The sequence below is a fragment of the Achromobacter sp. ACM04 genome (assembly GCF_014851465.1).
GTDB classification, from domain to species: domain Bacteria; phylum Pseudomonadota; class Gammaproteobacteria; order Burkholderiales; family Burkholderiaceae_B; genus Achromobacter; species Achromobacter aegrifaciens.
This window is the reverse complement of record NZ_JACUZS010000006.1, coordinates 1-354,637: the sequence shown is the minus strand read 5'-3', so window position 1 is coordinate 354,637 and position 354,637 is coordinate 1. Positions and strand designations below refer to the sequence as shown.

General features: G+C 66.3%; 326 protein-coding genes and 6 tRNA genes. 161 read left to right on the top strand and 171 right to left on the bottom strand.

Annotated features, from left to right (window positions below):
- Both IB259_RS30060 and IB259_RS30055 read left to right on the top strand, forming a co-directional pair.
- Positions 1-277 (top strand): hypothetical protein (locus IB259_RS30060; RefSeq protein ID WP_192330958.1); only part of this gene is annotated, 277 nt, incomplete at its 5' end.
- 28 nt (positions 278-305) lie between these two features.
- Complete coding sequence (locus IB259_RS30055; RefSeq protein WP_119450020.1) at positions 306-851, top strand: MarR family winged helix-turn-helix transcriptional regulator; 546 nt, start codon at positions 306-308, stop codon at positions 849-851.
- A gap of 43 nt (positions 852-894) precedes the next feature.
- Here the strand turns inward: IB259_RS30055 and IB259_RS30050 are convergent, their stop codons facing one another.
- The 7 genes from IB259_RS30050 to IB259_RS30020 form a co-directional block, all read right to left on the bottom strand.
- A complete protein-coding gene (locus tag IB259_RS30050) occupies positions 895-2,592 on the bottom strand; it encodes an ABC transporter ATP-binding protein (RefSeq protein ID WP_054453030.1) in 1,698 nt (565 codons plus the stop codon).
- On the bottom strand, positions 2,589-4,085 hold the full coding sequence (locus IB259_RS30045; protein WP_175164465.1) for an ABC transporter permease: 1,497 nt from the start codon (positions 4,083-4,085) through the stop codon (positions 2,589-2,591). Before IB259_RS30045 ends, IB259_RS30050 begins: the two co-directional genes overlap by 4 nt.
- 5 nt (positions 4,086-4,090) lie before the next feature.
- On the bottom strand, positions 4,091-5,068 hold the full coding sequence (locus IB259_RS30040; RefSeq protein WP_054453034.1) for an ABC transporter permease: 978 nt from the start codon (positions 5,066-5,068) through the stop codon (positions 4,091-4,093).
- Positions 5,065-7,299, bottom strand: a complete 2,235-nt coding sequence (locus IB259_RS30035) for an ABC transporter substrate-binding protein (RefSeq protein ID WP_119450021.1) — start codon at positions 7,297-7,299, stop codon at positions 5,065-5,067. Before IB259_RS30035 ends, IB259_RS30040 begins: the two co-directional genes overlap by 4 nt.
- Before the next feature lie 121 nt (positions 7,300-7,420).
- Complete coding sequence (locus tag IB259_RS30030) at positions 7,421-8,083, bottom strand: thermonuclease family protein (protein WP_054453038.1); 663 nt, start codon at positions 8,081-8,083, stop codon at positions 7,421-7,423.
- A gap of 61 nt (positions 8,084-8,144) precedes the next feature.
- On the bottom strand, positions 8,145-9,149 hold the full coding sequence (locus tag IB259_RS30025; RefSeq protein ID WP_054453040.1) for a magnesium and cobalt transport protein CorA: 1,005 nt from the start codon (positions 9,147-9,149) through the stop codon (positions 8,145-8,147).
- Between the two features lie 65 nt (positions 9,150-9,214).
- The gene (locus IB259_RS30020) at positions 9,215-11,320 is read right to left on the bottom strand and encodes an ATP-dependent helicase (RefSeq protein ID WP_192330956.1); all 2,106 of its coding nucleotides are present in this window, start codon (positions 11,318-11,320) and stop codon (positions 9,215-9,217) included.
- Between the two features lie 119 nt (positions 11,321-11,439).
- Here IB259_RS30020 and IB259_RS30015 point away from each other — a divergent pair, with 119 nt between their 5' ends.
- Positions 11,440-12,336, top strand: a complete 897-nt coding sequence (locus tag IB259_RS30015) for a DUF72 domain-containing protein (RefSeq protein ID WP_054453679.1) — start codon at positions 11,440-11,442, stop codon at positions 12,334-12,336.
- Here the strand turns inward: IB259_RS30015 and IB259_RS30010 are convergent.
- Positions 12,322-13,833, bottom strand: a complete 1,512-nt coding sequence (locus IB259_RS30010; RefSeq protein WP_367648240.1) for a PLP-dependent aminotransferase family protein — start codon at positions 13,831-13,833, stop codon at positions 12,322-12,324. The genes IB259_RS30015 and IB259_RS30010 overlap by 15 nt on opposite strands.
- Before the next feature lie 96 nt (positions 13,834-13,929).
- Here IB259_RS30010 and IB259_RS30005 point away from each other — a divergent pair, with 96 nt between their 5' ends.
- The 3 genes from IB259_RS30005 (at position 13,930) to IB259_RS29995 (ending at position 17,791) form a co-directional block, all read left to right on the top strand.
- The gene (locus IB259_RS30005) at positions 13,930-15,195 is read left to right on the top strand and encodes a 4-aminobutyrate--2-oxoglutarate transaminase (RefSeq protein ID WP_054453043.1); all 1,266 of its coding nucleotides are present in this window, start codon (positions 13,930-13,932) and stop codon (positions 15,193-15,195) included.
- 123 nt (positions 15,196-15,318) lie between these two features.
- Complete coding sequence (locus IB259_RS30000; RefSeq protein WP_054453045.1) at positions 15,319-16,788, top strand: NAD-dependent succinate-semialdehyde dehydrogenase; 1,470 nt, start codon at positions 15,319-15,321, stop codon at positions 16,786-16,788.
- A 148-nt stretch (positions 16,789-16,936) separates the two neighbouring features.
- Positions 16,937-17,791, top strand: a complete 855-nt coding sequence (locus IB259_RS29995) for an inositol monophosphatase family protein (protein WP_059372208.1) — start codon at positions 16,937-16,939, stop codon at positions 17,789-17,791.
- 161 nt (positions 17,792-17,952) lie between these two features.
- On the opposite strand, the gene IB259_RS29990 is transcribed toward IB259_RS29995, so the two are convergent.
- The 7 genes from IB259_RS29990 to IB259_RS29960 form a co-directional block, all read right to left on the bottom strand.
- Positions 17,953-18,771: an NAD-dependent protein deacetylase gene (locus tag IB259_RS29990; RefSeq protein WP_119450025.1), complete on the bottom strand. Its 819-nt coding sequence runs from the start codon at positions 18,769-18,771 to the stop codon at positions 17,953-17,955.
- A gap of 92 nt (positions 18,772-18,863) precedes the next feature.
- Positions 18,864-19,811 carry a serine O-acetyltransferase EpsC gene (epsC, locus tag IB259_RS29985; RefSeq protein ID WP_054453050.1) on the bottom strand — a complete coding sequence of 316 codons (948 nt, stop codon included), beginning with the start codon at positions 19,809-19,811 and terminating at the stop codon, positions 18,864-18,866.
- Positions 19,812-19,985: 174 nt separating this feature from the next.
- Positions 19,986-21,035 (bottom strand): UDP-glucose 4-epimerase GalE, encoded by a 1,050-nt coding sequence (galE, locus tag IB259_RS29980; RefSeq protein ID WP_119450026.1) that lies wholly within the window; start codon positions 21,033-21,035, stop codon positions 19,986-19,988.
- A gap of 8 nt (positions 21,036-21,043) precedes the next feature.
- A complete protein-coding gene (gene pgi, locus IB259_RS29975; RefSeq protein WP_054453056.1) occupies positions 21,044-22,711 on the bottom strand; it encodes a glucose-6-phosphate isomerase in 1,668 nt (555 codons plus the stop codon).
- Positions 22,712-22,724: 13 nt separating this feature from the next.
- Positions 22,725-24,128 (bottom strand): phosphomannomutase/phosphoglucomutase, encoded by a 1,404-nt coding sequence (locus IB259_RS29970; RefSeq protein ID WP_054453058.1) that lies wholly within the window; start codon positions 24,126-24,128, stop codon positions 22,725-22,727.
- Between the two features lie 20 nt (positions 24,129-24,148).
- Positions 24,149-26,410 carry a GNVR domain-containing protein gene (locus tag IB259_RS29965; protein ID WP_054453060.1) on the bottom strand — a complete coding sequence of 754 codons (2,262 nt, stop codon included), beginning with the start codon at positions 26,408-26,410 and terminating at the stop codon, positions 24,149-24,151.
- 62 nt (positions 26,411-26,472) lie between these two features.
- Positions 26,473-27,609 (bottom strand): polysaccharide biosynthesis/export family protein, encoded by a 1,137-nt coding sequence (locus IB259_RS29960; RefSeq protein ID WP_054453063.1) that lies wholly within the window; start codon positions 27,607-27,609, stop codon positions 26,473-26,475.
- A gap of 242 nt (positions 27,610-27,851) precedes the next feature.
- Here IB259_RS29960 and IB259_RS29955 point away from each other — a divergent pair, with 242 nt between their 5' ends.
- From IB259_RS29955 to IB259_RS29895, 13 genes are read left to right on the top strand one after another with little or no spacing between them, the layout of a single operon-like run.
- A complete protein-coding gene (locus tag IB259_RS29955; protein ID WP_054453065.1) occupies positions 27,852-29,261 on the top strand; it encodes an undecaprenyl-phosphate glucose phosphotransferase in 1,410 nt (469 codons plus the stop codon).
- Between the two features lie 46 nt (positions 29,262-29,307).
- On the top strand, positions 29,308-29,760 hold the full coding sequence (locus IB259_RS29950) for a GDP-mannose mannosyl hydrolase (protein WP_054453683.1): 453 nt from the start codon (positions 29,308-29,310) through the stop codon (positions 29,758-29,760).
- Positions 29,761-29,765: 5 nt separating this feature from the next.
- The gene (locus tag IB259_RS29945) at positions 29,766-31,196 is read left to right on the top strand and encodes a mannose-1-phosphate guanylyltransferase/mannose-6-phosphate isomerase (RefSeq protein ID WP_054453067.1); all 1,431 of its coding nucleotides are present in this window, start codon (positions 29,766-29,768) and stop codon (positions 31,194-31,196) included.
- 34 nt (positions 31,197-31,230) lie between these two features.
- Positions 31,231-31,593, top strand: a complete 363-nt coding sequence (locus tag IB259_RS29940) for a VanZ family protein (RefSeq protein WP_054453684.1) — start codon at positions 31,231-31,233, stop codon at positions 31,591-31,593.
- A gap of 10 nt (positions 31,594-31,603) precedes the next feature.
- Positions 31,604-32,713: a GDP-mannose 4,6-dehydratase gene (gmd, locus tag IB259_RS29935; RefSeq protein WP_054453069.1), complete on the top strand. Its 1,110-nt coding sequence runs from the start codon at positions 31,604-31,606 to the stop codon at positions 32,711-32,713.
- A gap of 6 nt (positions 32,714-32,719) precedes the next feature.
- Entirely contained in the window at positions 32,720-33,673 is a 954-nt protein-coding gene (locus tag IB259_RS29930; protein WP_054453071.1) for a GDP-L-fucose synthase, read from the top strand.
- Between the two features lie 38 nt (positions 33,674-33,711).
- Positions 33,712-35,028 carry an oligosaccharide flippase family protein gene (locus tag IB259_RS29925; protein WP_192330953.1) on the top strand — a complete coding sequence of 439 codons (1,317 nt, stop codon included), beginning with the start codon at positions 33,712-33,714 and terminating at the stop codon, positions 35,026-35,028.
- A gap of 20 nt (positions 35,029-35,048) precedes the next feature.
- The gene (locus IB259_RS29920; RefSeq protein ID WP_054453076.1) at positions 35,049-35,951 is read left to right on the top strand and encodes a glycosyltransferase family 2 protein; all 903 of its coding nucleotides are present in this window, start codon (positions 35,049-35,051) and stop codon (positions 35,949-35,951) included.
- Between the two features lie 27 nt (positions 35,952-35,978).
- The gene (locus tag IB259_RS29915) at positions 35,979-37,274 is read left to right on the top strand and encodes an O-antigen ligase family protein (protein WP_175163882.1); all 1,296 of its coding nucleotides are present in this window, start codon (positions 35,979-35,981) and stop codon (positions 37,272-37,274) included.
- Positions 37,267-38,397, top strand: a complete 1,131-nt coding sequence (locus IB259_RS29910; RefSeq protein ID WP_054453081.1) for a glycosyltransferase — start codon at positions 37,267-37,269, stop codon at positions 38,395-38,397. Before IB259_RS29915 ends, IB259_RS29910 begins: the two co-directional genes overlap by 8 nt.
- Positions 38,398-38,410: 13 nt before the next feature.
- On the top strand, positions 38,411-39,298 hold the full coding sequence (locus IB259_RS29905) for a glycosyltransferase family 2 protein (RefSeq protein WP_054453084.1): 888 nt from the start codon (positions 38,411-38,413) through the stop codon (positions 39,296-39,298).
- Entirely contained in the window at positions 39,295-39,855 is a 561-nt protein-coding gene (locus IB259_RS29900; protein WP_054453087.1) for a putative colanic acid biosynthesis acetyltransferase, read from the top strand. The genes IB259_RS29905 and IB259_RS29900 overlap by 4 nt, the downstream gene beginning before the upstream one ends.
- Positions 39,852-41,108: a glycosyltransferase WbuB gene (locus tag IB259_RS29895; protein WP_054453686.1), complete on the top strand. Its 1,257-nt coding sequence runs from the start codon at positions 39,852-39,854 to the stop codon at positions 41,106-41,108. Before IB259_RS29900 ends, IB259_RS29895 begins: the two co-directional genes overlap by 4 nt.
- Before the next feature lie 151 nt (positions 41,109-41,259).
- On the opposite strand, the gene IB259_RS29890 is transcribed toward IB259_RS29895, so the two are convergent.
- The 3 genes from IB259_RS29890 to IB259_RS29880 all read right to left on the bottom strand — a co-directional run bounded on the left by IB259_RS29890 (position 41,260) and on the right by IB259_RS29880 (position 45,207).
- Entirely contained in the window at positions 41,260-41,925 is a 666-nt protein-coding gene (locus tag IB259_RS29890; RefSeq protein ID WP_054453089.1) for a response regulator transcription factor, read from the bottom strand.
- A 360-nt stretch (positions 41,926-42,285) separates the two neighbouring features.
- On the bottom strand, positions 42,286-43,038 hold the full coding sequence (locus tag IB259_RS29885) for a response regulator transcription factor (protein ID WP_054453091.1): 753 nt from the start codon (positions 43,036-43,038) through the stop codon (positions 42,286-42,288).
- A 564-nt stretch (positions 43,039-43,602) separates the two neighbouring features.
- A complete protein-coding gene (locus IB259_RS29880) occupies positions 43,603-45,207 on the bottom strand; it encodes a hypothetical protein (RefSeq protein ID WP_192330951.1) in 1,605 nt (534 codons plus the stop codon).
- A 387-nt stretch (positions 45,208-45,594) separates the two neighbouring features.
- Here IB259_RS29880 and IB259_RS29875 point away from each other — a divergent pair, with 387 nt between their 5' ends.
- From IB259_RS29875 to IB259_RS29830, 10 genes are all read left to right on the top strand, one after another.
- On the top strand, positions 45,595-46,260 hold the full coding sequence (locus tag IB259_RS29875) for a TetR/AcrR family transcriptional regulator (RefSeq protein ID WP_119450031.1): 666 nt from the start codon (positions 45,595-45,597) through the stop codon (positions 46,258-46,260).
- A 47-nt stretch (positions 46,261-46,307) separates the two neighbouring features.
- Positions 46,308-48,656 (top strand): acyl-CoA dehydrogenase, encoded by a 2,349-nt coding sequence (locus tag IB259_RS29870; protein ID WP_054453097.1) that lies wholly within the window; start codon positions 46,308-46,310, stop codon positions 48,654-48,656.
- A 14-nt stretch (positions 48,657-48,670) separates the two neighbouring features.
- A complete protein-coding gene (locus IB259_RS29865; RefSeq protein ID WP_175214139.1) occupies positions 48,671-49,966 on the top strand; it encodes an acetyl-CoA C-acetyltransferase in 1,296 nt (431 codons plus the stop codon).
- Positions 49,963-51,921, top strand: coding sequence for a 3-hydroxyacyl-CoA dehydrogenase NAD-binding domain-containing protein (locus IB259_RS29860; protein ID WP_054453101.1), 1,959 nt, complete (start codon positions 49,963-49,965; stop codon positions 51,919-51,921). Before IB259_RS29865 ends, IB259_RS29860 begins: the two co-directional genes overlap by 4 nt.
- Positions 51,922-51,997: 76 nt before the next feature.
- Positions 51,998-53,320 (top strand): OmpP1/FadL family transporter, encoded by a 1,323-nt coding sequence (locus IB259_RS29855; RefSeq protein ID WP_054453102.1) that lies wholly within the window; start codon positions 51,998-52,000, stop codon positions 53,318-53,320.
- 62 nt (positions 53,321-53,382) lie between these two features.
- Positions 53,383-55,773: a 3-hydroxyacyl-CoA dehydrogenase/enoyl-CoA hydratase family protein gene (locus tag IB259_RS29850; protein ID WP_192330949.1), complete on the top strand. Its 2,391-nt coding sequence runs from the start codon at positions 53,383-53,385 to the stop codon at positions 55,771-55,773.
- A gap of 1 nt (position 55,774) precedes the next feature.
- Positions 55,775-56,974: an acetyl-CoA C-acyltransferase gene (locus IB259_RS29845; protein ID WP_175164306.1), complete on the top strand. Its 1,200-nt coding sequence runs from the start codon at positions 55,775-55,777 to the stop codon at positions 56,972-56,974.
- Between the two features lie 17 nt (positions 56,975-56,991).
- The gene (locus IB259_RS29840) at positions 56,992-57,537 is read left to right on the top strand and encodes a PaaI family thioesterase (protein ID WP_054453108.1); all 546 of its coding nucleotides are present in this window, start codon (positions 56,992-56,994) and stop codon (positions 57,535-57,537) included.
- Positions 57,501-58,091, top strand: coding sequence for a chalcone isomerase family protein (locus IB259_RS29835; protein ID WP_192330947.1), 591 nt, complete (start codon positions 57,501-57,503; stop codon positions 58,089-58,091). Before IB259_RS29840 ends, IB259_RS29835 begins: the two co-directional genes overlap by 37 nt.
- Before the next feature lie 48 nt (positions 58,092-58,139).
- Positions 58,140-59,837 (top strand): AMP-binding protein, encoded by a 1,698-nt coding sequence (locus tag IB259_RS29830; RefSeq protein ID WP_192330945.1) that lies wholly within the window; start codon positions 58,140-58,142, stop codon positions 59,835-59,837.
- A 57-nt stretch (positions 59,838-59,894) separates the two neighbouring features.
- Here the strand turns inward: IB259_RS29830 and IB259_RS29825 are convergent, their stop codons facing one another.
- Both IB259_RS29825 and IB259_RS29820 read right to left on the bottom strand, forming a co-directional pair.
- Positions 59,895-61,463 (bottom strand): sulfatase-like hydrolase/transferase, encoded by a 1,569-nt coding sequence (locus tag IB259_RS29825; RefSeq protein WP_192330943.1) that lies wholly within the window; start codon positions 61,461-61,463, stop codon positions 59,895-59,897.
- A 10-nt stretch (positions 61,464-61,473) separates the two neighbouring features.
- Positions 61,474-62,448, bottom strand: a complete 975-nt coding sequence (locus IB259_RS29820; protein ID WP_054453116.1) for a Bug family tripartite tricarboxylate transporter substrate binding protein — start codon at positions 62,446-62,448, stop codon at positions 61,474-61,476.
- 166 nt (positions 62,449-62,614) lie between these two features.
- On the opposite strand from IB259_RS29820, the gene IB259_RS29815 reads away from it, so the two are divergent.
- From IB259_RS29815 to IB259_RS29790, 6 genes are all read left to right on the top strand, one after another.
- Entirely contained in the window at positions 62,615-63,139 is a 525-nt protein-coding gene (locus tag IB259_RS29815) for a MarR family winged helix-turn-helix transcriptional regulator (RefSeq protein ID WP_192330941.1), read from the top strand.
- 321 nt (positions 63,140-63,460) lie between these two features.
- Positions 63,461-65,506 carry a TonB-dependent siderophore receptor gene (locus IB259_RS29810; RefSeq protein ID WP_225590530.1) on the top strand — a complete coding sequence of 682 codons (2,046 nt, stop codon included), beginning with the start codon at positions 63,461-63,463 and terminating at the stop codon, positions 65,504-65,506.
- A gap of 147 nt (positions 65,507-65,653) precedes the next feature.
- Complete coding sequence (locus IB259_RS29805) at positions 65,654-66,679, top strand: 2-keto-3-deoxygluconate permease (protein ID WP_082400881.1); 1,026 nt, start codon at positions 65,654-65,656, stop codon at positions 66,677-66,679.
- The gene (gene dtnK / locus IB259_RS29800; protein WP_192330939.1) at positions 66,676-67,893 is read left to right on the top strand and encodes a D-threonate kinase; all 1,218 of its coding nucleotides are present in this window, start codon (positions 66,676-66,678) and stop codon (positions 67,891-67,893) included. Before IB259_RS29805 ends, dtnK begins: the two co-directional genes overlap by 4 nt.
- Entirely contained in the window at positions 67,890-68,942 is a 1,053-nt protein-coding gene (pdxA, locus tag IB259_RS29795; RefSeq protein ID WP_054453127.1) for a 4-hydroxythreonine-4-phosphate dehydrogenase PdxA, read from the top strand. The genes dtnK and pdxA overlap by 4 nt, the downstream gene beginning before the upstream one ends.
- A 5-nt stretch (positions 68,943-68,947) precedes the next feature.
- Positions 68,948-69,838 (top strand): GntR family transcriptional regulator, encoded by an 891-nt coding sequence (locus IB259_RS29790; RefSeq protein WP_119450042.1) that lies wholly within the window; start codon positions 68,948-68,950, stop codon positions 69,836-69,838.
- Between the two features lie 85 nt (positions 69,839-69,923).
- Here the strand turns inward: IB259_RS29790 and IB259_RS29785 are convergent, their stop codons facing one another.
- A complete protein-coding gene (locus tag IB259_RS29785) occupies positions 69,924-70,592 on the bottom strand; it encodes a FadR/GntR family transcriptional regulator (RefSeq protein ID WP_054453132.1) in 669 nt (222 codons plus the stop codon).
- Between the two features lie 188 nt (positions 70,593-70,780).
- On the opposite strand from IB259_RS29785, the gene IB259_RS29780 reads away from it, so the two are divergent.
- Both IB259_RS29780 and IB259_RS29775 read left to right on the top strand, forming a co-directional pair.
- A complete protein-coding gene (locus tag IB259_RS29780) occupies positions 70,781-71,650 on the top strand; it encodes a fumarylacetoacetate hydrolase family protein (RefSeq protein ID WP_054453133.1) in 870 nt (289 codons plus the stop codon).
- A gap of 59 nt (positions 71,651-71,709) precedes the next feature.
- Positions 71,710-72,681 (top strand): tripartite tricarboxylate transporter substrate binding protein, encoded by a 972-nt coding sequence (locus tag IB259_RS29775; RefSeq protein ID WP_192330937.1) that lies wholly within the window; start codon positions 71,710-71,712, stop codon positions 72,679-72,681.
- A gap of 31 nt (positions 72,682-72,712) precedes the next feature.
- Here IB259_RS29775 and IB259_RS29770 read toward each other — a convergent pair whose 3' ends face one another.
- From IB259_RS29770 to IB259_RS29750, 5 genes are read right to left on the bottom strand one after another with little or no spacing between them, the layout of a single operon-like run.
- Positions 72,713-74,209 carry a class I adenylate-forming enzyme family protein gene (locus IB259_RS29770; RefSeq protein WP_192330935.1) on the bottom strand — a complete coding sequence of 499 codons (1,497 nt, stop codon included), beginning with the start codon at positions 74,207-74,209 and terminating at the stop codon, positions 72,713-72,715.
- A 9-nt stretch (positions 74,210-74,218) separates the two neighbouring features.
- On the bottom strand, positions 74,219-74,953 hold the full coding sequence (locus IB259_RS29765; RefSeq protein ID WP_192330933.1) for a CoA-transferase subunit beta: 735 nt from the start codon (positions 74,951-74,953) through the stop codon (positions 74,219-74,221).
- Positions 74,946-75,779 carry a CoA transferase subunit A gene (locus IB259_RS29760; RefSeq protein ID WP_054453140.1) on the bottom strand — a complete coding sequence of 278 codons (834 nt, stop codon included), beginning with the start codon at positions 75,777-75,779 and terminating at the stop codon, positions 74,946-74,948. Before IB259_RS29760 ends, IB259_RS29765 begins: the two co-directional genes overlap by 8 nt.
- 31 nt (positions 75,780-75,810) lie before the next feature.
- On the bottom strand, positions 75,811-76,533 hold the full coding sequence (locus IB259_RS29755) for an enoyl-CoA hydratase/isomerase family protein (protein WP_192330931.1): 723 nt from the start codon (positions 76,531-76,533) through the stop codon (positions 75,811-75,813).
- Complete coding sequence (locus IB259_RS29750; RefSeq protein ID WP_175164074.1) at positions 76,530-77,699, bottom strand: CaiB/BaiF CoA-transferase family protein; 1,170 nt, start codon at positions 77,697-77,699, stop codon at positions 76,530-76,532. Before IB259_RS29750 ends, IB259_RS29755 begins: the two co-directional genes overlap by 4 nt.
- Before the next feature lie 284 nt (positions 77,700-77,983).
- Here IB259_RS29750 and IB259_RS29745 point away from each other — a divergent pair, with 284 nt between their 5' ends.
- On the top strand, positions 77,984-78,952 hold the full coding sequence (locus tag IB259_RS29745; RefSeq protein ID WP_054453146.1) for a tripartite tricarboxylate transporter substrate binding protein: 969 nt from the start codon (positions 77,984-77,986) through the stop codon (positions 78,950-78,952).
- Complete coding sequence (locus tag IB259_RS29740; RefSeq protein WP_192330929.1) at positions 78,949-80,589, top strand: FAD/NAD(P)-binding protein; 1,641 nt, start codon at positions 78,949-78,951, stop codon at positions 80,587-80,589. The genes IB259_RS29745 and IB259_RS29740 overlap by 4 nt, the downstream gene beginning before the upstream one ends.
- Here the strand turns inward: IB259_RS29740 and IB259_RS29735 are convergent.
- The 3 genes from IB259_RS29735 to IB259_RS29725 all read right to left on the bottom strand — a co-directional run bounded on the left by IB259_RS29735 (position 80,498) and on the right by IB259_RS29725 (position 82,800).
- Positions 80,498-81,262 carry an IclR family transcriptional regulator gene (locus tag IB259_RS29735; RefSeq protein WP_082400883.1) on the bottom strand — a complete coding sequence of 255 codons (765 nt, stop codon included), beginning with the start codon at positions 81,260-81,262 and terminating at the stop codon, positions 80,498-80,500. The genes IB259_RS29740 and IB259_RS29735 overlap by 92 nt on opposite strands.
- 61 nt (positions 81,263-81,323) lie before the next feature.
- Positions 81,324-81,950, bottom strand: a complete 627-nt coding sequence (locus IB259_RS29730) for a cysteine dioxygenase (RefSeq protein ID WP_192330927.1) — start codon at positions 81,948-81,950, stop codon at positions 81,324-81,326.
- Positions 81,951-82,188: 238 nt separating this feature from the next.
- A complete protein-coding gene (locus IB259_RS29725; RefSeq protein WP_156337355.1) occupies positions 82,189-82,800 on the bottom strand; it encodes a hypothetical protein in 612 nt (203 codons plus the stop codon).
- A 186-nt stretch (positions 82,801-82,986) separates the two neighbouring features.
- On the opposite strand from IB259_RS29725, the gene IB259_RS29720 reads away from it, so the two are divergent.
- The 3 genes from IB259_RS29720 (at position 82,987) to IB259_RS29710 (ending at position 84,385) form a co-directional block, all read left to right on the top strand.
- A complete protein-coding gene (locus tag IB259_RS29720; RefSeq protein WP_054453692.1) occupies positions 82,987-83,589 on the top strand; it encodes a helix-turn-helix domain-containing protein in 603 nt (200 codons plus the stop codon).
- Between the two features lie 122 nt (positions 83,590-83,711).
- Positions 83,712-83,939 (top strand): hypothetical protein, encoded by a 228-nt coding sequence (locus IB259_RS29715; protein WP_054453154.1) that lies wholly within the window; start codon positions 83,712-83,714, stop codon positions 83,937-83,939.
- 215 nt (positions 83,940-84,154) lie between these two features.
- The gene (locus tag IB259_RS29710) at positions 84,155-84,385 is read left to right on the top strand and encodes a DUF3079 domain-containing protein (protein WP_054453156.1); all 231 of its coding nucleotides are present in this window, start codon (positions 84,155-84,157) and stop codon (positions 84,383-84,385) included.
- Positions 84,386-84,474: 89 nt separating this feature from the next.
- Here the strand turns inward: IB259_RS29710 and IB259_RS29705 are convergent.
- Positions 84,475-84,551 (bottom strand) — tRNA-Arg (locus IB259_RS29705).
- A gap of 337 nt (positions 84,552-84,888) precedes the next feature.
- On the opposite strand from IB259_RS29705, the gene IB259_RS29700 reads away from it, so the two are divergent.
- From IB259_RS29700 to IB259_RS29690, 3 genes are all read left to right on the top strand, one after another.
- Positions 84,889-85,578 (top strand): DUF3313 domain-containing protein, encoded by a 690-nt coding sequence (locus tag IB259_RS29700; RefSeq protein ID WP_119450049.1) that lies wholly within the window; start codon positions 84,889-84,891, stop codon positions 85,576-85,578.
- A gap of 81 nt (positions 85,579-85,659) precedes the next feature.
- The gene (locus IB259_RS29695; protein ID WP_054453160.1) at positions 85,660-87,102 is read left to right on the top strand and encodes a DUF1254 domain-containing protein; all 1,443 of its coding nucleotides are present in this window, start codon (positions 85,660-85,662) and stop codon (positions 87,100-87,102) included.
- 98 nt (positions 87,103-87,200) lie between these two features.
- Positions 87,201-87,977 carry a hypothetical protein gene (locus IB259_RS29690; protein WP_192330925.1) on the top strand — a complete coding sequence of 259 codons (777 nt, stop codon included), beginning with the start codon at positions 87,201-87,203 and terminating at the stop codon, positions 87,975-87,977.
- Between the two features lie 80 nt (positions 87,978-88,057).
- Here the strand turns inward: IB259_RS29690 and IB259_RS29685 are convergent.
- The 11 genes from IB259_RS29685 to cysS all read right to left on the bottom strand — a co-directional run bounded on the left by IB259_RS29685 (position 88,058) and on the right by cysS (position 98,756).
- A tRNA-Arg gene (locus tag IB259_RS29685) sits at positions 88,058-88,134 on the bottom strand.
- A gap of 67 nt (positions 88,135-88,201) precedes the next feature.
- A tRNA-Arg gene (locus IB259_RS29680) sits at positions 88,202-88,278 on the bottom strand.
- Positions 88,279-88,347: 69 nt separating this feature from the next.
- Positions 88,348-90,666 carry a hypothetical protein gene (locus IB259_RS29675; RefSeq protein WP_192330923.1) on the bottom strand — a complete coding sequence of 773 codons (2,319 nt, stop codon included), beginning with the start codon at positions 90,664-90,666 and terminating at the stop codon, positions 88,348-88,350.
- Between the two features lie 50 nt (positions 90,667-90,716).
- On the bottom strand, positions 90,717-91,595 hold the full coding sequence (locus IB259_RS29670; RefSeq protein ID WP_225596978.1) for a hypothetical protein: 879 nt from the start codon (positions 91,593-91,595) through the stop codon (positions 90,717-90,719).
- Between the two features lie 121 nt (positions 91,596-91,716).
- A complete protein-coding gene (mnmH, locus tag IB259_RS29665) occupies positions 91,717-92,781 on the bottom strand; it encodes a tRNA 2-selenouridine(34) synthase MnmH (RefSeq protein WP_192330921.1) in 1,065 nt (354 codons plus the stop codon).
- A 140-nt stretch (positions 92,782-92,921) separates the two neighbouring features.
- Positions 92,922-93,014, bottom strand: a tRNA-Ser gene (locus IB259_RS29660).
- Positions 93,015-93,101: 87 nt separating this feature from the next.
- On the bottom strand, positions 93,102-94,367 hold the full coding sequence (locus IB259_RS29655; protein ID WP_054453165.1) for an aspartate kinase: 1,266 nt from the start codon (positions 94,365-94,367) through the stop codon (positions 93,102-93,104).
- Positions 94,368-94,508: 141 nt separating this feature from the next.
- Positions 94,509-95,483 (bottom strand): tRNA lysidine(34) synthetase TilS, encoded by a 975-nt coding sequence (tilS, locus tag IB259_RS29650; RefSeq protein ID WP_370528723.1) that lies wholly within the window; start codon positions 95,481-95,483, stop codon positions 94,509-94,511.
- A gap of 151 nt (positions 95,484-95,634) precedes the next feature.
- Complete coding sequence (locus IB259_RS29645; protein ID WP_042794478.1) at positions 95,635-96,600, bottom strand: acetyl-CoA carboxylase carboxyltransferase subunit alpha; 966 nt, start codon at positions 96,598-96,600, stop codon at positions 95,635-95,637.
- A gap of 36 nt (positions 96,601-96,636) precedes the next feature.
- Positions 96,637-97,281, bottom strand: coding sequence for a DNA-3-methyladenine glycosylase (locus IB259_RS29640; protein WP_054453697.1), 645 nt, complete (start codon positions 97,279-97,281; stop codon positions 96,637-96,639).
- A 20-nt stretch (positions 97,282-97,301) separates the two neighbouring features.
- Positions 97,302-98,756: a cysteine--tRNA ligase gene (gene cysS, locus IB259_RS29635; protein WP_192330919.1), complete on the bottom strand. Its 1,455-nt coding sequence runs from the start codon at positions 98,754-98,756 to the stop codon at positions 97,302-97,304.
- 323 nt (positions 98,757-99,079) lie between these two features.
- Between cysS and IB259_RS29630 the strand changes: the two genes are divergently transcribed.
- The 3 genes from IB259_RS29630 (at position 99,080) to IB259_RS29620 (ending at position 101,173) form a co-directional block, all read left to right on the top strand.
- Entirely contained in the window at positions 99,080-99,763 is a 684-nt protein-coding gene (locus tag IB259_RS29630) for a tetratricopeptide repeat protein (protein WP_054453172.1), read from the top strand.
- A 134-nt stretch (positions 99,764-99,897) separates the two neighbouring features.
- Positions 99,898-100,407 carry a peptidylprolyl isomerase gene (locus IB259_RS29625; protein ID WP_042794482.1) on the top strand — a complete coding sequence of 170 codons (510 nt, stop codon included), beginning with the start codon at positions 99,898-99,900 and terminating at the stop codon, positions 100,405-100,407.
- Positions 100,400-101,173, top strand: coding sequence for a UDP-2,3-diacylglucosamine diphosphatase (locus IB259_RS29620; protein ID WP_088141681.1), 774 nt, complete (start codon positions 100,400-100,402; stop codon positions 101,171-101,173). The genes IB259_RS29625 and IB259_RS29620 overlap by 8 nt, the downstream gene beginning before the upstream one ends.
- 87 nt (positions 101,174-101,260) lie before the next feature.
- Here IB259_RS29620 and IB259_RS29615 read toward each other — a convergent pair whose 3' ends face one another.
- The 3 genes from IB259_RS29615 to azu form a co-directional block, all read right to left on the bottom strand.
- Positions 101,261-102,124: an undecaprenyl-diphosphate phosphatase gene (locus IB259_RS29615; RefSeq protein WP_119450059.1), complete on the bottom strand. Its 864-nt coding sequence runs from the start codon at positions 102,122-102,124 to the stop codon at positions 101,261-101,263.
- 18 nt (positions 102,125-102,142) lie between these two features.
- Positions 102,143-103,726, bottom strand: coding sequence for a TerC family protein (locus IB259_RS29610; RefSeq protein ID WP_054453178.1), 1,584 nt, complete (start codon positions 103,724-103,726; stop codon positions 102,143-102,145).
- A gap of 195 nt (positions 103,727-103,921) precedes the next feature.
- Positions 103,922-104,371, bottom strand: coding sequence for an azurin (gene azu, locus IB259_RS29605; RefSeq protein ID WP_054453180.1), 450 nt, complete (start codon positions 104,369-104,371; stop codon positions 103,922-103,924).
- Positions 104,372-104,653: 282 nt separating this feature from the next.
- Between azu and IB259_RS29600 the strand changes: the two genes are divergently transcribed.
- From IB259_RS29600 to IB259_RS29570, 7 genes are read left to right on the top strand one after another with little or no spacing between them, the layout of a single operon-like run.
- Entirely contained in the window at positions 104,654-106,918 is a 2,265-nt protein-coding gene (locus IB259_RS29600) for a NosR/NirI family protein (protein WP_225596976.1), read from the top strand.
- Between the two features lie 54 nt (positions 106,919-106,972).
- The gene (gene nosZ / locus IB259_RS29595; protein ID WP_054453182.1) at positions 106,973-108,889 is read left to right on the top strand and encodes a TAT-dependent nitrous-oxide reductase; all 1,917 of its coding nucleotides are present in this window, start codon (positions 106,973-106,975) and stop codon (positions 108,887-108,889) included.
- Positions 108,890-108,918: 29 nt separating this feature from the next.
- Positions 108,919-110,190, top strand: coding sequence for a nitrous oxide reductase family maturation protein NosD (locus tag IB259_RS29590; RefSeq protein WP_225590523.1), 1,272 nt, complete (start codon positions 108,919-108,921; stop codon positions 110,188-110,190).
- The gene (locus IB259_RS29585) at positions 110,187-111,089 is read left to right on the top strand and encodes an ABC transporter ATP-binding protein (protein WP_054453189.1); all 903 of its coding nucleotides are present in this window, start codon (positions 110,187-110,189) and stop codon (positions 111,087-111,089) included. Before IB259_RS29590 ends, IB259_RS29585 begins: the two co-directional genes overlap by 4 nt.
- Positions 111,086-111,916 (top strand): ABC transporter permease, encoded by an 831-nt coding sequence (locus IB259_RS29580; protein WP_054453191.1) that lies wholly within the window; start codon positions 111,086-111,088, stop codon positions 111,914-111,916. The genes IB259_RS29585 and IB259_RS29580 overlap by 4 nt, the downstream gene beginning before the upstream one ends.
- Positions 111,913-112,413: a nitrous oxide reductase accessory protein NosL gene (locus tag IB259_RS29575; RefSeq protein ID WP_054453193.1), complete on the top strand. Its 501-nt coding sequence runs from the start codon at positions 111,913-111,915 to the stop codon at positions 112,411-112,413. Before IB259_RS29580 ends, IB259_RS29575 begins: the two co-directional genes overlap by 4 nt.
- 25 nt (positions 112,414-112,438) lie before the next feature.
- Positions 112,439-113,437, top strand: coding sequence for an FAD:protein FMN transferase (locus tag IB259_RS29570; protein WP_192330915.1), 999 nt, complete (start codon positions 112,439-112,441; stop codon positions 113,435-113,437).
- Positions 113,438-113,505: 68 nt separating this feature from the next.
- Here IB259_RS29570 and IB259_RS29565 read toward each other — a convergent pair whose 3' ends face one another.
- Positions 113,506-114,291, bottom strand: coding sequence for an inositol monophosphatase family protein (locus IB259_RS29565; RefSeq protein WP_054453195.1), 786 nt, complete (start codon positions 114,289-114,291; stop codon positions 113,506-113,508).
- Between the two features lie 131 nt (positions 114,292-114,422).
- Between IB259_RS29565 and IB259_RS29560 the strand changes: the two genes are divergently transcribed.
- Positions 114,423-115,214, top strand: coding sequence for an RNA methyltransferase (locus IB259_RS29560; protein WP_119450064.1), 792 nt, complete (start codon positions 114,423-114,425; stop codon positions 115,212-115,214).
- 66 nt (positions 115,215-115,280) lie between these two features.
- Here IB259_RS29560 and IB259_RS29555 read toward each other — a convergent pair whose 3' ends face one another.
- On the bottom strand, positions 115,281-116,270 hold the full coding sequence (locus tag IB259_RS29555; RefSeq protein WP_054453198.1) for a tripartite tricarboxylate transporter substrate binding protein: 990 nt from the start codon (positions 116,268-116,270) through the stop codon (positions 115,281-115,283).
- A 159-nt stretch (positions 116,271-116,429) separates the two neighbouring features.
- Here IB259_RS29555 and IB259_RS29550 point away from each other — a divergent pair, with 159 nt between their 5' ends.
- The gene (locus IB259_RS29550) at positions 116,430-117,191 is read left to right on the top strand and encodes an IclR family transcriptional regulator (RefSeq protein ID WP_054453200.1); all 762 of its coding nucleotides are present in this window, start codon (positions 116,430-116,432) and stop codon (positions 117,189-117,191) included.
- A 75-nt stretch (positions 117,192-117,266) separates the two neighbouring features.
- Here the strand turns inward: IB259_RS29550 and IB259_RS29545 are convergent, their stop codons facing one another.
- From IB259_RS29545 to IB259_RS29510, 8 genes are all read right to left on the bottom strand, one after another.
- On the bottom strand, positions 117,267-118,100 hold the full coding sequence (locus tag IB259_RS29545; RefSeq protein ID WP_054453202.1) for a mechanosensitive ion channel family protein: 834 nt from the start codon (positions 118,098-118,100) through the stop codon (positions 117,267-117,269).
- Positions 118,101-118,251: 151 nt separating this feature from the next.
- Positions 118,252-119,367, bottom strand: a complete 1,116-nt coding sequence (locus IB259_RS29540; protein WP_192330913.1) for a DUF1513 domain-containing protein — start codon at positions 119,365-119,367, stop codon at positions 118,252-118,254.
- Entirely contained in the window at positions 119,357-120,445 is a 1,089-nt protein-coding gene (locus tag IB259_RS29535) for an imelysin family protein (RefSeq protein WP_175181866.1), read from the bottom strand. Before IB259_RS29535 ends, IB259_RS29540 begins: the two co-directional genes overlap by 11 nt.
- Positions 120,445-121,953: a di-heme oxidoredictase family protein gene (locus IB259_RS29530; protein ID WP_192330911.1), complete on the bottom strand. Its 1,509-nt coding sequence runs from the start codon at positions 121,951-121,953 to the stop codon at positions 120,445-120,447. The genes IB259_RS29535 and IB259_RS29530 overlap by 1 nt, the downstream gene beginning before the upstream one ends.
- Entirely contained in the window at positions 121,950-123,248 is a 1,299-nt protein-coding gene (locus IB259_RS29525) for an imelysin family protein (protein ID WP_054453210.1), read from the bottom strand. The genes IB259_RS29530 and IB259_RS29525 overlap by 4 nt, the downstream gene beginning before the upstream one ends.
- 189 nt (positions 123,249-123,437) lie before the next feature.
- Complete coding sequence (locus IB259_RS29520) at positions 123,438-124,757, bottom strand: MFS transporter (RefSeq protein WP_054453211.1); 1,320 nt, start codon at positions 124,755-124,757, stop codon at positions 123,438-123,440.
- A 45-nt stretch (positions 124,758-124,802) separates the two neighbouring features.
- Positions 124,803-125,474, bottom strand: a complete 672-nt coding sequence (locus tag IB259_RS29515; RefSeq protein WP_192330909.1) for a DUF4286 family protein — start codon at positions 125,472-125,474, stop codon at positions 124,803-124,805.
- Positions 125,475-125,600: 126 nt separating this feature from the next.
- Positions 125,601-126,512, bottom strand: coding sequence for a LysR family transcriptional regulator (locus tag IB259_RS29510; protein WP_192330907.1), 912 nt, complete (start codon positions 126,510-126,512; stop codon positions 125,601-125,603).
- Between the two features lie 292 nt (positions 126,513-126,804).
- On the opposite strand from IB259_RS29510, the gene IB259_RS29505 reads away from it, so the two are divergent.
- From IB259_RS29505 to IB259_RS29480, 6 genes are read left to right on the top strand one after another with little or no spacing between them, the layout of a single operon-like run.
- Entirely contained in the window at positions 126,805-127,812 is a 1,008-nt protein-coding gene (locus IB259_RS29505; RefSeq protein WP_054453217.1) for an ABC transporter substrate-binding protein, read from the top strand.
- Between the two features lie 3 nt (positions 127,813-127,815).
- Entirely contained in the window at positions 127,816-128,631 is an 816-nt protein-coding gene (locus tag IB259_RS29500; protein WP_054453219.1) for an ABC transporter permease, read from the top strand.
- On the top strand, positions 128,631-129,452 hold the full coding sequence (locus IB259_RS29495) for an ABC transporter ATP-binding protein (RefSeq protein ID WP_054453221.1): 822 nt from the start codon (positions 128,631-128,633) through the stop codon (positions 129,450-129,452). Before IB259_RS29500 ends, IB259_RS29495 begins: the two co-directional genes overlap by 1 nt.
- A 24-nt stretch (positions 129,453-129,476) precedes the next feature.
- Positions 129,477-129,659: a DUF4089 domain-containing protein gene (locus IB259_RS29490; RefSeq protein ID WP_054453222.1), complete on the top strand. Its 183-nt coding sequence runs from the start codon at positions 129,477-129,479 to the stop codon at positions 129,657-129,659.
- Positions 129,656-131,044 carry an AtzE family amidohydrolase gene (locus tag IB259_RS29485; protein WP_192330905.1) on the top strand — a complete coding sequence of 463 codons (1,389 nt, stop codon included), beginning with the start codon at positions 129,656-129,658 and terminating at the stop codon, positions 131,042-131,044. The genes IB259_RS29490 and IB259_RS29485 overlap by 4 nt, the downstream gene beginning before the upstream one ends.
- 21 nt (positions 131,045-131,065) lie before the next feature.
- Positions 131,066-131,773, top strand: coding sequence for a GntR family transcriptional regulator (locus tag IB259_RS29480; RefSeq protein WP_192330903.1), 708 nt, complete (start codon positions 131,066-131,068; stop codon positions 131,771-131,773).
- A 20-nt stretch (positions 131,774-131,793) separates the two neighbouring features.
- Here IB259_RS29480 and IB259_RS29475 read toward each other — a convergent pair whose 3' ends face one another.
- On the bottom strand, positions 131,794-132,333 hold the full coding sequence (locus tag IB259_RS29475; RefSeq protein ID WP_054453226.1) for an antibiotic biosynthesis monooxygenase: 540 nt from the start codon (positions 132,331-132,333) through the stop codon (positions 131,794-131,796).
- Between the two features lie 201 nt (positions 132,334-132,534).
- Between IB259_RS29475 and hpxZ the strand changes: the two genes are divergently transcribed.
- Positions 132,535-132,909: an oxalurate catabolism protein HpxZ gene (hpxZ, locus tag IB259_RS29470; RefSeq protein WP_192330902.1), complete on the top strand. Its 375-nt coding sequence runs from the start codon at positions 132,535-132,537 to the stop codon at positions 132,907-132,909.
- A 130-nt stretch (positions 132,910-133,039) separates the two neighbouring features.
- Complete coding sequence (locus tag IB259_RS29465; protein WP_192330900.1) at positions 133,040-133,594, top strand: NADPH-dependent FMN reductase; 555 nt, start codon at positions 133,040-133,042, stop codon at positions 133,592-133,594.
- 820 nt (positions 133,595-134,414) lie between these two features.
- Here IB259_RS29465 and IB259_RS29460 read toward each other — a convergent pair.
- Entirely contained in the window at positions 134,415-134,630 is a 216-nt protein-coding gene (locus IB259_RS29460; protein ID WP_054453233.1) for a dodecin, read from the bottom strand.
- A 189-nt stretch (positions 134,631-134,819) separates the two neighbouring features.
- Here IB259_RS29460 and IB259_RS29455 point away from each other — a divergent pair, with 189 nt between their 5' ends.
- Positions 134,820-135,326: a DUF6496 domain-containing protein gene (locus IB259_RS29455; protein ID WP_054453235.1), complete on the top strand. Its 507-nt coding sequence runs from the start codon at positions 134,820-134,822 to the stop codon at positions 135,324-135,326.
- 16 nt (positions 135,327-135,342) lie between these two features.
- Here the strand turns inward: IB259_RS29455 and IB259_RS29450 are convergent, their stop codons facing one another.
- Positions 135,343-136,245, bottom strand: a complete 903-nt coding sequence (locus IB259_RS29450; protein ID WP_119450068.1) for a LysR family transcriptional regulator — start codon at positions 136,243-136,245, stop codon at positions 135,343-135,345.
- A 113-nt stretch (positions 136,246-136,358) separates the two neighbouring features.
- On the opposite strand from IB259_RS29450, the gene IB259_RS29445 reads away from it, so the two are divergent.
- The 3 genes from IB259_RS29445 to IB259_RS29435 all read left to right on the top strand — a co-directional run bounded on the left by IB259_RS29445 (position 136,359) and on the right by IB259_RS29435 (position 138,580).
- Positions 136,359-137,153 carry an SDR family NAD(P)-dependent oxidoreductase gene (locus IB259_RS29445; protein WP_119450069.1) on the top strand — a complete coding sequence of 265 codons (795 nt, stop codon included), beginning with the start codon at positions 136,359-136,361 and terminating at the stop codon, positions 137,151-137,153.
- 15 nt (positions 137,154-137,168) lie between these two features.
- Positions 137,169-138,182, top strand: a complete 1,014-nt coding sequence (locus tag IB259_RS29440; RefSeq protein ID WP_054453241.1) for a zinc-binding alcohol dehydrogenase family protein — start codon at positions 137,169-137,171, stop codon at positions 138,180-138,182.
- A 152-nt stretch (positions 138,183-138,334) separates the two neighbouring features.
- Positions 138,335-138,580 (top strand): hypothetical protein, encoded by a 246-nt coding sequence (locus IB259_RS29435; RefSeq protein WP_370528722.1) that lies wholly within the window; start codon positions 138,335-138,337, stop codon positions 138,578-138,580.
- A gap of 58 nt (positions 138,581-138,638) precedes the next feature.
- Here IB259_RS29435 and IB259_RS29430 read toward each other — a convergent pair whose 3' ends face one another.
- From IB259_RS29430 to IB259_RS29420, 3 genes are all read right to left on the bottom strand, one after another.
- Complete coding sequence (locus IB259_RS29430) at positions 138,639-138,995, bottom strand: hypothetical protein (protein ID WP_054453246.1); 357 nt, start codon at positions 138,993-138,995, stop codon at positions 138,639-138,641.
- Positions 138,996-139,070: 75 nt separating this feature from the next.
- Positions 139,071-139,979, bottom strand: a complete 909-nt coding sequence (locus IB259_RS29425) for an aldose 1-epimerase (protein ID WP_192330899.1) — start codon at positions 139,977-139,979, stop codon at positions 139,071-139,073.
- An 86-nt stretch (positions 139,980-140,065) separates the two neighbouring features.
- Complete coding sequence (locus tag IB259_RS29420) at positions 140,066-140,956, bottom strand: LysR substrate-binding domain-containing protein (protein ID WP_054453248.1); 891 nt, start codon at positions 140,954-140,956, stop codon at positions 140,066-140,068.
- Between the two features lie 130 nt (positions 140,957-141,086).
- Here IB259_RS29420 and IB259_RS29415 point away from each other — a divergent pair, with 130 nt between their 5' ends.
- The 3 genes from IB259_RS29415 to IB259_RS29405 all read left to right on the top strand — a co-directional run bounded on the left by IB259_RS29415 (position 141,087) and on the right by IB259_RS29405 (position 144,303).
- Positions 141,087-141,875, top strand: coding sequence for a 3-hydroxybutyrate dehydrogenase (locus tag IB259_RS29415; protein WP_054453250.1), 789 nt, complete (start codon positions 141,087-141,089; stop codon positions 141,873-141,875).
- 86 nt (positions 141,876-141,961) lie between these two features.
- Positions 141,962-143,272: a fumarylacetoacetase gene (gene fahA / locus IB259_RS29410; RefSeq protein ID WP_192330898.1), complete on the top strand. Its 1,311-nt coding sequence runs from the start codon at positions 141,962-141,964 to the stop codon at positions 143,270-143,272.
- A 71-nt stretch (positions 143,273-143,343) separates the two neighbouring features.
- On the top strand, positions 143,344-144,303 hold the full coding sequence (locus IB259_RS29405) for a tripartite tricarboxylate transporter substrate binding protein (protein ID WP_192330897.1): 960 nt from the start codon (positions 143,344-143,346) through the stop codon (positions 144,301-144,303).
- Between the two features lie 35 nt (positions 144,304-144,338).
- Here IB259_RS29405 and IB259_RS29400 read toward each other — a convergent pair whose 3' ends face one another.
- On the bottom strand, positions 144,339-145,463 hold the full coding sequence (locus IB259_RS29400) for a hypothetical protein (protein ID WP_192330896.1): 1,125 nt from the start codon (positions 145,461-145,463) through the stop codon (positions 144,339-144,341).
- A 146-nt stretch (positions 145,464-145,609) separates the two neighbouring features.
- Here IB259_RS29400 and IB259_RS29395 point away from each other — a divergent pair, with 146 nt between their 5' ends.
- From IB259_RS29395 to IB259_RS29380, 4 genes are all read left to right on the top strand, one after another.
- Positions 145,610-146,440 carry a YiiX/YebB-like N1pC/P60 family cysteine hydrolase gene (locus IB259_RS29395; RefSeq protein WP_192330895.1) on the top strand — a complete coding sequence of 277 codons (831 nt, stop codon included), beginning with the start codon at positions 145,610-145,612 and terminating at the stop codon, positions 146,438-146,440.
- Between the two features lie 130 nt (positions 146,441-146,570).
- Complete coding sequence (gene mutS / locus IB259_RS29390) at positions 146,571-149,240, top strand: DNA mismatch repair protein MutS (RefSeq protein WP_225596975.1); 2,670 nt, start codon at positions 146,571-146,573, stop codon at positions 149,238-149,240.
- Positions 149,237-150,430 (top strand): cupin domain-containing protein, encoded by a 1,194-nt coding sequence (locus IB259_RS29385; protein WP_192330894.1) that lies wholly within the window; start codon positions 149,237-149,239, stop codon positions 150,428-150,430. Before mutS ends, IB259_RS29385 begins: the two co-directional genes overlap by 4 nt.
- 217 nt (positions 150,431-150,647) lie before the next feature.
- A complete protein-coding gene (locus IB259_RS29380; RefSeq protein ID WP_013395215.1) occupies positions 150,648-150,875 on the top strand; it encodes a hypothetical protein in 228 nt (75 codons plus the stop codon).
- 239 nt (positions 150,876-151,114) lie between these two features.
- On the opposite strand, the gene bamC is transcribed toward IB259_RS29380, so the two are convergent.
- The 4 genes from bamC to IB259_RS29360 form a co-directional block, all read right to left on the bottom strand.
- Complete coding sequence (bamC, locus tag IB259_RS29375) at positions 151,115-152,239, bottom strand: outer membrane protein assembly factor BamC (protein ID WP_054453258.1); 1,125 nt, start codon at positions 152,237-152,239, stop codon at positions 151,115-151,117.
- A 17-nt stretch (positions 152,240-152,256) separates the two neighbouring features.
- Positions 152,257-153,162 carry a 4-hydroxy-tetrahydrodipicolinate synthase gene (gene dapA, locus IB259_RS29370; protein ID WP_054453260.1) on the bottom strand — a complete coding sequence of 302 codons (906 nt, stop codon included), beginning with the start codon at positions 153,160-153,162 and terminating at the stop codon, positions 152,257-152,259.
- An 87-nt stretch (positions 153,163-153,249) separates the two neighbouring features.
- Complete coding sequence (locus IB259_RS29365; protein ID WP_054453262.1) at positions 153,250-153,897, bottom strand: site-2 protease family protein; 648 nt, start codon at positions 153,895-153,897, stop codon at positions 153,250-153,252.
- Positions 153,898-153,965: 68 nt separating this feature from the next.
- The gene (locus IB259_RS29360; protein WP_192330891.1) at positions 153,966-154,592 is read right to left on the bottom strand and encodes an L-threonylcarbamoyladenylate synthase; all 627 of its coding nucleotides are present in this window, start codon (positions 154,590-154,592) and stop codon (positions 153,966-153,968) included.
- An 86-nt stretch (positions 154,593-154,678) separates the two neighbouring features.
- On the opposite strand from IB259_RS29360, the gene IB259_RS29355 reads away from it, so the two are divergent.
- From IB259_RS29355 to IB259_RS29345, 3 genes are all read left to right on the top strand, one after another.
- Positions 154,679-155,533 (top strand): neutral zinc metallopeptidase, encoded by an 855-nt coding sequence (locus tag IB259_RS29355; protein WP_054453266.1) that lies wholly within the window; start codon positions 154,679-154,681, stop codon positions 155,531-155,533.
- 168 nt (positions 155,534-155,701) lie between these two features.
- On the top strand, positions 155,702-156,238 hold the full coding sequence (locus IB259_RS29350) for a hypothetical protein (protein WP_054453268.1): 537 nt from the start codon (positions 155,702-155,704) through the stop codon (positions 156,236-156,238).
- The gene (locus IB259_RS29345; protein ID WP_054453270.1) at positions 156,235-156,999 is read left to right on the top strand and encodes a DUF1828 domain-containing protein; all 765 of its coding nucleotides are present in this window, start codon (positions 156,235-156,237) and stop codon (positions 156,997-156,999) included. The genes IB259_RS29350 and IB259_RS29345 overlap by 4 nt, the downstream gene beginning before the upstream one ends.
- A gap of 7 nt (positions 157,000-157,006) precedes the next feature.
- On the opposite strand, the gene IB259_RS29340 is transcribed toward IB259_RS29345, so the two are convergent.
- Entirely contained in the window at positions 157,007-157,279 is a 273-nt protein-coding gene (locus tag IB259_RS29340) for a hypothetical protein (RefSeq protein ID WP_054453716.1), read from the bottom strand.
- Positions 157,280-157,550: 271 nt separating this feature from the next.
- Positions 157,551-158,288, bottom strand: a complete 738-nt coding sequence (locus IB259_RS29335; RefSeq protein WP_054453272.1) for a helix-turn-helix transcriptional regulator — start codon at positions 158,286-158,288, stop codon at positions 157,551-157,553.
- 88 nt (positions 158,289-158,376) lie between these two features.
- Here IB259_RS29335 and IB259_RS29330 point away from each other — a divergent pair, with 88 nt between their 5' ends.
- Positions 158,377-159,645, top strand: coding sequence for an MFS transporter (locus IB259_RS29330; RefSeq protein ID WP_119450076.1), 1,269 nt, complete (start codon positions 158,377-158,379; stop codon positions 159,643-159,645).
- Here IB259_RS29330 and IB259_RS29325 read toward each other — a convergent pair.
- The 3 genes from IB259_RS29325 to IB259_RS29315 form a co-directional block, all read right to left on the bottom strand.
- Positions 159,605-160,237 (bottom strand): FMN-binding negative transcriptional regulator, encoded by a 633-nt coding sequence (locus IB259_RS29325; RefSeq protein WP_192330962.1) that lies wholly within the window; start codon positions 160,235-160,237, stop codon positions 159,605-159,607. The two genes, IB259_RS29330 and IB259_RS29325, sit on opposite strands and share 41 nt — an antisense overlap.
- Positions 160,238-160,333: 96 nt before the next feature.
- Complete coding sequence (locus IB259_RS29320; RefSeq protein WP_125472818.1) at positions 160,334-160,822, bottom strand: GNAT family N-acetyltransferase; 489 nt, start codon at positions 160,820-160,822, stop codon at positions 160,334-160,336.
- 43 nt (positions 160,823-160,865) lie between these two features.
- Positions 160,866-161,060 (bottom strand): hypothetical protein, encoded by a 195-nt coding sequence (locus IB259_RS29315; protein WP_054453278.1) that lies wholly within the window; start codon positions 161,058-161,060, stop codon positions 160,866-160,868.
- Positions 161,061-161,332: 272 nt separating this feature from the next.
- On the opposite strand from IB259_RS29315, the gene IB259_RS29310 reads away from it, so the two are divergent.
- The 12 genes from IB259_RS29310 (at position 161,333) to IB259_RS29255 (ending at position 172,937) form a co-directional block, all read left to right on the top strand.
- The gene (locus IB259_RS29310) at positions 161,333-162,028 is read left to right on the top strand and encodes a DUF3313 domain-containing protein (protein WP_054453280.1); all 696 of its coding nucleotides are present in this window, start codon (positions 161,333-161,335) and stop codon (positions 162,026-162,028) included.
- Positions 162,029-162,230: 202 nt separating this feature from the next.
- Positions 162,231-162,398: a hypothetical protein gene (locus IB259_RS29305; RefSeq protein ID WP_165867876.1), complete on the top strand. Its 168-nt coding sequence runs from the start codon at positions 162,231-162,233 to the stop codon at positions 162,396-162,398.
- Between the two features lie 105 nt (positions 162,399-162,503).
- Entirely contained in the window at positions 162,504-164,147 is a 1,644-nt protein-coding gene (locus IB259_RS29300; RefSeq protein ID WP_192330889.1) for a hypothetical protein, read from the top strand.
- Between the two features lie 69 nt (positions 164,148-164,216).
- Positions 164,217-165,119 (top strand): LysR family transcriptional regulator, encoded by a 903-nt coding sequence (locus IB259_RS29295; protein WP_125472821.1) that lies wholly within the window; start codon positions 164,217-164,219, stop codon positions 165,117-165,119.
- 189 nt (positions 165,120-165,308) lie between these two features.
- Positions 165,309-166,247 (top strand): hydroxymethylglutaryl-CoA lyase, encoded by a 939-nt coding sequence (locus IB259_RS29290; protein WP_192330887.1) that lies wholly within the window; start codon positions 165,309-165,311, stop codon positions 166,245-166,247.
- A gap of 9 nt (positions 166,248-166,256) precedes the next feature.
- Positions 166,257-167,225 (top strand): SMP-30/gluconolactonase/LRE family protein, encoded by a 969-nt coding sequence (locus IB259_RS29285; RefSeq protein ID WP_192330885.1) that lies wholly within the window; start codon positions 166,257-166,259, stop codon positions 167,223-167,225.
- Between the two features lie 28 nt (positions 167,226-167,253).
- Positions 167,254-168,276, top strand: coding sequence for a TRAP transporter substrate-binding protein (locus IB259_RS29280; RefSeq protein ID WP_166738421.1), 1,023 nt, complete (start codon positions 167,254-167,256; stop codon positions 168,274-168,276).
- A gap of 3 nt (positions 168,277-168,279) precedes the next feature.
- Positions 168,280-168,864, top strand: coding sequence for a TRAP transporter small permease (locus tag IB259_RS29275; RefSeq protein ID WP_192330883.1), 585 nt, complete (start codon positions 168,280-168,282; stop codon positions 168,862-168,864).
- Positions 168,861-170,141 carry a TRAP transporter large permease gene (locus IB259_RS29270; protein WP_054453293.1) on the top strand — a complete coding sequence of 427 codons (1,281 nt, stop codon included), beginning with the start codon at positions 168,861-168,863 and terminating at the stop codon, positions 170,139-170,141. Before IB259_RS29275 ends, IB259_RS29270 begins: the two co-directional genes overlap by 4 nt.
- Positions 170,142-170,165: 24 nt before the next feature.
- Positions 170,166-171,344, top strand: coding sequence for a CaiB/BaiF CoA-transferase family protein (locus IB259_RS29265; protein WP_225596974.1), 1,179 nt, complete (start codon positions 170,166-170,168; stop codon positions 171,342-171,344).
- A 124-nt stretch (positions 171,345-171,468) separates the two neighbouring features.
- Positions 171,469-172,431, top strand: a complete 963-nt coding sequence (locus IB259_RS29260; protein WP_054453299.1) for a tripartite tricarboxylate transporter substrate binding protein — start codon at positions 171,469-171,471, stop codon at positions 172,429-172,431.
- A gap of 254 nt (positions 172,432-172,685) precedes the next feature.
- On the top strand, positions 172,686-172,937 hold the full coding sequence (locus IB259_RS29255; protein ID WP_125472828.1) for a hypothetical protein: 252 nt from the start codon (positions 172,686-172,688) through the stop codon (positions 172,935-172,937).
- Positions 172,938-173,022: 85 nt separating this feature from the next.
- Here IB259_RS29255 and IB259_RS29250 read toward each other — a convergent pair whose 3' ends face one another.
- From IB259_RS29250 to IB259_RS29145, 22 genes are all read right to left on the bottom strand, one after another.
- Complete coding sequence (locus tag IB259_RS29250) at positions 173,023-174,831, bottom strand: right-handed parallel beta-helix repeat-containing protein (RefSeq protein WP_192330881.1); 1,809 nt, start codon at positions 174,829-174,831, stop codon at positions 173,023-173,025.
- 262 nt (positions 174,832-175,093) lie between these two features.
- Positions 175,094-175,495, bottom strand: coding sequence for a hypothetical protein (locus IB259_RS29245; protein WP_192330879.1), 402 nt, complete (start codon positions 175,493-175,495; stop codon positions 175,094-175,096).
- Positions 175,492-175,902, bottom strand: coding sequence for a M15 family metallopeptidase (locus IB259_RS29240; RefSeq protein WP_175181853.1), 411 nt, complete (start codon positions 175,900-175,902; stop codon positions 175,492-175,494). Before IB259_RS29240 ends, IB259_RS29245 begins: the two co-directional genes overlap by 4 nt.
- A gap of 34 nt (positions 175,903-175,936) precedes the next feature.
- Entirely contained in the window at positions 175,937-176,245 is a 309-nt protein-coding gene (locus IB259_RS29235; RefSeq protein WP_192330877.1) for a hypothetical protein, read from the bottom strand.
- 74 nt (positions 176,246-176,319) lie between these two features.
- Positions 176,320-176,571 carry a hypothetical protein gene (locus tag IB259_RS29230; protein ID WP_192330875.1) on the bottom strand — a complete coding sequence of 84 codons (252 nt, stop codon included), beginning with the start codon at positions 176,569-176,571 and terminating at the stop codon, positions 176,320-176,322.
- A gap of 1 nt (position 176,572) precedes the next feature.
- Complete coding sequence (locus IB259_RS29225) at positions 176,573-177,493, bottom strand: hypothetical protein (RefSeq protein ID WP_175161711.1); 921 nt, start codon at positions 177,491-177,493, stop codon at positions 176,573-176,575.
- Positions 177,483-178,157 carry a DUF2612 domain-containing protein gene (locus tag IB259_RS29220; RefSeq protein WP_175161709.1) on the bottom strand — a complete coding sequence of 225 codons (675 nt, stop codon included), beginning with the start codon at positions 178,155-178,157 and terminating at the stop codon, positions 177,483-177,485. The genes IB259_RS29225 and IB259_RS29220 overlap by 11 nt, the downstream gene beginning before the upstream one ends.
- Entirely contained in the window at positions 178,154-179,365 is a 1,212-nt protein-coding gene (locus IB259_RS29215) for a baseplate J/gp47 family protein (RefSeq protein WP_192330873.1), read from the bottom strand. The genes IB259_RS29220 and IB259_RS29215 overlap by 4 nt, the downstream gene beginning before the upstream one ends.
- Positions 179,366-179,372: 7 nt before the next feature.
- Positions 179,373-179,714, bottom strand: coding sequence for a hypothetical protein (locus tag IB259_RS29210; RefSeq protein WP_225596980.1), 342 nt, complete (start codon positions 179,712-179,714; stop codon positions 179,373-179,375).
- Positions 179,715-179,719: 5 nt separating this feature from the next.
- Positions 179,720-180,451: an oxidoreductase gene (locus tag IB259_RS29205; RefSeq protein ID WP_119450087.1), complete on the bottom strand. Its 732-nt coding sequence runs from the start codon at positions 180,449-180,451 to the stop codon at positions 179,720-179,722.
- Positions 180,444-181,325, bottom strand: a complete 882-nt coding sequence (locus tag IB259_RS29200) for a hypothetical protein (protein WP_192330871.1) — start codon at positions 181,323-181,325, stop codon at positions 180,444-180,446. Before IB259_RS29200 ends, IB259_RS29205 begins: the two co-directional genes overlap by 8 nt.
- Entirely contained in the window at positions 181,322-181,606 is a 285-nt protein-coding gene (locus IB259_RS29195) for a hypothetical protein (RefSeq protein ID WP_225596973.1), read from the bottom strand. Before IB259_RS29195 ends, IB259_RS29200 begins: the two co-directional genes overlap by 4 nt.
- 11 nt (positions 181,607-181,617) lie before the next feature.
- Positions 181,618-182,262: a phage baseplate protein gene (locus IB259_RS29190; protein ID WP_175161698.1), complete on the bottom strand. Its 645-nt coding sequence runs from the start codon at positions 182,260-182,262 to the stop codon at positions 181,618-181,620.
- Complete coding sequence (locus tag IB259_RS29185; protein WP_192330870.1) at positions 182,262-183,929, bottom strand: phage tail tip lysozyme; 1,668 nt, start codon at positions 183,927-183,929, stop codon at positions 182,262-182,264. Before IB259_RS29185 ends, IB259_RS29190 begins: the two co-directional genes overlap by 1 nt.
- A gap of 168 nt (positions 183,930-184,097) precedes the next feature.
- Positions 184,098-184,532 carry a hypothetical protein gene (locus IB259_RS29180; protein WP_192330869.1) on the bottom strand — a complete coding sequence of 145 codons (435 nt, stop codon included), beginning with the start codon at positions 184,530-184,532 and terminating at the stop codon, positions 184,098-184,100.
- A gap of 1 nt (position 184,533) precedes the next feature.
- Positions 184,534-184,965: a hypothetical protein gene (locus tag IB259_RS29175; protein ID WP_192330868.1), complete on the bottom strand. Its 432-nt coding sequence runs from the start codon at positions 184,963-184,965 to the stop codon at positions 184,534-184,536.
- 9 nt (positions 184,966-184,974) lie between these two features.
- The gene (locus IB259_RS29170) at positions 184,975-186,453 is read right to left on the bottom strand and encodes a DUF3383 domain-containing protein (protein WP_192330867.1); all 1,479 of its coding nucleotides are present in this window, start codon (positions 186,451-186,453) and stop codon (positions 184,975-184,977) included.
- Positions 186,454-186,457: 4 nt separating this feature from the next.
- Entirely contained in the window at positions 186,458-186,991 is a 534-nt protein-coding gene (locus IB259_RS29165; protein ID WP_054453332.1) for a hypothetical protein, read from the bottom strand.
- Between the two features lie 319 nt (positions 186,992-187,310).
- Positions 187,311-187,571 (bottom strand): hypothetical protein, encoded by a 261-nt coding sequence (locus IB259_RS29160; protein ID WP_054453334.1) that lies wholly within the window; start codon positions 187,569-187,571, stop codon positions 187,311-187,313.
- Positions 187,568-187,924 (bottom strand): hypothetical protein, encoded by a 357-nt coding sequence (locus IB259_RS29155; protein WP_192330864.1) that lies wholly within the window; start codon positions 187,922-187,924, stop codon positions 187,568-187,570. The genes IB259_RS29160 and IB259_RS29155 overlap by 4 nt, the downstream gene beginning before the upstream one ends.
- A complete protein-coding gene (locus tag IB259_RS29150) occupies positions 187,917-188,660 on the bottom strand; it encodes a hypothetical protein (protein WP_192330862.1) in 744 nt (247 codons plus the stop codon). Before IB259_RS29150 ends, IB259_RS29155 begins: the two co-directional genes overlap by 8 nt.
- Positions 188,647-189,477 (bottom strand): YdaU family protein, encoded by an 831-nt coding sequence (locus IB259_RS29145; RefSeq protein WP_175181844.1) that lies wholly within the window; start codon positions 189,475-189,477, stop codon positions 188,647-188,649. Before IB259_RS29145 ends, IB259_RS29150 begins: the two co-directional genes overlap by 14 nt.
- Before the next feature lie 109 nt (positions 189,478-189,586).
- On the opposite strand from IB259_RS29145, the gene IB259_RS29140 reads away from it, so the two are divergent.
- The gene (locus IB259_RS29140) at positions 189,587-190,678 is read left to right on the top strand and encodes a S24 family peptidase (RefSeq protein WP_192330859.1); all 1,092 of its coding nucleotides are present in this window, start codon (positions 189,587-189,589) and stop codon (positions 190,676-190,678) included.
- Positions 190,679-190,866: 188 nt separating this feature from the next.
- On the opposite strand, the gene IB259_RS29135 is transcribed toward IB259_RS29140, so the two are convergent.
- Positions 190,867-190,942: transfer RNA gene (locus tag IB259_RS29135), tRNA-His, on the bottom strand.
- A 184-nt stretch (positions 190,943-191,126) separates the two neighbouring features.
- Here IB259_RS29135 and cls point away from each other — a divergent pair.
- On the top strand, positions 191,127-192,584 hold the full coding sequence (gene cls, locus IB259_RS29130; RefSeq protein ID WP_175161679.1) for a cardiolipin synthase: 1,458 nt from the start codon (positions 191,127-191,129) through the stop codon (positions 192,582-192,584).
- Positions 192,585-192,597: 13 nt separating this feature from the next.
- Here cls and IB259_RS29125 read toward each other — a convergent pair whose 3' ends face one another.
- Positions 192,598-193,026, bottom strand: a complete 429-nt coding sequence (locus IB259_RS29125; RefSeq protein ID WP_054453468.1) for a PaaI family thioesterase — start codon at positions 193,024-193,026, stop codon at positions 192,598-192,600.
- Positions 193,027-193,185: 159 nt separating this feature from the next.
- On the opposite strand from IB259_RS29125, the gene IB259_RS29120 reads away from it, so the two are divergent.
- The gene (locus IB259_RS29120; protein ID WP_119449596.1) at positions 193,186-194,058 is read left to right on the top strand and encodes an NAD(P)-dependent oxidoreductase; all 873 of its coding nucleotides are present in this window, start codon (positions 193,186-193,188) and stop codon (positions 194,056-194,058) included.
- Between the two features lie 82 nt (positions 194,059-194,140).
- On the opposite strand, the gene IB259_RS29115 is transcribed toward IB259_RS29120, so the two are convergent.
- A complete protein-coding gene (locus IB259_RS29115) occupies positions 194,141-195,403 on the bottom strand; it encodes an MFS transporter (RefSeq protein WP_192330857.1) in 1,263 nt (420 codons plus the stop codon).
- Between the two features lie 272 nt (positions 195,404-195,675).
- Between IB259_RS29115 and IB259_RS29110 the strand changes: the two genes are divergently transcribed.
- Positions 195,676-196,560, top strand: a complete 885-nt coding sequence (locus tag IB259_RS29110) for a DMT family transporter (RefSeq protein ID WP_119449606.1) — start codon at positions 195,676-195,678, stop codon at positions 196,558-196,560.
- Here IB259_RS29110 and IB259_RS29105 read toward each other — a convergent pair.
- The gene (locus IB259_RS29105) at positions 196,557-197,045 is read right to left on the bottom strand and encodes a cupin domain-containing protein (RefSeq protein ID WP_175161657.1); all 489 of its coding nucleotides are present in this window, start codon (positions 197,043-197,045) and stop codon (positions 196,557-196,559) included. The two genes, IB259_RS29110 and IB259_RS29105, sit on opposite strands and share 4 nt — an antisense overlap.
- A gap of 52 nt (positions 197,046-197,097) precedes the next feature.
- Positions 197,098-197,754 (bottom strand): GntR family transcriptional regulator, encoded by a 657-nt coding sequence (locus IB259_RS29100; protein ID WP_013395291.1) that lies wholly within the window; start codon positions 197,752-197,754, stop codon positions 197,098-197,100.
- 174 nt (positions 197,755-197,928) lie between these two features.
- On the opposite strand from IB259_RS29100, the gene IB259_RS29095 reads away from it, so the two are divergent.
- Both IB259_RS29095 and ggt read left to right on the top strand, forming a co-directional pair.
- Positions 197,929-198,903 (top strand): tripartite tricarboxylate transporter substrate binding protein, encoded by a 975-nt coding sequence (locus IB259_RS29095; protein ID WP_054453478.1) that lies wholly within the window; start codon positions 197,929-197,931, stop codon positions 198,901-198,903.
- Positions 198,904-198,928: 25 nt separating this feature from the next.
- Positions 198,929-200,524 (top strand): gamma-glutamyltransferase, encoded by a 1,596-nt coding sequence (ggt, locus tag IB259_RS29090; RefSeq protein ID WP_054453480.1) that lies wholly within the window; start codon positions 198,929-198,931, stop codon positions 200,522-200,524.
- Here the strand turns inward: ggt and IB259_RS29085 are convergent.
- The 5 genes from IB259_RS29085 to IB259_RS29065 are packed head-to-tail and all read right to left on the bottom strand — an operon-like array spanning position 200,473 to position 208,707.
- Positions 200,473-202,023 carry a glycosyltransferase family 39 protein gene (locus tag IB259_RS29085; protein WP_192330855.1) on the bottom strand — a complete coding sequence of 517 codons (1,551 nt, stop codon included), beginning with the start codon at positions 202,021-202,023 and terminating at the stop codon, positions 200,473-200,475. The two genes, ggt and IB259_RS29085, sit on opposite strands and share 52 nt — an antisense overlap.
- The gene (locus IB259_RS29080) at positions 202,014-203,039 is read right to left on the bottom strand and encodes a glycosyltransferase family 2 protein (protein ID WP_054453482.1); all 1,026 of its coding nucleotides are present in this window, start codon (positions 203,037-203,039) and stop codon (positions 202,014-202,016) included. Before IB259_RS29080 ends, IB259_RS29085 begins: the two co-directional genes overlap by 10 nt.
- Positions 203,040-203,060: 21 nt before the next feature.
- Positions 203,061-206,231: a CusA/CzcA family heavy metal efflux RND transporter gene (locus IB259_RS29075; RefSeq protein ID WP_192330853.1), complete on the bottom strand. Its 3,171-nt coding sequence runs from the start codon at positions 206,229-206,231 to the stop codon at positions 203,061-203,063.
- A gap of 13 nt (positions 206,232-206,244) precedes the next feature.
- Positions 206,245-207,429 (bottom strand): efflux RND transporter periplasmic adaptor subunit, encoded by a 1,185-nt coding sequence (locus tag IB259_RS29070; protein ID WP_192330851.1) that lies wholly within the window; start codon positions 207,427-207,429, stop codon positions 206,245-206,247.
- A gap of 15 nt (positions 207,430-207,444) precedes the next feature.
- Complete coding sequence (locus IB259_RS29065) at positions 207,445-208,707, bottom strand: TolC family protein (protein ID WP_119449589.1); 1,263 nt, start codon at positions 208,705-208,707, stop codon at positions 207,445-207,447.
- Positions 208,708-208,934: 227 nt separating this feature from the next.
- Here IB259_RS29065 and IB259_RS29060 point away from each other — a divergent pair, with 227 nt between their 5' ends.
- The 3 genes from IB259_RS29060 (at position 208,935) to IB259_RS29050 (ending at position 211,467) form a co-directional block, all read left to right on the top strand.
- Positions 208,935-209,276, top strand: a complete 342-nt coding sequence (locus IB259_RS29060) for a DUF4148 domain-containing protein (protein WP_119449588.1) — start codon at positions 208,935-208,937, stop codon at positions 209,274-209,276.
- A gap of 152 nt (positions 209,277-209,428) precedes the next feature.
- The gene (locus IB259_RS29055) at positions 209,429-210,118 is read left to right on the top strand and encodes a heavy metal response regulator transcription factor (RefSeq protein WP_054453490.1); all 690 of its coding nucleotides are present in this window, start codon (positions 209,429-209,431) and stop codon (positions 210,116-210,118) included.
- Positions 210,118-211,467 (top strand): heavy metal sensor histidine kinase, encoded by a 1,350-nt coding sequence (locus tag IB259_RS29050; protein WP_192330849.1) that lies wholly within the window; start codon positions 210,118-210,120, stop codon positions 211,465-211,467. Before IB259_RS29055 ends, IB259_RS29050 begins: the two co-directional genes overlap by 1 nt.
- Positions 211,468-211,579: 112 nt before the next feature.
- Here IB259_RS29050 and IB259_RS29045 read toward each other — a convergent pair whose 3' ends face one another.
- Together IB259_RS29045 and IB259_RS29040 are read right to left on the bottom strand one after the other, a co-directional pair.
- Positions 211,580-213,085 (bottom strand): tripartite tricarboxylate transporter permease, encoded by a 1,506-nt coding sequence (locus tag IB259_RS29045; RefSeq protein WP_192330847.1) that lies wholly within the window; start codon positions 213,083-213,085, stop codon positions 211,580-211,582.
- 189 nt (positions 213,086-213,274) lie between these two features.
- On the bottom strand, positions 213,275-214,246 hold the full coding sequence (locus IB259_RS29040; protein WP_054453494.1) for a tripartite tricarboxylate transporter substrate binding protein: 972 nt from the start codon (positions 214,244-214,246) through the stop codon (positions 213,275-213,277).
- Positions 214,247-214,376: 130 nt separating this feature from the next.
- On the opposite strand from IB259_RS29040, the gene IB259_RS29035 reads away from it, so the two are divergent.
- The 12 genes from IB259_RS29035 (at position 214,377) to IB259_RS28980 (ending at position 226,061) form a co-directional block, all read left to right on the top strand.
- A complete protein-coding gene (locus tag IB259_RS29035) occupies positions 214,377-215,321 on the top strand; it encodes a LysR family transcriptional regulator (RefSeq protein WP_054453496.1) in 945 nt (314 codons plus the stop codon).
- 134 nt (positions 215,322-215,455) lie between these two features.
- Positions 215,456-217,531 (top strand): hydantoinase/oxoprolinase family protein, encoded by a 2,076-nt coding sequence (locus IB259_RS29030; RefSeq protein WP_192330845.1) that lies wholly within the window; start codon positions 215,456-215,458, stop codon positions 217,529-217,531.
- A 10-nt stretch (positions 217,532-217,541) separates the two neighbouring features.
- Positions 217,542-219,278 carry a hydantoinase B/oxoprolinase family protein gene (locus IB259_RS29025; RefSeq protein WP_192330843.1) on the top strand — a complete coding sequence of 579 codons (1,737 nt, stop codon included), beginning with the start codon at positions 217,542-217,544 and terminating at the stop codon, positions 219,276-219,278.
- Entirely contained in the window at positions 219,275-220,960 is a 1,686-nt protein-coding gene (locus tag IB259_RS29020) for a thiamine pyrophosphate-dependent enzyme (protein WP_192330841.1), read from the top strand. The genes IB259_RS29025 and IB259_RS29020 overlap by 4 nt, the downstream gene beginning before the upstream one ends.
- The gene (locus IB259_RS29015) at positions 220,957-221,259 is read left to right on the top strand and encodes a (2Fe-2S)-binding protein (RefSeq protein WP_192330839.1); all 303 of its coding nucleotides are present in this window, start codon (positions 220,957-220,959) and stop codon (positions 221,257-221,259) included. The genes IB259_RS29020 and IB259_RS29015 overlap by 4 nt, the downstream gene beginning before the upstream one ends.
- On the top strand, positions 221,250-222,638 hold the full coding sequence (locus tag IB259_RS29010) for an NAD(P)/FAD-dependent oxidoreductase (protein WP_192330837.1): 1,389 nt from the start codon (positions 221,250-221,252) through the stop codon (positions 222,636-222,638). The genes IB259_RS29015 and IB259_RS29010 overlap by 10 nt, the downstream gene beginning before the upstream one ends.
- Entirely contained in the window at positions 222,635-223,753 is a 1,119-nt protein-coding gene (locus IB259_RS29005) for an FAD-binding oxidoreductase (RefSeq protein ID WP_192330836.1), read from the top strand. Before IB259_RS29010 ends, IB259_RS29005 begins: the two co-directional genes overlap by 4 nt.
- Positions 223,754-223,854: 101 nt before the next feature.
- Positions 223,855-224,175 carry a BON domain-containing protein gene (locus tag IB259_RS29000; RefSeq protein ID WP_054453503.1) on the top strand — a complete coding sequence of 107 codons (321 nt, stop codon included), beginning with the start codon at positions 223,855-223,857 and terminating at the stop codon, positions 224,173-224,175.
- Positions 224,176-224,268: 93 nt separating this feature from the next.
- Positions 224,269-224,544: a hypothetical protein gene (locus IB259_RS28995; RefSeq protein WP_054453505.1), complete on the top strand. Its 276-nt coding sequence runs from the start codon at positions 224,269-224,271 to the stop codon at positions 224,542-224,544.
- A 35-nt stretch (positions 224,545-224,579) separates the two neighbouring features.
- Positions 224,580-225,089 carry a CinA family protein gene (locus IB259_RS28990; RefSeq protein ID WP_054453507.1) on the top strand — a complete coding sequence of 170 codons (510 nt, stop codon included), beginning with the start codon at positions 224,580-224,582 and terminating at the stop codon, positions 225,087-225,089.
- An 86-nt stretch (positions 225,090-225,175) separates the two neighbouring features.
- Complete coding sequence (locus IB259_RS28985) at positions 225,176-225,736, top strand: DUF4142 domain-containing protein (protein WP_119449578.1); 561 nt, start codon at positions 225,176-225,178, stop codon at positions 225,734-225,736.
- 91 nt (positions 225,737-225,827) lie between these two features.
- Entirely contained in the window at positions 225,828-226,061 is a 234-nt protein-coding gene (locus IB259_RS28980; protein ID WP_054453510.1) for a hypothetical protein, read from the top strand.
- A gap of 3 nt (positions 226,062-226,064) precedes the next feature.
- Here the strand turns inward: IB259_RS28980 and IB259_RS28975 are convergent, their stop codons facing one another.
- The gene (locus IB259_RS28975) at positions 226,065-226,268 is read right to left on the bottom strand and encodes a hypothetical protein (RefSeq protein WP_054453512.1); all 204 of its coding nucleotides are present in this window, start codon (positions 226,266-226,268) and stop codon (positions 226,065-226,067) included.
- Positions 226,269-226,379: 111 nt separating this feature from the next.
- On the opposite strand from IB259_RS28975, the gene IB259_RS28970 reads away from it, so the two are divergent.
- Positions 226,380-227,465, top strand: coding sequence for a mechanosensitive ion channel family protein (locus tag IB259_RS28970; RefSeq protein WP_119449577.1), 1,086 nt, complete (start codon positions 226,380-226,382; stop codon positions 227,463-227,465).
- Here the strand turns inward: IB259_RS28970 and IB259_RS28965 are convergent.
- The 3 genes from IB259_RS28965 to IB259_RS28955 all read right to left on the bottom strand — a co-directional run bounded on the left by IB259_RS28965 (position 227,462) and on the right by IB259_RS28955 (position 230,114).
- Positions 227,462-229,216, bottom strand: coding sequence for a hypothetical protein (locus IB259_RS28965; protein WP_192330835.1), 1,755 nt, complete (start codon positions 229,214-229,216; stop codon positions 227,462-227,464). The genes IB259_RS28970 and IB259_RS28965 overlap by 4 nt on opposite strands.
- A 145-nt stretch (positions 229,217-229,361) precedes the next feature.
- Positions 229,362-229,760, bottom strand: a complete 399-nt coding sequence (locus IB259_RS28960; protein ID WP_054453518.1) for a PRC-barrel domain-containing protein — start codon at positions 229,758-229,760, stop codon at positions 229,362-229,364.
- Positions 229,761-229,934: 174 nt separating this feature from the next.
- Positions 229,935-230,114, bottom strand: coding sequence for a hypothetical protein (locus IB259_RS28955; protein WP_125472928.1), 180 nt, complete (start codon positions 230,112-230,114; stop codon positions 229,935-229,937).
- 107 nt (positions 230,115-230,221) lie between these two features.
- On the opposite strand from IB259_RS28955, the gene IB259_RS28950 reads away from it, so the two are divergent.
- The 5 genes from IB259_RS28950 (at position 230,222) to IB259_RS28930 (ending at position 234,224) form a co-directional block, all read left to right on the top strand.
- A complete protein-coding gene (locus tag IB259_RS28950) occupies positions 230,222-230,755 on the top strand; it encodes a DUF421 domain-containing protein (protein ID WP_125472929.1) in 534 nt (177 codons plus the stop codon).
- A gap of 215 nt (positions 230,756-230,970) precedes the next feature.
- Complete coding sequence (locus tag IB259_RS28945) at positions 230,971-231,321, top strand: hypothetical protein (protein ID WP_054453523.1); 351 nt, start codon at positions 230,971-230,973, stop codon at positions 231,319-231,321.
- Positions 231,322-231,504: 183 nt separating this feature from the next.
- Entirely contained in the window at positions 231,505-232,461 is a 957-nt protein-coding gene (locus IB259_RS28940) for a glycosyltransferase family 9 protein (protein ID WP_054453525.1), read from the top strand.
- A complete protein-coding gene (locus IB259_RS28935; RefSeq protein ID WP_192330834.1) occupies positions 232,436-233,554 on the top strand; it encodes a glycosyltransferase family 4 protein in 1,119 nt (372 codons plus the stop codon). The genes IB259_RS28940 and IB259_RS28935 overlap by 26 nt, the downstream gene beginning before the upstream one ends.
- A 64-nt stretch (positions 233,555-233,618) precedes the next feature.
- On the top strand, positions 233,619-234,224 hold the full coding sequence (locus tag IB259_RS28930; RefSeq protein ID WP_119449602.1) for a hypothetical protein: 606 nt from the start codon (positions 233,619-233,621) through the stop codon (positions 234,222-234,224).
- 39 nt (positions 234,225-234,263) lie between these two features.
- Here IB259_RS28930 and IB259_RS28925 read toward each other — a convergent pair whose 3' ends face one another.
- Positions 234,264-234,653, bottom strand: a complete 390-nt coding sequence (locus IB259_RS28925; protein WP_054453530.1) for an OsmC family protein — start codon at positions 234,651-234,653, stop codon at positions 234,264-234,266.
- Positions 234,654-235,049: 396 nt separating this feature from the next.
- Here IB259_RS28925 and IB259_RS28920 point away from each other — a divergent pair, with 396 nt between their 5' ends.
- From IB259_RS28920 to IB259_RS28910, 3 genes are read left to right on the top strand one after another with little or no spacing between them, the layout of a single operon-like run.
- On the top strand, positions 235,050-235,523 hold the full coding sequence (locus tag IB259_RS28920) for a (2Fe-2S)-binding protein (protein WP_054453532.1): 474 nt from the start codon (positions 235,050-235,052) through the stop codon (positions 235,521-235,523).
- Positions 235,520-237,811: a xanthine dehydrogenase family protein molybdopterin-binding subunit gene (locus tag IB259_RS28915; protein WP_192330833.1), complete on the top strand. Its 2,292-nt coding sequence runs from the start codon at positions 235,520-235,522 to the stop codon at positions 237,809-237,811. The genes IB259_RS28920 and IB259_RS28915 overlap by 4 nt, the downstream gene beginning before the upstream one ends.
- A gap of 2 nt (positions 237,812-237,813) precedes the next feature.
- Positions 237,814-238,854 carry an XdhC family protein gene (locus IB259_RS28910; protein WP_192330832.1) on the top strand — a complete coding sequence of 347 codons (1,041 nt, stop codon included), beginning with the start codon at positions 237,814-237,816 and terminating at the stop codon, positions 238,852-238,854.
- A 338-nt stretch (positions 238,855-239,192) separates the two neighbouring features.
- Here the strand turns inward: IB259_RS28910 and IB259_RS31265 are convergent, their stop codons facing one another.
- Together IB259_RS31265 and IB259_RS28900 are read right to left on the bottom strand one after the other, a co-directional pair.
- Positions 239,193-240,116 (bottom strand): class I SAM-dependent methyltransferase, encoded by a 924-nt coding sequence (locus tag IB259_RS31265; protein ID WP_192330831.1) that lies wholly within the window; start codon positions 240,114-240,116, stop codon positions 239,193-239,195.
- 224 nt (positions 240,117-240,340) lie between these two features.
- The gene (locus IB259_RS28900) at positions 240,341-241,306 is read right to left on the bottom strand and encodes a tripartite tricarboxylate transporter substrate binding protein (RefSeq protein WP_192330829.1); all 966 of its coding nucleotides are present in this window, start codon (positions 241,304-241,306) and stop codon (positions 240,341-240,343) included.
- A gap of 147 nt (positions 241,307-241,453) precedes the next feature.
- Between IB259_RS28900 and IB259_RS28895 the strand changes: the two genes are divergently transcribed.
- The 3 genes from IB259_RS28895 to IB259_RS28885 all read left to right on the top strand — a co-directional run bounded on the left by IB259_RS28895 (position 241,454) and on the right by IB259_RS28885 (position 245,419).
- Positions 241,454-242,410 (top strand): helix-turn-helix domain-containing protein, encoded by a 957-nt coding sequence (locus IB259_RS28895; protein WP_054453540.1) that lies wholly within the window; start codon positions 241,454-241,456, stop codon positions 242,408-242,410.
- Positions 242,411-242,517: 107 nt separating this feature from the next.
- Positions 242,518-243,885, top strand: coding sequence for a glycolate oxidase subunit GlcF (glcF, locus tag IB259_RS28890; protein ID WP_192330826.1), 1,368 nt, complete (start codon positions 242,518-242,520; stop codon positions 243,883-243,885).
- Between the two features lie 7 nt (positions 243,886-243,892).
- Positions 243,893-245,419: an FAD-binding oxidoreductase gene (locus IB259_RS28885; protein ID WP_192330825.1), complete on the top strand. Its 1,527-nt coding sequence runs from the start codon at positions 243,893-243,895 to the stop codon at positions 245,417-245,419.
- Positions 245,420-245,425: 6 nt separating this feature from the next.
- On the opposite strand, the gene IB259_RS28880 is transcribed toward IB259_RS28885, so the two are convergent.
- The 7 genes from IB259_RS28880 to IB259_RS28850 all read right to left on the bottom strand — a co-directional run bounded on the left by IB259_RS28880 (position 245,426) and on the right by IB259_RS28850 (position 250,571).
- Positions 245,426-245,502, bottom strand: a tRNA-Arg gene (locus IB259_RS28880).
- A gap of 95 nt (positions 245,503-245,597) precedes the next feature.
- Positions 245,598-246,182, bottom strand: a complete 585-nt coding sequence (locus IB259_RS28875) for a helix-turn-helix domain-containing protein (RefSeq protein WP_054451277.1) — start codon at positions 246,180-246,182, stop codon at positions 245,598-245,600.
- A gap of 12 nt (positions 246,183-246,194) precedes the next feature.
- On the bottom strand, positions 246,195-247,487 hold the full coding sequence (locus IB259_RS28870) for an FAD-binding oxidoreductase (RefSeq protein ID WP_192330823.1): 1,293 nt from the start codon (positions 247,485-247,487) through the stop codon (positions 246,195-246,197).
- 11 nt (positions 247,488-247,498) lie between these two features.
- Positions 247,499-248,188: an amino acid ABC transporter permease gene (locus tag IB259_RS28865; protein WP_054451276.1), complete on the bottom strand. Its 690-nt coding sequence runs from the start codon at positions 248,186-248,188 to the stop codon at positions 247,499-247,501.
- Positions 248,189-248,190: 2 nt separating this feature from the next.
- Positions 248,191-248,883: an amino acid ABC transporter permease gene (locus IB259_RS28860; RefSeq protein WP_054451275.1), complete on the bottom strand. Its 693-nt coding sequence runs from the start codon at positions 248,881-248,883 to the stop codon at positions 248,191-248,193.
- Positions 248,884-248,887: 4 nt separating this feature from the next.
- Positions 248,888-249,679: an ABC transporter substrate-binding protein gene (locus tag IB259_RS28855; protein ID WP_054451274.1), complete on the bottom strand. Its 792-nt coding sequence runs from the start codon at positions 249,677-249,679 to the stop codon at positions 248,888-248,890.
- Positions 249,680-249,821: 142 nt separating this feature from the next.
- The gene (locus IB259_RS28850) at positions 249,822-250,571 is read right to left on the bottom strand and encodes an amino acid ABC transporter ATP-binding protein (protein WP_054451273.1); all 750 of its coding nucleotides are present in this window, start codon (positions 250,569-250,571) and stop codon (positions 249,822-249,824) included.
- A 149-nt stretch (positions 250,572-250,720) separates the two neighbouring features.
- Between IB259_RS28850 and IB259_RS28845 the strand changes: the two genes are divergently transcribed.
- On the top strand, positions 250,721-252,223 hold the full coding sequence (locus tag IB259_RS28845; RefSeq protein WP_192330821.1) for an aldehyde dehydrogenase family protein: 1,503 nt from the start codon (positions 250,721-250,723) through the stop codon (positions 252,221-252,223).
- A 136-nt stretch (positions 252,224-252,359) separates the two neighbouring features.
- Complete coding sequence (locus IB259_RS28840) at positions 252,360-253,652, top strand: phospholipase A (RefSeq protein WP_192330819.1); 1,293 nt, start codon at positions 252,360-252,362, stop codon at positions 253,650-253,652.
- Positions 253,653-253,678: 26 nt separating this feature from the next.
- Here IB259_RS28840 and pdxK read toward each other — a convergent pair whose 3' ends face one another.
- From pdxK to IB259_RS28780, 12 genes are all read right to left on the bottom strand, one after another.
- On the bottom strand, positions 253,679-254,512 hold the full coding sequence (pdxK, locus tag IB259_RS28835; protein WP_192330817.1) for a pyridoxine/pyridoxal/pyridoxamine kinase: 834 nt from the start codon (positions 254,510-254,512) through the stop codon (positions 253,679-253,681).
- 36 nt (positions 254,513-254,548) lie between these two features.
- On the bottom strand, positions 254,549-254,911 hold the full coding sequence (locus IB259_RS28830) for a cupin domain-containing protein (RefSeq protein WP_054451269.1): 363 nt from the start codon (positions 254,909-254,911) through the stop codon (positions 254,549-254,551).
- A gap of 42 nt (positions 254,912-254,953) precedes the next feature.
- Positions 254,954-255,508, bottom strand: coding sequence for a helix-turn-helix domain-containing protein (locus IB259_RS28825; RefSeq protein WP_054451268.1), 555 nt, complete (start codon positions 255,506-255,508; stop codon positions 254,954-254,956).
- A gap of 93 nt (positions 255,509-255,601) precedes the next feature.
- Complete coding sequence (locus IB259_RS28820) at positions 255,602-256,384, bottom strand: aldolase (RefSeq protein ID WP_054451267.1); 783 nt, start codon at positions 256,382-256,384, stop codon at positions 255,602-255,604.
- A 28-nt stretch (positions 256,385-256,412) separates the two neighbouring features.
- The gene (locus IB259_RS28815; RefSeq protein ID WP_192330815.1) at positions 256,413-257,054 is read right to left on the bottom strand and encodes a glutathione S-transferase family protein; all 642 of its coding nucleotides are present in this window, start codon (positions 257,052-257,054) and stop codon (positions 256,413-256,415) included.
- 2 nt (positions 257,055-257,056) lie between these two features.
- Positions 257,057-258,022, bottom strand: a complete 966-nt coding sequence (locus IB259_RS28810) for a tripartite tricarboxylate transporter substrate binding protein (protein ID WP_054451265.1) — start codon at positions 258,020-258,022, stop codon at positions 257,057-257,059.
- A gap of 250 nt (positions 258,023-258,272) precedes the next feature.
- The gene (locus IB259_RS28805) at positions 258,273-258,656 is read right to left on the bottom strand and encodes a VOC family protein (protein WP_192330813.1); all 384 of its coding nucleotides are present in this window, start codon (positions 258,654-258,656) and stop codon (positions 258,273-258,275) included.
- Between the two features lie 153 nt (positions 258,657-258,809).
- Positions 258,810-259,919, bottom strand: coding sequence for an SDR family oxidoreductase (locus tag IB259_RS28800; protein WP_119449543.1), 1,110 nt, complete (start codon positions 259,917-259,919; stop codon positions 258,810-258,812).
- A gap of 7 nt (positions 259,920-259,926) precedes the next feature.
- Positions 259,927-260,898, bottom strand: a complete 972-nt coding sequence (locus IB259_RS28795) for a tripartite tricarboxylate transporter substrate binding protein (protein ID WP_119449600.1) — start codon at positions 260,896-260,898, stop codon at positions 259,927-259,929.
- 56 nt (positions 260,899-260,954) lie between these two features.
- Positions 260,955-261,872 (bottom strand): SMP-30/gluconolactonase/LRE family protein, encoded by a 918-nt coding sequence (locus IB259_RS28790; protein ID WP_119449542.1) that lies wholly within the window; start codon positions 261,870-261,872, stop codon positions 260,955-260,957.
- An 11-nt stretch (positions 261,873-261,883) separates the two neighbouring features.
- Positions 261,884-262,210: a hypothetical protein gene (locus IB259_RS28785; protein ID WP_054451251.1), complete on the bottom strand. Its 327-nt coding sequence runs from the start codon at positions 262,208-262,210 to the stop codon at positions 261,884-261,886.
- A 2-nt stretch (positions 262,211-262,212) separates the two neighbouring features.
- Positions 262,213-263,571, bottom strand: a complete 1,359-nt coding sequence (locus IB259_RS28780; RefSeq protein WP_192330811.1) for an acyclic terpene utilization AtuA family protein — start codon at positions 263,569-263,571, stop codon at positions 262,213-262,215.
- A 110-nt stretch (positions 263,572-263,681) separates the two neighbouring features.
- On the opposite strand from IB259_RS28780, the gene IB259_RS28775 reads away from it, so the two are divergent.
- Entirely contained in the window at positions 263,682-264,575 is an 894-nt protein-coding gene (locus IB259_RS28775) for a LysR family transcriptional regulator (protein ID WP_054451249.1), read from the top strand.
- A 34-nt stretch (positions 264,576-264,609) separates the two neighbouring features.
- Here IB259_RS28775 and IB259_RS28770 read toward each other — a convergent pair whose 3' ends face one another.
- From IB259_RS28770 to IB259_RS28705, 14 genes are all read right to left on the bottom strand, one after another.
- Positions 264,610-267,402: an autotransporter outer membrane beta-barrel domain-containing protein gene (locus IB259_RS28770; RefSeq protein WP_192330809.1), complete on the bottom strand. Its 2,793-nt coding sequence runs from the start codon at positions 267,400-267,402 to the stop codon at positions 264,610-264,612.
- Between the two features lie 115 nt (positions 267,403-267,517).
- Positions 267,518-275,050 carry an autotransporter-associated beta strand repeat-containing protein gene (locus IB259_RS28765; protein WP_192330807.1) on the bottom strand — a complete coding sequence of 2,511 codons (7,533 nt, stop codon included), beginning with the start codon at positions 275,048-275,050 and terminating at the stop codon, positions 267,518-267,520.
- A 224-nt stretch (positions 275,051-275,274) separates the two neighbouring features.
- Entirely contained in the window at positions 275,275-276,195 is a 921-nt protein-coding gene (locus tag IB259_RS28760; RefSeq protein WP_054451236.1) for a bestrophin family protein, read from the bottom strand.
- Positions 276,196-276,201: 6 nt separating this feature from the next.
- Complete coding sequence (locus IB259_RS28755; protein ID WP_192330805.1) at positions 276,202-278,490, bottom strand: FdhF/YdeP family oxidoreductase; 2,289 nt, start codon at positions 278,488-278,490, stop codon at positions 276,202-276,204.
- Between the two features lie 96 nt (positions 278,491-278,586).
- Positions 278,587-279,507 (bottom strand): LysR family transcriptional regulator, encoded by a 921-nt coding sequence (locus IB259_RS28750; RefSeq protein ID WP_125471094.1) that lies wholly within the window; start codon positions 279,505-279,507, stop codon positions 278,587-278,589.
- A 75-nt stretch (positions 279,508-279,582) separates the two neighbouring features.
- A complete protein-coding gene (locus IB259_RS28745; protein ID WP_192330803.1) occupies positions 279,583-281,079 on the bottom strand; it encodes a PepSY domain-containing protein in 1,497 nt (498 codons plus the stop codon).
- A complete protein-coding gene (locus IB259_RS28740; protein WP_054451232.1) occupies positions 281,076-281,351 on the bottom strand; it encodes a hypothetical protein in 276 nt (91 codons plus the stop codon). The genes IB259_RS28745 and IB259_RS28740 overlap by 4 nt, the downstream gene beginning before the upstream one ends.
- The gene (locus IB259_RS28735; protein ID WP_192330801.1) at positions 281,345-283,837 is read right to left on the bottom strand and encodes a TonB-dependent siderophore receptor; all 2,493 of its coding nucleotides are present in this window, start codon (positions 283,835-283,837) and stop codon (positions 281,345-281,347) included. The genes IB259_RS28740 and IB259_RS28735 overlap by 7 nt, the downstream gene beginning before the upstream one ends.
- Before the next feature lie 86 nt (positions 283,838-283,923).
- On the bottom strand, positions 283,924-284,883 hold the full coding sequence (locus IB259_RS28730) for a FecR domain-containing protein (protein ID WP_192330799.1): 960 nt from the start codon (positions 284,881-284,883) through the stop codon (positions 283,924-283,926).
- Positions 284,880-285,395, bottom strand: coding sequence for a sigma-70 family RNA polymerase sigma factor (locus IB259_RS28725; RefSeq protein WP_192330797.1), 516 nt, complete (start codon positions 285,393-285,395; stop codon positions 284,880-284,882). Before IB259_RS28725 ends, IB259_RS28730 begins: the two co-directional genes overlap by 4 nt.
- A gap of 180 nt (positions 285,396-285,575) precedes the next feature.
- A complete protein-coding gene (locus IB259_RS28720) occupies positions 285,576-286,706 on the bottom strand; it encodes a CaiB/BaiF CoA-transferase family protein (RefSeq protein ID WP_175161853.1) in 1,131 nt (376 codons plus the stop codon).
- Positions 286,707-286,747: 41 nt separating this feature from the next.
- Entirely contained in the window at positions 286,748-287,944 is a 1,197-nt protein-coding gene (locus IB259_RS28715; protein WP_192330795.1) for a thiolase family protein, read from the bottom strand.
- A gap of 60 nt (positions 287,945-288,004) precedes the next feature.
- A complete protein-coding gene (locus IB259_RS28710; RefSeq protein ID WP_192330793.1) occupies positions 288,005-289,054 on the bottom strand; it encodes an acyl-CoA dehydrogenase family protein in 1,050 nt (349 codons plus the stop codon).
- Between the two features lie 27 nt (positions 289,055-289,081).
- The gene (locus IB259_RS28705) at positions 289,082-290,242 is read right to left on the bottom strand and encodes an acyl-CoA dehydrogenase family protein (protein ID WP_175161847.1); all 1,161 of its coding nucleotides are present in this window, start codon (positions 290,240-290,242) and stop codon (positions 289,082-289,084) included.
- Positions 290,243-290,441: 199 nt separating this feature from the next.
- On the opposite strand from IB259_RS28705, the gene IB259_RS28700 reads away from it, so the two are divergent.
- A complete protein-coding gene (locus IB259_RS28700; protein WP_175161845.1) occupies positions 290,442-291,359 on the top strand; it encodes a LysR family transcriptional regulator in 918 nt (305 codons plus the stop codon).
- A gap of 16 nt (positions 291,360-291,375) precedes the next feature.
- Here the strand turns inward: IB259_RS28700 and IB259_RS28695 are convergent, their stop codons facing one another.
- The 6 genes from IB259_RS28695 to IB259_RS28670 all read right to left on the bottom strand — a co-directional run bounded on the left by IB259_RS28695 (position 291,376) and on the right by IB259_RS28670 (position 297,746).
- Positions 291,376-292,347 (bottom strand): tripartite tricarboxylate transporter substrate binding protein, encoded by a 972-nt coding sequence (locus tag IB259_RS28695; protein ID WP_088159533.1) that lies wholly within the window; start codon positions 292,345-292,347, stop codon positions 291,376-291,378.
- 63 nt (positions 292,348-292,410) lie between these two features.
- Positions 292,411-293,391, bottom strand: a complete 981-nt coding sequence (locus IB259_RS28690) for a tripartite tricarboxylate transporter substrate binding protein (protein ID WP_175161841.1) — start codon at positions 293,389-293,391, stop codon at positions 292,411-292,413.
- 70 nt (positions 293,392-293,461) lie between these two features.
- Entirely contained in the window at positions 293,462-294,247 is a 786-nt protein-coding gene (locus IB259_RS28685) for a crotonase/enoyl-CoA hydratase family protein (RefSeq protein ID WP_175161839.1), read from the bottom strand.
- Positions 294,240-295,475 (bottom strand): CaiB/BaiF CoA-transferase family protein, encoded by a 1,236-nt coding sequence (locus IB259_RS28680; RefSeq protein ID WP_192330791.1) that lies wholly within the window; start codon positions 295,473-295,475, stop codon positions 294,240-294,242. The genes IB259_RS28685 and IB259_RS28680 overlap by 8 nt, the downstream gene beginning before the upstream one ends.
- Before the next feature lie 206 nt (positions 295,476-295,681).
- Positions 295,682-296,665 carry a tripartite tricarboxylate transporter substrate binding protein gene (locus IB259_RS28675; protein WP_175161836.1) on the bottom strand — a complete coding sequence of 328 codons (984 nt, stop codon included), beginning with the start codon at positions 296,663-296,665 and terminating at the stop codon, positions 295,682-295,684.
- Positions 296,666-296,741: 76 nt separating this feature from the next.
- Positions 296,742-297,746 (bottom strand): LysR family transcriptional regulator, encoded by a 1,005-nt coding sequence (locus tag IB259_RS28670; RefSeq protein ID WP_192330789.1) that lies wholly within the window; start codon positions 297,744-297,746, stop codon positions 296,742-296,744.
- 346 nt (positions 297,747-298,092) lie between these two features.
- Between IB259_RS28670 and IB259_RS28665 the strand changes: the two genes are divergently transcribed.
- Genes IB259_RS28665 through IB259_RS28635 form a run of 7 tightly spaced genes read left to right on the top strand, consistent with a single transcriptional unit; the run spans position 298,093 to position 305,964 of the window.
- Positions 298,093-299,010 (top strand): SDR family NAD(P)-dependent oxidoreductase, encoded by a 918-nt coding sequence (locus tag IB259_RS28665; protein WP_175161832.1) that lies wholly within the window; start codon positions 298,093-298,095, stop codon positions 299,008-299,010.
- A gap of 8 nt (positions 299,011-299,018) precedes the next feature.
- The gene (locus IB259_RS28660; protein WP_192330787.1) at positions 299,019-299,894 is read left to right on the top strand and encodes a MaoC family dehydratase; all 876 of its coding nucleotides are present in this window, start codon (positions 299,019-299,021) and stop codon (positions 299,892-299,894) included.
- Positions 299,891-301,363: a 3-oxoacyl-[acyl-carrier-protein] synthase III C-terminal domain-containing protein gene (locus IB259_RS28655; RefSeq protein ID WP_192330785.1), complete on the top strand. Its 1,473-nt coding sequence runs from the start codon at positions 299,891-299,893 to the stop codon at positions 301,361-301,363. The genes IB259_RS28660 and IB259_RS28655 overlap by 4 nt, the downstream gene beginning before the upstream one ends.
- Positions 301,344-302,549 carry an acetyl-CoA acetyltransferase gene (locus IB259_RS28650; protein WP_192330783.1) on the top strand — a complete coding sequence of 402 codons (1,206 nt, stop codon included), beginning with the start codon at positions 301,344-301,346 and terminating at the stop codon, positions 302,547-302,549. Before IB259_RS28655 ends, IB259_RS28650 begins: the two co-directional genes overlap by 20 nt.
- Positions 302,550-302,588: 39 nt before the next feature.
- The gene (locus IB259_RS28645; protein ID WP_192330960.1) at positions 302,589-303,740 is read left to right on the top strand and encodes an acyl-CoA dehydrogenase family protein; all 1,152 of its coding nucleotides are present in this window, start codon (positions 302,589-302,591) and stop codon (positions 303,738-303,740) included.
- Positions 303,737-304,954 carry a CaiB/BaiF CoA-transferase family protein gene (locus tag IB259_RS28640; protein ID WP_225589080.1) on the top strand — a complete coding sequence of 406 codons (1,218 nt, stop codon included), beginning with the start codon at positions 303,737-303,739 and terminating at the stop codon, positions 304,952-304,954. Before IB259_RS28645 ends, IB259_RS28640 begins: the two co-directional genes overlap by 4 nt.
- A gap of 29 nt (positions 304,955-304,983) precedes the next feature.
- The gene (locus tag IB259_RS28635) at positions 304,984-305,964 is read left to right on the top strand and encodes a tripartite tricarboxylate transporter substrate binding protein (RefSeq protein WP_175161824.1); all 981 of its coding nucleotides are present in this window, start codon (positions 304,984-304,986) and stop codon (positions 305,962-305,964) included.
- 103 nt (positions 305,965-306,067) lie between these two features.
- Here the strand turns inward: IB259_RS28635 and IB259_RS28630 are convergent, their stop codons facing one another.
- From IB259_RS28630 to IB259_RS28595, 8 genes are all read right to left on the bottom strand, one after another.
- The gene (locus IB259_RS28630) at positions 306,068-307,729 is read right to left on the bottom strand and encodes a long-chain fatty acid--CoA ligase (protein WP_192330781.1); all 1,662 of its coding nucleotides are present in this window, start codon (positions 307,727-307,729) and stop codon (positions 306,068-306,070) included.
- A 40-nt stretch (positions 307,730-307,769) separates the two neighbouring features.
- Complete coding sequence (locus tag IB259_RS28625; protein WP_192330779.1) at positions 307,770-308,924, bottom strand: acyl-CoA dehydrogenase family protein; 1,155 nt, start codon at positions 308,922-308,924, stop codon at positions 307,770-307,772.
- Positions 308,925-308,939: 15 nt separating this feature from the next.
- Positions 308,940-309,764, bottom strand: a complete 825-nt coding sequence (locus tag IB259_RS28620; RefSeq protein ID WP_054451226.1) for an SDR family NAD(P)-dependent oxidoreductase — start codon at positions 309,762-309,764, stop codon at positions 308,940-308,942.
- Between the two features lie 19 nt (positions 309,765-309,783).
- On the bottom strand, positions 309,784-310,203 hold the full coding sequence (locus IB259_RS28615) for a MaoC family dehydratase (protein WP_054451225.1): 420 nt from the start codon (positions 310,201-310,203) through the stop codon (positions 309,784-309,786).
- 9 nt (positions 310,204-310,212) lie between these two features.
- The gene (locus IB259_RS28610) at positions 310,213-310,656 is read right to left on the bottom strand and encodes a MaoC family dehydratase N-terminal domain-containing protein (RefSeq protein WP_125471084.1); all 444 of its coding nucleotides are present in this window, start codon (positions 310,654-310,656) and stop codon (positions 310,213-310,215) included.
- 10 nt (positions 310,657-310,666) lie between these two features.
- Complete coding sequence (locus IB259_RS28605; protein WP_054451223.1) at positions 310,667-311,851, bottom strand: lipid-transfer protein; 1,185 nt, start codon at positions 311,849-311,851, stop codon at positions 310,667-310,669.
- Positions 311,848-313,380, bottom strand: coding sequence for a class I adenylate-forming enzyme family protein (locus IB259_RS28600; protein ID WP_192330777.1), 1,533 nt, complete (start codon positions 313,378-313,380; stop codon positions 311,848-311,850). The genes IB259_RS28605 and IB259_RS28600 overlap by 4 nt, the downstream gene beginning before the upstream one ends.
- A gap of 107 nt (positions 313,381-313,487) precedes the next feature.
- Complete coding sequence (locus tag IB259_RS28595; RefSeq protein ID WP_119451015.1) at positions 313,488-314,537, bottom strand: AraC family transcriptional regulator; 1,050 nt, start codon at positions 314,535-314,537, stop codon at positions 313,488-313,490.
- Positions 314,538-314,697: 160 nt separating this feature from the next.
- Here IB259_RS28595 and IB259_RS28590 point away from each other — a divergent pair, with 160 nt between their 5' ends.
- Positions 314,698-315,897 carry a CaiB/BaiF CoA-transferase family protein gene (locus IB259_RS28590; protein ID WP_054451348.1) on the top strand — a complete coding sequence of 400 codons (1,200 nt, stop codon included), beginning with the start codon at positions 314,698-314,700 and terminating at the stop codon, positions 315,895-315,897.
- A 58-nt stretch (positions 315,898-315,955) separates the two neighbouring features.
- Entirely contained in the window at positions 315,956-316,948 is a 993-nt protein-coding gene (locus IB259_RS28585) for a tripartite tricarboxylate transporter substrate binding protein (RefSeq protein WP_192330775.1), read from the top strand.
- Positions 316,949-316,956: 8 nt separating this feature from the next.
- On the opposite strand, the gene IB259_RS28580 is transcribed toward IB259_RS28585, so the two are convergent.
- A complete protein-coding gene (locus tag IB259_RS28580; RefSeq protein WP_225596971.1) occupies positions 316,957-317,853 on the bottom strand; it encodes a LysR family transcriptional regulator in 897 nt (298 codons plus the stop codon).
- A 71-nt stretch (positions 317,854-317,924) separates the two neighbouring features.
- Here IB259_RS28580 and IB259_RS28575 point away from each other — a divergent pair, with 71 nt between their 5' ends.
- The 3 genes from IB259_RS28575 to IB259_RS28565 all read left to right on the top strand — a co-directional run bounded on the left by IB259_RS28575 (position 317,925) and on the right by IB259_RS28565 (position 320,700).
- Positions 317,925-319,172, top strand: a complete 1,248-nt coding sequence (locus IB259_RS28575) for a CaiB/BaiF CoA-transferase family protein (protein ID WP_082400718.1) — start codon at positions 317,925-317,927, stop codon at positions 319,170-319,172.
- Positions 319,169-319,645 (top strand): MaoC family dehydratase, encoded by a 477-nt coding sequence (locus tag IB259_RS28570; RefSeq protein WP_054451219.1) that lies wholly within the window; start codon positions 319,169-319,171, stop codon positions 319,643-319,645. Before IB259_RS28575 ends, IB259_RS28570 begins: the two co-directional genes overlap by 4 nt.
- An 89-nt stretch (positions 319,646-319,734) precedes the next feature.
- Positions 319,735-320,700, top strand: coding sequence for a tripartite tricarboxylate transporter substrate binding protein (locus IB259_RS28565; RefSeq protein WP_192330771.1), 966 nt, complete (start codon positions 319,735-319,737; stop codon positions 320,698-320,700).
- Positions 320,701-320,777: 77 nt separating this feature from the next.
- Here IB259_RS28565 and IB259_RS28560 read toward each other — a convergent pair whose 3' ends face one another.
- From IB259_RS28560 to IB259_RS28540, 5 genes are all read right to left on the bottom strand, one after another.
- Positions 320,778-321,152: a tautomerase family protein gene (locus IB259_RS28560; RefSeq protein ID WP_054451217.1), complete on the bottom strand. Its 375-nt coding sequence runs from the start codon at positions 321,150-321,152 to the stop codon at positions 320,778-320,780.
- A 120-nt stretch (positions 321,153-321,272) separates the two neighbouring features.
- Entirely contained in the window at positions 321,273-322,532 is a 1,260-nt protein-coding gene (locus IB259_RS28555; RefSeq protein WP_054451216.1) for a glycine betaine/L-proline ABC transporter ATP-binding protein, read from the bottom strand.
- On the bottom strand, positions 322,529-323,386 hold the full coding sequence (locus IB259_RS28550; protein ID WP_054451215.1) for a proline/glycine betaine ABC transporter permease: 858 nt from the start codon (positions 323,384-323,386) through the stop codon (positions 322,529-322,531). The genes IB259_RS28555 and IB259_RS28550 overlap by 4 nt, the downstream gene beginning before the upstream one ends.
- Before the next feature lie 235 nt (positions 323,387-323,621).
- Entirely contained in the window at positions 323,622-324,623 is a 1,002-nt protein-coding gene (locus IB259_RS28545; RefSeq protein WP_054451214.1) for an ABC transporter substrate-binding protein, read from the bottom strand.
- Between the two features lie 516 nt (positions 324,624-325,139).
- Positions 325,140-326,402 carry a class I SAM-dependent methyltransferase gene (locus IB259_RS28540; protein ID WP_156337314.1) on the bottom strand — a complete coding sequence of 421 codons (1,263 nt, stop codon included), beginning with the start codon at positions 326,400-326,402 and terminating at the stop codon, positions 325,140-325,142.
- Between the two features lie 206 nt (positions 326,403-326,608).
- Between IB259_RS28540 and IB259_RS28535 the strand changes: the two genes are divergently transcribed.
- The 6 genes from IB259_RS28535 to IB259_RS28510 all read left to right on the top strand — a co-directional run bounded on the left by IB259_RS28535 (position 326,609) and on the right by IB259_RS28510 (position 332,607).
- On the top strand, positions 326,609-327,757 hold the full coding sequence (locus IB259_RS28535; RefSeq protein WP_054451213.1) for a Bcr/CflA family multidrug efflux MFS transporter: 1,149 nt from the start codon (positions 326,609-326,611) through the stop codon (positions 327,755-327,757).
- A 354-nt stretch (positions 327,758-328,111) separates the two neighbouring features.
- Positions 328,112-328,348 (top strand): 50S ribosomal protein L28, encoded by a 237-nt coding sequence (gene rpmB / locus IB259_RS28530; RefSeq protein WP_006385639.1) that lies wholly within the window; start codon positions 328,112-328,114, stop codon positions 328,346-328,348.
- Between the two features lie 37 nt (positions 328,349-328,385).
- A complete protein-coding gene (rpmG, locus tag IB259_RS28525) occupies positions 328,386-328,553 on the top strand; it encodes a 50S ribosomal protein L33 (protein WP_003810296.1) in 168 nt (55 codons plus the stop codon).
- A gap of 180 nt (positions 328,554-328,733) precedes the next feature.
- Positions 328,734-329,957, top strand: a complete 1,224-nt coding sequence (locus IB259_RS28520) for an ABC transporter substrate-binding protein (protein WP_054451212.1) — start codon at positions 328,734-328,736, stop codon at positions 329,955-329,957.
- Positions 329,957-331,846 carry an ABC transporter permease gene (locus tag IB259_RS28515; protein ID WP_192330769.1) on the top strand — a complete coding sequence of 630 codons (1,890 nt, stop codon included), beginning with the start codon at positions 329,957-329,959 and terminating at the stop codon, positions 331,844-331,846. The genes IB259_RS28520 and IB259_RS28515 overlap by 1 nt, the downstream gene beginning before the upstream one ends.
- Entirely contained in the window at positions 331,843-332,607 is a 765-nt protein-coding gene (locus IB259_RS28510; protein ID WP_125471073.1) for an ABC transporter ATP-binding protein, read from the top strand. The genes IB259_RS28515 and IB259_RS28510 overlap by 4 nt, the downstream gene beginning before the upstream one ends.
- A 19-nt stretch (positions 332,608-332,626) precedes the next feature.
- Here the strand turns inward: IB259_RS28510 and IB259_RS28505 are convergent, their stop codons facing one another.
- From IB259_RS28505 to IB259_RS28490, 4 genes are all read right to left on the bottom strand, one after another.
- A complete protein-coding gene (locus IB259_RS28505) occupies positions 332,627-334,384 on the bottom strand; it encodes a SulP family inorganic anion transporter (RefSeq protein ID WP_192330767.1) in 1,758 nt (585 codons plus the stop codon).
- Between the two features lie 128 nt (positions 334,385-334,512).
- Positions 334,513-335,385: a phosphonopyruvate hydrolase gene (locus IB259_RS28500; RefSeq protein ID WP_175214253.1), complete on the bottom strand. Its 873-nt coding sequence runs from the start codon at positions 335,383-335,385 to the stop codon at positions 334,513-334,515.
- An 81-nt stretch (positions 335,386-335,466) separates the two neighbouring features.
- The gene (locus IB259_RS28495) at positions 335,467-336,015 is read right to left on the bottom strand and encodes a hemerythrin domain-containing protein (protein ID WP_119451009.1); all 549 of its coding nucleotides are present in this window, start codon (positions 336,013-336,015) and stop codon (positions 335,467-335,469) included.
- A gap of 12 nt (positions 336,016-336,027) precedes the next feature.
- Positions 336,028-337,188: a D-alanyl-D-alanine carboxypeptidase family protein gene (locus IB259_RS28490; protein ID WP_082400716.1), complete on the bottom strand. Its 1,161-nt coding sequence runs from the start codon at positions 337,186-337,188 to the stop codon at positions 336,028-336,030.
- 304 nt (positions 337,189-337,492) lie between these two features.
- On the opposite strand from IB259_RS28490, the gene IB259_RS28485 reads away from it, so the two are divergent.
- The 9 genes from IB259_RS28485 to IB259_RS28445 all read left to right on the top strand — a co-directional run bounded on the left by IB259_RS28485 (position 337,493) and on the right by IB259_RS28445 (position 347,070).
- Positions 337,493-337,963: an HU family DNA-binding protein gene (locus IB259_RS28485; RefSeq protein WP_054451206.1), complete on the top strand. Its 471-nt coding sequence runs from the start codon at positions 337,493-337,495 to the stop codon at positions 337,961-337,963.
- 154 nt (positions 337,964-338,117) lie between these two features.
- On the top strand, positions 338,118-338,630 hold the full coding sequence (locus IB259_RS28480) for a MarR family winged helix-turn-helix transcriptional regulator (protein ID WP_054451205.1): 513 nt from the start codon (positions 338,118-338,120) through the stop codon (positions 338,628-338,630).
- Positions 338,631-338,671: 41 nt separating this feature from the next.
- Entirely contained in the window at positions 338,672-339,892 is a 1,221-nt protein-coding gene (locus tag IB259_RS28475; protein WP_192330765.1) for an MFS transporter, read from the top strand.
- Between the two features lie 85 nt (positions 339,893-339,977).
- Positions 339,978-342,635, top strand: coding sequence for a leucine--tRNA ligase (leuS, locus tag IB259_RS28470; protein WP_192330764.1), 2,658 nt, complete (start codon positions 339,978-339,980; stop codon positions 342,633-342,635).
- Between the two features lie 11 nt (positions 342,636-342,646).
- Positions 342,647-343,309, top strand: a complete 663-nt coding sequence (gene lptE, locus IB259_RS28465; RefSeq protein ID WP_192330762.1) for an LPS assembly lipoprotein LptE — start codon at positions 342,647-342,649, stop codon at positions 343,307-343,309.
- Positions 343,310-344,365 carry a DNA polymerase III subunit delta gene (gene holA / locus IB259_RS28460; protein ID WP_054451201.1) on the top strand — a complete coding sequence of 352 codons (1,056 nt, stop codon included), beginning with the start codon at positions 343,310-343,312 and terminating at the stop codon, positions 344,363-344,365.
- A gap of 115 nt (positions 344,366-344,480) precedes the next feature.
- Entirely contained in the window at positions 344,481-345,761 is a 1,281-nt protein-coding gene (locus IB259_RS28455) for a glutamate-5-semialdehyde dehydrogenase (protein WP_192330760.1), read from the top strand.
- A 138-nt stretch (positions 345,762-345,899) separates the two neighbouring features.
- On the top strand, positions 345,900-346,277 hold the full coding sequence (locus IB259_RS28450) for a hypothetical protein (protein WP_175161796.1): 378 nt from the start codon (positions 345,900-345,902) through the stop codon (positions 346,275-346,277).
- 4 nt (positions 346,278-346,281) lie between these two features.
- Positions 346,282-347,070 carry a 2-keto-4-pentenoate hydratase gene (locus IB259_RS28445; RefSeq protein ID WP_175182086.1) on the top strand — a complete coding sequence of 263 codons (789 nt, stop codon included), beginning with the start codon at positions 346,282-346,284 and terminating at the stop codon, positions 347,068-347,070.
- 53 nt (positions 347,071-347,123) lie between these two features.
- Here IB259_RS28445 and IB259_RS28440 read toward each other — a convergent pair whose 3' ends face one another.
- Together IB259_RS28440 and IB259_RS28435 are read right to left on the bottom strand one after the other, a co-directional pair.
- Positions 347,124-348,539, bottom strand: a complete 1,416-nt coding sequence (locus IB259_RS28440) for an amidase family protein (protein ID WP_175161785.1) — start codon at positions 348,537-348,539, stop codon at positions 347,124-347,126.
- 89 nt (positions 348,540-348,628) lie between these two features.
- Positions 348,629-349,498: a LysR family transcriptional regulator gene (locus tag IB259_RS28435; RefSeq protein ID WP_175161783.1), complete on the bottom strand. Its 870-nt coding sequence runs from the start codon at positions 349,496-349,498 to the stop codon at positions 348,629-348,631.
- Positions 349,499-349,612: 114 nt separating this feature from the next.
- On the opposite strand from IB259_RS28435, the gene IB259_RS28430 reads away from it, so the two are divergent.
- The gene (locus IB259_RS28430) at positions 349,613-351,013 is read left to right on the top strand and encodes an MFS transporter (RefSeq protein ID WP_192330758.1); all 1,401 of its coding nucleotides are present in this window, start codon (positions 349,613-349,615) and stop codon (positions 351,011-351,013) included.
- Between the two features lie 46 nt (positions 351,014-351,059).
- Here IB259_RS28430 and IB259_RS28425 read toward each other — a convergent pair whose 3' ends face one another.
- A complete protein-coding gene (locus IB259_RS28425) occupies positions 351,060-351,692 on the bottom strand; it encodes a hypothetical protein (RefSeq protein WP_054451195.1) in 633 nt (210 codons plus the stop codon).
- A 119-nt stretch (positions 351,693-351,811) separates the two neighbouring features.
- Here IB259_RS28425 and IB259_RS28420 point away from each other — a divergent pair, with 119 nt between their 5' ends.
- The 4 genes from IB259_RS28420 (at position 351,812) to IB259_RS28405 (ending at position 354,354) form a co-directional block, all read left to right on the top strand.
- On the top strand, positions 351,812-352,762 hold the full coding sequence (locus IB259_RS28420) for a 3-hydroxyacyl-CoA dehydrogenase NAD-binding domain-containing protein (protein ID WP_175161779.1): 951 nt from the start codon (positions 351,812-351,814) through the stop codon (positions 352,760-352,762).
- Between the two features lie 94 nt (positions 352,763-352,856).
- Positions 352,857-353,129 carry a GNAT family N-acetyltransferase gene (locus tag IB259_RS28415; protein ID WP_054451193.1) on the top strand — a complete coding sequence of 91 codons (273 nt, stop codon included), beginning with the start codon at positions 352,857-352,859 and terminating at the stop codon, positions 353,127-353,129.
- Between the two features lie 21 nt (positions 353,130-353,150).
- Positions 353,151-353,555 (top strand): YchJ family metal-binding protein, encoded by a 405-nt coding sequence (locus IB259_RS28410; RefSeq protein ID WP_192330756.1) that lies wholly within the window; start codon positions 353,151-353,153, stop codon positions 353,553-353,555.
- Positions 353,556-353,613: 58 nt separating this feature from the next.
- On the top strand, positions 353,614-354,354 hold the full coding sequence (locus IB259_RS28405; RefSeq protein ID WP_054451191.1) for an aldolase: 741 nt from the start codon (positions 353,614-353,616) through the stop codon (positions 354,352-354,354).
- The last annotated feature ends 283 nt before the right edge of the window (positions 354,355-354,637 follow it).

Genomic DNA, 354,637 nt, shown 5'->3' with positions numbered 1-354,637 from the left:
CGGCGGCGGCCTGCTGGGCGGATTGGTGGGCGGCGTGAACGTGGCGGCCGGCGCGGGCGCCGGTGCGGGCGCGGGCGCCTCCGCCGGCGCGCCTCCCGCCACGGGAGGATCGGGCGGCACGAGCGGCGGCGCGGCCAACGGCGGACTGCTCGGTGGTTTGCTGGGCGGGGTGACGGGCAGCCTGACGGGCGGCACGGCGGCGGGCGGGTCTTCCGGCGGGACCGCCAACGGCGGCCTGCTGGGCGGACTGCTCGGCGGCCTGGCCGGCAAGAAGTAATCCATCGCAACCGCCAGGAACCCACATCATGCTGCAACAACAGACCTACTTTCACCACGAGCATGTGACCGGCATGGCTGAATCAGCAGTAAGCAACCGGCGGTCCGGCATGCTGGACGAAATCGTCCTGCTGCTGGGCCGGCAGTTCGCCGCCTACAACGCGGCATGCCAGTCGGCCCTGGCGGAGAAGCTGGGCATTCCCCTGGCGGATCTGAAGGCGCTGGAGCTGGTCATGGAGTTCGATGCCCTTCCAACCGGCCATCTGGCTCAGTTGATGGGCATCAGCTCCGGCGGCGCGACCGCCTTGATCAACCGGCTGGAGGCGGCCGGTTATGTCCAGCGCGGCCGCCACCCGCTGGACCGCCGGATGATCGTGATCCGGCCGGTCGAGGAATCGTGCCAGGCGCTGGCGCAGGAACGGCAGTGGATCGCCGAGGCCATCGCCACGACGGCGCGCGGGTATGACACCGCGGAACTGGAGGCAGTGCATGCGTTCCTGACGCGTTGCGGCCGCAACCTGAAGCGCGACACCCTGGCCTGGCTGGAGACAGGCAGCGCGCATCAGGCCGGGTAGCAAGACGGCGGGGGCCTCCGCCCCCGCTGCTTCGAACGCCGGATCAGGCCGCTTCGCGCGGCCCGAAGTGCAGGCGCGGCACCGCGGCCAGCAACCTGCGCGTCATGTCCTGGCGCGGTTCGTGCAGAACCGCATCGGCCTGTCCCAATTCGATGATGCGCCCGCCGTCCATGACGGCGATGCGGTCCGCCAGATATTCGACCACGCCGAAGTTGTGCGTGATGAACAGGTAGGCGATGCCCAACTCTGCCTGCAGCTCGCGCAGCAGGTCCAGGATCTGGGCCTGCACGGAAACGTCCAGCGCCGATGTGGGCTCATCGCAGATCAACACTTTGGGCTCGACCGCCAGCGCCCGCGCAATGGCGATCCGTTGACGCTGGCCGCCCGAGAATTCATGCGGATAGCGCGCCAGGGTATTGGACGGCAGGCCCACACGCTCTATCAGCCTTGCGGCGTGCGTGCGGCGCGATTCCTTGTCCATGCCGCTGCGCAGGGACGCCAGCCCCTCATCCAGGATGTCGCCCACCCGCATGCGCGGGTCGAGCGAGGCATAGGGATCCTGGAACACGATCTGGATGTCCTGCCTCAGGCGCTGCAGCGTGCGCCGGTCCGCGGACAGCACGTCCTGCCCTTGCAGCATGGCCCGGCCTGAAACGCGCGCGCCGTCGATCAGGCGCAGCAGCGCCTTGCCCGTGGTGGTCTTGCCGCAGCCGGACTCGCCCAGCAAGGCCAGCGTCTCGCCCGCCTTCAGGGTGAAGGTCACGCCATCCACGGCCTTGACCCAGCTTGCGATGCGCCGCAGCGGCCCCTTGCGCACGGGGTAATGGACCTTCAGGTCCTGCACGTCCAGCACCACTGCCGCTTCGCCCGCCTGGGCGCTGGCGGCCAGCCGGGCCTCGTCGCGCGCCATGGCCTCGCGGCCGCTTGCCGTGAGCGGCGTGCCTCGCTTTTCAAACGTGGGGATCGCTTCGAACAACTGCCGCGCATAGGGATGTTTGGGTGCGCGGAAGAATTCCTCGGCGTCGGCGCTTTCAACGATCTCGCCGCCGCGCATCAGCGCCACATGATGGGCGACGTTCTTCACCACCGCGAGGTCGTGGGTGATCAGCAGCACCGCCATGCCCATTTCCCGCTGGATGTCGGCCAGCAGGTCCAGCACCTGCGCCTGCACCGTCACGTCCAGCGCGGTGGTGGGCTCGTCGGCGATGAGCAGCACAGGCTCGGCCGCCAGCGCGATGGCGATCATGACGCGCTGCTTCTGGCCGCCCGAGAACTGGAAGGGATAGTCGTCGATGCGCCGCTCGGGCTCCGGGATGCCTACCCGCCGCAGCCAGTCCACGGCTCGGGCGCGCGCCGCCGCGCCACGCAAGGGAGTATGGGCGATCAGCGTTTCGATGATCTGGTCGCCCACCCGCATGACCGGGTTCAGGCTGGTGGACGGCTCCTGGAAGATGATGCCGATGCGCCCGCCGCGCACGCCGCGCATGGCGCTTTCCGGCAGGCGGTTGAGGTCTTCTCCGTCCAGGTCGATCTGTCCGCCCACGATGCGGCCGGCGTCGGGCAGCAGGCGCAGGAGCGCCAGCGCCGTCATGCTCTTGCCGCACCCCGATTCGCCGACCAGCGCAAAGGTCTGGCGCCTGGAGATCGCCAGCTGCAGGCGCTTGACCGCATGCGTCATGCCGCTTTCGCCGGCGATATCGACGTCCAGGCCGTGCACTTCAAGCAAGGGAGCCTGGCTCATGGCGCATCTCCCGGACGGGACTGGCGCGTATCGGTCGCCAGGGCCGTACGCGGTGCGCGGCCGAACAGGCCGAACCGCGCCATGCGGCCAGGCTTGTAGCGGCGCGTACGCGGATCGAAGGCATCGCGCACCGCGTCGGCGAACAGGTTGGCGGCCAGCACCAGCGCCAGCATGAACAGGAATGCGGTCAAGAGGTTCCACCAGATCATCGGGTCTCGGGACATTTCCAGACGGGCGCCATCGATCATGGAGCCGAAGGAGTTCATGCTGGGATCCACGCCTATGCCCAGATAGGACAGCACCGCCTCGTACAGGACCAGGCCGGAAAATTCCAGCACCACGGTAATCAGGACCAGATGCGCCACATTGGGCAGCAGATGGCGGGTCATGATGCGCCAGTGCGAGACACCGAAGGCCCGCGCCGCCTGCACGTATTCCAGCTCGCGCAGCTTGAGGGTTTCGGCGCGCAGCAGGCGGCACAGCCCGGCCCAGCCCGTGAAACCCAGGATCATGCAGAGCAGGAACAGCCGCAGGTCGGCGCGCGCGGCCGAGGTGTCGAACAGGTCGGCGTGATTGTCGATGTACACCTGCATCATCAACGCGCAGGCGGCCACGAGCAGCACGCCTGGAATCGAGGTGATGGTGGTGTAGAGATACTGGATGCCGTCGTCGACCTTGCCCTTGAAATAACCGGCGGCGATGCCGAAGACGATGGCCGGCGGCAGCATGGCTATGGTGGTGAGGCTGCCGATGACCAGCGCGGTGCGGATGCTCTTGAGCGCCTGCCACAACACGTCGTTGCCGATGCGGTCGGTGCCCAGCGCGTGATAGCCGCTGGACAGGCCGGCCAGGGCGCCTGCCGTCAGGCACAGCAGCGTGAAGGTGACGGCCATGGCGCGCCAGGGCACGTCCGAAGCCGCCTCGTCGGCGGCCCTTGCGGCGCGCCGCCTGGCCAAGCCCGCATACATCAGCCCGATCACGACGGCGGACACCGCAAGCCCTGCGGCCAGGCCCAGCCCTAGCCGCTTGGCGACATCGCCCAGGTGGTCGCGATCGGCGTCTTCCAGATGCACGCCCGCCCCTCGCAGCCGGGGAAAGTCGCGCACCGGCTTGTCGTTGACGAGCATGGTTTCCTTGGTGAACTGCCGTATCGCCAAGGGCTCGGAATAGGTCTTTTCCGGCGTCGTCAGCACCGAGCCGGTGAGCAGCCCGTCCAGCGCCGAGCGCACCGCGGGCGCATAGGCCGGCGGTGCGTCGGCGGCCGCGCCGGGGGCCGGCGGCAGCAGCGGCCGGTAATGCACCGAGTCCAGCAGACCCACCACCACGAACGCGGCCAGAATCACCGCCGAGCACATGGCGGGCGTGTCGCGCGCCACGCGCGCCCAGGTCGCGCGCAGGTTCGGGCTGCGCCGCACATGCCAGACATAGGCCAGCGCGCCCAGCACCATGAGCCACAGCGCGATATCGGTCCAGAGGAAGACGAACTTGGGCATGGCGGCTACTCGAATCGGACGCGGGGGTCGGCCAGCGTGTAGGAAATGTCGGCCAGGATCAGCCCCACGATATAGAGGGCGGCGCCCAGGAACACCATGGCGCGCACGATGGAGAAGTCCTGCGCGTTGATGGCGTCGATGGTGTAGCTGCCCAGGCCGGGAATGCCGAAGAAGGACTCCGCGATCAGGCTGCCCATGAAGAGCAGCGGCAGCGCGGCCACCGTGCTGGTCAGGATGGGCAGCATGGCGTTGCGCAGCACGTGCCGGAACAGCACGATGCGTTCAGCCAGGCCCTTGGAGCGCGCGGTGCGCACATAGTCCTTGCCGATCTCCTCCAGGAACAGGGTGCGGTAGAAGCGCGCCTCCGGACCCAGCCGCGACACGATCGCGACCAGCACCGGCAACGCCAGGAACTTGACCACGTCCAGCCCGCCCGAAAAGCCCGAGAACGGCACCAGCCGCAGCAGCTTCGCAAAGACCCATTGGCCGGCGATGATGTAGAACAGGCTGGAGATGGACAGCAGCAGCACGCAGACCACCACGCCCCAGAAATCGAGCCGCGTGGCGCGGAAATACACCAGCGTCAGGGAAAAGACAATGCTGACGAAGAGTCCCAGGAAGAACGTAGGCACCGCCAGCGCCAGGCTGGGGCCCATGCGCGTCTTGATCTCGCGGCCGATGTCGCGTCCGCCGTCGGACGCGCCGAAGTCCATGACCAGCAAGGGCACCGAACGCTGGTAGAACACCGTGTCGGTCAGCTGCGCCGCGCCTTGCGCCTTGGCGTTGAAGAACAGCGGTTTGTCGTAGCCGCGCTCGACCTTCCATTTCTCCACGGCTTCCTGGTTGGCGCGCTGCCCGCCGATGGCCAGCCGCGCCATGTCGTCGGGCGTGTTCACAGCGAAGAACAGGATGAAGGTGAAAAGATTCACGCCGATCAGGATCAGCACGCCGTACAGCAACCGGCGGATCACGTAGCCGATCATGATTGATGCTCCTTGCCCAGGGCCGGCGCGAATGCCGTCTGCCGTTCACGCCGCTTTAGCGCCACATACGACGGCCATATCGCCAGCGCCAGCAACAGCGCGAACAGGCCTATGGGCCACCACCTCGGATAGTTCCACTCGTCGATCTTCTGCTGCCGCAGGACCGGGTCTATCTTCATGTACTGCAGCGTATTGCGTACCATCTGGGTCGGCTTGGCATTGCCGACCCATTGCTGGTAGGCGCCGCCCGACATCGGAAAATAGCCGAACATCCAGGGCGCGTCGCGCTGCACGATGGCGGTCATCTTGGCGATGAGCTGCTCCTTTTCAGGGCCATCGTCCAGGAACTTCATCTGCTCGAAGAGGCGGTCGTATTCGGGGCTGGCGTAGTTGGCCGCGTTCTCGCCGCCGCCCTTGGCCTTGGCGTTGGGACCGTACAGCAGGAACAGGAAGTTCTCGGCGTCGGGATAGTCGGCGTTCCAGCCCCACAGGAAGATCTGCGCGGACCCGCGCATCATCTTGTCCTGGAAGCGGTTGTAGTCGGTGGCGCGCACGTCCAGCTGCACGCCGATCTTGGCCATCTGGCGCCGCATCCAGTCGAACTGCGGATTGGAGCCGCCGCCCTGCATCGAGTCGTAATAGAGCACCAGCGGCGCGCCGGTCTTGGCGTTGCGGCCGTCTGGGTAGCCGGCTTCGGCCAGCAGGCGGCGGGCCACGTCCACGGACTTGCGCACGGGCTTGCCGTCGACCAGGTTGTAGACCACCGGGTTCACGCCCTCGGGCGGTTCGCGGTAGCCGAGCACGCCCGGCGGCACCGGGCCGTAGGCCACTGAAGCCTGGCTGTTTTCGAACACCGCGACGTACTCTTCCCAGTCGAAGGCGATGCTGATGGCCTGGCGCAGCTTGCGGTTCCGTTCTTCCTGCTCCGGCGTGTCGCCCTTGCCCACCACCGGGTCCAGCCAGTTGAAGCCCATGTACCAGTTGGCGGTCTCGACGGTCGTGGGCAGCTTGATGCCGTGTTCGTTGTACAGGCGCGCCTTGTCCTGGCTGTCGCCGGCCGCGACCAGCATGGCCACGCCGTACTCGCCGCGCTCGATCTGCGGCACGTCGTAATAGCCCTGCAGGAACTTGCCGGTCAGCGGGATGGCTTCCTTTTCAACGCTGAATTCCGCGCGGTCGATGAAGGGCGTGGGCTTGCCGCAGTCGGCCAGCAGCCCCGCGGCCGCGTCGCCGGGCTCGCCTTCGCAGGGATAGGGTTCGCCGTGGAAGTTGGGGTTGCGGCCCAGCACGTGGCGGCGGTTCTGCAGCGACTCCACCAGCATGTAGGGGCCGGTGCCGACTGGCCAGGTATTGAACGACAGGTCGTGCGCCGCCATGCCGGGCTGGCTGTAGAAGCGGTCCGCTTCCCAGGGGATGGGCGCGGTGAAGGTCATGGCCAGCCAGTACTTGAACTGCGGGTACTTGCCGTTCACGCGGATGCGCAGCGTGTGCGGATCCAGCGCCTGCACGCCCGTAAACCCGTCGGCCTCGCGCAGGTCCAGCCAGGGCGCACCGGCACCGCCCGGCATGTCTTGCCGCAGCGCCTGGTCGCGCTGGCGCAGCCGGTCCGCATACTCCTTCAGGCCCGTCACGTGCTCGGTCATGAGGCTGGAGATCGGCGACACCACGCGCGGGCTGACCAGGCGCCGGAACGCGTAGACGTAATCGTCGGCCGTCAGTTCGCGCGTGCCGGTGCGCGGGAAATCGGGAATGTAGAACTTGTCGTCCAGTTCGCCCGGCGCAAGCGGAAAGTAGTCGTAGCTGCCATCGGTCTTGCGGGCGAATGCCGGGTGCGGCGCGTAGCGCGCCCCCGGCCGGATCTTGATGTCGTAGATGCTTTGCGCGATCTGCTCGCCGGGCGCGTCGGCGGGCAACGTATTGCCCTGCGCATCCAGGTAGACGGGCGGGTCGATCGACGCCGCCGCGCGCGGCACCAGTTCGTAGGGCCGCTTCAGGTAGTGGTAGCCGTACAGCGTCTCATAGATGTTGTACGTATAAGGGGTCTCGTCGCCGGAATAAGAGCTGGCCGGATCCAGGTACTTCGGAGATCGCTTGACGAAGGCGGAAAACAGCGTGTTCTGGCTTTCGGCGCCGGACGGATAGGGGCTGTTGATGGGGCTTTCTTGCGAGCAGCCCGCCAACGCCAGCGACAGCAGCATGGCCGCCGCCCAGAGCCGCTTCAATGCACGCATGGAAACCTTCCCTTCGAATCGTTGCGACAGAGGATAGCAAACACGGGCCGGGGACCATACCCAGGCATCCCCCAGGGCTGGCGGCGCTCGGGCGCGGCGTTCCGGGCCGGCCCGCGCGGGTTCAACCGCACTGGCGCTGCCGCCAGCAGTCGTAGCGCCACTTCCAGGGTTGCATGGCGCCGGGCTGCGCCCACAGGCCGCGCCCGGCCGCCTTGGCCTGGCGCTGCAGGTCCGGCATGGCCTTGTCGCGCAGGTAGTCGCCCTGGCGCGCCGTATAGGCCCAGGCGTAGCCGGCCTCCACCTGCAGGCGGTTGGCCGAACGGCCGTCATCCAGGATCAGGGCGCAGACTTCCCGGCCGTACTGGTCCTTCTCGTAGCATTGCGCGCTTAGCGTCTTGCCCGCGACCAGGCCGGCCAGGTTCTTGCGCGCGGCCTCGGCATAGGGTTGCCCGGGCTGGTCGGACCCGTGGCCCTCTTCCGGCGCATCGATACTGTCCATGCGGATGCGGTGCTGACCGTCGGACGCGCGCAGCGTCACGGTGTCGCCGTCGGCCACGTTGACGATCATGCCGGTAAGCGTATAGCTGCCCTGCGGAATGCCGCCAGCCAGCGTCGCGCCGGGCCGGCCCTGGGCTGAAGGCGCCGGCCGTTCAGCCCGGTCCTGCCCCTCTCTTCCCGAAGGCTGCAGCCAGTTGACGATGGCGCCTGCCGCCGCAAGGATCACGGCGACGATCAGGGCGGTCAGCTTGCTGCCGCCGCGTAAAGGGGATTTGCCACGCACCAGCCAGGCTCCAGGAAGGAAAACGCAGGCAGTTTGCCATAAAGGCGAGGCGTGGAGTCGCCCGCTACAGCCACCCCGACTTGCGGAAGCGCCAATACAGGACCGAACAGATCGACACGATGACGCCCAGCGTGATCGGATAGCCCCAGGGCGATTTCAGTTCGGGCATGAATTCAAAGTTCATGCCGTAGATGCCGGCAATGGCCGTGGGCACCGCCAGGATGGCGGCCCAGGACGCCAGCTTGCGGGTGGTGTCGTTCTGCGCGGCCTGGCCTATCATCAGGCTGGCTTCAAAGGCGAAGGCCAGGGATTCGCGCAGCGAGTTGAAAAGTTCATCCACGCGCAGCACGCGGTCGGCGACCTCGCCGAAATACGGACGGGCATGCTCGTCCACCGCGGACATCTCGACCCGCGCCAGGCGTCGGCAGATTTCGGCCAGCGGCGACACCACGGTATGGATGCGCAGCAGGTCGCGGCGCTGCCGGTACAGCCTGCGGATGTCCGAGTCCTTGGCGCCTCGGATCAGCAGCTTCTGTTCGGCGCCTTCGACCACGGATTCGATCTTGCCGGCGGCCGCGACATAGCGATCCACCAGCCAGTCCAGCAGTTCGGAAGCCACATAATCGCTGCCGCGCTTGAGCAGGTCGGGCGAGGCTTCCAGCCGTTCGCGCAAGGGGCTATGGCCGGCGGTGGCGCCGCGCCGCACCGTGACCAAAAAGCCATCGCCGATCAGGAACTGGGTCTCGCCGAAGATGGGGCGCTCGGCCTCGACCTCGACCGTGATGGCGACGATGAGGATCATGTTGCCGTAGTCGATGATCTTCGGCCGCCGGTGGGATTCCAGCATTTCTTCCTGGTTCTTGTCGCAGGCGCCAAGTTCGCTGGCGACCTTCGCCAGCACTTCCGGGCGCGGATTGCGCAGGCCGATCCACAGCATGCCGTGGTCCTGGCTGACGTACTGGGCGACTTCGTCGATGGGAACCTCGCGTTCCCGCCGTCCGTTCACATAGGCGATCGATGCGACGACCTCTCGTTTCGAGTCGTCGGCGGTATGTTCTTCAGTAGACATAAACACCCTTTTGCAATGCGATCCCTGCCGGACAGCTTATGCGTATCGGCCGATGATAGCCCAGCCTACGAGAACAGGTTCCGCACCCGCTTGGCCACGTCCACGCTGGGCGCTTGAGGCTCCTTCGGCGCGGCGCGCCCGGCGGGCAGGTCCGGCAGCTTGGGCAGGTGGTCGAACAGCGGCAGCATCGCATTGGTGATGTAGCGCGTGCGCGATCCGTAGACGTGCCGGTCGCCCATGCCGGTCTGCTGGTGCACGTAGAAGCGCTGCGGCACGATGAGCTGCAGGCGTTCCTTGGCGCGTGTCATCGCCACATACAACAGGCGGCGCTCTTCCTCGATTTCCTCGGCCGTGCCGGTGCTCATGTCCGACGGGATGCAGCCGTCCACCACGTTCAGGACATAGACCGCCTTCCATTCCTGTCCCTTGGCGGAATGGATGGTGGAAAGGATCATGTAGTCCTCGTCGCGATGCGGCGCGCCGGACTCGTCGCTGGTGGCGTCCGGCGGATCCAGCGTCAGTTCGGTCAGGAAGCGTTCGCGCGAGCCGTAGCCCGCGGCGATGCGCACCAACTGGTCCAGGTCGGCGCGGCGCACGCGCGCATCGTCATACAGGCGTTCCAGCTGCGCGCCATACCAGCGCAGGGCCAGGTCCACGTCGGCGGGCCATTTCAGCGCGGGGTCGCACAAGGCCGCATACGTATCGGCGAAAGCGCCCCACTCTTCCTGCGCCGCCGCGCCCGGCTTGAATTCGCGCAGCGCGCGCAGCGGTTCGGCGGAGGCGGACATGGCGTCCATCAGCTTGCCCGCCGTGGCCGGGCCGATGCCGGGCAGCAACTGCGCCACGCGAAAGCCCGCCATGCGGCCGCGCGGATTCTCCGCCCAGCGCAACAGCGACAACAGGTCCTTTACGTGCGCGGCCTCCAGGAAGCGCAGCCCGCCGAACTTCACGAAGGGAATGTTGCGGCGGGTCAGTTCAAGTTCCAGCGCGGCGCTGTGGCTGGCGGTGCGGAACAGCGCCGCCTGCGACTTGAGCGTGGCCCCGCCTTCGCGCTGCGCCAGCACCTGGTCGGCCACCCAGCGCGCCTGGCCGGCTTCGTCGCTGACCGTCACCAGTTCGGGCAGCTGGGACGACTGGCGATCGGTCCACAGGTCCTTGGCGTAACGTTCCGTGGCCAGGCCGATCACGGCATTGGACGCGTTCAGGATGGGCTGGGTGGAACGGTAGTTGCGGTCCAGCGTGATGACCCTGGCCGGGTTGGGAAACTGGTTCGGAAAGTCCAGGATGTTGCGCACCGTGGCCGCGCGGAACGAATAGATGGATTGGGCATCGTCGCCCACCACCGTCAGGCCGCGGCCGTCGGGCTTCATCGCCAGCAGGATGGCGGATTGCAAGCGGTTGGTGTCCTGGTATTCGTCCACCAGTACGTGGTCGAAGCGCGCGCCCACGTCGGCCGCGATGCCGGGGTCGCCCATCATCTCGGCCCAGTACAGCAGCAGGTCGTCGTAGTCCAGCACCTGCTGGTCCTGCTTGGCCGCGACGTAGGCGCGAAACAGGTTCTTGAGTTCGTCTTCCCATTGGGCGCACCAGGGGAAGGAGGTCTTCAGCACGTCGGCCACCGGGGTCTGGCTGTTGACCACGCGCGAATAGATGGCGAGGCAGGTGCCCTTGAGCGGAAAGCGCGACTTGGTGGACGACAGGCCCAGTTCGTGGCGCACCATGCCCATCAGGTCCTCGGCGTCGCCGCGGTCGTGGATGGTGAAAGCCTCGGACAGGCCGATGCGTTGCGCGCAATCGCGCAGCAGGCGCGCGCCGATCGCGTGGAAGGTGCCGGCCCAGGGCAGCGACGGCGCCTGCTGCGTGGCGCGCAGCCTCATCACCCGCTGCAGCACCGAGCCCACGCGCCGCTCCATTTCCAGCGCCGCGCGGCGCGAGAAGGTCAACAGCAGCATGCGCTGGGGATCGGCGCCGTTCAGGATCAGGTGCGCGACCCGGTGGGCCAGCGTATTGGTCTTGCCCGAGCCTGCCCCGGCGATCACCAGCAGGGGGCCGTCGTCTCCCGGCGCGCCGGCCACGCCGAATTCGGCGGCCTCGCGTTGGGCGGGGTTGAGATCGGCCAGGGGATCGGGGCGTTCGGCGGACGGGTTGGACGTATCGGTTTGGTCGGACATGGGGCGGGGCCGCAGCAAGGCAGCCGCTGAAAACGGCGAGCCCGGACATTGCCGGGCTTCGGATGAACACTGTATATTTATACAGAATTTTTTCAATAAAGTCTGATTCGCCTGTGGCCATGCGCCTCTTGACCGGCACCGCCTCCTGGACCGATCCCACCCTGCTGGCCTGCGGCCGCTTCTACCCGCCCGAGGTCCGCAGCGCCGAAGCGCGGCTGCGCTTCTATGCCTCGCGCTTTCCCATGGCCGAGGTCGATTCCAGCTATTACGCCATGCCCACGGCCGAAAACGCCTACTTGTGGGCGCAGCGCACGCCGGACGATTTCGTCTTCAACATCAAGGCCTTCCGGCTGTTCACCGGCCATCAGACGCCGCTATCCGCGCTGCCCGCGGACATCCGGCGCGAACTGCCCGATTGGCCGGAACCCGTCATTTACCACGACCGCATGCCCGCCGACCTGCGCGATGAACTCTGGCGCCGCTACCAGCTTGCGCTGGAACCCTTGCGCATGACGGGCAAGCTGGGCGCGGTGCATTTCCAGTTTCCGCCCTGGATCCGGCGCGACGCGCGCGGCCGGGCGCGGGTGGCCGACTGCGCGCGTCGCATGGAAGAACACCTGGTGTCGGTGGAATTCCGCCACCGCAGCTGGTTCGAGTCGCCCTCCGCCACCACGGACACCCTGGCCTTCGAACGCGATCTCGGCGTGGTCCATACGGTGGTCGATAGCCCCCAAGGCTTCGACAACACCGTGCCCGCGGTCTGGGAGTGCACCCATCCGGAGCTGACGCTGCTGCGCCTGCACGGACGCAATACGGCCGCCTGGAACGTGTCCGGCGCCGCGTCCTCGGGCCGCTTCCAATACGAATACTCGGAACAGGAGCTGGCCGAACTGGCCGAGCGCTTCGCGCGGCTGGCGGCGCAAAGCGCCCAGGCGCACGCGGTGTTCAACACCAACTTCGAAGACCAGGGCATGCGCAACGCCGCGGCCTTCGCGGCGGCGCTAGCGCCCGCCTGACGCCGCCAGCGCGACGGACGCGCGCGCCACTTCGTTCAGGCTGTCCAGCAGCACCTCGAATTTGCGCGCAATGTCGTGCTCCGGCACGCAGGCATAGCCCAGCAGCAGGCCCGGCCGGCGGCCCTCGTCGTTGACGTAGTAGCGCGACAGCGCGCGCGTAAGCACGCCCTTGCTGCGCGCCACATCCACCACGCGCAGATCGTCCATGTCCTCGGGCAGCGTCAGCACCAGATGCAGCCCCGCCATGCTGGCGTCGCGATGCAGCCAATCCGGCCCCAGCCTGCGTTCAATCAGATTGACCAGCATGGCGCGGCGGCGTCCGTACAGCATGCGCATGCGGCGGATGTGGGCGGCGTAGTGGCCTTCCGAGATGAACGTGGCCAGGGCCGCGTGCGTCATCAGGTGGCCCTCGCGGTAGAGCTCGGCGTGCGCTGCCTGGAACGCGGCGGTCAGTGTCTTGGGCAGCACCAGGTAGCCCACGCGCAGGCCCGGATACAAGGTCTTGCTGAAGGTTCCCATGTAGATCACGGGCGCGTCGGGTTCCAAGCCCAACAGCGAAGCGATGGGCCGGCCGGAGAAGCGGAATTCGCTGTCGTAGTCGTCTTCGATGATCCAGCTGCCGCTTTGCCGCGCCACCGCCAGCAACTGGCGCCGGCGCGTCAGCGACATGACCGGCCCCAGCGGATACTGGTGCGAGGGCGTGACGAAGATGAAACGCGGCGGCGTGCCCACGGTCTCCGGCAGGCGCATGCCCTCCTCGTCCACCGGCAGGTGCACGGTGTGCAGGCCGTTGGCCTGCAGCACGGTGCGCGCGCCCCAGTAGCCAGGATCCTCGACCCAGGCGGTCTCGCCGGCTTCGCCCAGGATGCGGGTGGTCAGGTCGATGGCCTGGTGCGAACCTTCGGTGATGATGATCTGCTCGGGATCGCAATCGATCGAGCGCGTCAGCGCCAGATGCTGCGCCAGCGCCTCGCGCAGGGCCGGCAGCCCGCCGCCGTAGGCGTAGGTCAGCAGGTCGGGCGAGGGATTGCGCCACAGGGCGCTGAAAATGCGGCCGAACTTCTTGTGCGGGAATTCGGTCAGGTCGGGCACGCCGGGCATGAAGGCGCCCCATTGGTAGGGCGAGGCCGAGACGCCGTCGACGATGGCGGCGCCGCGCGGCGACAGCGCCGGGCGCGGCTGCGCGGGCGGCGGCTGGCGCTTGCGCCGGCCGCTGGCCAGGTAGGAATCCGGCACCGAGGCGTTGACGAAGGTGCCGTTGCCCTGGCGACTGCGGGTGTAGCCTTCAGCCAGCAGTTGACTATAGACGTGGACCACGGTGTTGCGGGCGATGCCGAGCTCTGCCGCCAGGTCCCGCGAGGCGGGCAGGCGCGAGTCCGCGGCAATGGCTCCATCCAGGATGGCTTCGCGGATGCCGCGGTACAGCCGCTTGTTCATGGGCTCGCTGGAGCCGTCCGCCAGCCGCAGCTGCAGCAAGTCACCGACTATGGACCGCAATTGGTTCTACCCGATTTATAAAAGTGGTTCCCACAAATGGGGCCATCGTAGCATTAAATAAGGTTTTCCCGCCCCATCATGCTCGCAGAGGCTGAGATGAAGAATCAGGACCTGAATACCCGCCGTTCCCTGGCCACGCCCCGCGGCGTCGGCGTCATGTGCGACTTCTACGCGGTGCGCGCCGAAAACGCCACCCTGTGGGACGCCAATGGCAAGGAATATATCGATTTCGCAGGCGGCATCGCCGTCCTGAACACGGGCCACCTGCACCCGAAGATCAAGGCCGCGGTCTCCGCGCAGCTGGACAACTTCACGCACACGGCCTATCAGATCGTGCCGTACGAAGGCTATGTCTCGCTGGCCGAGCGCATCAACCGCCTCGCCCCCATCGACGGCCTGAAGAAGAGCGCCTTCTTCACCACCGGCGTCGAAGCCGTCGAAAACGCCATCAAGATCGCGCGCTCGGCCACCGGCCGCTCGGGCGTCATCGCCTTCTCGGGTTCGTTCCACGGCCGCACCATGCTGGGCATGGCGCTGACCGGCAAGGTCGCCCCGTACAAGCTGTCGTTCGGTCCGATGCCGGGCGACATCTATCACGTGCCCTTCCCCAACGCCACCCAGTCCATCACCGTGGCGGACTCGCTCAAGGGACTGGACCTGCTGTTCAAGTGCGACATCGATCCCAAGCGCGTCGCGGCCATCATTCTGGAACCTGTCCAGGGCGAAGGCGGCTTCAACATCACCCCGCCGGAACTGATGACGGCGCTGCGCAAGATCTGCGACGAACACGGCATCCTGCTGATCGCCGACGAAGTCCAGACCGGCTTCGGCCGCACCGGCAAGCTGTTCGCCATGGAACACCACTCGGTCCAGGCCGACCTGATCACCATGGCCAAGAGCCTGGGCGGCGGCTTCCCGATCTCGGGCGTGGTCGGCCGCGCCGACGTCATGGACGCGCCTGCGGCCGGCGGCCTGGGCGGCACCTACGCCGGCAACCCGCTGGCGGTCGCCGCGGCGCATGCCGTGCTGGACGTGATCGCCGAGGAAAAGCTGTGCGAACGCGCCGTCACCCTGGGCGACAAGCTGCGCGCGCACCTGGAAGGCCTGCGCGCCAAGGTGCCGGGCATCGCCGACGTGCGCGGCCTGGGCTCCATGGTCGCCCTGGAACTGAACGATCCCGCCACCGGCAAGCCGGACGCGGAAGCGGTCAAGCGTGTGCAAGCCCGCGCCATCGAAAAGGGCCTGATTTTGCTAAGCTGCGGTGTGTACGGCAACGTCCTGCGCTTCCTGTACCCCTTGACCATCCCCGACGCCCAGTTCGATCGCGCGCTGGCCATCCTGTCCGAGGCGCTCGCCGCCTGACGCACAGGACCTGAACTACCGGTATTCCGGCGGGCAGGCACAAGTTTTGCGGGCGTAGCGGATCTGCCGCCACGCCCGCAAGCGTTTCCTGGCCCACCGCTTCCCTTCAAGGAGACTCCAACAATGACCGCACTGACCCATCCCCTGGCGCGCCCCGATCTGCTGCGCGACGCCTGCTACATCGACGGCAAGTGGGTAGCCGCCGGCAACGGCCCGTCCATCCCCGTGGACAATCCCTCCACCGGCAAGACTATCGTGTCCGTGCCCAAGCTGGGCCGCAAGGAAGCCGAACAAGCCATCGCCAGCGCCGAGGCCGCCCTGCCCGCCTGGAGCGCCAAGACCGGCAAGGAACGCGCCGCGATCCTGCTGAAGTGGGCCCAGCTCATGATGCAGAACCAGCAGGACCTGGCCGCCATCATGACGTCCGAACAGGGCAAGCCCGTGACCGAAGCCGCCGGCGAAATCGCCTATGCCGCCTCGTTCCTGGAGTGGTTCGGCGAAGAAGCCAAGCGCATCGACGGCGACATCCTGCAAAGCCCCAAGGCCGGCCAGCGCCTGATGGCGCTCAAGCAGCCCATCGGCGTCACCGCCGCCATCACGCCGTGGAACTTCCCGGCCGCCATGATCACCCGCAAGGTCGGCCCGGCCCTGGCCGCCGGCTGCACCATGGTGGTCAAGCCCGCGCAACAGACCCCGCTGACCGCGCTGGCACTGGCCGTGCTGGCTGAAGAAGCCGGCGTGCCCGCTGGCGTGTTCCATGTCATCACCGGCAGCTCGCGCGAAATCGGCGCGGCCCTGTGCGAAAGCGACGTGGTGCGCAAGCTGAGCTTCACCGGCTCCACCGAAGTCGGCCGCACGCTGATGGAGCAATGCGCGCCCACCATCAAGAAGCTGTCGCTGGAGCTGGGCGGCAACGCGCCCTTCATCGTGTTCGACGACGCCGACCTGGACCGCGCGGTCGACGGCATCCTGGCTTCCAAGTACCGCAATGCCGGCCAGACCTGCGTCTGCGCCAACCGCATCTACGTGCAGGCCGGCGTGTACGAAGAAATCGCCAAGCGCCTGGTCGCCAAGGTCGAAGCCATGAAGGTCGGCGACGGCTTCGCCGACGGCGTGACCCAGGGTCCGCTGATCGACAGCAGCGCCGTGGAAAAGGTACAGGAGCACATCGCCGACGCGACCGCGCACGGCGCCAAGGTCATCGCCGGCGGCAAGCCCCACGCGCTGGGCGGCACCTTCTTCGAACCGACCGTGGTGCGCGACGTGACCCAGTCAATGCGCTTCGCGACCGAGGAAACCTTCGGCCCGGTGGCCCCGCTGTTCCGCTTCGAAACCGAAGCGGAAGTCATCGGCATGGCCAACGACACCATCTTCGGCCTGGCCGCCTACTTTTTCACCCGCGACTACGCCCGCATCTGGCGCGTGTCCGAAGCGCTGGAGTACGGCATCGTCGGCATCAACACCGGCATCATCTCCAATGAAGTCGGCCCGTTCGGCGGCGTCAAGCAATCCGGCCTGGGCCGCGAAGGCTCGAAGTACGGCATCGAAGAGTACCTGGAGATCAAGTACCTCTGCGTGGACCTGGGCGCCTGACGGCCCCTTGCGCGCCGCGGCCCCCGCCGGCTTCTGCCGGCGGGGGCCGCGCGCATTTGGCGCGCGGGTTTCCGGGAGTCCGATATGTGGCATCCCGCCCCGCGTCCGGCATGGTAGATTTGCGCGTTCCCTGACCGAACGAGTCCGTATGAGCAGAACCTTCACCCGCGAGGACACTCGCCGGCTTGCCGCCATCCTGGCCGAAACCGCGCAGACGGAAGTCATGCCGCGCTTTCGCAATCTGCCGGAAGGCGCTGTGCGCGGCAAAAGCTCCGCCCGCGACCTCGTGACCGACGCGGACGAAGCCGCCGAACGCCTGATCGCCGCGCGCCTGGCCAAGCTGCATCCGGGCGCCGTGCTGATCGGCGAAGAGGCCTCGGCCCGCAATCCCGCGCTGCTGAACATGCTGGTCGACGCCGACCTGGCCTTCCTGATCGACCCCATCGACGGCACCCGCAACTACGTCGCGGGCCTGCCTCTCTTCGGCATGATGATCGCCGCCTGCCATCGCGGCGACGTGATCGCGGGCGTCATCTACGACCCGGTCAGCCGCGACAGCGCGCTCGCCGTGCGCGGCGAAGGCGCCTGGATGGAATATGAAAACGGCAAGCAGGCCCAGCTCGCGGTGGCCAGCCCCGCGCCGCCCGAAGACATGGACGGCCTGATCTCGACCGGCGCCCTGCCCGAGCCGATGCGTACCACCGTCAACAGCAACCTGTCGCGCCTGGGCAGCACCGCCTCGCTGCGTTGCGCCGCGCATGAGTACCGCATGCTGGCCGCCGGGCACTGCCACATCGCGTTCTACAACCAATTGACGGCCTGGGACCACGCAGCCGGCTGGCTGCTGCACCGCGAAGCCGGCGGCTACGCGGCCCACTTCGACGGTTCGCCCTACAAGCCCACGCATCGCACCGGCGGCCTGCTATATGCGCCGGACGCCGGCAGTTGGCACGCGGCCCGCAAGGCGCTAATGGGGGACATGGCGGACGCCGCCGAGACTTGACAAACGCAGCGCGAAAAAGGTCGAAAACTCGGGGTTATCCCTAGGAGTTATCCCCAGTTCCTGTGGACAACCCTATGGAAAGGTCTGTAACAGCCGAAAAAAACCTTTGCAGGGCAAGTACTTGCTTAGACCGGTCAAAAACCGGCCGGCCCCGGGGTGTGTTACAGCGCGTCCAGCGCCACGGCGCAAGGCAGTTCCACTTTCAGCGTCAGCATGCTGTCGGCGCGGGTGCGCCCCAGGTTGATGGCAGCTACCGGCATGCCGTTGCGCGACGCGGCGCTGACGAAGCGGTAGCCGGAATACACCATCAACGATGACCCCACCACCAGCACCGCGTCGGCGTTCATGAGGCCGGCGTTGGCGCGGTCCACGCGTTCGCGCGGCACGGTTTCACCAAAAAAGACCACGTCCGGCTTGACGATGCCGCGGCAGCGCGGACAGGGCGGCACCTGAAATTGCGCAAAGTCCTCGCCTTCCAGGTCGGCGTCGCCGTCAGGCGCATCCGTGGCATCCAGCAGCGTCCATTCCGGGTTGCCGTCCTGCAACGCCTCTTGCCAGGCCTGGCGGCCGCCGCGCCAGTCGCAGGCCATGCAACGCACCTCGTCCAGCCGGCCGTGCAAGTCGACGACGTCGCGGCTGCCGGCGGCCTCGTGCAGGCCGTCGACGTTCTGCGTCACCAGCACCGAGACGCGGCCGCGCGATTCCAGCCGCGCCAGCGCCCGGTGCGAGGCATTGGGCTGCACATGGCCGAAACGGCGCCAGCCCACCATGCTGCGCGCCCAATAGCGCGCCCGCGCCAGTTCGCCGCCCATGAAGGTCTGCAGCGTCATGGGCGGCTTGCGCTTCCATTCGCCTTCGGTGTCGCGGTAGTCGGGGATGCCGGAATCGGTGCTGACGCCCGCCCCCGTCAGCACAAACAGCCGCGGGTGGCGGTCGACAAAGCCGCGCAGCGCGGCCAGATCAGAGACTCGTGTGTCCATCCAGGCTCCTCAGGGCCGGCCGTTACGCGGGCGCGCATCGGCGCCCGCGCGAAAAGGCGGCCGCTGCGCGAAAGGCTGCGGCCTCAAGCTGCTCAGCCGCCCAGGCCGCAGTCGGGCATGTCGCTGACCAGGCTGGCCTGGGTCACGTTGCTGCCCGGCGGCACGCTGCGGGTCAGCCAGACGTTGCCGCCGATGGTCGAACCCTTGCCGATGGTGACGCGGCCGAGAATCGTCGCGCCAGCGTAGATCACCACGTCGTCCTCGATCAAGGGGTGACGCGCCAGGCCCTTCTTGAGTTCGCCGTTTTCACCCGGCGGGAAGCGCTTGGCGCCCAGCGTGACCATCTGATAGAGGCGCACGCGGTCGCCGATGATGGCGGTCTCGCCGATCACGACGCCGGTGCCGTGGTCGATGAAGAAGCTGCGGCCAATGGTCGCGCCCGGGTGGATGTCTATGCCCGTATCCGCATGCGCGATTTCCGCCACGATGCGCGCCAGCATCGGCGCGCCCAGGCGGTACAGCACATTGGCCAGACGGTGGTGGATCATCGCCGCCACGCCCGGATAGCACAGCAGGACCTCGTCCACATTGTGCGCGGCCGGGTCGCCCTGATAGGCGGCGGTCACGTCCAGGTCCAGCGCGGCGCGCACGCGCGGCAGCTCCGCGCCGAACTGGCGCACGATCTCGATGGCGCGCTGGCGCGCATCCGCGGGCTCGGTCTGTTCGGGCCGGCCCACGTACTGCAATTCAAGACAGACCTGGTGCAGCAGCGCGTCCAGCGCCGCGCCGATGGTATGGCCGACGTAGAAGTCCTCGACCTCTTCGCGCAGGTCGATGGGACCCAGGCGCATCGGGAACAGCGCGCCACAGAGATCCTTGACGATCTGGCGCAGGCTTTCCTGCGACGGGAATTCGCGCAGGCCGGCGTCTTCGCGCAGGCGGCCGCGGGGACCGCGCCAGGCCACGCGCGCTTCGCGCAGGCCGGACACGATGCTGTCCAGGTTCCAGTGGGCCGGCGCGCTGTAGGTCGGCCCGCTCATGACTGCAGCTCCTGCAGGAGGCCGGTAGAGGGATTGAATTCAAACATGGGTGCGCCTCGTTGACGGTGCACGGCCGCGGCGGCCAGGCCGCCGGGCAATGCTGCTTCGCAATATTTCCGTCAACTGTAACCGCTCACGCCGGTTTCGAGGAATCCATCCGATACGGCGCAGGGGTTATGTCCCTGTGCCGAGGTCGTAGCCCTGAGGGTTGCCCTGCTGCCAGCGCCAGCCGTCCGCGCACATCGCATCCACGTCATGCGTGCTATGCCAGCCGAACAAGGAAGCCGCCAGCGTGGGATCGGTCCACATCTTTTCGACGTCGCCGGGACGCCTGGCCTGCGCCTGCACGGGAATGCGGCAGCCGTTGACCCGTTCGAACGCATGCACCAGCTCCAGCACGCTGGTGCCCTGCCCGGTACCCAGGTTGACCGCCACGAATCCGGGGTGGCGCTCCGAATAGGCCAGCGCCTGCACATGCCCCTGCGCCAGGTCCATCACGTGCAGATAGTCGCGCACGCCCGTGCCGTCGGCCGTCTCGTAGTCGTCGCCGAACACCCGCAGGAAAGGCTGGCGACCTACCGCCACCTGGGTGATGTACGGGAACAGGTTGTTCGGAATGTCGCGCGGACTTTCCCCGATCTGGCCGCTCGGATGCGCGCCGATGGGATTGAAGTAGCGCAAGGTCACCGCGCTGAACGCGGGATCGGCCGTGCAGACATCGCGCAGCGCTTCCTCCACCATCAGCTTGGTGCGGCCGTAGGGGTTGGTTGGCGCCAGCGGATGCGCCTCGGTCAGCGGGAGGTAGCGGGGCTCGCCGTAGACTGTGGCCGAAGAACTGAACACCATGCGCGTCACGCCCGCCTCGCGCATGGCGCGCAGTAGCGTCACCGAGCCGCCGACGTTGTTGTCGTAGTACTTGAGCGGATCGGCAACCGACTCGCCCACCGCTTTGCTGCCGGCCAGATGCAGCACCGCCTGCACCGGCGCGCCGCGCGCTGCCGTCTCGGCCAGCACCGATTCGACCAGTCCAGGGCTGCGGATGTCCCCTTCCACCAGAGGAATCTCCACGCCGCAGAGGCGCTCGACGCGGCGCACGGCCTCGCGGCTGCCGTTGCTGAAGTTATCCAGCACCAGCGGCCGCTGGCCCGCCGCCAACATCGCGACCAGCGTGTGCGTGCCGATATAGCCGGCGCCGCCCGTCACCAACACATGCAGATCCGGCATGGTCTCCCTCACAGATGCGCCGCCACGCCCGGCACCCAGGCATGGCGCGGCCGCGGCGCCTGTGCATGGCTGCGGTAGCGGTCGATCCAGTACGAGGTGGACGCGTCGTGGCCCCAGTCCACCACGCCGGCCGACACCGGCACCGCCAGCTCGCGCTCGATGCCGGTGGCCAGGCGTTTGCCCAGTTCCACGCCCCACTGGTCGAAGGGATTGATGCCCCAGACCACGCTCTGCACGAACACCTTGTGCTCGTACAACGCCAGCAGCGCGCCCAGGCCGCGAGGATCCAGCTGGCGCAACACGATCAGGGTCGAAGGGCGCCCGCCCGGATGGACCATGTGCTGCGCCAGGCTCAGCGCACGCTCCTGGTCGTCGATGTGCGCCACGTCCATCAGCGCCTGCTCCAGGCATTTGCCGCGCAGCAACGCCTGGCGCTGCGCCAGGCAGTTGGCCAGCAGCATGCGGTGCGCATCGGGACTATCCGCATGGCCTTGCAGACTGGCGATGAAGTCCACCGGCGCGCCCTCTTCGCTTTGATGCAGCCACTGGAAGAAGGTGTGCTGGCCATCGGTGCCCGGCATGCCCCAGATGATGGGAGCCGTCGGCACGCCGACCGCCGCGCCGTCGCCCGCGACCCGTTTGCCCAGCGATTCCATTTCCAGCTGCTGCAAATAGGTGACCAGGTGCAGCAGCCGCGCGCTGTAGGCCGCGATGTTCAGCGAGTTGTGGCCCAGCACGCTGCAGTTGACCAGGCCCGCCAGCGCCAGCTGGATCGGCGCATTCGAGGCGAACGGCGCTTGCTGGAAATGCTGGTCCATGGCCTCGGCGCCCGCCCGCATGCCGATCAGCACGTCGGCGCCGACCGTCAGCGCGATCGACAGGCCGGCGACCGACCAGACCGAATAGCGCCCGCCCACCCAGTCGCACATCTTGAAGATCTGGCTGGACGGCACGCCCAGCGCGCGTGCCGCCGACACGTTGGCGGTGACCGCGGCCAGATGTTCCGACACGTCGGCCACGCCGCCCTGCTTGAGCCAGGCGATGGCCGCGCGCGCGTTGTGCAGCGTCTCGGCGGTGGTGAAGGACTTGGAAGACACCACCACCAGGCAGCGGCGCGGGTCCAGCCCGGCCACCGCATCATGGAACGCGTGTCCGTCGATGTTGGACACGAAGCGGATCTGACGGCGCTGCTGCGCCCCGCCAAACGCCTGGACCGCCAGGCGCGGCCCCCAATCGCTGCCGCCGATGCCGATATGCAGCACCGTGTTGAAATCGGCCGTCTGGTCCACCCGCCGCACGAAGTCCGTCATGCGCGAATGCTCGCAGACGGAGTCAGCGTCCTGGCCGTCAGGCTGTTCCCGCGTGCGCCCGGCGCGCAGCGCCGTATGCCATGCCGGTTTGCCTTCGGTCCAGTTGACCGGCTCGCCCGCGAACAATGCCTGGCGCGCATCCGCCACGCCGCGCGCCTGCAGCAGCGACATGGCCGCCGCTTCCAGCGCCGGCGACTGCCGTTGCATGCTCAGGTCCACGCAAAGACCCGCCGCCTCGATGACCTTCAGCGCCGCGCCGTCCAATTCCGCGCCGTGCGCGGCCTGCGCGAACGCCTGCCACTCCGGGCTGTCCGCCAGGCCCGAATTCGCCCTTAGCGCCTCAATCGCATACTTGGCCTTTCCCATCGCGTGATGCTCCTTAAAACGGTAAACGAACATGAGGGGCAATGCGTCGGAACGCGTTGCGGAAATCCTCCTCGATACGGGCCAATGCGGCCACGGTGTCCCCTTCAAAACGCAATACCACCGTCGGCGTGGTGTTGGACGGACGCGCCAGGCCGAAGCCGTCGGCGTAATCCACCCTGATGCCGTCCAGGTCGTTGATGGACTGCGCGCCGGGAAACTGTCCCTGCGCACGCAGCGCTTCCACCAGGTCGAACTGCTCGCCTTCGGCGGTTTCCAGCTTGATTTCGGGCGTAGCGCAGGACTGCGGCAGGCTTTCCAGCAGGGCCGAGGGATCCGGCGCGCCGGACAGGATCTCCAGCAGCCGGGCGGCGGCGTAGATGCCGTCGTCAAAGCCGTACCAGCGCTCCTTGAAAAAGATGTGGCCGCTCATCTCGCCGGCCAGCAGCGCGCCGGTCTCGCGCATCTTGGCCTTGATCAGCGAGTGCCCCGTCTTCCACATGGTGGCCTTGCCGCCCGCCTCGGTGATGGCGCGCGCCACGTGGCGGCTGCACTTGACGTCATAGAGGATCTCGGCGCCCGGATTGCGCGACAGCACGTCGCGCGCGAACAGGATCAGCTGGCGATCGGGCCAGATGATCTGCCCCGTCTTGGTCACCACGCCGAGCCGGTCGCCGTCGCCGTCGAACGCCAGGCCGACCTCGCAGTCGGAATAGCGCAGGCAATAGATCAGGTCCTGCAGGTTCTGCGGATCGGCCGGATCCGGGTGATGGCCCGGGAACGAGCCGTCGACCTCGCAGAACAGCTCGACCACTTCGCAGCCCAGGGCGCGGAACAGCGCCGGCGCCGCGGCGCCCGCCACGCCGTTGCCGCAATCGATGGCGATCTTCATCGGACGCGCCATGCGGATATCGCCCATCAGGCGCGCCGTGTAGCACGGCATGATCTGCATCTGCGTGCGTCCGCCCGAGGCGCTGGCCGATTCGATGGGCAGGCGCATCGCATCGCGCAGCGCGGTGATGCCTTCGCCATATAGCGAGGCGCCGTCCAGCACGATCTTGAAGCCGTTGTGCGCGGGCGGGTTGTGGCTGCCCGTGACCGCGATGCCCGCGCCCGTGTCCATCAGGCGCGTCGCGAAGTACACCATCGGCGTGGTCGCCATGCCGATGTCGATGACGTGCATGCCCGCCGAGCGCAGGCCCGCCTGCAAGGCGGCCGCCAGCTCGACGCTGCTCAGCCTGCCGTCCCTCCCCACCACGATGGACCGCGCTCCCTGTTCGCGGGCCTGGGTTCCCGCCGCCATCCCCAGGCTGTGCGCGAACCTCGCATCGATTTCTTCCGGCACCGTGCCGCGTATGTCATAAGCCTTGAAAACCGCATCCAGAATTTGCGGCGTGTCCCAGCCAAAAGTTCCGTGCATGCCAGTTTCTCCGGGTGGCGTTATTTAGGGCCGTTCTGTTTGAAATCGCCGTAATACGCCGCACGGGAGTAGCGGTAACTGCCGTACTTGGACCGGAAGCCGAAGCGTTCCGGCAGGAGCTTGAGGCCGTTGAAGAGCACGCCGTCCACCGGCGCGCCCGCCTGGATCAGGCGCTTGGCCGTCTCGCGGATCTCGCCCACGGTGTTCATGCCCGAACGCACCACCACCATCACCGCCGCCGCATGCGTGCCGACCACGGCCGCGTCCGGAGACGACAGCACGGGCGCCGTGTCCAGGATCACCATGTCGTACTGCGAGGCCAGTTCGCGCAGGGTTTCGCCGAACACCGGCGAGGCCAGCAACTCGGACGGGTCGAAGGTGACCGCGCCGGTGGCGATGAAGTCCACGCCCTCGGACACGCTGTGCTTGCGGACCTGGGTCAGCGGTATCGTGCCCGACAGCACTTCGAACAGGCCGTCTTCCTTGGGCACGCCAAAGTAGCGGTTGAGCTGGCCCTTGCGGAAGTCAGCGTCGATCAGCAGCACGCGCTTGCCCACGCCGCCCTGGATGAAGGCGAAGTTGGCCGACAGGAAGGACTTCCCCACGCCTGCCACGGGGCCGGTGAACATGACCATGTTGTTGGCCGACTGGCGCAGCGACGCCTGCAGCACGTTGCGGAACGACCTCAGGCTTTCGATGGGCGGCGCGTTGCCCTGGCTCTGCGCCAGCAGCGCAGGCACGCTGGCGTTCTTGCGCCGGCTGCGCCGCCACAGCTTGTCCTGCATGTCGCTATAGGGAATGGCGGCCAACACCGGCAGGCCGGTATGGCGTTCGACGTCGTCGGGTTCCGACAGTCCGCCGAACAGCGCATTGCGCACGAACGCGCACAGCATGCCGAAGATCAGGCCGAAGGCGGTCGCCACGCCGATGATGATGGCGGCCTTGGGACGCACCGGCTTGTCCGGCTGCACCGCCGAGTCCAGGATGCGCACGTTGCCCACCTTGCCGGCGCGGATCAGGCGCAGCTGCTGGGCGTTGTTGAGCAATGCCGTGTAGAGCTCGGTGTTGACGCGCACGTCGCGCACCAGGCGCACCACGTCCTGCTCCAGGTCAGGCAACTGGCGGATGTTGTTGCCGATGCGGTTGACGTCCCCGGTCAGCCCGGCGATCTGGCGGTCCAGCGCCACGATGCTGGGGTGGGTTGGCGCGAAGCGGGTGATCATCTCCTGGCGCTTGGAGCGCAGTTCCATAACCTTGGTCTGCGCATCCACCGATTGCGCAAGGATCAGCTTGGCTTCTTCGCTCAGGTCGATGGTGCCGCGCTTGTTGCGCAGGGAGTTGTACTTGGTCTCGGCCGCGTCCAGCTCGCCCTTGAGCACCGGCAGCTGCTGTTCAAGGAATACCAGCGACTTCTCGGCCTGCGCCGACTTGCGGTTCACGTTCTGCTGCACGTACTCCTGGCCGATCTGGTTGAGCACGGCAGTCGTCAGCGCGGGATCATTGCCTTCCAGCGTGACGCCGATCACCCCCGACGTGCGGCCGCGCTCGAAGATCCCCAGGCGCGCCTGCACATCCTCGATGGCTGCCAGGCGCGAGCTGCGCGACACCGTGAACTCGGTCCCGGGGCGTCCCGTCAGCGCGTCGATATGCACGTCCATCGCGCCGCCGCCAGGCAGCCGGAAATGCTCGGGCTTGCCCACGGTGCCGTTGAAGGTCGCGCCCGTGAACTTGTCGCTCAGCGTGTAGCGCCCTTCGCCCAGCGTGGTCACGCGAAAGGGCTTGCCCAGCCATTCGTTGGGCACGTCCAGCTGCGAGATCGCGATGGCTTCGCCGCCCCATGCATAACCGCCGCGCGGCAGGCTCGACGGATACGGCAGGCTTTCGTAGCGCTGCGCCAGCCATTCGCCGATCACGGGGAAATAGCGCGGCTTGGCCTGGATGTACAGCAGGAACTTGTCGACTGCGGGTCCAACCACCATGCGCGAACGCAGCACTTCCATTTCGCCCGAGGTCTCCGCCTTGGTATCGAACATGGAGGACACATCGCCGAGCAGGCTGCGGCTTTGCCCCTGCGGCATTTCCTCTTCCACCTGCACGATGATGTCGGCCGAGTACACCTTGGGCGTGATCATCACATAGGTAAGCGCCCCCAGTAATGCAAGCAGAGTGATCGCGATGATCATCCACCGGTTGGAGAAGATGGCGTCCACATGGGACGACAACGGAGTTTCCTGCTGGCGAGCCGGCACGGACGGCTCGAACGATTCGATGGGCAACGACATGCAGCTCTCCAAGAGAAGACGCCGCCGCGGTCGCGGCGTCCCCAGGCGTGGTTTAAGGCGGACTAATCTATGGACTTCACGGTCTGTACGGTCTGGGCGCTCGGGAACAGATTGCTGATGAAGCGGTTCCACCGCACCAGGGCCGCCGTATCCACGAACACCACGTCTTTGGGTTGCAACTCGAACTTCTCCGCCACCGCAAGAGTCTGCGGCGATCCGGCGTTCAGGTGGAACACCAGCGGCGTCGCTTGCTCAGTGCTGCGCACAACGAATATTTGAGACGGATTCGAGGTCAGCTGGTTCGGTCCTCCGGCCAAGCCCAGCGCCTCGGTCAACGACATGCGTCCGTCACGCATCACTGCCGCGGTGGGCAAGGTCACCTCGCCCATCACGAACACCTTGCTGTCATCGCGCGGCGTGACCCTGACGATGTCGCCGGACTTCAGCAGCACCTGGTTCAGGTCTTGGCCACGCTCGATCAGCGCAGGCACGTTCACGCGAGTACGGCGTCCGTCACGGATCACGTAGACTGCGCTGCGATCGCCCGTGGGCAGAATGCCTCCGGCCCTGTTGATCGCTTCCAACAGGGTCATCGGGATATCGTTGATCGCGATTGCGCCCGGCGTCTTCACTTCGCCATCGACGTAAACACGCTTGCTGCGATATCCCAGAACGCGTACGGTGATCTGCGGATCCTGGATGTACTTGCTCGAACTATTCACTATGAGATTGCGCGCCTGAAGTTCCGTCAACCCGGCCACTTTCAGCAATCCCGCATAGGGAAATTGGATATATCCAGTGGATGAAACCGTATAGCCCGGAATGCCCGAGGCGGTGTCTCCAATGGCTAGTTCCGTTACCCCAGTCCCGATGGCGTAGGTTTGCGTCGGAAGGACGAGTTCTGGGTGATCCCACACTACGATCGAGAGGATGTCTCCGGGCCCGATCAGGTAGGGGCCGGACTTGCCGTAGAGCTTGTCGACGCCTTCGTTGTCGAGCAATGCCTGGCGCGCGCGCTGGTCTTCAAGCACCAGCGACGGCGTGATTTCCTTGATTACAGCCTTGGAGTTCGGATCCAGCGGATCCGCAAGTTGATTGGCGTCAAAGGTCATACCGGGAGACAAGGCGCAAGCGCCCAGCGAGGACACGAGCGCGATAGCTGCTATGCCTCGGCTCAACGTTCCGAAAAATGTCGTCATGGCAAATCCACTTGTGAATGACTTCGTTGCTTGGAGTGAGCCCGATGCGTAACGGGTTGCGACATTCCACTCTCTTTTCCTAGCCCCGCACATTCGACGGATGTCCTAAGCCTTCTCCTACATCGTTTGGAGGTTTCGGGTGCCTTGCGCACTCAATAAGATTTTGTCGGTAGCCACAAGCTTTGCGGCGGTGCACTGTCTTTGCCTTTCGCACGGCGGCTCCCCACGAACAGGAGTGCGCGATGGACCCGTCCCAAACGGACACGTCGTCTAGATTCAGCGGAGCAAGCTATCTCTATCGCTTGCTCGATGCCGCGATCGTGATCGCCTGCGGCCTGACTGCCACCGGCTTGAAATTCTCGGACGATGCCTTGGCCGATCCTCCGCAGATCCATCTGTTCCTTGTGTATCTGTGCGGCCTGGGCGTGGTCGCCATATTCCCGGCCTTCCGCCTCTATGTATCCTGGCGCGGCCGCCTGCTGACCGACCTGGTCGTGCGCAGCCTGGCGGCCTGGGCGCTGGTGTTCGCGCTGGGCATCTGCATCAGTTTTCTCATGCACCAGACCGCGGCGATATCGCGCATATGGGCGGCTACGTGGTTCGGCATGTCGGCGCTGACGCTGGCCGGCTTACGCATTGCGGTCTACGCGATCCTGGGCGCGGCGCGCGACCGCGGGCTGGACCGCAAGCGCGTACTGCTGGTGGGCTTTGGCGCGCTGGGCCATGACCTGTGGCGCCGCGTCGAGCAATACCGCGGCGCGGGCTACGAAGTGGCGGGCATCTATGCCGAGCCCCATGAGAACCTGCCGCCGCAAGTCCGCCGCCTGCATGACCTGGACGAGCTGCATGGCTTCGTGCATGAGCACAACGTCCGCGAGATCTGGATCGTGCTGCCGATGGAAGCGGGCCAGGAACTGCGCGAAGTCCTCTATCACCTGCGCAACGACCTGGTGGATATCCGCTGGATTCCCGATGTCATGTCGATCCAGCTGCTGGGGCACCGCATCGGCGAATTCCTGGGTCTGCCGGCCATACAGCTCAACAGCCTGCCGGCCGCCGGCGTGCGAGGCTGGGCCAAGGAACTCTTCGACCGCGGCTTCGCCTTCTGCGCGCTGATCGGGCTGTCGCCCGTGATGCTGACGGTGGCGATCCTGGTGAAGGCGACTTCGCGCGGCCCGGTGTTCTTCACCCAGCCTCGGCTGGGCGTGGACGGCAAGGTCTTCCATGTCTACAAGTTCCGCACCATGACAGTGCATCAGGAGCATGGCGTGGTCACCCAGGCCACGCGCAACGATGCCCGCGTCACGCGCATCGGCGGCTTCCTCAGGCGTACCAGCCTGGACGAACTGCCGCAGTTCCTGAATGTGCTGATGGGCGACATGTCGGTGGTGGGTCCGCGTCCGCACGCGCTGGAACACAACGAAATGTACAAGGACCTGGTGCAGCGCTACATGATGCGCCACCGCGTCAAGCCGGGCATCACGGGCTGGGCGCAGGTCAACGGCCTGCGCGGGCAGACGGACACGCTGCGCAAGATGAGCGACCGGGTCGAGTACGACATCTACTACATCCAGCACTGGACGTTCAGGATGGACCTGCAGATCATCGCCCGCACGGCGTTGTCGGGATGGACGGGCCGCAATGTCTACTAAACCCTTGGGATGGCCCGAGCAACGCAAGGCCGCGGCCCGCGACGGCTTGCTGGCGCAGGCGGAGTTCCGCCAGGCGGTAGAGATGTTGCCGCTGGTTTCCATCGACCTGCTGCTGCGCGATGCCGCGGGCCGCTACCTGACCGGCCTGCGGGCCAATCCCCCGGCCCAGGGCGCCTGGTTCGTGCCGGGCGGACGGATCCGCAAGAACGAGACCCTGCACGCCGCGCTGCGCCGCATCGCCCGCGACGAACTGGGCATCCCGGTCAGCGAGCTGGCCTGGACCCCGCGCGGCGTGTACGAACACTTCTATGGCACCAATTTTGCGGGTGAAGCCGGACGCTCCACCCACTACGTCGTCCTCGCCTATGAGGCCGAGCTTTCTTTGGACATTTCCAGCCTGCCCCAGGCCCAGCACCGCAGCTACCGCTGGCTGCCCGCGAAGGCCCTCGCCGCCGATCCCGGCGTGCACCCCTACACCCAGGCCTACTTCAAGGAGTGAGCGCCATGACCAATCCCCCTCCCCCGTACCGGGCAGTCATACTCTGCGGCGGTTCAGGCTCGCGCCTGTGGCCGCTGTCGCGCGAGCTGCTGCCCAAGCAGTTCATCCGTTTGACCGATGACCGCAGCCTGCTGCAGAACACCCTGCTGCGGCTGGGTTCGGCGGATGCGCAGGCCCGGCCCACCCTGGTCTGCAACGACGCGCACCGCTATATCGCGGCGGAGCAGGCGCTGGAGCTGGGCATCAAGGACGTGGAAGTGATCCTGGAGCCTTTCGCGCGCAACACGGCGCCGGCAATCGCCGCGGCCACCCTGCGCGCCATGCGCGACGGCGAGGACCCGGTCATGCTGATCATGCCGTCGGACCACGTGCTGGAAGACGGCGAGGTACTGCGCGCCGCCTTCGCCGAAGCCTACAAGGCCGCCTTGCAAGGCGCCCTGGTGACCTTCGGCATCACGCCCACCGCGCCGCTCAGCGGCTACGGCTACATCCAGGCGGACGAGCCCGGCGTCATGGCCCCCGCCCGCCGCGTGCGCCGCTTCGTTGAAAAGCCCTCGCCCGAGGTGGCGCAGCGCTTCATCGACGATGGCGGCTATTACTGGAACAGCGGCATGTTCGCCTTCCAGGCCTCGGTATTCCTGTCGGAAATGGCGCGCCTGGCGCCCAAGATGCTGGAACAGGTGCAGGCGGCGGTGGCCATCGGACATGGCGAGAATTCGCTTTTCCACCTGGACGGCCCGTCCTTCGAGGCCTGCCCCAGCGATTCCATGGACTACGCCATCATGGAGCGCACCGACAGCGCCGTGGTCATCCCGCTGGCCGCCTCGTGGAGCGATGTGGGCGCCTGGGACGCGGTCTGGGGTATCGCCCAGAAGACGGTGGAAGGCAACTCCACCACCGGCGACGTCATGGTGGAGGATTCGCGCAACTGCCTGATCCACTCCACCAGCCGGCTGGTGGCCTCGGTGGGCCTGGACGACATCGTCGTGATCGAAACCGCCGACGCCGTGCTGGTGGCGCACAAGTCGCGCTCGCAGGACGTCAAGCGGCTGGTCGAGATCTTCAAGACGCAGCACCGCTCGGAACTGAACCATCACCGCGAAGTGCAGCGGCCCTGGGGATCCTACGACTCGGTCGGCCAGGGGCCGCGCTACCAGGTCAAGCGGATCACGGTGAAGCCCGGCGCGCGCCTGTCCTCGCAGATGCACCATCACCGGGCCGAGCATTGGATCGTGGTTTCCGGCACGGCGCGCATCTACAACGGCGACAAGCAATACCTGCTGACCGAGAACCAGTCGACCTACATCCCGCTGGGCGAGATCCACAGCCTGGAGAACCCGGGAAAGATCCCGCTGGAAATCATCGAGGTGCAATCGGGCGCCTACCTGGGTGAAGACGACATCGTCAGATTCCAGGACATGTATGGCCGGGTTTGAAAAAGAGGTGCCCCCGCCCTTCTTCAGACCGGGCATGGCCCGGATCTGCCTGCCGCTTGCCGGGCTGTTCTTCGCCGTACTGGTAACGATAGGCAACCTGCCGGGCCTGGCCGCCGAGATGTCGGACGCCTTTGGGGACAAGCGTCTGCATCTTGCGGCTTACGCCTTCCTGACCACGTTGATCTATTTCTCGGTCAACCGGCGCCCGGCGCTGACGGCCTTGGTGGCGATTGCCATGCTGGGTGCGCTGGATGAAGCAATCCAGTCCCTTTTTCCCTATCGACAGGCTGAATTATTAGACCTTTTGGCCGATATCTCAGCGGCTGGTGCAACAGTAATCTCATTGCACATTGGTACCGCAGCCTTCGGCTCCTTTCGTGCAGTCACTAAGTCTTAAGGATACAACCATGCCAAAACGGGCACTGATTACCGGCGTTACTGGCCAAGACGGGGCCTATCTGGCGGAGTTTCTGCTGGCCAAGGGCTATGAGGTCCACGGCATCAAGCGGCGTGCTTCGCTGTTCAATACCGCCCGGATCGACCATCTGTACCAGGATCCGCACGACCAGCCCCGCAATTTCGTGCTGCATCACGGCGATATGACCGACTCTTGCAGCCTGATCCGCATCGTGCAGTCGGTGCAGCCCGACGAGATCTACAACCTGGCCGCCCAAAGCCATGTCGGCGTCTCGTTCGAGGAACCCGAATACACGGCCAACGCCGACGGCCTGGGCACCCTGCGTCTCCTGGAAGCCATCCGCATCCTGAAGCTGGAGAACAAGGCCCGCTTCTACCAGGCCTCCACCTCCGAGCTGTATGGCCTGGTGCAAGAGACGCCGCAAAAGGAAACCACGCCGTTCTATCCGCGCAGCCCGTATGCGGCGGCCAAGCTGTACGCCTACTGGATCAGCGTGAATTACCGCGAAGCCTATGGCATGTATGCCTGCAACGGCATCCTGTTCAACCACGAATCGCCCAAGCGCGGCGAGACCTTCGTCACGCGCAAGATCACCCGCGGCCTGGCCCGCATCGTGCTCGGCCTGCAGGAATGCCTGTACCTGGGCAACCTGTCCGCCCTGCGCGACTGGGGCCATGCCCGCGACTACGTCGAAATGCAATGGCTGATGCTGCAGCAGGACACGCCCGAGGACTACGTCATCGCGACCGGCATGCAATACAGCGTGCGCGAATTCATCAATACCGCCGCGCGCGAGCTGGGCATCCTGCTGGCCTGGGAAGGCGAAGGACTGGAAGAGACCGCCACCGTGCTGTTCTCGCCGGTCCATGACGTCAAGCCCGGCCAGGTCATCGTCCGGGTGGATCCGCGCTACTTCCGCCCGACGGAAGTGGAGACCCTGCTGGGCGATCCGACCAAGGCGCGCGAAAAGCTGGGATGGTCGCCCCGCACCTCCTTCGCGCAACTGGTCAAGGAAATGGTCGAGAGCGATCTGCGCGACGCCCGGCGCGATGCGCTGGTCGAGCAGAACGGCTACGAAATCTACGCCTACAAGGAGTAGCACGACATGACGAACCTGGAGCAACGCGTCTTCGTCGCCGGCCACCGCGGCATGGTGGGCGCCGCGATCACCCGCGAGCTGCAACGCCGCGGGTACCGCAACGTGCTGACCCGCGGCCGGGAAGAGCTGGATCTGGAAAACCAGAATCAGGTCAACCGCTTCTTCTCGACCACGCCGGTCGACGTGGTGTACCTGGCCGCGGCCAAGGTGGGCGGGATCCTCGCCAACCAGACGCATCCGGTGGAGTTCCTGTACAAGAACCTGATGATCCAGTGCAACGTGATCCGCGCCGCGTATGCGGCCGGCGTGCGCAAGCTGCTGTTTCTGGGTTCGTCATGCATCTATCCGCGCGAAGCTCCTCAGCCGATCCGCGAGGACGCCTTGCTGACGGGGCCGCTGGAGGCGACCAACGAGCCCTACGCCATCGCCAAGATCGCGGGCCTGAAGCTGTGCGAGGCCTATCAGCGCGAATTCGGCGCGCGCTTCATCTGCGCCATGCCGACCAATCTGTATGGCCAGCATGACAACTACGACCTGCAAAGCAGCCACGTGCTGCCCGCGCTGATCCGCAAATTCCACGAAGGGCGGGAATCTGGCCAGGAAAGCGTGAGCATCTGGGGCACCGGCGCGCCGCTGCGGGAGTTCCTGTACGTGGACGACCTGGCCCAGGCCTGCGTCATGCTGATGGAGCATCCGCAGGCGGAAGGCATCTACAACATCGGCGCCGGGCAGGACATCTCGATCGCCGACCTGGCCAGGCTGGTGGCCCGCGTGGTCGGCTACGAGGGCAACATCGTCTACGACAGCAGCAAGCCCGACGGCACGCCGCGCAAGCTGATGGACTCGGCCCGCATGCAGGCGCTGGGCTGGAAACCGGAGATCTCACTGACGCATGGCATCACGCTGGCCTACGGGCACTTCCTGCGTGAACGCACCCAGCATGCGCTGCCCGTGGCCTGACGGCCTCGCCAGAACCCCTATGCCCACAGGCCCCAGCCATGTTCGGATTCCTGAGGAAACACATCGCCGGCAATGCCTCCTTCTGGGGGTTGGTGGAGTATGGCATCGGCCCCGTCGCGGCGCTGGTGGCCTTGCCCATCCTGTTCCGGCAGCTGGGAACGGTGGGCTTCGGCCAGTACTCGATGATCATCGCCCTGGCCGGCTTCGGCAATGCCGCCAACCTGGGCGCGGCGGTGACGGCGACCAAGCTGGTTTCCGAGCGCATGCACGAACCGGGCGGCGCCTATCGCGCAGCCGGCGTAAGCATGTCGCTGATCGGCTGCGCGCTGGGGGTCGTGACCCTGGCCGCAGTGCTGCTGTGGGGAGTGGTGGGCCTGGGCTGGCCGGCGGCCACCTTCGGCGGCGTGGCGGTGACGATGCTTGCCATGCCCGCGCTGGCCATCTACCTGACGCAGCAATATGACCAACTGTTTTCCGGATGCCTGAAAGGGCGTGAAGACTTCCGCGCCACGGCGCTGTGCGAGGTCTTCAGCCGCACCGGCACGATGGGGCTGGCTTGCGCCACGGCCTGGCTGACGGCCTCCCCCACCTGGACCGGCCTGGCGCAGGCGCTGGGACTCCTGATCGCGGGCAGCGTGAAGATGCGCGTATTCGCGCGCACCTATGGACGCGTCCTGGTGCGCCCGGTGCGCGACCGCGCCGCCATGATGGACGCCTTCCGCTTCTCCCGCTGGTCCTGGCTGAACAGCCTGAGCGCCCTGGCCTTCGGTTCGGTGGACAGGGTGCTGGTCGGCAGTCTCATGGGTCCGGCGGCGCTGGCCATCTACACGGTCGGCGTGCAGGTCGGCCAGATCATCCATACCGCGTCGGTCGCGATCTTCCAGAAGGCCATGCCGCGCGTCACCCGCCTGTCGGTTTCGCCGCCCTATCCGGGCGCCGTCGAACGCGAGATCCGCCGCATGATGCTGTGGAACCTGGCGCTGTCGGCCAGCGCCACGCTGGCGGTGCTGGCGGTCAGTCATCCGCTTCTGAACCTGCTGCTGGGGGACAACGTCGCCAGCGGCCATCTGGGCACCTTCCAGTTGCTGATCGTGGCCTCCGGGCTGCTGTCCTTGAACGCCGCAGCGCACTTTTCCCTGCTGGGCCTGGGCAATTCGCGCGCCGTCGCCATCCTGAACGGCCTGGGCGGCCTGGCGATGCTGTGCGTCATGGCGGGACTGGTACACGCGGCGGGGGAACACGCCGCGGCATGGGGCCGCATGGCCTACGCGGCGATCACGCTGGCCGGCGTGGCCCTCGCCATCCGTCAATCCCGCCCAGACTTTCCGGGCGCCTTGCCTGCGGCCACCCGTTAACTCATATGCTGAGGTCCTACATGCGCAAGCGTCATAACGAGTATTCACGTCAGCTCATCGACTTCGTCCGCGAGTTGCGGCCGCCGGCGCCGATTGCCGGCAGCCTGTTGCCGAAAGTGACCATCGTTACCCCCTCGTTCAACCAGGCCCGCTTCCTGGAGCGCACCATCCTGTCCGTGCTGAACCAGGGCTATCCGCGGCTGGAGTACATCATCATCGACGGCGGCTCCACCGACGGCAGCGTGGACATCATCCGCAAGTATGAGCGCTACCTGACGTACTGGGAGAGCACGCCCGACCGCGGCCAGTCGCATGCCATCAACAAGGGCTTCGAACGCGCCACCGGCGACTATGTGGGCTGGCAAAACTCCGACGACCTGTACTTCCCCGGCGCCTTGCGCAAGCTGGGCGCGGCCGCCTCCAAGGGACGCGCGCCCATCGTCAGCGGCAACCTGTTCGTGGCGGACGCCGACAACAAGATCTTCCGCAAGATCCATTACACGCCGGTCAACCGCGGCACGCTGACGGTGGTGAAGGCGTCCATCCCGAACCAGTCCGCGATCTTCCGCCGCGACCTGCTGCAGAAGTACGGGCTCCTGCAGGAGAGCATGCGCTACTGCATGGACCTGGAGCTGTGGAGCCGGCTGCTGCGCGAAGGCAAGAACCTGATCGTCCCGGACGCAATGGGCGTGTACACCGCCCATGACGAAACCAAGACGGCGCTGATGCAGGACGTGCTGCTCGAAGAGCGCGAGCAGATCGTCTCGCGCATCCGCCGCACGGAGCCGGGCCTGGGAAAGCTGTTCGAACTGTCGTGCCGGGCGTCCAAGGTGGCCGCCCACGCGCGGCAGGGCGACCTGTCCTATCTGTTCGAAAAGCTGACCACCAGGATTTTCGGACGAGACGACTGGGCTTCGCACTAGCGCCTGTCCATACCGGGAAGAGCCACAATGACCACGCACCGCCGCTTATCGACCCTGCATCTGCTGGGCATGTTCGCCTTCACGGCGCTGGCCCTGAACGACGATCACTTCGTCCTGGGCGTCGGCAGCTTCAAGCTGTCGCCCTTCGATTTCCTGTTCGTCGCCATGCTGGTGGTCAAGATGCTGCGGCTCGCGGATCCCGCGGCCTATGCGCTGCCCCGCGGCATGCTGGGCATGCTGCTGGGAATCCAGTGCGTGTCGGTGATCTATCTGCTTCTGGTGTCGCTGCATCATCCCGGCATCGAGTCCGGCGATGTCGCGCGGGACCTGCGCATCGTGTTCTATTTTCTGTGCACGCCCTTTCTTTGCTACAAGGACATCGACAGCCCGGCCGCCTACGCGGTGCTGCAGAAGTACATCGTGGCGGCCTGCCTGGCCGTGGCCACGCTGATGTTGGCCGAACAGCTGCAAGGCTTCAGCGTGGCGAATCCGCTGCGCAACGTGCGGCTGGGCGTATGGGCCATTCCGTTCGGCGTGGTGTCTCTGCTGTACTTCCGGCGCACGCTCAACGTTTCCGGACCCAAGGCTTACGCGCTGACGGTCTATATGCTGCTGGCCCTGGTGTTCTCGCTGAACCGCAGCCAATACCTGCAGCTGGCGATCTCGGTCTTCATCGCCGTGCTGTTGGGCGCGGGTCCCGAGATCCGGCGCCGCGCCGTGCTGGTCTTTGCGCCGGCGGCAGTCGCCGGGGTGCTGGTCTTCGCCGCGATCGGCTACCTGGACGTGCTCACCAATCGCATCTTCAGCGTCGAGCGCCTGGACGAGGACTCCAGCTACGGCGCGCGCGTCCAGGAAATGCAGGGGCAAATGGACTTCTTCGCGGAGAGTCCGGTGTTCGGCAAGGGCGCGGGCTTTCGCAGCTGGGTCATGGGCGAGAACGGCTTCGAGCTGAGCACCTTCGCCCACAACTCCTGGGCCTTCTACCTGATGAAATTCGGGGTGGTCGGCACCATCATGATCATGCTTCCGCCCGTGCTCATTCTGCTGCTCACGCTGTTGCGACGATATGCGCATCCGGGCCTGGAGCTGCACCGGCGATACCTGCTTGCCACCGCGCCTATCTATATCTTCATCGACTCGCTTTCCGGCGGCCTGGCCTATGCGCCCAAGACCGCCTTCACCGGGTTCCTGCTGTGCTATTGCCTGTCGCTCATGCGCAATGCCCAGATCATGCCCGTGCCAGAACAAAGAACGACATCCGCCCCCAGCCACCGCCCGGACGTTGCGCGCCGGACGCCAACTAGAGTGATCCCACATGCCTGATGTCTTGTTTGTCGCGCCAGACCTGCACGGCGGCGTAGGAAGATGTGTCGCCTTCATCGTGGATGCCTTGCCGGAACAAGGGGTGGATTCCGCCTTGTTCCTGCTGCGTTCGCGCATCCGCGAGTATCCCGTATCCAATCCGAAGGTGACCCGGGCGCTCCCTGTCAACGAATCCCCGACCGCGCTGCGGCTGATGCTGCCCGTGGCCTTTTTCAAGCTGCTCATGCAGATCCGGCGCGACAAGCCCGCCATCGTCTGCTCGCACGGCCTCTTGTGCAACATGCTAGTCGTGGCGGCCAAGAAGCTGCTGCGCGGCAAGTTCGCCACCGTCGCCTTCGAACACAGCAGCCCGGCCATCCACTACGGAGCCTCGCGCATGCGGCGCCTGAAATGCTGGCTGGTCAGCCAGACCTACCGGCGCCACGATGCGGTGGTGGGCGTGTCGCGCGGCGTCAAGGAAGACCTGGTCAGCATGTTTCCGCCGCTGCGCGGCAAGGTCCACACCATCTACAACGGCGTGCCGCTGGAAAATGTGCGCGCGCAGGGCGGCCGCGGCGGCGACGACCCCGCGCAGCCCGCCCCCTACCATGTGGTGGCCGTGGGCCGGCTCGAAGCAGTGAAGGATTACGCGACGCTGATCGACGCGGCCGCATTGCTGGATGACCCCGGCATCCGCTTCACCATCCTGGGCGAAGGATCCGAGCATGCCGCCCTGCAAAAACGCATCGATGAGCGCGGCTCGCGCAGCCCGGTCACCCTGGCGGGCCATATCGACAACCCGTTCCCGGTGATTGCGGGCGCCGGCGCATTCGCCCTGACCTCCCTGCGCGAGAGCTTCGGCAATGTGCTGGTGGAAGCGCTGTGCCTGGGCGTGCCGGTCATTTCCACCGACTGTCCCCATGGCCCGGCTGAAATCCTGGATTCCGGCCGCTACGGCCTGCTGGTTCCGGTGGGCGACGCCGCGGCCCTGGCCGAGGCGGTGCGCCGCCTGGCCTATGACGCGGAGATGCGTGAACGGTTTGCCGAGCAAGGCCCGGAACGCGCCGACGCCTTTTCCCTGGAACGGCACTGCCGCAACGTCATCGCCCTCTTCCGCCCGCTGATGCAGCGCGGCACGCCCTGAACAGGACAGCATCATGCAGAAGATACCGGTATCGGTCGTCGTCATGACGAAGAACGAGGAACGCAACATCAACAAGTGCCTGAAGGCGCTGGTCGAATTCGACGAAGTATTCGTGGTGGACTCCAACAGCACCGACGCGACCTGCGCGATGGCGACGGCGCTGGGCGCCAAGGTCTCGAACTTCCAGTGGAACGGCAAGTATCCCAAGAAGAAGCAGTGGTGCCTGGAACAGCTGCCGTTTTCGCACCCCGTGGTGCTGTACGTGGACGCGGACGAAGAGATGACGCCCGGCCTGGCCGCGGAAATACGCGAAGCCCTGCCGCGCTTCGCGGCGGGCGCGGGCGGCGCCTTCGTGCCGTTCGATTACGTCTTCTGCGGCAAGAAGCTGGAACACGGCCACCGCGTGTACAAGCTGGCCCTGTTGGCGCGCGACCGCTCGCGCTTCCTGGACTACGACGATCTCGACGTGGCGCATATGTGGGAGGTCGAAGGCCATTACCAGCCGCAGGTCGAAGGCGAAACCTTCGCCCTGCGCCAGCGCATGGTGCACAACGACCATGATTCGCTGTTCCACTACTTCGACAAGCACAACCGCTATTCCGATTGGGAAGCGAACCTGCGCACCAAGGGCCTGATGAACGATCCGCGCGAGGCCAACGTGGGCGCGCGCGCCCTGCTCAAGCGCATCTTCCAGGCCATGCCGTTCAAGGCGCCCATCTCGTTCCTGCATTCCTACGTGTTCCGCCTCGGCTTCCTGGACGGCAAGGCGGGCTACGACTACGCGGTGGCGCGCGCCATGTACTACTGGCAGATCCGCATCAAGACCGAAGAGATCCAGAAGGCGCGGCAGGCCAGCGCCGCCGCGGCGCGTGACGACGCCGTGGCGGGAGCCGCCAAATGAGCGCCCTGCAACAGCTCGACCGTTTTGCGCTGGCGCCTGGCCAGCGCGGCCGCTCCGCCCTGACGGTGCAGCTCTGGTGGACGGTGCAGGCGACGCTGTTCCGCTGGTCGCCGCAAGTTGCCTATGGCTTTCGCCGCTGGCTGCTGCGGTGCTTTGGCGCACGGGTCGGCCGCAAGGTGCTGATCCGGCCCACAGCCACCGTGACTTATCCATGGAAGGTCGAAATCGGCGACTACGCCTGGATTGGGGACGACGCGGTCATCTACAGCCTGGGTCCCATCCACATCGGCGCCCACGCCGTGGTGTCGCAGCGCAGCTACCTCTGCGCAGCAGACCACGATGCGGCGCAACCCGACTTTCCCTTGCGCGAACGCGCCGTGCGCATCGAGGACGGCGCGTGGGTGGCGACCGACGTGTTCATCGGCCCCGGCGTGACCGTCGGGCGTGAAGCCGTGATCGGCGCACGCAGCTCGGTGTTCCGCAACATGCCGCCCGCCATGGTGTGCCACGGCAACCCATGCCGTCCGATCCGCCCGCGCCAGGCTGGCCCGGCATGAAGATCCTCATCTACGGCATCAACTACGCGCCCGAACTCACCGGCATCGGCAAATACAGCGCCGAACTGGCCGAATGGCTGGCCGCGCGCGGCCACGAAGTCAGCGTGGTGACGGCCCCGCCCTACTATCCGCAGTGGCAGGTGCACGAAGGCTATCGCGCCAGCCGTTACCGCAAGGAAACCCTGCGCGGCGTCACCGTACGCCGCGCGCCGCTCTGGGTTCCCGGACGGCCGGGCGGCCTCAAGCGCCTGATCCACCTGGCCAGCTTCGCCCTGTCCAGCCTGCCCTCGCTGTTGCGCGCGGCCGCCGGGCGGCCGGACATCATCCTGGTGGTGGAGCCCGCGCTCTTCTGCGCGCCCGCCGCCTGGCTGGCGGCGCGGCTTTGCGGCGCCCGCGCCTGGCTGCACATCCAGGACTATGAAGTGGACGCCGCGTTCGAGCTGGGGCTGCTCAAGGGCGCCGGCCTGCGCGCCATGGTGCTCAGGGCCGAACGCTGGCTGATGCGCCGCTTCGACCGCGTGTCGACCATATCCAGCCGCATGCTGGACCTGGCGCGGGCCAAGGGCGTGGACCCGGGCCGCGCGGTGCTGCTGCCCAACTGGATCGATGTCGATGCGATTGCGCCGCGCGCCGGCGGCGGCAACTACCGCGCCGAACTGGGCATTCCGCACGACGCGATCGTTGCGCTTTATTCAGGCAACATGGGCGGCAAGCAGGGCCTGCAGACCCTGGCCGACGTGGCCCGCAGGCTCAGCCGCGAGACGCGCCTGTGGTTCGTCTTCTGCGGCCAGGGTCCTGAACGCGCGCCGCTGCAGCAGCAATGCGAGGGCCTGGCCCGTGTCGTCTTCCTGGACCTGCAGCCTGCCGAACGCCTGGGCGAATTGCTCAATACCGCCGACATCCATCTGCTGCCCCAACGCGCCGGCGCCGCCGACCTGGTGATGCCGTCCAAGCTGACTGGCATGCTGGCCAGCGGCCGGCCCGTGGTGTGCGGCGCCTCGCCCGGCACCGAGCTGGCCGGCGTGGTCGCGCGCTGCGGCCTGCTGACGCCGCCGGAAGACGGAGCGGCCATGGCCGAGGCGGTGCGCAAGCTCAGCTACAACGCGCAGATCCGCGAAACCCTGGGCGCCGCGGCGCGCCAGTATGCGCAGACGCATCTGCATGTGGACAGCGTACTGGCTGCCGCGGAACAGGAATTCGAAGCGCTGATAGCGGCCAAGGGCAAACATGCGGCCCGCGGCGCGGGCGTTTGAACGTCCGTACGGCGCCGCACAAGCCTGCCGCATCTGCTGCGCGCAGGCCGTCAACGTTGCGACGAGTTCAATTTTCTCTTGGCGGTTGGCGACGGGTTACGCGCACTCGAGACCGATGCTCTTGCATCAAGTCTCTCGCGCTTGACCCATCCTACGCGTCTGGGTCGTGCTTGGCGGGCGCTGCGCCGTTGCCGCTTCTGACCAGTCCCATCTGCACCGCGATGTAGGCTGCCTCGGCCTGGTTACGCGCGTTCAGCTTCCAGTACAGCGTGCGCGCGTGGCTCTTCACGGTGGCCACCGAGATGCCGACCTGCTGGCCGATCTCCCGCATGGTCTTGCCCTGCACCAGCAATTGCAGGATCTCTTCCTGCCGTTGGGTCAGCTCCCTCAGCTCCTGGGTTGGCGGATGCGAGGCGCCCTGAGGTCGGGCCGCGGGCTGCGGATAGCATTCGCCGCCCGCCATGACGAGGCTGACCGCCGCCGCCAGCGCATCGGGGCTGGAGGCCTTGGGCATGTAGCCTGCGACGCCTGCCCGCGCACACGCCGCCATGACGCCCGGGTCCAGCACCGAATAAAGCACCAGCACCAGCCGCGGCATGAAGAACGCCATCGATTGGGACAGGAGTCCGACGTCCTGCTCGGCCAGACCGCTGCAACCCATCACCAGCAACTCCACTGGGCGGTTGATCGAACTGGACATGGTGAGCAATTGGGCTGGCGAGATGGCCAGAATGTCGTCGGTGTTCCGCGCACGCTCCAGCACATGCTGGATCGCGACACGGAGCAGAGCGTAGTCTTCGATCAGTACGGTTGTCATCCCGGGGGGAACCTTGTGACGCATGGCCCATACACGGTTCCCATGACGCTGGCGCATCATTGCTGCAACGGCAGGCTGCTGGCGTCACCGACCTCACGGGAATCTCGTCCGCGGCACGGAATCGCGATGGCGAGGCGGAGTTGTTCGCCTTCTCGATCCAGTCTTGCGGACACAACCCATGCTATCAGCGGCTACGTTCGCTGAATCTCGTTCAGGAGGATGATTGGTGGAGGAATGCAGCAGCACTGCGACCGCGGATACTGCTGTGTATGAATTAGCCATGATGGCTATGCGCGCTCCCGGCAGCAACGGAACGCCTTTGTTCCAGGCTGCCGGGCAGGCCGCGCAAACCAATCCCGGCTACCCGAGCTTGCGCCCATAAAGCTGCCCGGCATCCACATCCCTGCCGTTCGGTTCATGCCATTCCAAGGTCGCGCCACGCTGCAGCGCCGCGTATACGGCTTCGCCCTTGTTCTTCACATGCAAGCGCTGGTAAAGCGTGCACGCATGCGTTTTGGCCGTGGCCACCGAAATGTTCAACATCCTGCTGACCGTCTTGATCGGATAGCCGCGCGCCAGCAACACCAGCACTTCGTATTGCCGCGGCGTGATCTGCAGCAGCTGCGCGCCGGCGCTGACGGGCATGGAACCCTTGCTGGCAGCGGCATCGTCGGCATCCCTGGCCGGCAAGGCGCAGACCGTTTGCGCGGGAGCCTGCAATGCCTGTTCGCTGGGGAAGCACTGCCCTCCCGCCATGACCAGGCGGATGGCCGCTTCAAGGATTTCCACCGATGCCGTCTTCATGAGGCAACCGTAGACGCTTGCCCCGGGCAACCCTTGTACCGGCATGGGCAGGGGCATGACGTCCGTCAGCAGCAGGATCCGCTTGGGCGTGAGCACGCGCTGGATTTCATGCAGCGCGCTCCACGCTTCGTCGGTATCCACCGGCAATCCATAGATCAACAGGTCGGCGCCCGCGTGCACGCCGTCCGCCTTGGAGATGTCAGCCAAACCCATCCCCTCGATTTCCCACACATCATCCAACTTGCTCAGAATCTGCCACAACCCCAACCGCAGGAGCGGATGGGCTTCAATCAGGACCATCTTGGCCATGGTGTCCTCCCGGTTTTTCGACGGGCCTAGAAGGGATCTTCGCTGTGCTGAAGACTATTTTTTTTCCAACCCTGCGATGCGAGTCCGCAATATTCCGGAATATCTAATGAAGCTGAACCGGAGCATTTGGGCTGGGAGACTTTGGTAGCCAACATAACGGATGGCATGGACCCATCTTATGGTTCGAAATTGTCAAAATCAAGACGTTTCGGCTCGATATAATCCGACAAAAACAGAAATCATTCGTTAGCCTTAATCATCATCGTAAATCTGGACGAGACGCGCATCTCATCCATTCCGGCGCTAGGGTTTTCACCAGGAATTCCCCATGAGGAGCTTGCGCTTTCCCTATGGAAGATGCAGGTCGGGCGCGGGTCGCAGGCTAAGGCAGGCCGCTGTTACAGGCGTAAAAAAGCCGCGCCGCGGCATCCGCCGGGCGCGGCCTGGAAGTTCCGGAATCAGGACAATAACTGTCTATATGTTTCCGCGGACACATCAAGCCCGTGCGTCTTTCTCGTAATCGAAATATAGGTAACATTTTTATTTTTGCGTTTCCGGCACGATTTACTCCATATAGGCGAAGTCAAATACCGTATGCCCGCCCTGATGGTGCCAATGGTGCATCGAAGCATGACGTTTTCTCAGGAAGCTCGCGTAGTGGATTTCGCCGTCCGTTTCCACATAGCTGGACGGCGTTAGTTCCTCTATCCGGTTCAACGACACGCCCTTGCCGTAGTGGCAGAAGCCCTGGTACTGGGCGCAGCGGATCACCTCTCCGCCAGGCGACACAACGATTCCGGCGTTGCGGGCCCGCATCGGGTTGCGCACGATGGGGTTGCAGGCATGCGGCGTCCACTCGGTCGAGCGCGGCGAATCCGAAAAGAAAGCGAATAATTCGTCGCAATGGCTTTGGCCGTCGGTCCGATCGATATTAGTTAATAACCACCAATATTCGCCGTGTTTGAAAATAATGGTGTCGACGGCGGATATATTAGTCATCAAATTTACATCAAGCTCCCATTTGAGCGGAAAATCGGTGCATTTCCAGAGCTCTATACTGCGATTGCCGCAGGTCTCCGGCACCATGTAGGTGACGCCTTCGTGCTCGAATATATATGGGAATGACAGATGGTAGGGCAGGTTCAGGGCCGTGCCCAGCAGGCGGAAAGCCCCGTCGGAGTAGGTCGCAACCGAGATCGTGCCCTTGCGCGAGGTAAAATCGTAATCCTCGAAAAATATATACGGCTTTTTATCCTGGGTATATACAAACGGATCCGCGAAGAATCTGCCCTTGGGCGGCTGCAATACCATGGCCTCGGATACCACCGCCTGCTGCCGGGCAGAAGGAAACATGCCTATCCGCCAGCGCACATTGCGTTTCATGACGCGCCGCACAATCAAATCCGACATTAACCAGGCCTGACGCGCAATATATGCGGCGCTATCCCACTCCACCGGATCCTCGCGCCGCAAGCCGCTCATGATCTGCATGCCCGGCGGCGCAACGCCTTGCTTGACGCGGGCCAGCGCCTGCAGCGCGTCGTACACCATGAAATTGCCCAGGCTGAACGCGCGCGCCTGATTCTTCAACCAGAACACTTCGGTGTTGAAACTGCGCTGGTCCAGCAATTCGTCCTGGTCCTCCCGCGGCCCCACGCGCCAGAGCTTCACCGTGGTGTGATCTTCACGCTGATAGACCTCCCAGAAGCCGGCATAGCGGCTGGTCGCCACCGCAATATCCGAATAACTCAGCTGCCATACGCCCAGCCGCGCCCAGCCCGCCATTTGTTCGCGGGTGGCCGGCGATGCGCCCAGCGTGATGACCAGGTCCAGGCCCAGCGCCGCAACCTGGCTTTGCACCTCGGCCGCGGGCATGCCAGGCGTCAACGACAGGACGGCAGCCGTATCCGATGACACGCTTTCCCGCATGTCGCGGCACGCAAGCGCCTGCCGCTGCTTTGCCGGCAGCAGCCGCGCTTCCAGGCGCGACAAGGCGCCAAACAACGCGCGCGCACCCAACCGGGGCGCTTTCTCGCCGCCCTCCTCACTCATCACCAGCAAAGCAGCGACTTCAAAATCCTGGCTATGCGTGAGCCAATCCACCATCTCATGCATCCAGCCGGGTTGCTCGTACCCGTCGACCAGCAGTCCCACTCTGTAGGTTTTCATTTCTCCTGCTCCTGTGCCAGGGCTTGTCGGCCTTCCGTCCGTTACGGCGAACGGACTAGGGCCTGTCATTGCGTATTCAGGGGCGCGACAGATTCAACTCCTCGCGCTGATACTGCGGGGTTTTGCGCCTCCCTTCCAGACCACATTCATCCTAGGTCGGCAGTCCGAGGACGAAAGGCTCAAGGTCATGCGCAAACACTAGGAAATCGTTACTCCCTCCGCATGAGTTTCGTCATCCCTCTGGTGGAGATTGGCGAGAATCCGGCCGGTCCTGAACGCGGGACTTGCGGCCCGCTAGTGGTAAACCCTATTGGGGATAGCCGAGGCTCGCGTCTCAGCCATCTCTCACGCATAATTGTTTTTAAACGAACGTTTGAATTCAACCTTATGCAAGAAATCAGACCGTCCCTCACCCGTGAATCCATCCTGGACACCGCCGAGGCCTTGTTTGCCCAACAAGGACACGATGGCACCTCGATGCGCCAGATCACCGCGGCCGCCGGCGTCAATCTGGCGTCGGTGAACTATCACTTCGGCTCCAAGGAGTCACTCGTGCAGGCGGTGCTCAAACGTCGCCTTGAAGTGCTGAACCGCGAGCGCTTGCGACTTTTGGATGAGCTGGAGGCGCAAGCCGAAGGCAGGCCCCTGAAGCCGTCGCAGATCGTGGACGCCTTTTTCGGCACGCTGCTGCGCCTGGCGGCCGATCCCGCGCAGGCCGGCAGCACCTTCCTGCCGCTGCTCGAACGCACCATGACGGATCCCTCCGACTTCATCCGCGCGCTGTTCGCGGAGGAGTACGCGGATGTGCTGGAGCGCTACCGCAACGCGCTGTTCGCAGCCCTGCCCGACGTGCCCCGCGCGGAAATCATGTGGCGCTTCCAGTTCATGCTGGGCGCCACCTCGTACGCCATCATCGGCACCGACCTGTTGCGCTCGGTCACGGGCTGGACCATCGACGACGCCGAACAACCGGATAACCCCAACCTGCTGCTGCCGCGCCTGATGAGCTTTCTGCTCGGCGGCCTGCGCTCGCCCCTGCCGCACGTGCCCTGAACGCCAAGCGCCCGCAGACGGAACAGAACCTCCACGGAGACAAGAAAATGAACGCAGTCATCTACGCTCTGGTCATCGTCGCGCTCCTGGCGGCGGTCTTGCTGGGCGTACGTCCGATCCGCCGCGCCCTGCTGTCGGCGCCGATCTTCAACCTGTACCGCAAGGTGCTGCCGCAGATGTCGGACACCGAGCGCGATGCGCTGGAGGCCGGTACGGTGTGGTGGGAAGGCGAACTGTTCCGCGGCCGGCCCGACTGGAGCCGCCTGCTGGCCTATCCCCGCCCGCGCCTGAACGATGACGAGCAGCGTTTCCTCGACGTCCAGGCCGAGGAGGCCTGCCGCATGGTCAACGACTGGCATGTCACGCAGGAAAGCCACGACCTGCCGGCCGAGGTCTGGAGCTACCTGAAGACCCAGGGCTTCCTGGGCATGATCATTCCCAAGGAATACGGCGGCCTGGGGTTCTCGGCCTATGCCCATTCCGAAATCGTGACCAAGCTGTCCACGCGCTCGTCGGCGCTGGCGGTTTCAGTCATGGTGCCCAACTCGCTCGGCCCCGCCGAACTGCTGCTGCACTACGGCACCGACGACCAGAAGAACCACTACCTGCCGCGCCTGGCGCGCGGCGAGGAAGTGCCCGCCTTCGCGTTGACCAGCCCCTGGGCCGGCTCCGACGCCGCCGCCATCCCCGACAGCGGCATCGTCTGCAAGGGCGAATGGCAGGGCCGCGAAGTGATAGGCATGAGGGTCACCTGGGACAAGCGCTACATCACGCTGGCGCCTGTGTGCACCCTGCTGGGCCTGGCGTTCCGCCTGTACGATCCCGACGGCCTGCTGGGCGGCGCGAAAGACCTCGGCATCACTTGCGCGCTGGTGCCGCACGACCATCCGGGCGTGGACACCGGCCGCCGCCATTTCCCGCTGAACGCCATGTTCATGAACGGCCCCACGCGCGGCGCGGACGTCTTCATGCCGCTGGATTTCATCATCGGCGGTCCCGCCATGGCCGGCCAGGGCTGGCGCATGCTGATGGAATGCCTGGCGGCGGGACGCTCGATCTCGCTGCCCTCCTCCAACACCGGCATGTCCAAGCTGACGACCCGGGCGGTGGGCGGCTATGCGCGCGTGCGCAGCCAGTTCCGCACGCCCGTCGGCAAGTTCGAAGGCGTGGAGGAAGCGCTGGCGCGCATCGGCGGCAACACCTACATGATGGACGCCGCGCGCAGCATGACGGCAGGCGCGGTGGACCTGGGCGAAAAGCCATCGGTGGTGTCCGCCATCGTCAAGTACCACGTGACCGAACGCGCGCGCCAGGTCGTCAACGACGGCATGGACGTCATCGGCGGCAAGGGCATCTGCCTGGGCCCGTCCAACTTCCTGGGCCGCGCCTACCAGCAGATTCCGATCGGCATCACGGTGGAAGGGGCCAACATCCTCACGCGCAGCCTGATCATCTTCGGCCAGGGCGCGATCCGCTGCCATCCCTACGTGCTGGCTGAAATGCAGGCCGCGCAATCGTCCGACCGCAAGCAGGGCCTGGACGATTTCGACCGCGCCTTCTGGGGCCACGTGGGCTTCGTCGCGAAGAACAAGCTGCGCGCGCTGGGCACGGCGCTCACGGGCGCGCGCTGGGTCGGCGTCAACGCCGATGTCGCTCCCGAGATGAAGCGCTACTACCAGCTGCTCAGCCGCTACAGTGCCGCCTTCGCGCTGCTGGCGGACACCTCGATGCTGGTGCTGGGCGGCAGCCTCAAGCGCCGCGAGCGCCTGTCGGCGCGCCTGGGCGATGTGCTGTCGCAGATGTACCTGATCAGCGCCACGCTCAAGCGCTTCGAAGACGAAGGCCGCCAGGCGGCCGACGCGCCGCTGGCGCACTGGTCCATCCAGGACGCGCTGTACAAGCTGCAGGAAGCCGTCGAAGGCGTGCTGGACAACTACCCCAACCGTTTCGTGGCCTGGAGCCTGCGCCGCCTGGTCTTCCCCTGGGGCCGCACGCAAGCCCTGCCCTCGGACCAGTTGGGCCAGGACGTGGCGCGATTGCTGATCAATCCCAGCGCGACGCGCGACCGCCTGACCGCCGGCTGCCACCTGCCCGCGACCGAGGCCGAGCCGGTGGGCGCGATCGAGCTGGCGCTGGCCGCCACACTGGATGCCGAGCCCATCGAAGCCAAGATCCGCGAACTCGAAAAGCGCGGCGCGCTTGACGGCAATCCACAGGCCAACGTGCGCGATATCGCCGATGCCGCCTTCGCCATCGGCGGCATCACCGCCGAAGAATATGCAGTGGTGAAACGCCGCAACCGCTTGCGCGACACGGTGGTGAAAGTGGATGATTTCCCCTTTGATTTGCGCGCCGCGGACCAGGGCAGCCCCGCCGCCGAACGCAGGGCCGCCTGAACAGGAGGAATCGGATGGCATTCAAACCGGTTTACGTCGTCGACGGCGCCCGCACGCCTTTCCTGAAGGCGCGCACCGGCCCGGGCCCCTTCTCCGCCGGCGATCTCGCCGTGCAGGCGGGACGCGCCCTGCTGCTGCGCCAGCCCTATGCGCCCACCGACCTGGACGAGGTCATCGTGGGTTGCGCCGCGCCTTCGCCCGACGAAGTGAACATCGGCCGCGTGATCGCGCTGCGCCTGGGCTGCGGCAACAAGGTGCCAGGCTGGACCGTCATGCGTAATTGCGCCTCGGGCATGCAAGCGCTGGATTCGGCGGTGGCCAACATCCAGTCCGGCCGTTCGGAGCTGGTGCTGGCCGGCGGCACGGATGCGCTGTCGCGCGCGCCGGTGCTGTATTCGGACGAGATGGTACGTTGGCTGGCCAGCTGGTATGCCGCGCGCGGCGCGGGCGCCAAGCTCGCGGCGCTGGGCCGTTTCCGTCTGCGCAATCTTGCGCCCGTCATCGGTCTGCTCAAGGGTCTGACCGACCCGGTGGTCGGCCTGTCCATGGGGCAGACTGCCGAGAACGTCGCGACCCGCTTCGGCATCGACCGCGCCGCGATGGACGCCTACGCGGCGCAGAGCCATGCGCGCGCGCTGGCGGCCCGCGCGGCCGGCGCCCTTGGCGAGATCTCGCCGCTGATCGACACGCAGGGCAAGCTGTATCCCGATGACGACGGCGTGCGCGACGACTCCACTCCCGAGAAGCTCGCCAAGCTCAAACCCGTCTTCGACAAGCCCTGGGGCAACATCACCGCGGGCAACAGCTCGCAAGTCACCGACGGCGCCGCCATGCTGGTCCTCGCTTCAGAGGAAGCGGTGCGCAAATGGAACCTGCGGCCGCTGGGCCGCATCCTCGACAGCCAATGGGCCGGCCTCGATCCCGCGCAGATGGGCCTGGGGCCGGTGCATGCGGCCACGCCCATCCTGCAGCGCCACGGGCTGGGCCTCAATGACCTGGACTTGTGGGAAATCAACGAGGCCTTCGCCGCCCAGGTGTTAGGCTGCCTGGCGGCCTGGCGCGACGATGCCTATTGCCAGGAACACTTCGGCACGCCGGCCTGGGGCGACCTCGACCCGGCCCGGCTCAACGTCGATGGCGGCGCGATCGCCATCGGGCATCCCGTGGGCGCTTCCGGCGCCCGCATCGTGCTGCACCTGCTGGCGGCCCTCAAGCGCCGCGGCGACAGGCGCGGCATGGCGGCCATCTGCATCGGCGGCGGCCAAGGCGGCGCGATGCTGGTCGAAACCCTGGACGAGGACCGCTCATGACGACTATCGACACGCTTGCGCACTGGCGCCTGGAGCGCGATGCCGACGGCCTGGCGTGGCTGACCTTCGACCGCGCCGGCAGCGCGGTCAATGCCTTGTCCGCCGACACCATGAGCGAACTTGCGGTGGTGCTGGACGCGCTGGACGCGGCCCCGCCCGCGGGCCTGGTGATCCGGTCTGGCAAATCCACGGGCTTTGTCGTGGGCGCTGACGTCAATGAATTCGCCAGCCTGGACACGCCCGAGCAGGCACGCGCGCTGGTGGCGCGCGGATGGGACCTGTTCAACCGACTGGCCGCGGTGCGCTATCCCACGCTGGCCCTGATCCAGGGCCACTGCCTGGGCGGCGGGCTCGAACTCGCGCTGGCCTGCCGCTACCGCCTGGTGGCGGACCAGCCGGGCACGTCGCTCGCCTTGCCCGAAGTCATGCTCGGCATCTTTCCCGGCTGGGGCGGCATGCTGCGCCTGCCGCGGCTGATCGGCGCACCGGCCGCGCTGGACATGATGCTGACCGGCCGAGGCGCCGACGCGCGCCGCGCTGCGGCGCTGGGCCTGGCGGACGCGCGCGTGCCGCCCCGCCTGCTGCTGGCCGCCGCGCGCCAGACCGTGCTGTCGCGCAAGGCGCCACGCCGCGCGCGCGGCCTCGGCGCCTGGGCCAACCGCTGGCCGCTCAAGGCCATCGTCGCCAACCGCGCCCGCAAGCAGATCGCGGCCAAGGATCCCCTGGGCCACTATCCGGCCGCGCCCGCCATCGTCGAGATCTGGGAAAAGCATGGCGGCAACGCCTTGCAGGCGCCTGCGCTGATCGAGCGCATCATTTCCTCCGACACCGCCCGCAACCTGCTGCGGGTGTTCCGCCTGCAGGAACGGCTGAAGGCCAACGGCAAGCAGGCCGGCATTGCGCCCGCGCGCCACGTGCACGTGGTCGGCGCCGGCGTGATGGGCGGCGACATCGCGGCCTGGTGCGCGCTCAAGGGCATGACGGTCACCTTGCAGGACCAGGACATGGCGCGCATCGCGCCCGCCATCAAGCGCGCCGCCCAGCTGTTCTCGCGCCGCCTGAAGGATCCGCGACTCGCGCGCGCGGCGTTCGACCGCCTGGTGCCGGATCCCGCAGGCGGCGGCGTGCCGCTGGCCGACATCGTCATCGAAGCCATCAGCGAACAGCCCGAAGCCAAGCGCGCGCTCTACCGCGCGCTGGAGCCGCGCATGAAGGCCGATGCGCTGCTCGCCACCAACACCTCCAGCCTGTCGCTGGAGACCTTGCGCGCGGATCTGGCGCAGCCCCAACGGCTGGTTGGCATCCACTTCTTCAATCCCGTGGCCAAGATGCCGCTGGTAGAGGTCGTGCACGCCGACGGCGACTCGGACGAGGCGCAAGCCCGCGCCTGCGCCTTCGTCGGTCAGATCGACAAGCTGGCGCTGCCGGTCAAGAGCGCGCCGGGCTTCCTGGTCAACGCCGTGCTGGCGCCCTACATGCTGCAGGCCATGCGCAGCGTGGACGAGGGCCTGGCGCCCGAAGCCGTGGACGCGGCCATGGTCGCATTCGGCATGCCGATGGGGCCGCTGGAGCTGGCCGATACCGTGGGGTTGGATATTGCCCGTGCGGCGGGCGCGGAACTTGCTGGCGGCGCCGAGCCGCCGCGCTGCCTGGCCGAGCGCCTGGCGCGCGGCGACCTGGGCAAGAAAAGCGGCCGCGGCTTCTACGCCTGGCGCGACGGCAAACCGGTCAAGGGCGCCAGCCAGTCCGGCGCGCCCGCCGGATTGGCGCAGCGCCTGATACAACCGCTGATCGACGCCACGCGCCAGCGCGTGGATGCGGGCATCGTCGCCGACGCCGACCTGGCCGACGCGGGCGTGATTTTCGGAACGGGGTTCGCGCCATTCACGGGCGGTCCCTTGCATTACCAAAGCAGCAACGCGGTGCGGAGTATAAGACCGGCTGAGGCCGATTAGGACCTGTACAACCTAAACCGGAACGACAAGACCGGCAGTGCCATAGAGACATCATCCATCACGAGGAGGCAGTACCATGAGCAGACGTTCATTGTCCCTGAGCACCTTGTCGGCCCTCGTGGTCGGCCTGGGCGCATCCACGGCAACGCACTCGGCCGGCTTTCAGCTCCTGGAGCAGAACGCCAGCGGCCTGGGCAACGCCTATGCAGGCTCTGCGGCGAATCCGGAGAACGCCAGCATCATCTATTACAACCCGGCCGGCATGACCTACCTGCCCGGCTTCAATGTGTCCGGCGGCGTCAACCTGATCAAGCCGTCATTCAAGTTTTCAGACAACGGCGACAGCCGCAACCCCAGCATTCCCGGCCTGCCGGGCACCGGCCTGGGCGGATCGCGCCCGACCGGCGGCAACGGCGGCGACGCGGGCAACCTCGGCGTGGTGCCCAATATGTACGCCTCCTGGCAGTTGAACGAGCAATGGTTCATCGGCCTGGGCGTGGGCGCCCCGTTCGGGCTCATGACCGAGTACGACGACGGCTGGGTGGGCCAGTACCACTCCAACAAGTTCGAGATCAAGACGATCAACGTCAACCCCTCGATCGCCTACAAGGTCAACGAAAAGTTCTCCATGGGCTTTGGCGTGAACTGGCAGCACATCGACGCCAACTACAAAAAGAAGACCGTGCTGCCGGTTCCCGGCATGCCGCTGGGCACGACCGGCGACGCCGACCTGAATCTCAAGGGCGATGCCTGGGGCTGGAACGTGGGCTTCATGCTGCAACCCACCGAAGACACCCGCATCGGCCTGTCCTACCGCTCGAAGATCAAGCACACCGCGAAGGGCGACACCGACATCACCAGCATCTATCCGCGCGGCAACTCGGTGTCGTTCGACGCCAAGGCCACCGTGTCCCTGCCCGACACCCTGATCCTGAGCGCGGCGCACCAGCTGAACGAACGCTGGGAACTGCTGGGCGACGTCTCGTGGACCGGCTGGAGCAGCATTCCCAATCTGAAGATCCGCAACTCGGGGCCGGGTGCGCGCGACGACGACCTGCCGCTGAACTTCCGCGACAGCTGGCGCGTCGCGCTGGGCGCCAACTACAAGTTCGCGCCCAACTGGAAGTGGAAGGTCGGCGTCGCCTTCGACCAATCGCCCGTGTACAAGGAAGCCGACCGTCCGACCTCGCTGCCGGACAACGACCGCTACTGGCTTTCGACCGGTATTCAGTGGCAGGCCACCAAGGACACCACGCTGGACGTGGGCTATACCTATCTCTACCTGCGCAAGACGGACATCGACACCACGTCCGGCAACCAGCTGACCAAGGGCCGCGTGGCGGGCACCTATGACAGCAATGCCCACATCCTGGGCATACAGCTGTCGTCCCGCTTCTAACCCGCCCCGGATGGCGGTCCGGCCCGGTCCGGCCCGCCATTCGTTTTTTTCAGGAGACTGCCTTGAGCAAGTTCGTCGTCAAACACGTCGCCGTCCTGGGGGCCGGCGTCATGGGTGCGCAGATCGCCGCCCATCTGGCCAATGCCGGCGTGCCCGTCACGCTGTTCGACCTGGCCGCCCCCGAAGGCGACCGCAACGGCACGGTCAAGAAAGCGATCGCCGGCTTGAAGAAGCTGGAGCCCGCGCCCCTGGCCGGCGCGGCGCGCCTGGCGTACATCACGCCCGCCAACTACGACGACGACCTCGAACGCCTGCGAGGCTGCGACCTGGTCATCGAGGCCATCGCCGAGCGCATGGACTGGAAGACCGCGCTGTACGAGCGCATCGCGCCGCACGTGGCCCCGGGCGCCATCATCGCCTCCAATACATCGGGCCTGTCGATCGACGCGCTGGCCAACGCCCTGCCCGCGGGCCTGCGCGACCGCTTCTGCGGCATCCACTTCTTCAATCCGCCCCGCTACATGCGGCTGGTGGAAATCATCGCCACTTCGCACACCCAGCCCGCCGTGCTGGATCAGCTCGAAACCTGGCTGACCTCGACCCTGGGCAAGGGCGTGATCCGCGCGCTGGACACGCCCAACTTCGTGGCCAACCGCATCGGCGTGTTCTCGATCCTGGCAGCCATGCACCACACGGCCCGCCTGGGGCTGGCCTTCGATGAGGTCGACGCCCTGACCGGCCCGAAGATCGGCCGCCCCAAGAGCGCCACCTACCGCACGGCCGACGTGGTCGGCCTGGACACGCTGGCGCACGTGGTCGGCACCATGGAAAAGAACCTGCCGGACGACCCCTGGCACCGCTATTTCAAGCTGCCCGAGTGGCTCTCCGCGCTGATCGCCAAGGGCGCACTGGGGCAAAAGACCGGCGCGGGCGTCTACCGCAAGCAGGGCCGCGAAATCCAGGTGCTGGACCTGAAGGCGCAGGACTATGTGCCCAGCGCCGGCAAGCTGGCCGACGAAGTCGCCGCCCTGCTCAAGGAACGCGACCCGGGCAAGCGCTTCGCCGCGCTGCGCGCGAGCAGCCATCCCCAGGCGCAGTTCCTCTGGAGCCTGTTCCGCGACATCTTCCACTACAGCGCCGTGCAACTCGAACACGTGGCCGACAATGCGCGCGACCTGGACCTGGCCATGCGCTGGGGCTTCGGCTGGGCCCAAGGTCCGTTCGAAACCTGGCAGGCCGCCGGCTGGCAGGCCATCGCCGCCGCGGTGGCCGAGGACATCGCCGCCGGCCAGGCCATGAGCGACGCGCCGCTGCCGGCCTGGGCGCTGGAACCCGGCCGCAACGGCGTGCATGCGCCCGAAGGCTCCTACTCCGCGCGTACCGGCCAGCTGAGCCCGCGCTCGACGCTGCCGGTGTACCGCCGCCAGTTGTTCCCCGAGCGTGTGTACGGCGAAGGCGCCAGCGAGCGCGGCGTCACGATCTGGGAAAACGAAGGCGTGCGCCTGTGGAACCTGCCGCGGGTCGACGCCGGCGTGGCCATCCTCTCGGTCACCTCCAAGAACCACACCCTGGGCGCGGAAGTGCTCGACGGCATCCTGCAGGCGGTGGCGCGCGCCGAACGCGAATACGACGGGCTGGTCATCTGGCATGACGCGCCCTTCGCCGTGGGCGCCAACCTGCAGCAGGTCGCCGAGGCCTGCGCCGCCGGGCTATGGGACATGCTGGAGGCCACGGTTGAAAAGTTCCAGCGCGCCTCGCAGTCGTTCAAGTACGCGCAGATTCCCACCGTGGCGGCCGTGCAGGGCATGGCGTTGGGCGGCGGCTGCGAATTCCTGATGCACGCCTCGCACCGGGTGCTGGCGCTGGAAAGCTATATCGGGCTGGTCGAGGCCGGCGTCGGGCTGATTCCGGCCGGCGGCGGCAGCAAGGAATTCGCCGGCCGCGCCGCGGCGCTGGCCGCCAAGACAGCCACGCCGGGCGAGGTCTTCCCCTATCTGCAACCGGTATTCCAGACCATCGCCACGGCGCAGGTCGCCAAGAGCGCGCTGGAAGCCATCGCCACGGGCTTCGCCCGCGAGCATGACATCGTCGTGTTCCATCCGGACGAGCTGCTGTACGTCGCCATCGGCCAGGCCCGCGCCGCGGCCGAGGCCGGCTACACGCCGCCGCCCCGCTTGCGCGACATTCCGGTCGCGGGCCGCAATGGCATCGCCAACTTTGAAATGGTGCTGGTCAACATGCGCGAAGGCGGCATGATCAGCGCGCACGACTACCGCGTGGCGCGCAGCGCCGCCGTGGCCCTGTGCGGCGGCGAGGTCGACACCGGCGCCAAGGTGGACGAGGAATGGCTGCTGGCCGTGGAGCGCAAGGAATTCGTGGCGCTGCTGCGCACGCCTGAAACCCAGGCCCGCATCCGCCACACTCTCGACACCGGCAAGCCCCTGAGGAACTGACATGAGCAAGCAGATTCAAGACGCCTACATCGTCGCCGCCACGCGCCTGCCGGTGGGCAAGCGCAACGGCGCCTACATCACCACCCGTCCCGACGACATGCTGGCTGCCGCGCTCAATGGCGCGCTGGCGCAGGTCCCGGGCCTGGATGCCGCGCGCATCGATGACGTCATTGCCGGCTGCGCCATGCCGGAAGCCGAACAAGGCATGAACGTGGCCCGCATCGGCCTGTTGCTCGCGGGCCTGCCGCAAAGCGTGGCCGGCGTCACCGTGAACCGCTTCTGCGCATCAGGCCTGCAGGCGGTGGCCGATGCCGCGGCGCGCATCCGCACCGGCGAGGCCGACATCATGATCGGCGCAGGCACCGAATCCATGAGCGCCATGCCGCAGATCATGGGCAACAAGGTGTCGATGAACCCCGCCATCTTCGAACACCAGGAAAACATCGGCATGGCCTTCGGCATGGGCCTGACCGGCGAGAAGGTCGCCGAACGCTGGAAGGTCTCGCGCGAGGACCAGGACGCCTTCGCCCTGGCCTCGCACCAGAAAGCCTGCGCGGCCATCGCCGCCGGCCACTTCCGCGCCGAGATCACGCCTTATGAAACGGTGTCGCGCCAGCCCGGCGACGCCAGCGGCACGGTGCGCGTCGCGCGCCGCCTGGTCGAGACGGACGAAGGTCCCCGCCCGGACAGCAGCGCCGAGGCGCTGGCCCGCTTGAAGCCGGTGTTCGCCGCGCGCGGCAGCGTCACCGCCGGCAACAGCTCGCAGATGTCCGACGGCGCCGCCGCCGTGATCCTGGTGTCCGACCGCATCCTGCGCGAATTCAATCTGAGCCCGCTGGCGCGCTTTGCCGGCTTCGCCGTGGCCGGCGTACCGCCCGAAGTCATGGGCATCGGCCCGGTCGCCGCGATCCCCAAGGTGCTGCAACGCGCCGGCATCGGCCAGGACGCGCTGGACTGGATCGAACTGAACGAGGCCTTCGCCGCCCAATCGCTGGCGGTGATCCGCGAGCTGAAGCTGGATCCGGCCAAGGTGAATCCGCTGGGCGGGGCAATCGCGCTAGGCCACCCGTTGGGCGCCACGGGCGCGATCCGAACGGCCACCCTGACCCACGGCCTGCGTCGCACCGGCGGCAAGTACGGCCTGGTGACCATGTGCATCGGCACCGGCATGGGCGCGGCCGGCCTGTTCGAGGCGATGTAGGCGGAGCGGCGCGGAACATGAAGCCCTATTGGTTCAAGAACCTGTCGCCGACCTGGCGGGCGCGCCTGATGCGGGTGGGCTTCAACCTGCATCCCGCGTTCCGCGCCACCGGCGGCAAAGTGGTGCATGTATCCGCGGATTTCCATCACATCCGCATCAAGCTGCCGCTGCTGCGGCGCACCCGCAATATCGTCGGCTCGATGTACGGCGGCTCGCTGTTCGCGGTGACCGACGGCGCCCACCCCACGATGCTGATGTCCGCGCTGGGCGCAGACCACATCGTGTGGGACAAGGCGGCCACCATACGCTTCCGCAAGCCGGCGTACGCCACGCTGTATGTGGACTTCCGGCTCCCGCCCGACGAAATCGCGGAAATCCGCGCAATCCTCGCGCGCGACCATGAAACCACCCGGACCTATACGGTGGAACTCAAGGACCGAGACGGCGTGGTCTACGCCGTCGTGGAACGCACGATCTATATCGCAGACAAGAAGTTCTACAAGCAGAAGAACACTGGAGGAGAATCATGCGTCGCATCCCCGGAGGGCGAATCGCCGCCCTGAGCCTCATACTTGCCGCCTGCCTGGCCGGCGCCCCCGCACAGGCCGCCGACGTCGAAGTCGCCGGCCTGCGCGTTCCGGACAGCCTGTCGGAAGGCGGCCGCGCGCTGGTGCTGAACGGCGCCGGCGTGCGCACCAAGTTCGTCGTCAAGGTCTACGTGGCGGCGCTGTACGCCACCGCGAAAAGCGGCGATGCGGCTGCGCTGGTCAACAGCGACGAGCCGCGCCGCATGCGCCTCTTGCTGCTGCGCGACGTCGACAGCAAAAGCCTGGACGAAGCCCTGCAGGACGGATTGCGCGACAATACATCAGCGCAAGAGCTGGCCGAGCTGAAGGCGCCGGCCGCCCGCCTGTCCGCCCTGATGGCGGAAATCGGCGCGGTGCGCGAAGGCGACGTGGTCGACCTGGATTTCGACGCCCGCGGCGTCGCCGTCTCCGATAACGGCAAGCCGCAAGGCCGCATCGACAGCCCCGCGTTCGCGCGCGCCCTGCTGAGGGTCTGGCTGGGCGACAAGCCCGCGCAAGCCTCCCTGAAAAAAGCCCTGCTGGGCGGCTAGGGCCCAAAGGCTCTCTTGCTGTACAGGCCACACACGGAAATCCGGCATATGGAACGAATCTGGCAGAAAAGCTACCCCGCGGGCGTGCCTGCGGACATCGAAATGGACGGCGTGACGACGCTGGTGTCGGTCGTGCGCGAAAGTTGCCGGCGCTACGCCGACAAGACCTCGTACATCAGCATGGGCAAGTCCCTCAGCTACGCCGAGCTCGACCGGCTGACGCGCGACTTCGCGGCCTGGCTGCACGCCAACGGCCTGGGCCGCGGCGACCGTGTCGCGCTCATGATGCCCAACCTGCTGCAATACCCCGTATGCCTGTTCGGCGCATTGCGCGCCGGCTGCGTGGTGGTCAACTGCAACCCTCTCTATACCCCGCATGAGCTGCAGCACCAATTGGCCGATTCGGGCGCCCGCGTCATCGTGGTCGCCGACAACTTTGCCGCTACCGTGCAGAAGGCCCTGGACGGCACCGCGATAGAACGCGTGGTGGTGACGTCCATCGGCGAGCTGCTGGGACCGCTCAAGGGACGCCTGGTGGACTTCGTGGTCCGCCGCGTCAAGCGCATGGTGCCCGCGTGGTCGCTGCCCGGCGCCATCCGGCTGGGCGATGCGCTGCGCGCCGGCGCCGCCGCGCCCTTCACGGAAGTGGAACTGGACCAGCGCGACCTGGCCTGCCTGCAATACACCGGCGGCACCACCGGCGTGGCCAAGGCGGCCATGCTCACCCACGGCAATCTGGTAGCCAATCTGAGCCAGGCCTATGCCTGGGTCCGGCCGCTGGTGACCGAAGGCGAGGAGTGCATCGTGACCGCCTTGCCGCTGTATCACATCTTCGCGCTGACCGCGAACTGCCTGACCTTCATGAAGATGGGCGCCTGCAATTTGCTCATCATCAACCCGCGCGACATTCCCGGGCTGGTCAAGGAAATGCGCAAGGTGCCGTTCTCGGCCTTCACGGGCGTGAACACACTGTTCAACGCCCTGCTCAACAACCCGGATTTCGCGCGCCTGGATTTCTCGCGGCTGCGCCTGACGATGGGCGGCGGCATGGCGGTGCAGCGCTCGGTGGCCGACCGCTGGCGCGCCGTCACCGGCCGCTCACTGGCGCAGGCCTATGGCCTGACCGAGACCTCGCCCGCGGTCACGATCAATCCGCTGGACGTGCAGGAGTTCACCGGTTCCATCGGCCTGCCCGTGCCATCCACCGACATTTCCATCCGCGACGATGCGGGCCAAGAACTGGGCGTGGGCGAGACCGGCGAAATCTGCGTGCGCGGTCCCCAGGTCACACAGGGCTACTGGCAACGGCCCGACGAAACCGCGCTGGTCCTGTATGCCGACGGGTTCCTGCGTACCGGCGACGTGGGTTACGTGGACGAAAAGGGCTATGTGTTCCTGGTGGACCGCAAGAAGGACATGATCCTGGTGTCCGGCTTCAACGTCTATCCCAACGAGGTCGAGGACGTGGCCGCGCTGCATCCCGGCGTGCGCGAAGTGGCGGCGGTGGGCGTGCCCGACGAGCGCTCAGGCGAAGCCGTGAAGCTGTATGTGATCCGCAAGGATCCGGCGTTGGACGCCGAGACCCTGATCGCGCATTGCCGCAAGCAGCTAACGGGCTACAAGGTGCCCCGCTACATCGAGTTCCGCGATGACCTGCCCCGCACCAACGTCGGCAAGATCCTGCGCCGCGAACTGAAACCGGCGGCGCAGGAAGCCGTGCAGGCGCAAGTCCGGCAGCCGGGTTAAGACTGGACAGCCGCCGGCTCGCGCCGAACGCGGGCCGGCGGCTGGGGCCAGCCCTGCCTACCACTGCCCGAAAAACACTCCGGCCCGCTTGTGGGCGTTGGTCGCCTTTTCCACGGCCTCGTCGCTGATGGTGGTACGGCGCTTGCCGCGCAGCATCCATTCCAGCAGCCGCTGGCGCAGCTCCAGGCGCGTTTGCGCATGCGCGCTGCTCGCGCCCAGGTCCTGGAACTCGTCCGGATCGGCATGCAGGTCGAAAAGTTGTTCACGCTCGTCCAGCCAGTACACGTAGCGCCAGCGGTCCGTGCGCACCGACCAGGCGCGGGCGTTCTGCGGCGTCTTGCCGCACAACAGGCGGGCCTGCCGGAAGCTGTAGTCCAGCTCCGAATACACGCAATCGCGCCAAGGAGTCGCGCCATCGCGGCCGTGCAGCAAGGTCTGCAATTCGCGGCCTTCCAGCCGATGGCCGGGTCCGGGCTTGCCCAGCGCGCGCAGCACCGTGGGCACCAGGTCCACGCTTTCCACCATGTCGTCCAACGCGCGGCCGCGCGTGGCGTCGGCCGCAGCCGAGGGGTCCATGACAATGAAGGGCACGCGCTGCACGGTGTCGTAGAACAACTCCTTTTCGCCCAGCCAATGGTCGCCGAGAAAATCGCCATGATCCGCGGTGAACACGATGAGCGTGTTCTTCATCAGGCCCGCGCCTTCCATGTAGTCGAACAGCCGGCCCAGATGGTCGTCCAGCTGCCGGATCAGGCCCTGGTAGGCGGGACGCACCACGCGCACGCATTCGTCGGTCGAAAAGCTGACGCTCTCTTCCTGCTGCCGGTAGGCCGCGACCACCGGATGCGCGTTCTCCAGTTCTTCATGGTTGCGCCGCACTGGCAGGCATTGGTCCGGGGTGTAGCGCTTGTGGTAGGGATCCGGCGCCATGTAGGGCCAATGCGGTTTCACGTAGCTCAGATGCAGCACCCAGGGCTGGCTGCCGCGCCGTTTCATGAAGTCCAGCGCCTGGTCCGTCATGTAGGCGGTCTCGGAATGCGGCTCGGCCACGCGCGCCGGCAGGTGCGCATTGCGCATGTTCCACCCGCTGACCACCTGTCCCGCGGCGTCGACCGCGGCGATCACGTAGTCGGTCCAGGGGTCCGCGCTGTCGTAGCCGTGGCGCCGCAGAAAGGCGGGATAGCCGCTTTCGTCGCCCGGCGTGTGGTGGCCGTCGTAGCGGTCCAGTTCGGTGAAGCCGCCGCGGCCAAGCAGCGCGCCCAGCTCCGAGGAACCATCGATCGACAGCCGCTCCATGCCGGCCTTGTCGGGGATGATGTGAGTCTTGCCGGCCAGAGCCAGTTCGCGGCCCTGCCCCGCCAGGTATTCGCCCAGCGTGATCTCGTTGACCGACAACGGCACGCGGTTCCAGGTGGCACCGTGGCGCGAGGGATAGCGGCCGGTGTAGTAGCTCATGCGCGAAGGCCCGCACACGCCCGAGTTCACGAAGGCGCGGTCAAAGCGCACCCCGCGCGCGGCCAGCGCATCCAGGCTGGGCGTCTGCAGATAAGGATGGCCATAACAGCTCAGGTGGTCGGCCCGCAGTTGGTCGGCCATGATGAACAGCACGTTCTGCACATCGCTCATCGTCGTCCTCCTATTGCGTGGCCGTGAAGCCGGATGCACGCACCACGGGCTCCCACTGCTCGCGGTACGCAGTCAAGGCGTCGGCTGTGCCGCGCGCATCCAGCGATACCGGCTCCAGGTAGGCTGCGCGCACGGCCTCCTGCATGGCGGGCTCACGCAACACCGCCGCGATGTCCGCGCCCAGCCTGTCCGCCTTGGCCTGCGGCATCGCTGCCGGTGCGAAGAAGGCATTCCAGCCGTTTGCCGCAAGGTTCACCCCGCTTTCCTTGAAGGTGGGCACGTCCTTGAGTTCGGCATCGCGCGCCTCGCCGGACACGGCGAGGATGCGGATCTTGCCGGCGCGGTGCTGCGGCAGCAAGGTGTCCAGCGTGTCTATGCCCTGCGGCAGGATGCCGCCTATCAATTCGGAAATCAGCGGCGCCGATCCGCGGTATCCGACCACTTCCGGCTCCTGGCCCAGTTCGCGTCCCAGCATCAGCGCAAAGAAGTGCGGCAGGCTGCCGGTGGCCGGCACGCCGACGGCGAACTGCTTGGGGTTCGCCTTCAGCCACTGCCGCAGGCCAGCCAGGTCCTGGATCGGCGAATTCGCCGCCACCGCCATCGCAAATTTATAGCTGCTGACCAGCGACACGGGCTTGAAGTCGCGCTGCGCGTCGTAGCCCGGTTGGGCATAGACCAGCGGCGCCACCACCATCACGGCCGGGTTCGCGAGCATCAGCACGTTCTGGCCGGCCGGCGCCGTGTGCAGCGCCTGCGCCGCGATGCGGCCGCCCGCCCCCGTCTTGTTCTCGACCACCACGGGCACGCCTACCCGATCCTTGAGCCGGTCCGCGACCAGCCGCGCAATGCGGTCCGAACTGCCGCCTGGCGGATAACCCACCACCACCGTCAGCGTCCCGTCCAGCGGGGCCTGCTGCGCGCCGGCCAACGGTGCGGCCCCCGCAAGTATTGCCGCCGCGGCAGCGCCCGATATCCATTTACGCATGGTCAACTCCTGGAGACAGCGGCCCGCTGTCGATTATGGTTGTCACTGCCTGGCCGATACTCAAATAGGAAAATTGACTTTAGCAACGCCCGTATTTGTTGATCTAATCCAGGACTTCCCATAACGATATGCAGCGCGAACTGCAACACCACCAGGAGGAGACGCCATGCCGACCGATTCCGCGTCCGGGCAGCGCCAGCTTTCGGACATGCTGATGTACCGGCTATACCAGGCATGGTCGCAATCGAATCCCGTATTCCTGCGCCTGTGCGAAGGACGCTTCGGCATCACGCGGCGCGAATGGCGGGTGCTGGCCTGTGCCGTCGAGGGCGGCATCATGAGTTCGGCTGAACTGGCAGCCGCTGCAAAACTGGATCTGGCGCGCACCTCGCGCACCCTGGGCGCGCTATGCGAAAAAGGCTGGCTGCGCCGCCTGCACGACAGCGCCGACCGCCGCGTGGTGCGTGTGGAAGCCACGGCCGAAGGCAGCACCCTGTACGACGCCTTGCTGCCCGAAGTCTCGCACCTGAACGACCTGCTGGTGCAGGACCTGAGCGCCGACGAGGTCGCCTTGCTGCGCGACCTTCTGGGCCGCATCGAACAGCGCGGCCGCCACATGGCCGAGGGCAATATCGTCTCGGAAAAAGCCAGCCGGCGCGACGGCGGCACCCGCCGGCCGCGCCACGCCTGAGCCGTTCTGTCGCGCCTCGCCAACAGGCGAGCGGCTCCCTCGCGCCTTTCCCAGACCTCGCCAAGCTACTGATAGGACGGCGTTTTTCGTCGTCCACCTTACCGCCCGGCAAGCTTTGCACGGCTTTTTTACATCTGCGGACCGCGGATTTTCTGACATCCTTGATCTATTAAATTAATAATAGTTATCGTTGTCATTTGCATCCAAAATCGGCCGAACTCAGGCCGAAGGGGAAATCCATTGAAACGCCACCCTGATCCCGCCGCCCGGCGCGCGCGGCCGCTGGTCCTGTTGCCTGCTGCCGCCGCGCTTGCCGCCTGCATGGGCGCCGCAGCGCAGGCCCAGCCCGCCGCATCCGGCGAACCCGCCACCATCCTGCCCGCCGTGCAGGTCACCGGCACCGGCGAAACCGCGACCAGTCCGGTAGAAGGCTACGTCGCCACGCGCAGCGCCACCGCGACCAAGACCGACACGCCCTTGTCCGAAACGCCGCAGGCCATCACCGTGATCCCGCGTGAACAGATCGTGGACCAGGGCGCGCAGAACATCCAGGACACCATGAACTACGCGGCCGGCGTGCGCCCCAACGCGTATGGCGTGGACAACCGCGCCGACTACGTGCGCGTCCGGGGCGTGGAGCCGGTGCAGTACCTGGACGGCCTGCGCCAGTACTTCAGTTTCAACAACCCGCGCACCGAGGTCTATGCGATGGAGCGCGTGGAAGTGCTGCGCGGCCCCGCCTCCATGCTGTACGGACAGGGCAGCACGGGCGGCATCGTCAACTTGGTCAGCAAACGCCCGCAGGAGGAAACGCAGCGCGAAATCGGCGTGGTGCTGGGCAATCACAACCGCCGCGAAATCCAGGCCGACCTCACGGGCTCGGCCAGCGAGGACGGCCAGTGGCTATACCGCGTGATCGCCGTGGGACGCGACAGCGATACCCAGGTCCAATACGCGCCGGACGACCGCCTGATGCTGGCGCCGTCCCTGACCTGGCGCCCCAGCGCAGCCACCTCGCTGACATTGCAGGCCACCTGGCAGAAGGATCGCGCCGGCACCACGCAATCCTTCCTGCCGTGGAGCGGCTCGGTGCAGGAAAATCCCAACGGCCGCATCCCGACCCGTCGCTTCGCCAGCGAACCGGGCTTCGACGCCTACGACACGGAGCAGTTCAGCGTCGGCTGGCTGTTCGAGCATCAGTTCAACGACACCTGGAAGGTGCGGCAGAACTTCCGCAATACGGTCAGCAGCGTCGACTACAAGACGCTCTATCCCAACGTCTACGGCGCGCGCCGCGGCGATTCCTACATCGATCCGGAACAGACCACCGTCGACCGCATTTTCTATGTCAACAAGCCGCGCATGCGCACGTTGCTGGCGGACCAGAACGTGGAAGGCAAGCTGAACTGGGGCCGCACGGAGCACACGGTGATCTTCGGCATGGATTATTCGCGCTACCGCGAGACCAGCCAGACGGCCAGCGGCGCGGGCTCGCCGCTGAACTTGTACCACCCCGTGTACGGCAACGTGCCCGAGTACGAACTGTCGGACAACCCCAAGATCAATCAGCAGCAGATCGGCTTCTACGCGCAGGACCAGATCAAATTCGACAAGAACTGGATCTTCCTGGCCGGCATCCGCCGCGACCGCGCCGACAGCACCACCGAAGGCCAGGACCGGGAAACCGACATGGCCACCACCAAGCGTTTCGGCCTCATGTATGCCGCTGACAACGGCTGGTCGCCCTACCTCAGCTACAGCGAATCGTTCACGCCCATCGCCGGCGCCGACTTCTACAACCAGCGCTGGAAGCCCATGCGCGGCAAACAGGTGGAGGCTGGCATCAAGTACATGCCGAAGGACGCCGACATCGAATTCACCGCGGCCGCCTACGACCTGCGCGAGAAAAATCGCCAGACCAACGACCCGGACAATCCCAACAACCAGATCCAGGCCGGCAAGACCCGTACCCGCGGCGTGGAACTGGAACTGCGCGGCCGCGTCACCAAGGAACTGGACGTGATCGCCAACTATATCTACACCGACCTGGACCCGCAGCTTGAGGCCCAGCCCAAGCACATCGCCTCCATGTGGGGCAAGTACCGCTTCGCGCTGGCCGGCCAGCCCGGCTTCGCGGTGGGCGCGGGCGTGCGCTACCTGTCGGCGTTCCGCGACGGTGGCGCCCCGGAAACCCCGGCGGTCACGCTGTTCGACGCCATGCTCAGCTACGACAATGGTCCCTGGCGCTATGCGCTGAACGTGAACAACATCGCGGACCGCACTTATGAGGTGGTCTGCCTGGATCGCGGCGACTGCTTCTACGGCGCGCGCCGCACCGTCATGCTGAGCGGCGCCTACCGCTTCTAAAATCGGAACTGCCTCCGGGCCTGGGAACCTGTACGTACATGCTGTACGTACAGGTGTACACTACGGTTTTTCATCCCTGTTCAACCGTCTGACAGACGCGCGCTCGAACGTCTGCAACCCAGAAAAACCGTCCTGGAGACTCCGATAGTGTCGACCGAAACTTCCCGCTCGCCCTTTTTTGGCACGATGCAGAAAATCCCCGGTGGATTGATGCTGGTGCCGCTGATCCTGGGTTCCCTGATCGGCACCTTCGCTCCCGACGCCCTGGCGATCGGCGGGTTCACCACGGCACTGTTCAAGAACAGCGCCCTGCCCCTGATCGCGCTGCTGATCTTCGCCACCGGCACCCAGGTCAATGCGCGCACCGGCGGCCCCATCCTGGCCACCGCCGGCACCATCCTGCTGATGAAGACGCTGGTGCCCGCCACCCTCATCATCATCCTGGGCAGCTACGTCGGCCTGGACGGCGTGCTGGGCGTCTCCATCCTGGCGCTGCTGGCCGCCTTCGACAACAGCAACGGCGGCTTGTGGCTGGCCTATACCGGCCAGTACGGAGATGCCCGCGACCGCGGCGCCTATGTGGCCAGCGCGGTCAACGACGGCCCCTTCTTCAGCCTGCTGTTCCTGGGCGCCTCGGGCCTGGCCGACATCCCCATGATCGCCCTGGTGGCGGCGCTGGTGCCGTTCCTGCTGGGCGTGGTGGTCGGCAACCTGGACCCCAAGTGGCGCGACGTGCTCAAGCCCGTGCCCAACATCGTCATCCCGTTCTTCGCCTTCGCGCTGGGCACCGGCATCAACCTGGGCGCCGTGGTTTCCGGCGGCGTCAGCGGCCTGATCCTGGGCCTGATCATCAGCCCCATCACCGGCGGCCTGGTCTACCTGGGCTATCGCTACATCCTGCGCCGCGGCGGCAAGAGCGGCCTGGGCTTCGCAGCCGGCACCACCGCCGGCAACGCCATCGCGACCCCGGCCGTGGTGGCGGCCGCAGACCCCAACTTCCAGCAGTACGTGTCGACCGCCACCGCGCAGGTCGCCGCCTGCGTGCTGATCAGTTCGATCCTGGCGCCGATGCTGGCCTCGTACTTCCTCAAGCGCGCCGGCGAACTCAAATCTGAGGACGCCGACCCCACGGTCGCGCCCGCCCTGCGTGAAGCGCGCGGAGAGGCGCTTTGAATCCCGCCATCGCCATCGTCGCCGATGACCTGACCGGGTCCGGCGACACGGCGGTGCAGTTCGTGCGCGCCGGCTGGAACACCCATCTGTCCATCGGCGGCGCCGACGAGGCGCTGTCCGGTCCTGGCGCCGCCGGCGTGGAAGTGCTCGCGGTCACGACCAACAGCCGCCCCCTGTCGACCGCCGACGCGGCCGAAGTCGTCTGGCAAAACGTGCGCCGCCTGCGCGCGGCTGGCGTCACACGCCTGTACAAGAAGGTGGATTCCACCTTGCGTGGCGCCTTCAAGGCCGAGATCGATGCGGCGCGCGAGGCCTGGGGTCCGGACACCATTGCGGTGATCTGCCCGGCTTTCCCGGCCACCGGCCGCACCGTCGAACAAGGCGTGCTCTACGTCAATGGCAAGCCGGTCACCGAGACCTCGGCGGCCACCGATCCGGTCACCCCCGTGACCGAAAGCCATATCCCCACCCTGCTGGGCTGCGCCCATGTAGCGGCGCAGGCAGGCGACACGCCGCAAACGCTGGCGGCGCGCATCCGCGCGGCCGGCAACACCGTGGTGGTTGACGCCGCCACCGAAGCCGACCTGGAACGCCTGGCGCGCGCCATCGGCTTGCTGGGCGTGCACGCCCTGCCCGTGGGCGCGGGCGGCCTTGCCGTACCGCTGGCCCGCGTTTGGGCCGGCGCCGACCAGACCGCGCCGGTCGTGGTGGTGGTGACCTCGCAGCACAGCGCGGCACGCGCTCAAGCCGCGGCTCTGCAAGCCTCGGGCGCCGACACCTGGACGCCCTCGCTGGCCCAATTGGCCGACGACGCAGCATGGCAGGCCTGGAGCCAGCCGCTGCTGCAGGCGCATGCCCAGTCGCCCGCGCAAGCCGGCACGGTGCTGCTGCTGGCGCCCGAAGGCCAGTTGGACGGCCTGGATTCCGAGACCGTCGCCGAACGCCTGGGCGGCCTGGCCGCGCAATTGATCGCCAGCGCGAACGCGGCCGGCGTGGTCGCCACCGGCGGCGACGGCGCGCGCAGCGTGCTGGTGGCGCTGGGCGCCCGCGGCATCGCGCTGGTGGATGAAGTGATGGGCGGCGTGCCTTTGGGCACGCTGACCGGAGGCACGGCCGCCGGCCTGCCCGTGGTGACCAAGGCCGGCGGCTTTGGCACCGAAGATGTACTGGTTCGCGCGGTGCGCGCGATCCGCGACAGGAGATTCAAGCGATGACACAACCCCAACCGGGCAAACTGCCCCTGCTGGCCGTAACCCTGGGCGACGTGGCGGGCATCGGGCCGGAAATCACGGCCAAGATGCTGATGGGCCATGACGAACTGCGCCAGAAGGCCCGCCTGCTCGTGGTCGGCGACGTCGACGTGATGGCCAACGCCGTGCGCGGCCTGGGCGGCGACCCCGCCATCGTGCGCAAGCTGGACCGCGCGGCCGACTGCGCCAACACGCCCGGCACGATCGAAGTGCTGCAGGCCGGCCCGTCGCTGGCCCATGTAAAGCTGGGCGAGATCAGCGCGGACGCGGGCGACGGCTCGGTGCGCTTTGTCACCACGGCCTGCGCCCTGGCGCGCGCCGGCGAGGTCGACGGCATCGTCACCGCCCCGCTGAACAAGGCGGCCATGCACGCCGCCGGCCACAAGTGGCCCGGCCACACCGAACTGCTGGCGCACGAGTTCGGCGTCAAGACCTTCTCGCTGGTGCTGTCGGCCGGCGACCTCTACATTTTCCACGCCACCACTCACGTGTCGCTGCGCCAGGCCATCGAAGACCTGACCCCTGCGCGCATGCGCGCAGTGCTGCGCCTGGCCGGCTCGTTCGCCAAGGCGCTGGGCCGCGGCGACCAGCCGGTGGCAGTCTCAGGCCTGAATCCGCATGCCGGCGAAAACGGCATCTTCGGCACCGAAGACGCCGACATCCTGGCGCCCGCGGTGGCCGAAGCCAATGCCGCCGGCATCCTGGCCGCAGGCCCGATTCCGGCCGACGCGCTGTTCCCGCAAGCCGTGCGCGGCAAGTGGAAGTTCGTGATCGCCTGTTACCACGACCAGGGCCACGCGCCCTTCAAGGCGGTCTACGGCGACGACGGCGTCAACATCACGGTGGGCCTGCCCGTCGTGCGCGTGTCCGTCGACCACGGCACCGCCTTCGACATTGCCGGCCGTGGCATCGCCCGCGAGGACAGCCTGATCCTGGCCGCCGAGCGCGCCGCGCATCTGGCCCCGGGCTGGACGCATGTGTGGGAAACTGCGCGGGCACAAACCGGAGGTTGATTCCCATGGCGCCCGCCACGCACGACGCATTGCCCGTACTTGATCGCTCCGGCGATATCCCGCTGCACGCCCAGGTGGCGACCCTGCTGCGCGGATACATCCGCACGAACAAGCTCGCGGCCGGCGCCGTGCTGCCCAGCGAGGCGGCGCTGTGCGAACGCTTCGGCGTGGCGCGCAGCGTGGTGCGCCAGGCGCTGGCGGCCCTGGCCACCGAAGGCCTGATCCAGCGCGAAACCGGGCGTCCCGCCAGCGTGGCCGCGCCCCAGGAACACCGCCGGCTGGTACAGCGCTCCACCGGCCTGTACGAGCAGTTCGCGCAGTCCGGCGTGGCCCTGCAGACCCGCGTGCTCGCGTTCGCGCGCGCCGAGCCGCCCGCGGACGTAGCCGCCTTCTTCGGCACCACGCAATTGCTGATGCTGGAGCGTCTGCGCCATGTGGCCGACGCGCCGCTGGCCTACGTGCGCACCTGGCTGCCCGCCGACGCGGTACCGGGCCTGCGCGCCGAAGATCTCGCCGACGCGTCCCTGCATGGCGTGCTGACGCGCCGCTTCGGCCTGCGTCCAGGCGCCGGGCGCAATCAGATCCGGGCGGTTGCCGCCGACCAGACGCTGGCCGCACTGCTGGGCACGCAAGCCGGCACGCCGTTGCTGATGCTGCAAGGCCAGGGCATGGACCAGCATGGCCGCCCCCTGGAATGGTTCACCACCTGGCACCGCGCCGAACAACTGGTGTTCGACGTGGACGTCAGCATGGGTCATGAAAGCGTGCAGCCCCGGCTGCAGACGCCCGACACGCCCGCGGAGCCCTCGCCCGAGGGCCACGATCCGCTGGCGCGCGCCCAGGCCCTGGTGGCCGAGCTTTCCGCCGAACTGGCCCGGCTGCGCGCGCAGCCCTGAGGCGCGCATCCCGCGCCGGCCGCTCTTGCTGCGGCCAAGACCCGGCCGCGCCGCAGTCCCCTGCGGCCTGCGGACGCTGCGACCCCTAGCCCAGCAGGTTGTCCCTTACGTGCAGCAGATGCCGCCGCACGGCCTCCATGGCCCGTTCGGCGTCCCGGTCATGCAGCGCATCGACGATCTCGCGATGCTCGACCTGATAGGCCTGGCGCCGCTCGGGCGTCAGGCTCCTGCGCTTCAAGGCGCCCCAGGTCGCCTGCGAGCGCGCCGCCGTCATCAGGGCGAACACTTTTTCGATGAAGAGATTGTGCGTGGCCGTGGCCATCAATTCGTGCAATTTGGCGTCCCAGATCTCGAACGCTTCGAAGCTGTCGGCGGCCTCGGCCCGCGCGCAGGCGTCCTGCATGGCGGCGAAATCGGCCGGGCTGCCGTGCTGCACCACCAAGGCCGCAATCGCCGGTTCCAGCACCAAGCGCGCCGCCATCAGTTCGGCCGGGCTGGTGGACAGCACTTCGGTGCGCAGCAGCCCTTCGGCCTGCGCCAGGACCGAGGGCGGATTGGCGTAGGTGCCGCTACCCACGCGCTGCGAAATCAAGCCTTCGACCTTCAAGTCGGCCAGGGTGCGGCGCACCGTTGAACGGCTGATGCCGAATTGTTCGCTCAGGGCGCGTTCCGTGGGCAGGCGATGGCCGGCGGGCCAGGCGCCGGATTGCAGATTTTCAATGATGACCGCGCGCAAGGCGGAAGCTTTGTCCATGGACCGTCCCAGAATGGCTAGCGGCCAGATGATACCAAAACAGACCAATACACGCCTAAAAAACTATTAATCCTGTTAGGAAAATTGGTTTATTTGGTATATCCTTCTCCGCAATTGGGCCTGACGATTCACTCAATTGGTACTTTTTGGTATTAAGCACGGGCGGCCGGACCGCCCAGGGAGCAAGCATGAAGATTGCAGTATTCCGGATCAACGGTGAACGCCGCATCGGCGTGGTTTCCGACGACGGCGGCAGCGTGACCGCCCTGGACTTCCCGCGCGAACTCGCAGCGGCCGGCGCGCTGACCGCCGTGGAGTGGCTGGCCGAAGGCCGCGCCCTGCCGGGCAAGATCGGCTCGTCCTACGGTTGGGACCAGGTGGAACATGAAGCGCCGCTGCCGGCGCAGCGGCGCAACCTGTTCTGCGTAGGCCGCAACTACCACGCCCACGCCAAGGAACTGCGCGACTCGGTCTTCAAGGACAACGACGCCAATCCCGAATCCTGGCCCATCGTGTTCACCAAGGTGCCGCAGACCGTGGTCGGCCCCTGGGCCGACGTGCAACTGCCCGTGGGCGTGTCCGACAAGATCGACTACGAAGCCGAACTGGCGGTGGTCATCGGCAAGGGCGGTCGCAACATTTCCCGCGCCGAGGCCATGAGCCACGTGATCGGCTACACGGTGGTCAACGACGTCACCGCGCGCGACGTGCAGATGCGCCACCAGCAATGGGATCTGGGCAAGTCCTTCGACACCTTCTGCCCCATGGGCCCCTGGCTGGTGACGGCCGATGAGCTGGACGGCCAGAAGACCCGCGTGCGCTGCTGGGTCAACGGCGAACTGCGCCAGGACGGCAATACCGAGGACCTGATCTTCGACATCCCCACGCTGATCGAAACCTGCTCGCGCGGCATCACGCTGTATCCGGGCGACGTCATCGCCACCGGCACGCCGGCCGGCGTGGGCCAGGGCCTGAACCCGCCTCGGTTCCTCAAGCACGGCGACGTGGTGCGCGTGGAAATCGACGGCATCGGACATATCGAAAACCGCTTCGTCTGAGTACAAGCCCCGGAATGAACACGGGGCGGCTCGGCAGCAGGAAGCACAAGGAGTGAGACATGAATCTGCGTTGCTACCGGACGGCCGCGGCCGCCTTGCTATGGCTGGGAGCCGCGAATGCGCTGGCTGCCGGCTACCCTGAACGCCCCGTGACCATGGTGGTGCCCTTCCCGCCCGGCGGCGTCGCCGACACGATCGCGCGGCCGCTGGCCCAGGCCATGGGCGACAGGCTGGGCCAGGCCGTGGTCATCGAAAACAAGGGCGGCGCGGGCGGCGCCATCGGCATCGGCCAGGCCGGGCGCGCCAAGCCCGACGGCTATACGCTGCTGATGAGCCTGTCGTCGATTTCCATCCTGCCCGCAGCCGACCGCCTGCTGGAACGCAAGCCGGCCTATCAGCTGGACCAGTTCGTGCCGATTGCGCGCATCACTGCCGATCCCACCGTGCTGGTGGTGCGCGCGGACGCGCCGTACAGGACGCTGCAGGAATTCGTCGACGCGGCGAAGAAGCAGTCCGGCAAGTTCAGCTACGGCTCTTCCGGCATCTACGGCACCATGCACGTGCCGATGGAAATGCTGCAGAGCGCGGCCGGCATCAAGATGATGCATGTGCCCTTCACCGGCGCCGGCCCCGCAGTGCAGGCGCTGGTAGGCGGCCAGGTCGATGCCCTGGCCACCGGGCCGTCCAGCGTCATGCAGCTGATCCAGGCGGGGCGCGTCAAGGCGCTGGCGCATTGGGGCGACGGCAAGCTCGACAGCCTGCCGGACGTACCGTCCTTCAAATCGCAGGGCTACGACATCAGCTTCGTGCAGTGGTCAGGCGTATTCGCCCTGGCCGGCACGCCGCCGGCCGTCGTCGACAAGCTGCGCCAAGCCGTCAAGGACGTCGCCAGCAATCCCGAAGTCCAGGCGCGCATCGCCGGCACTGGGAGCCCCGTGCAGTACCTGGACGCGCCCGCGTTCGACGCATACTGGAAGCAGGACACGGCCTCGCTGGAGACAGCGGTCAACCGGATCGGCAAGGTCGAATAGCGTAACGGGACGCCCGAGGCGTCCCTCCGCTTCATGAACGCAGGCTGGCGGGCGCGAGCTGCCGCGCCAGCGCCTTGCGGTCGACCTTGCCCACCGCGTTCTCGGGCAGGCGCTCGATCCACAACACCTCGCGCGGCACGTAGATGCGGCCCAGGCGCGCCAGCACCTCGGCCTGTATGCCGGGCGCATCCGGCGCGGCCTCGCCCGCGCGCTGCACGAAGATCACGGGCACTTCGCCCAGGTCCTCGTCGGGCGCGCCCACCACGCAGCAGGCGGCCACGCCCGGCAGGCCCGTCACTACCCCCTCGATCAGCGCCGGCGATATGTTCTCGCCGCCGCGGATGATCACGTCCTTGATGCGGCCGGTGATGCTCAGGTAGCCCTGCTCGTCGAAACGCCCCAAGTCTCCAGTGCGCAACAGCTGCGGCGCGCCCGCGTCGGCGCTGTCCACGCCCACATAGCCCAGCATCAGGCTGTCGCCCGCGATGCAGATCTCGCCTTCGCCGCCCGGCGCGGCCTCGCTGCCATCCGGCAGGCGCAAGGTCACGCTCTGGCCGGCCAGCACCGTGCCCACCGACCCCACGCGGCGCGCGGCGGGCGGGTTCATGGTCGAGGTGCAGGTGGCCTCCGAGAGGCCGTAGGACACCACCAGCGGGCAGCCCAGGAAGGCTTCGATGCGCCGGTGCAGCGCTTCGGTGATGGGCGCTGAACCGCAGCGCGCGAAGCGCAACGCGGCCAGGCTTGCGGGGTCGAACTCCAGTTCCAGCATGCGCGCATACATGGTGGGCACGCCGGTGATGAGGGTGGGCCGGAACGCGCGCAGCAAGCCCGGCATGTCTTCGGCCCGGAAGCGCCCCGCCAGCGCCACGCTGGCGCCCGCCAGCAACGGCGCGAAGATCTGGTTGTTGAGCGCGTTGGTGTGATGCAGCGGCATCACGTGCAGGAGCCGGTCTGCCGGCGTCAAGCCTGTGTGCGCCAGCACCCCGCGCGCGTTGTTCGCCAGCCCGCGGTGGCTCAACAGCACGCCCTTGGGATTGCCGGTGCTGCCGGAAGTGAAAAGCAGCAGGCCCGCGTCGCCGGGCTCGGCCTCGCCGCTGCCCGTCCAATCCAGCGGGCCTTGCGCCACGGCGGCGGCGTCCAGCAGGTGTTGCGGCGCCAGGCCGCTGGCCCGGGCCGTGGCCGCGTTGGCCGCGTCGTGCAGCATCCAGCCCAGACCCACCGCCGCCACGCGCCTGGCGGTCTCGGCGTCCGACAGGCGCGGCTCCAGCGGACACGGGCAGGCGCCCGCCGCCATCACGCCCAGGATCGCCAGCACCTGCGCCTGCGACCGCTCCATCGCGATCGCCACCTGACTGCCGCGCGCCACGCCGGCGGCGCGCAAGCCGCCCGCGATGCGCCCGACCTCGCGCTGCAGGCCCGCATACGTCAAGGCGCCGTCCGTGGTCACGATGGCTGGCCGCCCGGCCCATTGCGGCTGGCTCCACAGGCGCGCGAACGCGGCCACCAGCGTGGCATCGGCGATCGTCATGGCAGTCTCCTAGCGCAGCGCGACGGCCGCGTCGCGTTCGAACTGCCCGTCGGGATCCAGCTCGCGCAAGGCGCGCGCCTCGGCTGCGCTGGGCAGCGCGGACGGCTCGGCGCCCGTCGCTTCGAATTCGAACCCCGTGCGCTCGCGCACTTCAGACAGGCTGGATTCCGGGTGCCAGGACTGCAAGGCCAGCCGGCCGTCGCGCTTGACGAACACGGCGATCGGCGTGACCACGCCGTGGAAGCCGCCCCAGGAAGTCATGAAGTCCAGCTTCGGCACGAAGGTGCGCCGCGAGTGCTCGGTGCGCCAGGTGCAGGCGCGCCTGGCCGTGGGCAGCATCACCGCGCCGCCACCGCCGCCCGGCAGGCGCACCTTGGGCTCATGCCAGTCGCCGATGCAGGAGTTGTTGGCGCAGCCCGCGCCGTCGATCTGCGCCGCGCCCAGAAAGGTCAGATCCATACGGCCGCGCGTGCACAGGTCGTAGAAGTCTTCGTTGGAGAAGATCGACGCGGTGTGCTCGGCCAGCACCGGGTCGGAACTGGAGATCGGCACATGCGAGGGCCGCGGGTTCACGCCGCCGGCCACGTTGATGTAGACGAAGTCCCAATCGTAGGCGCGCTTGGCCAGCAGGCAGGCCAGCATGGGCATGGTGGAATTCACGCCGCTGAAGGTGATCTCGTCCGGCCGGATGAAACGCGCCAGATTGGTGACGATGTAGGAAAAACCCGACCATTGCTCAGCCATGCTGCACCTCCCGCGCTTCGGGCGCCGCAGCCATGTGCGCCTGCAGATCGCTGTGTTTGTCCATGTATGCCTCCACTGCCGGATAGTCGATGGCGTAGTCAGGCCAGCAGGATCCCGGCCATGCGCCCTGCGGCGCCACGGCATAGGCCTGCACCATGAAGAACGGCACCAGCGTGGATTCCGGATTGGCCTCGAACACCGCGCTGTCGACCACCTTCTCGGCCACCACCAGCACGCTGCCCGCGGCGCGCGACATGATGCGATCCCAATGCGCCGTGCCATGCACCCGCACATTGCCCAGCGCGTCCACCTCGGACGCATGGATCACGGCGAAGTCCGGCCGGATCGCCGGCACCACCCAGGTCTTCTGACCGCTGCCGTAGGGATCGTCCAGGCATTTCCAGCCATTGAGTTCGGGCAGGCCGCTGCCATGCAGGCCGCCGCAAGGCTGGAACGGCACGCCGAAGGCCGCCGCACGCAAGCCGGCCGTTAGGCTGGCGCACGCGTGTTCCTCAAGTTCGATTTCGCGCCGCTCCACCGCCTTGCGGTACCAGGGCGCCAGGCCGAAGTTCCCTTCCATGGCGACGATGCCGGCGCGCACGCGGCGCAGCGCGCCCGCGCGGCACAGGATGTCCACGTCGTAGCCTGGCGACTGCTTGACCAGTTCCAGGTCGCGCCGGCCCTGCCGGATCAGTTCGCGCACGAAGGCGAACGGTCCGCGGTGCAGGAAGCTGCCGCCCAAGGCGATCGACGCGCCGTTGGGCACCAACGCCGCCAGCTCCGCCAGCGTGCACTGCTTGTTCTTCTGATTGAAACCCGATGCCATGATGTCTCCTTCCCTGCGTGTTCTTCTTAGGTCAACGCGCCTGCAGATAAGCCGCCACCCGCTCCTTCAATCCCGGCAGGGCGGCTGAGCGCACCAGGCGGGCGAGATCGGTATCCGGCGTTTCAGAGGACAGCGCCGCATACAGCTGGACACGGCTGGCGCAGCTCAGCGCTGACGCCGCGTCCAGCGCCTCGCGTTCGACGGCATGCCAATCCTGAGCGTCGGAAAGTCGGCTGGCGAAGCCGTCGCGCAAGGCTTCTTCCGCGCTGAACGTGGCCGCCTGCTCCAGCACCGCGCGCGCCCGCTCGGCGCCGACCAGGGCCGCGTAACGGCGCGTGCCCAGCACCAGGCCGAACTTCAGCCCAGGCATGCGGAACGTGGCATCGGGCGCGCTGACGCGCCACTTGCAAGCGCCGAACAAGTCCACGCCCGCGCCGAAGTTGCGGCCATGCGCCAACGCCAGCGTCAGGCACGGCGAAGCCGCCAGCCGCTGCAGCAGCATCTCGATGCGCACGAAGCGCAGCAGCAGGTCGCCTTCGCTCTGTTCCTGCCAACCTCCGAAGTCGAAGCCCGCGCTGAAATTCCTGCCCTCGCCCTTCAAGACGATGAGCTGGGCGCCGCCTGCATCGGCCTCGTCCAATGCGGCGATCAGCGCCTCCACCAGCGGCGCTGACAGCGCATTCATCTTGTCGGGCCGCGCCAGCGTCAACACATGCGCCGCGCCCTGTTTGTCGATGCGCAGGACCTCGCTCATGCCGCCGTCTCCTTTCTGGCGGCGCGCAGCGCGCCCAGCACTTCATCGTTGTGTTCGCCCAAGGCCGGCGGCCGGCGGCGCAAGGCCGTGGTCTGGCCGTCAAAGCGCACCGGCAGGCCGAAGGTGCGCGTGCGCACGCCGTTGGGCAGGTCCACGGGCTGCACCCAACCCATGTGCTCGACCTGCGGATCCGCCAGCACCTCGGAATAGGTGTTGATGGGCGCACAAGGCACGCCCGCCGCACGGAAACGCGCCAGCCAGGTCTGCGCGTCCTCGGCTTCGAAGATCGCCTCGAGGATCTCGCGCAACGCCGTCTGGTTGCGCGCACGGGCGCTGGTGTCCGTAAAGCGCGGATCGGCCAGCAGGTCCTCGCGGCCTACCGTTGCGCAGACGCCCTTCCACAAGGCCTGGTTGCCCGCCGCCATGCCGAAGTAGCCGCCCTTGCAGCGGAATGCCTGATACGGCGCGTTGCGCGGATGGGCCGACCCCAGCTTGACCGGATCCTTGCCGCTGCCGAAGAACTCCGAGGTCTGCAAGGCCGCGATGCCCAAGGTGGCGCCCAGCATGGGCACGTCGATATGCGTGCCCTGCCCGCTGGCCTGGGCCGCGCGCAAGGCAGACGCGATGGCGAAGGCGCCGTACAGGCCGGCCGAAAAGTCAGCCACGGGCACGCCGCACTTCACGGGTTCGCCGCCCGCTTCGCCGGTCACGCTCATGATGCCGCTCATGGCCTGGATGGTCAGGTCGAAGCCGCCTTCCTGCGAACGGGGCCCCGACTGGCCGTAGGCCGAGATCGAGCAATAGACCAGTTTGGGATTGGCCTCGCGCAGCTGCGCATAGCCCAGGCCCAGGCGGTCCATCACGCCCGGCCGGTTGTTCTCGATCAGCACGTCGGCGGCCAGCGCCAGATCGCGCGCCAAGGCCAGGTCGCCGGGATCCTTCAGGTTCAAGGTCACCGAACGCTTGTTGCGATTGAGGGACGCGAAGTTTTCGCTGTAGCCGTCGGAAATGGGCGGCCAGCTGCGCAGCGTGTCGCCGCCTTCGGGGTTTTCGATCTTGATCACGTCGGCGCCCATGTCCGCCAACAACATGCCGCAAAAAGGCCCCGCCGCGACATTGCAAATCTCCAGCACCGTGATGCCGGCCAGCGCCGAACTGGGTGTCATGTCTGACCTCTCGTTATGAAAATTCAATATTTGGGACAAAGAAAACATTATAAGAGCTGACCTTCAAGACTGGCATCATCCAGCCCATCTCTGGCGCATGCTTGCGTATTTTGGCGTCAATCCTAGTGCATTCCCTAGGTGATGTGCTTAATTGTTGACCAGCATAGCACCGTGTGGAATTCTAAGTAAATCATTTATTGATACTTGAATCCTATATTTTAGGATTTTAAAAAAGGGCCGAGACGCTGCATAGGACGGCCCGCACCGACACCAAGGAGACTTCCATGAAAAAAATGTGGCGCATTGCCCTGACGGGCATGGTGCTGGCTTTGGCAGGCGGCGCGGCCGCGGCCGACAACTGGCCGACGAAACCCGTGCGCATGGTGGTCCCTTTCCCGCCCGGCGGCGCGACGGACGCGGCCGCGCGCATCTATGCGCAGCACCTGGGCGACTACCTGGGACAGAGCGTGGTGGTGGAAAACAAGGCGGGCGCGGGCGGAGAGATCGGCGCCGAGTACGTGGCCAAATCGCCCGCCGACGGCTACACCCTGCTGATGGGCGCCGTGGGCAGCCACGCAATCCATGCCGCCATGCCCGACAAGCCCGGCTACGACTTCGGCACCGCCTTCGTCGGCGTGTCGATGGCCACCAGCATGCCCATGGCCGTGGCGGTGAACAGCAGCAAGATTTCCGCGAAGAACGTGCAGGAGCTGATCGCCCTGGCCAAGAGCAAGCCCGGCACCATCACCTTTGGTTCGGCCGGCCCCGGCACGTCACAGCACATGGCAGGCGAACTCTTCCAGGTCGTCACCGGCACCCGGCTCATGCACGTGCCGTATCGCGGCAGCGGCCCCGCCATCACCGACCTGCTGGGCGGGCAGATCGACATGGTGATCGAAACGCTGCCGGCGCTGCTGCCCCAGGTCGCGACCGGCAAGATCCGCCTGCTGGGCGTCACCACCGCCACGCGCGCCACGGCGCTGCCGGACCTGCCCACGCTCGCCGAGCAGGGCGTAAAGGACTACTCGGTCGCGACCACCTACGCGCTGCTGGCTCCCGCGGGCACGCCGCCCGCCGTGGTGGAGAAGCTCTCGGCCGGCATGCAGAAGGCGGCGGCCATGGCTTCCGTGCAGCAGGCCGCACAGAAGCTGGGCGCCGACGCTGTGGCCACCACGCCCGCCGATACCAGCCGCGTGCTCAAGCAGGAAGTCGCCCGCTGGGCCGACGTGGTGCGCTTGTCGGCGGCCAAATGACGGCGCCCGACACGACACCGCAAGCGGCGGACCTGGCCATCGTCGGCGGCGGCTCGGTGGCCGTCAGCTTCCTCTATCAATTCCTGCTCTCGCTGGAACCTGCCGCTGGACGAGCGCTGACGATCGCGCTGTTCGAGCCGCAGGCCGAACCGGGCGCGGGCGAGGCCTACCAGGAGGATCTGCCCAGCAACCTGCTCAACATCCCCGCCGGCAACATGTCGGCGCGGGCAGATCACAGGATGGATTTCGTGGACTGGCTGCGCGCCCAGGATCCCGCCTGGCTGCGCGCGCAGGGCGCGGACTCGATAGCGCCGGCGGACTTCCTGCCGCGCCCGCTGTTCGGCGCCTACATGCGCGCAGTCTACGGACGGGCTTGCGGGCTAGCCCGCGCGCTGGGCATCACGCTCACGCACTTGCGCGGCCGGGTCCGCCGCGTGGCGCCGCTGCCTGGCGGAGGCGTGGGGGTCGAAGCGGAACCGGGTTCGCCCTTCCTGGCGCGTTACGCCGTGCTGTGCAACGGCAACCTGCCTTCGCAGGCGTTCCCGGAATTACGCGATGCGCCCGGCTACTTCAACAGCCCCTACCCGGTCCAGGCGCTGACCCGCGGCATCGCCGCCGACGCGCCGGTCTGCATCATCGGCACCAGCCTGAGCGCCGTGGACGCCATCGCCGCCTTGCAACAGACGGCCCATCGCGGCCCCATCCTGTGCGTATCGCGCAATGGCCGCCTGCCTTCCGTGCGCAGCCCCAACAACCGCGCGCCAGACACGCTGCAACAACTGAGCCCGAAGGGCGTTCCGCGCCTGGCCGCCAGGCATGGAGGCGCACTGTCGCTGGACATCATCGTCACCGCGCTCCAGGAAGAAGTCCTGGCGCTGGGCGGCAGCCTGGAAACCGCGGACGTGTTCGGCATGGAGGGCGAGGCCCACGTCGCACTGGACGAGGAGATACGTCGGTCCGGCCAGGCCCCGCGCCCGTGGCAGGCGGTGGCGGCCGCCACCAATGCCGCCGTCGACCTGATCTGGCATCTCCTGCCGCAAGCCGAGCGCAGCCGCTTCCAGTCGCAATGGCGTTCGCTGTGGATGGCGCGGCGCGCCACCTTTCCGATGCGCAACGCATTGAAGCTGCAAGCCTTGTTCCAGAACGGCCAGCTGCAGGTCTGTGGCGGTTATCTGGACAGCCGCCACGATAGCGTCAGCGGCCTGTTCCACACGCGCTTGCGCGACGCGACGGGCGCCGTCTGCACTCATGCCAGCCGCTATCTGATCAATGCCACCAGCTTCTCGGTGGACACGCCGCGCACGCAGGACCCGCTGGTGTCCGCGCTATTGCGCGAGGGCCATGCGCAGCCCGATCCCCATGGCGGCCTGGCGCTGGACTATGCCACGGGATGCCTCAAGAACGCCGCAGGCGGGATCGAGCCGGATATCTCGGTGCTGGGTAGCCTCGCGGGCGGCACGTACTTCTGGACTACGTCCATGGATGTCAATGCGCGGCTGGCCCGCGATCAGGCGCAGCGCATCAGCGCGGCGCTGGCGCGGCCCGCTACTGGTCCAGATAGCCCCGGCGATAGCCCATCCCCTGCGAGATGGACTGGGCACAGGCAGCCACGTCCGGCGCCAGCTGCTTCATCCTAGCGGCGCTCAGGCGGTCCAGCGGACCGGAGATGCCGATGGCGGCCACGGGCTGGTCCAGGCTGTTGAACAAGGTCACGGCCAGCCCGCCCACGCCTTCGCGCCATTCGCCGCGATTGACCGCATAGCCGGTGCGGGCGATCTTGCGCAGTTCGTCCTTCAAGAGCGGCATGGACACGATGGTCGACGGCGTATGACGCACGAGCTTGTCGGCGTAGCGCTCGACATAGCCTTCCGGCTGGTAGGCCAGCAACGCCTTGCCCGTGGCGACGGCATAGGCGGGCGCGCGTCCGCCCACCATCGAATAGGCGCGTATCGGCTGGGGGCTGTCGATCTTGTCGACGTAGACCACGTCGAAACCGTCGAGCACGGAAAGGTGCACGGTTTCGCCGGTCTGGTCGGCCAGCGTGCGCATGTAGGGCGCGGCCAGCTTGCGCACGTCCAGTTGGGCAAGCTGACGCGCCGCCAGCTCGAACAGCCGGACCGCGCCGCGATAGCCGCCGCCGTCATCGTCCTTGGTCACATAGCCCGCATGTATCAGCGTCTGCAAGGTGCGGTGCGTGTTGCTGCGAGTCAGTCCGACCCGGGCGGCCAGCGCATCGATGGTGCGCGGCGGATTGTCCACGTCGGTCACCGCCTCCAGCACCATCAGACCTTTGAGCAGCGTCTTGTCCATTTTTTGTTTTCCTAATATTTAGGACAAGAAAATAGCATGGGACGCCGCGCGCGAACAGACCCTAGCGTGCGCCCCCGGCAATGGCGGCCCGCACGGTTTCCGAGCGGTCCCACAGGTTCGGCAAGCTGGCCGACGAATACCCCGACACGAAAGGCTTGGCCTGCCCGGTCGCGGGGTCATACACATGGCGCGACACGGCGCCGATGTTGCCGCCGTAGAGATGCACGCTGATCGATACGCGGTCCGCGTGGGCGTTGGAGACCCGGTGGATGTCGCCTTCGGCGGGCGACAGGCGTTCTATGTCGCCCGGCTGCAAAGTGGTCGCGGCGCCCGCGGGCGCGACGCTGCCGTCCTTGCCGCGGACATAGCGTTGATTGACCTCGGCCCCGCGCAGCATGCCCACATAGCCCCAGACCTCGTGATCATGCACCGGCGTGAACTGGCCCGGCCCCCACACGAAACTCACCAGCGAAAAGCGCTCCAGGGGATCGCAGTGCAGCAGATACTGCTGGTAGTACTGCGGATGGGGCGCGGTACAGGCCTCGGGCAGCCAATCGTCATGGCGCACCAGGTCGGCGAATGCGGCCTGCAACTCCGGCGTCTGCGCCAGGCCTGTGGGCGTGGCCAGCCGGGTCGCCGCGGCGATGAAGCGGCGCAGCCTGTCCAGGCCGCCTTGAGATTCGGGCATTGCGTCTCTCCATGAATTCTGGAAATCCCAGATTGAAAAAATAGTATCCACGATTCAGGACAGACGCGCATGCTTGCCCCTGCCGCTACCCAGGTAATCGCGCTTGGCTCTTCTTGACAGGCCACGGGCCGCGCGAGCAGCGTATCGGACTGGCGGCAAGATTGAAAATGAAAAGCACGCATCTCGATATTCCTCCAGCGCCGCCGCGGCGCGCGTGCAGGCAGCGAGGGCTTCGGCGTCACCACTTGCAGCCCCGATCCGTAACGGTATCCGCCAACAGAAGCGGCAAGGCCAGCAAGCCCATGTCCGCATGGGCGTTCTTGCATGGCGGCCGCGCGCTCTTGGCGATGCCGCGCGCGATCTCGGATTGTTCGACCGGCGCTTTGGGTCCGAGTCGCACGACGGGCTCGCCACGTGCGCGCGGCATGCCCGCCGCTTGCGCATCTTCGGGGCGCCAACCGAAATCGCGCGAAAGATCCGCAGCGCCCGACGGTGGCACGGGTGTCCTGTCCAGCCTCGGCGCGGATGGCGCGGGTGTCCTGCGCGCGCCGGATCGTTGCCCTGCAGCCACGGCCGGCGACGGCGTGTCGACGCGGGCAGGCTGAGCAGGCGCCGATCCGGACGCAGGCTCGTCCTTCGCCGGCTGTTCCTGTGGCATGGGCGGCGACCGGGCGGGCAACAGATCCACGTAGAACGGCAATTCCGGCGCGCGCGCTGCGGGCTCTATCCGGTCGCGCCACCACAGCCCCGCCACCATCGCATGCAGCGCGCACGACGCCAGCACGGCCCACCACGCCGCCCTGCTCGCGCGCGGTCGCGCATCCACGATTCCAGCCGCGGCCAGAGACATCGGCAACACTCGGACAGTACGCCCAAAACCCCAGGCAACGCGGCGATGATAGCCTCGCGCGGCGTGAAGATTTGTGAAGATGTTGAGGGCTGATGTGGCGCACAATCATCCGCTCAAGTCAGGCGAGGGGAAACCCCAAATCCCACCACCCGCACCCCGGGATACAGTGGCGGGATAGGTTTGGCCGTGGAGATTATCATTCCGTTTTCCTGGAGACTTCCCGACGTATTCGTGCGCTCGCCAGACGGTGTCTTGCACCGCGTGGTGCGCCACGCCACGACCGCGGAAACCATCGCCCAACTCGAGAGCATGCCCAGCAACTATCACCTGGACTGCGAGTGCATGCTCGACAACGGTGAAGCCCTGCATTGGATCGGCGACAACCAGTATCGCCAATTGAACGGCGGCGCCATTTTCACCGCCGAAATCGCTACCACCACGCCTCGCGGCGATTCCCGCAAGAGCGCTGCCGCCAAGAGCAGCCTGCGCGACGCCCGCAGAAAATCCGCCCCGCGCAAAACACCCGCGCAGGGGCAGAGTCATTTACCATTAGCTGTCGTCAATCTAAAAACCGGCAACGACTGGAGCCTGATACGCGCCTGGCGTGAGCATCTCAAAATCAGCACCGCTGATATGGCTGCACGACTGGGGGTGGACCACTCCATCTATATCGAACTGGAACGGCCGCGCCCGCGGCCCAGGCAGGTTATCCTGGACCGCGTATCCGAAGCCCTGGGCGTCACTCCCGACCAGCTCGACGATTCATTGTTTGGAGGGCACCTTCATTAGCGCCTGATGCGGGAACATCAAGCTTCCCGCCCTGGCATACTGAAGTGCCTGAACGACTTTGGCGCCGTATATCCAATGGCCCGCGCATGGAGGTATCGCATATGCTCGGCACCGCAAGACGATTGACCGACGTCCTCGCCACCGCGCCGGACGGCACGCTCTACCGCATTGAACGATTCGTCTCAGACCCCGACGCGTATTCCGCGCTGGGCACCTCGCGCTTCGATCCGAAGACGCATTGCGTATGCCGCACCAGCACGGGCGAAAAAGTCGCGTGGCTGGGCGGACAGACCTACCAGCTGCTCAAGAGCGGCACATCCTTGACGGCGGTGGACCGACGACGCCATTAGGCGCATGAGACCGGCGCCGCGCCTCACCGGGCGGCGCTTTCTCCACCCCAATTCCCCAGAACCGCGGCCCGACGCGCAATACTGCGCGCATCGGGCCGCAGGCTCTGCGCTTGAGCCAGATCAAGGAATTTCGGGCGCGCCCGGCAGTACGCTGGACATATATCCGGAAAGATCGGCGCCGCCATCGCGGCGCCCTCCGTCAACAGGCATTTCGCATGGCCAAGAAGTTTCCCTTGCACCCGAAGCACCCCGAACGCATATGCTGGGGCTGCGACCGCTATTGCGCCACCGACTCGATGGCCTGCGGCAACGGGTCCGGCCGCACCATGCATCCCGCAGAGACCCTGGGAGACGATTGGTACACGGTTGGAGACTGGGGATTCGACGACGAAGATGACAAGGCCCGAGACCAGGTCCGGGCCGCGGAACCAGCCTCCACGCACTGAAGCGCAATCCGCGCCGCAAAACAAAAAGGCCTTCGATCGAAGATCAAAGGCCTTTCCGTTTTCTTTCCATTTCATCCAAGCAAGAAGCTTGGCGCGCCCGGCAGGATTCGAACCTACGACCCCCTGGTTCGTAGCCAGGTACTCTATCCAGCTGAGCTACGGGCGCTCCGAAAGAGGCGTGTTTATACCATGAAAAATTAAGGGTGCGCAAATCGGACAGGCCGAAGCCTGTGTCCGCGCCGCGTCCGAATCACGCGCCCGCGATTCGTGGCCCGCCTCGGCCGCGCGATTCCTTCCACAAAACGCGCACAAAGGGAATAGTTCAGAAAGCCCGGTTCACTCGTCCGCGTTGCGAAATTTCACGCTTGGAAAAATAATTGGTTTCCTGTGCATATAGGACAAAAAATGCGCCCACGAGCGGAGAAGCAGCTTTTGCACAGGACCTCTCGCCGACGCCTGCAGTCGGGGCTCTCCTGCCCCCCCATCTGTCAGAAGGAACTTGCATGGACACCAAGAATTCCTCGGGCGCGTTCGTTCTGGGCCTCGCTGCCGCGATCCTGGCCACAGGCTGTTCCACCGCTCCAAAAACAACGGAGTCCGGCTTCCTGTCGGATTACTCGCTTCTGCACCAGATGCCCGCCCCCGACGGCGGAACCCGCCTGGTCTACCTGAATCCTGATTTCAACGCGTCTCGCTATGCCGCGGTGTGGCTTGATCCGATCGAGTACTACCCGGAGCCTCAGCCATCCGCGGACGTTTCCATGGAAACCCTCACGGAGATACGCGTGGCGGTCAACGAGACGCTGCGGCGCAAGGTCGGCGAACAGGTGAGGCTGGTCGATCGCGCCGGGCCCGGCGTCGCCCGTATCCGCATCGCCATCACCGCGGTGGGAACCTCGGAGCAGGCGCTGCGAGCCTATCAATACATTCCCGTCGCGTTGGTAATGACCGAGGCCCGCGCCGCCATGGAAGGAGGCATGGCGCGCAACGCCAGCGTCGCCATCGAGTCGCGGGTCACGGACAGTATGTCGGATGAATTGCTGTATGCGTCCGTGCGGGGTGGCACGGGCGAAAAGGTCGCCAACGCCACCCAGGGCGCGGGCGGCGTCCGCCTGTCCAAACTGCAGCCGCTGATCGATGAATGGACCTCGGGCGCAGCCCGGGAAATAGGCAAGTACGTACGACAACGCTAGAGCAAGGCATCTCGCGGCACAGCTTGGCCTGTGCCGCGGCACTTCGTGATTTTCAACCCATGAGTCCGTTGGAGTGATCCTATGAAGCTAACGCGCCGCACATTGAATGCAGGTGGTCTTGCTCTGCTCGCAACCAGCGCCCTGGGCGCCGCCGCCCGGGCCGCCGATGGCCTGATCGCGGATCTGCCCGAAGGCGACGAGCAGTTCGGACTGGCGACCGATGTCTACATCTACGCCTATCCCCTGGTGACCATGGAGATGACCAGAAGAGTCATCACCAACGTTGCGGAGCCCAAGGGCACGCGAGCGCCGATGGGGAATCTCATCAAACTGCGCCAGTATCCCGACGCCAAGTTCCGCGACGTGACCGCGCCGAACGCCGACACGCTGTACACCACTTCCTTCTTTGACGTCGGCGACGAACCCTGGGTCGTCAGCCTGCCCGACATGAATGGACGCTATGCCCTGTTTCCGATGCTGGACGGTTGGACGACGGTGTTCGATGTGCCTGGCAAGCGCACCACGGGCACGGGTGCGCAAACCTTCGTGGTCAGCGGCCCCGGATGGGAGGGCTCGATTCCGCAAGGCATGGTCCAGTACAAATCTCCCACCAGCATCGTGTGGCTGCTGGGCCGCATCTACTGCACCGGCACGCCGGAAGACTATGCGCAAGTGCACAAGCTGCAGGACGAAGTGAAGCTCTGTCCCTTGAGCGCATGGGGCAAGGACTGGACTCCGCCCGCGGGCAAGGTCGACCCTGCGATAGACATGAAGACCTCGGTGCGCGAACAGGTCAACAACATGGACGCGGTCGAGTACTTCAGCTTGTTTGCGCAGCTGCTCAAGCGCAATCCGCCCAGCGCCGCCGACGCGCCCATCGTCGCGAAGATGGCTTCGATAGGCATCGTGCCAGGACAGGACTTCGACAAGAGCAAGCTCGACCCCGACATTGCGAAGCGCGTTCCGCAGGTGGGCTTCGGACGCATCATGACGCACTTCAAGTCCAGCGGCGGCGACATCCAGGACGTGGATGGCTGGGGCTTCACGACCAAGACGGGCATATACGGCACCAACTACCTCCAACGGGCGCTGGTCACCGCGATCGGCCTGGGCGCCAACCGCCCCCAGGACGCCGTTTATCCCACGTCCCTGAAGTCAGACACCGGCGCCATCAAGCGCACCTACAACGGTTCGGAGAAGTACGTGCTGACCTTCAAGAAGGGGCTTACGCCGCCAGTGTCGGGCTTCTGGTCGCTGACGATGTATGACGCGCGCTACTTCTTCGTCGACAACCCGCTGAATCGCTACTCGATCAGCGCGCGCCAACCCCTGAAGGCCAAGCCCGACGGCTCGATCGACCTGTTCATACAACATGAATCGCCCGGACCGGACATGGAGTCGAACTGGCTGCCTGCGCCCAAGGGCCCATTCATCCTGATGATGCGTCTTTACTGGCCCAACGAAAGCAACCCGTCGATCATCGACGGCTCCTGGACCATCCCTCCCGTAAGACGGGTCACCTGATACCTGGGTTACGCCGCACCGGCCCCTGGCCGGCTTTGCGCTCACCGCAGGCGTGATGGATGCGATTCATCACGCCTGCCGTTTGGGGAGGGTTTGCAATGAAAAAGAAAATCATGGGCTGCCTGATCTGCGGGCTGCTGCAAGCAGGGACTGCGCTAGGCGCCGAAGCGGAGCCCGCTTCCGCAGCGGGTACCGTGCCTTCGAACGAATGGCAATTCTCGGTCACGCCCTACTTCTGGGCTGCCGGCCTCTCCGGCAAGGTATCCCATTCGCGCTCGCCCGTCATCGACATCCACTCGGACTTCGACGAGCTGTTCGACAACCTCGACTTCGGCGCGATGCTCATCGGCGAGGCGCGCAAAGGACGCTACAGCGTATTCGGCGACCTGATCTACACCAAGATCGGCACACAGGGAGATACGCCGCGCGGCATCCTGGCCGCCAGTGCGGACGTAAAGGCATCCACGTTCGCGGGACTGCTCGGCGTCGGCTATTCCTTGCTGGAAAATTCACCGCATCAGCTGGACGTCGTCGCAGGCCTGCGCGTCTGGTCGGTCGACACCGACATCACGCTCAAGGGCTCGCACCTGAACGGCAGAACGCGCAGCGACGGCGCCACCTGGGTCGACGGCCTGGTGGGCGTGCGCGGAAACTACATGCTGAGCTCGAAGTACTACATCACCGGCTGGGGCCTGATCGGCGCGGGCGGCGCAGAAGCGGATTGGGATGTGGGCCTGGGTCTCGGCTACAACTTCAGCAAGAATGTCTCGGCGGCGATAGGCTATCGCGCAGTGGGCGTGGACTACAGCAGCGGCGGCTTCAAGTTCGACGCCGTGCTGCAAGGGCCGATGGCGGGCCTGACAATCCGCTTCTAGATGGCGGCGCAAAACAAAAAGGCCTTCGATACGAGATCAAAGGCCTTTCCATTTTCTTTGCTGTATTGGCCAAGTGAACTTGGCGCGCCCGGCAGGATTCGAACCTACGACCCCCTGGTTCGTAGCCAGGTACTCTATCCAGCTGAGCTACGGGCGCTCCGGCAAAGAGGCAAAATTATATCAGAAAAATCTTGCCGTTTTTACTGCGGTTTACTTTTCAAACTTGGCGCGCCCGGCAGGATTCGAACCTACGACCCCCTGGTTCGTAGCCAGGTACTCTATCCAGCTGAGCTACGGGCGCATTTGCGTTTAAAAGCAAGCCTTGAATAATAGCGTTATTTCTCAGACTGCGCAAGCGACACAGTAGGATTCATACCTCACCGATACAGCCGCCGTCCTGAACAAACGACAGGCCGTCAGGAGACGGGCGCAACAACATCTGCGTAGAAAGCGCCGGGAATCCATTGAAGACCATCGTCAACGCCAGCAGGCCGCCGCCATCATCCGCACGCCGCTCCGATGCGATGAACTGGCTCATCCTCCAGCGATACGACAAATCCCTGGACAGTCGGTCTCGCACCTCGCCAGGCAGCACGATCGCGGGGTCCTTGTTCTTCTCGCTATCCATTCCCAGCGCACGCAAAGCCCGCGCCCTCAGCTCCGAGGCAGCAGGCAGCCGCCCCTGCCTGTCCAAATCGATGACACAACTGAATTCCCCTGCCGTTTTCAACACCCCCGCCGCCAGACTCACATCATCCAAGGGCACCACCTGAAATCTAATGCGGACAACCTTGGCCTTCTCCGGAATGATCCGCCCATCTTGCGCCACCGGATCATCGACACGCACGAAGATCAGCAACGGCTGATCGATTCCAGCCAGCCGCACTATCGAGGGAGGCACACTCAAGAATCCATCCCTCAACGCCGCAGGCAAGGCAATCTCCTCCGGCGGCAGCTGCGGCGCCTGCCCTGCATTCGGCATCTTCCATAGCTTGAGGACAGGAGCGGCGAACGGCTGCCGCCCACCCTCGACACGCTCCAGATCGCCCTTGCTCCAAGACACCCCCAACAGCGCCGTTCCCGTGGCAGCGCCCATTCGCACCAAAGAAAGCGGTTCGTCTGCCTCCTGCACCTCCAATCCGAATCGTTGCGTCTCGCCATGCTTCCGGTCGCCCAGCGCCTGACGCACAACCACCAGCCTGGATTTGTAGTCTTTGCCTGAGCTCTCGGCCACCACGGATTCACCCGCCACCGTCCCTAACGCGGCGCCGCGAGCCAGCACCCAGGCATGGGTTGCATTTCCCGCAGTATCTTGCTCAAGCAGAAGATCGTGTTGCAAAAATCGGTACTTGTTCCTGATCAACCTGGAGCCATTCAGGGAATAGTCGTCCATCACGCATCTGAACTTGCCGTCGGCGCCCTTGACCCGGGAAGTACCCGCCCTGCATTCAACGCCGCCTGAGGCGACCGCCTCCTGCTCGACCGGGCTCAAGTTCAAGCTGGACAGGTCTTTCTGCACAATCTTCACAGTGCGCCCATCATCCCCGCTGGCCGAGGAGGAAGTCCCCAGCGTGCCTCTATGTGTCAACGACAGCAGCACAGGCCTGCCGTCCACCGAGGCCAGCTTGCGGATAGACGCATCAGCGTTACTCACGCACAGGCTACCAATACGCTGAGGACACGGTGAAAGCGCCAAGCTGAGATCGCCTGCCACGGTGACGCCCCGGGTTTGAAAGCGCACTACGGTCAAGTCAGTATTGCCGAAGGATTCACGCGCAAGCGCCACGAATGGATCCGCCGGCGCCCCGGGCACCCAGAGAACGGGCGGCGTCGCGATCAAGCGCTGCGGAAACAACACAGGCGTGGCTTGGACCCTGGCGAGGCCCGCTTTTCCCGGCGCCGGCTTCATCAACATCGCCATCTCCACCGTATTGCGCTGAAAGTAGAAGGTACGTATGCCGATATCGCCTTTATCGTTCTGCACATCCATCGCCGGGACCGCGCGCGCGACCACATAGTCGTCCGCGCCAGCCGGCATGGGGTCATACTCGAAATAGGTGGAACGATCGGCAGCCAAATAGGATCCGCCGCCGCCAAGCGTGACGCCAAGCAGCACCTTTTTCGCCTCGGTCTCGCAGGCGTCGTAGACAGCCTGCGCGTTCTGAACGTCATCTTGCCTCGCGCGCTGCGAGCCCCCGCCGGCTGCGCCAATGGACGGCGGCCGATTGATCTGCCGGCACAACCTGAACGCAGACTGCTGCAGCATCGTGTCGCAATCAGACTGCGTGTAGCGGTAGGTTGCATACCCGTGCCGGTAGCACATGTCATGCATGACGCAGGCTTGGCGAAAGCGCAGACTGACGTCCGATTCATCGCGCCCGGACTCGAAGGCCAGTCGCGCCAGCAATGGGGGAATGGAGCAATTGAGCCCCTGCCCTCGTCCGCCCAGGATCGCCTGGGTCGCCGCAGACGGCAGATAAGTCGTGAACGTTGGAGGAGCCTCAATCTCTTCTGGTTGCGACAGGCTGGGATAGATCGTGTTGGCGGCGCCGCCCACGATCCCGCTGCAACCGGCCGCCAGCAGAATAGCCACCGCTGCGCAGGCTGCCGCCAGCAAAGCCATTGGCCTCCAACGCAGCAACCGTTCATGCCGCCGTGCGGCGCCATCCTTGGACTGTATATGCAGCACGTCGCTCTCCCCGAACGCCACCACACATCCCGGCCTTGCCGCCGGAAGGACTATTTTTCTTGCGCCAGGCGGCGCTCCAGATAGATCAGCATGCGCACGGAATTCCACAGCACATCCCGGTACTGGAAGGCGAACAAGGCATCCAGCCGCTCCCTGCTCTTGCATCCAGGCGCGGTCTCATCCGCCACGAACTCGCAGCCATTTTCGGGATAGCTGCCCCACCCCTTGTCCGCCTCGGACCGGTTCGATGATGGATAGATCCAGTATCTTTCCCAGCCATCCCCGCCTTCGATGCCACCAAGCTGGCCTATGCGTTGCAGCGTCGATTGAGCGGTGGCATCCAGCAGCGCCTTCGGGAAGCCTGGATCCACCGCAACCATAAGGCGCAATTCCTGGCAGCCCGCAGGCGACCAGGACGGTTTGGTCAACGCGTTTGGTTGGTATGCGTCGAACGGGTCGCCTCCACCCAATAGCGGCAGCTTCGCATGGTAGACGGGAACCACATGAGCCGGCACGCTCATGTCCTGGATGTAGTGCAGCACCCGCCCCGCCCGCTCGTAGATTTGTTCGCTGTCTCGCGTCTTGGCGGCAAGCAGGGTTTCAAGCTCAGCATTGCGCTTGGCGAAAATAGCATCCAGACTGCGGTTGGCGAACCAGCTGTCGCGCAGTTTTCCGTCCCGGTTGTAGAAGTGCCAATTGGCTATGCGCTGACCTAGCGTGAGGATGCTGGCGTCCTCATTCCTGGTCCCTTCGGCAAACGCTTCGGCCAGTTCACCCGAAAGGGATACTCCCTCACATTGACGGTACAGCTCCACCGCGCGCAATGTGTACTCGGGGTGTCTTTCGGCATCAAAGGCATGGACCGGAGCAGCGATGGCCGCGCCGGCTGCCAGCACGAACGAGAGTTTGATCCGTAGAGTGTGATGCATCCCCCGCCCCTCCAGGTAGATTCACGCAGTCCGGCTTGGTCGCTTGCGTGGCCAATTTTCCTGTAATCCGAGGGAAAAAGCGATACACCGCGCCCGCCCGGCGCGGATGAGCGAATGCGGATCAGCAAGTGCCGCCAGTTGTTTCCATTCTTGCCAGCAGCGCCCTCGCCTGCTCCACGACATCGCCGTCATTGGGCCTGAATTCCAAGCGCAGCGCCTGCGGCAGTTGCGTAAAGTGCGCATGGCAGCTGCGCGCATAGGCCGGATCGTAGTGCCGGTCTATGAGTTCCTGCGCCAGCTCGGCGCGCGCGCCGCTGTCGACCAAGGCCAGCCAGCCGTTCACGCGCTCGCGGCTGTGCAGGCCGATCATGCGCTGAAGCTGCGCCTTGAACGTTGCAGGGTCGTCGAACAGATGGGCGTAGTCCTGCTGCAGAAAGGCCGCGCGATCCTCGCGGCTGGAACGGACCTCGATGCAGGGGCTCGCATGCACCGCCTTCAATAGCGCGGCAGGCAGCGCGACCGCGCCGATCTTGCGGCTCTCCGCTTCGACGAACACCGGCCGCGACGCATCGAACGCCCGCAAGCTCTGAGCAAGTCGCGTGTCGAAACCCTTTTGCGAGGGCTGCGCAACACCGGCCCAGGCGCCCAGCAGCGACCCGCGATGCGCGGCCAGGCGCTCCAGGTCCAGCGTCTGCGCGCCGGCCTCTCCCAATGCATTCAACAAGCGCGTCTTGCCGCTGCCAGTGGGCCCGGCCAGCACGATGTAGCGCAAGCCCGCGGGCAGGCTTTCCAGCGCGTCCAGCGTGGCCTGCCGATAGGTCTTGTAGCCGCCGTCCAGCTGCCGCGCGCGCCACCCGATCATGTTGAACATCGTCGTCATGGAGCCGGAACGCGTGCCCCCGCGCCAGCAATAGATCAACGGGCGCCAACCCTGGCGCCGATCGGCAAAGGTCGTATCCAGATGCGCGGCAATATTGCGCGCCACCAGCGCCGCACCGACGCGCGAGGCCTCGAAGGGCGAGACCTGCTTGTACAGCGTGCCCACCACCACGCGCTCTTCATTGCTCAGCACCGGCGCGTTGATCGCGCCGGGAATATGGTCATCGGCGAATTCGAGCGGCGTGCGCACATCGATGACTTCATCGAAATCGTTCAGCCGGTCTAGCGTGGCAAGCAGGTGTTTCAAGGGATCTGCGCCTGGAAGGGAATCAGCGATTTTCTCATGCGGCGCAGACCCGCCGCGAGCCCATGAAAAAACCCGCAATCACTTGCGCGATTGCGGGTTTTTTATCTCCGGTGCTGACCGAAGCCAGATCGGAGAGAATCTGGCGGAGATGGTGGGATTCGAACCCACGATGCAGTTTTTAGCCACATACTCCCTTAGCAGGGGAGCCCCTTCAGCCTCTCGGGCACATCTCCGAAGAGAACGAGATTCTAGCACGACTTTTTTCACTCTTGCCCGCTATCGGGCACTCATTGCAAAAAAAATCGTGCCGGAGTCTTGAATCAGGCCTTTTCGGCAGGCGCCTGGTCCAGGCCGAAGGCCTTGTGCAGCGCGCGCACGCCCAATTCCATGTACTTGTCGTCGATGATCACCGAGGTCTTGATCTCGCTGGTGCTGATCATCTGGATGTTGATGCCTTCTTGCGAAAGCGTCTGGAACATCAGGCTGGCCACGCCCACGTGCGAGCGCATGCCGATGCCGACGATGGAGACCTTGGCGACCTTCTCGTCGGTGGACAGTTCACGCGCGCCCACGGCGGGGATGACTTCGCGCTTGAGCAGATCAACGGCGCGGGCGAATTCGTTGCGGTTGACCGTGAACGAGAAGTCGGTCGTGCCAGCCACGGACTGGTTCTGCACGATCATGTCGACGTCGATGTTGGCGGCGGCGACCGGGCCCAGGATGGAGAAGGCGATGCCGGGCTTGTCCGGAACGGCCAGCAAGGTGATTTTGGCTTCGTCGCGGCTGAAGGCGATGCCGGAGACAACGGCGGCTTCCATTTTTTCGTCTTCCTCAAAAGTAATCAGCGTGCCCGAGACCATTTCTTCTGCGAGCGGGATAAGCGGGTCGGTCAGCGAGGACAGGACCCGGACCGGCACACGGTATTTGCCGGCGAATTCAACCGAACGGATTTGCAGGACCTTGGAGCCCAGCGATGCCATTTCCAGCATTTCCTCGAAGGAAACGACGGCCATGCGGCGCGCTTCGGGCACCACGCGCGGATCGGTCGTGTAGACGCCGTCCACGTCGGTGTAGATCAGGCATTCGTCGGCCTTGATGGCGGCCGCCACGGCCACGGCCGAGGTGTCGGAACCGCCGCGGCCCAGCGTGGTGATGTGGCCTTCCGGGTCAACGCCCTGGAAGCCCGTGACGATGACCACGCGGCCGGCGTCCAGATCGGCGCGGATGCGCTCGTCGTCGATCGACGAGATGCGCGCCTTGGTGAACGACGAATCGGTGCGCACGGGCACTTGCCAACCGGCATAGCTGCGCGCCGGCACGCCTTCGGCCTGCAGCGCGATGGCCAGCAGGCCGCTGCTGGCCTGTTCGCCGGTGGCGGCGATCATGTCGAGCTCGCGGCTGTCGGGCTGCGGCGTAATCTCGCGCGCCAAGCCGAGCAGGCGATTGGTCTCGCCCGCCATCGCCGACGGAACAACGACAACCTGGTGGCCGGCAGCGTGCCACTTCGCGACGCGACGCGCCACGTTCTTGATGCGCTCGACCGAGCCCATCGAAGTACCGCCATATTTGTGAACGATCAAGGACATCTCGTACTCTGGCTGGGAACCCGCCGCAAAAGGTTGACGGGCAAAGCCGTATATTCTAGCGCGGCGGTAAAAATTTGCGCAGCTTGTGCAAAATTCTGTCCACAGCGCGATTATTTGGGGACATTGGCGGCGCTGATCCGCTTATTCCCGGGGTTCGACCCAGACCCTGCCCCGGTGGCAGCGGATGACGTGGCCGGCCTGTTCCACCCGCAACTGGCGGTCATGGCCCAGGCTGTGCAACCCGCGCAGCTGACGCAGCAGATCGCGCATCCTGGCGTCGGTCGGCATGCGGGCGCCATTCCGTTCCAGCCAATGGCGCAGCACGTGCGCCTGCCGCGCCTCGGACAGCCCGCGCCACGCCTGCAGCGAAAAGCTGGCGCCGTCATCAGAAGGATCGAGCGCGGCGAAATCCTCCCGCGCCACCTCGTCCAGAATCTCCGCCGCCTCGCCCATGTGGCGCGCGTGGCGCGCGACGATGGCGCGCCATCCGGGCCAGCGGGCATCGAGCGCCGGCGCCAGCAGTTCGCGCAGGGCAGCCCGGGTGTAGTGCGGATCGGTATTGGTGGGGTCCTGCACCGGACTCCAGCCGCTGGCTTGCGCCACCTCGTCCGCCGCATGCAGGATCGCTTCGCGGCCGATTTCCAGCCAGGGTCGCAGGTAGACCAGCCCATCGCGCCGGGACAGCGGCGCCATGGCTGCCATGCCGACCAGCCCGGTGCCGCGCAGCAGACGCAGCAGGACGGTTTCGGCCTGGTCGTTGCGATGATGGGCCAACAGGATATGCGTCACGCCCTGCCCTCGCGCCAATTGCGCCAGTGCGGCGTAGCGGGCGTCGCGCGCGGCCGCCTCGATGCCCTTGCCCGCGGCCTGCGCCACCTCTACGCGCGCCACCGACAGCGGCAGCGCGAGCATGTCCGCCAGCGTGCGCGCATGCTGCGTCCATGCGTCGGCGGCGTCCTGCAAGCCGTGGTGCACATGGAACAACGCCAGATCCATGCCGAGTTCTCGCGCCACAGGGGCCGTGTGCACGGCCAGCATGGCCGAATCGGCTCCGCCGCTCAATGCCACGGCGATGCGCGCCGGACGCTCGGGCAAGGCCAGCAAGGCGCGGCGCAAGGCCGCGGCAAGCTCGGCCGACACGGGAAGGGAATGAACTACGCCCGCCGAGGCCCGATGCGGAGGATCGGACGCTGGGCGGGCGTTCATGGCGGGATGGCGCGTGGCGCTAGGCCGCGGCGCCGGCGGGGATGCCGGCGCGCTGCCTGCTTCAGGCGCGCACTTCCTGGTAGGCGCCGTAGGACAGCAGGCGCTGGACGCGCTGCTCCACGAGCTGCTCGGGCGTCATGCCCTGGAGCTGGCGCAGGGCATCGCCCAGCGCGCGGCGCAACAGGCGGGCCATGACGCGCGGGTCGCGATGGGCGCCGCCCACCGGTTCGTTGACCACGCGGTCCACCAGGCCCAGGTCCTTCAGGCGCGGCGCGATGATGGCCAGGGCCTCGGCGGCTTCGGGCGCCTTGTCGGCGCTGCGCCACAGGATCGAGGCGCAGCCTTCCGGAGAAATCACGGCGTAGGTCGCGTACTGCAGCATCAGCACGGCATTGCCCACGGCGATGGCCAGGGCGCCGCCCGAGCCGCCTTCGCCGATGATGGTGCAGATCACGGGGACCTTGAGCTCGGCCATGGCATAGAGGTTGTGGCCGATGGCTTCGGACTGGCCGCGCTCTTCGGCGCCGATGCCGGGATAGGCGCCCGGGGTGTCCACGAACGTGAACACGGGGATGCCGAATTTCTCGGCCAGGCGCATCAGCCGCAGGGCCTTGCGATAGCCTTCCGGACGCGGCATGCCGAAATTGCGCGCGGCGCGTTCCTTGGTGTCGCGTCCCTTCTGGTGGCCGATGACCATGCAGGGCGTGCCGTTGAAGCGCGCCAGGCCGCCCACGATGGACTGGTCGTCGGCGTACATGCGGTCGCCGTGCAGCTCATGGAAGTCGGTGAACATTTCGCGCACGTAGTCCAGCGTGTAGGGACGCTGGGGATGGCGGGCGACCAGGGCCGTCTGCCAGGGCGTGAGCTTGGCGTAGATTTCCTTGGCCAAGGTCTGGCTCTTCTGCTGCAGACGTCCGATCTCGTCGGAGATGTCTACGGCCGAATCGGCCTGCACGTAGCGCAGCTGCTCGATCTTGTTTTCAAGCTCGGCGAGCGGTTGTTCGAATTCCAGAAATGTATTGCGCATGTAGTGTGGTTCCGTAGATGGGCTGCCTGGCTTGCGTCAGTATTGGACCGGAGTCGGATCCAGACTGCGCCACAGATACCAGGTCGCCACGGTACGCCAGGGTTGCCACGCCAACGAGACTTCGCGAGCCTCGAAGCGAGAGACAGGCTCGCCGCTGAAATAGTGTAGCGAGATTGCCTTGAGCAACCCAGGATCATCCAGCGGCAGGACATCAGGCCGCTGCAGATTGAAAATCAAAAACATCTCCGCCGTCCAGCGGCCTATGCCGCGGATGGCGGTCAATTCGGAAATGACGGCTTCGTCGTCCATTGCCGCCCATTTCTCGGGATGGACCCGGCGTTCGCCGAAATGCACGGCCAGGTCCAGCACGTACTCGGCCTTGCGCTGCGACAGCCCCGCCGCGCGCAGGCCCTCCAGGCCGACGCGCAGCACGGCGACGGGCGTCGGGCGCTTGCCCACGGCCTCGATGAACTGGGTCCAGACGGTGTCGGCCGCCTTGCTGGACACCTGCTGCCCGATGATCGCCCGCGCCAGCGTCACGAAAGGCGTGCCGCGCGAAGTCAGCCAGACTTCGGGATGCTGGGGAATGATCTTTTTCAGGATGCGGTCGCGCCGCATCAGGTGGGCTACGGCGGCTTCCCAGTACTCGGGCTTGGGAATCTCGAGGTCGACGGTGGACATGGCGGGCGGGTCCTGCGGGTTCAAGCGCGACGCCATTGCGTCACGCCGCCCGGCTTGTCGTCGAGTTCAATACCGGCTTCGCGCAGTTCCGCACGGATGCGGTCGGCTTCGGCGAAGTTGCGGGCGGCCTTGGCGGCCGCGCGCGCGTCGATCAGGGACTGGATGGCCTCGGCGTCCAGCGCACGGCGCTCGCCCTGCTCCATGGCGGCCGCCGAATAGCGCGTGGGCGACTGGAAATAGGCCGCGGGATCCTGCTGCAGCAGGCCCAGCAGGGACGCCAGCGCCTTCAACTGGCCGGCGCTGCGCGCGCTCTTGTTGCGGTTGGCGTCGGAGGCCAGTTCGAACAAGGCCGCGACCGCGCCCGAGCTGTTGAAGTCGTCGTCCATGGCCGCCTTGAAGGCCTGGGCCTGCGGCTCGTTCCAGTCGATGCCCTGCGTGTCGGCGGGCACATTCTGAAGCGCCTGGTACAGGCGGTCGAGCGCGTTCTGCGCGTCGATCAGGTTGTCCGGCGTGTAGTTCTGCGAGCTGCGGTAATGGTTGCGCACGATGAAGAAACGCACCATCTCCGCTTCGCGCGGGTTGACGCGATAGACGGCCTGATCGGCCGCCGGTTCTTCCTGGGCGATGGTCTGGCGGATGGTGCGGAAATTGCCCAGGGACTTGGACATCTTGTCCGAGTCGACCATGAGCGGGCCGCAGTGCATCCAGATGTTGGCCAGCGCGCCACCGAAAGCGCCCTCGGTCTGGGCGATCTCGTTTTCATGGTGCGGAAATTTCAGGTCCGGACCGCCGCCGTGAATGTCCAGCGGCAGGCCCAGCAGCGACTTGCTCATGGCCGAGCACTCGATGTGCCAGCCCGGACGGCCCATGCCATACGGCGATTCCCACTTGGTGTCGGCAGGCTCGTCGGCCTTGGCGGACTTCCACAGCACGAAATCCAGCGGATCGCGCTTGGCCGAACCCACGGCCACGCGCTCGCCGGCGCGCAGGTCATCCAGCGTCTTGCCGGACAGCTTGCCGTAGCCGGGAAAGCCGCGCACGGCGTAGTTCACGTCGCCGTCGTCGGCCTGGTAGGCCAGGCCGTTCTGCTCGAGCTTGCCGATGATGTCCAGCATCTCGCCGACGTACTCGGTCGCGCGCGGTTCGCGGTCCGGCGTCTGGACGCCCAGCGCACGCTCGTCGGCGTGCATGGCGTCGATGTAGAAGTCGGTGACTTCGCCGATGCGGCGGCCGGTCTCGACGGCGCGGCGGATGATCTTGTCGTCGATGTCGGTGATATTGCGCACATAATCGACCGCCAGTCCGCTGGCGCGCAGCCAGCGCTGCACGACGTCGAACGACACCAGCATGCGGGCGTGGCCCAGATGGCAGAAGTCATAGACGGTCATGCCACACACGTACATGCGCACCTGACCAGCCTGGGCCGGCTTGAACGGTTCTTTGGTACGCGACAACGTGTTGTAGATTTGCAGCATGGCGCTTATAGGCTTTATCTAAGTTTTCCGTGGCGGTTGCGGAAAGTTGCTGCCGAAGGAAAATACCTTCGGCGCGTGCCGCCGGGTCGGATTCCAATCCCGCCGATTTCGATCCCGATCTCGGCCTCGGGCCATAATCCCACTGGCGCCGACCGCCCCGAACCCGCATCCCGAGCCCGCATTCCATCAACGATATCCCGGGGCTTCGTCCCCGATGTCGAGCCAAAACTCAACCGGGGCTAAAATGGCGGTCGTCAAGTATAGCAAGCGGCCCGGTCGCGCGCGTAAGCGTCGGCCTGCCAAGACTTTTAACGGATGCCCAAGTGACTATCAAGCCGCGCTTTCGCGTCGCCCTGCTCGCCCTGGCCCTTGCGGGCGCGCCGGTTGGAGCCTCTCTGGCCCAGTCGATGGCCGGCGGCGGGGGAACCAACCCCAACGCCAGCCGCACCACCCTGGACCCCATCCCGCCCGAGGGTGGCTGGGACAGTCTGGCCAAGCTGCTGGAAGCCGCCAAGCCCAGCGTCGACACCCGCCTGACGCCCTCGGCCTCGCAGATCACGACTTACATCGAGCGCCTGCTGAACCACGGCGACAACGAAGAAGCGCTTGCCATGATCGAAAAGCGCCAGGAACAGATCAAGGACCAGCGCGGCACCGACGTGCAACTGATGTTCCAGCACGCCCGCGCGCTGGCGGCCCTGAACCGCACCAACGAAGCCATCGACGTCTACACCGAGATGACCAACCGCTTTCCGGAGCTGCCGGAACCTTGGAACAACCTGGGGGCTCTATATGCAGGGCGCGGCGAACTCGACCGCGCACAGGACGCCCTGTCGATGGCCCTGCGCGCCGATCCCAACTATGCCGCCGCCCGCGCCAATATGGGCGATCTGCAGCTTCTGCAGGCCTTGAACACCTACAAGAAGGCCGCCCGCGATGGCGTGCCCGGCATGCAGGAAAAGGTCCGCGAAGTCGAAACCATGCTGAAGGATAAACACGGCAAATGATGTCCCGCTACTCCCCCCTACACCTGCTGCGCCTGACGGCGTGCTCGTTCGCGCTGGCTGCATTCGCCCCAGCGCTCGTCAGCGCCGCCCCCGCGGCCAATTCCTCCACCTCCACCTCTGAAGGCACAAAAGCCATGAGCACCAACCCCCGCGTCAAGCTCCAAACGAACCAAGGCGACATGGTCATCACCCTGGATGCCGCCAAGGCGCCCAAGACCGTCGAAAACTTCCTGACCTACGTCAAGGAAGGTTTCTACAACGGCACGGTGTTCCATCGCGTGATCGATGGCTTCATGATCCAGGGCGGCGGCTTTGAGCCCGGCATGAAGCAGAAGCAGACCCATGCCCCCATCGAAAACGAGGCCAACAACGGCCTGAAGAACGACAAGTACACCCTGGCCATGGCCCGCACCAGCGATCCGCACTCGGCCACGGCGCAGTTCTTCATCAACGTGTCCAACAACGACTTCCTGAACTTCACCGCGCCCACGCCCAACGGCTGGGGCTATGCCGTGTTCGGCACCGTGACCGAAGGCACGGACGTGGTCGACAAGATCAAGGGCGTGAAGACCGGCAACAAGGGCTTCCACCAGAACGTCCCGAACGAAGACGTGATCATCGAGAAGGCCGAAGTTCTTGAATAAGATCGCGCTGTCCGGCCCCATCTGGCTGGCATCCGACCTGCACCTGGGACCGGCCACGCCGGCCACCTCGGAGGCCTTTCTGGCCTTCCTGGAGGCCGCGCGGGAGGAAGCCGGCGCCCTGCTGCTGCCGGGCGACATCTTCGACGCCTGGATCGGCGACGACGTGATCCGCGCCGCGCCGCCGTGGCTCGCCACGGCGCTGACGGCGCTGCGCGACACCGCCAGCCGGATTCCGGTCTGGCTGGGCCGCGGCAACCGCGACTTCCTCATCGGGGAAGAACTGGCCCAGGCCCTGGGCGCCAAGCTGCTGCCCGAACCGGCGCTGCTGGAAACGGATTACGGGCAAATCCTGCTGACCCATGGCGACGAGTTCTGTACGGACGATGCCGCCTACCAGCAGTTCCGCAAGATGGTCCGCGATCCGCGCTGGCAGGCCGAATTCCTGGCCAAGACGATCCCCGAACGCCTGGCGATGGCGCAGCAGGCCCGCGGCGAAAGCCAGGCCGCCAACCAGATGAAGTCCATGGAGATCATGGACGTCAACGCCGCCGCCATTGAATCCGTCTTCCGCGAGACGGGCGTACGCGTGCTGGTGCATGGCCATACCCATCGCCCCGCCCGCCACGTGCTGGAAGTGGACGGCAAGAAGCGCGAGCGCTGGGTCCTGCCCGACTGGGACTGCGACCACGTGTCGCCCGCCCGCGGCGGCTGGCTGGTCATCGACCAGGACGGCCTGCAGTTCTACGACCTGGAAACGGAAGCGTAGCCCTCGGGCGCACCGTGACGGCAAACAGCAAGGGCCGCGCAAGCGGCCCTTGTCATTGCTGCTGCCGGCGAACCGCCGGCCACGCCATCAGCGCGTGAAGATCCAGGCCGCGACGACGCCGCCGAAGATGATCCGGTACCAGGCGAATACGCGGTAGGTATGGTTGGCGACAAAGCGCAGCACCGCGCGCACCACCACCATCGCGCTCAGGAACGCGGCGATGAAGCCCACCGCGATGCCCGACAGGTCGTGCTGGGTGAGCACGCCGAAGTTCTTGTACATGTCGTACACGGCCGCCCCCAGCATCGTGGGCATGGCCAGGAAGAACGAGAACTCGGTGGCCGTCTTGCGCTGGATGCCGGCGATCATGCCACCGATGATGGTGGCACCCGAGCGCGAGGTGCCCGGGATCATGGCCAGGCATTGCGCCACGCCCACGCCGAGGGCCTGCTTCCAGGTGATCTGCTCCAGCGTGCGGGCCGTGGCGCGCTCATCCGAGGCGGTATCGTCGGCCGCGCCCGGCATGTCGCCCGGCGTATGGTGCGTCTTGCGCTCCACGTACAGCATGATCAGGCCGCCCAGCACCAGGGTCACGACCACCACGGCCGGGTGATAGAAGATGCTCTTGATGGACTTGATGAAGATGGCGCCGACGACGGCGGCCGGCAGGAAGGCGATGATCAGGTTGCGGGTGAAAGCGACCTCGGTGGGCACCCCGGTCAGCGTGCCGCGGATCAGCGTCAGCAGGCGCGCGCGGAACACCCACATCACCGCCAGGATGGAGCCCAGCTGGATCACCACCTCGAATACCTTGCCCTGGCTGGATTCGAAATTGATCCAGTCGCCCACCAGGATAAGGTGGCCGGTGCTGGACACGGGAATGAATTCCGTCAGGCCCTCGATGATGCCCAGGACGAAAGCTTTGATCAGATATAGGGTGTTTTCGGTCACGATGGCAGGTCGGTCCAGTTAGTCGTTGGCTAGGGATTCGTCGTCCGCAAGCATTTCCTGCGGCCGCTTCTCGACGCGCACCAGCGCGATGCGGCGGCCGTCCATTTCCAGGACTTCAAAGCGGAAATGCTCATGGTGGATCTCGTACTCGCAGACGTCGCCCGGCTTGGGCAGGTGCCCGAAGCGCGACAGCAGGTACCCCGCCAGGGTTGAAAAATCCTGGGCGTCATCGACCAGGCCCTCGGTTTCCAGCACCTGCTCGACATGGTGCAGATCAGCCGCGCCGTCGATTTTCCAGGTGTTCTCGCCGTCGGCGACGATGTCGGGAAGCTCATCTTCGTCGGGGAATTCGCCGGCGATCGCCTCGAACACGTCGATCGGCGTCACCAGGCCCTCGATGGCGCCGAACTCGTCGGCCACCAGCACCAGCTGGCCGCGCGAACGCTTGAGCGTGTCCATCAGGCGCAGGATGCCGATGGACTCGTGCACGATGATGGGGTCGCGCAGACGGTTGCGGCGCACCCTGCCCTCGGTGATCAGGTCGGCCACCAGATCCTTGGCGCGGCCGATGCCCAGCACCTCGTCCAGGGAACCCCGGCAAACGGGGAAAAAGCTGTGCGGCGCCTCGGTCAACTGGCGGCGGATGGTTTCCGGGTCGTCGTCGATGTTGATCCACGACACGTCCGTGCGCGGCGTCATGATCGAACGGATCGACCGCTCGGCCAGGGTCAACACGCCGCTGACCATATTGCGCTCCTCGACCCCGAAAGCCGGGATGGCCGGGCCGTTCGCGCTGGGCAGGTCGGGTTCGTCGGCAGGCGGACGCTTGCCCAGCATGCGCAGCACGGCGGAAGCGGTACGTTCGCGCATCGGCCGGCGCGCATCCAGCTTGAGCAGGTTGCGGCGCGCCACCTGGTTGAGCGCCTCGATGGCGACCGAGAAGCCGATAGCCGCGTACAGGTAGCCCTTGGGCACCTTGAAGCCGAAGGCTTCAGCCAGCAGCGAAAAGCCGATCATGAGCAGGAAGCCCAGGCACAGCACCACCACCGTGGGGTGGGCGTTGACGAAGCGCGTCAGCGGCTTGGACGCCAGCAGCATGATGCCGATGGCGATGATCACGGCAATCATCATGATGGCCAGGTGGTCCACCATGCCGACCGCGGTGATGACCGAGTCCAGCGAGAACACCGCGTCCAGCACCACGATCTGCGTGACGATCACCCAGAAGCTTGCGTACACGCGCGGCCCCGATGAGCCGCCGTGCTGGGAGCCCTCCAGGCGCTCATGCAGTTCCATCGTGCCCTTGAACAGCAGGAACAGGCCGCCGATCATCAGGATCAGGTCGCGGCCCGAGAACGACAGCGGGCCGATGGAAAACAGGGGGGTGGTCAGCGTGACCAGCCATGACATGACCGACAAGAGGCCTAGACGCATGATGAGCGCCAGGCTCAGGCCCATGATGCGCGCGCGGTCGCGTTGCGCAGGGGGCAGCTTGTCCGCCAGGATGGCGATGAAAATCAGGTTATCGATCCCCAGGACGATCTCAAGGACGACCAGGGTAAGCAAGCCGACCCACGCAGTAGGGTCCAGCAGCCACTCCATCAGGAGCTCCAGAAGTTACACGACCGGTAATCGTACATGGAAAATCCGTGACACGCCGGTGACGAACCCCGTCCTTATGCCTGAGGCGCACGCGGTTTAGGCCTGTAGAACCAGGACATCCGGGGTCTGGCGCCATTGCCGGAGCGGACAAAAAAAAACCGGCTTGCAGCCGGCTTTCAGGTCCAGGACAGCCAATCAGTCGCTGAGCTTGAGCGTGCCCTTCATCATGGCCCAGTGGCCCGGGAACGAGCAGAAGTAGGCATAGGCCTCGCCCGGGGTGAGCTTGGAAACGTCGAACGTAACCGAATCCGACTCGCCGCCGCCGATGACCTTGGTGTGGGCGATGACGCGGGTGTCTCCCGCCTTGACGTAATCCTGCGGCAGGCCGGCGTTCATGCCGTCGGTGGCCACGGCCGTCTTGTCGGCTTCCTTGGTCAGCACCCAGTTGTGGCCCATGGCGACCTTGGCCATTTTGCCGACGTGCTTGAGATGCACGGTGAATTGCTTGCAGCTTTTGTCGACAACCATTTCCTTCAGGTTGTACTGCATGGCGTCGTTGCTTTCTATGGTTGCTTCGCACTGAGCGGCCAACGCGGGCAGGCTGGCTGCGGACAGGGCGATGGCGAGGGTGGCTTTTGCCAGCATGGAGATTCTCCGTAAACGTTGGCGGCTCTTCCGACACGCGCGAGGCACATGCCTAGCGTCGCTGCCGCCACGCACAAGTCTATGGCGCAGCGCAAAGCGCGCTATTGACCGGCATCAATAGCGCCTCGTTCAACCTCTCCAAAACGGGGATATCCCCTACAAAACGCAGGGGCATTGCCTCCGCACGGTCCGCGCGCGTACGCCGATTGACAAACCGCAATACGACCGATGCCAAGCATTCTTAGGATGCCTGCAAACAAACACAATCAGCAGAGTACGAAAATGCAAGGCAGCACAGCGGCGGGGCGCGGGTTCAGTCGGTACAAGTGGTTCGTGCATGCAGTCTTTCTTTTCTTGCTGCTGCTGTGCTCGGGGGTCTTCAGCGCCGCTCAGGCCCAACGCCTGCCGGATTTCCTGGGTAGCATCCCCATCGGACAGATCTTCCCCGGCGCGGACCGCGCCGACCCGCCCGCCGGCAAGCCCATGGTTGCCAAGGTGTATGCGGGCGCGCGCCAATTGGGCGTGGTCTATCTGACGTCCGACGTCGTCAACACCCGCGGCTACTCCAGCAAGCCCATCGACGTGCTGGTCGGCCTGGCCAATGACGGACGCATCGTCGGCGCGCGCCTCGTGGAGCACCACGAGCCCATCGTGCTCATCGGCATTCCGCAGTCCAAGGTCGACCATTTCATCAGCGGCTACGTCGGGCTGAACTTCGTGGACTCCCCTCCCCGCCATGGCGCCCCGCCGCCCGTGGACATCATCAGCGGCGCGACCGTCACGCTGATGGTGATCGGCGACAGCATCACGCGCTCGGCCATCGCCGTGGCGCGCGCCCATGGCATCGACAAGACCGCCACGGTGGCGCCGTCGGCCGCGCCCGTTGCCGCCCGCGTCGTGGACGATGCGCGCGATGCCGTCCAGTCCTGGCAGGACCTGCTGGATGCCGGAGCGGTGCGCAATCTGCGGCTGAACCCGGAGGACGTGAACCAGGCCTTCCGCGCATCGGGCAGGAACGACGCCGCAGCCAATACAGAAGGCAGCACGGACGCGGACGGCTTCATCGACCTGTACGCCGCGCTGGTCAGCGTACCCGCGATCGGCCGCAGCCTGCTGGGCGACACGGAATGGCAGCGCCTGAAGGAAAGGCTCAAGCCCGGCCAGCAGGCCGTGCTGGTGGCCGGCAACGGCGCCTACTCGTTCAAGGGCTCGGGCTACGTGCGCGGCGGCATCTTCGACCGCATCGAGATCATCCAGGATGAAAGCAGCTTCCGCTTCCGCGATCGCAATCACCAGCGCCTGGCCGACGTGGCCGCGCAGGGCGCGCCCGCGTTCCGCGAGGTAGCCCTGTTCGTCGTGCCCGAGGACGCCGCGCTGGATCCGGTCGCGCCCTGGCGCCTGCAGCTGATGGTGCAACGCGTGCTCAGCGTCAGCGACAAGGCCTTCGTGACCTTCGACCTGAGCTATGAATTGCCTGCGGCCTATACCCGGCCGGTGGCGGGCGCGCAGGCATCCGCCGCGCCCCCGCCGACTGCCGATCAAGCCGCCCCGGCCCAGACTGCGCAGGAAGAAGACGCCGCGCCCGCGCTATGGAAACAGATCTGGCGCGGCAAGGCCGGCCAGGTCGCCGTGCTGACGGTGGCGCTGCTGGTGCTGGTGGGCGTCTTCTTCTTCCAGGACCAGCTCGCCAGCCGTCCGCTGCTGCACGACCGCCTGCGGCTGGCGTTCCTGGCGTTCGCACTGTTCTGGATCGGCTGGTACGGCCAGGCCCAGCTCTCGGTGGTCAACGTGCTGACTTTCTTTTCGGCCATGCGCAGCGACTTCCGCTGGGAGTACTTCCTGATGGACCCGCTGGTGTTCATCCTGTGGTGCGCCACGGCCATCTCCATGGTCTTCTGGAACCGCGGCGCCTTCTGCGGCTGGTTATGCCCCTTCGGCGCGCTGCAGGAACTCAGCAACCGCGTCGCCCGCCGCCTGGGTGTGCGCCAGCTCAAGATCAGCCACGGCGTGAACCAGCGCCTGTCGACCCTGAAGTACGTAATCTTCCTGCTGCTGTTCGGCTTCTCCTTGTACGACCTGGCGCTGGCCGAACAGTTGTCCGAGGTCGAACCCTTCAAGACCGCGATCATCCTGCGCTTCATGCGCTACTGGCCATTCGTCGCATTCGCCGCGGCGCTGCTGGCCGCCGGCCTGTTCGTGGAGCGCTTCTTCTGCCGCTATCTCTGTCCGCTGGGGGCCGCGCTGGCAATCCCTGCGCGGCTGCGCATCTTCAACTGGCTGCGCCGCTACCGCGACTGCGGCAATCCCTGTCAACGCTGCAATCTCGAATGTCCGGTACAGGCGATCGACCCCACCGGCGAGATCAATCCGAACGAGTGCATCCAATGCCTGCACTGCCAGATGCTCTACCACCACGAACAGAAGTGCCCACACCTGATCCAGAAGAAGGCCAAGCGGGAGCGCCGCCGCGCGCCCGCCGCCGAACCCGCCGAGCAGGTCATCGTCATGCACCGCGCGCCGAATCCGAATAGCGAACCTGGCGCCTGATCCCGCTTTCCGCACCGCGGCGCCCGGGGCGCCGTCCCTACCAAGGAGTTATCCATGTCAGACAAGAATCCCGACAAGGCCGGCCTCACCCGCCGCAGCTTCCTCGGCACCGCAGCCATCACGGGCGCCGCCGGCCTGGTGGCCGGGGCGCAGATCTCCACCGCCCACGGCAAGGATGCAAAGGGCGGCGCGAACGGCGTGCTGGGCCACGTCGCGCCCGGCGAGCTGGACGAATACTATGCCTTCAATTCCAGCGGCCAGTCGGGCGAGGTGCGCGTGCTGGGGCTGCCCTCCATGCGCGAGCTGGTGCGCATCCCGGTCTTCAACCATTGCAGCGCCACCGGCTGGGGCCGCACCAATGAAAGCCGCAAGATCCTGACCGAAGGCCTCACGCCCGAAACCCGCGAGTACCTGAAGGACAAGGGCGGCGTCTTCATCAACGGCGACGCGCACCACCCGCACCTGTCCTTCACCGACCGCACCTACGACGGCCGCTATCTGTTCATCAACGACAAGGCCAACAACCGCGTCGCGCGCATCCGCCTGGATGTAATGAAGACGGACAAGATCACCGAGCTACCCAACGTCTCCGGCGTGCATGGCCTGCGGCCGCAGCGCTACCCGCGCACGGGCTACGTTTTCGCCAACGGCGAGCACATCATCCCGCTGCCCAACGACGGCAAGGTGACGGACGATCCCAAGAAGAACTTCTTCGCCATCTACACCGCCCTGGACGGCGACACCATGAAGGTCGCCTGGCAGGTGCTGGTCGACGGCAACCTGGACAACGGCGACGCCGACTACCAGGGCAAGTACTCGTTCTCCACCTGCTACAACTCGGAGAAGGGCGTCACGGTGGAAGAAGCCTCGGCCAACGAGCAGGACTGGGTCGTGGTGTTCAACATCAAGCGCATCGAGGAAGCCGTCAAGAACGGCGACTTCAAGATGATGGGCGGCGTGCCGGTCGTCGACGGACGCCACGGTTCCAAGTACACGCGCTACATCCCCGTGCCGAACTCGCCGCACGGCTGCAACGCCGCGCCCGACGGCATCCACCTGGTGCTCAACGGCAAGCTCTCGCCCACCGTCACGGTGCTGGACGTGCGCACGCTGGACGATCTGTTCGACGACAAGATCAAGCCGCGCGACTGCGTGGTGGCGGAGCCGCAGTTGGGCCTGGGGCCGCTGCACACGGCGTTCGACGGCCGCGGCAACGCCTACACCACGCTGTTCATCGACAGCCAGATGGTCAAGTGGAACATCGACAAGGCAAAGCGCGCCTACAAGGGCGAAAAGGTCGACCCGATCATCCAGAAGCTGGACGTGCACTATCAGCCCGGTCACAACCATTCGACCATGGGCGAGACCCGCGAGGCCGACGGCAAATGGCTGGTGTCGCTGAACAAGTTCTCGAAGGACCGTTTCCTTAACGTCGGCCCGCTCAAGCCCGAGAACGACCAGCTCATCGATATTTCCGGCGACGAGATGAAGCTGGTGCATGACGGCCCCAGCTTCGCCGAGCCGCATGACATGTGCCTGGTGCACCGCTCCAAGGTCCATCCGGTAAGCGTCTGGAAGCGCGACGACCCGATGTGGGAAGACGCCCGCCAGATGGCCAAGAAGGACGGCGTTTCGCTGGACGATGCGGCCAAGGTCGTGCGCGACGGCAACAAGGTGCGCGTGTACATGATGGCGGTCGCGCCCATGTTCAGCATCAAGAAGTTCGAGGTCAACCAGGGCGACGAGGTCACCGTGGTGGTCACGAACATGGAAGTGATCGAGGACCTGACGCACGGCTTCACGCTCGAAGGCCATGGCATCGCCATGGAAATCGGGCCGCAGGCCACATCCTCGGTCACCTTCACGGCGGACCGGCCGGGCGTGTATTGGTACTACTGCCAGTGGTTTTGCCACGCCCTGCACATGGAGATGTCCGGCCAGATGGTCGTCCATCCCAAGAAGACCGCGTAGCGCATATGAAGCTCGCCGCAATCCTTGGGATGAGCGCAAGCAGGACCGCCGGCGCCGCGCTGCTGGCGGCCGCCGGGCTGGCGCTGTCGGGCGCGGCGGCCGCGGCGACCGTGGAGATCGCCGCGGCCGCCGACCTGACGGCGGCGATCGCCTCTGCCGCGGCCGGCGACGTGCTGCGGCTGGCGCCCGGCTCCTACGCCGGCGGCATCGTCATCGACAAGCCCCTGACGCTGGAAGGCCCCCAGGACCGTTCGGCCGTCATCGCTGGCACGCGCCAGGGGCGCACCGTCTGGGTCACGGCCGCCGACGTGTCGCTGCGCAACCTGACCGTCACGCGTTCCGGCCTGAGCCTGTCCGACATGGACGCCGGCATCTTCCTGGACCGCGAGGCGCACCGCGCGCTGGTGGAGCGCAACGACGTCCTGGACAACCTGGTCGGCGTGCACGTCTGGGGGCCAGCCGACGCTACCGTTCGCGGCAACCGCATCGTGGGCAACAAGGAGCTGCGCGTGGCCGAGAGAGGCAACGGCGTGACGCTGTGGAACACGCCAGGCACGCGCGTGCTGGACAACGACATATCCGCCGGTCGCGATGGCATCTTCGTCAACACCAGCAAGCTCAACACGTTCAGCGGCAACCGCTTCCACGACCTGCGCTACGCGGTGCACTACATGTACACCAACGATAGCGAGATCAGCGGCAACGTATCCACTGGCACCGACATCGCCTACGCCATCATGTATTCGCACCGGCTGGTGGTGCGCGACAACGTCGCGCTGGACAGCCAGGAGCAGGGCCTGATGTTGAACTACGCCAACCATTCCACGATCGCCAACAACACGGTGGACCGCGCCGGGAAATGCGTGTTCATCTACAACGCCAACCGCAACACCTTCCTGGACAACCATTTCTCCAACTGCGACATCGGCGTGCATTTCACGGCCGGGTCCGAAGGCAACCGGATCTCGGGCAACGCCTTCATCAACAACCGCAACCAGGTGAAGTACGTGGGCACGCGCACACTGGACTGGTCGGTGGACGGGCGCGGCAATTACTGGAGCGACAACACCGCGTTCGACCTGGACGGCGACGGCATCGCCGACACCGCCTACCGGCCGAACGACGTGGTCGACCAGTTGCTGTGGCGCGCGCCGGCGGCCCGCATCCTGCTGAACAGCCCGTCGATTTCCATCGTGCGCTGGGCCCAGTCGCAGTTTCCCGCCATCCTGCCAGGCGGCGTGATCGACAGCGCCCCGCTGATGCAGCCTCCGCCCACCGCAAGCACCAAGGAATCCCCATGAGCACCGACCTGGTGGCGCTTACCGGCGTCAGCAAGCACTATGGCGCGCATCAGGCCATCGACGGCCTGGACCTGCAGCTGCGCGAAGGCGAATGCGTTGCGCTCGCCGGACACAATGGCGCCGGCAAGAGCACGATGATCAAGCTCATCCTGGGCCTGATACGTCCCACCCGCGGCCGCGTCGCGATCTTCGGCCAGGACGCGCACAGCCCCGCCGCGGCGCGCCTGCGCGGCCGGATCGGCTACCTGCCCGAGACCGTGGCGCTGCATCCCTCGATGACCGGCGAGGAAACCCTGGCGTTCTACGCCAGGCTCAAGCGCCAGCCGCTGTCGGGCAACGCCGCGCTGCTGGAGAAGGTCGGCATCGCCGGCGCCGCGCGCCGCCGCGTGGGCGGCTACTCCAAGGGCATGCGGCAGCGCCTGGCGCTGGCGCAGGCGCTGCTGGGCCAGCCCCGCGTGCTGCTGTTCGACGAGCCCACCACCGGCCTGGACCCCGCGTCGCGCCTGATGTTCTACGACATCGTCCACGAACTGCGCGCGGCCGGCGCCACGATACTGCTGAGCACGCACGCCCTGTCCGAACTGGCCGGCCATGCGGACCGCATCGTCGTGATGAAGGCGGGAAAAAAGATCGCCGACGGCGCGATGTCGGCGCTGCGGCGCTCCACCGGGCTGCCCATCCGCATCCGTCTGACCTTTGCCGATGCCAGCGCGCCGCCGCCCGGCGGCGATTGGCGCCGCATCGATGCCGGGCGCTTTGAACTGGCCTGCCCCGAGAGCGGCAAGGTCGAAGCGATCCGCGGCATCGGCGCACTGTCGTCGGCCATCGCCGACCTCGACATCCAGGTCCCGGGCCTGGACGACATCTATGCACATCTGCTTGAACGGGAAGACGTATGAACGCGGTATGCACCATCATCGGCAAGGAAATCCGCGACGGCCTGCGCAATCGCTGGGTGCTGGCGACCGCCCTGCTGCTGGCCGCGCTGGCGCTGGCGCTGGGCCTTTTGGGCAGCTCGCCCACGGGCACCGTCAAGGCCGAGCCGCTGACCGTCACGGTGGTCAGCCTGTCCAGCCTGTCGATCTTCCTGGTGCCGCTCATTGCCATGCTGCTGGCCTATGACGCCGTGGTCGGCGAGGTCGACCGGGGCACGATGGCGCTGCTGCTCAGCTACCCGGTTTCGCGCGGCCAGGTATTGATCGGCAAATTCATCGGCCACCTGGCCATCCTGGCGCTGGCCACGGGCGCGGGCTACGGTTCCGCCGGGCTGGCGCTGCAATGGGCCTACGGCGGCCTGGACCCCAGCGCCTGGCAGCCGTTCGCCCTATTGATCGGCGCCAGCGTGCTGCTGGGCGCGAGCTTTCTCGCCATGGGCTACCTGATCAGTTCGCTGGTGCGCGAGCGCGCCACGGCCGCCGGCATCGCCGTCGGCGTCTGGCTGTTCTTCGTGGTGATCTACGACATGGCGCTGCTGGGCGTGCTGGCGGCCGACCAGGGCCGCCACGTCAGCCCCGGCCTGCTCAACGCGCTGCTGCTGCTCAACCCGTCCGACGTATACCGCCTGCTCAACCTGACGGGCTTCGAGAACATTTCGCTGTACGCCGGCATGGCGGGCGTGAGCGACCAGGCCAGCCTGCCGCTCGCCGCGCTGGTCGCGGCGCTGCTGCTGTGGATCGCCGTGCCGTTCCTGCTGGCGACCGCGGCTTTCAGGAACAAACCGCTATGAAATCCCTGCGACTCATGCTGGCCGCCTCCATCGTGCTGCTGGCCGCGGGCTGCGGCAGCGGCGCCGCGCCCGAAACCGCGCCTCCGCCGCAGGCCGTGACGACGGAGTCCGTCGGCCATTACTGCGGCATGGCGCTGAGCGAACACAACGGTCCCAAGGGACAGATATTCGTCAAGGGGCAGGCCGCGCCCGTGTGGTTCTCCTCGATCAAGCAGGTCTTCGCCTACACCCTGCTGCCCGAAGAACCCAAGGGCATCAGCGCCATCTACGTCAACGACATGTCCACCGCGGGCGCGGGCGGCGCGCCGGACCCGGCGGCCTGGATCGACGCGCGGCAGGCGTACTACGTCATCGAAGGCCGCTACATCGGCGGCATGGGCGCCGAAGATGCCATCCCCTTCTCCCGCCGCGACCATGCGCAGGCTTTCGCCGATACCCACGGCGGCCGCGTCGTCACCTTTGCCGACGTGCCGGAAAGCTATGTCTTCGCCCAATAGCCCGCGCCTCTACAGGCCTATCGCCATGAACCCTACCCGCCGCCGTTTCATCGGCATCGCCGCCGCAGCCAGCGCGCTGGCACTGGCCCCCGTCGCCGCGCGCCGCGCCGCCGCCTCGATTGCACCCGTCACCTGGCAAGGCACGGCGCTGGGGGCCGATGCCGAGCTGCGTCTCTACCATCCCGACGCCGCAGCGGCCCAGCGCCTGATCGCGCAGTCCTTGCAGGAACTGCGGCGGCTGGAAGCCATCTTCAGCCTCTATCGCGACGACAGCGCGCTTTCGCGTTTGAACCGCCAGGGCTTCCTGGACAATCCGCCGGCCGACTTGCTGCGGCTCTTGAGCGAAAGCCGGCGCTACAGCGAATTGACCTCAGGCATGTTCGATCCCACCGTGCAGCCGCTGTGGCAGCTGTATGCCGAACACTTCTCGCAGCCCGGCGCCGCCGCCGACGGTCCGCCGGCCCAGGCCATCGCGCAGGCGCTATCGCGCGTGTCGCATGCCGACGTGATGCTGGACGACAGCCGCATCGAACTGCTGCGGCCCGGCATGGGCATCACGCTCAACGGCATCGCCCAGGGCTACATCACCGACCGCATCACCGATCTGCTCAGGCGCGGCGGGCTGGAACGGGCGCTGGTGGACATGGGCGAAATACAGGGGCTGGACGGCAGCGCTACGCCGCAGCCCTGGAAGGTCGGCATCGCCGACCCGCGCGACCCGGCGCGCCTGCTCGCAAGCGCCAGCATGACGAACCAGGCCCTGGCGACTTCCGGGGGCTATGGCACCGCCATCGACCCCGGGGGCCGGTACACGCATCTGTTCGATCCCCGCACCGGCCGCGCGCGGCCGCGATACCTGAGCGTGTCCGTCATGGCGCCGTCCGCGACCATGGCCGATGCCCTATCGACGGCTTTCTCGAACATGCCGCTGGAAACGACGCAGGCGGTGGTGCGGGAGCTGGGGCTGCGCGCGTGGTTTGTGGCGGAGGATGGGCAGTTGGTATTGCAGGGTCAGGCCGGCTGAGCCTGCGCCCGCGCATGAAAAAACCGGCCATGGGCCGGTTTATTTCATTCTGGCGGAAGCGTTCCGCTTCAAGCTGCCGAAGGCGGATTCAGCGAGGACAGCATCTGCGTGAAGATCTTGGGGCTGGCGGCCAGCACGTTGCCGCTGTCCATCCAGCCTTGCTCGCCGTCGAAGTCGGCCACCAGGCCGCCGGCTTCCAGCACCATCAGGCTGCCTGCAGCCAGGTCCCAGGCCTTCAGGCCCACGCCGCAGAAGCCGTCCAGGCGGCCGCAGGCCACGTAGGCCAGGTCCAGCACGGTGGAGCCCAGGCGGCGCACGCCGGTGCTGCCTTCGGCCATCTGGCGGAAACGCGCGGAGCCTTGTTCCGGATCGCCGGAGTTGGGCCAGTGCGCACCCAGCAGGGCCTCGTGGTAGCGGGTACGGCCCGAGACGCGCACGCGGCGGTCGTTCAGGAAGGTGCCGCTGCCACGGCTGGCCGTGAATAGTTCATTGCGGGTCGGGTCATAGATGACCGCCTGCGTGACCTGGCCGCGCTGCGTCAGCGCGATCGACACAGCGTAGTTGGGCAGGCCGTGGATGAAGTTGGTGGTGCCATCCAGGGGATCGATGATCCACTGGAATTCCGCCTGGTCGGGGCCTTGCAGGCCGAATTCCTCGCCCAGCACGGCGTGGTCCGGGTAAGCCGCGCGCAGCGTCTCGACGATCGACTCCTCGGCGGCGCGATCGACTTCCGTGACATAATCCCGCGGCCCCTTGCGAGCCACGCTGAGTCGTTCCAAATCCATGCTGGCACGGTTGATAATGGTGCCGGCACGCCGGGCCGCCTTGATGGCGATGTTGAGCATCGGGTGCATAAAATTCCGTACGAATGCGATGAGTTGGCTTGATGATAGGCCGCTTGCCGCCCCCCCGGTCCGCCGTTCCCCGACAGGGGGAAATCGACCCAAAAAACCAGGAAGGCACTAAGCCAAACGTGCCATTTTAAATGACTCAAGCATTTTCACGTGTTCGCTTCGTTATGGTGAACCCCAGCCACCCCGGAAACGTGGGTTCGGCGGCCCGCGCCATCAAGACGATGGGCTTCTCCGAACTGGTTCTGGTCGAGCCTAAATTTCCAGATGTAACAAGCCAGCCGGAGGCCGTGGCGCTCGCCAGCGGCGCGCTGGACGTGCTGGAAAATGCCCGCATCTACGGGTCCCTGGAAGAAGCGCTGGCCCCGGTCACCATGGCATTCGCGCTGACCGCGCGGGTACGCGACCTGGGCCCCCCGCCCTGCGACATCCGCCAGGCGGCCGAACTGGCCCGCGCCCACCTGGGCGAAACGGCCGAAGGCGTGGCCGCCGTGGTGCTGGGCACCGAACGCGCCGGGCTCACCAACGCCCAGATCGCGCTGTGCCACCGCATCTGCCATATCCCTGCCAACCCCGAGTACAGCTCGTTGAACGTGGCCCAGGCCCTGCAGCTGGCCGCCTGGGAGCTGCGCTACGCGCTGCTGGTGGACCAGGGCGCGGCGCTGCTGCCGGCCTCCACCGCGCAAGAGGCGCCGCGCGGCGCGGCGCCGGCTTCGGGCGAGGCAGTGCAGGCCTTCCTGGCGCACTGGGAAGAAGCGCTGGTCGGCGTGCAGTTCCTGGATCCTGCCCACCCCAAGAAGCTGATGCCGCGCATGCGGCACCTGTACTCCCGCCTTGCGCTGAGCCGCGACGAGGTGGACATGATGCGCGGTGTCTGCACCGCCATGCTGGCCACGGCGCGCCGCAACGGCGGGGCAAAAAAATAGGGGCGCAGGCTTACGCCTGTCCCCCAGCAAGGTTTGCCGGGCGGCTTGCCGCCCGGAAATCGAACATCAGTCCACCTTGGCGCCCGAGGCCTTGACCACGGGGGCCCAGCCTTCCACTTCCGACTTGATGAACTGGCCGAATTCGGCCGGCGTCGTCTTCACGCCCACGGCGCCCAGCTTCTCGAAGCTGAGCTGCACTTCGGGCTTGTCCAGGGCCTTGACCATGGCGGCGTTGAGCTTGTTCACGACTTCCGGCGGCGTGCCGGCGGGCGCGATCAGGCCGAACCACGAAGACACGTCGAAGTTGGCGAAACCGGATTCCTTCATGGTCGGCACGTCAGGCGCGCTCTTGGAGCGTTCGGTCGTGGTCACGGCCAGGGCGCGCAGCTTGCCCGACTGCACGTGGGGCCAGGCCGACGGCATGTTGTCGAACATGAACTGCACCTGGCCGCCGATCAGGTCGGTCACGGCCGGCGCGCTGCCCTTGTAGGGCACGTGCAGCACGTCGATGCCGGTCTGCATCTTGAAGAGCTCGCCCGCCATGTGGATGGACGTGCCGCTGCCGGACGAGGCGAACGCCAGCTTGCCGGGATTCTTCTTGGCGTAGTCCACCAGTTCCTGCACCGATTTCACGGGCACTGTCGGGTTCACCACCAGGATGTTCGGCACCTTGGCGCCCAGCGCCACCGGCGTGAAATCCTTGGTCAGGTCGAAATTGACGTTCTTGTACAGCGTCTGGTTGATGGCACTGGTCACGGCCACGAACAGCAGCGTGTAGCCGTCGGGGTCTGCGCGCTTTACCTGGTCGGTGGCGATATTGCTGCCGGCGCCCGGCTTGTTCTCGACCACGAAGGACTGGCCGAGGCTTTCGGTCAGCTCCTTGGCCATGATGCGGGCGATCACGTCAGTGGTGCCGCCGGCGGAAAAACCGACCACGATGCGGACGGGCTTGTCGGGATAGGCGGCATGGGCCGAACCCATTGCGAATGCGCTTGCGGCGGTAGCCAGAAGGGTGGCGGCAATGCGCCGCAGTCCAGGCTTTTGACCTGTAGTCATAGAGTCTCCGTGCAGGTACTGTCCATTGAATGGACGATTTGAATTGTTCGATGCAGCATTCTGAGCTATACACATGCACTGCATCAAGGTAGAGTCCACAGCACGGACAGTGGTTTTCCCTTGAATATTCCGTAATAACCCGAGTTTTCAGAGATTTTCATGCAAGATAGCGACGCCGCGGCCGCGGGCCCACGCACATTGCGGCGCGGATTGGCCGTCCTGGCCGCCCTGCGGGACCAGGGCCCTGACGGCCTGAGCGTGACCGATATCGCCCGCCTCACGGGCATACAGCGTCCCACCATCTACCGCCTGCTGGCCGCCCTGCTGGATGCCGGGCTGGTGCTGGCCGTGACCGGCACCAAGAAGTACCGCGCCCAGTTGGCGGTGGACCCGGACACGCGCTCGCGCGACCCGCGCGTGCGCCAGCTGCTGCCCGTGCTGCGGCGCCTGGCCGATCGCACCGGCGACGCGGTATTCCTGGTAGTGCGCGAAGAGGACGACTCCATCAGCCTGCATCGCGAGATCGGCAGCTATCCGGTGCAGATCCTGGCCACCTACGCCGGCAAGCGCCAGCCGCTGGGGGTGGGATCGGGCGGCATGGCCTTGCTGGCCGCCCTGCCCGACGACGTTGCGCGCGGCATCGTCGAGCGCAACTCGGGCCGGCTGGACGAATACGGCGGCATGACGCCGCAGGAAATGTTCCGCCTGATCGAAAACACCCGCGCCCGCGGCTATTCCGTGGTGGGCAACCACGCGGTGCGCGGCGCGCTGGGCGTGGGCTGCGCGCTGCTGGACGCGCAGGGCGCGCCTATCCTGGCGGTCAGCGTCACGGCCATCATCGACCGCATGCCGGCCCAGCGCCAGCGCGAAATCGCCGGTTGGATCAAGAACGAACTGGCGCGCCTGTCCATGCAGGCCTGAGACCTGCTTGCCTCCGGCAAAAAAAAGGGGCGCCCAGCGGGGCGCCCATTGTCATTCCAGGGAAAGCCGCCTGCTTCAGGCCGCGGCTCCCGGCTTGGCGTTCTGGATCTCGCGCATAGGGATCGGCGGCTGGAAGCCCGCGTCTTCCAGCGACTTGCGGATGTCCTGGTACAAGCCCCAGCGCAGGTCCCAGTACTTGGCCGACTCGGTCCATACCCGCACGTTCACGACCACGCCGTTCTCCTTGTAGTCGACCACCTTCACCAGCGGCTCGGGATCCTTCAGCGTTTCCGGGCGTGCGTCGACGATGGCGCGCAGCTTGGCCACCACCACTTCCAGGTTGTCGCCATAGCGCACCGGCACCGGGATATCCAGGCGACGCGTCTTGTTGCGGCTGTAGTTGGTGATCGTGGCGTTCCACACCGTGCTGTTGGGCAAGGTCAGATGGATGCCGTCGACCTGGATCAGGCGCGTCAGGAAGAGGCCGACCTCTTCCACCGTGCCGTCCACGCCGGTGCTGAGCGCCACGTATTCGCCCGCGCGTATCGGGCGCAGGATCAACAGCATGATGCCGGCGGCGATGTTCTGCAGCGTGCCTTGCAAGGCCAGGCCCACGGCCAGGCCGGCTGCGCCCAGCACGGCGATCAGGCTGGCCGTCTGCACCCCGAAACGCGCCAGCACCGCAATCACGGTGAAGATGCGCACCGTCCAGACCACCGTGCTGTAGAACATGGGCACGATGGTCGGATCGATCTTCTTGGAGCGCGTCGCGGCGCGGCGGACCCAGCTGCCCAGCAGCGACGACACCCACCAGCCGATGATGAGGATCAGCAGCGCAACCGCCAGATTGAGGCCCAGGTCAACCAGCTTGGGAGCCCAGGCGTTAAATTCTTTCAAGGCTTCTTCCATGGATACTCCTGCGGAAAAGTTGAGGCCGCGCAGCGTCCCGGCAACGGACGCCTGGCGGCCTGAAAAAAGCAGCCGAAAACTTTATCAGATGGCGCTTGCGATAAGGGCCGCATCGCGGCCCCGTTGTGTCAAGCTTTGTAAGCACGCGGGTTCAGGCCCGCGCCGGAACTTTGCGGAAATGGTTGTCCCAGGAGACCTCGCGCGACGGCGCCAGCACGGGCTGCTCCTTGCCGGACGCGTCGGTGCGCAGCATCGCTCCCAGGCCGCTGCTCAGCAGGAAGCCGTCTCCGGCGGCCGGCGCCACGCCGCAGCCATCGGCCAGTTCGGTCGTGCCCAGGCAACGGCCGCTGGCCGCGTCCCAGTAGATCACCTGCCCGCCCACCGGGCTGGATGTCGCGACCACGGCGCCCGCGGCATCCACCGCCACCGAACCGACATAATTGCGCATCTGGCGCAGCGCCTGCGTGGGTCCTTCGAACAGTTCCAGCTGCGCGCCGCGCCTGTGCCGTCCCACCAGCGCCGGCCGGTCGGAGGCCGGACCCATGTACTGGCAGCCAAACCAGACGCAGCCGTCGGCGGCCAGCGCCAGGTGACGGATGGACAGGCGGTGCAAGGCGGGCTCCAGCTCCACTTTTTCCAGCAGCTCGCCGCTGGCCGCGTCGATGTAGGCCAGCGAGGGCCGCATCGTGTCCAGGTTGAGCTCCAGCTTGCCGTAGTCGGGATGCGTCAGGATGCCGCCGTTGGCGACGCACAGCGTCTTGCCGTCGGGCATCAGCACGACTTCATGCGGACCGATGCCGCCGCTGTCGAATTCGCCGATACGGCGGTATGCGCCGCCGGGCGAGGCGTCGTACAGCCCCAGCACGCCCCGGCCCGCTTCAAAATCGTTTTCGGTGGCGGCCAGCAGCCGGCCGCCGTCCACGTAGGCGCCATGGCCGAAGAAGTGGCGTTCCTCGTGCATGGGCAAGGCCTGGGGCTCGCCGCCGCGCAGCGAGAAGGCCAGCGCGAAGAAGCCCGGCTGGCGGCCGAAGACGACCGCGCGTTCCCCCGCGGCATCGATGGCGAAGCTGTGTCCGCGCGCGGGCATCGGCACCACCAGCCGGTCATGCCCGGCCGCGTCCAGCAGCGCGGTTTCGTCGCGCCCGCCGCGTTTGCGCGCGCTCAGGTACAGGACTTCGCCGTCTTTGGGCGCAGCCGCCAACGCCGCCGCCGGACCCAGGCCCAGCGCGGCCGCAAGCGACAGGAAGCGGCGCCGGTCAATCGCCATCGAGCGCATTGAATCCGATCGTGACGCCCAGGGCCGGCGCCAGATTCTCGTCGACGATGGCCTTGGCGTTCTTCAGGGTCAGCGCCGCCAGCGTCAGTTGCCTGCGCCCGTCCTCCTGAGCCAGGGCCTGCTCCAACGGCGTTGGCACATCCAGCAGCGTGCGCGCCGCGCTGGCCAGTTCACCGCGCACGGACTCGGCCATCCAGGCATCGCCCTTGGGCAGCGCATAGGCGCCCGCCTGGTAGAAGGCCTGCAGCCCTTCCAGGTTGGCCGCCAGCAGGCGCGTGGACAGCTGGCTGCGCCAGAATGCGGCGCGCTTGGGCCGCGCCGCTTCCGGCGTGTCGCCCAGCACCGGCAGGATCTTCACGTCGCGTGCGAACTGCAATCCCGTGGAAAGCGACTTCATGGCCTCGGCCGCGATTTCCTGCTGGTCGCGGTACAGGTCGTTGCCGGCCTTGGGTTGCGCAAACTGCCGGCCGAAATCGCCTTCGGCGCTCCAGGCCTGAGCTACATCGCGCGAGATCTGCCTGACGTTGGCGACCACCGCCCGGGCGTAATCGCAGGCGTAGGTGCCGACCTGTCCGCCATCCTGCCGCAGCAAGGCCGGCTCGCCGTACAACACGTATTCCAACGCGGGCAGGCCCTGCACGGCCACGCTGCGTCCCGCTAGTGCACCGGGCACGAGCAAGGCGCCGTCCTGGGCGGTGATCAGCGCCTGCACCTGCTTGGGCATGACGCCGCGCGTATCGGGCCAGAACGCCAGGCGCTCGTAGCGGTTGGCCTGCACCAGCGGGCCGAAGCGCAGGAACTCGATGCCGGACCACGCCAGGGCCAGATTTTCGAAAGCCTCTTTGACGCGCTTCGCGTCGGCTGCGCCGGGCTGCGCGCACCAGCCGCCCAGCGCGCCGTCCAGCGCCGACGCCGCGTCAACCATCCTGGCCACGGCGGGACGGGCGTAATCGCGCGCCAGGCGCTCGCCCAGGTCGGAGGGCGGCGCGGCCAGCGCGGCCGAGGGTGCGGCCAGGACCAGCGTCGCGGCCGCGGCGCGCTTGAACATCAGCTTTGCAAATCCGGCCATCACAGCGACTCCAGGAAACGAATGAGATCGGCGCGTTCTTCCGGCGTCATCGCCACCACGCGATCGCGCGCCGGCTTGGCCTCGCCGCCATGCCACAGCACGGCTTCCAGCAAGGTGCGCGCGCGTCCGTCATGCAGCCAGGTGGCATTGGGGTTCACGGTCTTGGTCAGGCCGATGCCCCACAGCGGCGGCGTGCGCCATTCGCGGCCATTGGCCAGCCCGTCCGATACGCCGTCGGCCAGATCGTCGCCCATGTCGTGCACCAGCATGTCGGTGTAAGGCCAGATCAGCTGGAAGCGATGCTCGGGCTGCTTGGCGTTGCGGCTGGTGACGTACTTGGGCACGTGGCAGGCGACGCAATTGGCTTCGTAAAACAGCTTCTTGCCGGCCAGCACCCGCGCATCGTCGGCGTCACGGCGCTGCGGCACGGCAAGGTTGGTGGAATAGATGGTGACGAAGTCCATCAGCTTGGCCGGCACTTCCTCGGGGCCGAAGCGTGGCTGCGCGCCGTGCGGCATGTCCAGGCACTCCTTCTGAGAAGGCGTGCAGTCGCCGGAATGCTGAGGGAACAGAGGCGTGGACAGCCCCATGTCGTTGGAGAAGGCGGCTGCGCTCTGCTGCTCGACCGTGGGTTGGCCGGCCTTCAGGTTGAAGCGGCCCAGCACGCGCGCGCCAGTGCGCGCGTCGGTGACCCAGTTGGCCTTGCCGACAATGCCGTCGCGCTTGTCCGCGCCCACGTTGGCCAGGATGTCGGCTTCGTGGATGGATTCCAGCAGGCCCAGGCCTATCATGGGCGGCGCCAGGCGCGGCGAGATCTGCGTGTCCGCGCGCATCGGGCCATAGCCCAGGTTCTCGATGCGGTAGGCCGGCTTCATCAGCGTGACGGTTTCACCGCCGTTGAGCGCGACCGGGACCGGCTGGTATTCGATCTCCATGCGGCCTTCGGCGGGCAGGCCCGCGACCGCGAAGTTCTGCAGTTGCACGCCGTAAACGGGTTCGGGCAAGGCCGCGATCTCGCCCGGCGCGAGCTTGGGGTGGCCGCGGTCGGCGCCCTGCGGCACCGCCAGGCGCAGCAACAGCGCTACCGCATCGGTACGTTCCAAAGGATCGAAGCCCGGCACCGTGCCGCGTCCGTCCTTGGTGTGACAGGCCTGGCAGGAACGCGCATTGAAGAGCGGGCCCAGGCCATCGGACGCCTGCGTGGAAGCCGGCGCCGAGACCCAGTCCTTGCGGAACAGGCCGTTGCCGACCTGGAATTCCTGGCGCCCTTCGAAGCTCATGTTGGCCGACGGCTGCGAAAAGATGTCGGCGTTGATGAGTTTGTTGGTGGTGGCGGCCCCAGCCTGCATGGTCTCGAAGGTCTCGACCTTGGAGAAATCGCGCGTGGGCGCCGTGATGGCGGTCACGCGTTTCAGATCTTCGGGCGTGAGGTCGTCACGCCCGGTTGGAGCGGCGGCGGCGCCGGCATGGGCCGACGCCGCCAGTACGGCGGCTAAAACGAGTTTCACTTGAATACGGCGTCAGGTTTGTCCAGGCTGTCGGAACCTTCGATGGCAACCTTGCCCAGGTCCAGCAGGGCGATCACGCGCTCCAGGCTGCGGGTCTGGTCGACCAGGCGGTCGATGGCGGCCTGGACCACGGCATTGCCTTCCTTGTTGCCGTCCGAAATCATCTGGTCGTAGGTTTCGACCGTTTCGGCGCGCGTCTTCATCGCCTGCATGGCGGCCACGGTGGCGTCCAGCTTGGCGCGAACCTCGGCGTCCAGCTTGGGATCGCGGGCCTTCACCAGTTCCGACAGGCTGGCGCCCGAGACGGTCTTGCCGTCGATGCGGGTGTAGCTGCCCAGGTAGACGTTGCGGATGCCGATCTGGTCGTAATAGTGCGAGTTGTGCGTATTGTCCGAGAAGCAGTCATGCTCTTCTTCGGGGTCATGCAGCATCAGGCCCAGCTTCATGCGTTCGCCGGCCAGCTCGCCGTAGGACAGGCTGCCCAGCCCGGTCAGCATGGCGATCAGGCCGGCCTTCGGATCTTCTTCGACGGCCTTGCGCGCGGCGCCGTCCTTCTTCCAGTTGCCGACCATCTCTTCCAGGTCCGTCACCAACAGATCGGTCACGGCCTTCAGGAACTGCACGCGGCGTTCGCAGTGGCCGCCCGTGCACTGCTTCGGATCGAAATCGGTGTGCGGACGGTTGCCGGCATGGCGTTCCTGCGGCGTGCCCTTGCGGTCTGCCGGCGCGGGGCCGGTGCCGTTCAGGTCCTGGCCCCACAGCAGGAATTCGATGGCGTGGTAGCCCGTGGCCACGTTGGCTTCGTTGCCGTCGGCTTCATGCAGCACCTCGGACAGCAGCTGGGGCGTGATCTTGCTGACATCGACGGTCTTGCCGCCCACAGAGATCTTGGAATTGGCGATGACGTTGACGGCGTAGTAGGCGTTCTCGTCGTTTTCCGTGCCGTAGGAGGCGTCGACGTAGTCGATCAGGCCTTCGTCCAGCGGCCATGCGTTCACACGGCCCTCCCAATCGTCGACGATGGGGTTGCCGAAGCGGTACGCCTCGGTCTGCTGGTACGGCACGCGCGCCGCAAGCCAGGCCTCGCGCGCGGCCTTCAGCGTTTCGGCGCTGGGCTTGGCGATCAGGGCGTCGATGGCGGTGCGCAGGGCTTTGGCGGAAGTCAGCGAGTCTTCGTAGCCGGCCAGCGCCAGATCCGAATACGTGGCGACCACGGCCTTGGGCTCGGCCGCAGCCTGGGCCGTCCCCCCGAACACCGCAGCGGCCAACACCGCTCCCAACAGCAACTTGCGCATCGACTCTCTCCCGTAACAGGAACGGATCCCGCCCCCACGGCGGCCCGCTCAACCTCGAATTTTGAGGATGAGAGTGTAAACAATTTTCGTTTGGTGTTCAGAATAAAGTCAGATACCTGACATTTCTTTGAACCGCCAGGCGCCGTCCGGACTCCAGTCCGGGCGGCGCCTGGCCGGCCTAGATGCGCCTCAGCGTTGCAACGGAGATTTCGCCGTTTCCCTGGCAGCCAGCACCGCCACCGCCGTCACGATCAGCGCCGCCGCCACGTACAGCGATATGGCAAAGGTCGAGTTCCAGGACTTGAACAGGCTGGCGATGATCAGCGGCGCGAACCCGCCGCCGACGATGCCGGCCAGGGTGTAGGCCAGGGACGAACCCGCATAGCGCACACGGCCCGGAAACTGCTCGGTGATGAAGGCGGCCTGCGGGCCGTACATCAGCGCGTGGATCAGCAAGCCCACCACGACGGCAGCGCAGATGGCGATGGGATGCGCGGTGTCCATCAGCACGAAGAAGACGAAGGCCCAGATCATGCCCAGTACCGCGCCCGCCAGATACACCGGACGGCGGCCGATCTTGTCTGACAGATGCCCGCACAGCGGCACCGCAATCGCGTTGAGCGCGGCGCCCAGCATGGTCGCGGTGAGCGCCATGGGCCGCGACAGGTGCAGCACCGTGGTGACGTAGGTCAGCGTGAACACCACCACCAACGCATAAAGCACGTCGGAGCCGATGCGCGAGCCACCCGCGATCAGCAGCTGCCGCCAGTACTGGCCCAGCACTTCCTTGATGGGCGTGGCGGCGGTTTCGCGCTTCTGCTCCATTTCCAGGAACACGGGCGTTTCCTCCACCCCGCGGCGCAGCCACAGGCCGAACAGCACCAGCGCCACGCTGGAGACGAAGGGCACGCGCCAACCCCAGGCCTGGAAGTCCTCGGGACTCAGGAAGGCCGAGACCGCGGCGATGAAGCCCGTGCCTATCAGCGTGCCGCAGGACGGACCGATCTGCGTGAAGGAAGCGTTGCGCCCGCGCTGGTCCGGCTTGCCATGCTCCATCGACAGCAGCACCGCGCCAGCCCATTCGCCGCCCAGCGCCACGCCCTGTACAAAGCGCAAGGCCACCAGGGCCACCGGCGCCCACACGCCCCAGGACGCGTAGGTCGGCAACAACCCCATCAGGCCGGTGGACACGCCCATGATGACCAGGGTGGCGACCAGGACGAACTTGCGTCCCAGCCGATCACCCAGGTGGCCAAAGACGAAGCCGCCCAGGGGCCGCGACACGTAGCCCACGGCATAGGTGGAAAACGCCAGGATCGTGCCCGTCAGCGGGTCGAAGGACGGAAAGAAGATGGCGTTGAATACCAGCGCAGCCATCAGGTTGTAGATGGTGAAGTCGTACCACTCGAGCGTGGTGCCGACCGAACTGGCCAGGGCCAGCCTGCGCATCTTGTTGGGCGCTGCCGCGGTCTTGACCGCCGCGGCGCCGTATAGCGTTTGTTCAGCCATGGGATTCCCCTTGAATCGGATGTTTGGTGACTGGCCGCAATGGGCTCAGCGCAGGTCGGCGGCCGTCAGCTTCCAGCCCAGTTCCAGCAGCCAGGCGCCCGCCGGATCGGTATCGAACGCGCTGCAAGCCCGGTCGCGCAGGACGCGCGCGGCGGCCGCGGAACTCGCTTCCGCCACGAACAGCGGCGCCAGCACACGGTTTTCGGCGGACTCGCGCGGCAGCGGCGTGCTGAGCGCCGCGTCCGGCACCAGCAGGTAGGACTGCACGAAGCCGTCCGCCTGCGCCAGTTCGGCGCCCAGCGCCTGCGCCCGCGCCACCAGCGCTTCGCTGTCATCCGTCGCCGGCAGAGGCAGGACCGCGATCTCGCTGCCGGAGCCAAAGCCCGTCACGGCCCGCACGGCGCACACGCGGCGCATCGGGTCGCGCATGCGGTCCAGGTTGGTCACCGACCACTCGGTCTGGCGCTCGAACGCCTTGCGATAGCCCGCCGTGGTGAAGGCGGCCAGCGATTCGGTGCGATACAGGCCCAGATACTTGCGGCCGCCTGCGCGCGACAGGTAGCGCGCGCCCGACAGAAAGCCGGGGATGCGCACACGTTCTTCCACGTGTTCGCGGTCGTACCAGCGGTTGAAATCGGCTTCGTGGGCGGGGTCGGCGTCAGTGGCGACGAACAGCAGGCCGTGCGGCGGGAGAGTGGATTCGGTGCGCGTGCTCATGGGCGGAAGACAGGAAATTCCTTCGATTACGGAAGGCTCCATCTTCAGCCGGCCGGCTGCCCCGGGACAAACGAGTAATTCTTCTGCGCGGCAATAAAATTACTGAAAGACGCCCTAGGGATAACACTATTGCGCCGAACCCAATCGCGGCGCAGCGACCGACGACGTGAACTGGTCCGACGCGCGGCTGGCGAGTTCGGCCACCAACCGGATCGCGTCCGACCCGGCGCTTTCCAGATAGCTCACCACCAGCAGCTGGGGCGGCACCGGGATGTCGCAGCGGATGATCTGCACCTCGCCTCGCGCCACATATTCATAGATGGGCGGCAGCGGCACCAGCGCCCGGCCGAAGCCGCTGCGCACCAGCCGCGCCAGCGCGGAGATCGAGCTGACGCAGTGCACTTTGCCCTGCGGCATGCCGACTTCGCGGTACAGGGCCTTGAGCGCTTCGTGCGGCTGCGATCCCGGGCTCATGGTCAGCACCGGCTCGCTCAGCAGCTGTTGCGCGCTCAGAGCGTCCTCGTCGCCAGCCGGTCCGACCCAGCCCATCTCCATTGGCAGGCAGGCGGTGCTGATGATGCCGCTGTCGTTCAGCAGGTCCGTCTGCAGCGCGATATCGAGCGTGCCCTCGCGCAAGCCCCGGTGCAGCGCGCGCGTGGTTTCGGAGGTGAGCTGGACCTCGATGCCCGGGTAGGTGGAGCGCAGATTGGTCAGGAAGCCGATCAGCCAGGTGTGCACCACGGTCTCGATGGCGCCGATACGCACCAGGCCGAAGACCTCGTCGCCGCCCTTGCCCAGCGACAGGATCTGCTGGCGGATCTCCAGCAGTCGTTCGCCATAGTCCAGCAGCCGGGTGCCGGTGGCCGTCAGCCTGAGCTCCTTGGCGTCGCGCTCGAACAGGCGCGCGCCTATGTCCTCTTCGAGCGACGCGATGCGATTGGCCACGGCGGCCTGGGTAATGTGCAGACGGTCGCTCGCCGCCCGGAAACTGCCCAGGCGCGCCGACCACAGAAAGGCTTCGACAAAACGCGTATTCATCTCGGTATGACGCAGCCAGGGCGTCGCGCAAGGGTTCACGAACCCGGAGCGGCACGCTCCGATCCGCCCACATGCTACGCCATCGCGCGCAGCGCGACACAGGCCCGGTTATGTCCCCTTCAATGGTGCGCCGTGCACCAATGTGGTTCAGGCGAGGCACCAGCGCGAGGCCGGCCCGCCACGCTCCCTGGGCGCCTGCCGCCCCGGACGAAGTTGGCACGGCTCTTGCTTGATGCCTGGTATGCCAGCTTGTCTACAAGCGCCACTTTCCTTGCACACCAGGAGCTCCCTCATGATCTACCGCAACGCGCCCCATGCCTTCAACGCCACCCGCCGCCGGCTGATCCAGGGCGCCGCGCTGGGCGCCGCGACGTTGGCCGCGCCGGCGCTGACGCGCGCGCAGTCGGGACCCGTCATCCGCATCGGCTTCTGGCCCGTGGCGGCCGGCCTGCCGTTCTACGCGGCGCTGGAAAAGGGCTATTTCAAGGAGGCCGGGTTGAACGTCGAGCCGCTGAAATTCGCGGGCGCGCAGCAGGTCATGGAAGCGATGCTGGCCGGCCGCGCGGACGGCAGCGCCAACGGCACCGGCTCGGCCAACCTGGCCATCGGCGAGATCGCCTCGCCCGGCCTGTTCAAGATCTTTGCGTCCAATCCCAGCAACGCCAAGCACGTGCTGGATGAGTTCATCGTCGCGAAAGACAGTCCCATCAAATCCATCGCAGACCTCAAGGGGAAAAAGGTCGGATCTGGACCCGGCATCCAGAACGCCACGCTGGCCAAAGCAGTGCTGGAGCGCGCCGGCGCAACCGGGGCGACCGTGGTCGAGCTGGCGATAAGCCAGCACGTCGCCGCGGTCGCCGCCGGCCAGTTGGACGCCTGCTACACGCTGGAGCCCACGGGCACGGTGGGCAGGCTGAACGGCACCACCCGCGTGCTGGAATCGGGCGTCATCGCCAAGTACGTGCTGGGCGATCCGATGGCGCCGTGGTTCGGCGGGTCGGCATCGCTGACCACCGCCTTCCTGAAGAAGCATCCCGAGGAAAGCAGGAAATTCATCGCCGCCTATGCACGCGGCATCGAACTGATCCGCAGCAAGCCGGAAGAGGCCCGCCCCTACCTCAAGGGCTACACCGCCATCGAAGGTCCGATGACCGAGGAAGTGCCGCTGGCCGCCTACACCCTCTACAACGAGTTCACGCCCGGCGACATCCAGCACTTCCAGAAATTCTTCGACCTGTTCGCCGACAAGGGCGTCTTCGCCCAGAAGGTCGACGTCTCGACCATGCTCTACAAGGGCTAAGCCATGACCGCAACCACTGCAACAACCGCGGCCGGCCCGGCCGCGACAGCGCGGCCCCTGCGCAAATTCGACACGAGCCGCCTGCTGCCGCTGATCGGCCCGCTGGCGCTCTTCGTGGTGTGGGACCTGGTGGTGCGCCTGCAACTGGTCAGCCCTGTGCTGCTGCCCACGCCCAGCGCGGCGCTTGCGGCGCTGGTCAAGGGCATGGCGGGCGGCCCGCTGCTGGCGGACTTCCTGGCGTCGCTGAACCGCACACTGCAGGCCTTCCTCATCGCGGGCGTGATCGGCGTGCCGCTGGGCGTGCTGCTGGGCAGCAACGAAAAGGCTTATCGCAGCGTGGAGTTTCTGATTGATTTCTTCCGCTCCACGCCCTCTTCCGCGCTGATTCCGCTGTTCCTGATGATCTTCGGCGTCACCGACATGAACAAGATTGCCATCGCGGCCTTCGCGGCGGTGCTGGTGATCCTGTTCAACAGCGCGTACGGCGTCATCAACGCCCGCAAGCAGCGTGTCATGGCGGCGCGCGTGATGGGCGCGTCGCGCTGGCGCATCTTCAAGGACGTGCTGATCTGGGAAAGCCTGCAGCCCACCTTCGTGGGCCTGCGCAGCGGCGTGTCGATGGCGCTGGTCATCGTGATCGTGGCCGAAATGTTCATCGGCTCCGACAGCGGCCTGGGCAATCGCATCATCAATGCGCAGCAGGTGCTGAACGTGCGTGACATGTATGCGGCCATCCTCGCCGCCGGCGCGCTCGGCTATGTGCTGAACATTCTTTTTCTCGTGCTGGAAAAGCGCGTGGTCCACTGGAGCGGCCGCTGATGTCCACCGTCCTCAATCCCGTCATCGCCCCCGGCCCTGCCGCCGCGCCGTTCGAGCCCGGCCCGCTGGGCACCCACATCACCATACGCGGGCTGACCAAGTACTTCGCCGGCTGGCCGCTGTACGAGGACTTCAACCTCGACATCCCCAAGGGCAAGATCGTCTCGGTGTTCGGCCCCAACGGCTGCGGCAAGTCGACGTTGATCAACATGATCGCCGGCCTGATTCCGATCGACTCGGGCGAGATCCTGTTCGACGGCAAGTCGCTGGCTCAGACCAAGATCGGCTACGTCTTCCAGAACTACCGCGAGGCCATGTTCCCGTGGCTGCGCACCATCGACAACATCGCCTATCCGCTGCGCCTGGAAGGCCGCAGCAAGGCCGAGGTGGATGCGCGGGTCGCCGAGCTGGTGGCCTCGTTCGACGTCAAGTTCGACCTGAACCGCTATCCCTATGAACTGTCCGGCGGACAGCAGCAGACCGCCTCGATCATGCGCGCGCTGGCGCCCGGACCGGAGGTGCTGTTCCTGGACGAGCCCTTCTCCGCGCTGGACTTCGAGATGACGCTGTTCATCCGCGAAAAGCTGCAGGAGGTCTTCATGCAGACCGGCACCACCATGCTGCTGGTGTCGCACGACCTGGAGGAAGCCGTGTACCTGGCCGACCAGGTGCTGCTGCTGACCAAGCGGCCCACCCGGGTCGCGGAGATCCTGGATTACCGCGACGCGCGCCCCCGCACGGTGGCGACGCTGTCAGAACCCAGCTTCATCGAAATGAAGAAGCTCAGCCTGGAAATCTTCCAGCGCGAAGTGCGCAAGTAAATCACCCGTACCGGAGAGTCCGCCATGACCCAGGAAACCATCGACCAATACGTGCGCAGCGCCCTGGCGCTGGCCGGCTATGCCTTGCGCGAGCAGGCCGTGGCCGACGTGGCGCAGCAGTTCGCGCGCATCCAGGACATCGCGGCCGGCTTCGTCGATGAGCCGCTGGCCGTGGAGCTGGAATCTGCCGCGGTGTTCCGCCCGTGAGCGGCCCCGCGCAGGATATCGCGCGCCAGGTCCGCGCCGGCGAACGCAGCGCAATGGCGGTGCTGGACGCCACGCTGGCGCGCGTGCGCGAGCGCGATCCGCGCTACAACTGCTTCACCGCCATCACCGAAAGCCGGGCGCGGCAGGAAGCGGCGGCCATCGACGCGCGCCGCGCCCGCGGCGAGCCGCTGCCGCCGCTGGCCGGCGTGCCCTATGCGGTCAAGAACCTGTTCGACATCGCCGACCAGGTCACCCTGGCCGGCGCGCGGGTCAACGCCTCCAACCCGCCCGCGCGGCGCGACGCCAGACTGGTCGAACGCATGCGCGAGGCCGGCGCGGTGCTGGTCGGCGCGCTGAACATGGACGAGCACGCTTATGGCTTCACCACGGAAAACAGCCACTACGGCCCCTGCCGCAACCCTCACGACACCACCCGCATCGCCGGCGGCTCGTCCGGCGGCAGCGCCGCCGCGGTCGCGGGCGGCCTGGTGCCTCTGACGCTGGGCTCGGACACCAACGGCTCGATCCGCGTGCCCGCCTCGCTGTGCGGCGTGTTCGGCCTGAAGCCCACCTTCGGCCGCTTGTCGCGCGCAGGCTCGTTTCCGTTCGTCGGCAGCCTCGACCACCTGGGGCCGTTCGCGGCCAGCGCCAGCGACCTTGCCGCCGCCTACGACGCGCTGCAGGGCATGGACGCCGACGACGTGGCCTGCGCCCAACGCCCGGCCGAACCCACGCTGGCGGCGCTGGCCGGCGGCATGCGCGGACTGCGGGTGGCGGTGCTTGGCGGCTACTTCGCCGAATGGGCCGGACCGCAGGCACGCCGTGCCGTCGAGATCGCGGCGCACGCGCTGGACGCCACGGCCGTCGTCGAACTCCAGGGCGCGGCCCAAGCCCGCGCCGCGGCCTTCGTCATCAGCGCGGCGGAAGGCGGCGCCTTGCACCGCCGCAAGCTCGTTACGCACTATGACTACTACGAACCGCTGTCGCGCGACCGGCTGGTCGCAGGCAGCCTTATGCCCGCAACCTGGGCGCAGCAGGCGCAGCGCATCCGCCATCGCGTCTATCGCGAAGCGCTGGCGCTGTTCGAACACTACGACGTACTGATCGCCCCCGCCACGCCGGTGCCGGCCACGCCCATCGGCGCAGACTGGCTGACACTGGCCGGCCAGCGGCTGCCGGCGCGCGCCAGCATGGGCATCCTGACGCAGCCGGTGTCGTGCATCGGGCTGCCGGTCTGCGCCGCGCCGGTCTGGCCCGAAGCCGGACAGGACGATCACCTGCCGTTGGGCGTGCAACTGATCGGCGCGCCGTGGCGCGAAGCCGATTGCCTGCGCGCCGCACATGCGCTGCAGCAGGCCGGCATTGCCCGCCTACGCTCTCTTTAACCACCGCTCCGAGGCCACCACATGGGAACCGCCTTCGCCGTCATCGACATACCGCGCACGCTGGCCGACACCGCCTACGGCACGCTGAAGCGGGACATCCTGGACTTCCGGCTGGCGCCGGGCGACCGCTTCACTGAAACCGAGATCGCCGACCGCCTGCAGGTCAGCCGCACGCCGGTGCGCGAGGCCCTGTTCCGGCTGGAGCGGGAAGGCTATCTGGAGGTGCGCCAGCGCAATGGCTGGCTGGTAAAGCCATTGGACTTCAACACGCTGGACCATTTCTACGAGCTTCGCAGCGTGCTGGAGGCGGCCGCGGTGCAGTCGCTGTGCGCAGCGGCCAACGCCGCCGAACGCCAGCGCGCGCTGCGCCCGCTGGCCGACATCTGGCTGGTGGACCCAAGCGAACGATCCGCCGACAGCGAGCGGCTGGCGGACCTAGACGAGCGCTTTCACATCGATCTGGTGGCCGCCGCAGGCAACCCCGAGATCGCGCGCGTGCACCGCGCAGCCACCGAGCGCATCCGCATCGTGCGGCGCCTGGACTTCACGCTACCCGAACGCATCGGCAAGACCTACGAAGAGCACGCGGCCATACTCGACGCGGCGCTGGCCGGCGACGCAGCACGCTCGGTTGCGCTGCTGAACGCGCATATCCAGGGCAGCCAGGCGGCGGTGCGCAAGATCACGCTGCACCGGTTGTATTCCTCCCGCAGCGCGCGCGCGGCCTGAACCGGCCGCGCATGCCTGCTTCAGCTCGCCCGCAGCCAGCGCTGCAGCATGCGCGCCACCAGGGGCATGCAGATGAACACCATGACGGGCGTCAACGCTACGCTGGTGATCAGCACCCGCCAGAACACCGGCAAGAGGCTCAACGGTTCGCTGGCCAGCACGGAAAACGCCAGCAACACCGGAAAGTAAGCCAGCCAGATGCTGACGGCCTGCTTCCAGCGCGGCGGCGCGCTGGTCCTGGGCGCGAACCAGTCATCCGTGCCGCTGACTCGGCGCTCGTGGCTGGCGCGCACCAGCGACGCGCCGCGTTCGAGCCACATGCGGCGCGGCAGGGAGTTTTCCCAGCGGGCGAGGCTGGCCGCGTCGGCAAAACGCAGGACGATCTGGTACTGGTCGCCGCCTTCGGCGGGCTGCAGCACGCCGGACCCGAGAAAGCCCGGGAAACCTGCCGCGAGGATCTCCCCCTGGCGCATCCAGGACAGGAAATCGCCATAGCGTTCGGGTGCGATGTGCCGGGTGACCAGCATGGTGACCGGGGCGGGAACGGTGGAACGGGACATGGCGGAACTCCTGGATCGGCGCGTAGCTTGTTATGCAGTATTAACCCTAGCAAGCGGCATGCCAGGATCGTCGCGCCGCGCCCCCCCGACGAGGCCGAAAGACCGCGGCCGCGGAGATGGGTGCGCCGCACCGCAAGACACACCACATTGGTGATTACCCCTATATTTCGCACCAGAACGGTGCCAACTGGAGCAGCAAGCATGGATATCAATCTGCCCGACGTCGTGGCGGAGGTCACAGCCGCCCTGGACCGCTACGAAACCGCCCTGGTGAACAACCAGGTGGAAGTGCTGGATGGGCTCTTCTGGAACAGCCCTCACACGCTGCGCTATGGCGCGGGCGAAAACCTCTACGGCTACGATGCCATCCGCGCCTTTCGCGCGGCGCGTTCGCCGCAAGGCCTGGCCCGCCGCGTGTTGCGCACGGTCGTCACCACCTACGGCCAGGATTTCGCGACGGCCAATCTGGAGTTCCAGCGCGACGGCAGCGACCGCATCGGCCGGCAAAGCCAGACCTGGATGCGCACGCCTGAAGGATGGCGCGTGGTCGCTGCCCATGTCAGCCTGATGAGCTGATGCGCCAGCCCGCGCGCAGCCGACATCAGCGCGTCATGATCATGAATAAACATATCCGCGATCGAGATTGAGCGGGCTTGCTTACAGGTCTACACTGACATTCCCGTCCACCCCTTGGAGCCTGCGCCCCATGAGCACCTACAAGATTGCCGTTTTCGTCGGAAGCCTGCGCGCTGCCTCGTTCAACCTGCGGCTGGCCCGCGCGCTGGAAAAGCTGGTGCCCGCGGACTTCAAGTTCGAATACGTGAGCCTGGGCGACGTGCCGCTCTACAACCAGGACAACGAAAACAACCTGCCCGGCCCCGCCGCCAAGCTCAAGCAGCAGATCGCCGACGCCCAGGGCATCCTGTTCGTGTCGCCCGAGCACAACCGCTCCGTGCCCGCCGCCATCAAGAACGCCATCGACTGGGGTTCGCGTCCCTGGGGCCAGAACTCCTGGACCGGCAAGGCCGTCGGCATCGTCGGCACTTCGCCCAGCGCTGCCGGCACCGCGTTGATGCAGCAACACCTGCGCAACATCCTGGCCGCCGAGGGCGCCAACGCCCTGACCACGCCCGAGGTCTTCCTGCAATACACGGAAGGCCTGGTCGATGACGAGTACAACATCACCAACGAAGGCACCCGCAAATTCCTGCAAGGCTGGGTGGACCGCTACGTGGACTGGATCAAGAAGTTCAACCCCTGATCGCCGCCGCTGCCGGCGCGGGCTCCTCCCGGCCGGCAGAGATCGCCCGTCTACCTCCGGGCGATCCAGCCCCCCGATACGTCGGGGGGCTTTTTTTTGCAGCGACGACGGTCGCCGCTGGCGCATCCAATGCCGCCAGGGCACCGGCCCGCCGCCGGGCCGCCCCAAGGCGGGCCAGCCCCCTCGGGGGGCAGCAAGCGAGCGCAGCGAGTGCGGCGTGGGGGCTCACACTTATCCCCGCCAACTGTGGAGAAGGTTGAGGACAGCCTTGGGGCAGAATGAAAAATCCGTGCCCCGCCAAGCACTTGCAAGGGCCGGTCAAAAATTGCGCAATCATCCTTTTGGATGATGTTTGACGCACTTATCCACTGAAATCAGGATGCCCGGGCAGACTTCCGCGGCGGTCTCGCCTGAATGTGGATTTGTCCCCGCGTTCTGTGGAGAAGCATGAGGACAGTATGAGGGCAGGTCGGAAATTCCCTTGCATATCAAGCGCCTGCAAGGGGTGGTCAAAAATGGCCCAAATGCTGTATCGAGGCGCCAAGGTTGTCCCCGCCAAATGTGGATAAGCCTGAGGACAGTATGAGGGCAGGACGCAAAAAGCCTTGTGGGCCAAGCACTTGGAGGGGCCGCTCAAGAAACGCCCACAGCCGGCGGGTTCACGATGCCACGTCGGACCTTGAGCGCCGCAGCCACAAGCGAGACAGGCTTGTCCCCACCGAATGTGGACAAGCCTCTGAACAGTCGGATAACAAGCTGAAAAACTCCTTATCCGACAATCACTTGGAAGGCGTGCTCAAGAAAGAAGCAGCAAGCGGACTCACTCGTTCCCTTCCAGCCGCATGCCTATCTTCAAGCCGACCTGCCAGTACGCCACCTTGCCATCCTTGATATGGCCGCGCACTTCGGTGACTTCGAACCAATCCAGGTTGCGCAGCGTCTCGGAAGCGCGCGCGATGGCCTGCGTGATGGCGTCGTCGGTGGACTTGGTGGAAGAGCCCACCAGTTCGATTTGCTTGTAGACATGATTCGACATAGCTCGTCTCCGCTTAGGGGGGTGAGTCGTGCATCGTCGGTCTGGCGGCGGTGTTCCGGCGCTTACGACCGGCAATCCATTCGAACACACAGCATACGCCCACGGCGTTAGAGTGGTGTTACGAGTTCCGTCGCACCGGCCTCGGCGCGGCGGAGCCCGTTCCCGCAACGCAAGCAAGGAGGTGTCGTCATGCCTGAACGAAAAACCCTGGAACGAGCGGCGCGCGACAAACGGCAAGGAAAATCCGCTTCCACGCAGGCCGGAGAATTCGTACGCGAGGAAATCGACCACGTGCGCGAAGGCAAACATGGCGTGCGGTCCACCAAGCAGGCCATCGCGATCGGGCTGTCCAAGGCGCGCCGCGCCGGCGTGGCCCTGCCTACGCCGAAGAAGGCCAGCGCGGCGACCAAGCGCAAGGCGAAGCAGGACAGCGACGCGTCTCATGATGGGCATGCCAAGTCCACCAAACGCGCCAAGGCCACCACCACCGCCCTGAAGAAGGAAAGCGCCAAGCCCGCTTCGCGCACCGCATTGTCGCGGCAGGCCAGCGCATCGGCCTCCAAGCGCAGCGCCGCCGCCCGCTCGGCCGCCGCCAAGAAGGCTGCCGCCACCAAGGGCGCTGCAGGCCGGTCCGCTGCCGCGAAGAAAGCCGCCCGCACGCGCGCGGCAAACCAACGGGCCAGCCACGCGCATTGAAGCCCCAGAAGACCGGCTAGCCCGCCTCGAAGGCCTTGAAGCGTTCGTGCAGGAATTCGCGCAGCCGCTTTACCGCCGGCGAGAGCAGCATGCGGTGCACGCACAGCAGGTATAGCGGCGAGGGCTCGCTGGTGTAGTCGGCCAGGACTTCGATGAGCCTGCCCGCCCGCAGGTCGGCCAGCACGTCAAATCGCGACTTGTAGGCCAGGCCATGGCCAGCCAGGGCCCAGCGGCGCACCAGTTCGCCGTCGTCGCCGACGCGGTCGCCCTTGACCGGTATGGTGAGCGCGGCGCCCTCGCGCCGGAAGGCCCAGCGGTCGTGCAGGGTTTCGCCCAGCACGAAGGACAGGCAATTGTGGCGGCGCAGGTCATCGGGCACCTGCGGCACGCCATGGCGCGCAAGGTATGCGGGCGAGGCGCACACCACGCGGCGGTTGTGCTCGGACAGCGGCAGGGCCACCAGTCCCGAGTCGTTCGGCGTGCCATAGCGCACCGCCAGATCCACCGGCTGGCGGTACAGGTCGGCCAGGCGGTCGCTGATGCGCACCTGGAAATTGACGCGCGGATGCTGTTCCTGGAATTCGTCCAGCCACGGCAGCAGCACGTGGCGGCCCAGGTCGGACGGGATCGACAAGGACAGCGTGCCGGAGATCTCCGTCTTGTTGCGCGCTACGGCGTTCCTGCCCGCGTCCAGCGCCGACAGCGCCGCGCGGGCATGCTCCAGATAGCGTGCGCCGTCGCTGGTCAGCCTGAGGCTGCGCGTCGTGCGCACGAACAGGCGCGCATCCAGGGCCTGCTCCAACCGCTTGAGCGCGGCGCTTGCGACTGCGGGCGTCAGGTCCAATTCGCGCGCGGCGGCGGAAAAACTGCCTTGGTCCGCCGCCGCCATGAATATCTTCAGATCTTCGAACCGCACCATGCCCGCCTCATTTTCAAAAAATTATTGAAACTGACTGCGATGCTAGCCGCTTTTTCGCTGGTTTGGGCTGGGTAATCATGGCTCCATTCCCCGACACGCAAGGAGTCCCCTTCATGAAAATCGAATTGAACGGCAAGAAAGCCCTGGTTACTGGATCGTCCGGCGGCATTGGCCTGGCCATCGCCGCGGGCCTGGCCGAGGCCGGCGCCGAAGTCGTGCTGCACGGCCGCAACGCCGACAAGCTGGCCCAGGCCGCCGCATCACTTGCCAAGCAGTTTCCCGCTGCGCGCGTGAGCACCGTGCAGGCTGATCTCGCCACTGCCGACGGCGCGGCCTCGATCTCGGCCGCCCATCCCGACGTCGACATCCTGATCAACAACGCCGGCTACTTCGCGCCCAAGTCCTTCACTGAAATCACGGATGACGACTGGCAGTACATGCTGGACACCAACGTCATGAGCGGCGTGCGCCTGTCGCGCTACTACCTGCCGCGCATGCTGGCCGCCGGCTGGGGCCGCATCGTGTTCATCTCCAGCGAGTCCGCCGTGCAGATCCCCGCGGAAATGATCCACTACGGCGTCAGCAAGACTGCCTTGCTGGGCGTGTCGCGCGGCCTGGCCGAACTGACCGCCGGCACCGGCGTCACGGTCAACGCGGTGCTGCCCGGCCCCACCCGCTCGGAAGGCGTGTCGGACTTCTTTGCCGAAATGGCCAAGGAACAAGGCGTCACGCAGGACCAGATGGAGCGCGACTTCATCGCCCAGCACCGCCCCACTTCGCTGCTGCGCCGCCTGGCCACCGTGGAAGAAGTGGCCAACATGGTCGTCTACACCTGCTCCACGCAAGCCGCCGCCACCAACGGCGCGGCGCTGCGCGTGGACGGCGGCGTAGTGCGTTCCATCATCTGATCCGGACAAGCCGCCATGAAAGCCATCGCCTATTTCAAGAACCTGCCCGCCGATCACCCGGAGGCGCTGCAAGACATCACCGTCGCCGACCCGGTGCCCGGCGACCATGACCTGCTGGTCGAAGTCCGCGCCATTTCGGTGAATCCGGTGGACGTGAAGATCCGCGCCAACCGCAAGCCCAAGGATGGCCAGGCCGAAGTCATAGGCTGGGACGCCGCCGGCGTGGTGCGCGCCGTGGGCGCAAAGACCAGCCTGTTCAAGCCGGGCGACCGCGTCTGGTATGCCGGCGCGCTGAACCGCCCCGGCGCCAACAGCGAGCTGCACGTGGTAGACGAACGCATCGTCGGCCGCATGCCCGACAGCCTGGACTACGCCCAGGCCGCGGCGCTGCCGCTGACCACGATCACCGCGTGGGAGCTGCTGTTCGACCGGCTGCGCGTGCTGGACAACGCCGCGCCCAGCCAGGGCAGCCTGCTGGTCATCGGCGCCGCGGGCGGCGTGGGATCCATCCTGGTGCAGCTGGCTCGCCAGCTGACCGGACTCACGGTGATCGGCACCGCCTCGCGTCCGGAAACCCAGGCTTGGGTGCGCGAGCTGGGCGCGCATCACGTGATCGATCACAGCCAGCCGCTGGCCGCCGAACTCAAGCGCATCGGCTTCGAACACGTCAGTCATATCGCCGGCCTGACCCAGACCGACCAGCATTTCGCGCAGATGGCCGAAGCGATTGCGCCGCAAGGCAAGATCGCCCTGATCGACGACCCCGCAGCCATCGACGTGCGCCTGCTCAAGTCCAAGTCGGCCTCGCTGCATTGGGAGTTCATGTTCGCGCGTCCGCTGCACGGCACGCCCGACATGATCGCGCAGCATGAACTGCTGAACCAGGCCGCCCGCCTGATCGACGAAGGCACGCTGCGCACCACCCTGGGCGCGCACTACGGCAAGATCAATGCCGAAAACCTGCGCCGGGCGCACGCCTTCATCGAAAGCGGCAAGGCGCAGGGCAAGATCGTGCTGGAAGGGTTCTAGGACCCGTGGGCCATGCCTCGCCGCTCGCGGCGGCGGGGCATCTCGCAATTGCAAGCAGAAAGCAGTACAAACTCGACTGCGCGCAAACGCATGCGCGACCCAATCGGGAGTCTCTTCTGCTCGTCCACATTCTCAATCAGGCGCTTGAACCCGTGCTCTGGGGGATGGTGGCCTTCACCCTGCTGATGCTGCGGCTGGCTCCCTTGCAAGGATGGAAGGCCGCCATCGTCGCCGGCATCACGGCCGGACTGGTCTTCGACACGGTGCAGTTCCGCGTAGGGCCGCCGCGCCTATGGGACTCGCAAGTGCTGGGTTCGGTGCTGGCCGCCCTGCTGGCGGCCGCCGTGTTGGAGACGCTATTCCTTCTGTTGCGCCGCTCGCGAGCCGAGCGGGCCTGAAGCGCCCGGCCGGCATCCGGTCCGGACTGGACGCTGGATGCGCGGGCAATGCACCGGTCTAGGCGCGCCCTTCCCGCTTGGCGCGGGCGTGGGGATCATTGATCTCGGCTTCCAGTTCGGCGATCAGCCATTCCAACCAGCCATTTTCGCTGCGCGCGTAGACCACCGCGGCGGGCGTCTTGCCCGTGCGCCAGCCTGGCTGGTGTGCGTCCATCCACGCCCCCAGGCTTTTGTGCGGCGCCAGCAGGCCTGACAGCCACGACCACAGATAGTCGGGCACGTTGCGGCGGAATCCTTGCGCGCAGGCATAGAGGGTGGGCTCAAGCGGCAGATTGCCGGCGCGCGCCAGCCTTGCCTGCACACGGCGCAGCGTTTCGGCCGCGGCCTGCAATTGTTCGGTGCTGAGCTTTTTCATCGAAGGACTCCTGGACTTGGTTTGCCCGGATTATCGCCGCAGGCGGCGGCGCTTTCAAAGCGCCGCTTGCGGGCGTCAGGAACGCGCGGCCCGGGGCGGCTCCAGGCCAAACAACGCGGTCGCGGTAAAGCGCGCGCCGGGCTCGAGCGTCCGCATGCCGGTGCGGGTCTCGCCGCCCGCCGCCAGGTTGAACGCGTCCGCCACGTTGGTGACCGGCTCGACGCACAGGAACTCTGACCCGCCCGCCGTATAGACCACCAGGTGCGCAAACGCCGGGTCGGCGTGCAGCGATAGCTGATGTCCATCGGGCCAATGCAGGGTGGCTCGCCCCTCCCACTGCGACAGATAGGTATCGCAGCCGCTGGCCGAACGCCGCAGCTCGCGCACATGGACGGCCTTGCTGCCATTGGGCAGGCCGTCGGCGTCCGCCGTCCACTCGCGGCGCGCATGCAGCGTGACGCGCTCGGCCGTGAAGTAGGGGTGCAGGCCCAGGCCACAAGGCATGGGCGTGTCGCCGAGATTGACGATGGCAAGCGCCACGCTCAGGCCGCGCGCGTCCAGCTGATAGCGCTGCACGCATTCGAAAGGCCAAGGCCAGCCCAGCACGCCGGCGGGCTGCTCCAGCACCAGGTCGACGTTGTCCGGGCCGTGGCTGCGCACGCTCCATGGCTGGTACAGACCCGCGCCATGGATCGCATGGGGCCGGCCGGCTACCGACTGCAGCGCGTGCCTGGCGCCGTTGAAGGTGAACACGCCATCGCGGATGCGGTTGGAGTAAGGCGCCAGCGGATAGGAGCCTGCCCGCGGCCAGCGTCCCGCGGGCCACTGCGTGTCGGTCAGGGGCACGATCCAGTCATGGCCGCCGGTGGACAACCGCGTCAGGCGCCCGCCGCCGCCCGGCGCGAATTCGGCCTGGTGCGGACCGCTGGAGATGGTGATGCGCTCGCTGGCGTCCAGCGTGGCCGGGACGGATAGAACCTGCATGGATAAGAAACTCCGGCGGCGGAAACAGGGCCGCGCGCTGCGATTGTGCCGTTTGCGGACGGGCGCGGGCAAGCAGGCCGGCCTGCTCATCCTGCCGCAGCGGCAACGCCGCACAATGCCAGCAGCCGCCCCAACGCCGGATTCTGGTTGGTCTGCAGCCACGCAATGCCGTGCTGCAGCTTAGGGGCGTCCGCGGGCAACGGCCGGAACACCACGCCCTCCATGTTGAAGGATTCGATGTCGCGCGGAATGATGGCCACGCCGGTGCCGGCCGCGACCAGGCACAGCAAAGTCTGGGAAGCCTCCGTTTCCCGCACCACGCGCGGCAGGAAGCCCGCCTCCAGGCAGATCGCATCCATGGCGCCGCGCAAGTGGAAGCCCTTGCCCGAGGGATAGGCAATGAACGGCTCCTGCGCCAGATCCGCGACACGCAATTTGGCCTTGGCGGCCAATGGATGCGCGTCGGCCAGCGCAATGGAAAACTCGCTGAGCATGAACTCGTGCGACACGATGTGCTTGCCCTCCAGCGGCAGAAAACACAAGGCCGCGTCCAGCGTGCCGTCCAGCAGCTTCAGGCGCAGTTCACCCGTGGGCAGCGGCCCCTGGATATCCAGCGCGATATCGCTGTAATGGCGCCGGCAATCGCGCACCAGCCCCGGCAGGCGCACATGGCTGGCGCGTCCGGTATAGCCCAGCCGCAGGCTGCCGGTCTCGCCCCGGCCAGCCTTGCGGCAGGCCTCCACCGCGCCATCGAGCTGCCGGAACATGGGCTGGATGCTATCCAGGAACACGCGGCCCGCCACCGTCAGCGTCACCTTCCGCGTACTGCGGTCGAACAGCTTCACGCCCAGCTCGTCTTCAAGTTCGCGGATGCGCTGGCTCAAGGGCGGTTGGGCGATGTGCAGGCGCAAGGCGGCCCGTGTGAAATTCAGTTCCGTGGCAAGGACCACGAAGCTCTGCAGGTGGCGCAATTCCATGAGTGGCTCCAAGGCTGCTGGCTATTTATATCCATTAAATATAAATCATGCATCGATAATAAATTGGACGACTCAATCTCCACGTCCTAACCTGCCACGCATTCCATAACGACACAGCGTGGAGACAAGCATGGCTGATCTTTCGGGGCGCGTGGCCCTGGTAACCGGTTCGACCAGCGGCATCGGCCTGGCGGTAGCGCGGCGCCTGGCGCGCTCCGGCGCGACCTTGGTGCTCAACGGCCTGGCCGACGCCTCGGCGGCCGACGCCCTCTGCGCCGAATTCCGCGATACCTATGGCGTTCCGGTCCGTTTCCAGCCCTGCGACCTGCGCAAGCCAGCCCAGATCGAGGCCATGATGGCCGAGCTGAACCAGGCCTACGGCGCGCTGGACATCCTGGTCAACAACGCCGGCATCCAGCACGTCAGCCAGATCGAAGCCTTTCCGGTCGACAAGTGGGACGACATGATCGCGGTCAACCTGTCCGCCAGCTTCCACACCATACGCACCGCGTTGCCTGCCATGCGCGCACGCAACTGGGGCCGCATCGTCAACATGGCGTCTATCAGCGGCTTGCGCGGCCGCGCCGGCAAGACCGGCTACAACGCCACCAAGCATGGCCTGATCGGCCTGACCAAATCGGTAGCGCTGGAAACCGCGCAGACCGCCATCACCTGCAATGCCATCTGCCCCGGCTGGGTGCATACGCCGCTGGTGCAGAAGCAGATCGACGCGCTGGCCGAGCGCGAAGGCCTGGACAATGCCGCAGCCACCAACAAACTGCTGGGCCTGCGCCAGCCTTCGGGCAAGTTCGTCACCCTGGAGCAGATCGCCGGGCTGTGCGAATTCTTTTGCTCGCCCGACGCCGACGAAGTCCGTGGCGTGGCCTGGGCCATGGACGGCGGCACCACCGCGGCCTGAAGCCGCAACGACGGCCTTAATTGAATATGCGCGCAGGCCGGGCCACAGCGCGCAGCGATACCGATAACGCCCGCGAGGAGTACAAGATGCTGGACCACACCCACGCGCCCACCGCCCAGAGCTGGGTCGACAGCGCAGACGGCCATCCGGATTTTCCGGTGCAGAACCTGCCGATGGGCGTGTTCCGCCGCGATGGCGGCGCGCCACGAATCGGCGTCGCCATCGGCGAGCAGGTGCTGGATGTCCGGGCCGCCGTGGAGCTGGGCCTGCTGGAAAGGCTGGACCCGGCCACGCGCCAGGCGCTGTCGGCGCGCAGGCTCAACGATTGGATGGCTTTGCCCGCCGCCACCCGCAAGGCCGTGCGGCACGCGCTGTTCGCCCTGCTGGACGCCGCAAACCCCGGCCGCGCGCGGCACGAGGCCCAGGGCGCGCGCCTGCTGCATCCCCAGGCGCAGTGCGAACTGCTGCTGCCCGCGGACGTGGGCGACTACACCGATTTCTATGCCGGCATCCATCACGCGAGCCATGTGGGCAAACTGTTCCGCCCCAACAACCCGCTGATGCCGAACTACAGGCATGTGCCCATCGCCTATCATGGCCGCGCATCCTCCATCTGCCCGTCCGACACGCCCGTGCGGCGGCCGCACGGCCAGGTCAGGACCGCCGCCGGCGTCGATACCCCGGCCTTCCGGCCCTCGGCGCAACTGGACTTCGAACTGGAGTTGGCGATCTGGATCGGTCCCGGCAACGCGCTCGGAGAACCGGTGCCGCTGGAACTCGCCGCTGGCCACGTGGCCGGCTACGGCTTGCTGAATGACTGGTCCGCGCGCGATATCCAGGCCTGGGAATACCAGCCGCTGGGCCCCTTCCAGGGCAAGAATTTCGCGTCGACGGTTTCGCCCTGGATCGTGACCAGCGAGGCGCTGGCCCCGTTCCGCCGCGCCGCAATGGCGCGCGGCGACGCCGATCCCGAACTGCTGCCCTACCTGCGCAACGCCGAGGACGCTGCCACGGGCGGGCTGGAGATCGCACTGCAAGCATGGCTGTCCACGCCGCTCATGCGCGAACGCGCGCAGGCGCCGCGGCAGTTGTCCGCATCCGACGCGCGCCACCTGTACTGGACGCCCGCGCAGATGGTCGCGCAGCACACGCTGGGCGGCTGCAACCTGCGCCCGGGCGACCTGCTGGGCTCGGGCACCATCTCCACGCCCGACGAGAGCGGCCACGGCAGCCTGCTCGAACTGACGCACGGCGGCACGCAACCCATTACCCTGCCCTCGGGCGAAACCCGGCTGTTCCTGGAGGCCGGAGACGAAATCACCCTGACGGCCCATTGCAGCCGCGAGGGTTTCCAGCGCATCGGCTTCGGCGCAAGCCGCGCGCGCATCACCGATTGACGTTCAATACCAGGCATCCCGCTAGACCTGGAGACGGCCGGCAAGCCGGCGGCACACAAAGGAGGAATGACATGAAGAAGATCCTGGCAGCAGGCATGATGGTCCTGGCAAGCGCAAGCAGCGCCCCCGCGCTGGCGCAGGACTTTCCCAACCATCCGATCCGCCTGATCATCCCGTACTCCGCCGGCGGCGTCACCGACGTGGTCGGCCGCGCCCTGGCCGAGCAGTCCGGCAAGCGCCTGGGCCAGACCGTGGTGGTCGAGAACAAGACCGGCGCCAACGGCACGCTGGGCGCGACCCAGATGCTCAACACCGCACCCGACGGCTATACCGTCACCATGGTGCCCATCGGCATCTTCCGCATGCCGCACATCACCGGCACGCGCTACGACCCGGTCAAGGACCTGACCTACATCTCGATGATCGCCGGCTACAACTATTACGTAGCGGTCGCCGCGGACTCGCCCTGGAAGACGCTGGACGACCTGGTCGCCTACGCCAAGTCCAAGCCCGACACGATCTCCTACGGCACGCCGGGCGCCTACAGCAGCCAGCACATCGCCATGGTGCAACTGGGCGAAGCCGCCCAGGCCAAATGGACCCACGTGCCGTACAAGGGCGACGCCGACGCGCTGACCGCCATGCTGGGCGGCCACATCCAGGTGCTGGTCGGCGCCAGCACCATCCTGCCTTACGTAGCCTCGGGCAAGGTCCGCATCCTCGCGTCGCTGGGCGACAAGCGCTCCCCCGACCTGCCGGAGGTCCCCACCCTGAAGGAAGCCGGCTATCCCGTGGTGCACACCTCGCCCTTCGGCATCGCCGGTCCCAAGGACATGGACCCGGCGGTAATCGCCAAGCTCGACGGCGCCTTCCGCGACACGCTCAAGGATGAAGCCTTCCTGGCCCTGTTGCGCCAGTCTGGTGTGTCGCCGCAGTACATGGATACGGCTGCCTACACCAAGGCCGCCCACGCCAGCGCGGAGACGGAGCGCGAGGTGATCAAGAAGTTGGGGAATATCATGAACAAGTGAGGCACGCGGCACTGGGACGGTGGACGCCGTCCCAGTCATCGGGAGCATTTGGAGGCTTTGGCCACGTCGGTCACCGAGACAAGCGCAATATCCGTACTCCAACTGCCATCCCAGGGGCGCACAAAGTAAATGCCCGGAATCGCCATGGGAACACGCAATGGCACGCTCTGCGGGCCTTGCCCATACTGTTTGAGGCCCTTCAACACATCAGCCTTTTCCTTCCAGGTGAAGACCGTACAGCCTCTTCCGCCCGTCGCGGAACTCTGCATGACGTAACCAACTAGAAAATGGTTCAACGGCGGCAACATGCACACGGTTAACATAACAAAGCCGGCAGTTCCCATTGCGCGCATCAGCACACCAGGTCCTTGGATAAGATCGCGCACGATCCACGCAAATGCCGCCTGCACCAAGGCCAGCAGCACCGTCACAAGCAGCAACAAAAAGAAAAACTTCGGGGTAGCGCTACTGAAAAAGCGAGTTTCCAAGATGGCGCTCAGACTCACCACGACAACCATCTGGGCAAATCCGCAGGAAAGAATGACGCCCCATCGCTTCTGCACGTGTTGACGCCATGTATCCGGCACGGTCCTACTGACCACCACCACCACGCTCCCCATGAAGAGCAGCGTCGCCAAAGGGAGCAAGACAAAATAGCCCATCGGGTTGGACTGCCAACCGTCCCATTGCAAGATAAGCACGACGAGAACCGAGGGAGTGACGAGCCCAAATGTCCACCATGCCAGCAATCGCATCCTTGCCGCGCGCTGACGCTCCTTGGCATCGCCCGCCTGCCGGAGAACCTCATCCAGCAAACTTTGCGAAAACTCCTTGTGGCGGCCGACCATGACAGCGGTAGGCAGCATAATAGAGCCGCCCAGGGACACGACCGCAATCACGACCAAAATGAACAACATCGGCAGGCTGGTAATGATCTCCTGTGATGCGATGCCCAGCGGAATTGCCTCTTGCACCAAATAGCTGTGCATGGCGACGACTGATAGCACCAAGCCTGTGAGACCAAGCAACGCCCAGTGATCGCGGAGAAAACCGGCCGCGGCACGAAACTCTTCGCGCCAGTCGATACTCTTTGAACTAAGGCTTTCGCCGGTGGGAACGGCGTCTGGAATCTTGAGCGCGGAGGCTTTCTGGGTAGACACGGCTTGGTTCTCCATTAGATTTTTGAGGTGGCACAGGAAACCTCTTTGCTTCCCTGAGCAATATTATTCTTCACCGACTACCAACCCGGCTCTCCTCATCGCCAAGACTGCAACGCGCCCCCATCCATCACAGCTAAAAGACAAAGATGAAAACGCATATGTATCGATGGATACGCAAGAAACAGGACAGGTTGAAGAGAGCGACCGATCGCCGGTTCCAAGGGCTTTGGATGGGTGACGCGCCTGAATTGCTAACTCGAGAGAGGCTTCTTGCGGGAGACGTACTATTCTGCGGCCAATCCAAACAGGACAAGCGTACCGAACTGATCCAGAAGACCACTGACGGTGTTTACGTTCACTGCGGAGTCTATATAGGCAACGGCAGCGTAGTGGATGCCCGAAGCAACGGGATGCGCGAAACCTCACTGGAGCAGTTTGTCGCCGATTACAGCTATATAGCCGTCACACGCAGCCACGGCGCGCACGAGGAGCGGTCGAAAAAGATCGTCCAGTTCGCCCGCCGCTGCGTTGAATACCGGCTTAGATACAACCTCTTGGGAGCCATCCTGGTCCCCTTGCGCGAATATCTAAATCTACGCAAGCATTATTTCTTCTATTGGAAACAAGATAAGCGCAGGCCTCGAAAGCCGACGTGGGCGAGCACCATCCGTAAAGGCTATTTCTGCTCCGAGTTCGTTGTCCAGTGCTATGTGGAGTGTGGTTATGTCGACGAGGAACAGACCTATTACCACCGGGGCAATTGGTCGCCTACAGGGCTGGCTGAAGAAAACCTATTTGAATTCCTGGGTTTCATGGCCACCGGCGGATTGGCTGCAGTCAGTCCGGACGACCCTTACCTTGCAGGGAATGCTTGGGTCCTGACGCCAGAAGGCCAGCACAGCCTTAAGCAACATAGACAGGACATGAAGGCCGAAATGGAAGCGTTGCTACGTCGGATGCCAAGAAAAGAGGAATAGCGTTCCGGGCGCAGGCAGCCGCCGCCTGTCCCGTCGGTTCTGCGTGGGTGCGCAGTGTCACGAGGAAACCGAGAAGAAATCCGACACTCTGGTTTCTCATCCGCCTCACGCGCCCGATACAATCACGGGCATGAATTCCGCAACGCAAAACACCGCCGCCGACGCCCACCCGGGCCATACCCCCATGATGCAGCAGTACCTCCGCCTGAAAGCGGAGGCCGGTCCCTTGCTGCTCTTCTACCGCATGGGGGACTTCTATGAAATGTTCTACGACGACGCGGAGCGCGGCGCGCGTCTGCTGAACCTGACGCTGACCAAGCGCGGCTCTTCCAACGGCACGCCGATCCCGATGGCCGGGCTGCCGGTGCATGCCATGGAGCAGTACCTGGCGCGGCTGGTCGCCATGGGCGAGTCCATCGCCATCTGCGAGCAGATCGGCGATCCGGCGACCTCCAAGGGTCCGGTCGAGCGCCGCATCGTGCGCATCGTCACGCCCGGCACGCTGACCGACGACGCGCTGCTGCCGGCCAAGGCGGACCGCGCGCTGGCCGCCGTGTTCGTGGGCGGCACCGCGCGCGCGCCGCGCGCCGGGCTGGCCTGGCTGAACCTGGCCAGCGGCGAATTCCGCGTGACCGAATGCGCGCCGGCGCAGCTGGAATCCGAGCTGCACCGCATTGCGCCGGCCGAGATCGTCTGCGCCGACAGCGCAGAGTTCGACTTCCCCTTCGAAGGCGCGCGGGCCCGCGTGCCCGACTGGCACTTCGAAGCCGACAGCGCCCGCGCCCACCTGCTGGCGCACTTCAAGACCGATACGCTGGCGGGCTTCGACATCGAAGACATGCCGGCCGGCATTTGCGCCGCGGGCGCGCTGCTGCGCTACGCGGCACGCACCCAGTCGCAGGCCCTGGCCCACGTGCAGAGCCTGTCGGCGGAACGCCCCGGGCAGTACGTGCTGCTGGACCCGGTCACGCGCCGCAACCTGGAGCTGACGCAGACGCTGTCCGGCGAAGATTCGCCGACGCTGTTCTCGCTGCTGGACGGCTGCCGCACGCCCATGGGCAGCCGACTGCTGCGCCGCTGGCTGCACCATCCGCTACGCGAGAACGAACAGGCGCTGGCGCGCCAGCAAGCCATCTCGGCGCTGCTGGCGGGCCGCATGGACATGGAACAGACCTTCGGCGCGGCCGGCTTCGGTTCGGCCGGGCTGCTGGAGTCCTTGCGCAGCGCATTGAACGCCTTCCCGGACATCGAACGCATCGCCGCCCGCCTGGCATTGCGTTCGGTGCGCCCGCGCGAACTGGCCAGCCTGCGGGACGCGCTGCAGGCCCTGCCGGCGCTGCGCGACCAGGTCGAGCCGATGGCGGATTCGCCGCGGCTGGGCGAACTGGTCTCGCACCTGTCGGTGGACCCGGCCCTGGCCGCCCTGCTGGTGCGCGCCATTGCCGCCGAACCCGCTGTCGCCATCCGCGACGGCGGCGTGCTGGCGGCGGGCTTCGACGCTGAACTGGACGAACTGCGCGGCCTCGCGGCCGACGGCGGCGACTTCCTGGTGCAGCTGGAAGCCCGCGAACGCGAACGCACCGGCATCAGCAACCTGCGCGTGGAGTTCAACCGCGTGCATGGCTTCTACATCGAAGTCACCAAGGGCCAGACCGCCAAGGTGCCGGAGGATTACCGCCGCCGCCAGACGCTGAAGAACGCCGAACGCTACATCACGCCTGAACTCAAGACCTGGGAAGACAAGGTGCTGTCCGCCCAGGACCGTTCGCTGGCTCGGGAAAAATGGTTGTTCGAGCAATTGCTCGATGTGCTGGCCGAACACGTGCGGCCGCTGTCGGACTGCGCCGCCGCGTTGGCCGAACTGGACGCGCTGGCCGCGCTGGCCGATCACGCGCGCCGCCACGACTGGATCGCGCCCGAACTGTCTGAGCAGGCCGACATCGACATCGATGCCGGCCGCCACCCGGTGGTGGAACACGCCATCGAGCGCTTCACGCCCAACGGCTGCCGGTTGGAGCCGGCGCGTCGGATGCTGCTGATCACCGGTCCAAACATGGGCGGTAAATCGACCTATATGCGGCAGGTGGCGCTGATCGTGCTGCTGGCGCGCATCGGCAGTTTCGTGCCCGCTTCGCGCGCCCGCATCGGCAAGATCGACCGCATCTTCACCCGTATCGGAGCGGCCGACGATCTGGCGGGCGGCCGCTCGACCTTCATGATGGAAATGACCGAGGCGGCCGCCATCCTGTCGGCCAGCACGCCCAACAGCCTGGTGCTGATGGACGAAATCGGCCGCGGTACGTCCACCTATGACGGCCTGGCGCTGGCCTGGGCCATCGCCTGCCGCCTGCTTGCCCACAATCGCGCGCTGACGCTGTTCGCCACCCACTATTTCGAGCTGACCCGCCTCCCCGCAGAACAGCCGGCCTCGGCCAACGTGCACCTGGCCGCGGCGGAATCGGCCGGCGGCATCGTGTTCCTGCACGAAGTGCGCGAAGGCCCCGCCAGCCGCAGCTACGGGATCCAGGTGGCGCAGCGCGCGGGCGTGCCCGCCGCCGTGATCCGCCAGGCCTCGCGCGAACTGGAACGCCTGGAGGCGCAAGGCGCCCCCACGCCGCAGCTCGGCCTGTTCGCGGCCGCGGCTGACGCCGACGCCCAGGCCTATGCGGAAGCCGACCGTTCCGACGACCTCGAGGCTCTGGACGCCCTGCGCGAGGAACTCGCCGCCATCGACCCCGACAGCCTGACCCCGCGCGAAGCGCTGGACGCCCTCTACCGCCTGAAGAAGCACCTGCAATGAACCTCGACCATCCCTTGGCCCTGCTGGGCAACCAGAGCCCCGACGACTTCATGCGCCGCTACTGGCAGCGCAAGCCCCTCTTGATCCGCCAGGCCATCCCCGGCTTCAAGCCGCCGGTCACGATCGCCGCCATCAAGAAGCTGGCGCGCCGCGACGATGTGGAATCGCGCCTGATCTGGCGCGAGAACGGCGAATGGCAGATGGAGAACGGCCCCTTCGCGCGCCTGCCCAAGGACAATGAAGGCGACTGGACCTTGCTGGTGCAAAGCGTGGACCTGCACAGCGATGCCGCGTCCGAACTGATGCAGCAGTTCCGCTTCATCCCCGATGCGCGCCTGGACGACGTGATGATCAGCATCGCCAGCCATGGCGGCGGCGTGGGTCCGCATTTCGACAGCTACGACGTGTTCCTGCTGCAAGCGGCGGGCGAGCGTGAATGGCGCTATGGTCGCCAGAAGGACCTGTCGCTGGAACCGGGCCTGCCGCTGAAGATCCTGAGCCGTTTCGAGCCCGAAGAGACGGCCGTGCTGACGCCCGGCGACATGCTCTACCTGCCCCCACAGGCGGCCCACGACGGCGTCGCCGTGGGCGACGGCTGCATGACGATTTCCATCGGTTTTCGCGCACCCACGCAGGCGACGCTGGCGCGCGGGCTGCTCGAAGCGGCCGCGGATCAGGTCATGGCGCGCGTCGGCCTCTTGGGCGGCCCCTATGGCGAGCCCGCCCTGCCCGGCCCGAAGCTGTCGGCCGTCTATCGCGATCCCGGCCAGCCCGCGGTCGACACCCCCGCCGCGCTGCCGGACGCGCTGGTGGCCGCCACGCTGGAAACCGTGGAAAAGCTGCGCTTCGACGATGCGCTGGCCTCGCGCTTCCTGGGCTGCTGGCTGACCGAGCCCAGCAATCTCAGCGTGTTCGACGCGCCCGAAGGCATGGACGTGGATCTGGAAGAAGACTGGCCCACCGCAGGCCGGCTGGTGCTGGACCGCCGCAGCCGCATGCTCTATCGCGGCAAGCAGCTCTTCATCAATGGCGAAACCGCCATGGTGCCCGCCGACGCCGCCCTGCGCACGCTGGCGGATGCGCGCAGCCTGGATTGCTCAGACCCATCCTGCGCTCGGTTGAGCGACGAAGCCCGCTCCTGCCTGGCGGATTGGCTGGATTCCGGCTGGATCCGCTACGTCGCGGCGTAGCATCCCGACACGGCCCCGTATCAGTCCTGTACAGAAGGAAATCAGGTCTGATACGCGGGACACATCAAGAAAGAGATAACACGAAGCTGAAAGGTTTGTTGCCGTTAGGATGCGACCTTTTTAACTTTCATACGCGTTGCGCCCGCGTGTTCCTGTAGCCTGACCTCTGGTTTCCCCTAATGGGGTTTCAAGAGTCGTCATCTACAGGAGTCTAAAAATGATGAGCAAAACCTTGATTATTGCCTCGGTGCTGGCCGTCGCGCTGAGCGCCTGCAACAAGAAGGAAGATGCCCCGGCGCCCGCGACCAACCCCGCTCCGGGCGCAAGCACGCCTGCCCCCACCACGACGCCCCCGGCCACTTCGCCGGCTCCGGCGCCTACGCCCAACACCACGCCGGGTGGCGGTTCGACCACCCCGGGCGGCTCGACCACCCCCGCGTCCTAATAAAAACTCAGCGACGAACCCCCGCTCTGAGGACGCAAGAAAAAGCCCTGGCTGCTGCAGCCGGGGCTTTTTTGCGTCCAGAGGGCATATGCGCAAGGCGCAGCAACCACAAGCCTTCGCGGCGGGAAGCTCGCCCTTCCTGCCGGCTTGCAAGATCTTCAAAGCGCCCAACAAAAAAAGAGGCCCCCGCAGGGGCCTCTCTTGCGCGGTGCTGCGCGTGAGCGCGGAACCGTCTGGTCTTACATCTTGTCCTTCAGCACGCTCAGCAGACGCTGGGCGGTGGCGCTGTTGTCGCGCGCGCCATTGGCATCCAGCACGGTCACCACGGTCTGGTCGCCGTTGGCAGCCAGGTGGATACGGTACTGCGGCGCCTCGGCCTTCTTGTCGCCCGAGAACATGCGGCTGAAGAAGCCCGGCTGGTCGATCTTCTCGCCCGTGTCGGTATCGACATAGCGGACGAAGTAGTCGCCAGCGGAGCGATCGCGGTCGTCCACGGCGAAGCCGCCGCCGTCCAGCGCCACGCCAACACGGCGCCATGCGCGGTCGAACGATTCGCTGACGAGCAGCGAGGCGCCCTGTGCGCGGACGTCCTGCTGCACGGCAGGCTTCTGCGGCGCGGCCTCGGCCTGCTGCACCAGCTTGCGGGCGTTGTCGACGTCGGAACCCAGGTAGACCATCATGCGGGCCAGCATGGCGGCGTTCAGGCCCGGATCTTCCTTGCCGTTCTGCCACTGCACCTGCATGCCGTCGCTGCCCACGCGCTTTTCAAGCATCTGGCGGTGGCTGACATAGACCTCGGTATGGCCATTGACGCGTTCGACACGGGTACGGAATTTCTCGCGTTCGCCGCTGTCCCAGGCCGATTCGAGAATCATGCCCAGCGCCTGACGCAGCCAGCTTTCGGGAATCTTGGCCCGGTTTTCAGCCCAGTCGGTTTCGATCAAGCCAGCGCCAGGATTGTTGCTGGCGACGGTAAAGCCGTTTTCGGTCCAGAAGTCCACCAGTCGCGGGAACACGTCTTCCGGCGGACGGTCCACCACCAGCCAACGCAGGTCGCCGTCGCGCTCGACGCGCATGTCCTGGCGGCCGGGCAACACGTTGCTCGTCTTGGGCTGGGTGGCTTGCGCCTGGCCCTGCTGCTGGAACTGCGAATAGGTGGTCGAGCCCGAAGCCGGCGCGCGGTAGCGCGGATCGCTGTTGGCCTGGGTCAGGTCGGGCGGGATGCTGAGGGGCTCTCCACGCTGGGTGACTGCGCTCTTGTAATTGACGGACTCTTCATTGCCCAGGAATTGATTGACCTCGCTGCAGCCGGCCAACAACACCAGAGACATCAATGCCGACAAACCGGCATGACGTTTGTTCATACGTATCCTCACGATATTTAGAGCAGGCCCGTTTCCTGGAGCGCGGCACGCACGGTTGCGTGGTGCTGCGATCCCAGTTCAACCAGCGGCAGCCGGTAACCCAGTGCGCTGCGGCCCATTTCGGCCAACGCCCACTTCACGGGGATGGGGTTGGCTTCAACGAACAAAGCCTTGTTCAGACGCGCCAGGTGCGCGTTAAGTTCACGCACCTTGGGCACATTGCCGGCCAGGGCGGCGGCACAGAGCTCGCGCATGAGCTTGGGCGCCACGTTGGCCGTAACGGAAATATTGCCGCGCGCACCCAGCAGGATCAGGGCGGCGGCGGTGGGGTCATCGCCGCTGAAGACCTGGAAGCTGGCCGGCGCTTCGCGCAGCAGCAGGCCGCCGCGGGCGATGTCGCCCGTGGCGTCCTTGATGCCGATGATGCCCGGCACCTGCGCCAGGCGCAGGACCGTTTCGTTGCTCATGTCGGCAACGGTACGGCCCGGCACGTTGTACAGGATGGTGGGCAGATCGACGGCTTCCGCAATGGTGCGGAAGTGACGGTACAAACCCTCTTGCGAGGGCTTGTTGTAATAGGGAACGACCGACAGGCCGGCCTGCGCGCCCACGGCCTTGGCGTGGCGCGTCAGGTGGATGGCTTCGTCGGTGGAGTTGGCGCCCACGCCGGCGATGACCGGAATGCGGCCCGCAGCGTGTTCGACCGCGACGCGGATCAGCTCCGCATGTTCTTCCATGGAGACCGTGGGCGACTCCCCGGTGGTGCCGACCACCACCAGTGCGTCGGTTCCTTCCTGGATATGCCAGTCGATCAGCGACCGGTAGGCCGCGTAGTCCAGACTGCCGTCGGGCTGCATGGGAGTGACCAGAGCCACCATGCTGCCTTGGAAATTAACGCCTGCGGCGGTTGCAGGGGATGCCATAAATGTAGGGCTCCAAAACCCCGCGGCGGGATGCCCCGGGGCCAGAATCAATGAAACCGATGAGTTTAACGGATATTGGCTGAAATCCTACAGAAACCACTGGACGATGGTCGTCCCCAGAGAGAGTACCGGCCGCATCAATAGCCAGAGCACATCCGTCACCAGCAGGATGACGACGATCACCAGGCCATAAGGCTCGATTTTCGAGTATTGCCAGGCCAGGCGATTGGGCAGCAGGCTGAAAAGGATGCGTCCCCCGTCCAGCGGCAGGATGGGCAGCAGATTCAGGGCCATGAGCACGAGGTTGACGTTCACGCCGGCCACGGCCATCTCGAACCAGAACGATTCCTGCAGGCCGGACTCCAGGAAGATGCGCAGCGAAAACGCCCACAGGACCGCCATGAACAGGTTGGCGGCAGGCCCCGCCAGCGCCACCCACAGCATGTCCTGCTTGGGCCGGCGCAAGCGGCCGAAATCCACCGGCACAGGCTTGGCCCAGCCGAACAGCATGCCCGGACTACCCAAAAGCTTGGAGGCCAGCAGGATCGCCACCGGCACCAGCAGCGTGCCGACGGGATCGATATGCCGCGCAGGGTTCAGGCTGATGCGTCCGGCCTGATAGGCCGTGGGATCGCCGAACATCCGCGCGACGTAGCCGTGCGCGGCTTCGTGCAAGGTGATGGCGAAGATGACCGGTATCGCGTAGACCGCAATGGTTTGGATGATGTCATTCATGGCGAACCGGATTGTAGATGAGCCACGCGCCGGCGCATGCCGGCGTGCAGGTCGGCGCGGCGGGCGCGCTAGGCAAGACCGAGGGTGGCAGGATCGCCGCGTCCGACACGCACGACCACAGGCTCGTCGCCGGTGAGGTCTATCACGGTGGTGGGCGATTGCGGGCAAGCGCCCGCGTCGATGATGGCCGCCAGGGAGTGTTCGTAGCGTTCGCGGATTTCTTCCGCGTCGTTCAACGCTTCGGTCTCGTCCTTGGGGATGAGCGTGGTGGACAGCAAGGGCGCCCCCACCTGCTCCAGCAGGCCCAGCATGACGGGATGGTCCGGCACACGGATGCCGACGGTCTTGCGCGACGGATGCGACACGCGGCGCGGCACTTCCTTGGTCGCTTCGAGGATGAAGGTCCAGGGTCCCGGCGTCGCGGCCTTCAGCAACCGGTACTGGCGGTTGTCGACGCGCGCGAAGTGGCCGATTTCAGCCAGGTCGCGGCACAGCAGCGTGAGATGATGGCGTTCATCCAGGCCACGCAGGCGGCGCAGTCCGTCAGCGGCGTTCTTGTCGTCCAGCCGCGCGACCACGGCATAGCTCGAATCGGTAGGCACTGCGACCAGCCCGCCATCGGCCAGCCATTGGGCCGCCTGCTTCAGCAGGCGCGGTTGCGGATTCGCGGGATGAATATCGAAATACAAGGCCATGGGTTTATCCTAACACTCTTGAAGGCCGCTCAGTACAGAGCGGCGATGCAAAATGGCGGGAACGCCGACCCGCCCGGAGAAACAGTATGCGCCTTGATGACTCGCGCGAAAGCGACAATGTGGAAGACCGCCGTTCCAGCGGCCCACGCATCGGCGGCCGCGGCACCATCGGCATAGGCACGATCGTGCTGGCCCTGGTCGCCATGTATTTCGGCGTGGACCCCAGCGTGGTCCTGCAGATGGCCGAAGGCCCGCCCGTGCAGCAACAGCAGGGGCCCGCCACGCGTCCGCCCGCCAACGACAAACAGGCAGTGTTCGTCTCCAAGGTCCTGGGCGAAACCGAAGACACCTGGAGCGCCATTTTCCAGAAGGACCTGAACCGCCAATACGTGGCGCCCAAGCTGGTGCTGTTCCGCGGCGCCACGCCCACGGCCTGCGGCACCGGACAGTCGGCCATGGGGCCGTTCTACTGCCCGGGCGACAGCAAGGTGTACATCGACCTGGCGTTCTTCGACGAATTGCAGAACCGCTTCAAGGCGCCGGGCGATTTCGCCCAAGCCTATGTCATCGCGCATGAAGTCGGCCACCACGTCCAGCATCTGCTGGGCATCTCGGACCAGGTGGACAACCTGCGCCGCCGCAATCCTGCGCAGGCCAATGCATTGTCGGTGCGCATGGAACTGCAGGCCGACTGCTTCGCCGGCTTGTGGGCGCAGCGCGCCAACGCGGCCCGCAACATCCTGGAAAGCGGCGACGTGGAAGAGGCCCTGACCGCCGCCACCGCCATCGGCGACGACCGCCTGCAGAAGCAGAGCCAGGGCTATGTGGTGCCCGATTCCTTCACCCACGGCTCCTCGGCCCAGCGCGTGCGCTGGTTCAAGCGCGGCCTGGAGAGCGGCAGCATCAAGCAGTGCGACACGTTCGGCGCCAGCTCGCTATAGCCGCGACGCGCCGTCCTTAGGCTGTACATCCATACAGCAAAAAGGCGGCGCAGTCTTCATCTTGTAAGATTACGCCCCCTCGCAGTGTTGCGCGTGCGCCCGCCGCCGCGCGGCGCTTGCCAGGCGCGCTGCCCGGCGCGCGCATTTCCAAGACCCTAGATCAGTTCCATGGCCAACAAGTTCGAACCGCTAATCACCGTTGATGAGGTGCAAGAGATTCTTGCCGAACCCAAGGAAACCGTAAAACCGATCGCCTGGGTGCCCAAGCCCGCCGCCAGCAATCTCCAATGGATGGAATTCGCCTGCGCCTGCCGGGTCAAGGGCGAAGTGCGCGAAGACGTGATCTTCCGCGCCACCTATCGCGGCGCGCGCACGGCCGTGCACGGCCAGGCCACGATTTTCCTGGCCGAAGCGTTCTGCGCCAGCCTCTTCGTAGGCCCGCACCGCGTGTTCGGCGTGGACACCGACGACTCCTTCCACACCAGCCTGGTGGGCGAAGGCCGGCCTCAGTACCGCAAGCCGCTTGCGGACCGCAGCCATGAACACATCTGGGTGGATGATGGCGAAGGTTATGCCGAGCCCATCGTGCCCGCCCTGCAGAATATCGGCGCGCTGATGCAGTACTTCCTGCCGCGGGCGAACCTGACGCTCACCGGCGGATTCGCGCATCCCCTCAAAGGCCGCCAAATCGAACTGATCCTATGAGCACTTTCCTGGAAGCCTCCGGCTGGACCGTCCTGCCGGCGGGCGAGCACGCCATCCGCGCCATATCGCCCATGACACTGGGCCTGGACGGGCAGCACGCGGCCTTCTTCATCGCGCATCCCGACGAGTCCACGTTCTACCTGACCGACGCCTGTGAGACCGCGATGCACGCGTCCAGCTACGGCATCGACCTGGCGGCCAAGCGCATCGACATCCTGAATGAAACCCCGGGCGTCAGCCTGGCGCACTTCGACCGCGACGGCGCCATCGTCGCCAGCGGTCCCAACGAGCAGCTGCAGGAAGCGCTGTGGGACGCGGTCAAGCTGGCGATGGCGCTGTCGTTCCAGTGCGCCAAATGGATGCCGAAGTTCAGCCAGTTGCGCTTTCGCGCCCAGGTCGGGCGGGCGCTGGCGGCGGGCGTGGGCGTGAACCGCATGGTCAAGGGCGCGCGCGCCAAGGGCAGCAGCGGCCACACGGCCGATTTCGCCTTCGCGGTACGCGCCGCCAGCAGCACCGCGTTGACGTACATCGAACCGATCGCCCTGAAGGCCGGCAAGAAAATGGACTGGACGCAGGTCTACCAGACCCACGGCAAGATGTCGGACGTGAAGATGGCGGACGCGCGCAACTCGCGCATGGTCATCCTGGAGGACGGCGCCTCGGCCGAGGAATTCAAGAAGGCCGTGACCATCCTGGAACAGTCCGCGACCGTGCAGACGCTGGCCAAGACGCGCGATTGGCGGGAAGTCTTTTCCGGCTAGGACGGCGTCAGGCTGGCAGGTTGGTCAGGCCGTCGACGATTTCGCGGCCGTGCAGGATCGCTGCATGCACCGCTTCACGCGGACTGTAGACAAAACCGCCCTCGGCAAAACGCGGAACCGGATATTCGTCGCCGCCTTCGAGCACGGCGCCTGCCTGGACCACCATCACCGACGCTATGAATACGGGGCCGCTGGATTGCGCCTGAACCTCGGCGTCTGCGCCCCGGGACACTTTGGCCGTCAGCCGGTATCCCTTGTAGATCAAGTTGTTCTGATGCACTTCGGATGCCCTCTTTGTGCGATCCAGCATACCCCGCTTGACTATGACAGTTCGGATATGTTTTGTAACGATGGCAGAAAATAGAAACACTGTTGCATCGCGATAGGTACGTCCCCGTTTCCCAGGAACGCTACGCGCGGCCCATCCGCGCGCCGCATGTCCAGGGTTGACGCGGCTTGCGGCGCAACGCGGGGCGCTGCCGCAACCCGTCCCCACCCGGGTTCACGGGGATTTCCCTAGATCTGTTGCATATGCACACCTTATTGCAGGCTCATGCAGCGACATTCCGGTCCCGGCGCGCAGCGCTTGCGGCGGGCTGCTCATCCGCTGGCCCGAAGAAGGCGGGAAACTGCTTTTCGCCCTTCTTCGTCACGCTCAACGCGCGCGAATCCAAGTCCTTGCTGATCCAGTCGCGGCGCGTCAGCGCCTCCAGCAGAGCCGCGCCCAAGGCGCCGCCCAGATGCGAGCGACGCTCGCTCCAGTCCAGGCAGGAGCAGGCGAAACGCCGCCGGCGTTGGCGCGCCTGCATCACGTCCACGCCTATCTGCGCCAGGGCCGCCTCGCCCAAAGGCGTCAGCAGGTAATCGCGCCCGTCCGCCGTCAGCCATTGGCGCGACAGCATCGCGTCATGGATGCGCACGGCCAGGGTGCCCGCCATGTGGTCATAACAGGTACGCGCCTCGCGCAGGGCCGAGGGCGTGCTGGGTTTGAACGGCACGCGCTCCGCGCCGGCCACCACCAGCAAGGCCTCCAGCGCATGTCCGACCTCGCCATTGGCCAGGCGGTAGTAGCGGTGCTTGCCCTGCACGGCCATTTCCACCAGCCCTTGTTCCCGCAGTCGCAGGAAATGGCTGCTGGCGGTGGAGGCGCCGATGTCGGCGGCGGCCGCCAGTTCGGTCGCGGTGCGGGCGCGGCCGTCCAGCAGCACGCACAGCATGCGCGCCCGGGCCGGATCGGCGATGGCGCCAGCCACGGCGGAAAGATTGATGTCGGCGAACTCGGATTCCATGATTCGTCACAGACCAAAGTGTTGTGTGCAGAGTCAAGCATACTGCGACTCAACGCAACAAGACAGCGGCCGGCCTGCCCGGACACCCATGCGCGCATCCCGGAAATTCTTTGGCTGGACAGTGCTTTACGCCACCTTCGTGCTGGCGATCTTCGGCTGGGGCGTCGGCTTCTACGGCCCGCCCGTGTTCCTGCATGCCGTGACGCAGCGTACCGGGTGGGGCGTGGCCCTGGTATCCGGCGCCGTCACGCTGCACTTTCTTTGCGGCACCCTGGTGGTCGCCAACCTGCCGCGGCTGTACCGGCGTTGCGGGGTGCCGGCGGTCACGCTGGGCGGCGCCGTGCTGCTCGCGTTCGGCGTGAGCGGCTGGGCCGCGGCCGCACAGCCCTGGCAGCTCTATGCGGCGGCGCTGCTCTCGGGCATGGGCTGGGTGACGCTGGGTGCCGCCGCCGTCAATGCGCTGATCTCACCCTGGTTCGTCCGCCGCCGCCCCGCCGCGCTGGGCATGGCCTACAACGGCGCCAGCGTCGGCGGCATCGTCTTTTCGCCCTTATGGGTTTACCTGATCGGCCAGGCAGGATTTGCCCAGGCGGCCTTGTGGGTAGGCGCGGCGATGGTGGCCGTGATCGCCGTGCTGTCGCGCAAGGTGTTTGCCCTGACGCCGCAACAGCTGGGCCAGGAGCCTGATGGCGCTTGCGCTGCAGCGCAGGCGCCGGCGGCCACGGCAGGCATCGCCTCGCCCGCGCCGCTGGCGGGCCTGTGGCGCAACCGCGCCTTTCTCACCCTGGCCGCCGGCATGGCGCTGGGCCTGTTCGCCCAGATCGGCCTGATCGCGCATCTGCTGTCCCTGCTGGCGCCGCTGCTGGGCGCACAGACCGCAGGCCTGGCAATGGGCCTGGCTACGGCCGCGGCCATCGGCGGGCGCACGCTCGTCGGTTGGCTGATGCCTGCCGGCACCGACCGGCGCAAAGTGGCCTGCCTGGCCTACGCCATCCAGATCGCCGGTTCATTGGTTCTGATGCTGGCCGCAGAGCACGCCTGGGCCATCTGGCTGGGCGTACTGCTGTTCGGATCAGGCATAGGGAACGCGACCTCGCTGCCGCCATTGATCGCGCAGACTGAGTTCGCCCGCGAAGACACGCAACGCGTGGTCCCGCTGATTGTCGCCATGTCGCAAGGCGCCTACGCCTTCGCGCCCGCGTCGTTCGGCATGCTGCGGGCATGGTCCGAACAGGCCGGGCAGCCACTGCTCTGGTTCCTGGCGGCGGCGGCCAGCCTGCAGGCCGCCGCCATCGCCTGTTTCGCGTTGGGGCGCGTTACTCCAGCCCGCCGCGGCGGGCAACCAGCCCAGCCATGACGGCATCGCCGTTTTCGCCGGCCAGGCCTTCGGCCACGCCGCGCCTATCGGCAACCGTTCGGTTCTGGCTGACCTTCCATTTGCCTTCGATGCGCGCAATGGGAATCTCCACGCCGACGATGGCGCGCATCTGGGCCGCGATGAAATCCGCCGGCGCGTCGGCCACGCGCCAGGGCTGCGCGCGCGCTTTCTCCTGGCTGTCGGTCAGCGCATCCAACTGGGCGCGCAGCCAGGCCGGATCATCCTGAATCACCGGCGCGCCCCAGACGTGCACGGCAACGAAGTTCCAGGTGGGCACGACCTTGTGCGTCTCGGCCTTGGTCGGGTACCACGACGGCGTGACGTAAGCCTGCGGCCCGTGGAATACGACCAGGCATTCGCGGCCCGAAGCAAGGTCGGCAAGCTGCGGGTTGGCGCGGGCCACATGCAGGCGCAATACGCCATGCGGTCCTTCCGGATACAGCAGACAGGGAATGTGGTTCGCCATCAGCCCGCCCTCCCCGCTGGTCATGAGCACGCCCAGCGGATGGGCGCGGATGAAATCGTGCTGGACTTCGGGCGAGTCTTCGCGAAAGGCGGACGGCAGGTACATGGCGGGTTCGGCGGTAGCGGCTGAAAACCACAACATACCGCCATCGTGGCTCCATTTCCAGGACCAGCTGAGGTTCTTTTCATGGAGCCAGCGGCATCAGGCTAGCAAGCGCTTTTCCAGCAGGATGGTGGTGAAGCCGCTGTCCCATTCCTCGTCAGGATAGGTATCGATCTCGGCATAGCCGTGCTTGCCGTAGAACTGGCGGCTGCGCATATTGAAGGAATCCGTCTCCAGCCGCGCCTGAGCAAATCCCGCAGCGCGGATGGCCGTTTCCATCCAGGCCAGCAATGCGCCGCCGACACCCTGCCCTTGCCTTGCGGGATGCACATGCAAGGCCCAGATGAAGTCGTTTTCCCAATCCGCCATGCCCGCCAGCACGCCGTCGATTTCGCACACCATGAAAAGACTGCCCCTGGCGCTCACATACTGGCCCGTCTTGCCGCTTGCGCGAAACTGGGCGTCCCTTTCCGCCGTCATTTCCGGCATCCACGTGCTTTCGTAGGTGCGCATCAGCAGGTCTTCGAGCAAGACTGCGTCCTCAGGCCGGCTCGGCCTGATCATGAATTTCTGTTGTTGGTCCGTCATGCGCGGCAGTGTAGCAATGCCGCTCCCAAGGAGATGCGCGCGCTTATCGTCGCACGCGTTCGTATGCCTGGTTCATGCGATCCCGCGCCCCGGTTTCGTTGGCGTAGGCGCGGTCATAGTTGTCCAGGCAATCCTGGGTGGGATTCGGCCACTTGATCGCGGCGATCGCGGCGGTGAGCTCGTCGCGGGCCCGCTGCCAGTCCTTGACGGCGGCATACCATTGCTTGGCGGTGTCCATAGTTGTCTCCCTATGTTCACTCGTCCATCGTAGTCCCGCGGCGGCTTTCCGCGGCAGCTATTACGGCTTACCCGCAATGGAGTCTTCCACGCCCCGCCGATCTTTCGTTTCAGTTTTCCCAAAATGGAATTCTGCTTTGCAGCGAAACGGGGCTTCCACCCCTGCCAAAGCGGAAAATCCGGCGCGAAACGGGGCAATAATTGGGCCGCCCGCGACACGCGCACGGCCTTTCCATCTGCCGCGCCGGGCGCCATTTTCAGGAAGAGAAGAATATGAAGATCCGTCTCGCTCTGGCCGCCTGCTGTGCAGTGATCGGCCTTGCCGGCTGCACCAACCTGCCCAAGCCGCAGAACTATTCCACGTCCCTGGGTGAAAACCAGAGCCGGCTCAAGCAGGATCCCGACTGGAGCGCTGGCATGGTCTGGGTGCGCCCCGGTCCGCCCATCGGCAGCCAGTACCAGAAAAAACTCATTCTGGAACCGGTGCAATACATCCAGGGCGACCGACCGGACGAGCTGGACATGAAAGCCGATAGCGCCATGCGCGAGCGCGCGCTGGCCTACCTGAACGAAGCGATCCGGCGCGAGTTCGAACAAGCCGGCTACCAACTGCTGACACGGCCCGCGCCACACGCAATGCGCCTGAGCGCCGCCATCACCGGCACCTTCCGCAACGAGCGCGACCCCAGGATGATGGAATACATCCCCATCGGCTTCGTGATCGGCCAGACCGTCAAGGCGGCCGGCTACCGCGACCAGTCGGCGCGCCTGCTGCTCGAGGCCGCCCTGCGCGACGCCAATACCAACGAGCTGCTGATCACTTCGCTGGGCACGGTCACGGGCGGCAACCTCCCCGCTGACCGCAAGCCCACCGCGGACGACGTGCGCAGCGCCATCGACGACTGGGCGCGCAACGCGCGCGAACAGTTCGACCGCATCTGGCAGGAAGACCAGCCGGAAGCCGGTTAGAGGCTGCGCTCGCACCGACGGGAACTTCCTGTCAGAGTTGACAGGTCTTGATCCATCAAGGCGGAACAGAACGGGCCAAAGCGGGTCGAATTCATCGCGTTTTTCAACCGAAAATCACGATGTGATGAATATTGACGTCAACCCTCACTTACCCAGTGCCACGGCTAATGCTACTGTTCCGCCTGTGCAAGGAGTACATGCAATGGATCAGAAAACCAAGCCCTGGGCTTTTCCCAAGCCGCATCCGGAAAATACCCCGCGGGGCGAACGCAACAAACAGGAGTTCGACGCTCCTGCCCAAGACCCGAAACCCGCGCCCAAGCCACGCGCGAAGAAGGAGACGCCGGCCGCCAGCCGGGCTCGCACATGAGCCCGGCCGGGCGCCCCGGCCTGCTCCTCGAATAAGCTTATCCCGCCTGCCTATGGCCCAGCGCCCGCATTCGCGATCAATGGCGCGCGTCTCGCGGAAACCAGCATGGCCATGATCGCCGATCCGCCGCTGCGAGGCAGCGGCAAGATTACCGGAGTGTTCTTCGACCCTGCAGGGGAAATCGCGGCCGTGGCCTCCGAGTTTCCCCTGCTCGCGAACCCTCGCGCCCGCGCGGCGTATGGCGGCCAGACGTTGCGCTATCGCGTGGCGCTGTACCGCCACGGCAGTCCCATCCCGTTCGCGGCTTTCGACCAACTGCGCCATCCCGTCAACCACATCGCTTTCCATCCCACCCAATCCGTGGTCGCGATCGGCGCAGGCAGTTATGACGGCGGCTATCTGTTCGAAGGCGACCTGCTGGTGTGGGATTGGCGCAGCGGGCTCTCGCGCCGGTTCTTCCGCAACATCCCCGAAGTTGCGCATTGCGCCTTCACCCCCTCGGGCGACGGGATCGAGGCGTGGGTGCGGCCCTGGGACGAAGAATGGGAAGGGCTGCCCGACGATCCGCCCGACGCCGCATTCAGCACCTTGTTCGTCGTGCGCACGCCCTACGACGCGGCGACCTGGTCCGATGCCGGTCCCGGCGAACTGGAACTGTCAGGCAACGACATCGCGCCGGCAGAAGATCCCCCCGCGCCGGCGCCAGAGTCCCGCCTCGCGCAATGGCTAGGGCTGCCGCAACTGGGAAGCCGCAAGGCCATCCATGATCTTGCGTGGTTGGACGCCAAGCGCATCGCGGTAGCGCATGGCGGCTGCCTGCTGGAAATCCAAGACGTCGAAGACGGCCTGGTCGCCGCATACGCCGGCGCCGGCCATGGCGCCGAGATCATCCGGGCGGCGGGCATCCATGTACACGTCGTGGAAGCCTCGAAGCGGCCCGACATGAAGTGGCACCAGGATTCCCGGCTGTATACGCTGACGGACGACGGGCTGGACCTCGTCGGCGAGTACGACGGCGAATACACGTTCTCGGCCTCCTCGCAAGGCGTATTGCTGGGCCGCAGGAACCGCAACCCCGCAACCCGCAACGCGTGCGACCTGCTGCGCGACCTGGGCTCGGGCGCCGAACGGCGCGTGGACCTGGGCCACTACGACTGCTTCAATCACTACATCCGCATCAGCGGCGCGCCGTCGCCGTTCTGCGTGCAAGGCACGCCTGCAAGCTCCCACGAGGCCAAACGCCTGTGCATGGTCATGCCCGACGGCCGGGCCAAGCCGCTGTGGCCGGTGCTCAAGGCCAACGGCAAGCCCGACAGCCACGCCATGGAGCTTGCCGGCTGCTACGTCGACGACGCGCAAGGCGCTGGCCTGGTCATCAGCGGGCGGCACTACGCTCCCGCCGTCAACGTCGCCTGCGCCGGCTTCATTTACCGCAAACCGCTGGACCGTGACCGCGAACTCTGGCGACATTCCACCACTGCCTCCGCCAGCGCGGTCGTCTTCATGCCCTGCCCCGGGCTGATCGCCGCCGCGTTCCTGGACGGCGGGCTGCTGTTGCTGGATGCCGCGTCGGGCGAGATCCGGTTGCGCGCCAGGATGCGGCTGGAAGGCCTGCCTGCATTGGTCTTCGCGCTGGACGCCCATGAGGAAAAACTGGCTCTGGGAACGGCGGATGGCCGGATCTCCATCATCGCGGTCGACGAACTGCTGGCGCGCGGCGCGGCGCAGGACTGGGTGGAAATCGGCTAAGCGTAATCCCCTAGGCCCGCGGCCCGCGACTGCCGCTATCCTCGCGGACGTATCTATCCGCGACTTCCCATGACCCCTCGTCTGGATCTGTATACCCTGCAGGTGTTCCTGGCCGTGCTGGAAGAAGGCAGCATCGCCGCGGCCGCCGCGCGCGAACATATCGCGCCATCAGCGCTATCGAAGCGCCTGTCCGAACTCGAACGCGTCCTGGACGTCCCACTGTTTCAGCGCCATGCGCGCGGCGTCGAACCGACCAGCGCCGCACACGCGTTGGCGCGGCGCGCACGCACGCTGCTGCATCAAACCCAGGACCTGGCCGCCGAAATCCGCGACTACTCCGCCGGCCTGCGCGGCCGCGTGCGCGTCGCGGCTAACCTGTCTTCCATTGCGCAGTTCCTGCCGATGGAACTGCGCCGCTTCCTGACCCAGCACCCCAACGTGCAGATCGACCTGGAAGAGTCCGTCAGCGCCGGCGTCACCCGCGCGGTGATCGACAACGCCGCCGACATCGGCGTCTACACCCAATCCGACGACGAAAACGGGCTGGACATATATCCCTACCACCGCGACGTCATGGCGCTGGTGACGCTCTCGGGACACCCCTTGTCGCGACACCGGCAGGTATCGTTCGCCGATACGCTGGACTATGACCACGTCGGCATGCACCGGGGCAGCGCCGCGAACTATCTGTTCACGCGCGAGGCCGCGTCCATGAACCGTTCTCTGCGGCTGCGCTTCCAGGTCACCTCCTACGACGCGCTGGTGTCCATGGTGCGCGCGGACCTGGGCGTCGGCATCGTGCCCACCAAGGCCCTATCCGCCTATGTGTGCGACGCGCTCTGCATCATTCCGCTGACTGACGCCTGGGCGCACCGCCAGCTCAAGTTGTGCGTGCGCAGCAATGAATCGCTATCGGGCGCCGCCCGGCTACTGCTGGATCATCTGATCGCTGAAGCCGCAACGCAGCAATAGGACCCGCGAGCCTGCCCATGCGCGACGCCTGGCCCCCGAGCCATCGCGTTTCGCGATCCCCCGCCGAAGATTGACGATTTGTCCTGCCAGGGTCCATCGCAGAAGATGGTGGCCGACCACCCATGTCCCGGACATCGCCGCGCAAAGCCCTCGCGGGCGCAGGATCCGGGCGCCAGGAGACGACAAGCCATGAGCCTTCCAGACCGAGTCGAAATCGTGGAAGTCGGCATGCGCGACGGACTGCAGATCGAATCCGAGTTCGTGCCCACCGACACCAAGATCCAGATCCTGAACGCGCTGATCGACGCAGGCGTGCGGCACTTCGAAGCCACCTCCTTCGTTTCACCCCGCGCCGTGCCGCAGATGCGCGACGCGCAGGAAGTGCTGCAGGGCGTGCGCAAACGTCCGGGCGTGGTGCTGGGCGCGCTGGCGCCCAACCGCAAGGGCGTCGAACGCGCGCTGCAGTCGCAGGCCGACGAGATCGTCGTGTTCCTGTCGGCCACCGAGAGCCACAACACCAAGAACCTGAACCGCCCGGTCGAACAATCGCTGCGCGACATCGAGGACATCGCGCAGCTGCTGAAAGACCACCCCATCAAGCGCAAGGGCGCCATTGCCGTCGCCTTCGGCTGCCCCTTCGAGGGCGACGTGGACCTGGGCCGCATCCGGACCATCTTCGACCACTTCGCACGCCAGGGCTTCGACGCCGTGACGTTGGGAGACACCACCGGCATGGCCACGCCCCGACTGGTGCGCAACACGGTCGAGACGCTGCGGGCCGACCATCCCGGCGTCAAGATATCGCTGCACTTCCACAACACGCGCGGCATCGGCCTGGTGAACGTGGCGGAAGGCCTGCGCGCCGGCGTCACCTCCTACGAATCCTCGCTGGCTGGGTTGGGCGGCTGCCCGTTCGCGCCGGGCGCCACCGGCAACATCTGCACCGAAGACCTGGTCTACCTGCTGGACGAGATGGGCGTGGACAGCGGCGTCGACCTGGGCGCGCTGATCAAGGTAGCCCAGCGGCTGGAAGGCATCGTCGGCCGTGGCCTGCCCGGCCAGCTGATGAAGGCGGGGCCGCGCCTGCGCCTGCATGACTATGCCGTAGCCGCCGGCGCGATCGGCTGAGGAGCCCCCATGGACAGCAAATCGAATGGCGGCGCGGCCCTGGACCTGTCGGCGGTGCGCGAGACCGGCGTCAACTTGAACCGCCCCGAATGCGTGCTGAGCACGGCCGCGGGCGATCTCTACGTGTCGGACAAGGCCGGCGGCATACGCCACATCCTGCCCAACGGCGACGCGCGCCTGATCGGCGCCCAGTCCGGACTGATACCCAACGGCTTCGCCCTGTTGCGCGACGGCTCGTTTGCCGTCGCCAACCTGGCCGACGACGGCGGCGTCTGGCGCGTGCAGCGCGACGGCACGGCGGAGCCCTACATCATGGAGATCGACGGCGTGGCCCTGCCCGGCGTCAACTTCGTCTGGCTGGACGAGCGCGAACGCCTGTGGATCTGCGTCAGCACCGTGCGCCGCGGCGACCATCAGTTCCGCCGCGACATCGCCGACGGCTTCATCGCCGTGCGCGACGAGCGCGGCACCCGCGTCGTGGCCCAGGACGTGCATTGGACCAACGAATGCCGCACCGATCCGGACGGCACGCACCTGTACGTCAACGAAACCTTCGGCCGGCGCCTGCTGCGCTTTCGCATCGGCGCCAACGGCGACCTGAGCGAACGCGCCGTCATCACCGAATTCGGCAAGGGTACCTATCCCGACGGCATGGCGGTCGATGAAGAGGGCCACATCTGGGTGGTCAGCGTGGTCTCCAACCGGGTCATACGCGTCAGCCCGCAAGGGCAGCAGCAGCTCATGCTGGAGGACGGCGACGCCGCGCACATCGACAGGCTGGAAGCCGAATACCTGGCCAATCGCCTGAGCCGCCCCATGGTTTACGACAACCATAGCAAGCGGCTGCAGAACATCACCAGCCTGGCGTTCGGGGGCCCAGAGCGCAAGACCGCCTACATGGGCTGCATCAATGGATCCCGCCTGGCGGTGTTCGATTCGCCGGTCGCCGGGCTCAAGCCCGTGCACTGGAACTGGTAGGCCGGATCCGCATCCCGGAGGAGACATCATGCACAAGAAAATATCGCAGCAACTGGTCCGCGCCTCGGCAGCCCTGCTGGCGCTTTCGATCACCGCCGCCGGCGCGTTCGCGCCCGCAGGCCAGGCGCAGGCGCGGGAAATGAAGATCGCGACCATCGCCGCCTCCAACAGTCCCTGGGACCATGCCATGCGCGCCTTTGCCGAAGAGGCCGCCAGGCAATCCCAGAACGACCTGCAGGTGCACGTCTACACGGACGGGCAATTGGGCGACATCAGCAAGATCCTCTCGTCCATGCAGCTGGGCACGCTGGACATGGGCTACTTCGGCCTCGGGTCCGTGGTGTTCCTGCGCGGCGCCCAACCGCTGAACATCCTGTATGCGCCCTATCTGTTCAAGAGCGGCGAGCAGGCCGAGCGCATCATCAACAGCGACGAGTTCGCGCAGATCTTCGATGACGTGGCCAAGAAATCCGGCGTGCGGGTGTTTGCGGCCTTCGGCATACGCTCGCCGCGTGCGCTGCAGACCGTATCGCGGCCCATCAACAAGCCCGAAGACGTCAAGGGCCTGAAGCTGCGCATTCCCGCCATTCCCATCCTGAAGTCCACCTTCGAAAAGCTGGGTGCGCAGGTCGTGCCGCTAGGCATGACCGAAATCTACACCGCGCTGGGCCGCGGCATGATAGACGGCCAGGACAACGGCTTTGATCTTTCGATCCCGTTGCGCTTCCACGAGGAAGCCAAGTACTGGGCGGCGACCGACCACGCCTACGAGCTGACGGGCTGGTTCATTTCCGAACGCGTCTGGCAAGGCCTGGACGCCAGGCAGCGCCAGGCGCTGACCGAGGCGGCCAAGGCGGGCGGCAAGGTCGCCACCCGCCTGGACCAGGAGCTGGACGACAACGCAGTCAAGCTCCTGAAGGAAGCCGGCGTTACCTACACGCAGCCCGACAAGGCCGCGTTCAAGGCGGCGCTGGCCACCGTCTACCAGCAGTACGAAGGCAAGGATTGGCCGGCCGGCATGGTCGAACGCATCCAGAAGATGCAGGAGTAAGCCATGGCCGCGCCCATGCCCGCGCCGACCGTGCGCGCCTCGTCCCACGCGGCCTCCGGCTGGCGCGGCCTGGCGCTGAGCGCCGACCGCGCCGTGTGCTGGATCGGCCGGCTGGCGGTCGCCCTGACCCTGGCCATGGTGCTGGTGTTCTGCTTCGCCCAGGTCCTGGACCGCTATCTGCTGAAGACGCAGTTCGACGCCTGGGACCAGGTCGCGCGCATCGGCATGCTGTGGTGCGCGTTCGTCGGCGCGGCCATGGCGTTGCGCGAGCGCCGCAACGTGGTCATAGACATCATCGACCGCCATCTGCCGGAACGCGTGCGGCGCGCGCGCGACCGCCTGTTCGACACCTGCCTGCTGGCGCTGGCCGCCACCCTGTTCTACAGGGGCCTGGACGTGGTCGCCGTGGGCAACTTCCAGGACATCGTCGGAACGCCTTTCACCTACGCCGTCAGCTACGCCTCGCTGACCGTGGGCATGGTGTTCTTCATGCTGTTCCTGGCCCTGCGCCTGCTCATCCCCGACGCCCCCGCGCCGCAGGACGCCTTCGCGCGCGGCGAGCCCGACACTCCGGGAACGCATCCATGATCCTCTTCTCCGTCGTGCTTTTCGTCGTGCTCATCCTGGCCGGTCTGGACATAGGCTTCGCGATGATCACCGCCGCCCTGATAGGCATGCTGTTCAAGGGCGGCGGCGGGGTCGATATCGCCCAGGCGCCGCTATCGATGCTGGGCGGCATAGACGAGACCGCCCTGGTCGCGATCCCCCTCTTCATCCTGGCCGGCGAACTGATGAACCGCGGCGGCGTCACGCTGCGGCTCATCAACTGGTCCATGGCCATGGTCGGGCATATGCGCGGCAGCCTGTCGCAAGTCTCGCTGACCACCAACCTGGTCATGGCAGGCATCAGCGGCTCCGCCGTGGCCGACGCCAGCGCCATCGGCACCGCCATGATCCCTTCGATGAAGCGCGAGGGCTACCGGCGCGGCTACCCCGAGGCGGTCATCGCCTGCGGGGCGATGCTGGGTCCCATCCTGCCCCCGTCGATCCCGATGATCGTCTATGCGGTGCTGGCCAACCTGTCCATCATCCGCCTGTTCCTGGCGGGCATCATTCCCGGCTTCATGCTGCTGGCGGGCTACATGGCCATATGCGCCTGGCAGGCGCGGCGCCACGGCTATCAATCGCGTCCGCGGGCCAGTTGGCCTGAGCGCGCCAGGGTGACGCGCGCGTCCATCTGGGCCTTGATGATGCCCGTCCTGATCATCGCCGGCATACGCTTCGGCCTGCTGACGGATACGGAGGCCGCGGCGTTCGTGGCCGTGTACGCCCTGCTCGTGGGCCTAGCCGTGTACCGGGAACTGAAGCCGGGCGAGCTGGGATCGGCGTTCTACTCGGCCGGGCGCACCATGGCCGTGGTGCTGTTCCTGCTGGCCGCCGCCGGTCCCTTCAGCTGGCTGATCAGCGAATCGCGCGTCGCGGCCACCATCGCCAAGGGCATCCTGGGCATCTCCGACCAGCCCTGGGTGGTGCTGCTGACGGTGAACGTGTTCCTGATCCTGGTGGGCAAGATCCTGGAGCCGCTGCCGGCCATGATCATCACGCTGCCGGCGCTGCTGCCTATCGGCGCCCAGCTCGGCATGGACCCCATCCAGTACGCCATGATCCTGATCCTGAACCTGATGACGGGCATGCTGACGCCGCCGGTCGGCATCCTGCTGTTCGTCACGTCCGCCGTGGGCCGCACGCCGATAGGCCCCATCGTGCGCGAAATCGTGCCCTTCTTCATCTGGTCGCTGATCGTGCTCGCGCTGATCTGCGCCTTTCCTCCCCTGACCTTGTGGCTGCCGCGACTGGGCGGCTGACCAAAATCCAAGCAGATGCAAACCATGCCACTTACCGGAATCCGCGTCCTGGACCTGACCCGCATCATCTCCGGGCCGTACTGCACATCCATACTGGCCGACATGGGCGCCGAAGTGATCAAGATCGAAGCGCCCGGCGAAGGCGATCCTATTCGCCGCCAGGGCGTGCTCAAGGACGGCCTGAGCTGGTACTTCGCCAACTACAACCGCAACAAGCGGTCAGTGACACTGGACCTGTACAGCGCCGAAGGCAAGGACATCCTGCGCCAGCTGATACCCCACTGCGACGTCGTGATCGAGAACTACCGGCCCGGCATCATGGACAAGATGGGCTTCGGCGATGAAGCGCTGAAGGCGTTGCGGCCGGACATCATCCATTGCAGCATCAACGGCTTCGGCGCGTCCGGTCCCTATCGCGACCGGCCCGCCTTCGACTTCATCGCCCAAGCCATGAGCGGCTTCATGAGCCTGAACGGCGGCGAAGACGATCCGCCCATGCGCGCGGGGCCGCCCATCAGCGACCTGGCCGCCGGCCTGAACGGCGCGCTGGGCGTGGTGGCCGCGCTCTTGCGCCGCGAGCGCACCGGCCGCGGCGACTCCATCAGCGTCAGCCTGCTCTCCAGCATGATAGGGTTGCTCAGCTTCCAGGCATCGAACTACTTCGCCAGCGGCGAGCTGCCTCCGCGCACCGGCAACGACCACGGCATCGTCGCGCCCTACGGGCTGTTCGAGACGGCCGACGGCCAGGTCGCGATCGCCCCGTCCAACGATGCCATGTACGAGAAGCTGCTGGACGCGCTGGAACTGCCCGAACTGCGCGTGCATCCGGAATTCCAGGCCAACGCCGACCGCATGCTGAACCGCGCATCCATCAAGGCCGCCATCGAGGCCCGCACCCGCCAGAAGGAAAGCCACTACTGGATCGAACGCCTTAACCAGTACGGCGTGCCCTGCGGGCAGGTGCTGAACCTGCAGGAAGTATTCGACGACCCGCAGGTAGCGGACCAGCAGATGGCCATGGACGTCGCCCATCCCGATGGCCAGCAGGTGCGCATGCTGGGCTTTCCAATCAAGTTCGCCGAAGCGCCCTGCCAGGTCCGCAGCGCCGCGCCCGCATTGGGCGCGGACACCGATGCGGTGCTGGAGGAATTGGGCCTGTCGCGCGACCGAATCAGGGAACTACGCGAACAAGGAACCGTCTAGCCAAACAGGGAGCTTGAAACCGCCCGCCGCAACCGAATCCGCAGTACGCGTCAGCAGCATCCGCAGCAACCGACGTCTGGCGATCACGACCGGACGCGCCCACCAAGGAATGGAGACCACAACCATGCTACGTGCCCTAATGTTCTCGGCCTGCGCGCTCGCCGCCTGCGCCCCCGCCGCCGCGCAGCAGTACCCGAACCAGCCCATCCGCGTCATTGTGCCGTTCACGCCTGGCGGCGGCACCGACTTCCTGTCGCGCACCGTCGCCGCCAAGCTGTCCGACTCGGTCAAATGGAACGTCGTCGCCGAGAACCGGCCCGGCGCCGGCGGCACCATAGGCATCACCACCGCCGCACGCGCCAAGCCCGACGGCTACGAAATCGTCATGGGCCAGGTCGACAACCTGGCCGTGGCGCCTTCGCTCTACACCAAGCTGGCCTATGACCCGGTCAAGGACTTCGAACCCATAGGCATCGTCGGTGAAGCCCCCCTGGTGGTCGTCGCAAGCAAGAACGGGCCGTACAAATCCCTCAAGGACCTGATCGCCGCCGCCAAGAAAGCGCCCGGGACCATCAATTACGGCTCGCCCGGCGCAGGCACCATCACGCACCTGGCCGCCGAACTGCTGCAGCTCCAGGCGGGCATCAAGCTCGTGCATGTGCCTTACAAGGGATCGGGTCCGGCCATGGCCGACCTGCTGGGCGGGCAGGTCCCCGTCATTTTCACGTCCATCCCCTCGGCCGCGCCGCAGATCAAGGCCGGCAGCGCAGTCCCGTTGGCCGTGACCTCCCTCAAGCGCAGCCCCGCCATGCCGGATGTGCCCACCGTCGCAGAATCCGGCTATCCGGACTTCGACGTGCGCGTATGGTACGGACTGCTTGCACCCGCCAACACGCCCAAGCCCATCATCCAGACGCTGAACACGGAGCTCAACAAGATCCTCGCAATGAAAGACGTCCAGGATGCGCTGGCCGCGCAAGGCGCAACCGCCATGCCGACCACCCCCGCGCAGTTCTCCCAGACCATCGCCGCGGATTACAAGAAGTGGCGCGGCGTCATCCAGTCCGCCAACGTAAAGCTTGAATAGCCTTTGATCCAGGTCTTGCGGCGGCCATCGATCAATACCTCAAACCGCCGCAGCATTTCAACGCACACGCGGCCTCGAAAACAGCCTAGACCAAACGCATGCATCGCCTCATGCTTTTGCACGACGCTTCCCTGGGACGCGCCGCGCATGCGCTTGGATGATGGGCCGCAGCAGCATTGACAGGAATTTTGCCAGTCGAGACGATGACCTCAGCGCCACAGGTTTCAACGTGGCGCAAGTGAAGGAGGCTCATCATGTCAATCTCATGCAGACGACTGGAGGATGTGATTGCGGTCTCGGCAGCAGGAGACCAGTACCGGATCGAGCGACATATCATTCAAGAACCCGCGACGGACGAAAGTCCCGATCCACACATAGTGCTGCAATGCCGCCTCTCCACCGGCGGCGCCGTGATCTGGGAAGGGAAAGATGTGTATCGGCTGAAGTCAGGCGAAATCCTCAGGCCAGTGAATCGGCGGAAGAAGAAGAGTCCTTTTGAAGGGTAGCGAAGAAAAGCCCGCGGCTTGCGCCTGCGGGCTTTTGTTTGGGAGGCGGGCAACTGCCCGCCACAACGTGGCACTCAGGCCATGCTCAAGCCCGCGTGGTGATGACGAAAGTATTCCCAGCGGCCGGCGTACCGTAGTACGTGGCTCGCCACTGCCCCGACGCGGTGCTCTGTTCGCCCCACATCTGTCCCAGCGTTCCGGTGGTGGTCGTAATGTCGGCCTTGACCATTGCGGGTTGCTCCGCGCTGTCGCAGATCTTGTGAATCGTGAAGGACGGACCGGCGGTGAATCCGGAGCCAGCACAATTGATCGTCATACGGACGGAGTGGCCGTAGGAAACAATTTCGGTAGCGCTTGCCGCGTCGCCCCAACCGGACAGTGACACAGCCACCACGTCATTGAAGATTCCGGGATTCAGCATGCGAATCGAGTGGTTTCGTCCAACCAGCACTGATCCGTATTCCAGCTTCAGGTCCGTGCCCATCCAGTGTGGGCAGCGGCTGTCGCCATCCGGGCCGACGATGTAATTTCCTTCCACCAAGACGCCGCCTACTTTTCCCAGCGTCTGGCCAGACAGAAAAATCGGGATGCGGTCGTATGTGCTGTTTCCTCCGGCGTCGCCCGCGTTGTAGACCATGTTGCCGCGCAGAACGGTGTCATACACGCCGCCTGCGCCCACGTCCCAGCCCACGACCAGCGCATGCTTACCCTGTCCCCTGAGGGTGTTTCCCACGATCTCGTTGCCGACCGTGCTTACAGCGTTGCCGCCCACCGTGCAACCAATCCCGAACGTGGCGCCGCCAACCAGGACGTTGTCCGTGATCCTGCAAAATTGACTCATCACGCCGATCAGGTCGCCACACCCAATAGTCGCCAGTTCGTTTGTCAGCGCCGGGGAGCTACCTTCTGGATCTATCGTCAATTGCGTGTCGCTGATTCTCGCCATGATCCGGAATTCCCTGCCTCCGTCGATAACCAGCACTTCGCCTATTCGCACATTCGTGAACTTCGGCCCCGAAATCCACGTCACGGTGGCGCCGGTCAGGTTCACGCGCAGCCTGGCATCGCGTCCGCCGATGATGGGGGAATAGATCGTATTGTTTGAAATGATGGTGTAGTCCGCGGCTCCGAGCAGTATCGCTCCCGCGCCCGGGCGAACGATCCTGTTCTGAAGAATCAGATGCCTCGCCTCCTGCCCCACGAATCCATACACGCCGATGGCATGCATGAACGTGTCCTCGATGTGATTGCCGACGACGCTCATGCGCGCTGCGCTGCATGTGATGCCGTATCCGCAGCTGCCAACAAGCACGTTGTCACGGACCGTTGCGTCATCGGCCCCACGCACATGCACGAGAACCGCGTTGTAGTCTGCAGCATTGGTGCCGCGGTTGCCGTTGACCGTGCATCCGCGCAGCCCGGCGCCATGTGCGAAACCGAAGTCGATCAGAATAAGCAGATTCAGACCGTCCGGCTGCGTGATAACGGTCTTGCCGTCGCCAACCAGTTCCACGCCGGCGCGCATCTGGATAGACGAATTTATGACGTAGGTTCCGCCGGCGCACTGCACCTGACCGAGCCCGCTGTTGAAAGCCACGTCCAATGCGGCTTGAATGGCCGCACCGTCGATGGATTCGGCCAGGGAGGTGACGAATGGGTAATCGACTTGGGCGGCCGACAACGTGGCGTAACGCTCCGCGAGCGTATGGAGCGTGCCATCCGCGATCGGGCCATGGTCCTGGACTTGAACAGAATACCCAGTCATGTTGCCCGGAGAACTGGAAGTGCGAGGTTCCGGAAGAACGGTTGCATCATCATCGACATGATGCTTCATTGCTGCCGAATTCTCGGCCGAGCGCTTCAGTTGCTGTAGGGAAAGAGTTCTGATCGTCATGTGATATCTCCGGGAAATTTGCCGCTGCTGGGCTAGGGGGCATTCTCTGTTCGCGTATCCGGTCTACATGGCTTTCTCCTGGATGGACGAAAAAAAGCCCGCGGAGTGCGGGCTATCTGTTGCAGCATGACCTAGCGGATCGCAGCCTCACGACGGGCCGAACCGGGATTTCTCCCAGCTCTGCACCGCCGCACGTTGCCGTGCCGCACACTCTCCGTACAACGCAACCAGCGCGATATAGCTGCGCGCCAGATCGTCCCAGCTATCGCTCGTCACCTCGGGCACTGGCGGGCACGGCTGCGCCAGGTTGGCCGGCAGAATTGGCCAGGCGGCCGGCCTCGTTGATGTGGCGCAGCCGCTCAGCGTCAATGTGGCAGCCAGCAGGTAAGGGACTCTGGACTTCGACACGGGTGTACCTTTCGATGATCTTGGGGCTGGCGTCGCGCAATGCGGCAAGCGCGACTTCCAGGGATTCGGAGATTCCGCCCAAGCGCGCGGTCTGGCGCTGGAACTCGGTGAGCTCGGCCAGCGTATAGTCGGCGTTTGCCCGATCGACTCCGGCGCGGTACTGAACGGCGCCATACCAGCGCACACACAGGAAGACGGCGGCCACCAGGACGGCGCCGATCAGATACGGCGCCAACGCGCGCAGCGATGCGTTCATGCGCGACCCTTCCAGTTGCGTGGAATCTGGAAATGCGGGCCGTCTTTGAGCGTTTTCCAGTCGCCGCCCCACTCCACCGGCACGCCGAGCTCGGCCGCGCAGGCTTTGACCACCTGAGCCAGATCGGCGAAGGCCTGCCAGTTGTTCCAGGGAATCGCTCCAGCGATCAAAGGCGCCAGGTCGACGGCATGGCTCAAACCATCCGCCTGCGGCAAGTGGTAGCTGGCCAGCGTCTGGCTGGCACCCTTGGCTACGTTCTCGCGCTGTCGCGCGAGGGTTCGAACGCCTTCCACCACGGTGAAATCCATCGGCGTGCGCTGAATCGCCAATTTGACGATTGCGGCCAGGTCAGGATGTACGCCAACCAGACGGCTCAAGCTACGTTGGGACAGCTGAAACATGCCCACGGATGTAGTCTCCGGACGAATGGAACCATGCACCTCAAACCCCTTTTCCGCGTACCCGGTCGATTACAGCCTGCCACAGCGCGCCGATGGGGACCGTCTGTACCACCTCCCATCCGCGGGAGACGATGGCCATGCCGAACATGCCGGTCGGAAAGCCGGCCAACCCTTCTGGGATGCCGAGCAGCAGTGCCAGATACGGCGATGAGTAATAGGCGACCAATGAGCCGCTACCCGCCATGCTTAGACGCGCCGGCCACGACCCCTGCAGGTAGCGCATGGATACCACCGCGCCCAGCACGCCTGCGAGTTTTGCCGCAAGGGCGTCGAAATCTTGGAGGTCCAATTTCGCCTCCCTCATGGAAAAAAGCGCCTTGCGGCGGACTGGCATTTGATACCGGTTGAACCTGAACGACGCAGCTACGCATCCGTGATAGTGAATGAGCTGCCGGACTTGGTAATGGTTTTCACGTCCCTTTCCGGGTCATTCATATATGCATGGGCCGATTCTTCCGGTACCGGCAGGCCGTCTACGGGCCAGGAACCCGACTCCCGATAGCGGGACCGAAGGACGAATGCATAAAGCGCTCGGGTGTTGGCATCAAAGACATAAGGGAGAGCGGGATCGTAGTCCAGGAATTCGGTCTGGATTGGTTGGATGATCTCGGCCATGCTAGTTTCCTATGGCGATGAAATAGAATTCCGGCGCCTGTCCGGTTTCATAGCTGGTGCACCCGACTACCTGCAGCGAAGAGTTGGTGAAAGACGCGACGCTGATGCTATCCATGACATTCGGACTGTTTTGGATTTGCGGTATTGCCACCCAAGCGGCCGTCGGAAATGCCAATGGAAACGAGACAGAAGCAGATCCGGAGTAGTAGCTGCCGGTCGCAGTACCCATGTTCACGCTACCGCGTCCCCACTGGATAATGACACCACCAAGCCAGGAAGGCAGCGCCAGGTATCCGTTGATGCCCAGCGACATCGCCACGCCGAGCCGTAATTTTCTCGGCGTCACAATGGTCGCGTCATCGGCACCGGCATTCGTCTGCGCCGGCGTGGCAACCTTGGCGACGCCTATCACGCTTTCGGTGGCTTGCACCACCTTTCTTGCGATGGCCTGGAATACCTTGAACGGCGTCATCGCTCTTGTGTCATCCGTGCCTACCTCTGCTTCCGCGGTGGAGGCTATCCCCGCAGGCAGCGCGATCCAATTCGCCCCACCCGCATCCGGGTTTGCGGTGTTGTTCTCCACCAGGTTCAGCCAGTAGCCTGCGCCGACCGACTTTCTCAACATCGCGCCCTGCGGATACCCGCCGACGGCTGTGCTGAATGCAGAGTCATAGGGATACGCCCCTCCTGCCTGTTGCCATCGTGCGGCAGCGCTAAGAAAGTTCAGGATGCCATTGAAGTCAGCACCGTATGGCGGGACGCCACCCGCAGCCAACGGTGTCATCGTCAGCGGCGGAAAGCCATCCGTGAAAGACGCCGCCCCCGGCGTCACGCCAATCTGCGACTCAACCGGAATAGTGTTCTTCGTCCCGCTTTCCGCAAACGGGACGGCCGATTTGATAGGTGCATTGCTAGCTTGCATTGATAAGCCCCGAAGAAGTGAAAAGTACGCCCGAGCCGAACGGCTGCATCAGCGCCTCGTTGAATCCGAACGTAGTAGAAAGATCGACCTGCAGGATGTTCGCCAGCACCGCGGCCGGCTTGGGTATCGCGCCTGACTGAGTCAGGATGGCGATTTCGTGCGGCGCCAGCGCGAACTCGAACACGTAGCGGAATTCCATCCTCCCGGTGTCCGACACGTAGCAACGCCCCCGCCCCGCAAAGAGGTTCGACAGCAGCCGGTTCAAACTGGGCGACGTGCAATCCGAGATATTGGCCAGCGCCTTGACCAGGATCAGCGTGCGATACGCGTCATCGGCAAGCCGATATGTCTGCGTGGCCTGCTCGCCTGTGTAGAACGGCGCCTGATTGAAGGGCTGCCAATTCAGCGCCTCGTCAAACCCCAGATAGGTGACGTCTCCCGGTATCGTCAGCATCCGGCCGACGTCGACGATCCTGCCCCAGATGTCCAGCCCGAAGCCCTGCGCGGTCTCGACGTTCCAGACGAAGTCGTGGAACGCGTCGAAATCGGCGTCGGGGTTGATGTAGTCATCCATGTTGTTGATCAACTGGACGAGGGTGGGGCTGTTGGCATACTGGCTGATGAGAGTCCGGGCCGCCAGCCCCGGCTTAGGCACGACGCTCATATCAATGTCACCGCAATATCGTTGGCCGTGATCGTGGGCCGGCGGTTGATCGGAACGGCCAGGCTGGCGGCCGATGGCGTATCGGAGCCCAGAAGCAGGGACAGGATGGAGACCACCGGGCTGAGCACCGAAATGGGCGCGTAGTAGCGGCTGGCATAAATGGTCGATCCGATGCGTGCGCGCTGCCCGCCATCTCCGCCGTTGAAGGCGTCCATGATCGCCTGCTTGGTCAAGGCAACGATGTCCGACGGCAGGGCCGGGTTGTCCGCCAGTTGCACCGCGAAACGCACGGGCAACGCGGCAGGGGTTTCCCATGTCACGACATACGACGGGTAGGGATAGGCATATCCCTCCTTGTCCTCCACGGTGTACGAGGTGTTGCCGTTGTAGTCGGAGCCATTGCTCTTCTTGCGCCAGATGGCGTCCGCGATGTCCGCCGCCTCGCCGCCCGTTACCGCGACCCAGATGGAGTGCGGACGCAGGACGACGCCGCCCACCGTCTTCGGCACGGAGAGATCGTTCTCCGTCACGTAGGCGTCGATGACGCCCTCCACGTTCGCCACGTTGGCGTAGATTGCGGGGATCGAGCCGCGGGCGTTCAGCGCCACCGACTGCCGCCGGCGCTCCTCGAACTCGGCCCGGCTTTCCACATGGCTGCCCACCGTCCCGGCATCCGCGTTCGACACCGAGTCCCAACCGGGAATGGCCTGATAGATCTGGTTCAGTGCGCCAGGCGCGCAATCCACCGGCCCGTCGACCGAGCAGGCGAATGGCAGGTCGACGCGTCCGCTGGCCGGTATCGTTCCCGCCTGCGTGCACAGGTACAGATTGCCATCCACCGCCTGCGCGCGCGCGCCCACCGGTATCGTCACGCCCGCCAGGCCCGTGCAGGTGGCGATGACGGCGGTGGGCGTACCGGGCTTGCGGTCCAGGAAGTAGATCCGCCCGATGGCGTCCTGCATCCGCCCTTGCGCATAAGCCGGGTCGACCTGGTTCACGTAGGCCGCGAACTCGTTGTTCTTGTCGCCGACGATGGCGGTGGTGCTGGAGGCCAGCTGGCCCTGGGGAGTTTCCAGCGCGGGATTCAGCCCGCCACCGAAGGCCGCGTCCATGTCGGACAGGACGCCGGCAAGGATGGCGGATTCGTTGGGCAGCACCAGCCCTTCCGGCGTGAACTGCACGCGCGGCACTTTCGAGATGTTCGGCATGGTTTCCTCAGAAGCTGACGGCTTGCGTCGTTCCGTCTTGCAGGGTGATTGCGACATAGCCCGCCAGGGCGCGGTCGGTATAGGAGGTCAGCGTGCAGGCCGCGTCGGCCACGTCCGGGACCGTCAACGCGGCTCGCCGGACGTGTTCCCGCACCAGCGCCAGCGGCGGCTGATGGCCCAGGAATTCTTCCCAGTACGGAACGCCCGAGGCGGTGTTGTAGAACAGCTCCCCCTTGAAGAGCTTGATGGCGCTGGCGACGTCTTGCGCCACGGCGTAGGGCTTGGACGCCAGTGCGATATTCCCCGCGGCATCGAGCACCAGGTCCCAGGCCGTCCGGTCTAGCAGCATCGTGTTCAATTGGGCGCTCCTGTGTTTGCCGGCCCGCTCTGCACGCCGGAATGCGTGTGGGTGCTGCCCACGTCCTTGCCGTTGTTGCGCAGCGTACCCAGCGTGTGCATGTCGCCCTGCCAGGTAGACGTGCCGCCGAAGGATCCACCGCCTTGTTGCACCGTCCCGTTCAGCACGATCCGTGGAGAATTCAATGCGCACTGCGCGCTGGCGTTCAGTTCGATATTGGGCGCGGCCACCGTCACCTTGGAGGGCGACACGATGTGTATGCCGTCCGCCGTGAACTGCACGTACTGCACCGGGGTTCCATTCAGCAGACCGCCGAAATACAGCCCGTCCGCCATGTCGTGGGAACGCCAGGAACCGGGGTTGTTCTGCGCCTTCGAGGTCTTCACCAGCGAGATGTCCCGATTCGCGAAAGCCGCCATCCCGATATCCCCGACCTTCGGGTCCAGGATGACGGCGTCCGCTCCGCCCTGAAGGCGGAAGTAGGGAAGACGATGCAGGACGCCATGCGGCACGGCATTGCCGGCCCCATCAAGCTGGTTGACGAGCGGCTGCACATCGACGAAGCCCACGGGCGATAGCCCGCCTGCATTCGTCACCGACACCACCTTGACCAGCGTCGCCGTGCTGACTCGGATCAGCGCCTGGCTGATCAGGAACTGCAAGGCGCCGAACTCGCTGTCGCCCTGGCCGGCTTGCGCCAGCCCTGCGTATCCGTATTGCTCAGGCATTGAGGTTCCTTTTGCACACCGCCACCGACTGCCAGACGCCGCCGGGGACCTCCGCATCCAGCTTGTGGGACAAGCTCACAATGATCCACTCGCCATGCGCGGGTTCGACGGTGCTGATGACCTGCACTCTTTTCCCCAATCCGAGATGCGGGTTGTAGAGCGTCGTCAGTTGGAGCCCCTTGCTCGTAAAAGCCGGATATCCGCTCAACCCCGTTTCCGGGGCCACGAGAATCGGATCGCCCTTTCTGTATCCGCCCTCCGGCCAGACTGACAGGACGCCGCGGTCTATCGTGAAGTTGACCCGGGCGGCCTTCGCGCAGCTGCGCAATTGGTCCATGTCGGTTCCGGAAAAATAAGGATCGGCCAACACATAGTCCTCCCCGCTTTTTTCGCCCTTGTATCCCATCGATTCAGCGATATCGCACATGATTTCTTGCGCTTTTTTTGCACCGGGAAACGACCTGGCGGATGCGGGCTTCACCTGCTTGGCCCCGGCCACCTCGGCCTTGACCGTGAATACGCCCCCTGCGGTCGCCTTGCCCTCTGCACCCATTCCGTAGCCAGCCCAGGCCTCAACGATGTCCCCCTCGTAGACCAGGCAGGGAGCCCCGGATTCCCCCCCTGCGTCGATCCGGACAAGATTCTTTCCCCGGCGTTCCGTCATGACGGGCCCTATCGTCGTCAGCTTGTTCATCAGGTCTTGATTCAGTCCGTGGATCAGCAGGGTCATCGGACTGTTTTCGAAGGTCGTATAGGCAGGAATGGTCACCGACATCCGGTAGCCGCTGAGCGTTACTTCCGGCCCCTGCTCGTCGCCGAACTTTCCTTTACCCAGGCTGATGGTCACGTCCAACCGGCGCTTGATGAAGCTCATAGTTCCAGCGGCTCCAGGTAGGCCAGGACGAAGCGCGATCCGAGATCCTGATACTGCGGGTCGGCGTGGCCCTGGGTGTCCACAAAGGCCAGATCCCCAACGAAGCCCAGGTAGGCAGACCGCACCAGCCGTACTCGATCATGGCAAAGCACCGTCGTCACGATGGGCGCATTGTCGAGTTCAAGATCCAGATAGAGTCCCGTCGACTTCTGGTAGACGGCGATCTGGCAGTTCTGCCCGGACAGCACGACGCTGAGCATTTGTGCAGGAACGGGCCTCAAGGGAATTCTCTTCATTGGATGGGCTCCAGATCGGCCACCTTGTTCTGATCGCGCCGGGGATAGGCGTCAATCTCGAACGCCTGTACCTGGCCATTGCTAACTTCATTCGCGCCGCTGGGGTCCTGCGTGGCCGGCGATAGCTGGACGGCCGTCTGCCGGACTTCCTGCAGAGTCAGTTCAACGATCAGGAGGCTGGAGCCGTTCTTGTCGGCGCGGGTGTATGAGTACTTCACCAGGTTGGCCGACGGATAGACGATCTCTGGCGTCGCCACTGAGTACAGCTCCGTGCTGCCGACGATGCGCTCCAGCACGGACAACATGACTTTGCGTGACACTGGATCGCCGCCATGCGCCAGCTTGATGGTCGCTTCGAACGGCGCATCGACCTTGTTGAAGGACGCGAATCCGCCCTGCTCAACCGGATGGCTGGATATCTGGCCGCTCTGATTGAAGGTAATTCCAAGGAACGTCTCGAAGACCAGCATCTGCCGCCCATCGACGCCATACAGCCCCCAGCGAGGAGGACCGAAGATCCTGTCGGTCAGCGCCGCAAGTTCGAAGCTTGCCGGTTCGGAGACCGAAGGAAGGAACGCGGCGCGAAAGACTGCGGGGACGCCCGGACTGCTCGGAACATCGGGAAAAGGAATAAGCGGCATCAGAACATCCCCGTATTGCCTTGTTGGACGAGATTCTGGGAGCGCCCCACACGCCCCAAATCGCGAGCGACTCCCTCACCATCGGTCGCCTGCGTCACAACCGTAATGGGGCCGTGGATATGGGTTTCGGACGTATTGCTGGTGGTTGCCGTGCTGCTCGGGATGGCGGCAGCGCTGGCTTGGGCGACTGCGGCCGTCGTAGCCGCAGCTGCGGCGCCTCGTTCCTGATCTTCGAGGAAAAGCGTCCCATAAATTGCCCCGGCAGCGGCGGCGAGCTTGCGCTCTTCGCTTGAGCTGGCCCCTTCGGACTTGTTCAATCCGAAGTGGCGGTACACGGCCACGCTGGCCTGGGCCGGGGTGGTGGCAGCGGCCAGATGTACTCCCGCCCTGCGCCTGGTGCTCTCCAACTCACTGGCGACGAAATCCAGTTGCTGTTCAACCGTGGACTCGCGCAGGTCCATGCCATATATGCGCTTGAAGTCGGCCTGGCGTCGCGGATTCCATAGTCCGATGCCGGCGGAAACGCCATCAGCGCCCACGGCCCTGGGGTCCAGGTTGCTTTGGGCCTGCAGGTTGGCCACCACCCCCACGGCCGCCTCCCGGGTGTAGCCCTTCTTGGACTCGAAGTACCTGACCGCATCGAGAACCTCTTTACTCCTCAGCGCGGGATTGTCCCTTGCTGCCAGAAATTCGGCTTCGCCTACGTTCGTGTCCTTGCTATTGAACAACAATGCGATGCCTGCCGCGACAGGTCCTGCCGCTCTCAACGCCGCAGGTCCCAAGCCTCTCAACGCACCCAGTCCACGCGCCGCGCCTGCGCCACCAAGGGTTCCGAGAGCCGTAGCCACGGCCCCCAAGGCAGATGCCAGGCTCAGCAGCGAATTTACCCAGGAAAGAATCTTGAGCGCCCCCAGCGCTAGCAGGACGTTTTGCCATCCTCCCACCGCCTGCGCCGCCGAATCGACTGCATCAATGAACTTCACGATGGCCTGCGCCGCGCCGTCGACCCACTCGACGATTTCGTCTCGGTTCTCAAGCAGATAATCGCCCCAGCCCTGTGCGAGCGAGATAAGCCGCTCGAACGCCGGCATGAGCGCCAGCAGCACCCTGACGCTCACCGATTCAAAGGTATCGCGCAGATCCAGGTAACGGTCGCGCAGCTGCGAGGCAGCTTGCGCATCGCTACCGGAGATGGCGGCGCGCTTCTCCTGGACCTGAAGCAACCGCTCGAGCTCATCGGGCCCGCGCTTGAACAGATTGAACAGGCCCTCGTTGATACCCATGTCCTGGGCGGCCAGCGCGGCCTGGGCCCTGTCCTTCTGGTAAAGATCGGCAATGATCCTCGACCTGGCCAGAAGGTAGGTGTTCCCGTCCTTGAGGTCGCCGACATTGCCGCCGTTGCGGAAGAACCCGGGTAGCGAGTCCGCGGCGGATCCGCGGTTGAATCTGGCTACCTCGACCGAGGATTCCCTCAATTGGGCGGAAATGGCTTCCGCAGTTCCGCCTGCCCGCTCGGCCGCCTTCTGCCACGCGGACAGCCGCTCGGTGCTCATATCCAGATTCTGGGCCGTTTGGCTCAGACCGGCCGCACCGGAGTAGCTGTCCGCCGCAAAACGCTTCGGATCGAAACCCGCGGTGACGAGCAAGGCGTCGATGATGGTGGCCATGCAATTACCTCGGTTCAGCTAGGACGCGCCTGTTGTGTGCGTCCACCGCAATCACCTCAAGCAGGTTGTACAGGTCTTCGGCACCGTAGACCGTCTGCAGGTCGTGCAGCAGGCCGGGGTACCGGGAAATCACCACGCCAATGATCCGGGGGATATTGGCGTAGCGAATCAGGCGCGCGCCGCCGTCGTGGACTTGGAGCCCGAAGTCGATGGAACGGCGGCCGTAAAAAAATCCAGGTGCAAGCCCAGGACTTTCTTGCGCAGCGTGAACAGGGTCGCCACCTCCTCGACATCGCCTGACATGAGCTCGCGCGTCACGTTCGGGCTGGGCTGGATCTGGACGCAATCCATCATCTTTTCCAGCAGCGGCTTGGCGCTCTCGAAAGGCAGCTTGGCGATGGCCTTCATGCCCATGGCGGCCACGCCGGCCAGCCCGGCCTCTGCGATGTTGTCCGGGATTTCCACCCCGGCGTTCATCAACGAAAACAGCGCCCGACCGGCCCATTCCTCGGCGTCGTAGGCAGAAAGCTCCGTCAGGATGAACACCTTGCCCTTGTCGCGCCCTTCGGCGCCGATGGTCAGGGTTATTTGCTTTCTGGCCATGTCACACCAGCGCCGGAGAGACGTTCTGCCAGGTGATCTGGAACGCCATGGGTTGGAGCATCGCCTTGGCATCCGGCGCCGGCGGAATCTGCGTCAGCACGCCGCGGGTCAGCGTGTACTTGCGGTCGATCGACGGGATGTTGAGGGTGCCGTGTGCATAGAACACTTCGCGGGCCGTTTCACTGGCTGCCATCCAGATCTCGAAGACGCGCATGGACGGGGAATCGGGCTGGATCGTGATGGTCTGCACGCGGGGAACCGGCACGTAGCCGGCCGACATGCGGCCGTCCACGCCCATGGTTACCTGCGCGGGCTTGGCAGCCTCGAAGGTGAAGGCGCTGTCGGAAGCGTAGCCCTCGATCTTCTGCGGCACCGGAAAAACGCCGCCCACCGCAAGCATCAGAACCGAGTTGGCACTGGTCAAAGTCGCCATGTTGAATCCTTAAAGAATGGCCAGCGAGGCCAGGGTGATCTGCTGGACGGAACCGCCGTCCAGGTACCAGAACGTCATGGGCGGGGTGCCGCGGGCCTCTCTCACCTGCGGCGTCGCGTCCTTGATCTGCAGATACCAGCCGCGGGTCTGGAGCGTGTCGGAGATATCCACGCCGGCCTGGCTGTTGATCTGCGCCTTCTGCTGGCTCGACAGCGTCACGCCGGCGCGGATGGCGCCGAAGTTGACCGCGGCGTTGATCGGGTCCAGGCAGGCAGCGTCGATCAGCGTGTAGCCGTCGATGTTGTAGGGAATGGCGTTCACCTGGGTCAGCAGCGTCATCAGCGCCTGCTGAAACGCCGCGTTCAACCAGATCTGGTTGACGTAGGTGTCGACCCATTTCCAGTTGCCGCTGATCTGGCCCGGGTACAGGAAGCGGAAGCGGTCGTTGCTGGTGGCGTAGTCGCCGTAGAAGTTGTAGCCGTTGTCGATCAGCGTCTGAGCGGTGGTCGCGTCAGTCACGGAGAACGCGAGGCCCGACTGGCCCTTGAACGCCAGGGTGGCGCGGCCGTTGGTACGTTCGAAGTCGAGCGATGCAACGGCGCCCAGGACGAAGGCTGCATGCAGCACGTCCTTGTAGACCGGCACGGAGCCCGAGTATTCATTGGCGCTTACGACAGCCGCCCAGTTGGACGTGTTGCCCTGCTGGGTAGCGGTGATATCGGTGTCCCAGCCGACGTAGGCGTAGCGGTCGCCCTGGGCATTCGTCCACGCCGAAAACGCCACTTTGCCGGCCGTATCGGGCTCGAAGGTCGTCATGAACGCCGCCCAGTTCTGGGTCAGGTCGGTAATCCGGCCCATGTCCACCGCTGGAATGCCGGCCGCGGCACCCAGCGACACCTTGGCGCCAGCGGCCTGCGTCAGCTTCAAGCCCGACGCGAGGGTGCCGCTGCCATAGGAGATCGTGCTGGCGACGCCATCGGTGGCCGAGACGATCACGAAAGCGGCACGCTGCGCATCGTAGGTGCAGGTGGCGCCCATGGCGGTGAACCCGGCTTCGATGATCGTGGCGGCGTTCGAGAAGCTCGTTGCCGTCGACAGGTCGATGCTGGCGGAGGTCTTCGCCACGCCGTCCACGGTCACCGTCAGGATGCCGGACAGCGCCTGCAGCTGGGTCAGCGTCACCGCGGCCATCGAGCCGCCGCGCAGATAGGCGGAAACCGCTGCCGCCGGATACTGGGCATACAACAGATTGCCCGGCTTGCGGGTCGAGGTGTCGAAGCCGTTGAAGTAGACGTCGGCCAGGGCGGCCTCGGTCGAGGTCGGACCGAAGAAGCGCTGTACGTCGCGCGGGGTCGCGAAACTCTGGACGGTGCCGATGGGGACGGCGGTATCGTGGGTCAGGATCAGGCCGTTCAAATCGAGCGCCGATCCGCCGGCGGAGATCACGCCAGGCACTACCTGGACGATTTCACTGGCGGGAATGGACATAGGATTAAGCTCCCGTAGGGTAGGTGGTGTCGGCCTCGATGAGGCCCACGTGAAGGTGGTCCGCAAACTGCTGCGGCACGCTGATGGAAGGGTTGAACTGCAGGACGGCGTCGAACCACCACCGCTCGAAGGTCTGGCTTTCCCCGCTCTCGAAGGGCACTTGCTTGAGCTCGCCCGCGTACAGCGGCTGAGTTCGTCCCAGATTCCCCAGGAACTCGCACCCGTACTGGCTGCGCAGGGCGATCGAGAGCGTAAGCGCCAAGTCCAGGGCCCGCGCCCCGTAGCCATCCACGCGAGCAGACCATTGCGTGGCCTGGGTCATGATCCGCTTCCCCGCCGCGGGCGACGGATCGGCATAGGCCATGACCGGCACGGAAAGTCCCTGCGCCGCCAGCGGAGTGATGACGACGCACTCGCGCGGTGGCGCGGGAACCCAACCGGGTAGACCGCGGACAACGTCGCAGTCGACCAAGGTCTTGAAGAATGCGGCGAGGTCCTCTACCAGCTGGTTTTCTGTGATGCTGATCTGAACGCTCATGGAGTTGGATTCCTGCTGAAGAAGACTGGCGCCGAAACATCGCGCCCAAATGCAAAAGCCCCGGCACGTGGCCGGGGCTGCATTTCGGGGTTGCATTTGTCAGGGGCGCAATGCCCCGGACAAATTGTGACCGATTGCGTGACCGTTGGGGCGGGGTCTTGTGACGGTTCCGTCACATGCAGTGCAAAGAAGTTCGAGCCCTGCCCCAGCAGTGAAAAAGCCGGGGCCACGCGCCCAAAACAAAAAGCCCCGGCGCGTGGCCAGGGCTGCATTTGCTTGGGGCGCAATGCCCCGGACCCATTGTGACCGATTGCGTGACCTATGGGGCGCGGTCTTGTGACGGAACCGTCACACGCCACGCGTAGGTTCGCCCGTGCCCGCCTTTCTCGGGCTCTTGAATCAGCACGCTGCCGGTATCCTGCAGCGCATCCATGGCCCGCTGGATGCCTCTTTGCAGGCGCGTCTTTTCGGGAACAGACAAAGGCCGGCCGCGTGACACATGACGGACCAGCTCCATCAAACGGAATGAGCGGCCGGGATAGCAGGCCATCAGATCCATCACCTCGTGCGCGTACTTCACGCCAGCCTCCTTTCCACCAGGCTGCGGAAAAGACCCAGGTACAGTTTGTATTCGGTTTCGGTCATGGCCACGCCGGTCGTATCGGCAATCCAGTCCAGCGCCTTGGCGCGGCGCGCGCGGCCATCCAGCTGGCCGAACATCACATTCTTCTGCGGGTATTCGGCAATGATGATCATGCGCTCGTGCCAGGGCAGCGCGGCATGCATCGCCTCGACCTCCATGGCGTGGTGATGGTTGATGGGCCGGTAGCCCTCCTCTTCGGAAAGGTATACCTCCATGTTTCCCACCGTAGCGCCGGACCAGGTCCAGCGGGCCCAGTTCCAGATCAGATCGTCACCCGTCAATTTACTCATCAGCCACCTCGCATTGTTTACCTGTCTTGCCGCTGGAACCGTTCTGCAGACGGCCCTCCGTATCCTGGCTTTCGCCCTTGGCGCGCTTGAGCATGTCGGCGATGCCCTTGCTCGGGTGGTCGCCGCGCGCGATGCGCGCCTCCCACTTTTCGATCCAGCTCCGGGGCGGGCACCCACGGTCCCGCAGCACCTTTTGCGCGCCCATCTTCTTGAGTGCCGCCTCGGCCTCGGCGCGCGTGGCCAGCGTCTGGCCGGGCGCGGGCAGCGCCGGACCAGGCAACGGGATATCCGCCCACACGCCCTTCGCCAGCTCCTCGTTCAGCGTCTTCTCCCAGCGCGCCTTGATGGCGCCGTAGGTGCAGCCCAGCAGATCCACCGTGCTGACGCCCACCGCGGCCCAGTACACCGCCGGATGCGACCAGACACCGGGCTCGCCGCGCCTGCGCGCTGACAAGCCACGCACGGCCTCGTGATAGGCCACTTCGGGAACCATCCACGGGCAACATAATTTGATGAACTGCGGCAGCGTCGGCGGCCATTCCTGGGTCAGGCAGGCGACCAGGCCGCGACGCACCTGCACCTCGTCCAGGCCGGCCAATTTCTGGTTCCATGAATCCTTCAGTTCACGGGCAGTCAGGCCCTGCCATTGCTGCGCGAACTTGGCGCCGTACATCAGCAGCATTTCATTGACCACCAGCGCGCCCATGGCGGCGGAAGGGATGTCAGCGGGTTGCATCGATCGTCCCCATGAACCGCTCGCGCGGCCGGCCGTCGTCGGCCAGTACTTCTCGCAGCTCCTCGGTCCAGTCGGCCAGGCGTTGCGCCCTGCCTGCCGGATGGCCCGCTGTAGCAGGCGTGCGCGGAGGGAAGAGGCCCTGGTACCCGCCCGCGATGCTGTTCGCGATCACGGCCCCTGGCGGATGCCCTGCGGCCAGATAGGCGGCAAGCTGTTGCAGCTGACGCCTGGCGCCCTCCTGCGTCACCGGCTTTTTGCGCGCCTTGCGGTCGGCAATCCAACTGACCCAGTCCTCGCGGTCCAGCCAATCCGGCAGTTCGATCACGGACGCGTCGAATCCGGTCCCCCGCTTGCGGGAGGTGTGTTCTTTTGGCTCCTGGTTCTTGGTTCCTGGTTCTTGGTTAGCTTCCGATCCGCCATCTGCCGGGCCATGGCCGGGTTTCTCGTCGAAACCCATGGGAAACCCGCTGGGTTGTTCGGGATTGCGCTCTGCCAGCCTGGGCCTGCCGCCTCGCCGGCCGTTGGCCTTGGCGGTCTCGGCCTTGACGTGATACGCGGCAATCTCCACGTCCGCCCGTTTGTTGTGCCAATGGCCATCGCGCAACACGAAGAACTCGGCCAGCACCTGCGCGGCCGCCTCTCTTTCTTCTTCGCTACGGGCCCCCACCCACCGGAATACCTGCTGCAGGTTGTCCACGATGGGCTGCTCTTCGGCGTAGTACCGGCGCAGCAGGCGGCTGTAGATGGCATCTTCAAGCAAGCTCAGATGCGCCGTGGCCTGCGCGTAATCACCGATGTTGTGGCTGTAGTAGTTCATGCGTGTTTTTGCATCCCCGCCAGTCTTACCTCGCTATCATTTTTAAATCTTAGAATGCTAAGATTCTAAATGCAAGCCAACTAAGATTGTTTTTGTTTAGCATCCTAAGATGACCTTTCAGAAGCGAATCACACAGGCGTTCAACGAGGAAGCGGCCCGTCGTGCGGACGCGGCCGAACCGCGCCTTACCAAGACAGACCTATGGAAGGCAGCCGGCGCCTCTTCCGGCGCGGCGACGCATTGGTTCAATGGGTCCAACGGCATGGATATGGCGACCTGCATCAAGGTCGCCCCGCTGCTGCGCGTGAACGCGCAATGGCTATATGACGGCACCGCCCCGAAACTGCCTGCGAGCGATGGATCCCTGGCCGCAGCGGTGCCGGCGCCCCCTCCGTGGCCCTTCCCCGGCATCCCGGAAGAACAGGTGCGGGCATTGCCCCCGGATCAGCTGAACAAATTGCAGGGCGCGATTGCGTTGGCAATCGCGCAATTGAAGCTGGGGATTGACGTCTCCCCTGCTACCGCCGCGCCACAAATGCCGACGGTCCTGCGCAGCGACTCGCTGGTGGACACCTACTTGTCCCGAGACGAGTTCCCCATGCGCATCGATGGCCTGCCTGCAGCGCCCTGGGAAGGCGGCAAGACCACGCGCCAGACCGAACGCGAAGGCAGGGTCCGGATCAGCACCCAGAAAGGCGTGGTCGCCAATGTGGGCGTGGGTGAACCGCCCGCGGCCAACGACAGATTCGAGAAGGTCCCGGAACTGTCCGACGTGCGCCTGGCTGCGGGCGACCCCATCGAAAACCATGCCGAAGAACAGACCGGCATGATCCAGTTCCGCAAGTCTTTCCTCAGGTCGGTAGGCGCGGACAACGGCCGAGGCCGCGTGGTGTATGCGAAGGGCGACAGCATGGAGCCCGTCATCCGCGACGGCGCTGCGTTGCTGGTGGTCCCCAACGAAAGCCTGACGCTGCAGGACATCGCCGCCGGCGGGGTCTATGCCATCAACTACGACGGCAAGATGATCGTGAAGACGGTGGCCCGGGAACGGCTAACCGGGCAATGGGTGGCGCGGTCGTTCAATTCCTTGCACGATGACATACCGCTGGAGAACGGGGCATCGGTGCGGGTGCTGGGGCGGGTTGTGTGGGCGGGGGCAAGGTTGCGGGATGATGAGGCGGGGCGGTGGCGGGCTGAGTGATGGAAAGTCTCGGGGCCTCGCCTTGCGGGTAGTCGTAGAAGCCATCTCCGGATGGCTTTTTCTTGACTGGAATTCAGCCCGCGCTTGCGGAGCAAGCGAAGCGCAAGATGCGCCGAAAGCGTAAAGCGCCAGCAAATGAAAAAAGGCACTTCGCTTTCGCGAAAGTGCCTTATCTTCATTGAATTCTTTGGGGTGGCTGATGGGGCTCGAACCCACGACAACCGGAATCACAATCCGGGACTCTACCAACTGAGCTACAGCCACCTCTGATACTGCTTTTCTTCCTTGCCGCGCTGCTTTTGAAAGCTGCTCAACAACGAAGAGGCCGAATTCTAGCACGTTTTTTTAATCCGTGTGAAACCGGCCCCGCCGGCCCACTTGCCAGCGCGGGCCACCTTGCTATCCTTCGCCATTGATCATCTACGGAGGCCGCGCTTACGCCATCGCCATGGACCGCATACACGCAATCTTGATCGATTACTGGCCCCATCTGGTGTTTGCCATCAGCATCGTGGCCGGAACGGGCGCGGCGGTGCATGCCGCGATGACCAAACAGGACGTGCGGGCGGCCATAGGCTGGGTGGGGGTGGCGCTGTTTTCGCCGCTGTTCGGCGCGTTGTTCTATTTCGTGGCGGGCATCAACCGGATCCGCAAGACGCGGCTGTCGCAGCAGCGCGATGAGGCGATGGTGGTGGATGCGGAGCAGGTCGAGACCGCGCCGGTGGACGTGGCGCCGATCTCGGGCCAGCAGTTCGCGTCGCTGAAGGTGCTGGGCGACCGCGTCAGCCGCTTCCGCCTGCTGGGCGGCAACGCGGTGCGGCCGCTGGCCGGCGGTGACGAGGCCTATCCGGCGATGCTGCAGGCGATCCGCGAAGCGCGCCACGCGGTGGCGATGCAGAGCTATATCTTCGACAACGACGCGATCGGGCGGGAGATGGCGCAGGCGCTGATCGAGGCGCGCGAGCGCGGGGTCGAGGTGCGGGTGCTGATCGACGCCATCGGTTCCAAGTATTCGCGGCCGCCCATCGTGCGCATGCTGTCGCGCGGCGGGGTGCCAGTGGCGCGCTTCATGACCAATCCGCTGGGCGTACTGCGCATGCCCTATGCCAACCTGCGCAGCCACCGCAAGGTGCTGGTGGTGGACGGACGCCTGGGCTTTACCGGAGGGATGAACGTGCGCGCGGCCTTCGTCAGCGCGCTGGCGGGCGATGGCACCAACCGCGATACGCACTTCCGGGTGGAAGGACCGATCGTGACGCAGCTGATGTCGGTGTTTGCGCACGATTGGAACTTCACGACGCACGAATCGCTGCCGGCCAGGCCCTGGTTCGATCCCGAGGCCTTGCCGCCGACGGGCGACGTGCCGATGCGCTGCGTGCCGTCCGGCCCGGACCGCGCGCTGGGCAGCACGCACAATATGCTGCTGGGCGCGCTGGCGGTGGCGCAGCGCCACGTGCGCATCCAGTCGCCCTACTTCCTGCCGGACCAGACGCTGATCGGCGCGCTGGCCACGGCCGCGCGGCGCGGCGTGGTGGTGGACATCGTGATTCCCGGGAAGAACAACCTGCGGCTGGTGGACTACGCGATGACGGCCCAGCTGGACCAGGTGGTGCGCACGGGCTGCCGGGTCTGGCGTTCGCATGGCGCGTTCGACCACTCCAAGCTGATGACGGTGGACGACGCGTGGGCCTATGTGGGTTCGTCCAACCTGGATCCGCGCAGCCTGCGGCTGAACTTCGAGCTGGATACTGAAATCTACGACCCCGGCGTGGCGCGCTGGATCGGCGCACGGGTCGACGGCTTGATCGCGCAGGGCCAGCGCGAGACGCTGGAGAACCTGCTGCGCGCGCCGTTCGCCAAGCGCCTGCGCAACAAGGTGATCTGGCTGGCTACGCCTTACTTGTAGACCCGCAGGAAGCTCAACCGTCGGAAGCCGGCGCGGGCGCGGCGCGCACCGCGAAGACCGCGTTGGCCTTGAGCATGACGCGGCCTTCGACCTGCAGCAGGCAGGTGGCGTAGATCAGACGGCGGCCCTGCTTGTCGATGCGGACATGGGCTTCGAGCCAGTCCCCGGGCTTGACCGGATTCAGGTATTCCACCGACATCTGCACCGTGACCACCGAGGCCTGCGCCTGCTCGGCGATGGTATGGCCCAGCGCGCTGTCGGCCAGCGTGGCGAGCAGGCCGCCGTGGGCGATGGCGTGCATATTGGTGTGCGCCATCCCCACGCGCAGGGCCAGGACGCAATCGGCATCGCGCTTGTAGAGCGCGCCGAGGTCGGCCAGATGTTCCATGAAGGGGCTGCTGGGGCGCCAAGGCGCGAAACCGGAAGGAATGGAGTCTGTCATGCTCAAGCCTGGTTTTTTCACGCGGAATACCTCGAGTATCGCAAAGAAGTCTGCTGCCGGCACCGCTATCCGCAGACCTGTGATCGCGGCGCGGACGATCCGCAAGTCAGAGTAAGATTTACGCCATAACAAACCCCTACATGGCAGGAGCAGTGGAAGATGGCGAAAGTCGGCATGGTTGGTATCGGCCTCATGGGCCATGGCATTGCAAGCAATCTGGTCAAGCACGGGCACGCGCTGACCGTGCTTGAGCACCCGGGCAATCAGCCCCTGGACGCGCTGAAGGCCGCGGGCGCAACCAGCGTGACCGATGGCGCCACGCTGGCGGCCCAGTCTGACGTGATCATCCTCTGCGTTACCGGCAGCCCGCAGGTCGAGGCCGTGCTGCTGTCCGAGGGAGGCGTGCTGGCGGGCTTGCGTCCCGGTACGGTCATCATCGATTGCTCGACGGCGATCCCCTCTTCCACCGTCAAGGTGGCGCAGGCCGTGACGGAATCCGGCGGCCGCTTCCTCGATGCGCCGATGACGCGCACCCCCAAGGAAGCCGCCGAGGGCCGGCTCAATCTGCTGGTGGGCGGCGACGCCGCGCTGTTCGAGGAATGCAAGCCGCTGCTGGCCTGCTTCGCCGAGAACATCACGCACGCCGGCCCGATCGGCGCCGGCCATCGCATGAAGTTGCTGCACAACTACGTGTCGCTGGGCGTGGTCGCGCTGCTGTCGGAAGCCGCAGCTTGCGCGCTGCGCGCGGAGATCGATCCGGCGGTGTTCGCCGACGTGCTGGCCAAGGGCGGCGGCGGCGGCGTGGCACTGGAACGCATCAAGCCTTACCTGCTGGAACAGGATCCGTCCTCGCTGCGGTTCTTCATGTCGAATGCGCAGAAGGATTTGTCCTACTACAACACCATGGCCGCGGAAACGGGCGCGGTACGGGAAATCGGCGCGGCCGTGCAGCACACGTTCGACCAGGCCGTCACTCAGGGCGGCGGCGACCGCTACGTGCCGGAACTGGTATCGCTGTTGAAGGACCGCTAGGACGGTCCTGGAGACCATCGCATCCGGCGTCACGGATGCGATGGCAAACGCTGCGGACGGCATCGCCCACAGTCCGCGGGGATCAACGGCCGGCCACCGCTACCGCGCGCGGCAGGCCCCGCGCCGGCAGGCGCAAGGAAATCAGGGCCGCCGCCAACAGCAGCGCGCCCGCTGCCCCGAAGGCCACCCAATGCGTACCGAAGGTCTCGTAGGCCCAGCCGCCCAGCCATGAGCTGATCATGCCGCCGACCTGGTGGCCCAGGTAGACCAGTCCGTAAAGCACGCCCACCAGCCGCACGCCGTAGACGTCCGCAAGAATGGCCGACGACAGGGCGATGCTGCCAGCCCACGCGATGCCGCCCAGGGTGGCCGCTGCGTACAGTTCCCAATGCGCCCCCACCATGACCAGCGCGAAGAAACCCAGCCCGCGCACCAGATAGATCGCGGCCAGGATGGCGCGCCGTTCGACCTGGTCGGACATGCGCCCCAGCACCAGGGTGCTGAAGATGGCGACCAGGCCGATCAGGCCGATGCCCAGCGAACTGGTGGTGGCGTCAAAGCCATGGTCCATCAGCATGGGCACGCCGTGCGTGCCCAGCAGGTTCATGCTGAAACCACAGGCGAACAGGCCCAGCGCCACCTGCCAGAACGGCAGCGAGTTCAGCGCCGCGCGCACATTGGGCGCCGGCTGCTTCGCCGCAGCTTTGGCCGGTCCCGCCTTGTCGATGATCTGGTGCGGCAGCAGGTCGGTGTGCTCGGGCGCTTCATCGCGCATGACGAAGAGCGCCATCGGCACGGTCAGCAGCGCGAACAGCGCGGCGAAGCCCAGCAGCGCTTCCTGCCAGCCCACGGCCGAGATCGCGAAGGTCAGGGTCGGCGTCATCAGCGCGATGCCGGCCATGGAACCGGTGGACAGGAAGAACAGCGCCATGCCGCGCTGGCGCGTGAACCAGCGGCTGATCACCGGCGTCAACGCTACCGGGCTGGTGAAGCCCAGGCCGATGGACAGCGCCACGCCGAAGGACAGCAGGAATTCGATGGGGCCGCGCGCGTAGACCGTCCAGATGATCGACAACACGACGATGGCGGTGCCGGTCAGCAGCACGAAGCGGGTGCCGCGCGTGCCGACCAGATAACCCGCTACCGGCATGGCCAGCCCATAGCAGAGCATGCCGATCGCGACGATGCCGGACAGCGTACTGCGCGTGAAGCCCAGGGCGTCGGCGATGGGCAGGAAGAATGGCCCGACCCCCATGCGCAGGCCGACCGTCAACAGGGTGAGTACCGTAGCGGCGCCTACGATGTTCCAGCCGAAATACCAGCCGCCCGACTCTTGCTTCTCCACTTGCGCTTCTCCTCGATATCTTCTTGTGGCCGCTTGGCGCGCCCAGGTTCGCCAGCGCCGCCCAAAAAGGCGCGGCGGGAGCGGGAAGAACGAGGCGTGCACCGGCTTGTCGTCTCCGGCGGCCTGACGACGCCGGACGCGTCATATTACTCCTGGCTATATGTCTGCTCCGCCCGGAATCCGGGAATCTGTTCGGTGAGCGGTCACCGAAGCGCTGTATAGTGCTCGCCATTTCGTCGCGCCCGAAGCAGACCGTGAAGTCCAAGACCTCGATGTTCGCCCTGTCCCGCCAGGAAATCGCGCTGGTGCTGGTCACCATGCTGTGGGGCAGCACCTTCCTCATCATCCACATCGCCATGCAGCACAGCGGACCGCTGTTCTTCGTGGGCGTGCGTTTCACCATCGCCGGCCTGATGGCGCTGCTGATGTTCCGCAAGCACATGGCTGCGATCACCCGCCAGGAGGTCGGCGCCGGCATCGCCATCGGCTGCGCCCTGTTCCTGGGCTACTTCCTGCAGACCTACGGCTTGCAGACCATCACCAGCAGCCAGTCCGCCTTCATCACGGCGATGTACGTGCCCATCGTGCCGCTGCTGCAATGGGCCGTGCTGAAGAAGCCGCCAGGCCTGATGAGCTGGGTGGGTGTGGCGCTGGCCTTCGCGGGCCTGATCCTGCTGGCGGGTCCGCAGGCGGGCGCGCTGAATTTCAGCGTGGGCGAAGCGGCCACGCTTGCCGGAGCCGCGGCGATCGCCGCGGAGATCATCCTGATCGGCCACTATGCCAAGAAGGTCGACAGCCGCCGCGTCACCTTCGTGCAGTTGTTGACGGCAGGCCTGGTGTCGTTCGCGCTGATGCCCGTGATGGGCGAAGCGGTGCCCGAATTCTCATGGCTGTGGGCGGGCGCGGCCATCGGCCTGGGACTGGCCAGTGCCATCATCCAGCTGACCATGAACTGGGCGCAGAAGTCGGTGTCTCCAACCCGGGCCACCGTCATCTATGCCGGCGAGCCTGTGTGGGGCGGCATCGTGGGACGCCTGGCCGGCGACCGGCTCCCGGCGCTGGCGTTGGTAGGCGCCGGCCTGATCGTGGCGGGCGTACTGGCAAGCGAGGCCAAGTTCACCCGCAGGAAAAAACCGCAAGCACAGGGCGCCGACTAGCGGGCCAGGCGCGCGATCACCCCGGCCTGCGCGGGGTACAGCCGTTGCAGGTCGGCGGCGTCGGCCAACTCGAACTCGCTGAACTCGAAGCCAGGCGCCACCGTGCAGCCGGCCAGCGCATAGCCGGCGGGGTCGGCCAATTCTGCCGCGAACCAACTGCCGGCCGGCACGACCGCCTGGAACGCGGCCTCAGGGTCCTTCAGCGCGTCGCCCAGCCGCAAGCAGCGGTAAGCGCCGTCCGGCGCCAGCACGTGGACTAGCAGCGCGCCGCCCGCATGGAAATGCCAGAGTTCGTCGGACCGGATGCGGTGCCAGGTCGACCAGGCGCCGTCGCATAGCAGGTAATAGATGGCGGTGCTGGCCGAGCGGCGCGCGCCGTCGCCGCGCGTCACGGCATCGGCGGCGCGATAGGTTTCGCGGTAGTAGCCGCCTTCGGGGTGCGGCAGCAGGTCCAGGCGGCGGATGAGATCGGCGGATGCGGTCATGGCGGGACGGGCGCGTAGAGGATGGCGCCAGTCTAGAACAAAGCCGCGCGTCCTAGGCCGCCTGCTCCAGAAACGCCTGCAGGGCGGGCACCGTGTTCAGCACATGCTGGCGCATGGCCGCTTCGCAACGCGCCGGGTCGCGCGTCTGCAACGCGGCGATCAATTCCTGGTGCGATTCGCGCACGCGCAGGACGCGGCCGGGCTGGGCCACCCACAGGCGCATATAGGGCTCGACGACGGAATGCAGCTCCGAGATCTGGCGCAGCAGGCGCGGCTGCTGGCAGAAGCTGCACAGGTATTCGTGGAATTCGCGATGCGCGGTGATCCAGTCCAGGTGTTCGCCCGGCCCCTGCTCCAGCTGTTCCAGCAGCAGCGACAGGCGGCGGATGTGCTCGGCGCCCATGTGCAGCACCGCGTTACGCATGGCCAGGCCTTCCAGCACGGACCGCATTTCGAACACTTCCAGCATTTCCTGCTGATTCAGGCCGCGCACCACCGCGCCGCGGTTGGCGCGGATCTCGACCAATCCTTCCGAGGCCAGCCGGCGCAGCGCGCCGCGTACCGGCATGCGGCTGGTACCGATTTCGGCCGCGACCACCTCGGGCACCAGGCGCTGGCCGGGCGCGTAGCGGCCCAGGCGGATTTCGCGCTGCAGATGCAGGTAGGCCTCGTCTTCGGCGCTGATGGCTGTCTTTTGGAATTGCAGCATTGGAGTCCCGGGGCTAGGGCCGACGGATAGGCCCACGAAAGCCGCCATGATAGATAACCGCAAAAATAACACAAATTGGATCCAGTGATCCATGGATGCAAATCCTAATGGTCTTGCAGCGCCCGCTTGCGTCTAATCCCTGCACGCACTCCATAACGCGATCAAGGGGAATTCATGAAGTTTCGTTTCATCCGGGCGCTGGCAGGCGCCGCCGCCGTGGCCTTTGCCGCCCAAGCGGGCGCCCAGGCGACCGACTGGCCGCAGCATCCGGTGCGCATCGTCGTGCCCTTCCAGGCCGGTTCCGCCACCGACCTGATTTCGCGCCAGCTGGGCGCCGCGCTGTCGACGGAACTGGGCCAGCCCTTCGTCGTCGAAGCCCGTCCGGGCGCCGCGGCTGCTATCGGCAGCGCTTCGGTGGCACGCGCAACGCCCGACGGCTACACGCTGTTGATGGGCGGCCCCGCCGCCATCGTGACCAACCGCTTCCTGCAAAAGCGCCTGTCCTACGACCCCGACGCCTTCGCGCTGGTATCCATGGTGGCGTACACCCCCAACATCCTGCTGGCCAATCCGTCGCAGCCGTTCAAGACCTTGCCGGAAATGGTGGCCTACGCCCGCGCCAACCCGGGCAAACTGACCTACGCCTCGTTCGGCACCGGCACGACTTCGCACATGGCGGGCGAAATGCTCAAGTCCGTGGCCGGCATCGACATCCTGCACGTGCCGTACAAGGGCGCCGGCGAAGCCATCCCCGCGCTGCTCAGCGGCCAGGTCTCGATGTACTTCGACACCATCATGACCGGCCTGCCCCAGGCCAAGAGCGGCGCGCTGCTGGCGCTGGGCATGTCCAACGCCAAGCGCTCGGCGCTGGCGCCCGAGATTCCCACGATCGCGGAACAGGGCTACGCCGGCTACGACATCGCGCCGTGGTACGGTCTGGTCGCGCCCGAAGGCACGCCCGCTCCGGTGCTCGACAAGCTCAACCGCGCCGTCAACAAAGTGCTTGCCGATCCGGCGCTGCGCAGTAAGCTCGCGGAAGCCGGCGCGGAGCCCCGCGGCGGCAGCCGCGAGGAATTCGCCGCCTTCATCAAGGCCGAAATCCCGCGCACCAAGCAGCTGATCGATCAGGCCGGCATCACGCCGCAGTAATTTTCACTACGAGTTCCCCGTTTCCATGTCCTTACCCTTCGATTGGTCTTTCCCCTACGCATCCCGGAAGATGCCTGTCCTGGCCGCCAACGCGGTCGCCACCAGCCAGCCGCTGGCGGCCCAAGCCGGGCTGCGCATGCTGCTGGCCGGGGGCAACGCCGTGGACAGCGCCATCGCCACCGCCATCGCGCTGACGGTGGTCGAACCCGTCATGAACGGCATCGGCGGCGACATGTTCGCGCTGGTCTGGCATGACGGCCAGCTGCATGGCCTGAACTCCAGCGGCTGCGCGCCCGCCGCGTGGACGCCGGAGTACTTCGCCGGCCGCGACGCCATGCCCGGCACCGGCTGGGGCACGGTGACCGTGCCGGGCCAGGTCGCGGGATGGAAGGCGCTGTCGGAGCGCTTCGGCAAGCTGCCTTTCGCGCAGTTGTTCGAACCCGCCATCGCCTATGCCGAGGAAGGGTTTGCGGTATCGCCCACCATCGCCCGCCAGTGGGCCACGCAAGCGCCCAAGCTGGCGCAGGAGCCAGGCTTTGCCGCCGCCTTCCTGCCCGAGGGCCGTGCGCCGCAGGCCGGCGAATGGTGGCGCTTTCCCGCGCAGGGCAAGACGCTACGCGCCATCGCCGAAAGCGGCGGCGAGAGCTTCTACCGCGGCGAGCTCGCCCGCAAGATCGCCGACTTCGCGCGCCAGACCGGCGGCGCGCTCAGTGCCGAGGACCTGGCGGAGCACCGTCCCGAATGGGTCACGCCGATCTCGCAATCGTTCCGCGGCTACGAACTGCACGAGATCCCGCCCAGCGGCCAGGGCATCTCGGCGCTGATGGCGCTGGGCATGTTGGAACAGTTCGACCTGGAAAGCATGGGCCGCGACAGCGCGGACTACTACCACGTCAGCATCGAAGCGATGAAGCTGGCCTTCGCGGACCTGCACCACCACGTCGCCGATCCGCGCCACATGCGCACCAGCGCCGCCGCCCTGCTGGACCGCAGCTACCTGGCCGAGCGCGCGCGCCAGATTTCCATGGACCGCGCCAGCGTGCCGGTCGCGGGCACGCCCGCCACCGGCGGCACCGTGTACCTGACGGCGGCCGACGCCAGCGGCACCATGGTGTCCTTCATCCAGTCCAACTACCACGGCTTCGGTTCCGGCGTGGTGGTGCCCGACACCGGCATCAGCCTGCACAACCGCGGCCTGAACTTCGTGTTGACGCCCGGCCACGCCAATCAGGTCGCGCCGCGCAAGAAGCCGATGCACACCATCATCCCCGCCTTCGTCACGCGCGGCGGCCAGCCGCTGATGTCGTTCGGCGTGATGGGCGGATCGATGCAGGCCCAGGGCCATCTGCAAATGGTCACGCGCCTGGCGGCGTTCGGCCAGAACCCGCAGGCCATGAGCGACGCGCCGCGCTTCCGCGTGGAAAAAGGCCCGGTGGTCAATGTGGAATCGCACTTGCCGGCGGACGTGGTCGACGCGCTGCGCGCACGCGGCCACAACGTCGCCGTGGCGCCCGCCGACAGCCTGGAATTCGGTTCGGCGCAGCTGATCTGCCGCCTGCCGCAAGGCGGCTACGTGGCGGCGTCAGACTCGCGCCGCGACGGCCAGGCCGTCGGCTTCTGAGTCTGGCCGGGCCCGGATCCAGGCCCGGCCCTTGACGATAAAGCCATCGCCGCCGGCCTCCGGCGGCGATCTGCCGGCGTGCCGGCGATCACCAAGACGTAGCGCCGGCTGCTGTAGACCGGCTCAAGCTCCACGCCCGTCTGCTCGCGCACCCGCCGCAGATCCGCTTTTTCCACTGCCAGGAATACCCTGCCGTCCTTGGGCAATACGGTCTCCAAGCCTTCCAGCGGCACCCGTGCGGCCGCGCCCCGCGAGTAGTAGCGCGCCGAGAACGGCACGCTGTCGACGAAGTAGAGCTTTTCGCCGGGCGCCATCAGCGCGTCGGCCCGGGCGACAAGGTGTTTTTCCGTTTTGAGCCGCTCCGGCTTGGCCAGCAGCAAGCCGCAGAAAACAATCACCGCAATCGGCCCCAACGCCATGCAGGCCGTCGCCACGCGGGCTGGCGCCAGGGCGCGGGCGCGGCTCAGGCATGCGCCTATCGCCAAGGCCAGCGGCGGCAAGGCCGGCAACGCGTAGGTCCACAGGATGTTGCCCGACAGGGTGAAGAAGAGCGGCGTGGCCGCGCCCCAGGCCAACAGATAGGTCCAGCGTGGCCGGCGCAGCCATCTGCCGGCCCGCCGCACCGGCCCGCGCCAGCGTCGGGCAAGCAGCCAGACGCCAAACACTCCCCATGGCAACGACGCCACAATCCCGTCCAGCCAGATGGCGCCGTAGGGTCGGCTGTGCGCCGAGCCGTAGAGATCCCCGGTCCAGCCCGGATCCACGAAGCGCAGGAAGTGCTCGCCTACGATGAAGTATTGGATGAAGCCCGGCGTCTTGATCTCCGCCGCCACGTACCAGGGCAGCGCCAGGACCGCCGTCATCATGCTTCCCGCTGCCCATGGCAGGCGCCGCAGGCTGGCCCGGACGTTCCCATGCCAGAGCATCCAGGGCACGATGGCGCCCGCCACCAACACCACGGCCAGCGGTCCCTTGGACAACAGGCCGATCGCCAGTCCCAGGAAAAATCCGTAGCGCCAGAACCCCGCCGCCGGCCCGCGCGCCAGGATGAATGACGCCATGCTCAGCGTGACGCCCAGGGCAAGGAACGGATCGGTCAACACTGCCCCGGCCGCGACCAGGGGCAGGAACATGGATGCGTACACCAGCACGGTCCATCTGGCGGCCTGTAGCGTAAACAGGCGGCGCCCCAGCGCATGAAGAACGGCAAGCGTCGCCGCCGTGGCCAGCAGCGACGGCAGCCTGATGCTGAATTCGCTCAGCCCCAGCAACCGGATCGACAGCGCCTCGGCCCAGAACCCCAATGGGGGCTTGCCCCAGAACGGCACGCCCGGTGCGAACCAGGGCGTGATCCAGTCGCCCGTTTCCGCCATCAGCCTGGCGATCTCCGCATAGCGTGGCTCGGACGTGTCGGCGAATGGCACCAGGACCATCGCCAAGAGGCGCACGCCCAGTATCGCCGCCAGCCCGGCGGCCATGGTCCGCGCGCTCAGCTGCAAGCCGCATCCCTCCCATGGCCCGATGCCGCCATGCCCGCCGCTCCGCTGTGCTGCACGTCGCGCACCAGATAGACCGGCCGCTGCTTGCTTTCCATATAGGTCTTGCCCACGTACTCGCCCAACAGACCGATGGTGATGAGTTGCACGCCGCCCATGAAGGTCATCATCGCCATCAGCGAGGGATAGCCGGCGACGTCATCGCCGAACATCAAGGTCTTGAAGATGATGGCGGCGCCGAAGACCGCGCCGCCCAGGGCCGCGGCCGCCCCCAGCCCCGTCGCCCAGCGCAGGGGCGCGGTGGAGAACGAGGTGATGCCTTCCATGGCCAGGCGGAACAGCGCCAGGTAGCTCCATTTGGTGACGCCAGCGGCGCGGGGCTCGCGGTCGTAATCGATGATCCGGGTCGGCATGCCCACCCAGGCGTACAGGCCCTTCATGTAGCGGCACCGTTCGGGCAGCTGCAGCAAAGCCGTCACGGCGCGCCGGCTCATCAGCCGGAAATCGCCGGTGTCGGGCGGGATCGCGGCCTTGCTCAAGCGGCTCAGCAGCCTGTAGTAGGCATAGGCGGAAAGCCGCTTCAGGACGCTTTCCCCCGCGCGGCTGCGCCGCCGCATGCTGACGACGTCGGCGCCCTCTTTCCAGGCCCGCACCATGGCGGGGATGGCCTCGGGCGGATCCTGCAGATCGGCATCCAGCATGATGACCGCGGCTCCGGCCGCATGTTCTATCCCTGCTGTCATCGCGGCCTCCTTGCCGAAATTCCGGCTCAGCCTGACCAGCTTGATGCCGCGTTCCTCGCGCAGCAGGGCCTGCAGGTATTCGGCGCTGCCGTCGCTGCTGCCGTCGTCGACGAACACGATCTCGTAGGACAGCCTCAACGTCTTCAAGACCCGCCGCAGGCGTTCGTGGCAGGCCGGCAGCACCTCCATTTCGTTGAGGAATGGAATGATGACGGATAGCTGTATCGGGCTGATTGCGCCCAGCACAGCGATATCGAGATCGGGTCTGGCATTCATCGGATCGCCTCCGTAACGGACCTACTCCCGGGCCAAGGCCGGTTTCGACAGTTCAAGTTCGTCGGCGTCGTCGTTCCTGTGCGCCAGGCGGTAAAGGGCCGGCAGTACCAGCAGCGTGAGGATGGTGGAAGAGATGATGCCGCCGATCACCACGGTGGCCAGCGGACGCTGGACCTCGGCGCCCGTGCCGGTGGCGATCGCCATCGGCACGAAGCCCAGCGAGGCCACCAGCGCCGTCATCAGCACCGGACGCAGGCGCGTCAGCGCCCCGATACGCACGGCCTCGGCCACGGACTTGCCTTCCACGCGCAGGCCGCTGATGAACGACAGCATCACCAGGCCGTTCAGCACCGCCACGCCGCACAGCGCGATGAAGCCCACCGCGGCGGTTATGGACAACGGTATGCCGCGCATCCACAAGGCGATCACGCCGCCGGTCAGTGCGAAGGGGATGCCGGTGAACACCAGCAGCCCGTCCTTGACGTTGCCGAACATCGCGAACAACAACGCGAACACCAGCACCAGCGCCGCCGGCACCACGATCTGCAGGCGCTTGGCCGCGGATTGCAACTGCTCGAAGGTGCCGCCCCAGGAGGTCCAGTAGCCCGCCGGCACCTGCACCTTTTGCCCGATGGCCGCGGTGGCCTCGGACACGAACGTGCCCAGGTCGCGGCCGCGCACGTTGGCGCTGACCACGATGCGGCGCTTGCCGTCCTCGCGCGAGATCTGGTTGGGGCCCGGCGCCAGATCGAAGGTGGCGACCTCGCTCAGCGGGATGTAGGCGGCCTGCACCTGCCCGTCCTGCCTGGGCAGGGCAATGGGCAGCTTCTTCAACGCGGACAGGTTCTCGCGCACGGTTTCGGGCAGACGCACCACGATGTCGAAGCGCCGGTCTCCCTGAAAAAAGGTCCCCGCCTCTCGACCGCCCACGGCGATGGCCAGCGTGTCCTGCACGTCCGCCATGCTCAGCCCGTAACGCGCGGCGCGGGCGCGGTCGATGTTGACCGTCAGCATCGGCAGCCCGGTGGTCTGCTCGACTTTCACTTCCGAAGCGCCCGGTATCGTCTGCAAGACCTCGGCGATCTCTGCTGCCGTACGATTCAGCACGTCGTTGTCATCGCCGAACACCTTCACCGCCACGTCGCTGCGCACGCCCGAGATCAGCTCGTTGAAGCGCAGCTGGATGGGCTGGGAGAACTCATAGTTGCTGCCGGGAACCTGGCTGGCTTCCTCCTGGATCGCCGCCAGCAGTTCGGCGCGGGTCTTCCTGGGGCTGGGCCACTGGTCCATCGGCTTGAGCATGATGTAGCCGTCGGAAATGCTGGGCGGCATGGCATCGGAGGCGATCTCCGCGGTGCCGGTGCGGGCGAACACGCGCTCGATCTCCGGGAACTTCTGCTTCAGCCTGGTCTCCAGTTGCTTCTGCATCTCGACTGACTGCGTGAGGCTGGTGCCCGGGATCCGCAGCGCCTGGATCGCCATGTCGCCTTCGTTCAGGTTGGGGATGAACTCGCTGCCCATGCGCGCCGCCAGCACCCCGCTCAACACCACCAAGACGGTTGCTCCCGCCAGGATCAGCGGCGTGCGGCGCAGCGCGACGTCGAGCAGGGGCTCGTAGCGGCGCTTGGCCCAGGCCATCAGGCGATTCTCCTTTTCGGAGACGTTGTTCCCCATGAATAGCGCCACGGCGGCCGGCACGAAGGTCACGGACAGGATCATCGCCCCCAGCAGCGCCAGCACCACGGTCAGCGCCATGGGATGGAACATGCGTCCTTCCACCCCGCTCAGGGCGAAGATCGGCAGGTACACGACCATGATGATCAACTGGCCGAACAGCAGCGGCCTGCGGGCCTCGCGCGCGGCCGCGAACACCTCGTGGAAGCGTTCGCTGCGCGTGAGCGGCCTGCCATGGTGCGCCCGCGCGTGGCTCAGGCGCCGCACGCAGTTCTCCACGATGACGACCGCGCCGTCGACGATGATGCCGAAGTCCAGCGCGCCCAGGCTCATCAGGTTGGCGCTGACCTTGTAGGTCACCATGCCGGTGAAGGTAAACAGCATGGACAGCGGGATGATCATCGCCGTGATCAGCGCCGCGCGGATGTTCCCCAGGAACACGAACAGGATGACGATGACCAGCGCCGCGCCTTCCAGCAGGTTCTTCTTGACGGTGGCGATGGCCTTGTCGATCAGGGTGGTGCGGTCGTAGACCGTCACCGCCTGCACGCCCGCCGGCAGCGATTTATTGATGGCTTCCAGCTTGACGGACACGGCTTGGGACACCGCGCGGCTGTTCTCGCCTATCAGCATGAACACCGTGCCCAGCACCACTTCCTCGCCGTTGCTGGTCGCCGCCCCCGTGCGCAGCTCGCGCCCGATGGACACCTCGGCCACGTCGCGTATCCGGATCGCCTGGCCCTCCACGGTTGCCAGCACCACGTCGCGGATGTCGTCCATGGACCGGACCTGCCCGGGCGCCCGGATCAGGTACTGCTCCCCCTTGCGTTCGATGTAGCCCGCACCGGTGTTGGCGTTGTTCCTGTCCAGCGCGGCCATGATGTCGGTCAGCGCCAGGCCGTAGGAGGCCAGCTTCTCGGTGCTGGGCGCTACCTGGTACTCCTTGGCATAGCCGCCGATGGCGTTGATCTCGGTGACCCCGGGAATATTGCGCAGCTGCGGCTTGATGATCCAGTCCTGGATCTCGCGCAGGTCCATGGGGGTGTAGGGCGTGCCGTCGGGTTTCCTGGCATCGTCCTGCGCCTCCACCGTCCACAAGTAGATCTCGCCCAGGCCCGAGGATATCGGCCCCATCATGGGCGTCACGCCTTCGGGCAGGTTTTCCTTCGCTTCCTGCAGGCGCTGGTTCACCAGCTGGCGGGCGAAATAGATGTCGGTGCCGTCCTTGAAGATGACGGTCACCTGCGACAGGCCGTAGCGCGATAGCGAGCGCGTCTGCTGCAACCCCGGCAGGCCGGCCATCACCGTCTCTATCGGATAGGTGATGCGCTGCTCGGTCTCCAGCGGCGAGTACCCAGGCGCCCCGGCATTGATCTGGACCTGGACGTTGGTGATGTCCGGCACCGCGTCGATGGCGAGCCGGGAATAGTTGTAGACGCCGATGGCGGCCATGCCCAGGGTGACGAACAGCACCAGCCAGCGCTGCTCAATGGCGAAACGGATCAAGCGTTCAAACATGTTCCGCCCCGGCTCAGTGTGCGTGCTCGGCGCCGGCCTTGCCCAGCTCCGACTTGAGGACGAAGGTGTTCTCGACGGCATAGCGCGTACCGGGGGCAAGCCCCGACAGCACCTCTACCCGGTCATTCGAAGCCTTGCCCAGCTTCACCGGCTGCACCACAAAGCCGCCGGGCGCCTCCACGAACACGGCAGGCTGATTGTCGATGGTCTGGACCGCGTCGGCCGCTACCGTCACCGCGGCGTCCGACATCCGCGTGACCACGTCGACGGAAACGAAAAGCCCTGGACGCCAGGCCATGTCCGGATTCTCCAGCGTGACGCGCGCAGTGGCCGTGCGCGTCTGCTGCCCCAGCAACGAGCCGATGTACGAGACCGTGCCCTCGGCCCTGCCGGCGAACGCGGCGGAGCTCACGCTGGCCGCTTCGCCTACGCGTACATCCTGCAAATCCTTGGGCGCGATCACGAATTCGGCCCAGACGGTGCGCAGGTCCGACAAGGTGAAGATGCTGGCGTTGTCGGGCAAGGCTTCGCCCAGTGCGATGTGCTTTTCCACCACCACGCCGTCAAAGGGCGCGCGGATCTCCAGGCTGCCCAGGTCCTTGGAGCGCGGCTCGGCGCCCACGGTGCGCAATTTCTGCTCCGCGTTCTGCACGGCGATTTCCGCCTCCTGCAGCGCGGTGCGGGCCGCTTGGTAGTCCTGTTCCGCTGATACCTTTTCCTGCCACAGGCGCAGTTCGCGCCTGTGGGTCTGGGCGGCCAGGTCGCGCCGCTTGGCCGCCGCCAGCCATTCGCTGCGCAACTCGGACAGCGCCGAGCTGGACAAGACGGCCAGCAGTTCGCCCTTCTTGACCTGCTGGCCCAGGTCGGCCGACACGCTTTGCACCACGCCGGCCATGCGCGGCACCACGTGCGCGGTCCGGTCCGCATTGAACTTGATCTCGCCGGGGAACTGCGCCGATGTCGCCAGCACGGCGGGCGCAGCGACCTCGGACTTGATGCCGGCCACCGCGATCTGCTCGGGCGTGAGCGCGATTTTTTCCTGTTCCTTCTCGGCCTGCTCGCCCTGCCCGGTCTCGGCATGTCCGTGCTCCTCCTCGCCTGCCGCCTGCGCCGGATACACGGACGCCAACAGCAGCGCCGCGCACAGGCCGGCCGCGGTCCACATCTTGGGGGGTTGCTTGCTCTTGTGCTTTGCCATTTTCTTATGCTCGTTTCAACGTCCGAGAATGCGGTCTATATCCGCGGAAGCCTGGTACACGGATGCCAGCACCGTCAGGTAGGCGATGTTTCCGTCGGAGAGGGTGCGCTGCGCGTCCAGCACTTCCAGGAAGCCGAACTTCCCCGCCTCGAAGCCTTTGCGCGCAGCCTCATAGGCCTGGGTGGCCCCCGGCAGCACGGCGCTCCGATACTCGCGCGCGGAACCCGCTGCCAGATCGAATCGGGTCACGGCCTGCAACAGTTCTCCCATCAGGCCGGATTCCAGCTCGCGGTATTGGTCCTGCGCCTTGTAGGCCTGCATGGTGGCGGCGTAGACATTGCCCTGGTTGCGGTCGAAGATCGGCAGCGGAATGGACACGCCAAGCTGGGCCTTGTCGCGGCCCGCTTCGTTGTCGCGGGCCACGCCGGCGCTCAGCGTGATGTCGGGATAGCGCTTGCTCTTCTCGACTTCCAGCTGTGCCTGCCCCAGGTCGACGGCAAGCTTGCCGCCCTGCATCCTGGGCGATGCGGCCAGGCCTGCCCGCAACTCGTCTATCGACGCCCGTTCCGGCAATGCGTTCAGATCCGCGCCCACGCTGGCAAAACCCGGCTCTGCTTCGCCCCACAGCAGGCCGAGCTTGCGGCGTGCGCCCAGCAGCGCAGCCTCGGCCGCGCGCGCCTCGATGCGCGCGTTGGCCAACGCGACCTGGGCCTTGCTGCCCTCCAGTGGCGGCGCCTTGCCCGCGGCCACGCGCCTCTCCGCCAGCCGCAAGGCGCCGCTGGCGATATCCACGGTGCCGCGCGTCACGCGCACGGACTCCTGCGCCACCGCCACATCGAAATAGGCCGCGATGACTGCCGCGCGCAGGCCGGCCCGCGTGTCCGCGACGCCCTGGCGCGCCATGTCCCTGGACAGCTCAGCCGCCTTGACCCGCGCGGCGCGCTTGCCGCCGGTTTCCAGCGGGACGTTCAACATGGCGGTGGTGGTGCGCGTGGCCGATTGCGTGTCGTCCACGCTCACGTCGATGGAAGGGTTAGGCAGCACGCCCGCCTGCGTGAGCAGGCCCTCGCTCGCCGCGGCCTCGTTCTTCGCCGCGGCAAACCCGGGATTGCGTTCGAGCGCCGCGGCCAGGGCGCGCTCCAGCGTCAGCACGGCGCCGTTCTCGCTCTGCGCCGTGGGTACGGAAGTTCGGGCTGCGCCCGCGTTCTGCGCGGATGCGGCAGCAGACGCGGCGATCATCGAGGCCGCCAGGATCAGCGGCATAGCGGATACATGCATGGTTCAACCAGGAAAGGGGCGAGCCGGCAATGTATCCAGACGGGTTCGTCAATCGAGCGACAGAAAAATGACATTTCCGTAAGGTTCGCGGCCTTACGAAAACGTAATCAGGGCGTCGGCGAATTGACGGGCATGGGTCCGTAGAGTGTCACCGTCGCTACACAAACAGCGTGTATGCGCCTGACGCAACACCGCGATCGGCGCCGCGCTCAACCTGGGAGATATCCATGAAGACCAAAACCGTTACCGCTGCCCTCGCCTTGGGTTCCGCCCTGGCCCTTCCTTTTGCCGCCAGCGCATCGAGCACCTGGCACCAGACCAACACGGAGATCGGCTACGCCATCGCGCCGGACCACGCCGTCAGCGGCAAGACGCGCGACGAGGTGAAGACCGAATTGGCCGTGGCCAAGTCCGACCCGAAGCAGTGGTTTCTGACCAATCTGAACGCCGCCAAGCCGGGCTGGGCCAAGCAGGGCACCTCCCGTACCCGCGCCGACGCGATGGCGGAGCTGGAAGCCATGACGCCGGCCGAACGCGCCCGCCTGGACGAGATCTACACCCCGGGCTGAGCGCCGGGCCCGTGGCGCACGCGCCCCGCGTGCCCGCCGGCGCTGCGCAGGGCGGCTGGGCCGCCCTGTTTGCGTTTATTCCCCAGAACGATTCCGCCTAGAATAGACGCAGCATCCGAGGACTTCCGCGCACTCTTTTTATTTCCGCTGACATGAAAGTACTCGTAATCGAAGACGAAAAAAAACTCGCCGAGTACTTGCGGCGAGCGCTGACCGAACACAACTACGTGGTCGACGTGGCCCAGGACGGCGTCACCGGACTGCATCTGGTGCGTGAAAGCCAGTACGACCTGGTCCTGCTGGACGTGATGCTGCCCGCCATGGACGGCTTTTCGGTGCTGGCCGAGATCCGCAAGACCAGCCGCGTCCCCGTCCTGATGCTGACCGCGCGCGACAAGCTCGAAGACCGCGTCAAGGGCCTGCGCGACGGGGCCGACGACTACCTGGCCAAGCCTTTCGCCTTGTCGGAACTGCTGGCCCGCGTGCTGGCGCTGGGCCGGCGCAGCGGCCACGGCCAGACCGAGACCATCGCCCAGAACGTGCTGCGCATCGACGGGCTGGAACTGGACCTGCTGCGCCGGCGCGCCAGCCGCGACGGCGTGCGGCTGGACCTGACCGCCAAGGAATTCACCCTGCTGGCCCTGCTGATGCGCAAGCAAGGCGAAGTCCTGTCGCGGCTGGAGCTGGCCGAACAGGTGTGGGACATCAACTTCAACAGCAACACCAACGTGGTCGAAGTCGCGATCCGCCGCCTGCGCGGCAAGGTCGACGAACCCTTCGACAAGAAACTGCTGCACACCGTGCGCGGCATGGGCTACGTGCTGGAACCGCGGAGCGACTGATGCCCGGGCAGCGCCCCAAATCGCTGCACCGCTGGCTGTCGCGCTGGCTGGCGATCCAGACTTTCATCGCGCTCGGCCTGGTATGCGCGGTGGTCTATTACGCGACCAACCTCAACCTGGCCAGCCGCCAGGAAGCCTTGCTGCAGCAGAAGGTCGAGGTCGTACGGCACCTGGTCGAGGAAAACGCCGCCAGCCAGGACTCCACCCGCTTGCGCCACAAGCTCAGCGACTTCTTCTATGGCCGCCCCGACTTCTCGCTGGTGTTGGAGATCGACGGCGAAAAGGTCTATTACGGCAGCCCCATCGCCGGCGACAACGACTTCAAGCATGAGCGGCGCATCGCTTTCACGCTGCCCTTCCCCGGCGCGCCCGGCGACGCCATGAACGCCGAACTGGTGCTGGACATCTCCAGCGATATCCTCCTGCGCAAGGCGCTGGCCTGGACCTTGTTCGCCTGCGCCCTGGCCGGCGCCATCGTCGTGGCGGCGGTCGGAACCCTGCTGGTGCGCAGAGGGCTGGCGCCGCTGGACGCGCTGGGCAAGCAGGCCGCGCAGCTAGCCCCGGACCGCATCGGCGAACGGCTCGACGAAAGCGGCCAGCCCTGCGAGATCCGGCCCCTGGTGCGCCAGTTCAACGCCGTGCTGCAGCGGCTGGAGCGCGCCTACGTGCAGATGGAGGGATTCAATGCCGACGTGGCCCACGAGATGCGCACGCCACTCGCAACGCTGATTGGCGAGACCGAGCTGGCGCTGAGCACGCGCCCGTCGCCGCAGGCCTTGCGCGAAACGCTGGGTTCCAACCTGGAAGAACTGCAGCGCCTCTCCAGCATCGTCAACGACATGCTGTTCCTGTCGCAGGCCGACCGCGGCGCGCAGGCCCGGGGCAGCTGGCAGGCCAGCCTGGCCGCCATCGTCCAGGAGGTGACGCAATACCACGAGGCCGAGGCCCTGGACGCGGGGGTCGATATCGCGGTGGTGGGCGATGCGTCGGCCCAGGTCGATCGCGCACTGTTCCAGCGCGCCGTGTCGAACCTGGTCTCGAACGCGGTGCGCTATGCCGCTCCCGGCAGCGTGATCGAGGTCGATATCTCCCGCGGCGACGCTGGCGAAATCCTGATCGCCGTGCGCAACACCGGCGAGCCCATACCGGAAGAACATCTGCCACGGCTTTTCTACCGCTTCTACCGCAGCGACAGCTCGCGCGAGTTCGATGCCAATCATCATGGACTGGGATTGGCCATCGTCGCCGCCATCGCCCGCATGCACGGCGGCCGCAGCTACGCCAGATCGGCCAACCGGACCACCACCATAGGCTTCAGCATCGCGGCGGCCGACAGTACAGAAACCTGATTGGCGCTGTGGAAGCGCCCGGGCATGGACAATCTGTACCGCGGATCGCAGGAGCCGGACGTCTTCAGCCTAAAGTACGGCCGGTCCGCCGAAAGGCGGAAGCGGCCCGGCCTCAGTCCTCTTCGACAAACGCTTCTTCGCGCTTTTTGCGGATGTTCGGCAGCGCGACCAGCACGACCAGCACCACTGCCGCGCCCAGCAGGGACGCGGACAGCGGCCGTTCCACGAATGTCGTGAAATCGCCGCGCGACAGCAACAGCGCGCGGCGGAAGTTCTCTTCCATCATCGGGCCGAGCACCAGGCCAAGCAGAAGCGGCGCGCCCTCGCAGCGCAGCTTGCTCCAGATGTAGCCGACGACCCCGAAGAAGGCCGTCATGTACAGATCGAAGGTGTTGTAGTTGAGCGAATACACCCCAATCGTGCAGAACACCAGAATCGCCGGAAACAGGACGCGGTAGGGAACCTTGAGCAGCTTGACCCAAAGCCCGACCAGCGGCAGGTTGAGGATGACCAGCATCAGGTTGCCGATCCACATCGATGCGATCAGGCCCCAGAACAGGTCGGGATGGCTGGTCATGACCTGGGGGCCGGGCTGGATATTGTGGATGGTCATCGCGCCCACCATCAGCGCCATCACCGCGTTGCCCGGGATGCCCAACGTCAGCAAGGGGATGAACGACGTCTGCGCCCCCGCATTGTTGGCCGACTCCGGCCCGGCCAGGCCGGCCGGGTGGCCTTTGCCGAAACGCCCGGGTTCCTTGGACAGCTTCTTTTCCAGAGTGTAGGAAGCGAAGGCCGACAGCACCGAGCCGCCTCCGGGGAGGATGCCCAGCATCGATCCGACCGCGGTGCCGCGCACGATCGCGGGCGCCGCTTCGCGGACCTCCTGCCGGTTGGGATACAGCGAACCCACCTTGTCCGTGATCTCGACCCGCTTGTCCTTCAGTTCCAGGTTGTTCATGATCTCGGCAAAGCCGAACACACCCATCGCCACGATCGCGAAATTGATGCCGTCCTGCAGCTCCGGGATGCCGAAGTCATATCGGGCGACGCCCGAATTGACGTCCGTGCCAACCAGGCCAAGCAGCAGCCCCAACAGGATCATGCAGATCGCCTTGACCAGCGAGCCCGAAGCCAGCACCACCGCCCCGACCAGGCCCAGCGTCATCAGCGAGAAGTACTCGGCCGGCCCGAACTTGAACGCGACCTCGGCCAGCGGCGGCGCGAATGCCGCGATCAGCATGGTGGCCACAGAGCCCGCGAAGAAGGAGCCGATGGCGGCCAGCGACAGCGCGGCGCCGCCGCGGCCGTTGCGGGCCATCTGGTGGCCGTCGAGCACGGTGACGACCGCCGATGTCTCGCCTGGCAGGTTGACGAGTATGGCGGTGGTCGAGCCGCCGTACTGTGTCCCGTAGTAGATGCCCGCCAGCATGATCAGCCCCGCAACGGGCGGCAGCACATAGGTGATCGGCAGCAGCATCGCGATGGTGGGCACAGGGCCCAAGCCAGGCAACACGCCCACCAGCGTGCCCAGGACGCATCCCAACAGCGCATACAGCAGGTTCTCCGGCGTGAACGCCACGGAGAACCCCAGCATGAGGTTATCGATAAGTTCCATCCCCGCTCCTTGGTGTTTTTATCGTCATACGAAAATAGATCGTAGTGCGATATAAAAAGCCAAGGAACCCGGGTTTTTACGGACTGGAGATCGGTGAGATCAGGGCGGATCGGCGCGCTTGAACGCTGCGCGCGCCATCCGCCGTGGCGCGCAAGAAGGCCATGCCGCTGACGCGGCAAAGCCGTCCCGTCACATCGGCTTCAGGTCGACCTCTTTGGCGATCTTGCCAAAGGTTTCCAGGTCGCTCTTCACACGGGCCGTGGTCTCGGCCGGCGTGGACACGCGCGGAATCATCGCCAGGTCCAGCAGGCGCTGCTTCATTTCCGGCTTGGCGAACTCGCGCGCCAGGGCCTGCTGGATCTTGTCGACGATCTCGTCCGGCGTGCCCTTGGGCGCGGCCAGGCCGAACCAGGCGACCGCGGAGAACCCGGGCAGGCCGGCTTCTGGCGCGGTGGGCACATCGGGCAAGGCCGCCACGCGTTCCGGGTTCGTGACGAACAAGGGCCGCACCTTGCCTGCCTTGATGAAGGGCGTCTGCACGCCGGTATTGTCCAGCACCGCGTCGATATGGCCGCCCAGCAGGTCGTTCATGGCCGGGCTGCTGCCCTTGTAGGGCACGATGTTGACCTGCATGCCGGCGGCGCGCGCAAACATGAGTTGGGTCAGGTGTTGCTGGGTGCCCAAGCCGGCATTGCCGAAGGTGATCTTGTTCGGGTTCTTGCGGCCGTAGTCGATGAATTCCTTGAGATTCTTGGCGGGGAATTCATTGTTCGTGACCACCACGAAAGGCAGGTCGACCAGTACCGTGATCTGCTTGAAGTCTTCCAGCGGCTTGTAGCGCAGCTTGTAGACGTAGGGATTGACGGCCATGGTGCCGCTGGCGGTCAACGCCAGCGTGTAGCCGTCCGGCTCGGCGCGCGAGACGAACTCGGTGCCCAGCACGCCGCCCGCGCCCGGCTTGGCCTCGACGATGGCCGGCTTGCCCAGTTCAGTCTGCAAAGCCTGCGCGGCGAAGCGCGCCAGCATGTCGGCGGACCCGCCCGTCGCGTAGGGCAGGACGATCGTGATCGGCTTGCTGGGATAGGCGTCCGCGGCCATCGCGGGCGCGGCGATCCCGGCCGCCAGACAGGCAGCGGCCAGAGTTTTCAGATGCTTGACCATCAATGATTTCCCCTCGTGGTGTATCGACTGCGCTTGCACCCGGGGAAGATTAAGCGGTCCCGCGTTATATGGCTAATCAACAATTAAAATAGATCTCTATCACCAAATTTGATAATCACCCAGGACTGCGATGCTGACCTCGATGGACTTGAACCTGCTGCGCATCTTCGATGCGGTCATGACCGAACGCAACGTCACGCGCGCGGCCTCCGCGCTGCACATGACGCAGCCCGCGGTCAGCAACGCCATCAACCGGCTGCGCCTGACCTTGAAGGATCCGCTGTTCGTGAAGATCCAGGGCGGCGTGCTGCCCACGCAGCGCGCCGAACTGCTGTGGCCCCCGATCCGCGACGCGCTGGCCCGCATCGCCGACACGCTGGAGCGCAACGATTTCGACCCGGCGCGTTCCGAGGCCGTGTTCCGCATGGCCATGTCCGACTACGTGGCGGACCAGGTCATCCGGCCGCTGTTCGTGGAGCAGCAGACAGTGGCGCCCAATGTCCGCATCCATCTGCATCCCTACTCGCTGGACAACGCCGGCGTGCTGCTGGAAAAAGGCGAAGTCGACATGGCGGCGGGCGTGTATTCGAACTTCGGCTCGTCCCTGCGCACCCTGCCGCTGGAAACGCTGACCTACGTCTGCGCCATGCGCAAGGGCCACCCGCTGCTGGCGCAGCCGCGCTTCACGCTGGACAGCTTCCTGCGCGCGCGCCATCTGATGGTCAGCCTGCTGGGCACGCCGACCCTGATCGACCATGAGCTCGCGCCCCACGGCTACAAGCGCAACGTGGTGCTCACCATCAACCAGTTCGCCCTGGCGCCGCGCCTGCTGGCCGAAACCGACCTGATCTGCGTGGTGCCGCTGAACACCGTGCGCAACAGCCCCTACAGCCATCTGCTGGAAGCCGTCGAGGCGCCCTTCCCGTTCGCGCCGCGCACGGTCAACCTGATCTGGCATGAACGCTCGGACAACATCCCCGCGCATCGCTGGCTGCGCGAAGAGATACTCAAGGTCTGCCAGGCGCAAGGAATGGTGTTCGACCAGGCGCAGCCGGCAGAGTCCCATCCGTACTGATCCGTACCGACAAATCATTCACAACAGTGATAATCACTGATACCAATCTTTGATTGGACCGAATGATGGTGCGTCAATAGCATTCTGGTCATCCCACTCCCGGCGCCTTGCGCGCCAGCATCCTGGAGACCAGCGTGACCCAGACCGCATCCGCCCCGGGCACCCGCCGTTTTCGCGTCGGCTTCGACGTAGGCGGCACGTTCACCGATTTCACCCTGCTCGCCGAGCACACCGGTGAACTGCATTATTTCAAGGTGCCTTCGACACCGCACGATCCGTCCGAGGCCATCCAGACGGGCCTGGCCCATCTGATCCGCGAACACGAGATCGCCGGCTCCGAGCTGGCGCACGTGGGCCACGGCACCACGGTGGCCACCAACATGGTCATCGAGCGCAGGGGTTCGCGCTGCGCGCTGGTCACCACCCGCGGCTTTCGCGACGTGCTGGAGATCGGCCGGCAGACACGCCCCCATCTGTACGACTACAACGTCACCAAGCCGCAACCCCTGGCGCCGCGCGAGTGGCGCTTCGAAGTGACCGAGCGCGTCGGCGCCGACGGTTCCGTGCTGCAGGCGCTGGACGAAGACGAGGTGGTGGCGGTGGCGCGCGAGCTGGCCGCAGCCCGCGTCGAATCGGTCGCCATCTGCTTCATGCACAGCTACCGCAACGATGCCCACGAACGCCGCACCCGCGACATCCTGGCCGAACACCTGCCGGGCGTCTATCTGAGCGTGTCCAGCGAGATCCTGCCTGAGTTCCGCGAATATGAACGCATGTCCACTACCGCGCTCAATGCCTATGTCGGCCCGCGCATGGCTGGCTACATGCGCAACCTGGTAAGTTCGGTGCGCGCCATGGGCGTGGCGGCCGAGCCGACCACGGTGCATTCCAATGGCGGTCTGATGTCGGTGGAATCGGTGCTGACGGCTCCGGTGCGCACCTGCGTTTCGGGCCCCGCCGCCGGCGTGATCGGCACGACCGAACTGGGCCGCGTGGCTGCGCTGCCCAACCTGATCACCTTTGACGTGGGCGGCACCAGCACCGACGTGTCGCTGGTGGCCGAGCTGCGGCCGTTGTTCACCTCCAGCCGCCTGGTGGCCGACTATCCGGTCAAGACCCAGATGGTGGACGTGCACGTCATCGGCGCGGGCGGCGGCAGCATCGCGCGCATCGACGACGCGGGCGCGCTCAAGGTCGGCCCGCAGAGCGCGGGTGCTGTGCCCGGCCCCATCGCCTACAACCGGGGCGGCCAGGTCGTGACCATCACCGACGCCCACGTCGTGCTGGGCCGGCTGAATCCAGTCGCGCTGCTGGAAGGCCGCATGGCCGTGCATGCGCGCCAGGCGCGCGAGGCGCTGGAGGCGCAGATCGCCCGCCCGCTGGGACTGAGCGTGGAAGAAGCCGCCTACGGCATTCTGCGCATCGCCAACTCCAACATGGCGCGCGCGGTACGCGCGGTCTCCACCGAACGGGGCCATGACATCCGCAAGTTCGCCCTCTGCGCCTTTGGCGGCGCGGGCGGCCTGCATGCCGCCGAACTGGCGCGCGATTGCGGCATCGGCACCCTGCTGATTCCGCAGGAGCCGGGCACCATGTGCGCGCGCGGCATCCTGCTGTCCGACATTTCCATGGACTTCGTGCAGACGCTGATGGCGCACGCCACCGCGGACGGCTGGACCGCCGTGCGGCAGGCGCTGGAAGCCCTGGCCGGCAAGGCGCGCGCCTGGTTGTCCAGCGAAGGCGTGAACGACTCGGAGCAGCGCCTGTCCGCCGTGATCGACGCGCGCTACCAGGGCCAGAACTTCGAAATCGCCGTGCCGCTGGATGGCATGCAGCTGATGCCGCTGGATGAGTTCGTCGCGGCATTCAGCGCGGCGCACGTGCGCGAGTATGGCTATGACGCCGCCGGCCGTCCGGTGGAGATCGTCAATTGCCGGGTGCGCGCCATCGGCCTGGTGCCACGCGCGCCCCTGGCCCGCGTGCAAGGCGGCGAAAGCGTGGCCGGCGCCCTGAAGGAACGCCGCAACGTGTACTTCGAAGGGGCGGGCTGGGTGGACACGCCCATTCTGCGCCGCGCCCTGCTGCCGGTGGGCGTGCCCGTGGACGGTCCGGCCGTGATCGAGGAAATGAGCTCGACCACCGTCGTGCTGCCGGGCCAGCAGGCGCGCGCCGACGAATACGGCAACCTCGTCGTCAACCTCAACAGCTAAGGCGTACGCCATGACCAATCGATCGACTTCCGCTGCCGGCACGGACACCTTCGACCCCATCGAAATGGAGGTCTTCAGCAACCGCCTGCTGTCCATTACCGAGGAAATGGGCAACACGCTGATCCGTTCGTCCTTTTCCACCAACATCAAGGAGCGCAAGGATTGCTCCGTGGCGCTGTTCGACGCCGCCGGCCGCCTGGTAGCGCAGGCGGCCCACGTGCCGGTGCACCTGGGATCGTTGTCCGGCGGCATAGACGCCGTGCTGCGGCGCTACGGCGCGGCCGGCGTGCGTCCGGGCGACGCGTTCCTGTGCAACGACGCCTATCTGGCCGGCGGTACGCACGCGCCCGACATCACCGTCATCACTCCCATCTTTCACGAAGGCGTGCTGCGTTTCTTCGCGGCAAACATCGGCCACCATACCGACGTCGGCGGCGCCGTTCCCGGCTCCACGTCGCACCATCTGAAGACGGTTTGGGAGGAAGGCATCCGCCTGCCGGCCATGCGCATCGTGCGCGAGGGCGAGCTGGACATGGACCTGCTGGAGATGATTGCGCACAACACGCGCGAACCGGACAACCGGATGCACGATATCCGCGCCCAGATCGCCACCAACGACAAGGGCGCCAGGCTGATGCTGGAACTGGTGCAGCAGTCGGGCCTGGAGACCGTGCTGTCCGCCATCGACAGCATCATGGTGTACACCGAAAGACGCCTGCGCAACCGCATCGCACAACTGCCGACCGGGACCTATACCTTCACCGAGCGCATGGACGACGACGGCATGGGCGGCGATCCCGTCACCATCCAGGCCAACGTAGAGGCGCGCGACGGCCAGCTCCATGTCGATTTCACCGGCACCAGCAAGCAGGCGCGCGGCGCATTCAACCTGCCCGCCAGCGCCCTGAACGCCAGCGTCTACTTCGCGGTGAAGGCCATGCTCGACCCCGAGCTCATGCCCAACAACGGCCTGTTCCAGCCCATCACCATCACCGCCCCCGAGGGCACCATTACCAACCCGCGCTTTCCGGCGGCGGTGGGCGCGCGCGTCACCACCGCGCAGCGCGTGGCCGGCACGGTGATCGGCGCGCTGGGCCAGCTGTTGCCGCCAGACCGCGCCATGGCTTCGTGCAACGACGTCATGCCTTCCATGCTGTTCTCCGTGCCCATGCAGGACGGCAAGGGCACCTTCGTCTACCTGGAAACGCTGGGCGGCGGCGCGGGCGGACGCGCGCAGGGCGACGGCATGGACGGCATCCAGGTGCACGTGACCAATACCTCCAACCTGCCCGCCGAAGCGCTGGAGATCGAGTACCCGCTGCTGGTCGAGGAGTACGCGCTGGTCAACGACAGCGGCGGCGCGGGCCGCCACCGCGGCGGCATGGGCATCGCGCGCCAGATCCGTTCGCTGCATGACCAGCTGATCTGCACCATCCGCTGCGACGCCGCGCTGTTTGGCGCGGCCGGCCTGAACGGCGGCCTGGAGGGGGGCACCTCGCGCGTGATCCAGAACCCCGGCCGCGCCGACGAGCAGCGCCTGCCCAACAAGATCGCCAGCCACGGCCTGGCCAGCGGCCAGTCCGTGCGCCTGGAAACGCCCGGCGGCGGCGGCTACGGCGCGCCCGCTGACCGTAGCGTGGCCGCCATCCGCAACGACGTGCTGGGCGGCAAGGTCAGCCGTGCCGCGGCCGAACGCGACTATGGCGCGGAACGCGTGGCGCTGGCGCTGCAAGGAGACGCGGCATGAACGCGCCTGCCCCCGGCGCCCGCAGCGGCGGCGAACTGCTGGTCGCGCAGCTGCAGGCCTATGGCGTGGAGCGCGTGTTCATGGTGCCGGGCGAAAGCTTCCTGCCATGCATCGATGCGCTCTACGCCCGGCGCGACGCGATCGAAGCGGTGGTCTGCCGCCAGGAAGGAGGCGCCGCCTACATGGCCGAGGCGCATGGCAAGCTGACCGGTCAGCCGGGCATCTGCTTTGTCTCGCGCGGCCCGGGCGCCACCAATGCGGCGATCGGCGTGCACACCGCAAGGGAAGACTCCACGCCCATGATCCTGTTCATCGGCCAGGTCGGCGGCGACACCGCCGACCGCCAATGCTTCCAGGAAGTGGACTACCGCGCCATGTACGCGCCGCTGGCGAAATGGGTCGCGCAGATCGAGCGGGCCGACCGCATTCCCGAATACCTGGCGCGCGCCTGGGCGATCGCCACTAGCGGACGCCCCGGGCCAGTGGTCCTCTCCCTGCCCGAAGACATGCTGTCCAGCGTCGCCGACGTGGCTCTGGCCGCTACGCCACAGCCGCCCTGCGCCCGTCCGGCCGACGCCGACATGCTGCGCCTGCGTGACTTGCTGGAAGCGGCGGAGCGGCCCTTGCTGCTGCTGGGCGGCTCGCGCTGGCCGCAAGCCGCGCGCGAGGCCGTGCGCGACTTCGCGCTGCGCTTCGACCTGCCCGTGGCCACCGCCTGGCGACGCCTGGAGCTGTTCGACAACGACCATCCCAATTTCGTGGGCCAGGTCAGCGCCAGCATGCCCCCGCACCAGAAGCGCGCCGTCATGGACAGCGACCTCGTCATCGCGCTGGGCACCCGCCTGTGCGAACCGACGACCATCAACTATGAATGGCTGGCCTCGCCCACGCCGCGCCAGACGCTGATCCACATCCACCCGGACGCCAACGAGATCGGGCGGCTGTGCACGCCGGCGCTGGGCATGGTCGCCAGTGTGGACGGCTTCGCCCAGGCCGCATCGGGACTGGCGCCGACGCCGGGCTGGCAGCCGCGCCGCCGGGGCGCTGTAGCGGCCGCCGCAGCGCCTGCGCTGCCGCCCACGCCCGGCCCGCTGGACCTGAACGCGGCGGCGCGCCACGTCGCGGCCACGCTGCCGCGGCATTCCTGCGTCACGGTGGGCGCGGGAAATTACGCGCTCTATGCGCACCGGCACATCGCCTTCAAGGGACCGGGCAGCCAGCTTGCGCCCGCCGTCGGCGCCATGGGCTACGGCCTGCCCGCAGCCATCGCGGCCAAGCTGCGCGACCGCGATGCGGCCGTGGTCTGCTTCGCCGGCGACGGCTGTTTCCAGATGACCATGCAGGAGCTGGCCACCGCAGCGCAGTACCGGCTGGGCATTGTGGTGCTGGTCTTCAACAATGGCCTGTTCGGCACCATCCGCCTGCATCAGGAGCGCGCCTATCCCGGACGCGCCCTGGCGACGGAACTGGTCAACCCCGATTTCGCGCGGCTCGCGCACAGCTATGGCGGCTACGGCGCTGCGGTCGAGCGCACGCAGGATTTTGCGCCGGCCTATGATGCCGCGCTGGCGTATGCCCGGGAGCATCGCATGCCGGCCATCGTGGAACTGCGCTACGACGCCGACATCATCCTGCCCGACCGCACCCTGTCGCAACTGCGCCGCGCGGAGACCGCCGCATGAAACCGCTGCTGCGCCGCGTGTCGGCGCCCGAATCGACGCCGCTGCGCCTGACCTGGAACGGCTTGCCGCTGCAAGCCCATGAGGGCGACACCGTGCTGACGGCGTTGCTGCTGGCCGCGCAGCACCTGCGCGTCACCTTGGGCGAAGGCGCGCCGCGCGCGGGCTTCTGCCTGATGGGCGCCTGCCAGGATTGCTGGGTGCAGACGGCGGACGGCGCACGCCTGCGCGCCTGTTCCACCGCAGTCGAAGACGGCATGGCACTGGTCAGCGCCCAGCCCGGAGAACTCGCATGCAAATGAACCCGCCCGGCGCCGATGACTCGCCGCGCATGGTGGTGGTGGGCGCCGGGCCCGCGGGCGTGCGCGCCGCGCAGACGCTGCTGCGCCACGGCGTGCGTCCGGTGATCGTGGACGAAGCCGCCTTGCCTGGCGGCCAGATCTATCGCCAGGGCGCGGCCCCTCGCGGCACCGCGCGCCAGCGCTATGGCTTCGAATGGAAGCGCGCGCAAGCCATCCACGCGGCGGGCGCGGACCTGGCCGCCCGCGCCGACTATCGCGCCGCCACCGCAGTGTGGAATGCCGCCCAGGGCTGCCTGGACCTGGTCCGCGACGGCGAACTGGAAACCCTGCCCTACTCACGGCTGCTGCTCGCCACCGGCGCCACCGACCGCGTCCTGCCCTTCCCGGGCTGGACCCTGCCCGGCGTCTACTCGCTGGGCGGCGCGCAGATCGCGCTGAAGAGCCAGGGCTGTACGTTTGGGCCGCGCATCGTGTTCGCCGGCACTGGCCCCCTGCTCTATCTGGTCGCCTACCAATATGCGCGCGCCGGCGCCCAGGTGCAGGCCGTGCTGGACTGCGCGCCGCCAGGCAGCCAGGTCCGCGCCGCGCCGGCGCTGCTGAGCCAGCCCGGCATGCTGGCCAAAGGCATGTACTACCTGGGCTGGCTGCGCGCCCACGGCGTGCCGGTGCACCATGGCGCACGGCTGGATGCGGCCGAAGGCGCAGGCCGCGTCGAGCGCGCGCTTGCGACCCTGGGCGGCAAGCAGCGCGCCATTGCTTGCGACGCGCTTGCGGTGGGCCACGGGCTGCGCGCGGAAACGCAGCTTGCCGACCTGCTGGACTGCGCCTTCGACTTCGATGCCGCGCAGCGCGCCTGGCTGCCGCGCCGCGACCCGGACGGCCGCAGCACGGCGACCGGCGTCTATCTGGCCGGCGACGGCGCCGGCATCGGCGGCGCGGTCCTGGCCGAGCTTGCGGGCGAACGCGCCGCGCTGGCCATGCTGGCAGACAGCGGCATCGACGTCAGCGCCGCCAGGGTGCAGTGGCTGGCCCGCCGCCAGGCGCGCTGGGCGCAATTCCGCCGCGGCCTGGACCGGGCCTTTCCCCTGCCGGGCGCGGGCGCCGACTGCGACGACTCCGTCATGGTCTGCCGCTGCGAGGAAGTGCGCGCCGGCACGTTGCGCGCCGCGGCCGCGCAATACGCCATCCACGATCTCAACCGCTTGAAGGCGCTGACGCGCATCGGCATGGGCCTGTGCCAGGGACGCATGTGCCAGGCGGGCGCGGCCGAGCTGCTGGCCGACTGCCGCGGTCTGGCCTTGGCGGACATAGGCCGGCTACGCGGGCAGGCGCCCGTCAAGCCCCTGAACCTGTCCATGCTCGGCAAGGTGGAACCATGAACCCGCTGCACACGGAAGTCGCCATCATCGGCGCCGGCCTGGTGGGCGCCAGCGCCGCCCTGGCGCTGCGCCGCATGGGGGTCGCCACGGCGCTGATCGACGGCGGCGCAAGCGGCGCACGCGCCAGCGGCGTCAACTTCGGTGGCGTACGCCGCCAGGGACGCTCGATCGAGCAGCTGTATCTGGCGCAGCGCGCACACGGCATCTGGTCGCGCCTGCCGGACCTCATCGGCACCGATGCGGAATACGTGCGCAGCGGCCACCTGAAGCTGGCGCGCTCCGAGTCCGACCTGGAGAAGCTTTGTGCCTACCGCGACAAGGTCAGCGACTTCGACCTGGGCCTGGAGATCATCGACGCCGCCGAGCTGCGTCGCCGCTTTCCCGCGCTGGGTCCGGGCATTGCCGGCGGCTCGCTATGTCCGGAGGATGGCCAGGCCAATCCGCGACTGGTCGCGCCCGCCTTCGCCCATGCCGCTGCGCGCGCCGGCGCCAGCCTGCTCGAACATTGCGCCATCACGCAGGCAGACACCCAGGGTAGCGGCTTCCTGCTGACTGCCGCCGACGGCCGGCGCATCCGCGCCGACACCGTCATCAATGCGGCGGGCGCCTGGGGCGCGGCGGTAGCCCGTTGGTTCGGCGACGACCTGCCCCTGCAGGTCAAGTATCCGACCATGCTGGTCACCGAGCCTCTCACGCCGCAGATCGGCGTGTCGTTGGGCGTGGAAGGCGGCGGCTTCTATGCCCGCCAGGTCGCGCGCGGCAATGTGGTCATGGGCGGCGGCTACGGCAGCGCGCTGCCGGGAGACCGCAGCCGGCCGGGCCGCGCCGCGCTCGCCGAACTCGGCCGCATCGCTCCGACCGTGGTCCCGGCGCTGGCCTGCGCCAGCGTGATCCGCTGCTGGTCAGGCATCGAAGGCTATTTCAGCGACAAGAACCCGGTCATCGGCTTCAGCCCCAGGGTGCCGCGGCTGCTGCATGCTTTCGGCTTCTCGGGCGGGGGCTTTCAGATCGCGCCGGCGGTGGGCGAGGTCATCGCCGAAATGGCGATGGGACGCGGCGGCTTGATCATGGCGGAGAAGTTCTCGGCCAGCCGCTGGGAGGCCGCCCAGGCCTGATCGGTGCGAGAGCCTGGGCGCGGCCCTCACAGGCATGCGAGTTGCTCGCTTCCCGCGGGGCGGCATTTCCTGCCGCCATCCACGGCAAAGGAGCACTATCCATGGTCAGAAAATCCATAGTTCACGGCCTGGGCGCAGCAATGCTCGCCTTGGCGCTGGCAGGCTGCGCGGCGCAGGACGGCCATCGCAGCACGGGCCAGTACACCGATGACGTCACTACCACGGCGCGCGTGCGGGAGGCGCTGCTGAAGACGCCCAATTTACGGTCCAACACCATACAGGTTGAAACCTACCAGGGCGTGGTCCAGCTCAGCGGCTTTGCGGACAACGAAGACAGCGCGGCCTCCGCCGTCGGCGCGGCCCGGGGCGTGGCGGGCGTGAAGGAGATCCGCAACAACATCCAGGTGCGAAATCCGCAGTAATGCGCGGCGGCGCTCGGGAGGATGGGCCAGCCGGGCACGCGGCTTGCTGCGCAACGTCTCATAGAGCCCATTGCAGCCCTACGGAGAATCATCATGCCTGGCACGCCCGTCAACTCCCTGCCCGATCCCCAGACCGATCCCTCCCCCCGCCCCGACCTGGGTCCCAGCGATTCGTCGGACTCGGCCAGCGACCTGCCTCAGGACCTGGTCCACACCGATAGCGATGCTCAAGGCACAGGCGACCGCGAAAGCGCCAACCCGCGCGACCGCGACCACGAAGGCGCCGACATAGGCGCGGACCGGGTCACCGATGCAGACCATGCCGGCGTATCGCGCAAGCCGCCCGACCCGGTGCGCAACGGCGGCTAGGCCTGGCGATCGTCAACCGGAAAGCGCCATCCGCCATGGACGCGATCGAACGCATCGCCGCGTACATGCATGAACACGCCCTGACGCTGGTCACGGCGGAATCTTGCACGGCCGGCCTCATCGCCGCCACGCTGGCGGATGTGGCGGGCGCCGGTTCGCTGCTGGACTGCGCATTCGTGGTCTATTCCCCGCAGGCAAAGATGCGTTGCCTTGGGGTGACGCCCGCGACCCTGGCGCGGCACAACCTCACGAGCGAGCCGGTAGCGCGGGAGATGGCGCTGGGCGCATCGCGGCAAAGCCCGGCGCTGATCGCCATTTCCAATACAGGCGTCACCGACTCGGTCGACGACGACATTCCCGCTGGCACGCAGTGCTATGCCTGGGTCTTCAAGGCGGGCCAGGCCGATGCCGCGCCGGCAATCTACGCCGAAACCCGGCGCTTCTCCGGCAACCGCAACGGCATACGCCTGGCCAGCGCCCGCTATGCCCTGCAGCGTCTGGTGGAGTACCACGCCGAACTGACGGGCAAGCCCAAGCCCCGCTGAAGTCGCTGACGGGCGGGAACAGCGATTGCTGGTGGCTGCAGGCTCCCACCCATAACGGCGCACCGCGCCCAAATCTGGAGGTTTCCATGAAAACCCGCTATCTGACCGCCACGATCCTCGCCTCGCTGACGTTGGCTGCCGCCCATGCTGCGCAGGCGCAAACCGCGCCCGCCGCGCCTCCCACGGCCGCGGCAGCGAAATTGGACAGCGCCGACCGGGACTTCCTGGAGAACGCAGCCCAGGCCGGCCACCTGGAAGTCGCTGGCAGCAAGCTCGCTCTTGAAAAAGCCCGCGATCCGGACGTGAAGGCGTTTGCCCAGAAAATGATCGACGACCACGGCAAGGCCGGCCAGCAATTGGCCACACTTGCGCAAGGCAAGGGTTATCAGGCGCCGACCGAACCCTCGCTGGTGCAGCAGGCAAAACTGAAGGCGCTGGGCTTGCGCGACGACAGCTTCGACAAGGCCTATGTGGACGAGATTGGCGTATCCGCGCACCAGGACGCGGTGAAGCTCTTCGAGAAAGCCTCGAACGACGTGAAGGATCCCGACGTCAAGCAATTCGCGATCGAGACCCTGCCGGTGCTGCAACAACACCTGGAAATGGCGACAGCCATGCAGCAACGCCTGGATGCCGCCAAGAAATAGGAGTCTTCCCGAGGATTAGTACCAGCGAAGGAACAGATGCGCATACCTGCGGGCGCATCTGCAACCAGTGCGCTTGCTGCGGAACATGCATATGGATCGCGAGGAACTATTGGCACAAATGATCGCCACGCCAGCGGTCGACCGGGACTTCCATGACTGGCCCGAGGTGCTGGCCAACTATGCGGAATGCCTGATGGCGCTGCAGCCCAGGCTGCAGCCCGAAGAGCTGGAAAGGCTGATACGGGTTGGCGCGGATTTCTATCGCACGCTGGCGCGCGCCGAACAATATCGGCATGCGTCAGTCTGGGACGAACCGCAGCCGTAACGCTCAACCATAGGAGCCATATGAGCGCCTGTGGTACGCCTCCCTGACGTAGCGCTTGAGTTCTGCCTCAACTGAAGAGACGGCGGCAGCTGGTTCCGCCTGCGGATCGAGCAAGCGCCGCGCTGCTTCGAGCGTGCGCCGCGCCCTCAGTTCACCTTCGCTCAAGATCTCGGCGGGCGCCGCCGTCGTATCGCGCTCTTTGTCCATGACGCTGCTCCTGAAGGCGGGCGGAATGCCGCCGCCTCGCTATCAGCAAACCACGTGCCCGCGCGGACGGCACGGCAATTGCTGCGTTGCGGCTTTCCTCCAGGAGACGGCATGCTCGCAAACTGGTTGCCTGAGGTCCGGGGCCTTTCGGACCATCCGCTGATGCTGTGGGCATTGGCGCTGACGGCGGGCGCCGCGTTGTTCTTCGCGCTGAGCGCCGCCTTGCGGATCACGCGGTCGCGGCTGCGGCAGCGCGCCGACACGCCAGGCCATCCTCTTGCGCGTTCGGTCTCCGAGGTCCTGCGGCGCACCAACAGTGTCATCTTGCTGTTGCTGTCCATCCTGATCGGCGCCGAATTCATCGGCGCCCCACTGCCCTGGAGCGCGGGCAAAGCCCAGCATCTTTGGTTCGTGCTGTTGACGCTTCAGCTCGCCCTGTGGCTCGACCGGGCAGTCGAGGTGGGACTGGATCATGCACTGGCCGCGCGCGGCCAGGTCAATGCCGTCACCGCCACCTTGTTCCGGTTCCTGCTGCGCACACTGGTTGCCGTCATCGCCCTGCTGGCCATGCTGGACAATCTGGGCGTGAACATCACCGCGCTGGTGGCCAGCCTGGGCATCGGCGGCGTCGCCGTCGCGCTGGCGGTCCAGACCATACTGAGCGATCTGTTCGCCTCGATCTCGATCGGGCTCGACAAGCCCTTCGAGGCTGGGGATTTCATCGTCTTCGGACAGGTGGCCGGCAGCATCGAGCACGTGGGCCTGAAGACGACGCGCATCCGCAGCCTGGGCGGCGAACAGATCGTGTGTTCCAACACGGAGCTGCTCAAGCAGACCATCCAGAACTACAAGCGGATGCAGCAACGGCGCATCATCTTCACCGTCCGCATCACCTACATGACGCCGGTGGACCGCGCCGCCACCGTGCCGGAGCTGATCCGACAGCAGATCGAACGCCAATCCGGCACCCGCTACGACCGGGCGCACCTGGCCCGTTTCGGCGATAACGCGCTGGAGTACGAAGCCGTCTACTACGTCATGACAGCGGACTACAACCGCTACATGGACATACAACAGGAGATCAACCTGGGCATCATGCGCGAGCTGGACACGGCCGGCATCGCTCTGGCGCTCCCCGAGCGCATCGTGCACCTGCCGGCGCCCGCCCGGCAGGACGCCGATGAGCAAGCCGGCTAGCGGAGCGCCGGTGGGACCAACGCACGGTCCAGCAGCGCGGCCAGGCGGGCGAGCCCCGCCTCCACCGGCCCCGAGATGTGCACGCGCAAGCACGGCCGGCCCCGCGAGGCCAACTCTTCCATGTCGCCCAAGGCCTGCGCACGCTGCATGGCGGCGAAACCCAGGGCGTGGCCGGGCGCTTCCAGCTCCTCCCCGGCGTCCGCGGTAATGAACAGGAATCGTCCGCCCGCGGGGCCGCCCTTGTGCAGCTGGCCTATGGAATGCAGGTAGCGCGGACCGAACCCGACCATGGTTGCAGCGCCGGTCGCCTGGCGCAGCCGGCAGCGCATCCCGGCGAGGCGCGCGTCATGGACCGGATTCCGGGCGACATAGGCCAGCAGCGACACGTAGTCGCCCTGATCCATTCCCGCAAAGTACGACGCCAGCAACTCGATCGCGGTCGCCCCCTCGGCCTCGCCATGGAAGGCCAGCGCGCCTTCGACCAGCCGGGGCATAAGGTCGGCTACGCCGATGCCGGCTTCGTGGCGCGCCGCCAGGGCCTGCGTGCGCGCCTTGCTGGCTTCCACGTCCGGCTGATCGAACGGATTGACGCGCAGCACGGCGGCGGCCACGGCGGTGGCCATTTCCCAACGAAAGAACTCCTGGCTGAGCGACTGGGCAGACGGCAGTTCGCAACGCGCCACCGGGAATCCCGCAGCGGCCAGCCGCCGCATGCGCGTGTCCAGCTCGGCGCCGGGCGTATCGCTGCGCGCAAGATGGACGAACATGCGGTCGCGGCCATAATCGCACGCATCCCCGGCCGGCTCGTGGGCCACGGGAATGATGCCCCGCCCATTCTTGCCGGTTGATTCGGCCAGCAATTGCTCGAGCCAACACCCCACGTACTCCAGCCCGGGCGCGGCCAGGATGGTGAGCTTGTTGCGGCCGTCCAATGCGGCCTCGCCCAGCAGCGCTCCCAGAAGCAACCCCGGATTGGTACGCGCCTGGGCCTGCGCCGCGCATGCCCGCACCATGGGGCGGGCGCTGCGCAGGAATGCCGCGGGATCGTGCCCCAACAGCGTCAGCGCGACCAGTCCGAAGGGCGACAGCACGGAGTTGCGTCCGCCCACGGACGGCTCGCCCTCGAAGACGGCGGCATAACCGTCCGCCCGCGCGCGGTCCAGCATCGGAGATCCCGGATCGGTAATGGCGACAAAGCGCTGCCCCGCTTCCTGCCGTCCAAGCCGCCGCGCCACCTGTTCATGGAAGTACGCAGCGAGCATGCGCGATTCCAGGGTCGATCCGGACTTGCTGCAGACGACAAACAGGCAACGCGTGAGATCCACCGCGGACTGCACCGCGCGCACCTGGGCCGCGTCGGTGGAATCCAGCACGTGCAGGCGCAAGCCTCCGCTGGCCACGCCCAGCGTACGGGCCAGCGCCTCTGCGCCGAGGCTGGCGCCCCCCATGCCCAGCAACACCGCATCCGAGAACCCGGCCACGCACAACCTACGGCAGATTGCCGTCATGCGGCCGAGCGCCCGGGGCGCCATGCCCGGTTGCAGCCAACCCAGCCAGCGATCCTCATCGGTCCCGGTCCACAGCGTGGCGTCGCGTTGCCACAGACGCGCCATCCAGGCTTCGTTTTCGGCTTGCTCGATACGCTGGCGGATACGCGCGGCCAGACCGGCCGGCGCCTGGAAGCTGAAGCCGTTGAGCGCCGCCTGACGGCCCAGGGAGACAGGGGCTCGTTCGCCGTGGCGTCTTCCCAAAAACCGGGCCGGGCGTATTGCCTGAACAGCATCGTGGGTAAGAGGAGTATGCATGGGAAGGGCCGGCCGACCGGCATGGGAAGAAGAAAGGGAAAAAAATGGAGGGGAAAAAGGGCGGCTCGCGGCCGCCCTCCCGAGCTGCGCCCTACCAGTAGGGATCCTGGTTGTAGTACTTGTGCACGCTCAACGCCCAGCTTTCGTCCGCCATCCTGGGCCAGTCGTCCTTGTCGAAGCCCGGCGCGTTCTTCAAGACCTCCTTGTCGACATTCAGGATGAAGCACTTGCGGTCGGTGTCCAGCGTCAAGGCCGCCCACGGAATCGCGAAGAGCTTGTCGCCCATGCCCAGGATGCCGCCGCGCGACAGCACGGCGTAGGCCACGCGTCCCCGCGGCACGTCGATCATGATGTCCTTGATCGACCCCAGGCTTTCTCCCGAGGCGTTGACGACGTCGTTGCCGTCAAGGGTGTCCGCCGCCATGATCTCGGGGCCAGGCCCGGTCGCGGAATCCTTGGGGCCGCCAACGATATTGGTTTGATGCTCCATACGTCTCTCCTATGCGGGGACCATCCCCACGTTGAACCACGGTCATGGCTGTATCGCTACGCCATTTCTTGCGCTCGATCCGAGTGGACCTATTCAGCAAGCGCCATGCCCATCCGGCCACTCGAAGACGTCCCGCCTGGCGTACGCGCTGGCGGGACGGTACGCAGCGGCCGCTCAGCCCTTGCTGCGCGCCCCAGCGCCTCGATTGCGCCTGCTTTGCTGATCCTGTCCGGTGCCTATTTGGCTGACATGGCCCTCCTTCTTGGTCCGGTTCTGCCCATCGCGGTGGCTGGCCTGGAGTTCCCGGTCGGTGTCATCGGCCGAAGGATTGGGTTTGCGGTCTTTGGGTTTCATGGCGGTCGTCCTCGTGACGGATCACGACCTCTCAGCAAATGCCATGCCCCAACTGCGTCTGTGCCTGCGCTGCCCGCACGCGGCACGGCGCTTGCTATCGAAACGCCATGGAAAAATTCGCCCAAATCTTCGAGTTGCAGGCGGGCTTTGCCGAAATGATCATCCGCGGCACGACCATGTATTGGGTGCTGTACGCGTTGCTGCGTATTTCCGGCAGACGTGACATGGGCTCCCTGGGAATGGCGGACATGCTGGTGCTGGTCTTGGTGGCGGATGCCGCGGGCAATGCCATGTCGGGCGATTCGTACTCCATGGGGGACGGCATCATCGTTGTCGCCACCATAGTCGGCTGGAGCTACCTGCTGGATCGGGTGGGCTATTACGTTCCTCCCTTGCGTCGCCTGCTTGAGCCACAGCGCGTCTGCCTGATCCGGTCCGGCAAAGTGCTGGTCCATGGACTCAGGAAAGAGCACATCACCCGCAGCGAACTGATGGAGCAACTAAGGTTGAAAGGCGTCGCCAACCTGGCTGAGGTCGAAAGAGCCTATCTGGAGGCAACAGGAGAGTTCAGTGTGGTCCGTGTGCAAGAGCGCTCCAAGGCGGGCGCCTCCACGCTGGAAGACGACGATGCCTGCGGTTAGCGTCCACCCGCAGCAGGAATGCGCACGACCGGCGAGGAAGCGGCGCGAATCGGTATATTTTTCCGGTGCGTTCGAGCTTGGGATGGAACGCCCGCTAGCGACGCGAGGCGTTCACAGGGCAAAGCACCTTTCCTTTCAGGATCACCGAGAGCCGTGCGCAGCCGGGCATGACGCTTGCGGATAGGTTCCAGCATTTCCCACATAGGAGCGTACTCATGAAAATCCGAGCCTTCACCTACGCGCTGGCCCTGTCCGCCGGACTGGCTTCGGCCGGTGCGCTGGCGCAGTCAGCCATGCCCACCTCGCCGTCCAACACGCCCAACGACAGCACCGCCGTCCCCCCCAACCAGCCCGTGCCGCCCGGACAGAAGCCGCCCGCGCCAAATGCGACGCCGAACACGCCGACCAACCCGCCCAACCTGAACAAGAGCGACCACACCCGGTCGGACATGCACAAGACCGACAAGCAGGGCCGCCACCGCGAAGCCAACGACAACGTGCCCAGCACCAAGGGCGGTGGCGCGGCGCCGCCTCCGGGCTACCCGAACTCGGGCGGTTCCAAGTAAGCGCGCAACGACGACGTGAACGCGAACCGCATACGGGCGTAGTTGTTTAGTTGTGTAAAGCACGTCCGGCAGGTTCTTCACACTCCTTAAAAGACCTCGGAAAGATTCATTCGACTGGATCGATACATTGCGCGGCAGCGGTCTGCGGACCTCCAAAAAACTGCCGTGCAAACGAGGTTGCCCATGTCGGAAGTCGTCGTCTATGTCAGAAGCCAGCCCCGGCTGGGCGACCAGATCGTCGCCCTGCCGGCGCTCTATCAACTGAAAACCTGGTGGGCTTCCAGGCGGATCCGGGTGGTGGCCCGCGACGACCTGGCCGGCTTCTACCGCGGCGTGCCCTGGGTCGACGAGTTCGTCCGGGCCGCCACGTTCGGTGACTATCTGCGCACGCTCAAAAAGCACACCCCGGTTTGCGTCAGCCTGCATCACAGCAGCGAACGCTTCGGCCTGATCAACCTGCTGCGCCGGCCAACCATGCGCTTCGGCTTTCACAACGCGCGGATGAGCGACCTGGCCTGGACGCACTCCCATCGCAAGAGCGTTGCCGAATACATCGGCTTGGCCAATCTCCGGCTGTTGGCGTCGTACCGGCAGTTCGACGCCGAGGCCGTGGCGCGCCGCTGCTTCCAGACGCTGGCCCAGCCGCACCAGCATGCCGAGCAGGGGGCCGACGTGGTCCTGATCCCGGGCGGCGGGTCTGGCGCGTTCAAGCGCTGGAGCCTGCTGAACTACCTGCGCTTGGCTGAGAGGCTAAAGCTGCTGCTGGGCCCGGACACCCGCTACCTGTTCGTGCTGGGAGAACAAGAGGTCATCGAACGCGACAAGCTGGAAGCCATGCGGCGTCCTGAATTTTCCATCGCCTACTGCCGCTCGGTGCCGGAGCTCAGCGCTCTCATGCTGCGTGCGCGCCTGATCGTGGCCAACGATTGCGGCCCGTCGCATATCGCCCAAGGCGCTTGCGTGCCCTACGTGGGCGTGTTCAACGAGTCCAACCCGGAGTGGTTCTGGGATCGCCCCTACTCCGCCGCGGTCGTTCCCCGCCATCCCCGCGACGGCATCAATTCCATCACGCCCGACGACGTGCTGGGCGCCTGCCGCAAAGTCCTGGAGCATCATGCGCATCCTGCATACGCTGGCTGAGCGCAGCCTGGGCGGGCTGGAATTCCGCGTCCTCGAGCAATCCTCCTGGCTGCAGCGCCATGGCTACGAAGTGGCGATCGCGGCTCCGGCGGACAGCGAAATCGGGCGCGAAGCCCGGCAGCGCGGCCTGCGCGCCGTGGACATAGACTTCGACGCCGCCTACTCGCCGGCCACGGTCCTGAAGCTGCGGCGCGCGGTCAAGACGCTGCGCATCGACCTGATCGACAGCCACAGTCGCGCCGACGGCAAGACCGCCGCGCTGTGCCGCGACCTGTGCTCGGTCGTCAGGACGCGCCACTTCGCCAAGCCCATGCCTTCCTCGCCGCGTCGCCGGCTGGAATGGAAAATCGGCTGCGACCACGTCATCGCGACCAGCCTGCTGGGCAAGCAGGAACTCGTCGCGGCGCGCCTGGCGCCCGCGCAGCGGATCAGCGTGGTCGGAGAATGGGCCGCGGACGAATTCTTCCAATCCGGCGACACGCCGCAGTCACGCCTGCGCACCCGGCAAGCACTGGGCATCCGTGCCCCCGACAGCGCCTGCGTCATTGCCACCATAGGCATGCTGCGTCCCGAGAAGGGCCAGGCCGATCTGTTGCGCGTGGTGCACCGGCTGCGCCGCCAGGGCCTGCCCGCCATCGCGCTGGTGGTCGGCATGCCCACCGCCAGCACCAAGCCCTATGCCTATGCGCTGCACCAGCTGACCGTGGATCTGGGCATTTCCGAACATGTGGTGTTCGCCGGTCATCGCAACAATATTGCGGAGATGATCCGCGCCGCCGACGTGGTGCTGGTGCCTTCGGCCACCGAAGCCTGGTCGCGCGTGGTACCCGAGTCGTTCGCCGCGCGCCGCCCCGTGGTCGCCAGCGACGTGGGCGGATTGCCGGAAATCGTCACGCCGGGCCAGACCGGTTGGCTGGCTGCGCCGGGCGACGTCGCCGGCTACGCGGACCGCATCATGCAAATCCGCGGCGATCCGGGACAAACCGAAGCCATGATCGGTAACGCCCGGGCCTACGCCGAAGCCAATTTCCGGCTTGCGGGCAAGATGTTCAGCACCTTGGAAGCGTACAAGCGGGCATTGCGTCCCGCCTGAAGGGCGGGCGCCACGGCGGAAGGGGTATCATGGTGCCCCCGATTTGTTTACCCGATTCAGTACCGTGACCAAGCCCGCCCTACTGCTCGTTCTGGCAATCGCCTTGACGGGTTGCTCCAAGCAGGAAGAGACCCCCTGGGAACGGCTTCAAGCCGCCACGCCGCAACTGCAGCTGGCCGCCAACACGCCGGAAGCGGCGGTGAAATCCTGGTGGCAGGTGCGCGACGCGCACGACCGCTATACCGCCACCGCCTGCAAGGAACTGGCCGAACTCTACCGTCCCTTCAGCGCCGCCGAAGACTCGCTGAGCACCGCACAGCTGCAGGCCCGGCAGAACGGCGACCAAAAATGCAGCGTCGAGATCTACGAGCGCAGTGTCGTCAACGTCGATGTCCAATCCGACACGCGCGCCTTCGTCGTCGCCCAGATCCGCAACACCACGCCCTCCACGCCCGGCTTTCCGGTGGACAACGACGAACGCGACCGCAAGGAGCGCGGCGTGCGCATGCAGTACCTGCTGGAACGCGCCGACAAGACCCAGGACTGGAAGATCGCCCAGGTGTATGGCCGCAACCGGTATTGCGAAGTGGCCCCGGTCAACGGCTGGTGCCCGCTGTACAACCAAGCGGCAGGCTCGGCGAATAGTTATGTTTATGAGTTCGGGCAGTAGGTGAGCCTCGGGCAGAAGCGCGTTCTGCCCGCATCCTCTTCAGGCCACCAGGAACACAGCTGGCCGCACCCGCACCGTCTTGCCCAACGTGCGCGCAACCGGCGATGCCTGCGCCGCGTCGCGAACCAGATCCTGCTGCGCCGCCGTCAGCGCCGCAGCGAAGCGCAAACTCACCTCGAATCCGGTTTCGTCATCCAGCCTATCGATGTCCACCTGCACCGTCGCCTCGGGCAACGCAACGCCGGCGCGGTCCGCGGCCATGCCGATGGACATGCAGACACAGGCCGCTAGCGCGCTTTCAAGAAGTTCGTGCGGCCGCATGCCCGCGGTTCCTCCCTTGCCGTCTTTTTGCGTGTCGGAGAGCAGGACGTTTTGGCCGTTCGTTACTTCCACGCCATAGGGCACGCCCACCCGTTTCGCCTTCACCATGCGGGTCTCCTGTCGAAGATGAAAGAGCCGACAGGCTAGGCCTGGATCGGGGACCGGGGAAGGCCAGCGGAGATGCTGGTATGGAATGTGACAGGGTGGACGTCATTGCAGCGCAACCGAAAAAATGGGGCTGCACGCGACCTGGCAGCACGGATACACCGTGCTCACCGACGGGCCGGCCGAAGGCGTAACATCCTCGGGGCTGACCCTCGACGATCCGAAGGAGCCGTTCGCGTGGGCTCCAGGCGCCAGCTCTGGCTCGTCGCCCTTAAGTTCTGTCTGGAACAATTAGGCAGATTTTTTGAATTTTTAGGCAGAATTCCGATTTGAAAAAGTGATTCACTCACGGTTCAGGCAAGCTTTCGCCTGCCATGCCCGCCCACCAAGGATTCCTCCATGACCCAACTTCAAATCAATGGCCAGGCCAAGGATATCGACGTCCCGGGCGAAACGCCCTTGCTCTGGACTTTACGGGATGAACTCGGCATGACCGGCACCAAATTCGGGTGCGGCATGGCGTTGTGCGGCGCCTGTACCGTGCACATGGACGGCGCGCCAATCCGGTCCTGTGTCACCCCTCTCTCCGCAGTGGCAGGCCACAGCATCACGACCATCGAAGGGATAGAGGCGGATGCGGTCGGCCGGGCGGTGCAACAGGCCTGGATAGAACAGAACGTTGCCCAATGCGGCTACTGCCAGGCGGGCCAGATCATGACGGCGGTAAGCCTGCTCAAGGTCTCGGCGCAGCCGACCGACCAAGACATCGAGGACGCCATGAGCGGCAATATCTGCCGTTGCGGCACCTATCCTCGCATCCGCGCAGCCATCCAGCAGGCGGCCAGGCTCCTCGCCCAGGGAGGCAAGCAATGACGCACATCGCTCAACTTTCCCGGCGCGGCTTTCTGCAGGGCGCCTTGGGCGCGCTCACCCTGACGGTCACGGCCAGGGGTTTGATCACGGCAGCCTGGGCCGCCGAGTCCCCCGCCCAGAAGTACGGCGCTGACAGCATGCCCGGCGGCACCGTCGACGACCCGCTGGCTTTCGTCAGCATCGCCGCGGACGGCACCGTCACCATCGTCGCGCACCGCGCCGAAATGGGCACGGGCGTGCGCACCAGCCTGCCCATGGTGGTGGCCGACGAAATGGAAGCGCGCTGGGACCGCGTCAAGGTCATGCAGGCGCAGGCCGATGAAGCGCGCTATGGCAACCAGAACGTGGATGGCTCGCGCAGCGTGCGGCACTTCCTGATGCCCATGCGACGCGTCGGTGCGGCCGCCCGCCAGATGCTCGAAGCAGCGGCCGCAGCGCGCTGGTCGGTTCCTGTGGCCGAGGTCAAAGCGGTGCAACACGAGGTGCTGCACCAGCCTTCCGGGCGCCGGTTGACTTATGGCGAGTTGGCGGCGGACGCGGCCAAACAGCCGGTTCCCGCGGGCGATGCCCTCAAGCTCAAGGATCGGGCCGAGTTCCGCTATATCGGGAAGGAGCACGTGCGCCTGGTGGACCTGGAGGCCATCGGCAAGGGCCAGGCCAGCTACGGCATGGATATGCGCCTGCCAGGCATGGTCTATGCCGTCGTCGCACGTCCTCCTGTCGTCGGCGGCAAGCTGCGCCGTCTCGACAGCGCCAAGGCGCTGGCCGTGCCCGGCGTGCTGAAGGTCGTGGAGATTCCGCCAATGCAAGGGGCGCCCGCATTCCAGCCCCTGGGCGGCGTCGCAATCGTCGCGCGCAACACCTGGGCGGCCCGCCAAGGCCGCGACGCGCTGCAAATCGAATGGGACGACGGCCCCAACGGCAGCTACGACTCAAGCGCCTACCGCCAGGCCCTGGAATCGGCAGCGCGCAAGCCCGGCAAGACCATGCGCAGCCAGGGCGATGCCGCGCAAGCCTGGGCCAAGGCGCCCGAAGCCGAGCGCGTCGCCGCGGAGTACTACGTTCCCCATCTGGCCCATGCCTCCATGGAACCGCCAGCGGCCACCGTCCGGATCAAAGATGGCCGCGCCGAGGTCTGGACGTCGATCCAGAACCCCATCGCCGCGCGCGATGCCGTCGCCGCCCGGCTGAAACTGGAGCCCGCCGACGTCACGGTCAATGTCTTGCTGCTGGGCGGCGGGTTCGGCCGCAAGTCCAAGCCCGATTTCGTGGACGAGGCAGCCATCGTCGCCCGCGCCATGCCCGAAGGCACGCCAGTCAAGCTGGTGTGGACTCGCGAGGACGACATTCATCATGACTATCTGCATACCGTGTCGGTCGAACGCCTGGAGGCCGTTCTGGACAAGAATGGCCAGGTCCAGTCCTGGCTGCACCGCAGCGCCGCCCCCACCATCGCCTCCCTCTTTTCGGTAGGCGCCAAGGGCCAGCAGCTCTTCGAATCGGCCATGTCGGCCATCAACATGCCGTACCGCATTCCCAACGTCCGGGTGGAAACGGCCGAAGTGGAGGCCCATGCCCGTATTGGCTGGTTCCGCTCGGTAGCCAACATTCCGCACGCTTACGCTGCCCAGTGCTTCATCGCCGAATTGGCCCACCGCGCGGGCAAGGACCCCAAGGATTTCGCGCTCGATCTCATCGGCCCGGCGCGCAGGATCGACCCGGGCACAATGGCCGACACCTGGAACTACTCAGAATCCCCCGAGCTCTATCCCTACGACACGGGCCGCCTGCGCGGCGTGATCGAAGCGGCCTGCAAAGGCGCGGAATGGGGCAGAACACTGCCCCAGGGCCACGGCCTTGGGCTGGCATTCTGCTACAGCTTCATGAGCTACACCGCCACCGTGGTCGAGGTGGCCGTGGATGCAAAGGGCGAGGTGCGCGTGGTGGCCGTGGACATGGCGATGGACTGCGGTCCGCAAATCAACCCCGAACGCATCCGCGCGCAGATGGAAGGCGGCGCCATCATGGGCCTGGGCCTTGCCCTTGCCAGCGAGATCACGTTCGAACGCGGCCGCGTGAAGCAGAGCAACTTCCACGACTATGAAGTGCTGCGCCACAATGCCTCGCCGCGCGTGATCCGCACGCATCTGGTCAACGACGATCACACCCTGCCTCCTGGCGGCGTGGGCGAGCCCCCGGTGCCGCCCGTCGCGCCCGCGCTGAGCAATGCCATCTTTGCCGCCACCGGCAAGCGGATCCGCAGCCTGCCGGTGCGCAGGGTAGCCTAGGCATGGAGACGGTCGACGTCCGCGTGTTGCGCGAAGCCCGCGCCTGGCTGGCGGACGGGCACAGGCTGCTGCTGGCCACGGTGGTCAAGACCTGGGGCTCCTCCCCGCGCCCCGTCGGCTCCATGATGGCGCTGCGCGAAGACGGGCGCTGCGTCGGCTCTGTTTCGGGCGGGTGCATCGAAGACGACCTGATTCATCGATACACCCGCGCCTATGGCACAGGCGCCATCGCGCAAGGCGCGCCTGAACTGGTGCGCTACGGGATCGAAGCCGACGAAGCACGCCGGTTCGGACTGCCTTGCGGCGGCACGCTGGAGCTGCTGCTGGAGTTCCAGCCGGACTACGAAACGCTGGACGCCCTGGTCCGGCGGCTCGAATCCGGCCACTTGGTCCAGCGCACCGTTGACGTAACCACCGGAGCGGTGACATTGGCGCAGGCCTCGACGCCCGCCACAGTGCAATTCGACGGCGCGACGCTTTGTTCCACGCTGGGGCCGCAGTACCGGATGCTGCTCATCGGCGCAGGCGCATTGGCGGAATACCTGGCCACCATGGCCTTGTTCAACGACTTTGCGGTGACCGTCTGCGATCCGCGCGGAGAACAAGTGGGCAGCTGGTCCGTGCCCGGCGTGCGCATCACGCGGGAAATGCCCGATGACGCCGTCCTGGCCCTCGCCCCCGACACGCGCACCTGCATCGTCGCCTTGAGCCACGATCCCAAGCTGGACGACCTCGCGCTCCTGGAAGCGCTGCACAGCCCGGCGTTTTACGTGGGCGCCATCGGTTCACGCCGCAATACGGGCATCCGCAGGCAACGCTTCATGGAGCATTTCGGCGAAACCGCCGCATCCCTGGAACGGCTGCATGCGCCAGTCGGCATCAATATCGGCAGCAGGACGCCCGCGGAAATCGCGGTGAGCATCATGGCGGAGATACTTGCTGTCAAGAACGGGGTTGTATTGCCTGCCATCGTCGATGGTTCTTGCCGGGGGCTACCTGCAGCACACGGTCCCGTGGCGATGACCCAACCCCTGACGCCATGAGCATCGCGCCCTGGGTAGTGAAAGGGTAATTAAAAAAAGCCCCGCGCAAGACATGGCTCGGAGCACTCAGGTGTGTGCCATACACACCTGGACAGCAAGGAACTGATCAAATAGCTAGAGCGGTCCGAGTGGAAACTGGGAGGAGTTAAGGGGGGAGGTCACCCACCACCCTTAACTCATTTCGCGTCACGCCAAAAGAATGGCGCCAGAGGCACCAATATCCATCCATTGCGCCCTGGTGTTGAGGCACGCGCATGCTCCTGAATCGGGTTCGCATACTCGCCCCAAGTAGAGAAAAACGCCAAAGCGGGCATGCCATTTTATTCATGATTCGTGCACTATTTGGTGCCGTCGTACTCAAACCAGAGGCTGCCGCCGTTCGACGGGGAGCGTCCATGCATGAAAGTTCGCTCCAGAAACTCTCTGTCAACATATTCGTGATATTTCGCGCCAAACTTCACTGTGGCCTTAGGATTATCCAGCAGGAATGCCAGCAACAGGTATTGCTCGGTCCAATAGATATGCAGGTCACGCGCCCAGTCTGCCGGCATGCCGAAAGGTAGGAAGATGTCATGCACATGTACCCAGATCCTGCGTTTGATTTTGGGCAAAAGGCGCAGATACAGATGCAGGCAATCGCTACCGATCTTCACCGTATGAGTAGAGTCGATGAACAGCACGTCGCCATCTTCCAGGAAATCGTTCAGATCGCCGAACGTCTGGGCCTTCTTCTGAATAAGGCGTATCTCGCCCTTCTTCGCCCGATCTTCTAGGAAGCGTCTGGGAAACGGTTCAATGCAGGTCAGCTTGCCAACACCATTCCGACGCAGCGCTTCAAGGGCCACCAAGGAAGAAAAGCCGCTGCCGATCTCAACCACGTTCCGTGGCTTGAGCTTACGCAGAACAGCGTGGTATGCCATCCCGTCAATGAATGGGAATTGGTCATTGCTCCAGAAGAAAGCCGTGGGATTCTCGACATCGCCATCCTTAGGTGGGTCGAAATCAACAGAGTAGTCCGCCAGATTGATCAGCTCATCTCGCAAGCTAAGAGAGTCAAAAATTCCCGAATCCAAATAAGGGGGGACATTCTCATCCTTGTATTCGAAAGATTCGGATATCTCTTCTAAAGACGGAATATTCGAATAGAAGTTGGCCGGAATCACGGCGACTTGATTCTTCTGTAGTTGTCCCCTGACTTCCCGGGACGCCCACACTGCCTGCTGAGCGTCCGAGATGAACTGCGAAAGTTGTTGGCCGTCCACCTAGCAATCCCCGATCCAATGGTGTCGATAACCACACCTAATAGGAGAACTGCCCATGCGGCACCTCGCACCAGCAGTCCCCGTAAGTGCCCCTGTATATCTTGCGGGATTATATAGGTCATCGAGTCAGCACCTATCACTCATAGCCGGCAGACGGCCAGCTTCCGCCTGTCGACAGTTGCAGTAAAGCAAAGGACAAATTCGGACAGGTCGTCTCCACGCGCCTACTGCACTGGCGACAGGTTCGCCTCCTTGGCGGCCGCGGCATACATCGGAATCTCCCGGGCCATGGTATCGGCCAGGACCTGCGGTGCGCTACCTACAGGATCGATGCCCAGTTCCAGCAGGCGATCGGCCACGGCGGGCTCTCGCACGGCTGCGGATACGGCGTTCTGCAGCTTCTCGATGACGGCTTGCGGCGTGCCCGCAGGGGCGTACAGGGACGACCAGAATGACATTGCGAAATCCGGCACTCCGGACTCCGCGACAGTGGGCACGTCGGGCAACAAGGTAAAGCGCTTCGCCCCCGTGACGGCCAGCGCTTTCAGCCGGCCGCTGCGAATCTGGGGCAATACGGCCGCAGTGTCGATCAGCGCAAAGTCGATCTCGTTGGCCAACAAGGCCGCGACCACGGCAGAGTTCCCTTTGTAGTTGACCACCTCCGCTTCCAGGCCGACGCGCTTGGCGAAGAGTCCGGTCGCGAGCTGGAAGGAGTTGGCGCCCGAGCCTGCAAACAGAGGCTTGCCGCTCTTCTTGCCCTGGCCGACCAGATCGGCCACCGAGCGCGCCGAGCTTTCAGCCTTGACGGTCAGGATCATCGGAATATCCCCCACAAGGGAGATCGGCGCGAAATCGGCGACCGGGTCGTAGTCCAGGTTGTTGTAGATGGCCGGATTGACGGTCATGCCGCTGCTCGGCCCCACCAGCAAGGTATAGCCGTCGGCCTCGGCCCGCTTGACGGCGCCGATCGCAATGGCGCCGCTGGCGCCCGGCCGGTTCTCCACGATGAAGGGCTGGCCCAGGCGGCGCTGCAACTGCTCGGCCATCAGGCGGGCCAGGATATCGTTGCCGCCGCCCGGTGCGAAGCCCACGATCATGCGCACGGGCCGTGCCGGATACTCTTGCGCCGCGACACAGAAAGCCGACAACGCGAGCACTGCACCTGCCCACAAAGATAGAAACCGTTTCATGCCACGCTCCATTCGTTGAACACAGTACGCCGTTACTGGGGAATGCACGGATGGCCCATTCTCCACTGCCTCGCTACATTGGGCACGACCCAACGTGCCAGCCGATGCCGCTGGCAGCGACAGCACGCAACGGACCCCGGAGCCGAAATGGCGCCTGAATGGCACAACTGGAGCACCCACGATCACGGCCAGCACGCCTTGGCGTTCTGGCAGGATGCGGTCTGCGCCGGTGTGCTCGATTCTGAATTCCGCGCCGAACCCGACGCCGGATTCGCCGGCACCATGTCCAGCCAGAACCGCGCGGGAGTCCGGCTCGTGAACTTCGCGAGCTCCCCGCACATGATCCGCCGCTCCCAGCGGCAAGTCAGCCGTCTCAATGGCGATCACATCATGCTCAGCCTGCAATTGCAGGGCAGCGCCTTGATGTCCCAGGGTGACGAGCAGTTGTGCCTGCGGCCCGGAGAATTCGGGCTGCTCGACACCGGATCCGCGTTCGACATCACGTTCCCGGAAACAACCTCGCGCCGGCTGGTGCTGTTGCCACGCCACGCCTTGAGCGCGCGCGCCCCGGGCATGCGGCGGCTACGCGCGCCGGCCAGCCTGCCGGCCGATATGCCGTTCGCGCCCGTGCTTACCGAAGCCATGCGCCTGCTGACCGATACGACGGTGAAACTGCAGGACCGCACCGTCGACACGCTGCTGGATGCCGTCATCGAAATCGTGGCGCTGCATTGCGCATCCCTGGCGGACGCCGCGGCGCCCCCTTCCACCGAACTGAGCTTCGTCGGCGTGAAGCGCCATATCGATACGGCGATCGCCAACCCGGACCTGTCGCCCGCAACGGTGGCCGCAGCCTGCCGCATATCGGTCCGCACCCTACACCGCCTGTTTGCGCGGCATGCCGCCTTGTCGTTCGAAGCCTACGTGGTGCAGGCCCGCCTGACGCTCGCGCATGAGCTGCTGGCGGCCGGCAAGACCCGCACGGTCAGCGAGGCCGCCTTCGCCTGCGGCTTCAACAATCTCTCCCACTTCACGCGGCGCTTCTCCGAGCGATACGGCGAATTGCCTGTAAATCTGCTCAAGCAAGGGCAGACCCGCGGCTGACTGACGCCCTGGGCGGCGTCCGCTGACGCGCTGGGCACAGCCCCGCGCACGGCCCGACGGCAGAATGAGCTTCATCCCGGCCCTGGCCGGCAAGCTTCCGTCGCACCATGCCCAAGACCATCACCATTCACCGCCCCGACGCGGTCCGCGCTGCCGCCGAGAGTTGCGTGCATTTCGGCTTCTGCACCGCAGTCTGTCCCACCTACGTGCTCGATGGCGAAGAGCTGGATTCACCGCGCGGCCGGATCGCCCTGGCGCGCGAGATGCTGGACAGCGGCGCAGCGCCCAGCCCGGCCGCCGTGCGCCACCTGGACCGCTGCCTGTCGTGCCTGTCGTGCGAAACCACCTGCGCGGCCGGCGTTTCGTATCATGCCATCATCGACGGCGCGCGTGAGCACATCGAAAAAAGCAAGGCCCGCCCGCTGACGCAGCGCTTGCTGCGCTCAGCGCTGGCCCGGGTACTGACGACCCCCGCGCTGCTGCGTCCGGCCGCGGCCGCGGGCCGGTTGCTGCGCGGCGCCGCCGGCCGCCTCGGCGGCCCGTTGGGCGCGTTGGCCTCCCTATCCAGCGCCCCCGCACTCGCGGCTTTTGCGCCACGCACCGAAGCCGCTCCGCAGCCGCCTGCCAACCCGACGCGCCGCGTCGCGCTGCTGGACGGCTGCGCCCAATCGGTGCTCGGCGCCGAGATCAACGCCTCGGCCAAACGGCTGCTCACACGCGCCGGCATCGCCGTCGTCGACGTGCCCGGCGTGCAATGCTGCGGCGCGCTCGAACTGCACATGGGACGGCGCGAGGCCGCCACCCGGCACATGGAACAGGCTGTCCGCAGCTGGTCGGCCGCGCTGCTGGCGGGGCAGATCGACGCCATCATCAGCACCACATCGGGCTGCGGCTCCGTCATCAAACGCTATGAAGAGCTACTGTCTGACCGCCCCGAACTGTCGACGCAGGTGCGCTTGGTGGTCGAGGCCACTCAGGACATCTCGCAAATTGCCGCCAGTCTGTCGCTGACCGCCAGCGGCTCGGCGCTAGGCCTGGCCGTTTCGTATCACGACTCCTGTTCACTCAAGCACGGCCTGAAAATCGAACGGCCGCCGCGCCGCGCGCTGGGCAAGCTGGACATGGAGGTGCGCGATATCGCGGAATCGCATCTGTGCTGTGGCTCGGCGGGGACCTACAACATCCTCGAGCCGGCCATCTCGGACCGGCTGGGACAACGCAAGGCGGCCCACGCCTCGGCCGGCCAACCGGACGTGATCGCCGCTGGCAACATGGGATGCCTGGTGCAGATCTCGCGCTTCACGCCGGTGCCCGTGGCGCACACGGTCCAGCTGCTGGACTGGGCCACCGGCGGGCCACCCCCACGCGGTCTTGAAGACTTCCGGCCCAAGCCGCCGCAGGCAGCGGCCGACACTCCAACGCCGGCGGCCTCGCCGGTTCCGACAACCGCCGGCAGCGGCGATCTTCTGTGGTGAAAGACGTATGCCTTCCAATGACCCTATCGTAGATTTCGCCCATGCGGCGGCGGCCGAGCTTGGCGCGGACGCGATCTCGCTGAGTGACGACGTCCTCGGACGCTATGGCGAACATACCCTGCCCTGCGCCGACGTGCGCCCCGGCGCGGTCGCCTACCCCGACTCGACCGAGGCGGTGCAAACGCTGGTGCGCCTGGCCAATCGCTTCCGCGTTCAGCTCTATCCCATCAGCAATGGTCAGAACATCGGTCTGGGCACCCGCTCGCCCATCCGTCCCGGCCAGGTAGTGGTGGACCTGGGCCGGCGCATGAATCGCATCCTGGAAGTCAACGAGACGCTGGGCTATTGCGTGCTCGAACCCGGCGTGAGCTTCCGCGCCATGCACGACGAGCTGCAGCGCCGGGAAAGCAAGCTGATGATCTCGCCGACCGCAGGTCCATCGCAGGGCAGCATCCTCGCCAACGCCCTGGACAAGGGCGGCGGCAGCGGCGCCTACGCCGATCACTTCGGCATGAGTTGCGGCATGGAAGTTGTGCTCGGCAATGGCGACGTGATCCGCACCGGCGACGGCAGCCTGGCCGGTTCCTCGCATCCCAACTGGCACGTCTCCAAATACAGCTTCGGCCCCACGCTGGACGGCCTGTTCTCCCAATCCAACTTCGGCATCGTCACCCGCGTAGGCATGTGGCTCATGCCCCGGCCGCCGCATATCGAACCCTTCTTTTTCACCTTCCCCGACGACGAAGATCTGGGGGAGATCGTCGAACGCATCCGTCCGCTGAAGCTCAGCAATTTCGTGCCGACGCTGATCCGCGCCACCAACGACCTGTATCTGCTGTCCTCGGCGGCCACCAACCCCGAATACGCGGCCAGCGGCGGCAAACACGCGATGTCCGACGAGGGCCGCGCCGCGCTGCGCAGGCAGTATGACCTGGGATCCTGGACCGTATCAGGCGCCGTGTACGGCGCGAGTCGCGCCGCCGTACAGCCCCAGATCGACCGCATCGCCCAGCATTTCCTGGCCTCGGGCAAGGGACGCCAGATTCCCCTGGAGGAAGCCGAGGACATCGGCCCCCTGCACATCGCCATCAACTCCAACACCGGCGTGCCGACCGACAGCGAATTGAAGATGCTGGGCTGGCGGCCGGGCGGCGGCGCGATCTGGCTGTCGGCGGGTTCCCCGGTCGCGGGTGACATCGTCAATAGCCTGCAGGCAGATGCACGCCGCATCTGCCGCGACCACGGGCTGGAATACCTGCTGTCAAACGTTTGCGGCGCCCGATTCGCCCGCGCCATCCACGCGATCATCTACAACCGCGAGGACGCCGACGAAACCGCCCGCGCCGATGCCTGCTACCGGACACTGGCCAAGCTGTTCGCCGATCGAGGCATTTTCGTGGGGCGTGCGCCGACGATGTATCACGAGTTCCACCAGGCGCAGCGCATGCCGGAGCTGGTGCGAGCTTGCGCATCGATCAAGGCGGCCCTGGATCCGAATGGGGTGATTGCGCCGGGGAAGTACGGGATCGAATGAAGATATTGGCGCGGCAGGAGGGGCTCGAACCCCCGACCTCAGGCTTAGAAGGCCCGTGCTCTATCCAGCTGAGCTACTGCCGCGCGGTGTGGTGATGGCCCGGAAAAGATCCGGGCGCCGCATTTTACCTTGTTGCGGGCGGCTTGGGCGGCCGGCCCGCAATACCGGGGTTTGAACCCTACTCTTCGCCTATATCCGCATGGGTCGACACCCACAGCACCAGGGCGTCTTCGGGGCTCAGGCTGATCACCCGGTGGCCCATGCGGCTGTCTATATAGAAGCTTTCCCCGGTCTTCAGCCGGGCGGGTTCGTAAAACTCGGTGTAAAGCTCGACCTCGCCTTCCAGGACGTAGACGAATTCCTCGCCGCGGTGGCGGCTCCAGTCGTGGAATTCGTCGAAGGAGCGCGCCTTGACGCGGGTGTGGAAGGGCATCATGCGCTTGTGCGACAGCGCGGTGCAGAGCAGGCGGTGGTCGTAGTACGGGGTTTCGTACTGGCGCCCTTCCCCCTGGCGGCTGAGGCTGCGGCGGCCGGTGCCCATGTGGGCGTCGGACGCGGTGAAGAGTTCGGCCACGTCCAGCTCCAGGCCTGCCGCGATCTTGATCAGGTTGTCATAGGTGGGCGACAGCAGGCTGTTTTCGATCTTGGACAACGTGGACGCGGACACGCCGGTGGCCGCGGCCGCCTGCTTCAAGGTCCACGCCCGCGCCTGGCGCAAGGCTCGCAGCCGCTGTGCCAACACGCTTTGTTTGTTGCCTTCCATCTATGCACCCTGTCATGCCCGCGACCGCCGCTCCCGCCACCAGTCGCGCGCCTGGTAAGACCAATAAGTAAGTTGCACCGCTGCCGTGCCCAGACCGCCGCCGTTCCAGGCCAGCCCGAACGGCGCGTACAGCTTGTAGCGCTGGGTGTCGCCCGCGATCCCTTCGGCGACGACCCGGCCGCCGATCGACGCGGTGTTCATGCCGTGTCCGCCGAACGCCGTGCAGTACCAGACGTCCGGCGTCAGCTGGCCGATCTGCGGCATCAGATGCCGCGCGTAGGCCATGCGTCCCGACCACGCCGTCTCCACGCGCAACCCCTGCAATTGGGGGTAGACGGAAAGGAGCTCGCGGCGCAGCGACTCCGCCAGATCGGGCGGGTCGTCGACACGGGTGGTGATTCTACTGCCCCAGCCGATGCGCCCGCCATCAAGCACGCGGTAATAGTTGCCGGCGCGCCGGTCGTCGCCGATGGCGGCGGTGGTGCGTATGGCTTCCAGCACCCGGTCGCCCAGCGGCTCGGTCAGCATGATGTAGGTGGCGATGGGCAGTATCGCGCGGCGCAGCGCGGGCACCACGTCCTCGGTGTAGCCGCCGGTGGCCAGCACCACGGTGCGGGCATCGATCTCGCCTCGCTCTGTTTTCAGGCGCTTTACGGCTCCGTCCAGCGACGCCTGCACGACAGGCGAGTCCTCGTGGATGCGTACGCCCAGGCGCGCGCATTCCCGGGCCAGCGCGCGGGCGTAGTTCAGCGGGTGGAAGTGGAAGGACGTGGGGTCCTCGACGCCCTGGAAGTAGACGTCGGACAGCAGCCGTTCGCGGACCTGGCTGCGGCTCAAGAGGCGCACGTCGCGGCCGAAGTCGCGTTGCTGGCTGTCGCACCACTGCCGCAGGGCGTCGGTCGCCTCGTAGCGCACCACGCGCAGCCGGCCGTCAATCTTGCGGGCGTCGGTGATGTCCAGGTCGCGGATGTTGTTGCGGATGATCTCCACGCCTTCCATCGACAGGCGGTAGAGCTTGCGGTAGTGGTCTTCGTCGACGTGCTTTCTGATGGCGTCGGCGCCGGCCGAGTATGCCGGCGAGACGGAACCGCCGTTACGCCCGGATGCGCCCCAGGCGATGCGCCGCCCTTCCAGCAAAGTGACGTCGCGGCCGCGCCGGGCCAGTTCCAGCGCGGCGGACAAGCCCGCCATCCCTGCCCCGACCACGCAGACGTCGGTGCTGGCCGCGCCGGACAGCGGCGCATAACGGGTGTCGCCGTCGGCCAGCGTGCGCTTGTAATAGGTGTCGATGTACTCGGAAGCCATGGTGGTCGGCATCAGTTCAGGCCCGCGCCCTGCAAGCCGCCCGTCAGGCGCTTTTCCAGCCAGTTGGCCAGTCGCAGCAGCGGGTAGCAGTAAATGAAGTAGATGGCGGCGATCATGCCGTAGATGAACAGCGACTTGGCCGGGAAGGTGATGATGAAGACCTCGCCCTGCCGCGTCAGCTCGGTAATGCCCACCACCGACAGAATGGCCGTGCTTTTGATCAGCATGACGTAGACGCCGCTCATGGGCTGCACGATCAGGCGCATGGCCTGCGGCAGGATGACCAGGCGCAGGATCTGGAACGGCCGCAGGCCCAACGTCATCGCGCCTTCGGTCTGGCCGCGCGGCACGGCCTGGATCGCGCCCATGACGATTTCCGCGACATAGCAGGACGTGTAGACCGACAACGATACGAAGGCGGCCGTGCCGGAATCCCAATGCAGCATCTCGATGCCCGAGCTGGGCAGCACGAAATAGAAGATGTAGAGCTGCACCAGGAACGGCGTGCCGCGCAGGATGTGGATGTATAAGCCCAGCAGCTGGTGCACGCCGCGGATGCGGTAGCTGCGGATCACGCCGATCACGAAGCCCAGCAGGGATCCCGCGATGATGGCCACGAAGGAGATCTTCAGGGTCTCCCAGAAGCCTTTCAGCAGGAAGGGCAGCACGACGCCCGCAGTGGAGAGATAGGAATCCAGCATGCTTACCTCGCGTTCCAGGCGGGCCCCGCCAGCCAGATGCTCACGCCGCGCGACAGCAGCAGCATGCAGGCATAGATCAGCAGATAGCCGGCCGCGATGGTCAGGAAGCTTTCGTTGGGCACGATGCGGTCGCTGTTCATCTGCACGCCGGCCGCGACCAGTTCGAACACCGTGATCAGCGACAGCAGCGAGGTGTCCTTGATCAGCACGGCGGTCTGGCCCAGGAGCGGCGGCAGCGTATTGGCGAAAGCCTGCGGCAGCACCACGTAGCGCAGGCGCTGGTGGTAATTCATGCCGCAGGCCTTGGCGCCTTCGATCTGGCCGCGCGGCACGGATTCGATGCCCACGCGGATGATTTCGCTCATGTAGGCCGCATGATGCAGCGTCATGGCGAGGATGCCCAGCAGCATCTCGCTCCAGCCCTTGGCGCCCGGCACCAGCATGGGCACCGCGTAATAGACCAGGTAGATCTGCACCAGCAAGGGGGTTGAACGGATGAATTGCACATACGCCGCCACCGGCCGCCAGATGGCGGCGCGGGGCGACATATGGGCAAGCGCCAGCGGGATGCCGGCCAGCACCGACAGCACCAGGCTTGCGCCCGCCGCGATCAGGGTGTTGGCCAGGCCGGTGGCGAACTGGCCCGTGTACTGGCTGACGATGCGCCAGTTATAGAAGTCGAGCAGCCAGTCCATGGGCTCAGTGGTCTTTCTTCCAGTCCGTGGAGTACCAGTACTTCACCTGTTCTGGCAGCGTGTTGTCGGCCGTCTTCAGCGTCTGCCAGTTGTCCAGCCAGAACTTCAGGCGGAAGGCGTTGGGACCGACGGCGAAGGCCAGCGGCTCGCGCACCATGATGCCGTCCAGCACGCGCAGGTTGCCGAAGTCGACCAGGAACTGGTTGGCGGTGGACAACGACATGATGCCGGCGTCCAGGCGGCCGCTGGACAGGGCTTGCCCCACGGGTGCGCTACCGCCCGAAAACTCCTTCATGGTGGCCTTGGGCAGCATCTTCTTGCCCACTTCCGCATAGGTGCTGGCGCCCAGCACGCCCACGGTCACGCCGTCCTTGTTGAGTTCCTCGTACGATTTGTAGGGCGAATCCTTGGGCACCACGGCCACGGTATCGGCGTAGAACATGGGCGTGGAGAACAGTACCTGGGCCGCGCGCTGCGGGGTCGGCGTCATGTCGGCGGCCACCATGTCGGCCTTGCCGGACAAGAGCGCGGGAATCAGGCCCTTCCACTCGTAGTCCTGCAGCACCAGCTTCACGCCCAGGTCGTCGGCCATGCGCTTGGCCACTTCCACGGCCAGGCCGGTGCGCTTGCCGCTCTTGTCCATGAAGCTCATCAGCGGCCCGGAGGTCTGCACCGCGACGCGCAACTCGCCGCGCTTGAGGATGTCGGCCAGCTCGTCCGCTTGCGCGGGCAAGGCGACAGTGGCGGCCGCCAGGGCGATGCCGGCCATGCCCAGCCATTGTTTGATTTTCAGCATTTCCTACCCCTTGTGGTGAATGGACTCACATCATTCCGGGCAAAGCACAGAGCGCCGGCAGCGCCCGGATCAGCCGGACCGGCCCTGGTTACCGCCGGGCGCCGCACATGCGGACGACCCGTTGCTTCCTTGCTGCTAGGAACTACAGAATCTTTTCCAGGAAAGCGCGGGTGCGCGCTTCCCTGGGGTGGCCGAACACCTCGTCCGGCGTGCCCATTTCCACGATGCGGCCCGCGTCCATGAAGAGCGCGCGGTCGCCCACGTCGCGAGCGAAGCCCATCTCATGGGTCACCACGGCCATGGTCATGCCGTCGCGCGCCAGCGCGCGCATCAGTTCAAGAATGCCGCCCACGGTTTCGGGGTCGAGCGCCGACGTGGCCTCGTCGAACAACATCAGCTTGGGGTCCATGGCCAGCGCGCGCGCGATCGCCACGCGCTGCTGCTGGCCGCCGGAGAGCTGGCTGGGATAGCGCGCACCGTAGTCGCCCATGCCCACGCGGCCCAGCAGTTCGCGGGCGTAGCGCTCGGCGTCGGCGCGGGCGCGCCCGCGCACCACGCGTTGGGGTAGCGCGACGTTGTCCAGCGCAGTACGGTGTTGGAACAGGTTGAAGTGCTGGAACACCATGCCGACTTCGGTGCGCCAGCGGTTGACGTCGGTGGCCGGGTCGGTGAGCGACACGCCGTCCACGCGGATGGCGCCGCTGTCGATGCTCTCCAGTCCGTTGAGCGTGCGCAGCAAGGTGCTCTTGCCGGATCCGGAGGGGCCGACCACCACCATGACCTCGCCGCGGCCGAGCTGGCAGTCGATGCCGTCCAACGCCAGATGCGGGGCCTGCCCGTCGCGTTGATAGGTCTTGCTGACTGCCTGGACTACCAGCAGAGGTTCCGCCACGGATCCACCTTCGTATGAGTGCTGCCCTGGTTAAAAAGGTTTCGCAATTCACGCTGGAGTTTCGTATAGTAAATTTTTTTCCAGAATCGCCACTTAGGCATAACCCTTAAGCGAAGACAGGCTCTTCGCAGGCAACCCAAGGAACCGGCATGGACACTCCCCAAGACATCCTGCGCGCGCTCGGGCTGAACCCGGAATCGCTCACTGGCGGCACGCTGCGCGCGCGCAGCCCGATAGACGGCGCCGAGCTCGCTCAGGTGCATGAACACACGGTGGCCCAGGCCCATTCCGCCATCACCCGCGCGCGCCAGGCCAGCCTGGCGTGGCGCGACGTGCCGGCGCCGCGCCGCGGCGAGCTGCTGCGCCTGTTCGGCGAAACGCTGCGCCAGCACAAGCGCGAGCTGGGCCGCCTGGTGAGCCTGGAAGCCGGCAAGATCGTGGCCGAAGGCGAAGGCGAAGTGCAGGAGATGATCGACATCTGCGACTTCGCCGTGGGCCTGTCACGCCAGCTGTACGGTCTGACCATCGCTTCTGAACGCCCCGGCCACCGCATGATGGAAACCTGGCATCCGCTGGGCGTGGTCGGCGTGATCAGCGCGTTCAACTTCCCCGTCGCCGTGTGGTCCTGGAACGCCGCGCTGGCGCTGGTCTGCGGCAACGCCGTGGTCTGGAAGCCGTCGGAAAAAACCCCGCTGACCGCGCTGGCCTGCCAGGCGCTCTTCGCACAGGCCGCGCAACGCTTCGGCGACGCGCCCCCCGGCCTGTCCGAAGTGCTGATCGGCGGACGCGACATCGGCGAAGCGCTGGTGGATTCGCACGCCGTGGCCCTGGTCTCGGCCACCGGTTCGACCCGCATGGGCCGCCAGGTGGGGCCGCGCGTGGCGCAGCGCTTTGGCCGCGTGCTGCTGGAGCTGGGCGGCAACAACGCCATCATCGTCGGCCCCACGGCCGACCTGGACATGGCCGCGCGCGGCATCGTGTTCGGCGCCATCGGCACGGCCGGCCAGCGCTGCACCACCACGCGCCGTCTGATCGTGCACGAGAGCGTGGCCGAAGATCTGGTGCAACGCCTGCACAAGGCCTATGCCAGCGCCACCATCGGCAACCCGCTGGAAAGCGGCACGCTGGTCGGTCCGCTGATCGACCGCGTGTCCTATGACGCCATGCAGGCGGCGCTGACGGCGGCGCGCGAACAAGGCGGCAAGGTCACGGGAGGCGAGCGCGTGCTGGCCGAGCAATATCCCGACGCCTGGTACGTGCGTCCCGCCATCGCCGAAATGCCGGGCCAGACCGACGTGGTCTGCCACGAGACCTTCGCGCCTATCCTCTACGTGATGCGCTACGCCGACTTCAACCAGGCGCTGGCCTTGCAGAATGGCGTGCCGCAGGGCCTGTCGTCGGCCATCTTCACCAATGACCTGCGCGAAGCCGAGACCTTCCTGTCGGCGGCCGGCTCGGACTGCGGCATCGCCAACGTCAATATCGGCACCTCGGGCGCCGAGATCGGCGGCGCGTTCGGCGGCGAAAAGGAAACCGGCGGCGGCCGCGAATCGGGTTCGGACGCCTGGCGCAACTACATGCGCCGCGCCACCAATACGATCAACTATTCGCGCCAGCTGCCGTTGGCCCAGGGCATCAAGTTCGGCGGATAAGCCCGCGCGCAACGCTGTCCCCACAAGCCCCCGCCATGCGCGGGGCTTACGCTTTCTACATACGATTAGCCTGCCTTACAAACTGTAGCGGGGGTCGATGCTACATTTCCTGGTCACAAAACTACGTTATGACCAGATGACCATCAGCCGCCCTGCACGATCCGCCCTCCCCCTGCGCACCCTGGCCGCCGCCCTGACCATGGGCCTGGCGGGCGCAGCCACCGCGGGCGTGTCGTACCGGCTGGATCGCCCCTCGGCCGCCCCCGGAGAGACCGTCACCATCGAGGCGGTGTACTTCAACGAAGGCACTTCCCGCTCCACCTGGGAAGCGCCACCGGAACTGGTGCTGCAATGGCGCGGCCAGGACGGCCAGATCGTGCGCAGCCTGGCCAAGCTGCGCGGCGGCACGGCCAGCTTCAGCGTGCCCGTCAACAACTTCGCGCGCATGGCCTGGACCGCCGTCGTGCCCGCCACGGCCCAGGGCCTGCAGGCCGTATCCATCGAAGGCCAGCCCGCGATGATGGCGCTGGACGCCACCGGCCGCGACAGCGGCACCCTGGCCAGCACGCCCGCGCGGGGCCCGGTGGTGGACGCCAGCAGCGGAGAACCCGTACCCGCCGCGGCCGTGGCCGCGGTCGGCGCATCGCCCGAAGGCGGCCCCTCGCCCGACGCGTCCGCCGTGCCGACGGTGCAGCAGCAGACCGCGTTCGACCGCTTCCGCAGTTCCATTTCCGAATACAAGCCGGTGTACTTCGACGTCGGCACCCGCGGGCAGACCACCGCGCGCTTTCAGATCAGCGCCAAGTACCGACTCTTCAGCCCCGCGGGCGACCGTCCCGCGACCTGGGACGAGAATTTCTACCTGGCGTACACGCAGACCTCGCTGTGGGACCTGGAAGGCGATTCCATGCCCTTCATCGACACCACCTTCAATCCCAGCGCCTTCTGGCTGTCCGACAACATCTGGCAGTCCGCCAGCCAGAACTGGCGCTTCGGCATGAATACCGGCGTCGAGCACAACTCCAACGGCAAGGACGGCGAGGATTCGCGCTCGCTCAACGACGGCTATATCGAGCCGCGCTTCCACTACCGCTTCGACGGCGGCAGCACGCTCACCTTTGCGCCGCGAGTCAAGGCCTACTTCGGCGTCGCCAGCGAGAACAGCGACTATGCCGACTACGCCGGCCACGTCGACTGGCAATTGCGCTGGGCCCAGGACAATGGCGCAGTCATCTCCGCCATGTACCGCCAGGGCGACCAGAAGCGCCGAACCACCCAGCTCGATTTCGCCTGGCCGCTGCAGCGCACCTGGCTGAACATGAACGGCTACCTGCATCTGCAGTACTTCAACGGCTACGGCGAAACGCTGCTGGGCTACAACCAGCGCAACGAATCGCAGTTCCGCATCGGCCTGTCGCTGGTGCCGTAAGGCGCGCCCAGGCTCGCGTAGGCGTCCTAGCCTTCCACCGCCAGCTCTTCCCAGCCCAGTTCGCGGGTGCGCTCCAGCGCCACCGTGACCTGGGCGGCGGCCGAGCGCACCGCCTCGACCAGCACTTGCCCGTTCAGCAGTTGCGCCGTAACGCCGGCCATGAACACGTCGCCAGTGCCGTGCACCGAAGGCGGTATCGCAATCTCCGGATGCGTCACGATCGTGGCCTGATCCCGCGTCACCACCGCCAGCTGCAAGGTGCCGGCCGCGGCGGCCATGGGCGCGGCGCTGGTCACGACTATCCAGTCCGGACCGCGCGCGATCAGTTCGCGCGCCGCCGCCACGACCTCGTCGATCGACGACAGGGCGCGCCCCACCAGCAACTCCAGCTCGAAGTGGTTCGGCGTCATGCCGTCGGCCAGCGGCACCAGCAGGTCCCGGTATTGTTCGACCAGGCCTTCGTTCACGTACAGCCCGTCGTTACGGTCGCCCATGACGGGGTCGATGTGCACCTTCAGATCAGGCCGGGATGCGCGCAGCGCAGGCAGCCAGCCGGCCAGAAGCCCGGCCTGCCCGGGTTGGCCCAGGTATCCGCAGACCACCGCGCGCGCAGTCCGGGTGACGCCGCGCTCGTCCAGGCCCTGCAACAGGCCCTCGAACCAGTCCAGCGGCACCGCGCCGCCATGCAGGGTCGGATAGTGCGGCGTGTTGCTCAGGATCACGGTAGGCACCGCGATCGCGTGCAGGCCGGCCTTGCGGAAGACGGGCATGGCGGCGTTGTTGCCGACGCAGCCGTACACGACCTGGGATTGGACGGAAACGATATCCACCTGCGCGGTAACGGCGGGGATTGCGCTCATGGGGCTGGCTCCTGGGCTGCCGCGGTCTACGCGGCGCTACATGCGGGTGATGAAATAGATCTTCTTGACGAACTGGTCCACTTCCCAGCGGCCGGTATAGCCTTCGGGCATGACGAAAGCCTCGCCCACGGTCAGTTCATGCACGGTGCCGTCCGGATCGACCAGGCGCGCCGCGCCTTCGACGATGTAGCCGAACTCGATATAGCCCGTGGTGTTGGACTGGAACACGCCCGCGGTGCTTTCCCAGACGCCGGCTTCAGCCTTGCCGCCGTTGCCTTCGAAGGCAGTCACGGTGCGGAACGCCGCGTCGCCCGAGATCGGGCGGCGGGGCTTTCCAGGCACCGGATTCTTCATGGGGCCGGCATCGATGCGGACGAGCCGCGATTGATCGTTCTTCATGGCACTCCTGTATGCGGATAGATGATGAGTCCGAAGGCCTGCTCAGTGCGAGGCCACCACCAGCACCTCGGCCATGGCCCGGCTGACGGTGCGCATGCGGTGCGGCAGTTCGGAGTCGAAATAGACGGAATCCCCGGTCTCCAGGCGGAACTGGCGTTCGCCCACATGGACCTCGATGGCGCCCTTGAGCACCAGCAGGAATTCCTCGCCGGGGTGCGGAAACACCGCGGTCGCATCGGGAAAATCGCGGGGCGGATGCACCACAAAAGGCTCCATCGCCTTGACCTTGCGGCGGCCGGCCAGCGACTCGTAGTGATACTCGCTGCCCAGCCCCCGGCGCTGCAAGGCTTCGCGGTCCGCCACCCGCACCACGCTGACCACTTCTTCCTGCGCAGCATCGTCCGTGCCCACCAGCTCCGACACGCCCAGGCCATAGGCTTCCGCCAGCCGCAACACGGTGGAAATGGAGGGTTCGCTCAGGCCCCGCTCCAGTTTGGAGAGGTAGCTCTTGGTCAATCCGGTGCGCTGCGCCAGCTGTTCCAGGGACAGGGTTTGCTGGCGACGCAGGGCGCGCAGGCGGTGCGGCAGGTCTATCATGGACGGGGTTGCAAAAATACGGTCGCGGAATACGACCGGTAAGCATGCCCTAATCCGGCCCTGCCGTCGAGCCGGCCCCGCCCGCCGCCGCCATCAGGCCAGCACGTCGGGATGCGCCCGCAGCGCGCGCCGCGCATAGTACGAAAAGCCGACCTGCGAACGCTTGGGCGTCAGGATCCAGTCATGGGCCTCGCGGCCCAGCGCCGGCGGAATGGGCTGGATCTTGCCGGCGGCCATGGCCAGCAACTGCATGCGGGCGGCGCGCTCGAACTGCAGCGCCAGCACGCAGGCCTCTTCCACCGAACCCGCCGCAATCAGCATGCCGTGGTGCGACAGCAGGATGGCGCGTTTCGAACCCAGCGCGGCCGAGATGATCTCCCCTTCCTCGTTGCCCACCGGCACGCCGGGCCAATCCTTCAGGAAGGCCACGTCGTCGTACAGCGGGCAGTTGTCCATATGCGAGATTTCCAGCGGCACCTCCAGCATCGACAACGAAGCCGCGTGCAGCGGATGCGTGTGGATGATGCAGTTCACGTCCGGACGCGCGCGGTAGATCCAGGAGTGAAAGCGGTTGGCCGGATTGGGCATGCCGCCGCCTTCCTGCACGCGCAGGTCTTCGTCCACCAGCAGCAGATTGCTGGCGGTGATCTCGTCAAAGCCCAGGCCCAGGCGTTGCGTGAAATAGCGGTTCGGCTCCGGCGCGCGCGCCGTGATCTGTCCGGCCAGGCCGGAGTCATGTCCGCCATCGAACAGGATGCGGCAGGTCAGCGCCAGGCGCTCGCGCAGGCTCCAGTCGGGCGTCTCGAACTGGCGCTGCATTTCCGCTTTCGCCCGCGCGATCAGTTCGTCCTTGCCCAGGTGCATCGTATCGGCCATCGTCGTCACTCCTAAGATAGTGTCTCTGTCATGCCGCTTCGATCAGCGGCGTAAACCCTGGCAAGGCGCGCATGCGCGCCAGCCAGGCATCGATATGGGTAAAGCCGGACAGGTCGTAACCGCCCTCGGCCGCCATGCTCGTATAGGGATACAGCGCAACGTCGGCAATGGTCGGCGCGGTACCCACCAGATAATCGCGGCCGGCCAGATGCGCGTCCATCAACGCGGCCGCCTTCATGCCGATCTCGCGCCACGCCCGCATCGCCGGGTCGTCCACCTGCGCGGTGTTGCGCAGATGGATCAGCAGGCGCGGCTGCGCAAAGGCGTGCATGTGCTGGGTCTGCTCGAAGCTCAACCAGCTGCTGACCTGCGACTGCTCCAGGCGGCCGGCGGGCAGCCAGGGCGTGCCCAGCCCCAGATACCAGAGGATGGCCTGCGACTCGGCCAGCCACTCGCCCTCAGGCGTCAGCAAGGCCGGCACCTGGCGCCACGGATTGATGCGCGCGAACGCCTCCGTTTCCAGGTCGCCCTGCACGATGTCGAAGGTGCGCCGCTTGATCGGCAGCCCCATGTAGCCGCAGGCCAGCCGGATCTTCCAGGCATTGCCCGAACGCAGCGTATCGGCCAGTTCCAGCGGCTTGCCCGCCAAGGGATGCGGTATCTGGTTCATCGTCAGTCCATCTTGATGTTGGCGCGCTTCACGATTTCGGTCCACTTGGCCTTCTCGCCGGCAATGAAGCGCTGATACTCATCCGGCTTGCCCGTGTACAGCTGCGTACCCTGCGACGCCAGCCGGTCCTTCAGTTCCGGCGACGCCAGGGTCTTCTGCAGCGCCGCGTTCAGCTTTTCCATCACGTCGGGCGGCGTGCCTGCGGGCGCGAAGAACGCGTTCCACGAGCTGATCTGCAGGGCCGCGTCGCCCACCTCGCTGCTGGCGGGCACGTCCGGCGCGGACGGCAGGCGCTTGTCGGCGGCCACCGCCAGCGCGCGCAGCTTGCCAGACGCTGCATGTGGCATGATCACCGGGCTGGCGTCCATCACCACGTCGACCTGCTCGCCGATGGCGGCATTGACGGCTTCGCTACCGCTCTTGAACGGCACGTGCACGATGTCCAGCCCGGCCGTCAGCTTCAGCAGCTCCAGGCCCAGGTGCGGCGAACTCGCATTGCCCGCCGAACCGAAGTTCAGCTTGGCCGGATTGGCCTTGGCATAGGCCACGAACTCGCCGAAAGTCTTGGCCGGCACGCCCGCACGCACGGCCAGCAAATACGGCGATCCCGACACCATGCCCACCGGCGCGAACTTGTCCGCGTCATAGCTGAGCTTGCTGTAGATCAGCGGGTTGACCACCTGCGTACCCACCGTACCCATGAAGATCGTATAGCCATCGGCCGGCGCGGTGGCGGCCACCTGCGCCGCGATCACTCCGCCCGCGCCCGGCCGGTTCTCGATCACGATGCTCTGCCCCAGCGCGTCGCCCATGCCCTTGCCGACCTGACGCGCCACGATGTCCGTGATCCCGCCCGCGCCGAAAGGCACCACCAGCCGGATCGGCCGGTCCGGATAGGCCGCCTGGGCCCCATTGCCCGCCATTGCCGCAACCAACGCCAGCGCGCCGGCGATTCCCGAAATCTTCATGTCATCCCCCTACGGGCGCCGCCTATCGGCACCATAATGACACGAAGTGTCCTATAGGAGATTGATTTTCCGCAAGGAAAATGAGTTTAGGGAAAACCCTGGGCCGCAGGAATATAGTTCGCCTTTGAAGTTCGCCTTTTGGCTTTGGCGCGCGAGGCCCGGCATTGCGCACGCATCTTGCGCTCGTCTCTGCGCATGGAGACGCAGCGTCATGCTGACGCTGCGGTGCCAATACTGGGAAGTACGCGGATCAGACCGGGCGGTGACACACCGCTTCTATGTTGTAGCCATCCGGGTCCAGGATGAACGCGCCGTAATAATGCGGGTGGTATTGCGGACGCAAGCCAGGCCCGCCGTTATCGCGCCCTCCAGCCGCCAGCGCCGCCTGGTGAAAGGAATCGACCTCGGCACGGCTGCGGGCGCGAAAAGCCAGATGCACGCGCGGGGTGCTGGGCGTGCCCTGATGGATCCAGAATTCGCCGCCCGGGTCTTCCGACTCGTGAGGCTGGCCTACTCCGAAGCCCATCCCGGTCTCGAGCACTTTGCGCGGTAAGCCTAGCGCCGCGAGCGCGCTGCGGTAGAACATCCGGCTGCGCTCGAAGTCGCTCACGTGAATTTCGACATGATCCAGCATGCGCCGACCCTTCGGAAAGCGGCCCCAGCGGGCCAGAAAGATCAGGATAGGTCAGTTGGCAAGCCAGGGACGCTTCGATTTGCAACGCGGGCCTCGCGATTCTTCCGCAATTCGCGCACCGCAAGCGCAACTCCGGCTCGCCGCGATCAACGCTCAAACGCGGCCTGCGACACTCGTTTGGGAGAACGGAATGATCTTGCGCTCCATCAGCACCCTCAGCCAGTGCTTCACGCAGGCCTCGGTGTCGTAGGTTTGCGTGAAGCCCGCCTGCTTGATCTTGACCGTGCTGACAAATGCGGGCGCGGGCGGGGTCTTCAGGCCATAGCCGAAACGGGCGTCGGCGGAGTAATGGGATTCGCCAAGGATCTGCGCCATACTCAGCGGCCGCAAGCCATGCTGCTTGACGATCTCGTTCCACAGGTCCGCCCGGCCGGGCAGGTACTCGGCCAGGCGCAGGGGCTGGTCCGGACCCGCTTCGACGTCCAGGAACTCCGCCAGGGACGGCCATAGGTCATGCCAGCTGAACACTTCGCCGTTGGTAAGGTTGTAGTGCTCGTTCCAGGACGCCGGATTCTCCGCCGCCCAGACGCCTGCATCGCCGATCAGGCGCGCGTCCACGGCTTCACGCGGATAGGAAATGTGGCCGGGATAGCAGAACGGCTTGCCTTCGGCGCGGCACACTGCCGCGTAGACGCCTATGACCGGCACCGTGTTCATGGCCACGCCCACATTGGGGCCCAGCACGATGGTGGGACGGAATATCGTCCAGCCAAAGCCGGACTGCGCGGCCTTTTCCCGGATGTAGTCTTCCTGGAACCAGTACGAGTTCGGATGATCGTCCCGCGGCTGGCATTCGCGCGCCGGCGTGCGGATGGGATGCAGGTGTACGCCATAGGCCTTGGTACCCTGCAGCACGCTGACATGCTGCAGCCTGCCGCTGGCGGCCAACGGCTCGATGACGTTCCTGATCATGCCCAGGTTGGTGGCCATCTGCTCAGGATCCTGCCAGCCGGCGATGAGCCCTGGCTTCTCATAGACGGCCGCATAGAAAACGTGCGTGGCTTCAGGCATATCCCCGAAGGCGCGGCGGCACGCCTCCGCGTCCTGCAGATCGACCGGCAGATGGGTGTACGGCCGTTGGCTGATGATCTCCGGACGCCGGCGGGAAACCGCGATGACTTCCCAGCCCGCGTTGAGGAATGAATCGACGGCAGCGGAGCCGACCAGCCCGCTGGCGCCAGTAACGATTACGGTGCGTGACATGATTCCGTCAATCCATGACCAGGTTGATCTGCTTGAACAATTCCTTGAAACGGACGTACTCGTCCGCCATGCGCTTGCCGAAGTCCGCCCGGCTGTCCGCTGAAGGAACGATACCGAGGCCGGCGAATTTCTCCTGGGTTTCCGGGTTGTTCACGGCCTTGACGATTTCGTCGTGGAGACGGTCCAGGATCGCCTGCGGCGTGCCGGCAGGCGCGACGATGCCATACCAGGCGACGCTCTCCGCACCGGGCAGTCCGGCTTCGGCAACAGTGGGGACGTCCGGCAGCAAGGGCGAACGCTTGGTATCGGCCACTGCCAGGGCGCGCAGCTGGCCGGACTTCACGAACGACAGGATGGGCGGGACGCCGCTGATGACCATCTGGGTGCGCCCGCCCAGGGTGTCCGTAATCGCATCGCTGTTGCCCTTGTAGGGCACGTGCAGGATTTCGGTCTTGGACAAGTGCTGGAACAGCTCGCCGGCGATATGGCCGCTGGTGCCGACGCCAGCCGAGGCGTAGTTGACCTTGTTCGGATTGGCCTTGATGTAGGCAATCAGCTCCTTCAGGTTGGTCACCGGAATCGACGGGTTGACCAGGATGACGTTCGGTCCCGTCGCCACCAGGGCAACCGGCGCCAGATCCTTGAGCGGGTCATAGGGCATCTTGCTGCGGGCATTGGGATTGACCGTGATCGGCCCGGCCGAGGCGAAGCCGATGGTGTAGCCGTCCTTGCCGGACTTGGCGACGATGTCGGTGGCCAGGTCGCCGCCGGCGCCGGGCTTGTTCTCTACGATCACCGGCTGGCCGAGTTGCTCGGCCAGGGGCTTGGCCACCAGGCGCGCAATGATGTCGATGGAACTGCCGGGGCCGAAGGTGGCGATCAGGCGTATGGGGCGCGCAGGGTACGCATCGGCGGCCTGCGCGCCTGTGACGGCGGCCAGGCTCAGGGCCAGGCCGGCGATCAATCGAAAAGCAATCATGATGTTGTCTCCCATGGATAGTGGCTTTTTTGCGGATCGTGTTCGCGGCGCGCGGCTCAGTCCCGGTGCGAGTACATCCGCTTGCCGGGATGCGGCAGCCGGGCGCGCAGGATGACGCCCTGCTCCGCTTCGGTGATGAACAAGGAGCGCCCGTCCTCGCCGCCGAAAGCGACGTTGGTGGTGCGCAGGCCCGCACAGGAACGGATGCGGTAGAGGGGTTCGCCCAGCGGGCTGAACAGCCATACGGTGCCCGCCTGCGCGTGGACGATGGCCAGGTTGCCGGCCTCATCCAGGGCCATGCCATCCGGCCCGGCCGTGCTGCCCGATAGCTGGATGAAACGGCTGGCCTTCTTCATCTGGCCATCCGGCTCCAGCCGCAGGGCGTAGATGGCGTTGTCGTGCGTGATGGCCACGTAGAGCACGTTCTCGGCCCTGTTCATGACCAGGCCATTGGGGCCCGCCAGGCCATCCATGATGAGGTCCACCGTCTTGCCGTCGGCGCGCAGGCGGAACACGCGGCCGGTGGGGTTTTCCAAGGCGCTTTCACCCTGATCGGTGAAGTACAGGTCGCCGTTGGAAGCGAAGAACAGATCGTTCAGGCCCTTCAAGCCTTCCCGCCGCACGTGCTGCAGGTAGGGCCGGATGCTGCGGGTCTCGGGATCCAGAAGCATCAGGCCGTGCAGATGGTCGGCAACGAAGATGCGGCCGTCGCGATGGATCTTCAGGCCGTTGGGTTCGCCTTCGTAGCTGACGATGACCTCGAAATTGCCTGCCGGATCCACGCGCAGGATGCGTCCATGCGCCAGGTCGACGCACCAGAGATTGCCCAAGCGATCGAAGGCGGGCCCCTCCAGAAAGGAGTGCATCTTCACGTGACGCGCGGCGAGCCAGGTCGAGGCCTGATCGGTCAGGTGCAGGGATTCGGGCAGCCGGGCGTAGACCTCGGTGCCCATGGGTTCAGCGGGAGGGTACATTGCTGTTCCTTTCAGGATTGCGATGGGCTGGCCGGAAGCTCGATTCCCAGCATCAACGAACTGAGCGACTTGCCATGGGGATCCAGGCGCAGCGAGCGCGTGACGCCGCCGGACAGTACGTCCGGGATGACAAAGTTCAGCGCCCTCAGGCTTTCGACCTCGTAGCGCCTCACCTTTCCTGCTCCCAGATGGGCAAAGGCCTGCTCGACGCGCTCGGCGGTAAGCGCCTGGCGCAGCAGGCGCCAGGCGTCCTCGTCGTAGGCAATGACGGCGATGCTCGAGGTATTGCCCTTGTCGCCAGCGCGCGCATGCGCAAGGTCATGAACCAGAATGCTCATGGTCAGGCTCCCACCGTAATGACTTCGGGCGTGACCCAGTCGCGCGGAATCAACAGGGCGTCCACGGCTATGACTTCCTTGGCGCCCAGGTTGACGGGACCGCCTGCGCCATAAGGTCCCTGCATGTTCAGTTGCCGCACGTGATCCCCCAACAAGTGCGCGCTCTTTTTGTCGGGACAGCGGGCCGACACGCGCAACCGGACTTCGTAGGGGTGGCCGGCGACGGCCTGCGGATGATCGCCATGCAGGCTGCTCACGCCGATCAGATCGACCTGGATCTCGCTGGCCGCGCCGCCGTCGAGCCGGAACCGCTCTTTCACCGTGTCGGCCGCCAGCCGCGCCCGCGCGATCGCGTTCACGCCTGCATAGGCGACCTCGCCAGTGCCTATCCAGCCATCGAAGTAGCCGACCACGACCTTGTAGCTATCGGTGCGCGGCGCGGCGCGTATGCCGCGCACGGCCACGCGGTCCGCGTGCTGCTCTTCAAAATGCAGGCCTTCCAGGCTCAACACGCAATCTGGCGTGATGTAGGCCGAGGGATCATGGATTTCGTATAGCGCCTGCTCGGTACAGGTCATGCGGTCGAGGCGGCCGCCCGAGCCGGCGGGCTTGCCTATGTACAGTTCGCCGTCGCTGTAAAGATCGGCATAGGGATAAGCCAGTTCGGCCAGGCGGGGCACGTCTTTCTTTCCCGGGTCGGCGAAATAGCCGCCGGTGATCTGCGCGGAACACTCCAGCAGGTGGCCCATGATGGTGCCCGCCGCCAGCTTGGGCAGGTCCTCGTAGCTCCAGCCGTGATGATGCAGGGCAACGCCCAGAAACAGCGAGGGATCGGCGACCCGGCCCGTCAACACCACGTGCGCGCCGGTGGCCAGCGCATCGCGGACCACATCGGCGCCCAGGTAGGCATTTGCCGAGGCCAGCTGGGGCAGGATCGCCTCCAGCGGCAGATCGCGATCCAGCAGGCGCAGTTCAGGATGCAGGCGCACGCGCTCGGCCACGTCGTCGCCGACTACGGCGGCGCACTTGAGCTCCCGCCATCCCAAGGCGTGTCCTATGTCCAGCGCGGCCTGCGCGGCGCCGGCCGGATTGGCCGCGCCCATGTTGGACACCAGCCGTACACCTTTCTCCCGGCACGCCGGCAGGAAGGCACGCATGCGCTCCTCCAGCATCGGGTTGTAGCCGTGAGCGCCGTCATGCTTGCGTGACAGCGTTTCGCGCGCAATGGTCCGTTCGGCCAGGCATTCGCACACCAGGTAATCGATATCGCAGTCTTCCAGCAGCGGCATGGCCGGACCGATGCGGTCGTCCGCCATGCCGGCCCCTACGCCGATGCGCAGCCGCTTGCGCGGTTCATTCATGTCTGTCTCCGTCCGTATTGCTACTTTGCGGCCTAGTATGCTGCGGCCAGCCTGATCTGAAAATTGATATATTTATATCTTCGTAATAACCCAAACGCATCACGCAGGCCATGACCCTGACCATTTCCGAATTGGAGGCGGTGCTGTTGGTGGCGGAAACGCTCAACTTCCGCATGGCCGCCGAACGCGTGCCGATTTCGCAGCCGGCGCTCAGCCGGCGCGTACAGGCGGCGGAACAGAAGCTCGGCGCCAGGCTGTTCGACCGTGACAAGCATGGCGTGGCGCTGACCTCCGCTGGCGCGGAACTGGTGCCTATTGCGATGCGGATGCTGTCGGAGTTCCGCGACTCGCTTAGCGATCTGTCCGAATTCATCGCGGGCCGTCGCGGCAGCATCAACATCTGGGCCCTTCCCTCCGTCGCCTCCGCACTGCTGCCCGCGGCGACGCGCACTTTCCAGAAGTCGCACCCGCAGGTACGCCTGAACATCCACGCGGTTTCCGCGCGCCAGATCACGCAGGCCGTATCGGAAGGCAATGCCGACATCGGCATCTCCATCGAGATCCCCGACCAGCCGGCCAGCGTGCAATTCACGCAACTGCTGAAAGAGAACTTCGTGCTGATCTGCCCTATCGGCGATCCGCTGGCGCAACGCAAGCGCGTGGATTGGAGCGTTTTTGCCGACCGGCCTTACGTTGCGAGCGGGCCCGCCAGCAGCATCCGCCAGGTCACCGACCAGATCCTGGCAGCCTCCGGCCGGCTGCCGGAAATGAACTACGTGTCCGACAATATTTCGGTAGTAGGCGCAATGGTGGCTGCCGGCGTGGGCATAGCGGCAGTGCCGCAACTGGCCCTGCGCCTGATGGATACCACGCGCCTGTGCAGCGTGGCGCTGCACTCGCCCGCCGCGTCACGGAACATCGGCATCTTGCTCAAGCGCCAACGATCCCTGTCGGCGGCGGCGCAACGCTTCCTGGACACCTTGCGGCAGACGGATCCGGGTTAGGAGCGTAGCGCTCGGTCTGCTGCCATCATCCACCTTAGAAAGCCATCCTGAAGCCCGCGGTCGCGGTGACGACATGGCTGCCGGAGAAATCCGAGTCCGCGTCGACCTGGCCGTAGATCGCATAGCGTTCCCCCCAGCCGTAATTCACGCCCGCCCCCACGCTGCCCCAGGTTCGAGCCATGCGACTGGCGACCTGCGTGTCGGTCACGCGTACACGCGTTCCGTCCAGGAATTCATGTTTCACGTTGACGACGCCATAGACGCTGGACTCGCGCTTTACACCGGCCGTTTGCCAATTGCTCTTGTAATCCAGCGCAATGCCAAGGCGGCCCAGCAGGCTGTCGCCCTTGTCGCTTTCGACGCGCGCGCCGAATCTGTCGTTGAAGCGGTCGAAGCGGGTCGATACATATGTCAGCTGCGCCTGCGGAATCAGGGCGAACCCCTCGCTCAGACCGAACGCCTTGCCTGCCTCGATACCCAGCCCATAGCTCTGGGCCTTCTGGCCGCCTTTCAGTTTTCCTGCCAGCCGTGAATTGAGGTCGCTGTCGAACCAGGTCGCCTGAGCCTGGGCATCGATATAGACGCCATTCTTGCCATACCAGGTCAAAGTTGGCGTCAGGCCATAGGCAGTGGTGTCGATGGTGCCGTCGCCATACACCGACGACACACGCGTGTCGGCCTTGCCGTAGTAAAAGGCCAGGCCGCCGACCAGACGGGAGCCCTCTTCCTGGCCCGCCAGGATACGGTCAACGCCGAATTGCGCTTTCCAGCTATCGATGTCCTGGCGCGCGCCCGTAGTCGACGCCGCGGGATCGAGCCGGCCCGTCGAGCCCTCCACACGGCTCCATACGCCGTTGCGGCCGGCGTCCGCCGAATCATAGAGGCGATTGCCGACCCGCTGGCGCAGGGTAGGCAGCTGGCTCAGGTGTAGCAGCGTATTGGCATAGGCCTCATAGACCGGCACGCCGGGCTGATAGAGCAAGGGCGGCTCGGCGCCCGGCGTACCGCCGCCGGGCGAGGGTGTGCCAGGATCGGTCGGCGTAGTGCCCGGGTCCGTCGGGGTAGTGCCTGGATCCGTCGGGGTAGTGCCGGGATCCGTGGGAGTGGTGCCGGGATTGGTCAGGGACGACCGCAAGTACCAGCCGCCGTCGGCCGAATCCTGTTGCAGCACATAGCCATAGGCGCCGGCCACCAAGGCCGGACGCCCCCCGATGACGTAATCGCCATTGGCCAGATCGAATCTTCCCGCCGACAGGCCATGGACCTGTACCACCTGGATGCCCCGTTGGGTCTGCGCGCCGGCGCCTCCCATGTTCTTCACCGTGACCGGTGTCGTGCCAGCGCTGTCGCCCGTGATCACCAGCTTGTCCGTCGGCGAATCATCGGCGCCAAGCTGCGTGCGAATTTCCAGATTGCCGCCCTGCGCCGCATAGTCGCCCGCGATCGTGAGGGTGCCGAAGCCACTGCGCGGACCCGGTGCGATCGTGCCGCGGTTGACTGTCGCGCCCACGCGTCCCGTGCCGGTCAATCGCGCGCCCGAAAGCACATCCACCGGGCCGCCGAAGGTGCCATCCATCTGCAGCGTTCCGGCCTGAATCTCGGTGTTTCCCGTGAACGCCGCGCTGTTGCCGGACAAGGTCAGCGTGCCCGCGCCCTGCTTGTTGAAGCTTGACGTCCCCGAGAACGCGGTAGACACGCCCACATCATGACCGTTCGTGTCGAACCAGGCGCCACCGCTACCCACGGCCTGCGTGGCGAAACCGTTCAGGAAATTATCCTCGTCACGATTGGCCCGCAGGATGCCGCCGTCCAGGTTGAAGGTGCCGTCGCCCGCGCCCTTGATGACGGAGCCGGTCTCCAACACGCCGCGGCCGCTGGCATCGCCGGTCAGGTTGAGCGTGCCGATGGAAGTGCCGGCAGGGGCAAGCCACGTGTTGCGGGCGGCGACCGCAACCCCGCCCTTGGCGATGGTCAGCGTGCCCGTGCCTTCCGAACCTATTTCGATGCGGTCGCTGGCGGTGAGCGTGGAGATATCGGCCGTCGCACTCGATACGGTCACCGTGCCGACACTGCCCGCGCTCTTGCCGATGTAAAGCGCTGCCGCGGCGCCTGGCCCGCCCGAGCCGACGGTGCTGACGCTGGCGCCATCCAGGACGCGCAAGTCGCCAGTTCCTTCGAAACCCACGTATATATTGTTCAGCGGGTCCCAGACCGCCTTCGGGCCCGATACCGTAACGCTCCCTTCGCCGCCGACGTTCCAGCCGATGATCGCCTGGCCGCTGTGCACGACGCCGTTGTCGATCTGCAGCGTGCCCTTGCCGCCCGTGCCGATCTCGAACGCGCCGATGGTGTTGAGATTCCAGGTGGACCCCGCCCCGGAAACAAGAACGTTCCCGACGCTGCCATTGTCGACGCCGATTCTGGCCGAGTCGCTATGCGCCACGCCGCCGTCCAGGATACTCAGCGTGCCGATGCTGCCGGCCTCGCCCCCGATCAGCACCGGGCTGGCGCTGGTCCAGGAGGACGCCGTGCCATTGCCGTCGCGGCCCTTCACCGTCACGGCGCCTGGAGCGCCATTAAAAATTCCAACGTTGGCCCAGTCATTTTCTACGGAACCGCCCGCATCGATGACCAACTCCCCGGCCAGGGTATCTCCGACCGTCAGATCGCCCCCGACATTCCAATGCGGCGTCTGAACGGGCCCCGGCAAGACCTGGCCAGTGGCGGAGACCGATTGGGCATTTGCGGGACTGGCGAAGTTCGCCGCGTAGACAACGAGGGCAGCCGACTTCAGCCATCCCGTGCGCGAGCAATTCCTGGCGACCATGAACAATCCTTTCTGAGTAGACGCGATCTCCTGTCGGTACGGCACGCAACCTGGCTTTCTTAATAGGTATTTTCACCAAAAGCGCGGGATTGCATACGCGGGTTGGAGCTCGCCCTCAGAACGCCCAGCGCACACGCACCTGCGCCGATTGGTCGCGGTTGCCTCCTCCGAATTCGCCGTTGTAGCCCAGCGCCAGGGCGGCGCGATTGCTCAGGTCCACCTCGGCGTCCAGGCCGACTACCGCAGCGTTGCGCGCCAGCGGCACGCCAGCCACAGTGAAGTCCTGCCCGCCTTCGAAAGCCATGGTGGACTGGGTGGCCAAGTCGCCAAACGCATGACGCCAGCCCAGCGTGGCGCGCAGACGCCCATCCCTGCCGCCTGCCGCGAAGTCGCTATGGGCGCGCACGCCCAGCGTCGTGCTGGCCAGGTCGTCGCTGCTATTGTTGCCGCGCAGGGCCGCAAAGCCGCCGCTTTCCTGAAAACCGCGCGTACGTTGCTGGCCCAGGCTGACGCCGGCGAAGGGCTCGATGCCTGCCTTGTCGTCCTGGCCCATGGCGTAGCCCACTTCGGCAAACACCTGCGTGGTGCTGGCGTGATAGTCGGCCTTGAGGGTCTGGCTCAAGGACGTCACCTGGCGTTGCGACGCGATGTCATGCCAGGTGTAAGCCAGGCCGCCCATGACGTTCAGGCGGCCCGCCTCCAGGCCGAAGGATTTGCCGCCATAGATGGCGGCGCTGTAGCTATCCACCGTGGCCTTGGAGCTGCGGTCGGACACCTGGCCATCGGCGCGCGTGTAGCCCAACGATCCGCCCAACCGCCAGCCGCTGGCAGCCACTTCGGCGTCGCCCCCCAAGAACAGGCCGCCGGTGTTTTGTTTCCAGCTGGCGGCATTGCCGTCGCCCGCGTAGTTTTGCCAGTGGCCCACGACCTCGGCCCACATGGGCAAGGCGCTGGACGCGGGCCAGGCGGAGGCCGCAATCGGGCCGCCCGACTGCGCGGTCGGCGCGCCAGGGCGCAGCGTGGCAGTGAGATTGCCGTGCAGGTGATTGAGCGCACTGGCGCCGAACATGGCGGCGCCGGCGCGCATGCTGCCTTTGGCCGTGGCGTGGCTTTCGCCGGACAGGCTGTCGAACACGGCCTGGGGCGTTCCCGCAGGCAGCGTTTCAACGTAGCGGTACAGGGCGCTTGCAGGCGCCAGGCTCTCCGCCCCGTTGGCCACGGCGGTCTGGTTGCGTGTCTCGGCCAGATCGGCAAAGGTCATGCTGCCCGAGCCGCCGTTGGATTTGCGCCGCAACTGCAGCATTACATCGGTGCTGGTGTAGTTCAGCGTAGGGGCCAGGTAGGCGTAGTCCGAAGCCACGGTATCGAATCGGCCGATCAGGCTGTTCGCTGACAGGATGGTGTAGGTTTTGGCGACTTCAAAACTGCTGGGCGCACCCATATGAACCACGCCTCCGGCCAGCGTAGCCGTGCCTGCCACCTGGGTCAGCGTGCTGGCGTTGCTATCGGGGTCGGCTCGTACCTCGTAGGTGGACCCCGTCTGCAGTTCCAGATCGCCCTGTACGCGCAAGGTCCCATAGGGCGTTGCCGCATCGGGGCTCAGGCCCGCTCCCATGGCGCCGCCACTCTGGATGATGGTCTTCGCGCCAGGGGATCCTACCGAGCCAGTACCGGCCAGCTTGCCGCCGCTGGCCACCGTGAGCGCGCCGCCCAGGCTGCCGTCCACCACCAGATAGCTCTGCTGTACGGTGGTGCTGCCAGCAAAGCCGCTGCTGTCGCCTTTCAGCGTCAGCGTGCCCGCGCCTGTCTTGGTCAAGCTGCCGTTGCCGAGCAGGGTTTGGCCCATGCTGGCGTCCAGCGTCTGGCGCAGTTCCAGAGCGGCATTGTTGGTGATGACGCCGCTGCCCAGGTTGGCCGCCGATGCCACCAGGCGGCCGGCCCTGATGAACGTGGCGCCCGTGGATGTGTTGGCGCCCGTCAGGGTCAGTGCGCCTGCGCCGGTCTTGCTCAGGCTGCCGCTGCCGCTGAAGGCTTGCGCCATGCTGGCATCCACGGCCTGGTTCAGTTCCAGCGCCGCGTTGTTGATGATGGCGCCGCTGCCCAGGCTGGCCGCCGATGCCACCAGGCGGCCGGCGTTGATGAGCGTGGCGCCGGTGTAGGTGTTGGCCCCCGTCAAAGTCAGCGTGCCGGCGCCGGTCTTGCTCAGGCTGCCGCCGCCGCTGATGGCCTGGGCCAGCGCGCCGTCCGCGGCCTGGTTCAGTTCCAGCGCCGCATTGTTGATGATGGCGCCGCTGCCCAGGCTGTGCGAAGACGCAATGAGGCGTCCTGCATTGATGAGGGTGACGCCGCTGGAGGTGTTGGCTCCGGTCAGGCTCAGTGTGCCCGCTCCGGTTTGGGTCAGGCTGCCGCCGCCGCTGATGGCTTGGCTCAGCGTGGCGTCCGCGGCCTGGTTCAACTCCAGCGCGGCGTTGTTGACGATGGCGCCGCTGCCCAGGCTGGCGGCGGAGGCGACCAGCCGGCCTGCGTTGATGGTGGTGCCGCCGGTCGACGCGTTCGCGCCCGTAAGAATCAACGTGGCATCGCCCGTCTTGATCAGGCTGCCGCTACCGCTGATGGTTTGGGCCAGGATGGCATCGCTGGCCTGGTTCAGCTCCAGCGCCGCATTGTTGATGATGGCGCCGCTGCCGATGCTGGTCACCGACGCCACCAGACGCCCGGCGTTGATGATGGTGTCGCCGGTGGCGCTGTTCGGCCCCGTCAAGGTCAGCGTCGCGTTGCCTTGCTTGATGAGGTCGCCATTGCCGCCGATTGCGCCGCTCAGGAGCAGATCGTGGCTGCCGTCCACCGTCAACGCCTGATCGAGCTGCATGCGGTTGCCCACCGCCATGCTGCTGGCGGTATCCAGATGGGCAGCGCCGGTGACGTGCAACCTACCGCTTCCGAGGGCCGCTTGCTGCCCCAGTATCAAGGTACCGGCATTGAGCTGCGTGTTCCCTGAGTATTGGTTATTACCGTTGAGTCCGAGCGTACCGCTGCCCAGCTTGACCAGCCCCCCTGCGCCGGCAATGTCGCCGTTCAGCGCAAGGTTGTTGCTTCCCGCCAAGGTCAGATCCGCGTCCAGGGCAATGGCGTTGGACAGCGCGATTGCAGCGCTGCTGTCCAACGCAGCCGCCCCCGTGACGCGCAGGCTGCCACTGCCCAGCGCGCTGCCAGTGCCCAGCAACAGTTTGCCTCCCGCCAGGCGGGTGCCGCCGGTGTAGCTGTTGTTGCCATTGAGCGCCAAGGTGCCAGCGTCCAGCTTGGCCAGCGTGGCGTTGCCGCCCAGGTCGACATTCAGCGTGGCCGTCTTGCCGGCGTCTACGCGGATGGCGGCATAGCCGGCGGATCCGTCCACCAGTTCCAGCTTCCCGGCCGCTCCCGCCGTCAGCAGATAGCCGTCACTGGTGAACTGCATCCCGGTGGTGCGCTGGGTTCCTTCCACGGTAACCGTGCCGGGGCTGCCCGCGAACACCGCAAAGCTGTCATTCCATCCCGCATTAAACCCGCCGCTGGCGATGGTCCAGTTGGTGTTGCTGCTATTCCATACACCGCTGCCGCCCTCGACGTTACCGTTGCCGGCAGGCCCGCTGCCGTCCCAGAAGCGGACGTTGGACGTTCCCCCCACCACCAGATTGACCTGACTGGCAACGCTGGTCTGTACTTCCAGGTCGTTGGCGCGTACGCCTGAGGGCAGTGTCCCGAACGCCAGTCCGCGATCGGTCAGCGTGCCGACGTAGTCGAACAGGCGATACACGCCGATCCCGAAGCCACCGGTGTCGATGATGTTGAGCTTGCCATCCAAACTCAGGTTGCCAGCGACCTTGGCCAAGGCTGGCGCATTGGGCGAGGCGACGCCCAAGGCCGCGTCGATCTGGGAGTCGCCATTGAGCGCCAGCGCCCCCAGACGCAATGTCGCGCCGCTGACCAGCCCCAGGCGGCCGCCATCGGCAATGCTGACGGCTCCGGTCAGCGTGCCCGAGCCCGTCAGCGTGGCGCCGCTGGCCACGGCAACGCTGCCAGATCCCAGCGTGCCGTCCACGCGCAGCGTACCCGCATCCACCGTCGTGGCGCCGGCCAGGATGCTATTGCCGCTGAGAACCAAGGAGCCGTTTCCGGTCTTGTTCAGGCCGCCGTTGCCGTTCAGCGCGCCGCTGAAGCTGCCTGCCTGCACATTGAAGGATCCGGCCCGGAGGTCCACGCTGCCCGCGCCATTGAGTTGCCCCGCGCTGCCGCCCTGGTTCAACTGCAGGGTGGCGCCGGACGCGACGTTGACCTGGCTTGGGCTGCCCAGGCCACTGGCGGCGCTGCCGATCAAGCGGCCGGCATCGATGTTGTAGACGCCGCCAAAAGTATTCACGCCGCTCAGGGTCAGCGTGCTGGCCCCGGACTTGGTCAGGCCGCCGTTGCCGCTGAGCGTGCCCGTCAGCGCCAGGCCCTGGGTGCCGGCGAAGGTCAGCGAACCGCTGATGTCTACCGCGTTGGCCAGCGTCACGAAAGCGGTGCTGTCCAGCCTCGCAGTGCCAGCCACGTCCAGACGGCCGCTGCCCAGCGCCTTGTCATGGCCCAGAGCCAGGGTGCCGGCGTTGAGCGTGGTGACGCCGCTGCGGCTCAGGTTGCTGCCGCCAAGGATCAGCGTGCCGTTGCCGTTCTTGATCAGATCGCCGCCGCTCCTCATCTCGCCCGTCAGGGCCAGGCTATTGGCGCCATCCACGGTCAATGCCGCGCCCAGGTGCACCTCGTTGGCCACGGTGATGCTGTTGGCAGCCTGCAAGGTAGAGGCCGAATTCACGTTCAGAAGCGTGTTTCCCAGCGATGTGTCCTGCCCCAGGCGCAGGCCGCCGCCGTTCAGGGTAGTCTGGCCGTCCAGCGCATTGGCGCCTGTCAGGCTTAGCGTACTGTTGCCCTGCTTGACCAGGTCGCCGGTGCCAGACAACGTGCCAGAGAGGGTCAAGTCTCGATCGCCGACGAGGGCCACGGTCCCGCTGACCCACACATTGGTGCCGACATTCATGCCCGCCACGCCCGCCTCGATCGACGTGCCATTGATGGCGTTGAGGATCCCCGTACCGAGCGCCAACGGATTGCCGATGACCAGCCTCCCGCCGGTCAGATTGAGGTTGCCGAGCATGTTGTTGACGCCGTTGAGCGTCAGGGTGCCGCTGCCCGCTTTGATCAGGCCGCCGACACCACTGACGTTTCCGTTCAGGGTCAGATTGGTTCCCACACCCGTCTGCACCTTGGACACGCCATTGAGCACCTGGCTGTTGGCCAGTGCGACATCGATGATATCGGTCGCCAAGGTCGTGCCGCTCCCCAGCGCCACGCTGCCTGTGCCCAATGCCCGGTCGTGGCGCACGACCACGGTGCCGGCGCTGAGCGCAGTGCCTCCGGTCCAGCTGTTGTTTCCGCTCAAGATCAAGGAACCGGCGCCTGTCTTGGTGAGCTTGCCGGCGCCCTGGATTGGCGCGCCGATCAGCGCGCTGACGTCGGTATCTGTGATTACCTGCGCGATGCCGTTTGAGCCGTTTATAAGGTTCAGCGCACCGGACGCGTCAAGCTGGCCGACGATGTAGCCGTCGGTTTTGAACTGCATGGCGCGGACATCCTGGGCGCCGTTCACCATTACCAGGCCGTTCTGCCCCAGGAACACCGCGTTGGTGCCTTTCCAGATGCCGTTGTCATTGCCGGAAGACTTGGTCCAGTTGCTGTTGACGCTATTCCATATCCCGCTGCCGCCCTCCACGACGCCGTTGGCGACAGTATTGCCGCCATCCCAATACTGCGTGCCGAGGGTAGGCGAATTGATGACGAGGGTCAGCGTCTTGCCTGCGATGTCGAAGACCCGCCCCACATCGACGGTGCTCAGATCGCTGGGCGTACTGGCGGCAACGAGGTTGGTGCCGGTCAGGCTACCGGTGTAATTGAACAGACGGTAGTTGCCATTGGCCAGGTTGCCCGCGTCGATGATGTTGAAGGTGCTGCTGGTGATCGACAAGTTGCCCTGGATGTTGACCATCGGCGTAAGGCTCGGCGCGCCCAAGGCGAGATCGAGTGTGGCGCCGTTGCTCAGAGTCAAGGAACCCGTGGTCAGGGTATTGCCGCTGCTCAGGGCGAGGCGGCCGCCGCCGGCGACGGTCACGGCGCCGCTCAGGGCGCCGCTGCCGCCAAGCGTGCCGCCGCTGCGGACGTTGACCATGCCGCTGGCCAGGCTTGCGCCGGCAGCGAGGTCCAGGCGTCCGCCGTCTATCGTGGTGAAACCGCTGAAGGTGTTGATGCCGCCCAGGGTCAGCTTGCCGCTGCCCGTCTTGGTAAGGGTGGCGCCCGCAGAGCCGGAGATCGCGCCATTGAGGGTGATGGCGTTGGAACCCGTCACGGTCAGGCCATTGGTCCCCGCAGGCACGTTCAATGCCAGGGAGATGGGATTGTTCACGGTCAGCTGGCTGGCCGAGCTGCGCAGGGTCCCCCCCGCGGCCGTAATTACGCCGCTGCCAGCGAAACCGCCGTTGTCCACCACCAACTCGCCGCCCATCAGGCTGGTGCTGGTGGCCGCGCCGCTCAACAGCGCGCCGTTGACGGCCCAGGTCCCGCCTTCGACTTGCAGGTTGCTGAAGTTGGTGTACACCGACGAGAAAATCGCACCGCTCCCGGCGGCGCTCGAATCAAACCCGTTGCGCAGGGTCAGCGTGTTGTTGCCATTGGCGCCGCCATCGACGATGCCGACCGGCGCGAATGCCAGGTTGACGCCCAGATTGTTGCCCAGGACGCCGCTGGAGCCGCTGCCCGAGACGCTGCTGCCGGTGACCGCGATGAACTGGTTGGTACTGCCCGCCCCCAGCGACACGCTGCCATATATCGTGCCGCTATTGGTGACGACATTGCCCTGGCCTGACGTTTCGAACGCAACCCGGCCATGGATGGTGGCGCGATTATTCAGGTGGACCCGGCCGCCGCCATAGACGGCGATCACCGGCCTGACATCGGCAGCCTCGATGGCGCCGCTTAGCGCCCTGGAGCCGATGGTGCCATTGTTGTCGATGGCGGTCAGCCCGCCGCCGGCATTTTTCACCTCGATCGCCATGCCGTCGAACGTGGACAGGCTCGGCGGCAAATTGCCTGACACGCCGTACATGGCGGCGCCGCTGCTGTTGGTGATGGTCAGGTTGGATGCGACGCCTCCCTCCATTTTCAGCGCCGTGGTGGACTGGTTGAAAGTGCCCCCGCCCGTCGGGTCGAAGACGCCGCTGTTGTTCACCGTAATCCCGCGGCCGAGCAGGTGCATCGAGGGCAGGCCGATGACGCTGGAACTGACCGTAGCACCGTTCTGAATATCAAAGAGGAGGTCGTTGCCGGTGACGAAGTAGTCCTGGACCGTGCCGCTACAGGTGAGCGTAGTGCCGTCCGCAGGCGCCACAGGCGTACAGGCGGCGTAGGCCGCGCTGTTGCCAAGCGCGGCGGCCAGCAGCGTGGTCGCGGCGGTCAGCGTGGGCAAGCCGGCCCGGCGCGCGCGCCGCGGGCGTTGGCGGCCTTTGCCCGGGCCTCCAGCGATTTCGCTGACAGCCTGCCACACGCCTACGGCTGCGTTGAACACCACGCGGTAAATTCGGTTCATGGCACCTCCCAGGGGTGCATGGCCCTGGTCTACGAGTGAGATTGCAAGGATTGGAAGGGCCGTTCCGCCCGTCGTGACGCCGCATTGGACGCGGCTGGAGCCAACGTCGCTTTTGTATGCAAATTTTTACAGATCCGCACAATAAGCGATAAGCGGTAACACTGCAACGCTGGATTCTTGCGTGGCCAACACCGCGCGCCGTACCCGATCGGAAAAGATGCCAGCTAGAACAGCACGCCGTCCTGCGGCGCCAACGGCGGGGGCAGGTTCTTGTCGCCCAGCAACTCTCCGACGTTGATCTCGATGCCGCGGCACAGGGCATCCAGGGGCAGGTTGTTGGGCAGGCGGTCGAAGGGTTCCTCGATCTGTTCGCCCAAGGCGTCCAGCCCGAAGAACGTGTAGGACAGCACGCCCACCATGAACGGCGTCACCCAGCCTATGCTGCCAACCAGACAGAACGGCAGCAGCAGGCAATAGATGTAGACGGTCCGGTGCAGCAGCAGGATGTAGGCAAAGGGAATCGGCGTGCTGCGTATCCGCTCGCAGCCGCCGCCTATGTATGACAGCCGCGTGATCTGGGCATCGATGTCCGCGAGCAGGATGCTGTCCAGCCGCCCTTCCCGCCGCAACTGGGCATAGGCTTGGCTCAAGTCGCCCAGAAGCACACTGGGCGGATTCTCCGCCTGCATGATGCGGGTCGCAGTAGCGGCGGGCAGCCAGGGCTGCAGGTCTTCCTTGGGATCGCTCTGCCTCAGCATGTGCCGCAAGGCATGGGCATAGGCGATGAGGCCGTGCGCCAGTTCACGCTGGCGCACGGCGGGCAGGCCGTCGGGAAGGCTCAGCGTCTGCCGCGTCAGGTTGCGGATGACGATGAGCAGCTCGCCCCAGAGCTTGCGCGCCTCCCACCAGCGTTCGTAGGCCACGCTGTTGCGGAACCCCAGGAAGATGGCCAGGGTCAGTCCGACCAGCGTCAACGGCACCGCGCCCAGCCCCACCCCGCTCAAGGGCAGCCGATGCTCCGCCAGCACCACGGCGGTGGCCAGCAGCATCATGGCGACGACGCGCTTCCAGATGATGGAAACAATCGATCCCTTCAACGTGAACAGCAGCAGCCAGGGAGAGCGGGATGCGGGGCGGACGATCATGACGGCTTACGCTTGGGCGCCTCCCTGCGCGGCTTTGCGGATGCGCACCGGTATCGACTTGTAGGAAGGCGTGCCGCATTCCTTATCAATATAGTCCAGCGGAACCAGGACATTGGCCTCGGGATAGTAGGCCGCGACCGAGCCCCGCGCGATGCTGTATTCAATCGCGGTGATGCCTGCCAGCCGCAGCGTCCGATTCCGCGACACGGTTTCTATGTCCACCAGATCACCGTGCTCCAGGCCCTGCGCGGCCAGGTCTTCCGGATTCATGAAAAGCACGTCGCGGCGGCCGAAGACGCCGCGGTAGCGGTCGTCCAATCCGTAGATCGTGGTGTTGTACTGGTCGTGGCTGCGTATGGTCACCAGCCGCAGCACCTCGTCCGGCCAGGGTTCATAACGCTCGCGCACGCCGGGGAACACCGAGAACATGGCCTTGCCGGTGGGCGTGTTCCACTTGCGCTCGGTCGGCGGCAAGGGCATGCGAAAGCCGCCGGGCACGCGGATGCGCGCGTTGTAGTCGTCGAAACCCGGAACCGTGCGCTCGATCAGGTCGCGGATGCGATCGTAGTTTTGCACCAGCCCCAGCCAGTCGACCTTGCTGTGGGGCAAGGTCGACCGGGCCATGGCGGCGACGATGGCCGGTTCCGAGCGCAGCTCGGCGGACGCCGGCTTGAGCTTGCCCGCCGAGGCGTGGACCATGGACATCGAGTCCTCCACCGTCACCGATTGTGGGCCGTCGGCCTGGACGTCGAGTTCGGTGCGTCCCAGCACCGGCAGCAGGAAGGTCTCGCGCCCCACCAGCAGATGCGAGCGGTTGAGCTTGGTGCCCAGATGCACGCTGAGCGTCAGTTCCTTCATGGCCGCGAAACAGAGTTCGGGATCGGGCAAGGCCACCGCGAAGTTCCCGCCCAGGCAGATGAGCGCTCGGGCGGTGCCGTCGACCATCGCTTCCATGGCCTGCACCGCGTCATGGCCATGGCCCTGCGGCGGCGTGAAGCCGAACTCCGCTTGCAGCTTTGCCAGGAACTCCGGGCTGGGCTTTTCCGTGATGCCGACAGTGCGGTTGCCCTGCACGTTGGAATGGCCGCGCAGGGGGCAGATGCCGGCGCCGGGCTTGCCGAAGTTGCCGCGCATGAGCAGCAGGTCGGCGATCAGCTTGACATTGGCCGTGCCCGTGTTGTGCTGGGTGATCCCCATGCCGTAGGTGACGATGGTGGCGTTGGACTTGGCGTAGGCCTCGGCCACATGCTCCAGGTCGGCGCGCTGCAGGCCGCTTTCGGTTTCGATGTCGGCCCAGGAGGTTGCCTCCAGGTCCGCGGCCAGCGCGTCAAAGCCCAGCGTGTGTTCCGCGATGAACTGGCGATCCAGGACGTTCCCGCGCTGCGCTTCGAGCGCCAGCAGCGCCTTCATGATGCCCTTGAGCGCGGCTGCGTCGCCACCCGCCCGGACCTGATAGTAGGTCGAGGCGATATTGGTCGAGCTGAAGGTCGCCATTTCCACGATGCTCTGCGGATCGGCGAAGCGTTCCAGGGCGCGTTCGCGCAAGGGGTTGAAGACGATGATGGGAACCTTGCGGCGCGCCAATTCGTGCAGCGTGCCCATCATGCGCGGATGATTGGTGCCAGGGTTATGGCCAATGGAAAGGATGAGCTCCGCATGGTCGAAGTCCTCCAGCGAGACCGTGCCCTTGCCTATGCCGATGGACTGCGGCAAGCCCACGCTGGTCGCCTCATGGCACATGTTCGAACAGTCGGGGAAATTATTGGTGCCGAATTCCCGCGCGAACAGCTGAAAAAGATAGGCCGCCTCGTTGGAGGCCCGCCCCGAGGTATAGAACTCGGCCTGGTCAGGCGCGTCCAGGCTGCGCAGCGCCTCGCCGATGCGTTCGAACGCGGCATCCCACGATACGGGAACGAATTTGTCCGTGGCCGCGTCGTAGGCCATCGGGTGAGTCAGGCGGCCGAAGTCCTCCAGCTCGTAGTCCGACAGCGCCAGCAATGAAGACACCGTGCGCTGGGCGAAAAAATCCGGCGTCACGCGTTTGCTGGTCGCCTCCCAGGTGACCGCCTTGGCGCCGTTCTCGCAAAACTGGAACGTGGAGCGGTGCTCCTTGTCCGGCCACGCACAGCCTGGACAATCGAAACCCGCCGGCTGGTTGGTACGCAGCAGGACGACGGGGGCCTCCACCACTTCCATCTGTTGCCGCACGGCCTGGGCCGTGGCCTTCAATGCCCCCCAGCCGCCCGCCGGACCGTCATAGGGGCGGATGCCGGGTACTTCACGTCGTTGTTTCATGGCTGGTCTCCTTCAAGCGCCCAATTCCCGCCAGCATGCGGCAACGACAAGAAATGATCTAATTTTTCCTGTGAACCTTTTGATAATCCATGGTTATCAAGGTTTGGCCGCCAGCGAGTGGTTGAGGACGGCCTCCAGGTCCATTTGGCCGGCGATCTGCCAGGCGGCGTCCGATAAGGCAGGCGGCTTGTCGCGCCGCAGCCTGACCAGGCAGACGTCCTCGGCGTGTTCGGGAATGATGGGATGCGCCAGCAGCCCGGCCCCTTCATACTGGGCGGGCAAGGCGCTCAGGGGCATGATGGAGAAAGCCCGCCCGCTCTGGCATTCCGTCAGCAGCACACGGATGTCGTTGCTTTGCAGCACCACTCGCGGCTTGGCTTCCACGCTCTCGAAACATTTGTTCAAGGTCTGGCGGTTTTGCATGTCCGGGCTGAGCAGGCAGAGCGGAAGTTCGCCCACTTCCGACCAATCCAATTGGCGCGGCAAGGAGGCCTGCTCGTTCGCCACCAGCACGTAGCGCTCGGCGTACAGCGGCATCACGTCAAAGTCGGCGCTGTCGAGCACGGACCGCTCATAGAGGATGCCCAACTGGATTTCCTGGGCCTTCAGCCGGCGCAGGATTTCCGGAGTGCTGAGCGAGGTGACTTCCAGCGTCAGCTGGGGAAGGATCTCCCGATACTGGGCGCTGAGCAGCGTCGCCGCATGGTTGGCAGTGGGAATGGCGCCTATCGCCAGGTGGCCTTGCGGCACGCTGCGCACGAGATCGGCCTCCTGCCGCAGTCCCTCCAGCGAAGCCATCACCTGCCGCACCCATTGGATCACCCGCTCGCCTTCGGGCGTAATGCCTTCGAAGGTCCGGTTGCGCTTGACGATCGTGATTCCGAGTTCGCGCTCCAGTTCGCGGATGCCGTTGGACAGCGCGGGTTGCGAGACATGACAGCTTTCCGCCGCCCGTCCGAAATGCCGGTATTTGTCCAGGGCCAGGAGATAGGAGAGCTGACGGATAAACATGGACATCCCCGGATTTCATCGTCGACTTCACGGCTTATAGCGCAAGCGGTTCAGGTCCGCTTGCAAGCCATGCGGCCGATCTTACTCCCGGCGCTTGCTGGCGCGATGCGCCATGTAGCCGAAGACGCAGGCGGCGGCGATGCTTGCCACCCAGACCGCAAGATGCAGCGGCCGTGCCCAAGCCGACCTCAGGCTCTCGTCGAACGCCATCGCCAGCATATCGGCAGAAGCCACGGCCAGCCATAGCAGCGCCGCCGCCCGCCATTGCTCCGTCCACAAGCGGCGCTCGCCTCGCACCAAGGCATGCACGCCGCAAACCATCCATGCCAGAAAGAAAGCCGTCACCTCGCGTTCATGCAACCCCGCCGCATGTGGCCACGCCAGGCGATTGGCCAGCAGGTACGCGGCGCAGGCGCACGTCGGGCCGCAGATCATCGCCACATTCAACCGGTGCGCAGCGCGGCCGAAGCGGGAGGCGGCCGCCGCCGGCCGCGCCGTGTACAGGACCAGTCCCGTCGCGATCATGGCGGCGCCTGACAGGGCCAGCAGGAAGTACAGCGCGCGCAGCAGCGGCGCGGCGTAGTAGCCATAGTGCAGCCCTCCGAGCGTCCGGATCAGTTGCAAGGATCCAGGATAGGCGGTTTGCGCATCGACGACCCGGCCCGTCGCCGCATCCAGGCTGACGCGGTCGGGAAAGGCCAGCAGGCGGTCATCGTACCGGCGCCAGACATCCGCAAGCGCGCCTTGAGTGCCAGGCTGCCTGACCGTGATCGCGGCGATCTTGCCCGCGCCCAGTTCCGCCTCGGCGCGCTGCGCCAGGGCGGCCAGCGGCAGCATTGCGCTCGCACCGCTGCGCGGCGAACTGGCCGGCGGCTGCGGAAACACGTCCGCCACCATCGCCGCCACGTCGCCGCCATAGCGGCTTTGCACGCCTGCGGGCAGATAGCCCAGCAACAGCGTGCTCAAGGCGGTGAGCAGGATCATGCAATGAAACGGCAGCGGCAGCACCGACAGGACGTTGTGCGCATCGAGCCACGCGCGGCCGGGCGAAGCACGCGGCCTGAACAGGAAGAAATCCGCGAAGAAGCGCCGGTGCACAATGACGCCGGAAACCAGCGCCGCCAGCAGCGCCAGGGTACAGGCGCCGACCACCCAGATGCCGGCCTGGCCAGCATGCAGGCTGTAGTGGAACTCGACCAGGAAGTCGCCGCCCTCGGTGTCACGCGGCACGATCTCGCGCCCGCTGGCCGGATCGAGCAGCAAGGCGCCGCCGCCCTTTTCATCCTCCCATGACAGCCCCAGCAGGGAACGGCGCGCATCCGGCAGCTCGATGCGCCAGGAAGCCGCCGCCGCGGCATTGCGCGCCAGCCAGTCTTGCGCGCGCTCCAGGGTTGACGGCTGGTCCGCTCGACCAGCCGCGGAACTCTCCGGCTTCATCCAGAGGCTGATTTCAGGCGCGTAGACACTGAGCGCGCCCGTCAGGAACACTGCAAACGCCAGCCAGCCGAACAACAGGCCGACCCAGGTATGCAGCCAAGCCATGCGCTGGCGCAGGCTTCCTTCCGGATAGGCGTTCATGCCGCCGCTCCCCACGCCATGGCCCAGCAGCCCGCGCAGCCTGCGGCAATGATCAGCCACACGCGGCCCACGCTGCGGGCCGCGAAAGCCCATATCGCGAGGCCCACGTGCGCGGGAATGGCGGCCAAGGCCGGATAGAGGATGGCGTCGGCAGGCGGCAGCGGCAGTCGCGCCGCCGCTGCCACAGCGGCCCAAACCAGCGCATACGCGCCCAGCGTGGCCGCGCCCGCGCGCGCCGTCACGCCGCGCCAATTGCCGTGCGGCCTCACCATGCGTACCGCAGCGTGGCCAACACCAGCCGCCCGGCGCCGTAGGTGCACGACGTGGTGGTCACGCAAGTGCCCACATACGTGCGGTCGAACAGGTTGCTGGCGTTCAGCGACAGCGTCATGCCCCGCATCGCGGGCTGCATCCGGCCCAGGTCGTAGGACAGGGCGGCATCGACCAGCGTCACCGCCGGAATGCGCAAGGTGTTGGCCGCATCGCCCCAGTCGGCGCCGATGTAGCGCACGCCCGCTCCCAGTCCCAGACCCTGCAGCGGCCCCTCCTGCACCTTGTATGCCAGCCATGCCGCGGCCTGGTGCGCCGGCGCGTAGTACTGCTTCTTGCCCTGCCGCGACTGCGGCGCGCCATCGACGATGTCGACGTTGGAACTCTTGGTCACCACGGCGTCGACGTAGGAGTACGAGGCGATCACGTCCCAGCCGCGCGCGAGGCTGGCCTTGCCTTCCAGTTCGATCCCGCGCGAGCGGACCTCGCCCGCCTGCAGCTGGAAGCCCGGCGGACGGCCCGGCGTGGTATCGCTGGTCAGCACGTTGGTTTGCGTCAATTGATAGGCCGACAGCGTCACCATGCTGTCGCTGCCCGGCGGCTGGTACTTCAATCCCGCCTCGATCTGCCGGCCCTTGGTCGGCTGGAAGGGGTTGCTCTCGTAGTCGGTGCCGCCCGTGGGCGCGAAGGACGTCGAGTACGCCACATAAGGCGCCAGGCCGCTTTCCAGCATGTAGGTCAGGCCCGCCCTGCCGGTAAAGGCCGAATCGTTCTGCGCGACCTTGCCGGACGTCAGCAGATTGCGGGTCGTGCTGCGCGCCATGTCGTAGCGGCCGCCCAGCGTCAGCAGCCAGTTGCCGTACGAGATCTGGTCCTGCGCGTAGACGCCGGACTGTTCGGTGCGCTGGCGCGAATCGATGCGGGGAATCAGGTCCGAGATGCCCGGCCGGGGCCGCCCATACACCGGATCGTAGAGGTCCAGCGGCGGCACGCCGGCGATGACGTTGGCGAACTGGTAGGTGTCGCGCATGTCCAGATAGTCGAAGCCAGCCAGGAACTCGTGCCCGACCTGGCCGGTGTTGAAGCGCGCGACGGCCTGGGTATCCACATTCAGCGTCGCCCCGGTGCCCTTGCCCTGCGACATCGAACGCGACCAGGTGCGCATGTCCACCGGATTGAGCATATAGCCCACGGTGGTGCGCGCCTCGCCCCGCATGTGGCTGTAGCGCAGTTGCTGCCTGACGGTCCAGGTGTCGTTGAACTCGTGCGAAAACAGATAGCCCGCCGAGTACTGCTCCCGGTCATAGGTATCCCAGCCGGGTTCGCCGGTATAGCGGTCGCGGGGAATGCGGCCGTTGGGATTGGAGTAAAGCGTGCCTGCCGCCGGCAGATTGCCGTACATGGGCACCTGGTGGTCCTTTTGATAGAAGCCCAGCAAGGTCAGCGAGGTGGCCGCCGACGGCCGCCACGTCAATGCTGGAGCGACGAAGGTCCGGTCCTCTTCCGAGTAATGGGCGGACTGGGCCGCATCGCGCTGCAATGCGACCAGGCGATAGCTCCACTGTCCGTCCTGGTCCATCGGGCCGCTCAAATCGGCGGCAGCCTGGATCCGGCCATAGCTCCCGGTCTGCAACTCGATCTCGCGCTGGGGCGCCGGCGTCGGCAGCTTGCTGACCATATTGATGAGGCCGCCGGGCGTATTCTGGCCGTACAGCACCGAGGACGGCCCTTTCAGTACCTCCACCCGCTCCAGCCCGTAGGGCTCGATCTGCAGCATGCCAAAGCTGTATGCGCCAAATGGCAGCCGGGCGCCGTCCAGGTTGTTGCGCGCGGCGTGGCCGCCGCGCAGGTAGATGTTGTCGTAGCGCAGATCGGCGCTGCCGCCCGGCGAATAGGCGCCCGGCGTGTAGGCCAACGCCTCGACGATGCTGCGCGCGCCTCGCATCGTTATCTCGTCGCGCGTGACCACGTTCACCGTCTGCGGGATCTCCAGGATGGGCGTGTCGGTCTTGGTGCCGCTGGCGCTGCGCTGCGCCACGATGCCGGCTACGGGTCCGTAGGCCGACTCGTCCGTGCCCTCCACCCGCACCGCCGGCAGCACTGCCGCCGGCTCGTTGGGCACGCGCCTCAGCGTGTAGACATTGGCGCCATCGCGCCGCGCCGCCAACGGCGTGCCCGCCAGCAATTTGGCCAGCCCCGCCTCGACCGTCCATGCGCCTTGCAGCCCGGCCGTGCGCAAGCCTTCGGCCAGCGCCGGGTCGAACGAAAGATTGATGCGAGCCACCCCGGCGAAGGCCGACAGCGCCGGTCCCAGCGGGCCCGCCGGAATGTCGAACCGTGCCTGGACGGCTGCGCCGGACGTATTCGCAGCCGGCTGCGCGTGGATGGCCGGCGCCACTGCCACCAGTGCCGCGCAGAGCGCGCCAGCGGCGGCGCGGCGGTTCGTGCGGCAAGCTGGCCTGGCCGCGTTGTTCTTGCTTGAAAGCATGCTGATCCCGACGAAGTACGAGCGAAGGTGCTATATGGACTTGTCGGACGAAGCGAAAAAAGGGGCCAAAAATCCGCGCGCCACGGTCAGGCCGGCGCCACGCTGACCCAGTAGCGGCTGCGCGAAACCACCCGCACCGGCAGGCTGCGCGACACCGCCAGCAGCACCGCATCGGTGTCATCCACCTGGAACCCGCCCGAGATGCGCAGATCGGCCACCGCCGGATCGCAGCGCAACAGGCCCGGGCGATAGCGCGCCAGCTCCTTCAGGAAGTCGGCCAGCCTCATGTCGTCCGCATAAAGCACGCCATCCAGCCAGGCTTGCGGCGGATGGACATAGGCGCGAGGCGCCAGGACTTCACGGTCCGAAAACTCGGCGCATTGCCCTGCCGCCAGCACGACGCCCGCCGCCGCCGCCGCACGCGGTTGCAGCCGCACCTGCCCTTCGATCACCGCGACCCGGCTGCGCGCATCCAGTTGCCGCACGCCGAAGTACGTGCCCAAGGCCTGCACGCTGCCTTCCGCGGTGCGCACCCGCAGCGGCCGAGGGTCCGGCGGCGCCGCATGGGCCGAACGCAGCAGGATTTCGCCCTCCCGCAGCAGCACCAGACGTTGTTCCGCCGAATAGTCCAGGTCCACCGCCGAGGCGGTATTGAGCGCCAGCACGCTGCCGTCCGGCAGCTGGAACTGCCGGCGTTCGCCACTGCTGGTGGTGTAGTCCGCCGCCCAGCTCTGCCAGGGCGCCGCGCGCCATGCCAGCCAGCCCGCCGGCACCCCCACGATCAGCCCCGCCAGCACCCGCAGACCCGCGCGCCGCGTTGCGTCCGCGTCCATGGCGGCCCGCCCCAGCCCCGGCGGCAAGCCGCCGAACTTGGCCAGGACAGCCTGCGCCCGGGTCCAGGCGCGGTCGTGCTCGGGGCTGCGTTGGCGCCAACGCTCACAGGCCAGCTTGTCCGCATCGGAGAAGCGGCCCGAATGCAACCGCACCAGCCAATCCGCGGCTTCGCCCGCGATCTTCGGATCGATGGCGTCCGTCGCTGCCGTCATGGCGCCGCCAGGATGCAATGCTTGAAGGCCTCGGCCATGTAGCGCTTGACCGTGCGCACGCTCACCCCCATCTCGACGCCGATCTGCTCGTACGTCAGGCCGTCGAGTTGCGACAGCAGGAATGCGATCCGGGCCTTGTCCGGCAGGGCCGCCAGCAAGGCGTCCACCTCGCGCAGCGTCTGCAACACCATCAGGCGCTGCTCTTCCGACGGCGCATGCCGCGCCGGCATGGCCGCGAGGGCGTCGAGGTAGGCCTGCTCCAGCGCATGGCGCCGGTACAGGTCCACCATCAAGCGCTTGGCGATGGTGGTCAGGTAGGCGCGCGGCTCCTGCAACTCCGGCATGGCGCGCCGGCGATAGCTGCTCAGCAACCCGACAAACGTGTCCTGGGCCAGGTCAGCGGCGTCGGCGCTGTTGCCCAGCCGCCGGCGCAGCCAGCCGAACAGCCAGCCGTGATGCGCGTCGTAGATGCGCTGCACGGCGACGGCGGAAGTCGGGTCGGGGGGAGGCATGGCGAGGACGTGGTCGGATTACTTCGATAATGGGAATTAATCGCAATTATCGCCACAAATCCGCCCTCCGGCAATCCATGGTTTCCGATCGCACGGCCTCCGGCCGGCGCGGCCGATCGAGCGAACGAAACCGGATTGGACTGGGAGCCTGCGCCAGCTCGCGGCCAGCGGCGGCCGCTTTCAAAGCGCTTTGCCGTATGCCTCGAAGTCCTCCGGATCCAGCCAATCTTTCAAAGCCTCGGCATCCGGCGGCTGCGGCGCCGTCGGCCTGGCGCTGGGCGTCCTGCTGAAGCGCGGAGCCGGCGCGGGCTGCGTGATGCCGTCCACCTCCAGCAGCGTGCCGCGCGCCCTGACCTGCGGATGCATGGCGGCGTCCCTCAGCGTCTGCACGGGCGCCACGCATACATCCAGATGTGCCAGCCTTTCGCACCAGTCGTCGCGACTGCGCTGGGCGAAGGCCGCAGCCAGCACCGTCCGCAAACGGGGCCACGTGTTCCTGTCCTGGTGGTCCCCCAGTTCGCGGATGGCATTGTCGTCCAGGCCCAACTGCCGCAGCAGCAGCTCGTGGAAGCGGCGTTCTATCGGGCCGACCGAAAGCCATAGGCCGTCGGCGCATGGGTACACGTCATAGAACGGCGCGCCCGAATCGAGGATGTTGCTGCCCCGTTGGGACTGCCATGCGCCCGACGCGGCCAGGCCGTAGAACGCCGTTGCCATCGAGGCCACGCCGTCCATCACGGCGGCATCCACCACCTGGCCCTGCCCGGACTGGCGCGCTTCGATGATGGCGGCCAGCATGCCCAATGCGAGATAGGGGCCGCCGCCGCCGAAATCGCCCACCAGCGCGAGCGGCGGCGTGGGCGGCTGGCCTGCGCGGCCGATGGCGTCCAGCACGCCGGTGACGGCGATGTAGTTGATGTCATGTCCGGCCACTTGCGCCAGCGGGCCGTCCTGCCCCCAGCCGGTGATGCGGCCGTAGACCAGCCGGGGGTTCTCCGCCAGGCAGGCTTGCGGCCCCAGGCCCAGCCGCTCGGTCACGCCGGGACGGAATCCTTCGATCAGCCCGTCGGCCTTGCGCAGCAACCGCAGCACCAGGGCGACGGCGCGCGGGTCCTTCAGGTCCAGCGCGATGGAACGCCGGCTGCGCAGCAGCAGGTTGTACTTCAGCTCGCGCTTGACCCCCAGGTCGGCGGGCTCCTTGCGTTCGATCCGCAGGACGGTCGCGCCCATGTCGGCCAGCAGCATGGCCGCCATCGGTCCCGGACCGATGCCGGCCAGCTCGATGATCCTGATTCCAGCCAAAGGTCCCATGTGTTCGTCTCCCCATGCATGGCGGCGCATGTGCCGCCGGATCAACACAATTCAATGGCGATGGCCGTGGCTTCGCCTCCGCCCAGGCACAGGCTGGCCACGCCGCGGCGCAGGCCGCGCCGCTCGAGCGAGTGCAGCAGCGTGACGATGATGCGCGCGCCGGTCGCGCCCACGGGATGCCCCAACGCGCAGGCGCCCCCTTCGACGTTGACCCGCTCGGCGGGCAGGCCCAGGTCGCGCAGCGCGATCAGGGCAACCACCGCGAAGGCTTCGTTGATCTCGTACAGGTCCACCGAGTCGCGACTCCAGCCCACCCGGTCGAGCAGACGCGCGATAGCGTGCACCGGGGCGACCGGGAACTGTCCCGGCGCCAGCGCTGCGGCGGCATGTCCGACGATACGCGCGCGCGGCGTCAGTCCCAGCGCCGCCACATGGCTTTGGCGCGTCAGCGCCAGCGCGGCCGCACCATCCGAGATCGAGGACGCGTTGCCGGCCGTGACCGTGCCGTCCGTGGAGAATACCGGCTTCAGACCGGCCAGCCGCGTCGCGTCGCAAAGGCCCGGCGTCTCGTCGTCGACAACGAGCGCGCCTGGCGCCACGCCGCGGCGACTCCGCGCCGCGATGGGCGCAATCTCCGCCGCGAAAGCCCCGGAGGCGATGCTGCCCTGAGCCCGCAATACGCTCTGTTCCGCATAGATATCCTGTTGGGCGCGGCTGAAACCGTGCTCGCGCGCCGCCAGATCGGCGTAGTGCCCCATCAGATGGCCTTCGTAGGCGTCCTGCAGGCCATCGCGGTACATATGGTCCAGCAATTGCCCATCGCCCAGCCGGTATCCCTGCCGCGCCCTGGGTATCAGGTGCGGCGCGTTGCTCATCGACTCCATCCCGCCGGCCAGCACCAGGTCCGCCGATCCGGCGCTCAAGATGTCGTGCGCCAGGGTTACGGCCTTCATGCCCGAGCCGCACATCTTGCTTAGCGTGGTCGCCTGCACCGTGATTGGCAGCCCCGCGCCCAGCACGGCCTGGCGCGCGGGCGCCTGCCCCAGTCCGGCGAACAGGCAGCAGCCCATCAATGCCTCCTGGGCGGCATCGGGCGCCAGACCCGCCTGACGGATTGCGGCAGCCAGCGCATGAGCGCCCAGCTCGGGCGCGGTGTAGTGCGACAAGGCTCCCTGAAAAGCGCCAATGGGCGTGCGCTGCGCGCCGACGATGACGACGGGATCTGAATGGTTGGACATGAGTCGATACCTCGATTGCAAGGGAGTTCGAAGAATCCGCGGCTGTCGGTCCGCCTTGCGCTACGCGGCAACGCGCGCCGGCACAGCCGACATGACGCCGCGCACGAAGTCCAGCAAGGTCGGGCTGTCGCCGGCCAGCAGTTGCCTGCCGATCAGGCTGGCGCACTCGTCTTCGCTCGTGCCGGCGGCGCGCCACTCATGCAGCCGCGTGGTGTATATGCCCAGGGCCAGCTCTTCGGTGATCCCGATTGCACCGTGTATTGCGTGCGCCAGGGCGCACACCAGTGGAATGGCTTCGCCTGCCCGCAGCCGCGCGCAGGCCGCAAGCGTGGCGTCGGGAAACAGGGCCCCGCTGGCGCATGCCAGCCGTGCTGCCATGGCGGTGGATGCCACCTGCTCCGCGAGCATGCTGATCTCTTGCTGGATCGCCTGGAAGCGCCCCAGCGCTTTGCCGAACTGCTGGCGCTCGCCTACAAAGGCGACGCAGCGATCGAGCACCGCCTGCATCGCGCCGGCTATTCCGGCGGCGTCGGCGGCGTCACGCCAGGCCCGCACGGCGTCGTCCGGCAAGGCGATGCGGCCAAGGACCGCCGGTGAGTCCGCCCATTCGGGCGCGGCGCTCGCGCGCGGCCGGAACAAGCCGGGGTCCGACGCGGCGGGCGCGGCCACCAGCAACAGGCCGTCATCGCGCTGGACCAACAGGGTGCGCGCCAGTCCGGCTCCTGGCGTCTGGACGCAACGCAGGCCGCGCGGCCCCGGCAGCGCTCGGGCCAGGGCGATGGGCCCTTCGGGCACGGTCTGGCCGCTGGTGCGCAACAAGGCGCGCGCGAGCATGGTGTCGGCCAGCGGGTAAGGCAGCGCCAGGGCGCCCGCCGCACGCAGCAAACCCTCGGCGTCCTCCAGCGACAGTCCTGCGCCGCCCAGTTCCACGGGCGTCAACGCGTCCACGTAACCGAGCGCATCGATGTCCCGCCACGTATCGGCGACGAGATTGTCCGCCCCAGCGCCCTCGCCGGCCGCCTCGATCTCGCGGACCCGCTCCAGCGGACACAAGCCAGCCAGGGCGCGCGCAAATTCGTCGTACAGGTCTTGCTGCATGGATGCCGGCATGGGCCCTCCTTCAGTGTTCGATGGGCCTTAGCGCAGGCCTAGCTCGCGCGCGATGATGCCGCGCAGGATATGGCGGGTACCGCCGCGCAGTGAAAAGGTCGGATTGATCAGGGTCAGGTAGGCCAGCGTGCGGGCAAGCGTCTCGTCAGGCGCCGCACCGGCGTCCGCGCGCAAGGCCTGGCCTATCCATTCGGGCACGGCCTGTTCGAACTCCGTACCCAGGTCCTTCACCAGCACGGCCGCAAGACTGGCGTCGGCCCCTTCGTTCAGGCGCTGCGTCACCGCCAGCGACATGGCCCGCAGCACCGTCAGCCGCCCGGCCAGGCGCCCCGCCAGGCGGATCTGCGCCTCGTCCGGCGAGGAAGCCCGGCGCAGATGCGCGAGCCAGCCGTCCATCAGCACCATGCTGGAATAGATCCGCTCCGGACCGCTGCGTTCCAGCGCCAGTTCAGCCGTGACCTGCCGCCAGCCGCTGCCCTCTTCGCCTACCAGCGCATCGCGCGGCAGGCGGACGTTGTCGAACAGGACTTCACAGAAATGCGCATCTCCCGCGATGTCGCGGATCGGACGAATTTCAATGCCGGGCAAGGACAGGTCGAAGATCATCTGCGACAGCCCTTTGTGCCGGTCTTCCGGCACGCCCGAGGTGCGTACCAGCGCGCACATGTAATGCGAGCGGTGGGCGTTGGTGGTCCAGATCTTGCGGCCGTTGAGCAGCCAGCCGTCGCCATCAGGGGTAGCGCGCGTGCGCACGCTGGCGAGGTCGGATCCGGTATCGGGCTCGCTCATGCCAATGGCAAAGAAGGCTTCGCCCCGGATGATGCGCGGCAGGTAGAAGTCGCGCTGCGCCTGCGAGCCGTAACGCAGAATCAATGGCGCGGTCTGGCGATCGGCGATCCAATGCGCCGACACCGGCGCACCCGCCGCGAGCAGCTCCTCGCTCAACACGAAGCGGGCGAAATTGCTGCGTTGCGCGCCGCCATAGGCGGCGGGCAAGGTCAGGCCCAGCCATCCCTGCCTCGCCAGCGCGCGGCTGAACTCCGCGTCATAGCCCATCCAGGAGCGCGCCCGTAGGTCCGCCGGCATGTCCTTCAGCGCCTCGCGCAGAAAGGCGCGCACTGACGGACGCAACGCCTCATCCTGCGCAGGAATCGCGGCAAGCTGCAGTGCCTCGTTGATAGCGCCCAATGTGATCCCCGGAACGCGCGGCGTCACGGCGCCGCCGCGCGCATTCCAATTTGCGAAAGTGCCGTGCAAACCCGGCCCGCGGCGGAGCGCGCGGGCTTCATGGCAATCTACACGGGGGGCACATCACGGTCTAATATTAGATGTGGACCGGGCAATACATCACAAATATCGCGAGCCCGGCGCATCAAGGGAGGCGCCCGTGGAGCTACGCCAGCTCAAGCAGCTGTTGGTCCTGTCCGAAACACTCAACTTCCATCGGGCCGCCGAGCGGCTGCACATGGCACAGCCGCCACTGTCGACCGCGATCAAGAAGCTGGAACAAGAGCTCGGCGTACAGCTTTTCGATAGGCTGCCGGCCGGCCTGCAGCCCACGCCAGCAGGCCAGGTTGTGCTGCGGTATGCACGTACCACCCTGTTCTATGCCGAGGAGATCCGCCGCGCGGCGAGGGAAGGTGCCAGCGGCGAACAAGGTGTCCTGAAGGTGGGCTTTGTCGGCTCGTCCACCTACTCGCTGATGCCGCGGCTGCTGTCGGAATTCCGCAAGGACTACCCGCGCGTCGACCTGATCATCGAGGAGTCCACCACCGTCGATCTGCTGCGCCGGCTGGACGCGCACACGCTGGACGTGGCGCTAGTTCGATTCCCTGTGCTCGAACCCACGGCCGCTCGCATCACCTTGCTGCAACCCGATCATCTGATGCTGGCAGTGCCAGCGGGCAGCCGCCACGCGCAGCGCGAGGACGTCGCGTTGAGCGAACTGGCGGATGAGCCGTTCATCGGCTATTCGCGCACGCATGTTCCGGGCATGCACGCGCTGGTCATGTATGCCTTCCAGCAGGCAGGCGTGGTGCCGCGCATTGCGCAAGAAGCGATCCAGGTGCAGACCATCCTGAGCCTGGTCGAAAGCGGGCTGGGCGTGGCCATCGTGCCGGCGGTGGCCCGCCGGCAAGCGGGCAGCAATGTGCGCCTGGTCAATGTTTCGCAGCTGGCCGAAACCATCAAGGTGGGCATCGCCCTGGCAGTGCACCCGGACAATGCCACCCCTACCACCGCCAATTTCGTCGAGATGGCCTGCCGCCTGATGCGGCCGGCGCCCACGGTCGCGGCCCCCGAATGACGGGGCCTGGACGCGTCTACTCCTGCTGGATATTGGCCAGCTTGGCGATGCGCCGCATGGACTCGAGCTCGTCCTTCTGGAAGGCCGCGAGCGTCTCGGGGCCGCCGACAAACGACTCGCCGCCCAGATTGGCCATGAACGCGCGGCCCTCGTCGCTGCGCACCAGCGCCTGCACTGCATCCGACACGCGCGCCACGATGGCGGGATCGACCTTCGCGGGAAAGAACGCGGCCGTCCAGGCATAGGCCTCGTAGCCCTTGGTGCCGCTCTCCTGCATCGTAGGCACGTCCGGCAGGTCCTTGATGCGCTTCGCGCTGGTCACTGCCAGCGGCCTCAGCTTGCCGCCGCGTATCAGCGGCAGCGCGGCGCTGACGTCGGCCAGGCTGTACTGCACCACGCCGCCCGCCAGATCCGCCAGGGCGGCCGACGTGCCCTTGTACGGCACGTGCGTGGCCTTGATCCCGTTCTGCTCATGGAACAGCTCCAGCACCACCTGATAGGTCGCGGTTCCGCTCGCGAAGTTCAGCTTGCCGGGCGCTTCCCTGGCGGCCGATACCAGGTCCGCCACGTTGCGGTATGGCGAGTTGGCCGGCACCACCAGCACCATGGGAAAACGCGCGATGGGCGCGACCGGCGAAAAATCCTTGATCGCGTCATAGGGCAGGTGCTTGAAGACGGCGGCGTTGGTCGTCATGGGCGAATTGCTGGCCACGAACATCGTGTAGCCATCCGGCGCGGCGGTCGCCACCGCCTGGGCGGCGATGAAGCTGTTGGCGCCCGGCCGGTTCTCCACGATGAACGGCTGTCCGAACTGCTCGGCCAGATGTTTGGACAGGAATCGCGCCGTGGTGTCGGCGCCGCTGCCGGGCGGCAGCGAGACGATGATCTTCACCGGGTGCGAGGGATACTTTTCCGCGGCGCGGGCGTTGCCGCCCAGCGCCAGCGCCGCGCCCAGCATCGCCGTCATGGCCAGGGTCCTGATATTCATACTTGTCTCCGCAAGGCTGTTCCATTCATAGTCATGGCCTCGCGGCCATGGCGTTTGCCATATTCATTCAGGCTGTATGCCTGCCATCCTGACCGCGTCGCCCCAGCGCCGGACCTCCTGCCCCAGATAAGCCTGGAACTCGGCGGGCGAGGAACTGCGCAGGTCTACCCCCTGCGCCGTAAACGGTCCGGCGATGGCCGGATCGCGCACCGCCGCGGCCACCGCCTGGTTCAGGCGCTGGATCACCGGCTGCGGCGTGGCAGCCGGCGCCAGCACGCCTTGCCAAGTACTCATCGTAAGGTCCTGCAAGCCGGCTTCGCGCAGCGTCGGCACCTGCGGCAACGCGGGCGACCGTTCGGCGCCGGTCACGGCCAGCGCCTTGACCCTGCCGTCACGGATATAAGGCAGCGCCGAGCTGATCGCGTCCACCATGAACTGCACCTGGCCGCCCAGCATCGCCACCATGGCCGGATTGGTGCCCTTGAAGGGAATGCCCACGGCGCGCGTGCCGGTGGCATGCAGGAACAGCGCCACGCTCAAATGCGTGATGTTGCCGACGCCGCCAGTGCCATAGCTGAGCGCATCGGGACGCGCCTTGAGGTAGGCGATGAATTCGCTGGTGTCCCTGGGCGGCAAGGCATTGGTCGTCATCAGCACCAACGGGATCGAGGCCGTCAGCCCCACCGGCGCGAAATCGCGCAATGGGTCATAGGGCAGCTGCCGGTACAGCGCCGGGCTGATAGCCAGGCCCGACGAGTGATATAGCAGGGTGTATCCGTCGGGCCGCGCGCGCGCCACGGTTTCGCCAGCGATGTTGCCGCTGGCGCCGGTCTTGTTCTCGACGACCACGGGCTGGTCCAGTTGCCGCGCCACGTGCTGCGCCACGGCCCGGGCCAGCACATCGGTCGGACCGCCCGCCGCGTAAGGCAGGATCAGCCGCAAGGGCTGCGCCGGCCACGCCGCGGGATTGGCGACGGCGCGCGCCAGCGGCAGGCCAGCCAGCGCGCCTAAAGCGGCCACCAGCGTTCTTCTTTTTGTCTCCATGGATCTCCTCCTTATGTCGCCTCGTTGTCGGTTGCGCGTCGGCGAGGCTGCCGTGGCCAGGGCGCAAGCCTCAGCCGCGCGTCTTGTCCAGGTATGCGTCCAGTGCGCTGGCGTGCTCTTGCGTGTGGTGCGCCAACGCCTGGAAGCCGGCCGATAATTCCAATAGGGTATCCAGCCGGGTGTGCTGGCCTTCGCGCAGCAAGCGCTTGGTCAGACGCAGCGCATGGCCGGAATGCTGGGCAATCTCCTGTGCCAGGGCCATGGCGGCCGGCAGCAGCGCCTCCTGGCTGAGCACCTGCGAAACCAGCCCCATGTCCAACGCCTGGGCGGCGTCGACGCTACGGCCGGTAAACGCCAGCTCGCACGCGCGCGACATGCCGACCACCCGCGGCAGCAGCCAGGCGCCGCCGTCTCCCGGCGTCAGGCCCAGCTTGACGAAGCTCTCGGCGAAGCGCGCCTCCTCGGCGGCCAGACGCATGTCACACATGCAGGCCAGGTCGCAGCCCGCGCCGATGGCCGGCCCGTTGACCGCCGCTATCGTCGGCACTTCCAGATTGCACAGGGCCAGCGGCACGCGCTGGATGCCATCGCGGTAGGCCTGCCGGCTGCGCACCGGCTCGCCCAGGCCGGCGCCGACGGCTGCGGACAAGGTCTTGAGATTGCCGCCGGAAGAGAACACGCCGTGCGCGCCGGTCAGCACCACGGCGCGCACCGACATGTCCGCGTTGACCTCGGCGCAGACGTCCACAAGCGCGTCGATCGCGTCGGGATCGGACAGCGCGTTACGTGTAGCCGCGCGGTCCATGGTCAGGAGCAGCACGGCCCCATGGCGCTCGAGTTTCAGGAAATCAGTCATGGGCAGCTCCGGTCACTGCGGCATCGTTGGTCGCCGTCAAGGTCACGCCATCCCTTAGCAGCGTGGCAATGGCTTCATCCGGGTAGCCGACCTCCTTCAGCACCTCGACGCTGTGTTCGCCCAGTCGCGGCGCATGCCGCGAGGGGTCGGGCGGCGTGCCGGACCAGCGCGACGGCACCGCCATCGTGCGCAGCTTGCCCTCGCTGGGATGCTCGACCGTGTTGAAGAACCCGACAGCTTCCAATTGTGGATCGCGCAGCAGCGACTCCACCGTGTGCATGGGCATGGCCGGAATATCCGCCGCCTCAAACGCCTCGAGCCATTGCGCGGTCGTGCGCTTGGCGATCTCGTCCGACACCAGGCGATAGATCGCATGGATGTGCTGGGTGCGAGTCCCTATGTCGCGGAACCACGGGTCGGTGGACTCGCGCCCAGGCTGGCCGATCAATTCGAAGAATGCCGCCCATTGCTTGTCCGCGTAGATCAACACGCAGATATGCCCGTCCAGCGTGGCATAGGGGCGCCGGTCCGCGTTCAGGATGCGCGGATAGCCGGGAGGGCCCAAGGGCGGCTCGAAGGACTGGCCTGCCATGTGATCGCCCAGAATCAATTGCGCCATGGTCTCGAACATGGGCACATCGATGGCCTGCCCCTGTCCTGTCCGGGCCCGGTGGTACAGGCCGGCGCTGACCGCGTTGGCCGCGCTGATGCCCACGATGCGGTCGGCAATGGCGCTGGGCGCGTACCGAGGTGTTTCACTGCCAGCCTGGACCGACAGCGCCGGGATGGCCACCGCGCCCTGGATCAGGTCGTCGTAGGCGGCGCGCGCCGCATAAGGCCCCCGCTGATCGTAGCCGTAGACGCCCACATACAGGATCGCCGGATTGACCTGCGCCAGCTCCTGATAAGACAGCCCCAGCCGCGCCATGGCCTGGGGCCGCACGTTGTAGATCAGGACGTCGCAGGTCGCCGCCAGCTTCAGCAGCGCGTCGCGGCCGGCGGGCCGCTTCAAGTCCAGCACGACGCTGCGCTTGCTGCGGTTGGCGTGCAGAAAGATTCCGCCCATGCCAGGATGCCGCGCCGGGCCGATGCCGCGCACGTTGTCGCCGGCCGGAGGTTCGACCTTGATCACGTCCGCGCCCAGGTCTCCCAGTATCTGCGTGGCGTAGGGGCCCATCAGCACCGTGGTGACATCCAGGATGCGCACGCCTTCCAACGGGCCACTCATGCCCTGCACCCCGAACGCCCTGCCCGCACGCGCATCCCGCGCGGCCCGGATATCCTGCAAACACCACCTTCGAACATGACAGCTCCCATTCCAGAATGTCTTGCTGGACATCCTAGGTAAGAACTGCAAGCGCCGGAAATACTATATTTGGGTCAGCCGATACATCCAGGATATTGGCGGGAGATCGCGCCTGAGCCGGCCCAGGCTCACGGCAGCGCGCCGCCGACCGTGCGCGCCAGTTCGCCGTATCGCAGCTTTTCGGCCTGAATTTCCCGGGAGAATTCCTTGCTCCCAATCCCCACCACTTCGCCACCGCTCTGCTGGGCCAGTTGCGCCCGCAGCGCCGGATCGTCCATGACCTGTCGCATCATGTCTTCAAGCTTGCCGGCTATCGCGGGAGGCGTCTTGGCGTGTATGGCGAAGCCTATGAAAATGTACAGGGAGTAGCCGGGATAGCCCGATTCCTGCACGGTCGCCACGTCGGGCAACAGCGGATGACGCTGGTCTCCGGCTACGGCCAGCGCCCGGATTTTCCCCGAGGCGACCAGGGGCGCGGCGCCGGCGATGTCTATCAACGCCAGATCCACCGAGCCCCCCACCACGTCCGCCACTGCCTGCGCGGCGCCCTTGTATGGGACATGGTTGAAATCCACGCCCGCGCGGCTGGCCAGGTCGAGCGCGCCCAGGCGATAGCTGTTGCCGTAGGTGGCCAGGCTGACACCGCCCTTGTCGCGGCGGGCTGCCGCGACGACGTCGCCCAGGTTCTTGTATGGCGAACTCACCGATGCGACCAGCACTGCCACGTGCCGGGTCACGTTGATCATCGGCAGCAGATCCTCGGGGCGATACGGCAAGTCTTTTACAAACAATGGGTTGATCACTGTCGCGCTGGGGCTGATCAACACCACGGTGTAGCCGTCGGCTGGCGCGCTCAGCGCCACCTGGGTGCCTAGCGAGAGTTCGGCGCCGGGCCGGTTCTCCACCAGTGTGGACTGGCCCGCCACTTTGCGCAGGTGCTCGGCGAAGGTGCGCGTCATCGTATCGCCGCTGCTGCCGGGTCCGATGGGCACGATGAAGCGTATGGGCCGTGAAGGATAGGCATCGGCTCCGGCTCCTGCGGCCGGCATCGAAGCAAGCAGTGCGGTGCAGGCGAGCACTGCAGCGCGCCACGCGGTTCTGGCAACGGACATGGTTTCGTCTCCTCGGGTTCTTGTGGCCTGTCACGATAGCGACAAGAACTCCGGCGTGCCATGCGGGAACCGACGATCAGCTATGCACGGTCTGAACAGCTGTCTGCCTGGCCTTGGCCCAGCGCGCCTCGCGCATCTGCGCGGCCTGCTGCAATCGGACGAAGTGCTCTCCCAGCACCGCGACCAGGCAGCGCTCTACCGCAAGGCTGGCGCGGTTGATGCGGTGCTTGGCGCCGGTGGCGCAGAAGGTGTGCAAGGTGAGCGCCGGTTCGACGATGCGGGAAATCGCCAGGTCGCCTTCGTCCAGGTAGTCCTCGATGCGATGCACCTGGGTAATGGCATGGCGGCCGCAGCGGCGCACCACCTCGCGGATCATCGCGCCGGAGTTGATCTCCAGTTCCGCGCGCAACTCCAGCTGCATGTCGCGGGTGCGTTCACGCACCACGGCCTCCACGGGGTTGGGCGAAGGCGGCATCACGATGGACAAGCCGTTCAATGCGGCCAGCGGCACGGTGGGGTCGCGCAACAGCGGCGAATCGCGCCGGCCCAGCAGCACCAGGTCGGACGAAAACAGGCGCTGTGCCTGGGCGGGCGGCTCGGGCTGGCAGCTGTTGAAGACGCCGATATCGAGCTTGCCCGCCGCCAGCCTGTCCATCACGTCGCGGCTGTAGCTTTCGTGTATGACCAGATGGATCCTGGGAAACTGGGACGTTATGCGATTCACCAGCATCGACACCGGGCCTTCGGCGGCCCAGCGCGGCAAGGCGATCTCCACCGTGCCGGACGGCTGCTCATTGGTGGAGGAAGCCAGCTCCAGGAAGCCGGTGGCGCCATCCAGCAGGCCCTGCGCCACGGGCAGCAGCGCCACGCCCAACTCGGTCAGCAGCACGCCGCGGCCAGTGCGGTTGAACAGGCGGCCGCCCAACTGTTCTTCCAGTTCCAATACCCGCCGGCTCAGCATGGACTGCGAGCATCCCCGCAGCACCGCCGCCTGCGAAAAACTGCCTGACTCCGCAGTCGCGACGAAAGCGGACACGTTCTCGATCTTCAGCTCATCGGCTGCGCGGGCCACCAGTTTCACTTTCTGTCTCCTGCCGGGATGGGACAGCCTGCATTGGTTTTTTTTGATCATATCAGGGCGTATCGCGCCCATGCGGCCTGGCGCGGCGCCGCGTCAAAGGTGCTGCGTTGCGGCAAGCGCGCGCCGACCGGCTGCTTCATCCATGCCGGATCGGGATCAACCCGCAGCAGCTCCGGGAGCGTTCTTGCTGCCACGCAGCACGGACCGAATCACGGCGAATCGACCTGAGCGTTGCCGATCCTGCATACCTGCCATCCGCTGCGCGTGCTTACCCCGCTCGCCCTCCATGCCTACAGTTGGCCCATCCCGATTCCGGGTGTACGGATCAACCTGCCAAGGAGATGAAATGGCTGGAGTACTTGAAGGGAAAGTCGTTCTGGTCACCGGCGCCGGCCGCGGCGTCGGCCGCGAAATCGCCCTGCTGGCGGCGCGCGAGGGCGCAGCCGTGGTGGTCAACGATCTGGGCGGCAGTCCGAACGGCGAAGGCGCAGGCACGCTGGACCCGGCATCCGAGGTGGTCGCGGAAATCCGCCAGGCAGGCGGGCGCGCCGTCGCCAACGGCGACAGCGTCTCCGACCCGGATGCGGCGGCGCGCATGGTACAGACCGCCGTCGATAACTTCGGACGGCTGGACGGCGTGGTCAATAACGCCGGCATCCTGCGCGACCGGATGTTCCACAAGATGAGCAACGTGGACTGGCAGCAGGTCATCGACGTGCATCTGCAAGGCGCCTACAACGTCAGCCGCGCCGCCGCCGCGATGTTCCGCGAGCAGCAGTCCGGCGCCTACGTGCACATGACCTCGGCAGCCGGCCTGGTGGGCAACATCGGCCAGGCCAATTATTCGGCGGCCAAGCTGGGCATCGTCGGGATATCGCGCTCCATCGCGCTGGAAATGGAACGTTGCAACGTACGCTCGAACTGCGTGTCGCCTTGGGCCTGGAGCCGCCTCATCGGCACCCTGCCCGACGAAACCGAGGAGCAGAAGCGCCGGTTGGAACGCTTCAAGCAGATGACCGCCGACAAGATCGCCCCCATGGTCGTGTACCTGCTGTCAGACCTGGCCGCCGGCGTGAGCGGGCAGATCTTCGGCGTGCGCAAGAACGAAATCATGCTGTTCAGCCAGCCGCGGCCGGTACGCAGCGTGCATCGCTCGGAAGGCTGGACCGTCGAAGCCATCGCCGAGCATGCAATCCCTGCGATGCAGCCCAGTCTGGTGCCGCTGGAAAGCGCGCGCGAGGCTTTCGCCTGGACTCCGGTATGAGGCCCGCCATGAGACTCGACCCCGACAAACTGATGCGGCGCCACTTCGAACCGGTGGAGCAGACCTACACCGCCAAGGACTCCATCCTGTACGCGCTGGGACTGGGCTTGGGCCGCGACCCGCTGGATGCGCGCGAACTGCCCTTCGTCTACGAAGAGCGGCAATTGGCGGTGCCAACCCAGGCCGCGGTGCTAGGCTACCCCGGCTTCTGGATGAAGGAACCCGACACCGGCATAGACTGGCGCCGAGTTCTGCACGCCAGCCAGTCGGTGCAGCTGCATCGTCCGCTGGCGCCGGCCGGCACCGTCATCGGACGTACGCGGATCAAGGACATCCTCGACAAGGGGCCGGACGTCGGTGCGCTTTTCTTCGTGGAACGCACGCTGGAAACGCGCGACGGCGCCCTGCTTGCCACCGTGGAACAGGCAGTGATGGCGCGCGGCAACGGCGGCTTCGGCGGCGCCAGCGGCCCGTCACCGGCGCCCGCCAAGCTGCCGGAAAGCACGCCCGAACACGTCTGCGACCTGCCCACACTGACATCCCAGGCCCTACTCTACCGCCTGTCCGGCGACCTGAATCCGCTGCATGCGGACCCCGAGGTCGCGCGCGCGGGCGGTTTCGAGCGGCCCATCCTGCATGGCCTCTGCTCCTACGGCATCGCCTGCCACGGGCTGCTGCGCATGCTGTGCGACTACGAGCCGGCCAGACTCAAGCGCATCGACGTGCGCTTCAGCGCGCCGGTCTATCCCGGCGAGACCATCCGCGTCGAGGCCTGGGGCGCCAGCGGCGAAGTCCGCTTCCGCGCCACGGCGCTGGAACGCCAGAAAGTGGTGCTGAACAACGGTCTGGCCATCATCGACGCGGCGCACGGAGCAGGCGCATGAGAGGCATACTTTCCTTCGGCGCCTACATTCCGCGCCTGCGCCTGCAGCGCGAGGCGATCGTGCGCAGCCATTCCTGGTACGACGCCTCGCTGGCGGCACATCGCGCCGGCGAGCGTTCCATGTGCGGTTACGACGAGGATGCCATCACCATGGCAGTGGAAGCCGCGCGCGACTGCCTGCAGGGGTTCGATAGCCCCGCCGTGAACGACCTGCTGCTGGCCTCGACCTCGTTGCCCTACGCCAGCCGGTTGAACGCCAGCATCGTGGCGCAGGCCTTGAATCTGGCCGAGGACATCGGCGCCATCGACGTCGCGTCCTCGCAGCGCGGTGCAACCTCCGCCTTGATGCAGGCGCTGCGCGGGGGCCCTGGACGCAGCGCGCTGGTCGTGGCGAGCGACCGCCGCAAGGCCAAAGTGGCCAGCGCGCAGGAGCTGCTGTACGGCGATGCCGCGGGCGCGGTGCTGGTGGGCGATGGCGAGGCCATCGCCGAACCCCTGGCGCTGGAAAGCCGCAGCATCGACATGGCCGACCACTATCGCGGCGTCGGCGCGGCCACCGACACCTATTGGGAAGAGCGCTGGATACGCGAGGAAGGACACAGCGCGCAGATTCCGCAGGCCATTTCGGCGGCGCTGCGCCAGGCCCGGCTGGCCCCTGGCCAGGTGGATACGCTGTGCGTGGCGCTGCCGCAAAAGGGCGCGGCGCAGCGGATCGCCAAGCTCGCCGGCATCCCCCCCGACCGCGCGCATGACACGCTGGCGGCCACGGTAGGCAACGCTGGCTGCGCCCATCCGCTGCTGATGCTGGCACATGCTCTGGGTGCGGCCACCCCGGGGCAAGTGCTGGTGTTGGTCGCATTCGGCCAGGGAGTGGACGTGCTGGTCTTGCGCACCACCCCGGCCCTGGCCGCCCTGCCTGGCCGGCTGGGCGCGCAAGGCTGGCTGGCGCGCGGCAAGGCCGAGGACAACTACATGAAGTTCCTGGTTTTCAACGACCAGCTTGCGCTGGAACGCGGCATGCGCGCCGACAACGACAAGCTTACGCCGCTCTCCGTCGAATACCGCAACCGCAAGGCGGTGCACGGCTTCGTCGGCGGGCGTTGCCGCGCTTGCGGCACGGCCCAGTGGCCGCGCGCCGACATCTGCGTCAATCCCGCCTGCGGCGCCAGCGGCACGCAAGAGGACCTGCCGTTCGCCGACACCCCGGCCAGGATCATGAGCTACACGGCGGACCGCCTGGCCTATACCCCCGATCCGCCTGCCTGCTACGGCATGGTTCAGTTCGAAGGCGGAGGCCGCCTGATGATGGACTACGCCGACATGGACGAAGACGAGCTCGCTGTCGGCGTTGCGCTGCGCATGAGCTTTCGGATCAAGGCGTACGACGCCGCGCGCGGCTACACCCGCTATTTCTGGAAGGCGACCGTCGCCAACCCTAAGGAGAACAGGCATGGCAACGGGAATTCGTGACAAGGTGGTGATCCTGGGGATGGGCTGCTCGCACTTTGGCGAGCGCTGGGATCGCAGCGCTGAGAACCTCGCGGTGGAGGCCTTCGGCGAATGCCTGCTGGATGCCGGGATCGGCAAGGAACAGATCCAGGCGGCATGGCTGGGCACCGGCATCGAAACGCAGCACCTGGGCAGCGGCGGCGTACCGCTGGGCGTTGCCCTGAGATTGCCCAACACCCCCGTCTCGCGAGTGGAGAATTTCTGCGCGTCCGGGTCGGAAGCGCTGCGCGGCGCCGCCTATGCGGTGGCCTCCGGCGCCTGCGACTTTGCGCTGGCCTTCGGTGTGGAGAAGCTTAAGGACACCGGCTACGGCGGCCTGCCCCAACGTCCGCGCGGTCCGCTCAACGACATCGTGTGGCCCAACATCAGCGCGCCCGGCTCGTTCGCGCAGTTGGCCAGCGCCTACCGCGCCAAGCATGGCGTCGATGCGCGCGACCTGAAGCGCGCCATCGCCCATATCTCGGTGAAAAGCCACGCCAACGCCGGCCGCAATCCCAAGGCCCATCTCCGCAATCCGATCAGCATGGAGGACGCGATCAACGCGCCGATGATCGCCGAGCCGCTGGGCCTGTACGACTGCTGCGGCGTTTCGGACGGCGCTGCTTGCGCGATATTGACCACGCCTGACATCGCGCGCGGCCTGGGCAAGCGCGACCTGGTGGCAATCAAGGCGCTCCAGCTGGCGGTATCCAGCGGCAGCGAAGCCGGGCACGACAGCTGGGACGGCAGCTACTTCCAGACCACCCGGGTCGCGTCGGCCCGCGCCTATGAAGAGGCCGGCATAGGACGGCCGCGCCAGCAGATCGACCTGCTGGAAGTGCACGACTGCTTTTCCATCACTGAACTGGTGACGATGGAGGACATGCACATCTCGGCTGAAGGGCGCGGCGCCCATGACGTGCTGGACGGATTCTATGACGCGGACGGCACGATTCCCTGCCAGATCGACGGCGGCCTCAAGTGCTTTGGCCATCCCATCGGCGCGACCGGACTGCGCATGGCCTACGAGATGTATCTGCAGATGCTGGGCCGCGCCGGCGCCCGCCAGCGCGCCGACGATCCCGCCCTGGGTGTGATCCACAACCTGGGCGGCTTTCCCTGGCAGAACGTGTGCAGCGTCTCCGTGCTGGGCAAGTACGGCGCCTGACCGGCGCACATCGGACAAGAAAGGAGAAACAACGTGTTGATGGACGAATACCAATCCCCCTGGCGCACGCCAGAGATCGAACAGTTCCAGCAAACTGCCCGCCGCTACTGGAGCGCCGAACTGCTACCGCGCCTGCCGGCCTGGGAGGCGCAGGGCTACGTCGATCGCGAGGTCTGGAATCAGCTCGGCGCGATGGGCTTCCTGCTGGCTGATCTTCCTTCGGAGCATGGCGGTGGCGACGGCGATTACGCCCATCTGGCGGCGCTGGTCGAAGTCAGCGCGGAATGCGGCTTCGGCCCTGGTTTCGGCCCGCACTACATCGTCGGCCACTACCTGCACCACTACGGCAACGAGGAGCAGAAGCGGCGCTGGCTGCCGGGCATGGCCAGCGGCGACATCATCGCGTCCATCGGCATGACCGAACCCGGCGCCGGCTCTGACCTGCAAGGCATCAAGACCCGCGCGCGGCGCGATGGCGACAGCTATGTGGTCAATGGCTCCAAGACCTTCAACACCAACGGCCATCATGCGGACCTGGTGATGCTGGCCGTAAAGACCGACGCCACCCTGGGCGCCAAGGGCGTGTCGCTGCTGATGGTGGAAACCGGCGGGCTGGCGGGGTTTCGCCGCGGCGAGCCGTTGGACAAGATCGGACTCAAGGCGCAGGATACCGTGGAACTCTTCTTCGATGAGGCCAGGGTTCCCGCCGCCAACCTGCTGGGCGCCGGGGAAGGCCAGGGATTCGCCCAGATGATGGCGCAGCTGCCCTATGAGCGCCTGCTGATCGGCATACGCGCCGTCGCCAGCATCGAACGGGCCTTGCGCCTGACGCTGGAACACGTGCATCAGCGCCAGGCCTTCGGCCAGCCCCTGTTCAAGCTGCAAAACACCCGTTTCGAGTTCGCCGAGATGAAGACGGAGGCCGCGCTGGCGCGGGTTTTCATCGATCAGTGCATCGCCTGGCAGCAACAAGGGAGACTGGACGCCGCTACCGCCGCCATGGCGAAATGGTGGGGCACGCAGAAGGAGTGCGAGACGGTCGACCGCTGCCTGCAGCTCTTCGGCGGCTATGGATTCATGCGTGAATACCCCATCGCGCGCATGTACGTGGATTCTCGCGGCCAGAAAATCTATGGCGGGGCCAATGAGGTGATGAAGGAGATCATCGCCCGCCAACTGGCGCCGCGATGATGACAGGACGCGACGCCAAGACAGGCCCCCTGGCCGGGCTGAAGGTGCTGGACATCGCCACCGTCCTCGCTGGCCCCTTCGCCGCCACGCTGCTCGCCGACTACGGCGCCGACGTGCTCAAGCTGGAACTGCCGCGCAAGGGCGACGGCATGCGCGCCTTTCCGCCGTTCAAGGACGGCAGAAGCATATGGTGGAAGACCGCCCAGCGCGGCAAGCGCTTTGCCACGCTGGACTTGCGCACGCCGGAAGGCGCCGACATTTTCAAGCAGCTTGTGCCGCAGTTCGACGTGCTGATCGAGAACTTCCGGCCCGGCACGCTCGACCGCTGGGGCCTGACCAAGGAAGTGCTGTGGTCGCTGAAGCCCAACCTGGTGATCCTGCGCGTCACGGGCTTCGGCCAGTCCGGCCCTTACTCGGAGCGGCCCGGTTTCGCACGGATCTTCGAGGCCATGGGCGGGCTGACCACCGTCACCGGGCATGCCGAGGACGAGCCCATGCACGCCGGCGTGCCGCTCGGCGACTCGATAGGTGGACTGTTCGGCGCCATCGGCATCCTCACGGCTCTATGGCCCCGCGCCCGCGACCCTGCCCGGCCCGGCGAAGAGATCGACCTTGCGCTGACGGAGTGCATCACCCGGCTGCTGGACTTCATGCCCGGGGTCTACCAGCAGCTTGGTACCGTGCCCGCCCGGAACGGCAACCGCAGCCCCTACTCCGCACCTTCCGCGGTTTACCGGACGCGAGACAACCATTGGGTATCCATGGCCGGCTCGATCGACTCCATGTTCGCCAACAACTGCCAGGCCATCGGCCGGCCGGACCTGGCGCTGGATCCCCGCTACGCCAACAACGCCAGCCGGGTCCTGCATGAACAGGAGTTGAACCGCGTCTTCATCGATTGGTGCGCCGGACACGATCTGGACCAGGTGCTCGCGGCCTTCGAACAGGCCAACGGCACGCTGGCGCCGATCTACACCATCGAACAGGTGGTCAAGGATCCCCACGTGGTGGCGCGGCGTTCCATCGTTGACGTCCCGGACCGCGACTTCGGCATGCTGCAGATGCCCAACGTCGTGCCGCGCTTCGCCCGCGATCCGACGGAGCCCAGCCATGCTGGCGCCGAACTGGGGCAAGACAATGAAACGGTCTATGGCGAGCTGCTGGGATTGCCGCCAGACAGCATCGCCCGGCTGCGCGCGGCCGGCGTGATTTGAGCGCTCGATATGCACAAGGGAGACCAGCAATGCACCATGCCATCCGCTTGATCGCGTTCATGGCCGTCGCGATCGCGGCGCTCAACCCCGAGGCCGCCTGCGCCGCCGACCCCTACCCAGACCAGCCGGTGCGGTTGATCGTGCCCTACCCCGCGGGCGGCGCCGTCGATGGCGCCGCCCGCATCCTGGCCGAGCGCTTGAGCGTCCTGTGGAATCAGGCCGTGATCGTCGAGAACCGCCCCGGCGCCTCCGGCCGCATCGGCCTGGCCCTGGCGGCCAAGAGTCCGCCCGGCAACACCCTGGTCGCGGCGACCAATTCGACCCTCAACGAACAGCTAAGCCGCGGCCAGGATGGCGCTGCGCCGGCGGCAGCGGACCTGGTGCCCGTGTCCACCCTTTTCACCACACCGGTCGCGCTACTGGTCAACCGGCAAGCGGTTCCGGCGGATAGCCTCGCACAGTATGTCGAGCTGGCTCGCACCAAGCCCGGTGCCGTGAGCTTCGGCTCCAGCGGCGAAGGCACGAGCACGCATTTCTTCGGCGAACTGCTCAAGCGCGAAATGGACATCGACATCACCCACATACCCTTTGCGGGAGAAGGCCCCAATCTGAGCGGCCTGCTAGGGGGACACGTAGGCAGCGCCTTCCTGAGCGCATCCGGCGCCACCAAGGCGGCCCAGACGGGCAAGACCCGCGTGCTGGCCGTCACCACGCCGGCGGGTTCGCCCCTGCTGCCCGGCGTGCCCAGCTTCGACCAGTTGGGCATCGCCGGCCTGAACCGGGATACCTGGGTTGGGCTCTACGCGCCGCCCGGCACCCCTCAGGCCGTGGCCGACCGCATCACGACAGATGTGGCAACCGTGCTTTCAACGAGCGACGTGCGCGAGCGCTATGCGCAACTGGGACTGATCGCTGAAGGCGGCACGTCAAGGGATCTCGCCGCAAGGATGGAGGACGATCGCCAATATTGGACGCGGGTCGTGCAACAGACGGGGATCACCCTGAGATAGGCTAGCCAGCCGCCCCTTCTTGCATCAGCCGCTTGCGCCAGGGGTGCGGGCCGAGAATGGCCAGGAGCGGCCCGCCGGCCCCTGAGCTGCCGGACACGCCGAGCTAGGCCGCCGTCTTGCCCTCCTCCTGCAGCTGCCGCCACAGGATCTTGCCCGTGCTGGACTTAGGTAAAACCTCCACGAACTCCACGATGCGCGGCGCCTTGTAGGCAGCCATGCGCGTCCGCGCCCAGGCAATCACCTCTTCTTCGCGCACACTGCCGCGCGCCTCGTCGCGCAACACCAGCAGAGCCTTCACCGTTTCGCCGCGGCAGGCATCCGGCACTCCGATCACGCAGGCCTCGTGGACTGCCGGATGCTCGTACAGCGCGTTCTCGACCTCCGCCGGCCAGACCTTGTAGCCGGATGCGTTGATCATGCGCTTCAGGCGATCGGTCACGTAGAAATAGCCGTCTTCGTCCACGCGGCCCAAATCGCCGGTGCGGAAATAGCGCTGCCCGTCCAGCATGAAAAAGGCTTCCTCATCGGCCTGCGGATTGTTCCAGTACCCCAGCATGACCTGCGCGCCGCGCGTGACGAGTTCGCCGGTGTCGCCCTGGGACAGTTCAACCAGCGTGGCCGGATCCACGATCCGCGTGTCCACGCCGAAAGTGGGGACGCCTATGCATTGGCGCTTGTTGCGGTCCAGCGGATTGCAGTGCAGGAACGAAGCGGTTTCCGTCAGCCCATAGGCCTCGTTGTAGGTGATGCCGTAGCGGCTGGCCAACATGGCAGCGACCGCCTCGGGCATGGGGGCTCCGCCGCCGCATAGCTGCGCCAGGCTGGACAGGTCCAGCTTTTCGATGCCGGGTTGCGCGAAGAAATCCACGACCATCGCGGGCGGCGCGGCCCAGACGCTGACGCGATGACGCGCCATCAGCCTCCCGGCCACTTCGCGGTCCCAGCGCGGCAGTACCACCACCGTGGCGCCCAGCAGGATTGGCGTATTCATGCAGCTCTGCATGCCCAGCAGATGGAACATCGGCGCCACGCCCATGATGACCGCTTCGGAGGTGAGGCCGCGCCATAGCTGCGAACCGGCCAGGGATGCATTCATGGTGCCGTGGGTATGGCGGCAGCCCTTGGGCCGGCCAGTGGTGCCCGAGGTATAAGGCAGCAGGCAGAGGTCCTTCGACCCGGCCCGGTGCGGCAACGGCTGTACGTTGACCGCCAGCGCGCCGTACCAGGGCACGCCGCCGCGCACATCGGGTGCGCGCCTGGGCGCGGCGACCCATTCGGGCGCATCAGGAGCCGGTCCCTGCAAATAATCCGAATAGGTGTGGACGATGACACGCTCCAGGCGTCCGTCAGCGGCGAAGCCGTCCAGCCGCGCGCACAGTTCCTGGGCCGCGAAGGCCACGCGGGCACCGCTGTCCGCCAGGTAATGCGCCAACTCGTCCGGCGTGCTCATGGCATTGACCGGCACCACCACCGCCTCGGCGCGCAGGATCGCGTAGTACGCGATGACAAACTGCGGACAGTTCTGGCTCAGCAACAGGACGCGGTCGCCTGCCTTCACGCCCGCGCTGTGCTGCAGGTAGCCGGCCATGGCGTCGACCTCGCGCTTGAGCCGCGCGTAGTCCAGCACGGTGTCGTAGAACACGATGGCGGCCTTGCCCGGATAGCGCGTGGCGGACGCCTCCAGGTTGAAGTACAGGCTGGACTGCGGCGGGCTGATCTCCTTCGGCAGCCCCTTGGGCCAGTACCGATAATGCGCTTGGTGCATCTTGTCTCCTCATCGTTGTTCTGACTGTCCGCCATGCGCCTCAGGCGGTCATGGCGCGCGCGATGATTTCCTTCATGATCTCGTTGGAGCCGCCGTAGATCTTGCCGACCCGCGCATCCGCGTACAGCCTGGCTATCGGGTATTCAAGCATGTAGCCGTAGCCGCCGTGCAATTGCAGGCATTCGTCGATCACCTGGCAGTTCATCTGCGTGGTCCACCACTTGGCCATGGCCGCCGTGGACAGGTCCAGCGTGCCCGCCAGCTGGCGCTCGATGCAATCGTCGACGAAACGCGCCGCAATGGTGGCGACTGTCTCGCACTCGGCCAGCTTGAAGCGCGTGTTCTGGAGTTCGATGAGCGCCTGGCCGAAGACCTGCCGGGAGCTCGCGTAGGCCAGGGTTTCCTCGATGGCGCGACGCATGGTGGCCACGGCGCCCACCGCGATCAGCAGCCGTTCGCGCGGCAGCTGCTGCATGAGCTGGGCGAAGCCGCGGCCCTCGACGCCACCCAGCAGGCAGTCCTCGCCCACGCGCGCGCCATCGAAGAACAGCTCCGCCGTGTCCTGGCTTTTCTGACCCAGCTTCTCCAGCAACCGCCCGCGCCTGAAGCCCGGCAGGTCCTGCGTTTCCACCATGATCAGCGACACGCCCCTGGCCTCCGCCTGGGGATCGGTCTTGGCGACCACGCAGACCAGGTCCGCGTGCAAGCCGTTGGTGATGAAGGTCTTGGAGCCATTGAGGACATACTGCTCGCCCTGCTTGACGGCGGTGGTGCGCACGCTCTTCAGGTCGGACCCGGCTCCCGGCTCACTCATGGCGATGGCGCCCACCAGTTCGCCCGTGGCCATGCGTGGCAGCCACCGCCGCTTCTGCTCTTCCGTGCCGTAGTTCAGTATGTAATGCGCCAGGATGGCGCTGTGCACGTTGTTGCTGAAGCCGTGCACCATGGCGCGCGCCTGCTCCGCCGCCACGATGGCCTCGTGCGCGAAGTTGCCTCCGCCCCCGCCATAGGCCTCGGGCATGCTCACGCACAGCAGGCCCAGCCGGCCCGCCTTGTTCCAGACCTCGCGGTCCGCGTGCTGCTGCTTGCGCCAGCGCTCTTCGTCGGGCACGAACTCCTTTTCGAAGAGGCGGCGCGTCGAATCCTGGAACAGCGTCAGGTCCGCATCCATCCAGCCTTGCCGTGGCGTGTCCATAGCGCTCCCCCCTTTTCAAGGACGGCCGCCGCCGACGACCAGGACCTGGCCGCTGACGTAGTTGGACTCGGGCAGGCAGAAAAGGTACACCGCACCTGCGGCTTCCGCCGGCGTGCCGGCGCGGCCGATGGGGATCAGGCTTTCGGCGTTCTTCAGCACTTGCGGATTGACGCCCACCTTGATCTGCCGGCCTTCGATATCCAGCGTGGCATCACCGTCGGCCGGCGCTTCGGTCAGGCGCGTCTTGATCAGCCCGAAGGCCACGCTGTTGACGTTTACCTTGTAGCGACCCCATTCCTTGGCCAATGCGCGCGTCAGCCCGTTGATGCCGGCCTTGGCGGCCGAGTAGTTGGCCTGGCCGGCATTGCCCATGACTCCGGAAGTCGACGAGATGTTCACGACCTTGCGGAACACTTCCCTGCCCTGTTCCGCTTCGGCCTTGGCCGCGACCCGGATGAAGCTGGAGGCCGCCCGCAGGATGCGGAACGGCGCGGACAGGTGCACCGCCAGGATCGCGTCCCATTGTTCGTCCGTCATCTTCTGGATCACGTTGTCCCAGGTGTAGCCGGCATTGTTGACGATGATGTCCAGGCCGCCATAGGTGTCCACGGCGGTGCCGACGAAACGTTCGGCAAAGCCCGCTTCGATCACGCTGCCCGCGCAGGCCTGCGCCTGGCCGCCCGCCTTGCGGATCAGCGCCACGGTTTCTTCCGCAGGCCCCGCGTCCAGATCGTTCACCACCACGTTGGCGCCTTCGCGCGCCAGCTTCAGCGCAATCTCCTGCCCGATGCCGCGTCCCGCGCCCGAAACCAGCGCGACCTTGCCTTCCAATGTACCCATCGTTCTCTCCTTTCCTGGGCTACTGAATTGCCAGCACTGCCACACCGCTCAGGCGCAGTTCGCCGGTCTGGCTGCGCGCATGCAGCTCCACCCGCAAGCGGGTTTCTCCCTGCGCTTCAAAGCGTTCCACCACGCTGCCGGAACAGCGGACCTCGTCACCCACGTGCGTGATCGCCACGAAGCGCACGGCGTACTCGCGCAACGCCGATTGCGGCGCCCAGTTCGTCAGCAGCCGGGCCAGATAGGCAGCCGACAACATGCCGTGGGCGAAGACGTCGTCCATGCCGGCGGCTCGCGCGAAATCCAGATCCACGTGTATGGGGTTGTGGTCGCCCGAGGCACCGCAATACAGCGCCAGCCCCAATCGGCTGATCGGCCCCGCGGTAAAACCGGGCAGCTCGTCGCCGGCCCTGGCGTCATGATTCATGGCCGCAGTCATTCCTGTCTCCTAGGCGTTACGCACGACGGTCGTCGCGCGCAGTTCGGCGACCAGGCGCCCCGCGGCGTCGGTCACCCGGGTTTCGCGCACGACGAACTCCAGCGCGCCGCCCTTCTTGGCGTAGATGTCGGCGATGCGCGGTTCAAAGCGCAATTCGTCGCCGGCATGCGCCATGGCGTGGTAGACGAACCCCTGTTCGCCGTGCAGCACCCGCGCTATGTCTATGCCCAGCAGTTCACGCATGGCTGCGGGCCGGGGGCTGTCCATTTCCAGGCAGAAGAAGAAGGTCGGCGGCACCGGCAGTCCCGGGTAGCCGGCCGCTCGCGCGGCGGCTTCGTCGGTGTAGACCGGGTCGTCCTGGCCGGTGGCCTTCGCGAAGAAGCGCAGGCGGCCTGCCTCCACGGTCGCGTTGAACGCCGGCAAGGCGGCGCCGATATGGCTGGTATCGAGCATTGCGTTCTCCTCAGGCCGCCTGGTACAGCGTCACCACGCAGGCGCCGCCCAATCCCAGGTTGTGCTGCAGCGCCAGCCTGGCGCCTTCGACCTGGCGCAAGTCCGCCTGGCCTCGCAGTTGCCACACCAGCTCGGTGCACTGCGCCAAGCCGGTTGCGCCCAGCGGATGGCCCTTGGACAGCAAGCCGCCTGATGGATTGGTCACGACCTTGCCGCCGTAGGTGTTGTCGCCTTCCAGGATGAACTTCTCGGCGCTGCCCTCGGGCGTCAGGCGCAGGCCTTCGTAGGTGATCAGCTCGTTGGCGGTGAAGCAGTCGTGCAGCTCGACCACGTCCACGTCGTCAGGGCCGATACCGGCGGCCTCATAGACTTGGTCGGCTGCGGCCCGCGTCATGTCAAAGCCCACCACTTTGCGCATGTCGCCGGCGCCGAAGGTGGACGGCGTGTCCGTCGTCATGGCCTGCGCGGCAATGCTGACGGCGGGCGCCAGGCCGTGGCGGCGCGCGAACTCGTCCGAACACAGGATGGCGGCCGCCGCGCCGCAGGTCGGCGGGCAGCATTGCAGGCGCGTCAGCGGATCGAAGATCATGGGCGCGGACAGCACCTCGTCCAGCGTGACCGGCTGGCGGAACACGGCGTAAGGATTGCGCGCGGCATGCTGGCGCGCCTTGACCGCGATGCGGGCGAAGACGTCGGCGCCGATGCCGTGCTCCTTCATGTAGTCGCGGCCCGCGCCGCCGAAGAACTGGGCGGCGCGCGGCTTGGCCGTGTCATAGCCCTGCATTTCGCTCATCGCCAGGACGAAGTCCTGCAGTGGCGACGGGCGGTCCTCGTACACGCCTTTCAGCGCGCCAGGCACCATCTGTTCGAAGCCCACCGCCAGGGCGCACTCCACCGCCCCGCTTTCCACCGCCTGCCGCGCCAGGAACAGGGCCGACGAACCGCTTGCGCAATTGTTGTTGACGTTGAACACCGGAATACCGCTCAGCCCCACGCCGTAGACCACCGCCTGGCCGGCGGTCGAATCGCCGTAGACATAGCCGGCGTAGGCCTGCTGGACCGCGTCGTATTGCAGCCCCGCGTCCCGCAGGGCCTGGCGCACGGCGCTCGCGCCCATCACGGTATATGCCTCGCTGGCGCCGGGCTTGCTGAAAGGAATCATGCCGACCCCTGCCACCCATACTTTCCGATTCATGTCTGACTCTCCTGATGAGCGGGCGCGGCGACGGCCGCGCGCCTGGATTCATGGTCTTGTCTCAGCACGGACTTCAGCACCTTGCCGGCGGCCGACATGGGCAATTCGCTGAGGAACTCGTAGGTCTTGGGACATTTGTAGGCGGCAAGCTGCAGGCGGCAATGCCTGTCCAGGGCGTCGGCGTCGGCGGCCATGCCTGGATGCGGCACGATTACCGCGTGCACAGCCTCGCCCCAGCGCGCGTGCGCCACGCCGATGACCGCGCAGCGCGCCACCAGCGCGTGGCGGGCCAGCACGCCTTCCACTTCAGCGCCGTAAACGTTTTCGCCGCCACTGACGATCATGTCCTTGAGGCGGTCGACGATGTACAGGTATCCATCCTCGTCCTGGCGGGCTGCGTCGCCCGTCAGCAACCAGTCCCCGTCGAACGCGCGACGCGTTTCTTCAGGCCGGTTCCAGTAACCCTGCATCACCATGGGCCCGCGCACCGACAGCTCGCCAACGGCGCCGGGCGCCGCCTCGCTGCCATCGGGCGCGAGAATGCGCGTCTCCACGCCTACCGCAGGCCGTCCCGCCGATTCGGTGCGCGCGCCGCCCTGGCGCACGTCCGCATTGATAGCGACGGTGGCGGCGGTTTCGGTCATGCCGTAGGCATGCACGAACTCTGCTTGCGGAAAGGCCGCCAGCGCCCGGTCAAGCAACGCCCGGGAAATCGGCGAGGCGCCCCAGATCACGCGCCGCACGCCGTCCAGCCGGTACTGCGCGAATCCGGGTTCGTCCAGCAGCATCTGGATCATGCTGGGCACCAGCAGCACTTCGGTTACGCCGTCGTCCTGCAGGGCCTGCAACACCGCGCGGGGCTGGAAGCCGCGCTGGACCGCCACCGATGCGCCCGCGACAAACTGTCCGATCAATCGACCCAATCCGGCAACATGGAATAGCGGCGCGACCAGCAGGGTGCGGCTGTCGGGCGGCGTGGGGACCGTAGCCATCCTGGCCACCGCAGCGCTCCAGAGGTTCGCGTGCGTCAGCACGGCGCCCTTGGGCGCGCCGGTCGTGCCGCCGGTAAAGAGGATCGCGGCCAGCGCGTCGCCACCCGCACGGACATCGTCCAGCGGCGCGGCCGCGGCGGCGTGCGCTTCCAGCACGTCGGCGGACAGCGGCTGCGTGCTGGCAGGAACGTCCACATCGGCCATGCGCGGGGCCATGGTCTCGTCCACCAACAGCAGGCGCGGACCGCAGTCGGCCAGTGCCTGCGCAAGCTCCGGGCAGCTCCAGCGCGTGTTCAAAGGCAGCACGGCCGCCCCCAGCCACCAGCACGCCAGGATCCACGACACATAGTCCGCGCCGTTGGCGCCCCAGAACGCTACGCGATCTCCCGGCAGCACGCCATGGCCGCGCAGCACGGCGGCCTTGCGCGCGGTCCAATCGATCAGCGCCGCGTAGGTCCAGCGCCGTGCGTCTTCGCACAGCGCGATCTTGCCGGGGTGCAGCCGGCCTGCACGATGCAGGCCTTGTGTCAGATACATGGTGCTCGTCTCCTGCGGCGCCGTGCTCCTTGCGCGGAACAGCGTGCGTTCGTCCTCGAGCCCCTAGCTTCCTCCCTGGGGCCGGATCGCGGCAATGGCCGCAGGCGTCAAACCGATAGGCGAAAAGTGTCAGCGGCTTGCCGGCCTTCGGGGCCGCAGACCAGGCGGTTGCGGCGGTATTCTCCCGGCGACACGCCGGTCCATTTCTTGAAGGCGCGGTGGAAGGTGCTGGGTTCGGAAAAGCCCAGACGCTCGGCGATGTCCATCAGGGATAGATCGTGGCGGCCCAGGTATTCGACTGCGGCATCGCGCCGCAAGTCATCCTTCAGGGCCTGGAAGCCCTGCCCCTCTTCACGCAAGTGCCGCCGCAGCGTCTGCGGCGTCATCGCCAGTTGCGCGCTGACCTGGATCAGCGACGGCAACTCCCTGGACAGATCGTTGCGCAACAGACGGCGGATGCGATCGGTCAGGGTGGTGCGGTCCTGGTACTTCACCAACAGGTCGAACGGCGCATTGGCCAGAAACGGCTTGAGCGTCTGTTCGTTCTGCACCACCGGCAAGGCCAGCCAGCGCGACTCCAGCCACAGGCCCGTCACCGGCTGGCCATAGCGCACTGGCGCGTAGAACAGCCTGTGCGCATCGGCGCTGCGTGCGCCGCTGCTGTAGTCCACGCCCAGGATGGGAATGCGCCGCGCCGCTAGCCAGTTGGCCACGCCCAGCGTGAAGAATAGAAAGGAGCGTTCGCCATACCAGCGCGCACAGCTGCTGGGCGCGCGCGAGTCGAGCACGATGCGCGCCCGCTCGCCACTCACGCACAAGCGGGCGGTGAAATCCCGCAGCACGCCGTGGTAGTAGCGGAACGCCACGCGCAGCGCCTGCCCCACCGTGTCTTCCCGCAGCGCGAGCCGGCAGGCATGGTCGAACGCCCCCATGGGAACCGGATGCTGGCCCATGCCCAGGAAGTCGTCCCGGGTGGCGCGGCGCAGCGTCCGCATGATCTGGGCGAGCTGCGCCTGCGATACCCGCGCCATCGGCGCCTGCAGCAGGGACGGCGGCACGCCGGCGCGCGTCAGGACCCGGTCCACGTCCACGCCCCGGCTGCGCGCGCCTTGCAGGATCTGGGCGATATGTCCCACGGCGATGGTGTGATGGGTCATGAGGATATCCAGCGGCCGGCGTACGCCGATGGATCGATGGTAGCCAAAGCCTGCGCCCACAGGAATGGCCGGCGTGAGCATTCTCGCCAAGCGCAATCAGCGAATCCGCCATTGGTCAGCCGGAAAGCCGCGCCTAGACTGGCCCGAACCCCGAATGGGCATGCCACTTCGTATTTACGGGAGTCCCTCTTTGGATACACCGAACACCGCCCCGCTCGCGGGCGTCAGGATCCTGGATCTGTCGCGGCTGCTGCCCGGCCCGTTGGGCGCGCAATACCTGGCCGACCTGGGTGCCGACGTCATCAAGATCGAGGATACGCAGGCGGGCGATTATGCGCCGCCGCCCCTGCGCGCCATCTGCAACCGCAACAAGCGCGGGTTGCGGCTGGATCTCAAGCATCCCGAGGGACAGGCGGCGCTGGCCGCGCTGGCGCGCGGCGCGGACGTGGTGATCGAGAGTTTCCGTCCAGGCGTGGCCGCGCGGCTGCAGGCCGACTACGCCACCCTGGCGCGCCACAATCCCCGGCTGGTCTACTGCAGCATCACGGGCTACGGACAGGACGGTCCGCAGCGCGACGCCGCCGGCCACGACCTGAACTATGCGGCCTGCGCCGGGGTCGCCGACCAGATGGGCTGCGGGCCCGATCTGCCGGCGCTGTCGAACCTGCCCGTGGCCGACATACTTGGAGGTTCGCTTACGGCGGTAATGGGCATCCTGGCCGCGCTGTACGACGCCCAGCGCAGCGGGCGCGGACGGTACATCGATATCGCCATTGCCGACGGCCTGCTGGCCGGCGCCGTCGTGCCGCTGGCCACGCTCAATGCCCGCGGCGACACGCGGCCGGCGGGCGCGGATACCCTGTCCGGCGGGCTGGCCTGCTATGGCCAGTACCGCGCTGCGGACGGGCGCTATCTGGCGGTCGCCGCGCTGGAGCTGAAATTCTGGCAAACGCTGTGCCGGCGGCTGGATCGCCCCGATCTGGCGCCGCTGCACCGCGACGGCGACGCGGCGCAGCAGGAGCGCGTGCGCCGCGAATTGCAGCAGATCTTCGGATCCCGGCCGCTGGCGCATTGGCTGGAACTGTTTGAAGGCGCCGACTGCTGCGTGTCGCCCGTGCTCAAGCTGGCGGAGGGCCTGACGCATCCGCAGTTCGTCGCCCGCGGCATGCCGCTGCAGACCGAGCATCCGGTCTATGGCCGTAACACCCATGTGGCCAGCCCGGTGAAGATGTCGGGCTTCCAGTTCGCCATACATCGCCAGGCTCCGCTGCCGGGCGAACACACCGATCAGATCCTGCGCGAGGCCGGCTACAGCGAGCCGGACGTCGCCAGCCTGATCGGGCGCGGCATTGCGCTGTAGGCACATACGGCCAGCCCCGCCCGCCACCCAAGCGACCATAACCAGGACGGAGACAATCATGAAAGATCCACATCGCAGCCTTCCCTCGCCCCTGCGCCGCAGCCTGCTCAAGCTGGGTGCGGCCTTGCCCGCCACGCTGGCCTTGCCGCGTCAGGCCAGCGCCTCGGGCTTTCCGGCCCGCCCCGTCACGCTCATCGTGCCGTTTCCGGCGGGCGGCGCGACGGACACCCAGATGCGCGCGCTGGCGACCGCTGCCTCGCGCGAACTGGGCCAGACGGTCGTGATTGCCAACCGGCCGGGCGCAGGCGGCACGCTGGGCCCGGCGGCCATGGCGCAGACCGCCGCACCCGACGGCTATACCGTGTCGGTGGTGGTAGGCACGCTGTTCCGCTACCCCTTTCTGCAGCAGGTCAACTACGACCCGCTCAGGGACTTCACCTACGTCGCCTGCATGACCGCCTACTCGTACGCCATCGTGGTGCGCGAGGACGCACCCTGGCGCACGCTGGACGAAATGATCGCCGACGCGCGCGCGCATCCCGACAAGATCAGCTACGGCGGCACCGGCACCGGCGGCTCGGGGCGCATCGCGATCGAGCGCCTGTCGCGGCTGACGAACACGCGCTTCAATTTCATCCCCTACAAGGGCGCGGCCGAAGAGACCACCGCGCTGCTGGGCGGCCATATCCAGATGATCTCGGATGCAGGCTGGGGGCCGATGATAGACACCGGCAAGGCGCGCTTGCTCGCGGTGTTGGGTGAAACCCGCGCCAAACGCGTGCCCGACGTGCCCACGCTGACGGAACTGGGCTATCCCATCGTCGCGGCCAATCCAGTCGGCATCGCCGGACCGAAGGGCATGGATCCCGAGGTCACGCGCATTTTGCAGCAGGCATTCCACCGCGCGTCCCGCGATCCGGAATACAACCGCGCGCTGGAAACCGCCGACCAGCCGCACATGCTGATGGACAGCGCCGCCTACACCGACTTCGCGGTCCGGCAGGTCGCGGAAGAAAAGAGATTCGTGGCCGAACTGGGCCTGAAGACGTAGCCGCGACCTCAGCCCGCAGGGTTCAGCATGCAGTCGCGCAGGCGCAGCACCGATGCGCAGGACGTGTCGCGATGTGTCACCAGCGACAGGGACAGCGCATCGTGCGCGTCGGCGTCGTTAAGCGGCACGAAGGCCACGTGCGGGGTGGAATACGCGCGCGTCACGCCCGGCACCAGCGCCAGGCCCATGCCGCTGGCGACCAGACTGATCAGCGTCTGCACCTGTATCGCCTCCTGGCTGATGCGCGGCGAGAATCCCGCCTTCAGGCATAGCGCCTGCGCCACGCCGTGCAAACCCGGCACCTTCAGGGGCGAATACAGCACGAAGTTCTCGGCGCGGGCACGCTCCAGGCTGACCGGCCCGCCCGCGGCCAACGGATGCCCTGCCGGCACGGCCAGGATGAGATCGTCGCGCTCCACCACCCAGGAATCCAGCGCTGCGTCTTCCGCCAGCGGACCGCGCACCAGGCCCGCATCGATATCGTTGGCGCGCAGCATTGCGACCAGCCCGACCGTGCTGTCCTCGCGCAGGTCCAGCTGGACGTCCGGATACCGCGCCCGGAAGGCCGGCAGGCAGCGCGGCAGCAGCATGTAGGTGGCAGAACCCACAAACCCCAGCCGCAGCGTGCCCCACTCGCCCAACGCAACGCGGCGGGCCGCCTGGCGCGCCTGGTCGGCGTGGAACAGCGCACGGCGCGCGTCCGCCATCAATGCCTGTCCCGCCGGCGTCGGCGTCACGCCCTTGGGGCCGCGCACCAGCAGCGGCGCGCCCACCGCGTGTTCCAGTTTCTGGATCGAGACCGACAGCGCCGGTTGCGCAATGTGCAGCGTGTCTGCGGCCCGCCGATAGCTGCCCAACTCCGCGATGGTGACGAACTGCCGGAGCTGCCGCAAATCGATAGCCATAACAAATTCCATATCGCCCAATACCTACGCCATATTAGACGCGTATGCCGACGGCCGATAGGATTTCCGCCATGACAGCCACTCCCCTATCCCAAGCCAGCGCATTGGGCGGCGTGCGCATCCTGGACCTGACGTCCGTGGTGTTCGGCCCCTATGCCTCGCAGATACTCGCCGACTACGGCGCCGACGTGATCAAGGTGGAATCGCCTGCGGGCGATTCGACGCGGCATACCGGCCCCGCCCAGGAACCCGGGCTGGCCGCCATCTTCCTGGGCCTGAACCGTAACAAGCGCAGCATCGTGCTGGACCTGAAGCAGGCCGCGGCGCGCCAGGCGCTGTTGACGATGGCGGACCAGGCCGACGTGCTGATGCACAGCATGCGCCCCGCCAAGATGGCCGCGCTGGGACTGGATCCGGACACGCTATGCGCGCGCAACCCGCGCCTGGTCTACGCCGGCCTGTACGGCTTCGGCGCGGGCGGCGCCTACGACGGCCAGCCCGCCTATGACGACATCATCCAGGGGCTGTCGGGCCTGGCCGACCTGGTGGACCGCCAGACCGGCGCACCGCGCTACCTGCCCACCGTGGCCGCCGACAAGACTTGCGGACTGATCGCGGCGCACGCCATCCTGGCCGCGCTGTTCCAGCGCGAGCGCACCGGCGCGGGCCAGCAGCTGGAAGTGCCCATGTTCGAAAGCATGGCGTCCTACGCGCTGGTCGAGCACTACTACGGCAGGCACCTGGTCGACGAGCCCGGCGAGGCCGGTTATCCGCGCGTGCTCACGCCCTGGCGCAAGCCCTGCAAGACCGCCGACGGCCATGTCTGCCTGATGCCCTACACCGACGCCCATTGGCACGACTTCTTCATCGCCGCGGACCGCCACGATCTGGCGCAGGACGCGCGCTTTACCGACATCGCGTCGCGCACGCGGCACATCGAAACGCTCTACGAACTGCAGGCCGGCATCGTGGCCGGGCGCGATACCGCCTACTGGCTGGCGCTGTGCGCGCGCCTGGAAATCCCCGCCGCACCCATCAACCGCCTGCAGGACCTGGAGGCCGACCCGCACCTGCAAAGCGTGGACTTCTTCGCGCCGCTCGACAGCGCCTCCGGCAGCCGCTACCGCTTTCCCCGCAACCCGGTGCGTCTGCAGCATTCCCATGTGCCGCCCGCGATGCCGCCGCGCCTGGGCGAACACACGCTGGACGTGCTGCGCCAGGCCGGCTTGGATGAAGCCCAGATCGCCGGGCTTCTGGAATCGGGCGCAGCCCGCGACGCGCATCCCTCAACCCCGAACAACCGCAAGGACTCCGCATGACCGCAGACCGCAACGCCGACGATATCAAGCAGCTTGGCCAGGGCTATTACTGGCAGGACCTGGCCGTGGGCCAGCGCTTTCAGACCTTCCGCCGCACGGTGACCGAGACCGACATCGTCAACTTCATCAGCGTGACCGGCATGCTGGAGACGATCTTCATCGACGCCACGTATGCCCACGGCGCGATCCAGGGACGCCCCGCCCCCGGCGGCCTGACCTACGGCCTGATCGAGGGGCTGATCATGCAGGGCATGGTGCAAGGCACCGGGCTGGCGCTATTGGAAGTCCACAAGAAAATGCTGGCGCCCGTGGTCGCGGGCGACACCATCTGGGCGGAGATCGAAGTCACGAGCATACGTCCCACCTCGCAGCACAACCGGGCGGTGGTCGCCTCGGTCATCGAAGTACGCAACCAGCACGGCAAGCCGGTAATGGCATACACGGCCACCCGCATGCTGGCCGGCAGGCCCTGAACCATCATCAGGCGATCAAGCGCCCCCCGTAGAGGGCGCTGGCGCCGGGACGCGATCCGCGTCACAAGAACAGCACAAGGAGACAAGCAATGAAGAAAGCACTGCTGGCAGGCAGCCTCGCCATTCTCGCGCTGGGCGCCGCCGCCAGCGCCCACGCAGCCTGGCCCGAACGCCCCATCACCATGGTGGTGCCCTTCCCGCCTGGCGGGCCGACCGACCTGGTCGCCCGGGTGCTGGCCAAGCAGCTGACTGACCAGCTGGGCCAGACCGTCGTGGTCGAGAACAAGGGCGGCGCCAACGGCAACATCGGCATGCAGTACGCGGCTGCCGCCAAGCCCGATGGCTACACCGTGCTGTACAACACCTCCTCCATCGCGCTCAGCCCCAATCTGTACCGGTCGCTGGCCTTCGATCCGGTCAAGGACTTCGCGCCGGTGTCGTCCACGGCGGTGATCCCGCTGGTGCTGCTGGTGCATCCGTCCGTGCCGGCGCCGGACACCCGGACCTTCGTGCAGTATGCGCGCGAGCATCCCGGCAAGCTGTCGTATGGGTCGGCCGGCGCCGGCAACGTCACGCACCTGGGCGCCTTGTTGCTGTTGCGCTCGCTCGAAATCGATGCGGTGCACGTCCCCTATCGCGGCAGCGCCCCGGCCATGACGGATCTGGTCGGCGGGCAGGTGCAGCTCATGACCAATACGCTGAACGATTCGCTGGGCTTCATCCGCGAAGGCAAGCTGCGCGCGCTGGCCGTGACCAGCGGCGCGCGCAGCGAGCAATTGCCCGACGTGCCGACGGTGGCGGAAACGGTGGCGCCCGGATTCGAGATGGGCGCCTGGCAAGGCGTGGTGGTGCCGGCGGGCACGCCCGCGCCGGTCATCGACAAGCTGAACGCTGAAATCCAGCGCGCGCTGCAATCGCCTGAAATGACCAGGCAGCTCAAGGCGCAAGGTGCGCAGGCGCTGGGATCCACGCCGCAGGAATATGCCGCCTACATCAAGAGCGAAATCGCGCGGTGGGGAGAGGTGGTGAAGGCCGCCAACGTGAAGCTGGACTGACGGTTGCTGAAGGCAGATGCAAAAACGCCCGCGAATCGCGGGCGCTTCTGTCTGAGCTGCCAGGCGGACGGCAAAGCTCAGCGGCCGTTGGCCTTGGCCGTGATGCCGTTGGCCGCGCCCATGTCGGTATTTGGCACGTCGCGCAGCAGCACGCGCACGTCCTGGCCCGAGATGCCGATGCTGGCGCACACCGCCTGGTTCAGCGCCGCGATCAGCGCGGCCTTCTTGGCTTCGTCGCGGCCGGAGATCAGCGCGACGTCGACGCGCGCCATGGCCTTGCCGATTTCGCCGCCCACGATCACATGCGCCGCCGGCACTTCCTGCAGCACGATGCGCACGCTGGGCAGCGGCGCCGCGATGCTCTCGACAACGGCGTTGGATGCGGCCTGCAGCAACGCGGCCTTCTGGGCGGCCGTGTGGCCTTCCATGATCTGGACATTCAAAATAGGCATGACTGATTCCGATGTTCCGAAAAAGGAGAAACCGGCCCAGGCGGCCGGCAAACCATCATATCCGGATCAGGACCGCGCCGACGGCCGCGCGGCCTCGATCTGGATTAGGGTTTCTCCCTGTCAGGCCGCCTGGTCGCGGCGCTCGGGTTCGGACTGCTCCTGCGCGTCGACGGCAGCGGCGGCTTCCGCCGCAGGCGCGGTTTCGGCCAGGGCCGGCGTCACCAGCTCCACCACCTTCTTGCGCGACAGCATGCCGATGAACTCATCGTCTTCGCCGGTCACCGCGACCGGCTGGTCGCTGTGCACCAGCTGGGCCAGCACCTCGCCCAGGCCAGCGGTGGCGGGCACGGAAGCCAGATCCTCGACGTAGCGGGAAATGTCGCGCGCGCCTTCCTCGATGGCACGCGTAGCGGCCTCGGCGGTCAGCACGCCGGCCAGCCGCTTGCCGTCCAGCACCGGCGCGTACTCGTAGCTCAGGGCGCGCATGCGGTCCATGGCATGGGCGGGACGCGAACGCATGGTCAGGGTCAGGCGCGCCGGATTCACGGCGTGCGTGGCGTTGAGCACCTTGGTGCGGTTCACGTCCTGCAGGAAGGACTGCACGTAGTCATTGGCCGGATTCAGCAGAATGTCTTCCGGCGTGCCTTCCTGCACCAGTTCGCCGTCCTTGAGGATGGCGATGCGGTTGCCCAGGCGCAGGGCTTCGTCCAGGTCATGGGTGATGAAGACGATGGTCTTGTTCAGCTTGGCCTGCAACTGCAGCAACTGGTCCTGCATTTCGCGCCGGATCAGCGGATCCAGCGCCGAGAAGGCCTCGTCCATCAACAGGATTTCGGCGTCGGTGGCCAGCGCCCGGGCCAGGCCGACACGCTGCTGCATGCCGCCCGACAATTGGTGCGGGTACTGGTTCTCGAAGCCCGACAGGCCCACCTGGTCCAGCCACTCGCGGGCGCGCTTTTCGCGTTCGGCGCGACCGACGCCCTGCACGGTCAGGCCGTAGGCGGCGTTGTCCAGCACGGTGCGGTGCGGGAACAGGCCAAAGCGCTGGAACACCATGCTCATCTTCTTTTGACGGAAGACTTCCAGGTCGCGCTTGTTCAGGCTGACCACGTCCACGCCGTCGACCAGGATGTGGCCGGCGCTGGGTTCGATCAGGCGGTTGAAGTGGCGGATCAGCGTGGACTTGCCGGAACCCGACAGGCCCATGATGACGTAGATGCTGCCTTCTTCGATCGACAGGCTGATGTCGCGCAGGCCCAGCGTGTGGCCGCTTTCGGCCAGCAGCTGTTCCTTGCTCATGCCGCCCTGGGCGGCTTCCAGCCATTTCTTCGGGTGCGGCCCGAAGACCTTGTAGATGTTCTTGACCTCGATCTTGCTCATCGCTGGCCTCCCATGCGCATGCGCTGTCCATACGATTGCGTGATCCGGTCGAACAGCACGGCCAGCACCACGATACCCAAGCCCGCCAGCAGGCCGCGGCCCACTTCCAGGCGGTTGATGCCCAGCAGCACTTCATAGCCCAGGCCGCGCGCGCCGATCATCGAGGCGATCACCACCATCGACAGCGCCATCATCGTGGTCTGGTTGATGCCGGCCATGATGTTGGGCAAGGCCAGCGGCAACTGCACGCCGAACAGCTGCTGGCGCGGATTGGCGCCGAAGGCGCGCGAGGCTTCCAGCACTTCGCGATCGACCAGGCGGATGCCCAGGTCGGTCAGGCGGATCAGCGGCGGCACGGCGTAGATCACGGTGGCGATGATGGCCGGGATCTTGCCGAGGCCGAACAGCATGACCACGGGAATCAGGTACACGAAGCTGGGCATGGTCTGCATCACGTCCAGCACCGGCAGCATGATGGAGCGCAGCCAGTTGACCCGCGCCATCAGCACGCCCAGCGGGATGCCGATGATCACCGACAGGCCGGCCGCCATGATCATGAGCGCCAGCGTCTGCATGCCGGCGTCCCACAGGCCCAGCACGCCGATCACGCACAGCAGCGCGCCCATCGCCAGGCTCAGGCCGATGCGGCGGCTGACGCCCCAGGCGATCGCGATCGTCACCGCGACCACCGCCCACCAGGGCGAATTGCGCAGCAGCTGCTCCAGCCACACCAGGGCATGCAGCACGGGCTGGGACAGAGTCTCCAGCGTGTCGGCATAGTTGGTGACCAAGTGATCGACAAAGCCGTCGATCGCCCCCCGGACCTGCCGGGCGGGAATAATTTCAGGAAACATTCGTTCTACTCCATTCTGGCGCACTCACCGCCCGGACCGCGCCCGCATGCCCAGGAATCGGGCAATGCGGCGCAAGCTTGCGGCTTCCAGCTAGAAAACGGCCGGCCATCCCGGCAGCGCCAGCGCATCTCGGTCCGGGCGCGAGCGCCCGGCCGGCGGCCATCCTGGCCAAGAAATCCGGCCCCATGAAGGGCCGGAGCGCACCGCGACGGCGCGCAGCCAGGAACATGGCGGGTTACAGCGCGCTTTGGACGCGCCCGGCGACGTCGGCGGGGACCCACTTGGTCCAGACGTCGGGTTTGTTCTTCAGGAACCACTTGGCCACGGCGTTGGCTTCGTCGCCGGACTCTTCCATGTGGGCCAGGGTTTCGTTGATCACCGGCAGCGGCACCGAGACCTTGGACAGGAATTCGGTGAGCTTGGGCGCTTCCTCGGAGAACTTGGTGTTCACCGCCGTGAAGACGGGATTGTCGGGATAGGCGCTGGGTTCGGGCTTGGCGCACTTGGGCGACGTCAGGCACTTGTGCTTTTCGGCGTCGTAGGGCGGCATGTCCAGCTTGACCAGGTCCATGGAACCCACCAGCGGCGTGGGCGACCAGTAGTAGAAGACCACGTTCTGCTTGCGCTTGTAGGCCGACATCAGGGCCGCCTTCTGCGCCGCGCCCGTGCCGGGCGAATACAGGGTGTAGCTGTCGTCCAGTTTCAGGGCGTGGAACAGGTTGTTGCTGGTGATCTCGCAGCCCCAGCCTGCCGGGCAGCCGTAGAAACGGCCCTTGCCGGGCTCTTCCGGATCCTTGAACTTGTCCTTGAACTTCGGCAGGTCGGCCGCGGACTTCAATTCGGGCAGGCGCTCCGCCGTGTAACGCGGGATGTACCAGCCCTCGGCGCCCATGTAGAGATCGCCGATGCGCTTGACCTTGCCGGTCTTCTCGGCGCGGTCCCAGGGGTCGGCGACGCTGTTCAGCCAGATCTCGGTATTGATATCCAGGTCGCCGCGCTCCAGCGCAGCCAGGGCGGGCAGGGTTTCGGTCGGCAAGGTCTCGGTCTTGCAACCGTAGCCCTTTTCCATGATGAAACGTTCGACGTCGACCAGGACCAGATTGGATTCCCAGTTCATCGCGCCGAAATTGACCGGGCGCTTGATTTCGCACTGGACGGCGTCGGCGGCTTGGGCCGCACCGGCGAAGGCGAAGAACACAGCCGCGGCGGCCAGGGTCTTGACAGGGGTAAAACGCATTGGCTTTTGCCTCCATAGGTTCAGGGACACACGCCAGGCTTGGGCCCGGAGGTGCCATGGAGCTAAGGGGGTTGTGCGGAAGACGGGCAGAACCGCCAATACAAACCGACACTAGCAACAAGACGGTCCGCGAGGGTGCGGCATCTTGCAAGACAGGAGCTTCAAAAACGCAGTTTTTGAAAACCCACAGAAAGTGAACAAACTGAACGAAGAAGCCAGCATCTTAAACGAAATTGATGCTCAGCCCAACCCCACCTCGGAATGAATCAGATACATTTCCGGAAAAAACGGTCCGGGATTACCCGCAATCGCAAGGAGTGAAACAGCAGCTTTCCCTAGGGGATTTTGATTCAGACGCAAAGATACATTTAGTAAATAATAAATTCATATCCATACGCTTTAGCGGTTTCGAATTGGCCGGAAATCGCGCTTCCGGCCAGTGGGCGGACGCGTTTCGGCCCACTTCTCGGTGTCAAACCCATTGAAACCGGCCATCCTGCGGACACCCGCTGACCGCTACTCGTTCTTGGCGTACATGTAGTCCCGGCGCCAGGGGTAGGCGAGGTCCGGCGGATTGTCCAGCTCATCGGCGCGTCCTGTCGCCGGATGCTGGCCCAGGATCTGGTGCAGCGCGATCCAGCCGTGCTCGAACGCCATGGCGCAGCCGGCCAGGTACAGCCGGTAGGCGCGCAGCGAACGCTCGCCCTGCTCGCCGCCCAGGATGCGCGCCGCTTCAGGCAGGCGCGCCTCCAGCGCATCGCTCCAGGCCCACAGGGTGCGCGCGTAATGCGGCCGCAGGTTTTCCACGTCCACCTCTTCCAGCCCGCCGTTGGTCAGGGTTTCCATCACCACGCTGACGTGGGTCAATTCGCCGCCCGGGAAGATGTACTTCTCGATGAATTCGCCCATGCCGTTGCCCAGCTCGGCGTTGTAGACGCCGGCCGCGGTAATGCCATGGTTCATGATCAGTCCGCCCGGCTTGAGCAGGCGGCGCAGCTTGGCGAAGTAGCCCTCGAGCTGGGCGCGGCCCACGTGCTCGAACATGCCGACCGACGCGATCTTGTCGTAGGGCGCGGATTCGTCCAGTTTGCGGTAGTCCAGCAGTTCCATGCGGACCCGGCCTGCGAGCCCCTTCTCCTGGATCAGCTTGCTGACATGGGCATGCTGGTTGCGCGACAGCGTGATGCCGGTGGCGTCCACGCCGTAATTCTCGGCAGCCCACAGCAGCAGGCCGCCCCACCCCGCCCCCACATCCAGGAACCGCTCGCCTGCGCGCAGGCGCAGCTTGCGGCAGATGTGGTCCAGCTTGGCCTCCTGGGCCTGGGCCAGCGTCATGCCCGGTTCACGGTAGTAGGCGCAGGAATAGACCCGTCGCGGATCCAGCCAGAGCGCGTAGAAATCATCCGACAGGTCGTAGTGGAATTCGATCTGCTTGGCGTCGCGTTCGACCGAATGGCGCCAGACCGACACCACCTTGCGCACCAGCTCGGTCAGCCAGCCGCCGCGCGCCGCGTCCACCGGCGATCCCGGCAGCAGCGCCGACGCCGCGGCCATCACATCGCGCATATTGCCTTCGATGTCGATGCGGCCTTCCACGTAATCCTGCCCCAGCACGCCCACTGCGCCTTCGGCCAGGTGCGCCAGCGCAGTCTTGTCGTGCGTGACGAAACGAACGCGGGGTTCGGGCGGCCCCAGCACGGCGCCGTCGGGCAGAACCAGCTGGACCGGGACCGGCAGGGCCTGGAGTTTGCGTTCCACAACAGACAACAAAGGATTCACGACTTCTCCTCTGGAATACGTACGGACCGCAATGACTTTATCGGAAAAAACTTGCAATTTGCTTGTAAGGTTGCCCGTGATACAGTCGTTTACTTGGCCCAAACCGTGCAACAAACCGCATCCGGGCCCTGTCACTGCGCTACCCCGCAATCCACATGCCCCCATCACAGTCTTTTCGCAGCGGCCTGCCTGGCTGGCTGATACTCATGGGCGCGCTGACCGCAATCGGTCCGTTCGCCATCGATATGTACCTGCCCGCGTTCCCCACGATCGCGGCGAACCTGGGCGTGTCGCGCGGCGACGTCGAACGCACTTTGGCCGCCTACCTGATCGGCCTGGCGATGGCGCAGGTGTTCTATGGCCCGATGGCCGACCGCTACGGGCGCAAGCCGCCGCTGCTGGTGGGGCTGACGCTGTTCATGATCGCTTCGCTGGGCTGTGCGCTGTCGGGGTCGGTGGAAGCGCTGACCGGCTGGCGCGTGGTGCAGGCCATGGGCGGGGCCGCCGGCATTGTGATCCCGCGCGCGGTCATCCGCGACCACTACGAAACCCATGAAGCCGCGCGCGCCATGTCGCTGCTGATGCTCATCATGGGCCTGGCCCCCATTCTCGCGCCCCTGGCGGGCGGCCAACTGCTTGCCATCACCTCGTGGCGCAGCCTGTTCTGGGTCATGCTGGCCGGCGGCGCGATGTTGATGGCTGCCGTGATCCTGATCATGAAGGAATCGCTGGCGCCTGAACGCGTGGTGCCCCTGCGCTGGGAAACCATCCTGCGCAACTACCGCGACCTGTTCGCGCATCGCGGCTTCATGGCGCACAGCCTGGCCGGCGGTTTCGGCCAGGCCGGCATGTTCGCCTACATCATCGGCTCGCCGCGCGTCTTCATCGAACTCTACGGCGTGCCGCCCCAGTACTACGGCCTGCTGTTCGGCACCAACGCGCTCTCGCTCATCGTCTGCTCGCAGATCAGCGCGCGCCTGCTGCGCACCTACACGCCGCGCCAGTTGCAGCGCCGCGCCCTCACCTCGCTGGCCTGCGCCAGCCTGGCGGCGGTCGCGCTGACGCTGGGCGGCTGGATGACCCTGCCCCTTCTGATGCTGTGCCTGATCTGCTACATGGGCAGCCAGGGCTTCGTGAATCCCAACTCGGCGGCGCTGGCGCTGGCGGACCAGGGCAAGCGGCTGGGCGCGGCTTCCGCGCTGTTGGGGACGCTGCAATTGTCCTGCGGCGCGCTGGCCGGTTTCGCCGTCAGCGCCTGGCAGACCGACAGCGCCCTGCCCCTGACGACCACGCTGGCGGCCTGCGCCTGCCTGTCCTGGATCTCGGGCCGCGTGGCGCAATCGCACACCAAGTAGCCTGGCCGCTTGATTTATTTAGGCTTTTCGTATTAGAATCTAAGTCTTCACATGAAGTTTCCCGTGCCGGACTACTATGCTTTGTAGTTCAGCACTCTGACCCCAACCGCGCAACGTCTGGCGATTTTCTTAGGAAATCCCAGAGATTCTTCCAAGAATTCCGCGGGTGGCAGGCAGCGGGTATAAGCACTGGGGCGGACCAGACGGGCTTTAACAGCCACTCCGATCCCCCCTCATCCACTAAGACTGGGTGGCCGGCAAAGGCAGCGCAAGCGCCTCTACAGCCCGGCGGCTGAAACCCTGTCTACCCCCCAAGCGATGCGCGACAAAAGAACGACCTAAAGAGGTGCATCCATGGCACGCGTATGCCAAGTGACCGGCAAAGGCCCGATGGTGGGCAACAATGTTTCGCACGCGAACAACAAGACCAAGCGTCGCTTCCTGCCCAACCTGCAATCGCGCCGGTTCTGGGTTGAAAGCGAAAACCGCTGGGTCCGCCTGCGTGTTTCGGCCAAGGCCATCCGCACGATCGACAAGAACGGCATCGACGCCGTGCTGGCCGAAATGCGTGCCCGCGGCGAACTGGCTTAATCAGCCTCCCCGCCAATCTACATACTAGGAGCACGACATGGCCAAAGGTATCCGCGAAAAGATCAAGCTCGAGTCGACTGCCGGCACGGGTCATTTCTACACGACCACCAAGAACAAGCGCAACATGCCCGAGAAGATGCTGATCAAGAAATTTGATCCGGTCGCTCGCAAGCACGTTGACTACAAGGAAACCAAGCTGAAGTAATTCAGCCGGTTTTCCCGCAAGTCGAAAAGGCCCTGCACCGCAGGGCCTTTTTTCATTTCTGGCGAGCGCCGCATGGGGCGCCTTGTCTATTGCCCCGGGGCGAAGGCCCATGTTCCAATTGGGCCGCTGTCATCCGCCGCGCCTGCTGGCGCCAGATTCCCTCTCCACGCGATATCTGACATGTTCCGTCCCTGCCTTACCCTGCTGCGCCGCGCCGTGGCGCCGGCACTCCTGGCCCTGGCGCTGGCTCCCGCCGCCTCGGCCAAGGACAAGGAGCCACCCATCCGCATCGGCGAGATCAACAGCTACAAGGCGATACCCGCCTTTCTTGGCCCCTATAAAAAGGGCTGGCAGCTGGCGCTGGAAGAGGTCAACGCCGGCGGAGGTGTGCTGGGCAGGAAGCTGGAAGTGATCTCGCGCGACGACAACGGCAACCCCGGCGATTCGGTGCGCGCGGCCCAGGAATTGCTGGCCCGCGAAAAGGTCGAGCTGCTGTTCGGCGGATTCCTTTCCAATACCGGCCTGGCGCTGACGGATTTCGCCAAACAGCAGCAGGTGTTCTTCCTGGCGGCCGAGCCTCTCACCGACAAGATCACCTGGCAGGACGGCAACCGCTACACCTACCGTCTGCGCCCCTCAACCTGGATGCACGTGGCGGCGCTGGCCCCCAAGGCGCTGGCCTTGCGCAAGAAGCGCTGGGCCATCGTCTACCCCAACTACGAGTATGGGCAGTCCGCGGTGGCCACCTTCAAGGCCATGATGACCTCGTTCCAGTCCGACGTGGAGTTCGTCGCCGAGCAGGCCGTGCCGCTGGGCAAGGTCGATGCCGGCGCCGTGGTGCAGGCCCTGGCCGACGCCAAGCCCGACGCGATCTTCAACGTGCTGTTCGCCGCCGACCTGACGCGCTTCGTGCGCGAGGGCAATACCCGCGGCCTGTTCGAGAACCGCGCCGTGGTGTCGGTGCTGTCTGGCGAACCCGAATACCTGGAACCGCTGGGCGCCGACACGCCCACCGGCTGGATCGTCACGGGCTACCCCTGGTACGCCATCGACACCCCGGCCAACACCACGTTCGTCGAAGCCTACAAGAAGCGCTACAACGAAACGCCCAAGGTCGGCTCGGTCGTGGGCTACGCGTCCCTCATGTCCATCGCCCAGGGCCTGAAGGCAGCGGGCGAAGTGGACACCGAAAAACTGGTCGACGCGTTTGCCGGCCTGAAGGTGGACACGCCCTATGGCCCCATCCAATACCGCAAGATCGACCACCAGTCGACCATGGGCGTGTACGTGGGCGTGACCGCGGTGGAAGACGGCAAGGGCATCATGAAGGACTTCGCCTATATCGACGGCGCACGCCTGCAGCCGCCTGACGAGCAAGTGCGCAAGATGCGTCCGGCGCACTGATGAGCCTGTCCGGGCTGCTGCTGCAACTGCTCAATGGGCTGGCGGACGCCAGCGCGCTGTTCCTGGTCGCCGCCGGCCTGTCGCTGATCTTCGGCGTCACGCGCGTGGTGAACTTCGCCCACGGCTCGTTCTACATGCTGGGCGTCTACCTGGCCTGGACCTTCACCAACTACTTCGGCGACGGCGCCGGCTATTGGGCCGGGCTGCTTCTGGCGGCGCTGGCCACGGGCCTTATCGGCGCGGCCGCCGAATGGCTGGTGCTGCGGCGCCTGTACCAGGCGCCTGAACTGTTCCAGCTGCTGGCGACCTTTGCACTGGTGCTCATCATCGGCGACGCCGCGCTGGCCATCTGGGGCCCCGAAGACCTGTTCGCAGCGCGCGCCCCCGGCCTGTCTGGCGCCGTGCAGATCCTGGGCCGGCGCTATCCCGAATACGACCTGCTGCTGATCGCCGCCGGCCCCGTGGTACTGGGCCTGCTTTGGCTGCTGCTGATGCGTACGCGCTGGGGCCGGTTGCTGCGGGCCGCGGCGGAAAATCGCAAGATGCTGGCCGCGCTGGGCGTGAATCAAGCCTGGCTGTTCACCTCGGCATTCACCCTGGGCGCGTTCCTGGCCGGCCTGGGCGGCGCGCTGGCCGCGCCGCGGGTACCCGCCACCCTGGGCCTGGACCTGGAGATCATCGCCAGCGCGTTCGTGGTGGTGGTGGTGGGCGGCCTGGGTTCGATTCCCGGCGCCTTCCTCGCCGCCTTGTTGATCTGCTCGGTCAAGGCATTGTTCGTGTTCCTGGGACAGGTGCAGATCGGCCCCTGGCTCTTCAATCTGTCCAAGCTCACGCTGCTGGCGGAATTCGCCGTGATGGCCGTGGTGCTGGTCGTGCGGCCCTGGGGTCTGCTGGGCAAACCGCCCGAGCCGGCATCCCACACCGCCGCCCCGGAGCGCCCCATCGCGCCGGCCGGCCGCGGCCTGCGGCTGGCCTATGGCGCGCTGTTGGCGCTCCTGGTACTGGCGCCGGTGGCGGCCGCTCACAGCCCCTATCTGGGCATCCTGCTGACCGAAATCCTGATCGCCGCGCTGTTTGCCGCCAGCCTGCATTTCCTCACCGGGCTGGCCGGCATGACCTCGTTTGGCCATGCCGCCTGGTTCGGCCTGGGCGCCTACGGCGCCGCGCTGCTCCTGAAGCTGGCGGCCGTGCCGATGGAAGCGGCGCTGCTGCTCGGCCCCTTCGCTGCGGCGCTCGGCGCCCTGCTGTTCGGCTGGTTCTGCGTGCGCCTGTCGGGCGTGTACCTGGCGATGCTGACCCTGGCGGTGGCGCAGATCCTCTGGGCGCTGGCCTATCAATGGGATGACGTGACGGGCGGCAGCAACGGCCTGATCGGGCTGTGGCCATCGGCCTGGCTCGCCCAGGGCCCCTGGTTCTATTACCTGACGCTGGCGCTGTGCGTCGCCGGCATCGCCTGGCTGCGCCGCCTGGCGTTCTCGCCGCTGGGCTATGCGCTGCGCGGCGTGCGCGATTCGGCCCTGCGCGCCGAGGCGCTGGGCATGGACACGCGGCGCGTGCAATGGGCGGGCTTCGTGGCCGCGTCTTTCGCCGCCGGCCTGGCGGGCTCGCTCTACGCATTTTCCAAGGGCAGCATCGCGCCCGACACGCTGGCCGTGAGCCGCTCCGTGGACGGACTGGTCATGGTGCTGCTGGGCGGGTTGCAGACGCTGGCCGGCCCGCTCGTTGGCGCTGCGTCCTACACCTGGCTGCAGGATGCCGCCGCGCGCAGCACCGAGTACTGGCACGCGGTGCTGGGGCTGGCCATCCTGGCCCTGGTCATGGCGTTTCCCGAGGGGCTGGCCGGCGCTGCCTCGCGCCTGGCCGCAAGCTGGAACAGGAGGCGCGCATGAACACCGCCCCCCTGCTGCGAGTCCGGGACCTGCGCAAATCATTCGGCGGCATCGACGCGCTGGCCGGCGTGTCCTTCACGCTGGAAGCGGGCCGGATGCTGGCGCTGATCGGCCCCAACGGCGCCGGCAAGTCCACCTGTTTCAACGCGCTGGGCGGCCAGCTGCGGCCCGACTCGGGCTCCGTCCTGCTGGACGGCCGCGAACTGGTAGGCCTGTCGGCAGGCAGGATCTGCCGGCTGGGCGTGGGACGCACCTTCCAGACCGCGGCCACCTTCCGCTCCATGACGGTGCGCGAGAACGTGCAGACTGCGCTGCTGTCGCGCGACCGGCTGCTGCTGAATCCGTGGCGCCGGGCCACCCGGCACGCGGCCGAGGAGGCCATGTCGCTGCTGTCCCAGGTGCAGATGGCGGACAAGGCGCAGGAGCATTGCGGCACGCTGGCCTACGGCGACGTCAAGCGGGTGGAGCTGGCGATGGCGCTGGCGCACCAGCCGCGCCTCTTGCTGATGGACGAACCCACGGCGGGCATGGCCACCAATGAACGCCATGCGCTGATGCGGCTGACGCGCACGCTGGCGGACACCCAGCGCATTGCGGTCCTGTTCACCGAGCACAGCCTGGATGTTGTGTTCAAGCACGCCGATCGCATCGCGGTGCTGGTGCGCGGCAGCCTGCTGGCCGAGGGCGAACCCGCAACGATCGCGGCCGACGAGCGGGTCCGCGCAGCCTATCTGGGCACGGAAGCGCCGCAGCCGGCCTGAGCCGGCCGCGCACGCGGCCTCAGTCGTTCCTCAGCCCGTTGGGCTGGCATTCCCAGAAGATCTTGGCCTGGCATCCCTCGCAAATGCCGCGGTCCAGCTTGGCGTAGATCGTATGCAGCGCCGTCGCCTTGTCGGGAAAGATATGGTCCTCGCCCAGCCGCTGCAGGAAACCCGTGCGACGCCACATGTCCAGCACTTCCGGCCGCGGGCGGTGGAAGTACAGATCGCCGCCCATGGCCCGCCTGGCGGCCAGTTCGTCTTCCCAGACCTGCGCGCCCGCCATGTCGATGAAATTCATGCTCTTGGCCATCACCAGCAGATGGCGCGGCGCGCCGGGCGCCGCGCGCAGCTCATGCAGGCGCTGCGCCACGTGCGTGGCGGCGCCGAAATAGACCGAGCCTTCCATGCGCAGCAGCTTCAGTTGCGGGCACTCCGGCAAGGCATCCCGCGCGTGCTCCAACACCACGAAGCGCCGCTCCAAGCCGCGCGAGTCGAAGCCCATGGTGCGCATCGCCGGCCGCGAGGTGCGGTGCAGGTAGACCATCAGCGACAACACCGTGCCCAGCAGGATCGCCACTTCCATGCGTATGGTGATGGTGGCGGCCAGCGTGGCGGCGGCGATGATCGCTTCGCCGCGCTGGGTGCGGATCAGTTGCCGCCAGCGCGGAATGTCGAACAGGGTCCAGGCCACCAGCAGCAGCAGCCCGGAAATCGCCGCGTGAGGAATCATGGCCAAAAGCGGCGCGGACAGGGCCACCAGCGCCACCAGCAGCAAGGCCGAGAACACGGACGCCAGCGGCGTCTTGGCGCCAGCCTCGTAGTTGGGAATGGACCTGTTGAGCGACCCGCAAGACAGGTAGCAGGAGAAAAAGCCGCCCACGATATTGGACAGCCCCTGCCCCACGAATTCGCGGTTGGCGTCGATGCGCTGGCCCGAACGCGTGGCCACGGCCTTGGCGATGGAGATGGATTGCGCCAGCGCCACGATGGTCAGCGCGAAGGCCACGCTCAGCAGTTCGGGCAAGGCGCGCCAATCGACGCTGGGAATATGGAAAGGCGGCCAAGGTTGGGCCAGCGCACCCAGCACTGACACCGGCGCGCCTTCGGTCAGCGCGTTGAAGCCCGCGGCCGCCAGCGCGCCCGCCGCCAGGCCCGCCAACATGTAGGGCTTGCGCTTGTCCAGACGCCGCACCAGCAGCGCCACGGCCAGGGTGGTCAGGGTCACCAGCAAGGCGCCCCAGTGCACCTGCGCCAGATTCGCGGCCAGGCTGGCCAGCAAGGCGCCCGCGCCGTGCGCGTCCGGCGACGGCATGCCCAGCGCGTCCTTCAGCGCATGCACGGCGATCAGCAGCGCCGCGCCGCTGGTGAAACCGAACAGCGCCGACGGCGAGATGAAGTGCGCCAGCGAGCCCAGCCTGAGCGTGCCCACCAGCCATTGCATCAGCCCGACCAGCACGGTCACGGCCAGCGCCAGCTGGATGTAGCCCTGGCTGCCGGCCACCGCCAGCGGCGTCAACACCGCATAGAGCGCCAACGAGTTGGCATTGGTCGGGCCCGACATGACATGGCGGCTGGACCCGAAGAGCGCCGCGACGATACAGGGAACGATGGCGGAATACAGGCCGTACTCGGGCGGCAGGCCCGCCAGCATGGCGAACGCCACGCCCTGCGGCAACACCAGCAAGGCGCCCAGCAAGCCCGCCGTCGCATCCGCGCGCAAGGTCCGCGCATTGACCTCGTCCACCCACGAGCCGAACAACCGGCGCGCGACGCTCATCCCCCCCTGCATCATTCTTTCTTGTCCCTCGGCATCTGCTTTCTGATTGGTTCCGCCTGCGGCGCACAGGGCGGGCGGCGGGTCGTCTAGCGTAATCGCTAGCGCCCCTCGCGCGCAACGCGTCCCGCTTACTTGAGGTAACGGCGCTCCAGCTCCCGCATATGGGCATCGCCCTGCAGCGCGATGATTTCCTTGACCGCCGGCAGCGCCGCATCCACCTGATGGATGCCGCCATCGCTGCGGATGCGGGCGAACACGTCCCGCATCGCCCCCACCGCGGCGCGGATGGCGTGATTGCCATAGATGACCAGGCCGACCTTGCCCAGCGCCTGGATATCGGCTTCGCGCAGTTGCGGATAGGCGGTGGGCACCAGCACCAGCGGCGCGCGGCCTTGCCATGCCGCGACGAACGACAGGATCTCGTCGGGCGTGTTCTGCTTGGAATGGATCAGGATGGCGTCCGCGCCCGCAGCTTCATACGCGCGCGCCCGGACCAAGGCTTCCTGCTCGCCGGCGCCCGCGATCAGCGCCTCGGTCCGGGCGATCACGCAGAAATCCGCATCGCGGCGGGCGCTGCAGGCGGCTTCGATCTTGCCCTGGAACTCCTCGATCCGCACCAGCTCCTGCCTGCCGGACGCGCGCAGACTCGTGTCCTTGGGAAAGGTCTTGTCTTCCATCACCACCGCCGACACACCCGCAGCTTCGTACTGCGGCACCATGTAGGAGACATTGATGGCATTGCCGAATCCGGTGTCGATGTCGGCAATCACGGGCACGTCCACCGCGGCGGCGATCGCCCGCATCATGTCCAGGTGCTGCGAGGGCGAGAGTATGTTGGCATCGGGCACGGCGTAGCTGGCCGACAGCTCGAAGCCGCTGCCCCAGATGGCGTCGAACCCGGCATCGGCCGCCAGCCTGGCGGACAGCGGGTTGTGCGCCGACATGGCGTGCATCAAGACGGGATCCTGCAATTTCTGGCGGAAACGGGCGTTTCTGGTCATGGCGGACACGTAGGCAAAAACCCGGCGCGCCGCGCGCCGGCTGCGGCCATCGTAGCGCCAATCCCCGCCTTGCCCGAAACGTCAGCCGGCCTCGCCGCCGCGTCGCGCCTTCATGGCCTGCCCGATCCCGGCCAGCGTATCGTCCGGGATCAGCCGCGCCGCCATCGGCAGCAGTTCGCTTTCCTCACGCTGGATATGCGCGGCGTAGGCATCGGAGAAATCCTGCACCTGGCTGGCGGGCAGCTCGGCCTGGCGGCCCGCCGCGATCTCGGCGAGCGCCTGGCGCAAGGGCTCCCAGCGCCGCGCCAACTGCCGGTGCTCGGCCATCAGGCCGTCCACCAGCGCATGCAGACAGACGGCGTCAGAGCCGGCCATGGATTCGATCAAGGCCGGAAACAGGTCCTCTTCCTCGTCCTCGTGATGGTGTGCGGCCGCGGTATCGAAGTAGCGCATGACGCTGGCCGCCGCGGTTTGAGCCGCGGCGTCGCTGCCATGCACCGGCAGGTGCGCGGCAAGACGCCCCAAGGTCGCGCACTGGCGGGAAATGCGGCCATGGCAGGCCGACAGCAAAGCCAAGGGATCATCCGCGCCCGGCGCCGGGGCCGGGCCTCCAGGAAAGCTCACCGCCATCGCACACCTCCGTTATCCGGCGTGGCCACGCCACCACAAGCGGATGGAATCCCACGCGCGTCCCGCGAATCCGGCCTCGGCCACCGGTTCCAGTGCCACCACCGGAAACTGCATGGCGGGCTTGCCGTCCACCAGCACACGCACCTCGCCCACTGCGGACTGGGCCGCGATCGGCGCAATCAGCGGATCCTGCGGTGTCCAGACCGGTTCGACCTTGGCGCCCGCAGGCACCGTCACGTAGGCATCGCGCGCGAATCCGGCCTTCAGGCTGTCCTGCTCGCCCTTCCATACCTCGGGCGTGGCGACCGCCTGGCCGCGCGCGTACAGCTTGATGGTATTGAACCCCTGAAAGCCCCACTCCAGCAACTCGCGGCTTTCCTGCGTGCGCAGCTTGTCCGACGCCGTGCCCACCACCACCGTGATCAGGCGGCGCTGGTCAGCGCCATTAGGACGCTGCGCGGTGGCGACGATGCAATAGCCGGCCGATTCGGTATGCCCGGTCTTCAGCCCGTCCACGCTGGGATCCAGCCACAGCAGGCGGTTGCGGTTCGGCTGCGTGATCTTGTTGTAGGTGAACTGCTTGGCCGAATCGTAGGTCCTGTAGAGCTGCGGATAATCGCGAATGAAACGCGTGGCCAGCATGGACAGGTCGCTGGCGGTGGAGTAGGTCCCCGGATCGGGCAAGCCGTGCGGGCTGGCGAAATGCGTGGCGTGCAGGCCGAGCCTGGCGGCGGTGTCGTTCATCCGCGCCACGAAGGCCTCGACGCTGCCCGACACGGCTTCGGCCAGCGCGATGGCCGCGTCGTTGCCCGACTGGATCATCAGGCCGCGCAGCAGATCGTCCACCGACACCTTCGAGCCCGGCTCCAGGAACATCTTCGAGCTGCCCGCCGGCACCTTCCAGGCGCGGGTCGACACCGTGACCATTTGCGCCGCGGACAGCTCTTTCTTGCTGAGCGCCTCGAACACGACATAGGCCGTCATGATCTTGGTCAGGGACGCGGGCTCGATCCGGGTCGTCGCCGCATGCGACGCGATCACCTGTCCGCTGGTCTCGTCCAGCAAGAGCCAGGCCTTGGCCGACAGGGCCGGCGCGGGCACCGTCTGCGCCACGGCGCCCGACATGCACGCGGCCGCGACGATCAGGCTCGCCGCCAACTTCTTCATCAACATATGACTGCTTCGCTTCCATGCTTGGTTTTTCCCGCGCGGGTCTCGCGCAGGGCACGCAATTGGAACATGCCCGGCGCAGTTGGTTCAGTGCCGCAGGCATCTGAAAAGATGCGCGATGAATGTCACGACATCTTGCTGGAGCCCTTCTACAAAGCACTTTCTGTGTCGAAAACAACAAACAAGGGCCAAAAACCCGCTAGAAAACCGCATTAATCGCCACTCTTCCGCTATCATCGGCCGCGTAGCGTCAAACGCCGATACCCGGCGCGCGCTGCTCCATGACCTCAACATACGGATTTTGACCATGGCCACGAAAGCAAAAGCTCCTGCCAAGAAAGTCACCAAGCCCGCCGCCAAGGCGCCCGCAAAGAAGGCAACTGCTGCCAAACCCGCTGTGAAGCCCGCTGCAAAGCCGGCCGTCAAGAAGGTCGTCGCCGCCAAGAAGGTCGCTGCTGCCCCCAAGGCCATCAAGGCCGCCCTGAACAAGACCCAGCTGATCGCCTACATCGTTGAGCAATCGGGCGTTGAAGCCAAGTCGGTCAAGGCCGTCCTGGCCAGCCTGGAAACCTCGGTGCTGGGCTCCGTGGACAAGAAGGGCGCTGGCGAATTCACGCTGCCCGGCCTGTTCAAGGTTGCCGTGCAGAAGGTTCCGGCCAAGGCCAAGCGCTTCGGCAAGGATCCGTTCACCGGTGAAGAGCGCTGGTTCCCCGCCAAGCCGGCTTCGGTCAAGGTGAAGGTTCGCCCGCTCAAGAAGCTGAAGGACGCCGCGCAGTAATTCGCGCGTAGTTCCGGTCAAGCCGGAAGGGCCCGCCTCGCAAGAGGCGGGCCCTTCTTTTTTGCCGCGGCCGGCCTGCACGACGCATAGGTCGGCTTTTTCCAATTTATCTTCATGTTAAGATACTTCACGTAAAAATAAATCCCATGCACCCATGAATGACCTCGTCGATCTGGTGATCTCCCAATGGACCGCCGAATGTCCCGCCCAGGACTTCGCCGCCATGTCCGTCGTCACCCGTGTGTTCCGTCTGAACGCGCTGGCCGCGCGCAACGTGAACCGCAGCTTCCGCAACTACGACCTGCACCAGGGCGAATTCGACGTGCTGGCCACGCTGTACCGCAGCGGCTCGCCCTACGCGCTGAATCCGCAGAAGCTGGTGGAGGCCCTGCTGTTGACCTCCGGCGCCATGACCAACCGGCTCGACCGCCTGGAGCAGGCCGGCCTGCTCACGCGCAGCCCCAATCCGGAAGACCGGCGCGGCGTCATCGTGTCGCTCACGGCCGAAGGCTTGCGCACCATCAAGCTGGTGCTGAAGGACTACCTGAAGGACCTCAATGAACTGCTTGAACCGCTGTCCGCAGCCGAGCGCAAGCAACTGGCCGGCCTCCTCAGGAAGCTGCTGATCAAGCAGGACCAGGAAACGCCTGGCGGCATCGGCGCCTGAGCCGAGCCCTCTTCCGCAGCCATCATCCCCGATCCCGATCCATGACTTCCGCTACCCAGTCCTCCCAGACGCCGGTCCTGACCGCACCCATCCTCCTGCTGATGTCGGTCGCGACCGGCCTCGCCGTCGCCAGCAACTATTACGCGCAGCCGCTGCTGCATACGATCAGCGAGCAATTCTCGCTGTCCAGCGCCACGGCGGGCAGCATCGTCACCACCGCGCAGCTGAGCTATGCGGTGGGCCTGATGCTGCTCGTGCCCCTGGGCGACATGTTCGAACGGCGCAGCCTGATCGTGCTGATGAACCTGCTGTCCTCGGGTGGCCTGCTGATTTCCGCCTTCGCCCCCAATATCGGCGTGCTGATCCTGGGTACGGCGCTGACGGGCATGCTGTCCGTGGTGGCCCAGATCCTGGTGCCTTTCGCCGCGACGCTGGCCGCGCCGCATGAGCGGGGCAAGGCCGTGGGCACGGTCATGAGCGGACTGCTGCTGGGTATCCTGCTGGCCCGCACCGTCGCCGGCGCGCTCGCCGACCTGGGTAGCTGGCGCACCGTGTACTGGGTGGCGGCCATCCTGATGCTGATCATGTCCGCGGCCCTGTGGCGCCTGCTGCCGCGCCACCAGAGTCCGGCCGGGCTGAGCTACCCGCGCCTGCTGGGCTCCATCCTGCGCATGTTCGTCGAGGAACCGCTGTTCCGCGCCCGCTCGCTGCTGGGCGGCCTGCTGTTCGCCGCCTTCAGCATGCTGTGGACGCCGCTGACCTTCCTGCTGGCCAGCCCTCCCTATCAATACAGCAACACCACCATCGGCCTGTTCGGCCTGGCGGGCGCCGCAGGGGCCTACGCCGCCAACCGCTTCGGCCGCCTTGCCGACCGCGGCCTGGGCAACCTCGCCACCCGCGTCGGACTGCTGTTGCTGCTGGGTTCCTGGGGACTGATCGCCTTCGGCCAGGTGTCGGTGCTGGCCCTGCTGGTGGGCATCCTGGTGCAGGATCTCGCGATCCAGGGCGTGCACGTCACCAACAGCAGCGCCCTCTACCGCCTGCGCCCCGAAGCGCGCAGCCGGCTGACGGCCGGCTACATGACCAGCTACTTCATCGGCGGCGCATCCGGTTCGCTGGTATCGTCCTGGCTGTACGCCCATTTTGGCTGGCCCGGCGTGGTCACGGCGGGCGCCGTCCTCGGGGTGATTACGCTGGCTTATGGCGCCCTGGCGCCCAGCGCGCGCATCCCCGAAACGGCTCCGTCCCCTGCCCGCGCCTAGCACCTCCTATAATCAGGGGTTTTGGCCGCCTCCGCGCCCGCGCGGCGAGGCGGCTCACCCTTTTTTTGCCATCGTGCACGAGCCCATGCAGGAACGTTACCTCCCCAATACCGTCGAAGCAGCCGCCCACCAAGACTGGCAGGCGCGCGACGTCTACCTGGTCCACGAACACGCCAAGAACGCCGACGGCTCCGAAAAGCCGAAGTTCTACGCCTGCTCCATGCTGCCCTACCCCAGCGGCAAGCTGCACATGGGCCACGTGCGCAACTACACCATCAACGACATGATGGCCCGTCAGCTGCGCATGCGCGGCTACAACGTTCTGATGCCCATGGGCTGGGACGCCTTCGGCATGCCGGCGGAAAACGCCGCCATCAAGTCCAAGGTGCCGCCGGCGAAGTGGACGTACGACAACATCGCCTACATGAAGAAGCAGATGAAGGCGATGGGCCTGGCGATCGACTGGTCGCGCGAAATGTGCGCCTGCGATCCCCAGTACTACAAGTGGAACCAGTGGCTGTTCCTCAAGATGCTGGAAAAGGGCGTCGCCTACCGCAAGACCCAGGTCGTCAACTGGGACCCGGTGGACCAGACCGTGCTGGCCAATGAACAGGTCATCGACGGCCGCGGCTGGCGCTCGGGCGCGCTGGTCGAAAAGCGCGAGATCCCCGGCTACTACCTGCGCATCACCGATTACGCCGACGAACTGCTGGGCGCCGTCCAGAACGACCTGCCCGGCTGGCCCGAGCGCGTGCGCCTGATGCAGGAAAACTGGATCGGCAAGTCCGAGGGCCTGCGCTTCGCTTTCCCGCACAAGATCGCCGGCCAGGACGGCCAGCTGATCCAGGACGGCAAGCTGTACGTCTTCACCACCCGCGCCGACACCATCATGGGCGTGACCTTCTGCGCCGTGGCGCCGGAACACCCCCTGGCCACGCAGGCCGCGCTCTCCAATCCGCAACTGGCCGCGTTCATCGAACAATGCAAGCTGGGCGGCACGACCGAGGCCGAAATGGCCACGCGCGAAAAGGAAGGCATGCCCACGGGCCTGTACGTCACGCACCCGGTCACGGGCGCCGAAGTTCAGGTCTGGGTCGGCAACTACGTGCTCATGACCTACGGCGACGGCGCCGTGATGGGCGTGCCGGCGCATGACGAGCGCGATTTCGCCTTCGCCAAGAAATATGACCTGCCCATCGTGCAGGTCGTGGACGTGGCCGGCAAGGAATACTCCACCAATGCCTGGCAGGAGTGGTACGGCGACAAGCAAGCCGGACGCACCATCAATTCGGGCAAGTACGACGGCCTCTCCCACAAGGAAGCGGTCGACGCCATCGCCGTCGACCTGGGCGCGCAAGGCCTGGGCGAAAAGCAGACCACCTGGCGCCTGCGCGACTGGGGCATCTCGCGCCAGCGCTATTGGGGCACCCCCATCCCCATCATCCACTGCGCGGATTGCGGCCCGGTCCCGGTTCCGGAAAAAGACCTGCCGGTGGTCCTGCCCGACGACCTCATCCCGGACGGCAGCGGCAATCCGCTGGCCAAGAACGAGGCGTTCCTGTCCTGCTCCTGCCCCAAGTGCGGCAAGCCGGCGCGCCGTGAAACGGACACGATGGACACCTTCGTGGACTCGTCCTGGTACTTCATGCGCTACACCTCGCCGGGCAACGATAACGCCATGGTCGACGCGCGCAACGACTACTGGATGCCGATGGACCAGTACATCGGCGGCATCGAACACGCGGTGCTCCACCTGCTGTACGCCCGCTTCTGGACCAAGGTCATGCGCGACATGGGCTTGCTCAACTTCGACGAGCCCTTCACCAAGCTGCTGTGCCAGGGCATGGTGCTGAACCATATCTACTCGCGCAAGACGCCGCAGGGCGGCATCGAATACTTCTGGCCAGAAGACGTCGAAAACGTCTACGACGACCGCGGCGCCATCGTCGGCGCCAAGCTGAAGTCGGACGGCTCCGCCATCAACTACGGCGGCGTGGGCACGATGTCCAAGTCCAAGAACAACGGCGTCGACCCGCAATCGCTGATCGACACGCTGGGCGCGGACACGGCCCGCCTGTTCGTCATGTTCGCCAGCCCGCCGGAACAGACCCTCGAATGGTCGGACTCTGGCGTCGAAGGCTCCAACCGCTTCCTGCGCCGCCTCTGGTCCATCAGCTACGGCCAGCGCGAGGCCATCGCGCGCGGCCTGGCCCATGGCGCAGACTGGGCGCAGGCACCGGCCCCGGTCAAGGATCTGCGCCGCGAGGTCTACGGCCTGCTCAAGCAAGCCGACTACGACTACCAGCGCATCCAGTACAACACCGTCGTGTCGGCGTGCATGAAGATGCTCAACGCCATCGACGACGCCAAGCTGCCCGAAGGCGCAGCCGCGGACGCCGCCTACGCCGAAACGCTGGGCGTGCTGCTGCGCGTGCTGTATCCCGTGGTGCCGCACATCACCTGGCACCTGTGGCGCGACCTGGGCTACGCCCACGAGCTGGGCGACCTGCTCGACGCGCCTTGGCCGCACGTGGACGAGGCGGCGCTGGTCGCCGACGAGATCGAGCTGATGCTCCAGGTCAACGGCAAGCTGCGCGGCTCCATCCGCGTGGCCGCCAAGGCCGCCAAGGAAGACATCGAAAAGCTCGCGGCATCCCAGGAAGAGGTCGCCCGCTTCCTGGAAGGCCGTCCGCCCAAGCGCGTCATCGTGGTTCCGGGCAAACTGGTCAACGTCGTAGGCTGATGAGGTCAAGCATGTACTTCGCCGGGCAACAAACGCACTCCCCCCGCCAGTCCTGGCTGCTGCGCGGCGCCTGCCTGGCGCTGTTCATGCTGCTCTCCGCTTGCGGCTTCGCCTTGCGTGGCGTCACGCCGATGCCGTTCGATACGCTGTATGTCGGCATTTCCGACACCACGCAGTTCGGCGCCGACGTGCGCCGCGCGCTGCGCGCGGCCTCGCCGAACACCAAGCTCGTGTCGACCCCCAAGGAGGCGCAAGCCATCCTGCAGCAGGTCGCCGACACTCGCACCCTGCGAGAGGTGTCGCTGAACGCCCAGGGCCGTGTCGAGGAATACGAACTCGGCATCAACTACACGTTCCGCCTCATCGATGCCAAGGGCCGCGCCCTGATCCCGGACACCACGCTGTCGATCTACCGCGAAATGCCCTATGACGACCAGGTGGTGCAAGCCAAGCAAGGCCAGATCGAAACGTTGTACCGGGCCATGCAGCGCGACCTGGTGTCCCGCCTGCTGCGCCGCATGACCGCGCCGGAAGTGCGCCATGCATTCGAGAATGCCGAAGAGCGCGCGGAAGACGGCGAGACCCCGCTGTACGACCCGACCACGCCGGAACAAAAGCGCACGCCCGCGCCGTGGCAGACGCCGTCCACCACCGATCCGGCCATCCTGCGTTAAATGGCACAGCCCCTGGACGCGGATCGCCTGGCCGAGCACCTGCAGCGGCCAGGCAACCGCCTGGCGCCGCTCTACACGGTGTCCGGCGACGAACCCCTGCTCGTGACCGAGGCCGTGGACGCGCTGCGCGCCGCGGCCCGTAACGCGGGCTACACCGACCGCCTGTCCATGGTCATGGACGCGCGCAGCGACTGGAGCTCGGTCACCGCCGCCACACAAAGCGTGTCGCTGTTCGGCGACCGCCGCATCCTTGAAATCAAGATCCCGACGGGCAAGCCTGGCAAGTCCGGCGCCGACACCCTGGCCAAGCTGGCCGAACAGGCCGAGAAGCAGGCGGATCCGGACACGCTCGTGCTGATCGCCCTGCCGCGCCTGGACAAGGCCACCCGCGAAAGCCGCTGGGTGCAGGCCCTAAGCCGCGGCGGCATGATGGTCGACATCGCCAACATCGAACGCGGCCGCCTGCCCGCCTGGGTCGGCATGCGGCTGGCGCGCCAGAACCAGCGCGCCGACGGCGCCACCCTGCAATGGATGGCCGACAAGGTGGAAGGCAATCTGCTGGCCGCCCACCAGGAAATCCAGAAGCTGGGCCTGCTCTACCCCGAAGGCCAGCTGGCCGCGGAGGACGTGGAGCGCGCGGTGCTGAACGTGGCGCGCTATGACGTCTTCGGCCTGCGCGACGCCATGCTCGCCGGCGACACCGGCCGCACCATCCGCATGATCGACGGCCTGCGCGCCGAAGGCGAAGCGCTGCCGCTGGTGCTATGGGCGGTCGGCGAGGAAATCCGCCTGCTGGCCCGCATCGCCGAAGCGCGCGCCCTTGGCCAGGACGTCAACGGCCTGATGCGCCGCCTGCGCATTTTCGGCGCGCACGAGCGGCTGGCGTTGCAGGCGCTGAACCGGGTGCAGCCGAACGTGTGGCCGGCCGCCGTGCAGCATGCCCATGAGGTCGATCGCCTGATCAAGGGCCTGTCGGTGCCAGGACGCCTGTCCGATCCCTGGGAAGAAATGACGCGGCTCGCGCTGCGTGTCGCCGCCGCCGGCGGACGACCGTGAAGGCGGCATAGCCGCCGCCTTCGCCTCCCGCGCCAGCCCATGCGCTGGCATTCGCCCGGCCTCGCGGCCGGATATACACTGAATCTCCAGGTGGCGTCCGCGCCGCCCCATCCTCATGATCGACGCTGCCATGTCCACGTCCTCCATCGAACAAGCCATGCTCACCCTGGGCGAAAACGCCCGCCGCGCCTCGCGCGCCATGATGCGCGCCACCGGCGCCGCCAAGAACCAGGCGCTGCTCGCCATGGCCGACGCCCTGGCCGCCAGCCACGACGAACTCAAGGCCGCCAACGAAAAAGACCTGGCCGCAGCGCGCAGCAACGGCCTGGAGCCGGCGCTGCTAGACCGCCTGACCCTGTCGGACAAGACACTGGCGCACATGGCCGAGGGCCTGCGCCAGATCGCCGCCCTGCCTGATCCCATCGGCAGCATCACCGCCACCAGCGTACGCCCCAACGGCATGCGCGTGGCGCAGATGCGCGTGCCGCTGGGCGTGATCGGCATCATCTACGAATCCCGCCCCAACGTGACCATCGACGCGGCCGCGCTGTGCCTGAAGTCCGGCAACGCCGCCATCCTGCGCGGCGGTAGCGAAGCCCTGCATTCCAACATCGCGCTGGGCCGCATCGTGCAGACCGGCCTGGCCGCCGCAGGGCTGCCGCAGGACGCGGTGCAGGTCGTCGCCACGGCCGACCGCGCCGCCGTCGGCAAGCTCATCACCATGACCGAGCACATCGACGTCATCGTGCCGCGCGGCGGCAAGGGGCTGATCGCCCGCCTGTCGCAAGAGGCGCGCGTGCCGCTCATCAAGCACCTGGACGGCAACTGCCACGTCTATATCGACGCGGCGGCCGATCCGGACAAGGCGCACGCCATCGCCTTCAATGCCAAGACCTACCGCTACGGCATCTGCGGCGCCATGGAAACGCTGCTGGTCGACGCGGTCGCCGCCGTTTCCATCCTGCCCAGCCTGGCCGCGGCCCTCACCGAGCACGGCGTCGAATTGCGCGGCTGCCCCCGCACGCTGGCCTTGCTGCCCCACACCAAACCGGCCACGGAAGAAGACTGGGCCACGGAGTACCTGGGTCCCATCCTGGCGGTGCGCATCGTCGACACGCTGGACGACGCCATCGAGCACATCGCGCGCTGGGGCTCGGGCCATACCGACGCCATCGTCACCGAGGACCTGTCCGCCGCACAGCGCTTCCAGCGCGAGGTCGACTCCAGCTCGGTGTACGTCAACCTGCCGACCTGCTTTGCGGACGGTTTCGAATACGGCCTGGGCGCCGAGATCGGCATCTCGACGAACCGCCTGCACGCGCGCGGCCCGGTCGGCCTGGAAGGCCTGACCACGCTGAAGTGGGTGCTCAGCGGCGAAGGCCAGGTGCGCGGCTGATCCCGAGCCTCCGACTGCACGCAGACTGACGCGGCCCTGAACACGGGGCCGCGGCAAGCCTTCTACAATACGGCCAGCAGTTTTCCGCAGGCATTCTTTTCATCCGAACGCGGCGCGCCGCGTCTTCCTGAGATCCCCATGTACTCACCCGCGATGGCCATGGCCTTCAGCCTCTTCCTGCTGTGCTTCATCACATGCACGCTCAGCGGCGTCGTGCTGTTCTTCAAGAGCAAGCAGATCAACGCCAAATTGAAGCACCCGTACCTGCAGCACCGTCAATTCAATCAGTATCCGCTTGCGATCCAGGCATCCATCATGCTGGATTACTTTTTCCGCCTGATGTTTCCCGGCACGCGCTTCTGGCTGATCGGCAACGCCAACGACCTGCTCTCCCACGTCGATCCGAAGAAGACGCCGCTATCGCTGAAATGGCCGATCGTCGGCTTCTGGGGTTCGTGCTGGCTCGGCCTGATCGCCATGATCGTGCTCTGGATCATGCTGTTCCTGGGAGCTTGAACCCATGCAGATCAGAATCGAAGACTATCCCGGCAGCCTCGAAGCGGCCCGCTATCTGGTCGCCGCGCGCGAGTCCGGCATCGCCGGCCCGCGCCTGCCCGCCGACTGCCGTCCCCAATCGCTGAACCAGGCCTTCGCCGTGCAGCAACGCACCGCGCAGCTGCTGCTCGAGAAGCATCAGGACGACATCGGCGCCTGGAAGAGCGCCTTGCCCACGCCCGAGAAAAGCGTGGTCGCGCCGATCTATGCCTCGACCATCGCGTACGCCGAAGCCGGCCCTGTTGCGGCCCGGACCCAGACCGTGCGCATCGAACCCGAGATCGCGTTCGAAATTGCCCGGGATCTGCCCGCGCGCCCCGAGCCCTACACCGAGTCCGAAGTGGACGCGGCCATCGGCGGCGCGCGCCTGGCCTTGGAAGTACTGGGCTGCCGTTATGCGGCTCCGGAACATGCCAGCCTGCCGGAACTCCTGGCCGACCATATGTTCAACCAGGGGCTGGTACTGGGTCCGCGCATCGCATCCCCGCACGATGCCCCCGGCGCCTTGAGCATCACGCTGTCCGTGGACGGGGTTGAAACCGAGCAGCACGCGGGCATCCACCCGAACGATCGTCCCAAGGCCGGGCTCTACTGGCTGGCCAATTTCCTGCGCGAACAAGGTCTGGGACTACGCGCCGGCCAGCACGTCATCACCGGCTCCTATGCCGGCTTCCTGGACGTGCCCGCCAACCGCGATCTCGAACTCGCCTACGGCGACCTCGGCGTCCTGCGCCTGCACTTCAGCAAGCCCTAGCCCGGCCGCACACAGAACTTCCGTCCCCTGCCCGCCTGGTCCGCCCTTGCGGACTAGCGGGCCGCGGGCTGCGCGATCTCGATGGGCGCTGCGCCCGCCTCGATGATTTCCCCCACATCCAGACACAGGTCCTCGCGGTAGCGTCCCGCCAGCACCTGCACGCCCACCGGGCTCGCGCCTGCCTCGCTCATCGCGCTGCCCATCGCCACCGACAGGCCTGGCAAACCCATGAACGGCACGCCGATCTGCGTCATCTGCGCGCGCCAGACGCGCGCGTAGGCGGCATCGCCTTGCAGATCGAGCTTGTCAGGGAACGGCAGCTCGGCCGACACGGGCAGCAACAGCACGGGATACTCGGCGAAGAACAACTCCCACAGGCGCGTCAGCGTAGCCCGCCGCGTCAGCGTGGCGGAAAAACTCGCAAGGTCGGCCCCCGCCGCCTTGTCGCGCTGGCCAGCCAGCGCCACCAGAGCTCCGCGGTCGCCTTCTTTTTCCGCGGCTGCCACCATGGCGTCGTAGCCATCGGCCAGCCACATGCGGATCTGCAGGTCCGCCGCCTCCTGCATCGGCGGCACGGCATCCAGCGTATCCACCGTCCAGCCTGCCTCGCTGAGCCGGCGGGCGGCTTCCTGCAAGGCCTTGACCACGGCGGGCTGGGTGTCCATGCCGTCCGGATTCAGGCACAGCGCGGCCCGGCGCGGCGTCTCGGCCCCGACCAGGGGAGCGGGCACCCACCAAGGATCGCGCACATCCCGCGCCGCCAGCGCGGCCAGGCCCAGTCTTAGATCTGCGATGCTGCGCCCCAGCGGGCCGGACACCGCGGTCAACTGTCCCCCGATCGAGCGTTCCGGCAGCGCCGCGTTGTACGCCGCCACGCGCCCCAGCGACGGCCGCAGGCCATGCACGCCGCAGGCATAGGCTGGATAGCGGATGGAGCCGGCGATATCCGTGCCATGCGCCAGATGGCCGATGCCAGCCGCCACCGCGGCAGCCGCGCCGCCCGACGAGCCGCCGGGCGTCAGCGCCGGATTGCGCGGGTTCAAGGTATCGCCATGCAGCGCATTGCCGGTGAACCAGCGCAAGGAAAACGCGGGCGTGTTGGTGCGGCCCAGGATCACGGCGCCCGCGCGCAACAGATTGTCCACGACCGGGCTGTTCTCCGCCGCGATCACATCCTTCTGCAGGTTCACGCCATTGGTCGTGGCGTAACCCGCCTGGTCCACGTTGATTTTCACGGTAACGGGCACGCCGGCCAAGGGCCCCGGGTCTTCGCCGCGCGCAAGCATCGCATCCACTTGCGCCGCTTGGGCCAGCACATCGTCCGGGCGGTGGTCCACCACGGCATTGATCGCGGGATTGACGGCATCCAGCCGGTCCAGCGCGCTTTGCGCGGCCTCGCGGGCGGACACCTCGCGCTTGCGGATGCGGGCGGCAAGCTCAACTGCGGACAAACGCCAAAGATCGGACACGCGCGACTCCTGAATCATGGTTGCATGGAAGATCAGGCAAACCTTAGCGCCTGCCGCGCCTGCCCACAAGCCGCCGCCGGCCCGGAACGCTACTCGTCCTCCTCGAAGACCTCGACTATCGCGTCGGCCACGGCGCGCACGCGCGCCGTGCGGTTCAGGTCGCCGTGCATCACCAACCACAAATCGTAGGGTTCGCTGCGCGTCGGCCAGATACGTACCAGCTCGGGATACCCCGGCGCCATGTGCGTGGGCACCTCGCCGATGCCCAGCCCGGCCGCGACCGCCTCGAGGATCATCAGGCCGGAGTTCAGCTCCACGCCGATGCGGCCGTTGCCCGTGGGCTCGCCGCAAAACGTGTCGGACCAGCCCGGCAGCACCGCTTGCTGGTACGTCACCAGCGTGTGCCCCGCGAACGCAGTGCCCGGCCGCGGCTCGCCATGCGCAGCCAGGTAGGCGCGCGAAGCGTACAGCCCGACCTCCTTGCGCGTCAGGTGCCGGTGTATCAAATCGGGGTTGTCCGGCTTGATGTTCCGTATCGCCAGGTCAGCCTCGCGGCGCGTCAGGTTGCTGATCTGGATGGCCGTGGACAGCACCACGCGGATGTCGGGGTGCTGGGCATGCACGCGCCGCACCGCTTCCATGATGTAGTAGCTGGCCACGGTTTCCGAGGTCGCCACGCGCACCACGCCGGACAGGCGATGATCCAGCCCCTGCATCTGGCGCTGCAATTGGTCCGCCGCCTGCTCCATGCGCTCCGCGGCCGCGAACGCCAGTTCGCCGGCCGCCGTGGGCACGTATCCACCCGGCGTGCGCAGGAACAGCCGCGCGTCCAGCGAGGACTCCAGCGCCGCCAGCCTGCGCCCGGCGGTTGCCTGGTCGATCTGCAGCAGCGCGGCGGCGCCCCGCAGGGTTCCCACCCGGTAGATGGCCAGGAAGATCCTGGCGTTGTCCCAGTCCATCGCGTTCGCCCTAAGGATGCATTTTTGCATCACTATAAAGCAATTATTCGGCTTTTTTGCATCAAAGCAGAGGTCTAAGCTTCAGTCCTCGACAGCCTCGCCACACCATCAGCCATGAGTTCCGCCTGCCCCAACCTCACCGCGCCCTCGCTGGCCGCCAAACCCGCCGCGGCCGGCCTGCTGCCGCTAGTCACGCTGGCCATCGGCTTCGTCATGGCGATGCTGGACGTCACCGTCGTCAACGTCGCCCTGCCCAGCATCGCAGTGCAGTTCACCGTTCCCCTGACGGATCTGGTCTGGATCGTGGACGGCTACACCCTCACTTTCGCGGCGCTGCTGTTGGTGGCAGGAGCGCTGGCCGACCGCTATGGCGCCAAGACGATCTACCTGGCCGGTTTGGGCGTCTTTACCCTGGCGTCCCTGCTCTGCGGCCTGGCGCCCAACGCGGACATGCTGATCCTGGCCCGCATGCTGCAGGGGCTGGGCGCGGCCCTGTTCATGCCGAGTTCCCTCAGCCTGCTGACCCATGCCTACGACGACGATCAGGTGCGCAACCGCATGCTGGCCGCCTGGTCCGCGATCGTGGCGGTGGCAGGCGCTGCCGGCCCGCTCCTGGGCGGCGTGCTGATCCACCAATTTGGCTGGCGCGGGATCTTCCTCATCAATATCCCGCTGGGATTGGCCGGATTGTGGCTGGCGCGACGCCGCATCCAGGCGGTTGCGCGCCGCCCGCGCGCCCTCAATCCGCTGAGCCACCTGCTGGGCGTGATCGCCTTGTCCTCGCTGTGCTTCGTGCTGATCCAGGGCAACGCCTACGGCTGGTCCTCCAACCTCATACTGGGCACGGTGGTCCTCTGCGCGGCCGCCGCCCTGCTGCTGGTGCGGCGCGAGTGCCGCCATGCCGACCCCATCATCCCGCGCGCCCTGTTCGCCACCGCGCACTTCGCGGCAGCCAACGGCGTCGGCTTTCTGATCAATCTGGCAGCCTACGGCCAGCTCTTCCTGCTCAGCCTGTTCCTGCAGCATGCACGCGGCGCGGACGCATTGGAGACCGGCCTGCAGCTGGTGCCCATGCTGGCCGTGTTCTCCTTGGGCAATCTATTGTCCAGCCGGGTATCGGCGCGCTGGAACGTGCCAGCGGCGCTGCTGGGCGGGGTATCGTTGGCCGCTGCCATGAGCGCCGCGGGAATCGTCATGTTCTCGCCGGACATGGCCTACTGGCCGTTCGCCGTCATCGTCGCAGTGGCCAATCTGGGCGTGGGCGTCGCCGTTCCCGCCATGACCAGCGTGGTCATGCAGGTCTCGGGCAAGAGCCACGCCAACAGCGCCGCCGCCGCCCTGAATGCCAACCGCCAATCCGGCGCGCTGGTAGGCGTCGCGTTGATGGGCACCATCCTGCATTTGCTGCCGCAATGGAGCGCCAGCCTGCCCGCGGCCTACATCGTCATCACCTCAGGCTATCTGCTCGCTGCCGTGCTTGCATGGCGCTACCTGCAACGCGCGCGCAATGCCTGAACGCGGGCAAGGCTGCGGCCTTCACAGGCCATGAAGGCCGCAGCGCTCAAACGTTCGCGGCGGGGAGTATCGCCACGCCACGCCCCGCGAAAAATTCGTCGAAGACGGCCAGCGGCAATTCGACATCGGCCTGCGTGCCGGGCTCCCCCGAAGGATTGTGGAAGGTCACCGAGTCCGGCGTTGCGCGAGTCACCAGCACCAGGTGCCCGCCCTTCCTGGGCGGTTGCCGCTCGGGCCAGCGTATCCAGGGATGCACCGACGCCATGAAATAGGCGGCTTGGGACATCAATCCAGGCAGTTCGTCCGCGCGCAGATCGACATGCACGCGCGCCGCCAGGCCGAATGCCTCGTCCACGTAGCGCACGAACGGCGCGTAGATCATGCCCTTGATCTGTTCGCCTTCCACCGTATAGGCGCCGTAAGCCAAGCTGCCCCGCGCCAGCTCCAACGTCGGATACTGCCGCCCGTCGCGGGCCGCCAGCACCATCTTCAGGCAGGCCATGCCGCAGACGTGGCTGGCCCAGCGCGCGTACTCATCCACGTCGCGCGCGCCCGAGCCGCGCCAGGCCGGGTCATCGGCCAGGGCCAGCGTGCCCTGGATGATTTCGCTGGCCCGATGCGCCGACTCCCACTGGCAAAAATACGGCACGGCGGATCGGGAGGCTGGCGTCGCGTTCATGCAGGACTCCTGGATTCTGGAGGTCAAAGGGAGCCGCTATCTTGCCCGCGCGGCATGCGCGTGGCAACGGGCCGGCGTTTGCTTCACAATGCTCCTATCCGTGCTCACAGGAGACCCGCATGTCCAGCCCTGCCACGTCCAACCCGCCCGCCATCCGCCGCGTCGCCGTCGTCGGCGCCGGCACCATAGGCGCCAGTTGGGCTGCGTTGTTCCTCGCCCGCGGCCTTGAGGTCGTCGTCAGCGATCCCGCCGCCGACGCCGAAACGCTGACGCGCGCCCGCGTACAGGCAGCATGGCCCGTGCTGGCGGAACTTGGACACGTGCTGCCCGGCGCCTCCGCTGATGCGCTGCGCTTCGAGCCTGACCTGGAGGCCGCGCTGGCCGGCGCGGACTTCGTGCAGGAAAACGCGCCCGAGCGCGAAGACTTCAAGACTGCCCTCTTTGCGCGCATGGACGCCGTGCTGCCGCCGCAGGTCATCGTCGCGTCCAGCTCCTCCGGCCTCATCATGAGCCGCCTGCAATCGCAGTGCCGCCATGCCTCGCGCTTTGTCATCGGGCATCCGTTCAATCCGCCGCACCTGATTCCGCTGGTCGAAGTGGTCGGCGGCGAACAAACCTCGGCCGACACCATCGATCGTTGCATCGCCTTCTACCGCAGCCTGGGCAAGTACCCCATCCGCTTGAACAAGGAAGTCCCCGGCCACATCGCCAACCGGCTGCAGGCTGCGCTATGGCGCGAAGCCATACACCTGGCGGCCGAAAACGTCGCCAGCGTGGCCGATATCGACGCCGCCGTGTCGCAAGGCCCGGGCCTGCGCTGGGCGCTGTTCGGCCCGCACATGACCTTCAACCTGGGCGGCGGCGCGGGCGGGCTGGCCAATTTCATGGACCACTTGCTGGGCCCAGTCCAGACCTGGTGGGACGATCTCGGCGCGCCGGAAGTCACCCCCGAACTGCAACAGCGCCTGATCGCGGGCGTCAACGCCGAAGCAGGCGAGCGCAGCATCGCCGACCTGGTCCAGGAGCGCGATGCGCAACTCACCGCACTGCTGAAAGCACTGCAGCGCTGAAACGGCGGCTGCCCGCAGCGGGCTGGAATGCGCCATATCCCTCAATACCGGCCGGCCACTGCGCCTGCCCTCTGCCATAGCAGGATTGCTCCATATGATTTCCGTAACACATGACAGCGCCCTTTCCCGCTACACCGCCACCGTCGATGGCGTCCTGTGCGTGCTCGACTACCAGTTGCAAGGCAGCACCATGGCAATCACGCACACCGGCGTGCCCAGCCAGGTGGGCGGACGCGGCATCGCCGCTGCGCTGACCAAATATGCGCTGGACGACGCCCGCGCCCGGGGTTGGAAAGTGCGGCCCTTGTGCTCCTACGCCGACGCCTACATTCGCCGCCACCCTGAGTACAGCGATCTGCTGGCCTGAACCCTGTCGGCATTTCGCACCGTGACCAAGCAATCCAAGCTCCCTTCCACAGCCTGTCCCTGCGGCGGTCCCAAGCCCTATTCCGAATGCTGCGGGCGCTGGCACGAAGGCCCGCAAGCCATGCAAGCGCCCACCGCCGAGGCGCTGATGCGCTCGCGCTACAGCGCCTTCGTGCTGGACAACCTGCCCTATCTGTTGGCGACCTGGCACCCCAGCACCCGTCCCAGCGCGCTCGAGCCCAATCCGCCCGGCCTGAAATGGCTGGGTCTGGCGATCAAGCAGACACGCAGCCAAGACCCCGAGCACGCCACGGTGGAATTCGTCGCCCGCAGCCGCCAGGCCGGCCGCGCCCACCGCCTGCACGAACTCAGCCGCTTCGTGCGCGAAGACGGCCAGTGGTTCTATGTGGATGGCGACCTGTACTGATCCTGGTCCGGCAGTTCCGCACCAGGCCTAACAAACCCAGACATCAGAAAAGGCAGACATGAACCAGGATCCTCGCCACGCCGAAGCGCTATTTCACGCAGAACCTGTCGCGGCACTGCGCGCCGACCTTGCGCTCGCATTACGGGCGGCAGCCGCGCATGGTCTGGGCGAAGGCGTCTGCAATCACTTCAGCGTGGCCCTGCCCGGCGACTCGGAGCATTTCCTCCTCAATCCCCGCGGATTGATGTGGCATGAGGTACAAGCGGACGACATCGTGCTGATCGATGCCCAAGGCAACAAGCTCGCCGGCCGGCATGCAGTCGAGCCCACGGCCATGTTCATCCATGCCGCCATCCACCGCATCGCCGGCAAGGCCTGTGTGCTGCACACGCACATGCCCTACGCCACGGCCTTGACCCTTACCTCGGATCGCGCGCTCGACACCACGCTGTCGCAAAACGCCATGCGCTTTCACGGCCGCCTGGCAATCGACCAACACTACAACGGCCTGGCGCTGGACGTCAGCGAAGGCGAACGCATCGCCCATGCGATGCAGGGCGCAGACGTGGTCTTCCTCGGCAACCATGGCGTCGTAGTCTGCGGGGAAAGACTGGACTATGCCTATGACGATCTGTTCTTCCTCGAGCGCGCCTGTACCGCCCAGGTGCTTGCGCAATCAACGGGACGCCCGCTGCTGCCGGTCAACCCTGACCTGGCGGCCAAGGTGGCCGCACAGGTCCAAGGCGAACGCCTGCAATCCGAACTGTTCTTCGCCGCTTTGCGGCGCCAATTGCCTTAGCCGCTCTTGAGCTGCTTTACCGCTTTGGCTCAAAAGCTTTTACCTGAGCGCCGCAAAAACAAAACCCCTCGCAGGATATTCCTGCGAGGGGTTTTTCATTGGGACTGCGGCTGGTGGTATCGCACGAGAGATCCCGAGCGCAATACATTCGGTCGCCACAAAGACAAAACCCCACAGGGGTTACCTGTGGGGTTCTGCGGAATAAAAGCTTGACGATGACCTACTTTCACAGACGTCCGTCCACTATCATCGGCGCAAAGTCGTTTCACTGTCCTGTTCGGGA

Coding starts and splice junctions, on each gene's coding strand:
- IB259_RS30055 (WP_119450020.1), top strand. CDS start 306: ATGCTGCAACAACAGACCTACTTTCACCACGAGCATGTGACCGGCATG.
- IB259_RS30050 (WP_054453030.1), bottom strand. CDS start 2,592: ATGAGCCAGGCTCCCTTGCTTGAAGTGCACGGCCTGGACGTCGATATC.
- IB259_RS30045 (WP_175164465.1), bottom strand. CDS start 4,085: ATGCCCAAGTTCGTCTTCCTCTGGACCGATATCGCGCTGTGGCTCATG.
- IB259_RS30040 (WP_054453034.1), bottom strand. CDS start 5,068: ATGATCGGCTACGTGATCCGCCGGTTGCTGTACGGCGTGCTGATCCTG.
- IB259_RS30035 (WP_119450021.1), bottom strand. CDS start 7,299: ATGCGTGCATTGAAGCGGCTCTGGGCGGCGGCCATGCTGCTGTCGCTG.
- IB259_RS30025 (WP_054453040.1), bottom strand. CDS start 9,149: ATGTCTACTGAAGAACATACCGCCGACGACTCGAAACGAGAGGTCGTC.
- IB259_RS30020 (WP_192330956.1), bottom strand. CDS start 11,320: ATGTCCGACCAAACCGATACGTCCAACCCGTCCGCCGAACGCCCCGAT.
- IB259_RS30015 (WP_054453679.1), top strand. CDS start 11,440: ATGCGCCTCTTGACCGGCACCGCCTCCTGGACCGATCCCACCCTGCTG.
- IB259_RS30005 (WP_054453043.1), top strand. CDS start 13,930: ATGAAGAATCAGGACCTGAATACCCGCCGTTCCCTGGCCACGCCCCGC.
- IB259_RS30000 (WP_054453045.1), top strand. CDS start 15,319: ATGACCGCACTGACCCATCCCCTGGCGCGCCCCGATCTGCTGCGCGAC.
- IB259_RS29995 (WP_059372208.1), top strand. CDS start 16,937: ATGAGCAGAACCTTCACCCGCGAGGACACTCGCCGGCTTGCCGCCATC.
- IB259_RS29990 (WP_119450025.1), bottom strand. CDS start 18,771: ATGGACACACGAGTCTCTGATCTGGCCGCGCTGCGCGGCTTTGTCGAC.
- epsC (WP_054453050.1), bottom strand. CDS start 19,811: ATGAGCGGGCCGACCTACAGCGCGCCGGCCCACTGGAACCTGGACAGC.
- galE (WP_119450026.1), bottom strand. CDS start 21,035: ATGCCGGATCTGCATGTGTTGGTGACGGGCGGCGCCGGCTATATCGGC.
- pgi (WP_054453056.1), bottom strand. CDS start 22,711: ATGGGAAAGGCCAAGTATGCGATTGAGGCGCTAAGGGCGAATTCGGGC.
- IB259_RS29970 (WP_054453058.1), bottom strand. CDS start 24,128: ATGCACGGAACTTTTGGCTGGGACACGCCGCAAATTCTGGATGCGGTT.
- IB259_RS29965 (WP_054453060.1), bottom strand. CDS start 26,410: ATGTCGTTGCCCATCGAATCGTTCGAGCCGTCCGTGCCGGCTCGCCAG.
- IB259_RS29960 (WP_054453063.1), bottom strand. CDS start 27,609: ATGACGACATTTTTCGGAACGTTGAGCCGAGGCATAGCAGCTATCGCG.
- IB259_RS29955 (WP_054453065.1), top strand. CDS start 27,852: ATGGACCCGTCCCAAACGGACACGTCGTCTAGATTCAGCGGAGCAAGC.
- IB259_RS29945 (WP_054453067.1), top strand. CDS start 29,766: ATGACCAATCCCCCTCCCCCGTACCGGGCAGTCATACTCTGCGGCGGT.
- IB259_RS29940 (WP_054453684.1), top strand. CDS start 31,231: ATGGCCCGGATCTGCCTGCCGCTTGCCGGGCTGTTCTTCGCCGTACTG.
- gmd (WP_054453069.1), top strand. CDS start 31,604: ATGCCAAAACGGGCACTGATTACCGGCGTTACTGGCCAAGACGGGGCC.
- IB259_RS29930 (WP_054453071.1), top strand. CDS start 32,720: ATGACGAACCTGGAGCAACGCGTCTTCGTCGCCGGCCACCGCGGCATG.
- IB259_RS29925 (WP_192330953.1), top strand. CDS start 33,712: ATGTTCGGATTCCTGAGGAAACACATCGCCGGCAATGCCTCCTTCTGG.
- IB259_RS29920 (WP_054453076.1), top strand. CDS start 35,049: ATGCGCAAGCGTCATAACGAGTATTCACGTCAGCTCATCGACTTCGTC.
- IB259_RS29915 (WP_175163882.1), top strand. CDS start 35,979: ATGACCACGCACCGCCGCTTATCGACCCTGCATCTGCTGGGCATGTTC.
- IB259_RS29910 (WP_054453081.1), top strand. CDS start 37,267: ATGCCTGATGTCTTGTTTGTCGCGCCAGACCTGCACGGCGGCGTAGGA.
- IB259_RS29905 (WP_054453084.1), top strand. CDS start 38,411: ATGCAGAAGATACCGGTATCGGTCGTCGTCATGACGAAGAACGAGGAA.
- IB259_RS29900 (WP_054453087.1), top strand. CDS start 39,295: ATGAGCGCCCTGCAACAGCTCGACCGTTTTGCGCTGGCGCCTGGCCAG.
- IB259_RS29895 (WP_054453686.1), top strand. CDS start 39,852: ATGAAGATCCTCATCTACGGCATCAACTACGCGCCCGAACTCACCGGC.
- IB259_RS29890 (WP_054453089.1), bottom strand. CDS start 41,925: ATGACAACCGTACTGATCGAAGACTACGCTCTGCTCCGTGTCGCGATC.
- IB259_RS29885 (WP_054453091.1), bottom strand. CDS start 43,038: ATGGCCAAGATGGTCCTGATTGAAGCCCATCCGCTCCTGCGGTTGGGG.
- IB259_RS29880 (WP_192330951.1), bottom strand. CDS start 45,207: ATGAAAACCTACAGAGTGGGACTGCTGGTCGACGGGTACGAGCAACCC.
- IB259_RS29875 (WP_119450031.1), top strand. CDS start 45,595: ATGCAAGAAATCAGACCGTCCCTCACCCGTGAATCCATCCTGGACACC.
- IB259_RS29870 (WP_054453097.1), top strand. CDS start 46,308: ATGAACGCAGTCATCTACGCTCTGGTCATCGTCGCGCTCCTGGCGGCG.
- IB259_RS29865 (WP_175214139.1), top strand. CDS start 48,671: ATGGCATTCAAACCGGTTTACGTCGTCGACGGCGCCCGCACGCCTTTC.
- IB259_RS29860 (WP_054453101.1), top strand. CDS start 49,963: ATGACGACTATCGACACGCTTGCGCACTGGCGCCTGGAGCGCGATGCC.
- IB259_RS29855 (WP_054453102.1), top strand. CDS start 51,998: ATGAGCAGACGTTCATTGTCCCTGAGCACCTTGTCGGCCCTCGTGGTC.
- IB259_RS29845 (WP_175164306.1), top strand. CDS start 55,775: ATGAGCAAGCAGATTCAAGACGCCTACATCGTCGCCGCCACGCGCCTG.
- IB259_RS29840 (WP_054453108.1), top strand. CDS start 56,992: ATGAAGCCCTATTGGTTCAAGAACCTGTCGCCGACCTGGCGGGCGCGC.
- IB259_RS29835 (WP_192330947.1), top strand. CDS start 57,501: ATGCGTCGCATCCCCGGAGGGCGAATCGCCGCCCTGAGCCTCATACTT.
- IB259_RS29830 (WP_192330945.1), top strand. CDS start 58,140: ATGGAACGAATCTGGCAGAAAAGCTACCCCGCGGGCGTGCCTGCGGAC.
- IB259_RS29825 (WP_192330943.1), bottom strand. CDS start 61,463: ATGAGCGATGTGCAGAACGTGCTGTTCATCATGGCCGACCAACTGCGG.
- IB259_RS29820 (WP_054453116.1), bottom strand. CDS start 62,448: ATGCGTAAATGGATATCGGGCGCTGCCGCGGCGGCAATACTTGCGGGG.
- IB259_RS29815 (WP_192330941.1), top strand. CDS start 62,615: ATGCCGACCGATTCCGCGTCCGGGCAGCGCCAGCTTTCGGACATGCTG.
- IB259_RS29810 (WP_225590530.1), top strand. CDS start 63,461: ATGGGCGCCGCAGCGCAGGCCCAGCCCGCCGCATCCGGCGAACCCGCC.
- pdxA (WP_054453127.1), top strand. CDS start 67,890: ATGACACAACCCCAACCGGGCAAACTGCCCCTGCTGGCCGTAACCCTG.
- IB259_RS29790 (WP_119450042.1), top strand. CDS start 68,948: ATGGCGCCCGCCACGCACGACGCATTGCCCGTACTTGATCGCTCCGGC.
- IB259_RS29785 (WP_054453132.1), bottom strand. CDS start 70,592: ATGGACAAAGCTTCCGCCTTGCGCGCGGTCATCATTGAAAATCTGCAA.
- IB259_RS29780 (WP_054453133.1), top strand. CDS start 70,781: ATGAAGATTGCAGTATTCCGGATCAACGGTGAACGCCGCATCGGCGTG.
- IB259_RS29775 (WP_192330937.1), top strand. CDS start 71,710: ATGAATCTGCGTTGCTACCGGACGGCCGCGGCCGCCTTGCTATGGCTG.
- IB259_RS29770 (WP_192330935.1), bottom strand. CDS start 74,209: ATGACGATCGCCGATGCCACGCTGGTGGCCGCGTTCGCGCGCCTGTGG.
- IB259_RS29765 (WP_192330933.1), bottom strand. CDS start 74,953: ATGGCTGAGCAATGGTCGGGTTTTTCCTACATCGTCACCAATCTGGCG.
- IB259_RS29760 (WP_054453140.1), bottom strand. CDS start 75,779: ATGGCATCGGGTTTCAATCAGAAGAACAAGCAGTGCACGCTGGCGGAG.
- IB259_RS29755 (WP_192330931.1), bottom strand. CDS start 76,533: ATGAGCGAGGTCCTGCGCATCGACAAACAGGGCGCGGCGCATGTGTTG.
- IB259_RS29750 (WP_175164074.1), bottom strand. CDS start 77,699: ATGACACCCAGTTCGGCGCTGGCCGGCATCACGGTGCTGGAGATTTGC.
- IB259_RS29745 (WP_054453146.1), top strand. CDS start 77,984: ATGAAAAAAATGTGGCGCATTGCCCTGACGGGCATGGTGCTGGCTTTG.
- IB259_RS29740 (WP_192330929.1), top strand. CDS start 78,949: ATGACGGCGCCCGACACGACACCGCAAGCGGCGGACCTGGCCATCGTC.
- IB259_RS29735 (WP_082400883.1), bottom strand. CDS start 81,262: ATGGACAAGACGCTGCTCAAAGGTCTGATGGTGCTGGAGGCGGTGACC.
- IB259_RS29730 (WP_192330927.1), bottom strand. CDS start 81,950: ATGCCCGAATCTCAAGGCGGCCTGGACAGGCTGCGCCGCTTCATCGCC.
- IB259_RS29725 (WP_156337355.1), bottom strand. CDS start 82,800: ATGTCTCTGGCCGCGGCTGGAATCGTGGATGCGCGACCGCGCGCGAGC.
- IB259_RS29710 (WP_054453156.1), top strand. CDS start 84,155: ATGGCCAAGAAGTTTCCCTTGCACCCGAAGCACCCCGAACGCATATGC.
- IB259_RS29700 (WP_119450049.1), top strand. CDS start 84,889: ATGGACACCAAGAATTCCTCGGGCGCGTTCGTTCTGGGCCTCGCTGCC.
- IB259_RS29695 (WP_054453160.1), top strand. CDS start 85,660: ATGAAGCTAACGCGCCGCACATTGAATGCAGGTGGTCTTGCTCTGCTC.
- IB259_RS29690 (WP_192330925.1), top strand. CDS start 87,201: ATGAAAAAGAAAATCATGGGCTGCCTGATCTGCGGGCTGCTGCAAGCA.
- IB259_RS29670 (WP_225596978.1), bottom strand. CDS start 91,595: ATGCATCACACTCTACGGATCAAACTCTCGTTCGTGCTGGCAGCCGGC.
- IB259_RS29655 (WP_054453165.1), bottom strand. CDS start 94,367: ATGTCCTTGATCGTTCACAAATATGGCGGTACTTCGATGGGCTCGGTC.
- IB259_RS29645 (WP_042794478.1), bottom strand. CDS start 96,600: ATGCGCAATACATTTCTGGAATTCGAACAACCGCTCGCCGAGCTTGAA.
- IB259_RS29640 (WP_054453697.1), bottom strand. CDS start 97,281: ATGTCCACCGTCGACCTCGAGATTCCCAAGCCCGAGTACTGGGAAGCC.
- cysS (WP_192330919.1), bottom strand. CDS start 98,756: ATGCTGCAAATCTACAACACGTTGTCGCGTACCAAAGAACCGTTCAAG.
- IB259_RS29625 (WP_042794482.1), top strand. CDS start 99,898: ATGAGCACCAACCCCCGCGTCAAGCTCCAAACGAACCAAGGCGACATG.
- IB259_RS29610 (WP_054453178.1), bottom strand. CDS start 103,726: ATGGAGTGGCTGCTGGACCCTACTGCGTGGGTCGGCTTGCTTACCCTG.
- azu (WP_054453180.1), bottom strand. CDS start 104,371: ATGCTGGCAAAAGCCACCCTCGCCATCGCCCTGTCCGCAGCCAGCCTG.
- IB259_RS29600 (WP_225596976.1), top strand. CDS start 104,654: ATGCAAGGCAGCACAGCGGCGGGGCGCGGGTTCAGTCGGTACAAGTGG.
- nosZ (WP_054453182.1), top strand. CDS start 106,973: ATGTCAGACAAGAATCCCGACAAGGCCGGCCTCACCCGCCGCAGCTTC.
- IB259_RS29590 (WP_225590523.1), top strand. CDS start 108,919: ATGAGCGCAAGCAGGACCGCCGGCGCCGCGCTGCTGGCGGCCGCCGGG.
- IB259_RS29585 (WP_054453189.1), top strand. CDS start 110,187: ATGAGCACCGACCTGGTGGCGCTTACCGGCGTCAGCAAGCACTATGGC.
- IB259_RS29580 (WP_054453191.1), top strand. CDS start 111,086: ATGAACGCGGTATGCACCATCATCGGCAAGGAAATCCGCGACGGCCTG.
- IB259_RS29575 (WP_054453193.1), top strand. CDS start 111,913: ATGAAATCCCTGCGACTCATGCTGGCCGCCTCCATCGTGCTGCTGGCC.
- IB259_RS29570 (WP_192330915.1), top strand. CDS start 112,439: ATGAACCCTACCCGCCGCCGTTTCATCGGCATCGCCGCCGCAGCCAGC.
- IB259_RS29565 (WP_054453195.1), bottom strand. CDS start 114,291: ATGCACCCGATGCTCAACATCGCCATCAAGGCGGCCCGGCGTGCCGGC.
- IB259_RS29560 (WP_119450064.1), top strand. CDS start 114,423: ATGACTCAAGCATTTTCACGTGTTCGCTTCGTTATGGTGAACCCCAGC.
- IB259_RS29555 (WP_054453198.1), bottom strand. CDS start 116,270: ATGACTACAGGTCAAAAGCCTGGACTGCGGCGCATTGCCGCCACCCTT.
- IB259_RS29550 (WP_054453200.1), top strand. CDS start 116,430: ATGCAAGATAGCGACGCCGCGGCCGCGGGCCCACGCACATTGCGGCGC.
- IB259_RS29545 (WP_054453202.1), bottom strand. CDS start 118,100: ATGGAAGAAGCCTTGAAAGAATTTAACGCCTGGGCTCCCAAGCTGGTT.
- IB259_RS29540 (WP_192330913.1), bottom strand. CDS start 119,367: ATGGCGATTGACCGGCGCCGCTTCCTGTCGCTTGCGGCCGCGCTGGGC.
- IB259_RS29535 (WP_175181866.1), bottom strand. CDS start 120,445: ATGGCCGGATTTGCAAAGCTGATGTTCAAGCGCGCCGCGGCCGCGACG.
- IB259_RS29525 (WP_054453210.1), bottom strand. CDS start 123,248: ATGCGCAAGTTGCTGTTGGGAGCGGTGTTGGCCGCTGCGGTGTTCGGG.
- IB259_RS29520 (WP_054453211.1), bottom strand. CDS start 124,757: ATGGCTGAACAAACGCTATACGGCGCCGCGGCGGTCAAGACCGCGGCA.
- IB259_RS29515 (WP_192330909.1), bottom strand. CDS start 125,474: ATGAGCACGCGCACCGAATCCACTCTCCCGCCGCACGGCCTGCTGTTC.
- IB259_RS29510 (WP_192330907.1), bottom strand. CDS start 126,512: ATGAATACGCGTTTTGTCGAAGCCTTTCTGTGGTCGGCGCGCCTGGGC.
- IB259_RS29505 (WP_054453217.1), top strand. CDS start 126,805: ATGATCTACCGCAACGCGCCCCATGCCTTCAACGCCACCCGCCGCCGG.
- IB259_RS29500 (WP_054453219.1), top strand. CDS start 127,816: ATGACCGCAACCACTGCAACAACCGCGGCCGGCCCGGCCGCGACAGCG.
- IB259_RS29495 (WP_054453221.1), top strand. CDS start 128,631: ATGTCCACCGTCCTCAATCCCGTCATCGCCCCCGGCCCTGCCGCCGCG.
- IB259_RS29490 (WP_054453222.1), top strand. CDS start 129,477: ATGACCCAGGAAACCATCGACCAATACGTGCGCAGCGCCCTGGCGCTG.
- IB259_RS29480 (WP_192330903.1), top strand. CDS start 131,066: ATGGGAACCGCCTTCGCCGTCATCGACATACCGCGCACGCTGGCCGAC.
- IB259_RS29475 (WP_054453226.1), bottom strand. CDS start 132,333: ATGTCCCGTTCCACCGTTCCCGCCCCGGTCACCATGCTGGTCACCCGG.
- hpxZ (WP_192330902.1), top strand. CDS start 132,535: ATGGATATCAATCTGCCCGACGTCGTGGCGGAGGTCACAGCCGCCCTG.
- IB259_RS29465 (WP_192330900.1), top strand. CDS start 133,040: ATGAGCACCTACAAGATTGCCGTTTTCGTCGGAAGCCTGCGCGCTGCC.
- IB259_RS29460 (WP_054453233.1), bottom strand. CDS start 134,630: ATGTCGAATCATGTCTACAAGCAAATCGAACTGGTGGGCTCTTCCACC.
- IB259_RS29455 (WP_054453235.1), top strand. CDS start 134,820: ATGCCTGAACGAAAAACCCTGGAACGAGCGGCGCGCGACAAACGGCAA.
- IB259_RS29450 (WP_119450068.1), bottom strand. CDS start 136,245: ATGGTGCGGTTCGAAGATCTGAAGATATTCATGGCGGCGGCGGACCAA.
- IB259_RS29445 (WP_119450069.1), top strand. CDS start 136,359: ATGAAAATCGAATTGAACGGCAAGAAAGCCCTGGTTACTGGATCGTCC.
- IB259_RS29440 (WP_054453241.1), top strand. CDS start 137,169: ATGAAAGCCATCGCCTATTTCAAGAACCTGCCCGCCGATCACCCGGAG.
- IB259_RS29430 (WP_054453246.1), bottom strand. CDS start 138,995: ATGAAAAAGCTCAGCACCGAACAATTGCAGGCCGCGGCCGAAACGCTG.
- IB259_RS29425 (WP_192330899.1), bottom strand. CDS start 139,979: ATGCAGGTTCTATCCGTCCCGGCCACGCTGGACGCCAGCGAGCGCATC.
- IB259_RS29420 (WP_054453248.1), bottom strand. CDS start 140,956: ATGGAATTGCGCCACCTGCAGAGCTTCGTGGTCCTTGCCACGGAACTG.
- IB259_RS29415 (WP_054453250.1), top strand. CDS start 141,087: ATGGCTGATCTTTCGGGGCGCGTGGCCCTGGTAACCGGTTCGACCAGC.
- fahA (WP_192330898.1), top strand. CDS start 141,962: ATGCTGGACCACACCCACGCGCCCACCGCCCAGAGCTGGGTCGACAGC.
- IB259_RS29405 (WP_192330897.1), top strand. CDS start 143,344: ATGAAGAAGATCCTGGCAGCAGGCATGATGGTCCTGGCAAGCGCAAGC.
- IB259_RS29395 (WP_192330895.1), top strand. CDS start 145,610: ATGAAAACGCATATGTATCGATGGATACGCAAGAAACAGGACAGGTTG.
- mutS (WP_225596975.1), top strand. CDS start 146,571: ATGAATTCCGCAACGCAAAACACCGCCGCCGACGCCCACCCGGGCCAT.
- IB259_RS29385 (WP_192330894.1), top strand. CDS start 149,237: ATGAACCTCGACCATCCCTTGGCCCTGCTGGGCAACCAGAGCCCCGAC.
- IB259_RS29380 (WP_013395215.1), top strand. CDS start 150,648: ATGATGAGCAAAACCTTGATTATTGCCTCGGTGCTGGCCGTCGCGCTG.
- bamC (WP_054453258.1), bottom strand. CDS start 152,239: ATGAACAAACGTCATGCCGGTTTGTCGGCATTGATGTCTCTGGTGTTG.
- dapA (WP_054453260.1), bottom strand. CDS start 153,162: ATGGCATCCCCTGCAACCGCCGCAGGCGTTAATTTCCAAGGCAGCATG.
- IB259_RS29365 (WP_054453262.1), bottom strand. CDS start 153,897: ATGAATGACATCATCCAAACCATTGCGGTCTACGCGATACCGGTCATC.
- IB259_RS29360 (WP_192330891.1), bottom strand. CDS start 154,592: ATGGCCTTGTATTTCGATATTCATCCCGCGAATCCGCAACCGCGCCTG.
- IB259_RS29355 (WP_054453266.1), top strand. CDS start 154,679: ATGCGCCTTGATGACTCGCGCGAAAGCGACAATGTGGAAGACCGCCGT.
- IB259_RS29350 (WP_054453268.1), top strand. CDS start 155,702: ATGGCCAACAAGTTCGAACCGCTAATCACCGTTGATGAGGTGCAAGAG.
- IB259_RS29345 (WP_054453270.1), top strand. CDS start 156,235: ATGAGCACTTTCCTGGAAGCCTCCGGCTGGACCGTCCTGCCGGCGGGC.
- IB259_RS29335 (WP_054453272.1), bottom strand. CDS start 158,288: ATGGAATCCGAGTTCGCCGACATCAATCTTTCCGCCGTGGCTGGCGCC.
- IB259_RS29330 (WP_119450076.1), top strand. CDS start 158,377: ATGCGCGCATCCCGGAAATTCTTTGGCTGGACAGTGCTTTACGCCACC.
- IB259_RS29325 (WP_192330962.1), bottom strand. CDS start 160,237: ATGTACCTGCCGTCCGCCTTTCGCGAAGACTCGCCCGAAGTCCAGCAC.
- IB259_RS29320 (WP_125472818.1), bottom strand. CDS start 160,822: ATGACGGACCAACAACAGAAATTCATGATCAGGCCGAGCCGGCCTGAG.
- IB259_RS29315 (WP_054453278.1), bottom strand. CDS start 161,060: ATGGACACCGCCAAGCAATGGTATGCCGCCGTCAAGGACTGGCAGCGG.
- IB259_RS29310 (WP_054453280.1), top strand. CDS start 161,333: ATGAAGATCCGTCTCGCTCTGGCCGCCTGCTGTGCAGTGATCGGCCTT.
- IB259_RS29305 (WP_165867876.1), top strand. CDS start 162,231: ATGGATCAGAAAACCAAGCCCTGGGCTTTTCCCAAGCCGCATCCGGAA.
- IB259_RS29300 (WP_192330889.1), top strand. CDS start 162,504: ATGGCCATGATCGCCGATCCGCCGCTGCGAGGCAGCGGCAAGATTACC.
- IB259_RS29295 (WP_125472821.1), top strand. CDS start 164,217: ATGACCCCTCGTCTGGATCTGTATACCCTGCAGGTGTTCCTGGCCGTG.
- IB259_RS29290 (WP_192330887.1), top strand. CDS start 165,309: ATGAGCCTTCCAGACCGAGTCGAAATCGTGGAAGTCGGCATGCGCGAC.
- IB259_RS29285 (WP_192330885.1), top strand. CDS start 166,257: ATGGACAGCAAATCGAATGGCGGCGCGGCCCTGGACCTGTCGGCGGTG.
- IB259_RS29280 (WP_166738421.1), top strand. CDS start 167,254: ATGCACAAGAAAATATCGCAGCAACTGGTCCGCGCCTCGGCAGCCCTG.
- IB259_RS29275 (WP_192330883.1), top strand. CDS start 168,280: ATGGCCGCGCCCATGCCCGCGCCGACCGTGCGCGCCTCGTCCCACGCG.
- IB259_RS29270 (WP_054453293.1), top strand. CDS start 168,861: ATGATCCTCTTCTCCGTCGTGCTTTTCGTCGTGCTCATCCTGGCCGGT.
- IB259_RS29265 (WP_225596974.1), top strand. CDS start 170,166: ATGCCACTTACCGGAATCCGCGTCCTGGACCTGACCCGCATCATCTCC.
- IB259_RS29260 (WP_054453299.1), top strand. CDS start 171,469: ATGCTACGTGCCCTAATGTTCTCGGCCTGCGCGCTCGCCGCCTGCGCC.
- IB259_RS29255 (WP_125472828.1), top strand. CDS start 172,686: ATGTCAATCTCATGCAGACGACTGGAGGATGTGATTGCGGTCTCGGCA.
- IB259_RS29250 (WP_192330881.1), bottom strand. CDS start 174,831: ATGACGATCAGAACTCTTTCCCTACAGCAACTGAAGCGCTCGGCCGAG.
- IB259_RS29245 (WP_192330879.1), bottom strand. CDS start 175,495: ATGAACGCATCGCTGCGCGCGTTGGCGCCGTATCTGATCGGCGCCGTC.
- IB259_RS29230 (WP_192330875.1), bottom strand. CDS start 176,571: ATGGCCGAGATCATCCAACCAATCCAGACCGAATTCCTGGACTACGAT.
- IB259_RS29225 (WP_175161711.1), bottom strand. CDS start 177,493: ATGCAAGCTAGCAATGCACCTATCAAATCGGCCGTCCCGTTTGCGGAA.
- IB259_RS29220 (WP_175161709.1), bottom strand. CDS start 178,157: ATGAGCGTCGTGCCTAAGCCGGGGCTGGCGGCCCGGACTCTCATCAGC.
- IB259_RS29215 (WP_192330873.1), bottom strand. CDS start 179,365: ATGCCGAACATCTCGAAAGTGCCGCGCGTGCAGTTCACGCCGGAAGGG.
- IB259_RS29210 (WP_225596980.1), bottom strand. CDS start 179,714: ATGCTGCTAGACCGGACGGCCTGGGACCTGGTGCTCGATGCCGCGGGG.
- IB259_RS29205 (WP_119450087.1), bottom strand. CDS start 180,451: ATGCCTGAGCAATACGGATACGCAGGGCTGGCGCAAGCCGGCCAGGGC.
- IB259_RS29200 (WP_192330871.1), bottom strand. CDS start 181,325: ATGAGCTTCATCAAGCGCCGGTTGGACGTGACCATCAGCCTGGGTAAA.
- IB259_RS29190 (WP_175161698.1), bottom strand. CDS start 182,262: ATGCCGCTTATTCCTTTTCCCGATGTTCCGAGCAGTCCGGGCGTCCCC.
- IB259_RS29185 (WP_192330870.1), bottom strand. CDS start 183,929: ATGGCCACCATCATCGACGCCTTGCTCGTCACCGCGGGTTTCGATCCG.
- IB259_RS29180 (WP_192330869.1), bottom strand. CDS start 184,532: ATGGCCAGAAAGCAAATAACCCTGACCATCGGCGCCGAAGGGCGCGAC.
- IB259_RS29175 (WP_192330868.1), bottom strand. CDS start 184,965: ATGGCGACTTTGACCAGTGCCAACTCGGTTCTGATGCTTGCGGTGGGC.
- IB259_RS29170 (WP_192330867.1), bottom strand. CDS start 186,453: ATGTCCATTCCCGCCAGTGAAATCGTCCAGGTAGTGCCTGGCGTGATC.
- IB259_RS29165 (WP_054453332.1), bottom strand. CDS start 186,991: ATGAGCGTTCAGATCAGCATCACAGAAAACCAGCTGGTAGAGGACCTC.
- IB259_RS29155 (WP_192330864.1), bottom strand. CDS start 187,924: ATGAGTAAATTGACGGGTGACGATCTGATCTGGAACTGGGCCCGCTGG.
- IB259_RS29150 (WP_192330862.1), bottom strand. CDS start 188,660: ATGCAACCCGCTGACATCCCTTCCGCCGCCATGGGCGCGCTGGTGGTC.
- IB259_RS29145 (WP_175181844.1), bottom strand. CDS start 189,477: ATGAACTACTACAGCCACAACATCGGTGATTACGCGCAGGCCACGGCG.
- IB259_RS29140 (WP_192330859.1), top strand. CDS start 189,587: ATGACCTTTCAGAAGCGAATCACACAGGCGTTCAACGAGGAAGCGGCC.
- cls (WP_175161679.1), top strand. CDS start 191,127: ATGGACCGCATACACGCAATCTTGATCGATTACTGGCCCCATCTGGTG.
- IB259_RS29125 (WP_054453468.1), bottom strand. CDS start 193,026: ATGACAGACTCCATTCCTTCCGGTTTCGCGCCTTGGCGCCCCAGCAGC.
- IB259_RS29120 (WP_119449596.1), top strand. CDS start 193,186: ATGGCGAAAGTCGGCATGGTTGGTATCGGCCTCATGGGCCATGGCATT.
- IB259_RS29110 (WP_119449606.1), top strand. CDS start 195,676: ATGTTCGCCCTGTCCCGCCAGGAAATCGCGCTGGTGCTGGTCACCATG.
- IB259_RS29105 (WP_175161657.1), bottom strand. CDS start 197,045: ATGACCGCATCCGCCGATCTCATCCGCCGCCTGGACCTGCTGCCGCAC.
- IB259_RS29100 (WP_013395291.1), bottom strand. CDS start 197,754: ATGCTGCAATTCCAAAAGACAGCCATCAGCGCCGAAGACGAGGCCTAC.
- IB259_RS29095 (WP_054453478.1), top strand. CDS start 197,929: ATGAAGTTTCGTTTCATCCGGGCGCTGGCAGGCGCCGCCGCCGTGGCC.
- ggt (WP_054453480.1), top strand. CDS start 198,929: ATGTCCTTACCCTTCGATTGGTCTTTCCCCTACGCATCCCGGAAGATG.
- IB259_RS29080 (WP_054453482.1), bottom strand. CDS start 203,039: ATGAATGCCAGACCCGATCTCGATATCGCTGTGCTGGGCGCAATCAGC.
- IB259_RS29075 (WP_192330853.1), bottom strand. CDS start 206,231: ATGTTTGAACGCTTGATCCGTTTCGCCATTGAGCAGCGCTGGCTGGTG.
- IB259_RS29070 (WP_192330851.1), bottom strand. CDS start 207,429: ATGGCAAAGCACAAGAGCAAGCAACCCCCCAAGATGTGGACCGCGGCC.
- IB259_RS29065 (WP_119449589.1), bottom strand. CDS start 208,707: ATGCATGTATCCGCTATGCCGCTGATCCTGGCGGCCTCGATGATCGCC.
- IB259_RS29060 (WP_119449588.1), top strand. CDS start 208,935: ATGAAGACCAAAACCGTTACCGCTGCCCTCGCCTTGGGTTCCGCCCTG.
- IB259_RS29055 (WP_054453490.1), top strand. CDS start 209,429: ATGAAAGTACTCGTAATCGAAGACGAAAAAAAACTCGCCGAGTACTTG.
- IB259_RS29050 (WP_192330849.1), top strand. CDS start 210,118: ATGCCCGGGCAGCGCCCCAAATCGCTGCACCGCTGGCTGTCGCGCTGG.
- IB259_RS29045 (WP_192330847.1), bottom strand. CDS start 213,085: ATGGAACTTATCGATAACCTCATGCTGGGGTTCTCCGTGGCGTTCACG.
- IB259_RS29040 (WP_054453494.1), bottom strand. CDS start 214,246: ATGGTCAAGCATCTGAAAACTCTGGCCGCTGCCTGTCTGGCGGCCGGG.
- IB259_RS29035 (WP_054453496.1), top strand. CDS start 214,377: ATGCTGACCTCGATGGACTTGAACCTGCTGCGCATCTTCGATGCGGTC.
- IB259_RS29025 (WP_192330843.1), top strand. CDS start 217,542: ATGACCAATCGATCGACTTCCGCTGCCGGCACGGACACCTTCGACCCC.
- IB259_RS29020 (WP_192330841.1), top strand. CDS start 219,275: ATGAACGCGCCTGCCCCCGGCGCCCGCAGCGGCGGCGAACTGCTGGTC.
- IB259_RS29015 (WP_192330839.1), top strand. CDS start 220,957: ATGAAACCGCTGCTGCGCCGCGTGTCGGCGCCCGAATCGACGCCGCTG.
- IB259_RS29010 (WP_192330837.1), top strand. CDS start 221,250: ATGCAAATGAACCCGCCCGGCGCCGATGACTCGCCGCGCATGGTGGTG.
- IB259_RS29005 (WP_192330836.1), top strand. CDS start 222,635: ATGAACCCGCTGCACACGGAAGTCGCCATCATCGGCGCCGGCCTGGTG.
- IB259_RS29000 (WP_054453503.1), top strand. CDS start 223,855: ATGGTCAGAAAATCCATAGTTCACGGCCTGGGCGCAGCAATGCTCGCC.
- IB259_RS28995 (WP_054453505.1), top strand. CDS start 224,269: ATGCCTGGCACGCCCGTCAACTCCCTGCCCGATCCCCAGACCGATCCC.
- IB259_RS28990 (WP_054453507.1), top strand. CDS start 224,580: ATGGACGCGATCGAACGCATCGCCGCGTACATGCATGAACACGCCCTG.
- IB259_RS28985 (WP_119449578.1), top strand. CDS start 225,176: ATGAAAACCCGCTATCTGACCGCCACGATCCTCGCCTCGCTGACGTTG.
- IB259_RS28980 (WP_054453510.1), top strand. CDS start 225,828: ATGGATCGCGAGGAACTATTGGCACAAATGATCGCCACGCCAGCGGTC.
- IB259_RS28975 (WP_054453512.1), bottom strand. CDS start 226,268: ATGGACAAAGAGCGCGATACGACGGCGGCGCCCGCCGAGATCTTGAGC.
- IB259_RS28970 (WP_119449577.1), top strand. CDS start 226,380: ATGCTCGCAAACTGGTTGCCTGAGGTCCGGGGCCTTTCGGACCATCCG.
- IB259_RS28960 (WP_054453518.1), bottom strand. CDS start 229,760: ATGGAGCATCAAACCAATATCGTTGGCGGCCCCAAGGATTCCGCGACC.
- IB259_RS28955 (WP_125472928.1), bottom strand. CDS start 230,114: ATGAAACCCAAAGACCGCAAACCCAATCCTTCGGCCGATGACACCGAC.
- IB259_RS28950 (WP_125472929.1), top strand. CDS start 230,222: ATGGAAAAATTCGCCCAAATCTTCGAGTTGCAGGCGGGCTTTGCCGAA.
- IB259_RS28945 (WP_054453523.1), top strand. CDS start 230,971: ATGAAAATCCGAGCCTTCACCTACGCGCTGGCCCTGTCCGCCGGACTG.
- IB259_RS28940 (WP_054453525.1), top strand. CDS start 231,505: ATGTCGGAAGTCGTCGTCTATGTCAGAAGCCAGCCCCGGCTGGGCGAC.
- IB259_RS28935 (WP_192330834.1), top strand. CDS start 232,436: ATGCGCATCCTGCATACGCTGGCTGAGCGCAGCCTGGGCGGGCTGGAA.
- IB259_RS28925 (WP_054453530.1), bottom strand. CDS start 234,653: ATGGTGAAGGCGAAACGGGTGGGCGTGCCCTATGGCGTGGAAGTAACG.
- IB259_RS28920 (WP_054453532.1), top strand. CDS start 235,050: ATGACCCAACTTCAAATCAATGGCCAGGCCAAGGATATCGACGTCCCG.
- IB259_RS28915 (WP_192330833.1), top strand. CDS start 235,520: ATGACGCACATCGCTCAACTTTCCCGGCGCGGCTTTCTGCAGGGCGCC.
- IB259_RS28910 (WP_192330832.1), top strand. CDS start 237,814: ATGGAGACGGTCGACGTCCGCGTGTTGCGCGAAGCCCGCGCCTGGCTG.
- IB259_RS28900 (WP_192330829.1), bottom strand. CDS start 241,306: ATGAAACGGTTTCTATCTTTGTGGGCAGGTGCAGTGCTCGCGTTGTCG.
- IB259_RS28895 (WP_054453540.1), top strand. CDS start 241,454: ATGGCGCCTGAATGGCACAACTGGAGCACCCACGATCACGGCCAGCAC.
- glcF (WP_192330826.1), top strand. CDS start 242,518: ATGCCCAAGACCATCACCATTCACCGCCCCGACGCGGTCCGCGCTGCC.
- IB259_RS28885 (WP_192330825.1), top strand. CDS start 243,893: ATGCCTTCCAATGACCCTATCGTAGATTTCGCCCATGCGGCGGCGGCC.
- IB259_RS28875 (WP_054451277.1), bottom strand. CDS start 246,182: ATGGAAGGCAACAAACAAAGCGTGTTGGCACAGCGGCTGCGAGCCTTG.
- IB259_RS28870 (WP_192330823.1), bottom strand. CDS start 247,487: ATGGCTTCCGAGTACATCGACACCTATTACAAGCGCACGCTGGCCGAC.
- IB259_RS28865 (WP_054451276.1), bottom strand. CDS start 248,188: ATGCTGGATTCCTATCTCTCCACTGCGGGCGTCGTGCTGCCCTTCCTG.
- IB259_RS28860 (WP_054451275.1), bottom strand. CDS start 248,883: ATGGACTGGCTGCTCGACTTCTATAACTGGCGCATCGTCAGCCAGTAC.
- IB259_RS28855 (WP_054451274.1), bottom strand. CDS start 249,679: ATGCTGAAAATCAAACAATGGCTGGGCATGGCCGGCATCGCCCTGGCG.
- IB259_RS28845 (WP_192330821.1), top strand. CDS start 250,721: ATGGACACTCCCCAAGACATCCTGCGCGCGCTCGGGCTGAACCCGGAA.
- IB259_RS28840 (WP_192330819.1), top strand. CDS start 252,360: ATGACCATCAGCCGCCCTGCACGATCCGCCCTCCCCCTGCGCACCCTG.
- pdxK (WP_192330817.1), bottom strand. CDS start 254,512: ATGAGCGCAATCCCCGCCGTTACCGCGCAGGTGGATATCGTTTCCGTC.
- IB259_RS28830 (WP_054451269.1), bottom strand. CDS start 254,911: ATGAAGAACGATCAATCGCGGCTCGTCCGCATCGATGCCGGCCCCATG.
- IB259_RS28825 (WP_054451268.1), bottom strand. CDS start 255,508: ATGATAGACCTGCCGCACCGCCTGCGCGCCCTGCGTCGCCAGCAAACC.
- IB259_RS28820 (WP_054451267.1), bottom strand. CDS start 256,384: ATGGCCGATACGATGCACCTGGGCAAGGACGAACTGATCGCGCGGGCG.
- IB259_RS28815 (WP_192330815.1), bottom strand. CDS start 257,054: ATGAACCAGATACCGCATCCCTTGGCGGGCAAGCCGCTGGAACTGGCC.
- IB259_RS28810 (WP_054451265.1), bottom strand. CDS start 258,022: ATGAAGATTTCGGGAATCGCCGGCGCGCTGGCGTTGGTTGCGGCAATG.
- IB259_RS28805 (WP_192330813.1), bottom strand. CDS start 258,656: ATGCTGGATCATGTCGAAATTCACGTGAGCGACTTCGAGCGCAGCCGG.
- IB259_RS28800 (WP_119449543.1), bottom strand. CDS start 259,919: ATGTCACGCACCGTAATCGTTACTGGCGCCAGCGGGCTGGTCGGCTCC.
- IB259_RS28795 (WP_119449600.1), bottom strand. CDS start 260,898: ATGATTGCTTTTCGATTGATCGCCGGCCTGGCCCTGAGCCTGGCCGCC.
- IB259_RS28790 (WP_119449542.1), bottom strand. CDS start 261,872: ATGTACCCTCCCGCTGAACCCATGGGCACCGAGGTCTACGCCCGGCTG.
- IB259_RS28785 (WP_054451251.1), bottom strand. CDS start 262,210: ATGAGCATTCTGGTTCATGACCTTGCGCATGCGCGCGCTGGCGACAAG.
- IB259_RS28780 (WP_192330811.1), bottom strand. CDS start 263,571: ATGAATGAACCGCGCAAGCGGCTGCGCATCGGCGTAGGGGCCGGCATG.
- IB259_RS28775 (WP_054451249.1), top strand. CDS start 263,682: ATGACCCTGACCATTTCCGAATTGGAGGCGGTGCTGTTGGTGGCGGAA.
- IB259_RS28770 (WP_192330809.1), bottom strand. CDS start 267,402: ATGGTCGCCAGGAATTGCTCGCGCACGGGATGGCTGAAGTCGGCTGCC.
- IB259_RS28765 (WP_192330807.1), bottom strand. CDS start 275,050: ATGAACCGAATTTACCGCGTGGTGTTCAACGCAGCCGTAGGCGTGTGG.
- IB259_RS28760 (WP_054451236.1), bottom strand. CDS start 276,195: ATGATCGTCCGCCCCGCATCCCGCTCTCCCTGGCTGCTGCTGTTCACG.
- IB259_RS28755 (WP_192330805.1), bottom strand. CDS start 278,490: ATGAAACAACGACGTGAAGTACCCGGCATCCGCCCCTATGACGGTCCG.
- IB259_RS28750 (WP_125471094.1), bottom strand. CDS start 279,507: ATGTCCATGTTTATCCGTCAGCTCTCCTATCTCCTGGCCCTGGACAAA.
- IB259_RS28745 (WP_192330803.1), bottom strand. CDS start 281,079: ATGAACGCCTATCCGGAAGGAAGCCTGCGCCAGCGCATGGCTTGGCTG.
- IB259_RS28740 (WP_054451232.1), bottom strand. CDS start 281,351: ATGGTGAGGCCGCACGGCAATTGGCGCGGCGTGACGGCGCGCGCGGGC.
- IB259_RS28735 (WP_192330801.1), bottom strand. CDS start 283,837: ATGCTTTCAAGCAAGAACAACGCGGCCAGGCCAGCTTGCCGCACGAAC.
- IB259_RS28730 (WP_192330799.1), bottom strand. CDS start 284,883: ATGACGGCAGCGACGGACGCCATCGATCCGAAGATCGCGGGCGAAGCC.
- IB259_RS28725 (WP_192330797.1), bottom strand. CDS start 285,395: ATGCCTCCCCCCGACCCGACTTCCGCCGTCGCCGTGCAGCGCATCTAC.
- IB259_RS28720 (WP_175161853.1), bottom strand. CDS start 286,706: ATGGGACCTTTGGCTGGAATCAGGATCATCGAGCTGGCCGGCATCGGT.
- IB259_RS28715 (WP_192330795.1), bottom strand. CDS start 287,944: ATGTCCAACCATTCAGATCCCGTCGTCATCGTCGGCGCGCAGCGCACG.
- IB259_RS28710 (WP_192330793.1), bottom strand. CDS start 289,054: ATGCCGGCATCCATGCAGCAAGACCTGTACGACGAATTTGCGCGCGCC.
- IB259_RS28695 (WP_088159533.1), bottom strand. CDS start 292,347: ATGAATATCAGGACCCTGGCCATGACGGCGATGCTGGGCGCGGCGCTG.
- IB259_RS28690 (WP_175161841.1), bottom strand. CDS start 293,391: ATGGAGACAAAAAGAAGAACGCTGGTGGCCGCTTTAGGCGCGCTGGCT.
- IB259_RS28685 (WP_175161839.1), bottom strand. CDS start 294,247: ATGACTGATTTCCTGAAACTCGAGCGCCATGGGGCCGTGCTGCTCCTG.
- IB259_RS28680 (WP_192330791.1), bottom strand. CDS start 295,475: ATGAGTGGCCCGTTGGAAGGCGTGCGCATCCTGGATGTCACCACGGTG.
- IB259_RS28675 (WP_175161836.1), bottom strand. CDS start 296,665: ATGTCCGTTGCCAGAACCGCGTGGCGCGCTGCAGTGCTCGCCTGCACC.
- IB259_RS28665 (WP_175161832.1), top strand. CDS start 298,093: ATGGCTGGAGTACTTGAAGGGAAAGTCGTTCTGGTCACCGGCGCCGGC.
- IB259_RS28660 (WP_192330787.1), top strand. CDS start 299,019: ATGAGACTCGACCCCGACAAACTGATGCGGCGCCACTTCGAACCGGTG.
- IB259_RS28655 (WP_192330785.1), top strand. CDS start 299,891: ATGAGAGGCATACTTTCCTTCGGCGCCTACATTCCGCGCCTGCGCCTG.
- IB259_RS28650 (WP_192330783.1), top strand. CDS start 301,344: ATGGCAACGGGAATTCGTGACAAGGTGGTGATCCTGGGGATGGGCTGC.
- IB259_RS28645 (WP_192330960.1), top strand. CDS start 302,589: ATGGACGAATACCAATCCCCCTGGCGCACGCCAGAGATCGAACAGTTC.
- IB259_RS28640 (WP_225589080.1), top strand. CDS start 303,737: ATGATGACAGGACGCGACGCCAAGACAGGCCCCCTGGCCGGGCTGAAG.
- IB259_RS28635 (WP_175161824.1), top strand. CDS start 304,984: ATGCACCATGCCATCCGCTTGATCGCGTTCATGGCCGTCGCGATCGCG.
- IB259_RS28630 (WP_192330781.1), bottom strand. CDS start 307,729: ATGCACCAAGCGCATTATCGGTACTGGCCCAAGGGGCTGCCGAAGGAG.
- IB259_RS28625 (WP_192330779.1), bottom strand. CDS start 308,924: ATGGACACGCCACGGCAAGGCTGGATGGATGCGGACCTGACGCTGTTC.
- IB259_RS28620 (WP_054451226.1), bottom strand. CDS start 309,764: ATGGGTACATTGGAAGGCAAGGTCGCGCTGGTTTCGGGCGCGGGACGC.
- IB259_RS28615 (WP_054451225.1), bottom strand. CDS start 310,203: ATGACTGCGGCCATGAATCATGACGCCAGGGCCGGCGACGAGCTGCCC.
- IB259_RS28610 (WP_125471084.1), bottom strand. CDS start 310,656: ATGCTCGATACCAGCCATATCGGCGCCGCCTTGCCGGCGTTCAACGCG.
- IB259_RS28605 (WP_054451223.1), bottom strand. CDS start 311,851: ATGAATCGGAAAGTATGGGTGGCAGGGGTCGGCATGATTCCTTTCAGC.
- IB259_RS28600 (WP_192330777.1), bottom strand. CDS start 313,380: ATGTATCTGACACAAGGCCTGCATCGTGCAGGCCGGCTGCACCCCGGC.
- IB259_RS28595 (WP_119451015.1), bottom strand. CDS start 314,537: ATGACCCATCACACCATCGCCGTGGGACATATCGCCCAGATCCTGCAA.
- IB259_RS28590 (WP_054451348.1), top strand. CDS start 314,698: ATGCCACTTCGTATTTACGGGAGTCCCTCTTTGGATACACCGAACACC.
- IB259_RS28585 (WP_192330775.1), top strand. CDS start 315,956: ATGAAAGATCCACATCGCAGCCTTCCCTCGCCCCTGCGCCGCAGCCTG.
- IB259_RS28580 (WP_225596971.1), bottom strand. CDS start 317,853: ATGGCTATCGATTTGCGGCAGCTCCGGCAGTTCGTCACCATCGCGGAG.
- IB259_RS28575 (WP_082400718.1), top strand. CDS start 317,925: ATGACAGCCACTCCCCTATCCCAAGCCAGCGCATTGGGCGGCGTGCGC.
- IB259_RS28570 (WP_054451219.1), top strand. CDS start 319,169: ATGACCGCAGACCGCAACGCCGACGATATCAAGCAGCTTGGCCAGGGC.
- IB259_RS28565 (WP_192330771.1), top strand. CDS start 319,735: ATGAAGAAAGCACTGCTGGCAGGCAGCCTCGCCATTCTCGCGCTGGGC.
- IB259_RS28560 (WP_054451217.1), bottom strand. CDS start 321,152: ATGCCTATTTTGAATGTCCAGATCATGGAAGGCCACACGGCCGCCCAG.
- IB259_RS28555 (WP_054451216.1), bottom strand. CDS start 322,532: ATGAGCAAGATCGAGGTCAAGAACATCTACAAGGTCTTCGGGCCGCAC.
- IB259_RS28550 (WP_054451215.1), bottom strand. CDS start 323,386: ATGTTTCCTGAAATTATTCCCGCCCGGCAGGTCCGGGGGGCGATCGAC.
- IB259_RS28545 (WP_054451214.1), bottom strand. CDS start 324,623: ATGCGTTTTACCCCTGTCAAGACCCTGGCCGCCGCGGCTGTGTTCTTC.
- IB259_RS28535 (WP_054451213.1), top strand. CDS start 326,609: ATGGGCGCGCTGACCGCAATCGGTCCGTTCGCCATCGATATGTACCTG.
- rpmB (WP_006385639.1), top strand. CDS start 328,112: ATGGCACGCGTATGCCAAGTGACCGGCAAAGGCCCGATGGTGGGCAAC.
- rpmG (WP_003810296.1), top strand. CDS start 328,386: ATGGCCAAAGGTATCCGCGAAAAGATCAAGCTCGAGTCGACTGCCGGC.
- IB259_RS28520 (WP_054451212.1), top strand. CDS start 328,734: ATGTTCCGTCCCTGCCTTACCCTGCTGCGCCGCGCCGTGGCGCCGGCA.
- IB259_RS28515 (WP_192330769.1), top strand. CDS start 329,957: ATGAGCCTGTCCGGGCTGCTGCTGCAACTGCTCAATGGGCTGGCGGAC.
- IB259_RS28510 (WP_125471073.1), top strand. CDS start 331,843: ATGAACACCGCCCCCCTGCTGCGAGTCCGGGACCTGCGCAAATCATTC.
- IB259_RS28505 (WP_192330767.1), bottom strand. CDS start 334,384: ATGAGCGTCGCGCGCCGGTTGTTCGGCTCGTGGGTGGACGAGGTCAAT.
- IB259_RS28500 (WP_175214253.1), bottom strand. CDS start 335,385: ATGACCAGAAACGCCCGTTTCCGCCAGAAATTGCAGGATCCCGTCTTG.
- IB259_RS28495 (WP_119451009.1), bottom strand. CDS start 336,015: ATGGCGGTGAGCTTTCCTGGAGGCCCGGCCCCGGCGCCGGGCGCGGAT.
- IB259_RS28490 (WP_082400716.1), bottom strand. CDS start 337,188: ATGTTGATGAAGAAGTTGGCGGCGAGCCTGATCGTCGCGGCCGCGTGC.
- IB259_RS28485 (WP_054451206.1), top strand. CDS start 337,493: ATGGCCACGAAAGCAAAAGCTCCTGCCAAGAAAGTCACCAAGCCCGCC.
- IB259_RS28480 (WP_054451205.1), top strand. CDS start 338,118: ATGAATGACCTCGTCGATCTGGTGATCTCCCAATGGACCGCCGAATGT.
- IB259_RS28475 (WP_192330765.1), top strand. CDS start 338,672: ATGACTTCCGCTACCCAGTCCTCCCAGACGCCGGTCCTGACCGCACCC.
- leuS (WP_192330764.1), top strand. CDS start 339,978: ATGCAGGAACGTTACCTCCCCAATACCGTCGAAGCAGCCGCCCACCAA.
- lptE (WP_192330762.1), top strand. CDS start 342,647: ATGTACTTCGCCGGGCAACAAACGCACTCCCCCCGCCAGTCCTGGCTG.
- holA (WP_054451201.1), top strand. CDS start 343,310: ATGGCACAGCCCCTGGACGCGGATCGCCTGGCCGAGCACCTGCAGCGG.
- IB259_RS28455 (WP_192330760.1), top strand. CDS start 344,481: ATGATCGACGCTGCCATGTCCACGTCCTCCATCGAACAAGCCATGCTC.
- IB259_RS28450 (WP_175161796.1), top strand. CDS start 345,900: ATGTACTCACCCGCGATGGCCATGGCCTTCAGCCTCTTCCTGCTGTGC.
- IB259_RS28445 (WP_175182086.1), top strand. CDS start 346,282: ATGCAGATCAGAATCGAAGACTATCCCGGCAGCCTCGAAGCGGCCCGC.
- IB259_RS28435 (WP_175161783.1), bottom strand. CDS start 349,498: ATGGACTGGGACAACGCCAGGATCTTCCTGGCCATCTACCGGGTGGGA.
- IB259_RS28430 (WP_192330758.1), top strand. CDS start 349,613: ATGAGTTCCGCCTGCCCCAACCTCACCGCGCCCTCGCTGGCCGCCAAA.
- IB259_RS28425 (WP_054451195.1), bottom strand. CDS start 351,692: ATGAACGCGACGCCAGCCTCCCGATCCGCCGTGCCGTATTTTTGCCAG.
- IB259_RS28420 (WP_175161779.1), top strand. CDS start 351,812: ATGTCCAGCCCTGCCACGTCCAACCCGCCCGCCATCCGCCGCGTCGCC.
- IB259_RS28415 (WP_054451193.1), top strand. CDS start 352,857: ATGATTTCCGTAACACATGACAGCGCCCTTTCCCGCTACACCGCCACC.
- IB259_RS28405 (WP_054451191.1), top strand. CDS start 353,614: ATGAACCAGGATCCTCGCCACGCCGAAGCGCTATTTCACGCAGAACCT.